Genomic DNA, 459566 nt, shown 5'->3' on the forward strand with positions numbered 1-459566 from the left:
CCCGCGCGAGGCCTGTGCTGGGAAGCCGGTTGCGGCAGTGGCCAGGCGACGCGCGATCTCGCGCGGCGGTTCGATCATGTGCATGCCAGCGATCCGAGCGCGGCACAGATCGCGCAGGCGCCAAAGCTGGCGAACGTCGATTTCGCGGTCGAGACCGGCGAACGCTGTGGATTGCCCGATGCCACTGCCGATGTCGTGTGCGTGGCGCAAGCGCTGCACTGGTTTGATCGCGCGGCGTTTTTCGCCGAAGTCGAGCGCGTGTTGCGACCGGGTGGCGTATTGGTGGTATGGGGATACCAGGATCTCGTCGCGCCAACCGGGCTGGAAGCGGCGAACCGGGCATTCCGGGATGCCATCCATCCGTACTGGCCGCCCGAGCGCATCGATGTCGATGCCGGATACGCCGGCTATCCATGGCCGTTCCCGGCGATCGATGTTCCGCAGTTCGAAATGGTCGCGGACTGGCCATTGCAGCGCCTGCTCGGCTATTTCTCCAGCTCCTCGGCGAGCAAACGCTACCGTGAGGCGACCGGGCGCGATGCTGTCGTCGAGTCCACGCCGGCGCTTGAACAGGCGTGGGGCGATGCAGCGACGCAGCGCGTCCGCTGGCCGTTGTTCGTTCGCGCTTTCAGGAAACCCGTCCTTGAGGAAGCTCGTTGATGTTCACCGGATTGATCCAGGGCGTCGGTGCCCTGCGCGACAGCACGCCACGCGATAACGGCCTGCGCCTGCACATCGATGTCGGCAGCTTGCCGTTCACCGAAGTTGAATTGGGCGAAAGCATTGCCGTCAACGGTGCCTGCCTGACGGTGGTCGAATTCGACACATCATCGTTTGCAGTCGATGTCTCCAGCGAGACCTTGCGCCTGACCACGCTGGGTCGGATGACGCCAGGATCGGCGCTCAATCTCGAACGGGCGATGCGCCCCAGCGATCGTTTCGGCGGCCATGTCGTCAGCGGCCATGTCGATGGCATGGGCGAAGTGTTGCAGGCCGGCGCCACCAATGGCGAGCAGGTCTGGCGCTTCGCGGCGCCGCGCGAGTTGCAGCGCTACATCGCCAAGAAGGGATCGATCTGCGTCGATGGCGTCAGCCTCACCGTCAACGAAGTGGATGATGCCGGATTCGCGGTGATGCTGATTCCGCACACCATCGCCCATACCGCGTTTGCGACGACGACAGTCGGCGCTGCGGTGAATCTCGAAGTCGATCTGATCGCGCGCTACGCCGAACGCCTGCTGCAGGGAACCACGCCATGACCTTCGCCACCATCCCCGAACTCCTCGACGAATTGCGCGCCGGGCGCATGGTCGTCGTCGTCGATGACGAGGACCGCGAGAACGAAGGCGATCTCATCATGGCGGCGGAGCTGGTCAAGCCGTCCGACATCAATTTCATGGTCACCCACGCGCGCGGACTGGTGTGCCTGTCTTTGACGCGCGAACGCTGCCGCCAGCTCGGGCTGCCGCCGATGGTGCGCGACAACACCTCGCAGCACCACACCAATTTCACCGTCAGCATCGAGGCCGCCGAAGGCGTCACCACCGGCATCAGCGCCTACGATCGCGCCCATACCATCCGCACCGCAGTGCGACCCGATGCGCGCCCGGACGATCTGTCGCAGCCCGGCCACATCTTCCCGCTGATGGCGCAGCCCGGCGGCGTGCTGAGTCGTGCCGGCCACACCGAAGCTGCCAGCGATCTCGCCCTGCTTGCAGGTTTCGAGCCGGCCGGCGTGCTGGTGGAAATCCTCAACGCCGACGGCAGCATGGCGCGTCGTCCGCAGTTGGAAGCGTTCGCGCGCGAACATGGCCTGAAGATGGGTTCGATCGAAGCCTTGATCCGCCATCGCCTCGCCACCGAACACACCATCGATGCAGTGGATCAACGCGTGATCGCCACGCCGCACGGCGACTTCATCCTCCATACCTTCCGCGATCGCCTCAACCATCAGCTGCATTTCGCCCTGCAATTGGGCGATGCCGATCCGCAGGTGGCGACGTTGGCGCGCGTGCAGGTCACCAATCCGCTGGTCGATGCGCTGCATTGGCAGCGCGACGACCTCGGCCTGGCCACCGGCGATGTGCTGGCGATGATCGCCGCCGCCGGTTCCGGCGTGCTGGTGCTGCTGTCGGAGCCGCAATCGCCCGAGGCCTTGCTGGAACGCATCCGTGAGCCCGCGACGGGGACGACCAAGGCGCCGGCGGTGCAGCAATGGCGGCAGACCGGCGCCGGCTCGCAGATCCTCGCGCAACTCGGTTACGGCCGCCTGCGGGTGATCGGCACCCCGCGCAAGCAGGTCGGGCTGTCCGGCTTCGGCCTGGAGGTGGTCGAGACCGTCTCCGGCGCGGCGCGTTAAACTTAGCCCGCGCTAAACTAGTACTTTCCCCGTATCCCGGATCTTCATGCCCAGTTTTGAAGGCGATCTCCGCGCCGCCGATGGCGCCCGCTTCGCCATCGTCGCCAGCCGCTGGAACTCGCGCATCACCGAGGCGCTGATCGAGGGCGCGCGTTCCGGTTTCAAGGCCAATGGCGTTGACGAGGCGCAGATCGACCTGGTGCGCGTGCCCGGTGCCTGGGAACTGCCGCTGACCTGCGCCGCGCTGGCCAAGGGCGGACGCCATGCCGGCATCGTCGCACTGGGTTGCGTGGTGCGTGGCGATACCCGCCATTACGAACACGTCGCCGATGGTTGCTCGCAGGGGCTGATGCAGGTGGCGCTGGAACATGGCGTGCCGGTGGCCAATGGCGTGCTCGCGGTGGAGCAAGTTGAAGACGCCGAGGCGCGTGCCGGTGGTTCGCACGGCAACAAGGGCGAGGAGACCGCATTCGTGGTCCTGGAAATGTCGAATTTGCTGGAGCGCCTGAAGTGAGCGGCGCCGGTCACCGTCGCCACGACGGCATCGATCCGGTCCTGCGCACGCGTGCGCGTCGTCGCGCCATGCAGGCGATCTATGCCTGGCAGATGTCGGGCGGGGAAACGCGCCAGGTGATCGCGCAATTCGCGCACGAACAGGCGCGCGAGCAGGCCGATCTCGTCTATTTCGAGGATCTGGTGAAGGGCGTGCTCGCCCATCGCCACGACAACGACGACGCCTTGCGCACGCTGCTGGATCGCGAGGTCGAGGAGGTCGATCCGGTCGAACGCGCGGTGTTGCGCATCGCGACCTACGAACTGCGCCAGCGCATCGACGTGCCGTATCGCGTGGTGATCAACGAGGCGATCGAAACCGCCAAGCGTTTCGGCGCCGAACATGGCCACACCTACATCAATGGCGTGCTCGATCGCGCGGCCGAAGCCTGGCGCGGCGTCGAGGTACAGGCGCCGCGCACGCGGTGAGCGGCGAGTTCGAGCTGATCTCCCGGATCGCGGCGCGCATATCGCCGCGGTCGGATGTGGTGCTCGGCATTGGCGATGATGGCGCGATCGTGCGCCCGCCTGTTGGCAGGGAATTGGTGATCGTCACCGACACGCTCAATCGTGGCGTGCATTTTCCCGAAGACACCTCGGCATTCGATGTCGGCTGGAAAGCGCTGGCGGTCAATCTCTCCGATCTCGCAGCGATGGGTGCAACGCCGGCGTGGTGCACGCTGGCGTTGTCGTTGCCCGCGCCGGACGACGTTTGGCTGGACGCGTGCATCGATGGTTTCCTCGCGCTTGCCGTGCAACACGACATCGCGCTGGTCGGTGGCGATACCACGCTTGGTCCGTTGTCGCTGACGGTGACCGCGTGCGGAACCGTTGCGGCAGGCACCGCGTTGCGTCGCGACGCCGCGAAAGTGGGCGATGACATCTGGATGAGCGGCACCCTCGGTGATGCCGCATTGGCCTTGCGCGAGGTGTTGCAGAACAAGCCGTGTGCGGATGAATTGCGATCCCGTCTTGATCGGCCATCACCTCGCTGCGAATTGGGGCGTGCGCTGGCCGGCATCGCGCATGCCTGCATCGATGTCTCCGATGGCGTGTTGCAGGATCTCGGCCATGTCTGCGTGGCGAGTGGCGTTGGCGCGGAAGTGCGGCTCGATGCGTTGCCGGCGTCGGAGGTGCTCGCGGTGCAAGTGGAAGGTGCGAAACGTTGGCGCCTGCAAACCGCTGGCGATGACTACGAGTTGTGCTTCAGTGCTGATCCGACGCAGCATTCGGTGATCGAAGCATTGTCGAATTCTTTGGATGTGGCGCTGACGCGCATTGGACGCGTAGTCTCAGGGCAGGGCGTGCGTGCCATCGATGCGGGTGGTGGTGAAGTGCAGTTGCCGTCATCCGGATATCAGCATTTCGGATAGAAGGCTGGCTGCTGGGCGATCAAGGCACGCGCTGGTTGGCGTGTGTGACCAGCTCCACGGCGTGTCGGCAATAGGGACACCCAAGCGGGCGCACGCCGGGCGCGAGAGAGCTGATCCCTCTCTGCTTCGGGATGATATTTCTCAGCTACCGCGCGCGCTCAAATCTCGTCAGCGCGGAACGCCGAACGGATCCACCGCAGGGCAGGAGATGCAGGATCTCCGTGCGCATCCACCACATCGAAACGGCAGCTGCGATCGCGATGTTCGGGATGGCGTTGCAGCCACGCTTCGGCCGCGCGTACCAAGCGTTGGCGTTTCTTCCAGTCGATCGAATCGGCGCCGTCGCCGAACGTGCCCGGGGTGCGATAGCGCACCTCGACGAACACCAGCATCTCGCCGTCGTGCATCACGCGGTCGAGCTCGCCAACGCGAAAGTTCGCGTTGCGCTCGATCGTTGTCAGGCCTTGCGACACCAGCAGCGCTTCCGCCGCAGTTTCAACCTGCTGGCCGACCAGTCGCCGCGAATTGCCGTCAGCGTTCCGCAAGCGGAACCGGCTGGCCCTGGCGGAACACCGACCAGCCCGGCACGCGCGCGATGTTTCCATCACGATCCACGTGCAAATCGCCGGTTGCGCCATGCACGCCACCTTCGCGACCGCTGTTGAGATGTTCCGGATAGGCCGTGATCAGCCACGCGTCGTAACCGAAGGCGAACAGTCGCGACGCTGCACCACGCGCGGTCGGCGACAAGGTGGCAAGACTGCTGGCGGCAGGCGCCAATGCGGTCTTGCGCACGTTCCACGCTTCGGTCGGGAAGACGATGCCGTCGAGCGCGCTGTCGTCGCCCTTGCCGATGCCGAGCAGGATCTGCGAACTGGCGAAACGGCGCGCATTCGCCGCTGGCGTTGCCGCGAGCTTCGGCGCCATCGCTGCGATCTGGTCGCCCTTGAGTGCGATGAACACGCCATCGATGCCACCCAGCGTTTGCGCGGCTTTCTGCACATCAGTCGCGAATCCGTCACCACCGGTGTAGACGATGGCCGCTGCGGCCTTGCCGCCGTGATCGTTGAAATAGCCCTGGAACGCCGAGGCTGCGCGCTTCTGCGTGGCATCGGCGCCAGCGATCACGATCGCCTTGCGAATACCCGACGACAACTGCACCTGGGCGATGGCTTCCGCCTCGTCTTCCGGCGACAGCGCGAAGCTCAGGCTGCCAGCCGGCGTCTTCGCGTCACTCTGGTTCAGCGCCAGCACCGGCACTTTCAGCGGACTCTTGGCGAACAGTTCCGAAACGCCTTCACGCGACAACGGTCCGACCACGTAATCGGCGCCATCGGCCAGCGCCTTGCCATAGGCGACGTTTGCGCCCGCGGACGAATCGTAGAAACGGATTTCCGGGCGGCGGCGACGCTCGTTGTAATAGCCGGCCATGAAGCCGTCGCGTACCGGCGCTGCGGCAACGGCGAGATTCCCGGACAGCGGCAACAGGACGCCGACCTTCAACGGTGGACGGTAGCCATCGGCATCGCCCGGCGGTCGCTGGCTGACATCGACATGCCCTTGCGTGGTTGCGGCTGCCGTCGCCACTGGCGCGGTGGGTGCCTTGGTGGTGCTGGTCGTTGCGCAGGCCGCGAGTGCGGCGGCCAGCGGCAGGATCATTCCAAACTTGGCGAATGCGGTGCGCATGCGGTCTTCCTGCGATGGGCCGGTGATAGTCTGGTTTCGATTCTACCGCGCCCGTCCTGATGAACACGCCCACGCCCGGAACACTGCATATCGTCGCCACGCCGATCGGCAACCTGGGCGATTTCACCGCGCGCGCGGTGGAGACCTTGAAGCGCGTCGCCGCCATCTGCGCCGAGGACACGCGCCATACCCGCCCGCTGCTGCAGCAGTTCGGCATCGCCACGCCGCTGCTGGCGCTGCATGATCACAATGAATCCAAGGCCAGTGCGGCATTGGTGCACCGGCTGCTGGCCGGCGATTCGCTGGCGCTGGTCTCCGATGCCGGCACGCCATTGGTCAGCGATCCCGGCTATCGGCTGGTGCGCATGGCGCGCGAGGCCGGCATCCGCGTCAGTCCGGTGCCCGGTGCATCGGCGCTGGTCGCCGCATTGAGCGTGGCCGGCTTGCCCAGCGACCGTTTCGTGTTCGAAGGCTTCCTGTCGGCCAAGGCTTCGGCGCGACGCGAACGCCTGCAAGGACTGGTGGCGGAACCGCGCACGCTGATCTTCTACGAATCCTCGCACCGCATCCGCGATTTCCTCGTCGATGCCCGCGACGCCTTCGGTGGCACGCGCAAGGCGGTGGTGGCGCGCGAACTCACCAAACTGTTCGAAACCGTGCTCGACGGCGATCTCGACGCCTTGCTGCAACAGGTCGAATCCGATGCCAACCAGCAGAAAGGCGAATTCGTGGTGCTGGTGGAGGGCGCGGCAGACGATGTCGATGCGAAGATCGCCGAAGGCCAGCGCCTGTACGCGAAATTGTGCGAATACCTGAAACCGTCGCAGGCGGCGAAGCTGGCCGCCGAACTCAGCGGCGCACCGCGCAAGGCGCTGTACGGTGGGGAAGCGGTAGAATGACAGCGCGGAGTCGGCCAGACAGTCGCGGCACCGTTCGCGGTGCCGAGGAAAGTCCGGGCTCCACAGGGCACGATGCCAGGTAACGCCTGGGCGGCGCGAGTCGACGGATAGCGCAACAGAAAGATACCGCCGAACGGCCTTCGGGCGCGTGGCAAGGGTGAAATGGTGTGGTAAGAGCGCACCGCGAGTCGGGCAACCGACCGGCACGGCAAACCCCATCGGGAGCAAGACCAAATAGGGAACCATCGGCGCGGCCCGCGTCGGTTCCGGGTAGGTTGCTTGAGCCGTCCAGCGATGGGCGGCCTAGAGGAATGACTGTCCACGACAGAACCCGGCTTATCGGCCGGCTCCGCACTTCTTTTCTTTCGATTGCCCGCATCGCGGGCACATTGATCGGCCTTGCCCTTCCCAAGCGGCCGGATCTGCGCTACCGACCACGTTTTGATGCGCCGCAACATGAATGGGTTGGCGCAGATTCTCTTCAGGTTGGCCACGCCACGTCCGGTGGTGGAGGCTGAACAATCTCAAAATTTGAGACGAAACAACTGCTTGTGGATAAATGTTGAACAATTCTCTGAAAGTCTTCGCAAGTCCTTGACCTGCTTGACGAATTTCCTCTTGAACGCTTGTTGACATCCCTGAAACCGACTCCTAAGGTGGGCATTCGTGGGATCACCGGGAAATTGGTGGTTCTTTGTGGAATGCAGGGCGACCCGGATCGGGTCGCTGCCCGAGGGCGACATGTTTCAAGGTGAGACCGCCATCACAGTGGACGACAAGGGCCGGGTTGCCATTCCCGCCGCCCATCGCGACGCCGTGTCGGCCTGCGGCAATCGCCTGGTCATCACCTACAACCCCTTCGAGCCCGGTTGCCTGTTCCTTTACCCACAGGACGTGTGGGAGAAGGTGCGCGACCAGGTCAACGCGCTGCCGGGATCGCTCAGCGCGCATCGCCGCCTGCAGCGCAACCTGGTCGGTTCGTCGGCGCCGGTCGAGCTCGACGCCAGCGGCCGCATTTCCATTCCCGCCAGTCATCGCAGTGCCGTCGGCATCGAAAAGAAGGCAGTCCTGCTGGGCATGGGCGACAAGTTCGAGTTGTGGAGCGAGCAGGCGCATCACGCGCAGATCCGCCAGTCAATCAGCGATGACGACCTGAGCACGCAGATGCTCGAGTTGAAGTTGTGACGGGCGGCGCGACGGCGGCGCCCGCCTCGCAGTCCCACATTCCGGTTCTGTTTTCGCAAGTGATGGAAGCGCTACAGGTGAAAGGGGATGGAACCTTTTTCGATGGCACGTTCGGTCGTGGTGGCCACGCCCGCGGCGTGCTCGACAAGCTTGGCGCCGGAGGACGGCTGCTGGTGATGGACAAGGATCCCGAAGCGATCGCGGAGGCCACTCGGCTGGCCGATGGCGATGCGCGGGTGTCGATCCACCAGGGTTCGTTCGCCGAATTGGCGCAGTGGGATGCAACGGCCGATGGTCTTGACGGCGTGCTGCTCGATCTCGGGGTGTCGTCGCCGCAACTGGACATCGCCGAACGCGGTTTCAGCTTCGGCAAGGATGGTCCGCTCGACATGCGCATGGACACCAGCAGTGGCGAGAGTGCCGCGCAGTGGCTGGCGCGTGCCGACGAGCGCGAGATCGCCGATGTGCTGTGGACCTTCGGCGAGGAACGCATGTCGCGCCGCATCGCCCGCGCGATCGTCGAGCGTCGCGCAACCGCGCCGCTGACCCGTACCGCCGAACTGGCCGAACTGGTGGCGCGCGTGGTGCCACGGGGAAAAGACACCAGCCATCCGGCCACGCGCACCTTCCAGGCCATCCGCATCCACATCAACAATGAGTTGGCCGATGTCGAAGCCGGACTCGCCGCCGCGCATGATCGCCTGAAGCCGGGCGGTCGCTTGGCGGTAATCAGCTTCCATTCGCTGGAAGACCGCATCGTCAAGCAGTTCATCGCGCGCCACGCCAAGGCGCCGCCGGCCAATCGCCGCTTGCCGCAGCTCGAAACGTTCACGCCGACCCTGCGCGCGCTGGGATCGGCCATCCGCGCCGACAGCAATGAACTCGGCGCCAATCCGCGTTCGCGCAGCGCGGTGTTGCGCGTCGCCGAGAAGCTGGAGGCCCGCGCATGAGTGGCTGGGCGCTGTTCGGATTGCTGTTGATCGCCAACGTCGCGAGCGGGATTGCCGTCTCCTACGATCGTTTCGAGCATCGCCAGCTGTTCTCGAAACTCAGCAAGCTGGAAAAGGCGCGTGACGAACTCGACCTGCAGTTCAGCCAGTTGCAGCTGGAACAGGCGACCTGGGCCGAGCCGACATTGATCGATCGTGCCGCGCGCGAACACCTGCACATGGACAACCCGCGGCCGGAAGACACCGTGGTGGTGCGCCAATGAGCCTGCGCGACATCATCCACAACCTGATCGATCGCGAGCGTCGCACCCGCATCGGGCGTTCCCGCTACGACATCCGCGGTCGCGTGCTGATGGTCTGCGGTGGTCTCGGGCTGTGCAGCGTGGCGCTGATCGCGTTCGCGGTCGATCGCCAGCTGGTACACGCCGATTTCTACCAGAAGCAGGGCAACGTGCGTTTCCAGCGCGATGTCGAGATCCCGACCACGCGCGGCATGGTCACCGATCGCAACGGCGAACCGCTGGCGGTATCGACGCCGGTGATGTCGCTGTGGGCGAATCCGCAGGAACTGGCTGGCGACGAAGAACAGATCGCGCGTCTGGCCCAGGCGCTGGGCATGCCCGTCGACGAACTGCAGCGCAGCCTGTCGCAGAAGGCCGACAAGGAATTCCTGTGGTTGCGCCGGCGCATGAACCCGACGCTGGTGCAGCGCGTGCTGGATCAGAAGATCCCGGGCGTGTACGGCGTGCGCGAGTTCAAGCGCTTCTACCCGCAGGGCGACGCGGTGGCGCATGTGCTCGGCTTCACCAACGTCGACGATCACGGCCAGGAAGGCGTCGAACTGGCGTTCGACGAATGGTTGCGCGGCAAGCCGGGCGAGAAGCGCATCCTGCGCAATCGCCAGGGCGAAACGGTCGAGAACGTCGATCTGCTCAAGCCGGCGCAGCCGGGCAAGGATCTCGCGCTCAGCATCGATCGCCGCATCCAGTACCTCGCCTACCGCGAATTGCAGAAGGCGGTGACCAGCGCCGGCGCCAGCAGCGGTTCCGCAGTGGTGATGGACATCCATACCGGCGAAGTGCTGGCGATGGCCAACGTGCCGTCGTACAACCCCAACAACATCAACGGCACCAATCGCGATACCCATCGCAACCGTGCCGTCACCGATCTGCTCGAGCCCGGTTCGACGATGAAGCCGCTGACCGTGGCCGCGGCGCTGGAAGCGCACGTCATCACCCCGAACACGCTGTTCAACACCAACCCGGGTCGGATTCCCAACGGCAATTACTGGACCTCCGACACCCACAACCATGGTGTGCTCGACACGACCGGGGTGATCACCAAGAGTTCCAACGTCGGCGCGGCGTTGATCGCGCGTCGCCTCAGCAACGAGCAGTTCTACGATTTCGTCCGTCGCTTCGGCTACGGCCAGAGCACCCACAGCGGATTCCCGGGTGAAGCGGCCGGGTTGTTCCCGCCACCGCCGCGCTGGTATGGCACCACCAAGCAGTCGATGTCCTACGGTTACAGCCTGTCGGTCACGCCGTTGCAGATCGCGCATACCTATGCGACGCTGGCCAACGGTGGCGTCGCTACCGTGCCGTCGTTCGTGAAGGGCGGCAGCGGCGAGAGCAAGCAGGTGATCACGCCGGAACTCGCGCACACCATCATGAAGATGATGCAGACGGTGACCGAGCCCGGTGGCACCGCGACGCTCGCGGCGATCCTCGGTTATCACGTCGCCGGCAAGACCGGCACCGCGCGCATCGCCAGCAATGGCGGTTACGCGCAGAAATACCTGGCGTTCTTCGCCGGCGTGGTGCCGGTGGACAACCCGCGCTTCGCGATGGTGGTGGTGGTCAACAACCCCGACACCGCGAAGGGCTATTACGGTGGCACCTGGGCGGCACCAGTTTTTCGCAACGTGATGGAAGGCGCGCTGCGCCTGCAGGACGTGCCGCCGGACGACATCAATACCTGGCTCGCGGCGCAGGCATCGGGGCGCACCAAGACGGCGAAGGCTGCACCTGCGGGCGATCCCGAGCCGACACCGGAAGAAGTGCGGGAGTCGATGCAATGAAGCACCGCCTCGCCACGTTGCTGCCCGATATCGCCGGCATTCCTGCCGATCTCGAAGTGACCGGGTTCGCCTCGGACAGTCGCGCCGTGCGTCCAGGACAGGCCTTCATCGCCATCCTGCCGACCAGCAACGACGTCAGCCGCCACGGCCTGCGCCATGTCGATGAAGCATTGGCGCGCGGCGCGGTGGCGGTGCTCTACGATCCGCCAGCGCCGGACGATGTGACCGTTCCAGCGAATGCGATCGCGGTGCCGAACCTGCGTGCGCGCATGGGCGATCTCGCCAATGCGATCCACGGCGACATCACTGCCGCGATGGACGTGGTTGGCGTCACCGGCACCAGCGGCAAGACCTCGACCACGCAACTGATTGCGCAGGCGTGGAGCCTGCTCGGCGTGACCTGCGGCACCATCGGTACGCTTGGGGCGGGCCTGTACGGCCAGGAACAAGCGACCGGCTTCACCACGCCATTGGTGCTGGAAACGCACGAACTGTTCGTGGAATTGCGCGCCGCCGGTGCCACCGCGGTGGTGATGGAAGTCAGCTCGCATGCGCTGGAGCAAGGTCGCGTCGATGGTGTGCGCTTCGACATCGGCGTGTTCACCAATCTCACCCGCGATCACCTCGACTACCACGGCGACATGGCCAGCTACGGCGCGGCCAAGGCGCGGCTGTTCCAGCGTCCGGAATTGAACGTTGGCGTGATCAATATCGATGACGCCTTCGGGCGCGCACTGGCGGCGAAACTGCCGGCGCACGTCCGCGCGATCAGCACCTCCGCGCATGGCGATGCGACTGCCGACATCGCCGCCGAAGCACTCGCGCTCGATGCGCGCGGCATCGCCTTCGAACTGCGCGTCGGCGATCGTCGCCAGCGCATCCAGTCGCCGCTGCTCGGCCGTTTCAATGCCGACAACCTGCTGGCAGTGGCCGGCGTGCTGCATGCGCAGGGCCGCGATTTCGACACCATTGCCATATTGTTGCCGCAGCTGCGGCCGGTTGCAGGTCGCATGAATCGCCTCGGTGGCGATGGTCGCCTGCCGTTGGTGGTGGTCGACTATTCGCACAAGCCAGATCCGCTGCAACAGGCGCTGGAATCGCTGCATGCGCATCTGAAAGGCCGCATGGTCTGTGTGTTTGGTTGTGGTGGCGAGCGCGACCGCGGCAAGCGTCCGCAGATGGCACGCATCGCCGAAGACGGCGCCGGACTGGTCATCGTCACCGACGACAATCCGCGCAACGAGGATGGCGACACCATCGTCCACGACATCGTTGCCGGCTTCCTGCATCCGCAACAGGTGGTCGTCGAACGCGACCGTCGTCGCGCCATCGATCTCGCCATCGGCCAGTCCGGTGCCGACGACATCGTGCTGATCGCCGGCAAGGGCCACGAGAGCTACCAGGAAGTGCAGGGGATCAAGCATCCTTTCGACGATCTGGCCGTCGCGCGCGCCGCGCTGGAGGCCCACCCATGAGGGCCCAGACGGTGAACGAGATCGCGCGCATGTGCGGTGGTCGCGTGGTTGGCACTGGCGATGCGCGCATCGATGCTGTTTCCACCGACAGCCGCGCGCTGCCCGATGCACAAGGTCGCGCCGTGCTGTTCGTGGCACTGAAAGGCCCGAGTTTCGATGGCCACGATCATGTGGTGAATGCAGCGGCCAAGGGCGCAGTCGCGGCGCTGGTGTCGCGCGAAGCTGCCGATGTCGCGATCGTGCAGATCGTTGTCGCCGACACGCAATTGGCGCTGGCCGCATGGGCCGGTGAAGTGCAGCGCCCGCGCACGACCAAAGTCGCGGCGATCACCGGCAGCAACGGCAAGACCAGCGTCAAGTCGTTGCTGACCAGCATCCTGCAAGTGCATGGTGCGGTGTATTCCACGCCCGGCAATCGCAACAACGAAATCGGCCTGCCGCTGGCGGTTCTCGATGCGCCCGACGACGTGCCGTTCGCGGTGTACGAGATGGGTGCAGGCCAACCGGGCGACATCGCCTATCTGACACGCATCGTCCGTCCCGACGTGGCGGTGGTGAACAACATCGCGCCGGCACACCTGGAGCGCATGGGCAGCCTGCTCGGCGTCGCCGACACCAAGGCGGCGATCTACGACGCATTGCCCGGCGATGGCGTCGCGGTGATCAATGCCGACGATGCCTTTGCACCGTATTTCGCGCAGCGCGCGCATGGTCGCCGCCTGATCCGCTTCGGCCTCGATGCCAGCGCCGATGTCGTCGCGCGCGACATCCGCGGTGATGCCGATGGCTCGCAGTTCCATCTGGTGACGCCGTTGGGTGCAGCCGAAGTGCGACTGGCATTGCCCGGCCGCCACAACATCGCCAACGCTCTCGCGGCGACGGCGCTGGCGCTAGGTCTCGGCGTTGCGTTCGACACCATCGTGCGCGGGTTGACTGCAGCCACTTCCGTTGGCGGGCGACTGGTGACGCAAAAGTTGGCGAACGGCGCGGTGCTGGTCGATGACAGCTACAACGCCAACCCCGGTTCCACCGCGGCAGCGATCCAGACACTCGCGGCATCGCCCGAACAGGAACGCTGGCTGGTACTCGGCGACATGCGCGAACTCGGGCCGGATGCCATTGCCCTGCACGCCGAGGCGGGCCGCCAGGCGAAAGCCGCCGGCCTGCAGCGTCTGTACGTGCTGGGCGCGTTGAGTGCGGAAGCCGCCGCTGCGTTTGGCGATGGCGCGCAAGTGTTCGACAGCCACGACGCCTTGGTCGCCGCGCTCGCGCGCGAGTTGCATGGCGGCGTGCGCGTGCTGGTGAAGGGTTCGCGTGGCAGCGCGATGGATCGGGTGGTGCGTGCTTTGACGACGGGGGAGCGCCATGCTGCTTGAACTGTTCCGCTGGCTCGGGCAGCTGCAGATCCACTTCGGCCTGTTCAACTACCTCACTTTCCGCGCCATCCTGGCGGCGCTGACTTCGCTCGGCCTGTCGCTGTGGTGGGGCCCGAAGGTGATCCGCCATCTTGCGTCGCTCAAGAGTGGCGGCCAGCCGATCCGCACCGATGGTCCGCAATCGCATTTCTCCAAGGCCGGCACGCCAACCATGGGTGGCGTGCTGATCCTGATGACGATTCTCGCCACGGTGCTGCTGCTGGGCGACCTGCGCAACAAGTACGTGTGGATCGTGCTGTTCGCGATGGTGGCCTACGGCGCCATCGGTTGGTGGGACGACTGGATCAAGATCGTCAAGCGCGATCCCAACGGCATGAAGTCGCGCTGGAAGTACCTGCTGCAATCGATCTTCGGTCTCGGCATCGGCATCTACCTGTGGAACTTCGCCGCGGTGCCGGCCGCGACCACCTTCTACGTGCCGCTGTTCAAGTCGGTAGCGTTGCCGCTGGCCGGGATCGGCTTCATCACCATCGTCTATCTGTGGGTGGTCGGCTTCTCGAATGCCGTCAACCTCACCGATGGTCTTGATGGTCTCGCGATCATGCCGTCGGTGATGGTGGCCTGCGGCCTCGGTGCATTCGCGTATTTGTCGGGCAACGCCGAATTCTCCAAATACCTGCAGATTCCGGCGGTGCCGGGCGCGGGCGAGTTGCTGATCATCTGTTCGGCGATCGCTGGCGCCGGCCTCGGCTTCCTGTGGTTCAACACCTATCCGGCGATGGTGTTCATGGGCGACATCGGCGCGCTCGCGCTCGGTGCGGTGCTCGGCACGATCGCAGTCATCGTCCGCCAGGAACTGGTGCTGGTGATCATGGGCGGCATCTTCGTCATCGAGACGCTGTCGGTGATGATCCAGGTGGCGTCGTTCAAGCTCACCGGCAAGCGAGTGTTCCGGATGGCGCCGATCCATCACCACTTCGAACTGAAGGGTTGGCCGGAGCCGCGCGTGATCGTGCGTTTCTGGATCATCACGGTCGTGCTGGTGCTGGTCGGCCTCGCAACGTTGAAGGTGCGCTGATGGCGACGATCGCATCCCGCGTCCAGCAAGCCACCCGCGCCGATGCCATCACTGGCCGTTATGACGCGTGGTTGCTGATCGCGGGTCTCGCGATGCTGGCGTTCGGCACCGTGATGGTGGCGTCCGCCTCGTTCCCGGAAGCGGTGAGCAATGGCAAATCGCCGTTCTATTTCCTCGAGCGCCATCTGTTGTTCCTCGCTGCCGGGATATTCCTGGCGTGGACGTTGATGCGCACCGAGCTGAAGGACGTCGAGTCGTACAGCAAGTTGTTGCCGCTGGTGTGCATCGCGCTGCTGCTGGTGGTCGCGGTGCCCGGCCTCGGCGTGACGGTGAAGGGCGCGCGGCGCTGGATCAACCTCGGCGTCACCCGCTTCCAGCCGGTGGAAGTGGTGAAGTTGTTGATGATCGTGTGGCTGGCCAGCTATCTCGTGCGTTTTCGCGATGAAGTGAACGGCACCTGGAAGGCGATGCTCAAGGCGATCCTGGTCGCCTGCGCGATGGGCGCGATCCTGTTGGTGGTGCAGAAGGATTTCGGCTCGACCGCGCTGTTGTTCATGATCACCGCGATGATGCTGGTGCTCGGTGGCGTGCACATGCCGCGCATGCTGATCCCGGCGATCCTGGCGATGCCGGCGCTGGCGCTGATGATTTTGATGGAGCCATACCGCATGAAGCGGCTGGTCTCCTATCTCAATCCGTGGGAAGACCCGCTGGGCTCCGGCTACCAGCTGACCAACGCGTTGATGGCGATCGGGCGCGGCGAATTCTGGGGCGTTGGCCTCGGTGGTTCCGTGCAGAAACTGTCCTACCTGCCGGAAGCGCATACCGACTTCATCATGGCGGTGATTTCCGAGGAACTCGGCTTCGTCGGCGTGTGCGCGGTGATCGCCATGTACATGCTGATCGTCGGTCGCGCCTTCGTGATTGGGCTGAGGTGTGTCGACATGCGGCGCTTCTTCGCCGGCTTCTGCGCCTTCGGCATCGGCACCTGGATCGCGTTGCAGGCCTTCATTTCCATCGGTGTGAACCTTGGCCTGCTGCCGACCAAGGGACTCACGCTGCCGTTCATTTCCTATGGCGGATCGAGCCTGCTGGCCACCTGCGCTGCGCTCGGCTTGCTGCTGCGCGTGTCCTACGAACTCACGCGCGCCGAACGGCAAGTCGCGGTGCGTCGTGGCGAAACGGCGACGGCTTCGCAGGCGCCGGAAGCGGTCATCCCGGAGCGCACCATGCGCACCGCAGCAGATGATGCGCGCACAGCAGTGGCACACAGCCTCGGCAAGTTGCTGCGTCGCGAGCGTCCGTCCGCCACTCCGCAACGTCGTCGCGTCGAACCGGTGTTGGACAAGGTGGAACGCGAATGAGCGGCCACGGACCCGTGATCATCCTCGCCGGCGGCACCGGTGGCCACATCTTTCCCGGACTCGCCGTGGCCAAGGTGTTGCGCGATGCCGGCATCGATGTGCGCTGGCTGGGCGCCGATGGCGCGATGGAAACGCGTCTGGTGCCGCAGTACGGCATCCCGATGGACACCATCGCGGTCAAGGGTGTGCGCGGCAAGGGTGCTGCAGCCTTGCTCGGATTGCCATTGCGGTTGCTGCGTGCGGTCGCCGCCGCGCGCACGGTATTGCGCCGGCATGCGCCGCGCGCGGTGATCAGCTTCGGCGGTTACGCCGCAGGCCCGGGCGGACTGGCCGCACGCCAGCTCGGCATTCCGTTGATCGTGCACGAACAGAACCGCGCCGCCGGCATGACCAATCGCGTGCTGTCGAAACTCGCGCGTGAAGTGTTGACGGGATTCCCCGATACGTTCGCCAAGGAAACCGTGGTCGGCAATCCGGTGCGCGACGTGATCACGCGGGTACCGGCGCCGGAACAACGCATCGACCGTCGTTGCGATCGCGTGCGCCTGCTGGTGCTCGGTGGCAGCCAGGGCGCGCGCGCATTGAACGATGCGGTGCCGAAGGCGCTGGCGCAGATCGGCCACAAGTTCGCCGTGCGCCATCAATGTGGCGAGAAGCAGGTCGCCGACGCCGAGGCCGCGTATGCGCAGGCCGGTGTCGAGGCGACGGTCGAAGCCTTCATCTCCGACATGGCAGCCGCGTATGCGTGGGCCGATGTCGTGGTCTGCCGCGCCGGCGCGCTGACTTTGGCCGAAGTGTGTGCGGTCGGCGTCGCCAGCGTGCTGGTGCCGTTCCCGCAGGCGGTCGACGATCACCAGACCCGCAACGCGCAATACCTCGTCGATCACGATGCCGCAATCCTGCTGCACCAGGACACGCAGCTGGCCGACAACCTCACTGGCGTGCTGCGCGATCTCGCCGCCAATCCGTCGCGCCGCCTGGCGATGGCGCGCGCGGCGCGTGCGCTTGCCCGTCCCGATGCCGCGCAGCGCGTTGCCGATGCTGTCATGAAGGTGGCCGCATGATCTCCACCATCCACGAGCGCCGGTTGCAGAACGCGGGCGATCTCGCCCAGCAGTTCCGTCGCGTGCATTTCGTCGGCATCGGTGGCGTCGGCATGAGCGGCATTGCCGAAGTGCTGTGCACGCTCGGCTACCAGGTCTCCGGCTCCGACAACGCCGACAACGCCTCGACGCGTCGCCTCGCGCAACTCGGCGCGGCGATCCATCGCGGCCACACCGCGTCGAACGTGCTTGGCGCCGATTGCGTGGTGGTGTCGTCGGCGATCAAGGCCGACAACCCCGAATTGATGGAAGCGCGCGCGCAACGCATCCCGGTGGTGCCGCGCGCGGAAATGCTCGCCGAACTGATGCGCTTCCGCCGCGGCATCGCCATCGCCGGCACGCATGGCAAGACCACGACGACTTCGCTCGCGGCCAGCGTGCTCGCCGAAGGCGGTCTCGATCCGACCTTCGTGATCGGCGGACAGCTGCTTGCCGCCGGCGCCAATGCCAAGCTCGGCGATGGTTCGTGGCTGGTCGCCGAAGCGGACGAAAGCGATGGCAGCTTCCTGCGCCTCAACCCGCTGATCGCCGTCATCACCAATATTGATGCCGATCATCTCGAAAACTATGGTGGCGACTTCGCCAACGTGCGGCGCGCCTTCTCGGAATTCCTCCATCGCCTGCCGTTCTACGGACTCGCGGTGCTGTGCATCGACGACGACGATGTCGCCGCGCTCGCTGCGGATACGCCGCGCCATGTGCTGACCTACGGCTTCCACGCAGAAGCCGACGTGCGTGCCGCGAATGTCACCCAGCAGGGCGCACGGATGCACTACGAACTATGCCTGCCCGATGGCACCAGTACGCCGGTGACGCTGGCATTGCCTGGTCGCCACAACGTGCAGAACTCGCTGGCCGCCGCCGCCATCGGCTGGCAGCTGGGTGTCGATGCGAAGGCGATCGCGCGTGCGCTGGAAGGCTTCGCTGGCATCGGTCGCCGCTTCAACCAACTCGCCGAACTTGCACTGCCGCAAGGTGGCAAGGTCATCGTGGTTGACGACTACGGCCACCATCCGCGCGAACTGGCGGCGGTGTTCGAAGCCGCGCGTGGCGGCTGGCCGGATCGTCGCCTCGTCGTCGCGTTCCAGCCGCATCGCTACAGCCGCACCCGCGATCTCTTCGATGATTTCGCCAACGTGTTGGCGACCACCGACACGCTGCTGCTCACCGAGGTCTATCCGGCTGGTGAAGCGCCCATTGCCGGCGCTGATGGCAAGTCGCTGGCCCGTGCGATCCGCACCCGCGGCCGCGTCGATCCGGTGGTGGTGAACAGTGCCGCCGAACTCTCGGACGTGCTCGCCAACGTGCTGCAGGACGGCGACTTGTTGCTGATGATGGGCGCGGGCGACATCGGCGCTGCCGCGCAGAAGCTGGCCCGCGAAGGACTCGCGGCGCAGGAAGGTGCGGCATGAGCGCGGTGAATGACATGATTCGCGTGCCCGCGCTGCGCACCACTGATCCCGCCGTGTTCGGACGCGTCGCCGTGCTGTTGGGCGGCACCAGCGCCGAGCGCGAAGTGTCGTTGAATTCCGGCGCCAACGTGCTGGCAGCGCTGCGTGCGCGCGGTGTCGATGCACACGCCATCGATGGCATTCCGGCATTGGTCGAACAACTCGCGGCCAAGCGTTTCGATCGCGTGTTCAACATCCTCCACGGTGGCGACGGCGAGAACGGCGTGCTGCAGGGTTTGCTGCAAGCATTCGCCATTCCGTACACCGGCCCCGATGTGCTCGGCAGTGCGCTGACGATGGACAAGGTCCGCACCAAGCAGGTGTGGCTGGCGGAAGGCTTGCCGACCGCGCGTTTCGTGCGACTGCCGCATGGTGCCGATGTCGCGACTGCGGTGCGTGAGCTCGGCTTCCCGGTGTTCATCAAGCCATCGGCGGAAGGATCGAGCGTCGGCGTGTTCCGCGTGATGGGCGAAAGCGATCTCGCGCCTGCCGTCGAGTTCGCGAAAACCTACGATGGCGAACTGCTGGCCGAACAACTGGTGGCTGGGGGCGAATACACCGTCGGCATCCTCGGCGACATCGCGTTGCCATCGGTCAAGATCGTGCCGCCGGGCGAGTGGTACGACTACCACGCCAAATACATTTCCGATGACACCCAGTACATCTGCCCGGGATTGTCGGGCGATGACGAAGCAGAGATCCGTCGTCTCGCGATGGCCGGGTTCCGCAGCGCCGGCTGCAGCGGCTGGGGCCGCGTCGACGTGATGCGCCACGCCGATGGCCGTTTCGCGTTGATGGAAGTCAACACCGCGCCGGGCATGACCAGCCATTCGCTGGTGCCGAAGGCGGCAGGGCAGGTCGGCATCGATTTCGCGGAACTGTGCTGGCGCATCCTCGAAAAGACACTCGGAGGTGCGGCATGAGGAATCTGCTGCGCATCCTCGCTGGCCTGCTGGCAATCGGCGTGATCGTGCTGCCGGTGGTTGCCGTGCTCAACGGCTGGATCGGCGTCGAACGCTTCCCGTTCCGTCGCCTGCGCATCGAGGGCGAACTCAACCCCGGCGATGCCGCTGAAGTGCGCGCCACGCTGGCGCCGCTGACCCGCCGTGGCTTCTTTGCCACCGATCTGCACAAGGCGCAGGCCGCATTGTCGACGTTGCCGTGGGTCGCGCATGCGGAAGTGCGCAAGCGCTGGCCCGACGAGATCGACGTCAAGGTCGATGCGCAGCGTCCGTTCGCCTATTGGGGCAAGTCGCAGCTGGTGTCCGACAAGGGCCTGCTGTTCCCGCGCAACGATGGCATGGTGCTGCCCAAGGGCATGCCGCAACTCGATGGCGACCCGCGCAATGTCGCCGACGTGCTGGCGCTGTACGCGAAGTCGCGCGAATTGTTCGCGGCCACCGGCATCGGCGTCAACACGCTGGCGCAGGACCGTCGCGGCAGCTGGAACATGGTGTTGTCCGACGGCACGCAAGTCGTGATCGGGCGCAACGATGCCGAAGCGCGCATCGAACGCTTCGCCGGCTTGATGCCGCGCCTGGTCGCGCAACAGGGGCGTCCGCTGCAACGCGCCGACCTGCGCTACACCAATGGCTTCGCGCTGGTGTGGAGCGGCGCACCCGCCGCCGGCGATCGCAAGCCTGGTGCCGCCAAGCCCGCCGCACCGGAAACGACACCGGCGCCTGCATTGCCGGCACCGCTGCCGCTGCCGACACCGATCGCATTCAACGCGGACACATCCCGCATTCCGTTCCACGTTCCACTCATGGCGTACCGCATCTCATGAATCGCAAAGGCGACAAGTCGCTCATCGTCGGACTCGACATCGGCACCTCCAAGGTGACGGCGTTGGTCGGCGAATACTCACCGGGCAATCCGATCGAAGTGATCGGCCTCGGCACCCACGAATCGCGCGGATTGAAGCGCGGCGTGGTCGTCGACATCGAATCGACCGTGCAGTCGATCCAGCGCGCGGTCGAGGAAGCCGAACTGATGGCGGGTTGCGAAATCCGCTCGGTCTACGCCTCGATCACCGGCAACCACATCCAGTGCCGCAACTCGCCGGGCATCGTCCCGCTGCGCGACAGCGAAGTCACCTACGACGATCTCGAACGCGTGCTCGACGCCGCCAAGGCCGTCGCCATTCCCGCCGACCAGCGCATCCTCCACGCCATCCCGCGCGAATACGTCCTCGACGATTCCCAGGAAGGCATCCGCAATCCTGTCGGGATGAGCGGCGTGCGCCTGGAAGTGCATGCCCACCTGGTGGTGTGCGCGCAATCGGCCGCAACCAACATCGTCAAGTGCGTGCAGCGTTGCGGTTTGCAGGTCGATGAACTCGAACTGGCATCGCTGGCGTCGGCCACTGCGGTGCTGACCGAAGACGAACGCCAGCTCGGTGTTGCCTTGGTCGATCTCGGCGCCGGCACCACCGATATCGCGGTGTTCGTGCAGGGCGCGATCTCGCATACGGCGTCGCTGCCGATCGCCGGCGATCACGTCACCAGCGACATCGCCCACATGCTGCGCACGCCGACGCCGGAAGCCGAACAGATCAAGGTGCGTTACGCCTGCGCGCTGGCGCAGATGACCACCGCGGAAGAAACCATCCAGGTGCCGAGCGTGGGCGATCGCCCGCCGCGGCGTTTGCCGCGACAGACGCTGGCGCACGCGGTGCAGGGACGTTACGAGGAAATCTTCGAGATGGTGCAGGCGGAACTGCGTCGCTCCGGGTTCGAGGAACTGGTGCGCGCCGGCATGGTGCTGACCGGTGGTGCCGCGAAGATGGAAGGCGTGGTCGAACTGGCCGAGGAAATGCTGCAGATGCCGGTACGCATCGGCATTCCCCAGCACGTCACCGGCCTTGGCGAAGTGGTCGGCAATCCGGTGCATGCCACCGGTGTCGGCCTGCTGCTGATGGGCGCGCAACACGAACAGCCGCGACGTTCGCGTCCGCTGCTGTCGGGCGGCGGTCGCGCTGGCGGCTTCCTCAACAAATTGAAGGATTGGTATCGCGGCGAGTTCTGACGCGATAGGCAAGTGCGGCATCGCAACACGCAACACGTGGCAAGGCAACACGAAAGAAGCAGTGCACTACAACGCCGGAGGAGTCACGGGAGGCGCATCCCGCCGATGGCATCGACAAGCAATCAAAGCGAGGGTAACGACATGGCACAGTTTGAATTGGTTGAACGGATGACCCCGAACGCGGTCATCAAGGTGGTCGGCGTGGGCGGCGGCGGTGGCAATGCCGTGGCACACATGGTCAACAGCAACATCGAGGGCGTGGAATTCATCACTGCCAATACCGATGCACAGGCGATCAAGAACTGCGGCGCGAAGATGCAGCTGCAACTCGGCGGCAACGTCACCAAGGGCCTCGGCGCAGGCGCGAATCCGGAAGTCGGCCGCCAGGCTGCGCTGGAAGACCGCGAACGCATCATCGAGGCGCTGCACGGTGCCGACATGGTGTTCATCACCGCCGGCATGGGTGGCGGTACCGGCACCGGTGCCGCACCCGTGGTCGCGCAGCTGGCCAAGGAAATGGGCGTCCTCACCGTTGCCGTGGTCACCAAGCCGTTCCCGTTCGAAGGTCGCCGCCGCATGCAGGTCGCACTCAAGGGCATCGAGGAACTGTCGCAGCACGTCGATTCGCTGATCACGATTCCCAACGAGAAGCTGATCACCGTGCTCGGCCGCAACGCGACGATGGTGCAGGCGTTCCGCGCCGCCAACGACGTGCTGCAGGGCGCCGTGCAGGGCATCGCCGACCTGATCGTGCGTCCCGGCCTGATCAACGTCGACTTCGCCGACGTCCGCACCGTGATGTCCGAAATGGGCCTGGCGATGATGGGCACCGGCCACGCGCGTGGTGATGATCGTGCCCAGGCCGCCGCCGAAGCCGCGATCCAGAACCCGCTGCTCGACGACGTCAACCTGTCCGGCGCCAACGGCATCCTGGTCAACATCACCGCCGGTCCCGACTTCACCATGGCCGAGTTCGACGAAGTCGGTCGCACGGTGGAGCAGTTCGCCGCCGAGGATGCAACCGTGGTCATCGGTACCGTGCTCGATCCCGACATGCAGGACGAAGTGCGCGTCACCGTGGTCGCCACCGGCCTCAACCCGGTCAACGCCGGGCGCATCGCCCCGCGCCACGAATCGCGCGGTTACGACGCCGCGCCGCAGCGTCGCCCGCAGGTGGAACTGGTGCGCGAGCGTCCCAAGCTGGATGGCACCACCGGCCTGCCGGTCGATGCCATCGGCGGCAACGAGCCCTACAACCCGACGCATTCGATCTCGTCGGTGTTGCGCGGTCGTAGCCAGGGGGCAGCCAGCGTTCCGGCCGACAGCGGCCCGGCGCCGGCGATTGCCGACCTGCCGAGCGATTACCTGAACATCCCGGCCTTCCTTCGCCGTCAGGCGGATTGATCGTCCGGAGCTTCTGACCGGCCGGCTTCCGCCGCTGCCCCACCTCCCTCGCGGGCGCGAGGAAGTCGGTCGGTCGGCTTGATCCAATCCCCGCCAGCTGCGCCGCTGGTGGGGCTTCTGTCCCCGACACTTATATTCAGGTTCAGCACCCTGCGTGTTAATCTGAACCGCTGCGTCAACCGCGAAGCGGTCGGCGCGTCTTTACTTTTCATGGTCGCGACCGCTTCCGCATGATCCGCCAACGCACATTGCGAAACGTCATCCGTGCGACCGGCGTCGGCCTGCACGGCGGCGAAAAGGTCTTCCTGACCCTGCGCCCGGCGCCGGTGGATACCGGCATCGTGTTCCGTCGCGTCGATCTCGAGCCGGCGGTCGAGCTGCCCGCGCGAGGCGATCTGGTCAGCGAAACCATGCTGTGCACCGGGCTCGCCCGTGACGGCGTGCGCGTCAACACGGTGGAACACCTGATGTCGGCCCTCGCCGGGCTCGGCATCGACAACGCCTGGATCGACCTGTCGGCGCCGGAAGTGCCGATCATGGATGGCTCCTCCAGCCCGTTCGTGTTCCTGCTGCAGTCGGCAGGCATCGTCGAGCAGGACAAGCCGAAGAAATTCATCCGCATCACCAAGCCGGTGGAAGTGATCGATGGCGACAAGCGCGCCGCGTTCACCCCGCACGATGGCTTTCGCCTCGATTTCACCGTCGATTTCAACCATCCGGCGATCCCGGCCTCGCTGTCGCAGGCGGTGGTCGATTTCTCGACCGCCAGCTATATCCGCGAAGTCAGCCGCGCGCGCACCTTCGGCTTCATGCGCGATCTCGAATTCATGCGCGAACGCAATCTCGGCCTCGGCGGTTCGATGGACAACGCCATCGTCCTCGATGAATTCCGCGTGTTGAACGAGGATGGTCTGCGTTACGCCGACGAATTCGTCCGCCACAAGATCCTCGATGCCGTGGGCGACCTCTATTTGCTCGGCCATCCGGTACTCGGCACCTATACCGGCCACAAGTCCGGCCACGCCCTCAACAACGCGCTGGTGCGCCAGGTCCTGGCCACCACCGACGCTTGGGAACTGGCCACTTTCGAAGATGAACCGGCGGCCGACGAGGCCCGTCGCCCGGCTGTTTATGGGACGTACGTCCCGGTTTGAACCCCGGTTTCGAGCGATCCCTTAACACGCCGGGTCGCCATCACCCCTAGGATGCATCCTCCGGACGAGGCGGGCGCCGTGCGCGCAGCCGATCGGCCCGGGATGGCTTGGGCGCGTTTACATCGTCCCGGTCATCGGCAGGCCCCTGCGCGATCAGCTCGCGCGCGGCGCGCAGCGCGGAGCGCTCACTGCCGGAAGAAGATCCAGGGAGTGGCGAACGTACTGCCACCCCCGGCTGCGTGGGCATCCGCACAATGCGGACCACCAGTGCATCCACGGCCAGCCCGAGGGAACGGGCGGCATCGAGGATGGCATCACCGGACAGGCGCAGGCGACTGCCCCAGGCCGGGCCATCCACTGCATACACCAGGCGGTTTCCATCGACGTTGGCCAGCCGCGCATGTGCGGCCAACTGCAACGGCAAAGCGAGGCGCAGCTGGTGATCCAGCGACGTCAGCCACTCGGCCCGCTTCAGCGGATCGGCGGCACTCCCGGCCAGAGCTGCCTGCCAGGCGCTCGGGATGGCACGGGATGGAGCTTGTCGAGGACCGCGTGGTTTGGACATTTCGGAGATGACGTGAAGAAAACAGGTTCAGGCTATAGGGCCGTCCGCCACTTTAAACGTCCCAGCGCGAGCCGGGGCTGGGTGCGCAAGGATCCGGGATACCGTTTCATGTTCCACCCGCGGATGCATGCCGTTTCGGCGCAGCCGGGCCTGCGTGCGCGCTTGCATGCCGCCACGCAGCGCCTGCTGGCGCGTGGTGGCCAACGGCTGTCGCGCAGCCCGTATCGAACGCTGGCGGCAGCACTGATGGTGGGCCTGATGACCGGTCTCGGCGCGATGGCGGCGTTCCAGCATGCCGAAGTGGTCGCGCAGACCGCCGGCACCGAGCAGATCCGCCACGATGCCCAGCGCGAGCTCAATGCGATGTCGGCGCGACTGGCGGAACTGCAGGCGCAGGCGACCCGTCTCAACGCCGTTGGCCAGCGCCTGGTCGACGCCAGCGGCCTGCAGGGTGGCGAATTCAACTTCTCGGCGCCGGTCGGCCAGGGTGGTGGCGGTCCCGCCAGCGACATCAGCCCGGCACAGATGCGCTCCGGCCTCGATGCCGTGCAAGGCCAGTTCGACAGCGCCGGCAGCCAGCTCAAGGTGCTCGATTCGCTGCTCGCCAGCCGCACCGCCAAGGGCAGCCTGGAACATGCGATCGCGCCGACCGCGCACAGCTACGTCACCTCGACGTTCGGCGAGCGCGCCGATCCGTTCGGCGCCGGTGCGCAGTTCCACAAGGGCATCGATTTCGCCGCCCAGGTCGGCGACCCGGTCTATGCCGTGGCCGATGGCGTGGTCAGCTTCGTCGGCCAGCGCACCGGTTACGGCAACGTGGTCGAGGTCGATCACGGCAACGGCTACGTCACCCGCTACGCGCACAACTCGCGGTTGCTGATGAAAGTCGGCGACTTGGTCCGCGCCGGCACCGAGATCGCCAAGGCCGGTTCCACCGGGCGTTCCACCGGTGCGCACGTGCATCTGGAAGTGTGGAAGGACGGTGCCTACGTCAATCCGGCGCCCTTCCTCGCCGGCCGCAGTTCGGTGAAGCGCGGCTGAGGGCTTGAGGGCGGGGAAGTCCGCCCCCAGCTACAATGTCAGGTTCCAAAGGGTGCTTTGGTGCCCTTTTTCCGTTTTCGAGCCCGACGATTCCATGTTCAACCGACTCCTCACCAACGTTTTCGGCAGCCGCAACGAACGACTGCTCAAGCAACTCGATGGCATCGTCCGCAAGGTCAACGCGTTCGAGCCGCAGATGCAGGCGCTCTCCGACGATGCGCTGAAGGCCAAGACCCAGGAATTCAAGGATCGCCACGCCAAGGGTGAGTCGCTGGACAAGCTGCTGCCGGAAGCGTTCGCGGTGTGCCGCGAAGCGTCCGTGCGCGTGCTCGGCCTGCGCCACTACGACGTGCAGCTGGTCGGCGGCATGGTGCTGCACATGGGCAAGATCGCCGAGATGCGCACCGGCGAAGGCAAGACGCTGGTCGGCACGCTGCCGGTGTACCTCAACGCGCTGGAAGGCAAGGGCGTCCATGTCGTCACCGTCAACGACTATCTGGCGCGTCGCGACGCCGCACAGATGGGCAAGCTCTACAACTGGCTGGGCCTGAGTGTTGGCGTGGTCTTCCCGGGCATGCCGCATTCCGACAAGCACGCCGCGTACGCCGCCGACATCACCTACGGCACCAACAACGAATTCGGTTTCGACTACCTGCGCGACAACATGGCGCTGGCGAAGGAAGACCGTTTCCAGCGTGGCCTCAATTACGCGATCGTCGACGAAGTCGATTCGATCCTGATCGATGAAGCGCGTACGCCGCTGATCATCTCCGGCCCGGCCGATGACTCACCGGAACTGTATCTGCGCGTCGATGCCATCGTGCCGCGCCTGAGCCGCCAGGAAAAGGAAGAGGGCGTCGGCGATTTCTGGGTGGACGAGAAGCAGAAGCAGGCGCATCTGTCCGAAGCCGGCCAGGAACACGCGGAAGACCTGCTGCGCGCCGCCGGCATCCTCGGCGAAGACGACAGCCTATACAACCCGCAGAACATCCATGTCGTCCATCATTTGAACGCGGCGCTGCGCGCGCATGCGATCTACCAGAAGGACGTCGACTACATCGTGCGCGATGGCGAAGTCATCATCGTCGACGAATTCACCGGCCGCACGTTGCCGGGCCGTCGCTGGTCGGATGGCCTGCACCAGGCGGTGGAAGCGAAGGAACGCGTCGACATCCAGCGCGAGAACCAGACGCTGGCGAGCATCACCTTCCAGAACCTGTTCCGCATGTACAAGAAGCTGGCCGGCATGACCGGCACGGCGGATACGGAAGCCTACGAATTCCAGAGCATCTACGGCCTGGAAGTGGTGGTGATCCCGACCCATCGCGACATGATCCGCAAGGATTACCCAGACCTGGTGTTCCTCAACCGCGCCGGCAAGTTCCGCGCCGTCGCCAACGAGATCCAGGAAGCGCACAAGAAGGGCCAGCCGGTACTGGTCGGCACCACGTCGATCGAAGTGTCGGAACTGCTGAGCGAATACCTCGGCAAGTTCGGCGTGGCGCATGAAGTGTTGAACGCCAAGCAACACGAACGCGAAGCGCACATCGTCGCGCAGGCCGGTCGTCCCGGCGCGGTGACCATCGCCACCAACATGGCCGGTCGCGGTACCGACATCGTGCTCGGCGGTTCGCTGGAATCGGAACTGTCCGACCTCGAAGCCGCCGGTACGCCGGCCGACGAAGCGACGCTGGCGCGCATGAAGGCCGAATGGCAGGAGCGCCACAACAAGGTGGTGGAACTCGGTGGCCTGCACATCCTCGGCACCGAACGCCACGAAAGCCGCCGCATCGACAACCAGCTGCGCGGCCGTTCCGGTCGACAGGGCGATCCGGGTTCGTCGCGCTTCTACCTGTCGCTGGACGACAACCTGATGCGCATCTTCGCCGCCGACTGGGTGCAGAAGATGATGGAGCGCATGGGCCTGAAGGAAGACGACATCATCGAGTCGCCGCTGGTCACGCGCCAGATCGCCAACGCCCAGCGCAAGGTCGAGGCGCACAACTTCGACATCCGCAAGAACCTGCTCGATTTCGACGACGTCAACAACGACCAGCGCAAGGTGATCTACCAGCAGCGCGACGAGTTGCTGGAAGCGGAATCGATCAAGGACAACGTCGACGGCATCCGCAACGACGTGGTGGCCGACACGGTGCACCGCTACGTGCCAGTGGACTCGATGCACGACCAGTGGGACCTCGAAGGCCTGCAGTCGGAACTTGCCAACGAGATCGGCCTGCAACTGCCGCTGGTCGAGGAGATCGGCAAGCGCGAGGACGTGGAAGCGTCCGACGTCGAGGACGAAGTGCAGAAGGCGGTCGAACGGCACTTCGTCGACAAGGAAGCCGAAGTCGGCAGCGACACCATGCGCATGATCGAGAAGCACCTGATGCTCTCGGTGCTCGACCAGAACTGGAAGGAACACCTCGCGCGCATGGACTACCTGCGCCAGGGCATCCACCTGCGCGGCTTCGCCCAGAAGCAGCCCAAGGACGAGTACAAGAAGGAAGCGTTCCAGCTGTTCACCGACATGCTGGAATCGGTCAAGCGCGAAGTCACCACCACGCTCGGTCGCGTGCGCATCCGCAGCGAGGAAGAAATCGCCGCGATGGAAGCCGCCGAGCGCCAGCAGGCACAGGCTGCGGCGCAAAACATGCAGTTCCAGCATCCCGACATGGGCGGCTACGGCGCCGACGCGGAAGCGCGCGCGGTGCAGCAACAGGCACTGCTGGCCAATCCCGATGCCATGGCAGCGATCGGTCGCAATGATCCGTGTCCGTGCGGGAGTGGCAAGAAGTTCAAGCACTGCCACGGCCAACTGGCCTGATCGCAGGGATGGAGCCGATCCACGTCGTCGCCGGAGTGATCCGCGACGTGCGCGGTCGCATCCTGCTGGCACGCCGCACGCAAGGGCGCGATCTTGCTGGCCTGTGGGAATTCCCGGGCGGCAAGATCGAGCCGGGCGAGACGCCGCAGCAGGCACTGCAGCGTGAACTGCGGGAGGAGCTCGGCATCGAGGCGACCGTCGGCGGTCCGCTGATCGCGGTACCGCAGCACGCGCCGAAGGCGTTGATGCTCGATGTGTACGAGATCAAGCACTATCGCAACGCGCCGCGCGGGCTCGATGGCCAGGCGCTGGCCTGGGTGCCGCCGGAGAAACTTGCGCAATACGCCATGCCGCCTGCTGACGGGCCGGTGGTGGCGGCGTTGTTGCAGCCGGATCGATTGCTGATCACGCCGGAACCCGTCGATGGCGATGCGTGGTTGCGTGCGCTTGAAGCCTCTGTCGAACGCCACGGCATCCGCCGCGTGCAATTGCGTGCGCCGTTGTTCGCGACATCACATCCCGACGATTGGCGGCGTTTGGTTGAACAGGCGTGCGCGTCGCTGCGCGGGCAGGGCGTTGACGTCTGGATCAATGGCGATGCCGGACTTGCGCGCGAATTCGATGCCGGCCTGCACCTGCGCTCGACGCAGCTGTCGTCGCCTGCGGCAAGCGAGTGGAGCGGCTTGCGACTGGCGGCGTCCTGCCATTCGATGGCGGAATTGCAGGTGGCAGCGGGATTGCGTTGCGATTTCGCGTTGCTGGGGCCGGTGAAGGAAACCCGCAGCCATCCCGGTGTCGTTGGCATCGGTTGGAACATGTTTCGCGATTTGCGGGCGCAGGTACCGGTGCTGCCGGTGTACGCACTGGGCGGGTTGGGTTCCGCGGATATCGTGGAGTCGCGTCGCAACGGCGCGCAGGGGATCGCGGCGATCAGCGCGTGGAACGCCTAAGCCGCGGCCAATCCCCGATACAACCGATCCAGCCTGTCTGCAGCAACATCCAGATCGCCAAGCGTCCCGGTATTCGTCACCACGTCGTCGGCGATCGCCAGCCGCTGTGCGCGGTTCGCCTGTGCGGCGATCATCCCGTCGACCAGCGCGGCATCGATACCGTCGCGTGCCAACAGGCGCATGCGCTGCAATTCCACCGGCACGTCTACCACAACGATGCGATCGAGCCAGGGATAGGTCGAACGTCCGCCGCCCTCGGCCAGCAATGGAATCGCGACCACCGCATACGGCGCAGTCGCCGACATGCAGGCGTCGTGCAAGGCGCGACGGATCCGTGGATGGGTGATCGCTTCCAGCGCCTTGCGTTGATCGAGATTGGCGAAGATGCGCCGGCGCAGCATCGCGCGGTCAAGTTGGCCATCCGCCTGCAACACGTCATTGCCGAAATGCGCAGTGATCTCGGCAAGCGCAGGTTGCCCGGGTGCGACGACCTCGCGTGCGACGAGATCGGCATCGGCAAGAAATGCGCCGCGCGCGTGCAAGCGATCCGCCAGCGCCGATTTGCCGGAAGCGATGCCACCGGTCAATCCAACGCAATACATGTCCTGGCGCGGCATGGCGCTAGTGGCCCTAGGGTTTCAGCCCGGTCAGGCGCATGTAGGCATCGATGATCTGCCCGCCCCACATGAACACGATCCAGCCCGCCAGCGCCAGGTATTGGCCGAACGGCAGTGGTGTCGCCTTGTCGCGGCCTTGCACGGCCAGCAGGATCGACCCGATCACGGCACCCAACAGGGAGGAGATCAGCAGCGTCGGCAGCAGCGCCTTCGATCCGCACCACGCGCCGATCGCGGCCAGCAGCTTGAGGTCACCGCCGCCCATGCCATCCCTGCCAGTCGCCTGTTTGTACGCCCACGACACGATGTACAGCGACACATAGCCCCAGGCCGCACCGAGGATGGCGGCCTTGGCCGGCACATAGAGATGATCGGCGGAACCGATCAGGCCCAGCCACAACAGGGGCAGGGTGAGTTTGTCCGGCAGCAGTTGGGTGCGGACGTCGATGCCGGACAGCGCGATCAGGAACCAGCTGAAGATCAGCGCGCCCCAACCCTGCCAACCGAAGCCGAAGCGCCAGACGCAGGCCAGCGACAGCACCATCGTCAGCAATTCCACCAACGGATACTGCAGGGAAATCGGTGCGCCGCAATGGCGGCATTTGCCGCGCAGCGCGATCCAGCTCAGCAGCGGGATGTTCTCGTACCAGCGCAGCGGCGTCTTGCAGTGCGGGCAGTGCGAGGGCTCCACCGCGATCCCCGGCGGCGCCGGTTCATAGACGTCGTCCACGTCAAGTGCTTCGCGGGCGTCGCGCTTCCACTCCCATTCCATGCGCTTGGGCAAGCGCAGGATCACCACATTGAGGAAGCTGCCGGTCGCCAAGCCCAGTCCGGCGATCAGCCCGTAGCCGAGCGCCGGCTGGGTGTCGAGGTAGGCCATCCGTCAGCCGACCACCGATGCCAGCTTGAAGATGGGCAGGTACATGCCGATCACCATGCTGCCGACCAGGATGCCGATCACCACCATCACCAGCGGTTCGATCAGGCTGGACAGCGCATCCACCGAGTTGTTGACCTCTTCCTCGTAGAAGTCGGCGACCTTGTACATCATGGTGTCGAGCGCGCCGGCCTCTTCGCCGATGGCGGTCATCTGCACCACCATGTGCGGGAACAGGTTGGTCTGCTTCATCGCCACGTTGACCTGGTAACCCACCGCGACATCGTCACGGATGCGCTTCACCGCATCGGTATAGACCATGTTGCCGGTGGCGCCGGCCACGGAATCCAGCGCCTCCACCAGCGGCACGCCGGCGGCGAAGGTCACGGCCAGCGTGCGCGCGAAGCGCGCGATCGCGGAATTGTTGAGGATGGTGCCGATGATCGGGATCTTCAGCGAGACGCGATCGAGGAAGTGCTGGAACTTGATCGAACGCTTGTAGAACCAGATGAAACCGAAGATGCCGCCGGCAATGGCGATCAGGATGATCCACCAAGTCTTCACCACGATCCGGCTCATCGCCACGATCATCTTGGTGAAGGCGGGCAGGTCGGTGCCGAAGCTCTTGAAGATGTCCTCGAACTGCGGCACCACGTAGACCAGCAGCACGCCGCTGACCAGGATCGCCACCGCGATCACCATCGCCGGGTAGAACAGGGCCTTCTTGATCTTGCCCTTGATGGTTTCGATGTTTTCCTTGTAGCTGGCGATGGTTTCCAGCACCACTTCCAGCACACCGGCGCTTTCGCCGGCACGAATCAGGTTGCGGTAAAGCTCGTCGAACTGGATCGGGTGCTTGCTCAGGGTTTCGTACAGCGACGAGCCGCCAGAGATGTCATCGCGCAGGGCCATCACCAGTTTGGTCATCTTCGGGTTCTTCTGCCCGCTGCCGATGATCTCCAGCGACTGCACGATCGGCACGCCGGACTTCATCATCGTCGCCCACATGCGGCTGAAGATCGCGATGTCCCTGGGGGTGATTTTCCTGCCGGCGCCGCCGAATAGTGGCTTGGCCTTGGGCTTGACCACATCGGGAACGATGCCCTGCTTGCGCAGCTCGGCCTTGACCAGCGCCTCGTTCTTGGCGTCGATCTCGCCTTTCATCACCACGCCACGCTTGTCCTTCCCTTTCCAGGTGAAGGTCTTCATGGCATTGGGATCGGGTTTCGCCTTCGGGGCGAACAATCCCGGGCGGGCGGCAGTCCTGGGGGAGGAAGACATGCTCAGTCCTTGGTGACTCGGTTGATTTCGGCCAGGCTGGTGATTCCGTTCTTCGCCTTCAGCAGCGCCGACAGGCGCAGGTCACGGATGCCGCTGCGTTGCGCGGCTTCCCCGATCTGCAGCATGTTGCCGCCCTTCAGCACGATGCTTTGAATCTCCTCGTTCATCGGCATCACCTGGTAGATGCCGGTACGCCCCTTGTAGCCCTCGGTACAGTCAGGGCATCCGACAGCCTCGTACAAGGTGATGCCGGCGTCAACCTCTTCCTGCGAGAAGCCTTCCGCCAGCAGGGCTTCGGCCGGCAACTGGACTGGTCGCTTGCAGTCGTGCAGGCGGCGGGCCAGGCGCTGGGCGATCACCAGCGTGACCGAACTGGTGATGTTGTAGGGCGCGATGCCCATGTTCATCAGGCGCGAGATGGTCTGCGGGGCGTCATTGGTGTGCAGGGTGGACAGCACCATGTGGCCGGTCTGGGCGGCCTTGACGGCGATCTCGGCGGTCTCGAGGTCGCGGATTTCGCCGACCATGATCACGTCCGGATCCTGGCGCAGAAAGCTGCGCAGGGCGGCGGCGAAGGTCATGCCGCGCTTCTGGTTCTGCTGCACCTGGTTGATGCCGCCAACGCGGATTTCCACCGGATCCTCGACGGTGGAGATGTTGCGCGATTCGTCGTTGAGGATGTTCAGCGCGGTATACAGCGACACCGTCTTGCCGGAGCCGGTGGGGCCGGTCACCAGCACCATGCCATAGGGCTTCTGGATCGCTTCCTCGAACAGTTTGCGCTGGTCGTCCTCGTAGCCGAGCTTGTCGATGCCCATCTTGGCGGCGCTGCCGTCGAGCAATCGCATCACGATCTTTTCACCGAACAGGGTCGGCAGCGAGCTGACGCGGAAGTCCATCTGCTTGGTGCGGCTGACAGTGAGCTTGATGCGGCCGTCCTGCGGCACGCGCTTCTCGGCGATGTCCAGCTGCGCCATCACCTTGATGCGGGCGGCGATGCGTTCCTTCATCTTGATCGGCGCGCGCGTCATGATCCGCAACAGGCCGTCGACGCGCATGCGGATGCGGTATTCGGCCTCGAACGGTTCGAAATGGATATCGGAGGCGCCGCGACGCACGGCATCCAGCAGGATCTTGTTGACGAACTTGACGATCGGCGCGTCGTCGCTGCCATCGCTGACCGATTCCGATGCGCTGTCCTCGTCGCCGCCATCGACCTCCAGCCCTTCCAGGCCTTCGGCGTCATCCATCATCGCGCTGAAACTTTCGTTGGCCGCCTGCCACGCTTCCAGCGTGCGCTTGAGCGTGACCTCGTCGATCAGGATGGTTTCGATGCCGGTACTGCCGGACTGGAAACGGATCTCCTCGAGCCCTTCGGTATGCGCGGGATCGGTGATGCCGAGATAGAGCCGGCTGCCACGCCGGAACAGCGGCAGCACGCCGTGCTTGGCGATCATCTCCGGCGATACCAGCTTCATCGCGTCGAACTGTGGGTCCATCGCCGCCGGATCGAACACCGGCAGGCCGAACTCCATCGATTGCGCAGCCGCCAGGGCGGGACCACCTACCAGCCCGTGCTCCAGCAGGTAGTTGGCGACCGGCTTGCGCTCCTTGGTGGCGGCGTCCTGGGCCAGACGCGCCGAGTCGGCATCGAGGGCGCCGTCCAGCACCAGACGCCGGGCGATGCCGGTGATGCCGAGCAGATTCTGCGAGGGGGCTGCGTTCATTGCGCGGGTTGGCTCCATCCGTTACCGGAAATTTAACGCACCTGCCCTGCAGAAGCGAATGGTGGGTCAGGCTGCGGTAGGCTCGCGCTTTGGTTTGGCGATCGGCGTGAGTGTGATGCGCAACTCGCATCCGACTGCGGCCGCATATTTGCGAAGCGTCGTGAGCGAGGGGGCGTGCTTGCGGCTCCCTGCAGTCGATTCCAGCCGTCCGACAGACGATTGCGCCACGCCCATGCGTTCAGCCACGTCGGCCTGTGTCATACCGGCGCGTTGGCGTGCGCGCAGCAGTTCTTCCAGCGCAACATACTCGTCTTCCAGGGCGACGAAAGCCTCCGCAAATACTGGATCCTTCATCCAACGTTTGCGAATGGCTTCCACATCGAACGGAACCGGGTTGTAACGATCATGGTCCATGTTTCAACACCTCTTTCTGTCTGGCCATTGCAACGCCCAATTCCTGCTTGGGGGTCTGTTCGGTTTTCTTGATAAAACAGTGAAGAATGACGATGCGTTTGCCGACCACGGTGCAAAATAGCGCCCGCCCGATACCTTCACGTCCCTTCGCCCGAATTTCGAAAAGTCCGCCACCCATTGCGCGGGTGTGCGGCAAACCAAGATTCGGACCGTATCGCGCCATCATGTCCAAGATACGCAAATAATCAGCACGGACGCTCGACGGCCAACCGGCAACGCCTCGTTCAACGCGGGCGCTGTAGTAGCTAAATGACCACGGCGGCATTATATCATTCTTGTTATTGAAGATTGGCTTATCCAGCGTCGCCGAGGTGGAATCCCCAAGCCATCGGGAAATCCTGAATTCACCGTAGACTTGCACCATCGGCGCGAGCCATTGGGGGAACACTGCATGCGGTTGTCGATCATCCTGCCGGCCAAGAACGAGGAAACTGGCCTTGCCAAGTCATTGCCGGCGCTACGGGCGCGCTGGCCGGAGGCCGAGGTGATCGTCGTGGACGATGGCTCCACCGATCGAACCGCAGCGGTCTGTGGCGAGCATGGCGTGCAAGTCCTGTCGTCGCCGTATTCCATGGGGAACGGCGCTGCGATCAAGCGTGGCGCGCGGGCAGCCTCGGGCGACATCCTCGTCTTCATGGACGCGGATGGCCAGCATGATCCTGCGCATATCCAGTCGTTGCTCGAGCAGCTGGATGTAGGCTACGACATGGTGGTGGGCGCGCGCGATGGCAGCGGCCAAGCCAATGCCGGGCGCGGATTGGCGAATGCTTTCTACAACCGGCTAGCGAGTTGGATGACTGGCCATCGCATCATGGATCTCACTTCGGGGTTCCGTGCTGTGCGCGCTGGCAAGTTCATGGAATTCCTGCACCTGCTGCCCAACGGATTCAGTTATCCAACCACCAGCACCATGGCGTTCTTCCGCAGCGCCTATCCGGTGGCTTACGTGCCGATTCCGGTGGCGAAGCGCGTGGGCACGAGCAGCCACATCCGCCCGATCAAGGACGGCATCCGCTTCCTGCTGATCATCTTCAAGATCGCGACGCTGTATTCGCCGTTGAAGTTGTTTGCGCCGATTGCTGCCTGCTTCGGGTTTGCTGGTTTGGGTTGGTATGCGTGGACCTTCCACCAAAATGGGCGCTTCACCAACATGAGCATGCTGCTGTTGAGTGCGGCGGTGATTGTGTTTCTGATCGGCTTAGTGTCGGAGCAGATCACCAGCTTGACCTACCAGAAGGGCGATGGAGGCATCTAGGCGTGGTCAATTGTCCGGTTATCCTTATTGGTAATCGTTCGCTTTACTTCCGGTGCCGCAAGATCATCCGACCGAGTTGATACGCACCCCACACAAGGGCATCCGACAGTAAGATCACGAGTCGAAATCCAGCCAGCAGTGCAGCTGCACTCTTCAGCGATCCAGTGCCGCTGATCATGTCTCCGGCAACAACCTCAAATACTCCGATGCCTTGTGGGGCAAAAAAGGCAATGAACCCCATGCCCCATGCGAACAGGTAGGTGGCGCCGGCCTCTAATGCAGAAACATGCACTGCTAGATCCGGAAACGAAGTCAAGAACATCACGAATGCAGTGGCGCCGATGCACCATGAAACCGCCACGATGCCAGTGCAAATCAAGTAGTCGCGTGCATGAAAGCTGCCGCGTCCTGTTGTAAGGCGATAGTTGAGCAGCCAAGGAAGTATTGCTAGCCCGAGTATGCCGCTAGTGCCCGCAAGCGCGGCGGCCAACCCCCAGCCTGTCAGTCCGCGATACAACGCAACCAACGGACCTCCCAATGCGAATGCCACGCCAACGGCGAGCGCATTCTCCAACAATACGAATATCGCAATATCGCGTTTCCCGATACCGAGCCTGGAAAAGGCAACGGCTCTGCCGACTGTGTGCCATATCCCGCCGGGGATATAGCGTGCAGGCAGATTGGCGATGTGGATGGTGGCAAGCTGGCGATAGGAAAACCGACGGCCGCCTACTGCACGGAACACCACGCTCGCGAATAGCGGTGCCAGCAGAGCCATCAACGACCAGAGGAGCACGGCAATCGGCAGTCGCCACGGGTTACCTCTGGCGAGTACTTCGCATAGGGACTCTCGGCTCTCCCATACGAAGTAGAGGAGAAAGACAAGTGCAATTGGCGTGAACAGTAGTTTTGCGATGCGCAGCGCCTTGCGGGCAAGAGCGAGCGCAGGTGTTACACCGGACTTGGGTAGCTGTAGGGGAAGCTGGCTGTGCATCAGGCTTTTCGGCCCGCCAGATAGCGCACCAGGAACGCTGGTACCAGCGCCATCAGCACCGCGATTTTCTCGCCGATACCAAGTTGGCTGCGCAGTACTGCGCGCGCCTGTTCCAGTGGCAACCGCAACAGGGGCAAGCTGCGATCTAGCCAGCTCTTGGCAAGGCCGAAATCCGAGCTCTTGTAACGCCGTATGCGATCCGCATGTGATTCACGTTTGCGCGGTTGGCGTCGCCACCACATGGCGTCTGCTGCGTGCAGGAAATCCCCCTTCAATGCCAGCTCGACAAGCACGATCTGGTCAGCTCCCACGCAGGCATGGATCTTGGGCAGCTCATGCAGGTAGCGGGTGCGAATCAGTCCGAGGATGGGGTGTGCATTGCCCCAAAACGCCATAAAAAATCGCAGCATCGCTTGCATGCCACGGGTGTCGTACCAGCCCGATTCCTTGTCCCAGGCGCGATCCTCTTCGTCGATCCAGCTGGCAGGACCGTAAGCCAGCGCTGAGGAGGGATGCCCCTCCAGCAACGTGACGCAGGTCGAGATTAGTCCCGGTGACCAGGCATCGTGCCCCGACGCCCACATGAAGTACTTCCCAGTGGCCTGCTCCAGCACATGGATTGAGTTGGCGGCGGATCCCACATTGTGCGGCCGTCGGTGGTAGCGGATCCAGCTGGAGCGTTGCGCATACTCCAAGCAGATTGCCTCTGTTTCGTCCGTGGAGCAGTTGTCCGAAATAATGATCTCGATGTTGGCGTAATCCTGAGCCAGCAGGCTATCCAGCGTCCTGCGCAGGAAGCGCGCTTCGTTGTATGCGAACAGCCCGATGGATACCAGCGGCAGATCTTGTTCACCGGATCCATCAATGTCCGACTCAGTCGCCATCAGCGACGCGCCTCAGGTAACCGCCTGGCGCGACCGTGATCAGCAGCTTGGCCTCGATGTCCTCGTCCACTTCGAAGTTCCGGTTGTGGGAAAGGAACTCACGCACGGCCGTCTTGGGGTTGTCACCTCGGCCCCATGGTCGGTCCTGGATGAGATTGTCCGGCATGTCCTCGATCAATGTGTCGTACACCACGCAATAACTGCCCGGTCCGACCAATGGTGCATAAGCCTCCAGCTCAGCGAGCACGTGGTCGTGGGTGTGGTTGGAGTCGAGAAGCACCAACACGCGTTTCCCGGCAGCGCGTTCCCGCACGCGCTGCACGACATCGGCGTCAATTGACGAGCCTTCGATCATCTCGATCCGCGTAGCCATTGGATGGGCCTCGATCGCCTCACGGTTGTGGCGGCGAATGTCTATGTCGATGCCCAGCACCTTGCGTTTTGGTGTGTGCGGGTCGAGAAGGGCGCCTGTCTCAGCCGCTTCGCAGTAATCCAGAAGTGCCAGTAGCGAGGCGCTGAGCATGAGTGAGCCGCCGTGGGCGATGCCGGTTTCAATGATCAGATCTGGCCGTACGTCCCATATCAGCTCCTGCAAAGCTGCCATGTCTTGGGGGAATTGGATAACCGGCCGACCGAGCCAGCGAAAATTGTAGGCGTACTTATGCTGGGTAATCTCGCGCAACCAGATACGCGAAAGCGCCTGCACGTCGATGTCCCGCTTCAGGCCGGCAATGTTGCCGGCAACTTCAGTCTGAAATCGCTCGGTTTCGTTCATGGGTGGGAAAGTCCTTCCAGGGAGTGATGCGCGGGCAGATGAATTTTTTGCCATGAGAGCCGGTGTTCGCAATTAGGTCCAGTGCGGATACGAATGGGGTGAACTCGCCGTGCAGCTGCGGATAGGGCGCCTTCGTGTAGTCCATATACTCCACAGCGATACCGGTGCGATCGAACGCCGCGTGGTCGAGGTAGCGGGCAGCACCGTGACCGGTAATGTAGCGGGTACCGCCGAGCGAGCGCACGATCTTGAGTACCCGCGTGCTGCCGCTGTCACCGATTCCGAGTTCGTCGATATCGACGAAGCGGCAATCGCGGTCGAGGTCGAAATATTCACACAGTGCCAGCAGGGACGCGGTAGCGAGTGCACCGATGTCGGCGTAATCATGCGCGTACACACCGCGCACCAAATCAAGCATTGCATCGCGGTACGGTGCATCTGTGTAGGCATCCGCTAGCAACGCCAAGTGCTCCTCGCGCCAAGGGCGCTTGTCGCTAGGGCGCACTTGGTCGATGCGTTGTCCCAAGTGCAGGTCGGCAAGTGGCACCGTCATCCAGCGCGACCCGTTCGCGGTCTTGACCTGAACACGATTGACGAAGCTCCCCTTGGAGAACTGCACATCCGTGTAGTTCACATAAACGTCTGCCAGGCGCACCTGCTCCAGCAAGCCGACCCATGGGAACAGCATTGGCTGTGAGATCACGACTTTCATGTTGGCGAAATCGGTCTGATTGCCGCCCTACGCAACAATCGCTCCATCAGGATGATATCGATATATGCATCTCGTTCGCGGTAGTGGCCAGCAAGGCGCCCAACCTCGAGGTAACCCTCGCGGCGATAGAAGGCGATCGCGCGTGCGTTGTCCGCACGTACCCGCAAGCCGATCTTGCGCAGACCGTATTGATCACCCAAGTGTGTATGAAGAAGATCGAGTGCCGCGGTGGCGATGCCGTGGCCTTGTGCAAGGGGGGACAGGCAGATGCCGAGCTCGCAGTGACCTTGGAACACGTCCATGGCCGCGGCCTGCACATAGCCGAGCATTGAGTCGTCGGCGCGGCTAGCGATGACGTACAGCAGAAGATCGGGCTGAGCCGCGCGCTCTACTAGCCATTCGCGTACGCGTTCAATGGGGTTCGGCCGGGCGCGCGCCATCAGCTTTGCCTGTAGATCCACGTCACTGCGCAGTATCGACAATACCGGCAAGTCAGCTTCGCGCCAGCCACGCAGTCGCACCGTAACGCCCTCAAGCGCCGGGCCGATCATAGGAAGAAAAATTTCAGGTCAGGGCGAGCCAATGCCGGGATGTCCGCGACGATGTGGCGTGCGTGCGCCGGATTAAGGCCGATCAATACCGTGTTTAGATCGGCAGGCAACTGCGCGGGTGGCAATACCGGTTTTTGGTTGAAGAATTTACCGTGCAGGAACGGGTTGTTGTCCAGATGGCATGCGACGCGTTCCGGATCGGCCAGGCTTATGCGCAGAAACGCCCCATAGAATCCTGCACCGTAGATCGCCACTTGCTTCCGTTCTGGCAGGGCGTGCTCGAATTCACGCACGCGCCTGGAAGCGCTACCCCAGAAGTTGGCGAGGCCGGAAAGCTGACTGCAGACACGTTCGATTCCAGCGTAGTCGGTAGACATCCTGATGACTGTGTCGCTTATCGGTTTCTGTGCCACCAGCACGAGTGCACCGCGATGTGCCGTGTCATCGATGCGCTCGGCGACCAGTCCCGCATCCGCAAGAAGGCGCTCGAGCGATGACACAGTGAAGTGGTTGCAGTGATCGACAACCACGAAGTCGGCGACATTCGTCATCACATTCGGCACTACTGCGTAGAAGCGACCACCCGGGCGCATTAGAGAGGCGATATGACGCAGCGTGTCGGCAACCGCCGGGATGTGCTCAAGTGAGAAGAACGAGGTAACTAGGTCGAAGCGCCCCATCCAATTCGCGGGAGTGTACTTGATCGCCCAGTTCCCACGCTGGGAAAACTTGTCCCAGAATGGTTCGTAACGCGCGCTGACGTCATACAGGTGCGGCACGATGCCGGGCTCTTGTGCGCATAACGTGCGAATGGTTGAACCCTTGGCGCATCCGTAGTCGAGCAACAGCATCGGAGATGCGATATCGCCCAGCATGTCGCGAAGCACTCGGACCTGGTGCGTCGTGCGGTATGTCGGCGCACCGTCACGCATCTCGTAGATCTGGTCTTCTTCCTCGCTATCGACCAAGATGTCGTATTCGTTGTCGTAGAAGGCGTCGATACCTTCGATTGCACGCGTCTGCAGATGCCCGCAGCTCGTGCATGCGAACACCTCGGTGGTGGAGGAGTGCAGGCGGCACAACGATGTCAGCGTCTGGCCGTCCGCAGAGCGGTACAGCGCCTCGCCAAGTGGCGCGCGGCATACGTTACAAATGTTGGCTGCGGATGTCGTCATCAATCGGCGCACAGTTCGGGGTGTATTCGGCGAAAATCCACGCCGGAGGCGAACGAGCCTTTCCAGCCATGCGCGCGACCGGTCGGATCATTGAAATTGAAGTAACGGAACTGCATGGACCAGCGCGGGCGCGTACTTTGGTTGTAACCGGACGCATGTAGCGTAAGGAAGTCGATCAACACCAAGTCGCCAGGCATGGTGAGTGGCGCGGCTTGAGGATAGCGCCCGACGACTTGCGCTTCATTCTCCAGTCGCAATGCGTATGCGCCGCTGCGTTCACTGCTTGGTTCCGGTTGGGTCAGTACCGGGATCAGCCCGCCAGAGTGGGAGGTAGGACAGAAGCGCACCGGACCGAATTCTTCCGTCACCATGCGCAATGGGCTCCAGAACACCAGCCCGTCGAGACTGCGCAGTTGTGCCGGATACTCCTGGTGCCACTCGGCGCGAAAACGATCTTCTGCCGGATTGTCGATCCGGATGCCGTAGCCGCCAGAGGCGATCGCAGGTACCGAATCGGGGCGTAGTTGCGTGAAGATCTGCTCATGGCGCGGGTCGGCGAGCAGTCGCATAAAGGCCGGAATCTGCTTGACGGCATCATAAACCTCACCGCCCCACGACCGATCGGTACCGATCAGCATTTCGTACCCGTCGTCGAAATCATCCGCGCTAAACTGCGTGCGGTTATCGCTGAGACCGTGGCGCAGCATTACCTGGCCGATCACCTGGTGGATGCCGCGCTGGATTGGCAGCAATTGTATGGCCATGTCATAGAAGCCGCGCACGACCAATACGCCGTCGCGCCAGAACGACTCGATCTGCTCGGCTGAAAGGGGCACTGAACTCATCGCGGCCTCCTACCAAGGTGATCGACTACATGACGGGCAACGCGTGCGATCTCCGCATCTGTGAGGTCATGGTAGCTGGGAAGGTTGAGTGCACGTGCCGACAACGAAAGACTTTCGGTGTGTTGCGGGCGCGACTCGAATGCAGGAAGGCTGGACAACGGCCAGAAAAACACCCGTCCATCGATGTTGTCTGCCATGAATGCGGCGAGCAATTCTTCCCGGTTGAATGGTATTCCCCCATCAACAACGAAGGTCGGCATCCAGTAGCCGTTGACCGTACCGACAGGTTCCGGATTCATGCGCAGCGGCAATCCTGAAAGCGCAGCGCGGTAGCTCTCGAACACTCGGCGTTTGCCGGCGACTAGTTCATCAATGCGCTCCATCTGGGCGCATCCGATCGCCGCCTGAACGTTCGACATCTTGTACTTGAAGCCAATGCGTTCTGGCCAAAATTGCCGGTTTTCGCCCCTTGCGCGGCCGTGGTTCGACAGGGTGAGGACGCGTGCGTACAAGGCATCGTCATTGGTGACGAAGATGCCACCTTCACCGGTGGTTATGGTCTTGGTGCCGTGGAACGAGAATGCGCCGAATGCGCCCATCGATCCTGCGCGCCGACCATGCCAGACGGATCCGATGGCTTCGGCGGCGTCTTCGATAAGGTGCAGTCCGTGTTTCTCGGCAATGGCGGAGAGCGCATCCATGTCACAGAGATTGCCGTAGAGGTGGACGGCGAGGATCGCCTTGGTCCGTGGCGTGATAGCGGCTTCGACGGCGGATGGGTCGAGGCACCAAGTGTCTCGCGACACGTCCACCAGCACTGGTTTTGCGCCAAGGTGGACGATGGGGGCGGCGGAGGCGATCCAGTTGATGTCGGCGATAATTACCTCGTCGCCGGGACCGATACCTAGACCAGCCATACCCATGTGCAGGGCGCCGGTGGCGCTGGAGGTGGCGATGGCATGGCGCACACCGAGATGTTGCGCGAACAATTGTTCAAAGCGTTCGATGTATTCGTAGCAGCGCTCGCCCCAGCCGTTGGAGACGGCGTCGTTGGCGTAGCGTATTTCTAGGCCGGTGATCGACGGCTTGGTGTAGTAGATGCGACTGTTCGGACCTTCGGAGTTCATGACACTTCCAGTTTCGGCACTGCAGTGACGAATTTCCCGCGCCATTCGCGAATGTATGCAAGTTGCATGGTGATTTCGTCGCGTAGATTCCAAGGCAGGACTACCACGTAGTCGGGACGGGTTTCGCGTATCCGTGTTTCGGTGACGACCGGGATGCGCGATCCGGGCAAGTAGCGACCTTGCTTGTGTGGTGATGCATCCACGACATAGGTCAGCAGATCCGGGCGCACGCCGGCGTAATTGAGCAGTGTGTTGCCCTTCGCCGCCGCGCCGTAGCCGATCACCGATTTCCCGTTGCGCTTGCAGTCCAACAGAAAGGAGAGGAAGTCGTTCTTGATTTCGTTGGCTGTACGCTGGAAGTCTTGGTAGTAGGACATGTCCAGCATGCCAGAGGCGCGCTCCCGGGCCAGCAAAGTGCCGACTGCGGTGGTCTCATGGTTCGCGGCCCCTGCGTGGCAAGCCCATATGCGCAGTGAGCCGCCATGCGTAGGAAGTTCCTCTACGTCCCAGATACGCACGCCGTGCATGGCGAGGACGCGCTGTACCGTGTGGAACGAGAAATACGAGAAATGCTCGTGATAGACGGTGTCGAACTGACGTTTCGTCATCAATTGCATTAAGTGCGGGAACTCGATCGTGATGTTGCCTTCGGGCGCAAGCATTGTGGCGAGGCCGGCAACGAAATCGTTGAGGTTGGGGACATGGGCCAGCACGTTGTTGGCGATAATGAGGTCCGCGTTGCCCCGGGATGCCGTGAATTCCTGTGCGGAATGTTGGCCGAAGAACTGTTCCAGTGTCTCGATACTGCGCTCGCGCGCTACTGCTGCCGTACTGGCGGTGGGTTCGATTCCGATGCAAGGGATGCCACGTGCCTTGACGTATTGCAACAGGTAGCCGTCGTTGGAGGCGATCTCCACCACCAGGCTATGTGGGGTGATGTCTAGCCGCTCGACCGCTTGCGCCACGTAGCGTTCGGCATGGTCGAGCCAACTGCGCGAATAGGAAGAGAAGTACACGTAGTCACTGGAGAACAGCGCATCGTGTTTTTGCACTTCGTCCACTTGCACGAGATGACATTGGTTGCAGACGTGGAGTTTGAGGGGAAACCACGCCTCGGGGGCATTGAGTTCGTCGACGCGCAGGAAAGCGTTGGAAGGGGGTGCGCTACCCAAGTCCAGGAACACGTCGTGCAATGGGGAGTCGCAGAAGCGGCACTTCATGGCCGCACTCCCGCGAAGCCGTCATCGATTGGTGTATAGCCACGATCGCGCGTAGATAGCCCGGTTGCTGGAAGCGGCCAGGCGATCGACAAGCGCGGATCGTTATGGCAGATGCCGGCTTCGCACGCCGGTGTCCACGGTGCAGTGTGCATGTACAACAGGTCGACTTCGTCTGAGAGTGCTTGGAACCCGTGGGCGAAACCCTCGGGGATGAAGACGGCACGGCCATTGTCTTCACTGAGTTCCACAGCATGCCAATGGAGGAACGTGGGCGATTCTGCGCGCAAGTCTACAGCCACGTCGAACGCGCGTCCGCGTAAGCAGCGAATCAGCTTGGCTTCCGCGGCGGGCGGCGTCTGGTAATGCAAGCCGCGGAGGGTGCCTCGACCCCGTGTTTCAGAGAGATTGATCTGGGTGAAGTGCAGGTCAGGGCGAATGGCGGCAAGTTCCTTTTCGCAGAACAGTCGTGTGAAGCGTCCGCGAGCATCGCCGATCGGGGTGTGCTGGATTTCGAACAGACCCGCAAGCGCGGTGCGTTGGTATTTCACGACCCCCACTCCAGACCGAGTTTGCAGGCGTCATCGATATAAGCAGCTAAATCGTTCGCACTATTCACGTTGCCGAAATCGCGGAAATCGTGGTACCACGCGGCAGTCCGGGCCAACGCGACCTCAATGTCCCAAACCGGTCGCCATGCCAGTAGTTGATGAGCTTTACCGACATTGAGTCGCAGGGTGGCGGCTTCGTGCGGATGCGTGCCGCCATCGGGCTGGATGCTGATGGTGTTCGATTGCGTTGCCAGTCCTTCGATCAGTGACTGGACGCTGATTTCCCCGGCAGGACCGGGCCCGAAATTCCAGGCACCGGCAAGGCTGCCGTCGTTCCAGAGGCACTGCGCCAGGCGCAGGTAGCCGGAGAGTGGCTCCAGCACGTGTTGCCAGGGACGGATGGCGAACGGGCTCCGTATCTGCAATGGCTGTCCGGAGCTGATGGCGCGCTCCAGATCGGGAACCAATCGGTCCTCGGCCCAGTCGCCGCCACCGATCACGTTGCCGGCACGCGCCGTGGCAACGTGCACGTCGGAATGGGTCGTGCCGAAGAAACTCTTGCGGTAACAGTCCGACACCAGTTCCGCGCAGGCCTTCGAGCTGCTGTAAGGATCGTGCCCACCCAATGGATCGGTTTCGCGGTAGCTTTCGTGGCTGGCGTGCTCGGCGTAGACTTTGTCAGTGGTCGCGTTGATCAGTACGCGCACCGACGGACACGTGCGAGCGGCTTCGAACAAATTGACCAGGCCCATCACGTTCGAAGCGAATGTCGTCGCGGGATCACGGTAGCTACGACGGACCAGCGGTTGTGCTGCCAGGTGAAAGACGATCTCCGGGTTGTATGCATCCAGTACGCCGCGAACGGCCTGCGCATCTCGCAAGTCCACCCGGTAGTCAGTTACATCCCCAAGTGCAAGGAGCGACCAATGCGAGGGGTGTGTATCCGGATCGAGGGCCAGTCCTGCAACCTGCGCGCCCAGTGCACGTAACCACAGCACAAGCCACGAGCCTTTGAAGCCCGTGTGGCCCGTCACCAGCACACGCCGATCAGCGTAAATGCCGTTGAACAGGTTCAGGGCCATACCTTCCACGGGGCCCTTCCGGATTGCCAGAGTTCCTCCAGCTTCAACTTGTCGCGCAAGGTGTCCATGGGTTGCCAGAATCCGCGATGCACGTATGCAGACAGCTGTTCATCTTTGGCCAAGCGCTCCAATGGCTCGCGTTCCCAGATCATCGCGTCGCTCTCGATGTAGTCGAGCGCTCCCGGCTCCAGGATGAAGTACCCGCCATTGATCCAGGTGCCATCACCCGCAGGCTTTTCCTCGAAACGTGTGATGCGATGATCTTTGATATCTATGGCGCCAAATCGCCCCGGTGGTTGCGCGGCACACATTGTCGCCAGCGTGCCTTTTTCCCGATGGAAGGCGAGTTCCGCATGGATGTTGATGTCGGCCAAGCCATCGCCGTACGTAAAGAAGAATGAATCACCATCGAGATAATCGGCAACGCGCTTGAGGCGGCCACCGGTCTGTGTTTCGTTGCCGGTGTCCACCAAGGTGACGCGCCAAGGCTCGGCGTGCTTTTGGTGCACCTCCAATTTATTCGTGGACATGTCGAAGGTGACGTCGGACATGTGCAGAAAATAGTTGGCGAAATACTCCTTGATCACGTAACCCTTGTAACCAAGGCAGATGATGAAATCATTGATGCCGTAATGCGAATAGATCTTGAGGATGTGCCAGAGCACTGGCATGCCGCCGATTTCGATCATCGGTTTCGGGCGCACTACGGTTTCTTCACTGAGTCGTGTGCCTAGGCCGCCGGCAAGTATGACCGCTTTCATCATGGATGAATCCTTGGATGGGGGTACGCGCGTTAGCAGGAACATATCAATGCGCTTGCGGGCTACCTCTTTGGTCGTCCATTTTCTCCAGCTTGGTTACCCACTCAATCCTTCCCGCTGTTTTCAGCCGGGCAATAATTTCGCGGGATCCAGGGCCGTGCGGCGAGAAAAGTTGTATGGATCTCTCGAAGTAGGGATAGGCTCGTTCTGGCTGGCGGGTTTGGGTCAGGATGAAGGTGCCAATCGAGGCCATTTCATTGGGGCCAAGCGGCATTCTCCTGGAAATGATATCAAGCGCTCCGAGAACCCCGTCGTCGTTCAATGCCACACCTTGGCTGACATTGTTCATCAGAACCGAAGCAGTTCGCATATTTTCAGGCCCCAAATTGACCCATTGCAGTCGGTTTAGCAAAATATCCCAATCCGCTTGCGTTGCGTTGCCTCGCATCGATTTGAAGATAATGAGATTGGTCAGGCTGGTGACAGAATAGGGGGCAGCCTCAGCGCCCTTGCCGCAGATATCAATTGCCTTGCTGAGGTAAGGGTTTCCTGCGGCCTTTCCTCCGCCTAATTGATAGAAATATAGGCATAACGAGTTCCATGCACGAGCCGAACGTGGAGCGAATTCCGTGCTTCTCTGTGCAAGTCCCAGTGGGCTATCCCAGATGCGTGCGCGTACCGAAGTGGCGGCACTCAATAGCGCCAGCAAGAGAATGCATGTGCCAATGGCAAGTGGAGTTCGAACGCGCAGACGCTGAGTGATCAGCATAACCAGATCGCCCACGGCCAGAACAACACCGATCAACGGGAAGTGGTTGCGGTGTTCGAACGCCAGTTCAAGATTAGCTATATTGCTGGTGAGAAATTGACCAGAGAAAAATATGAAAATACCAAACGCGAATAGCGACCGTTGTATGCGTAAGCGCCAGGCCAACACTAGAAGTGCTGCCACGACCAGGAGCGAGGGGAGAGTGCTTGCAGGGTGCAGCAGGCTACGCGATGGCTCGATCCAGTCGTAGTAGAAAGGCATGTGCTGCGGCAAAGGAAGAATGATCTCCCATAAATACATGCACAGCACTCGCCCTTGGGTCAGCAACCGCTCGATGGTGGAGAAATCCCGTCCAGGGTAAGGTCCTCGAGACCAGTAATGCGGTATGGCGACTAACAGGAAGAGCGCGGCACCTCCTGCGGTCATGAATGCATAACCCGTGCGCAGCCTGCGGGAAAGCTCAGGGTTTTCAGCACGGAAACGTAGAACTGTCAATTCCAGCGCCAGAGTATAGACAGGCAAGAGAATGGCATCTTCCTTACAGCCGAAGGCCAATGCCCAGAACAAACTGGATAACATCCAGCCAGTGCGGCCCGACCGGCCTTCGATTTGGGTTTGCCTTGCCTTGAGGTAGGTCAGCAATGCCAACACCAAGAACAAGGTAGCCATCGTCTGCATACGCTGCACGACATACAGCACCGATGAAACTTGCAGAGGGTGTAACGCCCATGCAAGTGTTAGCACTACAGCGATCAATCGAGCGTGCTTTGGAGCGGTATTGGCTGCCAGTAGCAAATTGCTGAAAAACCACGCCAGCACGAACGTTGTCACGGCATGGATGGCAATGTTTGTAGTTTTGAATGCGACGGGATCAAGCCCGCCACTGCGCCAATAATCCAGCGCAAAACTCAGGGTCGGTAGAATGCGTGTGGCGCCACCTGGCTGAAGCCCAAACAATACTTGGAGCAAAGAGTTGGCGCTTAGTGATGCAAGCTGGATTCCTGGGTTATTGATGATGTTCGGCTCATCATCAAATACAAAGCCGCCATTAAGGCCTAAAAAGAATGGCAGACTCGCCAGTACTGCGCAGATCGCGCTGGCAAGCAAAAACCGACGGTTAGAGAAGGTCATGAGAGGGGGGCGATCAGTCGACTGGTCGATTATCGGCGATCGCCATGTTTTTGATAGATCCCCCGGCTGCATATTGCGGCGCGGCGCCCGGATCGCGAGTGAAGTGGATCAGGGCGCTACGGTGCAATTGCCGTTCTGCATGGTGCAGGTTATCTGCTTGTTGCCCGGCGCTTGGGGCGTGCCAGTAATCGGGGTGCTGAAGTTGGTGGCGGTATCCGTAGCGCTGCAGGCCTTTGTGGGTGGAGCGGGAGGGGGGCTGCCGTTATACATCGTGGCCAGAGAGAAGTTGGCGTAATTCTTCATTTCCATCAGACAGGCGTTGTTGGCTGATTTGATTCGGTAGTTGTTATAGGCTGGCAGTGCGATGGCCGCCAGGATAGCGATGATGGCCACCACGATCATCAGTTCGATCAGCGTGAAGCCGCGTTCGGTCTTGGCCATGGCCATATTTCCTGATAATGATTGCCCCATAACTTGACCTAGCAAGTTTCGGGCCAACGCTCCAAGATAAAAAGCCCTTCGTTTAGAAGGGCTTTCTGGGGGCGCTTGGCGGCCCGTTTTAATGCGGGGCGCCGCATGTTGCCGTAGCAGAATCGCAGTAAGTGCTCTTACTACCCGGCTTCTGCGGGGAGAACGTAACAGATTGGTTCGTGCTCACCTGGGCGGCGGTCAGCGTCATGGTGCCGTTGCAAGCCTTGCCCGGAGAAGCCGGGACGGGGGTCAGGTTCGACATCACCGCAGCCACGGCCGAGTTCATGTAGGCCTTGGCTTCGGCCTGGCAAGCGCCTTCGGCTGACTTGATGCGGTAATTGTTGTAAGCCGGCAGCGCGATGGCGGCCAGGATGGCGATGATCGCAACGACGATCATCAGTTCGATCAGGGTAAAGCCTTGCTGCTTCTTCATTTGGATAATCCCCATGGAGTGGATGTTTCTAGCAGCACATGCTCTGAACCACAGGAGAGGGCGGGTCCATGGTCCAGCCGCAGGCATGTGTTTGACGAGTCAAGCAGGCGCAATACTGATCGTCAATGGCTGTAGCGCGGGCGGCGGTGCGTTTCAGACAAACGGTTGCCTTGGGCAATAGAAAAGCCCCTCTTACGAGGGGCTTTTTTGACGATGCTTTATCGCGAATCAGTGCGGGGCACCGCAAGTAGCGGTAGCGGTATCACAGTGGGTGCTCTTACTACCCGGCTTCTGCGGGGAGAACGTAACAGATTGGTTCGTGCTCACCTGGGCGGCGGTCAGCGTCATGGTGCCGTTGCAAGCCTTGCCCGGAGAAGCCGGGACGGGGGTCAGGTTCGACATCACCGCAGCCACGGCCGAGTTCATGTAGGCCTTGGCTTCGGCCTGGCAAGCGCCTTCGGCTGACTTGATGCGGTAATTGTTGTAAGCCGGCAGCGCGATGGCGGCCAGGATGGCGATGATCGCAACGACGATCATCAGTTCGATCAGGGTAAAGCCTTGCTGCTTCTTCATTTGGATAATCCCCATGGAGTGATTGTTCATGTGCCACGTGCGGCCGGGCCGGGGGATCCAAGTCCTTTGGAGCCTGACGACAGGACACGTGCCGGAAGAGTGAAGCAGGGGATGTGCCAAACGTCAATCCCCGCTAACTCATTGATGAATCTCGGTTGGTAGTGCGAAGAACGTCACTTTGCCGCCTTCATGAAGGTGAATGTGACGTGAAATGTCACGATTGGTCAGGCCATTGCTGGCCGAGTTACTCCATCCCCAGCTTCTTCAACTTGTAGCGCAATGCCCGGAAAGTGATGCCGAGCGCGGCTGCTGTCTTGGTCTTGTTGTAGCGGTTTTCCAGCAGGGCTTTTTCGATGGCGGCGCGTTCCAGTTGCTCCATGGCGCCGGTGAGGTCGCCATTGGCGCTGGGCGCGGCGACATCCATCGGTGCGGACACCGTCGTCGTTGCGGGTGCGGCGACTGCTTGCGGCTCGGGAGCGGGAACAGACGCAGCCACCACCGCACCCTGCGGCAAACGCAGGTCGCTGGCGTGGATCAGTTCGCCGTCGGCGAGGGTCATCGCGCGTTCCAGGGTGTTTTCCAGTTCGCGGATGTTGCCGGGGAAGGGGTAATCGCGCAGGGCGGCGAGGGCGTCATCGGATAACGACGGCGGCGTGGCGAGGCCGTGGCGTTCCGCCAGTCTGGCGAGGATGGCATTGCACAGGATCGGCAGGTCGTCGCTGCGTTCGCGCAGGGGCGGGACGCGCAGTTCGATCACGTTGATGCGGTAGTACAGGTCGTGGCGGAAGCCACCCTGTTCGACCAGGGTCGCCAGATCCTTGTGGGTGGCGGAGAGGATGCGCACGTCTACCTGTTGCTCGGCTTGGCCGCCGACCGGCCGCACTGATTTTTCCTGGATGGCGCGCAGCAGTTTCACCTGCATCGCCAGCGGCAGTTCGGCGACTTCGTCGAGGAACAGGGTGCCGCCGTTGGCCGCCTGGAACAGGCCTTCCTTGTCGGCGTGGGCGCCGGTGAAGCTGCCTTTCCTGTGGCCGAAGAATTCGCTTTCCATCAGTTCGGCGGGAATCGCGCCGCAGTTGACCGGCACGAAGCTGCCATTGGCGCGCGGGCCGCTCTGGTGGATGGTGCGGGCGACCAGTTCCTTGCCCGATCCCGACTCGCCATGGATGTAGACCGGCGCCTGGCTGCGCGCGACCTTGTCGATGGTCTGGCGCAGTGCCTGCATCGCCGGCGACTGTCCGAGCATGCGCCCGGCCGGGGATTGGGCGTGTGCGGTTTCGCGTTCGGAGCGCAGCCGCAATGCGTTGCGCACCAGTTCGCGCAGGATATGGAGATCGACCGGCTTGCTGACGAAGTCGAAGGCGCCGCGCTTGAGCGCTTCCACCGCGGCTTCGACATTGCCGAACGCGGTGATCATCGCCACCGGCGTGCCCGGATGCGTGGCCGCGATATGGGTGATCAGGTCCATGCCCGAGCCATCGGGCAGGCGCATGTCGGTGAGGCAGAAGTCGAACTCGTGGCTGGCCAGTTGCGACCGGGCGGCGGACACGGTGGCAGCGGTCTCCACGCGCAAGCCCATCCGCGTCAGGGTGACCACCAGCAATTCGCGGATGTCGCGCTCGTCATCGACCACAAGTGCGCTTTGCGTGTCCGCCATGCGTGAATTCGGATTGTCTCGGGGGAAGGATCAGTTTAGCGCGACACCTGCGTCGTGGTTGGCGGCAGCGGTGGCGCCGGGCAGGCGCAGGCGGAAGCAGCTGCCGAAGGGCAGGCGCAGGTAGCTGAGTTCGCCCTGGTTGGCGTGCGCCAGTTCGCGGGCGATGTGCAGGCCGAGGCCGGTGCCGTGTTCCGAGGTGGTGAAGAACGGGCGGAACAGGTTGCGTTCGTCCGCTTCCGCAATCCCGGGGCCGGTGTCCATGACATCGATCGCGGGCTGGTGGGCTTCATGGCGCACGCACAGGGTGATGCGCGCCGGTTCGCCGGGCATGCGGCCGTAATAGCGCGCATTGCTGACCAGCACCAGCAGGATCTGGTGGACGTGCTTGGGATCGGCCAGCGCCGGGGCTTCGTCCTTTGGCACCACCACTTCCAGGGTGTCGGCATCGAGCGGATAGCTGCGGCGGTATTCCTCGGCGAATTCTTCGGTGACGCTGCGCAGGTCGATCGCCTGCGGGTTGGCGCGTTCGCGCCGGGCCATGCTCAGCACGCTTTCGACGATGCCGTTCATGCGCGTGGTCTGCTGGCGCACGATTTCCAGCATCTTGCGGTCCATCGCGGTGAGATCGTCGGATTCCTCCAGCAATTGCGTGGAATAACTGATGGCGGAAAGCGGGTTGCGGATTTCGTGGGCGAGGCTGGCGGAGAAGCGTCCCAGCGCGGCAAGGGTGATGCCTTCGGCGCGCCGCGACGCCTGCGAGGTGTCATCGAGGAAGACCAGCACTTCATCGCCACCGGCATGCAGGCGCAGGAATTGGGGGAGGATTTCCGCCTGGTCGGTTCCCATGCGCATCGGTTGCAGGTTGATCGCGCCGTCGCCCTGCCAATCGCGCAGGCGTTGCGCCAGTTCTGGTGATGCCAGTCCGATCGGGCGATGGCCGTCGCCTGCTTCGCCGAGCAGGGCGAGTGCGGCTTCGTTGGCGAGGCGGATCAGTCCATCGCGTTCGACGATCACCACGCCGGTCGGCATGCGCCGGATGATCAGTTCGTTGAGTGCGGCGAGATCGGCGACTTCCTCGCCACGGCGGCTGGCTTCGGTTTCGCCGCGCACCATGCGCTGGCCCATCACGTGCGTCAGCCAGGCGATGGCGAAATAACTGGCACCGAAAATCAGCGGTTCGATCCACGGGTGATCCCACGCTTCGCCGAACAATTCGCGCCAGATCAGCGGGGCAAGGAAGGTGAGGGTGGCGAGTGCCGCGGTGATCAACCCGAACATCAGCGACAACAGCAACGAGGCCGCCGCGACGTTGAGGATGAGCATGATCGCGATCACGGGCGTCGCCTGCGGGATCACGTTGATCGCCGCATTGGCGAAGAAAACGTCGAGCAGGGTGCCGAGGGCGATCTGCGGGGCGACGCGCAGCCGCGAGCGCGTGAGCAGCAACAGGACCAGCGCGCAGCCGAGGTAGGCGCAACAGATCCACGCGATCAGCCCGGCGTTGTCGATATCACCCAGCCAGTGGCCACCGATGCCCATCGCCATGGCAGCGATCATCGCCGCGGCGAATGAGCGATAGATGGCGTAGGCACGCAGTTCACGCTGGACGGTGCTGTCGGCGAAGCGCTGGATGGATCGGGTCGGGGGCACGGGATCTCCTTGGGTCCGGGCGAGTGTATCGGGCGGCCGTCGGCCCCGGTTTTGCCGCAGTGCGACATCTGCGCGACAATAGGGGGCTGGCCCGGCCCCCTGCCGCGGTCCGTCTCCCCTTCCGACTACCGGTGCGCCATGAATTTCCACGAGTACCAGGCCAAACAATTGTTCGGCGACTACGGCATTGCCGTCCCCAAGGGCCAGGTGGCCTATTCCCCAGACGAGGCGGTGACCGCTGCCAAGGCCATCGGCGGCGATTTCTGGGTGGTGAAAGCCCAGATCCACGCGGGCGGCCGCGGGAAGGCTGGCGGCGTCAAGCTGGCCAAGACCCTGGATGAGGTGAAGCAGTACGCCAAGGCGATGCTCGGCACCAGGATGGCGACCTACCAGACCGCCGGCGTCGAGCTGCCGGTCGACAGCGTGCTGATCACCCAGGCCACCAATATCGACAAGGAGCTGTACCTGTCGGTGCTGGTCGATCGCGCCACCCAGACCGTCACCTTCATCGCGTCGGCGGAAGGCGGCATGGACATCGAGCAGGTCGCCCACGAGAAGCCCGAGGCGATCAAGTCCTTGCACGTGAACTACGTTGAAGGTTTGCAGCCGTACCAGTGCCGCGATCTCGCCTTCGCGCTCGGCCTGAACGCCAAGCAGGCCGGCCAGCTGACCAAGATCATGCTCGGCCTCTACAAGCTGTTCAACGACAAGGACCTGGCGCTGGTCGAATTGAACCCGCTGGCGATCCTCGACGACGGCAACCTGGCCGTGCTCGACGGCAAGATCAATTCCGACGACAACGCCAACTTCCGTCATCCCGAACTCGTCGCGATGCGCGACGTGCGCCAGGAAGACGAGACCGAAGTGCTGGCCTCGAAGTACGACCTCAACTACGTGACCATGGAAGGCAATATCGGTTGCATGGTCAACGGCGCCGGCCTGGCGATGGCGACGATGGACGTGATTTCGCTCAACGGTGGTTCGCCGGCCAACTTCCTCGATGTCGGTGGCGGCGCCAACAAGGAGAAAGTCACCGAGGCGTTCAAGTTGATCCTGCGCTCGCCGACGGTGAAGGCGATCTTCGTCAACATCTTCGGCGGCATCGTCCGCTGCGACATGATCGCGGAAGGCATCATCGCTGCGGTCAAGGAAGTGGGCGTCAAGGTGCCGGTGATCGTGCGTCTTGAAGGCACGAATGTCGATGCCGGCAAGGAACTGCTGAAGAACTCCGGCCTGGCGATCATTCCGGCCGACGACATCAACGATGGCGCGAAGAAGGCGGTTGAAGCCGTCAAGAACGCTGCCTGATCCCACCTTCAAGGAAAACGACATGTCAGTCTTGATCAACAAGAACACGAAGGTGCTGGTGCAGGGCTTCACCGGCTCGCAGGGCACCTTCCACGCGCAACAGATGCTCGATTACGGCACCAAGGTGGTCGGTGGCGTGACGCCGGGCAAGGGTGGAACCGAACACCTCGGCCTGCCGGTGTTCGATACCATGCAGGAAGCCGTCGCGAAAACCGGCGCCGATGCGTCGGTGATCTACGTGCCGCCGCCGTTCGCCGCCGACGCGATCATGGAAGCCGCTGCTGCCGGCATCAAGGTGATCGTGTGCATCACCGAAGGCATCCCGGTGCTCGACATGATGCGCGTCAAGAACGTGCTGAAGAACACGCCGGATGCGCGCCTGATCGGGCCGAACTGCCCAGGCGTGATCACCCCCGGCGAGTGCAAGATCGGCATCATGCCGGGCCACATCCACATGCCGGGCAAGATCGGCATCGTCTCGCGTTCGGGCACGCTGACCTATGAAGCGGTGAAGCAGACGACGGATGCCGGCCTCGGCCAGTCGACCTGTATCGGCATCGGTGGCGATCCGATCAATGGAACCAACTTCATCGACGCGCTGAAGCTGTTCCAGGAAGATCCGCAGACCGAAGGCATCATCATGGTCGGCGAAATCGGTGGCAGCGCCGAAGAAGAAGCGGCCGAGTACATCGCCAAGCATGTCACCAAGCCGGTGGTCGGTTTTATCGCCGGTGCATCGGCGCCGAAGGGCAAGCGCATGGGTCACGCCGGTGCGATCGCGTCTGCGGGTTCGGGCACTGCCGAAGGCAAGTTCGCCGCGATGGAGAAGGCGGGCGTCACCACGGTGAAGTCGCCGGGCGATCTTGGCGCGGCGATCGCCAAGCGTTTGGCGAAGTGATTGTCATGTGCGTCCGATCCTGATCGGGTCGGCGCGCACAAATCGGTAAACGTGGAAGGCCGCCTTGTGCGGCCTTTCTCGTTTTCGTCACTCAAGCAGGCGAACACCTGATTTCAGGGGTGCCGGTATTCCGGAGGCGGGATTAACCTTGATGAACGCGCGCGGAGTACGCGTGGCACAGGGGATTTCTGTAATGAACACATCGGACTTGGGCCGGCGTTCGCGTCGTGTTTGTGCGGTATGGGGAGTCGCGCGGCGACTTTGGGCGATTTCCCTGCTGATGTTGGCGACGATGCTGCCGATTCAGGCTCTCGCACAAAACGCTACTACAGTCACCATCAGCGGCGCCAGCCCGGCCACATATTTCACCGCCGCAGGACAGACGCTGACGTTCCAGGTCACGCTCTGGACTGGTAACACCGACATCGACAGCCTTGTATTTACCAGTGGCAGTCCTGCGGGCATGTCGGCCTTGAACTGTCCGGCAGGAACTACAGCGATCATGTCGTCCGCCGTGTGTACTTTCACCTACACGACGACAGCAATGGACGTCGCATTGGGTCACATATCAGCTTTGGGCCGTTGGCGTGCGACGCGGCCGACTGGGGCAGCGCGTTCTGGAACGACCAATACACTGACCGTTCCCTACGTGGCGGCTTCCCCACCGACCGTAACCGGCTTGTCGCCTGCCAAGGGTGTTTTGACCGGCGGCAACACCGTGGTGATCAACGGGACAGGGCTGGCCTGGGCCACCGCCGTGAATTTCGGCGGGGTGTCTGCAACATTCACGATCAGCAACGACTCGCAGATATTGGCCACGGCACCTGCCGGAGCCGTCGGTATCGTCGACGTGACGGTGACCACGCCTGGTGGCACCAGCTCGACAGGCGTGGTAGATCAGTACACCTATGTGGCGCCGCCCACGGTGACATCGATCTCGCCGACGTCCGGGCCAACTGGCGGTGGCACCACGGTCGTGATCACCGGCACCGGTTTCGCAGCAGCACCTTCGGCCGGCGCGGTGAAGTTTGGCGCGACCAACGCGTCCTATACCGTCAACAGCAATACCCAGATCACCGCGACCTCACCGGCGGGGGCAGTCGGAACGGTCGACGTGATGGTGACCACGCTTGGTGGCACCAGTGCGACCAGTGCGGCGGATCAATACACCTACGCGCCTGCACCGACGGTGACAGCGATCTCGCCGACGTCCGGCCCGACGAGTGGCGGAACCACAGTCGTCATCACCGGTAACGGATTCGCGTCGGCACCCCCGACAGGTGCCGTGAAGTTCGGTGCGACCACGGCGTCCTACACCATCAACAGCAATACCCAGATCACCGCGACCTCACCGGCGGGGGGGGCCGGAACGGTTGACGTCACTGTGACCTCGCTTGGCGGCACCAGCGCGACCAGCGCGGCGGATCAATATACCTACGTCCCCACACCGACAGTCACGGCGATCTCGCCGATAGCCGGGCCGACTGGCGGTGGCGCCACTGTCGTCATTACGGGCGCCGGATTCAACTACGCACCGGGATCTGGCGCGGTGAAATTCGGGGCGACCGTTGCTTCCTACACCGTCAACAGCGCCACCCAGATCACCGCGACTACGCCTGCAAACCCGGCAGGCACGTACGACGTGACTGTGACCACGCCGGGCGGTACCAGCCCGACCAGCGCGGCAGATCAGTACACTTATATGCCCGCACCGACGGTGACATCGATCTCGCCCACATCGGGATCGCCCGCGGGCGGCACATCGGTGACGATCAGCGGAGCCAACTTCAGCGGCGCGACCGCGGTGACCTTCGGCGCAACCGCCGCGTTCGGTTTCACCATCAACAGCGCTACGTCGATCACTGCCACGGCGCCTGCCGGAACCGGTACGGTCGATGTCCGCGTGACCACAAGCGGCGGCACCAGCGCGACCAGCGCTGCCGATCAGTACACCTACATCGCCGCGCCTGTAGCCAATGCCGTCAGTGCCACGGTGGCGTATGGCAGCAGCAACAATCCAATCACGTTGAGCCTCACTGGCGGCGTGCCGACCAGCGTCGCGATCGCGACGGCGGCAGCGCACGGCACGGCCACGACATCGGGCACTTCGATCACTTACACCCCGACCGCAAGCTACAGCGGTCCGGACAGTTTCACTTACACCGCGACCAATGCTTCGGGCACGTCGGCGCCGGCAACGGTCACGATCACTGTGAATCCGACGAGCATCACGGTGTCGCCGACAACGCTGTCGAGCGCAACCGTCGGGGCAGCCTACAACGCAACGATCACGACCAGTGGTGGCACTTCGCCATACAGCTATGCTGTCACTGCAGGCGCAGTGCCAGCTGGCATGTCGCTGAACAGCAGTACCGGGGTGTTGTCGGGAACGCCGACTGCAGGTGGCACGTACAACTTCACGTTGACTGCGACCGATTCGTCCACTGGCACGGGTACACCGTTCACTGGCAGTCGTGCCTACTCGTTGACAGTCAATGCGCCGACGATCACGATCTCTCCGGCATCGTTGCCCGCTGGCGCGGTTGGTACGACCTACAGCCAGACGATCACGGCCAGTGGCGGGACTGCGTCCTACAGCTACGCCGTGACCGCTGGTGCATTGCCGGCAGGCATTACCTTGGGCAGCGGTGGGCAGTTGTCGGGCACGCCGGTCACAAGTGGCACGTTCAATCTCACCGTGACCGCAACCGATTCGTCCGCGGGTGCCGGGCCGTATACGGGGAGCCGTGCCTATGTGCTCACGATTTCCGCACCGTCGATTGTGGTATCGCCAGCATCGTTGCCGAACCCGCAAGTTGCCGTGTCCTACAACACCACGATCACGGCCACTGGCGGTACTGCGCCATATACCTATGCATTGAGCGGTGGCGCACTGCCAACGGGCATTGCGTTGAGCAGCGCAGGTGTGCTGTCAGGCACGCCGACTGCTTCGGGCAGTTTCAATTTCACCGTGAAGGCAACCGACGCGAACGGTTTCACCGGCAGTCAGGCATATTCAACCGTTGTGGTTGTGCCAACGCTGGCATTGAATCCCGCATCGCCGTTGCCGACTGGAATCGCGGAAATCGCCTACAGCCAGACCATCACGGCCAGCGGCGGAACTGCTCCATATGGTTATTCGCTCGTCGCCGGTGCGTTGCCTGCTGGCCTTTCGCTGAGTAACGCTGGTGTGCTGTCAGGAACACCGACGGTCGCCGGGACGTTCACCTTCACGGTGAGGGCGACCGACAGCAGCACCGGCACAGGTTCTCCATTCTCGATCAGCCGGAACTACACGCTGACGATCACTGCGCCGACGATCAGCGTGTCGCCGTCGATGTTGCCCAATGCATCGGCAGGCGTCGCCTACAGCCAGACCATCACGGCCAGTGGCGGAACTGCGCCATACAGCTATTCGCTCGCCGCCGGTGCATTGCCGCCAGGAGTCGCGCTGAGCGGTGCCGGTACGTTGTCGGGAACGCCGACCGCCGCAGGCACGTTCAACTTCACGGTCACGGCAACCGATGCTCATGGCTTCACTGGTAGCCAGGCGTATACGCTGGTGATCAGTGCGCCAACAATCACGTTGTCGCCGGTATCGCTGCCAGCCTCGACGGTGGGAGTTGCATACAGCCAGACGATCACTGCAAGCGGTGGCAATGGCAGTTACACGTATTCGCTGGCAGGTGCGTTGCCAACAGGCGTGTCGTTGAACAGCAGCGGTGCGTTGGCAGGAATACCGACTGTCCCGGGCAACTACAACTTCACCGTCACGGCGACGGATGGATTCGGCTTCACCGGAAGTCACGCGTATGCGCTGGCAGTGGGTTCACCGACGATCACACTGACGCCGACAACGCTGCCGAGCGCGACCGTGGCGACGGCCTATCCGACACAGACGTTCACGGCGAGTGGCGGCAGCACGCCCTACATGTATTCGCTGACGGCGGGCGCGTTGCCGGCAGGGATATCGCTGAATAGTGGCGGGACGCTGTCGGGAACACCGACCACTGCGGGAACCTTCAACTTCACCATCACGGCGACGGATGCCTACGGCTCGACGGGTTCGGCCAGCGTTTCGATCACGGTCGCCGCTGCTACCCAAGCGATCATCAACTTCAAGGCCAACCCGGTTGCACCAGTGTTCACGCCGAACGGCACCTTCGCGATCAGTGCGACGGGTGGTGCATCAACCAGTCCGGTGGTGTTCGCATCGACCACGACCAGTATCTGCACCGTGAGCGGCTCAACGGTGACGATGAAGTCCGCGGGCACGTGTTCGCTGGTGGCGGACCAGGCAGCGGATGCCAATTACACCGCGGCAACGCAAGTGAAGCTGGATGTGACGATCACGGCGGCGACGCAGGCGATCACCAACTTCAAGGCCAATCCTGCAGCACCGGTGTTTGCACCGAATGGCGGCTTCGCGATCAGTGCGACGGGTGGCGCATCGACCAGCCCGGTGGTGTTCGCATCAACCACGACCAACGTCTGCACCGTGAGCGGCTCAACGGTGACGATGAGGTCCGCGGGCACGTGTTCGCTGACGGCGGACCAGGCGGCGGATGCCAACTACATCGCGGCAACGCAAGTGAAGCTGGATGTGACGATCACGGCGGCGGCGCAGGCGATCACCAACTTCAAGGCCAATCCAGTTGCACCAGTGTTCGCACCGAATGGGACGTTCGCGATCTCCGCGACCGCAGGTGCATCGACCAGTCCGGTGGTGTTCGCATCGACCACGACCACCATTTGCACGGTCAGTGGTTCGACGGTGACGATGAAGTCCGCGGGTACCTGCTCGTTGACGGCAGACCAGGCAACGGATGCCAACTACACCGCGGCACCGCAGGTGAAGCTGGATGTCGTCATCGCGGCGTCAGGTCCGGTGATCGGCTGGATCGGCGCCATCCACAAGACGCAGGGTGAAACGGCATTCGATCTTCCGGTGCCGACCAGCACCAGCACGGGCGCTTTCATCTACACCAGTAGCAACACCTCGGTGGCGACGGTGAGTGGACGCACGGTGACGATCGTTGGCGGCGGTACCGCCACGCTGACGGCAACGCAGGCGGCAACCGCCAATTACACGGCTGGATCGGCGAGTACGACGCTGACCGTGGATACGCGTCCGGATCCGACCAAGGATCCCTCGGTGGCTGCGGGCCTGCAGGCCCAGGTCGATGCCAGCTTGCGTTTTGCCTCCGCACAGGAAGACAACGTGCGCGATCGCATGCGCCAGTTACGCATGGAGAAGGGCACGCCTTCCCACAACGGCCTGACTTTGAGTGTCGGTGGACGCGGTGGTGCGGGCATGTCGTTGCCGGTCGGATTGGGCGCAGCAGGTGGTGCCGGCGCTGGTGGCATCAATGGTGGCTGGTTGGGCGGCAGCATCGTCTATGGCCAGCGCAGTGGCATGCCGGGCCGCGATGGCTACAACCTGCGCAGCGACGGCATCAGCTTCGGCATGGACCACGCCTTTGGTGACTACGTGCTCGGTGCGGCGCTCGGCTCTGGGTGGGGGGCGACCGACTTCGACGATGGTCGTTCCAAGCAGGATGCCAAGCATCGTGCGTTCACCCTCTACGGCTTGTGGCGCGGCGACGAGCACTGGTATGCCGAAGGCATGTTCGGCGTCGGGCAGTTGGACTTCAACCTCACACGCTGGAGTGATGTCGCCAATGACGCCACATCGGCACAGCGCAAGGGCAACCAGCAGTACGGCTCCTTCAGCGTCGGTTACACGCAGCGCAACGACAGCTACGAGTTGACGGGCTACGGCCGCGTCGAAGGCAACCGCACCACGCTGGATGCGTATCAGGAGAGCGGACTCGGCATCTATGACCTGGCGTATCGCCGCCAGCGCATCGAGACCAGCCTCGCCGCAGTCGGCATCGAGGGCAGCTATCACGGCAAGCTCGGTGGCCATGCCTGGCGTCCGTTCTGGTCGCTGGAATATCGCGATGCCTTGAGCAACAGCGGCAACGCGGCGATCAATTACGCGGTGCAACCTGCAACCGGTGATTACCTGCTGGCATTGCATGGGTATGCCGACAGGATGTGGGCACTGGGTGGTGGTTTCGACCTGGAGCTGGCACGCGGTTGGCAGATGACCATCAACTACCGCCGCGAGGAGTACAACGGGCTCCGCAACAACGTGTTCGGGTTGCGGGTTGTATTCGGGCAAGGCGGGGGAATGCCTGCATACATGCTGACGCCGGCGCAGTACAAGGGCGCGTCGATCTATCCGCACCCGCAGCCCTGAGCGGGAGGAATGGAAAATGAAGAGGCCGCCTTCGGGCGGCTTTTTCATGGTTGACACGCAATTGATATGCGCATAAGTTATGCGCATTGATGATGCGAATCAGGAGATCTGCCATGGCATTGCGTGTCCGTGAAACTGCCGTCGCAGGTCACAAGCGCTCGGCCAACCTCAGCGTCAACGCCGAATTGCTCGATGACGCCAAGGCGCTCGACATCAACCTGTCGGCCACGCTGGAAAAGGCGCTGGACGAAGCCGTGCGCGCCCGCAGGCGCGAGCAGTGGCTGGAGGAAAATCGCGAGGCGATCGCCGCGTACAACGCGCGCATCGAGCGAGACGGGATGGCGGGTGATCATGTGCGCGCATTCAAGGCAAGAACCGGGGCATGAGCCAGTTCTTCGTCTATGCCAATGCAGACGCTGCCTCGAAGAAGCAGATTCCATACTGGCTGAACGTGCAAAGCGACTTGATCGGCATGGTGGATTCGCGAGTCGTGGTGCCGTTGATCGCGATCGAGCGCGCAGGAACGCCGATCAGTCGGTTGATGCCGTTGCTTGAGGTGGATGGCAAGAACATGGTGCTGGATACCACGCAAATCACCAATGCACCCAAGCGGATGCTCGGGAAGAAAGTGGTCGATTTGTCCCGGGAGCGATCGGTCATCATGGCCGCGTTGGACATGCTGATTTCAGGAATCTGATTCGATGACGCATCGGCTCCGCATCGCGCTCGCGCAATTCGATTTCCCCGTCGGTGATGTCGCTGGCAACGCGCGGCGCATCATTGATTTGATCGCTGAAGCGCGCGACGTCCATCGCGCCGATATCGTGATGTTCCCGGAACTCGCGGTGTCCGGCTATCCGCCCGAAGACCTGCTGTACCGGCCGTCGTTCCTGCGCGATTGCGAGCTTGCCCTCGATGACGTGGCGAGATCGGTTAGCGGTATCGTCGCTGTCGTCGGCTGGCCGCAGTCGGCGGGCGCCGTGGTCTACAACGCTGCCAGCGTATTGCGCGATGGCGGCATCGACCGCAGCTACCGCAAGCGTGAACTGCCCAATTACGCGGTGTTCGATGAACGTCGCTATTTCGATGTCGACCCCGATCGCGACGACTGCGTGTTCGAGGTCAAGGGCGTGCCGGTCGGGTTGGTGATCTGCGAGGACCTGTGGTTCCCGGAACCGATTGCATCGACAGTCAAGGCCGGTGCGCGGTTGCTGCTGGTGCCGAATGCATCGCCGTTCGAACGCGACAAGTCTATACAACGCGATGCCTTGATGGCCGAACGCAGCCGCGACAACGGCGTGGGTATCGCCTATCTCAACGTGGTCGGCGGGCAGGATGCGCTGGTGTTCGATGGCGCATCGGTGCTGGCCGATGGCGATGGCACGCTGCATCCGGCGGCGGAAGCGTTCGCCGAGCACTGGCTGGTCGCGGATTACGATGCGTCGTCGCGCAAATTCACGCGTGTGCAGTGGCCGGCGGAAACCGACGAAAGTCGCGAAAGCCTGGCGTGGCGCGCGATCGTGCGCGGCATTCGCGATTACTGCGGCAAGAACGGCTTCACCAGGACATGGCTTGGGCTGTCGGGCGGCATCGATTCCTCATTGGTGATGGCGCTGGCGGTCGATGCATTGGGTGCCGAGAACGTCACCGCGGTGCGGATGCCGTCGCGCTATACCGCCGATCTCTCCAACGATCTCGCGCAGCAGCAGTGCGATGCGCTGGGCGTGCGCCTGCTGGCGTTGCCGATCGAGCAGCCGTTCGAGGCCTATCTGCACACCTTGCGCGAGACCTTCGCCGGCAAGGACGCCGATGTCACCGAGGAAAACCTGCAGTCGCGCATCCGTGGCGCGCTGATGATGGCGATGAGCAACAAGTTCGGCGGTCTGCTGTTGACCACCGGCAACAAGAGCGAATACGCGGTCGGTTACGCCACGATCTACGGCGACATGTGCGGTGGTTACGCGCCGATCAAGGATCTCTACAAGACCGAGGTGTTCGCATTGTCGCGCTGGCGCAATGCCGTTGCTGGTCGCGAGGAGATTCCGGTCGCGGTGATCGAGCGCCCGCCCAGCGCCGAATTGCGCGAGAACCAGAAGGATCAGGATTCGCTGCCGCCCTACGACGTGCTCGACGCGATCCTGCTGCGCCATGTCGACCAGGAGCAGTCGCGCGATGAAATCGTCGCCGAAGGGTTCGATCCCGCGATCGTCGACAGGGTGGTGCGATTGGTGCGCATCAGCGAGTGGAAGCGTCATCAGGCCGCGCCCGGACCGAAGGTATCGCGGCGTGCGTTCGGCAAGGAGCGCCGCTATCCGATCAGCAACGGATATCGCGGATAGCACCAACGAAAACGGGACCCGCAGGTCCCGTTTTTTCATGCATCCGATGCGCCGCGGTCAATGACGACCGATCGCCTCGTCGCCACCGCGCGCGAACGGATTCAGGCGATGGAAGATCGACGAATCCTTCGGCCAGCCGCCCTTCAACCACGGATGCTGGGGATCGTTCTGGGCCAGCACGCGCTTGGCATCGTCGGCCAGCGGCTTGTTGCCGAGGCGCGTGTAGGCTTCGGCCAGGATGGCGACGGCGTCGTTCTGGTACTTGCTCTGCGGATAGGTTTCCAGCAGGTACTTGGCACGGTCGGCGGCACCGACCCAGGCGTCGCGGCGCAGGTAATAGACAGCGGTGCCGAGCTCGAAGCGCGCGAACTGGTCGCGCAGGTAGATCATGTGCTGGCGGGCGTCACCGGCGTAGCGGCTGTTGGGGAAGCGTTCGACGATCAGGCCGAAATCGTTGTAGGCCTGCATCGGCGCGGCGAGGTCGCGCTGGCTCATGTCGAGGTCGAACACGTGCTGCAGGAACACCGCGTTGCGCGACTGGTTGGCCAATCCGCGCAGGTAGTACATGTACGGCACGTTGCGATTGGTCGGATAGGTGCGCAGGAAGCGGTCGATCGAGGAGATCGCGTCGTCGTTGTTGTTCGACTTGTACTGCGCGTAGGCCATTTCCATCAACGCCTGCTCGGCGTACGGCCCGTACGGGTACTGCGCGATCAGCCGCTTGAAGTCCTCTTCGGCGTTGCCGTAGCTGCCGCTCATGACCTGCTGGTGCGCCTTGTCGTAGATCGTCGCGACGGGCTGGCCCTCGACGTCCTTGCCCTTCTTCTTGGACTTGCCGAACATGCTGCAACCGGACATGGCCACGGTCAGGGTCAGCAGGAGCACGATGGCCGGTGTGGTGGAGCGCAGGCGTAGGGTCATGGATCGCAGGCAGGACGCGGGGAAAGCGGAACCGCGATAATACCCCAGCCGATCCGGTGGCCCGTCCGTCCGGATGAACGCCACCCGACTCTCTCCATTATCCGAGCTCGTCCCCAATCGTGACCGACTCCGCACCCACAGACTCCGAAACCCTCGCCGCCACCGTGCCCTACGCACTGGCCGGCAAACGCCTGGACGCCACCCTGGCCGAACTGTTCCCGCAATATTCGCGGGCGCGCCTGGCGGGCTGGATCAAGTCCGGCAACGTCACCGTGGATGGCGAAGGCGCCCGCCCGCGCGACACCCTGCGCGGCGGCGAGGCGATCGCGCTGACCGTGGTACTGGAGGCCCAGACCCACGCCGAGCCGCAGGACATCCCGCTGACGATCCTCTACGAGGACGCCGATCTCTTCGTGATCGACAAGCCGGCAGGCCTGGTGGTGCATCCGGGCGCCGGCAACCCCGATGGCACCCTGGTCAACGCCTTGCTGTTTCGCGATCCCTCGCTGGCGGCGCTGCCGCGAGCCGGCGTGGTCCATCGCCTCGACAAGGACACCTCGGGCGTGATGGTGGTGGCGCGCACGCTGCCGGCGCAGACAAAATTGGTGGAGATGCTGGCCGCCCGCGATGTCCATCGCCAATATCTCGCCATCGTCGTTGGCGCGATGGTGTCCGGTGGCACCGCCGATGCCGCGATCGATCGCCATCCGCGCGATCGCCTGCGCATGACCGTGCGCGAAGATGGCCGCGACGCGGTGACCCATTACCGACTGCGCGACCGCTACCGTGCGCACACCGCGCTGGAGTGCCGGCTGGAAACCGGACGCACCCACCAGATTCGCGTCCATATGCAGCACATCAAGCATCCCATCGTCGGTGATCCGCTCTACGGCGGTGCGCTGCGACTGCCCAAGGGCGCCACGGACGAGTTGACGGCGGCGTTGCGCGGCTTCAAGCGCCAGGCCCTGCACGCGGAAGTGCTGGAATTCGCCCACCCGATCACCGGCGTGACCATCCGCTGCCAGGCCGATGTGCCCGCGGACATGCGTGGATTGATGAAGGCGCTGCGCGAAGACACCCGCGCCCACGACGAGGCCAGCGCGGGCCGCCGATGAGCCGCGCGTGGATCGTAGCCGATTGGCCGGCGCCGCCACGCGTCCGTGTCGTGACCACGACGCGGCATGGGCTCGGGGTGTCGCAAGCACCGTTCGATCATCTCAACCTTGGGCTGCGCAATGGCGATACTGTCGACGCGGCGCTGGAGAATCGGCGCTTGCTTGAAGCCGCGTTGGAACTGCCGTCATCGCCACGCTGGTTGCGGCAGGTGCATGGAACGGCTGTCGTGCGCTTCGAGAAAGAAGGGTCGCATTCCGATGAACCCGAAGCCGATGCGTCCATGACCTCGACACCCGGCGTGGTGCTCGCCATCCTCACCGCCGACTGTTTGCCGGTGGTGGTGGCCGCGCGCGATGGCAGCGAAATCGCGGCCGCGCACGCCGGCTGGAAAGGCCTGTCGGGTGGAGTGCTGGAAGCGACCATCGCCGCGATGCAAACATCGCCCCACGATTGCATCGCATGGCTGGGGCCGGCCGCAGGTCCGCAGGCCTACGAAATCGGTGAAGACGTGCGCGACGCCTTTCTTGCCCATGATCGCCGTGCCGAGTCCGCCTTCGTGCCGACGCGTCCCGGGCACTGGTTGATCGATCTCTACGCCATCGCCCGTCAACGGCTCGCCGACGCCGGTGTGCGCGAAGTGCATGGCGGCACCCATTGCACCATCACCGAATCACGGACATTTTTCTCGCATCGTCGCGACCAGCGCACGGGTCGGATGGCGACGCTCGCATGGATCGAATCTTGAGCATCACCTTGTTCCAGCGCCTGCTTGGCGCCGAGTTCTTTCACCTGGCACCGGCGATCAAGGAATTGCACGGTCGCCATGGTGACTTCCGTCATGCGGGAGTCGCCAGCGTCCGCCGCGGCCGCGGTCCGTTGAAAGCGCTGTTGGCGCGCATCGCCGGATTGCCGCCGACGATGGAGGACGCGCCGATCGAAGTGCGTTTCAACAGCACGGCTGACGGCGAAGTCTGGCGGCGTCGCTTTGGTACGGCCGCGATGCAGTCACGCCTGCGTGCTGGCGATGGATTGCTGGTGGAACGCCTCGGGCCATGTACGTTCGGTATACGCCTGGTGCGCATCGGCAAGGAACTGGCGTGGACGGTGGAACGCGCGCGCCTGTTCGGCATCATGCAGCTGCCGGCGACATTGTTCGATGGCGTGCGTTGTCGCGAATCGGAAGACGAGGCGGGCCGTTACCGCTTCTTCGTCGAAGCGCGATTGCCGGTGATCGGACTGCTGATTCGCTACGAAGGTTGGCTGCAGCCGGCAGATGCGGTCACTGCAGGTTGAGCTGCTTCAGCCAGGGATTGAGCAAGCCGCTCCACCACGCGTAGTAGACGCCTCCTGCGACCAAGGCGATCACGATCAGCCACACCAGCCAACCCCAGCCGCCTTGCTTGCGCGGCTGCGGCCTTGAGTGGAATTGCCTGGGATCGGTGGTTGCGGCGAACCCGGCAGGCGCGACGCCTGCGACCGCCGCCGCCATCGCCTCGGCGCGACTGGCCGTCGGCATCGCCAAGGGGATGGAATTCGGGGAGCGCATCGTCGTTGATGGAGTTGGTTGCGACACGACCGGGCGCAGCGATTCCGCCAGCGGGATCACATGCGGTTCGGGTTCTTCGGGAACGACAGTGTCCTCCACCCTTTGTTCATTCGAGTGTGTCGATATGACGGCACCCGGCATGCGTCGGCCCGGGGTGAGTTCGGCGACCAATCGCGGCAACACGCCGGCGATCGCCGCTGCCAATGTCGCGCGACTGGTGCCGAGGCGGTTGCTCCAATCGTTGAGCAGGCCCTGTCCGAACACGGTGCCGACATCACCGGCATTGAGCAGGCGTTGACTCGCGGGATTGCCGATCCATTCGGAGACCAGTTCGCCATGGCCCTGTTCGCGAAAGCCTTCGACGAAGCCGCCGAAGCCGCCGCGACGATCATTGAAGATATAGCCGACCAGCAGGCCAAACAGCTCGGGGCTGCGATCGCCCAATCCGTAACGGTCGGACAAGTCGCTCACTACGGCATCGAACATCGGGGCTCTCCGGTAGAGCGGCGCCCCCCGCACCACATGGTTGAACATGAATGTATGCGTCGATGCTAACGGTCGAAGTGTTGTCGTTCCTAAACGGCGCCGGAACAAAAAGTGAATACGTACGAATACCAATGCTCGGAACGTGGGCAAGTTCTCAGCGCGGTGTCTGCGCGAGACGAGTCATCAGGATCGCGGCGCGCTTGGCTTGACGCGCAATCGAATCGAGATCGGCGGACTCGCCCGGGGCATGGCTGCCCGATCCTGAGACGCCCATGCCGATCAGGCCATCGATATCGGCGGCGACAAAGGAAATATCGCCGGCACCACGCTTGAGTGGATCGAGTTCGCGCATGTCCGCCAGGCCGAGATCGCGATTCACGACGTTGAGTTTCGCCAGCAGCCCATGGTTCCCTGTGGTCGGCGCCATCGGCGGGTAGTGTTCCTCGACTTCCAGCGCCGCATCGGTCTGCGGCAGATGGCGCGCGACGATCGCCTGCATCTTTTCGCGCACGCGCCTGGTCTGTTCGGCGCTGAGCGTGCGGAAATCGCCGCGGGCGAGCGCGATCGGCGCGATGATGTTGTCCTTGCCGCTGGCGGTGAGATGCGATTTCCCGGCATCGAATGTCGCGTCCTGGCCACCGCCGACCAAGCCGACGTTGAAGGTGAGATTCGCTTCCGGAAGCTCGTTGCGGAACGCAGTGATGATGCGCGCGAGTTCGAAGATCGCGCCGTCGCCCATCTCTTTCGAGAAGATTCCCGAACTGTGGCCGGACTTGCCGCGCGCGGTCAGCGTCCACACGTTGGAGGAGCGGCGCGCGATCGATCCCATGTCATGTCCGTTCTCGCGCGCGAGGTTCTCGAAATCCAGCGCGACGTCGGCGCGCTTGCCGGCGGCGATCAGATCAGCACGAGCAACTTCCAGTGGGCTGCCGACGTCTTCCTCGTCGCCGGTCAGCACCACTTCGATGTCGGCATCGCGCAGGGTGCCGGCATTGTGCATCGCGCGCAACGCGGCGAGCATCACCACGTCGCCGCCCTTGTCGTCGCCCACGCCCGGGCCGATCGCGCGCATGCCGTCGCGACGGAATCCCTTGAACGGGCTGTCCGCTTCGAACACGGTATCGAGATGGCCGATCAGCAGGATGCGCTTGCCGTTGCCGGAACCGGCGTGGGTGGCGATCAGGTGACCGGCGCGTTTGGTCTGCGGCAACGGCTTCCATTGCACGCGAAAGCCCAGCGCCTCGAATTCCGGGCGCAGCATCCGCGCCACCGCTTCCACGCCGGCCGGGTTGTAGGTGCCGCTGTTCTGCTCGACCAGTCGCTGCAGCAGGGCGATGTCGCGCGCCTGTCCGGCATCCACCGCAGCGACGATCTTCTGTTCCGGTGGCGACAGCCCATCCGCCCACGCGGGAATGGCGAGGAACAGGCAGGACACCGTGGCGCAGGCGAGACGGGCGATCGGGGGCATGTCGGCGTGGTTCGGGCGAGGAATTGACCTGACGATAACGCAGGCATCGCCCGGCCGCAGCAGTGTCTTGAAACTACACGCAAGTGCCGCATTTCAGGATATTGTTGGCCGTCATGCAGGCGGCGATTCAATCGAGGATTTCTCCATGCGCATGGACAAACTCACGTCGCGGTTCCAGCAGGCGCTCAGCGATGCGCAATCGCTGGCGGTCGGCCGCGACAACACCATCATCGAACCCGCCCACTTGCTGCTGGCCTTGCTCGACCAGCAGGGTGGCGGCACGCGCCCGTTGCTGGCGCAGGCCGGTGTCAATGTACCGGTGCTGCGCGAGCGGGTGGTCGAGGCGCTCGACAAGTTGCCGAAAGTCAGCGGGCAGGCCGGCAACATCAGCGTCGGCAACGACCTGGCACGCCTGCTCAACGTCACCGACAAGCTGGCGCAGCAGCGCGGCGACAGCTTCATCGCCAGCGAGTTGTTCCTGCTCGCCCTGCTGGATGATGGTGGTGATAGCGGGCGTGCGTTGAAGGCGGCGGGCGGACAGCGCGCACCATTGGAAGCGGCCATCGACAAGATGCGTGGAGGAGAGAAAGTGCAGGACGAAAATGCCGAAGACCAGCGCCAGGCGCTGGAGAAATACACCATCGACCTCACCGCTCGCGCGGAGAAGGGCAAGATGGATCCGGTGGTTGGCCGCGACGAGGAAATCCGTCGCTGCATCCAGGTGCTGCAACGGCGCACCAAGAACAATCCGGTGCTGATCGGCGAACCGGGTGTCGGCAAGACCGCGATCGTCGAAGGGTTGGCGCAGCGCATCGTCAACAACGAAGTGCCGGAAGGCCTGCGCGGCAAGCGCCTGCTCTCGCTCGATCTGGGTGCGTTGATCGCCGGCGCCAAGTTCCGTGGCGAATTCGAGGAGCGGCTGAAGAACGTGCTCAATGATCTCGCCAAGAACGAGGGCCAGATCATCCTCTTCATCGACGAGATCCACACCATGGTCGGCGCCGGCAAGGCCGATGGCGCGATGGACGCCGGCAACATGCTGAAACCGGCATTGGCACGCGGCGAACTGCACTGCATCGGCGCGACCACGCTCGACGAATATCGCAAATACATCGAGAAGGACGCGGCGCTGGAGCGGCGTTTCCAGAAAGTGTTCGTCGGCGAACCCACGGTCGAGGACACCATCGCGATCCTGCGCGGGCTCAAGGAAAAGTACGCGGTGCACCACGGCGTCGAGATCACCGATCCTGCGATTGTCGCGGCGGCCACGCTGTCGAATCGCTACATCGCCGATCGCCAGTTGCCCGACAAGGCCATCGACCTGATGGACGAAGCGGCATCGCGCATCCGCATGGAGATCGATTCCAAGCCGGAAGAGCTTGATCGCAAGGAACGCCGCCTGATCCAGCTCAAGATCCAGCGCGAGGCATTGAAGAAGGAGAAGGATCCCGAATCGAAGAAGCGCCTGGCTGATCTCGAGGACGAAATCGGCAAGCTCGAGCGTGAGTACAACGACCTCGAGGAAATCTGGAAATCCGAGAAGGCGATGCTGCAGGGCACGACGAAGATCAAGGAGAAGATCGAAGAGGCCAAGCTGCAACTGGAGGCCGCGCAACGCACGCAGGATTTTGCGCGGATGAGCGAGATCCAGTACGGAACGCTGCCCGAGCTGGAAAAGGAGTTGAAGACGGCGCAGGAACGCGAAGCCGACAAGAGCGGCTTCAGGCTGCTGCAGGACAAGGTCACCGCCGAGGAAATCGCCGAAGTGGTCGCGCGCTGGACCGGCATCCCGGTCAGCAAGATGCTGGAAGGCGAGCGCGACAAGTTGCTGAAGATGGAACAGCACCTCGGCACGCGCGTGGTCGGCCAGGAAGAAGCGATCAAGGTGGTATCGGATGCGGTGCGGCGTTCGCGTGCCGGCTTGTCCGACCCGAATCGGCCGAGTGGTTCGTTCCTGTTCCTCGGCCCGACCGGCGTCGGCAAGACCGAGTTGACCAAGGCGCTGGCCGATTTCCTGTTCGATTCACCCGATGCGATGGTGCGCATCGACATGAGCGAGTTCATGGAGAAGCACAGCGTCTCGCGGCTGATCGGTGCGCCTCCGGGCTATGTCGGTTACGAGGAAGGTGGTTACCTGACCGAGGCGGTGCGTCGTCGTCCATACAGCGTGATCCTGCTCGACGAGGTGGAGAAGGCGCATCCCGATGTGTTCAACATCCTGTTGCAGGTGCTGGACGATGGTCGCCTCACCGATGGCCAGGGACGCACGGTCGATTTCCGCAACACCGTGATCGTGATGACGTCGAACCTCGGCTCGCACCAGATCCAGGAGATGGATAGCGATGACTCGCCCGAAGCCTACATGCAGATGAAGGCGGCGGTCATGGCGGTGGTGCAGGCGCATTTCCGCCCCGAGTTCATCAATCGCCTCGATGACATCGTGGTGTTCCACCCGCTGACCAAGGCGCAGATCAAGTCGATCGCGGCGATCCAGCTCAAGGGTCTTGAGAAGCGCCTGGCCGAGCGCGGCATCGGCATCGAGCTCAGCGACAAGGCGTTCGACCTGCTCGGCAATGTCGGTTTCGATCCGGTGTACGGCGCGCGCCCGCTCAAGCGCGCGATCCAGCAGCAGATCGAGAACCCGCTGGCGCAGGACATCCTGTCTGGCAAGTTCGGCAATGGCGACGTGGTGAAGGTCGATGCCGTTGGTGGGAAACTGGTGTTCGTGAAGTAGAACCAACAACGGGCCGTGAGGCCCGTTGTTGGTGTTGCGGTGGTCGCGAGGAAATCACTTCCAGCTGTAGCTGACCTTGCCGTAGTAGAACGCGCCGTTGAAGCCGAACGGCGATTGTGTGCTGTAGGGCAAATAGGTGCGCGTGCCGAAACCGGGAATGCTGCGATCCGGGTAGGTGTCGAACACGTTGTCAGCGCCGACCGAAAATTCCCAACCTTTCACGCGATAGCCCAGCGACAGGTCGGCGACCCATTTCGGCTTGTAGGTCTGGTCGGTGGCCGCAGTCGTTCCGTACGAGGTGAACTCGCCGTAGCGGGTCGCGGTTGCGCTGGCGGTCCAGTGCTGGCCCTTCCACGTGCCATTGAGCGAGAACTTGTTGCGCGGCGCGCCGAACTGCACGCGACCCTGCTCGGTGCGGCCGATGGTTTGCAGCCCGATGCCAACCGCCGACAGCGCGGCCGGGGTCGGCGAGATGCGCTGGATGGTGGTGCGATTGGTGTTGTAGCCGGCGGTCAGGTCGAAGCTGCTGCCGCCCGTCAGTTTCCAGCGATAACCGCCGACGACATCGATGCCGCGGGTGCGGGTGTCGAGTGCGTTGGTGAAATAGCGGCCACCGTTGACGTTGAAGATGCCCTGCGTCGCCAGATACGCACCGACCGGGCCGAGCAGGTTTTCGGACAGGTAGATGCGATCCTTGACCGTGACCTGGTAGGCATCGATGGTGAGGTACATGCGTGCCATCGGCTGGATCACCGCGCCAAGGCCGTAGTTGGTCGATTTCTCCGGCTTCAATGGTTGCGCGCCGAGTGCAATCGCCACCGGGTTGTCGACCCGGAAGGTCACGATGTCATACGGCACGCCGCCGACGAAGTTGGTCGAGGTCGACTGGAAATATTGCTGCTGCAACGACGGTGCGCGGAAGCCGGTGGATGCAGTGCCGCGCAGCGCGAATTTCGGGCTGAAGGCATAGCGCAGCGAGAGCTTGCCGGTGGTGGTATCGCCGAAGTCGCTGTAATGCTCGTTGCGCACGGCAAGACCGCCGGAGAACTTGTCGGTGAAGTTGCCTTCCAGATCAAGGTAGAGCGAGCGGCTGGTGCGCGAGTGCAGGCTGGTGTCCTGCGGCTTGAAGCCGGCGAACACCTGCGAACCACCGGAGGAGCGCACCATCGCGCCGGTCGGGTTGCCGTTGGCATCGAGCGCCGGGATCATCAGGCCGGTATCGGCGTAGGAGTTTGGTTCGCCCGGCGTGCTCTCGAAGGTTTCCTTGCGCCATTCCAGGCCGAACGCCACCGTCAGCGGACCACCTTTCATCCACGGCACGCTGTAGTCCTTGGTCGCATCGGCGTTGAACACGGTCTGGCCGTTGTGCAGCGATCCGGCATAGAACTGGTGCGGCGACGTGGAGCCGAGGCTGCGATTGAGCGTGTTCTCGATGTTGAAGGACAGGTCGTTGTAGCCGTGATCGACGCTGAAATCGAGGAACCAGCCATTCGAGGCGCTGGCATGCAGGCCAAGCACCGAGGCGACGTCCTTGCTGACGTTGTGGATCTGCGGCAGGAAGCCGTTGGGATAGATGCTGCGGTCGTTGCGGATATCACCAGCCCAGCGGAAATAACCGTTGGACAACACGTTGCGACGGCTGTACGTGCTGAACGAGTACAGCGAGATGCCATCGGCCAAGGGCAGCTCGGCGTTGTACGAGAACGCGCCAGACTTCACTTCGGGGTCGCCGTAGCGCTGCTCAACCACCCCGTTGTAGGGAGTGGCGCGATTGGTGTTGTCCTGGTGGCCGCCTTGCACGGCGACGTTGAAGAAGCCGTCGCTGCCGAGCTTGAAACCGGCATCGGCGCCGAGGTTCCACTGCTTGCCGTCGCCCTTCTTGTATTGGCCGTAGCGCGCGCTGGCGTCACCTCCCGACGAATTCTTCTTCAGCACCACGTTGATCACGCCGGCGATGGCATCCGAACCGTATTGGGCGGACGCGCCGTCACGCAGTACTTCGACGTGGTCGATGGCGGAGATCGGGATCGCGTTGAGATCGACCGGCGACGAGCCGCGGCCCTGGCTGCCGTTGAGGTTGATCAGCGCGGTGGTGTGGCGGCGCTTGCCGTTGACCAGCACCAAGACCTGATCGGGTGCGAGGCCACGCAATTGCGCCGGACGCACGGCGTCGGTGCCGTCGGTGATCGCCGGGCGCGGGAAATTGAGCGAGGGCAGCGCGCGTGCCAGCGCGGTGGCCAGCTCGGTGGTGCCGGTGGCCTCGAGGGTCTCGGGCGTGATGATGTCGATCGGTGCAGCCGAAGACGCGACCGTCCGGTTGCTGGCGCGGGTGCCGGTGACGATCACCTTGTCGAGATCGCCCTGGCTTTGCTGGGCGGCGGGAGCGGGGGCGCTTGCCGGCGCGGTTTGCGCGAGCACGGCGGCGGGGCTGAGCAGGCTGGCGGCAACCGCCAGGGAAAGCAGGGAACGACGCTGCATCGTGATGACTCCGGCACAAGATGGTTAAATTTCAGTTAACACATCTTCCGGATGAGGTCAACCAAAATTTGTTGCGTCGCCGCAAACGGCGTCATCCACGCTCCAGTAGTGGAGCGCTTCCGCCGGCAGGTCGGGCAGGCGGGCGCGTTCCAGCAGGTCGGCAATGTGCTGGCGCGCGCGGGCGATCCGCAGTTCGATGCCGCGATGGCTCAGCCACGTCGCGAAGTTGCCCAATACCTCCACCGAGGTGCCATCGAGGTCGGACGAAGCCTCGAGGCTCAGCACGACGGTCTTGATGTTGCGTGCATCCATTACGCGCGTGCGTGCGACATCGAGCATCGCCGCAGCATTGCCGAAGAACAGCGGCTCCTCGGGACGGAGGATCAGCCAGCCGGGAATCGCGTGCGTGTCCGGATATTGATCGATGCGGACGAAGTCGTGGCCGTCGCGCAATCTCCCCAATACGCTCAGTCGCGGCGTCGACACCTGGTGCAGCCACAGCACGATGCTGAGCGCGACGGCGATCAGCAAGCCGTTGAGGATGCCGAATGCCAGCACGGCGATGGCTGCGGCGATCAGCAGCAGGCGATCGCGCCGCCACAGGAAATAGGGCCGGAATGCGGATGGCGCCCACGCCCCCGATACGGCATGGATGACGATCGCTGCCAGTACCGGCAACGGGATGCGCGCGATCAACGGCGCACATGTCACGACAAGAACGGCGCTGGCGAGTGCCGCGAACAGTCCGGCGCGCCGTGTCTGCGCACCGGCGTCGTCATTGGCGCCGGTGGCGGTGAAGCCGGCACCCACCGGGAGGCCGCGCAGCGCGCCCGAAGCGACATTGGCGACCGCGAGCGCGAACAGGTCGCGATTGCGTTCCACCGGATCGCCGTGGCGGATCGCTGCCGCGCTGATCGCGCTGTACGACTCCGCATACAACACCAGCACCAGTGCCGCGCCCAATTGCAGCGTACCCAGCCATTCGTCCGCCGCCGGCAACGCAGGTGCGGCGAACGTGGGCATCAATGTCGATGGGCCGACCAGCGCGACGCCATGCAGGGACAGCCACGGCGAGAGTGCGATGCCGAGCGCGGCAACGATCAGCGCGCCGGGCAGTTTCGGCACGCGCGCGAACACGAACAGCAACACCAGCGCGGTGACGCCGCTCGCAAGGCTCGGCCACCACCATTGTGCATGGGCCTGCAACAAGGCGATGACGATGTCCGGCGCCGACGACTGTGGCGTGCTCACTTGCACCAGATGCGCACATTGCTTGATGGTGATGACGCAGGCCAGGCCGAACCCGTAACCGCGCAACACTGGCCGTGCGATCAGGTTGGACAATCCGCCCAGGCGCAGCAATGCCGCCAAACCGAAACACAGGCCGGCGGCGATCACCAGGGTGGCGGCGAATGCGGCGCGATCCGTCGCGGCATGGCTGGCGGCGAGATCGGCGGCGAGCAATGCCGCGGCCGATGAGGTGCCGGAGACGATGGCGAAGCGGCTGCGACCGAGTGCGGCGTAGATGAGCAATCCAGCCAGCAACGCGACCACGCCAGCACTCGGTGGCAGTCCGGCGATGCCGGAATAGGCCAGCGCTTCCGGCACCAGCAACGCTGCGACCGACACCCCGGCGACCAAATCGCCGCGTAGTGCCGATGCGTCCGTTGTCGCACTCACGCGTGGTGGGAACCGGACCAACCAGGGAGATAGGATGCGGCCGGCTGTTGCGCCAGCTTGATCGCATGCTTGATGTCATCCTTGCCCGGCCGCGATTTTTTCAACTTGAACTGCGGACGGTAGAAGTCCGCCCACAGGAATTCCGAATACGGCAGTGCATCCTTGGAATAACCGCCGCCCATGCGCACATAGGCCGACAGCGCGCGATACGGATCATCCTGCATGTCGCGGAGCGACTCCGGGATTTCCGAGAACGCGACGCGATGGCCATCGCGATCATAGGGATGCGCCCAGCGGTAGTACTCCATCGTGCGCCAGAACACCGATCCTTCCAGCATGGAGAAGTCGCGCTGGATCATCGCGTGTGCGCTGGTGATGCCGTCAAGCAGCATCGCCAGGCCGAGATGGTGGTGGTCGACGATGTAGATCGCCTTGTCCGGCCCGAGCACGCCGGGAAACAGATGCGATTCGATCATGTCCTGGCGCTTCTTGCGACCGAGCGCCTTCCATTCCTTGCGCTTGTCGTCGACTTCGGCCATGCCCAATGCAATCTGGGTGGGGCGGGCGCTGCGCAAATCGAGTGTGACCAGCGGCGTGTGCATCGAAGGCTTGCTCGACATGTCCTGCACCTGGAGTCGGAGTGGCGCAACAATAGCGCAGTCCTGTTCCGGCGATGTCAACCAGGAAGACGGGTACTCATCAGCTGTGGTACGGGCGTTCGCGCATCCATTTGGTGGCGATCCATTTCTCGCCTGAGGTCACCGGCGCGCCACCGTGGAACGACATGGTGTCGCTGCGGCCCTCGCGGTCGGTGTAGGCGAAATAGACCGCGTTGCCGGTCTGCGGCACCACTTCGATGTCGCCATTGGGGAAGATGGTTTCGCCGCCGCCATCGACGTCGTTGAGATACATCACCAGGGTGGCGATGCGTTGCCCGAACTTGAGGTGCATGGCCTCGCCGGGGGATGCGAAATCGAAATAGTCGTAGTGCGCCTGGTATTCCGCGCCGACGCCGTAGCGCATCACCTGCAGGCCTTCGCCGTGTGGCACCGGGATGCCGGTCATCGCCTCGATGCGCTTGTCTATGCGGTCGATCAACGCGGTTTCGGCGAGACGCAGCATCACCAGTTCGCTGGTGCGGCGTTCGTCCACGGCGTCGCCACCGTCCACGCTGTTGACCACGGTGGCGCGGCTCATGCGCCCGCGCGCGTACTCGATCAGTTCGCGGCATTCGTCGGCGGTCAGGAAATTCCCCAGTGCCAACACGTAGGGGCGGCCCGAGCGCGCGACGATGCGGATGTCGCCATGGTCGGCCGGAATGCGGTTGCGCGCTTCCGCCAGCGCGATGGTGTGCGAGGGCGTGAATTCCTCGGCCCAGGTGGCGGGAGGCTTGGCGTTCTCGGCGGCCTTGGCCTGCTTGGCGATGATGTCGTCGAGTTTCTCCGGCGTATCGAAGGCGAGCGCGCAGGCCTGCTCGGTGGTTTTCGCGTCGTAGCCGGTATTGAGCATCGAAGCCATCACCAGCTCGCGCGTGGTGCCGTCGTCAAGGCGGTCGCGCAGCCAGCGGGCGAGGTCGATGTGGAGTTGCAGGCTCATGCGTTCATTTTGCACAACGGGTGCCAGTGCCAAGTGTAGCCGGCTGCGATCGGGTAGAATGCGCGGGCCTCGGTGACCGCGTGAGCGGTTGAAACGGGAATCCGGTACGCGCGTCGTGCATCACGACAGCGCAAACCCGGAGCTGCCCCCGCAACGGTAGGCGAGCAGGGTCGATGGTTCCATCCAGGAATTTCGGCCCCGGATCGGCGAATGCCACTGTGCTTCGAGCATGGGAAGGCGCCGCGTCCGCAACGCTCGCGAGCCCGGAGACCGGCCGAAGCATTCCCGGACATGCGGTGGGCATGGTGGCGGTGATCGCGGCTTGCCCGTGTTTCCGTTGCTGGCTCCTGCATGTCGTTCTTTCGACTCTCCGCGCGGGCAGGCGCGGGCACCAGGAGCTACACCGATGCAACCCCACAAGAATCCTTCCCGCCGCGCGCTCGTCGTGGCGTTGGCACTCGTCACGTCCTCGTCGGCCTTCGCACAACAGGCCGACGACAGCACGCTCGGCACCGTCAGTGTCACCGCTACCCGCAGCGAGCGCGGTCCCGCCTCGCTCGCCGCCAGCACCACGATCACGCGTGCCGACATCGAACGCCTGCAACCGTCGTCGCTGCCGGAACTGCTGCGCGGCCAGCCCGGTCTCGCCATCTACAACCAGGGCGGTGAGGGCAAGTTGTCCGCCGTGTTCCTGCGCGGCACCAGCCCCGGCCAGGTGTTGGTGATGATCGATGGCGTCAAGATCGGTTCGGTCTCCGCCGGCATGTCGGCGCTGCAGGACATTCCCGTCGCGCAGATCGAACGCGTCGAAATCGTGCGCGGCCCGATGTCGTCGTTGTACGGTTCGGAAGCGATCGGCGGCGTGATCCAGATCTTCACCCGTCGGCCGCAGGCCGATGGCGTCTCGCCGCATGTCGGTGTTGCGCTCGGCACCTACGACACATTGAAGAGCGATGCCGGCCTCGATGGTCGCCGCGGTGGTTTCTGGTATTCCGCCAATGTCGCTTATGACCGCACCCGCGGCTTCAATGCCTGCAATGGCGATCCGGTCACGTTTGCCGGTTGTGGCGTGATCGAACCCGATCGCGATGGCTACATCAATCGTTCCGCCAACGTCGCGCTGGGCTATCGCTTCAACGAAGCGTGGAAGGCCGATGCGCGGGTGATGCGCATCCAGGGCGACAACAAGTACGACGGTTCCTGGGCCAATCGCAGCACGATCGTGCAGCAGGTCGCCGGTGCCCATGTGCAGTACGCGCCGCTGCAATGGCTGGCGATCGATCTCAACGCCGGTCGCAACGACGACCAGGCGAAGAATTACAGCCCGTACGGGTTCGTTGGCTTCATCAACACCCGTCGTGACAGCGCCAGCCTGAAGGCCGATATCGGCACGCGCACCGATCTCGCCACTGTCGGCATCGATTGGCAGCGCGATTCGCTGGTCAGCGACACGCCCTACGATGCCACTCGCCGCAACACCCATGCACTGTTCGCCGACTGGCGCGGCGATTTCGGTTCGCAGCATCTGCAGCTGGGCGCGCGCCACGAAGACAACAGCCAGTTCGGCACGCATGACACCGGGCACGTCGCCTGGGGTTGGGATCTCACCAAGGCGTTGCGCATGAGCGCGAACTACGGCACCGCCTTCCGCGCGCCGACCTTCAACGATCTCTACTACCCCGGCTTCAGCAACCCGAACCTGCGGCCGGAAACCTCGCGCAGCATCGAGCTCGGCGTCGACGGATCACACGATTGGGGGCGCTGGGGCGTGCATGCCTATCGCAACGAGTTGCGTGACCTGATCGCGTTCAACCCATTCCTGACCTCGCCGAGCAGTCCGTGGGGCATGCCCGACAACATCCAGCGTGCACGCATCAATGGCGTCGAAGCAACGCTCGGCACCACGCTGGCGAAGTGGGACATCAACGCGACGGCCAGCGTGCTCGATCCGCGCAACAAGACGCCGGGTTCGGCCTACGACAATCTGTTGAACCGTCGTCCGCAGCGCATCGCACGCATTGATGCCGATCGCAGTTTCGGCCAGTGGAGCGTTGGTGCGTCGATCAACGGCGCCAGCCATCGTTTCGACGATCCGGCCAATCGCGTGCGCATGGGCGGCTACGCCACCAGCGACCTGCGCGTGGCCTATCGCCCCGATGCCGCGTGGACGCTGCAACTGACCGCGCAGAACATCTTCGACAAGGCCTATGAAACCGCGCGCTGGTACAACCAGGCCGGCCGCACGTTGATGTTCAGCGTGCGCTGGCAGCCGAAGCAGTAAGGACGAAGGGTCGGGGGAGGGGGAGATGGCCTGTGGCACATGTCGCAGGCCATCGTTTTGTGCACACTCCGGCGATTGCCCCCGGGGAAGTCGTGCCATGTCGAAGTCGTTGCCGCGCCACGCGTTGACCGTTGCCCTGATCGCCGCCAGTGGGCTTGTATGGACGAGCGCATGGGCGGGAACGCCATTGCGGGTCGAACTGCCTGCGAACAGTGCCGCTGCATCCGGTCGCCTCTTGATCAGCCTGCAGCCGGCCGCCGCGGCGGAGAAGGCGGCGAAGGACGGCAAGGTGATGCATATCGAAGTGAGTCCCTTCGGCTATTCCGGTGGCGCGTTGATTGGCATGGACGTGCCGGGGATCGATGCCGGGAAAGCATTTCTGGTCGATACCGAAACGATGGCGTATCCGTCCGGGCTTTCGGCCTTGCTGGCGGGTGATTACTACGTGCAGGCGGTGCTCGATACCGCGCGCGACAACAATTACGGCGGCAGCAGCGACGATATTTCCAGCACGCCGCAGAAAATCACCCTCGGCAAGGGGGGCGATCTTCCGCTGTTGATGCTCGACCAGCGCGAGCCGCCAGCGGGCGACTATTGGGATCTTCCGGCAGGCATGCCCGAAGCGATGCGCGCGCAGATGTCGGCGGCGAAACCGCACGTGAAGCCGCTCGATATCGTCAGTCCGAAACTGAGCGCGTTCTGGGGCCGTCCGATCCACATGCGCGGCTGGGTGGTATTGCCGCCTGGCTATGACAAGGGCAATGACCATTATCCGGTCGCCTATTCCACCCACGGTTTCGGCGGCACTCTGCGTTCCCAGTTGTACAGTGCCGCATCGGCCTCGGCCAGCATGGAGAAGGGCGACACGCCGCCGATGATCTGGGTGTTCCTCGACGAATCCAGCGCCACCGGCACCCACGAATTCGCCGATTCGGTGAACAACGGGCCATGGGGCGCGGCGCTCACCGAAGAACTGATTCCGCAGGTCGATCGCGACTACCGCACCGATGGCAAGGCGGCGAGTCGTTTCGTCACCGGCCATTCCTCCGGCGGCTGGGCGTCGCTGTGGTTGCAGGTGCGCTATCCCAAGGTGTTCGGCGGCGGATGGCCGACTTCGCCTGATCCCGGCGATTTCCACGACTTCACCGGCGCCGATCTCTACGCGCCGAATGCGAACGTCTACCACCACGCCGATGGCACGCCGATCCCGCTGGTGCGCGACCACGCCAAGGTGATCGCCAGCTTCGAGCAGTTCGCCAAGCTCGAGGAAGTGACGGGCCCGGTGGGCGGGCAGATGGCCTCGTTCGAATGGGTGTTCTCGCCGCGTGGCACCGATGGCCGGCCGATGCCGATGTTCGATCGCCGCAGCGGCGCGGTCGATCCGCATGTGGTCGCCTACTGGCGCGACCATTACGACGTTGCCCATCGCATCACCACGCAATGGAACACGCTGAAGCCCGATCTCGATGGCAAGGTCCATCTGATTGTCGGCACCGCAGACACGTTCTATCTCGATGGCGCCGCGCGCAAGCTGCAGGCGGCGATGAAGTCGGTTGGCGCCAAGACCGATTTCCGCTTCGTGCCCGATCGTACCCATGGCGATCTCTACACCATCGGCGACAACAAGCGCGCGCTGGGTCGGGTGATCGCGTGGGAGATGTATCGCGTCGCGCGGCCGGACGCAAAGTTGCCCACCGATCTGCCCAAGGTGCCGGTGGAAGCGGCGGCGAAGTGACATCCACATTCAAGGGAAACGCAAGCATGCAACGCACACTTCTTGCCGTCGCCACGGCGACTGCTCTCTTCGGGCAACTTCTGGTCGCGCAACCATTGCGGGCAGCCGCCCTCGGCGATGCCACCGACGCGCAGATCGCCAAAATCGTCAATGAAGGGTTGAGCCACAGCCAGGCCATGGCCAATGCATCCGAGTTGATGGATGGCATCGGTCCGCGCCTGACCAATTCCGAGAATTTCGACAGGGCCGCCGACTGGGCATTGGGCAAGTTCAAAACATATGGATTGAGCAATATCCACAAGGAGTCCTATCCATTCGGCGTCAACTGGAACCTCGATTCCTGGGACGCGAAGATGGTGCAGCCGCGCGCGATCACCATGCGCGCGATGCCGGTCGCATGGACGCCGCCGACCAACGGCACCATCACCGCGCCGGTGATCCTCGCGCCGATGAGCAAGAAGGAACATTTCGACAAGTGGCGCGGCAAGCTTTCCGGCAAGATCGTGCTGGTCAGCCTGCCGGGCGAGGCGAGCCAGTCGGAGAAGCCGCAATTCCATCGCCTCGACGGCAAGGAACTGGCCGATCTCGACAAGTACGACCTGCCGGGTGACGAATCGCAGCCATACAAGGGCTTCAGCAAGTCGGTGGCGTTCGCGCGCGAGTTGTCGCAGTTCCTCAAGAGCGAGGGCGCAGTCGCGATGGTGCGCAAGAGCTATCGCGAAAATGGTCTGGTCAGCGGCGAGGGCTACAACATCGATCCGGCGAAACGGCTGGTGTTGCCGTTCATGGAATTGTCGTCGGAAGATTATCGCCGGCTGGCGCGACTGGAGACGACGGGCAAGCCGCCGGTGATCAGCCTTGAAATTGCTGCGCATACCAATGACGCCGACACCAGCGCCGACTACCTGATCGCCGATATCGCCGGCAGCGATCCCAAGGCCGGCTACGTGATGGCCGGTGGTCACTTCGACAGCTGGATCGCCGCCGATGGCGCGACCGACGATGGCGTGCCGAGCGTGATCGTGATCGAAGCCGCGCGCATCATCCGCAGCCTCGGCGCGCAACCGAAGCGCACGATCCGCTTCGCCCTATGGTCGGGCGAAGAACAAGGCCTGCTCGGTTCCATCGCCTACATCGAGAAGCATCTCGCCACCCGGCCGGTCGATCGCAACGCCTACGGGGTCGAGCGTTTCGCGACATGGGCGACGCAGTTCCCGATCACCAAGGGACCGGACTACGACCAGCTCAAGGCCTATTTCAACCTCGACAACGGCGCCGGCAAGATCCGCGGCATCTACGCCGAGAACAACATCGCTGCCGAACCCCTGTTGAAGAAGTGGCTGTCGCCGTTCGCGGGCATGGGCGCGGGCACCGTCGTCGGCAGCCGCACCGGCGGCACCGATCACGAATTCATGCAGGCGGTGGGATTGCCGGGCTTCGAGTTCATCCAGGACCCGCTCGATTACGGCAGCCGCGTCCACCATTCCAACATCGACACGCTCGACCACGCCCCGCCCGATGACGTGCGCCAGGCCGCGACGGTGCTGGCCGCGATGCTGTGGCAGGCGGCCAACAGCGATGCCGTGCTGCCGCGTCCGCCGTTGCCAACCGCACCCAGCAAGAGCAATCCGTTCAGGATCGATGACCCCGACAAGGATTGACGCTCCTGCTGCGCTCGCCCTGCAGTGCAGGCGAATGGGTTCTGAGCCGCGTCTGGCAGGTTAAAATGGCCGGATGATCTCTTTTCGCAATTTCGCCCTGCGTCGCGGCGAACGTCTCCTGCTGTCCGATGTCGACCTGACCCTCCATGCCGGCTACCGCGTCGGTGTGGTCGGCCGCAACGGCGCCGGAAAAACCTCGCTGTTCGCCGCGTTGCTGGGTGAAGTCGAACCCGACAAGGGCGACCTCGACCTGCCCGGCAAGGCGCGCATCGCCAGCGTCGCCCAGGAAACGCCGCATTTGCCCGATCCCGCGCTCGACTTCGTGCTGTCGGGCGATGCCGCGTTGCATGCCGCAGTCCGCATGGAGCGCGAGGCAATGGCCAACGAGGATTGGGAGGCCGTCGCCGAGGCGCACCACCACTTGGGTGAACTCAATGGCTACGACGCCGATGCGCGTGCCGGTCGCTTGCTGCACGGTCTCGGTTTCCCCGCGTCCACCCACGACAACGCGGTCTCCGATTTCTCCGGCGGTTGGCGGGTGCGCTTGAACGTGGCCCGTGCGCTGATGACGCCGAGCGACCTGCTGCTGCTCGATGAACCGACCAACCATTTGGATCTCGACGCCGTGGTGTGGCTGGAAGACTGGCTGCGGCGCTACGACGGCACGCTGCTGGTGATCTCGCACGATCGCGAATTCCTCGACAACGTCACCACCCACATCCTGCATCTGCATGATGGCAAGGCGAAGCTCTACGTCGGCAACTACACCGCATTCGAGCGCCAGCGCGCCGAACACCTGCGCCAGCAGCAGATCGCGTTCGAGAAGGAACAAGTCGAGCGTGTGCATCTGCAGAAATTCATCGACCGCTTCAGGGCCAAAGCCAGCAAGGCGACCCAGGCGCAGAGCCGGATGAAGCGGCTGGAAAAACTCGCCGGGACCGAAGCGGTGCGCGCCGAGCGTTCGCTGCACATCGATTTCCCGGAACCGGCGCGCATGCCGAATTCGCTGCTGTCGTTGCGCCATGTCGATGCCGGTTATGGCAAGGACGCCGTCATCCTCCGCGATGTCGGGTTCGTGCTGGAAGCCGGCGATCGCATCGGCCTGCTCGGTGCCAACGGCGCCGGCAAGTCGACGCTGGTGAAAACGCTGGTCGGCGATCTGGCGCCAGTCTCCGGCGAACGCAGCGCGCATCCGGATCTCGCGATCGGCTACTTCGCGCAGCACACGGTGGAATCCTTGGTGGCAGGCACTTCACCGATCGATCATCTCAAGGAAATCGCGCCGACCACATCGACGCAGGAGTTCCGCAACTTCCTCGGGCGCTGGCAGTTCCCCGGCGATCGCGCGTTCGAAGTGATCGACACGTTCTCGGGTGGCGAGAAGGCGCGACTGGCGTTGGCCCTGATCGCATGGCGCAAACCCAACTTGTTGCTGCTCGATGAGCCGACCAACCATCTCGACCTCGAGATGCGCGAAGCGCTGGCCGAGGCACTCAGCGATTTCGACGGCGCGATCGTGATGGTCAGCCATGACCGCCATCTGATCGGCCTGGTTTGCGACGAGTTCTGGCGCGTCCACGATGGCGAGGTCGAACCCTTCGACGGCGATCTCGACGACTACGCGGCGTGGTTGCGTTCGCGGCCACAACCGGGCGATGCGAAAACGGAAGCGAAGAAGCCAGCGTCGCCAACGCCGGCACCCGTCGCGAAAAAACCGGCGGTCAAGATCAACCAGCACAAGCTGGCGCAAGCCGAGACGCGGGTGGCGCGACTGGAGGAAAAGCTGGCCGAATGCGCGGCGCAACTCGGTGATCCGGCGGTGTACGCCGATGCCGATCGTGTCGCCGAACTTGGGCGCACGCAGATGCAGTTGCGCGGCGAACTGGAAGCAGCGGAAGGCGAGTTGCTGGCGTTCTACGAAGCCTGATACTTTCAATCCTGCCGATGAGGCACCTTCGGGAGGGGTGGCATGACGTTGTCGCAGACATGGCTCGCATGCGTGTTGTTGTCGTTGTTGGCGTGGTCGGGACAAGCCGGTGCGCAACAACGCGTGGTCAAGATCGACGATTTTTCGCCCGACTACCGCGCGACGATCACCACCGACATGAAGGATGCCAAGGAAGTCTTCTTCCCGGGCACGATCGAGGTTTTCGACAAGCACAGCGGCAAACGCCTGATCGAAGTCAACTCGCCCGAATTGGCATTCGAGGTCAAGGCTGGCAAGACTGCCGCCAATGTCCGGCAATTGCCCTATGGCGAACAGAGCGTCCTGATCTACGACGATTTCAATTTCGACGGAAAGAAGGATCTGGCGATCATGGACGGCCAGAATTCCTGCTATCACGGCCCGTCGTTCCAGGTATATCTGGCGACGGACCACGGTTTTCGCGCGAGCCCCGACTTCACCCGCCTGGCGCAGGACTATTGCGGCATGTTCCAGAGCGATCCTGCCACGCGGCGGATCCACGTGATGACCAAGGACGGTTGCTGCTCGCACCTGTTCGAGGAATATGGCGTTGCCGCCGGGCTTCCGGTGTTTCTGCAATCACGCGATGAAACGCTGGTGCAGGGCACGCTGTTCGAATACATGGCGATCACCGAAACGCACGGGGCTGGCAAGCAGGCGCGCACGCGCAAAAGCATCGAACTGGATGTCCCGGATCAGGAACCTGCCAAATCCGGGAATGGCGCGACGGTGGCGCTGCTGCGTTTCCGCCTGGCCAAACGGTCGCAGCGCGAGGTGATGGTCATCCGCGATCCCGAAGCGAAGTTCGTCGATTACGTATTGCGTGATGCGAAGAGTGGGCAAGTCGAATTCGCTTATTCGCTGGCGGTGCAAGGCGTGCTTCCCGACTCGGAGCGACGGGCGAAACAGTGGGCGGATGCCAACAACGATCCTGGAAACGAGGTGTATCGCGCGCGCCTGGGGTGTGCTGCCGGATCGCTCGACTTCAACAACGCCGGCACGCATTACCGCGTGATCGACATGCCCAATCGGCTCGGGGTTGAAGTGACCGAGAATGGCCGCACGACGTTCCTTCCCGGCGATCCTGCTACGCGCAAGGGCAGTTTGAAGTCGCTGCAACAAGGCAAATGGGAGAACGTCGCGGCGTCGACCTGCAACTAGCCGGAAGCCTGCCTGCGTGCTGGCCAATGCGCCATTGCCGTAACGCGCACACTCATGCCGTCAATCCTTGAGGAAATATTCGACCGTCGATACCACGCGCACCTTCTTCACCTGCGGGCTGCCGGCATCGCGATTGCTGATGTCGACCACGCCCTGGTTGGCGGTACGGATGCCGCCGATGCGCGCGCCGCTGTCCTTGGCGAACTGTTCGGCGGACTTGCGTGCGTTGGCGGTCGCCTCGGCGATCAGGGCCGGCTTGATGTCGTTGAGTTTGGTGTAGTCGAACACCGGGCCGCTCGGTGCAGCGCTTTCACCGCTGCCATTCCCGCCCAGTACGACACCTTTCGCCAGCAGATCACCGCTGTGGCGCAGCGCGTCCATCGCTTTCGCGACCTTGGTGGTGCGCAGGGTCACGGTGGTGGAATAACGGTAACGCTCCGGCGGCTTGTTTTCGCCATAGGCATACGCCCAGCGGTCCTCGAGATTGGCCGGCGCGACCACGATTTCATCATCGCCAAAGCCTGCGCCCTTGAAGAACTCGCGGATGGCTGCGGTATGCGTTTCCAGTCCGTGTTGCACCTCGCCGAGATCGTTGCCGGACACCGTATGCGCCAATGGCCAGACGACGAGATCGGCATCCACCACTTTTTCGGCCGAGCCTTTCACCGAGACATAGCGATCGCCGGTGCGCAGGCCGGACAGGCCTTGCGACACGAACCAGCCGCCGACGGCAAGGCCGAGTGCGACGAGAGTCGCTGCAAGAATGGTACGAGTCTGCATGTGGTCGTTCCTCACTGTGCACCGAAGCGGGCACGGCAGCCGCCGCTCACCCACAGGCCCTGGCGGGCGTTGTAGCCCCAGTTGCGGCCCTGCATGCAGGGCGAGTTCGACAACTGTTGCTGCAGGTAAGGCATGCCTTGGTTGCGATCCCAGGCGCAGGTGGTCGGGCGCGATCCATGGCTGGAACAAGTCACCGAATAATTGCTGGCAAAGCGCGCGAATTCACCGCGGCAACCGTGATTCACCCAGACCTGGCCGTTGCGGGAATCCCAGCTGTACCCGCGTCTGCAGTCGTTGCTGGAGAGTTGCCGCACCAGGCGCGATTGCCCTTGCCATGGCGTCGGGCAGGTTTGCGTGCGGTTGCCTTGGCTTTCGCAACGGATGGCCTGCGTTCCGGGGCCGGGGCCAGGACCGACACCGCCGTTGCCGGTGAGCGATCTGGCGATGTCCGACTTGATCTGGCTGAAGTTCCAGTTCGAACGGTTGACCTGATCGAGATAGAAACGCAACTGGTCATCGGGGATGCGGCGGCCGCGCGACTGTTCCGAGTATTCCTGGCTGATCACCCGGACCTGGTCGTTCTGGGACAGGGTGCGGAGGTTTTCCGGCGCGTAGGCCCGGGTCTGGAATTGCGCCACGGCCGTGGCCGGAACGAGCAATGCCAGCGCAGACGCGATAGCGAACGATTTGGGCAATGAAACCATGACGACCTCTCCCTCCAGACGGTGTATGGGTGTCTTGCGGTGGCAACCACGTTGAAAACGGCGCGCCAAGCCCCACAATAACGCTTTGCATCCCGCTAAACACGCCATGCCCATCTACGCCTTCGTCTGCGACACCTGCGGCCACGAGTTCGACCGTTTGCAAAAACTGTCCGATCCCGACCCCGACACTTGCCCGAAGTGCGGCGCCCACACGGTGAAGCGCCAGCTGACGGCGCCCAGCTTCCGGCTGGCCGGTGGCGGCTGGTACGAGACCGACTTCAAGAAGGACGGCGACAAGAAGCGCAATCTCGCCGGTGATGGCGCGAGCGATGGCAAGCCCAAGAGCGATGCGGCGCCCAAGCCCGCGCCCACCCCGGTGCCCACCACGCCGAAATCGTCGGATTCCTGATCCCCGCACCGTCCGGGCTAAAATATCCGGTTCCCGGCACTGTGGCCGGACTTGAAGCCGAATTCCCGGAGTCTCCATGCGTAGCCATTTCTGCGGCCTGATCGACGAATCGTTGATCGGCCAGACCGTCACCCTTTGCGGCTGGGCCGACGTCGCCCGCAACATGGGCGGCCTGGTCTTCATCGACCTGCGTGACCACGAAGGCATCGTCCAGATCGTCGCCGAGCCGTCGGATGTCGCCGGCAATGCTGAAGTGCTGGCCGTGGCTGCGCAGATCGGCTACGAGGACGCTCTGTGCGTGACCGGCATCGTGCGCAAGCGCGAATCCGTCAACAACAAGATCCGCACCGGCCAGGTGGAAGTCGTCGCGACGAAGATCGAAGTGGTGAACAAGGCCGAGCCGCTGCCGTTCCATCACCACGAGAATCCGGGCGAGGACGTGCGCCTGAAGTATCGCTATCTCGACCTGCGCGCGCCGGAAATGCAGCGCAAGATGCGCACGCGCACCAAGCTGGTGGCGACGCTGCGCCGTTACCTCGACGAACGCGGTTTCCAGGATATCGAAACGCCGATCCTGACCAAGGCGACGCCGGAAGGCGCACGCGATTTCCTGGTTCCCGCGCGTATGCATCCGGGCGAGTTCTACGCGCTGCCGCAGTCGCCGCAACTGTTCAAGCAGATCCTGATGATGGCGGGCTTCGATCGCTACTACCAGATCGCACGCTGCTTCCGCGACGAAGCGTTGCGCGCCGATCGCCAGCTCGAGTTCACCCAGCTCGACATGGAATTCGCGTGGGTGGACGAAAAGATCGTGCAGGACACCGTGGAAGAGATGATCCGCGAGGTGTTCAAGGAAGTGATCGATGTCGAACTGGTGAATCCGTTCCCGCGCATGACCTATGCCGAAGCGATGCGTCGTTACGGTTCCGACAAGCCCGACCTGCGCATTGCGCTGGAACTCGTCGATGTCGCCGAGCTGGTGAAGGGCAGCGAATTCAAGGTGTTCACTGATGCCGCCAACGATGCCGACGGCCGTGTCGTCGCACTGCGCATTCCCGGCGGCGCGTCGTTGTCGCGCAAGCAGATCGACGAATACGCCGCCCACGCCGCCAAGTACGGTGCCAAGGGACTGGCCTACGTCAAGCTCGACGAAGCGGGCGCGATCAATTCACCGATCGCCAAGTTCTTCGCCGAGGATGCCTTCCAGGCGCTGCTCGCTGCGATCGGTCTGAAGAATGGCGACATCGCGTTCTTCGGTGCTGGCGCGTACAACAAGGTCAGCGATTTCATGGGCGCGTTGCGCCTGAAAGCCGGCAAGGATTTCGGACTGATCGCCGCAGGCTGGGCACCGCTGTGGGTCACCGATTTCCCGATGTTCGAGTGGGATGAGGAAGAACAACGTTACGTCGCGCTCCATCACCCGTTCACCGCGCCGGCGGTCGACAGCATCGATGATCTGCGTGCGAACGCGAAGGCCGCAGTATCGCGCGGCTACGACATGGTGCTGAACGGCAACGAGATCGGTGGCGGCTCCATCCGCATCCACAGTTCGAAGATGCAGTCAGCGGTGTTCGAACTGCTCGGCATCGACGCCGAGGAAGCGCAGGCGAAATTCGGCTTCCTGCTCGATGCGCTGAAATACGGCGCGCCGCCGCATGGTGGCATCGCCTTCGGCATCGATCGCATCGCCGCATTGATGGCCGGCAGTGAATCGATCCGCGACGTGATCGCCTTCCCCAAGACCACCGGTGCGCAATGCCTGATGACCGGTGCGCCGTCGGAGGTGCCGGACAAGCAGCTGGCGGAAGTACACGTCCGGGTGCGCAAGGAGTGATCCGGCGCGCGGTTGCCGACGACATCGAAGTGCTGTCGGCGCTCTCGCGCGACACCTTCACGGACACGTTCGGCCACTGCTACACGCCGGACGATCTGCGCGGCTACCTCGATGCCACCTACGAACCGACACGCTACCTCGCGCAGCTCGAGGAGCAGGGCTGCGCTGCGTGGCTGCTGGAAGACGGCGGCCATGCCATCGGCTACGCGATGGCCGGTCCCTGCAAGTTGCCGCATGCCGACGTGCAGCCAGGCGACATGGAGCTGATGCGGCTATACATCCGTGGCGAACACCAGAACGGCGGCCACGGTGCGCGCCTGTTCGATGCGGCGATGGCATGGATCGTCGCCAATGCGCCACGCAGCTGCTGGCTCGGCGTATGGAGCGAAAACCTTGGCGCGCAGCGCTTCTACCAGCGCCACGGTTTCCGCAAGGTCGGGGAATATCTCTACGAAGTCGGTGCCGCCCGCGACCTGGAATTCATCTTCCGCCGCGACATGGACTGAATGATTGCGGGTGCATACTGGATGCCTCTGGTCCTGAAGGAGAATCTGCGATGCGCACCCTGACCATTGCCCTGGCATCCGCACTGCTCGCGGCCTGCGCCGCGACGCCGGCACGCGACCCACAACCGCTGCAATTGCCCGCCAATGATCGCGTCAACGTATCGTGGGCCGATCCTGCCTCCTTCAGCGAACACAGCTGCGATTTCGCACCGGGTGGCCGCGACAACGCCTGGGTCGGCGATCTTGCGAAATACACCCGCGACCAGGCCATGAAGCGCCTGCCTGCCGGCGCCCATCTCGATGTGCGTTTCATCGATATCGATCGTGCCGGCGAATGCCGCCCCGATCGCATGGGATCCGAGCAGATCCGCATCATCCGCGACATCTACCCGCCGCGCATCACCCTGCATTACCGGCTGTCGGGCACCGGCGTGGCCGCGGCGGATGCCGATGCCAGGTTGAGCGATCTCGCCTTCATGATGAATCCGCCGGGCCTGCCGGGAAACAGCGATCCGCTGCGGTACGAGAAGCGCGTGATCGACGACTGGTTGCGGAAGTTGCTCGGAAAGCGCTGATGTCGCGTCCGCGCGTGGTGTTGCTGCATGGCCTGTGGATGCACGCACCGGCCATGCACTGGTTTGCATCGCGTCTGCGTGGACATGGGTTCGACGTCGCACCCATTGGATATTTCAGCGTGCTGGAGAGCACGACGAGCGCGGTCTCGCGCATCATGCGCGCGCTGGATGAACGTCCGGGCACGCATCTGGTGGGCCACAGCCTTGGCGGATTGCTGGCGTTGCAGGCTGCGACGCGATCACAGCCGGGGCGGGTGGTGTGCCTGGGATCGCCGCTGGCGGGAAGCCGCGCGGCCGACGGCGTTGCATCGCGGGTGCCAGCGGGACGCAGTCTGATCGGGCAGCACCATGAATTGCTGTTCCAGGGCGCTGGTGCGTTACCGGCAGGGATCGAGGTTGGAATGATCGCGGGCACCCTGCCGCGCGGGCTGGGCGGCGTGATCGCGCGCTTGCCGGGACCGCATGACGGCACCGTCGCGGTCGAGGAAACCCGGGTTCCGGGGTTGGCCGGTCATGTCGTGGTCGAAGCCAGCCACAGCGGCCTGATCTTCTGCCGGGAAGCGGCCGATCATGCCGCCTGTTTCCTCCGAGCAGGACGTTTCGAGGAAACGGCGGCATTGACGGCGATCGCGTAAAATCGCTGTTTTCCCCGATACGGTTGCATCCATGGGTCGTGGTCCCTCGATCGAGCAGCGCAAGAACGCTGTCGATGCCCAGCGCGGCAAGATTTTCACCAAGGTGATCCGCGAGATCTCCGTCGCGGCGCGTGCCGGTGGCGGCGATCCGGCGAGCAACCCGCGCCTGCGCAGCGCCATCGACAAGGGCCTGTCGGCCAACATGACCAAGGACGTGATCGAGCGCGCGATCAAGAAAGCGACCGGCGAACTCGAAGGCATCGAGTACGAGGAAATCCGCTACGAAGGTTACGCACCCGGCGGTGTCGCGGTGATCGTCGATTGCCTCACCGACAACCGCGTGCGCACGGTGGCCGATGTCCGCCATGCCTTCACCAAACACGGCGGCAACATGGGCACCGAGGGTTCGGTCGCCTTCATGTTCCACAAGCTCGGCGCGTTGAGTTTCGCCGCCGGTGTCGACGAGGATCGCGTCACCGAAGCGGCGATCGAAGCCGGTGCCGATGACGTGGTGACCTACGATGATGGCGCGATCGACGTCATCACGACGCCCGATGCGTTCAACGACGTCAAGGACGCGATGGTCGCCGCCGGGCTCGTGCCCGATCTCGCCGAAGTGACGCTGCGCGCCGACAACGATGTTGCCGTCACCGGCGATACCGCCGAGCAGGTGCGCAAGCTGCTGGCGCGCATGGAAGAGATGGACGACGTGCAGGCGGTGTATTCCAACGCGGAATTGCCGGAGTGACGAGTCGCGAAGGTCCAGCTGCGTGAGCGGATCGGTCCGCATCCTCGGCATCGATCCGGGATCGCAGCGCACCGGCGTCGGCATCATCGATGTCGCGACGGACGGCAAGCTCGTGCATGTCCATCACGCCGCGATCAACCTGCTTGGCGCCGAGGATTTCCCGCAGCGGCTGGGCGAACTGGTGGCAAGACTCGGCGAATTGCTGGTCGAATGGCAACCGGACGAAGTGGCGATCGAGCAGATCTTCCTCGCCCGCAATGCGATGTCGGCACTGAAGCTCGGGCACGCACGCGGCGCAGCGATCGCGATCTGTGCCGGCCGAGGCCTCAAGGTGAGCGAATATGCCGCGAAAGAGGTCAAGCTGGCCCTGGTCGGCCGCGGTGGCGCCGACAAGGAGCAGGTGCAGCACATGGTCGGGGCGATGCTGAATCTCAAGGGTAAATTGCAGGCCGATGCCGCTGATGCGCTTGCCGTCGCGGTGACGCATGCGCACGTGCGCGCGAGTGCGGCACGGTTGGGCGTCGGCGTGCGCCAGGCGTGGTCGAGGAGGTGAAGCGGCGCGCTTGCGAACCACTGGTTCGCGCGCCGCTGAACGACCGGCCATGGATGGCCGGGCCGTGGGTATTTTCGTCGATGATGTTCCGCCAAGGATGGCAACGAATGAAAGGGCTCTCACAATGATTGGACGACTGAAAGGCGTAGTGATCCACAAGCAACCGCCATGGCTGGTGGTCGACGTGCATGGCGTCGGCTACGAGCTGGAAGCGCCGATGAGCACCTTCTATGACCTGCCGGAAGTGGGCAAGGACGTGGCGTTGTTCACCCACTACGCGCAAAAGGAAGACAGCGTTTCGCTTTACGGTTTCCTCACCGATGGCGAGCGCCGGCTGTTCCGCGACGTGCAACGGGTCAGCGGCATCGGCGCGAAGATCGCGCTGGCGGTGTTGTCCGGCGTCAGCGTTGACGAATTCGCACGCCAGTTGCAGACCTCGGACGTGACGGCGTTGACGCGCATTCCCGGCATCGGCAAGAAGACCGCGGAACGCATGGTGGTGGAATTGCGCGATCGCGCCGCCGACCTCATCGGCAGCGGTCCGGCGTTCACCGCGCAGGGACCGGCCGATCCGCAGTCGGAATCGCTGGTCGCGCTGCAGCAGCTGGGCTACAAGCCGGCCGAAGCCGAACGCATGGTCAAGGCGGTGGCCGCGGCCGGCGACAGCGTTGAGGCGATCATCCGCAAGGCCCTGCAGCAGGCGCTGCGCTGACGCGCTCACGGCCATCGGCGTACCATGCGCCCTTGGACGGTTTTCCTCTCGAAATGAACGACCACCCCAAGCCCACGGCGCACGCACAGACTGGCCATGGTCACCAAGCTCCGGGTGGGCTATCGGGGCTGGTGCTGGGCGCCATCGGCGTGGTCTTCGGCGATATCGGCACCAGTCCGCTCTATACGCTGAAAGAAGCCTTCATCCCGCACTACGGCCTGTCACCCGACCACGACACCGTGCTCGGCGTGCTGTCGCTGGCGTTCTGGGCGTTGATGATCGTGGTCACGCTGAAGTACGTCACCGTCATCATGCGCGCCGACAACGAAGGCGAGGGCGGCATCATGGCGTTGATGGCGCTGGCGCAGCGCACGCTCGGCAAGACCTCGCGTTCGTTCTACGTGGTCGGCATCCTCGGCATCTTCGGTGCGTCGCTGTTCTTCGGCGATGGCGTGATCACGCCCGCCATCACCACGCTGTCGGCGGTCGAAGGCCTGGAAGTCGCGGCACCGGCGTTGCACAGCTTCATCCTGCCGCTCACCATCGTCATCCTCATCGGCCTGTTCGTCAGCCAGCGCTTTGGTTCGGCCACGGTCGGGCGCGTGTTCGGGCCGGTGATGGTGGTGTGGTTCCTGACGCTGGCGGCGATCGGCATCCACAACATCATCGTTGCACCGGAAGTGGTCCATGCGCTGAACCCGGTGTGGGGCGCGCGCTTTTTCATCAGCCATGGCTGGCACGGCATCTTCATCCTCGGCGCGGTGGTGCTGACCGTCACCGGTGGCGAGGCGTTGTACGCCGACATGGGGCATTTCGGTGCCAAACCGATCCGTGCGGCCTGGTATTTCTTCGTGCTGCCGTGCCTGGTGATGAATTATCTCGGGCAGGGTGCGCTGCTGCTGGAAGATCCGGGTGCCAAGAGCAATCCGTTCTTCCAGGCGGTGCCCGACTGGGCGCAGCTGCCGATGGTGATCCTGGCGACGATGGCAGCGGTCATCGCATCGCAGGCGGTGATCACCGGCGCGTTCTCGGTGGCGCGATCGGCCATGCAGCTGGGCTACATCCCGCGCATGTTCGTGCGCCATACCTCGCGCGAGACGATTGGCCAGATCTACGTGCCCGGCATCAACTGGTTCCTGATGCTGGCGGTGATTGCACTGGTGATGACGTTCCGCACCTCCACGGCATTGGCCACCGCCTACGGCGTGTCGGTGTCGGGCACGATGCTGATCGATACCCTGCTGCTGGCATTGGTCGCCAATCGCCTGTGGCCGCGGCAACGCGTGTGGGTGCTGCCGTTGTGCGTGGTGTTCTTCGTGGTCGATCTCGCTTTCCTGGTCGCGAACGCCGTCAAGTTCTTCGATGGCGCATGGTTCCCGCTGCTGCTGGCGACGATCATCTTCACCCTGATGCGCACCTGGCGCCGCGGCCGCGAACTGCTGCGCGCGGAAGTGCAAAAGGATGGCATCAAGCTCGATGGCTTCCTGCCCGGGTTGATGCTGGCGCCGCCGGTGCGGGTGCCGGGTACCGCGATTTTCCTGTCCGCCGACTCGGCGATGGTGCCGCACGCGCTGCTGCACAATCTCAAGCACAACAAGGTGCTGCACGAACGCAACATCTTCCTGACCGTGAAGACGTTGACGGTGCCTTACGCGCATCGCGACCAGCGCTTGAAGGTGCAGTCGATCGGCGACGAGTTCTATCGCATCACCATCGCGTTCGGGTTCGTGGAAACGCCGGACGTGCCGCGCGCGCTGATGCAACTGGCCGATTGCAGCCACATGTGCCTCGACCCGATGGACACCACGTATTTCGCCAGCCACGAAACCATCATCGCCAGTGCGCGTCGCGGCATGCCGATCTGGCGCGACAAGCTGTTCGCGCTGATGCATCGCAACGCCGTCTCGGCGACATCGTTCTTCCACATTCCCGGCAACCGTCTGGTTGAACTCGGCGCGCCGGTCCAGATCTGACGGATATCGATGAACGCATCCACAAACGAACATGGCAGTTCGCAGCAAGCGCATGGTCACGGCGGGGCGCTCGCCGCGCTGGCAGTCAGCGCGCTCGGCGTGGTTTTCGGCGATATCGGCACCAGCCCGCTGTACACGGTGCAGGAAGCATTCACGCCGCACTACCAGCTGAGCGTCAACCACGACACAGTGCTCGGCCTGTTGTCGCTGATCATCTGGACGATCGTGTTCGTGGTGACGGTGAAGTACGTCGCCATCATCATGCGCGCCGACAACGAGGGCGAAGGCGGCATCATGGCGCTGATGGCGTTGACGCAAGGCGCGCTCGCCAAGAAGATGCCGAAACTGATGTACTGGATGGGCATACTCGGCATCCTGGGTGCGGCGCTGTTCTTTGGCGACAGTGTGCTCACCCCTGCACAAACCACCTTGTCCGCCGTAGAGGGCCTGCAGGTAGTGACGCCGGCGTTCAGTCACACCATCGTGCCGGTCTCGTTGGTGATCCTGGTCGGACTGTTCATCGGCCAGAGACTCGGAACGGCGCGCGTCGGCCGCGTATTCGGCCCGGTGATGGTGGTGTGGTTCGTCGCCATCGCGGCGATCGGCATCTGGAATATCCGGCTGGCGCCGGAAGTGTTGAAGTCGCTCAATCCGTGGTGGGGATTGAAGTTCTTCCTCGACCATGGTGTTGCCGGGCTCACCATCCTCGGCGCGGTAGTGCTGGCGGTCACCGGTGGCGAGGCACTGTATGCCGACATGGGCCACTTCGGTGTGAAACCGATCCGTACAGCGTGGTATTTCGTGGTGCAGCCATGCCTGATCCTCAATTACATGGGGCAGGGCGCGCTGGTGCTGGTGCGACCGGCGGCAATTGGCAATCCCTTCTACGAATCGGTGCCGAAACCACTACTGATTCCGATGGTGATCCTGGCGATGCTGGCGGCGATCATCGCCTCGCAGGCGGTCATTACCGGCGCGTTCTCGATGGCGCGATCAGCAATGCAGCTCGGCTACATCCCGCGCATGCAGATCCGCCACACCTCGCGCGACACCATCGGCCAGATCTACGTGCCGGCGATCAACTGGACGTTGCTGGTGCTGGTGATCGCGGTGGTGATCGGCTTCGGCAGCGCGACGCGATTGGCGACGGCTTACGGCGTTTCGGTAACCGGCACGATGCTGATGACCAGCATCCTGATGATCGTCTACCTGCACAACACGCAAAAGATCCCGGCGCTGCTGTTCTGGCCATTGGCGGCGATCTTCGTGCTGGTGGACGTGGCGTTCCTCGGCGCCAATCTCGCCAAATTCATGGATGGCGCGTGGTTCCCGCTGCTGCTCGGCCTGATCATTTTCACCATGATGCGCACCTGGCGTCGTGGTCGCGAGCTGTTGCGCAGCGAGATGCAGAAGGACGGCATCCAGCTCGACGCGTTCCTGCCCGGGCTGATGCTGGCACCGCCGGTGCGGGTGGAAGGCACGGCGATCTTCCTGACCGCCGACAAGACGATGGTACCGCACGCCTTCCTGCACAACCTCAAGCACAACCGCGTGCTGCACGCGCGCAACATCTTCCTGACGGTGACGACACTGACGGTGCCGGTGGCGCCGCAGGGGCAACGGCTGTCGGTGCAGGCGATCGGCGACGAGTTTTATCGTGTCGTGGTGCGTTTCGGCTTCATGGAAACGCCGGACGTGCCGCGCGCGCTGATGGAGCTGTCGGATTGCAGCCAGATGTGCCTTGATCCGATGGATACCACGTATTTCGCCAGCCGCGAACGCATCGTCGCCGTGCGTCGCCACGGCATGCCGATCTGGCGCGACAAGCTGTTCGCCTTCATGATGCGCAATGCCGCGCCGGCCAGCGACTTCTTCAACATCCCCGGCAACCGGCTGGTCGAACTCGGCACGCAGGTACAGATATAGACATGAACGAAGAGCGCATCATCGCTTCCGGCGCCACCCGCGAGGACGAGGCCAGCGAAGCCAGCATCCGCCCGCGCCGGCTCGCCGATTACCTCGGCCAGCAGCAGGTGCGCGAGCAGATGCAGATCTTCATCGACGCCGCGCGCGGGCGCAGCGAAGCGCTCGATCATGTGCTGATCTTCGGCCCGCCCGGGCTCGGCAAGACCACGCTATCGCACGTCATCGCCAACGAACTCGGCGTCAACCTGCGGGCGACCAGCGGCCCGGTGATCGAACGCGCCGGCGATCTCGCCGCGCTGCTCACCAACCTGCAGCCGCACGACGTGCTGTTCATCGACGAAATCCATCGCCTCTCTCCCGTGGTGGAGGAAGTGCTGTATCCGGCGATGGAAGATTTCCAGATCGACATCATGATCGGCGAAGGCCCGGCCGCGCGCTCGATCAAGCTCGACCTGCCGCCGTTCACCCTGGTCGGCGCGACCACGCGCGCGGGCCTGCTCACCGCGCCGCTGCGCGATCGTTTCGGCATCGTCCAGCGACTGGAGTTCTACAGCAGCGTCGAACTGACGCAGATCGTGACGCGCTCGGCGCAGATCCTCGGTATTCCCTGTGAAGCGGAAGGCGCTGTCGAAATCGCGAAACGGTCGCGCGGTACGCCACGCATCGCCAATCGCCTGCTGCGGCGCGTGCGCGATTACGCCCAGGTGCGCGCCGATGGCCGCATCGATCGCGACAGCGCGAACGCCGCGATGCAGATGCTCAAGGTCGACCCGGAAGGATTCGACGAACTCGATCGTCGCCTGCTCAACCTCATCATCGAGAATTTCGACGGTGGTCCGGTCGGCGTCGAATCGCTGGCGGCAGCGCTCAGCGAGGAGCGCGGGACGCTGGAAGACGTGATCGAACCCTACCTGATCCAGCAGGGCTTCCTGGTGCGGACCGCACGCGGGCGCATGGCCAGCCACAAGGCCTATCGCCATCTCGGCCTGAAGCCGAAGCGCGCGCCGGAACCGGAATCCGGCGATCCGGAGGCGTTGTTTTGAACGAAGCCCTAACCGCCGACGCCGCAGCCCTTGCGTTCCAGTGGCCGGTGCGCGTGTACTGGGAGGATACCGATGCCGGTGGCGTGGTCTATCACGCGCAGTATCTTGCCTTCATGGAGCGTGCGCGCAGCGAATGGATGCGGGCGATCGGCCACGGCCAGGAACTTTTGCGCGATCGCGATGGTCTGGTCTTCGTGGTGCGGGCCATGCAGGTCGATTTCCGCTCGCCGGCGCGGCTCGACGATGCGTTGCTGGTGAGCGTGGAATTGCGCGAATGCCGGCGCGCATCGTTGCTGTTGCGGCAGGAGATCCGTCGCGATGGCGCGTTGCTGGTGGATGGCGAGGTGCGGATCGCCGCACTGGCGGCCAGCACGTTCCGGCCATGCGCGCTGCCACCGCTGTTGTTCGAACAATTGAAATCGCATGAACACAAAGGTGATTGATGGTGTCCTCGATGTTGCTTGATCCACTGCCGAATAGCGTGCCCTCCGCACTTCCGACCGCCGAATTCAATCCGCTGCAACTGGTGCTGCACGCCTCGCTGCCGGTGCAGTTGGTGATGGCGATGTTGCTGGTGGTGTCGGTGATGTCGTGGGCGATCATCTTCCGCAAACGCGCGCAACTGGGCGCCGCCGAGCGCGAGGCCAACGGCTTCGAGGAACGCTTCTGGTCGGGCGCGCAACTTGGCGACTTGCATGCACGTGCCGGCAAGAACGGCGCGATCGATGGCATGGAGGCGATCTTCGATGCCGGCATGCGCGAATTCCAGCGGGTGACGCAGATGCGCGGTGCCGACAGCCGCCTGCAGCTGGAAGGCGCGCAACGCGCGATGCGTGCCACCACCGCGCGTGAACTCGATGGCCTCGAACACAACCTCGAATTCCTCGCCAATACCGGTTCGATCAGTCCCTACATCGGCCTGTTCGGAACAGTGTGGGGCATCATGATTTCGTTCCAGGGGCTGGCCACGCTCAAGCAGGCGACCATCGCCACCGTCGCGCCGGGAATTTCCGAGGCGTTGATCGCCACCGCGATGGGCCTGTTCGCGGCGATTCCGGCGGTCTGGGCCTACAACCGCCTCGCCACCCGCGTCGATCGCCTCGCGTCGCGCTACGACGCCTTCGCGGAAGAATTTTCGTCGATCCTGCAGCGCTGGTCGCCGCTGCCCGACGCGCGCTAATGGCCGGTCGTTCGACAACGCGGCGACGCAAGCACCGGCTGAAGTCGGAGATCAACGTCGTGCCTTACATCGACGTGATGCTGGTGCTGTTGATCATCTTCATGGCGACCGCGCCGCTGCTCAACCTCGGCGTCGATGTCAACTTGCCGCAGAGCAGCGCACAATCGATCAAGGCCGATGTCGAACCGGCGATCGTCAGTGTCGGCGCCGACGGTGCCTTGTCGCTCACCATCGACGGCGCGCGCACGCCATCATCGCGCGACGATGTGGTGCAGCGCGTGCAGGCCTTCGTCGCCGCACATCCCGACGCAGCGGTCTATGTCGCCGGTGATGCCCGCGCGTCCTACCAGACCGTGTATGACGTGTTGAGCCTGTTGCAGACGCAGGCGCATGTGCCGCGGGCCGGACTGATGAGCATGCCGGGCGGAGCATCCACCCAGTGAAGGAGCAGCGCGCCGCTGCCGCGCGCGGGACGGGTTACGCGATCCTGCTGCACGTGGTCCTGATCGGGCTGCTGCTGTTCGGTTTGCATCGTGCCAGCCAGCAGGGTGGCGATGCCGGTGGTGATGGCGCGTTGCAGGCGGACGTTGCGTCGGTAAACGATCTCTCGGCGAAGACGCGGCGCGCGTTGCTGGGCCAACCGAAGCAGGTCGAGCAACCGTTGCCGCAACCGATCGAAACCCCGACGCCGAAGGAAACACCGAAGCCGGAGCCTGTGCAGACGCCGCCGCAACCGGTGACGAAGGACGTGCCGCCGCAAAAACCGCAGCCGGAGCGTCCGCAACCGTCGAAGCCCGAGCCGAAGTCGCTGCCGGTGGATGCAAGCAAGAAGGTTCCGATGCCGGAGCCGGCGAAGAAACCTGCCGAACCCGACCTCGCGGCGTTGGCCGCCGCACAGGCGGCGCGTCTGGCAAAAGCGACGAACCTGGCGAAGCAGCGCGCTTTGCAGGTGGCGGACGCCGGTGCGCCCGATGGTGGGCACGAACAGGCGTCGGCGCGTGCGGGAGTCGGTTCCGGCAAGAGTCGCAACAGTGGCCAGCAAAAATGGCTGGATGCGGTCGGGCGCGCGATCGAGGCGAAATGGGTGCGCCCGGATGACATTGCGCCGGGCCAGACCTGTCCGATCCACATCCGCATCATTCCCGGCGGCGAAGTGATCGCGGCATCGGTGCAGCCGGGTTGCCCATATTCCGAAGAGGCAAAGCGCAGCGTGGAAAAAGCGGTGCGCGACGCCAGCCCGTTGCCATTCAAGGGCTACGAGGACGTCTACACGCGTGATTTCACTGCCAATTTCAAGCCGTCACGGTGACATTGAGCCCGGGCAGCCAGCCTGTGCCGCGATGTTCATAGTGAACCACCATTCAGCTAACTGACGTCCCCGCGTTTACCCTAGTTGGACGCATCCCACACGGTGATATTTCCCGATGCGAATCTTTTTCGCGCTTTGCCTTTCCATCTTGTCTGGCGCAGCTTTCGCGCAGTCCAGTCCGCAAGTCGACGTGATCGGCGGTCGCGATGCCGCGCAGCCGATCGCAGTGGTCCCATTCGCAGGGAGCGGTAGCGGCGAGAGCGATATCGCCGCGGTGATTCGTGCCGACCTGCAACGCTCCGGTCAGTTCAAGGCGATGCCGGAATCGGCGATGCCGGAAAAGCCGAGTACCGCCTCCGAATTGCATCTGCCGGTATGGCAGGCTGCGGGTCAGGGCCTGGTGTTGATCGGCCGCGTGACTGCCGGCGCATCGACGCGGGTGGAATACGAGTTGTTCGATGTCGCGCACAAGCAGCGATTGCTGGGTTTCGCCAAGAGCGGCCCGGCCAGTGCCGCGCGTGACATCGCCCACCAGATCGCCGATGACGTTTACCAGAAAATGTTGAACGTGCGCGGCGCGTTCTGGACGCGCATGGCCTATGTGCGCGTCGAAGGTGTTGGCAAGCACGCGACCTATCGCCTCGTGGTCGCCGATGCCGATGGCCACAATGCTCGCGTGCTGGAAAGCGCCAATGCGCCGATCATGTCGCCGACGTGGAGCCCGGATGGCAAGCGCATCGCCTACGTGAGTTTCGCCAACGGCAATTCCACGGTGAAAGTGCGTGGTCTCGCCGGCGGTGACGTCACCGTTGCGTCGTTCCACGGTCTCAACGCCAGTCCGTCGTTCTCGCCGGATGGGGCGCGTCTCGCGATCACGCTGTCGCGCGATGGCAATCCCGAAATCTATACCTTGCCTTCCAGCGGCGGCGCGCCGACGCGCATCACCCACCAGCTCGGCATCGATACCAGCCCGGCATGGACATCCGCGGGCATCTACTTCACTTCCGATCGCGGCGGCCGCCCGCAGATCTACAAGACCTCGGCCTCAGGCGGCAGTGCCGGTCGCGTCACCTTCCAGGGCGACTACAACGCCGATGCGGCGTTCTCGCTCGACGGCAAAGTGATGGCGGTGACGCAGGGCAACGGCGGCAACTATCGCATCGCGGTGTTCGATACCCGCAGCGGTCCGGGCCAGTGGACCACGGTGTCGCCGGGTTCGCTCGACGAATCGCCGAGCGTGGCGCCGAATGGCAGCATGGTGATGTACGACGCCCACGAAGGCAGCCACAACGTCATCCATGTGGTGTCGGCCGATGGCCGCGTGCGCGAACGCATCGATACCGGCGGCAACGCCCAGGATCCGGCATGGTCGCCGTATCGCAACATCCAGTAGATTGAATTGAAACAACGGAATCTGAAGGAGTCGGAAAAATGAAAACCTTGCGTGCCGCCATGATCGCGATCGCCTGTTCGGGCTTGATCGTCGCCTGTTCCACCAAGACCAAGGACACCGCACCGCCGCCGGTGGTCGATTCCGGCGCCCAGAACAATACCGGCAACAAGGCCGATACCGGCGTGTCCACCGCGCCGATCGGTGGCGCCTATGGTCCCGGCGATCTCGACAAGGACGCCTGCCTGAAGAATCGTTTGGTGTATTTCGATTACGACTCCGACATCACCAAGCCGGAATTCCAGGCATCGATCGGTTGCCACGCCAAGTACCTGCGTGATCGCCCGTCCGCGCGCATGCGCCTGGAAGGCAATACCGACGAACGCGGCAGCCGCGAATACAACCTTGCGTTGGGTGAGCGTCGCGCCCGCAGCGTGTCGTCGGCGATGCAGGCAATGGGCGCAAGCACTGGCCAGATCAGCGTGGTGAGCTACGGCGAGGAGCGTCCGGAATGCCGCGAATCCGACGAATCGTGCTGGAAGCAAAATCGCCGCGTGGACATCAACTACACCACGCCCTGAGCATGGCCATGCGTCTTGCCATTCCCGCATTGTGGCTGGCGCTGCTGTTGCCGGCAGCGCCTGCTTTCGCGCAGAAAGCCAGCCTGGCCGAACGTGTCGACGCACTGGAGGCACATGCCGCCGATGACAGTGCCAAGCTGGAGACGCTGAACCAGATCAACGCGCTCAAGGAAGAAATCCGCGGCCTGCGTGGGCAAATGGAAGAGCTGCAACAGCAGCTCAACCAGCAGAAGGAAGCCGCGCGCAACCAGTACCTCGATATCGATGGTCGCTTGAATCGCCTCGAGGGCGGCAAGCCTGCGGCCACTGGTGGCGATCAGGGCGCGAACGCGTCGCCGCAACCCGCGGAGCCTGCGGCCAATGCGCCTGCCGAGATGGCTCCGGCGGCATCGAACGGGAATGATCGCGCCGATTACGATGTCGCGTTCAAGGCGCTGAAGGGTGGCGATTACGTCACCTCGTCGCGCGGCTTCAAATCCTTCATCGACCGCTGGCCAAAGAGCGCGCTGCTCCCGAATGCGCGCTACTGGCTGGGCGAGAGCTATTACGCCACCGGCAATTACGCGCTGGCCGCGCAGCAGTTCAAGCAGGTGGTGGATACCTATCCAACCCACCCCAAGGCCGCCGATGCCGCGCTGAAGCTGCGGATGTCCCAGCAGGCGATGAAACAGCAAAAACCGCTGAGGAAGCCTGCCGCAAGGTAAAATGACGGCATGAACGCCGTTGTCGCTACCGCGATCGAGCCGTCGTCGGAGCCAACCTCCGAGCGGTTGCGGATCACCGAAATCTTCCTGTCCCTGCAAGGCGAGGCCCGCGATGCCGGCTGGCCTACGGTCTTCGTGCGCCTGACCGGCTGCCCGTTGCGTTGCCTCTATTGCGATACCGCCTATGCCTTCCACGGTGGCGAATGGGTGGGGATCGACGACATCGTCGCGACCGTCGCCGGCCATGGCGTGCGCCACGTTTGCGTGACTGGTGGCGAACCGCTGTCGCAGAAACGTTGCATCCAGTTGCTGAAGAAATTGTGCGATGAAGGATGGATCGTCTCGCTGGAAACGTCTGGCGCGATCGACATCGGCGACGTCGACGCGCGGGTATCACGCGTGGTCGACATCAAGACGCCGGGTTCCGGGGAAGTGGAACGCAATCGTTGGGAGAACATCGCGTTGCTGACAGCGCATGACCAGGTCAAGTTCGTGATCTGTTCGCGCGAGGATTTCGACTGGGCACGCGCCGTGGTGAAGGAACATGCATTGGACACGCGCTGCGACGTGCTGTTTTCGCCCAGCCACGGACAAATCACGCCGCGCGAGCTGGCCGACTGGATCGTCGCAGAGCACTTGCCGGTGCGCTTCCAGATGCAGTTGCACAAACAGTTGTGGGGCGAGGAGCCGGGACGATGACGCCAGCAGTGATATTGGTATCGGGTGGGATGGATTCGGCTGTGGTGCTGGCGCTCGCACGCGAGCAGGGATTCGCCGCGCATGCATTGAGCGTGCGTTATGGTCAACGTCATCTCTCCGAACTCGATGCCGCCCAGCGCGTGGCAAAGGTGCTCGGCGCGGTCGAACACAAGATCGTGGAGATCGACCTGCGCGCCATCGGTGGTTCGGCGCTGACCAGTGACATCGATGTGCCAACCGATGCCGATGGCCACGAGATCGGCACCGGCGACATTCCCGTGACCTACGTGCCTGCGCGCAACACGTTGATGCTGTCGGCGGCGCTGGGCTGGGCGGAAGTACTCGGCGCGAACGACATTTTTTGCGGCGTCAATGCCGTCGATTACTCCGGCTATCCCGACTGCCGTCCGGAGTTCATTGCCGCATTCGAAGCGCTGGCCAACCTCGCCACCCGCGCCGGGGTGGAAGGCACGCGCTTCCATGTGCATGCACCACTGATGCGAATGACCAAGGCCGACATCGCCCGCGAGGGCGAGCGGCTGGGCGTGGATTTCGCGCAGACCGTGAGTTGCTACCAGGCCGACGAAGCCGGCCGTGCCTGCGGCCATTGCGATGCCTGCCTGCTGCGCGCCCGCGGGTTCGCCGATGCCGGGCTGGCCGATCCCACCCGTTATCGTTGATTCGTTACAATATGTGGGCCCGGTGCAATGCCGGGTCTTGGCCGGGTCGTTAGCTCAGTCGGTAGAGCATCGGACTTTTAATCCGTTGGTCGACGGTTCGAATCCGTCACGACCCACCAGTTCCTCACCCTTGCATGAGCCTCGCGACTTGAATTCCTGTCGCGCTGCAGCGCGTTGCGCGTGATCGTACCCTCAACTTATTCAATGTGCGGCTGAACATGAACGCGGATGACGCAATGCGCGTCACATTTTCATTTCCTCATCCAGTCCAATTGTGTGGCCGGGTTCAAATTTTTGCTTGCTGAAGCTGAATTTGAGTAATCCTTGTGAATTCGTTGTGATAGGGCGAATGAGATACTCCCTGCATGGAAGTTCCGGCTGGTTGAGCTGGGCTGTGCTGCTGCAAGGGGGAGTGGTGTCATTCAAGGAACGATTGCGCGCATTTTCGGAGCGCACCAGCCGCATGCCAGCGGCTGTTTTTTCATTCATTTTTGCGTCGCTGATTGCACTCTCCCCTCAAGGTGCGATGGCGCAAGTCGTGAACACGGCAACGGTGACGCCTCCGCAGGATGGCAGTGTCGTCAATGCCGGAACAGCATGCACGAGCGCTGGTAGCGTTTTCAACGGATCGGGCAAGCAGGAATGCAAGGCTACCGATACCGACACCCTTCTTTTTCCCGTCACCATCACCAAGACGGTGACGGTTACCGGCGGCACGCCAGCAGGCGGCACGCCAGGGAATTTCAACTTCAGTTTGAGTTGCGCGACACCAACGGCTACGTATACCGGAACGATCACCTTCGCTTCCGGCGACACCAGCAAATCGACGGTCGTGAATGTTCCAGCCGGCTCGACCGCATGCACGTTGAACGAAACGGCCACCCCCACCGCGCCCGCCGGATATGCCTGGGGCGCGGCCACGTATGCCAATCCCGCCGGCACCATCAATGCGGCGGCGAGCGGCACGATCACCAACCCGCTCAATCGCCAGAGCGCGCAACTCATCCTGCAGAAGACCTGGGCGGCCAACAGCATTGCCGGCGACCAGACCACGGTGACGACCGATACATTCGCTAATAACGCGAGTTCCGGCGCATCCACCGCACTAGCGGCGGGCAACACGACGGCAGGCGCGGCGGTCACGGTCTATGTCGGTGAATCGGCCAACATTTCCGAAACGGGTTTCCCCAACCTGTCCAACTACACCCAATCTTGGAGTTGCACGGGTGGTGGATCCCTGAGCGGGAACAAGATCACGATCGCTGCTGCCGATGTCGGCAAGACGATTACTTGCACCGAGAGCAATACGCGCAAGACGAAGACGCTGACGGTGGCGAAGACGTGGTCGGCGGGTGCGTTGGCGGGTGACACGGCGACGGTGAGCGTGCCGGCGAGCCTGGGCAGTGCGACGAGCGGCTCGTCGGTGGCGACGGCGGCGGGCAATACGACGACGGGCACGGGCGTGACGGTGTCTGCGGGTGCGAGCGGTGCGCTGAGCGAGGCGTTCACGGTTGGCAGTGGTCTGAACTACACGGCGAGCTACAGCTGTACGGCGGGCGCGACGGTGGATGCGTCTGGGACCGTGACGATCGATGCGACGGCGGCGTCGCCGACGTGCACGATCACGAATACGCGCAAGACGAAGACGCTGACGGTGGCGAAGACGTGGTCGGCGGGTGCGTTGGCGGGTGACACGGCGACGGTGAGCGTGCCGGCGAGCCTGGGCAGTGCGACGAGCGGCTCGTCGGTGGCGACGGCGGCGGGCAATACGACGACGGGCACGGGCGTGACGGTGTCTGCGGGTGCGAGCGGTGCGCTGAGCGAGGCGTTCACGGTTGGCAGTGGTCTGAACTACACGGCGAGCTACAGCTGTACGGCGGGCGCGACGGTGGATGCGTCTGGGACCGTGACGATCGATGCGACGGCGGCGTCGCCGACGTGCACGATCACGAATACGCTTATCCCGAAGCCCGCGCTGACGATCGTGAAGAGTGCGGGCAAGCCGACGGTGAACAAGGGTGCGAGCAACACGCTCACGGATGCGGGCGACACGATTGCGTACAGCTTCGTGGTGACGAACACGGGCAACACGCCGCTGATAGCGGTAGTGGTGAACGACACACAGCTGGATGCTGCGGCGAACTGCCCGGCGACGATGCTGGCGGTGGGCGTGAGCATGACCTGCACAGGCACGCACACGATTACCCAAGCGGAAGTGAACGCGGGCAAGTCGGACAACAGCGCAACCGCGGGCGGCACGCCGCCGAACGGGACGCCGGTGCTCTCGCCGCCGTCGACGACGACGACGCCGATTGCATTGACGCCGGTTATGACGCTAAAGAAGACGGCGGACAAGGCAACGTACTCGGTGGTGGGTGACGTGATCACCTACACGTACACGCTCACGAACATGGGCAACGTGGCGATCAACGGCTTGTCGGTGACGGACGACAAGCTGGGAACGGTCGGCAATTGCACGCCAGCCAACTTGGCGCCGAGTGGACAGGGCACGTCGGTGGCAACTTGTTCGGCGACACACACGGTGACGCAGTCCGACCTTACGGCAGGTTCGATTACGAACGTTGCAACAGGGCATGGCACGCCGGTGGGCGGAATGCTGGTACCTCCTACGGCAACGTTGACGGTGACGGCCAAACCCAATCCGATCGTGGCCAAGGACGACTCGTACCCGAACATCAGCGGAGCAACGGGTGCGACGACGGCAAGCGTGATCGTCAACGACACGTTGAATGGCGCGACGCTGACGACAGGCGATATCGGCGCGAAGGTTGCGCTGACGCCGGGTACAGCGCCGACGACCACGTCGGGTGGCATCGTGATGAATCCGGACGGCACCATCACGGTGAAGCAGGGCACGCCGGCGGGTACGTACACCTACCCGTACACGATCTGCGAGAAGCTCAATCCGAACAACTGCTCGACAGCTACGGCCACCGTGGTGGTGAACGCCGCCCCGATCGTTGCCATCCCCGACGTTTACACCGGCATCAACGGTGCGACGGGCAACCCGAACGCGGGCAATGCCTACGGCAACGACACGTTGGGCGGCCAGCCGGTGGATCCGGCGAAGATCGTCGGAACGGTGGTCACGCCGGCAACGCCGATCAATGGCGGCCCGGTGCCGAGCCTCGATCCGGTGACGGGTGCGGTGAGCGTGCCGTCAGGCACACCTGCGGGCGACTACCAGATCAGTTACAAGATCTGCGAGAAGCTCAACCCGTCCAACTGCTCGACAACGACGATCGATGTGAAAGTGGTAGCGGCCGCGATCAAGGCCATCGATGACGATCACTCTTCCGATCCGATCAACGGTGGCAATGGCGGCAACACGCCAACGGTGCTGGGCAATGACACGCTCAATGGCCAGCCGGTCAGCGCGACGACGGTGACGTTGACGCCGGGCGCCAGTCCGAATCCGGGCCTGGTGATGAATCCCGACGGCACCATCACGGTGAAGCCGGGTACGCCTGCGGGCACGTATGCCTATCCATACACGATCTGCGAGAAGCTCAATCCGGCCAATTGCTCGACGGCGACGGCGACGGTGAAAGTGACCGCTCCGGTGATCATTGCGACGCCGGATACGCCGCCTGCCATCGACAGCACGACTGGCGGCAACACCCCGAGCGTGCTGATCAACGACACCATCAATGGCCAGCCGGCGACCACGGGCAATGTGGTGCTGACGCCGGGCAACAGCCCCAACTCGGGTCTGGTGATGAATCCGGACGGCACCATCACGGTGAAGCCGGGCACGCTCGCAGGCACGTATACCTATCCGTACACGATCTGCGACCGCATCAATCCGACCAACTGCGCCAATGCCACGGCAACAGTCGTGGTGACGGCCCCGGCATCGATGCGGGTGACCAAGACGGCGCAGCCGAGCAATGTCCACGTCGGTGACCTGGTGCGTTACACGCTGACCATCGAGAACACCGGCAGCGTGCCTGTGAATGCGGCGACGCTGATCGATACGCCGCCGGCAGGCTTCAGCTACGTCGACAAGTCGATGACGATCGTCGATCGCGACAACAAGGCCAACATGATCGCGACTCGCACGCTCATCGTGTCGGGCATCGACATCGACGTCGGCCAACGCGCGGTAGTGACCTACATGCTGCGCGTGGGTGCGGGCATCCATCCGGGCACGTACACCAACCAGGCGTTGATGCAGGATCGTGGCCGCGATGCCTCCAACATCGCGACGGCCGATGTCCAGGTAGTCGGCGATCCGATGACAGACGACACATTGATTGTCGGTACGGTGTTCGATGACCGCGATGGCGATGGCTGGCAGGATTCCGCGACGGCATCGGGCCTGAAGGCGCAGGGCGGATTCTCGCCGGCGGCCTACGTGTCCAACTCGACCACGGTGGATCGTGGCGATGGCCCGAAGCCGGAGGCCGATCACAGCTCGCCGATGCTGCATGGCATTCCCTTGGGCGAACTCAAGGGTCGCCAGTCGGATGCCGATCCGGTGGCGAAGCACCAGATCGTGATCCGCCAGCATCTGCGCGAACTCGCTTTCAACGATGACTTCGTACTGACCTCGAAGGAAGGCGTCACCGTGCGCATGGATGCCGCCGGCAAGACCCGCGTCGAGACCAGTGGCGATGCAGCCAAGGGCTTGAATGCAGTCGATCTGAAGGTGGAGCGCAAGATCGCGCAGGTCGAAGACGGCTACCAGGTCGACTACGTCATCAGCAATGCCGGCGTCGACGAACGTGGTATCCCCGGCGTGCGCATCGCGTCGGTGGAAGGCTTGCTGATCGAAACCGACCAGTTCGGTCGCTATCACCTCGCGGCAATTCCAGGTGGCCCGGACACGCGTGGCCGCAACTTCATCCTCAAGGTTGATCCGTCCACGCTGCCGCCAGGCACCACCTTCACCACCGACAATCCGTTGGTGCGCCGAGTGACCCCTGGTCTGCCGGTGCGCTTCGACTTCGGCGTGAAGTTGCCGTCCGGCGTGATCGAAGGTGCGACCGAACTGTACGAGATGGAGCTGGGCAAGATGATGTTCGATCCCGGCAGCGCCAGGCTGCACGAGCGATACGCCCCAGTGGTCCGGAATATTGCCGATGAAATTCGCGGCCATGGTGGCGGTGAAGTGGTGATCGCGGCGCAGGGCGAGGACGAATTGCTCGCGTTCGATCGCGCGGTGGCGGTGCGCAAGGCGCTCATTGCGGCGTTGCCGGTGGAGATCGCGGCCAAGACCCGCGTGAGCCTGCGCACCAATCCGGCCGATGCGCGAAGTACAGTGGTCGGACTGCTGCAGTGGCCGCAGATCGGCAATGTGTTGTTCGACACCAACAAGTCGACGATCAAGCCCGAATTCGCGCCTTTGATCGCGAGGATCGCCGATTACCTCGTGCAGTCGGAAACCAAGCGTGTCGTCATCAGCGGTCATGCCGACCCGCGGGCATCGGATGCCTACAACGATGCGCTCGGCATGCGTCGCGCCAAGGCTGTGTTCGACGCCATCACCGCACAATTGCCCGAATCCAAGCGCAAGGGAGTCCAAGTTGAGTTCGAATCTGGTCCGTCCAGTTCCTCCGGACAGCACAACGCCCAGGAGGGCCGGCCATGAAGAAGACGAAACTCAAACTGCTGGACTACACGCTGATGTGCATGCTCTCGGGCATGGCCGCCGGTGTGCACGCGCAAAACACGATTCCGATGGAGGGGAACACGCCGGCGTCAACTGTTGGCGATACCGCCACCAACAAGCCGGCACGGGATCAGCAGCTGCCAGCCACCACGAATTGCGGCAGCGATGGTTGCAGTGATGATGGCAACATGCTGTTCAAGGTGATCAGCCGCGGCAAGCGCGACCCGGTGGTGGTGGGCACGGAGAAATCCGATTCGCAAACACTGCAGCCCGATCGCCGCGTGTCGGTCAAGACGGGAAAAGTCACGAGCGACTGGAAGCACGATCTTGCGCCCGGACAAGCCGTCGCCGTCGGAAAATGGTCGGTGCAATTGCCCAATGGCGGCGTGATCTGGGCGACCGAAGATCCCAATCTCGGCCAGCCGCAGATGGCGGTTTCGGCGAGCAATCTCGTTGCCTATGACGGCAGCAAGATCACCAAGCCGGTGAAGTTCTACGGCAGCAGCAACTATTCGGCGTTCATGAAACGCGCCGAGATCGTGGTGTTCCGTGCCAGCGACAGCGATCTGGTGACGCCACTGGCGACGATTCCACTGAAACTCGGCGCGATCATGGAAGGCGAGTGGGATGGCCACATCGATGCCGCCACGGGCGCGCCGTTGCGCGTCGGTGACGAACTGACCTACGTCGTGCGTGCATATTCGGACGACAAGACTTACGACGAGACCTATCCCGCGCGCATGCAATTGGTGCGCCCGGAGGAAATGGAAGTCCAGCAGCAACGCACCACCGCACAATCCGTGCAGAACGGACAGCGTCCGCTGACCGATGCCGCCGCCAGCGAGATGCTGCAGATCCAGCAGGTGTTCGGCCAGAACACGCTGCGCCAGCAGAACATCGCGGTGTACGGATCGCGCGTGCGCATCCAGGGTCGCAACGTTCCCGACCAGCGGCAGGTGACGATCAACGGGCAGTCGATGCCGGTCGATCTCGAACGCAAGTTCGTCTCCGAATACCTGTTGCCAATCGGTCGCTACGATTTCGACGTGCTGGTCGGCAAGGATGGCGACGTCAATTCCGCACACAAGAAACTCGACATCGATGTCACCGGACGCTATTTCTTCGGCGTCGGCATTGCCGATTTCACCTTGTCCGGCAACAGCGTGTCCGGCTCGGTCGAACCGCTGGCCAACCAGCCGCAGTTCACCAAGGACAGCCTGCTGGAAGGGCGCCTGGCGTTCTATCTCAAGGCCAAGGCCAAGGGCAAATACCTGTGGACAGCGCAGGCCGATACACAGGAAAAGCAGGTCTCGCAACTGTTCACCGGTTTCTGGAAGGCGGACGCGACCGACGTGTTCCGCCAGCTCGATCCCGATGCCTACTACCCGGTCTATGGTGACGATTCCACGACGTATCGCGATGTCGACACCATGGGACGCCTGTACCTGCGCGTCGATTGGGACAAGAACCAGGCGTTGTGGGGCAACTACAACACCGGCCTGACCGGCACCCAGTACGCGCAATACGTCCGCAGTCTCTACGGCGCGGCAGTGGCGTGGCGTTCGCAAGCAACAACGAAATACGCCGAGCCCGATACCGTGTTGCGCGCCTTCGGATCGCAAGCACAGAGCACCCCCGGCCACAGCGAATTCCTCGGCACCGGCGGCAGCCTGTACTACCTCAAGCACACCGGCATCCTGCCCGGCTCGCAACAGGTGGTGCTGGAGATCCGCGATCCCACCACGGGCTCGGTGATCAATCGCGTCACCCTCGCCAATGGTGTCGATTACGAGATCGACGCCTACCAGGGCCGCATCCTGCTGACGCGCCCGCTGTCGCAGGTCGCCAGCGAAAACGTGCACACGCTGACGCGCGATACCCCGTTGACCGGCTACACGCAGATCCTGCTGGTCGATTACGAATATGTGCCACAGGGCTTCAAGGCCGATGACGTCGCTGCCGGCCTGCGCGTCAAGCACTGGTTCGGTGATCACGTCGGCGTCGGCGCGACCTATGTCGACGAGAATCGCTCCGGTGACGATTACCGCATGGCCGGTGCCGATCTCACCTTGCAGGCGGGTCGTGGCACCTACCTGAAGGTCGAACAGACGCACACGCAATCCACCAGCGCACCGATCTTCTATTCCAGCAACGGTGGCTTGAGCTTCACCCAGACCAATGCCGCGCAACTGGCGAACGCCAGCGGCACCGCGCGGGCGGTCGAAGCGCGCATCAACACCAAGGAACTGGGCTGGACCCAGCGCGAATGGCAGGGCGGTGCGTGGTGGCGCGATGTCGATGCGGGGTATTCGATCTCGCGTTACGACATCGGCCAGCCGGTGCATGAAGTCGGCGCCGAAGTGCTCGGCGATGTCAGCGACGTGCTGCGGATGTATGCCCGCGTCAGTCGTGCCGAACGCGGCAGCGATTTGCTCGAACAGGCACAGATCACCGCCGACTGGCGCTTGAACGAACGTTCGTTGCTGAGCGCGGAACTGCGTCGCGTCGATCAGCGCAGCGCTGGCGTCGAAAGCGTCGGCACCTTGCTGGCGGCCAAGTATTCACAGCACATCGGCACCTCGCTCGATGTCTACGGCATCGCCCAGCTCACGCTCGACGACGACAGTGGCAAGTACGCCAAGAACAATGCGTTCACCGCGGGCGCCAAGTACATCTTCGGCAACCTCTCGAACATCGGCGGCGAAGCGACGGTGGGCGATCGCGGCAATGCGGTCAGCGTCAACGGCGAATATCGCGTCAGTCAGAACCACACGCTGTACGCCAACTACACCTATTCGACCGACACCACCCAGTACGACCCGCTGTTCAATCCCAGCGTGACGCCGGGTTGGACCGTGGGCCAGCGCTGGCAACTCAACAGCAAGGTCAACGTCTTCAACGAGAGCCAGTACCTGAAGGCGCCGAACCAGTCCGGCCTCGCCAACACTTTCGGCATGAACTTTTATCCGTCGCAAGGATGGAACACCGGCTTCACCCTGCAGCAGGGTTCGCTGGACCAGGCCGATGGCAAGACCAACCGCCAGGCGATCAGCGTCACCGGTGGCTACACCAACCCGGTTGCGCAGTGGCAGAGCAAGCTGGAGTGGCGCAAGGACAGCGGCGCCGAACGTCGTCGCCAGTGGGTGACCACCAACTGGTTCAACTACAAGTGGAACGAAAGCCTGCGTTTCGCCGGACGACTCAACATGTCCGACACGCAAGACGAAGTGCAGTCGATCGCCGGTGCGCGCTTCGTCGAAGGCAATGTCGGCTTCGCCTGGCGTCCGTGGAATTCCACCAAGTACGCACTGCTCGGCAAATACACCTATCTGTATGACGTGTCGGCATTGCCGCAGGTGGGCAGCGATACCGCCTACTACGACCAGCAAAGCCGCGTGTTCTCGATCGAAGGCGTCTATCACCCGCTGCCGCGCTGGGAATTCTCGGGCAAGCTGGCGCGTCGCGATGGCGAAGTGCGCTTCGGTCGATTCACCGGCGCATGGGAAAGTTCCGCGGCGACCTTCGGTGCAGTACAGGTGCGCTACGGCTTGATCCACACCGACTGGAACGCGCTGGCCGAATACCGCTGGCTGGGCGTCGACAAGGGCGGCATCCGCAAGGGCGTGCTGCTCGGCATTGATCGCAACATCACCAAGGGACTGCGTGTCGGCGTCGGCTACAACTTCACCGATTTCAGCGACAACCTCACCGACTTCAGCTACCGCCATCGCGGCTGGTTCCTGAACGTGGTGGGGAGTTATTGATCGATGCTTGGAAGGGTGCCTCGCTGCATCGCTTTCGCAATGGGGAACGAATCGTGTTCGTGAACAAGTCCGATGTGATGCGCAATTGGCATCTGCGTGTGTGTCTCCTGCTTGCCGGTTTGTTGCTGGCCGGGCAGGCGATGGCGCAAACAGTGCGTTGGGAGGACTATCGCGGCGATCAGAACACCGCTACCGATGCCAACTACAACGGCCCCTCGGGCATCCCGAAATTCACCAATTATCCCAATGCCGTTGCCATCGCCAACTTGCGGGCGGTGTCGGCGAATTCCGCGAACGCGGTGCGGACCGGAACCAGCGCCACCATCGACTTCGCCAGCGGTGCCACAAACGCCTTGTGTGACAACCGGAGCAACACCAACAGCGTGCCGTGTCGCCTCCAGGCGCAGGGCAAGGTTGCGTATGCATTGGTCCAGTTCCCGAACGCCGGTACCTATACCATCGCCGCCGCGCATGACGACAACGTGGTGATCGAACTGTCACCCGATTTCACCAACACGAATTACCGCACGGCCAGTTACAGCATCCTGGCGGGTTCGGTGTCCGACTGGAGCAGCAGCGAAACGGATTTCCAGACTTTTGGAACCTTCACCGCTGCCAACGCCAACAGTTGCGCGCTGCTGCGGATGTACTGGAACAACCAGGCAGGCTTGAACTACAACCACTTGCAATGGACCACTCCTGGAGGCACCACCCAGATCATCCCCGCGTCGGCGTTTCGCGACCCGGCGTCCGTGAGCAGCGCCAATGGTTGCAACGGTTCGATCAGCGGCAACGTCGCCGGCATCACCTTGAACAAGGTGATCGGTTCTCCGCGTATCGATGCCGCCGACCAGTTCACCATCCAGATCGGCCTCACCGCGGGCGGGGGCACAGTCGCTGCCGCGACCACGGCCGGTTCCGGCACCGGGCAACAGGCCAGCACCAACTTCGCGACGACGACTGGCATGACGTATTACCTGCGCGAAGTGATGGCAGCGGGCTCATCCAGCCTCGCGAATTACGACACCACCTCGATTGCCTGTACCCGCAACGGGACCGCGTTCGCGCCGACCGTTGTCTCTTTGCCGAATCGACAATGGAGCGTTGTGCCGGGCGCGACCGACCAGATCGTCTGCACCATCACCAACACGACGACAGCGGTGAAGCCGAGCGTAACCGTCAACAAGGTCAGCGTGGGCGGCACTGGTGCGTTCACCTTCAGCGGCAGCAATGGCGTGACCAGCCAGACCATCACCACCACGGGCGACGGCGTGCCCGCGGCGGGCACTTCAGACCCGTTGACGACTGCCGGTACGCAGACCACCGTCACCGAAGGCTCGCCGCCGACAGGTTGGACTCTGCAAAGCATCGGTTGCAGCGGCATGGGCTCGGGCGGCACGGCCACGCCGAACATCTCCACGCGCACGGTGACGCTGGATGCCGCCGCCACCGCGAATGGCAGTGCCATCGCCTGCACGTTTACCAACCGCAAGCTCACGGTGGACCTGTCGATCACCAAGACCGACGGAGTCACTTCGATCGTCGCCGGCAGCACCACGACTTACACGATTCGCGTCACCAACAACGGTGTCGACACCGCGACGGGCGCGACAATTACCGATCCGGTTGCATCCCATCTGACCAAGACGGCGGTTGCCTGTTCGGCTACGCCCGGGCAATGCATTGCCGCGCCAACGATCTTGCAACTGGAAAGTGCCGGCGGATATGCACTTCCCGCCCTGGCGGCCGGGCAGTTCTACGAAATCAGCGTGACCTGCAACGTCAATTGATCTGCCGCAGGAACAATTTTTTGCTGGCTGGGATCACGAATTCGCCGGGTTGACCGCAACCGATTGGGCGTATCGTACGGGCACGCATTCACGCTACATTGCTCTGATGACCAATTGTCGTTTTGCATGGCTGGTTCGATGGAATGCTGCACGGACGGCGTTGCCCACGTTGCTGCTGGCGATGTGCATGCCTTCGTTGGCGCAGGCCCAGCTGTATTCGAAGACGACATCCGGCGCCTGGAGCTACACCATTCCGGCCAATACCTATTTCGTCACGGTGACCGTGGTCGGCGGTGGTGGTGGCGGTGGTGGTTGGGACGCAGTCGGCAAGGGTGGTGATGGCGGAAAGAGCGCCAGCGTGACTGGGGTTGTCGGTGTCACTCCAGGGCAAGTATTGAGCGGTACGGTTGCAGCCGGTGGTACCGGTGGCGCGTCGCCTAACAGCGCTGCCCCATGCACGGGTGGTGGTGTTGGTGGAACGGGTGGCGCGACGGGTGGCCGTGGCGGCCATCAGAGTTGCGGATCCGGATACAGCGGCGGCGGCGGTGGCGGCGGCGGAAGTACCACGCTGGTGATCAGCGCGAACATCGTGTTGCAGGCCGGTGGCGGTGGCGGTGGCGGTGGTGGCGGATTGAACAACCCGGCAACGGTGACCGGTGTGGCTGCGAATGCAACCGCATTGACGGGTGTTGCGACGTGTTCGGCCACGGCTGGTGTCCAGGGTACGAATGCCCCGGGCGATGGTGGCGGTGGCGGTGGCGGCGGCGCTGGATCGACAGGAGGCGCCGGAGGTAACTTCGGTGCCGATAACACCACGACACCTTCAACCGCAGGCGGCGGTGGTGGTTCCTGCTACCTGACGGGTGGTGCCACATATGTCGATGCCGTGGCGTTGGCGACCGGAGTCGGTGGTGGTACTGGTGCAACCGGATACGCGACCGGCGGCAGTGGAAGCACGGGTAGCGTGACGATCACGGCGCTGCCCTCGTTGCTGTTGCAGAAGACTTGGGGCGCGAACTCCCGCACCACGGACAGCATCGCCGTTTCGACGACGGGTGGAACCAAGGTTGCCACGGTGTCTTCCAGTGGAGTCGTGGCAGGTGGAACCACGGCTGGAACCCGCGTCTACGAGAAAGCCGGCGATGCCATCACGTTGCCGGCGGAAACATTCACGCCAGGTGCGAGTTCGACGGCATACACGGCGACCCTGACCTGCACCAACGCGACCTCGCCACCAACGAACGCAACGCCGCCGCGCAGCATCACCCTCACGGCTGCGGACACGGCCGCCGTGTGTACTTATACAAACAAGCCGAATGCCGATCTCTCGATCACCAAGAGCAATGGCGTCACGACGGTGGTATCGGGCCAGCCAACGACATACACCATCGTGATCAGCAACGGCGGGCCTGCGCCTGCCAACAATTCGACCGTGACGGATACGCCGGGTTCGGGCTTGAGTGGCTGCGTGGTGACGTGTACCGGAACTACTGGCGGTGCATCGTGTCCGGCACCGCTGGCGAACGTGCTGACAAGCGGTGCGACAATTGCGACCCTCCCGGGAAGCAGCACTGTCACGCTATCGGTCACTTGCAACGTCAACTGATCAACGCATCAGCAACAGCGTCGCCAGTCCAAGGAAACTCAGGAACCCCATCACGTCGGTGATGGTGGTGAGGATGACGCCGCCGGCCAGCGCGGGATCAAAGCCCATGCGCTTGACCATCACCGGCACGAACACACCGCCGAGCGCGGCCGCGGTGAAGTTGATGGTGAGCGCCAGTGCGATCACGAATGCCAGCATCGGGTCGTGGAACCACAGCAGCACGATCAGCGCCAGCAGCAGGCCGATGCCGATGCCGTTGATGATGGCGATGCGCACTTCCTTCCACACCAGCGTCATCACGTTGCTGGGGCCGATCTGGCCGAGGGCGAGGCCGCGCACCATCAGCGCCAATACCTGCGTGCCGGAATTGCCGCCCATGCCGGCGACGATCGGCATCAACACCGCCAGCGAGACGAGATGGGCGATCGTGCCCTGGAACTGGCCGACCACCGATGACGCGAGGAAGGCAGTGCCAAGGTTGATGGTGAGCCACAGCATGCGTCGGCGGAATGCGCGGCGCACCGGCGAGAACAGGTCTTCTTCCTCGTCGAGGCCTGCCGCCGACATCGCCTGGTGTTCGGCCTGGTTGCGGATGATGTCGACGACGTCATCGATGGTGATGCGGCCGAGCAGGATGTTGTTGTCGTCCACCACCGGCGCCGAAATCCAGTCGTGGTCGGAGAACTGGCGCGCGACTTCATCCGAGGTTTCGTGGACGTCGATCGCCGGTTGCTCGTCGTCCATCAACTCGTTCACCGAGGTGTTCGAATCGTGGGTCAGCAACGCCTGCAGCGCGATGCGTCCGAGGTACTGGTGGCGCTTGCTCACCACGTAGAGATGATCGGTGTGTTCCGGCAGTTCGCCGCGCAGGCGCAGGAAACGCAGCACGACATCGACGGTGGTGTCGGTGCGCACGGTGACCACGTCGGGATTCATCAGGCGGCCGGCGGTGTCTTCCTCGTAGGACAGCACCTGTTCCAGCCGTTCGCGATTCTCGCGATCCATCGACTTCAACACTTCGTCGACGACGGTGTCGGGCAGATCCTCGGCGAGATCGGCGAGATCGTCGATGTCGAGGTCTTCGACCGCGGCGACCAGTTCGTCGGGATCCATGTCGGCGATCAGGCCTTCGCGGACTTCCTCGCCGACGTGGACCAGTACCTCGCCGTCATCTTCGGGATCGACCAGACCCCAGACCACGCTGCGCTTGGGTGGCGGCAACGATTCCAGCAGGTTGCCGATTTCCGCCGGCGACAACGTGTTGACGAGCCGACGCACTGGCCCGAGGCGGCCGCTGTCGAGCGCGTCGCTGAGCAGGCGCAGCTGTCGTGCAGTCTTGTCGTGGCGGAGGATTTCGGCCAAGACGCGCTTCCGTTAATCCATCGCGGCGGTGGCGTGCAGCCAGTCGAGGATGGCGGCGCGATCCTGCAGGCGCAGCAACTGCGGCAACATCGCGCGGCGCGCTTCGAACGAGCAGGCGCGGATGGCCTTGCGCACTTCCAGCAGGCTCGACGAGTGCATGCTGAACTGCTCGAGGCCGAGCGTGAGCAGCAATGGCGCGAACATCGGATCCGCGGCGAATTCCCCGCACATCGCCACCGGCCGTCCGCGCAGGCGCGCGGTGCGGATGATGTCGGCGAGCACGCGCAGCACCGCCGGATGCAGCGGCGTGTAGAGATCGTCCAGCGCATCATTGCCGCGATCGGCGGCGAGCAGGTATTGCACCAGGTCATTGGTGCCGATCGAGACGAAATCGACCAGGCCGATCCAGCGCGACATCGACAACGCGGCGGAGGGGACCTCGATCATCGCGCCGAGCGGCACTTCCTCGCGGATCGCAGTGTGCGTCTTCGACAGTTCCCCGTGCAGGCGCTTGACGCGCAGGCGCACCGCCTTGATCTCCTCGCGGCTCGACACCATCGGCAACAGGATGCGCACCGGTCCGTAGGCCGAGGCGCGCAGGATCGCGCGCAGTTGGTCATCGAACAAATCGGGACGACGCAGCGACAGGCGGATGCCGCGCACGCCGAGCGCGGGGTTGGGTTCGTCGGGGAGGGCGAGGCCAGTGCGGTCGGCCTTGTCGGCGCCGATGTCGAGCGTGCGGATGGTGACGGGACGCCCGGCCATGCCGAGCACGGCATCGCGGTAGGCGAGGAACTGCTCCTCCTCGTCTGGCACTTCATCGCGTTGCAGGAACAGGAATTCGGTGCGATAGAGGCCGACGCCATTGGCGCCGAGCATGTGGCCGGTGGCGATGTCCTCGCGCGTTTCCGCGTTGATCCACAGTTCGATGTCGTGGTCGTCGCGGGTACGGGTGCGTTCACGCCGGAGTTTTTGCAGGGCCTTGCGTTCGCGCTGTTCCTCGCGGGCCTTGGTCCGGTGCTGGCGCAGGTCGCTGGCCGATGGCTCGACGATGATCGCGCCGCTGTCGCCGTCGACGATCAGCACGTCGCCGTCGTTGATGTCGGCCAACGCTTCGGCGGAACCGCTGACCATCGGCAGGTGCAGGCTGCGCGCGAGGATGGCGCTGTGCGAATAGGCGCTGCCGGAGACCGAGACGATGCCGAGCACGCCCTGCGATGGCAACTTGGCGAGATCGGCGGGCGCGACGCTGGGGCTGACGAGTATGTCGCCCGCGGCGCCTGCGGTCTCGGCATCGCGCTGGTGCAACGCGGTGTGGATGCGCAGGATCACCTGGTCGATGTCTTCCATGCGTCCGCGCAGATAGGCATCGTCCATCGCGGCGAACGCGGCGGCGACGCGGTCGCGTTGCAGGCGCAGGGCGTAGTCGGCGCTGCACAGTTCGTCCTGCACCAGCGATTTCAGGCCGCGCAACAGTTCGAGATCGTCCAGCACCAGGGTGTGCACGTCGATCAGGTCGCGCACTTCGGGGGTCAGGCTGTCTTGCAGCTTCTCGCGCAATGCGGCCATCTCGCCGCGCACCACGCCGATCGCGGAACGCAGCCGTGCCAGTTCGTCCGGCACATCGGCTTGCGGGATATGTTCCTCACGGATCTGCAGGGGGTGGGTGTGCACCACGCGCGCACGACCCAGCGCGCTGCCGCGCGCGGCCGGTTGCCCCTGGTAGACACGACGCACTGGTCATTCCCCTTCGTCGAAGCGACGTGCGAACAGATCGACGACCGCGGCGACCGCAGCCTCGGCGTCATCGCCTTCGGCACGCACCACCACCACGCTGCCGACGCCGGCTGCCAGCATCATCACGCCCATGATGCTCTTGGCATCGATTTCGCGACCGCGCGCCGCCAGCATGATCCGCGACTTGAACGGCGTCGTCGTCTGCACCAGTTTCGCGCTGGCCCGCGCGTGCAGGCCGAGTTTGTTGATGACGGGAATTTCGCGTTCGATCATTGTTCAGCCCTCGTCCAGCACAACGCCGTTGCGTCCGCCCACCGATGCGATCGACTGCAATCCGGCGAGATCGTGATCGGCGTAATTCATCACCCGCAGCACCATCGGCAGGCTCACGCCCGACACGCGCTTCGCCGGTGTGCCCAGGCGCACCAGTTGCGCGGCGAGATTGCTCGGGCTGGCGCCATAGACATCGGTCAGCACCAGCACGCCATCGCCGTCGTCGACCTTGCGCAGTTCCGCGCTGGCCAGCGGCAACGCGGTTTCGAGGTCGAGGTCGAACGGCAATTCGTAGCTGCCGGCACGCAGCGGCATCCGCCGCAACATGCGTTCCGCGACCGCCAGCAGGGGGCGGGCGATACCTTCATGGGTGACGAGGAGGAGTCCGACGCTCATGGCGCCAAGGTAACAGAAACCGCGGAAAACTCACTCGAGTTCGCGATGGAACGTCGCCACTTCCTGCCAGCCGCGGGCACGCGCGTGCTCGGCGATCGTTTCGGCGAGATACACCGATCGATGGCGACCGCCGGTGCAACCGAAGGCGACGGTGACGTAGCTGCGGGTGTCGTCCTGCAGCTTCGGCAACCAGGTATCGAGGAACTCGGTGATCTGGCGCAGGTAGGTGGTGACTTCCGGCTCGCCTTCGAAATATTCGCGCACCGCCTTGTCGCGGCCGGACAACGGGCGCAGCGCCGGTTCCCAGTGTGGATTGGGCAGCATGCGCACGTCGAGCACGAAGTCGGCGTCGCTGGGAATGCCGCGCTTGTACGCGAACGATTCGAACAGCAGTGACAGCGAGTGGTCGGACGACAGCTGGAGTTCGTTGGTGAGTGCGCGGCGCAACTGATGGACGTTGAGCGAGCTGGTATCGATCACCACATCGGCGAGCGCGCGCAATGGCTTCAGCGCCTGACGTTCCAGTCGCAACGAATCGGCGAGGGCGAGGCCGAGATGGCTGAGCGGATGCTTGGCGCGCGATTCCGCATAGCGTTTCACCAACACCTCGTCGGCGCTTTCAAGGAACACCAGTTGCGGATCGAGCCCGATCGCGCCGACTTCGCCCAACCACTCCGGCGTGCGCGCGAGATCGCTGCGACTGCGCACGTCGATGCTCGCCGCCATCTTGTCGACCGGAATGCCATCGTCGGCGATCATCCGCCGCGCCCATCCCGGCAGCATTTCCGCCGGCAGGTTGTCGACGCAATGGAAACCGTGGTCCTCCAGCGTGCGCAAGGCGACCGATTTCCCGGAACCCGACATGCCGGTGACCAGGACGAGGCGGGGGGCGGTCATGGCGAGGGTTCCAGAAAATGCGAGTGACGCGCCATGAAGGCGGCGGCGGGATCGACGCCCTTCGAGCGCAGGATGTGCTGGCGCGTCGCCGCTTCGGTAAGCACGGCGAGGTTGCGACCGGGCATCACCGGCAGGGTGATGCGCGGGACGTCGAGATCGAGGATGCGCGTGGTATCAAGGTCGCCAGTCAGGCGATCCATGCCGCCGGGCTTGGGCTCGAGGTGCGGGCGGGTGAGATGCACCACCAGCCGCAGGTATTTGTTGCGCTTCACCGCGGTGTCGCCGAAGGTCTGGCGCACGTTGAACACGCCGATGCCGCGGACTTCCAGCATGTCCTGCAGCAATTCCGGACAGGTGCCGTCGAGGACATCGGGCGCGATCTGGGTGAACTCGGGCGCATCGTCGGCGACCAGGCGATGGCCGCGCGTGACCAGTTCCAGCGCCAGTTCGCTCTTGCCGGCGCCGGATTCGCCGGTGATCAGCACGCCGATCGAATAGATCTCCATGAACACGCCGTGCAGGGTGACGCGCGGTGCCAGCCTGCGCGCGAGGAAATACTGGATGTGGTTGAACAGTTCGTGGCCACGCCGTGGCGAAACCCATAGCGCGATGCCGCTTTCCTCCGCGGCCTGCAGCAGGTCGGCGGGACAGTCCTGGTTCTTGCTGATGACCAGCGCCAGTGGGCGCGCATCCATGATGCGACCGATCACGTCCCAGCGCGGGCGCGCGTCCAGCGAGTCCATCCACGCCAGTTCCTCGGCACCGAGGATCTGCACCTTGTTGGGATAGATGATGTTGAGATAGCCGGCCAGCGACGGCCGCCGTGCATTGGTATCGACCGATTCCAGCACCTGCGCTTCGCCGTTGCGTCCGGCCAGCCAGCGCAGGTCGAGTCGCGATTGCAGCTCGTCGAAGGTTTCGCGCGCGTTGACCGAGAGCGTCATGGCGTTGCGCCGTCACTGAGCAGCTGGAACAGCGCATCGTCATCGGGCGCGGCGCGCAGTCGTTCGCGGAAGTGTTCGTCGGAAAACAACGCGGCGACATCGGCCAGCGCGTGCAGGTGTAGTTGCGGATTCTCGGCCGGCATCAGCAACGCGAAGATCAGGTCGACCTCCTGCTCGCCGAAGTGGGCTGGCTTGGCGAGGCGCAGGAAGGCGCCGGAGGGTTCGCGCAATCCGGCAACACGGCCGTGCGGGATCGCGATGCCGTGGCCAATCGCGGTGCTGCCCATCTGTTCGCGCTGGCGCAGGGCGTCGAACGCACCGGCGTCGCCAAGCAGGGCGGCGACGGCAGCGAGGGCGTCGGGGCAGTCGAGCGCGCGTTCGCTGGTACTGACGCGTTCGCGGCGGAGCAATGGGGCAATCGGCATGGACCAGGCCGGGGAGATGCTGGCGGGAAGGATAGCAGTCCGGCAGGCGCTGCCACGCGCCTGCCGTGCATACCCTACAGCTGCTGGCGCACCGAATCGCCGCGACCGTGGTCGACCATGCGGTCCTTCACCTTCTGCAGCGAACGATCCAGCTTGTCCACCAGGATGTCGATCGCGGCATACATGGTCGGCGCGCTGGCCTCGGCGTGCAGGGTGCGACCGTTCGCGGTCACCGTGCCTTCGGCGCAATGGTGCGGCTTGTCGATGGAGAGCTGGATCCTCGAGTCGAACGGATGCTCGAAATGACGGCAGAGTCGCTGGAACTTCTCGTTGGCATAGGTGCGCAGCGCGTCGGTGACTTCAAGCTGGTGGCCGTGGACTTCGAGATTCATGGCGGCTCCTGTGTTGCCCGGGTGGGCGCATCCAGCATTGCGCAATCCGGGGTAGGTGGCGTGAAAATTTCGTCAACACGTTTCGTTAATTCATGCGCACGCGTTCGTTCGACGGTGGAATGCGCATGAGGTCACGATATTTGGCGATGGTGCGCCGGGCGACCGGGATTCCGGCCAGCTTCAGTTTGTCGGCCAGTGCGGCATCCGACAGCGGCTTGCGCGGATCCTCGGCGGCGACCAACTGGCGCAGCATCGACTGGATCGCGGTGCTCGATGCTTCGCCGCCACCGCCGGTGTCGATGCCCGAGGCGAAGAACGCGCGCAAGGGCAGGGTGCCGCGCGGGGTGCGCACGTGCTTGCGGGCGATCGCGCGCGAGATGGTCGATTCGTGCAGCGCGAGTTTCACCGACAGTTCGCGCAGGGTGAGCGGGCGCAGCGCCTGTTCGCCGAATTCGAGGAAGCCCGCCTGTTCGCGCGCCAGGCAACGCACGACGTTGAGCAGGGTTTCGCCGCGGGCGCGGATGCCTTTCAGCAGCCAACGCGCTTCCTGCAATTGCCCGCGCAGATAGCTGGCGTCGTCGCGGCTGGCGCGGCGGATCATCCGCACATAGCCTTCCTGGATACCGATGCGTGGCACCGAATTGCCGGTCAATGCCACTTTCCACACGCCGCGATCGCGCCAGATCACCGCATCCGGGATCACGTAGGTGTCCTGTTCCAGCGGCGCCATCGCTGCGCCCGGTTTCGGGTCGAGACTGCGCAGCAGGGCGATGGCCGCGTCGGCGTCCTCGCGGCTGCAACCGAGCAGGCGCGCCGCGCCTTCCGCGCCGAGTTTCGGCAGGCGTTCCAGTTGCGGGCCGCACAACGTCAATGCGAGATCGCGTTCGCGTGTCGGCGGCAGCATGCGCAATTGCAGCGACAGGCATTCGCCGAGATCGCGCGCGCCGACGCCGGGCGGATCGAAGCGTTGCAGCTGCGCCAGCACCAGTGAGATTTCATCCGCGCTGGCATCGATCTCGGGGTGCAGGGCATCGGCGATCGCGACCAGCGGATCGCGCAGGTAGCCGTCGTCGTCGATGGCATCGATCAGCGCCACGCCGATCGCCTGCGCGCGGGCATCGAGCGGACTCAGGTGCAATTGCCAGCGCAGGTGTTCCTGCAACGATTCCTGCGCGGCCTGGTTGAGGCGGGGATCGTCGCCCTCGTCATCATTGTCGCCCGGCGTCCATTGGCCGACGACATCACCTTCGTCCAGCGTCCAGGTGTCGTCGCCGGCATCACCGGAGGATGTCTCGTCGTTGCGCGGCGATTCGTCATCGGCCGGCTTGGCATCGTCGCCGTCCTCGCGCGCCTCGCTGGTGCTCAGCTCGCCATTCTCCAGCCAGTCGAGCAGCGGGTTGCTCTCGATCGCCAGCGTGACTTCCGCTTCCAGCTCCAACGCCGACAGTTGCAACAGGTGCAATGACTGGCGCAACTGCGGCGTCAGCGACAGTTGTTGCGATTGCGAGAGATTGACCTGTTGCTTCAAACCGCCTCCGGGGGAATCGGGCGGTCTCCCTCAGACTGTGTTTGTCACAGACGGAAAGATTCGCCCAGGTACACGCGACGCACGTCGGCGTTGTCCAGCAGCTCCGCCGGAGCGCCTTGGGCCAGGACCGCGCCTTCATTGAGAATATACGCCCGGTCGCAGATGCCAAGCGTCTCGCGCACGTTGTGGTCGGTGATCAGCACGCCGATGCCGCGATCCTTGAGGTGGCGGACGATGCGCTGGATCTCGGTGACGGAAATCGGATCGACGCCGGCGAAGGGTTCGTCCAGCAGCATCAGGCGCGGGCGTGCGGCCAACGCGCGGGCAATTTCGACACGGCGACGCTCGCCGCCGGAGAGGCTGGCGCCCATCTGGTCGGCGACGTGGGCGATCTGCAATTCGTCCATCAGCGATTCCAGCTCGCGACGGCGACCGTTGGCGTCGAGGTCGGTGCGCAGTTCCAGCACCAGGCGGATGTTGTCCCGCACCGACAGCTTGCGGAACACCGAGGGTTCCTGCGGCAGGTAGCCGACGCCGAGCTTGGCGCGGGTATACATCGGCAGCGGGGTGATGTCCTTGCCGTCGAGGGTGATCCTGCCGGCATCGCCCTGGACCAGTCCGACGATCATGTAGAAGCAGGTGGTCTTGCCGGCGCCGTTCGGTCCGAGCAGTCCGACCACTTCGCCGGCATCCAGCGTGAGTCCGAAATCGCGCACCACTTCGCGCGACTTATAGCTCTTGCGCAGTCCTTCCGCGGCCAGCATGGTCAGGCGCCCGACTTCGGCTGCAGGACCATGTGCACGCGCTGACCGGGACCGCCGCCGCTGTTCACCGTGCCGGTCTTCATGTTGTAGGTGACCTTCTCGCTGTTGAGCGTGCCCTTGGGCTGGGTGATAACGACGTTGCCGGTGAACACCGCGATGTCGGTGTCGAGGTTGTAGTCGACGTTGGCGGCGGTCGCCTTCATCGGCGAACCATCGTCGAGGATTTCGGTGAGCACCACCGGCGAACCGGTCATCAGCATGCGGTACGCCTTGCCCTTCCTCGACCACACGGTGCCGTGGGCGCCCTTCGCCGTCATGGTGCCCTGGACCACCGAAACATTGCCGTCGAGAATGCTCGGCGTATCGTCCTTGGTCGACATTTGACCTTGGTCCGCCTCGATGTTGGTCGGCTGCTTGCGATCGGAGGTTTTCGCCACCGCCACGCCGGACACGGCGAGAACCAGCAACGATGCGGTGAGCAGACTAGCGCGCAGCTTGGGGGGCATACTGGATCCTGACTTCATTGTGGAGCACGACGCGGTCCTGGTTGAAATCGGCGTCCAGCCCGCGACCCTTGATTATAGTGCCCGGCTTGGTGATCACGACCGCGTCCTGTGAGGTGGCGCGTTCCTTGCCCTTCTCGGTGAACACGTCCAGCGTCGGGCTGGCAATGCGGCCCTGGTTGGCGTCGCCTACGGGAGAATCGACCACCGCATCGCCGCGCAGCTTCACCTGCTCGCCCTTGGCGCTCACCCACGCGGTCTTCGCCGTCGCTCGCCAGCGCCGGTTGTTGCGATCGGGGAACAGGAAGGTCGGGGTATCGAGATCCATCGCCTGGGTGTCGGGATTGCGCCGCAACTGGGGTGCTGACACCGTCAGCGCTTCCGTGCCCTGCTGGTTGAGGGAGACCATGGTGAAATCGTTCAGCACGTAGTCGGGGCGATATTCCGCCGGACCGCGGGTCTTGAGATGGTTGTTCTCGTTCCAGATCGCCAGGCCCGCCAGCACGGCGGCCACACTCAATGCCAGCGTCAGCCAACCGCGCCAGCTCACGGGTGTTCTCCCAGTGCGAGGATGGCGTCGAGCTTGCCGTGTGCGGCCAGCAGCAGGTCGCAGGCATCGCGCGCGCCACCGCGGCCGCCCTTGCGTGGGGTGATCCAGTCGGCTTCGGCGAGGACCCACGGATGGGCATCGGCCGGCGCGATCGACAGGCCGACCGCGCGCAGGGTGGCGAGATCGGGCAGGTCGTCGCCCATGAAGGCGACTTCATCCATGGCGATGCCCATTTCCGCAGCGATGGCCTGCATGCGTGCCAACTTGCGGCGTTCATGGGTATGGATGTGCTGGACACCGAGCGATTGGCCGCGCAGTTCCACCAGCGGACTGATGCGGGCGGTGACGATCGCGGTATCGATCCCGGATTCGCGCAGCAGGACCATGCCCATGCCGTCCTGGGCATGGAAGCTCTTGAATTCGTGGCCGTGGTCGTCGAACTGCAGGCGGCCGTCGGTCAGCGTGCCGTCGACATCGAAGCCGATCAGGCGGATGCGGGCGGCGCGCGCGAGCAGGTCGGGGGTATAGGGAGGATGCATGAATGGCCGATCACACCACGCGGGCGCGCAACAGGTCATGAATGTTGAGGGCGCCGACCACCCGGCGCTTGCCGTCGACCACGACCAACGCGTTGATCTTGTGCGCTTCCATCAGCTGGGCGGCTTCGATCGCCAGCGCGTCTTCGCTGATCGTGCGCGGCGTTTTCGTCATCAATGTCGCGATCGGCGTGGCACGGACGTCGATACCGTCATCGTCGAGGGTGCGGCGCAGGTCGCCGTCGGTGAACAGGCCGAGCAGGTGGCGTTCGCCATCGACCACGGCGGTCATGCCGAGCCGCTTGCGGCTCATTTCCACCAATGCTTCGCCCAGCGTGGCATCGGCGGGGACGGTGGGCACGCTGTCGCCGCCGTGCATCACGTCGCGGATATGCAGCAACAGGCGGCGGCCGAGGCTGCCGGCCGGGTGCGAACGCGCGAAGTCCTCGGCGGTGAAGCCGCGTGCTTCCAGCAGGGCGACGGCCAGCGCATCGCCCATCGCCAGCGCGGCGGTGGTGCTGCTGGTCGGGGCGAGATCGAGCGGGCAGGCTTCGGCGGGCACGCTGACATCGAGATGGACGGCGGCTTCGCGGGCGAGGGTGGAATCGGGACGTCCGGTCATCGCCACCAGCACATTGCCCTGGCGCGCCAGCACCGGCAGCAGCATCAGCAGCTCGTCGGTTTCGCCGGAGTTCGACAGCGCCAGCACGGTATCGGCGTCGGTGATCATGCCGAGGTCGCCGTGGGCCGCTTCGCCCGGATGAACGAAGAAGGCCGGGGTGCCGGTCGAGGCAAAGGTCGCGGCGATCTTGCGCGCCACGTGCCCGGACTTGCCCATGCCGACGCAGACCACGCGGCCACGGGTGGCCAGCAGCAGTGTGCAGGCGCGGCTGAAGTCGCCGTCGATGCGCGCAACGACCGCACGCAGGGCTTCGATCTCGATGTCGAAGACACGGCGGCCGCTGGCGGCGAAGTTGGGTTTGGCGGGTCCGGTGACGGACATTTCCCCGGGTTTCCTTTACTCTTGTCGCGGTCATTGTAGCCGTGACCACGTCGAGACCGATGCGCGCCGAAATCATCCAGGAATTGATCGAAACCGGGTTGCCCGGCGCTCGCGCGCAGGTGCAGGGGGCCGATGGCGTCCATTTCGAGGGCGTGGTGGTGAGCGCCGGCTTCGAAGGCAAGTTGCCGTTGGCCCGTCACCGCATGGTCTACGCCACTTTGGGCGAGCGCATGGGCGGCGAGATCCACGCGCTGTCGTTGCGCACCCTGACCCCCGCCGAGGCAGCCGCCGCCGGCTTGTAAGTTCGTCGTGATTCGAGAGACCTGATGCAGAAGATCGTGGTGCAAGGTGGGGTCCCGCTGCGGGGCGATGTGCGGATTTCCGGGGCCAAGAACGCGGTATTGCCGATCCTGTGCGCCACTTTGCTGGCCGACGAGCCGGTGGCGATTTCCAACGTGCCGCACCTGCACGACGTGGTGACCACAACGCGCCTGCTGGCCGGCTTGGGCGCGGGCATCACCATCGACCAGGGCACCTTGGGTACCGGCAAGGCGAGCGCGGTGGAAGTCGATCCGCGCAGCGTCAACAGCCACGTCGCGCCGTATGAACTGGTCAAGACCATGCGTGCTTCAGTGCTGGTACTCGGCCCATTGCTGGCGAAATACGGTCAGGCCGAAGTGTCGCTGCCGGGTGGCTGCGCCATCGGTTCGCGTCCGGTCGACCTGCATCTGAAAGGAATGGAAGCGCTGGGCGCGACTGTCACCGTCGAGCATGGCTATATCCGCGCCGAAGTCGAAGGCGGTTTGCGCGGCGGACGCGTGGTGTTCGACATGGTGAGCGTGGGCGCGACCGAGAACGTGATGATGGCGGCGACGCTGGCGCGCGGCACCACGGTGATGGAAAACTGCGCGATGGAACCGGAGATCGTCGATCTTGCCGATTGCCTGATCGCGATGGGCGCGAAGATCGAAGGTGCCGGCACCCCGCGCATCACGATCGAAGGCGTGGAGCGCCTGCACGGCGCGCATCACGCGGTGCTGGCCGATCGCATCGAAACGGGAACATTCCTGGTCGCTGCGGCGATGACCGGCGGTCGCGTCACCGTGGTCAATGCGCACGCGGCATCATTGGACGCGGTGCTGCAGAAGTTGGAGCAGGCGGGCGCGGAAATCGTCGTCGCTGGCGACCGCATCACGCTGGACATGCAGGGCCGCCGCCCCAAGGCGGTCGATATCGCAACGGCGCCGCATCCGGGTTTTCCCACCGACATGCAGGCGCAATTCATGGCGATGAACTGCATCGCCGATGGCGCGGCGATCATCAACGAGACGATCTTCGAAAACCGCTTCATGCACGTGCAGGAGTTGCAGCGCCTCGGCGCCGACATCCACGTGCAGGGCCATTCGGCGATGGTGCGCGGCGTGCCGCAACTTTCCGGTGCGCAGGTGATGGCGACCGATCTGCGCGCGTCGGCGTCGCTGATCCTTGCTGGCCTGGTGGCCGAAGGAGAGACGACGATCGAGCGCATCTACCATCTCGATCGCGGTTACGAGCACATCGAGGAAAAGCTGTCGGGACTCGGCGCGCGCATTCGGCGCATTGATTAGCGCGCGCGGCAGGCCAAGGCATCGCCCGGCTGTGCGCCTTGCGGTTCGTCCGCAGTGGCCGACCATTCCGCCGCATGGATGCAGCGGCTGAGCCTACACGGACGTATTCACGGTGTGTCGGCCACTGCGGATAACCGCTAAAGGCACACAGCCGGGCGATGGCTTTCCGCCCTCAATCGATGCTCTGCAACTTGAGATCGATGTTGTCCTGATTCTTGTGGATGCGCACCGGCACCGGATACCCGGTCGCGACCCACAACACCAGGTCCTCGCCAGTCACCTTCGTCGCCTGCACCTGCTTGCCGGCGATGGTCAGCGTTTCCTTGCCGGCGATGGTGAAACTCACTGACTTCGCCTTGCCGTTGTCGACCAGACGATAGTGCAGCGGCTTGCCGGCCTCGACATCGCGGACGACCGCGAGATTCATCAGCATCGCATCGACATCACCCGCTTGCAACGCGACCGGGCCGCGACGATCCGGCTTTACCTTGCCCGACCATGTCGCTTCGCGCTTGCCCCAGTCGTAATTGGCGTTGCGCAGGTCGGATTTGAACAACACGTTCGTCGCGTCCTGTCCGCTGAGCGGGCGCCAGTTGCCGCCGACGTCCTCGAAGGTGGTGCTCTGCTTCGCCGATCCCACGCTGGCAGTGATCGACATGCTGTACTTCCACTCGTTGCCGCCCTGCGACACCAGGCTCATCTTGCCGGCGCCGGCCATGCCCATGTAGCTGGCCTGATAGGTGGCGTTGAACGGCTTCAGTGCAGCGTGTGCCGACAGGCTGGCAGCGAACAGGCCGGTGGCCAGCAGTGTGGTGAGGATCGGTTTCATTTCGCGGGGCCCTTGTAGTCGGTCAACAGCAGTTCGAGTGTGCCGGTATCGCCGTCTTTCTGCACGATGCGCACCGGCGTCGGGACATTGTCGGAGACCCAGGCATCCATGCCGTCGCTGCCGGCATTGGTGCGGCTGACATGCCAGGCATCGTAGGAGAGGTCGCCGACAGTGATCGTTTCCTTCGCGGCGGAGGTGATGAACGCCTGCAAACGCGCACGGCCGTTGTCGACCACGCGGTATTGCAGCGGCTTGCCGGCGTCGGCATCGCGCACCACCGCGAGGTTCACCAGCAGCGTGTTCATGTCGCCGGGCTGCAACGCCACCGGCGCACGACGCTTGCTGCTGACATCGCCGGTCCACTGTGCGCTGTTGCGCGACCAGTCGTAGCTGCCGGTGATGCGCTGGCTGCGCAACAGCAGGTTCTTGATCGTGGCTTGGCTAAGCGGGCGGAACGTATCGCCAACGCGTTCGAACACCGTGCTTTGCTGGAGGTTGAGCCCGGCGAGACCGGCCAGTCCCTGGGTGCCGCGGATGCCAAGATCAAGCCGCCAGCGGCCACCGCCGAGATCGACTACCTGCATCGAGGCGACGCCTGCGGGACTGCCATTGCGCGCGACGGAATACGTCGCCCGGAACGGCACCAGGACCTTGCGCGGCAGGGGCGGCAGCGCGGCATCCGGCGCAACGATCACTTGCGGGCTGGTGGGCGCGGGCACAGTCGCCTGGGCGATCGCCAGTGGCGACAACACGCAGGCAAAGCCCGCCAAGGCGCTGGCAACAAACGGTTTCACAATGGGGAGACCCGTATTCATCATTCCGCGAACTCTAGCCGTCGCGGTGTAAACAGCGTATGACCGTCGAGGATCGCGGTCGAGTCGCGTTCATGCAGGCGGCCCGCCACCGCCCAGCGCAGCACTTCCGGCAGCAGCAGGTGTTCCTGCACCAGCACGCGCGCTGCCAGCGTTTGTGGGGTGTCAGTAGCTTGCATGGGAACGGCGACTTGGGCGATGACCGCGCCGGCATCGAGTTCGGGGATGACGAAATGGATGCTGGCACCATGTTCGCGATCGCCGGCTTCGAGCGCATGGCGGTGGGTGTCGAGCCCGCGATGGCGCGGCAGCAGTGACGGATGCACGTTCAACATGCGTCCGCGGAAGCGTTCGACGAAGGCGTTGCCGAGGATGCGCATGTAACCGGCGCAGACGATCCAGTCCGGGCGCGCGGCGGCGATGGCATCGCCCATGGCCTGCTCGAAGGAGGCGCGGTTGGGGAAATCGCCCGGTTTCGCACTCCAGCGCAGTTCGGGCGCCACGTGTTGCAAGGCGGTGCAGGCCGGTTTGTCCGAGAACACGCCGACGACTTCCGCGTCCAGCGTTCCGGCGCTGATGGCGGAGAGGATCGCGTCGAGATTGCTGCCGCGACCCGAGCACAGCACCGCGAGGCGCGGCAGCGGCGATGCCTGCACGCCGCTCATGGCATCAGCGGATGTGCAGGCGTTGGTCGCCGTGCGCCGGCGTGACCTGGCCGATCGGCCAGTGCGCGAGGCCAAGGCGATCGAGGTCCGCATTCACCGCGGCCACGTCATTGGGCGCGACGATCAGCACGAAGCCGACGCCGCAGTTGAAGGTGCGCCACATTTCCTCGCGCGGCACGTTTCCTTCGCGCTGCAGCCAGTCGAACACGGCGGGCAGTGGCCACGAGGATGTATCGATGTCCAGGCCGAATTCCTTCGGCACCACGCGGATGATCTTCTCCACCAGTGCGCCGCCGGTGACGTGGGCCATCGCGTGGATATCGTGTTTCGCCAGCAGTTCCAGCACCGGCTTGACGTAGATGCGCGTCGGCTCCATCAAGGCATCGGCCAGCTTGACGCCACCCACTTCCATATCCAATGGATTGCCGGCACGTTGCAGGATCTTGCGGATCAGCGAATAGCCGTTGGAATGCGGGCCGCTGGAGGCGATGCCGATCAGCACGTCGCCGCTGCGCACCTTGCTGGAATCGACCAGCTTCGATTTCTCCACCGCACCGACGGTGAATCCGGCGAGATCGTATTCGCCGGGCGGGTACATGTCGGGCATTTCCGCCGTCTCGCCGCCGATCAGCGCGCAGCCGGCGATCTCGCAGCCCTTGGCGATGCCGGCGACCACGTTCACCGTGGTTTCGACATCGAGCTTGCCGGTGGCGAAGTAGTCGAGGAAGAACAGCGGTTCGGCGCCCTGGACCAGCACGTCGTTGACGCACATCGCCACCAGATCCTGGCCGATGTTGTCGTGGCGATCCAGCTGCTTGGCGAGGATCAGCTTGGTGCCGACGCCATCGGTGCCCGAGACCAGCACCGGTTCCTGGTAGCGACCGGCAAGATCGAACAATCCGCCGAACAGGCCGACGCCGCCCAGCACTTCCGGGCGCATGGTGCGCCGGACCAGCGGTTTGATGCGTTCCACCACCTCGTTGCCCGCGTCGATATCGACCCCGGCGTCGCGGTAGGTCAGTGGCGTCGGACTCTGGGACACGGCGGAAATTCCGGGAAAACGGCCTGCAAGTTTAAAACTTAACCCGGGTGTCTGCATGCGTGGCGCGGGTTGGCGGGGCGTCGGGATGGACGCATCACGCCCCGTGCGGCACCATTCACGGGTGAGGTTGGCCCGCAAGGAGCCCTGATGCGAGCGTTCAAACTGTTCTGCTGCGCGTGCCTGCTGGCGCTGGCGATGCCGGTCGCGCTGGCCCAGCGCGTGGAAGGCGATCGTGCTTCGGCCGAAGGCCAGTACGCGACCGAGGTCGTGGTGCGCAACCAGTCCGAGGCCGAGCGCAACAATGGATTTTCGCGCGCGCTGCTCAAGGTGCTGTCCAACGTGTCCGGCGAGCGCAATCCGATCGCCCGGCCCGGCGTGGCCGATGAAATCCGCAATGCCAAGGACTATGTCACCAGCTTCGATTTCCGCCAGGACGAGGGCGTGTCGACCACGGGCGCGCCGACGTTCAAGACCATGCTGGTGGTGCGTTTCAACCCGGCCAAGGTGACCGATCTGGTCGCCAGGACCGGCATGTCGAGTTGGCCGGAACCGCGCCCGAAGCCGGTGCTGTGGCTCGCCATCGATGATGGCAGCGGTCCGCGCCTGGTCGGCTTGGCGCAGGCCAATGCCGCGCGGCCGGTACTCGATCGCGCCAAGGGGCGTGGTTATCGACTCGGCTTGCCGACGGGCAGCGCCTCGGAACAGGTGATGGCCGGTTCTATCTGGCGCAGCGATGTCGCCGCCGTGGCGCGCGCATCCGCGGCCTACGATCCGCCGATGCAACTGGTCGGCAAGCTCTATCGCACCGGTGCGTCGTGGCGCGGCGACTGGGTCTTCGTCGACAAGGGCAAGGTGCTGGCGCGCTCATCCACCAGCAATGCCGATGCCCGCGTCGCGATGGCGGGTGGCGCCGACATCGCCGCCGATGCGCTGATCCGCAAGTACGCGCGTCCCGGCAAGCCGGTGCCGAAGCAGAACAGCAACGAGGTCGCCGATTTCACCATCCAGCTGGTGGGCATCAATTCCAGCGAAGACTATCTGCGCGCGATGGCGTGGCTGGAAAGCCAGCCGCAGGTCAAGCGCGTGGTGCCGGTGGATGCCACCGCCGACGGCATGCACCTGCGCATCTCGGTTGCGGGCGGTGGTGCCGGACTGGCGACGCTCGCCGCCAATGGTGGCGTGATGGTGCCTGAAGCTGCACCCGCATCCACGTCTGTGCCGGACAACAGTGGCGATGGCAAGAAACCTGCCGTCGACACCGACAAGACGCCGCCACTGCCAACCGTTTACCGGGTGCGATGAACACGGACTCGCCGCGGGCGTCGCTCGCCGGGATCGCGGCGTTCTACCAGCGCGTGCAATTCGCAACGCTCGCGCTCGCCGTGCTGTGGTTGCTGTCGCATCTCGCCTCGGTGCTGGTGCCGTTCCTGGTGGCATTGCTGCTGGCGTGGCTGGGCGATCCCTTCGTGCGTCGCCTGCAGGCGCGCAAGCTGTCGCGCAATCTCGCGGTGGTGCTGGTCTACCTGGGGATGCTGCTGATCGTGGTGATCGCGGCGTTGGTGCTGGTGCCGTTGATCGAGCGTCAGATCGCGACGCTGATCGCGGCATTCCCGCGCTATCGCGACTGGTTCCTCGCCACCGCAATCCCGTGGATCGAACATCGCTTCAACGTGCAACTCAGCGACTGGCTGGATACCGGACGCATCACCGCCTGGCTGGAAGACCACTGGAAGCAGGCGGGCGGTTATGCCGGCACCGTGCTCGGCGTGGTGTCGCGCTCGGGCTTCCGGATGCTCGGCTGGGCGGTGAACCTGGTGCTGATCCCGATCCTGACGTTCTTCTTCCTGCGCGACTGGGACGACATCGTGCGCCGCATCACCGCGCTGGTGCCGCGCGACCACGCCGATCTCGCGCAGCGTCTGGCCAAGGAGTCCAGCGACGTGTTGCGCTCGTTCCTGCGCGGCCAGTTGCTGGTGATGCTGATCCTCGCCATCCTCTACGCGGTCGGACTGCGCGTGGCCGGCCTCGAACTCGGCATCCTGATCGGCATGCTCGCCGGCCTGTGTTCGTTCGTGCCATATCTTGGTCCGATCGTGTTGTTGCTGTTGGGCTGCGGCGCAGCGCTGGCGCAATATGGCGACTGGCATTACCTGATCGGCGTGTTCGTGGTGTATGGCGTCGGCCAATTGCTCGAAAGCTATGTGCTCACGCCGAAACTGGTCGGCAAGAGCATCGGCCTCGGCGAAGTCTCGGTGATTTTCGCGGTGATGGCGGGTGAAGCGCTGTTCGGTTTCCTCGGCATGCTGCTGGCGCTGCCGGTGGCAGCCGTCGGCAACGTGCTGATGCGCCACGTCTACCAGACCTATCTCGCCAGCAGCCTCTATCGCGGCGACGAGCCGGCGCAATCGCAGCTCATCGTGCCCGGCAGTATTATTGACGAGACGCACGGCAACAGCGACGTTCCCGGGTGACGTGAGCCGGCATCGCATCCAACTGCCACTGGCGCTGGCCACGCGCGCCGATCGACGCTTCGGGGATTTCGTCGGCGCTGCCGCGCGGATATTGGCGGACGGCATCGACGCTGGCGACCAGCGTGCCTGGTTGCTGACCGGACCCGCTGGCGTCGGCAAGACGCATCTGTTGATGGCGACGCACGCAGCGCATCCGCAAGGTTCCGCGTATCTGGCATTGCCACAAGTGGCCGGCAGCCTCGCCGATGTCGCGCCGATGTTCGAGCAGCATCGATTGCTCGCGCTCGATGGCCTTGAAGCGCTCATCGGACATCGCGACGACGAGGTCGCCTTGTTCGATCTCCACAATCGCGTGCTCGATCACGGAGGGCAGTTGCTCTACGCAGCGCGTTCGCCGCCGGAACAGCTTGCATTCGCGTTGCCGGACTTGCGTTCGCGCTTGACGCAGGCGACGCGCCTGCCTTTGTCGCCACTGGATGAAACGCAGCGATCGGAGTTGCTGCGTGCGCGTGCGGCACAACGCGGATTGGTGTTGGATGATGCCGCAGCGGAGTGGTTGATGCGTCGTTGCGAGCGCGATCTCGGCAGCCTGATGGACGTGCTGGATCGACTCGATCACGCTTCGCTGGCAGCGCAGCGTCGCCTCACCGTGCCGTTCTTGCGCGAAGTGCTGGGCAGTCGCGACGACGGTTGAAGTGTTCAGGGCGCGGAATTCAGCTCTTCATCCAGTGCCGCCAATCGTTCCGGCGTGCCGACATCGGTCCAGCGACCATGGTGATGTGTCGCCGTCATCGCATCGCGCGCAATCGCGGCTTTCATCAGCGGCAACAAACGAAAACGCGGCGGGGTTTCATCCGCGCCATCGGCATCGCCGACACAGTCGCGCCAACCGTCGAGAAAACCTGGGCGATAGACGCCGATGCCGGAGTAGGTGAGTTTTTCGTCCCCTGCCATCCGCACATGGCCATCGTCGGCGAGCGCGAAATCGCCCCGGGGGTGCTGTGGCGGATTGTCCACCAGCACCAGATGCGCATCGCCCGCCGGTTCGCGCGGCAGCAGGGCGAAATCGAAATCGCTCCAGACATCGCCATTGACCACGAAGAACGGCGCGTCGCCGAGCAAATGGCGCGCGTTCCACATGCCGCCGCCGGTTTCCAGCGGTCGTGCGCCTTCGTGGATGAAATGCAGGCGCAATCCCCAGCGCGAGCCGTCGCCGAGTTGTAGCGGGAACTGTTCGGCCAGCCATGACGTGTTCACCACCACGTCGCTGATGCCAAGCGCGGCGAGTTTCTCCAGATGCCATTCGATCAACATCTTGCCGCCAGCGTGCAACAGCGGTTTCGGTGTGTGGTCGGTGAGCGGACGCATGCGCTCGCCGAAACCGGCGGCGAAGATCAGTGCCTTCATCGCGGGAGATTCCCGTGCGCGGCCATGGCCGGCTTGACGCGGCGCTGGATGAAGTCGTGGAGAGGAACGAGTTGCGGATGGCGCGGCAACACGGTGTCGAGATAGGCGATGAAACGCGGCGCATCGTCGAGGTATTTCGGTTTGCCATCGCGATATTTCAGTCGCGCGAAGATGCCGAGGATCTTGAGGTGGCGATGTACGCCCATCAGGTTGACGTCGTGCAGGAAGCGTTCGATCGGTGGCAGCGGCAATCCGCTGGCGACGGCGCGGCGATGGTATTCCCGCAACCACGCCTGCACGCGTTGCTCCGGCCAGCTGATGAAGGCGTCCTTGAACAGCGAAGCGGGATCGTAGGCGATCGGGCCGGCAACCGCGCCCTGGAAGTCGATCACCGCGGGCGATTCCCCGCTCGTCGTGCGCATCAAGTTGCGTGGCATGAAGTCGCGATGCACCAGCACCTGCGCTTGCGCCAGTGCGGCATCGACCAGATGGAGAGTCGCCGCGTCGAGGAGTTCCATCTCGGCGCAGTCCAGTGTCAGCCCGAGATGGCGGATGCAGAACCATTCGTCGAACAGTCGCGGTTCCATCGACAGGCGTTCACGGTCGTAGCGCGGGAAATCCTGCGGTGGCGCGATCGCCTGCAGTTTCGCCAGTTGCACGAATGCACTCTCGAACAGGCTGTCGGCATTGGCGTCGACAAGATCGTGCAGATAGGTGTTCGTGCCAAGGTCTTCCAGCAACAGGAAACCGTGTTCGATGTCGCTGGCCAGAACTTCGGGCACGCGCACGCCACCGTGTTCCAGCAGGTCGCGGATCTCCAGCCACGGCGCCACGTCCTCCAGCCCCGGTGGCGAATCCATGACGATCCGCGTGGGCGAGGAATCGGTGCGCCAGTAGCTGCGGAAACCGGCATCGAACGAAGCGCGCTGCTGGGCGGTGTCAGTGCCGAGGACGCGTGATGTCCATGCGACGCGCTCGAGATCGCGGGGAGATAGTGTTTCATCGGTCATCCAGCCAGCTTACCGTGCGCATCCTGCGCGGGACAGGGGCCGCAATGCACAACGCCCCGGCGGACCGGGGCGTTGTCGTCTTGCAGGATTGCGAATGGATGTCAGGCGTTGCTGCTGGCCATCTTGCCGCGGATGAATTCGTAGATGAACAACAACACGATGGCGCAAACGATGGAGATGATGAATCCGATGACGCCCCCGCCGGCATAGAGCATGCTGCCGATGTAGGCACCGGCGATGCCGAGGATGATCGTGATGATCCAGCCCATCGGGTCCGCGCCGGGCTTGAAGAAGCGCGCGAGGATACCGATGACCGCGCCGATGATGATGGTGTACAGAATGTGGCCCATATCTCTGAATCCCTTTGAGTGTGGTGGGAGTGGTGCCGGCCGATCCTAGCAAGGTCCGCGTGTGGGCCGTGTTGCCCTGCGGCATGACCGCTCCGGACCGGCTCAGGCCGCTTGCGCCAAGGCCTCCAGCGGCAGGCCATGGAGCGGCGGCGCGCCGAACCAGTGCAGTCGCGTTGCCAGTGCGGCCACTTCGCCGACGAACAGGATCGCTGGTGCGGAAACACGATGGGTATTGGCGAGTTCGGGCAGTTCCGCCAGCGTGCCGACGACGACGCGCTGTCCGGCGCGGGTGCCGTTTTCGACCAGGGCCACCGGTGTCCGCGCATCGCGACCATGCGCGATCAGGCGATCGCGGATGCGCTCGAGTCCGGACACGCCCATGTAGAACGCGAGGGTTTGGCGATCCTGCGCCAGTGCCCGCCAGTCGATGCCGTCGTCCTCGTCCTTGGTATGCGCGGTGACGAAACGCACCGACTGCGCGTGCTCGCGATGGGTGAGCGGGATGCCGGCGTAGGCGCCGCAGGCGATCGCTGCGGTGATGCCGGGCGCCACCTCGAAATCTATGCCGTGCGACTGCAGCACTTCGAGTTCCTCGCCGCCGCGACCGAAGACGAAGGGATCACCGCCCTTGAGCCGCACCACGCGCTTGCCGGCCAGGGCCTGTTCCACCAGCAGGCGATGGATGCCGGATTGGGTGGCGGCGTGGTCGCCGCCGACGCGCTTGCCGACTTCGATCAGTTCGGCATCGCGACGGGCCAACGCCAGCACCTCGGCGCTGACCAGGCGATCGTGCAGGATCACGTCGGCTTCGTTGAGCAGGCGCAGCGCGCGCAACGTCAGCAATCCGGGGTCGCCGGGGCCGGCGCCGACCAGGGCGACGCGACCGCGAGATGGCGGCGCGGCATCGAGATTCGCCTGCAACGCCCGTTCCGCGCTGATGGCATCGCCACGCCGCAGCAGCGCCGGGATCGGGCCTTTAAGAATGCGATCGAAGAAGCGGCGGCGCGCGGGAAGATCGGGCAGTCGCTCGCGGATACGCGCACGCGATCGCTGCAGCAGTTCGGCGAGTGCGCCCAGCGATTCGTCGAATTGCGTTTCCAGTTGCTCGCGAATGTGGCGCGCCAGCATCGGTGCGCCACCGCCACTGGAAATCGCGATCTGCAACGGGCCGCGTTCGACGCGCGCGGGCAGGTGGATGCTCGACAGTTCGGCATCATCAACCACGTTGGCGAAGATGCGTCGTTCACTTGCTGCAGCGGCGATGGCGCGATTGGCGACGGCATCATCCGTCGCGGCGATCACCAGACAGGCATCGTCGAGCCATGCGTCGGTGAAGTTTCCGATGACCGTGTCGATGCGGCCTTCCGCGGCGAGTGCGATCAGTTCGCGATCCAGCGCTGGCGCGCCGACCACGATGCGCGCGCCGGTATCGAGCAGGGCATCGACTTTGCGCCGGGCCACGCTGCCGCCGCCGACCACCAGGACGGTGCGGCCATGCAGGTCAGCGAAGAAGGGGAACAACCGGGTGGGCATCGGGCGGATCGAGGGAGTCGGGGACATCCACCATGCGTTGTCGGGATCGGGGAAGGAAATGACGAGCGGCGTTTGGCTTATTCTGCGGAGGCATGAGCCGCGCTGGACAAGGCTGCCACGCGGGTTGTAGATTGATCCTTTCATCCGAATAAAGAGATAAAGCGGTGTCGTCGCCATGACCCTGACCCAGCTCCGCTACCTCGTCGCGATCGCCGATTCGGGCCTGAACATCACCCTGGCCGCGGAACGCGTGCACGCGACGCAGCCGGGCATGTCCAAGCAGTTGAAGCAGCTCGAGGACGAGCTCGGCTTCCTGCTGTTCGCGCGCAAGGGCCGCAGCCTGGAAGCGATCACCAGCGGCGGGGCGCAGGTACTGGTGCATGCGCGCCGACTGCTGGCCGAGGCCAGCAACATCCGCGCCTATGCCGCCAACCAGCGCAACGACGCGCACGGACGATTGGTGCTGGCGACCACCCACACGCAGGCGCGCTTCGTGCTGCCGCACGCGGTGGCGCGATTGAAGCGCAACTACCCGCAGGTGAGCGTGCACCTGATGCCGACCGCCGACAGCGAAGTGTTGAACCTGCTCGCCAGTGGCGATGCCGATTTCGCGCTGATCAGCACCGCCGGGCATGTGCCCGAGGGTGGCATCGCGGTTCCGTTGTTCCGCTGGCAGCGCAAGGTGCTGGTACCGCGCGATCATCCATTGGCATCGGCCGGAGCGCCGACGCTGGCGCAGCTCGCGGAGTTTCCGCTGGTGAGTTACGAATCGTCGATTCGCCCGGATTCGTCGCTGCGGCGCGCGTTCGCCGCGGAAGGGCTGGAACCGCAGTTGGCGATGACCGCGCGCGATGCCGATCTCATCAAGACTTATGTGCGAGCGGGCATCGGCGTCGGCTTGCTGGCCGAGATGGCGTTGACCGCCGAAGACACCGATCTGGTGGCGTTGACCGCGCCGCCGTCGATCCCCGAATGCATCGCGTGGGCAGTGTTGCCGCGCGAGCGCGTGTTGCGCGATTACGCCACCGAGTTGCTGCACGCGGTGGCGCCGCAGCTGGATCGTCGCGATGTGCGTCGCGTGCTGGAAGGCAATGTCGAAGCGGATTGGCCGACGCCGCCGACGTGGGCGGAACTGAGCGAGACGATCGCGACTTACGTCATTTAACGCGCGGCGCGCGCCTACGCCGCCGCTTGTTCGGGATCGTTCCACGCTTCGTGCAGGCCGCATTCGCGCTTGAGGCCGAAGAAGCGCGTGTCTTCCTCGCTCATGCCGTCTTCGAGGCGCCGCGTGGTGTGGATGTCGCCGATCGAGACATAGCCGTCATGCCATAGCGGGTGATAGGGCAGGTCGTGTGTTTGCAGGTAGGCCCAGACATCGCGATCGCTCCAGTCGGCGAGCGGATGCAGTTTCCAGCGGCCATCGCGGCGTTGCAGGATGTCGATGCCGGCGCGGCTGGTCGATTGCGCGCGACGGATGCCGGAAATCCAGGTGCCAGCGTCGAGCTCGTTCAAGGCGCGCTGCATCGGTTCGACCTTGCGCAGGCGGTTGTAGCGTTCGATGCCGTCGACGCCCTGTTCCCACAATTTGCCGAAACGCGCTTCCATCCATGCGACGCCGATCTGCGGGCGATAGACCTTGAGGTTGAGCGACAGCCGTTCGCCGAGTTCATCGATGAAGCGATAGGTTTCCGGGAACAGGTAGCCGGTGTCGATCAGGATCACCGGGATGTCCGGCCGCGCGCGCGTCGCCATGTGCAGCGAGACGGCCGACTGCGCGCCGAAGCTCGACGACAGCGCGTGATTGCCGGGCAGATTGGCCAACGCCCAGTCGATGCGTTCTTCGGCGGACTTGCCGGCAAGCCAGGTGTTGAGCGCTGCCAGCGCCTGCGGCGATTCGGCGGCGATGGCGGGATCGGGCGGGATCATGCGACCAGTTCCAGGTGTAATGCTTTGGCGGCGACGATGCCCGCGCGCACGAGGAAATCGCCGAAATATTCGTCGTGTTCGCGCTCGACGGCGTAACGTGCCAGCAACGGATCGAGTGCAGCGAGGATCGCGGCTTCGTCGATGTTTTCGCGATACAGCGTGTTGAGGCGTTCGCCGCGATGATCGGCGCCGAGCATCAGGTTGTAGCGTCCGGGTGCCTTGCCGACCAGCGCGATCTCGCCGAGGTACGGGCGCGAGCAGCCATTGGGGCAACCGCTGATGCGCAGGTTGATCGCTTGTCCGGCGAGTCCGTGGGCGGCGAGCAACGTCTCGAAGCGGGTGAGGAAATCCGGCAGGTAGCGTTCGGCTTCGGCCATCGCCAGGCCGCAGGTCGGCAGCGCCACGCAGGCGATGGCGTTGCGCCGCAGTGGCGATGCGGTTTCGTACAGGGCGAGTCCGTGCGCGGCGACGAGGGCATCGATGCGCGTGCGGTCGTCTTCGGGAATGTTGGCGATGACGAGATTCTGGTTCGGCGTCATCCGGAATTCGGGGGCGGCGCTTTGGTCGTGCGCGATGTCGTGCAGATGCGCGGCGATCTCGCGCAAGCCGGTGAGATGCGGTTGCTCGCGGTCCTGGATGCGCCCGGCAATGATGCGCAGGGTCAGGTGCCACAGGCCATTTTCGCCCTGCATCCAGCCGAAGCGATCACCGTTGTGGACGAAGCGGAATTCGCGTGGCGGTGCGAATACGACGCCGGAACGCTGTTCGACTTCCTGCTTGAACGCGTCGAGGCCGCGATCGTCGATGGTGTATTTCAGGCGTGCGCGCTTGCGCACGGCACGATTGCCCCAGTCGCGCTGGGTGGTGATGACGGCTTCGGCGATCACCGTGACCTGGTCGGGAGCGATGGCGCCGAGCAGGCTGCCGAGGCGCGGATAGGTTTCGGGATCGCCATGGGTCGCGCCCATGCCGCCACCGGCGGTGACGTTGTAGCCGGTGACAGCGCCGTCTTCGACGATGGCGATGAAGCCGAGATCCTGCGCGAAGACATCGACATCGTTGTGTGGCGGAATCGCGAAGCCGATCTTGAACTTGCGCGGCAGGTAGCGATCGCCGTAGATCGGCTCGTCTTCATCGCCACTGCCGGCGACGCGTTCCTCGTCCAGCCAGATTTCGTAGTAGGCGCGGGTATTCGGGCGCAGATGGGCGGAAAGCGCGGCAGCCTGTGCGTGGATGAAGACATGCGCGGCGGATTCGTGCGGATTGGCCGCGGCCATGATGTTGCGGTTGACGTCGCCGCAAGCCGCGACGGTATCGATCATCGCGGCGTTGATCGCCTGCATCGTCGCCTTGAGTTCGCGCTTGATGATGCCGTGGAACTGGAAAGCCTGGCGCGTGGTGATGCGCAGCCCGCGTTCGGCGTAGGTGGTGGCGATGCGGTCGAGCTGCAGCCATTGCTGCGGCGAGACCACGCCGCCGGGCGTGCGCGTGCGGATCATGAAACTGTAGGCGGGTTCCAGCTTCTGGCGACGGCGTTCCTCGCGGATGTCGCGATCGTCCTGCTGGTAGCTGCCGTGATACTTGATCAACGTCTGGTCGTCGTCGGCGATCGCGGCGGTGACCTGATCGGCCAGCGATTCCAGCAGCGTTCCGCGCAAGCGATGGCTGTCGCGCTTGACGTCTTCGACGGAGTGCGTGCTCATCAGTACACATCCCGGGCGTAACGGCCCTGCGTCTGCAGGTCGTTCAATGCGTCGTTGGCAGCGTCGGCGGATTTGCCGCCATGGGTGGCGATGATGTCGAGTAGTGCGGCGTGCACGTCCTTGGCCATGCGCGTGGCATCGCCGCAGACATAGAGGGATGCGCCAGACTTCAGCCAGTCGTAGAGCTCGGCGCCGCGTTCACGCAGGCGATCCTGCACATAGATCTTGTGATCCTGATCGCGCGAGAAGGCGAGATCGAGGCGATGCAGCGCGCCGGACTTCAATGCGTCCTGCCATTCGACTTGATAGAGGAAATCACTGTGTGCGTGCGGATTGCCGAAGAACAGCCAGTTGCGACCGCTGGCGCCCGATTTCGCGCGCTCCTGCACGAAGGCGCGGAACGGCGCAACGCCGGTGCCGGGCCCGATCAGGATGACATCGCGGCTGTCATCCTTTGGCAGGCGGAAACGATCGTTGTGTTCGATGAAGACCGGTATCGTGCCTTCATCGCTGCGTGCGAGGAAATTCGATGCCGTGCCCCAGCGCGGGTCGTCATCGACCATGTATTCCACGTGCGCGACGGTGAGGTGCGCTTCTTCGCCGACGGCCTTGGCACTGGAAGCGATCGAATACAGGCGCGGCGTGAGCGGGCGCAGCGTGGCGACCAGTTCATCCGCGGTCCACGTCGCCGGGAATTCGCGCAGCAGGTCGATCAGCTGGCGGTTGGCGAGGAGATCGGTCAGCGCTGCCGCGTTGTCGGGTGCGAGAATGGCATCGAACGCGGCGCTGTTCGCGCGCGCGGCGTGTTGCGTCAAGAACGGGCGCGAGAGGCGGGTGATTTCGCGCTTGGTCGACAACCATTCGCGCAACGGCAAGGCTTGCGTGTCATGTGTGATGACAGCATCGCCATCAAGTTGCAGCGTCGCGAGGAGTGCAGCGACCAGCTTCGGCGGATTCACCGGCCACACGCCGAGGGCATCGCCCGGTTCGTACTTCAGGCCGGAGCCTTCCAGCGACAGTTCGATGTGACGAATTTCCTTGTCCGACGACGGCGTGCGGTGGTTGCCGCGACCCGTGATGCACTGGTTCGCGAGGATTCCGGCGGGGAACGGGTTGTCGCGCGTGTAGGTGCTGGCGGTCTGCTGCGCATGGGGTCGCAGCGGCGTGACGGTGGCCAGCGGCACCTGCGGCTTCAGCGCGTCCTTCGCTGCGGCCAATGCGGTGATGAACCATGGCGTGGCCACGGTATCGATGTCGAGGTCGGCGTCGCCGCGCGCGAACCAGCGCGTCGCGCCGAGTTCGGACAGGCGTTCGTCGAGTTGGCGGCCGATCGCGCAGAACTGCGGATAGCTGGAATCGCCGAGGCCGAGCACGGCGTAGTGGAGATCGGGCAGTTTCGGCGCGCGCTTGCCGGCGATGAATTCGACGAAGGCGCGGGCATCATCCGAAGGATCGCCATCGCCTTGGGTGCTGACGACGACGACGAGATGACGCTCGTTCTTCAGTTCGCGCAATGGATAGGCATCGGCGCGCAACAGTCGCACGCCAAAACCGGCCCCTTCGAGTTGCGTCGAGAGTGCTTCCGCGTGGCGCTTGGCGTTGCCGGTCTGGCTGCCGTAGACGATGGTGAGCTGCGGCGCGATGACGGTTTCGATCGAAACCGTCGCGGTGGCATCGCTGGAAACGGCGGCCAATCCTGCAATGGACGAGGTGCGTCCACGCGCGACCCCGGCGGCATACCCCGACAGCCACCACAGTCCGTCGTGGTCCAGCGCGTCCGTCAGCCGCGCGAGCAGGGCGGCCTGTTCGTCGGTGATCGGCTGGAATGGTGTGATTGAGACGGCGGACATGGCAGGGCGAGGTCGGGATTGCGACAACGCAAAGACTAGGGACGGCGGCCATCCGCGCATAAGGAGCGCTGGTCATGTCGTTATGCCCTGCGTGCATTTCCCGCGCGGGGATCGCCTGTCGATACTCGTTTTCCGTCCGCGATCGCGCGGGCACCTCGATTCGTTCGCCTCTGGAACCTGCCGTGTCAGCGCAACTTGCTCTCTCTGCCAAGCCTATTGTCTCGCTGCCGCAGCCGGTGGCCGCACTCAGCCATCTCGATCGCCTCGAGGCCGAGAGCATCCACATCCTGCGCGAGGTCGCCGCCGAATTCCGCAATCCGGTGCTGTTGTATTCCGTAGGCAAGGACAGTTCGGTGTTGCTGCACCTGCTGCTCAAGGCGTTCGCGCCTGGCCGTCCGCCGATTCCGCTGCTGCATGTCGATACCGGCTGGAAATTCCGCGAGATGATCGCGTTTCGCGACCGTCGGGTCGCCGAAACCGGCGTCGAATTGCGCGTGCATACCAACCCCGAAGGCGTGGCGCGCGGCATCGGTCCGATCAGCCACGGTGCCGCTGTCCACACCGATGTGATGAAGACGCAAGGGTTGAAGCAGGCGCTGGATGCGCATGGCTTCGATGCCGCCATCGGTGGCGCCCGCCGCGACGAAGAGAAATCGCGCGCCAAGGAACGCATCTTTTCCTTCCGCAACGCGCAGCATCGCTGGGATCCGAAACAGCAGCGTCCGGAGCTGTGGTCGCTGTACAACGCGCGGATCGCCAGTGGCGAATCGGTGCGGGTGTTCCCGTTGTCGAACTGGACCGAACTCGACATCTGGCTCTACATCTATCGCGAACGGATCGAAGTGCCGTCGCTGTATCTCGCCGCCGAACGCCCGGTGGTCGAGCGCGATGGCGCGCTGATCATGGTCGATGATGAACGATTGCCGTTACGTGATGGCGAATCGCCGACGATCCGCAGCGTGCGTTTCCGGACACTCGGCTGCTATCCGCTGACCGGCGCCATCGAATCCGATGCCGATACGTTGGAAAAGGTCATCGCCGAAATGCTGGTCGCGACCACGTCGGAACGCCAGGGCCGGGTGATCGACCATGATCCATCGGCGTCGATGGAAAAAAAGAAACAGGAGGGGTACTTCTGATGGGCGTCGCCGAATACCTGCATCGCCACGAGACCAAGGGACTGCTGCGCTTCATCACCTGCGGCAGTGTCGATGATGGCAAGAGCACGCTGATCGGTCGCCTCTTGTACGACAGCAAGGGCCTGTTCGCCGACCAGTTGGCCGCGCTTGCCAGCGACAGTCGCCGTCACGGCACCCAGGGCGACGACATCGATTACGCGCTGTTGCTTGACGGACTCGCCGCCGAACGCGAGCAGGGCATCACCATCGATGTCGCTTACCGTTTCTTCGGCACCGACAAGCGCAAGTTCATCGTCGCCGATTGCCCCGGCCATGAGCAGTACACCCGCAACATGGCCACCGGCGCTTCCACCGCCGATGCCGCGGTGGTGCTGGTCGATGCGCGCAAGGGCTTGCTGGCACAGACACGACGCCACAGTTACATCGTCGCGCTGCTCGGCATCCGCAACGTGGTGTTGGCGGTCAACAAGCTCGACCTGGTGGATTACGATCGCGGCGTGTTCGAACGGATCGAACGCGATTACCGCGAATTGGCGACACAACTCGGTATCACCAATGTGCAGGCGGTGCCGTTGTCGGCGCTGAAGGGGGACAACCTGCTGCAACGCTCGCCGAAGACGCCGTGGTACCACGGCCCGATGCTGCTGGAATGGCTGGAACATGTTGATGTCGAGCCCACGCACGGTGATGCCGGTTTCCGGTTGCCGGTGCAATGGGTGAATCGTCCGCACCAGGATTTCCGCGGATTCTCCGGCACGATTTCCGCGGGACAGGTGCGACCAGGCGACGACGTGGTGGTGTTGCCATCCGGCCAGCGTTCGCGCGTGGAGCGGATCGTCGTGGCCGAAGGCGATCTCGCTGCGGCCGCAGTCGGGCAGGCGATCACGCTCACCCTCGCCGATGAAGTGGACGTCAGTCGTGGCGATGTGATCGCCGCCGCCAGCCAGCCGCCACAAGTCGCCGACCAACTCGCCGTACATCTGCTGTGGATGGGTGAAGCGCCGTTGTTGCCCGGTCGCGCCTACCTGCTCAAGTCGGGCACGCGCACCGTCAACGCCACGGTGACGGAGATCAAGCATCGCATCGACGTCAACACCCAGGCGCAACTCGCCGCACGCAATCTCGATCTCAATGAAGTCGGCGTCTGCAATCTGTCGCTCGACCAGCCGATCGCGTTCGAATCGTATTGCGACGATCGCACGCTCGGCGGTTTCATCCTGATCGATCGCTTCGACAACGCCACGGTCGCCGCCGGCACCACAGATTTCGCGCTGCGTCGCGCCGGCAACATCCATTGGCAGCATCTTGATGTCGACAAGGCGGCACGCGCGCGCAGCAAGCGCCAGACGCCGCGTTGCGTATGGTTCACCGGCGTGTCCGGCGCCGGGAAATCGGCGATCGCCAATCTCGTCGACAAGAAATTGCACGCCCTCGGCCACCACGCCTTCGTCCTGGACGGCGACAACGTCCGCCACGGACTCAATCGCGATCTCGGTTTCACCGACGAGGATCGCGTCGAGAACCAGCGTCGCGTCGCCGAGGTGGCCAAGCTGATGACCGATGCCGGCCTGATCGTGCTGGTCAGCTTCATCTCGCCGTTCCGCGCCGAACGCAAGGCGGCGCGCGAACTGTTCGCACCCGGTGAATTCATCGAAGTATTCGTGGATACGCCGCTGGATGTCGCCGAACGGCGTGACGTCAAGGGCCTGTACGCCAAGGCGCGTCGCGGCGAGCTGCCGAACTTCACCGGCATCGATTCGCCGTACCAGGCGCCTGAGCACGCCGAACTGGTGCTCGATACCGCCACTGCAAGCGCCCAGGCATTGGCTGAACAAGTCGTGGCGTGCCTGCTGGAAGGAGATTACGAAATATGAACATCCATCGTGCAAAATTCTCCCGGAATCGCGACGTCACGGACGCCACGACTACCCCGGATGTCCCATCCGATTCCGCCAAGGATTCCACGATGAACAAGATATTCCTGACCGTGTTGGCCAGCCTCATCCTGATTACCGCGACCGTCAATGCCAAGGCCAGCAGCCTGCTCAACGTGTCCTACGATCCCACGCGCGAGTTCTATGCCGACGTCAACCAGGCGTTCGCCGCGCAGTGGAAACAGCAGACGGGAGAGAGCATCGATATCCGCAGTTCCCATGGTGGTTCCGGCAAGCAGGCGCGCGCGGTGATCGACGGGCTCGAAGCCGATGTCGTCACGCTGGCGCTGGCCGCCGACATCGACGCCATCGCCGACAAGGGCAAGCTGCTGCCGTCCGACTGGCAGTCTCGTCTTCCCCACAACAGCGCGCCCTACACCTCGACCATCGTGTTCCTGGTGCGCACGGGCAACCCGAAAGCGGTCCACGACTGGAATGATCTGGTGAAGCCCGGCGTCGCCGTGATCACCCCCAATCCCAAGACCTCCGGCGGTGCGCGCTGGAACTATCTCGCGGCATGGGCCTGGGCGTCGCATCAGTATCGCGATGGCGGAAAGGTACTGGATTACCTCACGCGCCTCTACGGCAATGTGCCGGTGCTCGATACCGGCGCGCGCGGCGCCACCACCACCTTCGCCGAGCGCGGCATTGGCGATGTGCTGATCGCGTGGGAGAACGAGGCGTTGATGGCGGTGAACGAACCCGCCACGCGCGGCAAGTTCGAGATCGTGGTGCCGTCGCTGAGCATCCGCGCCGAGCCGCCGGTGGCGTGGGTCGACAAGAACATCGACAAGCATGGCACCCGCAAGCAAGCCGAAGCCTATCTGCGCTTCCTGTATTCGCCGCAGGGACAGCAACTCGCCGCCAAGCATTTCTATCGCCCGGCAGAACCGGACAAGGTGCCGGCGGCGACGCTCGCACGGTTTCCCAAAGTGACGCAAGTGACCATCGACAACGCCTTCGGTGGCTGGAAGAAAGCACAGGCACAGCATTTCGCCGATGGTGGATTCTTCGACCAGATCAACGCCAAGCGCGCGCATTGACGACAATGCTTCGATGAACGCGCCAGCCCTGTCCATTCCGCAACTCGCGCCACGTCGGCGGCGGCCATTGCCCGGCTTCGGCCTCAGCCTCGGCCTCGGCATGGCATGGCTCGGCGTGGTCGTGCTGCTGCCGTTGCTGGCGCTGGTGTGGCAAGCGCTGGGGCTCGGCACGGCGGGCTGGCTGCGCGCGATCCATGATCCGCGCGTGCAATCGGCGTTGAAGCTCAGTTTTGCCACGTCTCTGCTGGCGTCGTTGTTCGCGCTGATGGCCGGCGCACTGGTGGCGTGGGTGCTGGTGCGCTATCGCTTCCCCGGACGGCGCCTGCTGGATGCCCTGGTCGACCTGCCGTTCGCGTTGCCGACGGCGGTCGCGGGCATTGCGCTCACCGCGATCTATTCGAGCAACGGCTGGATCGGCCGGATCATTGAGCCGCTGGGATTGAAGATCGCCTACACCTGGATCGGGATTGTCATCGCGCTGGTGTTCATCGGCCTGCCATTCGCGGTGCGCACCGTGCAACCCGTACTGGAAACGCTGGGACGCGAGCAGGAGGACGCGGCGATTTCGCTCGGTGCGTCGCGTTTCACCACGTTGCGACGGGTGATCCTGCCGGAGCTGCTGCCGGCCTTGCTCACCGGTTTCTCGCTGGCGTTCGCGCGGGCGTTGGGCGAGTACGGCTCGGTGATTTTCATCGCTGGCAACAAGCCGTATTCGACCGAAATTGCGCCGTTGCTCATCACCATCCGGCTGGAGGAATACGACGTCGACGGCGCGATCGCGATCGCGGCCTTGCTGCTGGCGGCGTCGTTCGCATGCCTGCTGCTGATCAATGCGATTCCGTCGCTGTCCGCGTATGCGCGCGCGAGACGTCGCCATGCATGACGCCCTGCGCGAACCGCGTTGGTTGCGCCTGGCGCTGATTGCCTTGGCCGTCCTGATCCTGGTCGGCCTGGTGGTATTGCCGTTGCTGATGGTGCTCGCCGCAGCATTCGGCGATGGCTTCCGTGCGTGGTGGTCGGCGCTGGTCGAACCGGATGCCGTCGCCGCGCTCAAGCTGACGCTGTTCACGGCGGCGGTGGTGATCCCGGTCAACGCGGTGTTCGGCACGCTGATGGCTTGGGCGATGGCGCGTTTCGAATTCACCGGCAAGCGCGTGTTGTTGACGCTGATCGACCTGCCGTTCGCCGTCTCGCCGGTGGTGGCGGGCCTGTGCCTGGTGCTGCTGTTCAGTACCACCCACGGCTGGTTCGCATCGTTGCTTGAACACTTCGACATCAAGATCCTGTTCGCGCGGCCCGGCATCGTGCTGGCGACGTTGTTCATCACCTTCCCGTTCGTGGTGCGCGAGCTGATCCCGCTGATGGAGCAACAGGGCAGCGACGAAGAACTGGCGGCGCGTTCGCTGGGGGCTGGCGCGTGGACGATGTTTCGTCGTGTGACCCTGCCCAACATCAAATGGGGACTGCTCTACGGCGTATTGCTGTGCAGTGCGCGGGCGATGGGCGAATTCGGCGCGGTTTCGGTGGTGTCCGGCCATATCCGCGGACTCACCAACACGCTGCCGTTGCACATCGAAATCCTCTACAACGAATTCAACGGCACCGCGGCGTTCGCGGCGGCATCGTTGCTGAGCGGATTGGCGCTGGTGACCTTGCTGGCGAAATTCTGGCTGGAATCGAGCCATGGCGACGCGCTGGCCAGTACGCACAGAAGGCATTGAAATTGAACATGAACGCCGCACGATTTGATCGCACCCAGGCCGTGAAGCACGACGCCGGAGCCGAATGGCATCATCGGCAAACGGTGACCCACCATGAAGCGGTCGCGACGAGGCAGGGCATGGATCTACACATTCGCCAACTCGGCAAGCGCTTCGGCAATGCAACCGCGCTGGATGCGGTCGATCTCGATATCGCCTCCGGCGAACTGGTCGCGTTGCTGGGGCCGTCCGGTTCCGGCAAGACCACGCTGCTGCGGGTGATCGCTGGCCTGCTGGATGCCGATGCCGGGCAGGTGTTGTTCGGCGATGTCGATGCCACGCGCCTGAGCCTGCGTCAGCGCAATGTCGGTTTCGTGTTCCAGCATTACGCGTTGTTCCGCCACATGACGGTTGCTGAGAACATCGCCTTCGGCTTGCGCAGTCGCCCGCGTTCGCGGCGTCCGGACAAGGCGACGATCCTGAGTCGCGTCGACGAGCTGTTGCAATTGATCCAGCTGGGCGAACTTGGCGGACGCTATCCCGAACAGTTGTCGGGCGGTCAGCGCCAGCGCGTGGCGTTGGCGCGTGCGTTGGCGATCGATCCGACGTTGTTGCTGCTCGATGAACCGTTCGGTGCGCTCGATGCCAAGGTCCGCGTCGATCTGCGACGCTGGCTGCGCACGCTGCATGAGCAGACCGGGCAGACCACGCTGTTCGTCACCCATGACCAGGAAGAAGCGCTGGAACTCGCCGATCGCGTGGTGGTGTTGCGCGAGGGGCGGATCGAGCAGGTCGGCACGCCACATGAAATCTACAGTGCGCCGGCATCGGAATATGTCTTCGATTTCATCGGCCGCGCCAATGTGCTGGAAGGGCGCGTGATCGACGGGCGCTTCCGCAGCGATGGCCATGGTTTCGATGCGCCGACCGATGTCGCGGCGGGGCATGCGCGCCTGTACGTGCGGCCGCACGATCTGGCGATCGTCGATGCAGCATCGGGTATTCCGGCGAAGGTGCTGGCGACGCATTTGCGATCAGGACGCATCACTGTTGAGGCGCAGGTGGAATCACAGGCGCGGTTGCTGGAACTCGATCTGGCCGCAACGCCCGATGCCGACGTTCCTGCAGTGGGTGCGACGATCGGCGTGTTGCCGCGCGCGTGGCGGATTTATCCGTCGGAGCGATGACGCTCGCGCGGGCTGAGGTAGCCTGAGCTCATCGCACGCGCTGGCTGGCGTGTGTGACCAGCTCCAATGCGCGGGACGCCGTGAATACATCCATGTAGGCTCGACTCGGCATCCATGCCTCGTATGCCCGCGCATCGGACTGGCGCACCCACTTGCCGCGCGCGTGTTGTTGCGACTCGAGAGAGCAACAACACGCGTGTGTTGCGACCCCATCGCAGCGACGAAACACTCCCCGCCCGGCAGCGCCTGCGCGGTGGGTCCCTATGGCCGACCATTCCGCCGCATGGATGCGGCGGCTCCCTCATGCCATTCGGGATGACAGTGACAGCCAGCACGTGCTAGCTCAACAGCACCCATGATCCCCGTTCCGCTGCCCGCTATCCGGCGCAACCGCACTGCCAGAAGTCTCGCCACGCAAGCTCGCAACGTAATGCGCGGCCACCACCTGCGCCACGCATGCCGTCACGCCCTTGCCCATCGGAATGTGCAGGAACTCGTTGGGACCGTGCGCGTTTGAATGCGGGCCGAGCACGCCGGTGATCATGAACTGCGCGCCGGGGAATTTCTCGCCGAGCATGCCCATGAACGGGATCGATCCACCTTCCCCCATGTACATCGCCGGCTTGCCGAAACTGGCCTCGCTGGCGTCATCGATCGCGCGTTCCAGCCATGGCGCCAACGCCGGTGCGTTCCAGCCCGCCGATGACTTCTCCAACTCGAAACTCACCTTCGCGCCATTCGGCGCATCCTTCAGCAACGTATCGCGCAGCAGGTTGCCGGCGGTCGTGCCATCCAGCGTCGGCGGCAGGCGCAGCGACAACTTCACCGCGGTGAACGGACGCAGCACATTGCCCGCCGACGACAGCGCCGGCATGCCATCGACGCCGGTGATCGACAACGCCGGACGCCAGGTGCGATTGAGCACGCGCTCGGTATTGTCGGCGCCCATCGGCACCATCCCTTCCATCAACGGGAACTTGTTCCACACTTCGTCGCCCAGCACTTCGGCGACTTTCGCGGCCTGCGCCATGCGTTCGGCAGGAATCTCGACGAACAGGCCATCGAGCTTGATCTGGCCGGTTTTCTCGTCATCGACGCGATCGAGCAATTCGCGCAGGATGCGGAAACTCGACGGCACGATGCCCGACGCATCGCCGGAGTGCACGCCTTCGTGCAGCACATCCACGCGCAGGTTGCCGCCGGCGAGTCCACGCAGCGACGTCGTGCACCACAGTTGATCGTAGTTGCCGCAGCCGGAATCGAGGCAGACCACCAGCGACGGCTTGCCGATGCGCGGTGCAAGATGATCGACGTAGGCGGGCAGGTCGTAACTGCCGGATTCCTCGCAAGCCTCGATCATCACCACGCAACGCGCGTGCGGCACATTCTGTTCGCGCAGCGCGAGGATCGCCGTGAGCGAACCGAAGATCGCGTAGCCGTCGTCGGCACCACCGCGGCCGTACAGGCGATCACCCTTCAGCACCGGCTTCCACGGGCCAAGATCATCGTCCCAGCCGGTCATTTCCGGTTGCTTGTCGAGATGGCCGTACAGCAGCACGCAATCGTCGCCACTGCTTCGTCCCTCATTTTCCCCCTGCGCCGGGATGTCGAGGAAGATCAGCGGCGTGCGGCCTTCCAGTCGCACCACTTCGACCTGCATGCCAGGAATCGTCTGCGCCTTCGCCCAGGTTTCCATCAGCGCAACCGCCTGATCCATGTAGCCATGTGCCTGCCAGTCGGCGTCGAACATCGGCGACTTGTTGGGGATGGCGATATAGCGCACCAGCTGCGGCACGATCTCCGCGTCCCACTTGTGGCCGACGAAAGCCTTCAATTTGGCGATATCCACGCGCTGCTCCGGTGCGAAAACCCCATTTTAGCGCTGCAGCCGTGATGTCGGATTTTTCTGACCTCACGGCGCGCATCCCGCCGACAGACGGCAGGCCCCGGCAGGCCGACACTTGCTTGCACAGGCGGGGAGAGCAGCGCGCCGGATGCCGGGAGTGGGCAAGCGGCGCGCGGAGCGGGCAGGGACGCCCGATGATCGAGATGGGGGGAGGACACGGAGGTCAAGTCGCTCGGCCGCATTGGGAGGTGCGGTCGGGCGATGTTTTCCGGCGTGGCACTACACTGGCGCGATGGCCATGCGCATTCTCAGGTTCGATGACAGCAGGCGCCAGCCGTGGGCCAATGGCGCCGGCAGCACGCGCGAATTGCTGCAATGGCCGGGTGATGGCCAACCGTGGCAATGGCGACTATCGATCGCCGATGTCGATCGCGATGCACCGTTCTCGAACTTCCCTGGTGTCGATCGCGTCATCGTGCTGTTGAGTGGCGACGGCTTGATCCTGCGGTTTGCCGATGACCGCGAAGAACGCCTGGACACTCCGTACGCGTTCGCGCGTTTTCCCGGCGAGGCGCGGTTGTCCGGAGGTCCGCTCGACGCGCCGACCACCGATTTCAACCTGATGTGGCAGCGCGATCGTTTCGATGCCGAACTGTGGGTGCGACCGATGGTGGGATCGATCCAGTTGTTCGCCGCGTCCGGCGAAACCTGGGCGCTGCATGTCGCCGCCGGCCATGTCGATGGTGGCGATGGCCTGCATCTCGATGCCGGTGACACCCTTGTCGTCAGCGCTGATGACAGCCCGCACCATCTGCGCCTCGATGGCGCAGGGACCGCATTGCTGGTGCGCTTACAGGAACGCCAGCACGATCGCCGAGCCTGATGCCACCGCCGCCAGCGCGAACACGCTGAGCACCATTTCCTTTGCGCCGCGTCCGCGCGCCCACATCCACAGGCCGGTCAGTGCCAGCAGGATCATCGCGATCGCGTAGCTGTCCACCAGCAAGCGCCACCACGTGCCGCCCAATCCTTTGTGCAACTTGGTGAACACTGCGAGCGTCGAGCTGTTCGTCCACTTCACATCGATGGCGTCGCTACCGACCACGTATTCCGCGCTCCAGCTGTTGCGCGCGCTGCCGCCGGAGAAATTCCACTTCGCTGGCCCCTCCGGCTTGCCGTCGACGCCCGGCTTCGGCTTGCGGATCATGTCGGCGTCGAGGCCGCGCGCCTGCCGCAGCCACGTCGACAGCGCTTCCGGTGACGTCCGCACTTCAGCCGGTGCAACGAGTTGTTCCTTGCGCACTGGCTCGGTCTTGCCCTGCGGCCAGGCGTTGTCGCCGATGCGATGGTTCAACAGCAATCCGGTCGATCCGAACAGCAATGCGGCGATCGCGCCCCAGGCGCCGACCCACAGGTGGATCTGACGGATCCAGCGGTAGGTGCGGTGGTGGCTCAGGGGCTTTTTCGTCATGGATCAAAATTCCTTGGATCAGAAGGCGAAGCGGGCGGTCAGGACCGCTGCACGCGGCGAACCGGGCGAGATGTTCTGGTTGCTGTTGGCGCTGACGAAATAGCGGGTATTGAACAGGTTTTCGACATTGAGCTGCAAGTCGATGGATTTCGTCGCCGCGAAATAGACCGCGGCATCCCAGCGCGTGTAGGCGGGAATGCGCACCGCATTGTCCGCCGCGGCATAGATGCTGCCACGGTGGATCGCGCCGAGGCCGACGCCGAAACGCGAAGTGAAATCGTAGCGGTTCCACAAGGATGCGCTGTGCCTCGGCAATTGCGGCAGGCGGTTGCCCTGTGGAACGCTGGCAGATTGCGTTGCGAGGTAGCTGCCGTTCTGGAAGGCGTACCCGCCCAGCATCTGCCAATGCCGGGTGATGCGTCCGGCGAGCCCGAGCTCGACGCCGCTCGAACGCTGGCCGTTCACCAACAGGCTGCGGGTGGGATCGCTCGGGTCGGGGATGGCGACGTTGCGGCGATCCAGTCGGTACGTGGCCGCGGTCAGCGCGATCTTGCCGGCGATGTCCCACTTGAAGCCGACTTCGCGATTCACGAACTTCTCCGGCAACAGCGCTTGCGTGCTCGCCGTCAGCGACGACAGCTGGTCACCCGAGCGCGGCTGCCACGCCACGCTGTAGCTGGCGTAGATCGAGGTGTTTCCGCTGGGCTTGAACACCAGTCCCGCGCGCGGCGAGCGCAGGCTGTTGCTGATGGCGTAGGTATTGCCGGTCAGGTGGTCGTTCATGCGCACGTCGAACCAGTCGTTGCGCAGGCCGGCGATGGCGATCCAGCGCGTGCCCAGCGCGATCTGGTCCTGCACGTACAGGGCACGCACGTTCGCGCCACTGTCGCTGTCGGCGCTGGTGAGCGGATAGGTGACGATGCCGTTGTAACGCGGCGCGGACAGGGGCACCCAGACGTTTGCCAGCGTGCCGAAACGGCCCTGTTCGGTGCGGCTGCGATTGTCCTGGTGGCCGAATTCGGCGCCGACCAGCAAGGTGTGGCGGATATCGCCGTCGCCGAGTTTCGCGATCAGATCGGTCTGGTTGAACAGGTTGCGGCGCGTGCCGAAGCTGCGATACGCCTGCAGCATCACCTGCGGATTGTCCAGTGCATCGAAGCGCGTGCCGTTGCCGAACACGTTCTGGTAGGACTTGTCATAGTCGGCGGTGCGGGTGTGGTTGCGCAGTTCGACCCGATCATTGAAACGATGATCGATGGCGATGTCGAAGCTGTTGGCGCGCGCGCGGACCGGGCTTTGTTCGGCGTTGCCGATGAAGGTCGCCGGATCGACATCGATCGGCTTGCCCTGCCACGAGGTCACGCCGCGATCGGCCACGCGTTCGTCGCGGAAGTACTCGAAGCCAATGTCGATCGTGGTGCCATGGCCGCTATCAAGATGCACGGTCGGGTGGATGGCGCGCTTCGACTGCGAATACCCGTCGCGGAAGTTGCCGCCGTCGTCGTACAGTGCATTGAGGCGGAAACCGTTGGCATTCCCGGCACTGCGCAGGATCGGCGCCTGCCAGTCGAAGGTGGCGCGCTTGCGATCGGAGCTGCCGTATTGCAAGGACAATTCGCCGCCCGAAGAACCATCCGCGGTCTTCATGATGCGGTTGATCACCCCGCCGCTGCCACCGCGGCCGAACACCAGTGCGTTGGCGCCCTTGAGCGCTTCGACGCGATCGACGTCATACAGATCGCGGATGTACTGCACGTCATCGCGCACGCCGTCGACGAAGAAATCGCCGGTAGTGCTGTTGCCGCGCAGGATCGCGGTGTCGCGATTGCCTTCGCCCTGCGCCACGCCGACGCCGGGCATGTAGCGCAAGGCATCGGTGAGGCCGGACATCGCCTGATCCTTCACCAGTTCCTGCGTCACCACCGAGACCGATTGCGGCACGTCCACCAGTGGGGTGTCGGTGCGGGTGGCGCTGCGAGTGCTGCCGGTGGTGTAGCGCGGCACATAACGGCTGCCGGTGACGACGACGCGGTCGAGTTGCCTGGCATCGGCGGGGGCGGCGGTTTCAGCGGCATTGGCAATGGAGAGGCAGCAGGAGATCGCGAGCGCCAGCGAAGCTGGCACGGGATGAGAGAGGTGCATTGAGGTGGATCCTGGTCGGGATAAGGACGGCGTAGGCCGTGACCAGATATTAAACGATAACGATTATCATTTGCAACAACGATGATGGATGCGCGCCCGATACCGGGTGGGGCTGCAACAAGGGCATGCTCGATCAGCGATGGTCGCGCGTCCACACCGCGCCATCGACCACCTGCACCGGGAAGGTGGCGACCGGGACGTAGGCGGGCGGGCACAACACGTCGCCATTGCGCAGGTCGAACTTCGCACCATGCAGCACGCATTCGATGCTGCCGTCTTTCTGGTTCACTTCGCCAGCAGAGAGATCGAAGTCTTCGTGGGTGCAACGGTCTTCGACCGCGTAATAGTCGCCATCGAGATTGACGACGAGGATCGGCGTGTCGCCAGCCCAGACGGTGCGTTTTTCGCCCGGCAACAACTCGCCCTCGCTGCAAACGAACTCCCACCCGTCGAGAGGGCTACCGCTCACAACGATTTCTCCAGCACTTCGAAGCGCAGGTCGTCGCGCTTGGGCAGGCCGAAGCGCGCATCGCCATAGGGGAAGGGTTTGTATATTCCGGTGCGGCGATAGCCACGGCGTTCGTAGAAGGCGATCAGTTCGTCGCGGACGTCGATCACCGTCATCCGCATCGTCGGCAGCGACCAGTCTTCGCGCGCGACGCGTTCGGCTTCCGCCAGCACGTCCTTGCCGACACCACCACCTTGCAGGTCCGGGCGCACCGCGAACATGCCGAAATAGCCGGCGCCGTCTTCTTTGGCGACATGCGCGCAGGCCAGCAGTTCGCCGCCACGTTCGGCGATGAGGATGCGGCTGAACGGACGATCGAGGTCGACCCGGATGCGGTCGCCATCGATGCGCAGGCCATCGAGCAGGTCGGCTTCGGTGGTCCAGCCGACGCGGCTGGCATCGCCGCGATAGGCGGACGTCACCAGATCGACCAGCGCGGGGATGTCATTGGCATCAGCGGCGCGGAAACGGATCGAATGCACTTCGACGGGATTGGCGGTCATGCGAGGAGTGTCCGAACCTTGCGCAGGGCGGCGGCGAAGCGGTCGATTTCGTCTTTCGTGTTGTAGAACGCGAACGAGGCGCGGCAGGTCGCCGAGACGCCGAGCGATTGCAGCAGCGGATGCGCGCAATGCTGGCCGGAACGCACGGCGATGCCTTCGATGTCGAGCAGGGTGGCGAGATCGTGCGCGTGCGCGCCTTCGACCACGAAGGAGATGATCGCGGCCTTGCCCGGCGCGGTGCCGATGATGCGCAGGCCGGGGATATCCGAGAGGACCTTGGTCGCGTAGGCGAGCAGCTCGCTTTCGCGGGCGTGGATCGTGTCCATGCCGATCGCTTGCAAGTAGTCGACTGCGGCGCCGAGTCCGACGAACCCGGCGATATTCGGCGTGCCGGCCTCGAACTTGCGCGGCACGTCGTTGAACACGGTGCCGTCGAAGCTCACTTCCTTGATCATCTCGCCGCCGCCGAGGAACGGCGGCATCGCTTCGAGCAATTCCTTGCGCGCCCACAGCGCGCCGGTGCCGGTCGGGCCACACAGCTTGTGACCGGTGAAGGCGTAGAAATCGCAACCGATGGCCGGGATGTCGACTGCCATGTGCGGCACTGCCTGCGAGCCGTCGACCACGGTGACGATGCCGCGCTTGCGTGCTTCCTTGCAAATCTCGCGGACTGGATTCACCGTGCCGAGCACATTGCTGACGTGGGCCACGCCGAGCAATTTCACGTCGGGCGTCATCGCTGCGTACAAGGCATCGAGATCGAGCGAGCCATCGGGTCGCAGGTTGGCGACCTTGATGGTTGCGCCGGTGCGTTCCGCCACCAGCTGCCATGGCACGATGTTGGCGTGATGCTCCATGCGCGTGAGCAGGATGGTGTCGCCGGCTTTCAGCTTCGGCAGCGCCCACGAATACGCGATCAGGTTCATTGCGAAAGTGGTGCCGCTGCACAGCACCAGTTCGTCGGCGCGGACGTTGAGGAAGCGCGCCAACTTGCCGCGCGCGCCCTCGTAGGCCTCGGTCGCTTCGCTGCCGAGCGTGTGCACGGCGCGGCTGACGTTGGCGTTGTGGTGGCGATAGAAATCGTCGACCGCCGCGATCACCTGTTCGGGCTTTTGCGAGGTGTTGGCGGAATCGAAATAGATCAGCGGCTTGCCGTTCACCTCGCGGGTGAGCAGCGGGAAATCGCCGCGAATGGCCGACCAGTCGGGTGTGGCGCTCATGCGTCGTGTTCCGGGTTGAGCCGTTGCAGGGCCGAAGACAAGCGCTGTTCGAGCAGCCCACGCACCGCATCGTCGTCGACTTGCGACAGCAGCGATTGCACGAAGGCGGTCGTCAGCATTCGCCGCGCCTGCGTTTCCGGCAGGCCGCGCGAACGCAGGTAGAACAAGGCATTCGTATCGAGCTGGCCGACCGTGGCGCCGTGCGCGGCCTTCACTTCATCGGCGTGGATGACGAGCACCGGCTGGGTGTCGATCTCGGCATTGTCGGACAAAAGGAGGTTGCGATTGGAGAGTCGCGCGTCGCTGCCATCGGCGCCGGCGTCGATGCGAATGCCACCGTGCATGACCACGCGCGAACGATCCGCCGCCAGCCCACGCCATTGCAGATCGCTGCGGGTGTCGCGCGCCGCGTGCACCACCTGCATCCGCGTTTCGACGTGGCGCTTGCCGCTGCCAAGCAGCGCGCCATGCGCGGCGGTGGTGGCTTCGGTGCCATCGAGCTGGATGTGCAACTCGTGACGGCTCAATGCCGCGCCGAGTTCGAGGTCGAAGCGCGCGTAATGTGCCTTTGCAGCGACGGTGACTTCTGTGTGGAGGAAACGGGTGGCGCCGTCGGGATCATCGACGATGCGCGCGTGCTGCATCGACGCGCCTGGCGCCAGGTTGATCGATGTGGCGCCATTGGCGAAGTGCGAATGCGTGCCGTCGTGGCCCTGGTATTCGATCAACGCCAGATTGGCGTGTTCGCCGAGGGTGATGCGCAAATGCTGGTGCCACAGTTCGGCGTCGGTGGTCGCCAGGCCCAGTTCGACGATGTGCAGGCGTGCGGTGCTGGCAGGCGCGAGCGTGATTTCCGTTGCCGGTTGCGCGAGTGCGCTGCGCGCGAACGCGGATGTGCGCACACCAATCGAATCGTCCGCTGGCGTCGCATGCTCGATGGTGATGCCCGCGGCGAGGCCGGACAGGTCGCACAGTGTTTCATCAACACGACCGTGGACGAACACCAGTCGCGGCGCAGGGATGTCGGCGAGCAGTTGCGACGATGCGGCAGGGCGCGTGGCCGCGGCGAACGCGCGTCGTTCCAGTGCGCGCAACGGCATGCTGCGCCAAGCTTCCTCGCGCGCAGTTGGCAGCATCGAGGCATCGACGCCGAAGGAGTCGGACAGTGCGCTCATCTCAGGCCGCCGCCGGTGCCACGCGGTCTTTCAGCCACGCATAACCGTGTTCTTCCAGTTGCAACGCCAGTTCCGGGCCGCCGGTTTCGACGATACGACCATCGGCGAGCACATGCACCACGTCCGGCTTGATGTAATCGAGCAGGCGCTGGTAGTGGGTGATGACGATGAAGGCGCGTTCCGGCGAACGCAGCGCATTGACGCCATCGGCGACCGCTTTCAGCGCATCGATATCGAGGCCGGAATCGGTTTCGTCGAGGATCGCCAGCTTCGGTTCGAGCACGGCGAGCTGGAAGATCTCGTTGCGCTTCTTCTCGCCGCCGGAAAAGCCTTCATTGACGCCGCGGTTGAGCAGGGTGTCCGGCAGGTGCAGCACCTTGATCTTCTCGCGCACCAGCTTGAGGAACTGCACCGAATCGAGTTCCGCTTCGCCGCGCGCCTTGCGTTGTGCGTTGAGCGCGCTGCGCAGGAAGTAGGTGTTGTTGACGCCGGGAATTTCCACCGGGTACTGGAAGGCGAGAAATACCCCCAATGCGGCGCGTTCCTCCGGCTCCAGCGCCAGCAGGTCGCGGCCGTCGAATTCGACATGGCCGGCGCTGATGTCGTAGCCCGCGCGTCCCGCCAGCACGTTGCCGAGCGTGGACTTGCCGGCGCCATTCGGGCCCATGATGGCGTGCACTTCGCCCGGTTTCACGTCGAGCGACAGGCCCTTGAGGATTTCGCGGGCGCCGACGGCGGCGTGGAGGTTGTCGATTTTCAGCATGTTCGTTTCTCTTGGATTCTTCGTACTACTCAGATTCATTTTGCTTAACCCACGGCGCCTTCGAGGCTCACTTCCAGCAACTTCTTTGCTTCCACCGCGAATTCCATCGGCAGTTCGCGGAACACCTGCTTGCAGAAACCGTCGACGATCATCGACACGGCGTCTTCTTCGGAAATTCCGCGCGACCGGCAGTAGAACAGCTGGTCGTCACTGATCTTGGAAGTGGTCGCTTCGTGCTCGACGGTGGCGTCGCTGCGTTTCACTTCGATATAGGGGAAGGTATGGGCGCCACACTTCTTGCCGATCAGCAGCGAATCGCATTGGGTGTGGTTGCGCGCGCCTTCGGCCGAGCGCTCCACCTTGACCAGCCCGCGATAGCTGTTCTGGCCGTGGCCGGCGCTGATGCCCTTGGAGACGATCTTCGACTTGGTGCGCTTGCCGACGTGGATCATCTTGGTGCCGGTATCGGCCTGCTGGCGATGGTGGGTCAGCGCGACGCTGTGGAATTCACCGACGCTGTCATCGCCCAACAGCACGCAGCTCGGGTATTTCCAGGTGATCGCCGATCCGGTTTCCACCTGCGTCCACGTCACCTTGCTGCGCGCACCACGGCATTCGGCGCGCTTGGTCACGAAGTTGTAGATGCCGCCGACCCCATTCTCGTCGCCGGGATACCAGTTCTGCACCGTCGAATACTTGATCTCGGCGTTTTCCAGCGCCACCAGTTCCACCACTGCGGCGTGCAACTGGTTCTCGTCGCGCATCGGTGCGGTGCAACCTTCGAGATAGCTGACGTAGGCGTTGTCCTCGCAGATGATCAGCGTGCGCTCGAACTGGCCGGTGTGGCCGGCGTTGATGCGGAAGTAGGTGCTCAGTTCCATCGGGCAACGCACGCCCTTGGGGATGAACACGAACGAGCCGTCGGAGAACACCGCGGAATTGAGCGCGGCGAAGTAGTTGTCGCCGGTCGGCACCACGCTGCCGAGATATTGCTGCACCAGTTGCGGATATTCGCGGATCGCTTCCGACATCGAGCAGAACAGCACGCCCTTGTCGGCCAATTCCTTGCGGAAGGTGGTGCCGACGCTCACCGAATCGAATACCGCGTCGACGGCGACGCCAGCCAGCTTCGCCCGTTCGTGCAACGGCACGCCGAGCTTGTCATAGGTATCGAGCAGTTCCTGCGGGACCTCGTCGAGCGAGGCATATTTGGCCTTGGGCGCGCTGTAATAGCTCAGCGCCTGGAAGTCGATCGGCGCGACGTTCAGCTTCGCCCAATGCGGCATCGGCATGGTCAGCCAATGGCGATAGGCGGCGAGCCGCCAGTCCGTCATCCACTCCGGTTCGTCCTTCTTCGCCGACAGCGCGCGGATGATGTCTTCCGACAATCCCGCCGGCAGCGAATCGGATTCGATCTCGGTGATGAAGCCGGCGTCGTAGCGGCGGCCCAGTTGTTCGATGACCGCTGCATTTTGGATCGGGGCGTTCTGCGTATTCATGGCTGTTCCTCAGGCGCTCAGTCGCAGCGGAATGGCGCGCGCGCGTTTCGCCGGGACCGGCTGTGCCATGCCGGCCAGGGTCACGCTACGCAGGGCATCGGCGATCACATCGTTGACGCGCAACCAGTTGACCCGCGCACCGCACGAGGTCTCGATGCCGCACTGGCCTTCGTGGATGCTGCATTCGGTCATCGCCAACGGGCCTTCCATCGCCTCGACGATGTCGGCCAGCGAGATCGAGTGCGGGTCGCGCACCAGGCGATAACCGCCGTTGGCGCCGCGCACGCTTTCCACCAGGCCGGACTGCGCCAGCGGCTTCAGCACCTTGGCCACGGTGGAGGGCTCCAACCCGGCGCGCGCCGCCAGTTCCGACGCGCTCAGCACCGTGCCGGCCTCGCGGGCCAGCACCGTCATCAGCACGGTGGCGTAATCGGTGAGTTTGGTGACGCGCAGCATGGCGGCGGCCCGGGGGGTGAATCAGGACCAATATTGTACTGATTTGCACCGGGCCCTGCCAGACCGGGCCTGATGCTGCCAAGCGCCGTTCAGTGGTGATGGCGGGTGTCATCGCGATGGGCGAGAATGCGTGTTCCGCAACCCACGGTTCACCCATGCCCAAGAAGCACCGCAAGATCGAGCGCCGCCAGTCGGAGATCCACGGCAACGGCGTGTTCGCCACCGAATTCATCGCCAAGGGCGAGCGGGTGGTGCGCTACAAGGGCACGCTGCGCAGTCACGAGGACGTGGACAACAAGTACGGCGAGAAGGATGAGGATGGCCACACCTTCCTGTTCACCCTCAACGACGACTACGTGATCGACGCCAACGTCGGCGGCAACGTCGCGCGCTGGATCAACCACAGCTGCGCGCCCAATTGCGAGGCGGTGCAGGAAGAGAACGACAAGGGCAAGACGCACAAGGACAAGGTCTTCATCGAGGCGATCCGCGACATCCAGCCCGGCGAGGAACTGAGCTACAACTACGGCATCGTGCTGGACGAACCGCATACCGCCAAGCTCAAGAAATTGTGGGGCTGCCGCTGTGGCGCGAAGGGTTGCACCGGGACGATGCTGCAGCCCAAGAAGAAGTAAGCGTCTCGCGGCCTGTGCCGAAAGTCGTGTGACTTTATGCAGGCGCGCAATCCCTGCGCGCCCTCTACTCTGGCCCCACTTAACCGGGGTCGCATCACGATGAAAATCCGCACATTGGTCACTGCGTTGTCGCTGGCTTGCGTGGCCGCGCCCGCCCTGGCCGCGGACATCAAGATCGACGGCAAGATGGAACCTGGCGAGTGGGACGGTGCCCGCCACATCAGCGATTTCCACACCGTGCAGCCTTTCACCGGCCAGCCCGGCAGCGTGCCCACCGAAGTCTGGTACATGGCGACGCCGAAGGGACTCGCCGTGGCGTTCCGCAATCACCAGCCGGCCGGTGTCGAACGGCGTCGCCAGAAGACCCGTCGCGACGAGGACGCGCAAACCGATCGCGTCAACGTGATGCTCGATTTCGACGGCGATGGCCGCCAGGGCTACGACTTCACGGTGATGCTGGGCGGCGGAATCGAAGACGGCACCATCACCAAGGACGGCAATTTCAACAACGACTGGGACGGCAACTGGCTGCACGCCGTCAGCGAGGATGATGAGGGCTGGACCGCGGAGATACTGATTCCGTGGAGCGTCGCGACGATGGGCAAGGCCAAGGGTGACAAGCGCACGATCGGCGTCTATTTCGATCGCGTGGTCGGCGTCAGCGGCGAACGCATGGGCTGGCCAGCGATCACCTTCGAGCGACCTCAGTTCCTCGCCAAGTTCCAACAGGTAGAGGTGCCAGCCTACAGCCAGGCGCTGCTCGCGCTCACGCCCTATGTGTCCGCCGGCTACAACATGGTCGACCGCAAGATGTCGAAGAACGGTGGCATGGACGTGTTCTGGAAGCCCAACGGGCAGTTCCAGCTCAGCGGCACCATCAATCCCGATTTCGGCCAGGTCGAGAGCGACGATCTGGTGGTGAACTTCACCGCGCAGGAAAGTTTCTTCAGCGACAAGCGGCCGTTCTTCACCGAGAACCAGTCGATCTTCGATTTCGGCATGTTGATGGACAACAGCCAGCTGATTTACACCCGTCGCGTCGGTGGTCCTTCCGACGATGGCAAGGGTGCGGCCGACATCGATGCCGCGGTCAAGTTGAACGGCAGTTTCGGCAAGACCAATTACGGCTTGATGTGGGCGGAAGAGCGCGGCGACGCTGGTCGCTCGTTCCGTGCCGCGCGAGTGACCCAGGCCTTCGACACCAACACGCTGGGCGCGATGGCGACGCAGGTGGTGCACCCGTTCCTCGATCGCACAGCGACGGTGTTCGGGGTCGACGATCAATGGAAGCCGAACGACCACTTCACCGTGGTGGCCAATGCGGCGCAAAGCGCGATCGACGAGCAAGGCCAGACACAACGCAAGCTGGGGGCATCGGTATTCGCCCAGTACGAGATGAAAAACAACTGGCACCAGCAGTGGGCGTACATCCATTACGACAAGGGCTTCGAGATCAACGACTTCGGTTATCTCGGTCGCGCCGATCTCGATTACGCGCAATGGGAAGTCGGCAAGCGTTTCACCGATCTGCCGAAGGATTCGATGTACGTCGCGCATGACTGGCGCTGGCGCATCGACGGGATGACCAATGCGAACGGGCTGGTGTTGCAGCGCGAGTTCCGCGTCCAGCGCAACAGCAAGCTGCGCGATGGCGGCAATCAGTCCTTCATGGCGCAATTCCATACTGTTGCACACGACGACCTGTTGCTGTGGGGACATGCACCCACACGGATCACGCCCGGCTATTACGTGAACTTCGATCACGAGCCGGGACGTCGCGGCAACTGGCAGTGGATGGCCCGGGTGGAAAACGCCTACGGCATGGGCGTCGCTTCCGACCGCAAGCCGATGGTCAGCCTGAAGTTGGGCACGACGTACTTCTTCAGCGACGCGCTCAACGCGCAGGCGAGCATCTTCGGGCTGCGTGATGGCGAATGGCTGCTGTGGCAACACGACAACCTGCTCGGCCAATATGAACAGCGCCAGCTCATGCTGGCAGCGACGTTGAACTGGAATATCAGTCCTAAGCAGGAACTGCGCGTGAAGCTGCAGGCGATCGGTCTCACCGGACACGCCCGTCAGGCATGGCGTGTACAACCCGACATGACTCCGGTGCAGAGCAACGATGTGATCAATGATTTCAACCTGCACACGCTCGGCTTCCAGATCCGTTATCGCTACGAACTGGCGCCGCTGTCGAATCTCTATGTGGTGTACGGCCGTGGCGGCTACGACCAAGGTGAACTGTTCACCGATGCGCGCAGCGAGTTCCAGCATGCCTTCCAGCTGCGCAATACCGAAATGCTGATGGTGAAGCTGGCATACCGCTTCGAGCTTTGATCAATTGCCCGGCACCAGTCGCGCCGACTGGATGCGCCATTTGCGTTGCTCGGCGCTGGCGCCGTCGACCATGCTGCGGCGCAGGACATAACTGCCGGTATACGTCCTGCTGCTTTGATCGCGTTGCGTGGCGATCACCCGCACCGGGATTTCGAGATAACGACTGCCGGCCGCGCCCTCATCCGTGGTCGGGCGCTGGATGTCGACGGAATCGCGTGCGGTGTCGGCGAAACCATCGCTGAACTGCTGCAGGGTCTTGCCGCTGGCCGCGCCGCGATCGCCCCACAACGCATAGGCGCGCCCGTAGGCGCCGCGGTTGATGGCGTCGTAATACTCGCGGACCACCTGCATGGCATCGTCGATGGTGGGTTCCGGAATGTCGCCGATCACTGCGCCTTGCGCGTCGTTGTCGGTGCGCGCCTCGGGCGCAGGGGAAGATTGCGTGCTGGTGTCATTGCCGCTCGCTGGCGGCGTTGCCGAAGCCGATGGTGCCGTCGCGCTTGTCGCCGGATCGGTTCTGGCGGGTTGCGGACGCGCACCCGGCATCCCGGTGATGGGTTGGCCATCGCTCTGCGGGCGCGGCAAGGATTGCGAGGGGGCGTCGGAATCGGCGGATGCGGTTGTGCCGTCGACTGTGGAGGTTCGGTCATGGCAGGCTGCGAGCGGGAGCGCGATCAGCGCGGTGATGGCCAGCCGGAGTGCGAAATGGCGATGCATGCAGGGCAGCTCCACGGTCTGTTGCAGGTGCAGGCGAGGATGCGCGCGCGCGAATGAACATGGACCCACGGGCAAAAAAAAGCCGGCACTGGGCCGGCTTTTTCATCATCGCGGCGTGGATCAGGCCGCGGCGTCCTTCAGCTTCTTCAGCGGACGGACCTTGACCTTCGTCGACTTCGGACGGGCCTTGAATGTGACCTCTTCCTTGGTGAACGGGTTGATGCCCTTGCGTGCCGGACGTGCCGGGACTTCCACTGCGGAGATCTTGAACAGGCCCGGCATGGTGAAGGAGCCGGTGCCCTTCTTGTGCACGGAGGCGTGCACGGTGCTTTCCAGTGCGGCGAGCACGGCGCGCACATCGCGCGATGCGACGCTGGTGAATTCGGCAATGTGAGCGACCAGACCCGACTTGGTCAGGGCTTCCTTGATCGGCTTCATGGTGGCTGCTGCCTTGGGAGCTGCCTTCGGGGCTGCCTTCGTGGCCTTGACGGCCTTCGTGGCTTTGGCTTTCTTCGTGGCCATGTGTTTTCGCTTTCCTCAGGAAATGTGTGGAATTAGGTGCGCGGTCGTGACCGGCAACCAACTGTATTGCATGTATACCGCGTCGCCAAGCCCCGGGGCGAACTTTTTTGCCTGTTTTTTCAGGGTTGGCTTGCCGGATGGGATCCGCGGGGTGGAGATTTTCCAGCCGTCGCGGGTGAATACGTCGTGTTCGTTTCGTGACGGCAACTTGATGTATTGGATGAGGAATGACGCTGCAAGGCGCCGCCATGCCTCAGCGCCAGTCGAGCTCGCCGCGGATCACCGTGCAGACGCGACCGCCCGACCAGACGTCACTGTCGCCATCGACGTCGAGTTCGATGATGGCGTCGTGTCCGACTTCGCGTCCCTGGCTGATGCGATAGAAACCGTCAGGACCGGGCAGGGCGCCGCGTTGCGCCAACCATGCCGCCAGGGTGGCATTGGCGGCACCCGAAGCGGCATCCTCGAACTGCGCGGGTGCACCCACCCAGGCGCGCACGGCGAGGTAATAGACCGGATCCTTGCTGCGCGCGAACGCGCACAGGCCCATGCTGCCGGTGCTTTCCGCGAGTTTCGCGATCGCGCTCCAGTTCGGTGTTGCCGCGCGCAGGGTGGCTTCGTCGGCGACTTCCGCCAGCCACCAGCGGCGACCGCCATCCATCAGTGCCGGCGGCAGTTCACCCAGCGGCAATCCGGCCAGTACATCGCGCAGGCGCGGATCATCGGCGTTGGCGGTTTCCAGCAGGCGCGCGCGCGGCGTGCGCACGGCGATAGTGCGTTCGGCGCCGCTGCCATGGATGCGCAACGGCAAGGCGCCGGCGATGCCGTCCTGCACCAGCAATCCGTTTTTCGGTTCGGCCAGTCCGGCTTCGAGCACGGCATGGGCGGTGCCGACGCTGGGATGTCCGGCGAACGGCACCTCGCGCCGCGGGCTGAAGATGCGCAGGCGATAGCTGGTGTCGGGCGTCACCGGCGGCTGCACGAAGGTGGTTTCCGGCAGGCGCGTCCAGCGCGCGATGTCCTGCATGGTGGCGTCATCGAGGCCATCGGCATCGAGTACGACGGCCAGCGGATTGCCGGCACCGGGACGATCGGCGAAGACGTCGACCTGGGCGAAGCGCCGGCGGCGCACTGGGGAAGAAGAAAAAGACATGAAGGATCCGGGGGAATATCGCGAGCAATTCGCTAGAATCGAGGGTTCACGCCCGCTGTCGGGCACAAGGTGAAGTGTAATGCCGCAGACCGTCTCCCCGCCGCGCTGGATCGTGTTGAAGTTCGGTGGAACTTCAGTATCGAAACGCGAGCGCTGGGACACCATCGGCCAATTGGCTGGCGAACGCCGGGCCACAGGTGCGCGCGTGCTGGTGGTGGTGTCGGCGTTGTCGGGCGTCACCAACCTGTTGCAGTCGATCAGTGATGGCAGTGGCGATGGTGCGGCGGTATTTGCGCAACTGGATGCGAGGCATCGCCAGTTCTGCACGGAAGACCTCGGGCTGGATGCCGATATCGTGCTCGGCGAACGCTTGCGTCATCTGCGCGACTTGCTGATCGACGATCCGCGCGCGGCGACGCGCGAACTCGATTGGCAGGCCGAAGTACTGGGGCAAGGCGAACTGATGTCGTCCACGCTGGGCGCGGCCTATTTGCGCAGCCGCGACATGGGCATGCAGTGGGTGGATGCGCGCGAGTGGTTGAATGCGCTGTCGCTGCCCAACGAAAGCGCGTGGTCGGGGCGTCTTTCGGTGAATTGCGAAATCACCGCCGATGCCGCGATGCGCGAACGTTTCCATGCCCAGGCCGGCGATCTCGCCATCACCCAGGGCTTCATCGCGCGCCACATCGATGGCGGCACCGCGATCCTCGGTCGTGGCGGTTCCGATACCTCGGCGGCGTACTTCGGCGCGCTGCTCGGTGCGCAACAGGTGGAAATCTGGACCGACGTGCCCGGCATGTTCAGCGCCAATCCGCGCGAAGTGCCGGACGCGCGACTGCTGGCCCGACTCGATCACGCAGAAGCGCAGGAAATCGCCACCACCGGTGCCAAGGTGCTGCATCCGCGCTCGATCGCGCCGTGCCGCGAAGCCGGCGTCACCATGCGCATCCTCGATACCGGCCATCCGCATCTCGACGGCACCCGCATCGATGCCAGCGGCCGCACCGTGCCCGGCGTCAAGGCGGTCAGTCGCCGCAACGGCATCGTGCTGGTGTCGATGGAAACCATCGGCATGTGGCAGCAGGTCGGCTTCCTCGCCGACATCTTCGATCGCTTCCGCGCGCATGGCCTGTCGATCGACATGATCGGTTCGTCGGAAACCAACGTCACTGTCTCGCTCGATCCCAGCGAAAACCTCGTGAACACCAGCGTGCTGGCGGAACTCTCCGCCGATCTCGCCCAGGTGTGCCGGGTGAAAGTGATCGCGCCGTGCGCGGCGATCACCCTGGTTGGTCGCGGCATGCGGTCGCTGCTCGATCGTCTGTCCGGGGTGTGGGCGACGTTCGGACGCGAGCGCGTGCATCTGATTTCGCAATCGTCGAACGATCTCAACCTGACCTTCGTGGTCGATGAAGCCGACGCCGACGGCATGATTCCTACGCTGCATGCCGAACTGATCCGCAGCGGCGCGATGCCGGTGCGCGAACCCGGCGTGTTCGGCCCGAGCTGGCAACAACTGATCGCGCCGCGCGCCGCGCGTCCGCAACCGTGGTGGGCGCAGGAACGCACGCGCCTGCTCGAGATCGCCGCGCGTCACACTCCGACCTACGCCTGCCATCTGCCGACCGTGCGCGAACGCGCCCGTGCGCTGGCCGCGATTCCCGCCATCGATCGTCGCTACTACGCGATCAAGGCCAATCCGCATCCTGCGATCCTGCGCGCGCTGGTCGAGGAAAATTTCGGTCTGGAATGCGTGTCGCAGGGTGAACTCGAACACGTGTTCGCCTCGGTGCCGGGCCTTGCGCCGCAACAGGTGCTGTTCACCCCGAATTTCGCGCCGATCGACGAATACCGCGCGGCACTGACACGCGGTGTCACCGTCACCGTCGACAATGTCGAATTGCTGCAACGCTGGCCGGAAGTATTTCGCGGCCAGTCGCTGTGGTTGCGCATCGATCTCGGCTATGGCGATGGCCACCACGCCAAGGTCACCACCGGCGGCAAGGACGCCAAGTTCGGGCTGTCGACGCAACGCGTCGATGAATTCGTCGATCTCGCGCGCACGCTCGACGTGCGTATCACCGGTCTCCATGCGCATCTCGGCAGCGGCATCGAAACGGTTGGCCACTGGAAGGGGATGATCGATGCGATGGCCGGTTTCGCACGACGCATCGGTAGCGTGGAGACGCTCGATATCGGCGGCGGCTTGCCGATTCCCTATCGTCCCGACGAGGATCCGTTCGATCTCGATGCGTGGTCGCAGGGATTGTCGGAAATGAAGACGGTGCATCCGGCGTTCAAGTTCGCGATTGAACCGGGACGTTATCTCGTCGCCGAATCCGGTGTGCTGCTGACGCACGCGACGCAGGTGGTGGAGAAAGACGGCGTGCGTCGCGTCGGTCTCGATGCCGGCATGAACGCGCTGATCCGTCCTGCCTTGTACGACGCTTGGCACGGAATCGCCAATCTCACCCGCCTCGACGATGGCGACGACCGTGCGTTCGACGTGGTCGGCCCGATCTGCGAATCCAGCGACATTTTCGGCAAGGAACGCAGCCTGCCACGCGCGACTGCAGCCGGCGATGTGGTGTTGATCGCCGATGCCGGCGCTTACGGTTTCAGCATGGCCAGCACCTACAACCAGCGGCCGTTGCCGCAGCAGGAGATCATCGAATGAGTGTGGGCATGACTTCCTGGGTGTTCCAGCGCGATGTCATCCGCGCCTTCCGCTTCGTCGCTTGCGGCTTCGATTCGCAGACCGGCGTGGCGACGCTCGACTATGCCTTCGACGACAGTCCGGTATTGAGCGAAACCGTGCGAATTCCCGGTGCGCCGTTCGTTCTTGATGGCGCCCGCAAGCACGCAGTGGATGCAGCGACGCGATTGCTGCACCTGATCGCCGGGGTCAGCTATTACAAGGCGGCGGTGCCGCAGGACATCCGCATCGAGAATGGCGCGATCGATCTCTCGACCGCAGAATATCTCGACAGCCTGTACCTCAATGGCCTTGGCGAGTTCGCCTATCGCAATGGCCTGAACCTGCACGACCGCATCCGTTTCCCGCATGGCGATGCACCGTCGCAAGCGGCGCCTGCGCTTGGAATGCGCGATCATGCATTGGTCGCGATCGGCGGCGGCAAGGATTCGCTGGTATCGATCGAAGCGTTGCGCGCGGCCGGCATCCCGCAGACCGTCACCTGGGTCGGCGGCTCGCAACTGATCGCGCAATGCGCGGCGCGCACCGGTCTGCCGACGCTCAATATCGAACGTCAGATCGCGCCGGAACTGTTCGAACTCAATCGCCAGGGTGCATGGAACGGTCACATCCCGGTAACCGCGATCAATTCCGCGATCATGGTGCTGGCGGCGCTGCTCAGCGATGCCAACCAGGTGGTGTTCTCCAACGAACGTTCCGCCAGTTACGGCAGCCTGATCGAAGGCACCGGCGAAGTGAACCACCAGTGGTCGAAGGGTTGGGCGGCGGAGCAGGGACTGGCGAAGGTCGTGCGCGACACCGTTGCCGCCGATCTTTCCTATTACTCGTTGCTGCGGCCGTTGTCGGAACTCGCGGTGGCGCGCCAGTTCGCGAAGAACGACCACTACGATGCGTGGTTCTCCAGCTGCAATCGCAACTTCCACCTGCTCGGTGAAAAACCGACGCAACGCTGGTGTGGTGTCTGCCCGAAATGCCATTTCGTCTTCCTCGCACTGGCGCCCTTCGTGCCCAAGCCGCGACTGGTCGGGATCTTCGGGCGCAACCTGCTGGATGATCGCGACCAGGTCCCCGGCTACGACGCATTGCTGGAATATCGCGACCACAAGCCGTTCGAGTGCGTGGGCGAGGGCGGTGAATCGCGCGCGGCGATGGCGGCGTTGTCGGGGCGATCCGAGTGGCGCGAGGACGAAATCGTCCAGCGTTTCCGCAACGAGATCCTGCCGCAGCTGATCGGCGACGATCTCGCCATCGAACCGTTGCTGGAACTGGATGGCGAACATGGCATTCCCGAATCGATCTGGGCACGCATCCGTGGGCCATTCGCTGCTTGACGGCCAACGCGCCGCGCTCTGGGGCTGGGGGCGCGAAGGCAAGGCGACGCATCGCGCCTTGCGCAGCGCGCCCGTGGCTGGCGGTGGTATCCGCTATCCCGGCGAACTGACGCTGTTCTGCAATGCGCAGGAAGCCGAGGATGCACGCGCGCTGGGCGATCCCTTGCTGCGCATCGAGGCAGAAGTCGATGGCGAACGCCTGTCCGCGTTCGATATGGTGATCAAGTCGCCGGGCATCAGTCCGTATTCGCCGATGGCGCGTGCGGCGCAGGCGAGCGGAACACGCTTCGTCGGCGCGACGCAGCTGTGGTTCGCCGAACGCCGCGACGCCGACACCCTGTGCGTGACCGGCACCAAGGGCAAGAGCACCACCACCGCGATGCTGGCGCACTTGTTGCGCGCGGCGGGCAAGCGCACCGCACTGGTCGGCAACATCGGCGCGCCGTTGATGGAACTGATCGATGGGCAGGCCGATGTCTGGGCGATAGAACTCAGCAGCTACCAGACGCGTGACGTCGCCGATAGCGGCGTGCGCCCGCATCTCGCCATCGTCACCAACATCTATCCGGAGCACCTCGATTGGCACGGTGGCGAGGACCGCTACGTCGCCGACAAGCTGGCGCTGGTGACGGAAGGGAAACCGCACGTCGCGGTGCTCAACGCCGCCGATCCGATCCTGGCGCGGATGCAGCTGCCCGACAGCGAAGTCGTGTGGTTCAACCATGCCGATGGCTGGCATATGCAGGGTGAGGTGATCCATCGTGGTGACGAAGCGATCTTCGATACCTCGACGCTGCCGCTGCCCGGCGCGCACAATCGCGGCAACCTCTGTGCGGTGCTGGCAGCGCTGGAAGCGATCGGGTTCGATGCTGCTGCATTCGCGCCACACGCCGCGACCTTCCAGCCATTGCCCAATCGCCTGCAGGCACTGGGCGAGCGCGATGGCATTCTCTATGTCAACGATTCGATCAGCACCACGCCGCACGCGACGCTGGCCGCGCTCGATCTTTATCGCGATCGTCCGGTGGCGGTGCTGGTCGGCGGACATGATCGCGGGCTCGATTGGCACGATTTCGCCGAGGCGATGCGCAGCTGCGCACCGCACGCGATCGTGACCATGGGACAGAACGGCCCGCGCATCCACGCGTTGCTGGAACCGATCGCGGCGGCAGGCGGTTTCACTTTGTCGCAAGCGCGTGATCTCGAAGACGCGATGCGGATTGGGCGCGATGCAATACAAGGAAATGGTGTGATGTTGTTGTCACCGGGCGCGCCGAGTTTCGGGCCGTATCGCGATTACGTCGCGCGCGGACGTCACTTTGCTGAATTGGCCGGCTTCGACCCCGGGAAGATCAGCGCGATCCAGGGCATGGGGATTTCTTAGGCACGCGCTGGCTGGCGTGGGCGGAGACCCACTGCGCGGGACGCCGTGAATCCATCCATGGATGCCGAGTCCGAGCCCCCATGTATGGGTTCACGGCGAGTCGGCCATATGGACAACCGACGCAGGCGCACAGCCGGGCGATGATGATCAGCGTTATCCTCGCGTTTTCACCACGGGAGTTTCGCCATGCGTCGTCTTCTGTTCGCTTTGTCATTGTTGGTGTTGTCGTTGCCGGCGGTCGCGAAAATGCAGAGCCGTGCGGTCGACTGGACGGTCGGCAAGGATCGTTTCAGCGGTTACGTCGTCTACGACGATGCCTCCAAGCTCAAGCGTCCCGGATTGCTGATGGTGCCTGACTGGTATGGCGTCACCCCGGCCGCGCTCGACAAGGCCAGGCAACAGGCAGGCGCCGATTACGTGGTGTTCGTGGTCGACATGTATGGCAAGGGCGAGCGTCCGGCCGACGACAAACAGGCGCTGGCGCAGGTGCAGAAGCTGTACCCGAAACCGGCGGTAATGCGCGAACGCATGCAGGCCGCGCTGGATGCGTTCAAGGCACAGGCGCCGTCGGTGCCGTTGAACTCGGCGAAGATCGGTGCGTTCGGATTCTGCTTCGGCGGATCGTCGGTGCTGGAACTGGCGCGCAGCGGCGTGAAGCTGGCCGGGATCGTCACCTTCCACGGTGGATTGCATACGGAATCGCCCGCGACCGCCAATTCGGTCCACACGCCGTTGCTGGTACTCAATGGCGCGGCCGACGGCAGCCAGAAGGCGGCGATCGTGCCATTCGAGGAGGAAATGGATCGCGCCGGGGCCGATTGGCAGTTCGTCAATTTCAGCGGCGCGGTGCACTGCTTCGCGCTGGAAACCGCCAACAAGCCCGGTTGCAAGTACGATCCGCGGGCGGCACGGCGCGCCTACGCGATGATGCACGCGTTCTTTGCCGGTCGCTTCGCGGTGGATTGAGTCACGACTGCGGCAAGTCCCACGCTAAGGCGTCTTCGCTTGCAGCAGGTCACGGAGCTTTTCGCCGACGCCGGTCGCCGATTGCGGATTCTGGCCTGTCACCAGGCGGCCGTCGGCCACCGAGTTGGCACTGAACGTTGGCGCGTCCTGCAGGATCGCGCCGCGTTCGGCCAGGGTTTTCGAGAGCAGGAACGGAACCACGTGTTCCAACCCGACCGCGTGTTCTTCCGCGTCGGTGAAGGCAGCGACACGCTTGCCGGCGACGAGGGGACTGCCGTCGGACAGTGTCGCGTTCACCAGCGCCGACGGGCCATGGCAGACCGCAGCGACCACGCCGCCGTGTTCGTAGATGTCGCGGATCGCGCGCTGTGCCGCGGCGCTCTGCGGGAAATCCCACATGGTGCCGTGGCCGCCGGCGAAGAAGATTGCGGAATAGTTCGCTGGATCGATGTCGTCGAGTCGCCGGGTCGACGACAGCGCCGAGCGGAAGGCGGGGTCATTCCAGTATTTCGCATTGACCGGATCGGCGAGATCCAGCCCATCGACGGGAGGCTCGCCCCCGGCGATCGAAGCGAATTCCACCGGGATTCCGGCGCCCTGCAACACCGCGAAGGGGTGCGTGACTTCGCCGAGGAAATAGCCGGTCGGCTGGCCGGTGTCGCCTTTTGCGCCGTGGCTGGTGAGGACGAACAGGACGGGCTTGATCGCGGGCGTGGTCATCGGTGTGCACTCGTCGGGGAGTCGCGCCCACCATACTCGCGTTTCAGCGATCGCGATTGACCGCGTAACGCGCGAGTCCGCGCAACGCAGCGACGGCATCGTTGTCTTCGAGCGTGCTGATCGCCGCTTCCGCGGCATCGGCATAACGCCGCGCCACCGCACGGCTGTAACCGAGGCTGTCGTGCGCGGCGATCGCTGCGCTCACTTCCGGCAACGCCGACACATCACCTGCTTCGACGATCGTGCGCAGGCGTTCGCGCGTCGCGGCATCGGCGTGCGCCATCGCGTGGATCAACGGCAGCGTCATCTTGCCTTCGGCGAGGTCATCGCCGAGATTCTTGCCCATGGTCGCCGCGTCGGAGGCGTAATCGAGCACGTCGTCGGCGATCTGGAAGGCGTAGCCGAGATGCATGCCGTAATCGTGCAGCGCCTGTTGCGTCGCTGCATCGGCCCCGGCCAGCAACGCACCCAGGCGCGTCGCCGCCGCGAACAGGATCGCCGTCTTGCGTTCGATCACGCGCAGGTAGGCGGGTTCATCCGTATCGGGATTGCGCACGTGCAGCAGCTGCAGCACTTCGCCTTCGGCGATCATGTTGGTGGTGTCGGCGAGGAGGCGCTGCACGTCCATGCGCTCCAGTTCCACCATCAACTGGAAACTGCGCGAATAGAGGAAATCGCCAACCAGCACGCTGGTCGCGTTCCCCCACACCGCGTTCGCCGTGCTGCGGCCGCGTCGCAGGTCGGATTCATCCACCACGTCGTCGTGCAGCAGGGTGGAGGTGTGGATGAATTCGACCACGGCCGCCAGCTGGTGCGCGTCGGCGCCCATGTGCCCGAGCGCGCGCGATGCCAGCAACAACAGCATCGGCCTCAGGCGCTTGCCACCGGCACCGATGATGTATTCCGCGACCTGGTTGATCAGCACCACGTCCGACGCCAGCCGGCGACGGATCAGGGCATCGACGGCCGCCATGTCGGGCGCGGCCAGTTGCTGGATGGCGGGGAGGGAAAGCGCGGGGCGGTCGGTCATCAGGAGGTTGGCCGGGATGCTCTGGCGATTATAGAAGGTGAACGCGGGACATCCGGCGACGGGGAGAAACCTGACCCGTCGCTGCGGCATCGGCCGGCTGGCCGGGCCCGGCGCGGTAGAATGGAATATGTCTGTCGGCGGCGACGTCGGCATCCCAACAACCAATGACCAAAACGTAAGGAGCCAGACATGGCACGCGGAATCAATAAAGTGATTTTGGTCGGGAATCTCGGCAACGACCCCGACATCAAGTACACCCAGGGCGGCATGGCGATCTGCACGCTCAGCATCGCCACCACCACGGTCCGCAAGGACAAGGATGGCAACCAGCAGGAAAAGACCGAGTGGCATCGCGTCAAGCTGTTCGGCAAGCTCGGCGAGATCGCCGGCGAATACCTGAAGAAGGGCCGCGAGGTCTATGTCGAAGGTCGCATCGAATACGGCAGCTACGAGAAGGATGGCGTCAAGCACTACACCACCGACATCGTGGCGGACGAAATGCAGATGCTCGGCGGGCGTCCTGAGGGTGCCGGTGGACAGGCTGGTGGCGGCGGCTACGAGCGCGGCTCGCGTCCGGCCCCGGCCCAGCGCCGTGAACCGTCGCGTGAAGCGCCGGCGGCAGCCGTGGCCGACTTCGGCGGTGGCGATTTCAACGACGACGACATTCCGTTCTGAACTGGAATCATCGCGTGATGCATCGGACGGCGCCTGCGGGCGCCGTCTTCGTTTTCGCGGCACTACCGCGCCGCAACTGGACTTGACCGCCCCCAGACCGTAGTTTGTCGGGAATTCCGCCCACGGATCCGCCATGACCAAGCCGCAGAACGCAGCCGCCCCGCGCAAGGAATTCACCCTGCGTGGATTGATCCTCGGCGTCCTGATCACGGTGGCGTTCACCGCAGCCAACGTGTTCTTCGGATTGAAGGCGGGCCTGACCTTCGCGACTTCGATTCCCGCGGCCGTGATCTCGATGGCGCTGCTGCGCGGCTTCAAGGATTCGACGATCCAGGAAAACAACGTGGTGCAGACGGTCGCCTCGGCGGCGGGCACGCTGTCGTCGATCATCTTCGTCCTGCCCGGATTGGTGATGATCGGCTGGTGGACGCACTTCCCGTTCTGGGAATCGTTCCTGGTCTGCGCACTCGGCGGCATCCTCGGCGTGATGTACTCGATCCCGCTACGGCGCGCGCTGGTCACCAATTCCGACCTGCCATATCCCGAAGGCGTGGCCTGCGCCGAAGTGCTGAAGGTCGGCAGCGGCGACGACAGCAAGGGCGTCGAGGAAAGCAAGGCCGGCCTGCTCGCGGTGATGTGGGGCGCGATCGTCGCGGCGGCGTTCGCGGTGATCGTGGCGACCAAGGTGTTCGCCAGCGATGTCGCATCCTATTTCCGTATCGGCGGTGGTGACAAGGCGCCGGTGTCGGGATTCGATTTCTCGTTGTCGATGGCGCTGCTCGCGGTCGGCCATCTGGTCGGATTGTGGGTCGGGCTGGCGATGCTGCTCGGCGCGCTGATCGCCTGGGTCTGGGGCGTACCGCATTTCTCGCATCTGTCGACCGTCACCACGGGCGTCGCCGATATCGCCGGCGATACCTGGAGCCACAAGATCCGCTTCATCGGCGCCGGCACCATTGGCGTGTCCGCGATTTGGACGCTGCTGAAACTGGTGAAGCCGGTGATCTCCGGGCTTACCTCGGCGATGGCGGCATCGAAGGTGCGCAAGGCCGGGCAGTTGCACACGCTCGATCGCGTCGAACACGACATCCCGATCGGTGTTGTCGGCGCAATCATGCTTGCCAGCTTCGTGCCGATCGCGTGGCTGTTCGGCCATTTCGCCAACGGCGCCGGCCTTGGCGATCACATGTGGTTGCTGGTGATCGGCGGCCTCATTTATTGCGTGGTGATGAGCTTCCTGGTGTCGGCGGTGTGCGGCTACATGGCCGGCTTGATCGGTTCCTCCAACAGTCCGTTGTCCGGCATCGGCATCCTGGTGGTGATCGGCGCGGCGTTGCTGCTGGTGCTGGTGGTCAAGCCGATGCTGCAACCTGGTCAAGAGAAATCGCTGGTCGCGTTCGCGTTGTTCGTCACTTCGGTGGTGTTCACCGTCGCCGCGATCGCCAACAACAACCTGCAGGATCTCAAGACCGGGCAATTGGTTGATGCCACGCCGTCATGGCAGCAATGGGCGCTGGTGGTCGGCGTGATCGCGGGCGCGGCAGTGATCCCGCCGGTGCTCGATCTGGTCAACCAGGCCTACGGGTTCGCCGGTGCACCGGGCGCGGTGGCCGGCAAGGCGCTGCCGGCGCCACAGGCCGGCCTGATTTCCGCGCTCGCGCAGGGCGTGATCCAGAACAATATCGACTGGAGCCTGATCGAAACCGGTGCCGCGATCGGCGTGGTGCTGATAGTGCTCGACTGGCTGATCCAGCGCAGTTCGAACAACAAGCGCCACTGCTCGCCGCTGGCAGTCGGCCTCGGCATCTACCTGCCGACCTCGGCGACGCTGATGGTGGTGGTCGGCGCGCTGGTCGGTGCGTTCTATGATCGCCGCGCCGAACGCAGCCAGCGGCCGGAAGCCGCCAAGCAGATGGGCGTGTTGTTGGCGTCGGGCATGATCGTTGGCGAAGGGCTGATCGGCGTGCTGATCGCCGGCATCGTCGCCTTCCAGCTGTTCCCGCTGGAACTGGTGGGCGATGGTTTCGCCACTTGGGCCAAATGGATCGGCGGCGCCGTCTTCGTCGTGGTGATCCTGGCGCTGTACCGCTACGCCGAGGCGTTGTCGAAACGCGCCGGCGCGTAGCCTTCCACCGCAGCGCAGCATCTGCTGCGCCGGCAACCGCTAGAATCGTCCGATCCCCGGATCGGACTGCCGTCATGACGCTTCGCCACGCCCTGCTTCCGCTCGCGCTGCTCGCCGCACTTCCCCTGTCCGCACAGACGCAGCGCGGTTTCACCGTGCGCGACATGGTGGCGCTCGATCGTTATTCGTCGCCTGCATTGTCGCCGGATGGCAGCGTGGTGGTGTTCGCCAAGCGGCAAATGAATCCCGAAGTCACCAAGGCATCGACATCCCTGTGGACGCGCAACCTGCGCACGCGCGACATGGCATCGCCGAAGCGCCTGACCCCGGAAGGCTGGAACGTCAATTCGCCATCGCTGTCGAAGGATGGCAAGACCGTGTATTTCCTCAGCGGCAAGAACGGCAGCTCGCAGTTGTATGCGATTCCGTTGACGGGTGGCGAACCGAAGCAGCTCACCGATCTGCCGCTGGATGTCGATGCTTACCAGTTCGCACCCGATGGCCATCACGTCGCGGTCGCGATGGCCGCCTTCCCCGAGTGCAAGGGCGATCTCGCCTGCAGCAAGCAGAAGGGCGAGGCCAAGCCGAAGACCAGCGGCGTCGTGTTCGATCGCCTGTTCATTCGCCACTGGGATACGTGGAGCAACGGCAGCTACAACCGCACTTTCGTCGCCGATATCGGCGATGCGATGGCGAAGACGGCAACGCTGGTGAGCGGCGGTATCGCCGGTGACATCCCGTCCAAGCCGTTCGGGGATTTCAGTGATCTGGCGTGGTCACCCGATGGCAAGCAACTGGTGATGAGCGTGCGCCAGGGCGATCGCGGCGAGCCGTGGAGCACCAATTTCGACCTGTGGCTGGTCAATGCCGATGGCAGCGGCACGCCGCGCAATCTCACCGCCGCCAACAAGGCCTGGGACGCCGGCCCGGTGTTCTCGCCGGATGGCAAGACGTTGTACTACCGCGCGATGCAGCGCCCCGGCTTCGAAGCCGATCGTTTCGCGCTGATGGCGATGGACATGGCGACGGGCAAGACGCGCGAGATCGACGAGCGCTGGGATGCATCGGCTGATGGCATCACCCTCTCCGCCGACGGCAAGACGATCTACACCACCGCGCAGGAACTCGGCCAGCATCCGCTGTTCGCGGTCGATGTCGGCAATGGCGAAGTGCGCAACGTCTCCGGCCCGCAGGGGTCGATCTCGGCGTTCGTGCTGGCCGGCAACACGCTGGCGTTCACCCGCAACACCTTGCAGAGTGGCGACCAGTTGTTCGTCACCGACGCCGATGGCAAGGCACCGCAACGCGCGATTACCCCGAGCGCCGGCGAGATGTTGCCGGGTGTGAAGTTCGCCGATGCCGAGCAGTTCACCTTCATCGGCTGGAATGGCGAAACCGTGCATGGCTACGTGGTGAAGCCGTGGAACTACCAGCCGGGCAAGAAGTATCCGGTCGCGTTCCTGATCCATGGCGGCCCGCAGGGCAGCTTCGGCAATGGCTGGAGCTATCGCTGGAATCCGCAGACGTATGCGGGCCAGGGCTACGCTGCGGTGATGATCGACTTCCACGGTTCCACCGGCTATGGCCAGAAATTCACCGATGCCATCAGCCAGCATTGGGGTGATCGCCCGCTGGAAGATCTGCAGAAGGGCTGGTCGGCGGCGTTGCAGAAGTATTCGTTCCTCGATGGCGACAAGGCCTGCGCGCTCGGTGCGAGTTACGGCGGCTTCATGGCGTACTGGATCGCCGGCAACTGGAACCAACCATGGAAGTGCATCGTCGCCCACGATGGCGTGTTCGACAATCGCATGATGGGTTACGCCACGGAAGAACTGTGGTTCAGCGAATGGGAGAACGGCGGCACGGTGTGGGACAACCCGGCCAAGTACGAGGTGTACAACCCGATCAATCACGTCAAGGATTGGCGCGTGCCGATGCTGGTCATCCACAGCCAGCAGGATTTCCGCATTCCGGTGGAGCAGGGCATCGCCGCCTTCAGCGCGCTGCAGCGCAAGGGCATCGAATCGAAATTCCTCTATTTCCCCGATGAAAACCATTGGGTGTTGAAGCCGCAGAACAGCATCAAATGGCATGACACGGTGAACGACTGGCTCAAATCGCACATCGGGCAATAAGCGCGTGGAACCCATCGCCAAGGCTCCATTGATCCAGAACGACATCGTTGTGCTGGGTATTCTTGCCGCCGTGCTTGGCGGCGTGTTCTGGGCGTCGTCGCGGCAGTCGGGATTCCTGCGCCGCTTCTTCGACCTCGTGCCGCCATTGCTGCTGTGCTACTTCATTCCGGGCATCCTCAACAGCCTCGGAGTGATCGATGGCGTCCACAGCCAGCTCTACAACCCGGTGGCGAGTCGCGTGCTGTTGCCGGCGTCATTGGTATTGCTGACGCTGACGGTCGACATCCCGGCGATCCTCAAGCTCGGGCCGAAATTGTTGTTGATGTATGTCGCGACATCGGCCAGCGTGATGCTCGGTGGCGTGTTCGCATTCGTGACGATGAAGGCGCTGTTCCCGGCGACGATGGGCGGCGATACCTGGGGCGGCATGGCGGCGCTGGCGGGCAGCTGGATTGGCGGCGGCGCCAACATGGTGGCGATGAAGGAAATCTTCCACGTCAATGCCGTCACCTTCGGCCAGTTCGCGGTGGTCGATGCCGCGGTGGCCTACGTGTGGATGGCGATCCTGCTGTTGCTGGCGCAACGCGCCAAGGAAATCGATACGGCGCAGAAGGCCGATACGGCTGCACTCGACGATTTGAAGCAGCGACTCTCGGACTATCGCAGCAAGCATGAACGTCCGGCGACGCTCACCGATCTGGTGATGATCTTTGGCCTCGCTTTCGGCACCGTCGGACTCGCGCACTGGGTGGCAGGGGAGTTCTCACCGTGGATCGCGCAACAGGCGCCGTGGGCGAAACGCGCTGGCCTCGGTGAACCGCTGGTGTGGATCATCGCCATCTGCACCACGGTCGGGCTGTCGTTGAGTTTCACCCGCATGCGTCGCCTCGATGGCGTTGGTGCGTCGACCATCGGCACGCTGTTGCTCTACATCCTGATCGCCTGCATCGGCATGCAGATGGATATCGGTGCGGTGTTCGACAAGCCCGCACTGCTATTGCTCGGCGTGGTCTGGCTCGGCTTCCACATCATCATCCTGTGGCTGGTCGGTCGATTGATCCGCGCGCCGCTGTTCTATTTCGCGGTGGGCTCGCAAAGTCATATCGGCGGACCGGCATCGGCGCCGGTCGTGGCATCGGCCTTCCATCCGGCGCTGGCGCCGGTCGGCGCCTTGCTCGGCACGCTTGGTTACGCCACCGGCACCGTGCTCGCTTACATCCTCGGATTGGCGTTGAAGGCGTTGGCAGGCGCATGAGCGAACAGGAGGCCATCCCGAAAAAAGGGATTCTGCGATTGTGGCGGGCACTCGGGCCGGGCATCACCACCGGCGCCGCCGACGACGATCCGTCCGGCGTCGCGACGTATTCGATTGCCGGCGCGCAGTTCGGCACGCATCTGCTGTGGATGTCGTGGCTGACGTGGCCGCTGATGGGTACGGTGCAGATGATGTGCGCGCGCATAGGCATGGTCACCGACATGGGCCTGGCCGGCGTGTTCCGCAAGAAATTCCCGCGCTGGCTGGTTGGCATCGCGTCGCTGGCATTGCTGATCGCCAACGTCATCAACATCGGGTCGGATCTCGCCGGCATGGCCGATGCCGCCAACATGCTTGGCCTGGGCTCGACGCATCTCTACGTGGTGGTGTTCGGCGTCGGTATCGCCTTCGCGGCGATCCGCCTGCGCTATCACCAGATCGCGGTGGTGCTGAAGTGGCTGGCGCTGGTGCTGTTCGCTTACGTCGCGACGGCCTTCATCATCCGTCCCGACTGGTCGAGCGTGTTGCACGCGGCGGTGATACCGCAATGGCCGCGCAACCACGACGCGTGGGCGATGGTGGTGGCGATCTTGGGCACCACCATCAGTCCCTACCTGTTCTATTGGCAGGCCGGGCAGGAAGTGGAAGAACAGAACGCCAAGGGCCGCCGCCTGATGCGCCACCATCATGCGGTACCCGATGAAGACATCGCCTTCCGGCGCGCAGATGTCGCGCTGGGCACGCTGTTCTCCAACGTGGTGATGTTCTTCATCATCCTGGTCGCCGCACTCACGCTGGGTGCGCACGGCGTCACCGACATCACCACCACGCGCCAGGCGGCGGAAGCATTGCGACCGCTGGCCGGGGACGCGGCCTACCTGCTGTACACGGTCGGAATCATCGGCACCGGCTTGCTGGCGATTCCGACTCTGGCGGGATCGGCGGCGTACGCCTTCGCGGAAACTTTCGACTGGACCTACGGGCTGGATCGCAAATTTCCCCAAGCGACGTCGTTCTACGCGGTGTTCGCGTTGGCGATCCTTGCGGGGATCATGATGGATTTCCTCAAGATCGATCCGTTCAAGGCGCTGTTCTGGACCGCGGTGATCAACGGCCTGCTGGCGCCGTTCCTGCTGGTGGGTGTCTTGCTGGTGGCGTCCGATCGCACGTTGATGAAAGGACAACCGAGCTCGTTGGTGAGCCGGGTCTGCGTGGGAATCACCACCATCCTCATGTTCGCCGCGGCGATCGGCCTGTTCGTGTTCTGATCGATCAACAGCAGCGCGAACGGCCCTTGCCGTAACGCGCTTGCATCCGTTCGACGAAGAATTCCTCGCGGCTCATCGGCGCAACTCCGGGGTGATGGCTGCGGACATGGGCGACATAAGTGTCGTAATCGGGCACGCCGATGGCGAGGCGTGCCGTGCGTTCCAGCCAACGCCAAGCGTCAGAAATCGACCGCGACATACGGGGTCTCCCGAATGGTGGGCGTGGCGGACAACCGCGCGCGCAATATTTCGCGCACGCCGAACACCACGGTCAGCAGGACCACGATGACGAACAGCGCGCACAACGCCGCATCGAGCTGGTTGTTGAAGACCACCCGCTGCATGTCCTGCAACGATTTCGCCGGGGCCAGTACCTCGCCGCGCGCGATCGCCTCGGAGAACTTCTGCGCGTTCGCCAGGAAGCCGATCTTCGGGTTGGGATGCAACACTTTCTGCCAACCTGCTGTCAGCGTGCACGCCAACAGCCAGACGGTCGGGATCGCCGGCACCCACACCCAGCGCTCGCGTTTGGCCTTCACCATCACCACGCAGCAGAACACCAGCGCGATCGCCGCCAGCATCTGGTTGGCGATGCCGAACAGCGGCCACAAGGTGTTGATGCCGCCCAGCGGATCAACCACGCCTTGGTAGAGGAAATAACCCCAGGCGCCGACCGCGAGTGCGGTGCAGGCGATGTTGGCGCCCCAGTTGTGGGTATGCGCGAGCGGCGGATACACGGTGCCGGCGAGGTCCTGGATCATGAAGCGCGCCACGCGCGTCCCGGCATCGACGGTGGTGAGGATGAACAACGCTTCGAACAGGATGGCGTAGTGGTACCAGAACGCCATCAGTCCTTCGCCGCCGATCAATCCATGCAGGATCTGCGCCATGCCGACCGCCAGCGTCGGCGCGCCACCGGCGCGCGAGAGGATGGTGGTTTCGCCGATGTTGTGCGCGGTGGCGGTGAGCATGTCCGGCGTGATCACGAAGCCCCAGCTGGAGATCGCCTGCGCCGCTGCTTCCGGCGTGGTGCCGATCAGGGCGGCAGGCGCGTTCATGGCGAAATACAGACCGGGATCGAGCACGCAGGCGGCGATCAGCGCCATCACCGCGACCATCGCTTCCATCAGCATGCCGCCGTAGCCGATCAGTTTCGCTTCGCGTTCGTTCGACAGCATCTTCGGCGTGGTGCCGGACGACACCAGTGCATGGAATCCCGAGACCGAACCGCAGGCGATGGTGATGAACAGGAACGGGAACAGTTTTCCGGAGAACACCGGGCCACTGCCATCGACGAACTTGGTGATGGCCGGCATATGCAGTTGCGGCATCGCCACCACCACGGCAACCGCCAGCAGGATGATCGTGCCGATCTTGAGGAAGGTGGAGAGGTAATCGCGCGGCGCCAGCAGCAGCCATACCGGCAGCACTGCGGCGATGAAGCCGTAAGCGATCAGCATCCACGCCAATGCACGGCCGTCGAAAGTGAACATCTTGGCAAGATCGGTGTGCGCGGCGACCTGGCCACCACCCCAGATCGCCAGCATCAGCAGCACGAAACCGATGATCGATGCTTCCAGCACCCGGCCCGGGCGCAACCAGCGCAGCGACACGCCCATCAGCAACGCGATCGGGATGGTCGCGGCGACGGTGAACGTGCCCCACGGACTGCCAGCCAGCGCCTTCACCACCACCAGTGCCAGCACCGCGAGCAGGATCACCATGATCATCAGGATGCCGACCATCGCGGTCACGCCGGCGGCATTGCCCATCTCGTTGCGGATCATCTCGCCGAGTCCGCGGCCGTCACGGCGCACCGAGAACACCAGGATCAGGAAATCCTGCACCGCGCCGGCGAAGATCACCCCGAACAGGATCCACAGAAATCCGGGGAGATAGCCCATCTGCGCGGCCAGCACCGGACCGACCAGCGGGCCGGCGCCGGCGATCGCGGCGAAGTGGTGGCCGAACAGGATGGTCTTGTCGGTCGGCTCGTAATCGAGGCCGTCCTTGTGACGCCACGCCGGCGTCATCCGGGTGGGATCGAGCTGCAGCGCGCGGTCGGCGATGTAGCGCGCGTAGAACCGGTAGCCGATGAAGAAGATCGAGACCGACGCCGCGACCAGCCACATCGCGTTGATGGTTTCGCCTCGATGCAGCGCCACCACCCCGAGGCAAAAGGCGGCGAACACCGCCAGCACCACCCAGCCAAGCATTTTCATCGCCTGCATGCTGTCCACTCCACGGAAATCCCTGCGAGCGTCGCGCGTTGCGGGCCACGCGTCAATCCGCGCTGCGGCATGGCCGGCTTCGACTTTGGTCGTATGCCCGGCGTGCTACAACCAGTGGACCTTCTTGAGGTAGCGGTACAGCACGATGCAGGACACGCTGACAATTCCGATCAGTATCCAGTAGGCGTGGGGGGCGGCAAGTTCCGGCATGCCGTGGAAATTCATGCCGTACCAGCTCGCAACCAGCGTCGGTACGGCGAGCAGTCCGGCCCAGCCGGCGAGTTTCTTGACCACCTCGCCCTGGCTGATGGTAACCAGCGAAAGATTGGTGTTCATCGCGGCGGCGGCCATTTCGCGCAACACGTCGATGGTGTCGGCGGTGCGCGCGGCGTGATCGGAAATGTCGCGGAAATAAGGACGCACTTCGTCGGGGATGCCGAAATCCTGGATGCGCACCAGTTGCTTGAGGATGTCCTGCATCGGTAGCACCGACATGCGCATTTCGGTGAGTTCCTTGCGCAACGCATACAGGCGGCTGATGGTCTGGCGACGGAAATCCTCAGCGAAGATCGCGTGTTCCAGCTCGTCCAGTTCCTTGCGGAAGGCGCCGACGATCGGTTCGTAGTTGTCGACGATGAAATCGAGGACGCCGTGCAGTGCCACCGCCGGCCCGAGCTTCAGGTGTTCCGGTTCGCGTTCGAGTTTCTGCCGCACGGGCGCGAAACTCAGCGAAGCGCCATGGCGCACCGTCAGCAGGAAGCGTGGCCCGTAGAAAATGTGGGTTTCGCCGAAACGAACGTGCGCGTCCACCAGTTGCGCGGTGTGTACGGCCATGAACAAGGTCGTGCCGAAGGCTTCCAGCTTCGGCCGCTGGTGCGCGCTGTGGGCATCCTCGACAGCGAGATCGTGCAGGCCGAATTCCTGCTGCATGCGGTCGAGCAGTTGTTCGTCCGGTTCGTACAGGCCGACCCAGACGAAGCTGTCGTCATGCGTCGCCAGTTCGTCGCTGATGCGATCGAGCGGGATGTCCTGGCGCACGCCATCGCGATATACCGCGCAATTGATCACGCAGGCGGCGGCATCAGCCGGGGGCGAACTGCTGTTGGAATCGAGTGTCGGAAGACTCATCGTCCGCATCCTGCACTCAGTCGCGTGAACGGGCAAGCGCGCGCGGCCACGCCAGCGACAACGCACAATGGATCGGCACCAGCAGCGCCACCCACGGCGCGTTGCGTTGCAGTGGTCCCAGCCACGACACCAGCAGGCCGATGACGGCGAACATCGCGATCACCAGCAACACGTTGCGGCCAAACGCGCTGTCGCGGCCGCGCAGCCATTGCAGCGCCGGCCACAGCATCAACAACGCCAGCGGATTGAGCAGCCACAGATTGTGGTTGGCAGCGGCGACCCAGTGCGCAGTGCCGATCCATGCATACAGCGACACTGCGCCGAACAGACCGCAGAACAGCCAGAACGGCAAGGCCAGCGCGGCGAGCAGGCGGCGATGCCTGCGTCCGAACGCGAGGATCGCTGCAGCAATCGCCAGCCCGGCGATCACGAACGGCCACAACGGCAATGCGGTTTCCGCCGATGCCGGCGCAAGGCGCTGCGGCAGCAGTTGCTCGGTCGCGCTCACCAGTGGCTGGTCGTTGTTGCTTGCGCTGGCGAGACTGTCGGCGAGGCGCTGCGGCAGGAAGGCATCATCCCAGTGCGTCAGCGGAACATCGGCGGCCGGCCCGAGGCCGAGTTCGAACCCGTAGCGCATCCACGGCGCCGGCGCGGCCATGCGTGTGGCGTCACTGCGATACGTTTCGCCATTGGAACTGCCTTCCAGCTGGCGACGCAGTTGGCCGCCCAGTGCGCGATCCAGCGCATCGCGCACGCGGGTGGTGCAGTTGTCGCGGAAATAATCGTAGTGGTAGCGACTATTCTGCGGTTGCGCTTTGAGTTCCAGCGCCGACTGCACCGCGTTGGCTTGTGCGGGCGTCAGGTTCAGCCACTGGATCGCCACGCCGCGACCTTCGTCGCGATATGTCTGCAGGTCTTCGCGCAATGGCAACGCCGCCAGCGAATACAGCATCTGACCGCGGATGAAGCGTCCGATGAAACCGGGCTCGCCGGGATCGAAGAAGCCGAAATTGTAGGAAACCGGTTCACCCTTCGCCGGATCGTCGACCACGATCGCGTCATGGCCGAAACGTTCCCAGAACACCTCGCCGGGCTGCATCGTCATCACCCCAATGCGGGGTGTCGCAAACGCGGGCAGCGCGCACAATGCGAGCAGGATGACCTGCAGTGCAGCAACTACGCGTTTCATTCAGCGCGCACGCCGACATGGAACGCATGCACCCGACGGGCATCGGCGTTGGCGACGCGGAACACGAAGCGCCCCATCGCCAGTTCCTCGCCGGCTTCGGGGAGATGACCGATCGCCGCAGTGACCAGGCCACCGATGGTGTCGTATTCGTCTTCGTCGAAATCGGCATCAAAACGTTCGTTGAAATCGCTGATCGGCGTCAGTGCATCGACCACGAATTGCCCGTCGGCGCCGGCGCGGATATGCGCGACCTCGTCGTTGGCGTCGTCGTGTTCGTCATCGATATCGCCGACGATCTGTTCCAGCACGTCCTCGATGGTGAGCAGGCCGGCGACGCCGCCGTACTCGTCGATGACGATGCCCATGTGGTTGCGCGACATGCGGAACTCGCGCAGCAACACGTCGAGGCGCTTGGATTCGGGGATCAGGAAGGCCGGGCGCAGCAGGTCGCGGATGGTCTGATCGGAATGTTCGACCACCACCCGCAACAAATCCTTCGCCAGCAGGATGCCGAGGATCTCGTCCTTGTCCTCGCCGTGCACCGGGAAGCGCGAGTGGCCGGATTCCAGCACGATGGCCAGCGCTTCCGTCATCGGCTGGTCGATCTGCAGCATGGTGATCTGCGCCCGCGGCACCATCACGTCATCGACGGTGAGATCGGAAATCGCGATCGCGCCTTCCATCATTCGCAATGTGTCTGTGCCGATCAGGCCGTCGGCGCCGGCATCGCGCAGGAATTCGACGACATCGCCGCGGGTGGTGGGTTCGCCGGACAGTACGGCGCCGATGCGTTCCAGCCAGCTCCGGTGTTCGGGCTGGCCGTTGGGACTGTCAGGTTCGTCGGCCATTGGGTCGAGCGGGTCGCGTCATTGCGGATGGACGGTTCAGTCTACATGGAGGCGGCGGATTGCTGGTGACTGCCGCATTCAGGAGTAGGGATCGGCGATTCCCAGTTCCAGCAACACCTCGCGTTCCAACTGCTCCATCGCCTGTGCGTCGGCATCGTCTTCGTGATCCCAACCCAGCAGGTGCAGGCAGCCGTGCACAGTCAGGTGCGCATAGTGATGGTTGAGCGCCTTGTGTTGCTCGCGCGCTTCCTTCGCCACCACCGGCGCGCACAGCACCAGATCGCCGAGCAAAGGGAATTTCGCGGCCTTGGGCAATCCGGGCGGGCGTTCCGCGGGGAAACTCAGGACATTGGTCGCGTAATCCTTGCCGCGATAGTGGCGATTCAGCGCGCAGCCTTCATCGGTGCCGACGATGCGCAGGGCGAGGTCGGCTTCGAGGATGCGGCCTTCCAGCGCAGCGGCGACCCAGCGACGAAAACTCGCAGCCGCCGGCACGCCCGTGCGCGGCACGGCGTAACTGACGGCGACATCGAGACGGGTAGGGCCGCGGGTCATGGGGCGAGTTTACTCCCGCGCCCCGGTCTCGGCATCGCGCGCATCCCGTGCGTCATAGGCAGTGACGATGCGTGCCACCAGCGGATGGCGGACGACGTCGCGCGCTTCGAAAAAGGTGAAGCTGACGCCATCGACATCGCGCAGCACTTCGATGGCATCGCGCAGGCCGGACTTCACGTGCTTGGGCAAGTCGATCTGCGTCATGTCACCGGTGACCACCGCGGTGCTGCCGAAGCCGAGTCGGGTCAGGAACATCTTCATCTGTTCGACGGTGGTGTTCTGCGCTTCGTCGAGGATCACGAAGGCGTCGTTGAGCGTGCGGCCGCGCATGTAGGCCAGCGGCGCGATCTCGATCACCGATTTCTCCAGCAGCTTCAGCACCTTCTCGACGCCGAGCATTTCGTACAGCGCGTCGTAGAGCGGGCGCAGGTAGGGATCGACCTTCTGGCTGAGATCACCGGGCAGGAAGCCGAGTTTTTCGCCGGCTTCGACCGCCGGGCGCACCAGGATCAAGCGCTGTACTCGTGATTCGTTCAGTGCATCGACGGCCATCGCGACAGCAAGAAATGTTTTTCCGGTGCCGGCCGGACCGATCCCGAAGTTGATGTCGTGGGTGGCGATTTCATTCAGGTATTTCTTCTGGTTGGCGCCGCGTCCGCGGATGTTGCCGCGCTTGACACGGACCGAGACGTCCTGCGGCACGTAGTCGTCATCGCGAGTATCGCCAATGGCATGCGCGAACGCGGCCACGCGGATGTTGATGGCGTGATCGTCCAGCGTTTCGCTCGCGGCTTCGTGATACAGCGCGCGCAACAGTTTCTCGGTGTTGGCGACTGCTGTCGCATCTTCGCCGCTGACGCGGAAAATGTTGCCGCGATTGGCGATCTCCACGCCCATGCGCAGTTCGATCTGGCGCAGGTGGGCGTCGAACGGCCCGGCCAGGTTGGCGAGCTGCGCGCTGTCGGCGGGATCGAGGGTGAAATCGTGTTGGGGAGTACTCATATGTGCATAGGGTAACGCCGAGCACATGACGGCCGCGAGCACGGCCGTTGCACCGCGCCACCCGGATCGCTCCGGGCGGCGACCTGCCGATCAGGCTGCGACCGCGACCGCCTGCGGCTGGAACTGTTCCTCCTCGGTCGAGCCTTTCAGCGCCACCGTCGACGACTTGCCGCCCTGGATGGTCTGCGTCACCGCATCGAAGTAGCCAGTGCCAACTTCGCGCTGGTGCTTCACCGCGGTGAAGCCACGATCGGCCGCCGCGAATTCGCGTTCCTGCAATTCCACGAAGGCGCTCATCTGGCGGCGGGCATAGCCGTGTGCGAGATCGAACATGCCGTAGTTCAACGCATGGAAACCGGCCAGGGTGATGAACTGGAACTTGTAGCCGTAGCTGGCGATTTCATGCTGGAACCTGGCGATGGTGGCGTCGTCGAGGTTCTTCTTCCAGTTGAACGACGGCGAGCAGTTGTAGGCCAGCAACTTGCCGGGATACTTGGCGTGGATCGCTTCGGCGAACTTGCGCGCGAATTCCAGGTCGGGCTTGCCGGTTTCGCACCACACCAGGTCGGCATAAGGCGCATAGGCGAGGCCGCGGCTGATCGCCTGATCCAGTCCCTTGTGCGTCTTGTAGAAGCCTTCGACGGTGCGTTCGCCAGTGCAGAACGGCAAGTCGTTCGCGTCGACGTCGCTGGTCAGCAAGTCAGCGGCTTCGGCATCGGTGCGCGCGACGATCAGCGTCGGCACGCCCATCACGTCGGCGGCGAGGCGCGCGGCGGTGAGTTTCTCGATCGCTTCGCGCGTCGGCACCAGTACCTTGCCGCCCATGTGGCCGCATTTCTTCACCGAGGCGAGCTGGTCTTCGAAGTGCACGCCGGCGGCACCGGCTTCGATCATCGACTTCATCAGCTCGAATGCGTTGAGCACGCCACCGAATCCGGCTTCGGCATCGGCGACGATCGGCTGCAGGTAATCGATGCTGTCGTCGCCCTCGGCGTGGTTGAGCTGGTCGGCGCGCAGCAGCGTGTTGTTGATGCGCTTCACCACCTGCGGCACCGAATTCGCCGGATACAGCGACTGGTCGGGATACATCTCGCCGGCAAGATTGGCATCGGCGGCAACCTGCCAACCGCTGAGGTAAATCGCCTTCAATCCGGCCTTGACCTGCTGCATCGCCTGGTTGCCGGTGAGTGCACCGAGCGCGTTGACGAAGTCCTCGCGCTGCAGTGACGTCCACAACTTCCCGGCACCAAGTCGCGCGAGCGAATGTTCGACATGCACGGTGCCACGCAGGCGCACGACGTCCTCGGCGCTGTAGTCGCGGCGGATACCGGCCCAGCGCGGGTTGTTGCTCCACTCGAGTCGCAATTGTTCGGCGGAGGGAAGGGCCGAGGACAGGCTCGTGGTGCTCATTTCGTTCTCCTTGGTGCGGTGGTGGGCGAGGGTGTTGGAACTCAGGGCAGCTGCGCGTAGGCCGGCAGTGTCAAGAAATCGGCGAGCGTGTCTGCATACGTGAGGTCGTGCAGCAGCGCGATGGCATCGTCGATGCGATTGATCCCGGGAATGTTTGCTGCGCGCAGGCGAGATGGCAGTCCGATCAGCGCGCGTTCCAGCAAGGCGAAATCCAGCGGGGTGCCGTCGTCGAGATGCAGGCTTCCGTGATGCAGCCATTGCCACAGCTGCGTGCGGGCGATTTCGGCGGTTGCGGCGTCTTCCATCAGGTGATGGATCGGCACGCAGCCATTGCCATCCAGCCACGCCGCGAGATAGCGCACGCACACTTCGACATTGCCGTCGAATCCGGCATGGGTGATCGTGCCGATGCTCGGGCGCAGCAGATCGGCGGCCGACACCTCGACGTCTTCGCGCAGCACGTCGAGCTGGTTGTCGCCAGTGACCACCGTCGCGAATGCGTCGCGCGCGATCGGGATCAAGGCGGGATGCGCCACCCAGGTGCCGTCGTGACCGGCTTTCGCCTCGCGCAATTTGTCGGCGCTGACGCGCTCCAGCGCACGCGCGTTGGCCTCGGCATCGTTGCTGATCGGAATTTGCGCCGCCATTCCGCCCATCGCGAACGCGCCGCGGCGATGGCAGGTCTTGATCAGTAGTTCGGAATACGCCTTCAGGAACGGCTGCGTCATCGTTACCTGGCTGCGTTCCGGCAACACGCGGTCGTGATGTCCGCGCAGCGTCTTGATGTAGGAGAAGATGTAATCCCAACGCCCGCAGTTGAGTCCGACGATGCGATCGCGCAGGGCGTGCAGGATTTCGTCCATCTCGAACGCGGCGGGCAGCGTTTCGACCAGCACCGTCACCTTCAGTTGCCCGTGCGGCAGGCCGAGTGCCTCTTCGGCGAACGCCATCGCTCGATCCCACAGCGCCGCTTCCTCCATCGACTGCAATTTCGGCAGATAGAAATACGGACCGCGATCCTTCACCGCGAGTGCCCGCGCGTTGTGGAAACAGAACAATCCGAAATCGAACAGCGAGGCGGACATCGCTGCGCCATCCATCCGCACATGCTTCTCGTCGAGATGCCAGCCGCGTGGGCGCACGATCAGCACCGCACGTTCGGATTCCGGCCGCAGGCGATAGGTCTTGCCGGCATCGCTGGTGAATTCGAGCGTGCCGGCGATGGCATCGTGCAGCGCGAGCTGGCCTTCGATCAGGTTGCCCCAGGTTGGTGCGGTGCTGTCCTCGAAATCGGCCATGTAGCAATCGGCGCCCGAGTTCAGCGCGTTGATCACCATCTTGGGATCGACTGGCCCGGTGATCTCGGCCTGCCGGCGCAGCAGGGCGGTCGGGATCGTGCCCACCTTCCAGTCGTCGGCCCGGATCGCCGCGGTATCGGCGCGGAAGTCGGGGAGGGCGCCGGCATCGAAGGCGACTTGGCGCTGGCGGCGGGCGTCCAGCAACTGGCGCCGGGATGGCTCGAAGTGGTGGTGCAGTTCGGCCAGGAACGCCAACGCCTCCGGGGTCAGCAGGGCGTCCTGCCCGGGCGCCTGCGCGGTCAGGGTGGGAAGGGCTGGCTGGAAGGTCTGGGGCTGGGCGGACATCGGCGGGGTCTGCGGCGCAGCGAGTTGCTGCACCGCAACCATCCGGCCGCGGATAGTATTTCGCAACGCAAAGTTGTCAATCGAATATATTAGAAAAACTAATACTGAAACCTGGCCCCATGAGCGACGACCGCGACCTCGCCCCCCGGTTTTCCTATAAAGGCAGTCGACTCAAGCCCTTGCGCGCGTTTTGCCAGGTGGCGCGGCTGGGGTCGATCTCGCGCGCGGCCGAGGCGCTGTTCCTCAGCCAGCCGGCGGTGAGCCTGCAGATCCAGGCGATCGAGCGCGAATTCGGCACACGATTGTTCAAGCGCCAGGGCCGTCGCCTCGACCTCAGCGAGGACGGCACCTTGCTGTATGCGTTCGTTGCGCCATTGGTCGATGGCATCGATGGCCTGCATGGCACCTTCCGTGACGCACTGCGCGGCAAGGGCACGGGTGAACTGCAGATCGCCGCAGGCACCTCGACCATCCTCCACCTGTTGCCGCCGATCGTGTCCGCGTTCAAGGCCGCGCATCCGGACGTCAAGCTCACGCTGCACAACGTCACCGGCGCCGGCGGCCTGGAAATGCTGCGCGCCGACAAGGTCGATCTCGCCGTCGGCTCGATGCTCGACGTGCCCAACGACATCCACTACGCGCCGGCCTACAGTTTCGATCCGATGCTGATCATGGCGCCCGATCATCCGTTGGCGAACAAGGACGACATCACGCTGTCCGATCTGTCTCCTTATGGGTTGATCCTGCCACCGCAACGGCTCACCACCTATCGCTTCGTCGACCTGGTGTTCCAGCGTGCGCGCGTGCCGTACAGCGTGGCGATGGAAGTCGGCGGCTGGGAAATCATCAAGCAATACGTGGCGATGGGCATGGGCATCAGCATCGTCACCTCGATCTGCCTGACGCCTGCCGATCGCGAAACGCTGGTCGCGCGTTCGCTGGCGCGCTATTTCCCGTCACGCAGTTATGGCGTGGTGATGCGCAAGGGCAAGTTCCTGTCGAGCCATGCCCGCGCCTTCGTCGACCTGATCAAACCGGAACTGCTGGCTGGACGCGACTACTATCACAGCGGGCATTCGGAGCGTTGAAATCCCGAATAACATCCTGCTAACAACACAGGGCGCATTGTGTTTTGGCACTACGGCGCAATGCCGTAACGGCCACTCAGCCGCGCGCACTTCCCCCTTTCTCCGCACTGAGCCACAGTGTTCCCGCCACCGGCGGGAGCCCCGGCTTCGGCCGCCTGCGATTCCGCATCCATGCGAATCCGCATTTCAAAGGCACTAAATCATGAACACGCAAACCAATACTCCGGGCACCAAGAATCTCCTCGACACCGCCGCTGACAATGGTTCGTTCAAGACCTTCGGCAAGGCCATCGAGCAAGCCGGCATGAGTGACACCCTGCGCGGCACCGGCCCCTTCACCGTGTTCGCCCCGACCGACGCCGCGTTCGACAAGCTGCCGGCCGGCAAGCTCGATAATCTGTTGAAGCCGGAAAACAAGCAGGAACTGGTTTCGTTGCTGAACTACCACGTCGTGAACGGCCGCAAGACCGTCTCCGACATCGGCAAATGGGAAGCAGCGAGGACGGTTAACGGTCAATCCGCGCCGATCAAGCTGGCCAATGACAAGGTCAGCATCGATGGCGCAATGGTGACTGCGGCCGACATCAGCTCGAGCAACGGTGTCATCCACGGCATCGACAAGGTCAATATTCCGACCAAGCAATAACGTATTCCGACCAGGCAACAGGACGTTGCTGAAGTAAATCGGGAGTTGTGGAGCGGCGAGGCAAGGGAGAGCCTCGCCGCTTCTTTTCGTGTCGGGTTACATGAACACGCTGAGTGCGACCACCGGCGTGAGCGAACGCGTATTGTGGCCCCGTGCGGGGATGTAGCGCGTTCCGAAGATCACGCCGACGCGTGGCGTCCAGTTGTATTCGATGGCCGGAACGACTGCGAACGTGTCACTGGCGTGGCTTCTGCTGCGCACGCCGGATGCATCGCGCAGAATCGTCGCGGCATCGTGACGGTAATAGAAATCGGTCGCCAGCACCCAGTTGCGGGTGATGCTGTATTCCCAGGCGTTGTCGAAGGCCACGCTGTTGCCGGGACGGGCGTCGCCGGCGAATCCGACGGATGTGCCATAGACGCTGAGATCGCGGACATGCGCGCGATCGGAGTGCGAGCCGCTGATGTTGACGCGGCCGCGCAGGATGCGACCGTTCGGCATCCAGAAGTAGTGCTGCGCATAGATGCCGAGGGTCGTCGTGCGGGCCCCGCTGCCGAAACCGTTGCTGGCACGATCAAGGCGATCGTAGCGGCCTGTCGGCAGCGATTCCTCGATCGCGACGGCGAGCGCCGGTCGGTTTTTTTCGCGCGAATACGTGGTCAATGCGTATTGCGCGTGCAGCGCGATATCGCCGCCACCGATGTGCGTGCTTCCGCCGCCGCCATCGATGCGGGTGTAGCCGAACAACGGCCGTACGCCGACCGTCACCCGATCGCTCAGTCCGTACAGCATGTAGGTTTGCGAACCCCAGGCATCGACGCCGGGACTCTTCGCATCATAGAAATAGGATTCGACGTAGCCGTGTCCCTTCGGCAGCGGTGCCGGCGAGTTGGCGATGACCGATCCCGTCCACCACGCATCGTCCAGCGACTGTTGCGGGGGCGAGGAGGTTTCCGCGGCGAAAGCGTGTCCCGTGATTGCGGATCCGCAGAGGGATGCCGCAAGCAGCGACAAACGGAAAACGCGTCTGCGGTCGAATCGATCGATGAAGCGGGGCATCGGAATCTCTCCGTGTATCCCGGATTATAGGGACAAACGTGTGGTGCTCCGAATGTGCCGATGGTCAGGGTGTTTGCGATGAATGCAGTCGTGAACGCATCTTCGCCACATCAAGTTTGCGGATCACCCCTGGCAGATTGGTCCAGATCGCGTGGTAACCGTAACCGCCGCGCTGCATTTCGCGGATCGCGTCTTCCTTGTTCCAGTCCTGCACCACCACGCGATACGCGGCGACCATCACGCCGGTGCGATCGGCGCCGTGCTGGCAATGCACCAGCACCGGTTGTTTCGACGGATCGCTGGCGATGCGCAGGAAGTCGAGGATTTCGCCGTCGGTGACATGCCAGGTCCATACCGGGATGTGTTCGAGCGCCGCGTGCTTCGGTCCCGGCACGATGTCCGGCATCGGGCGCAGGTTGACGATGGTATGGATGCCGAGCGCATTGGCGGCGGCGAAGCCTTGTGCGTCGGGCAGCGATGAACGCCACATGGTCGGCGTGACGCGATGCAGGTTGTGCAGTTCGGCATTGGCGACAGGTTGTGCCCAGGTGGCCGGACGTTGCGCGATATCGATCGCAGGCGTGGTCATGCAGCCGGAGAGCAGCAGTGCGAAGCACAGTGGCAAGATGGACGCGCGCCGGTGCATCATCGAACTATTGCAGGATCGGGGGCAGGCCATGTGCCGAGTATGGCGGGGCATCGCAGTGTGCGCGATGTTGGCGTGGGCAACCGTGGCACATCCGGCCGGGCTGTGCGTGCCCGGTTTGCCGGAAGGCGTGGTCATCAAGAGCGGGTGGGGCGGATTGGGCGCGTCATCGTCAACGCGGTTGGACATGGTGCGCCAAGGGGATGCCTACCGCATGGAGGCCGCGATCCAGAACAATTTCCCGATGCAAAAGGGCGACTTGGTGAACGGGAATTCCACCGCGATGGTTCCGGTTGCGCGTGTGCAGGCGCTGGTGGATGCACTGTGTGCGCCAGTGGTGCCCGAGGCGGATCCGTCGACGTTCGGATCGCCGGAAGCCATCCAGAAGGCCATCGACAAGTGGTGGAAGATCGAGCGCTGGGCGTCTTCGCCGGAGGCGAGCGCGGATGCATCGCGCTATCGCGAATATCTGCGCACGGCGCGCGGGATGACGGAATTGATCAGCGAAGGCATTCGCTTCGGGAGGCATACGGACGATTTCCCGGGCTACGTGGTGGAGGCGCGATATGCGAACGGAACGACGCTGTCGGCCAGCAGCATTTCGTTCAACTTCAGGATGCTGCCGTGGAGGCGCGGTGACGGAAAGGTCGACGGGAGACCGGATTATTCCCAGGCTCTTCCGGACGCGGTTGCGGCATTGCTTCCGGCGGGAGCGACAAACCGCGAGCGTCTGCTGGAACCGGCGGATGCACATGTGCTCGATTCGGTGGTGGCGGCCGCGGTGTGGGACCGGGCGAGCAATCTGGATGCACTGGCCGCGGCACCACAGGCGGTCGATGCACTGCGCAAGTCGTTCGTGATCGATCGCCTGTGGCTGGCTGAAAAATCGTCTTATGTGACGATGCCGAACAATTGGAGAAGGCTCGACAAAAAAACTACCCTCCATGCGGTGATGCATGCGAAGAACGCGCCATCGAATCTGTCGATCTGGGCATCATTGCCACTCGCGCGTGGTGCGCTGGAAAGTCCGGCAGATGTCGGAGCAATCGAAAAACAGGTGCAAACCGCGTTGGGTAATGCGTCTATCCGCTCACGTATCACGACAGCGCAATTTTCACTGGATTACGGCAATGTCGATTACCACATGGACGTGATCCTCAAACAGTTCGCGCGGCAGATGAAAATGGGCGGCAGGAGTGATGAATTCATGCGTCATCCGGGCGTACTGGACGATGCGCTCCTGCTCAACGAAGGGCGCATGCCGATCTACTGGGTGCTCCTGCGCGACGGGCGTGCGGTGCGCTGGAAGCAGGCACTCGTAAAGCCGTCATTGCCACAGGAATGGCGATGCGATCGCGTTCCCTTTGGGGACTACCTGCCTGAAGAGGGTAAATTCCCCCCGGACAATACGTGCTACGGCGAGATCTACTCACATCAGGGCACGCGCGTCAAATGATTCAGGCGTCGATAGTGTCTTCCGCCGTGGCGATGCGCCCGCGCAACGAATTCGGCAATGCATCGGTGATGACGACATCGACGAATCCGCCCACCAGGCGCGGATGACCGGCGAAATTCACCTGGCGCATGTTCTCGGTCTTGCCGGTGAGTTCGCTGCTGTCCTTGCGCGACGTTCCGGTGACGAGGATGCGCTGCGTCGTGCCGACCATCGCCTTCGACAACTCGAAACTGTGCGCATTGATATGCGCCTGCAAGCGTGACAGTCGCGCGCGCTTGGTTTCGTCGCTGACGTCGTCGGCGAGATCTGCGGCAGGTGTACCGGGTCGGCGTGAATAGATGAAGGAGTACGACTGATCGAAACCGACGTCCTCGATCAGCTTCATCGTCTTGTCGAAATCGGCATCGCTTTCGCCGGGGAAACCGACGATGAAATCGGAACTGATGGCGATGTCCGGACGGACCGCGCGCAACTTGCGGATCTTCTGCTTGAACTCGAGCGCCGTGTAGCCGCGCTTCATCGCCGAGAGGATGCGATCGCTACCTGACTGTACCGGTAGGTGCAGGTAGTTGGCGAGCTTGGGCACGTCGCGGTAGGCCTCGATCAGCGAGTCCGAAAACTCCAGCGGATGCGAGGTGGTGAAACGAATGCGGTCGACACCGTCGATCTCGGCGATGGTACGGATCAACAGCGCGAGGTCCGCCATTTCTTCACTGTCACTGATCGGGCCGCGATAGGCGTTGACGTTCTGGCCGAGCAGGTTGATCTCGCGCACGCCCTTGGCCGCGAGTTGCGCCACTTCCACCAGCACGTCCTCGAACGGGCGACTCACTTCCTCGCCGCGGGTATAGGGCACCACGCAGAACGAGCAGTATTTCGAGCAGCCTTCCATGATCGAGACGAAGGCGGTCGGGCCGTCGGCGCGCGGTGCGGGCAGGGCGTCGAACTTCTCGATCTCGGGGAAGCTGATATCCACCTGCGGACGACCGGATTCGCGGCGGGCGCGGATCAGCTCGGGCAGGCGATGCAGGGTCTGTGGTCCGAACACCAGATCGACGTAGGGCGCGCGCTTGACGATGCCTTCGCCTTCCTGGCTGGCCACGCAGCCGCCGACACCGATCAGCACCGGTTTGTCGCCCTGTTTCAGGCTGCGCCAACGCCCAAGTTGGCTGAAGACCTTTTCCTGGGCTTTTTCGCGTATCGAACAGGTATTGATCAGGATCACGTCTGCTTCTTCGGCGATCGTGGTCAGTTCCAAGCCTTCGTGCTCGGCGAGAACATCGGCCATCTTCGCCGAATCGTACTCGTTCATCTGGCAACCATGGGTCTCGATGAACAGCTTGCCGCGCGGCGCGGCGATGGTGTCGGACATTGCGTACTCCGGGGCGCGGTGGGGAATCCGGGCCGGATGGGTGGGCCGCATATTCTATGCCGCCCTCGCGCTCCCGACTTGAATTCCCCGGGATTTCGTGGAGACTCCGCAAGATGATCGGGGGTCGTCTCGCATTGCTGTTGCTCGCCCTGTCGCTGGCCGGATCGGCCACGGCTGGCACGCTGTATCGCTGCGAGGGCACCGGCGGCACCACCTATTCGGGCACTCGCTTGGCCGGGATGCGCTGCACCGCGATGAGCACCTATCGCTCCAGCCCGGGGACGAAGGCCACGGAGCAAGCGCCGGTATCGGTCACGCCAGTCGTTGCCACGACCACGCCTCCTCCAGCGCCGAGCCCATCTGCCGAAATCCAGCCTCCGGCGGCGATTCCGACCATTTCCGCGACCGGTAGCGCCAGCCCGGGTCGTGGCGAGCGCCATGTCTCCGGTGCCGTCTACTCCTATATGAAGGATGGCGTCCGCTACGTCACCAGCAAGCCGCCGCGCGGCATGGCCATCGCCGACGTGCGCACCATTCGCTATTCCTTCATCGAACGCTGCTTCGCCTGCGATCCCACCTCGCACATCAACTTCCGCACCCTGAGCCTGAACACCTCCGCCTACCAGCAGGAGATCACTGCGGCCGCCAAGCTCTATGGCGTCGAGGAGGCGGTGGTGCGCGCCATCATCCACGCCGAATCGGCCTACAACCCGCGCGCGCTGTCGCGGGCCGGGGCCCAGGGGCTGATGCAGCTGATGCCGGCCACCGCCCGTCGCTTCGGGGTCTCCGATACCTTCAATGCCGCCCAGAACATCCAGGGCGGCGTGCAATACCTGGCCTGGCTGGCCAAGCGCTATGGCGGTGATATCACCCGAATTGCCGCCGGTTACAACGCCGGCGAGGGTGCCGTGGACAAGTACGGCGGGGTGCCGCCCTACAGCGAGACCCGGGCCTATGTCGAGCGGGTACGGACCCTGGCCGACCGCTACCGGGCGCGCAGCAGCGCCAACTGAGCACCGCGTCTCGGCCCATGGGGTGGGCCGGAGATTGTCGATTCGTTAAGCCTTCCGCTACAATTTCCGGTCGAACGATGGCTGGGCGCGGCAACGTGTCCCTGCGGGTCGCCAACCTATCAACATCTTTGCTTTCGGAGTGCCGGATGGCCAACAACGAAGTACACGACGGTCCGGGCAATCCGGGACGTCGGCGCTTCCTGACCGCGACCACCGTGGTCGTGGGTGCGGTAGGCGCGGGTTTCGCGGCGGTTCCCTTCATCAAGTCCTGGAATCCCAGTGCGCGCGCCAAGGTGGCGGGCGGCCCGGTGACCGTGAACGTCGCCAACCTGGTGGCGGGACAAATCCTTGGCGGTGACGTCGCCTGGCGCGGCCAGCCGGTCTACGTCATCAAGCGCACTCCGAAGATGCTGGAAATGCTGCCGCAGATGGATGCGCTGGTGGCCGATCCGAAATCCCAGAACATCGACCAGCAGCCCAAGTACGCGCAGAACGAGCACCGCTCGCTCAAGCCCGACGTGCTGGTGCTGATTGGCGTCTGCACCCATCTGGGTTGCGCCCCCGAGCTGCATTCCGAGGTCAAGCCGGAACCGTTCGATCCCGACTGGAAGGGCGGTTTCTTCTGCCCCTGCCACAAGTCAAAGTACGACATGGCCGGACGCGTGCTGAAGTCGCAGCCGGCGCCGGCCAACCTGCCGGTGCCGCCGTACCACTTCGAGGGCGACAGCCTCGTCATCGGCATCGACCCGCCGGGAGCCGCGTAAATGAGTAACGTCGTCACGCGCACCGCGCAGGGTGTCATGGACTGGGTCAACGAGCGGGCGCCGGCACTGATGCCGATCTACCGCAAGCACATGACCGAGTACTACGCGCCGAAGAATTTCAACTTCTGGTACTACTTCGGCGTACTCAGCCTGTTGGTGCTGGTCAACCAGATCCTGACCGGCATCTTCCTGACGATGCACTACAAGCCGGATGCCAAGGAGGCCTTCGACTCGGTCGAATACATCATGCGTGATGTCGACTGGGGCTGGCTGATCCGCTACATGCACTCGACCGGCGCATCGCTGTTCTTCATCGCCGTCTACCTGCACATGTTCCGCGGCCTGATGTACGGCAGCTACCGCAAGCCGCGCGAGCTGGTGTGGTTGCTCGGCATGGTGATCTATCTGGTGCTGATGGCCGAAGCCTTCATGGGCTACGTGCTGCCGTGGGGCCAGATGTCGTTCTGGGGCGCCAAGGTGATCATCTCGCTGTTCGGCGCGATCCCGGTGATCGGCACCGACCTGACGCACTGGATCATGGGCGATTACATCCCGTCCGATGCCACGCTCAACCGCTTCTTCGCGCTGCACGTGATCGCGTTGCCGATCGTGTTGCTGTTGCTGGTGGTGTTGCATCTCGGCGCCTTGCATGAAGTCGGGTCGAACAATCCGGACGGCGTCGACATCAAGAAGGGCCCGAAGGGCAACCACTGGGACGCGAACAAGCCGGCCGACGGCATTCCGTTCCATCCGTACTACACCGTGCACGACCTGGTCGGGATCGGTTTCTTCCTGATGTTCGCCGCGTTCGTGATCTTCTTCATCCCGAACTTCGGCGGCCTGTTCCTGGAGCACGACAACTTCACCGCGGCCAACCCGATGGTGACGCCGGCGCACATCAAGCCGGTGTGGTACTTCACCCCGTACTACGCGATGTTGCGCGTGGTGCCGTCGTTCTTCGGCATCAAGCTGTGGGGCGTGCTGGTGATGTTCGGCGCCATCGTGCTGCTGTTCCTGGTGCCGTGGCTGGACCGTTCGCCGGTCAAGTCGTATCGCTACCGCGGCAAGCTGTCGTGGACGATGCTGCTGGGCTTCGCGGCGTGCTTCATCTGGCTGGCCAAGATCGGCGGAGGTCCGGGCACCGATCCCAACGAGGCGGTCCTCGGCCGCGTGCTGACGGTCTACTACTACCTCTTCTTCCTGACCATGCCGATCTGGACCAAGATCGACAAGACCAAGCCGGTGCCGGAGCGGGTGACGTTCAATCATGACTAAGTCGATGACACCGAAACACCTGTTGAAGTCGCTCGTCGCGTTCGCATTGCTCGGACTGCTGTCCGCGCCGGTGCTGGCGTCGGAGGATGGCGTCGCGCTGCAATCCGCGGGCACCGATCTCACCGACAAGGGCTCGCTGCAACGCGGCGCCAAGGACTTCCTGAGCTATTGCGCCGGCTGCCACTCGCTGAAGCACCTGCGCTATTCGCGCCTTGGTGACGACCTCGGCCTGTCCGAGCAGGAAGTGATGGACCAGCTCAACGTCACCGGCGTCAAGAACATCGGCGAGCCGATCATCGCGTCGATGACGCCGGAGATGGCCAAGGCAGCGTTCAACAAGGAACCGCCGGATCTCTCGCTGATCGCGCGCGTGCGTGGCAGCGACTGGATCTATACCTACCTGAAGACGTTCTATCTCGACCCGACCCGTCCGGTGGGCTGGAACAACACGACCTTCCCGGGCGCGTCGATGCCGAACCCGCTGTGGTCGCTGCAGGGCACCCAGTTGCCGGAATACACCGCGAAGGTGGCGACCGGCGAGAAGGACGAGAAGGGTCAGGCAATCATGGCCTGTCCGCATGGCACCACCGATACCGACCAAGGTTGCATCAAGGGTCTGATGGTGCATCAGGCGGGCACGCTGAAACCGCAGCAGTTCGATCAGGTGGCGCGTGACATCACCACCTTCCTCGAATATGCCGGCGAGCCCGCGGGGCTGAAACGTCCGAGCATCGGTGTGTGGGTGCTGGCGTTCCTGGCGCTGTTCACGTTCCTGGCGTGGCTGCTCAACCGCGAATATTGGAAGGACGTGCACTGAAGACCGCACGCAAAGAAGGCGCCGGCACCTGTCGGCCCGAGAGGAGAGATTGATGATGACGATGGCATCCGTAGGCGCACCGCGTTCGCGCAACACCCTGACCCTGTATTCCGCGCTGGACGACGTGGTCTGTCATCGCGTGCGGCTGGTGCTGGCGGCAAAGGGCGTGACTTACGATCTCGTTCCGGTCGATCCACAATCGCCGCCGGAAGACCTGATCGATCTCAACCCGTATCAGTCCGTGCCGACCCTGGTCGAGCGCGACCTGGTGCTGTACGCGGCTTCGGTGGTGAGCGAATACCTTGACGAGCGTTATCCGCATCCGACATTGATGCCGATGGACCCGATTTCGCGCGCGCGGGTGCGCTTGGCGATGTTGCGCATCGAGCACGATTGGGTGCCGCAGGTGCAGGCGATCCAGCTCGGCAACAAGACCCAGGCCGAGGCCGGTCGCAAGCGTCTGGCCGAGCTGCTGGTGCAGTCGATCCCGCTGTTCAAGGCCAGCAAGTTCTTCCTCAATACCGAGATGAGCCTGGCCGATTGCGCGATGGCGCCGATCATCTGGCGCCTGCACGCGCTGGACGTGCCGCTACCCAAGGACGGCAAGGTGATCGAGGATTACGGCAACCGCATCTTCCGCAATCCGGGCTTCGCCCGCAGCCTGACCGAGGCGGAAAAGAAGCTGCGCGCGATGCCGGAGTGAGCGGCGGCGACAGCCCGGCGATGACCAGCCAGCGCCCGTACCTGTTGCGGGCGATTTACGAGTGGATCGCCGACAACGGGATGACCCCGCATCTGCTGGTGGACGCGAAGCGTCCCGGCGTCAGTGTTCCGCCGTCCACCGTGCGCGATGGTCAGGTGGTGTTGAACATCGCTGATCGCGCGGTGGGACAACTGCGCATGGATAATGATTTGATCGCGTTCAATGCGCGTTTCGGTGGCGTGAGCCACGCGATATTCGTGCCGATCGATGCGGTGTTGGCGATCTATGCGCGCGAAACCGGAATGGGCATGGCGTTGCCCGCCGATCCGGTGACGGATGCGGACGGTGGCGACGAAGGCAACATGCTGGTCGAAAACACGGATGCGCCCGCTCCGCAACCGTCGCCGTTGCGTGGCGTGCCGACGGAAGCACAGGACAATGATGGTGGTGACGACAACACGCCATCACCGACGCCGCCGCCAAAGCGCGGCGCGCATTTGAAGGTGGTCAAATAGCGTCGCAGTGGAGGCCCGCGCTAGCTTCGCGGGCGCTTGCAACTCAGTGCAGCGTTGAACCGAAATCCGCGTAGGCCACCGGCTCCGGTTTCGCTGGCCCGGCGAATTCGACCAGCCGCGTTCCCAGCAACACCAGGTGCCCGGCGTGGCGATCATTGCCGTCCGTCGAATACTCGAAACGGAAACGCCGCTCGATCTTGAGCCAGCCATCGCCGGGATCGCGGCGCAGGCGCAGGCCCGCGCTTTGCACGCTTTCGTCGAGCCATTGCACTTGCGCGGCGCTGCAGGCATTGCGACCGAGATCGCGCGCGCGGTCGTAGGCGCCGCGGGCGGATTGCCACCACCACAAGCCGATGCCGAACACGATCAGCGCGATCAGCGGAGTTGCGTCACTCATGGATCGCGCAAGCGCAGCAGCGCCGCCCAATTCTGGCGGTTGAAGCCGCAGGCGGATTCGTTGTCGGGTGAGCAACCGACCTGGAGATCGTCTTCTTCGCCCTGCATGCCGATGTTGACCGGGCGCGGCAGGACCAACAATCCCTGTGCATCGAGTTGCAGTTTGCGCAACGTCACCGCGTTCTCGACATTGCCGCCGATGGCTTCGATGAAATGCTTGTTGAAGTCGGTGCGGACGACCACGTCGCAGTGCGCGGCCTGGTTCAACGACGGATTCGCGGCGAAGGCGGCGCGCAGTCCGTCATAACCGATGATGGTGCGTGACAACCGCACGTAGCACAGCAGGTCGCCGATCTGCGGGCGCGAAATGCCCGGGTTGATCGCGAAGTACGGGCCACGGTTCGCGAAGGCATCGCGGATGTAATCGATGTGACGCGGCGAAACGTGGAAGCCGGGAATTTGCGCTTTCGTCATCACATAGGAAATGAAGGCCGCCGACCATGGCGTGTCGACGACGAAACCGCGGCAATCGGCGCGGATGCCGGCGGTGACCGTGCCGAACGCGGATTCGCAGGCGCTGGCACCGGGACGGCCACCGTCGACCATTTCTCCCAATGTGTTGCCATCGCGCCAGTACTCGGCGACTTTCTGCCAGGCTTCGTTGCCATCATTCAGATGCGAACGTTCGGCTTCGGTGACGGGCAATGTGCGCAGGCCACCATCGATGGCGATGAAAGGCGAATACCAGTTGCGATTCTCGCGCTGGGCGACTTCGAGGATGCGCTGCGATGGCGATCCAGTGGGGACATAGGCGCGCGCTGATGATGCAGGCGCGGGGATGGGGGATTGCGTCGCAGGCGGCTGTTGCGATGGTGATTGCGCCGGCTGTTGTTGCGTCTGCGTCTGCGGCTGTTGCCGCTGCGATTGCGGCCGCGCAACTGGCGGCGTGGCAGGCGCTGGCGTGATCTGCGATTGCGCCGATGCCGTGGCAGCCACGCATGCGAGCATCGCGACAAAGAAGGTGGTGGAGATCCGGTTGGCCATGGTCATGATCCTGTGTTGGGTCCCCTGGTGCGGAAATTCAAGCGAGATGTGATGGTACCGGCCCCAGCTTCATCGACAGATCAACGGCGTGCACGTGCTTGGTGAGCGCGCCGATGGAGATGCAATCGACCCCGTCCTCGGCGATCGCGCGCAGCGACGCCAGATCGACGCCGCCCGAGACTTCCAGTGGCGTCCGTCCGCCGAATTCGTCATGCGCGATCCGCACCGCCTCGCGCCGCATCGCTGCATCGAAATCGTCGATCAGGATGCGCGTGCAGCCGGTCGCCAGCGCTTCGCGCAATTGTTCGATCGTCTCGACTTCGATCACCAATGGCAGTTGCGGGAACTTCTCCTGCGCCGATGCAACGGCGGAAGCAATCGAGCCCGCGGCGCGGATATGGTTTTCCTTCAGCATCACCGTGTCGTACAGGCCGATGCGATGGTTGTGGCCACCACCCATGCGCACCGCGTATTTCTGCGCGATGCGCAGGCCGGGCAGGGTCTTGCGGGTATCAAGGAGTTGCGTGCGCGTGCCGGCGACGGCGGCGACATGGTGTGCAGTCGTGGTCGCGGTGGCGGAGAGTGTCTGCAGGAAATTCAGCGCTGCCCGTTCCGCCGTCACCAGCGCGCGGCTGCGGCCCTGGAGAATCGCGAGAACGGTGTTGGCGGCGACATGCGCGCCTTCATCGACGCGCCAGTCGATGCGGACGTCGGGATCGAGCGCGCGATGGCAGGCATCGAACCACGGGCGTCCGGCGATTACCGCGTCTTCCTTGCACAGCAGGTACGCGTTGTCGGCGCTGTCGGGCAGCAGGCTGGCGGTGGCGTCGCCGTTGCCGATGTCTTCCGCCAACGCAGCGCGCACGTTCTCGGCGATCACCGCCGGATCGGGCGGTTGCACGCTCGGCGGGACGAAACTCATCCCTGCGGCGGTCCGGCCAGCGATCCCGCGTCCAATGCTTCGTCCGGCAGCAGCACCGGGATGCCGTCATCGATGCGATAGATGCGCTTGCCGTCGCGCGTCACCAGCGCCTCGCGCAGGGCGTCGGTCTGGCGGTGCTCGCCGAACTGCGCGCCGGACTGGCCGATGATGGCGTTCAGGGCTTTCAGGCGTTCGCCATCGAGCAGGGTCAGCGGCTGGCGGGTGACCGGGCAGGCCAGGATGTCGAGCAACTTCTTGTCCATGCGCTGGATTTGACGGAACTTGGCGGGAGAACCGATAGAATACGTCTTTACATGTGGAGACGGCGATGAGCGGCGATCACCCGGCCCCCCTGGTGGGCATCGTGATGGGTTCGCGATCCGACTGGGAGACCATGCTGCATGCGGCTGAAAAGCTGCAGGCGCTGGGAATTCCGCACGAAGCGCGGGTGGTGTCGGCGCATCGCACGCCCGACGTCTTGTTCGACTACGCCGAAACCGCGGCATCGCGTGGTCTACGCGTGATCATCGCCGGCGCCGGTGGCGCCGCGCACTTGCCGGGCATGCTGGCGGCCAAGACCGCAGTGCCGATCCTCGGCGTGCCGGTGCAATCGAAGGCGTTGAGCGGTCTCGACTCGTTGCTGTCGATCGTGCAGATGCCGGCCGGCATTCCCGTCGCGACCTTTGCCATCGGTCATGCCGGCGCGGCCAATGCCGCGTTGTTCGCGGCGGCGATGCTGGCGACCACCGATGCCGCCATCGCCGAAAAACTCGTCGCGTTCCGCAAGAAGCAGACCGACGACGTGATGGCGACCGCCGACCCGCGCACCGCATGACCACGGCGTACCTATGACAAGCATTGGCATCCTCGGCGGCGGCCAACTCGCGCGCATGATGGCCTTGGCCGGCGCGCCGCTCGGCCTGCGTTTCCTGGTGCTCGACAGTGTCGCCGATGCCTGCGCAGGGCAGTTCGCGCCGATGGTGGTCGGCGATTACACCGATGAAGCCGCGCTGGCCGAATTCGCTTCGCGCATCGACATCGCCACCTTCGATTTCGAGAACGTGCCGGCGCAGTCGGCGCAGTGGCTGACCGATCGCGTGCCGGTGTTCCCGAATCCGCGCGCGCTCGCATTGACACAGGATCGACTCGCCGAGAAAACCCTGTTCCGCGAACTCGGCATCCCGGTGCCGGAGTTCGCTGACGTGGCGGATCGCGCAGCGCTCACGGCCGCAGTGAAAACGATCGGCGTGCCGTGCATCCTCAAGACACGTCGCCTCGGCTACGACGGCAAGGGTCAGTTCCGCTTGCGCGATGATCGCCCGGAAACGCTCGATGCCGCATGGGCCGCGCTCGGCGCGCAGGCCGACCGCACCGGGTTGATTCTCGAAGCCTTCGTGCCGTTTGAAGCCGAAGCATCGGTGGTGGCAGTGCGTGGACGCGATGGCGAATTCCGCGCGTGGCCGCTCACCCGCAACTGGCATGTCGATGGCGTGCTGTCGGCCAGCCTCGCGCCGGCGATGTTTCCTGCGGATATCGAAACGCTGGCGGTGGCGCATGCGCGCACGCTGGCGGAAGCACTCGATTACGTCGGCGTGTTCGCGTTGGAGTTGTTCGTGCGCGACGGCAAGCTGATGGCCAACGAGATCGCGCCACGCGTGCACAACTCCGGCCACTGGACCATCGAAGGCGCGGAAACCTCGCAATTCCAGAACCATCTGCGCGCGATCCTTGGCTTGCCGCTCGGCAGCACGCGCATGGTCGGCCACGCCAGCATGCTCAACTGGATCGGCGCGTTGCCCGATGCCAAACCGGTACTGGCCGAAGCCGGTGGCCACTGGCACGACTACGGCAAGGAATCACGCGCGGGTCGCAAGGTCGGGCATGCCACCTTGCGTGAGGATTCAGCGCAGGCGTTGGCGGATGCGTTGCAACGCGTGGGCGTGGCGATGCGGCGTGAAGAGCAGGTTGCGCCGGTAATCGAGGCGTTGAAGCGCTGAGATCGGTGGCTTGCGTCACGCTGCTTTGGCGCAACGTCACACCTGCGGCGGATGCTCGCCTAGCTCACGCATGCGCAGGATCAACCCGATGCTGTAGACCAGCGTGTAGGCGATCAGTGCGGCAGCGATCGCCATCGTCAGCACGCTGGGTTGCTGCTGTGCACCCGTCATCCCGCCGCCTTGGGTGAAACGCCAGACCAAGCGTCCGGCCAGCGCCAGTGTCAGGAATCCGCCCACCCAGGGATTGGGGATGTAGGTGCGCACGCCAGCGCGCCATTCGGCGTGGGTATGACGCAGGCCGATCCAGCCGAGCAACACACCGGCCGCAAGTCCACCCGCCATCGGCGCTGCCGCATGTGGAACGAAGACTGCGGCGAAAGTGAGCATCACCGCCACCAGCGAAATCAGCGCGAGCCGAATGTACGTGCGCTTCGGTGTCCATGCCTGCGGCCCGAAGTTGCGGCGCACGCGGCGAAAGAACATCCACGCGATGAACACAGGCATGGCATAGGGCAACAATTGGTTCGGCGTGAATGTCAAGGCGTTGCCTGCATGGAATGATGGCCGGGAAGCCCGGCCATCGTGGCATCATCAAATGAATCGCGCGCTTACTTCATGTTGCCGGCGACGAAGTCCCAGTTCACCACGTTCCAGAACTGCGTGACATACATCGGGCGCTGGTTCTGGTAATCGAGATAGTAGGCGTGTTCCCACACGTCGCAGGTCATCAGCGCGGTATCTTCGCCGGTCAGCGGCGTTGCGGCGTTGGACGTGCTGACCAGTGCCAGCGAACCATCCTTGCGTTGCACCAGCCATGCCCAGCCGGAACCGAAGGTGCCGACCGCGGTCTTGGCGAATTCTTCCTTGAACGCGTCGAAACTGCCGAACGCCTTGTTGATGGCATCGGCCAGCTTGCCGCTGGGTTCGCCGCCGCCATTCTGCTTCATGCAGTTCCAGTAGAAGGTGTGATTCCACACCTGCGCGGCGTTGTTGAACATGCCGCCCTGGGACTTCTTCACGATGTCCACCAGGTCCATGTTCTCGAACTCGGTGCCGGCGATCAGCTTGTTGAGATTGGTCACGTAGGCCTGGTGATGCTTGCCGTAGTGGTAATCGAGGGTTTCGCCGGAAATGTACGGTTCCAGTGCGGTGCGGTCGTAGGGGAGGGCGGGCAATTCAATGGCCATGGGGGAACCTCGGTCAGGCGGTAGAATGTGCATTCTAACGGGCCGACAGCTGCGTGGCCCGTCATGCATCGGAGACACATCCAATGTCCGTCATGGACCGCATCAAGGCCGACGTCGAAGGCCACCCCATCGTCCTGTACATGAAGGGAACGCCGCAGTTCCCGATGTGCGGGTTCTCCAGCCGCGCCGTCCAGGCCCTCAAAAGTGCCGGCGCCGGCGAACTGTTCACCGTCAACGTGCTGGAAGATCCGGAAGTGCGCGCCAATCTGCCGCGCTATTCCAACTGGCCGACCTTCCCGCAGCTCTTCATCAATGGCGAGTTGATCGGCGGCTGCGACATCGTCAGCGAACTGCATGAATCGGGCGAACTGGCCCGGATTGTTTCGGAAGCCGGCAAGGCGTGAGCGAAGCGCGTCGCCTCCACGGGCGCGTGGTTCTCGTGACTGGTGCCACCGGTGGCCTCGGTCGCGAGGCCGCGCTGGCCTGCGCGCGCGACGGCGCGACGGTGGTGATCCTCGGGCGCAAACTGGCCAAGCTGCATCGCGTCCACGATGCCATCGCCGCGGAAGGCGGCGAGGTGGCGATCTATCCGCTGGATCTTGAAGGCGCCAGCCCGGACGATCACCTCGAACTGGCCGACAAGCTCGCCAGCGAGTTCGGTCGTCTCGATGGCTTGCTGCATTGCGCTGCGCATTTCAAGGCGCTGGCGCCGTTCCAGCACAGCGATCCCGCCGACATCGCCCGCACGCTGCACGTCAATGCCACCGCGCCGACCTGGCTGACCATGGCCTGCCTGCCGGTGATGGAAAAAGCGGGCGACGCCGCTGTGGTGTTCGTGGTCGATGCACCGGAACGCTGCGAACGTCCGTTCTGGGGCGGCTATGGCCTGGCGAATACGGCTCGGCGTGCTTTGGTGCCGATGCTGGCTGGCGAATTCGTGGCGGAATCGAACGTCCGCATCCATGGCCTGCAACCGGGGCCGATGAAAACCGACCTGCGCGGCCGTGCCTGGATGGAAGACTTTGACCCGATGGTGCGTCCGCCATCCGCGTATGCATCCGCCTGCGTTGACCTGTTGTCTCCCGCAGGGCGTCCCTTCGCCGGACAGATCCAGGCAGTGCAGGCATGACCCTCGCATCCGCCACTTTGATGCTGTTCCTGATCCTCGATCCGCTCGGCAATGTCCCGGTGGTGCTGGGCCTACTGCGGCCGCTGCCGAACGAGCGCCGCCGCGTGATCCTGGTCCGCGAGCTGCTGATCGCGCTGGGCGTGCTGATGGTATTCCTGTGGATGGGGCCGGCAGTGCTGCGGCTGATGCACCTCGACCAGCAGGCGGTATCGATCGCCGGCGGCATCATCCTGTTCCTGATCGGCATCCGCATGATCTTTCCGGTTCCGGAAGGGATCATGGGCGAACTGCCGGAAGGTGAACCGTTCATCGTTCCCATCGCCGTGCCGATGGTGGCTGGCCCCTCGGGCATGGCCGCGGTGATGCTGCTCAGTACCCAGACACCCCATCAGGAGCTGCGCTGGAGCCTGGCTCTTTTGCTGGCCTGGGCTGGAACATCCGTCATCCTGCTGTCATCCACCCTTCTTTATCGCCTGTTGGGGATGCGGGTGTTGACCGCCGTGGAGCGCCTGATGGGCATGCTGCTGGTGGCCATTTCCGTGCAAATGTGCCTGGACGGCGTGCGCCTGTATCTGGGAACCGCCGGCGGCTGATCCTGTGCGCGGCGTCAGGTATTGCGCAAGCGGTTGACACAACACTGTCACCTCGCCCCCCTAAGGTTTAATATTCGTTAACCCTGCCGTGGCGAGTGGGTAGTACCCGCGCGCGAACGGCAGCTGTGGCGTCCGTCCAACAATTCATGAATCGATTCCCAAGGGGGAACTGCATGTCGTCTTCGAAGCTTCGGTTGTCCAAGCTGGCTCTCGGCCTGACTGTCGCGCTTGCCGCGGCGCCCGTGTTCGCGCAAAGCACCTCGTCCGGTATCGCCGGTCGCATCACCACTGACAATGGCCAGGCCGTTGCCGGTGCAGAAGTGACCATCACGCACGTCGAATCCGGCACCACCAGCCGCACGACCACCGACGCCAATGGCCGCTATGCCGCCAACGGCTTGCGCCCCGGTGGCCCGTATGTCGTGAAGGTGCATTCGGCGGCAGGGGACAAGGCCCAGAGCGACGTGTTCCTGACCCTGAACAATGTGGCCCAGGTGGACGAAACGGTGGGCGCGAGTGGCAATGACCTTGGTAAGGTCACTGTGACCGGCCGCGCCACTGCCGAGCTTTTCAACCCCGACAAGAAGGGGTTGAGCACCAACATCAGTGGTCGCCGCCTGGAAACCACGCCGTCCGGCAATCGTTCGCTTGATGACGTTGCGCGCCTCGATCCGCGCATCAACGTCACCGACCCCAGCGACGGCTCGATCTCCATGGCCGGCCTGCCGAACCGCTACAACAACATTTCCGTCGATGGCCTCGGTCAGGGCGACCCCTTCGGCCTGAATTCAAACGGCATGCCGTACACCGGTTCGCCGATTTCGCGCGATACCATCGCTGCGTACAACATCTCGACCACCGACTTTGACGTCGGCTCGGACACGGTCGGCGCCAACGTCAATGCCGTCACCAAGTCAGGCACCAACCAGTTCCATGGCTCGCTCTACGGCGCCTACAAGAATGCGAACAGCATGGTCGGCACCTATCCCAACGGTGGCGGCCACTACACCGGCTTCGGCAAGGACATGACCTACGGTTTCACCGTTGGCGGTCCGATCATCAAGGACCGGTTGTTCTTCTTCCTCGCAGCTGAAAAAGAAACCATCACCAAACTCGGTACGCCGCCGAGCACCGGCTTGCAGGCCGGCAAGGTGACCCAGGCCGAAATCGATGCCGTGAGCCAGGCCGCGACCAAGTGGGGCCTGACCCCGGGCAACGTGGTTTCCAGCGGACAGGATCTGAACAACAAGCGCTACCTCGCCAAGATCGACTGGAACATCAGCGACAAGCATCGCGCCAGCCTGACCCTGCAGCGCACCAGCGAAACCAAGCCGACTCCGTACGACCAGAGCAGCAGCTCGGTCGTTTTCAGCAGCCATTGGTACAACGTCAATAGTTTGACCAAGAATGCTGCGCTGCAGTTGTTCAGTGACTGGACCAGCAATTTCAGTACCGAGGCCAAGGTCAGCTACCAGAAGTTCGACCAGATCGCCGGCAACGCCATCAACCAGCCGCACATCCAGGTGTTCACGCCGGAAGGCGGAACGATCTATCTGGGCGAAGATCAGTTCCGTCACGAAAACGAAATCCACACCAAGAAATGGACTGGCAGCCTGATCGGCACCTTGTTGCTGGGCAGCCACACCATCAAGGGCGGCTTCGACTATCAGCGCACCCAGGTGGGAGACCTGTTTGGTCGCCGCCTGCACGGCTTCTATGTGTTCAACACCGCGGCTGATTTCGCCAATGGCATCTACATGACCACGGGGTCCAACCAGGCGCAGCGGACTTATATCCCGGCTGGCGAATCGCTGGGCGACATCGCCGGTACCTGGACGTACTCGCAGCTCAGCCCGTTTATCCAGGACAGCTGGCAGGTCACCGACAAGTTCTCGCTGGTGTACGGCGTGCGCGTGAACCTGCCGAAGGCCGACCATGCCCCGCCGCTCAATCCGAACTATGCCGCGGTCACCGGCTTCCCGAACAACTCCACCTTGGGCAGCAAGAACAAGGTGGTCGAACCGCGCATCGGCTTCAACTACCTGATCAACAGCAAGAACCTGATGCAGTTGCGCGGTGGCGCGGGCATCTTCCAGACCGTTCCGCCGGTCGTGTGGATGACCAACCCCTACTTGAACAATGGTGTCACCAGCCTGATCACCGTGCCGGTGACGGCTCCGTTCGGCACCGTCGTGAATGACGTCAGCAACAAGCAGGCCGCCTCCAGCGTCAATCCGGTCGGCGCGCAAATCGATGCGATCACGCCGAACTTCAAGCTGCCGACCGCACTGAAGGCCAGCCTGGCATTCGATGCCGCGCTGCCGATGGGCGGCCTGATCGGGTCGATCGAATACCAGTACATCAAGGCGCGCAACGCCATCCTGTACACGGAGCCGAATGTTGGCGTGCCGAGCACCAGATTCCTGATGCCTGACGGCCGCCAGTCGTACTGGAGCACGGCACTGGGAACTGGCGTCAACAACGGTCGCAACCCGGCGATCGCCTACAACTCCACCTTGCTGGGCAATACCAACAAGGGCGAATCGAATTCGCTGACACTGGCGTTGACCAAGCCGACCAACAAGTTCGGTTTCAGCGGCAATTTCAGCGCCACGTTCACCCATGCCACCGAAGTCAACCCAGGCAACAGCTCGCAGGCGAACTCGAACTACCAGGTCGCGATGGTGAATCCGAACGAAAACATCGCGCCGCCGGCGGCGCGCGGCATCTCGCGTTCGATCAAGGCCACGGCGTCGTGGGAACACGCCTTCTTCGGTGACTACAAGACCAGCGTCTCGGCTTACTACAACGGCCGTACCGGTTCGCGCTATTCGTGGATCTATGGCAGCGGCAGCGGCATCCTCGGCGACGTCAACGGCGACAACCAGAGCGGTTACGACCTGGCCTACATTCCGAACGTGAATGATTCGCGCGTGGTGTACGTCAATGGCACCGGTGCAGGTGCTCCGGCAGCCACGGCGGCGCAGATCGCAGCGTTCCAGAACTACATCGACCAGGATCCGTACCTGCACACGCATCGCGGCCAGATCGCTTCGCGCAACAGCTCGGTCACGCCATGGAGCAACCAGCTCGACCTCGGCATCCAGCAGGAGTTCCCGGGCTTCTTCAAGGGCAACAAGTCGGTCGTGCGGCTGGATGTCTCCAACTTTCTGAATCTGTTGAACAGGAACTGGGGCGTCACACAGGTCGTCAGCGCGTCAAATGGCTCTTTCAACGCCCGCCGCACGTTGGCTTACGTTTCCGGCTTCACGGCAACCGGTCAATACAAGTACGACCTGAGCAAGACGCCCGATTCGCTGCAGACGTACTACCTCAACGGTACCTCCGGTGTCGCCACACGTCCGGTGTCGCTGTGGTCGGTCATGCTGACCGTGAAATACACCTTCTGATCCATCGCATCAGCAAGCATCACCACGATGGCCGGGGCAACCCGGCCATCATTTTTTTGGAGAAGGGTGAAATTGCTCCGGTCGCAAACGGCGCTAGAATCGGAGTCATGAATACGACAACGATGAATTCCGCGACCGATCCCGAGCCCTTGGAGGGCCAGACCAACACCACCGTCGATGCCAGCCTGTATCCCAAGGGCAGCCTCGACATTCTCTCCCGCGAGGAAGTCGCGCGCCTGCGCGATGCCTCCGCCGGCGGCATGCACGACCTGTTGCGCAAATGCGCGCTGGCGGTGCTGACCAGCGGCAGCGCATCGGACGACCCGCATCTCGCCAGCCGCAAATACGCCGACTTCGACATCCAGGTGCAGCAGCAGGATCGCGGCGTCCGCATCGAATTGAAGAACGCACCGGCGATGGCTTTCGTCGATGGCCACATCATCCGCGGCGTCGCCGACCTGTTGTTCGCGGTGGTGCGCGACATCGCCTGGACGGCGATGGAAATGGGCCCGGAAGACGCCCAGCAACTTGAGAATTCCGCCGACATCACCGACGCGGTGTTCCGCCTGCTGCGCCACGCACGCATGCTCCGCCACGGCGACCCGAATTTGGTGGTGTGCTGGGGTGGTCATTCGATCAGTCGCGAGGAATACCTCTACACCAAGGAAGTCGGCTACGAGCTCGGCCTGCGTGGACTCGACATCTGCACCGGCTGCGGTCCCGGCGCGATGAAGGGGCCGATGAAGGGCGCGACCATCGCGCATGCCAAGCAGCGTCGCACGAATCCGCGCTACATCGGCATCACCGAGCCGGGCATCATCGCTGCGGAATCGCCGAATCCGATCGTCAACAACCTCGTCATCATGCCGGACATCGAGAAGCGCCTCGAAGCCTTCGTCCGCGTGGCGCACGGGATCATCGTGTTCCCGGGTGGCGCTGGCACCGCCGAGGAAATCCTTTACCTGCTCGGCGTGTTGTTGCGCGAGGAGAACGCTGGGCTGCCGTATCCGATGATCCTCACCGGGCCGAAGGATTCCGCCGCGTATTTCGAGGAGATCGATCGCTTCATCCGCCTGACACTGGGCGAGGACGCCACGAAGCATTACCGCATCATCGTCGACGATCCGGAAGATGTCGCGCGCACGATGATCGCTGGCATTCGCAAGGTGCGCGAATACCGCATCGAGCATCGCGATTCGTTCTACTTCAATTGGTCGCTGGATATTCCGCTCGACCTGCAGCGCCCGTTCGACCCCACGCACGAAGCGATGGCTGCGCTCGATCTGCACCATGGTCGTCGTCCGCAGGATCTCGCCGCCGACCTGCGTCGCGCGTTCTCTGGGATCGTCGCCGGCAACGTCAAGGAAGCCGGCGTGCGTCGCATCCACGAACGCGGACCGTTCGAGATCCATGGTGACGCCGACATCATGGCCGCACTCGACGACATGCTGCGCAGCTTCGTGGAACAGCGGCGCATGAAGATTTCCGGCGAATACAACCCGTGTTATCGGGTTATTCGCTGAACGGGATCCGCACCCGCGCGACGTAACGCTCGCCTTCGACGGCCGCACTGAAACCGCCGCCTGCCTCGCGCAGACGCGCGGTGACTGCGGCCTGCCCGACACGATGCCCGCGATCCCTGGGCGACGAGGATGGATCGGGCAGCGGATTGGTGATTTCCACCACGACATCGCGCGCTTCATCGAAGACGCGGATGGTCACCACGCCGCCATCCATGCGCGGCTCGATGCCGTGATGAATCGCGTTCTCCACCAGGGGTTGGATCGATAGCGCCGGAAGCAACATGTGCGGGAGTGTGTCGGGCGCATCCCATTCCACCTGCAAGCGCGGACCGAAACGCAGTTGTTCGATGTCGAGATAGCGACGCGCGAGGTCGAGCTCGTCCGCCAGCATGATCGAACGCGGGCCAGCCAGCGCCGCACGGAACAGATCGGCAAGATCGAGCAGCAATTGTTCGGCGGCATCGGGGCGCGCATGCACCAATGCGACACCGGTGTTGAGGGTGTTGAACAGGAAGTGCGGATCGACGCGGGCCTGCAGTGCCTGCAGCTCGGCCTGTTGTGTCTGCCACGCCGCGCGCTGGGCACTCCAGTGACTGCGCAATGCGAGCAGGCCGAAGGTGGACATGGAAAGCAGGCAGACATAGAAGCGCAGCGTGCCGACAAACCATGGTGCGCTTTGGTCAGCGAACACATCGCCAAATAGCGAACTGACTGATGCGCCCGACAGCAACGTCACCAGCAGCATCAAGGTCATCGCCAGGACGATCACTCCGCGCGCGCCGAACCCGGTCAACTTCGTGCGCAGCAGATACAGGCCACTGAGCGTGAACAACACCACCCACTGGATGGCGAACGAGGCCAGTCCGAATTTCACCAGCACCGAGCCGCTGGCCAATGGCGAGCCGAGGGCGAGGATGATGGCCAGCAGCTCGCCAGCGGCAAAGATCGACAGCAGGGTGGCCGGCTGCCAGAGGATATCGATCGGGTGTTCGCTGGATGGGGATGTGCGGTCCATGGCCCATGCTACGACGCCGCGGAGCCGTTCAGCCGTCCGGAATCACCGCCTGTCAGCCAGACCGGCAGGGTAGGCGGGCCACGCGTAATGTGCCCGACGTGGAAATGGGGATGGCCGAACGGATGGCGCGACAGATGATAAGACGGCGCGAGCGGGGCTTCACCCTGATCGAACTCATGGTGACAGTGGCGGTGCTGGCGATTGTTGCGGCCATTGCAGCGCCGAGTTTCACGCAATTGATCCTGAGGAGCCGCCTGACATCAACGGCCAACGAAGTGGTGGCTGCGTTGCAGTTGGCGAGAATGGAGGCGATCCGTAGAAATGGCAGCACAGATGTGTGCCCTACCACGGATGGAAGCACATGCAGTGGCGCCAACTGGAGTCGTTTCATCGTGGTCTCTCATAAAGGAGGGGATCAGGTCGTTCGCGAAGTTGTCCTGGCTCAACAAGCAGTCGCGATTGGCAATGCCGATACGACTGCCGGTAGCAACAAAATCGGTTTTGGCGCCGACGGTTTTGCAATCGTTGGTGGGGGCAGGCAAGGTGGCGTTCTGGTCTGCATGCCAAAACTCCCGGCTGCCAGCAGCACTATGCAGATTGATGTGCAAGTCAGTCGTGTCACCGTGACCCCTTCAAATTCAGCCGTCGCAGGGTGTGCTCCGTGAGCAAAATGCAGATATCGGCTCGCAGGCAAGCGGGCGTTGGAATGATCGAAGTAATGGTTGCAGTTCTGGTGCTCGCTATAGGCATCTTGGGTATTGCGGCGCTGCAGGCGATCACGCTGAAAAACGCGGGAAGTTCGGCAGAGCGCACGCAGGCGCTTGTCCACGTGTATGAGATGGGAGATGTGTTGCGTGCGAATCGTACACGGTTGACCGCTTTCGATACCGGTGGATACATGTGCAAGGCCGATGCGGTTGCGAGCACCGATCCAGTACTCAAGGATTGGCTCGACAGGTTGACGACAGATGTGTCCCCGTCGGCCTGCGGAACCGTGTCCTGCAATGGTGGAACGCTGTGCGACGTCGGTGTTCGCTGGGACGACACACGTGGGACGGGCGGCTCGACGCCATCGGCATCGGGCGACATCCGTACAAACATCCAGATATGAATATGCCTACAGAATTTTCTCGAAACAAGCAGGCAGGGTTCACGCTGATCGAACTCATGGTTGCGCTCGTGCTGGGCCTGTTGGTCGTGGGTGCTGCTTCGGCATTGTTCCTGTCCAATCGGCGCACGTATGGGACAACGACTGCGGTCAACAGGATCCAGGAAAACGGCCGGGCTGCATTCGAATTCCTGTCGCGGGATCTTCGAGTTGCAGGTAGCAATCCCTGCAGCGCCAATATAGTGAACATGCTAGTCAACAGGATGTCCCCGCAATGGGCTGCCTGGAACCTGGGCTTGAGTGGAACCGAAGGTGGCGCGACGCCTGATTCCGTGACGGTGTATTACACCGACAGGATTGCTGATCCTGCGAATCCAACCAGATCCGATCTTCTCATCAGCAGTCACGCCGATCCATTGGCTGATGTCCAAGTGGGTAGTTCGGGTGGAATTGCCGTCGGGGATGTGTTGATGGCTTGCACCCCGCAGGAATCGGTGATCTTTGCCGCGACTTCCATTCAACCCACCGCGATCAAACATGATGTCGGCACCCTAAATGCAATGACCGCGTTCCAGACAGATCAAACCAAGGTGCTTTCGGGGGCGGGTACGGTCGGTTATTGCTTCACCAAGCCGGCAACTACGAATGTGAACTGCCTGGATGTTGGCGACGGGCCTGCCATGCTGGTTCGCCCGATTTCCGTGAGCTGGGCAATTGCAGCGAATACCAACGGCGGAAAATCGCTCTATCGCGCTGTCAGCAAAAATGGAGTGCAGATTTCCAATGATGAAATCGCGGCTGGCGTGAATGACATGCAATTGACCTATTTGCTGTCAGGCGCAACGAGCTTTGTCGATGCGAACGCCGTGGCAGGACAATGGGGAACTGTGGATGCAATCAAACTGGTGCTGACACTGCAGCCTGAAGCTGGGGCATTGACGACGGGGGATCGCAAAGGCACGGGTGGACAGCTGCTGACACGCACGGTGTCGAGCACGATTTCCATCCGCAATCGCAAGGATATACGGGGATGAACAGGAATCTTCCGAATCGAAACGAGCGTGGTGCAGCGTTGATCGTGGTGTTGATGTTGTTGGTGATCGTCACGTTGCTGGGACTGGTCGCCATGCGCGAGGCCATCTTGCAGGAGCGGATGGCGGGCTACACCATCGCGCGAGGCTATGCCTTTCAAGCTGCCGAGGAAGCGCTGAGGGTGGCCGAAGATTTCGCGAAAGGTCATCCGGCTATTCCGACAAGCGGCTGCAACAATGGCGTTTGTGCCACGCCAGCAACTGGGCAGGCTTCGCTCTATGAGACGCAATCCAGTTTCTGGACAACGGCTGGAAATTACCAGAATGCGGCTGTCGACCCGAATGGCATCACGCCAAAATTCAGCCTTGAAGGATATGGGACGAAGAGTGCGAGCGGAACACTCGGCGACACATGTTTCGGTGACGGCTGCGTCAACGCGGGGAGCACCGTACGCGCCCAGGTTTATCGGATCACGGTACTGAGCCAAGCCCCCAACGGGACCGAAGTGATGCTGCAATCCCTGTATCAGGCACCATGAAAGTGGACTCTCCGATCATGAATAAAATCAAATCACGGATGCGCAACGCGGCGATTGCCTGCTGTATAACCCAGCTCGCGCTCCCGGTGAATGCGGCGACTTCGTTTCCCGACAATCCACTACTGAGTCAGAACAAGCGCATACCGCCCAACATCCTGATGGTGCTGGATGATTCCGGATCGATGGCCTGGGAATACATGCCGGACAAAGATCCCAATGGCGGCAGTTGGCCAACTTTTCTGAGGAAGAATCCGAACGTCAATCCGCTGGCCTACGATCCCCGCAAGGCCGACTACAAGCCGTGGATGACCTGGACAGGGGCGCGCCTGACTCTCGGGCAGTCCTACAGCGCAGTCTATGACGACGACACATTGGCGAAGACAGCCGATGACGTGGCATTGTCAACTGTTGCGGATCTCAGGAGCACAAGCAAAACCGTCTTGTTCTATTTGCCCAAGAGCACATCGGTTGCATCCGGAGATACATCGCAATCCAATTATTACGAGTACTCGGTTAAATTCACGCAATCGAGTGGCATTTGGAGCGCGCCTGTCGTTAGGCAGTGCAGCTGGTCATCAGGGAGTAATTCCTTTACTTCTGGCTGCGTAATAGTGGCCACGCCTGCGACTGCAAGCGTGACGGTATCTTCGCGCGCAACCTGGGATATCGAGCTTGCCAACTACGCGACCTGGTATTCCTACCAGCGCACTCGCAACAAGATGGCCAAGGCTGGTGCAGCGGAAGGCTTCGGGAAGCTGGACGACAACTATCGTGTCGGCTTCGATACGATCTGGAATCGTGACTGGAAAACGAATACGGACGGGAGTGGCGGAAATCCTAGTGGAAGTTCGCCTGCGCTTCCGATCCCAACAGGCGCAGGGCTGTTCTCTGGTGCAAACAGGCAGGCATGGTTCAATCAACTATTCTACAGTCAGGCATCCAACGGCACGCCGCTCAAGGGCGCCCTTCAGCGCGCCGGACGCTACTATCAGACCAAGGCACCGTGGAACAGCGTTGACGACAAGGGTGCAGCAACCTATCTGGCGTGCCGTCAGGCGTTCACCATCCTGACCACCGATGGCTTCTGGAACGATTCTTCCGGATTCAACTCGATAGGGGACGTCGACGGCGCGAATGGTCCGGTCTACACCGCCACCGATGGCACGACCACGGGTGGCTACAAGGCGGGGCCGCCGTACAAGGATGGCGCGTCGGTGAGCTATTCCGACACGCTGGCCGATGTCGCCATGTATTTCTGGGAACACGATTTGCGCACCGACTTGCCTGATGCCGTACCAGCGACGACTCAGGATCCGGCGTTCTGGCAACACATGAGCACGTTTGCAATTTCCATCGGTGCCCAGGGCACGTTGAATCAGACCACCGACTGGCCAAAGCTGCAGAAACAGCAGATCAATTGGCCTCAGCCAGTAGCAGATTCGCTGACCGCGATTGATGACCTTTGGCACGCAGCGGTCAACGGACATGGCCAATTCACCCCCGCGACCAGCCCCGATATCTTTGCGCAGGCCTTGAGTAACGCATTGGGCAGCATCACGGGACGCACGGCCTCCGGTTCGAACCTGGCGTCCAATGGCCCGTATGCGACGACCAATTCATACAAATACAGCGCGATCTACCACAGCAGCCAGTACTGGGGCGACTTGCGTGCATTTCCTCGCAATGCCACCAACGTCGGATATTCAAGTACCCCGACATGGTTGTTGTCGACGGTGGTGAATGCGGATGCCAATTTCCTGACGCGGCCAGTATTGACATGGAATGGCAGCATGGGCGCCTCGTTCGTGGCAACCCATCTGGCGGATTCGACATTCGCACCCGCCGCGCGACCTCTGGTGACGGCGCCCGCCAATTTGAACTATCTGATCGGTGATCGCACCAACGAAAGCCTGCTGCCGGATGTGTATCGCAAACGACAGCTGTCTCCGATCGGCGATATCGTCGATTCGACCCCGGTCTTCGTCAACGACAGCGGCTACCTGTTCGTCGGCGCGAACGATGGCATGCTTCACGGCATCGATTCCAGAACGGGAAAGGTGGGGTTTTCCTACGTTCCTGCCGGCATCAATTTCAGCGACATGGCCAGCTTGAGCGATCCGGCGTACACCCACAAATTCTTCGTCGACGGGCAGTTATACGTCAGCAAGATACAGAACGCGGGCGACAAGAATTATCTGGTGGGTACCTTGGGCCGTGGTGGGCGCGGCGTGTTTGCGCTGGACGTGAGCACTCCCACGAGCGCGGGTATGACAGCAAGCAAGGTGTTGTGGGACAAGAGTTTCCAGACGGGCGCAGCAGGCGCTGTCGCCGATATGGGGTATGTGTTGGGTTCCCCGACCATCAAGAAGGGTCAGGATGGCAAGACGATCGCGCTCGTCCCGAATGGAATCGAGAGCGATTCGGGAAAAGCGGCCCTCTTCATGTATGACATGACGACAGGAACTTCTACTGAGTTGGTTGCGGATGCGGGTTCCGGCAACGGATTGATGACGCTGGAGACAGCCGACCTGGACGGTGATGGGAAGATCGATCTGGTTTATGGCGGCGACTTGAAAGGCAACCTGTGGCGCTGGGATCTGCGCGTGGCCACCCCGACGGCTGTGAAATTGTTCACGGCAACAAGTCCGTCCCCGGCCGGGAACTTGCAGGCAATCACTGGTGGCATCACGGTGGCCCGCGAAGGATCGACAGGAAACATCTTCGTGGCTTTTGGCACGGGGCGCTTGATTTCCAGTGGCGACTTGCCGTGGGATACGACCAATGCCGGTCAGCATGCCGATACCCAGTCGATTTACGGACTCATCGACAATCTCGCGTCAGATTCGACGGCGACCATCAGTGGTCGCGCCCAACTGAAGCAGCGTACTTTCCCCTACACCGGGACAGATAGCGCAGGCCATGCCGCACGCAGCCCGGAGGTCTACTCGGCGCTTCCCTCTGGAGTACGTGGCTGGTATATCGATCTGGGGGTCCCCACTCCGTTTGCGAACGGGGAGCGCGTGATCAGTGCACCGGTGATTGACGGGCGTGTGCTGGCGATCAACAGCATGTGGCCCAAGCAGGCCAGCAGTGACTGCAATTCCTCGGCGGGCGACGGATACCAGAATGCGTTCGATGTCTTTACCGGAACCAATCCGTCTATTACCGGAGATGCGGGTGGGACTTACGGCTATTTCGACATCAATGGCAATAGCCAGAAGGACGACAAGCTGGCCAGTTACGTGAATGCAAGTGGACAGGTTGTAACCGGATCTCCAACGGGTTCTGCCGGCGCCGACGGTTTCGTCGGGTCCGTATCGAACGGCGGTGCGCCTGGCAAAGCGGATGTTTCAGACCAAGATGTGTGCGTCCAGCAGGATAATGGACAGCTGGTGTGTACAAAGAAGAATCAACCCGGCGGGACAGCACACCCGGAACGTCTCATTTGGCGGGAGTTGATCAACCATGGCTGACATTCATTCAAGCTGCATTGTTGATTGCCGTGACCTGAAATACGCCATGACTTCTTCTGAATTGAGAGAGCAGAATGGTTTTACACTGATCGAATTGATGGTCGTGGTAGCGATTATCGCGATTCTTGCCGGGATCGCGTACCCGAGTTACATCGAGCACGTGAAGAAAACACGCCGTTCGGCCGCCGCCGCATGTTTGATGGAACGCGCTCAATTCATGGAGCGTTTCTATACCACCAACATGGCGTACGACAAGGATACGGGCAACACCCCAGTGGCGATTCCAGTTTCAGGGTGTGTAACCGATTTGGCTGCCTTCTACACATTTGGTGCGCCCTCGAATCTCGCGCCGTCGACATTCACCCTGACTGCCACCCGGGCGGGGGCACAATCGAGCGATGCATGCGGCGATTTGAGTATCAATCAAGCGGGCACCAAATCAGTGGCTAACGGAAGCATGCCCGTGGCGCAGTGTTTCTGACTTAATCCAGTTATCGCGTATCCAAGGCCCCGCCATCGGCGGGGTTTTGTTTTGTCGCGGCGCAACAGCGCAGGGCTTTCCGCATCATCCTGACCCAGTTGCACATTCCCCCCACATGCATGACGCTATGGCCAACGCCATTACCCCAATGCCACGGGAGAGTTCATGCATCGGATCATCGTGGTCGGCGGCGGTGCGGGCGGCCTGGAACTAGCCACGCGGCTCGGTGATCGCTACGGCCGTCGCCGTCGCTCGCCACTGGCCAGCATCACCCTGGTCGATCGCTACGCCTCGCACCTGTGGAAGCCGCTGCTGCATGAAGTGGCAGCCGGCAGCATGGACGCACCGATCCATCAGGTTGATTACGCGGCGCAGGCGTATTGGCATGGTTTCGAATTCAACCAGGGAGCGATGACCGGGCTGGATCGCGCGGCACGCGTGTTGAAGCTCGATCAGGTCGTTGACGATCAGGGCGTGCAGATATTCCCTGCGCGCGAACTTCCGTACGACACCCTGGTGATCGCGGTCGGCAGCACCACCAATTATTTCGGCGTGCCGGGTGCGCAAGAGTATGCGTACGCGCTCGATACGGTGAACGATGCCGAACAGTTCCGCCGGCGCTTGCTGGCTGCATGCGCGCGTGCGCATCGCGATGACGTAGGCGACAGCAGGAAGGCCGTGCGCATCGTCATCGTCGGTGGCGGAGCCACTGGCGTCGAGCTGGCGGCGGAGTTGCGCCAGACCGCACAGGTATTGTCCGTCTACGGACTGCACCGGCTGGATCCGGTGCGCGATATCGGCATCACGATCGTCGAAGCCGGGCCGCGCATCCTCGGTGCGTTGCCGGAACGGGTGTCCTCGTCTGCCGCCGCGTTGCTGCGCGAATACGACATCGACATCGCCACGCGCGAACAGGTCGCCGAGGTCACGGTCGACGGCCTGCGCACGGCGGAGGGCAAGTTCATCGGTGCCGACCTGATCGTCTGGGCCGCCGGCATCAAGGCGTTGCCGGTCCTCGCCGATCTCGATGGCCTGGCGGTGGGCAAACGCGGCCAATTGATCGTCAGGCCGACCTTGCAGTGCGAGAACGACGATGCCGTGTTCGCGCTTGGCGATTGCGCGCAATGCAACTGGGAGGGGCCGGATTCCTGGGTGCCGCCGCGGGCGCAGGCGGCGCATCAGCAGGCGTCGTTCCTGGTGCGTGCGATCGCCATCACCTTGCGCGAGGGTGCGCGGGCCAAGCTCCCGGCCTTCCATTACCGCGACCTCGGTTCGCTGGTATCGCTGGGCCGGCTGGGGGCGACCGGCAACCTGATGGGCGGCCTGATCGGCGGCAAGATGTTCGTTGACGGGCTGCTGGCGCGATTGATGTATGTTTCGCTCTACCGCATGCATACGGTGGCGTTGCATGGCTGGTGGCGGACCGGGATCGACGTCGCCGCCAACTTCTTCCGCCGGACCATTTCGCCGCGTGTGAAGCTCCACTGATAAGCAATGCTTTTCAAGTCATAAGCAGCAATGGCGGCAGGGGTGGGATAACGCGATTTAGCGCCGGGTTCGCGCTTGACCGCGCTGTTTTCGCGGGATAGCTTGCAGGCAACTGCGACCACATTGCACGGATGAAGACACCATGCCGATCTTCGATGCCATCCATCTCGCGCGATTGCAGTTCGCGTTCACCGTGTCCTTCCATATCATCTTCCCGGCCATCAGCATCGGCATGGCGGGATTCCTCGCCGTCCTCGAGGGCATGTGGCTGAAGACGCGCGACGATGTCTACCGCGACATGTTCTCATTCTGGTCGAAGATCTTCGCGGTCGGCTTCGGCATGGGCGTGGTCTCCGGCGTGGTGATGGCCTACGAATTCGGCGCCAACTGGGCCGGGTTCTCCAACATCGCCGGATCGATCACCGGTGCGTTGCTGACCTACGAGGTGCTGACGGCGTTCTTCCTCGAAGCCGGCTTCCTCGGCGTGATGCTGTTCGGCTGGGGCCGGGTGGGCGAGCGCGCGCATTTCATGGCGACGCTGATGGTGGCGATCGGCACGCTGATCTCGACGTTCTGGATCCTCGCGTCCAACAGTTTCATGCAGACGCCGCAGGGCTACGCCATCGAGAACGGCAAGCTGATCCCGGTGGATTGGCTGAAGATCATCTTCAATCCCTCGTTTCCGTATCGCCTGGTGCACATGACGCTGGCGGCGTACATCTCCGCCGCGTTCCTCGTCGCTGCCTGCGCCGGCTACCACTTGCTGAAGGGACGCCGCGACGGCGCGGTCAAGCGCAGTTTCTCGATGGCGTTGTGGATCCTGCTGATCCTCGCGCCGGTGCAGATTTTCGTGGGCGACGCGCACGGCCTCAATACCCGCGAATACCAGCCGGCCAAGATCGCCGCGATCGAAGGATTGTGGGAAACCGAACACGGTGGCACCTCGTTGAATCTGGTTGGCCTGCCCGACATGAAGGCCGAGGAGACCAAATACGCCGTGCAGGTGCCGCATCTCGGCAGCCTGATCCTGACCCACAGTTGGGATGGCGAGATCAAGGGGCTGAAGAGTTTCCCGCCGGAAGACCGCCCGTTTTCGCCGATCATTTTCTGGACTTTCCGCATCATGGCGGGTCTGGGCATGCTGATGCTGCTGATGGCGGTGGTCGCGCTGCTGTTGCGCAAGGGTGGTCGCCTGTACGAATCGCGCTGGTTCCAGCGCTGGGCGGTGCTGATGGGACCATCGGGATTGATCGCGCTGCTGGCCGGCTGGGTCACCACCGAGGTCGGACGCCAGCCGTGGACGGTCTACGGCGTGTTGCGCACGGTCGATTCGGCATCGCCGCTGGATGCGCAGCAGGTCGGCACTTCGCTGCTGATCTTCGTGATCGTCTACTTCGTGGTGTTCGGCACCGGCATCTACTACATGCTCAAGTTGATGAAGAACGGGCCGTCGCCTGATCCGCACCACATGCCGAAAACGACCCCGCATCCCGCGTTGGAAAGCAATGCGATGTATCACCCCCACGATTCCATCGACGACGCCTGAGGCCGCCATGAACATTGATCTTCCAATGGTTTGGGCCGGGATCATCGCCCTCGGTTTGTTCCTCTACGTGATGCTCGACGGCTTCGACCTCGGCATCGGCCTGATCTTCCCGTTCTTCGAGAAGAGCAGCGAGCGCCAGGTGCTGCTCAATACCGTTGCACCGGTGTGGGACGGCAACGAAACCTTCATGGTGCTGGGTGGTGCGGGCTTGTACGGCGCGTTCCCGGTGGCCTACGCCACGCTGCTGCCGGCCAACTACCTGCCAGTGGTGTTGATGCTCGCCGGCCTGATCTTCCGTGGTGCGGCCTTCGAGTTGCGCGGCAAGGCCAAGCGCAGCCTGCCGTTGTGGGATCTCGCCTTCATTTTCGGTTCGGTGCAGGCCACGTTCTTCCAGGGCGTGCTGCTGGGATCGCTGTTGCAGGGCATCAAGATCCACAACGGCCAATTCGTCGGCGCCGCGTTCGACTGGATGTCGCCGTTCAGCATATTTTGCGGCCTCGGACTGATGTTCACCTATGCGGTGCTCGGTTGCGGCTGGCTGATCATCAAGACCGACGGCATGCTGCAGGAACGCATGTACGCGTTGATGAAGCCGCTGACCTTCATCCTGTTGGGCGTCATCATGGTGGTCAGCGCGTGGACCGCACTTGGCCAGCCGACAGTGGCGCAACGCTGGTTCACTGGCCACAACCTGCTGTACTTCCTGCCAGTGCCGCTGCTGGTGCTGGTCAGTGTCTGGGGCATCTTCCGCGCGGTGGACATGCGCATCGAAGCCGCGCCATTCCGCTTGGCGCTGTTGTTGCTGTTCCTCGGCTACACCGGCTTCATCATCAGCATCTGGCCGAACATCATCCCGCCGTCGCTGACGATCTGGGAGGCGTCCGCCACCCATTCCAGCCAGCTGTTCTCGCTGGTCGGTACGGTCATCATCCTGCCGATCATCCTCGTCTACAGTTACATGCAATACCGCGTGTTCCGCGGCAAGGTGCGCGAAGGCGACCATGGTTACCACTGAGAAGCCGCCACGCTCCGGCGATGGCGCGCCGTGGTGGCGCAAGCTCGGCTGGTTCGTGTTGCTGTGGGTGTGCGGCGTGCTGGTGACCTTCGCTGTCGCCAGCGTGTTCAAGTTCCTGATCCTGGGCGCGGTCACGCATTGATTGACGGGACGCGTAGATGAAAAAGCCCGCCTTGGTAAGGCGGGCTTCTTGTTGCAACGATGCCGCGTCGATCAGGCGGCAGCGCGGGTGATGCGAACCGGGACCGACTTGTACGACGGCGTGCCGCTGACCGGATCGACGTAGTCGAGCGGAACCAGGCAATTGCCCTCGGGGTAGTACGTGCCCACCGATCCGCGCGCGATTTCGTAGGTGACGGCGATGACCTTGTCGAGGCGCCGTTCCTTGCCATCGCCGAACGCGGTTTCCACCACGATCTGGTCGCCTTCCTCGATGCCGAGGTCGGAGAGGTCCTGTGCGTTGATGAACACCACGTCGCGCCGGCCGAAGACGCCGCGATAACGATCATCGAGGCCGTAGATGGTGGTGTTGTACTGATCGTGGCTGCGCAACGTGGTCAGCTTCAGCACGTTGGGATCGGCATAGACCGGATCTTCCATCACGCCATCCATGCGCAGGAATTCCGCCTTGCCCGACGGCGTGTTCCAGATGCGTTCGGTCGGCGGCAGCGGCAGGCGGAAACCGCCCGGCGTCTTGATGCGATCGTTGTAATCGACGAAATCGGGATAGACGGCTTCGATCATGTCGCGAATGCGGTCGTAATCCTCGATCAGATGCAGCCACTTCACCTTGCTGTCGGGCAGGGTGGCCGCAGCGATGCCGGCGACGATCGCCGGTTCCGACTTGAGGAATTCCGACGCCGGCTTCAGCTTGCCGCGCGAGGCATGCACCATCGACATCGAATCTTCCACCGTCACCGCCTGCGGGCCGGTCTCCTGGATGTCGCGTTCGGTGCGGCCCAGGCAAGGCAGCAGGAACGTGTGCTTGCCGGTGAGCAGGTGCGAACGGTTGAGCTTGGTGGCGATATGCACGGAGAGGTCGAGCTTCTTCATCGCCGCGAAGCACGCCTGCGGATCGGACAGCGCGACGGCTAGATTGCCGCCGAGACAGATCAGTGCAGTCGATTTGCCTTCGGCGATCGCCTGCATGCCGGCGACAGCATCGTGGCCATGATGCGACGGTGGCTTGAAACCGAAGGTCTGCTCGATCCGCTGCAACACGTCCGCGCTCGGCTTCTCGGTGATGCCGACGGTGCGGTTGCCCTGCACGTTGGAGTGGCCGCGCAACGGGCAGATGCCGGCGCCGGGCTTGCCGAAGTTGCCGCGCATCAGCAGCAGGTTCACCACCTGGTGCACGTTCTGGGTGCCGGTGTGATGCTGGGTGATGCCCATGCCGTAGGTGACGATGGTGGCGTTGGACTTGGCGTAGGTCTCGGCGACCTTGCGCAACGATTGCTCGGGAAGGCCGGACACCGCTTCGATTTCCTGCCAGGACAGCGCCTTCAGGTCGGCGGCCACCGCATCGAAGCCGACGGTGTGTTCGGCGATGAAGTCGCGGTCGATCACCTTGGCAGCGGGGCCGAGCGCCGCGTCCATTTCCAGCAGCGCCTTCATGATGCCCTTGAGCGCCGCCGCGTCGCCACCGACCTTCGGTTGCAGATAGGTCGAAGCGATCTCGGTCGCGCCGAAGGTGGCCATTTCCAGCGCGTCCTGCGGATCGGCGAAGCGTTCCAGTGCGCGTTCGCGCAGCGGATTGAAGACGATGATCGGGCAGCCGCGTCGCGACATTTCGTGCAGCGTGCCCATCATCCGCGGGTGGTTGGTGCCGGGATTGTGGCCGATCGAAAGCAGCAGGTCGGCGTGGTCGAAATCCTCCAGCGATACCGTGCCCTTGCCGATGCCGATCGCCATCGGCAGGCCGACGCTGGTGGCTTCATGGCACATGTTGGAACAGTCGGGGAAGTTGTTGCTGCCGAGTTCGCGCGCGAATATCTGGTAGAGGAAGGCGGCCTCGTTGGAGGCGCGGCCGGAGGTGTAGAACTCCATCGCGTCCGGTGCGGTGTTGCGCAGGATGGCGCCGATCTGCGCGAAGGCATCGTCCCATTCGATGGCTTCGTAAATGTCCTTCTCGGCGTTGTAGACCATCGGGTGGGTCAGGCGACCCTGGTCTTCCAACTGGTAGTCGCTCCACGTCAGCAGTGAGCCCACGGTGTTGGCGGCGAAGAATTCCGGCGGCACGCGTTTCTTGGTCGCTTCCCAGGTGACGGCTTTGGCGCCGTTCTCGCAGAACTGGAAGGTCGAGGTGTGCTCCTTGTCCGGCCATGCGCAGCCGGGGCAGTCGAAGCCTTCCGGTGCCTTGCTGCGTTCCGCGTAGGGCTTGTTGGTGCGGAACAGGGTGACGACCGCTTCCGGCGCGCTCATCTGTTCCTGGACGGCCTTGGCCGTCGCCTTGAGGGCGCCCCAGCCGCCAGCCGGCGCGTTGTAGGGACGGATGCCGGGGATCTCTTTCTCAGCCATGACGAACCTCGTAGTGGGGAGTTGGACCAGCCATGTTTCGGCGCAACGCGCCAGACAACACGAAGTGCCGTCGAAATCGGACCTGTGCGGTTGCAAGTGTGTCCATCCGTCGATGGCACGTCAAAGTCACCAGGGTTACCGAGTGATAAGAGCTGCTTATGACGCGCGGTGCACGGCGTGGATTTCGTCTTCCAGGACACGGTCGAGCGTGCCCTGCAGATCCTGTTCCGCAGTAACACGCCAAGCTTCCTCGATCAGCGGCGGCATCATGCTCTGGCGCAGCCGCAACATCGCCACCAATGCGCCGTGGGCCGGCTCCAGTCGGTGCAGGGTGATGTCGCGGCCGATGAAGAAACCGGGCAACGCACTGAGCGGCATCACGCTGTACATTTCGCCATTGCGGACCATCGCGTAAAGCATGCTGATGGTGTTGGTCTCGACCATTACCCGTGGCGTCACCCCGGCCTGGCGGAATGCCATGTCGATGATTTCGCGGTTGTGCATCTCGCGCCCGAACAGGCATAGAGGCAACTGCGCGGCATCCTTCCAGTCGAGCGCGGGGGGTAGCGTCTGGCCGGCATTCGCGCTGGCGACCAGGATATAGCGTTCGGTATAGAGTGGTTGCACTTCGAACGCCTGCTGCGGGATCTGATCGAGATAGGTGATACCGAGATGCGCTTCGTGCCGCTTCACGCGCTGCAGGATGGCGCGGGTGCTGAGGGAGTGCAGGCCCAGTCGCAGTTCCGGCACTGCCCGGCGATAGGCGATGGTGAGCAGCATTGATGCCTGCAGGGACGATGGCACGACGCCGAGTTCCAGATGGCCGCCCGACAGCGTTTTGGAGAGTTCCGCCTCCTGCCGCAGGCTGTCCAGCGAGGCCAGCATCTGGCGCGCCCACAGCAGCACGCGCTCGCCTTCCGGCGTGAAGCCGTTGAAGCGGCGATCGCGGCGGATGATGGTGATGCCGAGCTCCTTTTCGAGCTGGCGCAGGCCCGCGGACAGCGCCGGCTGCGAGACATTGCAGCTTTCGGCGGCCTGGGCGAAGTGGCGATGCTGGGACAGCGCGACGAGGTAGGTCAGTTGTCGGACGAACAAGAGGGGCTCCGCGGTTCGCCAGTGTGCTGAACGATGAGCCGAGCATACCTGTCCGCACGACAACTTTTGCGTGAGAATGGCGGCGGCAGCTCTTTTCGCTGATTCATCCACTGCAAGGTTTCCAGGGCATGACGCATTTTGCGATTTCGACCACGGCAATCGACGCCGGCGCGCTGGCCGATGGCCTGCGTCATCCCGGTGCGGGTGGCTTCTGTTCGTTCGAAGGCTGGGTGCGCAACAGCAATGAAGGCCGCGATGTCGACGGGCTGGAATACGAGGCCTATGTCGAGCTGGCGATCGCCGAGGGCGAGCGCATCGTTGCCGAGGCGCTGCAACGCTACGGCGTGAGCGACGCCTGCTGCGTGCATCGCACTGGTGACCTGACGATCGGCGACATGGCGGTGTGGGTCGGCGCGTCGGCACCGCATCGCGACGAAGCATTTCGCGCCTGCCGTTACATCATCGACGAGATCAAGCACCGCCTGCCGATCTGGAAGAAGGAACACTACGTCACCGGCGAAACCAGCTGGGTCGCGTGCACGCATGTCTATCGCGAGCATGAACACGAAGATGCGCATGGTCACGGCCATCATCACCATCACCACGATGAAGCGCCGCAGTCGTTCACGCCGGATTATTCGCGGCAGGTGCGATTGACTGAGGTCGGTGCGGCAGGCCAGGCGAAACTGGCCGCCGCGCGCGTGCTAGTGATCGGCGCCGGCGGACTCGGCGCGCCGGTAATCAGTTATCTCGCGGGCGCCGGCATTGGCAAGCTGGGTATTGTCGATGGCGACCGTCTCGACGCCAGCAACCTGCATCGCCAGACGATCTATTCCGCGCGCGACATCGGCCATTTGAAGGTCGATCTCGCCGCGCGCCACGTCGCCGCGCTCAATCCGTCCGTGCAAGTGCAGACGTATTCCGAACCGTTGCACGCCGGCAACGTGGTCGAGGTGTTCTCGCAATACGATCTCGTGCTGGAATGCACCGACGACATGCGCAGCCGTTACCTCAGCAGCGATGCGGCGACGGTCACCGCGACGCCGCTGGTGCTGGCCAGCGTCTACCAGTACGAAGGCCAGTTGCAGGTGATGGACGGACGTGCCGGCTCACCATGCCTGCGTTGCCTGTGGCCGCGCGAACCGTCGCCCGAAGCGGTTGGCAGTTGCGCGCTGTCCGGCGTGCTTGGCCCGGTGCCGGGCGTGCTCGGTGCGATGCAGGCGATGGAAGCGCTGAAGCTGCTGCTCGATCTGCCGCGCCCGCGCGCGGACGCGCTGGTGCTGGTGAATTTGCTCGACAACACGATGCAACGCCTGCCGATCGATCCCGCTTCCGGATGCGTATTGCACGGCGGCTGCATCGAACAGGCGCAGCGCGCGCTGGAGCAGGCGCGCCTGCAGGCCGACGTCGAACTGGTGTTTCCTACCCTCGCTGCTGCGATCGATTCCGGTTTCCGCCTGGTCGATCTGCGCGGCAGTGACGAAATCGCCATGACACCGCTGGGGGACGTGCACGCTCGTGAAATCCCTTCCGGCGACATCATGGCGCACGCCGGCGAGCTGGGCCGGGATCGCGTATTGCTGGTCTGCGCGACCGGTCGCCGCAGTTATTACGCGGCCGAACAGTTGCGCGCCGCCGGCCTCGGCGACGTCCATTCGCTGGCGGGTGGCATCGCCGCGCTCGCTCGCGCCTAGTCGGCGCGAATGCGTTCGGGGTGCGCGTAGATGTTGTAGCCGTGGGGCCGCGCGAAGCCGATCAGGCAGATGCCGGCGCTGCGCGCGAGTTCGATCGCCAGTGCGGTCGGTGCGGAGATCGCCGCCATCAAGCCGATGCCGGCGGAGGCCGCCTTGGTGACCATTTCGTAGCTGGCGCGGCTGGTCAGCAGCAACATGCCGGCATCCGGCGCGATTCCGGCGCGCGCCATCGCGCCGATCAGTTTGTCCAGCGCGTTGTGGCGACCGACATCCTCGCGTGCAAGGATGATGCGACCATCGAGATCGGCCCACGCGGCGGCGTGCACGGCGCCGGTCGCGGCATTCATCGGCTGATGCTGCGACAACGCGGCCAATGCCTGTTCAAGCGCGCTGGCGCGGAACGAGGTTTCGGCGACCACGGGCGAGGGCTGGCGGATCGCATCCTCGAGGTCGCGGGTGCCGCAGATGCCGCAGCTGCCGCGGCCGGGCAGCAGGCGTTCGCGGCGGCCATCCAGTCGCGCGGCGGCGGCCTCGGGCGCGACCGTCATCGCCAGCTGGATGCCTTCCAGCAAGTCGCTGCGTTCGATCGCCAGCAATTGCGCGGGGGACTCGATCAAGCCTTCGCTCAGCGAGAAACCGAGGGCGAAGTCCCCGAGGTCGGCCGGCGTCGTCATCATCACCGCGAACGACACGCCGTTGTAGAGCATCGCGATCGGCGTTTCCTCGGCGATGCGATCCTCCGTGCGCTCGCCATGGCCATCGCGGATGCGTTCGATGGCGCGCTGGACGACTCCGGGTGGGTTGGCGGGCAGGGTCATGCGTGAAGGATAGCCGAGCGGGCGAGCGACGCGCTCGGGCAAGATGGCGGGGTTCCGTGCAGAATCCAGACATGAGCCACAACCCCGAAACCCCCGGTCCAGCCACTGCGAAGCGCCACATCGACCGGGTGCGCGGCGCGATCGGTTACGAGGAGGCCGTGCGACGATTGCTGGCGCAAGCGACGGCATTGCCTGCTGAAACCTGTCCGCTCGCGCTGGCATCGGGACGGGTGCTCGCGCGTGATGTTCGCAGCCCGATGGACCTGCCGAGTTTCGATCATGCGGCGATGGACGGTTATGCACTGAGTGCGGGAACGGGCATCGCAAGTGGCGCGGAGTTCGATGTCCTTGCATCGCAGGCGGCGGGCGATGGTCCGCGCCAGATCGACAGCGGTGGCTGCGAAATCATGACCGGTGCACGCATGCCCGAAGGTGTCGACGCGGTCATTCCGGTGGAACAGACGCAACTGCTGGCCAGCAACAACGATGGCAGTCCCGCGCGCATCCGCGTGTTGCAGGAGGTGCGCACGGGACAGAACGTGCGCCTGGCTGGTTCCGATATCGCCAACGGTGCGAACGCGATCGCCGCCGGCACGTGCATCGATGCGGCGACGACGATGCTGCTGGCCGCGCTTGGCCAGGCGCACGTGGATGTGGTGCGCCAACCGCGCGTCGCCATCATCTGCACCGGCAAGGAGTTGCAGGCCGATGCCACGCAGCCGCTCGATGCCGATCGCATCCACGCATCCAACGGGCCGTATCTCGCTTCGGCGCTGGCTGCGGCCGGCGCGCGAGTCACCGCCTGCCTGACGGTGGACGACACTGCGGTCACCTTCGCCGATGCCTTGCGCGGCGTTTTGCGCGATGGCGTCGATCTGGTGATCAGTACCGGCGCAGTGTCGATGGGACGTTACGACTTCATTCCGGAATTGCTGCGCGAATCGGGCGCCGAGTTGCTGTTCCATGGTGTGGCGATGCGTCCGGGCAAACCCTTGCTGTGTGCACGGCTCGCCAACGGCCCGTTGCTGCTGGCGATGCCAGGCACGCCGATGGCGGTTGCGGTAGCGATGCGCTTTTTCGTCAATCCATTGTTGCGCGCGATGCTCGGGCAGGCGCCGGAAACCACGGTGCCGGCGGCACTCACTACCGCACAATCGCCGAAGCCGGGACTGCGCCATTTCCTGCGCGGACAGCTCCATGTCGATGACAACGGATGCCTGCAGGCGACGCCATTGCCGCAACAACAGCCGTTCCGCATCCACGCGTTCGCGCAAGCCGATGCGTGGATCATCCTCGATGGCGAATCCGCCGAATGTCCGGTCGGTACGATGGTCGCCATCGCCAGTCTGGTGGCGGGCGTGCCGATGCAGATCGCCCGAACACGATCCGCGAATGCGCGCGCAGGAGAGCCGGCATGAAAGTGCAACTGGACGGACAACAACTGCGCCTGCGCATCGATGAGGATGAACTCGCGCGCTTGCTGACAGGCGACGCCGTGGCTGCGCAGACGCGCTTCGGTGATCGCTTCATCGTGCACGCGACGCTGCAGGTTGATGATCGTGTCGCACCCATGCTGGATGGTGATATCGAAGATTGGCGCTTCATCCTGCCCGAGAGTGATGTGCGTGCGCTGGCCGCGCGCCTGCCGACGCGCGATGGCCTCGGCTGGACGCTGCCGTCCGCCGATGGTGCAGCGCTGGAATTGCGTTTCGATGTCGATGTGCGTGACAGCGCACGCCGCTTGCGTGATCGCAAGCATTCGGAGCGCGGATCATGAGCGGATTGCTGCACGTTGATGCTGCCGATGTCGCGATTGCACGACACATGCCGCGTTACGACGCCGTCTCGGTGCCGCTGGCCGAAGCGGCGGGGCGCATCCTGCGGCAGCCGATCCACGCCGGTCACGATCATCCGCCGTTCGATCGCGTGATGATGGATGGCATCGCCGTGCACTGGTGCGAGCCACTGCCGCGCGCATTCGCCATCGCTGGCCAACAGTTCGCCGGCACGACCGGAACGACGCTGGATGCGAACAGGGATTCCTGTATTGAAATCGCCACTGGTGCGATGTTGCCGGACGGTTGCGATTGCGTGATTCCGATCGAACAATTGCGGCGCGAGGGTGGCCGCTATCTGTTGATGGACGATTGCCAGCCGCGGCGTGGGCAGTTCGTGCATCCGCGCGGCAGCGATTGCGTTGCCGGCAGCGAGTTGCTGGAGACGGGCATGCGCCTGGGTGCACCGGAAATGGCCGTGCTCGCATCCAATGGATTCGCCAATGTCGAGGTGGCGGCGACGCCGTCGATCGCGATTCTTTCGACCGGAGATGAATTGCTGGCGGTCGATGCGCAGGAGCAGCAAGCCGGTTCGATTCGTCGCTCCAACGACATCGCGATCGCCACGGCATTGCGTCTGCATGGATTCGATCGGGTGGTGTGCGAACACGTTGGCGACGACCGCGTCGAAACCGAGGCAATGATCGGTCGTCTGCTCGCCGCGCACGATGTCCTGATCCTCTCCGGCGGCGTTTCCAAGGGCCAGCGCGATCACGTGCCGGCGGCATTGCAGGCGCATGGCGTCGAACGCGTGTTCCATGGCATCGCCCAGCGCCCCGGCAAACCGATGTGGTTCGGCATCGGTCCACGCGGACAAGCGGTGTTCGCGTTGCCGGGAAACCCGGTGTCGGCGCTGGTGTGCACGATTCGTTACGTGAGGCCGGCGTTGTTGGCGGCGCAAGGTGCATCACGATCGCTGTCGGGATCGGCCGTGCTGGCAGAGGCGGTGGAGACCAGCGATACCCTGACCATCTTCGTGCCGGCACGTTTGCACATCGACGGTGATGGGCGACAGATCGCCACCGCGGTGCCGACGCGCACCTCCGGCGATTTCACCGCCTTGCCGCGCAGTGATTGCGTGGTGGAACTTCCAGTCGCGGGCACGCGTTTGCCCGCAGGTCATGTCGTGGCTTTCCATGAGTGGTGAGATGAACCCCCGCGATCGCCTCGGTCGGCCGCTGCGCGACTTGCGCATATCGGTGATGGATCGCTGCAACTTCCGCTGCCCGTACTGCATGCCGGAATCGACCTATGGCGAGCACTACACCTTCCTCGGCAATGACGAGCGCTTGAGCTTCGACGAAATCGAACGCGTCAGTCGGCTCGCGGCGCGGCTGGGCGTGAGCAAGCTGCGCCTGACCGGTGGCGAACCGTTGCTGCGACCCAATCTGTCCGAACTGGTCGCGCGCCTGCGGCGCATCGATGGCATCGACGATCTCGCGGTGACCACCAATGGCACGTTGCTGGCGCGTCAGGCACAGGAGCTACGCGATGCCGGACTGGATCGCGTCACCGTCAGTCTCGACACGCTCGACCCCACCTTGTTCCATCGCATGAGCGGCGGCCGCGGCGAACTCGCCGACGTGCTGGCCGGCATCGATGCCGCATCCGCCGTCAATTTCCCACGCGGCGTGAAGATCAACACCGTGGTCCAGCGCGGCGTCAACGAAGCGGGCGTGGTGGATCTGGTCGAACGTTTCCGTGGCACCGGCATCGTGGTCCGCTTCATCGAATACATGGATGTCGGCAATCGCAACGACTGGCACGCCGAGGATGTGGTGCCGTCGAGCGTGCTGTTGGCGAGCATTGGTGCGCGCTGGCCGCTCGAAGCAATTCCACCGAAGTACGCGGGCGAAGTGGCGACGCGCTACCGCTTCAGCGATGGTGCCGGAGAGATCGGCGTGATCTCGTCGATCAGCCAGCCGTTCTGCGGCGATTGCAGCCGTGCGCGGCTGTCGTCGGAAGGCGTGCTCTACACCTGTCTGTTCGCCATCCGTGGCACCGATCTGCGCAGCCGGTTGCGCGACGGCAGTTCCGACGAAGCATTGCTCGACACCCTGCGCAATATCTGGCTCGCCCGCGGCGACCGCTACAGCGAGGAGCGCGAGGCGCTGCGCCAGAAGGGTGCGGCCCGCAAGATCGAAATGCACTACATCGGCGGTTGACGGCGCCGGCGTTATCCTTGCCGTTGCCGACGTGTCCCACATTGTTTCCGGAGTCCCTGTGCCAAATCCTCCCGCCACGCTGTCCCATGTCGACGATGCACAGCGCCCGCAGATGGTGGACGTTGGCGACAAGCCGGTGACCCGGCGCACCGCGCAGGCGCGCGCGCGGGTGACGTTTCCGGCCGAGGTTGCGCAGGCCTTGCGCGGATCCGGCCACGTCACGGCGAAGGGTGCGGTGTTCACCGTCGCCCACATCGCAGGCGTGATGGGTGCCAAGGCCACTTCGCAGCTGATCCCGCTATGCCATCCGCTGGCGTTGAGCCGCTGCGATTTCGATATCCGCATGGAAGGGGACGATGCGCTGATCGATTGCACGGTATCGTGCGCCGGCACCACCGGCGTCGAGATGGAAGCGTTGACCGGTGCGTCCATCGCTGCGCTGACCGTGTACGACATGTGCAAGGCGTTGTCGCACGACATCGTGATCGGCGAAATCCGCCTGCTGAAGAAGACCGGCGGCAAGAGCGATTATCTGGAGAATCCGGCATGACGGCGCCGTTGTACGGTTTGCTGCTGAGCGGTGGCGAAAGCCGGCGCATGCAACAGGACAAGGCCGCGCTCGACTATCTCGGCGAGCCGCAATTGCTGCGCGCGTGGCGCTTGCTCGAAGACGTGACCGAACGCGCCTTCGTGTCGGTGCGAGATGCCCAGACCGCGGACCCGTTGCGCGCCGGATTGCCGCAGATCGTTGATCGTTATCCCGCGGTCGGCCCGATCGCGGGGATTCTGTCCGCCCAAGCCGAATATCCCGACGTCGCGTGGCTGGTGCTCGCCTGCGATCTGCCGCTGCTCGATGAAACGACCTTGCATGAATTGATCGCCCGGCGCGATCCGCAACTCGATGCCACGGTCTATGCCAGCAGCCACGATGGCTTGCCTGAACCGTTGTGCGCGATCTGGGAGCCATCCTCGGCTGTCACGCTGCTGCAACGTTATCGCGACGGCAGCCATTGCCCGCGCAAGGCGCTAGCCATCCTGCGCACCCTCGTGTTGCCTTCGCCGGGCGAGGCATTGGACAATGCCAATACCCCCGCCGAGCGGGAAGACATCCGACGCCGCCTCGGGGCCACGACATGACGACCGTGCAACTCCAGTACTACGCGCAGCTGCGCGAGCAGGCCGGACGCAGCAGCGAGACGGTCTCGACCGCGGCCGCCGACCTGCGCGCGCTGTATCGCGAACTGCGCGAACGCCACGGATTTTCGCTGGATAGCGATGCGTTGAAGGTCGCGGTGAACAACGAATTCAGCACCTGGGATCGCGCGCTGCACGAAGGCGACACGGTGGTCTTCATCCCGCCGGTTGCCGGCGGTTGAGCGCAACGGGAACCGGGAGACGGCCATGATCGTTCGTCCGAACAACTCGCAATCGGTGATGACGCTGCTGTTCGCGCTCAAGGGCTCGATCCTTCCGGTGATCTGGCCGCAGGTGCTCTACACCATGCTGCTGTCGCTGGCGGTGGTAATCGCGGAGCGCTTCGGGTTCGTCCTGCAGTTCACGTTGAACGCGGCCTACCTGATGTTGCTCGGCCTGACGCTGGCGATCTTCCTCGGTTTCCGCAATACCGTCGCCTACCAGCGCTGGTGGGAAGCGCGCACCCTGTGGGGCGAACTGGTGATCGCCAGTCGCAATTTGGGGCGACAGACGCTCGCGTTCATGCCGACGCTGGCGGAGTCGCAACGACGCGAGTTGTTCCACGGCATGATTGCTTTCACCCAAGCGCTGCGCCATCACCTGCGCGGAACGGATGGCGAATCCGATCTGCGACGCTGGCTGTCGCCGCAAATGTACGCCGCCGTCGCGGCATCGCCGACGCCACCCAATGCCGTGCTCACTGCATTGGGCGAGGCATATGCGCGCGATGCCCGCGCCACTGGCACCGACAGCATGCTGCTCGGAACCATGGACCACGAGTTGTGCAAGCTCTCCACCGTGCTGGGGGGCTGCGAACGCATCCGCAACACGCCGATTCCCTTTGCCTACATCCTGCTGCTGCATCGCACGGTGCATGTCTACTGTTTCATCCTGCCGTTTTGCCTGATCAGTACGCTGGGCTGGCTGACGCCGATTGCGGTCGGGATCCTCGCGTATACGTTCTTCGGGCTCGATGCCATCGGCACCCAGATCGAGGAGCCATTCGACACCTTGCCCAATGATCTGCCGCTGGATGCGTTGAGCCGCAATATCGAAATCAACCTGCTGGCGATGCTGGGCGACACCGATCTCCCCGCGCCGCTGGAACCGCGTGATTGCATCCTCTACTGACCGCAGACCGGAGAGCCCACCATGATGAAGACGACATCCGCCCGCTTGATCCTGGCGTGCGCGCTTTCATTCGCACTGTCCCTGCCGGCCACCGCGCAAACGAAGATTTCCGTGGCGGCCGCCGCGGACCTGCACGGCGTACTCGACCGCATCATCGAGACCTACAACAGCGAGCATCCGGGTGTGCAGATCGATGTGGTCTACGGATCGTCCGGCAATCTCACCACGCAGATCGAACAGGGCGCGCCGTTCGACGTGTTCTTTTCCGCCGACAGTGATTTTCCGGAACGTCTGGTCCGCAACGGCAAGGCGGTCGGCAAGCCGTTGCAATACGCCGAAGGCCATATCGTGCTGTGGAGCGCGAGCATGGACCTGAAGGGCGTGACGGTGCAGCAGTTGACGCAGCCGCGCTTCACCCGCATCGCCATCGCCAATCCCGCGCATGCGCCCTACGGCAAGCGTTCGGAGCAGGCCTTGCGCGCGGCCGGTGTCTGGGATGCCGTGCAGCCGAAGATCGTGATGGGCGAGAACATCGCACAAACCGCACAATTCATCCGCAGTGGCAATGCACAGATCGGCTTCGTCGCAGAATCGTTCGCGCGCAGCCCGGAAGCCAAGGGCAGTTACGTCGTGGTGCCGACCAGCATGTACCAGCCACTCAAGCAGAGCTTCGTACTGACGCAGCATGGCGCCAACGCTGCACTGGCGAAGGACTTCATGGCCTATGTGCAAGGGTCGAAGGCGCGTGCGGTGTTCGTGCAATACGGGTTTTACGTCCCCGAAATCGCCGCGCCGGTCCACTGATCGACAGGCATGGGGGCCTTCTCCGCAGCCGATACGCAGGCGTTCCTGCTGACGTTGCGGTTGGCCGCCACGGTCACGCTGTTGTTGCTGGCGATTGGCATGCCGATCGCCTGGTGGTTGGCGCATTCGCGCTCATGGCCGAGTCGCGTGGCGGGCGCGGTGGTGGCGTTGCCGTTGGTGCTGCCGCCGACCGTGCTCGGTTTCTACCTGCTGCTGTTGCTGGGTCCGAATGGCTGGATCGGCAAGATGATGGCGTCGATGCATCTCGACACTTTGCCGTTCACCTTCAAGGGCCTGGTGGTGGCATCGATGCTGTATTCGCTGCCGTTCGTGGTGCAACCGCTGCAGGGCACGTTTGAAGCGATCGGCAGGCGCTCGCTGGAAGTCGCGTCCACGCTCGGTGCTGGCCCGCTGGATCGTTTCCTCTCGGTGATCGTGCCGATGTCATGGCCGGGCATTGTTGCGGCAGCCGTGCTGGGATTCGCGCATACGATCGGCGAATTCGGCGTGGTGATGATGATCGGCGGCAATCGTCCGGGAGAAACCCGGGTGATGTCGATCGCGATCTACGATCATTTCGAAGCCGGGGAATTCGCGCAGGCGAACACGCTGGCGTTGTCGCTGGTGGTGGTGTCGTTCGCGGCGTTGCTGGCGATGTACCTGCTGCGACGGAAGGCGAAAGCATGAGTGCCGCGAACGATGGACTGCGCGCCGCACTGTCGATCCGGCGCGGTGCCTTGTCTCTGGATCTCGATATCGCGTTACCAGCGCATGGAGTGACTGTGCTGTTCGGTGCGTCCGGTTCGGGCAAGACCAGTTGCCTGCGCGCGATCGCCGGACTCGAGCACAGTCCAGGCACGGTGACGTTCAAAGACGCCTGCTGGCAGGACGATGCGCGCGGTCTGTTCGTGCCGACGTACCAGCGCCGCGTCGGTTACGTGTTCCAGGAATCGAGCCTGTTCGATCACCTCACGGTCGCCGGCAATCTCGATTACGGATTCCGTCGCGCCGGTCGGCCATCATCCATTGATGCTGCGCGATGGATCGACGATTTCGGCGTGCGCCCGCTGCTGGCGCGTCGTGTCGCCGCGTTGTCTGGCGGCGAACGCCAGCGTGTTGCCATCGTGCGTGCGTTGATGGCGAATCCGCGGCTGTTGTTGCTGGACGAACCGTTGTCGGCGCTGGATGGGTCGGCGAAGACGCGGCTGCTGGCGGAACTGGAACGGCTGCGCACGACGCTGCCGATTCCGCTGATCTATGTGAGTCACAGTGTCGAGGAAGTCGCGCGCCTCGCCGATCACCTGGTCCTGCTCGATGGCGGCCGGGTCGTGGCGCAAGGGCCGTTGCAACAGACGCTGGCGCGAATCGACTTACCATGCGCGCTGATCGAGACATTGGGCAGCGTGGTCGAGGGCAAGGTCTCCGCATTGCATCGCAACGACAACCTAATGGAACTGGCGTTCGCCGGTGGCACGCTGTGTTTGCCGCATGCCGAAGAAACCGTTGGCCAGACATTGCGATGCCGGATCGATGCGCGCGACGTGGTGATCGCCCGCGACCGCGCGACCGCATCGAGCGCGTTGAACCAGATCCATTGCGAGGTGGTTGCTGTCATCGCCGCCGATCACCCGGCGCAATGCCTGGTGCAACTCGATGCGCACGGCACGCGCTTGCTCGCGCGCATCACTTGGCATTCCTGGCACGCGCTGGGATTGGCGCCGGGCGATGCCGTGTGGGCGCAGGTGAAAGCGGTCGCGCTCGGCAGTTAGCGATCAGCGCACGTCGACGGTCGGCGTTCCCGCACGGAGCATGCCGATCACCGTGGCTTGCGCGAAACCGGCGCCGTGGAATGCGGTGATCACGCTGTCGACCGCAGCAGGCGCACAACTGATCAGCAATCCGCCGCTGGTCTGTGGGTCGCTGAGCAGCGCCTGCCAGTCATCGGGCAGTGTCTGGTCGAGCCGCACGTCGGCGCCGTAGGACGCCCAGTTGCGGTGTGATGCGCCGGTGACGCAGCCGCGTTGCAGGAGATCGAACGTCTGCGGCAACAGCGGCAGGCGCGCACTGTCGATCGTCGCTGCGAGATGGCTGGCGCGGCACACTTCCAGCAGATGGCCGAGCAGTCCGAAGCCGGTGACGTCGGTCATCGCGTGCACGCCGGGAATCGTCGCCAAGCGCGTGCCGATGCTGTTGAGGCGGGTCGTGGCATCGATCATCTGGCGATAGCCATCATCATCAAGTACGCCTTTCTTTAGCGCCGACGAATACACGCCGACGCCGAGCGGTTTGCCCAGTACCAGCACGTCGCCGGGTTGTGCATCGCCATTGCGCTTGAGGTGGCGTGGATCGACCACGCCGATCGCCGCCAGCCCGTAGATCGGTTCCACCGAGTCGATGCTGTGGCCACCGGCCACCACGATGCCGGCGTCGGCGCAGGCCTGTTCGCCGCCGTGCAGGATCGCGCGGATAACGTCGTGGGGCAGGATATTGATCGGCATGCCGACGATGGCCAGCGCGAACAGCGGGCGCGCGCCCATCGCGTAGAGATCGGACAGCGCATTGGTGGCAGCGATGCGGCCGAAGTCGAACGGATCATCGACGATCGGCATGAAGAAATCGGTGGTGGCGACGATTGCCTGATCGTCGTTGAGGCGATAGACCGCGGCGTCATCGGACGTCTCGCGTCCCACCAGCAGATCGGTCGAGGCCGGGAACAGCGGCACATCGCGCAACAATTCGCTGAGTACACCGGGTGCAATCTTGCATCCGCAACCGCCGCCATGGGCCAGCGAGGTCAGGCGCGGTGGCGTGGCGATGTCGGTGCCTGCGGGCGGTTGCGTGGTCATGCTGCATCTTCTCCCGGCGTGTGACCGGCAAAGTGGCGGAAGGCAGCAGGAGTCGAACCTACCAGGGAGCGATCGACGCCCCCTACCGGGTTTGAAGCCCGGCCGCATGCCCGGATGCGCATGCCTTCCATTGATTCAAGTCTGATTGGCGTTCCACCGCATGTCGTCGCGCGGTCGATGCGTATCGCCGACGCGTCGAGTGTAGCCAACGCGGTTGAAGAACTCCAAGATCTGGATGCTGCGCTTGCGGCCCAGGCCAATTGCATCACGGAACGCGGCGGCATCGGTGGCGCCACCGTCCTGCACCAGCGCGGCGAGGGTCGCCGCAAGTTCGGCGATCCGGCGTGGATCGTAGAACAGGTCGGGCACGACCTGGAACAGTTCGCCGCGCGCCGCCGCACGCCGCAAGATGCCGCGAGTCTTTTCTTCGTCTTCGCCGGTTTGCGTGGCCAGCGTCCGCACCCATGGCGGATCGAAACCTCCCGCGTGCAGCAATGGAACGAGTCGTTGCAGCAGCGCGCGTTCGTGTTCCGGTGGCGCGCTGTCGTGGCCGGGCAGGCACCACCACGCGCCCAGGCGTTGCAAGGTGCCGTTGGCCTGAAGATCGTGCAGCAATGCCTGCCACAGCCCGGGCGCGAGATTGGGCAGGGTACTGCGCTGCAATCGCCCGCTGTCGATGCCGGGCTCATCCGGATGTCGCACATGCCACTCACTCACCGCAACCACGACCTTTGCACGCAAGGCCTGCCAATGCGTGGCGAGGATGATGAACGTGTCATCACGCGTGGCGATGCGCAACATATCTTCCGGCAACGCGATACGCTCGGCTGGGCGGCGGCAGTAGCGCACCAACGCCGACATGGCGACGCCAGTTGGTGCTTCCTGCAGCAACGGCGCGATGCCGTCACCGGCCGCGAGCTGTTCCAGCGCGGACAGCCAGGCGAGTCGCGCCGGGCTGCGCCGGCGGCGTTGCGGCGGATTGGGATCGAGGACGATGCCGCCGCCGATGGTCGTGTTGGCGCCGGAATCGCGGGCGATGAAACGATCGCCGCACATCGCACACACGGGTGCAGCGAACACCAGTTGTACCAATGCGCCACGTTCGCCATCGCCATCGTCGAGCACCACTGCATGGGCGAGGCGATCCATCGTGCCCCAATGGATATGCAGTGGCGTCCAGTTGCGCAACGGCGGCGCATCCACGGACAGACGCAGGCGCACGTCGACGCGGGTGGTGGCGACGAAGGCGCGCGGATCTGCGATCCAGTCGCCGCGTGCGATGTCCTCGCAGGCGATCGCGGCAAGATTGAGCGCGCAACGCTGTCCAGCAACCGCGCGAGCGCTGGCGCGGTTCTGGGCGTGGATGCTGCGCACGCGCACGGTGGTGCCGGCAGGCATCAGGCGCGGAGTCGCGGATGTTTCGATCTGGCCGCCATGGATCGCGCCGGTGACCATGGTGCCGTGGCCGGGCAGGGTGAAGACGCGATCCACCGGCATCCTGAACAGTTCATCGCGGAGATCGTTGCCGGCGTCGTGCCGTGGTGATGCGGCCACTGCATGCAGATGGTCACGCAAGGCGGTGATACCGGGGTCATCGGTCGATGTGCTGTTGCAGGCGAACAGTAGTGATTCGCGCAAGGGCGACTTTGCCAGCAGCGTTGCGATTTCCGCTTCGACGTCGGCAACGCGTTGCTGATCGACGCGATCGACTTTCGTCAGCGCTATCGCGCCGTGGCGCACGCCCAGCAGTTCGAGGATGGCGAGATGCTCGCGCGTCTGCGGCATCACGCCGTCATCGGCGGCGATCACCAGCAACGCGAAATCGATGCCGGTCGCGCCTGCCACCATCGTGTGCACGAAGCGTTCGTGGCCGGGCACGTCGACGAAGCCGAGTATCGTCGCGCTGTCTTCCGCGGTGTCAGCTTCGATCGGCACGTAGGCATAGCCGAGTTCGATGGAAATGCCGCGCGCTTTTTCTTCCTTCAGGCGATCGGTGTCGATCCCGGTGAGCGCGCGCACCAGGCTGGTCTTGCCATGATCGATGTGGCCCGCGGTGCCGACGATCATGGAGCGAGCGTGCTCCATTGCACCAGGAATGCGGCTTCGTCTTCCACATCCAAGCAACGCAAGTCGAGCCACAGGGCATCGTCGGCGACGCGACCAAGCACCGGTCGCGGCAATGCGCGCAAACGCTTGCCGAGGCGATCAAGTCCACCGCGTTTGGTCGCGATCACGCGCAACCCGGCGCTGGCGAGGCGTGCTTGCGGTTGCGCGCCACTACCGATCTGGCTGTCGAGGGTGGCGACTTCGATCGTGTATTCCGCTGACAACGCGTGACGGAGCGGTTCCAGCAAGCGTTGCGCCTGCGCGTGGATGTCGTCGCCCGATCGCGTCAATGCCTGCAAGGTCGGCAGGCGTTGTGCCAGCAGTTCCGGTTCGCGATAGAGCGCCAGCACCGCTTCCAGTGCGGCCAATCCCATCTTGTCCATGCGCAACGCGCGCTTGAGTGGATTGCGGTTGATGCGCGCGATCAGGTCGGCGCGCCCGGCGATGATTCCGGCCTGAGGGCCGCCCAGCAGTTTGTCGCCGCTGAAGGCCACCAGATCGGCGCCGGCGGCGAGCGTGTCCTGCACGGTCGGTTCGTGCGGCAAGCCGAAGGTGGCGAGATCGCACAGGCTGCCGCTGCCGAGATCGACGGCGAGCGGCACGCCATGTGCGCGGGCGATTTCGGCGAGCTGCGTGGTGGCGACTTTGGCGGTGAAACCGGTGATCGCGTAGTTGCTCGCATGCACCTCCATCAGCAGTGCGGTGCGCGCGCCGATGGCGTCGGCGTAATCGGAGGGGTGCGTCCGGTTGGTGGTACCGACTTCCACCAGCTTGGCGCCAGCGCTGCGCATCACGTCGGGGATGCGGAACGCGCCGCCGATCTCCACCAGTTCGCCGCGCGATACCACCACCTCGCGACGATTGGCCAAGGTGTTGAGCAGCAGCAGTACCGCTGCCGCATTGTTGTTGACCACGGTCGCGGCTTCGGCGCCGGTGAGTTCGCACACCAGCGCCCGCACCCTGGCATCGCGCTCGCCGCGGCGGCCGTGTGCGAGATCGAATTCGAGATCGACCGGGGAGGTCATCGCTTGCGTCACCGCGTGCACGGCCGCTGCAGGCAGCAGCGCGCGACCGAGGTTGGTATGGAGGATGGTTCCGGTCAGGTTGAACAGCGGCCGCAGATCGCGTCGTGCATCGATGGCGATGGCGTCATCGAGTGCCGACGACAACGCGGTGCCGTCGAGCGCGCGCTCCAGTTGCTGTGTCGAAAGCTTTCCGTCAGCGACACGTTCGCGCAACGCCTGCAACTGCGTGCGCAGCAGCTGGGTGACGCGGCTGCGTCCGTGCGCCGCGATCAGTGTCGCCAGTTGCGGCAAATGCAGCAGCCGGTCCAGCGAGGGCAGCGCACTGGTGGCTGCGGTGTCGGCGCGCGCCATCGGTTCAATCCCCGGAGGCTTGCCACAACAACGGATTCTGGCTGACGCGTTGGTAGCCTTCTTCGCCCAGCAGGAGGTCGAGCGCCAGCGTGCCGAGGTCGTCGGCCACCGGTTCGACGCCGGGATCCTTTTCCAGATAGAGGATCTTGCGATAGCCGTGGCAGTGATCACAGGTTTCGGCGCGCACGGCGGCATCGCGTGCAGCGGCGGCTTCGTCGCCATCGATGCCGGCGAGTGCGCGATAGGCGATGTCCTTGCCGACTCCACCGCAGTGGCTGCACTGCACGCGCACGAAATGCCACTGGCAGGCGCATAGCGCGCACGACAGGTAGCGGTAGGACGAATGGGGCGCACGGGCGTGGACGACGCTGGCGACCGGCGGCGTGCCGCACAGCGGACACAGGCCGGGGGCGTCGGCCATCGGCGCGAGATCGGTGGGTTTGAACGCCAGCGCCAGCGCGGTCCAGTACACCTGCAGCGCGGCCATCACGAAGGGCGCGGTCACGGCATCGATGGCCGCTGCGCCCGGCACTTCCAGCACGGCATCGGCCTGGGCATCGAGCCACGCATCCGGCGCCGCGATCAGTCGTTCCAAGACACCATGTGCTTCCGCCGGAAAGCCGCCGTGTTCGAGGCATGTCCGGCACAGCGCGCGCAGGATGGAACGCCATTCGTCATCGCGGGCGAGGCTGGCGGCGTGCAATGGCGGCATCCCGGCTGCGGCGACGGCCGGCGGTTGTTGTGCCATCGCGGCGGATTGCAGTTCAGCGAGGCGTTCCGGCCTCAACGCGGCGAGTTGGGCGTGTTGGGCATCGACCAATACCGCGAGCAGTTGCAGGTAGTCGCCGATCGCGCTGGTCGCGGCCAACGCACGCAGGCGTTCCGCACGTGCCGCAAACAATGAGTCGCGATCAGCCAGGATGATGCGCGGGACATCGCGCGAGGCGAGGGTCTCGATCTCGCCGGGTTCGAGGATGCGCTGTGCCATGTGGACTCGGTCGCGGGAACGAATCCGTATCCTCGCCCTTGTTGCCGGCGGCGTCCAGCGCGGTCGCCCGCCGCGCCGGATCAGTCGTTGTTGCGGCGTCCGGCGATGACCTCGCGGAACCAGCTGCGATGGTGCTTGTAGGCCCAGCCGTAGCTGACCTTGCCGCCGGTCATCGCCTTGACCGAACCCTTGATCCAGATCGCCGCGTAGATGTGGACGATGATCCCGCAGATCAGCACCCAGCCGCACAGCGCGTGGATCAGCACCGAGAAGCGGATCAGGCCGATCGGGAAGAGCTGGCTGAAATAGGCGCGCCAGATCACGAAGCCGGTCAGCAACAGCGCCGACAGGCAACCCACGATCGTCCAGAACAGCAATTTCTGGCCGGCGTTGAAGCGACCCACCGGCGGCAGGTTCTCGTCCTTGTTTTCCAGCACCTCGCGGATGTCGCGCAGCCAGGTGACGTCGTTCTTCGTCAGCAGGTTGTCGCGCCACATCCGCCAGCCGAGCAGGGCGAACGCGATCACCATCACCAGGCCGATGAACGGATGGAGGATGCGTGTCCACGGCCCGCCGCCGAACAACATGCTCAGCGGAAACAGCGCCGGATCGAACAGGCTCAGTCCGGACAGCGCGACCAGCACGAAGCTGATCGCCAGGATCCAGTGGTTGATGCGGATCGGCCAGCGATAACGTTCGATCTCCAGTTGGCCATCGTCGTTGCGACCGTCGCGGCTGTCATGGTCATGCGTCATCGCGCACCTCCTCGCGGACCTTCTTGGCGTCGTCCTCGGCGATCTGTTCTTCCGCCTTGTCGACGGTATTGCGGCCGAAGCGGATGTAGTGGAGGAATGCGGCGACCGCGGTCCCGCCCAGTGCAAGCATGCCCAGCGGCTTGCCCACGCCCTTCCACAGCGACACCATCGGGCTGATGTGCGGATCCTTGGGCAGATCGCTGTACAGCTCCGGCTTGTCGGCGTGCTGCAACACGTACATCACGTGCGTGCCGCCCACTCCTTGCGGATCGTAGAGACCCGCGTTGGCGTAGCCGCGCGATTTCAGATCCTCGACGCGCCCGGCGGCGTGCTCGGTCATCGCTTCCTTGCTGCCGAAGGTGATTGCGCCGGTCGGGCAGGTCTTGACGCAGGCCGGTTCCAGCCCGACCGCGACGCGATCCGAACACAACGTGCACTTGTAGGCTTTCTTGTCCTTCTTCGAGATGCGCGGAACGTCGAACGGGCAGCCAGTGACGCAGTAGCCGCAGCCGATGCAGTTTTCTTCGTGGAAATCGACGATGCCGTTGGCGTACTGCACGATCGCGCCCGGCGACGGACACGCCTTGAGGCAGCCGGGGTCGGCACAGTGCATGCAGCCATCCTTGCGGATCAGCCATTCGAGGTTGCCCTGTTCGTCCTCGTACTCGTTGAACTTCATCACCGTCCACGATTCATGGCTGAGATCGGGCGGGTTGTTGTAGCTGCCGACGCAGGTGCCGACTTCGTCGCGCAGGTCGTTCCATTCCATGCACGCGACCTGGCAGGCCTTGCAGCCGATGCACTTGCTGACGTCGATCAGCTTGGCGACCTGGCCGGCAGGCGCACCACGCGCTTCCGGTTCGGGCGTGGTGGTGGCCGAGCGACGGATGATATCCAGTGACTGTAGTGGCATGATCCGTCTCCTAAGCCTTTTCGACCTTGACCAGGAAGCACTTGGATTCCGGGGTCTGCGAGTTGGCGTCACCGACCGCATTGGTCAGCGTGTTGGCCAGGTAACCTTTCTTGGTCTCGCCAAGGAAGCCCCAGTGGATCGGCACGCCGACCTGGTGCACGGTCTTGCCCTCGATCTTCAGCGCCTTGATCCGCTTGGTCACCATCGCGACCGCGAAGATGTGTCCGCGCTTGGAACTGACCTTGACCTTGCTGCCGTTGGCGATGCCCAGTTCGTCGGCCAATGCCGCACCGATTTCCACGAACTGCTCGGGCTGGACGATCGCGTTCAACAACGAATGCTTGGTCCAGAAGTGGAAATGTTCGGTGAGGCGATAGGTGGTGCCGACATGCGGGAACTCGTCCGGCTTGCCGAACTGCGCGGCATCGTCCTTGAACACGCGCGCCGCCGGATTGTTCAAGGTCAGCGCCTGCTCCGGACTCAGCGGATTCTTCGCCAGTGGCGTGTCGAATGGCTCGTAGTGTTCGGGGAACGGGCCTTCGTTCATGCCGCCGCGGGCAAAGAAACGCGCGGTGCCTTCCGGATTCATGATGAACGGGCCCATGCCGCCGTCGGGATTTTCATCGGCCTTGAAGTCGGGAATGTCGGCGCCGCCCCAAGCCGTGCCGTTCCAGCCGATCAACTTGCGCTTGGGATCCCAGGGCTTGCCGGCGGGGTCGCACGAGGCACGGTTGTACAACACGCGCCGGTTGGCCGGCCATGCCCACGCCCAGCCGATGGTGTTGCCGATGCCGGTCGGGTCCGAGTTGTCGCGCCGCGCCATCAGGTTGCCGGTCGGCCCCCACGCGCCGCAGAAGATCCACACGCCGCTCGCGGTGCTGCCGTCGTCGCGCAGTTCCGCGAATCCGGCGAGCTGTTCACCGGCCTTGCGGATCACCTTGGTCGGATCCTTGGGATCGTAGACATCGGCCAATGCCTTGCCGCTGAATTCCATCGCCACTTCTTCCGGCGTCGGCGACTCCGGGTTGGAGTACTTCCAGGCGAGATCGCGGATCGGATCCGGGTAGGTACCGCCATCCTTCGCATACAGTGCCTTAATGCGATGGAACAGCTCGGACATGATCTCGAGATCGCTGCGCGCTTCACCCGGGGCGTCGGCGCCCTTCCAGTGCCACTGCAGCCAGCGCGACGAGTTGACGACGGAACCGTTTTCCTCGGCGAAGCAGGTGGTCGGCAAGCGGAACACTTCGGTCTTGATGCTGGCGCTGTCGACGTCGTTGAACTCGCCGTAGTTCTTCCAGAACTCCATCGTCTCGGTGGACAGCGGGTCCATGTGGACCATGAACTTCAGGGCCGAGAACGCCTTGATCAACTTGCCCTTGTTCGGAGCCGATGCCAGCGGATTGAAGCCCTGGCAGAGATAGCCGTTCATCTTGCCCTGGGCCATCAACTCGTAGGCCTGCATCATGTCGTAGGGCTTGTCGAGCTTGGGCAGGTAGTCGTAGCACCAGTTGTTGTCCTTGGTCGCGGCATCGCCCCACCAGGACTTCATCAGGCTGACGTGGAACTTCGGATAGTTCTGCCAATAGCTCATCTGGTTCGGGCGCATCGGCTTCTGTGTGCGCGTGCCGATATAGCCCTGGTAGTCCTGTTCGCTCTCGTTCGGCAGGGTGAGATAACCGGGCAGCAGGTTCGACATCAGGCCAATGTCGGTCAGTCCCTGGATGTTGGAATGCCCGCGCAAGGCGTTCATGCCGCCACCGGCGATGCCGATGTTGCCCAGCAGCAGCTGCACCATCGCGCCAATGCGGACGTTCTGCGCACCGACGCTGTGCTGGGTCCAGCCCAGCGCGTACAGGATCGTCATCGCCCGGTTCGGGGTCGACGTCGAAGCGATCATTTCCCAGATCTGCTTGATCTTGTCCGCGGGCGTGCCGCAGACGCGTTCGACCATGTCGACGGTGTAGCGCGCGTAGTGTTCCTTCAGCAGGTTGTAGACGCAGCGCGGATCCTGCAGCGTCGGATCGGTCTTGACGAAACCATCGGCGCCGACCACGTAGTCCCAGCTCGACTTGTCGTACTTGCGCTTGGCCGGGTCGTAGCCAGAATACAGGCCATCCTTGAAGGCGAATTCATCCTTCACGATGAATGACATGTCGGTGTAGTTCTTGACGTATTCGTGCTGGATCTTGTCCTGCGTCAACAGGTAATTGATCAGCCCGCCCAGGAACACGATGTCGGTGCCGGCGCGGATCGGCGCGTAGACGTCGGCCACCGCGGCCGAACGGTTGAAGCGCGGATCGATCACGATCAGCCGCGCCTTGTTGTGCGCCTTCGCCTCGGTCACCCATTTGAACCCGCACGGATGCGCCTCGGCGGCGTTGCCACCCATGATCAGGACCAGGTCGGCATTCTTGATGTCGACCCAGTGATTCGTCATCGCACCTCGGCCAAACGTCGGGGCAAGACCTGCCACCGTCGGGCCGTGTCAGACACGCGCCTGATTGTCGAAGACGAGCATCCCCATCGAACGCACGACCTTGTGCGTGACCACCGCGGTTTCGCTGCTGCTCGCCGAGGCCGCCAGCATGCCGGTGGTCAACCAGCGATTGACGGTCTGTCCGGCGTCGTTCTTGGCGACGAAATTGGCATCGCGATCGGCCTTCATCAGCTTGGCGATGCGGTCCATCGCGTCGTCCCAGGACATCCGCACCCACTTGTCGGAACCGGGCGCGCGATATTCGGGATGGAGCAGTCGCGACTTGCTGTGGATGATGTCGACCAGGCCGGCGCCCTTCGGGCACAGCGTGCCGCGATTGACCGGATGATCCGGATCGCCTTCGATATGGTAGATGTTGCGTTCGGCGTTCTTGGCGCCGTCACCCAGCGAGTACATCAGGATCCCGCAGGCGACCGAACAATAGGTGCAGGTGTTGCGGGTTTCGATCGCACGGGCCAGCTTGAATTGCCGGACCTCCGCGAGCGCAACCCCGGGCGCGAAGCCCATCAGTGCCAGACTGGAACCCACCATGGTGGTGCCGGTGACTTTCAGGAACTGGCGGCGATTCATCGAAGACATGCCGTTCTCCTTGGTGAAACGACCGCAGATGGCCGATTTATAGCACACGCCCGGTGGTGCCAAAGCATCGGTTTCGACAAAAGATTTGGTCCTGCTTTAGGGCCCGGAAGGCGTCACGCCGATCACGTTCACCTGTCGGATCCAGCGGGCAGGGCGCTGGTCCGGTGGCACCTCCAGATGAGTGGTCCGGCAAGTCGCAGTAGGCTGGACGCCACACACTCGCCAGGCGCATTGCCATGCCCGCCCCCAAACTGTTCGAGCCACTGACCGTCGGCGGCCTGCAACTGGCCAACCGGATCGTGATCGCGCCGATGTGCCAGTACTCCGCCATCGATGGCGGCATGACCGACTGGCACCTCATCCATCTCGGCCAGCTGGCGTTGTCGGGTGCGGCATTGTTGACCATTGAGGCGACGGCGGTGGTGCCCGAAGGTCGCATCACCCATGCCGACGTCGGTCTATGGGACGACCCCACCGAGGCGGCGATGGCGCGCGTGCTCGACGGCGTGCGCCGCTGGTCGGACATGCCGATCGCGATCCAACTCGCGCATGCCGGACGCAAGGCCTCGTGCGAAGTGCCATGGCTCGGTGGCGCGCAGATCGCGCCGGGGCAGGCGCACGGTTGGCAGACCGTGGCACCGTCGCCGCTGGCGTTCGCGCCCGGCGATCATCCGCCGCAGGCGCTCGACAAGGATGGGCTGGCGCGCGTGCGTGATGGCTTCGTTGCAGCGGCGCGTCGCGCAGCGCGGCTGGGCATTGATGCGGTGCAGATCCACGCTGCGCACGGGTATCTGCTGCACGAGTTTCTTTCGCCGTTGTCGAACAGGCGCGATGACGAATATGGCGGCAGCCTGGAAAACCGCATGCGCTTTCCGCTGGAAGTCTTCGACGCGGTGCGTGCGGCGTTTCCGGTGGAACGTCCGGTCACCGTGCGCGTTTCCGGCACCGACTGGGTCGCCGGCGGCTGGGACATCGAACAGACCATCGTCTTCGCGCGGGCACTGGAAGCGCGTGGCTGCGCCTCGATCCACGTATCCAGCGGTGGCCTCGATCCCGCGCAATCGATTCCGGTCGGGCCGAGTTACCAGGTGCCGCTGGCGCGCGCGGTGAAGGCGCATATCGACATGCCTGTCATTGCAGTCGGCATGATCACCGGCTACGACCAGGCCGAAGCGATCGTCGGCACCGGCGAGGCCGACCTCATCGCGCTGGCCCGCGGCATCATCTATGACCCGCGCTGGCCGTGGCATGCGGCAGCGCATCTGGGCGCGACGGTGTCGGTACCGCCGCAATACCTGCGTTCGCAGCCGGCGCTGTTTCCGAAGCTCTTTCGCGCGGAGTGATGTGCTTCGGATCCATCGGCGTTGTCGCTTGCTTCATGTCGTTGTAGCGCAGAGGAAATAAAAGCTTCATAGCATCCACGTACGGTCACAAATGCTGTGGCCGACTGGGGAGATAGGCCAAGCATCCACGTGGCCTTCGGAGCTCCTCATGTCTGCAAAACTCGGCGTCATCATCACGGGGGCGCTTGTCCTTCCCCTGATCTCCACATCTGCTATTGCCGCCGATCTTGTGGGTCATATCGAAATTCCTCGCGGAAAGCATCCGGCGTCCGGAGTGGAAGTCCGTCTGCGTGAAACCGGCGCGACCACGATGGCCGATGCCAACGGCAACTACACGTTCACCGGCTTGAAGGCCGCGATGTACACGCTCGATGTACTCACCGACGGCAAAGTGTCTGCATCGAAGACCGTCCGCGTCGGTGATGGCGTCACGCGGGCCGACCTGAATTTCGATCGCAATGCCGGGGAGTTCGATCGCGTCGTTGTCCTCGCACAACGCACGACGACGGCGATCGCGCGCGCGACCCAGCAAGAGGCGCCGAATCTCGTCAACCTGACCACGGCGGCCGAGATCCGCAAATTGCCCGACGTCAATGCTGCCGAAGCAGTACGCCGCGTCCCGGGCATTTCGCTTGAAACCGACACCGGCGAAGGCCGCTTCATCAATATCCGCGGCCTCGATTCCGATCTGAACAGCACGACGTTCGGCGGTTTGCGCCTGCCGCCGTCGAACAATGCCTCGCCGTTCGGTGGCGGTCGTGCGGTGGCGATGGATGCGATTCCGGCCGGTTTCATCGGCGCGCTGACCGTCACCAAGACCAATATCCCCGAGCAGGATGCCGAAGCGCTTGGCGGCACGATCGAGATCACGCCGAAGACCGCGCCGCGGAATGCCCGCGCGTTTGTCGAAGGCCATATCGGTACCGGTCGCGAGGATCAGCGCGGCGATGGCATCACTGACTTTTCGGTCACCGCCGGCGGTCGCTTCGGCTCCGGCAGCCACGACGACAAGGCGATCCAGGCGTACTCCGACCACCCGTTCTCGATTGTCGCCACCCTGGCGTATTACGAGAACAAGCGCAGCGTCGACGATATCGAGGCAGGTTACGTCGACAACCAGCCAACGATTCCCGACAAGGCCTTTGCCGCATTCGAACAGCGTTACTACCTTTATCACCGCAAGCGCCACGGCTATGGTCTCGATTTCGGCTACCAACCCGACGCCGACAACCAGTACTACATCCGCGGTTTCGACGCGGGCTATACCGAAACGGTGAATCGCCAGCGCCTGTTGTACAACTTCGACGGCACGCCGATGGTCGATCCCGCCAACAGGAACGGCCTGATCGACACGACGGCCAGCGGCGGGTTCGACAAGACGCTGCGTGACGAGCGGGAGCACATCGACAACAAGGTGTTTGCCTTGGGCGGCAGTAACCGGATCGGCGACAACACGCTGGACTATCGCGTCGGCTACACGCGCGGTTCGTTCAACAAACCCTATGACTACAACTCGGATTTCAACTACCCGGCGCCGAACGGCGTCGTCACCTACGACAACACGACCGACCCGAACTTCCCGCGCTTTTCGACCACAGGCGCAACGCCGCTGAATTCCGCCAATTACGCGCTGGCATCGGTGGTCAACAGCACGCAGGACATCCGCGATCGCGAGTCCTCGTACAACGTGAATTACAAGATTCCGATGCAGCTCTCCGGCTTTGCGGACGAAAATATCAAGTTCGGCCTCAACGTGCGCCTGCGCGATCGCACCGCATCGGGCACGCAGAATTCGTACGCGAACACCCCGTCGATGCCGCTCACCAGCGCGATTTACGGACCGGACATCATCTTCTACGACGGCCACTACCAGAACGGGCCGCAGATCGACATGAACGCCATCCGCGGCCTGGTCAACGGATTGCAGCCATCGGTATCGACGAACAACACGGTGAACGGCCTGCTGCAGTACGCCAAGGACAAGGAAGATGTCTACGCAGGCTATGCGCAATACCAGTTCGGCTTCGGCAAGCTGAGCTTCATTACCGGTGTCCGTATCGAGGATACCCACGCGACCTACGGGGCGAATGGCGTATCGACCTCCAAGGACGCCAGCGGCAACACCGTGATCAACGCGGTTGTCCCGGTGTCGTCATCCACCAGCTACCTGAACTTTTTCCCCAGCATCCAGGCGCGCTACGAAATTCGCGACGACCTGATCCTGCGTGCCGCGTTCTCCTCCACGATCGCGCGTCCCGGCTTCAATGAAGTCAGCGCCGCCCTCAACGTGAATCCCGGTGCCGGCCTGGTCGTGCAAGGCAATCCCGACCTCAAGCCGACCACGGCGCAGAGCTTCGATCTCTCGATCGAGAAATACCTGAATGATGGCGGCATCGCCTCGTTCGGATTGTTCGACAAGGAGCTGGGCAACTACATCGCCAGTGTCACCACGACGAAAGTCCTTCCGAACGATGGCTTGTTCGCCGGCTTCCTTGGGCCGGCCCACGTGATCACCTATGACAACATCGCTTCCGCGCGCGCGTGGGGATTCGAAGCGAACTACGAGCAGCGCTTCAAGCGGCTGCCGGGCTGGCTGAACGGTTTCGGCCTGGGCTTCAACTGGACCTGGGTCGACTCGACATTCGCCATTCGCCCCGGTGAAAACAGCCCGTTGCCGTCGACTTCGCGGAACACGATCAACGCGGCGGCGTTCTACGAGCGCAACGGTCTCATGTTGCATCTGGGGTACTACTACGTCTCGCGCAATCTGTTCGGAATCGGCGGATCAGCGGCCACGGATGTGTATTCCGAAGCGCGTACATCGCTTGATTTTGGCAGTTCCTATAGCTTCAACAAGAACCTCTCCGTCTACTTCAACGCGAAAAATCTCGGCAACACCAAGTTGAAGTTCACCGAGGGCACCGCGAACAGGCCGATCCAGCGCGAATTCTACGGGCGTACCTATCAGCTGGGTGTTTCGTTCGACTACTGAGTCGCGTCGACGCGGCGTGCGTCCAGCAACTGGTCGAGGGCGACGACGGCGCCCATCAGTCGCGCCTGACCAGACCGCAGTACAAGCCTTCGATGGCGAAGTCGGCATCTTTCGGTACATCAATCGGCGCGTAGTCGGGATTGCGCGGCAACAGACGGATGCCACCCGCACCGATCTTCAGTCGCTTGATCGTGATCTCGCCATCAATGCGCGCCACCACGGTCTGGCCGTCCTCGGCCGAGCTCGCCTGCCGGATCGCGACCAGGTCGCCATCGAAAATGCCGTCATCGCGCATGGAGTCCCCTTGCACGCGCAGCAGGTAATCCGGGCGCTGGCGAAAGAGCGCACCGTCGACCACGAGCGATTCATCGAAGGTGTCCGCCGCGCCGATCGGGGCACCGGCCGCGACGCGGCCGAGGATGGGCAGGTCCAGTTGGTCGCGCGACCGCCGTGATCGCCGGGCCTGACGCAGGCGGATGCCGCGGGCGCGGTTGGGGATGAGTTCCAGATGGCCCTTGGCAGCCAGCGCCTCGAGGTGTTTGACGACCCCACGCGGACTGGCCAGATCGAAAGCGCCCTGGATCTCCGGGATGCTGGGCGGCATGCCCTCGCGCTCCACGAAGCGTTCGAGGAAGGAGAGGATTTCTGCCTGGCGGTCGGTCAGTTCGTTCATGGTATAAATATTTATACCTTTCGGGGCGAAGTGCAACCCGCCCTAGGTTGCCCATCCGGATCGCACCCGGTGAGACGAATCGGATTAAAGACTTGGACATGCCTTCTCCTCTGACCCATGAACCCCGCCCGGACACGCCAGAGGGCACGGCTGCGCAAAACGACTACCGTGGCCGGGCCTTCCTCTACATCCTGCCGGCATCGGGCCCGGAGGACCTGCTCAAGGTCGGCATGACCCATGATCCGCTCGCGCGCTGGTCTGCCTTCCACCCGCGCTGGTTCGAAGTGTTCGATCTCGACCACAGCCTGCTGGTCGAAACCGAAACCCGCAGCGACGCCCAGGGACTGGAAACCCGGCTCCACCGGATGCTCGAGGCCTACAGCTGTCCCATGCCAATGACGATACGGGGCCAGGCCGGTGGCGCCACCGAGTGGTATCGGGGCGCGTATGCAGCGGTGCGGCGCTTCGTGAACGAGCAAGCGGTGCAGGGCTTTGTCGTGCACACGAATGCAATGCCGTGGCTGAAGGCGGCGATGCTTCAGCAGCAGAGTCGCCTGGACGGATTGCTGCGACAGGCCTATGCCGATCACACAGCCGGGTGGCTGTCTCCTGCGCAACATCGTGCGTTGCAGGACTTGATCGATGCCCATCGCTGCATGGATCCGGATGTTTCAGCGCACTTGTCCGCTGACATCCTCGATGCCTTGGGCATCGAGGCATGAATACCGCAGCGCTCCTGTTCGACGAGGGGCCACTCACGCTCGTCGACGATCGTGAAGGCGGCATCCGCTATTGGCCACAGTGGATCGATTCCGAACTGGCGGATGAACTCTTCGTACGGCTACGTGACGGGATCGCCTGGCACAGCGAGCAACGCCCGATGTACGACCGCATCGTTGACGTGCCGCGGCTGCAAGCCACGGTCGCCTTGGCCAGCGCAGATCCGAATGATGGGCTGCGCCAAATTGCTGCCCGCATCGCAACAGTCGCGCCGGGCGGCTATTCCCATGTCGGCCTGAATTTCTATCGCGACGGTCATGACAGCGTGGCCATGCATAACGATCGAACGCATGATCTTGTCGAAAGTGCGCCGATCGCCATCCTGTCATTGGGTGCACAACGCGACATGCTGATTCGTCGGCAGGACAAGAGTGCACGAGCAGTACGCATCACGCTGGAGCCCGGCAGCCTGCTGGTGATGAGCCATGCCAGCCAGTTCACGCACGAACATGGCATCCCGAAGACCACGCATCCGGTCGGTCCGCGGATCAGTTGTGCGTACCGTGCGCGCCAGTTTGGGCGGCTCGACGCCAACAACGTTTCATGATTCCAGTTGCATGCGCGGTGTCTTGATTTTTATTGTCCAAAAAATTCACGGCCAGCCAATCCCGGATCGACAGCCGAGGCATCAGGACGATGCACGGGAATCCGAAAAGGAGTAATGCTTCGATTGCTTGCTCTTTCTAGGAGCGACGCTTGCCAGGAGCGGCGCTTGCTTCAGGTGCAGTTGTCTTGGTTGAACCTGGAAAGCTGGCGCAGCGCTATTTCCTCGCAGAAACCCGCCAGATTCGATTGCCCACATCATCGGCAACAAGTAGCGATCCATCGCTCGCTACCGCGACGCCTACGGGGCGGCCTTTTGCACGCCCATCCTTGTCGACGAACCCGGTCAGGATGTCTTGTGGCGGCCCTGCGGGACCGCCCTGCTTGAACGGCACGAAGATCACCTTGTAGCCGACCAGTTGATGGCGATTCCACGAACCATGCAAGCCGACGTAGGCGCCTTCGCTGTGCCCAGGCAAGGAGCTCCTGGTCGCGAATGCGAGCCCCAACGGAGCCACGTGCGAACCCAATGCGTAGTCCGGTGCAATGGCACGCGCCACCAAGTCGGGCTGTTGCGGATGCACGCGCGGATCAATGTGCTGTCCCCAGTAACTGTAGGGCCAGCCATAGAAGGCGCCCGCGCGTATCCGCGTGAGATAGTCCGGGACCAGATCGTCGCCCAATTCATCGCGCTCGTTCACGACGGCCCACAATGCGCCGGTGGTCGGTTCCCATGCCAGTCCCACCGGATTGCGCAATCCGGACGCATGCACGCGGGTCTTGCCACTGGCGATGTCGACCTCCAGGATATCGGCGCGATTCACTTCCTCGCCCATGCCGTTTTCCGCGGCATTGCTGTTGGAACCGACGCCGACAAAGAGACGGCTGCCATCGCGACTGGCCAACAGGCTCTTGGTCCAGTGGTGGTTGCTCGGACCGCCGGGCAAATCGACCAGCTTGCGCGGCGTTTCGACAATCGCATTCGCGCCCTTGCGCCAGGCGACGCTGACGATCGCATCGGCATTTGCAACGTACAGGCGATTGCCGACTACCGCCATCCCGAACGGCGAATGCAATCCGCGCAGCAGCACGCTGCGCGTTTCCGCGATTCCGTCGCCATTGGCGTCATGCAACAGGGTGATGCGATCGGCGCTTCCGCTGTTCGCCCCCGCGCGGCCCATGATTTTCTTCATGACCCACGTTCGCGGCCCACGCTCTGCCGGCTTCGGTGGCGCATTGGTTTCGGCGACCAATATGTCGCCATTTGGCAACGCATAAAGCCAACGCGGATGGTCCAGCCCAGCGGCGAACACATTGACCGAAAGGCCCGGGGCAGCAACAGGTTTTTCGCCGGGTGCCCAGCCAATCGCGGGCGCTATGTTGACAGTTGGCACCAAGCGCCCTGTTTGTGGCGGCGGCAGCGTCGGATGCGGCCCGACTTGGGGCGGATAGAGACTTTGCGCGCCACCACTCATCGCCAAGAGCGCCAGAATCAAGCCGGAAAACCGGGCATGGACGATGCACATGGTTGGAAGCGTGAGCCTTCTTCGATGATGTTCCTGTCAAGCCAGCAATGCACAAGCCAGGATGGTCATTTGCTATTCAGCAGCTTGACCACCAATGCTTCCCATTGCCGCTGGCCAAGCACGCCTTGCGCGGCTTGTGCCAACCATCGATTCGCCCATGCGTGATAGACGCGCGGATCTATATAGGAAGAACGGCACACGGCCGGCGTATTGTTGAGTTGCTTGGCAACGCCGCTTTCGACCCATGTCCGGATTTTCGTCAGTTCGGCTTCGCTGGCGTGTTTGCCTTTCGGCGGGCGTTGGGCCAGCAACCGGATCGCCATCAGCGTACCTCCCCAGGTCCGGAAATCCTTTGCGGTGAATTCGCCTTCCATGGCATCGCGCAGGTAATCGTTGACGTCCGTCGAGCCGATTGGGCGCAGCTTGCCCTGATCATCGCGATACTGGAAGAGCCGTTGCCCCGGGAGCTCCTGGCAGCGGCGAATCAGCATGGCGAGGCGTGTGTCATCGATGATGCTTTCCTGGACAACACCGCTTTTCCCGCGGAACGCCAGCTTGACGCGGCCGCCGGCAAGCGCGCGTGCGTGGGAATTGCGCAGCGTTGTCAAACCGTATGAATGATTCTCGCGCGTGTATCCGTTGTTGCCGACACGCAAGTACGTCCTGGCCATGATTGCAATGACCGTTGCCAGGACTTTCTGCTTGGGAAATCCGTCGAGCGCGAGATCGCGCCGCAACGCCCGACGCAACCTGGGCAGGCTGCGCCCGAAGGTCGCCACGTGCCGGAATTTCTCCGCACCGCGCATGGCTTTCCACAGTGGGTGGTAGCGATACTGCTTGCGCCCGCGGGCGTCCACGCCGGTCGCTTGCAGGTGGCCGTCGGCGCGTTTGCAAATCCACACGTCCCGGTAGGCCGGAGGCACGGCCAATGCGTGGATGCGGTCCAGGATTTTCGGATCGCGCACGTTGCGCCCATGGGCGTCGAAATAGCGAAATCCCCGGCCGCTGCGCCGACGCCGATAGCCGGGTTCGGCATCGGTGACATAGGTCAGGCGTGGACGTGTTGCTGACGACGGCGGCATCGCTGTTCAGCCCGGAAGCGATTGCTTGAGACTCCCGAAATCGGCCCAGGGATCTTCCTTCATCGTCCGGGCGCGGCGCAGCGCTTTTTTCAGATCGTAAGCATCGGGACCGGCCGTGCGCCCAAGCTCTTCCCAGCGTATCGGCATTGCGACCGGCGCACCCTTGCGGGCCCGTAGCGACCAGTTGCACACGCTGGTGGCGCCGCGCCCGTTGCGCAACCAGTCGATGAAGATCCGGCCCTTGCGGCGCGCCTTGCTCATGGTCGCGACATAGCGCAGCGGCTGGCTCGCAGCCATCGCCTCGGCGAAGGCGCCGGTGAAGTTCCGCACCGTTTCCCAATCGGGGCCGCGTCGAATGGGAACCACGACGTGCAGGCCCTTGCCACCCGATAGCCGCACGAAACTCTCGAGTCGTGCCGCGCGCAGATGTTCGCGGACGTCGCGCGCCGCATCGACGACCTCCTTCCAGCCGATCCCGGGATCGGGATCCAGGTCGAACACCAGCATGTCCGGCAGTTCGGGTTTGTCGATGCGCGAACCCCAGGGATGGAATTCGAGCGTGTTCATTTGAACCAGCTCCATCAACCCGGCCGCATTCTTGATGTAGAGGTAATCCTCGACGCCGCTTTTCTGGTGCAGCGAAATCGAGCGGACATCATTGCCTAGCGCATTGGCGTGGTGTTTCTGGAAAAAGCATTCGCTGGCGATGCCACCGGGACATCGCATCAGTGACAGTGGCCGTTCGGCGATCCACGGCAGGATCCGGTCGGCGATCTGTTCGTAGTAATCCGCGACATCGCCCTTGGTGACGCCGGAATCGGGAAAGACGATACGGTCGCGGCTGCTGATGGCGACCGTCGCGGAAGCGCGGGCCCTGGTGGTCTTCACCGGACTCGAGTTGGCGGGCATGGCGATCTCCTTTGCGACTTTGTCGATGCGCAGGCGCTGGAAGCTGGCTTGGCGAAGCAAACCATCCTTGCCGAATCCGCGGTAGGCCGCTTCGATCACCAGCCGCGGATCGATCCAGGTGATGTTTCCACGATCACGCTTGTCATGCGGAAGATGCGACGGCAGGGCGATCGTCGGGGTCTGGCGCCGCAGCGGCTGCATTTTCTTCCACAGCGATTGCAGGTCCTCGTCGCGGAAGCCGGTGCCGATGCGTCCGCTATAGCGAAGCTGTCCACTCTCGTCGCGGGTGGCGGTCAAGAGCGCGCCGAATCGTTTGCGGCTGCCCACCGGGGCGCTATAACCCACGATCACGAATTCATCGGACTGCGCGTGTTTCACCTTGATCCAATCGTGGCTTCTTGCCTGGACATACTGCGAATCGATCCGTTTGCTGAGAATGCCTTCCAGTCCCTGCTTGCCGCTCGCGGCAAACACCTCGCCGCCGTGCCCGATGACATGCTGGCTGAACTGCAACGGCCCGTTCGGCGACGTGGCGATCAGATCCTTCAGGAGTTCCTTGCGCGAAAGCAGGGGCGCGCGGCCCAGATCGTATCCGGCGAGGCCGGGCAGATCGAAAACGACGTAACGCAGCGACGCCACGTCGCGTCCCTGCAACACGTGTTGCAGGAGCGCGAAATCGCTGATGCCGTTCTTGCCGAGGGCGACAAGTTCGCCGTCGACATGGGCGTCGGCAATGGGCAACGCTTCCAGCGCGGCAACGATGTCCGGGAAATCGCCGGTCCAGTCGAGATCGTTGCGCGATCGCAGACGCACGACGCCGCCGACAATATCGGTCAGCATCCGGTAGCCGTCCCATTTGACTTCGTGCAACCAATCGTCACCGGATGGCGCCTGTTGTCGCAACGTGGCGAGCTCCGGCTTGAATCCGGCGAGAGCGCCAGGCACCGCACCGGGAAGGGCGGCTGCGCGCCGGGTCCATTGTGCATGTGACTGCGTGGCTGCGGATTTTGTCTTCTTCCCGGCGCGTTTCTGGCGGGACGGCGCACGTCGCTTGGCTTGCGGGTCGGCCGTTGCAACCGTATCGATCAAGTCATCGGCTTCGACATCGGCGGCAAACGGATCGGTGCGCTTGATGAGCAGCCATTGCGGCTGGCGCTTCGTTCCGCTTTTCGCGGTTCCGGTCCGGACGAGCTTCCACGCACCGTGGAGTTTGCTGCCCTCGAGGGTGAAATCCAGCTTCCCGGCGGCAAGTGCTTCCAGCGGATCGCCTTGCCCGCTCCATACACCGTGATCGAAAACGGCGACGTGGCCAGCGCCGTAGTGGCCCTTGGGAATGTCTCCCTGGAAGCTCGCATAGGAAAGCGGGTGGTCTTCGACCTGCACCGCCAAACGCTTTTCTCCGGCGCGAAGGGACGGTCCCTTGGGAACCGCCCAACTTTTCAGCACGCCATCGACTTCAAGCCGGAAGTCGTAATGGCGAGCCCGGGCGTGATGCAGTTGCACGACGAAGATCGGCCGCCGTTGGCCGCGTTTGCGCGGCGCAGGAATGCCGTCCGGTTCCGGCGTTCCGGGAAACCGGCGCTTCTGCGCGTATTCGTGGAGATCCATGGCGGCCATGGCTCATGCCGAACGCGACCGACTGGTCTTTCGCGCCCGGGTTGTCTTGGCCACCTTGCGTGGCACCTTCTTTTTTGCGGATCCGGCAGGCGTGCGTTTTTTTGCATCGATGCTCTTCTGCAGCAGCGACATGAAGTCGACGACATTCGTCGCTGCGCCTTCCGCGGCCTCCGGCGCTTCGTCCGCCTTGGGAACCACGCCACCCTTGGCCTTGATGCGCTTCTCGATGACCTTGTGCAATCGCGCGCGGAATTCGTCCTTGTAGTCGCCGGGGCTCCATTTGCTCTCCATCGACGTGATCAATTGCCCGGCCATCTCCAATTCCCTGGCGCTGATGCGGTATTCCGACGACTTCCCGGATGGAATGGCATAGTCGTCGGCATCGATCAGCTCCTGGGGATAGCGCATCATGATCAGCAGCAATGCATCGCCTTGCGGCATGATCGCGCACAGGCTCTCGCGCGTGCGGATCACCACGCGCGCAATCCCGATCTTGCCGGTGCGCTGCAATGTTTCGCGCAGCAGCACGTAGCCCTTTTCGGATTTCCGGGTCGGAACGAGCACGTAGGGCTTCTCGAAAAATTGCGGCCCGATCGCTTCGGCATCGACGAAACTTTCCACTTCAATCGCGTCATGGCTTTCCGGGGCCGCCGATTTGATGTCGGAATTCTCCAGAACCACATAGCTCCCCTTGTCGTATTCGAATGCCTTGACGATATCCTTCCATGGCACTTCTTCGCCCGTCTCCGAATTGATGCGCTCGTAACGGATGGGCGCCTTGTTGCGTGCATCCAGCATCCGGAAGCTGAGATCCGTGCGGCGCTCTCCCGGCATCAGCGAAACCGGGATGTTGAGCAGCCCGAATGAGAGTGTTCCGTTCCAGATGGGACGTGGCATGACGCAGACCTCGACGTGAAACCGCGAATCCAGTATCTAACCCCGCCATGCGTGAGCAAGATGTCTGGGCGGCGGCAATGCATTTTCATAACGCGCCGGCACTGACAATTCAGCCATGACTGCGAGTCGCGAAGGCGTGATCCATCTGCCGCTGGACAAAGCGGTGGAATACATGCTGGAAGAATGCCGAATGGTGCTGCCGGGAATCCAGGCATTGTTCGGGTTCCAGCTGATTGCGATATTCAGTGAGCGTTTCAACCAAGCGATGGATTCGTCCGGGAAGTGCTTGCATCTGATCGCAATTTTCATGATTGTCATTGCAATCGTATTGGTCATGACGCCCGCGGCACTGCACCGGCTTTCGGAACCGCAAGCCCTCACCGAACGCTATCTCATGACTTGCAGCAAGTTGATACTCGCAGCGATGGTGCCACTGGCGCTGGCGATCTTGTTCGAAACCTATCTGGTCACGAATGTCCTGCTGAAACGATCCGCATTGTCCCTGATGGCTGCGATCGGGCTTGCAGCCATGTTCCTGACGTTCTGGTGGGCAATACCCTACCGGAGACGCAGGAGATTTCGCTGATGTCACTGCAAATCATGCAAATCAATGGGTGCTGACGATACCGAGCAGGACCTCTTGAGGACTGGCATGGCTGTCGATTTTCGAGCCGATGGATTGGATGACTTCTTCATCGGTCACCAAAAGTTCCATGGGGATGTCTCTTGCCAGTGATCCAGCTTGTCCCCAGGATCGAATTTCACGGGGATCAGATTGGATGACGCCGAGGTATTTAAATTGCCCGTACTCGCGTTCTATGCTGACCGAAGGACGGAGATAGAGCGGGATGATGAGCATCAAATTGGAGGAACTCAAGGGCGCATATACGCCAAACAACGCAGCACTGGACATAAGGTTTCTCTCCTGAATTTTTATGAATGCAACTCCAGTTCCGGGATCTATTTTCTAATCCAGATACTCGAAATATTTGTTTAAAATATTCTTAATATTGCGTGATTTCGGCATTTTTCCAATTCAAACTCAAGGGCGATTGATGAGGATTTCATGAATGCGGACACTCATGCATTGGCTTCACATTGCATATATCGAAGAAGCGCGATGCTCCATGAGGGAGTAGTCGCAAATGCACGAAAAACACCCAGTCAATCCACCGCAAACACAAAGTGAACAACCCGGCAAACAGGCGGTGATGACGCCTGAGCCCGAAACGATCCGGGCTGATTATGTCGGGTCGGGGAAATTGACTGGCCGCGCCGCGCTCGTTACCGGAGGAGATAGCGGAATCGGGCGTGCAGTCGCGGTGCACTTCGCGCATGAAGGCGCGGATGTGGCAATCGCCTATCTCTGCGAAGATGCGGACGCAAACAAGACGGCCGAGTTGGTCAAAGCCGTGGGACGCCGTTGCCTTCTGCTGCGGGGCGACCTGCGCAGGCCCGAGCAATGCGAATCCGCTGTCAAAAGCATTGTTGGCGAGTTCGGAAGACTGGACATCCTCGTCAACAATCATGGGGAACAGCATGTCTCCGAAGAGCCTGAAGACCTTTCTCCAAAACGGATTCTCAAAACCTTCCAGACGAACGTCTTTTCCTACTTCAACTTGATAGAAGCTGCGCTTCCTTACATGAAGCGTGGGTCCAGCATCTTGAACACGGCATCGATCGTGGCAGTGCGCGGTCATGACACGTTGCTGGACTATTCGGCGACCAAGGGTGCGATTCTGAGCTTGACGTTTTCACTGCGCGCACCGATGAAGCTGATAGTGAGGACCGAACCGACAGAGGTCGCTGGCGTTAGCAACACCTGCCATTGATGATCGCCGACTCGACAAGGCGACCGCTGATCATGAACGGCGGTCAGCCTAAACCGACTCGGGCTCAAGAATGCTGACTGTGTCTTCCGGCACATGTGTGTTAGTAGAGCAATACACCATTATTGATCCGCGGCGCCTCGCCGCTTACGGGGAATGCATCGGCTGCGCGTTGACTTTCGCGGATGCTCATTACTGTTGTACCGAAAAGCATGAAGTGTTCAACGGCCCGGCTTAACGCATGGGCGAGGGCATATCGAAATCCCGAGCTCGAACAGAGCCGGCAGGCCCCATCTGCCAAATTCAAGTTGATTGGAACGAAAACGTGCGAATTCCCCCCATCGTCATTCGCTACCTCCTTGCATTTACCGCCGTGCTTCCCGTCTGTGCCTCAGCGCAACTTGCACCCGATACCGTGCGTTCTATCGATGCCATCGTCGCGAAGGCGTTAGAAGATAAATCGGTGCCGAGCGTGTCGATTGCAATCGTCAAAGACGGCAAGCTGGCCTATGCACAAGCTTACGGTGTTGCACGCATCGATCAGGGGCTCAAGGCCACCACGCGGATGCGCTACAAGATTGGCTCGAACACCAAGCAGTTCGTGGCAGCAGCGATGCTGCTCCTGGTACAGGATGGCAAGGTATCGCTTGATGACAAAGTGGCTCGCTTCCTACCGGACCTTACCAGGGCCGGCGACGTTACCGTGCGGCAACTACTTGCGCACACGGCTGGCTATCCTGATTACTATCCGCTCGATTATGTGGCGCCATTTATGGCGAAGCCGACGACGGTTGATGCAATTCTCGCCAACTGGGGCAAGCGGCCGCTTAGCTTCGAGCCGGGTTCGAGATGGGAATACAGCAACACCGGCTACGCCATTGCTGGTCGCATTATCGAGAAAGCCAGCGGAATGTCGCTCGATGCTTTCATCCGCACCCACATTACCGACAAGCTGGACATGCGATCCGTGGTGGATACCAGTGCGACGGCCTGGGACGCATGCGATCCACAAGGCTATGAGGTGGCCGCGCTGGGGCCGCCGCACCCGGCTCGCCCAGAAGGCAGGTATTGGATATGGGCGGCCGGTAATCTGGCGATGACGGCGAGCGATCTGGCGCGGTGGGATATCGCACTTCTGCACGATGTCATCCTTAGCAAGGCGTCCCGTCAGGAAATTTCGAAGGAGAATCTGTTGTCTGGTGGCACCGGCACGAATTACGGTCTCGGCCTGTTTGTGCGCACGACGCCCGAAGGACGCTTGCGTTGGGACCACGGCGGCGAAGCATCTGGTTTTCGCTCGCAAAACACCGTTTTCCCAAATGATGACACGGCCATTGTTGTGCTCACCAACGGAACCGGCGCTACCAGCGAGAAGGTTACAGGGGAGGTCGAGGCACTGTTGTTTGCTCCGTCGGTCGACCCGGCCGCGCCACTTGCGCTGAACAAGGTTCGCGCTCTGTTCGCCCAGTTGCAGGACGGGCATCCCGACCGCAGCATGATGAGCGACGGGTTGAGCGCCTATTTCAGCGAACAAGTCATCGCCGACTTCGCCGCATCGCTCAAGCCCATGGGCGATATAGTGAACATTGTGGAGGCGCGCTCTGACCATCGAGGTGGGCTGGCCTACCGTTTCTTCCGCATCAAGAGCGCAGATAAGACTGTAGGGGTTTCAACCTATTTCACGCCTGACGGCAAGTTGGATCAGTTCCTTGTATATCCGCGCTGAAGATCGTCCGGTCGACGACCACCAGAGCGCAGACACGTCCCAAACGTTGCTCCTCAGCCCCTCCCCGTTCGCCACGGTGATCATGATCGACCTAACTGATCGTCATGGGCACACGCGATCACCGCCGGTCTAGTGATCAGGGCGGAACGGCCCCCTGATCAAGCGCCATCGGTACCGCGATGCGTTCCGGTCGGCGCACGCATTTCACTCGCCATGGCACTTTCCGAACGCGGAATTCGAGTGAATGCAGTCGCTCCGGGTCCCATCTGGACGCCGCTCATTCCCGCCAGTTTTGATGCAAGGCAGGTTGCCGAATTCGGATCGGACACACTGATGGGGCGCCCCGGGCAGCCCAGCGAAGTCGCTCCCGCCTATGTCTTTCTAGCGAGCCATGATGCGAGCTTCATCACCGGTCAGGTGATTCACGTCAATGGAGGCGCCCGCATTGACGCTTGAATGCCGCGACGAGATTTCGAATGTTCCCGGCAATTTCCCGAAGGCAGCAAAAAGGGCCGCTTTCGCGACCCTAAGTGTTTGAATCATATGGCGCCCGAAGTTGGACTCGAACCAACGACCCCCTGATTAACAGTCAAGTGCTCTAACCGGCTGAGCTATTCGGGCGTGAGCCGACTAGGATAAATGTCGGGGCAGGCAGGGTCAACCCTGGAGGGCGTCGCAAGACCGCGGCGGTCCGCTCGCCCGTTCCACCCGCACGCGGCCGGCGTTGTTGACGATCAGGGCGGCATGCAGGCGGCCATCGAGACAGGCGCTGATGGTGGCATTGCTGCCGAAACTGAAGCCCGAGGGCAGGTAACGCACGGTGCCGCGACCATCCGTGGAACGCAGCTGCAGGCTCGTCGTGCGCAGCGCCTGCTGGCTGCTCAACAGCTGTTCGCCGGGGCCGAGACGACGGTCGCGGTCATCATCGACGAAGACCAGCCAGCCTTCCGTCCAGTCGCTGCCGTCCATGCAGGTGGCGGCGTCGCGGCTGGGGCAGGCGGTGACGGCCTTGCCGCGCGCGATCGCGGTGATGCGGGCGAGGGCGAGATCGGCGGTGAGCGCATTCAATGCAGCATTGGCGCGATGTGCCTTCGCCATGCGCCCGAGGTTGGGGGCGCCAATGGCGACGAGGATGGCAAGGACCGCAACGCTCGCCATCAGTTCGATCAGGGTGAATCCCGCCTGTGCAGTGCGCATCCGCGTGCTCCCGTGTGGTGTCGATATAGCCTCGACGACCGCGGGCGCCACTGCTGCCAGTTCCTGACCCGTCTCCGTGTCAGGCTTTTCCCTGTCACGACGTCGGTGGCGCGACGCGCCTAGACTGGTTGATTCCGCCCGCCCGCGACCATATTTCGAATCCATGTCCGAAGACGCCGGTTTCAAGCTTGTTTCGCCCTACCAGCCCGCAGGTGACCAGCCGCAGGCGATCGCGCGCCTGGTCGCCGGGTTCGAGGACGGACTCGCGCGGCAGACGCTGCTCGGCGTGACCGGGTCGGGCAAGACCTACACCATCGCCAATGTGGTCCAGCAGATCCAGCGGCCGACGCTGGTGATGGCGCCGAACAAGACATTGGCGGCGCAGCTGTATGGCGAGTTCAAGTCGTTCTTCCCGCACAACTCGGTCGAGTATTTCGTCAGTTATTACGACTACTACCAGCCGGAAGCATACGTGCCGTCTTCCGATACCTATATCGAGAAGGACAGTTCACTCAACGAACACATCGAACAGATGCGCTTGTCGGCGACCAAGGCGTTGTTGTCGCGGCGCGATGCGCTGATAGTCGCCACGGTGTCGGCGATCTACGGTCTCGGCGATCCCGAGGATTACCTCAAGTTGCGACTCATCCTCGCCACCGGCGAACGCATCGGCCAGCGCGACCTGATCCGTCATCTCACCGAATTGCAGTACACCCGCAACGATGTCGAATTGCGCCGTGGCACCTATCGCGTGCGCGGCGAGGTGATCGACGTGCACCCGGCGGAAAGCGACGACGAGGCCTTGCGCATCGAACTGTTCGACGACGAGATCGAGGCGCTGTCGCTGTTCGATCCGCTGACCGGCGAGGTCCGCCGCAAGATCCCGCGTTACACCGTATACCCGAAGACGCATTACGCCAGCACGCGCGAATCGACCTTGCGTGCGGTCGATACCATCAAGCTCGAGCTGTCCGATCACCTGAAGTTGCTCCATGCGGAAAATCGCCTGGTGGAAGCGCAGCGGTTGCAGCAGCGCACGCAGTTTGATCTGGAAATGATGGCCGAAGTCGGCTACTGCAATGGCATCGAGAACTATTCGCGCCATCTGACCGGGCGCGCGCCGGGTGAACCGCCGCCGACATTGTTCGATTACCTGCCGGCCGATGCCTTGCTGGTGGTGGACGAGTCGCATGTGACGATTCCGCAGATCGGGGCGATGTACAAGGGCGATCGTTCGCGCAAGGAAACGCTGGTGGAATTCGGTTTCCGCTTGCCGTCGGCGCTCGACAATCGTCCGCTGCGTTTCGAGGAGTGGGAAGAACGCGCGCCGCGTGCGATCTACGTTTCGGCGACGCCAGGTGCGTATGAAAAGGAACACTCGGGCGACAACGTGGTCGAACTGGTAGTGCGCCCGACCGGACTGATCGATCCCGAAGTGGAGATCCGTCCGGTGGCGACGCAGGTGGACGATCTGCTGTCGCAAATCCACGAACGCGTCGCGATGGGCGATCGCGTGCTGGTGACGACGCTGACCAAGCGCATGTCGGAGAACCTCACCGAATATCTCAGCGAACACGGCGTGCGCGTGCGCTACCTGCATTCCGACATCGAGACCGTCGAACGCGTGGAGATCATCCGTGACCTGCGCCTCGGCGCGTTCGACGTGCTGGTCGGCATCAACCTGCTGCGCGAGGGCCTCGACATGCCGGAAGTCTCGCTGGTGGCGATCCTCGATGCCGACAAGGAAGGCTTCCTGCGTTCGACCAATTCACTGATCCAGACCATCGGCCGCGCGGCGCGCAATCTGCGCGGCAAAGCCATCCTCTATGCCGATCGCATCACCAATTCGATGCAGCGGGCAATCGACGAAACCGACCGCCGCCGCGCCAAGCAGGTCGAGTACAACCTGGAACACGGCATCACCCCGAAGTCGGTGACGACGGCGGTGCTCGACGTGATGGAAGGCGCGCGCGACGAGGTGCCGGGACGGCGCGGACGCGGCAAGGCCGCGCAGCGTCGGGTCGCCGAGGAGCGCGAGGACTATGCGGCGATGACGCCGGCCCAGATCGACAAGCGCGTGGCCGAGCTGGAACAGCGCATGTACCAGCACGCCCGCGACCTCGAATTCGAGGAGGCCGGCCATCTGCGCGATCAGATCCGTCGGCTGCGCAATGCGGAGCTGGCCGGTTGAGCCAGCGGTTGACAGCCGGAAGTTGAGAAAATCCGCCCGGACCTTTAAACTGAGCGGCTCGCAACGCCCAAACCGGGCGGTTAGCTCAGCGGTAGAGCACTACCTTGACATGGTAGGGGTCACAGGTTCGAACCCTGTACCGCCCACCAAATCAACAGGTTATGGTTGATTTTGGATCGGGCCACTGGCCGGCGTTGCGTAGTGAAAACCGTCCCGACCGGGGCGGTTTTTTCGTTTTCGTGCGAAAGTGACCGACATGGCTCCCGCCAAATCCAAGTCCCGATCCGGACATGTCCAGACGCCATTGCCCGTGCCCGGTGACCATCTGACGATGGCGGACCTGGCGAAGGTGGCGGGTGTGTCCGCAATCACCGTCTCGCGCGCACTCCGCGACAGCCCGCTGGTCAATGCCGAGACGCGCGCGCGCGTGCGACAGGTGGCGGAACAGTACGGTTATGCCTTCAACGTCAGCGCGCGCAATTTGCGCTTGCGTCGCAGCATGACGGTTGCGGTGGTGGTGGAAATGAAGCCGAGCCTGGAGCGGCAGATGTCCGGGCCGTACCCGCTCGAATTGCTCGGCGGCATCACCCAGGAACTGACGTCCAGCGGCTACAGCGTGTTGCTGACGTCGCTGCAGGGCGGCGCGCTGCCGAATACGCAGGCTGCCGACGGCGTGATCCTGCTCGGCCAGGGCGCGCATGAAGATGCGATGCACGAAGTCGGGCGCTGGGGCAAGCCGATGGTGGTGTGGGGTGCGGTCAGTCGCCATGAATCGCAGGTGGTGGTGGGCAGCGACAACCGCGGTGGCGGTGCCCTTGCCGCCGAACGTTTCATCGCGCTGGGCCGCAGTCGTCCGGCATTCCTCGGCGACCGCGCGCACGGCGAATTCGCCGAACGTTTCGATGGCTTCGTCGCCAGCCTGTCGAAGTACGGGATCGTGCCGCAGGCACCGGTCGTATCGGCCTTTACCGTCAATGCCGGGGCCAAGGCCGTGCACGCCTTGCTTGACCAGCATCCCCAGGTAGACGCCCTGTTCGCCGTCAGTGACCTGCTCGCCATCGGCGCGATCCGTGCCCTGATCGAGCGAGGCCGGCGGGTGCCGGAAGATGTGTCGGTGATCGGCTATGACGACACGCCACTAGGTGCCACCTACGTGCCGCCCCTCAGTTCGGTCCACCAGAATTTCGTCGATGCCGGCGTGCTGCTGGCGCGCAAGGTGCGGGCGCTGATCGAGGGCGAGCCCGCTGGCTCGGAAACCCTGCACACCCACCTGGTCGTGCGTGCCACCTGAGCGCAAAGACTTGTTGCGATGCGGTGAGGCGCGTGTCGCGAGCTGATCGCCGGCGACGGGCTGCGAACATCGAAGATCGATCCAACTCTCTGTTTTTGATCGGGATTATTGGGTTGGATCAGTGGGATTCCGGTAATTCCAGTGGCGCTGCGGAAGCCCCGGAACGGAAATGTTATCGATAACTTGACATCGATAACAATGCTTTCTAGCGTCCGTCCGCACTGCGCTGACATGCGCAAACCGGGACGGATGCAAGTTGGGGAAGCAGCAATGAACGAGGCGTTGGGTGAGGTCCGCCCGGAGTCCGGCGATGCCGGATTGGACGGCGCGTGGTGCCTGGTGCAAACGCATTGCGACCGTGCATCCGCGGCGCGCGATGAAACCTTGTTCGCCCTCGCCAATGGCGCGTTGGGTGTGCGCGGCGGCTTCGAGGAAGCCGACAGCCCGACGGATGGCAGCTTCCTCGCCGCCGCCTTCGAACAGAACCCCATCCACTACCACGAGCGGCTGCCCGGTTTCGCGCGCAGCACCGATACCCGGGTGCCGGTCGCCGAAGGCAAACGCATCCGCATCTGGCTAGGTAAGGAGCTGCTGGATATCGACTCGGCGCGGTGGCTGGAATTCGAACGTGCCCTCGATTTGCGCCGCGGGTGCCTGCACCGTCGCCTGCGCTTGCAGACGACCAGCGGCCACTGCATCGAGATCCGTGCCGAGCGCGTTGTTCCGTTCGATCAACAGGCGTTGCTGGCGATCCGCTTCAGCGTGCTGTCGATCAACTACGCGGGCCCGATCGTGCTCGCGTCGTCGCTGGAGAGCGACCGCCTGGCGGCAGAGCAGGGCGATGATCCGCGTATCGGCGTCGCTGGCGGTCATGGCCTTGTCGCCAGCGACAGTGGCATCGATGGATTGGAAGCGTGGATCGCGCAACGCGCACCGCATCGTGGTTTCGAAGTCTTGTGCGGCCAGCGTCATCGTTGCGAAGAAGGTGGGCTGGTGCCTGATGGCGCGCATGCGGAAGGCGCAAGGGTCGAGCAGCGTTTTCGCGCCGAACTGCGGCCGGGGCAACGGGTGGTGCTGGAGAAATTCGTCGCCTATGCCTGGGAGGGCGATGCCGCTTCACGCCACGAAAGTCTGGCCGTGGCGCTTGCGGACGCAGTGAAGTCGGGATTCGATGCGTTGGCAGCGCGGCAGGCGGAAATGCTGGAAGCATTCTGGCGGCGCGCCGACGTATCGGTGCAGGGCGACGCCAAGGCCGAACAGGCGCTGCGTTTCAATTTGTTCCATCTGCTGCAATCGGCCGGGCGCGATGGTGTCAACGGCACCGCAGCCAAGGGCCTGACCGGCGAAGGCTACGAAGGCCATTGTTTCTGGGACACCGAAGTGTTCGTGTTGCCGGTGATGGTGTTCACCGCGCCGGAAGTGGCGCGGGCGATGCTGTGTTTCCGCCATCGCACGCTGGACGCGGCGCGTGCGCATGCGCGCGAGATGAACCATCCGATCGGCGCGCTGTATCCGTGGCGCACCATTGATGGCGGCGAATGCTCGGCGCATTACCCCAGTGGCTCGGCTGCATATCACATCAATGCAGCGGTGGCCCACGCCGTGGGCCTGTACATGGACGCCTGCGACGACCTCGATTTCCTGTGCGAAGCCGGTGCGGAAATGCTCTTCGAGACCGCGCGCATCTGGCCGCAGATCGGCCATTTCAATCCGCGCAAGGGCGGGGTGTTCTGCATCCACGAAGTCACCGGCCCCGACGAATACACCACGCTGGTCAACAACAATTTCTACACCAATCGCATGGCGCAGCAGCACCTGCGGTGCGCCGCCGCGGCGTGGCAACGGCTGGCGCGGGAACGACCGCAAGTGCTTGCGACGTTGTCACAGCGACTGCAGTTGGACGAACAGGAAGTGGCACTGTGGCAACGCGCCGCGGACGCGATGTATCTGCCGTACGACGACGACTTCGGCATCTACGCGCAGGACGACGAGTTCCTCGACAAGCCGCGCTGGCCCTTTCCTGCGCAGACGGGCGAGCAGCGTCCGTTACTGCTCGACTACCACCCGCTGACCTTGTATCGCTACCAGGTCTGCAAGCAGGCCGATGCGGTGATGGCGCTGGTGCTGGCCGGGGATGGCATCGACGCACCGCGCAAGCGCCGCACCTTCGATTACTACGAAGCCGTCACCACCCACGATTCCACGCTGTCGGCACCGGTGTTCGGCATCCTCGCCAGCGAAGTGGGACACGCCGAAAAGGCTTGGCGCTATTTCGCCGCCAGCGTGCGCGTAGACCTGGATGACTTGCATGGCAACACCGGCCACGGCGTGCACATGGCGGCACTCGCCGGAAGCTGGCTGGGCATCGCCCAGGGATTTGCCGGACTGCGCGTGCATGACGGCGGGCTGGCGTTTGCTCCTACGCTGCCCCCGGCCTGGCAGGGGTATGGCGTGAACCTGCGCTGGCGCGGCAGTGTGTTGCGAGTGGATGTGGCCGCGGATGGCGTGCGTTATCGCGTGACCGAAGGCGAACCCCTGGTGGTTTCACACGCCGGCGAGCGGTTGCGGCTCGCCGTGGGCGAAGCGATCGTGCGGCCGCTGGCGATCCCGGAAACGGTGGCCAAGGCGGTGTTTCCCCGTCCCTGCGCGGCGGTGATCTTCGATCTCGATGGTGTGCTCACCGACACCGCCCATACCCATTACCAAGCGTGGAAGCGACTGGCCGACGACATTGGCGTGCCCTTCGACTTGCAGTTCAACGAGTCCCTGAAGGGCGTGGACCGGATGGCGTCGCTCGACATCATTCTCGAACGCGCGTCGCGCGCGTATTCGCAGGACGAGAAGCGCGCATTGGCCGAACGCAAGAACAGCGACTACGTGCAGATGATCGAGCGCTTTGGCCCGCAGGATCTGTTCGCGGGTGTGAAGGAACTGCTTGCCGCGTTGCGCGCCGCCGGAGTGAAGACTGGCCTCGCTTCGGCCAGCCGCAATGCGTTGCGGTTGCTGGAACGGCTGGGCATCGCCGGCGAGTTCGACTACGTCGCCGATGCCTCGCGCATCGCCCGGGCCAAACCCGATCCGGAGATTTTCATCACGGTGGCCGCCGCCCTGGGCGTGCCGCCATCCCTTTGCATCGGCGTGGAGGATGCCGCCGCCGGCATCACCGCGATCCATGCCGCCGGCATGGCGGCCATCGGCATCGGCGACGCCCACGCCCTGCACGAGGCCGACGCGGTATTGCCGGCCATCGCGGATTTCGAGGTGTCGCGATTCGTGCGGCCCGCGCACTGCTGCATCGATTCATCGTCCCGATCACCGATCGTTCAAAAACCGAAATTGGAGAGAGCACCATGAAACATCATCAACCCAGAGTGATGCATTGCGTGTTGTCGTTGGCGATCGCCGCAGCATTGGCGCCGACGCTCGCGTCCGCACAGGACGTGCCGGCGACTGAGAAACCGGCGCAGGAAGCAACGAAGGCGCAGAAACCTGCACAGGAATCACAGCAGGATCCCGTCACGCTGGACACGGTGGTGGTATCGGGCAGCGCGGCCGGCGGTGTGAAGAAGCTGGAAGCCAGTTACAGCATCGTTCGCGCCAATGCCGAGCAGATCAAGATGGCCAACCCGAAGAGCATGGCTGACCTGCTGAAGATCTCGCCCGGTGTGTGGCCCGAAACCACGGGCGGCCAGACCGGCGCCAACGTCGGCCTCGCCGGTTTCCCCAGCGGCAGCGGCGCGCCGTATTTCTCGACCCTGTTGATGGGTTCGCCACTGTATGGCGTGTCCACCTTGTCGTTCTACGGGTCGACTTCGATCTTTCGCCTTGACGACACCATCAAGTCGGTGGAAATCCTGCAAGGCGGCCCCGGGGTGGTGTTCGCCGACGGCCAGATGGGCGCGACAGCCAATTTCATGCTCAAGACCGGCACCGACACGCCCAGTGGCAGCATCGGTTTGACCTACGGTGACGAAGGCCTGGTGCGGCTGGACGTGTTCAGTGGATTCAAGATCGCCGATGGCTGGTACGGCAGCGTTGGCGGCTTCTGGCGCAGTTCCGACGGCGTGCGCGATCCGCAGTTCAAGGCCGACAAGGGCGGCCAGTTCACTGCCACCCTCGCGCGTGACTTCGACAAGGGCAACCTGACCCTGTATGCGCGCTACCTCAACGACAAGAACCAGTTCATCACCCCGATTCCGTTGATCCAGCAGGGCCGTGACAGCTTCAGTGCGTACCCGGGCTTTGATCCGCTCACGGGCACCTATTACAGCAAGGCGATCGAGCACGTGTGGCTGCCCAGCTATCCCGGTGGCGGCACCCACGCCGACCTGGCCGATGGTCGCGGCGGCAAGGTGTTCACTTTTGGCGGCAACTTCGATTACGAACTTGGCAACGGCTGTTCGATCAGCGACAAGTTTCTCGGGACTGACATGAATCTCCCAAACAGCGCGCTGTTCTCGGGCAACAATCCGGCGACGTTGCAGAACATGCTGTATGCCACCACCACGCCGGGCGGCTTCAGGCTTCCTGCGGGCTCGGCCACTGCCACCTATGTCGGCGGCGGCGCGGTGCCACTGGGCCAGAGCGTGATCCAGCAGGGCTGGTGGTACATCAACAAACAGTTGAAGAGTTTCAGCAACGAGTTCCGCCTGAGCAAGCAATTGTTCGAAGGCAATACGCTCACCGCGGGCCTGTATTTCGCGCACTACACCATGGACGACAAGTGGTCGCAGGGCAATCAGATGCTGATGACCAACGAGCCCAACGCCAGGCCAATCACGGTCACCTACGTCAATGGTGGCCAGACCTATTACCGCACCGACAATCAGGGCTTCGCCGACTTCGGCGGCTTCCATATCGCCGAGCACGGCAGTGCAACCAACGAGGCCGTGTACCTTTCCGATACGTGGCGCATCGGCAAGTGGTTGCTGGATGCGTCCGGGCGCGTGGAGAACGAGAATGCGACCAACAATATCTGCAACCTGAGCAACCGCAACCTCGACGGCAATCCGAACACGCTGTACGACAATGCCGTGCCGGTGTGCAACGGGACGTGGCATACCGTCCACTACAACAAGACGCATCCTGCCTTCACCGTCGGTGCGAATTACACCTTCACCAATCACATGTCGGCGTATGGCCGGGTCAACACCGGCGGCCATTTCCCGGATTTCGACAGTGGCCTGCGCAGCGGCGACGGCAAGCTTCCCCTGCAGAAGATTCGCAATTACGAGGTCGGCTTCAAATACCAGTCCTCGATGCTGTACGCCGACATCAGTGCGTATCGTCGCGTGTTCAGCGGCCTGCAGTACCAGCCGACCACCAATCTGGGCGTGCCGACTGGCAGCCCGCAGGTCTATGGTTCCGATTCGAAGGGCGTGAACTTCATCGGCGCGCTGACCCCCGTGAAGAACCTGCGACTGCAATTGGTGGCCAACTACATGGATGGCAAATACACGAACTACGATGCCTGCATCAAGTACACCGACGTCAACGGCAATGCCGCCTGCGCGCCGATCGATGGCGTGCAGTTGCAGCGCCAGCCGAAGTTCCGCGCGATGTTCACGCCCAGCTACCGCTTCGAATTCCCGTGGGGCGACATCATGCCGTACGTGGTTTACAGCTATGTCGGCAACCGCACCCAGGACCAGTCGGGCCTGCAGCAACTGGGGACGTACCGGAGTTGGGATTTCGGGGTGACCTCGAACGTTGGCAACCATTGGTCGTTCGCCTTGCGCGGCACCAACGTCACCAACCAACTGGGCCTGACCGAGAGCAATTCACGCATCTTCGGCGCCGCGGCTGGCGCTGGTGGCGTGTTGCTGGCACGTCCGATGGAAGGCCGCGAGATCAACCTCCAGGCCAAGTACCGGTGGTGAAGCACCAATCCGTCACGAGCGCGACGCCATGAATCGAACCCGCATGGTCCTGTCGATGGTCCTGACGTACATGGTGTTTGCGGTGCTGCTGAACAGTGTCGGCACGCTGATCCTGGTCAGTCAGAAAGCCTACGGTGCCAGCAAGGAAGCGACCAGTGTCCTCGATGCGTTCAAGGATCTGCCGATCGCGCTGGTGGCCTTCCTGGTGGCGTCGTGGTTGCCGCGAATCGGCTACCGGCGCGGAATGATGTTCGGATTGGCGGCGACCGCGATGGCCTGTGCGGCGATGCCATTGATCAACGCGTTCTGGATGATCAAGGCGATGTTGGTCGTGGTTGGCGTGGCCTTCGCGGTGGTCAAGGTCTCGGTGTATTCCACCATCGGCCTGCTGACCGCGGACAAGCGCAGCCACGCAAGCCTGACGAGTTTCATCGAAGGTTGCTTCATGGTCGGGGTCCTGCTCGGGCCCTGGTTGTTCAGCGTGTTCATCGGTCGCCAGCAGTCGCCAGGCGATCCGGTGTGGCTGAACATCTATTGGTGGCTGACACTTGCCTGCATCGTGATCATTGCAGTTCTGACCGTGTCGCGCATCGATGAGGGCGCAGCGAGCGAAGGGCACGGTTTCGCCCGTTCGTATCTGGACATGATCCAGTTGCTCGCTTTGCCGTTGGTGATCGTGTTCCTGGTATCGGCCTTCCTGTACGTGCTGCTCGAGCAGGGCATCAACACCTGGCTGCCCACCTTCAACGCCGATGTCCTGCATCTGTCCATGGTCACCAGCGTGCAGTTGGGCAGCCTGTTCGCGGCCTGCACGGCGCTGGGTCGGCTTGGTGCAAGCGTGTTGCTGCGGCGCATCCCCTGGCATTGGCTGCTGGTGGGCTGCCTGTTGGCCACGGCCGCCATCATCCTGCTGGTCCTGCCGATGGCGACGAATGCGCAGCCACCATCGACCGATGGTTGGTGGCATGCTCCGCCGGTTGCCTTCCTGTTCCCACTGATCGGTTTGTTCATGGCACCGATTTATCCTGCCATCAACTCTGCGGTATTGAGCGCATTGCCGAAGACGCGACATGCGTCGATGACCGGCTTGATCGTGGTGTTCTCGGCGTTGGGCGGAAGTGCCGGCTCGTTGATCACCGGGCACGTGTTCGCCGGGTTCGGTGGTCAGACGGCGTTCTATCTGTCGCTGCTACCGCTGGCGGTGTTGTTGCCGGCAGTGCTGTTGTTGAGGCGCTGGTCGGTCAGACACGACATGGCGGTGGCCGCATGAAAGCACGATGGCGGATCGCAGCCGTGCTCATGTTGTGCGCGATTGGTGCGGCATCGGCGCAGGAAGCCGCGACGATTGGCGGCGCGCGCGTCGAGCTGCCTGCCACGTCCCTGCCTTACAGCAGCTATGCCAGCCCGCAGGCGCGTGATCAGTTCGCGCGACAGTTGGCGGAAGCGCGCGCGGGCAAACGGCCCGATTCGAACGACATCAGCGACCGCAGGCGCTTCTATCAGGCGTACAACGACGCACGCCTGCGTGAAGTGCAGCGTCGATACTCGGCGCAGGTGAAGGACACCATGTTGGGCGGCGTGTCCGTCCAGGTGGTTGATCCGTCGGCGGGGATCTCCAGGCGCAATGCAGCGCGCGTATTGATCAGCCTGCACGGCGGGGCCTTCATGTGGGGCTCCGGTAGCGGTGCACTGGTGGAAGCGATCCCGATTGCCGTCACCGCCGGTATCCGCGTGGTGGCGGTGGATTACCGATTGGCGCCGGAGCATCCGTACCCGGCGGCGCCGGAGGATGTCGAAGCGGTCTATCGCGCACTCCTGAAAACCCATCGACCAGAGAACATCGGCATCTATGGCTGCTCGTCTGGCGGCATGCTGACCGCGCAGGCGACGGCGCGGATCCTGCTGGCGGGGTTGCCGCGGCCAGGCGCCATCGGCACGTTCTGTGGCACCGGCCTGCCGTATGGCGGCGATTCAATGGTATTGGGCCAGATGGCAGCTGGCGCCGCGCCGATGGTGGCGGACAGCGACGACATGCGACCACCGTATCTGCTGGCCGCGCATGTCGCCGATCCGGCGGCCTATCCAGGCAATGTCCCCGGATTGCTGGCGCGCTTCCCACCAACACTGTTGCTGGCGGGCGGCCGGGATTTTTCGGTCGGTGCGCTCACCACCATGCATCGGCGCCTGCTAGCGGCGGGTGTCGAGGCCGACCTGGTGATCTTCGATGGCATGTGGCATGCCTTCCTCGTGTATCCCGATCTGCCGGAATCACAGGAGGCCTATCGAATTGTCGCCACATTCTTCGAACGTCATCTGGGCCGCGCGTCACGCTGACCCTGAGCCATGGCGCATGACGCCGCTGCTGCGCTGCGGTAGTCTGATAGACCGCCCTCGCAAGCTTCCCGTCGTGACCGAACAACAGCATCCCGCCGAACCCAGCCATTACGACCCGATCCTGGTCGAATCCGCCGCCCAGCGGTTTTGGGAGGCGCGGCGTGCGTATGAAGTCGGGGAGACCAGCGACAAGCCCAAGTTCTACTGCCTGTCGATGCTGCCGTACCCGTCGGGCGCGCTGCATGTCGGCCACGTGCGCAACTACACCATTGGCGACGTGATCAGCCGCCACAAGCGCATGACCGGCTTCAACGTGCTGCAGCCGATGGGCTGGGATGCCTTCGGCCTGCCGGCGGAAAACGCCGCGATCAAGAACAAGACGGCGCCGGCGAAGTGGACTTACGCCAACATCGACCACATGCGTACCCAGCTCAAGAGCATGGGCTACGCCATCGACTGGTCGCGCGAATTCGCCACCTGCCGTCCCGACTACTACGTGCACGAGCAGCGCATGTTCACCCGCTTGATGAAGCAGGGCATCGCCTATCGCAAGAACGCGGTGGTGAACTGGGATCCGGTCGACCAGACCGTGCTCGCCAACGAACAAGTGATCGACGGCCGCGGCTGGCGCACCGGCGCAGTCGTCGAGAAGCGCGAGATCCCGCAGTGGTTCCTGCGCATCACTGATTACGCGCAGCAATTGCTCGACGGGCTGGACGAACTGCCGGGCTGGCCGGATTCGGTCAAGACCATGCAGCGCAACTGGATCGGTCGCAGCGAAGGCCTGGAAATCCAGTTCCGCATCGATGGCGAAGTCGAACCGCTGACCGTCTTCACCACGCGTCCCGATACCTTGATGGGCGTCACTTTCATCAGCATCGCCGGCGAGCATCCGTTGGCGAAGAAGGCAACTGCGAACAATCCGGAACTGGCGACATTCATCGCCGGCCTGAAGCAGGGCGGTGTTTCCGAAGCCGAGCTGGAAACACAGGAAAAACGCGGCATGGCCACCGGCCAGTGGGCGGTCCATCCGGTCACCGGCGAGGACCTGCCGATCTACGTCGCCAATTTCGTGCTGATGGGCTATGGCACCGGTGCGGTGATGGCGGTGCCGGCGCACGACCAGCGCGACTGGGAGTTCGCCAAGGCCTATGGCCTGCCGATCAAGCCGGTGGTGGTGCCATTGCCGGTGCGCGATGCGCTGGAGGAAATTTCCACGCACGAACAGAAGCATTCCGACGTGATGCAGGCGGCACTGGGCGTGCAGGTTGCATTGGATGTCTACGGCAACGATGCCGCCGTGCAGGTGGTGTCCGATTACCTGCGTTCGATCAATGACGATGGCGCGTGGACCGAGCGTGGCTGGCTGATCAATTCCGGTGAATTGAACGGCATGGATTACGACGCCGCGTTCGCAGCATTGGCGAAACAGTTCGAAGCCGATGGTCGTGGCAGCCGTCGCGTCAATTTCCGTTTGCGCGATTGGGGCGTGTCGCGCCAGCGCTACTGGGGTTGCCCGATTCCGGTGATCTATTGCGCCAAGTGCGGCGCGCTGCCGGTGCCGGACGATCAACTGCCGGTGGTGCTGCCGGAAGACGTGGAGTTCATGGGCACCGGTTCGCCGATCAAGGCTGATCCGGAATGGCGCAAGACCACCTGCCCGCAGTGCGGTGGCGCCGCCGAGCGCGAGACCGACACCTTCGACACCTTCATGGAGTCGAGCTGGTACTACGCGCGCTACACCTCGCCGGGCGCGCACGACATGGTGGACGAACGCGCCAACTACTGGCTGCCGGTCGACCAGTACATCGGCGGCATCGAGCACGCCATCCTCCACCTGATGTATTTCCGCTTCTTCCACAAGTTGCTGCGCGATGCCGGCATGGTGAAAAGCGATGAGCCGGTGACGCGCCTGCTCACCCAGGGCATGGTGATCGCCGAAACGTTCTATCGCGAGAACGCCAATGGCGCGAAGGACTGGATCAACCCGGCCGATGTCGAGATCGAACGCGACGAGCGCGGTCGCATCGTCGGCGCGAAGTCGATCGCCGATGGCAAGCCGGTGTCGATCGGCGGCACCGAGAAGATGTCGAAATCGAAGAACAATGGCGTCGATCCGCAGGTGCTGGTGGAACAGTACGGCGCCGATACCGTGCGCCTGTTCTCGATGTTCGCGGCGCCGCCGGAGCAATCGCTGGAATGGAGCGAGGCCGGCGTCGAAGGGATGAGTCGCTTCCTGCGCCGCGTCTGGCGCGAGGTGCATCGCCACATCGAAGGACCGGATCACCCCGAACTCGACGTCGCGCAATTGAATGACGCGCAGCGCACGCTGCGTCGCCAGGTCCACGAGACCATCGCCAAGGTTGGTGACGACTACGGTCGCCGCCACAGCTTCAACACCGCGATCGCCGCGTTGATGGAATTGCTCAATGCGATTTCGCGCTACGACGACAACAGCCCGCAGGGTCGCGCGGTATGGCACGAGGCGCTGGATGCGCTGGTGCTGATGCTCAACCCGGTGACGCCGCACATCAGCCACGCGCTGTGGCAGGCACTGGGCCATCCGGAAACGGTGCTGGAAGACGTGCCGTTCCCGCAGGTCGACCTGGGCGCGCTGGTGCGCAGCAGCGTGACGCTGGCGGTGCAGATCAACGGCAAGTTGCGCGGCACCATCGAGATGGCGGTCGATGCCACGCGCGAGGCGATCGAGGCCGCGGCGATGGCCGAACCGAACACCGCGAAGTTCCTCGAAGGCCAGACGGTGCGGAAGGTGATCGTGGTGCCGGGGAAGATCGTCAATATCGTTGTTGGTTGATCGGCGCCCGCGCGCGACGGGCCGGACAGCCGGCCCTCAGCCATGGGCGCTACACTGGTGACCCTGACCGCATCCCGATCCGTGCCCATGAAGAGACTGCTGGTTCCCGTGCTTGCCCTGGCCCTGTCCGGCTGTGGATTCCACCTGCGCGAGGCGGTGCAGTTGCCGTCCGATCTCGGTCCGGTGCGGGTGGTGAGCTCGGATCCCTACAGCCCGCTGGGCGAAGCGTTGTCGGAAGCGATGACGCGCGCCGGCGCGGTGCCGGCCGATCCCAAGGAATCGGTCGGCGTGGCGACGCTGGAAGTGATTTCGGAACGCTGGGGCGATATCCCGATCTCGCTCGATCAGTACGGTCGCGCCCAGGAATTCAGCCTGCGCTATGCGGTGATCTTCGCCTTGCGTGGCGCCAACGGCAAGGACGTGGTGCCACAGCAGGCGATCGAACTGACCCGCGATTACGTCGCGCCCGCCGCCGATGCCGTCGGCAAGGCCAGCGAGCACGAATTGCTGGCGAAGGAAATGCGCCGCGACATGGCGGCGGCGGTGATGCGCCGGATCGATGCGGTCTCGCGCAAGATCAATGCGAAATAAGTGGAACTGACGCCGGAACGCCTGGTTGCGCAGCTTGGTCGCGAACCGCTGCGGCCGGCCTATCTGATCGCCGGCGCGGAACCGCTGCGGGTACTGGAAGCCGCCGATGCCGTGCGAGCGCAAGCACGCGCCGATGGCTGCACCGAGCGCGAGGTGTTCGAGGCCGATGACCGCGGTTTCGATTGGGATGGAGTCGCCGCCAGTTTCCAGGCGATGGGTTTGTTCAGCCGCTTGCGCCTGATCGACCTGCGCTTGCCGACCGGCAAGCCGGGCAAGGACGGTTCCGAAGTCATCACCACGTTCTGCGCTGCGCCACCTGCGGACACCATCCTGTTGGTGACGGCGGGCGAGTGGAGCAAGTCGCATGCGGGCAAGTGGAGCGAGGCGATCGCGCGCATCGGCACGCTGGCGATCGCGTGGCCGGTGAAGCCACACGAGTGGCTCGATTGGGTCGAGCGTCGATTGAACGCACGTGGATTGAAGGCCGAACGCGACGCCATCGATCATCTTGCGCAGCGCACCGAAGGCAACTTGCTGGCGGCCGCGCAGGAAATCGACAAGCTGGCCTTGCTGGTGGAGCCCGGTGAAGTGTTGAACGCCGCGCGGATGGATGCGTTGGTCGCCGATGCCGCACGTTTCGACGTGTTCCGGTTGATCGATGCCGCGCTGGCGGGGCAGCCGTCGCAGGTGGCGCGGATGCTCGCGACCCTGCGCGCGGAAGGGCTGGCGGTGCCGGCGTTGCTCGGCATGGTGGTGATGGAGCTGCAGCGCCTGGCGTCGTTGTCGCGGGTGCAGGCGCGTGGCGGCAACGTGGTGGCGGAATTCAAGGCGCAACGCGTGTGGGACAGCAAGCAGGCGGTATACCGTCGTGCGCTGGGACGGCACGCGACGGCGCATTGGGATGCGTTGCTGGCGGAAGTCGGGCACGTCGATCGTGCATCGAAGGGGCGTGCACCGGGTGATCCCTGGATATTGTTGGAGCGCGTGTTGCTGGCGGTCGCCGAGCCGCGCGCGTTCAAGCTGATCGCCGCGCGCGCCTGACGTGACGCTGCGCATCCTCTACGGCGGCACCTTCGATCCGATCCACAACGGCCACCTCGCGGTGGCGCTGCACGCGCGCGACGCCTTGCGCGCCGAGGTGTCGCTGCTGCCGGCCGGCGATCCGCCGCACAAGGACGCGACCCTGGCCGACGCCGGCGATCGCGCGCGGATGTGCGAACTGACGGTGGTTGGAATCGATGGCATGGACGTCGACGAACGCGAACTGCGGCGTGACGCGCCGTCCTGGACCATCGACACCTTGCGCGAACTGCGCGCGGAGATCGGGGATCGCGCACCGCTGGCGCTGCTGGTCGGCGCCGACAGCTTCCTCGGCCTGCCGACGTGGAAGGACTGGCGCGAGTTGCCGCGATTCGCGCATTTCGTCATCGCCGAACGCCCTGGCTTCGACCTCGACGGCGCGATGCCGACGGAACTGGCGGACGCGTTCGCGGCGCGCTTCACCCGTTCGCCCAGCGCCCTGCACGCCGCGCCCGCGGGGCTGGCCTGGCGCCTGCGCCAGCCCGTTTCCCCGGAATCCGCGACCGAATTGCGCCGGCGCATCGCCAGCGGCGAACCCTGGCACGACTGGGTGCCTCCGGCCGTGGCGGGCTTCATCGACCATCGCCACCTGTATGGAGCGACTGCGGCTTCACCGCCCGGACACCTATAATCCGCATCGAGTCCCCGGAATCCCGACTTTGACCAACAATCAAGCACACGTCATCAAGACCCAGCTCCCCAATCCGCCGCCGCCGGTGGATGTCCTGCTCAAGCATGTCCGCACCGCGTTCGAGAACCTCAAGGCCCAGGACATCGTCGAAATCGATGTGCGCGGCAAGACCAGCGTCTGTGACTGGATGGTGGTCGCGTCGGGCACGTCGACGCGGCACGTGAAATCGATCGCCGACGAAGTGGTGCGGGAAGCCAAGAAACTCGATTGCCAGCCGCTGGGCGTGGAAGGCGAGCGCGAGGCCGAATGGGTGCTGGTCGATCTCGGCGACGTGGTGGCGCATGTGATGTTGCCGCGCGTGCGCGAGTTCTACGCGCTGGAGCGCTTGTGGACGGTGGGCGACGAGCCGCCGGAACCCGAGCAATATTGAAAGCGAAACTGATCGCCGTCGGTGAACACGCGCCCGCGTGGGTGGCGCAGGGATTCGCCGATCACCAGAAACGATTGCTGCACGGACTTCCACTGGAATTGGTGGAAATCGAGCCCGGTGTGCGCGGCAAGGGCCGCGATGCCGCGCGCGCGATGGCCGACGAAGGCGGTCGCGTGCTGGCGGCGATTCCGCGCGGGACATGGGTCGTTGCGTTGGACGGCCGCGGCAAGGCATACAGTTCGGAACAGTTGGCGCAGCGTCTGGAGCATTGGCGCGGGCAGGGGCGTGATCCCGTATTCCTCATCGGCGGCCCGGAAGGCCACGCAGACGATGTGTTGTCGCGCGCGGACGAATCCTGGTCACTCGGGCCATTGACGCTGCCGCACATGCTGGTTCGATTGCTGGTGGCGGAGCAGCTGTATCGCGCGGTGTCGATTCTGGGGAATCATCCGTACCACCGCGCGTGATTTGCGGCTGCAGGCTCAGCGATTCAGGGTGAAATTCACCGGCACCCGGCCGATCGCACGCACCGCGCGTCCGCTCTCCATCGCCGGCTGGAAGCGCCATGCCCGCAACACCTGCTCGCGCGCGGCGCGGTCGAGATCGCGTGAACCGCTGCTCACCGCGATGACCACGTCGATCGGCTTGCCGTGTTCGTCCACGGTCACTTCCAGGATCACCGTGCCTTCGATGCCGCCGATCTGCGCGGCACGCGGATAGATCGGCGCAGGCGTGCTGGCGTAGGCCAGTTGCGCGCCACGCAGCACCTTCGGCTCGACATTCGGTTCGACGACAGGCTCGATCGGTTGCGTCGGATCGCCCTTGGCAACCGTCGTATTGGCTTCGGGATTGTTGCTGGCGGCAATTGGCGTGGTGTTGCTGGCCACGGTGTTGTTGCGCGGTTCGGGCTGGCGCTGCGGGATTGGCTTGGTCGGCGTCGGCATCACCTTCGGCTTCACCGTCACCGGAACCAGCGGTGGCGGTGGAACTTCAGGCAGGACGATCGTGATCGGAACCGATTGCTCGATGCGTCCGGGATCGGGCATGCGCATCGGGGCGAGCAGCAATCCGGCGGCGATCACATGGATCGCGATGACGGCGCTGAAGGCACCGATGCGGGCGAAATCGAGCCGATCCTGTGCTTGCAGGGTCGTGGCACGGGACAACGCGAGCGTTTGCGACTGCATGATCCACCTCCGGGTTGGGAGCGATATGGACTACAACGCACGATGCGCGGCAATGGGGTTGCGGGCGCCACGCGCTTCGACAATGCACCGGTCAAGCGATTGCATGCAAGGGAACGTAAGTGGTTGATGCTTCCGGCCAAGTCCTCAGCCCGGCTGAGCGCGTGCGGGTTCAAGGCACGCGCTGGCTGGCGTGGTCGGCCCACCCACTGCGCGGGACGCCGTGAATCCATCCATGGAGGCTCGACTCGGCATCCATGCCTCGTATGCCCGCGCAGTGGGCAGGCCGACCACTTGCCGCGCGCGTGTTGTTGCTTTCAGGAGAGCGAAAAAACCGCCACCGGCAGCGCCAGTGTGCTGCGCCTATGTGACCGACCATTCCGCCGCATGGATGCGGCGGCTGAGCCTACATGGACGTATTCACGGCGTGTCGGACACATAGGCATGGCGCGCTGGCGCAAAGCCGGGCGATACGCTTTCGCGAAGACGCCAAGCCAACGCGTGCCTTACCGCCCCAACTCGAACACCACGTTCAAATGCGCTGACAGGCTGGTCTCGCCGGGCGAAACCTCGGTGTCGGCTTTCGGCGCAGCGGCCGACATCGCCATCGTGCGCATCATCGGCATCGGGCGCGGGAAGCTTGATCCACCCTCATCGATGCTGACGATCCGGCGCACGCGCAGGCCCAGTGCCTTGGCGTACATCTCCGCGCGTGCCCGTGCTTTTTCCAATGCGCTGCGACGTGCCTCGTCATAGGCTTCGTCCGGCTTGTCGACTTCGAACGAAGGGCCATTGAGATCGTTGGCGCCGGCCGCGACCAGGCTGTCCATCACCTTGCCGAGTTTGGAAATGTCACGCACCTTCACGCTCACCGTGTTGCGCGCTTCGTACCCGTTGATCTTCGGTGGCTGGTTCTGCGCGTAGACGTAATTCGGATTGAGATTCACCCCGCTGGTCTGGATGTCGCGTTCGGCGACGCCGGCCGACTTGATCGCCGCCATCACCTTGGCCATGCGGTCGGCGTTCTCGCGCATCGCGACGTTGGCGTCGGTGCCGCGTGTGACCACGCCGGTCGACATCGTCGCCACGTCCGGAACGCGCTTGGAACTGGCTTCGGCCGAGACCGAGAGCAGGGTGCCGTCGCTGTTGGCGATGCTGGCTTGCGGGGTGTTTTGGGCATGACCGGTCATGGGGATGAGGACTGCAAGGGCAAGGGAAAGAGCGAGCGGGCGGATCGAACGCATGGTGGGCTCCTGAAAAGTTCAAGTGTGTACATGGCTGGTTAACGGGTGGTGATTCGCCACGGGGTTGAATGGCGGGCCGATGTTGCATTGCGTTCAGGCGCCGGGGGAGGCCGCGCCACCGCCGCACGGTATCCTTGCACCATGCTGCATCTTGCCTCGCGTTCCCCCCGCCGCTCGGAATTGTTGGCCCGTCTCGGGCTGGCGTTCGGCGTCCTCGATCTCGACGTTCCGGAGGTCCGCGCCGAAGGCGAGCCGCCCGAGGATTACGTCCGTCGCGTCGCCCGCGAGAAAGCCGGTGCCGGCCTGCTGCAACTGGCCGGTCAACGCGAGGCGTGGGTGCTGGCCGCCGATACCGAAGTGGTGCTGGACGACCTCGTCTTCGGCAAGCCGATCGATGCCGCCGATGCCGCGCGCATGTTGCGGATGCTGGCCGGTCGCGCGCATGTGGTGATCTCGGCGGTGTCGCTGGTGTCGGCCGCGCGCGAGCTGCAGGTGGTCTCGAAATCCGTCGTGACCTTTGGCGAACTTTCGCCGGCCGTCCTCGACTGGTACATCGCCAGTGGCGAGTGGCAGGGCAAGGCCGGCGCGTACGGCATCCAGGGCGCGGCGCAAGTGTTCATCATCCATCTCGATGGCAGCCACAGCGGCGTGATGGGCCTGCCGCTGGCGGAAACTTCCAGCTTGCTGGCACAAGCAGGGATGTGGCCATGAGCGAGGAAATCCTGGTCAACGTCACCCCGCGCGAAACGCGTGTCGCCGTGGTCGAAAACGGCATGTTGCAAGAACTGCACATCGAACGCGGCTGGCGTCGCGGCGTGGTCGGCAATATCTACAAGGGCAAGGTCCAGCGGGTGATGCCGGGGATGCAGGCGGCCTTCGTCGACATCGGGCTGGCGCGCGCGGCGTTCCTCCATGCCAACGACATCATGCGGGCGATGCCGGCGATCCCGAACGAGGATGGTGCGCCCGCGGAAACGCTGCCATCGTCGGTGCGGCCGATCGCCGAGCTGCTGCGCGATGGCCAGGACATCGTGGTGCAGGTGGTCAAGGATCCGATCGGCAGCAAGGGCGCACGCTTGACGATGCAACTCAGCGTGCCGTCGCGCTATCTGGTGATGCTGCCGCAGTCGAAGGTGGTGGGCGTGTCGGCGCGCATCGAGGACGAGACCGAACGCGCACGCCTGAAGGGGCTGGTGAGCGAACTGGCGATGACGGGCGGTTCCGGTTTCATCATCCGCACCAATGCCGAAGGCCAGCCCGCCGAAGCGTTGGCCGAGGACATCGCCTATCTCTCGCGGGTGTGGGGACTGGTGGAGGAACGCGCGCGCAACGCCAGCGTCGGCACCTGCATCTACGACGACCTGAGCCTGCCGATGCGCGCGGTGCGCGACCTGATGCGTCGCGATGTCGAGAAGGTCAAGGTCGATTCGCGCGAAACTTGCGAGAAGTTGCGGGTGTTCGCCGCGCAATACATGCCGGGTCTGGCCGAACGCATCGAGCTCTACAGCGGCGCGCGCCCGATCTTCGATCTCTACGGCGTCGAGGACGAAATCCAGCGCGCGTTGCAGAAGGAGGTGCCGCTGAAATCCGGTGGCTACCTGGTGATCGACCAGACCGAAGCGATGACCACGGTCGACGTCAACACCGGCAGTTTCCTCGGCCAGCGCACGCTGGAGGAGACGGTCTATCGCACCAACCTGGAAGCGGCGCAATCGGTGGCGCGGCAACTGCGCCTGCGCAACCTCGGCGGCATCATCATCATCGACTTCATCGACATGCACGACCCCGAGCATCGCCGCCAGGTATTGCGGATGCTGGAGAAGTCGCTGTCGAAGGATCATGCCAAGACCACCGTCTACGATTTCTCGCCGCTCGGCCTGGTGGAGATGACGCGCAAGCGCACGGTGGAATCGCTGGAACGCCAGTTGTGCGAACCGTGCCCGGCCTGCAATGGTCGCGGCACGCTGAAGACCGCCGAAACCGTCACTTACGAAATCTTCCGCGAGATCACCCGCGCGGGGCGCCAGTTCGATGCCGAACGCCTGCTGGTGATCGCGTCACCGATGGTGGTCAATCGCATCACCGAGGAAGAATCGGCCGCGGTCGCCGAGCTCGAGGAATTCCTCGGCAAATCGATCCGCTTCCAGCAGGACGACCAGTACGTGCAGGAGCACTACGATGTCGTACTGCTGTAAGAAGCTGTTCTGATGCGCCAGCACCTCCATTTCGCGGGAAAATCGCTCTATTACCTGATCGGTGCGTGCCTGCTGGCATTGGCGCTGCTAACCGGCGCGTTGAGCCGGGCGATGCCGTGGATCGAGGAACATCCGAACGAAGTGCGCATCTGGTTGAGCACGCGCGCCGGGAATCCGGTGCAGTTCAGCAGCATCCACGCGCACTGGACGCGACGCGGGCCGCTGTTGTTGTTGCGCGATCTCACCGTCGGCACGCCGGGCAATCCGCTGCGATTGGGTGATGCCGAGTTGCTGGTCTCGCAATACACCGGCTGGTTGCCGGGGCATCGCCTCACCGAACTGCGCTTGCGAGGTATCCACGTCAACCTGCAGCGCGATGACGATGGCACCTGGCATGTGCGTGGACTGCCCGGACAAACCGGCGGCAGCGATCCGTTGACCACGCTGGAACCGCTGGGCGAGTTGCAGGTGATCAACGGCAGCCTGACGTTGAACGCGCCGTCGATGGGGTTGCATGCGGAGATCCCGCACCTCGACGTGCGTGCACAGGTCAATGGCGCACGTGTGCGCGTCGGCATGCGTGGCTGGCTCAAGGGCGTGGCGACACCGACATTCGCCACCATGGATTTCGATCGCGGCAATGGCGACGGTCGCGTTTACGTCGGCAGTCGCAACACCGACCTGAAGGGCTACCAGGGATTCCTGCAAGTGTTCGGCGTCGCACTGGCCGGTGGCCACGGCAGTGGCGAGGCGTGGCTGGACGTCGGCGCGCGTCGGATCACGAAACTGGTTGCCCGTAGCGATTTCAGTGACGTGTTGCTGCGATCGAGCACGCCGGGATCGACCAGCACGCCGGTCTTGCTGCAACGCCTGCAAGGGCTCGCCGGATACCAGCATGTCGGTGCGGACTGGCGGTTGGATGTGCCGCAACTGGCCATCACCCGCGCCGGCAGCACGCAGGTGCTGGATGGATTGAGCGTGAGTGGTGGAGAACGCCTGTCGGCGGTGGTCGCGCGCGTCGATTTGCCGATGGTGGCGTCGATTGTCGCGCTGTCCGATCGCGTGCCTGCCGGCCTCGCGCGCTGGCTCGCGGAAGCGCAGCCGGAAGGCAGTTTGCGCGACGTGCGATTGACCGGCAATGCGCAACAGCCGCGCGTCACCGCGACGGCGGATCGTATCGGGTTCCGTGCAGTCGGTCGCGCGCCGGGTGTGAATGGCGTCAGCGGCCGTATCGCCGGCGATGCCGAAGGCGCAGCGCTGGCGTTCGACCCGGCGAGTCGTTTCATCTTCAACTGGCCGAGCGGATTCGGCGTGCCACACGCCTTCCAGCCCGATGGCACGGTGGTGTGGTATCGCGACGGCAACGGTTTCGGCATCGGCACCGATGCGTTGCGGTTGTCGTCAACCGACGTCGGCGTGGAGGCGCGTGGTGGATTGCGTTGGCAGGGCGACGGCAAGCGCCCGCTGATCGGCATCGCCGCGGACGTGACCCAGCAGCCGCAAGTGACCGTCGCGCACGGACTCTGGGTCCACGACATGATGCCGAAGGCGACCGTGGAGTGGCTGGATGCGGCGCTGCTTGGTGGTCACATCGAACGCGCGCATGCGGTGGTATCCGGCGACCTCGACGACTGGCCGCTCCGCAACAACAACGGCTTGTTTGAAGTTGATGCCGACATTCGTGACGCGGTGTTGAAGTTCCAGCCGGATTGGCCGGAATTGCGTGGCAAGCTCACGCGCGTGCAGTTCATCGGCGCGGGCATGCATATCGAAACCGATGGCACCATCGCCGGCGTGAACGTGGCGCACGCGGTCGCCGACATCCCCGATTTCGCCAAGGCCGAACTGACGATCAAGGCCGATGGTGGCGGCGACGCCAAGCAGATGCTCGCGCTGCTGCGCCAGAGTCCGCTGGAAAAGGATCTCGGTTCGGTATTCGCACAACTCGATGTCGGTGGGCCGGCACGCACCAATCTCACCCTGTTGCTGCCGTTCCACGACGACCTTCCGTACAAGCTCGATGGCGTCGCCATGCTCGATGGCGCACGACTCGCCCATCGCGAATACGGATTGCGCTTCGACAACGTGCATGGCAGCGCGAAATACGATCGCAGCGGTTTCGTTGCCGATGCGTTGGACGTGGTGCACGAAGGACAACCCGGCACGCTCAACCTGCGCGCCGGCGGCGACGTGCGCGATCATGGGAATGTCTTCGAAGGCGAACTCGCAGGCACGCTCGGCGCGCGCGAACTGCTGGCGCGCGTGCCCGACCTGAAATGGCTGCAGCCGCATGTCGATGGCCGTTCGCACTGGACGGTGGCGGTCGACGTACCACACGGGACGAGTGCCGCAGCGGTCAATCGCGTCGAATTGCGCTCGGATCTCGTCGGCACGAAGCTCGATCTCCCCGCGCCATTCGCGAAAGCCGCGGCCAGCACATTGCCAGCCGTCGTCACCTTGCCGTTGCCGCTGGGGCAAGGCGAGATCGGCGTGAAGCTCGGTCACGTTGCCAGCGTTCGTGCGCGCAGCCAAGGGGGTCATACCGGCATTGCCATGGCGCTGGGCGATGGCGCGGTCGAAACGCCGCCCGATTCCGGCCTGGTGGTGAGCGGTCATGCGCCGAGCATCGATGCGCCGTCGTGGCTGGCGATGCTGGGTGGCGATGATGGCGCGTCGTTCACGCTGAAACGCATCGATATCGCCGTCGATCGCCTGATGCTTGGGCCAGCGACATTCCCGGCATCGCGCCTGCGCGTCACCCCAAGTGGCAATGCGCACCTCGTGCAAGTGCAGGGCGATGCCTTGCAGGGGCAACTCGTCATCCCCAATGCCGACAACGCGACCATCAGCGGCAAGTTCGATCGTGTCCACTGGTCGCCGCCGCAGGCAAGTGGTGCGGGCGTTCCGGCGACGGCATCCTCATCCATCGACCTCGATCCCGCACACCTGCCGCCGCTGGCGCTCGACGTCAATGACTTGCGCATCGGCAACCTCGCGTTCAATACCGCTGCGTTGCGCACGCACCCGATCGCCAATGGCTTGCAGGTGGACAAACTCGACCTGCAATCGCGCCAGCAACATTTCGCGGTCACCGGCAGTTGGCTGGGCAAGGGCCGCGATGCACAGACGCGCGTGCAGGCGAAACTCGATACCCAGAACTTCGGCACTCTGCTTGATGGGTTGGGAATGAAGGGACAACTCGGCGACGGCAAGGGCAGCGTACTGCTCGACCTGCGCTGGCCCGGCGCGCCGGTCGATGCCAGCGCGGCAACACTGGCCGGGCAGATGAGCATCGACATGCACGATGGACAATTGGTGAAGGTGCAGCCCGGCGTCGGTCGCGTGCTTGGATTGCTCAGCCTCGCGCAGTTGCCGCGCCGCCTCGCGTTCGACTTCCACGATTTCTTCGACAGCGGTTTCCGCTTCAACAGCGTCACCGGCGACATCCGTTTCGATGGCGGCAAGGCGCATAGCAACAACCTCGCGATCAAGGGTTCGGCTGCCGACATCCACATCGAAGGCGCCGCCGACATGGCCGCGCAACAATTCGACCAGACCATCCGCGTCTATCCCAAGACCAGCAATGTGCTGACAGCGGTCGGTGCGTTGACCGGCGGTCCGGTGGGCGCGGCGATCGGCGCGGTGGCCGGAGCAGTGCTGCGCAAGCCGTTCAGCCAGCTGGCGGAGAAGACCTATCGCGTCACCGGGCCGTGGAGCGACCCCAAGGTGCAGGAAAGCGGGAAGACGCCGGTACCATCGCGCGCGCAGTAGATGGATCAGCGCTGGCTCGAGCGTGGGCGCGCTTGATTTGCCGCGCTTTCATCGCCACATGAGATGATCGAACCTTCGCTTTCCGCCGGAAATTCCATGCACAACCCGCTCCAGATCGCCAGCTCGGCCTTGCTCGTTCCGTCCGGGCTGGACGTCGCGCAACTCGATCCTGCCTTCGCCGCGCTGATGGGCAAGGGCATCGATTTCGGCGACCTCTATTTCCAGCATGCGCGTCGCGAAAGCTGGAGCATCGAGGATGGCATCGTCAAGGACGGTGCGCACTCCATCGACCAGGGCGTCGGCGTGCGTGCGATCAGTGGCGAGAAAACCGGCTTCGCCTATTCCGGCGACATCAGCGCGCAAGCCTTGCTGGAAGCAGCCGGCGCCGCGCGGGCGATCGCGCGCGATGGTGGCATCCATGGGCGACAGGCATTGGCGCCGCGCACGCAGGGAATGTTGTATCCGGCGCTCGATCCCATCGATGCCCTGCCCAATGACGCCAAGGTCGATGCCTTGCGCAAGGTCGATGCACTGGTGCGCAGTCTCGATCCGCGCGTGAAGCAGGTGATGGTGGGAATTTCCGCTGCGGTCGACACCATTCTCGTCGCCAACAGCGAAGGCGTGCTCGCCGCCGACGTGCGTCCGCTGGTGCGAATGAACGTGCAGGTGATCGTCGAACAACACGGGCGTCGCGAATCCGGTTATGCCGGGTTCGGTGGACGTTATTCCTACGAGGAACTGTTGGGCGATGGCAAGCCGGAAAAATTCGCGCGCGAGGCATTGCGCTCGGCGCTGGTGAATCTCGAAGCGGTCGATGCACCGGCGGGCGTGATGCCGGTGGTGCTCGGCAACGGTTGGACCGGCGTGCTGCTGCACGAAGCGGTCGGCCACGGGCTGGAAGGTGATTTCAATCGCAAGGGCACCTCGACCTATGCCGGACGCATGGGCCAGCGCGTGGCGTCTCCTGGCGTCACCATCGTCGATGACGGCACGCTCGCCGGTCGCCGCGGTTCGCTCAACATGGACGATGAAGGCACGCCGACCAATTGCACCACGTTGATCGAGGACGGCGTGCTCACCGGTTACATGCAGGACTCGCTCAACGCGCGATTGATGGGCGCGAAGTCGACCGGCAACGGCCGACGCGAGTCATACGCACACACGGTGATGCCGCGCATGACCAATACCTACATGCTCGCCGGCACGCATTCGCCGGAGGACATGATCCGCAGCGTCAAGCGCGGCCTGTACGCGGTGAACTTCGGCGGCGGCCAGGTCGACATCACCAGCGGCAAGTACGTGTTTTCCGCCACCGAAGCCTATCTGATCGAGGACGGCAAGGTGACCGCGCCGGTCAAGGGCGCGACGCTGATCGGCAATGGCCCGGAGACAATGCAGAAGGTGACGATGATCGGCCACGATCTCGCGCTCGACGACGGCGTCGGCGTCTGCGGCAAGGATGGCCAGTCGGTGCCGGTCGGGGTCGGGCAACCGTCGCTGCTGATCAGCGAAATGACGGTTGGCGGAACGCAGGCGTGATGCACGCCCGCTGCGCTCGTCCTGGGGATGTTGCGCGATCAGGCGTCGCTGGAATCGTCGTCGGCGATGTCCGCGTCTTGATCGGTCGAAGCACCATCGCTGGCGGACGCCGCACGAATCTCGCGGAACAGTTCGCGGAAGGCGCGCGGCGGTTTGTTGCGCGCGGCTTCCTCCTTGGTGTTGCGCACCAGTTGACGCAGGCGTTGGCGATCGGCATTGGGGTGAATGTCGATGAACGCCGCCAGCGCGTCGTCGTCGCCGTCGAGCAGGCGTTGGCGCCATTCCTCGGCGCGATGCATGTCGGCCACCTGGCGCTTCGATCCCTCGCTGTGCGCGTCCAGCGCGTCGCGGATTGCTTCCAGCACGTCGTCGTCCTGGCGGCGCATCTGCTTGGCGAGAAAGGCGATCTGGCGCTTCTTGGCGATGTGCGACTTGAAGCGGCGGGCATCGCGCAACGGCGGCAGCAGTTCTTCCGGGATCGGCAGGGCCGCCAACTGGCCATCGGCAAGACCGGTGAGGGTTTCCGCCAGTTCCAGCACGTCCAGCGCTTCACGCCGTTGCTGGCTGCGGCTCTCACCGAGAAATTCGCCGGTTTCAATATTGCGACCGCGCACCACGCTCTCCTGATCAACGCTTCAACAAGGATACGCCATTGAATACGATCGCCCTGTCCACGGCTGGCTTGACCCAGGCAAATTCCGCCGACGACAGTCCACAGCGGATCGAAGCACTCTCGGCGCTGGCGCAACGGGTGCTGGATCTGTGCAAGGCCGGTGGCGCAAGCCAGGCCGAGGTCGATTGTTCGGAATCGCGCGGTCTTGGCACCTCGGTACGGATGGGCGCGGTGGAGACGGTGGAATCGACCCGTGATCGCGGCGTCTCGCTCACCGTCTACTTCGGCCAGCGCAAGGGGTCGGCCAGCACCGGCGATTTCTCCGATGCCAGCCTCGCGGCGACGGTCGAACACGCCTGCACGATTGCCCGTTACACCGAGAACGATCCCGCCGCCGGACTCGCCGATCCGCAGCGCATGGCGCGCGAACTGCGCGAATTCGACCAGTGGCACCCGCAGGTTTTCGATGCCGACGCGATGATCGCGCAGGCATTGGCCTGTGAGCAGGCGGGGCGCGACGCCGATGTACGCATTCGCAACTCCGATGGTTGTTCCAGTTCCGCCAGCGAAAGCGTCAGTGTCTACGCCAATTCCTACGGCTTCAGCGGCCACGAGCGCGAGACGCAATACAGTCTGTCGTGTGCGTTGATCGCCGGGCAGGGCGATGGCATGCAGCGCGATGGCTGGTACACCGCGGCGTTGCGTGCGGATGCGCTGGAAGCGGCGCAGGCGGTCGGGCATCGTGCGGCGCAATTGACGGTCGAGCGCCTCGATCCGCGCGGCCTGCCGACCGGCAGCTTGCCGGTGGTGTTCACCGCCGAAGTCGCGCGTTCGATCATCGGCCACTTCATCGGTGCAGTGTCCGGTGGTGCGCTGTATCGCCAGGCCAGTTTCCTGCTCGACCATGCCGGCAAACAGGTCTTCCCGGATTGGGTGTCGATGATCGAACAACCGCATCTGATGGGCGGCTTCCGTTCCACCTCGTTCGATGCCGAAGGCACCGCCACGCAGGTGTCGCCGCTGGTCACGAACGGCGTGTTGCAACGCTACGTGCTCGGCAGCTATTCGGCGCGCAAGTTGGGATTGCAGAGCACGGCCAACGCCGGTGGCATCTACAACCTCGATGTCGCCGGGAATGTCGATGGCCTCGATGCCATCCTCGCCAACCTGCCGCGCGCGCTGCTGGTCACCGAGTTGATGGGGCAGGGCGTGAACACCGTGACCGGCGACTACTCGCGCGGTGCCGCGGGCTACCTGATCGAACATGGCCAGCGCGTCCATCCGGTCGATGGCGTGACCATCGCCGGCAACCTGCGCGACATGTTCTCGGGCATCGAAGCGATCGGCCGCGACATCGATCCGCGTTCGTCCACCCGCATGGGCTCGCTGCTGATCGGGCGGATGACCGTCGCCGGCGGTTGAGGCGTCCCCGGGTGGCGCAATCCGAATGGCGTAATCCGATTGGCGTAACATCGGCCCACATCATTCTTGAGGGGCAACAGTGGACGAGCAGACTTCAGTGGGACCTTCCGGCATCAGCGCCGACGAGCGTCAATGGGCGATGATCGCGCACCTGTCGGCATTGAGCGGGCTCATCATCCCGCTTGGCCATATCCTTGGCCCGTTGATCGTGTGGTTGATGAAGAAGGACGGAATGCCGTTCGTCGACGACCAGGGCAAGGAAGCGTTGAACTTCCAGATCACCCTGTCGATCGCATTGTTCGTCTGCGGGCTGCTGATCTTCGTGATCATCGGTATCGTGCTGATGCCGCTGGTGGGACTGGCGGGGCTGATTCTTGCGGTCATCGCCGGTATCAAGGCCAATGAAGGCGTGGCTTATCGCTATCCCTTCACCCTGCGCCTGATCAAGTAACCAACGCGAACCGACGCGCGTCAACCTTCGTGGTTGGCGCGCGTTTTCATGTCAGGTACTCCACAAGGTCCTGCCATGGCGCGCGATGCCGCCCTTACTGCCGTCAACCGCTTCGGGCTGGGTGCGCGCCCGGGCGAACTCGCCGACGCCACGAGCGATCCCCGCGGTTGGCTGCTGGCGCAGCTCGGCGCCGGTGCCGAAGTCCTGCCCGACGCGCTGCCGAACAGCCTCGACTACCTGCGTCAGGAAACCACCGTGCGCGATCTGCGCAAGATGGCGAAGGCATCGAACGGCGAGATGATGGCGCAGCAGGCCGCCAAGGACGCCGAGCAGGAGCTGCGCAAGCGCATCCGCCAGGAAATCGCGCTGAGGCAACAGGTCGCGGTGGTCACCGCGCGCAGCTTCCCGGAACGGATCGTGCGTTTCTGGTCGAACCACTTCGCCATTTCCACCGACAAGAACATCGCCGCATCGTTCGCGGCGCCAATGGAGCGCGAAGCGATCCGTCCGCATGCCTTCGGCAAGTTCTCCGACCTGCTGGTGGCGATCGAGACGCATCCGGGCATGCTGCTCTATCTCGACAACACCCAGTCGATCGGCGTCGATTCCAAGGCTGGCATGCGCGCGCGCAAGGCGCCCAACCCCAAGGCGGCGCGGCGCGGACTCAACGAAAACCTCGCACGCGAAATCCTTGAATTGCACACGCTCGGCGTCAATGGCGGTTACGCCCAGGCCGACGTGATCGAATTGGCGAAGGGCATCACCGGCTGGAGCCTGCAACGGCCGCAGGATCTGTCCAATTCCGGTGCACCGTTCTATTTCAACCCCAACACGCACGAGCCCGGCGATCGCCGCGTGCTCGGCAAACGCTATCGCGAAGAGGGCGAGGCACAGGGACGTGCCATCTTGGCCGACCTCGCGCTGCATCCGGCCACGGCGCAGCACCTGTCGTTGAAACTGGCGCGACATTTCGTCGCCGACCAGCCACCACCGCAATTGGTCACCGCGATGGCGCAGGCGTATCTGGCGTCGGGTGGCGATCTCGCCGCGCTGTATTCGACGATGGTTCGTCATCCGCTGGCGTGGGCGCCAACCGCGCGCAAGTTCAAGACGCCGCAGGATTTCCTCGTGTCTTCGATGCGCGCATTGACGCTCGATACGCAGAAAGACGCGGCACGCACGCTCGATCTGCAGGCGCGCATGGGCCACCCGGTGTTCCAGCCGCGTTCGCCGGCAGGATTCGCCGATACCGCCGCCGATTGGTCCGGTCCCGATGCGCTGTACAAGCGCGTGCAGGCGGCGCAGACGCTGGCGGATGCCGCGCCGCAATCCGCAAGCAACGATCCCATGCAACTGGCGACACATGCGCTCGGCGATGGCATGGATGCGGAAACGCTGACTGCAGTGCGTCGCGCCGAATCGCCGCGCCAGGGTGTGGCCCTGCTCCTCGCCAGTCCGTCCTTCCAGTGGAGAGTGTGAGATGTCACTGAGCCGACGCCAATTTCTGATGGCAGGCGCCGCCGCATCGCTGGTGACTTCGTTGCCGAAGTTTGCACTGGCAGCGACCTCGCCCAACGACACGCGCCTGGTCGTGGTGCTGCTGCGTGGTGGTCTCGACGGGCTGCATGCGTTGCCGCGGCCGAACGATTCCGACTACCTGCGCTTGCGCGGTGCACTGGGCGAAGCGGCGATCAAGGATGCGCATCCGATCGACGGCGGCTTCGCCTTGCATCCGTCATTGGCGTTCGCGTCGCAACTGTATGCGGCGAAGGAATTCCTGCCCGTGGTCGCGGTGGCGCCACCATATCGCGAGCGTTCGCATTTCGAGGCGCAGGATTGCGTGGAGAACGGCACGCAAGGGCCGGGCGGGCGCAACGGCTGGATGAACCGCTGCGTACAGGAATTGGGTGGATCGAGCGGCCTGGCGATCACCGCGGTGATGCCGTTGATCATGCGAGGCAACAGCACGACGACCACCTGGTCGCCGCCGCTGGCGCACGCGATCGATCCGATCCTGATGCAGCACCTGCAAGTGTTGTACGCGCGTGATGCGGTGCTGGGACCGGCGTTCGCACATGCCGGTGCCGACGAAAGCGACGTCACCGCGAAAGGTGGCGACAAGCGTGGCCATCTCGCCGATGCCATGGGTGCGGCGGCGCATTTCATGTCGGCCGCCGATGGTCCGCGCATCGCCTTCGTCGAGGACACCGGCTGGGATACGCACTACAACGAAGCGGGCATCCTCCAGCGCAAATTGTCCGAACTCGATTCCGGCCTGCAGGCGTTCAAGACCGCGGGCGACGCCATCTGGCCGCGCACGGCGATCGTGGTGGTGACTGAATTCGGGCGCACCGCTGCGGTCAACGGCACCAACGGCACCGATCACGGCACCGGTGGCGTCGCCTTCCTCGCCGGTGGCGCGGTGAATGGCGGACGCGTCGCCGGGACCTGGCCGGGACTCGCCAACTCGCAATTGAACGAACGTCGTGATTTGCTCGCCACCAGCGACATGCGCGGCATGTTCAAGGGCGTGCTGGAATCCCATCTGCGCGTGTCCGCCGCCGCCAGCGATGCCCGCGTGTTCCCGGCCAGCACCGACGTCGCGGTGATGCGTGGACTGATCCGCAATAGCTGAACACGACGAAAGTCATTCCCACCTCCGTCACTTGTTGGCGGCTGTGGCGATCGCCATATTGGTTCCATCATCCTGTGTCTGGAGCGATGGAAATGGACGCGATCCAAAACGAAGCCCCCGTGATTGACAGCACAGATCGCCAATGGGCGGGCTGGGTGCACTTGGCTGCGTTGCTGGCGGCATTCTTCACCCACTGGTTCGCGGGCGTGGCCGGCGCCGTGGTGGCGTTGGTGGTGTGGCTCGTGGTGCGCGACCGCCATCCGTTCGCGGCCGAGCACGCCAAGGAAACGCTGAACTTCAACATCACGATGTTCCTCGGCGCTTGTGCGGTAATCGTGGCCGGCGTCGTGCTGCTTGGCGCAACCGTGCTGACTCTCGGTGTCGGCGCTTTGGTCACCGTGCCCGCAGGACTGCTGCTGGCCGGGCTCATCGCCGTGGAAGTGGTGGCGTGGCTGGTCTGCTCGATCCTCGCCGCGATCGCCGGCTGGGAAGGCAAGCCCTACCGCTATCCGTTCTCGATTCGATTCGTGAAGTGAACGTTGGTCAGCGATCGCGCTCGATCACCTGGCGCGCGATCGCACGCAGCGGATCGGCGCGCTGGTCGAAGCCGACCAGCGCGTCATCCATGGTGATCGCGAGTTGCGCCAGCCGTTGCCGTGACGCCTCGATGCCGAGCAGTGCTGGAAAGGTCGATTTCGCCTGCTCCACATCCTTGCCGGCGGTCTTGCCGAGCGTGGCGCTATCGCCCTCGATATCGAGCAGGTCGTCGCGGATCTGGAAGGCCAGGCCGAGCGCATCGGCGTAGCGATCAAGTGCGGCGCGTTGTGCATCGTCGGCATTTCCGGCCAGCGCACCCATGCGCACCGCGGCACGCAGCAAGGCGCCAGTCTTCAGCGCGTGCAGGCGTTCCAGCGCATCCAGCGACAATACATCGGCGGTGCCGGTCGCTTCGAGATCGAGCATCTGGCCGCCGCACATGCCGTCGATGCCGGAGGCGTGCGCCAGTTCGCGCAATTGCTTGACGCAGACATCTGCAGGCACATTGCCATGCGCAAGGATTTCGAACGCCAGAGTCTGCAAGGCATCGCCGGCAAGGATCGCGGTGGCTTCGTCGAAAGCGACATGCACCGTCGGCTGGCCGCGACGCAGGGCATCGTCGTCCATCGCCGGCAGGTCGTCGTGCACCAGCGAGTAGGTGTGGAGCAATTCCACCGCGACCGCAGCCTGGCGCGCGTGATCGCCGTCTCCACCCACGGCATGCACCGTCGCGTGTACCAGCAGCGGCCGGATGCGCTTGCCGCCGGCCTGGACGGCGTGGCGCATGGCATCGGCGAGGCGCGTGCTGGCGAAGGTGTCGGAGAGGACGTGATCGAGATCGGATTCGATGCGTGCCCGCCAATCGGCGAGCACCGCGCTGGCGTCAGGCGTCACCGGAACGATCCGCTGCGTCCGGGAAGGGGCGGGCGGTCTCCGGCGCATCGAGGTCGCTGAGCAGGCGCACGCGCAATTCAGCTTGTTCCAGCGCGGTCTGGCATTCGCGATAGAGGCCGATGCCGCGTTCGTAGGCGGACAGCGATTCCTCGAGGCCGAGGTTGCCTTGTTCCATGCGCTCGACCAGCGTTTCGAGTGCGTCGAGCGAGGCCTCGAAGGTGGCGACCGGGGAGGCGTCCTGCGGGTTGGAAGCGGAGGATTTGCGGGCCATAGGGCAAGTTTACGCGAGTTGCCAGTCAAGGCGGGCGTGGCGGTCGATCAGCCAATCGTGCAGGCGCGCGGAGTGCAGCGGTCCGGCCGCCAGCACTTCGTCGCCGTCCATCAGCAGTGGCAGGCGTTCGCGCAGCCACGGTGGGATATCGGCCTGTTGCAGCGCGTGCTTGAGCGAATGCGAATGATCGCGATTCGGCAAATGGATGCGTTCGCCGCCATGGCGCGCGCGGACCTGCACGGTGCGATCGAATTCCTCCGCGCCATGCAATTGCAGTCGCGTGCCGTCGGGCAGCGACAAGGGGTCGCGGCCATTCCATTCGGCGTGGAAATCGGCGTCGAGTGCCGGATGCAATCCCTCCGCGTGCAGGCGATCGCGCCACCGCACGATGCGCGCCTGTTGCCAGCGATACTCGGCCTGCGCATCGCGCCGCGCGGGCAGCAATTCGTGCTCAAGGGTGGTGATTCCGCTTCCCGGTAGCGGCGGCAATCTTGCATCGGCGACCCACAGTCGCACGACATCGGCACGCAGATCCGCCGGGAGTCGATGCAGTGTCGTGACATCGAGATCGCCATCATCGCGACGGCAGGCGCGCAGGGCGATGCGGATTCCATCCGCCGCGCGATCCATCGTTTCAGCCGCGAGTTGCGCACTGCGCGCGAACGCCGCCGATGCCTGGGGCCAACGTTGCCGCAGCAATGGCATCACTTCGTTGCGCAGGAAATTGCGATCCTGTGTGCTCGACGCGTTCGAGGGATCCTCGATCCAGCGCAAGCCATGCATGCACGCATATTCGCGGATGTCCGCACGCGATGTGTCGAGCAATGGCCGCCACAACCAGCCAGTCGCATATTCCCGCCAGGCACGCATCGCCGACAAGCCATCGTTGCCGGACGCGCGCAATGCGCGCAGCAGGAAGGTTTCCGCCTGGTCGTCGCGATGGTGGGCAAGCGCCAGCACTTCGCCATCGCGCAATTCGGATTTGAAGACGGCATGGCGGGCATCGCGTGCCGCGCCTTCGAGGCCAAGCCCGGATGCGTGATCCACTTCGACACGAGCCACGCGCAGCGGCACGTCGAGTTCGGCGCACGACGCGACGCAATGTTCCGCCCAGACATCGGCCTCGGGATGCAGGCCGTGGTGGACGTGGAGCGCGCGCAGTCGCGGCATCTCCCGGTGCAACCGATGCAGCAGCACCGTCGAATCGAGACCGCCACTCAAGCCCACCACTACGGCTGCATCGCTGGCGACAGGCGACGGGATCAATGGGAGCGATGTATTCGATGACATGCGTGATCCCGTGCCATGCCCGCTGCAGGGCACGACACGGGTGATCCGGTCACTCGGTGTCGATGCGGATACCGCCGACCCAGCCGGCGGCAATGTTGTAGATGAAGGCCGAAACGATGCCGCCGACGAAGCCGATGATGCCGTACACGATCGGGAGCAGGATGATTCCAATGATACCGCCGCCACCGAAAGGCATCGGACTGCCCCCTTGCGCGGCCAGCATGCTGGCGAACATGCTGCTGAACAACAGCATGATCACGGCGGCGATCAATCCGAATACCGCGTAAATGATGCCGGAGACTTTGCCGACCGAAAGCGGATCAATGCGCTTGATGATCATCTTCAACCTGCCCCGCGTGATGCCGGCCGATTGCCGGCATCCGGAGTATAGGTCGACGGAATGGTCCGGGCTCAGGCGCCCTCGTACGCCCCGTAGCCGCGCAACCGGCGGTAACGCCGCTCCAGCAACTCGTCGACCGGGAGTGCTTCCAGCGCGTCCAGTTCGTTGATCAGGATCGCCTTGAGGCGCTTCGCCGTCTGTTGCGGATTGCGTTGCGCGCCGCCGATCGGTTCGCGCACGATCTTGTCGATCAGGCCCAGCGCCTTCAGCTTCGGCGCGGTGATCGCCATCTGCTCGGCGGCGTCCTTGGCCTTGGCAGCATCCTTCCACAGGATGGCCGCGCAGCCTTCCGGCGTGATCACCGAATAGGTGCTGTATTCCAGCATCAGGGTGCGGTCGCCGACGCCGATCGCCAACGCGCCGCCGGAGCCGCCTTCGCCAATCACCGTGCAGATGATCGGCACGCGCAGGCCGGCCATCTCCATCAGGTTGCGGGCGATCGCTTCCGACTGGCCGCGCTCCTCGGCGTCGATGCCTGGCCACGCGCCCATGGTGTCGATGAAGGTGAGGATCGGCAGCTGGAAGCGTTCGGCCAGTTTCATCAGGCGCAGCGCCTTGCGATAGCCTTCGGGGCGCGGCATGCCGAAATTGCGCCGGATCCTCGATTTGTTGTCGCGGCCTTTCTGGTGGCCGATGATCAGCAGCGGACGGCCATTGATGCGAGCCAGCCCGGCGACGATGGCCGGATCGTCGGCATAGGCGCGATCACCCGCCAGCTCCTGGAATTCGTCGCAGATCACCTTGACGTAGTCCAGCGTGTACGGGCGCTGCGGATGGCGCGACATCTGCGACACCTGCGCCGGCGTGAGATCGCGGAAGATGTGCGCAGTGCGCTGGCGCAACTTCTCCTGCAGGGTGCGCACTTCATTGTCGACATTGACGCCCGGGCCGGCGCTGGCCTGGCGCAGTTCCTGGATTTTCGCTTCCAGATCGGCGATGGGTTGCTCGAAATCGAGGTAGTTCGGATTCATGGGATGTCTGGGCGAAGCAAGGTGGACAGTCTAGCGGATGGCGATGGCAGGCCCGGACGGGGGCGTCCGGAGGCTGGAAGGTTCAGTTCTGCCAGGGCTTGTCCAGCACCAGCGAGACAGCGTGCACGCCCGGCTGGGCCTTGAGCGCGGCGGCGAGGTCGGCGCTGACGCGAATGGCGTTGGGGCCGTCGAGGTCGATGGCGCCGCGGGCGCCGTCGCGGACCAGTTCCAGGCGGATCGGGGTGGAACCGGGGCGATGTTCGATCAGGGCGTTGTCCAAGGCTTCCAGCGCGCCGGGAACGCGCATGTCCATGCGCAGGGTGAGCTTGCGGGCAGCACGCGGGCACAGCTGCTCGAAGTCCCAGCAGCGCCGTGCGCGCAGGCTGTAGCCGCCGCTGAATTCGTCCTCGCGCAAGCCACCCTCGATCACCAGGATGCGGTCGCGGGTGAGCAGCGCCGAGTATTCCGCCAGCGTTTCCGAGAAGAACGCCACTTCGATGCGACCGGCGCCATCTTCCAATGTCACAAAGGCCTGCGATTCGCCGCGCTTGCGCAGTGCGGTCACCTGTCCGGCCAGGACCACGGTCTTCTCGGGTCGCCAGCCACGCTTCTCCTCGTCGCTGCGGCTGGCCCAGATCTTGTCGAGATCGTTCAGTCCATGGCCGACCATCGCCTTCAGCGCATCGCGATACGGATCCATCGGATGGCCGGAAAGATAGGTGCCGAGGGTGTCGCGTTCGCCCTCCAGCTTGCGCGTCAGCGGCCAGTCGGGCACTTCCGGCAATTCGATGCGCAGGCTCGGCGCGGCACTGCCGCCGCCGCCGAACAGCGAATCCTGCCCGGTCTCGCGTTCGCGCGCCTGCTGTTCGGTGGCCTTCATCGCTTCCGGCAATTGCGCGAGCAGGCTGGGACGATTGCTGCCGAGGGCATCCATCGCGCCGGCATTGATCAGTGCTTCCAGCGCGCGACGATTGAGCTTCGTCATGTCGACGCGCTGGCAGAAATCGAGCATGTCGGTGAAGGCGCCGCCGCGTTCGCGTTCGCGTTCGAAGGCGATCGCTTCGCAGGCGTTCTGGCCGACGCCCTTCACCGCGCCCAAGCCGTAACGGATCGTCTTCGCATCCACCGCGTCGAACATGTAGTGCGAGGCGTTGACGTCGGGCGACAGCAGGGTGAGCCCGATCGCCCGTGCTTCATCGAGGAAGCCAACCACCTTCTCGGTCTTGTCCATGTCGGAGGACAGCACCGCGGCCATGAATTCCGCCGGGTAATGCGTCTTCAGCCACGCGGTCTGGTAGCTCACCAGTGCGTAGGCGGCGGCGTGCGATTTGTTGAAGCCGTAACCCGCGAATTTTTCCAGCAAGTCGAAGATCGGGCCAGACACGCGGGATTCGAGATGATGATGCGTCTTCGCACCTTCCTCGAACTTGACGCGCTCCTTGGCCATTTCCTCGGGCTTCTTCTTGCCCATCGCACGGCGCAGCAGATCGGCGCCGCCCAGCGAATAGCCGGCGAGGATCTGCGCGGTCTGCATCACCTGTTCCTGGTACACCACCACGCCGTAGGTCGGGCTGAGCACCGGTTCCAACAACAGATGCGGATACTTCACCTCGGCGCGACCGTGCTTGCGCTCGATGAAGTCGGGGATCAGGTCCATCGGGCCGGGGCGATACAGCGACACCAGCGCGATGAGATCGTCGAAGCGATCGGGCAAGGCGCGTTTCAGCAGCTCGCGCATGCCGCGCGATTCGAACTGGAACACCGCGACGGTATCGCCGCGCGCGAACAGTTCGTAGGTTTTCGCGTCGTTGAGTGGAAGCCGGGTGATGTCGAGCACAGCTTCATCACGCGGTTTGCGCGCGTTGATCGCCTTCACCGCCCAATCGACGATGGTGAGCGTGCGCAGGCCGAGGAAGTCGAACTTCACCAAACCGACCGCTTCGACATCGTCCTTGTCGAATTGCGTCACCGGGTTGCGGCCGTCGCCACCACCGGCGTGTTCCGCGAACAGCGGGCAGAAATCGGACAAGGCCGTCGGCGCGATCACCACGCCGCCGGCGTGCTTGCCGGCGTTGCGCGGCAGATCTTCCAGCTTCAGCGCGAGATCGATCAGGTCGCGGACGTCCTCTTCTGCTTCGTAGCGCGCGATCAACTCGTCGCTGCGCCAGGCGTCGTCCTTGCGTCCCTTGTCGGTGCGCCCGAGCGCATCTTCCAGCCCGACGCCGAGCGTCATCGGAATGAGTTTGGCGATGCCGTCGACGAGACCGTAGGGATAACCGAGCACGCGGCCGGTGTCGCGCACCACCGCCTTTGCTGCCATGGTGCCGTAGGTGATGATCTGGCTGACGCGATCGCGGCCATATTTCGCGGCGACGTAATCGATCACTTCATCGCGGCGATCCATGCAGAAGTCGATGTCGAAGTCGGGCATCGACACACGTTCCGGATTGAGGAAACGTTCGAACAGCAGGTCGTAGGGAATCGGGTCGAGATCAGTGATGCCGAGCGACCACGCCACCAGCGAACCGGCGCCGGAACCGCGTCCGGGCCCGACCGGGATGCCGTGCTGTTTCGCCCAGTTGATGAAGTCGGCGACGATCAGGAAATAGCCGGGGAAGCCCATCTCGATGATGACGTCGAGCTCGCTGTCGAGGCGTTCGCGATAACTCGCCGCGCTGTGGCCTTCGGCGGGCGCTTGTTGCTCGAAGCGTGCGCGCAGGCCGGCGTGCGCCTGGCCGCGGATCCAGCTGTCCAGCGTTTCATCGGAAGGAACGGGGAACGCCGGCAGGTGATAGGTGCCGAGGCGCAGTTCGAGATTGCAGCATTCGGCGATGGCGAATGCGTTGTCGATCGCATCAGGCAAGTCGGCGAACAGTGTCGCCATCTCGTCGCCGGATTTCAGCGACTGTTCGCTGGAATACAGGCGCGGACGCTTGGGATCGTCGAGGACGCGACCACTGGCGATGCACACGCGGGCCTCGTGTGCGTCGAAGTCATCGCCATCGAGGAAGCGCACGTCGTTGCTGGCGACCACCGGGATCGAATGTTGTCCCGACAAGTGCAGCGCGAAGGCGTTGAACGTGTCTTCGTGCGTGCGCTGGGTGCGCGTCAGCGCGAGGTTCAAGCGATCGCCGAACAGGCGTTGCAGCCGTTCGACCTCGGCCTGCGCGTGTTCGTCGCGCCCGGACAGCATCGCGGTGCCGATGGACGAATCGCGTCCAGCTAGTGCGAACAGGCCGGAGAGGTCTTCGTCTCCCAGCCATGAGCTGTCGATGCCGACACCGTCCTGGCGATGGCCATGCATCCATGCGCGCGTCAGCAATCGCGACAACGCGAGATAACCATCGTGGTTGCGGCAGAGCAGGGTGAGCTGGGTGCTGCCGAGCTCGGGATCGACCACGGTGAGGTCGGCGCCGGCGATCGGCTTGAGGCCGGCCGCTTCCGCCAGCTTGTAGAACTTCACCAGCGCGAACAGGTTGTTGCGATCGGTGATGGCGACCGCCGGCAATCCCAGATCCACGCAGCGCCGCACCAGTCCGTCGAGGCGGATGGTGGAGTCGATCAGCGAATATTCGCTATGCAGTTGGAGATGGGCGAAACGGGCCGACATGCGTCATATTCTCACGACAATCCGCACCGGCGCGAAACTGCGCCGGTGTTGCGGGCAGGCGCCGTGTTCGGCCAGCGCAGCGAGGTGCGCCGGGGTGGGATAGCCCATGTGGCGATCGAAGCCGTACAGCGGCCATTGCACGTGCAACGTGCGCATGTGGCGATCGCGCGCGACCTTGGCGAGGATCGATGCCGCCATGATCGCCGGTTCGATGGCATCACCGCCGACCAGCGCTTCGGCCGGGCAGGGCATGTCCTTCGGGATCTTGTTGCCATCGATGCGTGCAAGCAGCGCGGCCGGTTGCAACGCCTGCACCGCGCGACGCATCCCGACCAGCGTCGCCTGCAGGATGTTGAGGCGATCGATTTCGTCGGCTTCGACAAATTCGACATGCCAGGCCAGCGCGCGTTCGACGATCTGCGGATACAACGCTTCGCGTCGCGCTTCGCTGAGTTTCTTCGAGTCGTTCAATCCGGTGATTGGACGCATCGGATCGAGGATCACCGCGCCCACCGTGACCGGGCCGGCCAGCGGCCCGCGTCCGGCTTCATCGACGCCGGCAACCAGGTGCGTGGATTCGATGGTGGGAAACAGTGAGCCGGAATGCGCGGTGGTCATTCGTGGTCCAGCAATTCCGCGATCGCCGATGCCGCCTGGCGCGAGGCGTCGCGGCGCAATTCCTCATGCAGTCGCAGGAATTCCGGTTCGATCGCCGCGAATGCGGCGGGATCGCGCAACCAGCGCAGCAGTTCGGTGGCGAGGCGTTGCGGCGTACATTCGTCCTGCAGGCACTCCGGTACCAGCGCACGTCCGGCGAGGATGTTCGGCAGGCTGACGAAACGCGATTTCAGCAGGCCGAATGCCCTGATGATGCGATACGTCGTCGGCGAGATGCGATGGCCGATCACCATCGGTCGCTTCGCCAGCATCGCTTCCAGCGCGGCAGTGCCCGATGCCAGCAACACGGCATCGCTGGCGATCATCGCCTGCTGGGCGTGGCCGTCGAGGATGCGGACATTCGAGGCCGCAAATCGGGAGCTGGTCAACTGATGTTCGATCGCCGATTTGCACTGCTCGTCCGCAGCGGGAACGACGATTTGCAGGTTCGGGATGTCCTTCGCGACGTGTTCGGCCGCGGCGAGGAAGATCGGCAACATCCGTTCGATCTCGCCCATGCGCGAGCCCGGCAACACCGCGAGCACGGGCGCGTCATCGGCGATGCCGAGTTCACGACGCGCAGCCGAGTGATCCGGCTGCAACGGCATTGAATCGGCCAGCGGATGGCCGATGAAGCGCGCATCCACCCCATGTTTCGCGTAGATCGGCGGTTCCATCGGGAACAGGCACAGCACGCGATCGGCGCTCTCGCCGATCTTCTCGGCACGCTCCTCGCGCCACGCCCACACCGACGGACTGACGTCGTGCACGGTGCGGATGCCGCGCGCCTTCAGCCATTTTTCCACGCCGAGATTGAAATCGGGCGCATCGATGCCAATGAAGACGTCGGGCTTCCAGTCGAGCACGCGCCGGCGGAAGTCACGACGCAGACGCAGCAGGCGCGGCAGATGGCGCAGCACTTCGACCAGGCCCATCACGCTCAATTGCGAGGCGTCCCACCACGTTTCGACGCCGGCGGCGCGCATCTTCGGCCCGGTGATGCCGGCGAATTGGGCATCGGGGAATCGTTCGCGCAAGGCGCGCACCAGGTCGGCACCGAGCAGGTCGCCCGACGCTTCGCCAGCGCACAGGGCGATGCGCGGCGGGTTCATCGCAGCAACGGCCGCTCGCCGCGTTCGATGAAATCGAGGAAGGCACGCACGTCGTCGCTGCCAGATGCGATCTCGGCCAACTCGCTCTTGGCATCGTCGAGCTTGGCGTCGGCCATGTACAAGGCGCGGTAGGCACGCTTGATCGCCGCGATCCGCGTGGCATCGAAGCCGCGACGCTTCAGGCCTTCGCTGTTGATGCCGCGTGCACGCGCGTATTTTTCCTGCGCCACCATCAGGAACGGTGGCACATCGCCGTTGACGAACGCGCCCATGCCGATGAAGGCGTGCGCGCCGATGCGGCAGAACTGGTGGACGCCGGCGAATCCGCTCAGGATCACATGGTCTTCCACCACGACGTGGCCGGCCAGCGTGGCGTTGTTGGAAAACACGCAACTGTTGCCGATCAGGCAGTCGTGGGCGATGTGCACGTAGGCCAGCAGCCAGTTGTCGTCGCCGATGCGGGTAACGCCACCACCGTCGCCGGTGCCGCGGTTGATCGTGCAGAACTCGCGGATGGTGTTGCGGTCGCCGATCTCCAGCGTGGTGTATTCACCGTGGTACTTCTTGTCCTGCGGATCGCCACCGATGGCGGCATGGCCGGTGATGCGGTTGTCGCGGCCGATGCGCGTGATGCCGGTGACGCTGCAATGCGGACCGATCCAGGTGCCGTCGCCGATTTCGACGCCGGCATCGATCACCGTGAACGCACCGATGCGTACGTCTTCGCCCAGCGTGGCACCGGGATCGATCTGTGCGCTCGGATGGATCTGCGTCGCCATCAGTCGGCTTTGACCTCGGCGCAGAGGATTTCCGCGCACGCGGCCTGTTCGCCATCGACGCGGGCAATGCCGGTGAAGAGCGTCATGTTGCGGATGACGCGCTTGATCGAGACATCGAGTTCGAGGCGATCGCCCGGCACCACCATGCGCGAGAATTTGGCGTCGTCGACCTTCACCAGATAGGAAATCGTGTCCCTGTCGGGCACGCCGCCGCGCGAGAGATAACCGAGCAAGCCGCCGGCCTGCGCCATCGCTTCGATCACCAGCACGCCCGGCATCACCGGATGACCGGGGAAATGGCCCTGGAAGAACTGCTCGTTGGCGCTGACGTTCTTGTAGGCGACGATGCGCTTGTCCGCTTCGAACTCCGTCACGCGATCGACCAGCAGGAACGGGTAGCGATGCGGAAGCAGCTTCTGGATTCCGACCGCGTCGATCGGCAATTGCACGGTGTTGCTCATGTGTTCTCCTTGTCCTGGCCTTGTACCTTGCGGGCCAGGGCATCCAACTGGCGGAAGCGGGCCGCCGAGCGACGCCACTGCCTATTTTCCATCATTGGCGTGCCGGAAGAATATTCCCCCGGTTCGCGGATCGAATGGGTGACCAGCGTCATCGCCGTCACCGTGACCTTGTCGCACAGTTCGATGTGGCCGACGAGGCCGGCGGCGCCGCCGATCAGGCAGTCACGACCGATGCGGGTGCTGCCGGCCACCGCCACGCAGCCGGCCAGCGCGGTATGCGCGCCGATGCGCACGTTGTGGCCGATCTGGATCTGGTTGTCGAGGCGCACGTCCTCTTCGAGCACGGTGTCGTCGAGCGCGCCGCGATCGATGGTGGTGTTGGCGCCGATCTCGCAGTCGTCGCCGACCACCACGCCGCCGAGTTGCGGGATGTTGAGCCAATGGCCCGCGTCCATCGCCAGGCCGAAGCCGGCGGCGCCGAGCACCGCGCCGGGATGGATGCGCACATTGCTGCCAAGGCGCACGCGCGTAACCAGGGTAACGCGCGCGACCAGTTCGCAGCCTGCACCGACGATGCAGTCTTCGCCGATCACGCAACCGGGGCCGATCACCGCACCTGCGTCGATGCGGCTGCGCGCGCCGACACTCACGAACGCACCGATGTGCGCGGACGGATCGACCACCGCATCGGTGGCGATCACCGCGCTGGCATGGATGCCGGGTGGATGCGCTTCGCGTGTTTCGAACAGCGCGGAAATTTTCGCGAAGGTGGCGTAGGGATCTCGCGCCACCAGCACCGGCATCGACGCTGCATCGGCGTCCTCCGCGCGCAGCACCACTGCTGCGGCGCTGGTGTCGGAGAGCTGGCTGCGATAGCGCGGATTGGCGAGGAAGGCGAGCTGTCCGCTGCCAGCCGAAGCCAACGTGGCGACGCCATGGATCTGCAACGACGGATCGCCGCGCAACTCCAGGCCGAAGCGTTGCGACAGCTCCGCCAGCGTGATCCCCGTGGCTATGTCCCCCACCTGCGCACCGTCTCCGTCAGAACGTGCCGGAGAAGGTGAACTGCAGGCGTTCGATCTGGTCCTTCAGCTGGCCGGGCTTGTCTTCGCGCTGGTAACGCAAGGGCAGCGCGTAGCTGATCGAGATCGGGCCCATCGGCGAGCGCCATGCCAGCGCGATACCGGTCGATACGCGCAGTTCCGACGCCTTGAAGGCGGCGCGATTGGCGAACACGTTGCCGAAGTCGACGAAGGCCGACAGGCGCGCGGCCGGCGAGTCGATGATGCGCGGGAAGAACGTTTCCAGCGAGCCGACCGTCTTGAACGAACCACCCAACGGCTGCGGCGTGCTGTAGAAGTCCGAGACCGCCTGCGGGCCCAGCGAGTTGTCGACGAAGCCGCGTACGCGGCCGCCCGAGGACACGCCGCCGCCGTAGTAGTTCTCGAAGAACGGCAGGCCCTTCGAATTGACGATGCGTCCGTCCGGCAGCGTGGCGGTCTTGAAACCGCCATAGGAGTTGCCGTAGCCGATGTCGCCCACCGCGTCCAGGATCAGCCACGAGCTCAGCGGCCAGTACTTGGAGACGGTGTATTCCATCGTGTAGTACTTGGCGGTGGAGCCGGGCAGGGTGGCTTCCAGCGACAGGCGCTGCAACATGCCGATGCTCGGCTGCAAGGCGTCATTGCGGGTATCGCGACCGAAGGCCACGCGCGCGCGCGCCGCCTTGAAGGTCTGGTGGCCGACGGCGTTGATGTAGTCCCAGATCGGCTGCGGCGTGTAGATGTTGGCGCTGATCTTCTTGCGCTCGACGCCGAGCATGAAGGAGACGGTGTCCCATTCGGTGATCGGCAGGCCCAGCACCATCTGCGCCGCGCCCTGGCTGGACGAGTAGTTGGCGGCATTGGCATCGGCGTAGTTGGTATCGCTGTAGAAGACGTTGTAGCCCAGCGACATCCCGTTCTTGCTGAAGTAGGGATTGAGAAAGTTGAAGGAAATCTGCTTCTGGTAGGCGCTGCGCTGCAGGGCGATGGTCAGCTGGTTGCCGCTGCCGAGGAAGTTGCGCTCGGAGATGCTGCCGTTGAGCATGACGCCGCCCAACTGCGAGTAGCCGACGCCGAAGCTCAGCGTGCCGGAGTTGGTTTCCTTGACGTTCACCGCCAGGTCGACCTGGTCCGGGCTTCCCGCCACCGGCTGCGATTCGATGTCCACTTTCTCGAAGTAGCCGAGCTGCTGCAGACGGATCTTGGAACGGTCGATCGCCGCCTGCGAATACCACGCGCCTTCGAACTGGCGCATTTCACGGCGCAGTACCGGATCGGCGGTGCGGTTGTTGCCCTTGAAGACGATGCGCCGCACGTTGATGCGTGGACCCGGCTGCACCTGCATGTCCAATGCTACCGTGCGCGCCTCGCGATCCACCGTCGGGTTGGGCACCACTTGCGCGTTGGCATAGCCGATGTTGCTCAGCATCGCCGTCACCGAATCGGTGGCAGCTTCCATCGCGCGCCGCGAGAAGATGTAGCCCGGCTTGATGAAGGCGTCGAACTGCTTCTGGATCATTTCCTTGGGCAGGATGGTGTCGCCGCTCACCGTCAGTGCGGAGACCTTGTACTGCTCGCCTTCGGTCAGGCCGGCGGTGATGTACATCGCGCGCTTGTCGGGACTGATCGTGACCTGGGTGTTGTCGGAGCTGACGTCGGCATCGATGTAGCCGCGGTCGAGGTAGAACGATTGCAGCTTCTCGACGTCGCCGGAGAGTTTTTCCTTCGAATACTGGTCGTCGCGGCTGTACCAGCTGCTCCAGTTGGTGGTCTTCGACTCCCAGCCGCGCATCAGCATCTTGTCGGTGAACTTCTCGTTGCCGATGATGTTGATGTGCTTGATCTTGGCGGCCTTGCCTTCGTTGATGGCGATGGCGACGTCGACGCGGTTGCGATCGAGCTTGGTCACCGACGGCGTGACCTGGACGTTGTACTTGCCGCGGTTGTTGTACTGGCGGGTGAGCTCCTGCGTCACGCGGTCGAGGCTCATCGGATCGAAGGTATCGCCTTCGGTCAGGCCGATTTCCTTCAGCGGCTTCTTGAGGTCATCGTCCTTGATGTCCTTGTTGCCGGTGACGGTGATCTTGTTGATGGCCGGGCGTTCCTCCACCTTCACCACCAGGATGTCGCCCTGGCGATCCAGCGTGACGTTGCTGAAGAACCCGGTCTTGTAGAGCGCGCGCACCGCCTGCTCGGCCTTGGCCTGGTCGAGCATGTCGCCGCGTTCCAGCGACAGATAGGTGAACACGGTGCCAGGCGCGATGCGCTGGAGGCCGTCGACGCGGATGTCCGACACCCGGAAGGGCTCGACGATGGACTGCGCCCAGACGGGCGTGGCCAGGGCGGCGGCCAGGGCGAGGGCAAGCAGGTGACGGCTGGGGTTTCGCATCATCAAATCCGGTGGAGAACAGGGAGGTCGGGGGACGGCGGGGTGCGCCCACCCGAACCGCTAGTGGAAGTGGCCAAAGAAGTCATTGTAGAACGCCAGGCCCATCAGGCCGAGGATCAGCATCAGGCCGATCGATTGGCTGATGGCCAAGGCGCGTTCGCCCAGTGGGCGCCCACGCACTGCCTCGATGGCGTACATGGCGAGGTGGCCGCCGTCGAGGATCGGGATCGGCAGCAGATTGAGCACGCCCAGGCTGAGCGACATCAGGGCGAGGAAGCGCAGGAACCACGCCGGGCCCATCTGCGCCGAGGAATTGGCGATCCTGGCGATCGTGACCGGGCCGGACACCGATTCGCGCGGCGCCTGGCCACGGATCATGCGGCCGATCATCGTCACCGAATCGCGGAGCAGGGCCGAGGTTTCATGAATGGCGGCGGGTACGGCCTGCACCGGACCGAGCCGGCGCACGGTGTCGTATTTCGGGCGGCTGTCGCCCGCAGGGAGCTTTGGCGTGACACCGAGCAGGCGGCTTTTGCCCTGCACGGTCGGGACGATCGCCACGGCCAGCGTCTGCCCGGCGCGCGCCACGGTCAGTTGCACCGGAGCCCCGGCGGCGGTCTTCTGCACCAGCGGACGGATATCCTCGAACACGGTAACCGCCGAGCCATTGACGCCGACGATGCGGTCGCCAGGCTGGAGCAGGCCCGCGGATGCGCCGCTGGCCGGGACTTCGCCCACCACCGGCGGCACGGTCATGTGCTGCGGCTCCATGCCGATGTCGGACAGCAATTCGATCTCGTTGATGCGCGCCGGCAACTGGTCGAGCCGCAGCATGTGCGCGGATTCGCCGGCAGCGCCACGCACGTCGACCGTCACCGCGCGGTGGGCAATGGCATTGCGGGCCAGCGCGGGCAGGGCGTCGTTCCAGGTCGGGATGTCGTCGCCATCGATGCGCACGATGCGATCGCCGGGCTGGATGCCGGCCGCGGCGGTGATCCCTTCGACATGGCCGATCACCGGCGCGTAGTCGGGCCGCCCGATCACCAGCATGCCCCACAGCAGGGCCACGCACAGCACGATGTTGAAGACGGGACCGGCAGCGACGATCAGCATGCGTTGCCACACCGGCTTGCGGTTGAACGCCTGTCCGAGGTCTTCCGGCGCGACATCGCCCTCGCGTTCGTCGAGGAACTTGACATAGCCGCCCAGCGGGATGCCGCCGATGGCGTATTCGGTGCCATCGCGGCCGATGCGCGACCACACCGGCTTGCCGAATCCGACCGAGAAACGCAGCACTTTCACGCCGAAGTGGCGGCCGACCCAGAAGTGGCCGAACTCGTGGAAGGTGACCAGCACCCCGAGGGTGATGAGCAGCCACCACAGCGATCCGAAGAAATCATTCATGCGTGCGAGTCGGCTCAGGTGTGGTGGCGGGACAACAGGCGTACGCCCGCGGCACGGGCGTCGCGATCGGCCTCGCGCAGCACGTCCAGCGATGTCGCCTCCAGGACGGGCAGCATCGCCAATCCGTCTTCGACCAGCGCGGGAATGTCTAGGAAACGCAATTTCCCCTGAAGAAAGGCTGAAACCGCGACTTCGTTGAGGGCATTGAGGGCCGCCGGTGCAGTGCCGCCGGTGCGTAATGCGCCAAAAGCGAGGCGCAGCGCGGGGAACGTGTCGAGATCGGGCGCCTCGAACTGCAGGGTGCCGTGTTGCAAAAGGTCGAGCCGGTCCACGCCGGAAGCGATGCGGCGCGGCCACGCCAGGCCGACCGCCAGCGCGGTGCGCATGTCCGGCAGTCCGAGCTGCGCCAATGTGGAACCGTCGGTGAATTCCACCAGCGAGTGCACCAGGCTCTGCGGGTGGACCAGTACGCGGATGCGCTCGGCGGGCAGGTTGAACAGGTGATGCGCCTCGATCACTTCGAGGCCCTTGTTCATCAGGGTGGCGGAATCGACCGAGATCTTCGGGCCCATCGACCACTTGGGATGCGCCACCGCCTGCGCCGGGGTGATGTCGGCGAGATCGGCGCGCGTCCTGCCACGGAATGGCCCGCCGGAGGCAGTCAGCACGATGGACGCCAGCGCGCGGCGATCGCCATCCACCGGCAGGCACTGGAACACCGCGTTGTGTTCGCTGTCGATCGGAACGATGGTGCTGCCGTGTTCGCGCGCGGTCGCCATCAGCAGTTCGCCGGCCAAGACCAGCGATTCCTTGTTGGCCAGCAGCAGGCGTTTGCCGGTGCGCGCCGCAGCCAGCGTCGAATCGAGTCCCGCCGCGCCGACGATCGCCGCAACCACGACCTCGCAGGCATCGCTGGCGACCAGCGCATTGATCGCGGCCATGCCGGCGTGGGCTTGTGTCGTCAGTCCGGCATCGCGCAGGCCGTCGCGCAGATTGGCGAATTGCGCCTCGTCCGCGATTACCGCGTGATCGGGACGATGGCGCCGGCACAGTTCGATCAATTCGGCGACGCGACTGCCACCGGCCAGCACGCTGGCGCGCCAATGCCGCGGATGGCGCGCGATCACGTCGAGCGCGGACGCGCCGATCGATCCGGTCGCGCCGAGGACGGCAACCGGGATGGGACGGTCAGGTGCGGGCACTTCAGCGGATGTCATGCGTTGGCATCATCCATGGATGGACCCGGTGTCGCAGCATTGGTTCCGCGGCGAACACGCCCATCCGTCACAGTCCCAGCAATGCCTTCACCAGCGCGAACACCGGTAGCGCCGCGAGCACGCTGTCGGCGCGGTCGAGGATGCCGCCGTGGCCGGGAATCAGGTCCGAGGAATCCTTGGCGCCGGCGTGGCGCTTGAGCAGGCTTTCGTAGAGGTCGCCGACCGCCGAGAACAGCACCGTCACCATGCACAGGATGGCGACCGCAGGCAGCGATGCCAGCGCGATACCGGTGAAACTGACCACCGCCATGCCGACGATCATGCCCAGCACGATGCCGCCGACGAGGCCTTCGATGGTCTTGTTGGGGCTGATGCGCGGCGCCAGCTTGTGCTTGCCGAAGGCGCGACCGGCGAAATAGGCGCCGGTATCCGCTGCCCACACCGTCATCAACGCCACCAACAACCACACGTGGCCCTTGGGGATCAGTCCATGGTCGATGCTGCCCTGCGGCGTGCCATGCAGGGTCACCAGCGCGCACCAGGCCGGGATTACCGCCAGCGTGCCGGCGAGCAGTTTCACCACCCGGGACCAGCCTTCGTGGTGCGAGCCGAAATCGTATCTGGCCAGCCACAACAGGCTCAGCACCCACCACGCCACGCCGACCAGGATCACCGCGTCGAACAGCGCGGACGTGCCGCCCTGCGCGGTATGCGATCCCCAGGCCAACGCCACCATCAGCAGCATGTGCAACGCGACCAACAGCAGGCGGGACAGGCTGTCCTCGACGCCAGACAGCTTGAACCACTCCCACAATCCGCCTAGGAACAGCAACGCGGCGGCCACCGCCATCCAGCTGGTGGGCAGGAACAGCACCGCCAGGATGGCCGACGGGCCCATCACGAAGGCGGAAATCATTCGGGTTCGGGTCGCTGCCATGCGTTATGCCTGTTGCTGGGACACTTGCGCCCCGGTCAATCCGAAACGGCGTTGCCGCCGCGAGAAATCGTCGAAAGCGGCCTGCAGTGTCGCTGCATCCACGTCCGGCCACAATGTCGGGGTGAACCACAATTCCGCGTAAGCGAGCTGCCACAGCAGAAAGTTGCTGATGCGCAGGTCGCCACCGGTGCGGATGCACAGGTCGACGGCGGGGAGATCGGCCAGTGCCACGCGGGTGGCGAACATCGCCTCGTCGATGGTGTCCGGATCGATGCGGCCATCGCGCGCATCGAGCGCCAGTGCCCGTGCCGCGGCCGCGATGTCCTGGCGACCGCCGTAATTGGCGGCGATCACCAGTGTCAGGCTGCTGTTCCCCGCAGTCAGCGCTTCCGCCGTCTGCATGCGCTTGCGGATATCGGGCGAGAACGCCTGCGCTTCGCCGATGAAACGGATGCGCACGCCGCGCCGCGCCAGTTCGTCCACCTCACGATCGAGCACCGACAGGAACAGCCGCATCAGGCCGCTCACTTCATCCTGCGGGCGCGCCCAGTTCTCGCTGGAAAACGCGAACAGGGTGAGCGCCTCGACACCGTGGTCGATGCAGAATTCGATGGTGTCGCGCACCGCGCGCGCGCCGGCGCGATGGCCGATCAGGCGCGGGCGCTTGCGCTGCTCGGCCCAGCGCCCGTTACCGTCCATGATGATGGCGACGTGGCGGGGAGTCTGCATGAGCAAGCGCAGCAAGCCTCAAACCGCCATCAGTTCCTGTTCTTTCAGCTTCACGACCTCGTCGACGTCCTTGATCGCCTTGTCGGTCATCTTCTGGATCTCGTCTTCCTGACGCGTGGCCTCGTCCTCGGTGATCTTCTTTTCCTTCAGCAGATCCTTGGCGTGCTGGTTGGCGTCGCGGCGGATGTTGCGGATCGCCACCTTGCTGTCCTCGCCTTCCCCATGCACCACTTTCGACAGTTCCTTGCGGCGTTCTTCGGTGAGCGCCGGGATGTTGATGCGGATGGTCAAGCCCGCGGTGGTCGGGGTCAGGCCGAGATCGGAATTGATGATCGCCTTCTCGACGGCCGCAACCATCGGTTTCTCCCACGGCGTGATGGTGAGCGAGCGGGCATCGGTGACGGCGACGCTGGCGACCTGCGACAGCGGCATGTCGGAACCGTAGTAGCTCACCTTGATGTGCTCGACCAGCGCGCTGGTGGCGCGGCCGGTGCGGATCTTGGTCAGGGTGTGGCGCAGCGCATCGATGCTCTTGAGCATGCGCGCCTGTGCGTCCTTCTTGATTTCGTTCAGCATCCCCGGACTCCGGCAAAAAACGTGACCCGGGATTATAGGCGGGAACGCCGCCGGGCCGCCGCTGCCGGGAATTCAGTGGTCGTGGTGCGGTGCGTGATCGTGGCAATCGTGGCCGCAATCCAGGCCGTGTTCCACCTGCAGCGTGGCGTGGTTGATGCCGAAGCGATGGTCCAGCGCGTGGTTGAGGCGGTCGATGAAGGCATCGTGGTCGCGATCGTCGTCATCCGGCGGGCGGACGATGTGCGCGGTCAGCGCGATTTCGTTGCTGCCCAGCGACCACAGGTGGAGATGGTGGACCGCCAACACCCCGGCCTGTTCGCTGATGAAGGTCGAGACCTGCTCGATGTCGAGATGCGCCGGCACCGCGTCCATCGCCGCGTCGAAACTGTCGCGCAACAGCTTGAAGCTGCCGACCAACACCACCAGCGACACCAGCAGCGCGGTGAGCGGATCCAGCCAATTCCAGCCGAACAGCATCATGCCGGCGCCGGCCAGTACCGCCGCCAGTGACACCACGGCATCGGAGACCAGATGGAGGAAGGCGCCGCGGCGATTGAGGTCGTTTTCGTGGCCGCCATGGACGAAAGCGGCAGCGGCGAGGTTCACCACGATGCCAATCGCCGCGACCACCATCACCGGCACCGGCGGAATGCCCGGCGGTGCGTTGAAGCGGCGGATCGCTTCCCAACCCAGCGCGCCGGAGAACACCACCAGCAGCACGGAATTCGCCAGCGGCGACAACAGGGTGGCGCGACGCCAGCCGTAGGTGTGCCGTCCGCGCGGTGGCCGTTTCGCCAGCAACGCCGCGCCCCAGGCCAGGCCGAGGCCAAGCACGTCGCCGAAGTTGTGCACGGCATCCGAGAGCAGCGCCAGCGAATTGGTGCTGAAGCCGTACCACGCTTCGACCAGCGTGTAGGCGAGATTGATCAGCGTCACCCAGGCGAAGGCGCGGGTGTTGGAATGGGAATGATGGTGGTGTCCGCTCATCGCGCAATTTTGTGCGATGCGGCAAGCGGATACTATTTCAAGCGACCACTGCGGACACGCTCAGGTCACGCGGCGACCAGCGTGCCGATCGCTTCGCCGTGGAGAATGCGCAACAACGCGCCGGGTTCATCCATGTCGAACACGCGCATCGGCAGCTTGCTGTCGCGGGCCAGCGCGAACGCGGCGGTATCCATCACCTGCAGGTTGCGCGCGATCACGTCGTCGTAGGTCAAGCGTTCGTAGCGCACCGCGTCCGGAAATTTTTTCGGGTCGCGATCGTAGATGCCATCGACCTTGGTCGCCTTCAACAGCAGGTCGGCCTCGATTTCGATCGCGCGCAGCGCCGCGCCGGAATCGGTGGTGAAGAAGGGGTTGCCGGTACCGGCGGCGAAGACCGTGATCCGGCCTTTTTCGAGATGGCGCACCGCGCGTCGGCGGATGTAGTCCTCGCACACCGCATTGATCTTGATCGCGCTCATCACCCGCGCGCTCAGTCCGACTTTCTCCAGCGCATCCTGCATCGCCAGTGCGTTGATCACCGTCGCCAGCATGCCCATGTGATCGCCGGTGGTCCGATCCATGCCGCCAGCGGCCAGCCCCGCACCGCGGAAGATGTTGCCGCCACCGATCACCAGTGCGACTTCGGCGCCGGCGTCGTGCGCGTCCTTGACCTCATTGGCGAGGCGCACCAGCACCTTGGGGTCGATGCCGTAGTCCTCGTCCCCCATCAGCGCCTCGCCCGAGAGTTTCAGCAGGACACGGCGATGGGCGAGGGCGGGCATGGGCGCTCCGGAAGGCGTCGGGGGATGGCGGCATTCTACCCGAGCGCCATCACCTGCCACGATCCCGGTGCTTCAGTAGGTCACCGTCACGGTGATGGTATCGGTGTAGCTGCCCGGTGTGGCGGTCTGGACCGGTACACGTCCATACACCGTGACCGCTTGGTCGAAGCCGGTGCCGGTGCCGGCGACGGTGTCGGTGTTGACGGTATTGCCCCAGCGTTGCGATCGCGTGCTGTCGCGGTACAACTCATAGGTCACGAAATTGCCAAGGCCGTCCGTCATTCGTCGCGTGGTGCCGCTGGCATTGATGCCGTTGTTGAGTCCGGCAGTCCATGCCGTCGCATTGATGCAATTGATCGTCACCACCGAGGTCTGGTCGACATTCGTGGTGATGAAGCCGGGCACGCTGCCGAAGGCGAGATCGGTGGCGGTCTTGATGACGCAGCGGGGGGCAACGTTTGCGGACACATTGAAGGGGAAGGTGGGGCCAGCGCTGCCGCCCTTGCAACTGGCCGGTTGTGAACTCCCGCCTCCAAAAAAAGCCGGCTCCGAACTCTGGTATTCACTGGTATTCGCGGTCAAGGCCTGGGTGTATGTGCCGGCCGCCAATCCGCTTTGTGCCGGGATTCTGGCAGTGATCGGAACCGTGACTTGGCCACTGCCACTGACGTTGCTGCCGATAAAGCCGCCGACTGGGTAGCTGAGCTTGAAGATCTGTTGTGCGGGAGGGCTTGCGGAATTGCCTTGCCAGACTGTTCCGGCCGAGGTGTAGAGGTCATAGGACAGCGAGTTGCTGCCGTTCTGCAGGGTGCGCGGTGTATTGCCGACATAAAGGCACAGCGTCACATAGGCGGTTCCATCGAAGAGCGAGGTCACGCCCGTGTTGCAAGTCACCGTCACATTGGTGTTCGCCGCAGCCTGCGCGGTGCCGTCATAACCGCTGACGACAATGTCTGGCGCCGAAGCCGTGCAGGTGGTTGCGGCGAATGCGGAAGGCGCTGCCAGCGCGGAAACGGCGAGCAGGCACCACAGCAGGAACGTGCGCAGTTTCATTTCGCATTCTCCGGGCCGCAGGTTACCGGCCCGATTCGGGGAATGTCCGCATCGCCTGCGGTGTAGTCGAAGCGCGCGATGCAACGGCCGTCCGGCATCTCGACCTCCAGGGCGTTGTGCGCGGACAAGCCTTCCAGATACACCTCGCCATCGTAGCCGACGATGGTGTCGTCGCCATCATTCGTCGCTTCGGCGCGATGCACATTGCCGCCCATCGGCAGCGCATGACCTGCGGCATCGTGGAGGATGACGATGGCAGCATGCACTGGCGTGACATCGAACGACACCTTCGCTGCGCCACTGGCACCGGGCACCACGACCTTGTCGCGCAGGGGCACGCGTACGTTGGCCGGCAGGGCGGTGGGATCGATCGAGACGCGGTTGCGCTGGAACGGGAACAGCGGCGTCAGGATGAGTTGGCCGTTGCGATTGGTGGTGCCGTACGGGCGATTTTCCAGTTTCACCGGGATATTCGGGTAGCCGGCATCCACCAGTGCGAAGCCGTCGATCACCTGGCGTGATGCGAACAGGCTGCGTCCCATCCACACCACGCTGCCGTGCGCTGCGGCGTGGTATTGGCGGTTGTCGCCATCCTGGGCGATGCCGGCGGTGAGTTCCACCGCATGGGTCAGCCAGGTCGCTTCGGCGAGGCCACCATTGCCGTTGTCGCTGTCGTGGCGCGCCTGCAAGCGCCAGCCAATGTCGCCGTTCACGCGCGCCTGCTTCGTCAGGTCCGCTTCCGAGTAGGTGCGCGATCCCGAACGCTGCACGGAGGCGCTCGCCTGGCGTTGTCCGTCGAGGAGGACGGTCACGCCCAGCGAAAAGCTGCGCTGTGCATGATGATCGAGATCGATGTTGCCGCCGGCATTGACGAACCAACCTCGGCCGATGGTGCGGCTCCAGTACGCGCCGGCCAATCGGCTGCGTGGTTGGTCGACGTACTGCAGTTGCGCATAGGTGAAGTTGAAACTGCCGAGCAAGGCGCTCGCCACGCCGATGTTGGCGCTGTCGGTGACGCGTGGCGGCAGAAAGCCGGTGGCCACGGCGGCGAGGTCGCGGTAATCGCCATGCGTGCGGATGCTGTCGAATCCGACGCTGAAGTGGCCGTTCGACCACTGGTAGCCCCAGGCCGATTGCGATCCGCTCAACGCGCCCGCGCTGCTGGCCGCCCATGCCGCATGCATCACGCCGGCGCGACCAAGCAACCACGCGCCACCCAAACCGCCCTCGCGCAATCCGCGCGTGGCTTCGGCGTGGCCCTCACCGGTGAAATACGAAGTGATGCCGCGACGCCAACTGGCATCGAGCGCGGTATCGGGCGCGTAGCTCGCGGAACGCGATCCGTAATCGAGGCGCACGCGACCAAGGGTGAGCGACCAATCGTCGAGGCCGGGCGCCAGCAATCGTTGCGTGCCATAGAACGGCACGTCGATGGTGCGGCTGCGACCGAAGACGTCGGTGACGACCAGTTGCGCGTTGCCCAATCCTTCCATGGACGGCGCGCCCGAGACCACGAAGCGCCCGACCGGCGCCTGTCCTTCGTATTGCTTGATGCCGTTGACGTACAACTCGACATTCGACGGCACCGCGCTTTCACCGCTGAAGACCGGGCCCGGCGACAGTACGCGGAACGGTTGCAGCGACGCATAGTTGGTGCCGATGTGCAGGCCGCCCATGCGCGTCTGCCGGCTCCAGTCCGGGCCGCTGGTGGTGGTGTCGCCGAGGATCACTTCCAGCGCGCGCCCGGGAAACGTCCAGCGCAGGCGCGTGTCCAGTCGCACCGCGCTGGAATGCCAGCCGTTGCCGCTGGAAGTGCTGCGAACGATGCCGTTGCTTTCCAGCGTTGCGTTGCCGAGGCCGAACACCTGCACACTCGGGGCAAGGACGGCATTGCCGCCGTTGCCGCTGCGGATGACATCGGCGTCGTAGCTGAAGAGGATGCCGAGCGGTGTCGGCGATGGCGCATCGGCTTGCGCGCGCGCATCGAGTTGCGCCGTTCCCACATCAAGCTGCAACAACGGTGCGGTGATCGCCACGCGCTGTTTCGCGGCGTCGTAGGCGACGACGATGCCGTCATGTTCGACCGGCAACAGGCCGCCGGTCGATGCATCGCCGCTTGTGTGCAGGCCAAGTTCGCGCAGCGTCGACGGGCTGGCATAGAGATGACCGTCGCGTACCACGAAGCGGAACAGCGCAGGCTTCTGCGTCTGGTTCAGGGTGACTTCGAGATAGACCTCGTCGCTGGGTGCGCCGGGATCGACGGCATCGCCCGCCCTTGCCGCGATCGGCAGCAGGCAGCAGGCCAGCGCGATCGCGAGGAGGTCAGGGCGTCGTCGAATTCGGCAACGGGCTGGCGGCGTTGTCATCGTTGATCATCGCCGAGAAGGCGCCAGTGCCCGAATCCTTGGCGGGTGGGAGCGTCCAGCGCATCGTCTGCCCGGGCAACACGTAGCCGAGCAGGCCGGGGAACAACACCGTCTTTTTGCCATCGGCAGCGACTTGCGTCAGCGACGACAGTCGTGCGTGCATGCGTCCGCTATTGGACACTTCCAGCGCATTGCCGGCGCGCCGCGCATGCAATGCATAGCCGCCGGTCTGCGGTGCGCCCGGCGGCAACAGGAACACCGGCAACGAATATTCCAAGGCGAATTGCAGGCCGATCTTGGCGCCCTGTTTCTTCGGTGGCGGCAATTCGCTGACGATCACCCGGTAACTGCCTTCCGTGGCCCCCGGTGGCGTCAGTCGCACCACGCGGACCAGCTGGCTGGCCCCCGGCGCGATCGACAGCATGGCCGGAGTGGCCACGATATCGTGCGTCGGTTCCAGCACATCCTTGCCGTCGCGTTGTGTCCAGTGGAACACCCTCACCTGCGCCCGCATTGCCTCGCTGCCGCTATTGGTCAGCGTCAGCACGTCGGCGTTCTGGGCCGGCGCGAGCGCGAGCCCGGTCGGCGCGACCTGCAGCGACGCCGCCATGGTGGGCGCCGTCGCGAGCAGAGCGATTGTGAGCAGGCCGCCACGGATGGCGCGGGAGATGGCCATTGATTCAGACAGCAGTCGAATATCAGTAGGCGACTGAAACGGTGACGACGTCCTTGTAGTTGTCCGGGGTCACGTTCAACGCGCCCGGCAACACGCGGCCGTATACGGTGAGCAGTTGGTTGCCATTGTTGCCAGTGCCGGCAACCGTGCCTGCAGCAGTGCCCCAATTGGCGGTACGGCCGGAGTCGTTGTACAGCGCATAGGTCACGGTATCGGTGTTGCCGCCGGTCAGGCCAGCCATCTTGCGGGCCGTATCGGTGTTGCCAGTGGTGGTGCCGGCACCAAGGGCGACCGTGTAGGCGGTGTTCTTGGTGCATTTCACCGTGATGGTCGAGGTGTTGTCGATGTTGGGGACTTCGGTGAAGTCATGGGTACCGAACACCATGTCAGTGGCAGAGACGTTGCAAGCCTTTTGGACGGTCAGCGTGACGTTGAAGGTGCCAGTGGCCGGATTGGTGGCGGCCATCGACGGAACCGAGGCAATAGCAAGAACCGCGACAGCAAGGAGGGAGAGCTTGTTCATTTGGAGGGATTCCTGGGGGTTGGATGGGCAAAACGGGGTGTCGCCCATCCATGAGCAGGAGCCGTGCCAGAGGCGGGATGATGCAGCATCAGACAACGAAAAGTGTGAAACGCGATGGCGTATTCACAAATGTGGCAGCAGGAAATGCCAAGTCCATCGCTGTTGCGAAGTGTCGTCCGTGGGCATAGGCCGGATAAGGCGGCACGTCCTTTGTCCATGAAATCGTGGGGGAAATGAACTTCCCTCCATCTTGCCGAAAGGTTCGACGCGGCCGGATTGCAGCACTGCAACAAGATGACGCGGCGCGGCAGTCGCCAACAAAAAGCCCGCTGTTTCCAGCGGGCTTTCGATTTCACGCCAGCGTGAAAATCAGACCTGCATCGCCTTGGCGACTTCAGCGGCGTAGTCTTCCTTGACCTTCTCGATGCCTTCGCCCACGGCCAGGCGCTGGAAGCGCACCACGTCGGCGCCGGCGGCCTTGGCGGCGGCTTCGACGCTCTGGTCGGTGTTCAACACGTAGGGCTGGCCGTACAAGGTGACTTCGTTGACGATCTTGGCGATCTTGCCGCCGATGATCTTCTCGAGGATGTCGGCCGGCTTGGACTTGTCCTTCTCGGACATCTTGGCCAGCTCGATTTCCTTTTCCTTCTCGACGAACTCGACCGGCACGTCGGCGGCCTTGTTGTACGGCGGGTTCATCGCCGCCACGTGCATCGCCACGCCGCGCGCGAAGTCGGCGCTGCCGCCCTTGATCTCGGTCAGCACGCCGATCTTGCCGCCGTGGACGTAGGCCGCGACGATGTTGGCGCTGTCGACGCGAGCGAGACGACGGATCTGGATGTTCTCGCCAAGCTTGGCGACGGCAGCTGCGCGCGCTTCCTCGACGGTTTCGCCGGAAGCCAGCTTGGCCGACTTCAGGGCTTCGACATCAGCGGCGCCCGAGGCGAGCGCGGCCTGGGCCACGGCGTCGGTGAAGGCGAGGAAGTTGGCGTCCTTGGCGACGAAGTCGGTCTCGGAATTCACTTCGACCAGCACGGCCTTGCCACCGTCCTGCGCCATCGCGATGCGGCCTTCGGCAGCCACGCGGTCGGCCTTCTTGTCGGCCTTGGCGAGACCCGACTTGCGCAGCCATTCGGCCGCGGCGTCGATGTCGCCATTGTTTTCGGTCAGTGCCTTCTTGCACTCCATCATGCCGGCGCCGGTGCGCTCGCGCAGTTCCTTGACCATGGAAGCGGTGATTTCAGCCATTGGGGGTACCTTATTTGAATGTTTGACGAGCAAATGCAAAGCCATCGGCCGCGCATGGTCGCGCGGCACGATGGCGCGCGGATTACACCGCGGCGTCGCGCTCGACGGCTTCGTTCTCGGCGACTTCGGCTTCGGCGCGGGCCATCACTTCGCCTTCGCCCTCGGCAGGCTTGGCGGCGCTGGCCTTGTTGCGGGCCGGGGTGCGGCCGCGGGCCGGCTTGCCACCTTCGGCGAAGTCGTCCTCGCTGACGGTTGCGGCGTTCGGCGCGGCGGCCTTGCCTTCCAGCACGGCGTCGGCGGCGGCACGGGCGTACAGCTGCACGGCGCGGATGGCGTCGTCGTTGCCGGGGATGGCGTAGTCGACCAGGGCCGGGTCGTAGTTGGTGTCGACCACGGCGACCACCGGGATGCCGAGGGTCTTGGCTTCCTTGATGGCGATGTCTTCATGGCCGATGTCGATCACGAACAGCGCGTCGGGCAGGCGGTTCATGTCCTTGATGCCGCCCAGCGAAGCGTCGAGCTTGTCGCGCTCGCGGCGCAGGCCCATCACTTCGTGCTTGACCAGCTTCTGGAAGGTGCCATCGGTTTCGGCGGCTTCCAGTTCCTTCAGGCGGCTGACCGACTTCTTCACGGTGGCGAAGTTGGTCAGGGTGCCGCCCAGCCAGCGCTGGGTCATGAACGGCATGCCGCAACGCTCGGCTTCTTCCTTCATGGAATCGCGCGCGCTGCGCTTGGTGCCGATGAAGAGGATGGTGCCGCGCTTCTGGGCGATCTTCGACAGGAAGTTCATCGCGTCGTTGAACAACGGGACGGTCTTCTCGAGGTTGATGATGTGGATCTTGCCGCGGGCGCCGAAGATGTACGGGCCCATCTTGGGGTTCCAGTAACGGGTCTGGTGGCCGAAATGGACGCCGGCTTCCAGCATCTGACGCATGGTGATCTGGGGCATTGCTTGATACTCCTGAAAGGGAATCCCCGCCAAAGGGTTGAATGGACGGCGGTTCGCCCGCGAGGGCGACGGATTCCGGGGTTGGGCCTCCCTGCGGCCTCCGCGACAGATCCCTTGGCTGAAAGCCCTGGGACACCCCGGCGCGGGTTGCAACTGCAGGTGTGTATTCGCCAATGACGCATGGCGTGGGCGTGAAACAGCCGCGAATGATAGCAGGTTTTGACCGGGCGCACCGCGCGGGGGATTGACGGATCGGCGATAATGTCGCCATGCAGATCAAGAACGCCGCCGAAATCGAACAGATGCGCGAAGCCGGGCGCCTCGCGTCCGAGGTGCTGGACCTCCTCACCGGGCATGTCCGCCCCGGCGTCAGCACCGAGGAACTCGACCGCATCGCCCACGACCACATCGTCAACGTGCAGGGCGCGATCCCGGCCAACATCGGCTATCGCGGTTACCCCAAGACCCTGTGCACCTCGGTCAACAACGTGATTTGCCACGGTATCCCGAGCGAGGCCAAGATCCTCAAGGACGGCGATATCGTCAATATCGACGTCACCGTCATCAAGGACGGCTGGCACGGCGACACCAGCCGCATGTATATCGTCGGTGAGCCGTCGGTGATGGCGAAGCGCCTGGTCGATGTCACCTATCGGGCGATGTGGGCTGGTATCCGCGCGGTGAAGCCGGGCGCGACGCTCGGCGATGTCGGCCATGCCATCCAGCAACTCGCCGAAGCCGAGCGTTTCAGCGTGGTGCGCGATTATTGCGGCCACGGCATCGGCAAGATCTACCACGACGAACCGCAGGTGAAGCATTACGGCAAGCCGGGGCAGGGACTGGTGCTGGCGCCGGGCATGACCTTCACCATCGAGCCGATGATCAATGAAGGCGGCTTCCATACCAAGTTGCTGCCCGATGGCTGGACCGTGGTGACCAAGGATCGCAAGCTGTCCGCGCAGTGGGAGCACATGATCGTCGTCACCGACACTGGCTATGACGTGCTGACGCTGTCGGCCGGCAGTCCGCCGCCACCGGCGTGATGGATGCCGCGACGGACGCGGCGTGGTCGCAGGCCGCGCGCGAGCGCATGCAGGCGCTGGATGCGCAACTCGCGGTGCGTTTCGATCGTGGTGATGCAACGGCGGCGTTGACTGCGGCGCGCGCGCGCGGCATCGATGCGCTGGTGCGCGAGGCGTGGGCGCGCTGCATTCCCGAATCGGTCGATGCCGCGCTGTTCGCGGTCGGTGGCTATGGGCGATCGAGCCTCTATCCGCAATCCGATGTCGATCTGCTGGTGTTGACGGAACAGGCGTGGGATCACGCCGTCGGCGAGGCGATTTCGCGCTGCGTCGCGTTGTTGTGGGATGCGCGCATTCCCGTCTCGCACAGCGTGCGTTCGCAGGAGGAAACCGTCGCCGCGGCGCGCGACGACATCACCACGGTGACTGCGTTGATGGATGCGCGCCTGCTGGCCGGGTCGCGGTCCGCGGTCGCGACGTTGGCCGATGCCATCGCGCCCGAGCGTTCGTGGCCGCCCGCAGAGTATTTCGCCGGCAAGCGCGAGGAATTGCGCGCGCGCCATGCGCGTTTCGACGATACCGCCGACAACCTCGAGCCCAACATCAAGGAAGGGCCGGGCGGACTACGCGACCTGCAGACGTTGCGCTGGATGGCGATGCGCGTGCTCGGCGCGACAGGACTGGATGCGCTGGAGTCGCTCGGCCAGGTCGGGCACATCGAGCGCGAGACGCTGGAAAATGCCGCGGTGGCGCTGCAACGATTGCGCTATGGCCTGCACCTCGTCGCCGGCAAGCGCGAGGAACGCCTGCGCTTCGATCACCAGCGCGCGCTGGCGGCGCGGATGAATCGCGTCGGTCATGCCGATTTGGAGCCGGCCGACAACGCCATGGTCGAAGCGATGATGCAGGAGTTCTATCGCAATGCGGCGCGCGTGCAGCGCATCGGTGATCGCCTGTTGCAACGCTTCGAGGAACAACTGGAAGGCGAGGCCATCGCCGAGCCGATCGACGACCAGTTCGAATTGCGACGCGGTTACATCACCGCGCGCGATCCGGCGTGGCCGATGGGCGATACCGCGCGCATTTTCGAACTGTTCGCCACCTGGGCGCATACGCCTGCTGCACGCGGCCTGCACTCGCGCACGGCGCGCGCATTGGCGGAAGTGTTGCGGAACGTCCCCGCGTATTCTGAGGCGTCGCCGGAGTTGCGCCAGCGTTTCATGGCGTTGCTGACGATGCCTGGCGCGGTGGCGACGCTGGAGCGGATGGCGCGCCTCGGCGTGCTGGCGCGCTGGATTCCGGCCTTCGCGCAGGTGACGGGGCGAATGCAGTTCGACCTGTTCCACACCTACACGGTGGACCAGCACACGTTGGCGTTGCTGCGCAATTTCGCGCTGTTCGCGAGCAGTGCCGACACCCAGCGCTTTGCCCGCGCGCACGAAGTCTGGCCACACCTGCGCAAGCCGGAATTGCTGCTGCTGGCCGGTTTGTTCCATGACATCGCGAAAGGCCGCGGTGGCGATCATTCCATCCTCGGTGCGGAAGATGCACGTGTGTTCTGCACGGCGCACGGTCTGTCCGACGCCGACACCGCGCTGGTGGCGTGGCTGGTGGAGCAACATCTCACCATGTCGGTGACGGCGCAGAAGCAGGACATCAGCGACGCCGAGGTGGTGCAGAAATTCGCGCGACTGGTCGGCGATCGCGAACGCCTCGATTATCTTTACCTGCTGACCTGCGCCGACATCGCGGCGACGTCGCCGAAGTTGTGGAATGCCTGGAAGGATCGCCTGCTCGGCGATCTCCACGTGGCCACGCGATTGGCACTGCGGCGTGGTGGCGAAGATCCGGTCGCCGCCGAGGCGCGCATCGCCGAGGCGCAAACCAATGTCGGCCTGTTGCTGGATGGCATGGGGCGCAATGACGATGGCATGCGCTGGTTGCCCAATAGCAGTTTCCTGCACGCGCGCGTCGAACAACTGACGTGGATGGCGCTGCAACTGTCCGACATGCGGGCTGGTGAAACGCGCATCGCCGCGCGCCATCCGGTGGCCGGCGATGCTTCGCTGGAACTGCTGGTGCACACGCCAGATCGTCCCGGCCTGTTCGCCGCGATCGTCGCCACGCTCGATCGCATCGGGCTCGACGTGTTGCACGCGCGCCTGCTCGATGCACCGCAAGGCCAGGTGATCGACAGCTTCGTGCTGATGCCGCGCGATTCGAAGCGCGCGGTGGAATCGCGTGACGTCGAACGTCGCCTCGGCGACGTGCTGTCGCACCCGCTCGACCAGGTGAAACCGGCGCGCCACGCGCGACCGAGCCATCTGCGTCATTTCCGCATCGCGCCGCAGATCGAATTTTCCGAAGACCATGGCCGCACCGTGCTCGCGATCGTCTGCAACGATCGCCCCGGCCTGCTCGCCGACATCGCCCAGCAATTGTTGCGGCAGCGCTTCCCGGTGCATGATGCCCGCATCGCCACCTTCGGCGAACGCGCCGAAGACGTGTTTCGCATCAGCCAGGCGGATGGCCAACCACTCGACAGCGTCGCGCAGGAAGCATTGCGCGATGCCTTGTCCACCATTCTCCAGGGAGATCATGCATGACCAGCGAGTTGCAGCAACAAATCGAATCCGCGTGGGAAAGGCGCGCCGAACTCGACGCCGCGGGACTCGATGCGCTGCGCCCGCACGTGGATGCCGCGATCGCCGGACTCGAAGACGGCGTGTTGCGCGTGGCCGAACCGCATGCCGGTGGCTGGCGCGTCAACGAATGGTTGAAGAAGGCCGTGTTGCTGTATTTCCGCACCCAGGACATGCGGGTGATGCCGGGTGAGCCGGCGCCGTGGTGGGACAAGATCCCGCTGCGCTTCGAAGGTTTCGATGCCGAGAAATTCCGCGCGCTGGGCGTGCGTGCGCTGCCGGGCAGCATCGTGCGCCGTGGTGCGCATCTGGCCAAGGACGTGGTGCTGACGCCGAGTTTCGTCAACATCGGTGCGCGCGTCGACGAGGGCACCATGGTCGATACCTGGGCGACGGTGGGTTCGTGCGCGCAGATCGGCAAGCATTGCCACATCAGCGGTGGCGCCGGCATCGGCGGCGTGCTGGAACCGTTGCAGGCATCGCCGACGATCATCGAGGATCACTGTTTCATCGGCGCGCGTTCGGAAGTGGTGGAAGGCGTGATCGTCGGCCACCACAGCGTGATCGGCATGGGCGTCTTCATCGGCCAATCGACCCGCATCTACAACCGTGCCACCAGGGAAATCAGCTACGGCGTGGTGCCACCGGGCAGCGTGGTGGTATCGGGTTCGTTGCCGGCCGCCGATGGCAGCCATTCGCTGTATTGCGCGGTGATCGTCAAGCAGGTCGACGAGAAGACGCGTGCCAAGACGTCGGTCAACGAATTGCTACGCGGCCACGCCGACTAAGAAGCAACCATGACTTCTGGCCTATGTCGGAAGTCGGTGCGCATGCGACAACGGCAGGATTCCTCCCGGATTCTCCCGTCATGCGTATTCATGTGTCCCTGCTCGCCGCTGCGCTGATCGCCGCGACCGGCACGCTTTCCGCCCAGTCCACCGCTCCGGTCGCGAAAACGCCGGCAACGCAGCAGGCCGACATGATGGCGGCGATGAAGGTGCGCGGCGAATACGTCAAGGCGCATTACGACAAGCAGGAATACGACGTGGTGATGCGCGACGGCATCAAGCTGCACACCGTCGTCTACACGCCGAAGGATGCCGGGCCCGGCAAGACCTATCCGATCCTGATGCAGCGCACGCCGTACTCCGCCGGTCCCTATGGTGACAAGTTCAAGACGACGCTGGGCCAGACCGCCGATTACGAGAAGGACGGTTTCATCTTCGCCTTCCAGGACGTGCGCGGCCGCTTCATGTCGGAAGGCGAGTACGTGAACATGCGTCCGGTCGGCGGCAAGGTCGATGAAACCACCGACACCTGGGACACGGTCGATTGGCTGGTCAAGAACGTCCGCGGCAACAACGGCAAGGTTGGCCAGTGGGGCATCAGCTATCCGGGTTTCTACACCGCGATCGGCGCGATCAACACCCATCCGGCACTGGTCGCAGTGTCGCCGCAGGCACCGATCGGCAATTGGTTCCTCGGCGACGACATGCATCGCAACGGTGCCTTCGTGCTCAACATGGCCTACGGATTCTTCAACGGCGGATTCGGCTATCCGCATCCCAAGCCGACGCCGGACCAGCCCAAGGGTGTCGAATTCGGCACGCCCGATGGCTACGACTATTACCTGAAACTCGGTGCGCTTTCGAACGCGCCGAAACGCTTCCTGCAACCGATCGCGTTCTGGGACGACATCGTCGCCCACCCGAATTACGACAGCTATTGGCAGTCGCGCGATCTGCCCTCGAAGATGAACAACGTCAAGGCGGCGGTGCTGTTCGTCGGTGGTTGGTTCGATACCGAAGATCTCTACGGTCCGTTGCATCTTTACAAGGCAGTCGAAGAAAAGAATCCCGGCATCCACAACTCGATCATCATCGGGCCGTGGACGCATGGCGGCTGGTTGCGCGGCACCGGTCGCAGCGTCGGCGACGCCGAGTTCGGCCGCGATACCTCGCTGGACTACCAGCCAATCGAATTCGCCTTCTTCAAGCATTGGCTGAAGGGCGGTCCCGATCCCGATCTGCCGGAAGCGTGGGTGTTCGAAACCGGTAGCAACCAGTGGCAGCGCTTCGACAGTTGGCCGCCGAAAAACGTCGCGCCGCGCACGCTCTACTTCCAGCCAGGGAATGGCCTGAAGTTCGACGCCAAGCCGACAGCGGCATCGAGCTTCGGCGAATACATCAGCGATCCCGCCCATCCGGTGCCGTACACCACGGAGATCATCAATCGCTGGAGCCGCGATTACATCGCCGCCGACCAGCGCTTCGCGTCGTCGCGCCCGGACGTGATCACCTACACCAGCGAACCGCTCGCCAGCGACACCACGCTCGCCGGGCCGATCAAGGTGAAATTGTGGGTGAGCACCAGCGGCACCGATTCCGATTTCATCGTCAAGGTGATCGACGTCAATCCCGACAAGATGCCGGGCTACACCGATGACGATCGCAAGGCCGGCAAGCCCGATCGCGGCGGCCAGCAGACGATGGTGCGTGGCGAACCGATGCGCGCGCGTTTCCGCAACAGCTTCGAGAAACCGGAAGCGTTCGTGCCCAACCAGCCGACCGCGGTGAATTACACGCTCAATGACGTGTTCCACACCTTCAAGGCCGGCCATCGCATCATGGTGCAGGTGCAGTCGACGTGGTTCCCGTTCATCGACCGCAATCCACAGAAATTCGTCCCGAACATCTATGAAGCGAAGGACAGCGACTTCATCAAGGCGAACCAGCGCGTGTACCAGGACGCCGCGCATCCGACCGCGATCGAGGTTTCCGTCTTGCAGAAGTGAGATCGGGCGCGGAATGGACGGATTGGCGATAATCCGTCCATTCCCGCGATGAAGCCCGAGCCATGACGACGCTGTACGGACTGAAGAACTGCGACACCTGCAGGAAGGCGCAGAACTGGCTGAAGCGCTTCGATATCGCGTACGCCTTCGTCGATGTGCGCGAATCGCCGCAGTCGCTGGGCACCTTCGTGGCGTGGAAAGACGCCGTGGGTGGCTGGGACGCGCTGATCAACAAGTCCTCGACCACCTGGCGCAGCCTGCCGCCGAACCGCAAGACGCCGGGTTCCGACGCCGAGTGGAAACTGTTGCTGCGTGAACATCCAACGCTGGTGAAGCGTCCGCTGGTGGTGCTGGACGATGGCCGCATCCACCAGGGATTCAGCGACAACGGCTTCAAGGCGTTGTTCGAGGTCGCGAAGTGAACGACGTCCTGCAACTGACGAAAGACCTGATCGCGCGACCCTCGGTCACGCCTGACGACGCCGGCTGTCTGCCGCTGATTGCTGCGCGTTTGGAGAAAGTCGGGTTCCGCTGCGAATCGCTGCGCTACGGCGAGGTCGACAATCTGTGGGCAACACACGGCAACGGTGCGCCGGTGCTGGTGCTGCTCGGGCATACCGATGTGGTACCGCCGGGTCCGCGCGAAGCGTGGTCGAGCGATCCCTTCGTGCCCGAGATCCGCGATGGCGTGTTGTACGGGCGTGGCGCCGCCGACATGAAGAGCGGCGTCGCGGCGTTCGTGGTCGCGGCGGAGCAGTTCGTTGCGGCACATCCGGATCATCGCGGCACGCTGGCCATCCTGCTGACGTCGGACGAAGAAGGCGTGGCGATCGATGGCGTGCGCCGTGTCGCCGCAACGCTGCACGAACGCGGACAGCGCATCGACTGGTGCATCACTGGCGAGCCATCATCCAAGAACACGCTGGGCGACCTGGTGCGTGTCGGCCGCCGTGGCACCTTGTCGGCGAAACTGAAAGTGCACGGCATCCAGGGCCATGTCGCCTATCCCGACAAGGCGCGCAATCCGATCCACCAGGCGCTGCCTGCGCTCGCCGAACTCGCGGCGCGGCGTTGGGACGATGGCTATGAAACCTTCCCGCCGACCAGCCTGCAGATCACCGACACCCACGCCGGCAATGGCGCCAACAACGTCATCCCCGGGCAACTCGACGTGCTGTTCAACCTGCGCTTCAATCCGAACTGGAGCGCGCAACGGCTGGAACAAGCCTGCGAAGACGTGCTGAAATCGCATGGCCTCGATTACGCCGTCGAATGGCAGCGCGGTGGCGAACCGTTCTTCACCCCGGAAGGCGAATTGCGGCGTGTAGTACGCGACGTGCTGACGAACGTTGCGGGCAGTGCGCCGGAAGAAAGCACCGGTGGCGGCACCTCGGATGCACGCTTCATCGCGCCGCTGGGTGCGCACTGCGTGGAGATCGGGCCGGTCAACGCCAGCATCCACAAGGTCGACGAACATGTGCGCGTGGATGATCTGGAGAGGTTGCCGGGGCTGTATCTGGCGGTGATCGAACGGTTGCTGGTGCAACCGTTGCACGATGCCGGTTCGGCGGGTTAAGGTCGGGCCATGACCTCGCAGCGCGCCAACAACAATCGCAACAACACCAGCCCCCCGCGGGTCGGTCGTTAGCGCGCGCAGCACACGCTGAACACCCGAAACCCGCACCGGCCAGTGCGGGTTTTTTGTTTCATCGCTCTTGTAAAGCCGGCCTTTGAAAATCCCCAGGAGTTCCACCATGTGTTCCATCCTTGCCGTCTTCGACCTGCGCCGCGGCGCGGACCTGCAACAGCTGCGACCGCTGGCGTTGTCGTTGTCCGCGCGCCAGCGCCACCGCGGGCCGGACTGGAGTGGCGTGCACGCCGATGCCAACGCGCTGCTGGTGCACGAGCGCCTGGCGATTGTCGATCCTGCCGGCGGCGCGCAGCCGATCCTCTCCGGCGATGGCGCATTGGTATTGGCGGTGAACGGCGAGATCTACAACCATCGTGATCTCGAACGCCGTTTGCAGCAGTCGTATGCCTTCCAGACCGGTTCCGATTGCGAAGTGATCAACGCGCTGTATCGCGATGGCGACGCGCCTGAAACCTGGCTCGGCCGCCTCAACGGCATCTTCGCGTTCGCATTGTGGGATGCGCAGGCCAAGCGCTTCCTCATCGCCCGCGACCACATGGGCATCTGCCCGCTCTATTGGGGCCACGATGCCGATGGCCGGGTCTGGGTCGCTTCGGAAATGAAAGCATTGGTGCGCGTCTGCGATGACGTCTCCGCGTTCCCGCCGGGCCATGTCTACGACAGCGCACGTGGCGAACCGGTGCGCTGGTACAAGCGGGCGTGGCGCGATTACGACGCGGTGCGCGATGTCGCGGCGGACAAGACCGAATTGCGCGAGGCGTTCGAGCGTGCGGTGCATCGCCAGTTGATGAGCGACGTGCCCTATGGCGTGTTGCTGTCCGGTGGGCTGGATTCGTCGCTGGTGGCGGCATGCGCGGCGAAGTTCGCGCGCAAGCGCATCGAGGAGGACGATCGTGGCGAAGCCTGGTGGCCGCGCCTGCACAGTTTCGCCATCGGGCTGGACGGCTCACCCGATCTCGCCGCCGCACAGATGGCCGCCGATGCGTTGGGAACGGTCCATCACGGCTTCACCTACACCTTCGCGGAAGGGCTGGATGCGCTGCCGGAAGTGATCCGCCACATCGAGACCTATGACGTCACAACCATTCGCGCGTCGACGCCGATGTACCTGCTGGCGCGGCGGATCAAGGCGATGGGCGTGAAGATGGTGCTGAGCGGCGAGGGCAGCGATGAACTGTTCGGCGGGTATCTGTATTTCCACAAGGCACCGAACGCGCGCGAATTCCATGACGAACTGGTGCGCAAGCTCGATGCCCTGCACAGTTTCGATTGCCTGCGCGCCAACAAGTCGATGATGGCTTGGGGCGTTGAGCCGCGCGTGCCATTCCTCGATGTCGAGTTCATGGACGTGGCGATGCGGATGGATGCGGCGCACAAGATGAGCGGTGGCGGCAAGATCGAAAAATCGATCCTGCGCGAAGCGTTCGAGGGCTATCTGCCGGAGGAAATCCTGTGGCGCCAGAAGGAGCAGTTCAGCGATGGCGTCGGCTACGGCTGGATCGACGGGCTGAAAGCGCATGCCGAGGCGAACGTGAGCGATGCCGAATTGGCACAGGCGGAGCAACGGTTTCCGATCAACCCGCCGCAGACCAAGGAAGCGTATTTCTATCGCCGCATCTTCGATGAAGTCTTCCCGGGCGATGCCTGCGCACATACGGTGCCAGGCGGCAAGTCGATCGCCTGTTCGTCACCGGCGGCGATCGCGTGGGATGCAGCGTTCGCGACGATGGCGGATCCGTCGGGGCGTGCGGTGGCTGGCGTGCACAACGCGGCGCTGGGTGAATAACCGGGGTCTTCGAAGCGTGGCCCGAACTCAATTCGCCGTAGCTGCGCGCCGCATCGCCAGCGCAGGCAATTCACGGTTGCCGTCCTGCCAGCCGTTGACGAGCACCAGCTTCTCGATCTGCCAGCGGTCGTCCAGCTTTACCAGACCCCATTCGTAGCGCCCACCGACGATCCATTGACCGCCGCCCTCGACTTGGGTGTCATCGATGAAGTGGTAAGCGATGAAATTGGCGCTTGCACTGGCGTGGTTGCCGTGTAGTGCAATCTGCGGCAGGCCGATCAGATGCTGGGTGCGACTGAAGCCGGGCAGCAGGCTGCGCCAGCGCTGCATCAGAATCGCGGCGGGCAGGGTTTCGGCTGGCTGGCCACTGAGCGAGGCGTAGTCGACCGTCACCTGCGGCGCAAAGCTGGCCTCGAGCGCGGTCCAGTGGCGGGCGTCCGCATTCAATGCGAAGCCGGCCAGCACGGTCATGATCTGGATGAAATCGTTCGTCATCGGTGTTTCCTTGACAGCTACAGCGTGCGGCGGAAATGCTCGACTGCGGCAGCGGCGGCCGCCGCCACTGTGGCCGGATTGTCGTAAAAGTCGAACTGCGTGCCCGGCAATGACACCGTATCGTGCGGTGCCGGCAATGCTGCAGCGAACCGCGCAGCGCCTCCGGGTGTGGCCGTATCGGGACCGGTGATAATGCGGGTAGGTGCCCGCACTCGCGCGGCAGCGGCAATGGTATCCAGCTGCAACCACTCCGACCACGCCATCACCGCAAAACGCCCGCCCCATTGCGGAATCCGACCGCGCCGCGGATTGAGGTAATAGTCCAGTGCGTCGCCTGGTGCGTACATTGCCGCACCGGGATCCGAGTTGCTGGCCGCCGGAATGTAGTCGACTGTGCCGGTCTGTTCGAAACTAACGCGCGCTGCTTCGCCTTGGGCGATCTTCGCTGCCACCGCCTCGCGCCCGCCGTAGATGGCCTCGACCAGCTCGCGGTCGTGCAGCCACGGCGCCACCATCGCGATGCTACGGATGGCCAGCTCGTCGGCGGCCATCGCCAAATAGCCCGCGCTTGCGCAAATCGCCAGCACGCCGATGCGCTCGCCATCGATCGCGTTCAATGCGGCCAAGTAATCCAGCGCAGCGCCGATATCGCCGATCTTGCGCTGTGCCGATTCGACCTCGCGCGGCTCGCCGCCGCTTTCGCCGTAGCCGCTGAAGTCGAAGCTCAATGCCGCGAAGCCCGCTGCGGCCAGCATTGGTGCGTAGTTCGCGGCCATCTGCTCTTTGACCGTGGTCCACGAACCCATCACGATGATCGCCGGCGGGCGTTGCCCCGCATGCCAGTCCGCCGGCAGAGTAAGTTGACCTGCCAACGCGTGGCGTTCGTGTGGGAACGTCACCAGATTCGCGCCGGGATGCAAGGCGGAAACTGTCGTGGTGAATAGCGCATTCATTGCGAATTCCTGTAGGTGGGTAGCACCATTCTCCGCCGTGGTTTGGCGCGGCGGAAGGCGTCCGCAAGTACTGGTAGTCTCACCACCATGCAAACCATCGACACAAACGGCGTGGCGCGGCGGCGTGAGTTGAGCGAGTTCTTGAAGGCGCGACGCGCAGCGATTTCTCCGCAAATGGCGGGCTTGCCGTCAGGCGGACGGCGGCTGGTTTCGGGACTGCGTCGCGAGGAAGTTGCTGCACTGGCTGGGGTCGGCGTGAGCTGGTATTCATGGTTGGAGCAAGGCCGTCCGATCCATCCTTCGCCTGAGCTGCTGGCCCGCATTGCGGGTGTCCTGCAACTGGATGCAGCGGATGAAGCCTATCTGTTTTCACTGGTCGGCCAGCATCCCCCACTCCGGGCCGCCGAGACTGTGTTCTCGTTGACCCCCGGGCTTGCGGAACTGCTGGAAATCTCACCTTGCCCGATTTATCTGCACGACTCTTTGGGCGAGGTTCTCGCCTGCAACCACTTGGCCGAACGCTTGTACGACTTCGGGCGCTCGCATCCCACCGGCGCGGAACAAGGCATGGAAGACGCCGAGTTCCACAACAATACGCTTTGGCAGACATTCACTCGTCCTGAACGTCGCGATTTGTACGTGGATTTCGACCAGACAGCGCGACGCGTGGTGGCGATGTTTCGCCTGCACAATGCGCGTGCCACCGACACCGATCGCTTCGACCGGCTGCTTGCCGCGCTTTGCAAGCGCAGCCCGGAGTTCAAGCGCCTATGGGAAGCTCGCGAGAACGAAGTTCTATCGACATTCGACATGCGCTTGCGTCACGTCGACTTCGGCGACATCGTGGTGAACTCGGTGCGCTTGAGGCTGGACACGACAGGAAGCGCCATCGCGGTATTCCAGGTGCCGGCGAATGCCGCGACCCGGGCGGCCTTCGCGCCTGCCCGCTGATGCGGATCGAGGCACGGATCAATACCTCCGCACGCCATACGCCGCCATTTCCAACCGGCTCAAGCCTTCCTCGAAGCGTGGTCCGCCAGGGACGATGCGCTCGCGTTCCAGCAAGTCGATGGCCCATTCGCGGGCATACAGTGCATGCACTTCGGCATCGTCGACCGAGAACGGCGGTCCGTCCTTCTCATGCTGCGGATATTCGAGCGTGACCAGCAGGCCGTGGCAACCGTGCGGAAGGTTCGCGTACACCTCGCGGGCATAGCGCTGGCGCAAATCCGCAGGCAACGCGACCAGCGCTGCGCGGTCGAACACGCCCATGCAATCGCGCAAGACATCAGCGTCCAAGCCGAAGGCATCGCCGCAGACTAGGTCGATAAGGCCGGCGACATAATGGCGGCCATATTTGGTTTCACGAATCACGGGCGAGAGTTGGTTCTCGTCGAAGAACTGTTCGACCGCGAGTTGCGACAGTTCCACGCCAAGCACCCGATGGCCTTGCGATGCGAGCCAGACCATGTCCAGCGACTTGCCGGCCAGCGGCACGAAGACCTGCGCGCCGGGCGCGACATCCAGCATCGGCCAATGCTTGAGCATCAGTGCGGTTGGATGGTCCTGATGGAAACCGATCCGCTGTTCGCGCCAACGTTGTTGCCAAAATTCGGGTTGCATGTCAGTTACTCGACATCCAGCGCATCCACTTTCTGCCACCCGCGTGGCAACAAACTGCCACGCGATGCGCGCGCACCGATGTACTCGTCGAGTTCCTTCCACGACAGCGTCATGTTGCGCGATCCCGATTTCACCACCAGCTTGCCACTTTGCGGCACCACCGCGATCGCCACCACCTGTTCGGTGCCGCGCTTCGCCTTGGGAATCTCGATCAATTTGTTGCCCTTGCCCTTGTCGAGCTCGGGCAGTTCCGACAGCGCGAACACCAGCACATGGCCGGCGCTGGTGACGATCGCTATGCGGTCGCTGGCGACGTCGCGCGCGCCTGCCGGTTGCAGCACCTTGGCGCTGCCAGCGACGGAGAGCATCGCCTTGCCGGCCTTGTTGCGACCGGTCAGGTTCTCGAAACGGGTGACGAAGCCGTAGCCTTCGCTCGATGCCAGCACGAAGCGTGCATCGTTGTCGCCGGTGACGAGGCCGCGGAAGGTCGCGCCTGCGGGTGGCGAGAAACGGCCGGTCAATGGTTCGCCATTGCCGCGCGCGGAAGGCAGGGTGTGCGCGGCGGTCGAATAGCTGCGTCCGGTCGAATCGAGGAATGCCACCTGCTGGTTGCTGCGTCCGTTCGCCGCAGCCAACAGCGCATCACCATCGCGATAGGACAGTCCGGCCGCATCAATATCGTGTCCCTTGGCGGCGCGCACCCAGCCCTTTTCGCTCAGCACGATCGTCACCGGTTCACTCGCCACCAGTTCGGTGTCGTCGAGCGCCTGGGCGGCACCGCGTTCCACCAGCGGTGAACGGCGCGCATCGCCGAATTTCTTGGCATCGGCCAGCAATTCATCCTTGATCAGCTTCTTCAACTTGGACTTGCTATCCAGCGTGGAGATCAAACGGTCGCGCTCGGCGTCGAGTTCGTCCTGCTCGCCGCGGATCTTCATTTCCTCGAGGCGGGCGAGTTGCTTCAGCTTGGTATCGAGGATGTAGTCGGCCTGGTCATCGCTCAATTCGAAGCGTGCGATCAACGCAGCTTTCGGCTCATCCTCGCTGCGGATGATGCGGATCACTTCATCCAGGTTGAGGAACGCGACCAGCAAGCCTTCCAGCATGTGCATGCGGCGTTCGACCTTCTCCAACCGATGCTTCAGGCGGCGCGTCACCGTGTCGGTGCGGAACTGCAGCCACTCCGTCAGCAGCATCTTCAGGTTCTTCACCTGCGGTCGACCGTCAAGCCCGATCACGTTCATGTTGACGCGATAGCTCTTTTCGAGATCGGTTGTGGCGAACAGATGGCCCATCAATTGTTCGGCGTCGACGCGGTTGCTGCGCGGGATCAGCACGATCCGCACCGGATTGGCGTGATCGGATTCGTCGCGGATGTCTTCCAGCCACGGCAATTTCTTGGCGCGCATCTGGGTGGCGATCTGTTCGATCACCTTCGACGGCGACACCTGGTAGGGCAGTGCGTTGATGACGATGTTGGCGTGTTCGCGCACGAAGGTGCCGCGGGCGCGCACGCCGCCGAGACCGGTTTCGTAGATCGCGCGCAAATCCGCGGCCGGCGTGATGATTTCCGCGGTGGTCGGATAGTCGGGACCGCGCACGTGTTCGCACAGGTCGGCGATGGTGGCGTCGGGATCATCCAGCAAACGGATGCAGGCGCTCACCACCTCGTTGAGGTTGTGCGGGGGCACATCGGTGGCCATGCCCACGGCAATCCCGGTGGTGCCGTTGAGCAGCAGGTGCGGCAATCGCGCCGGCAGCCACGTCGGTTCCTCCAGCGTGCCGTCGAAGTTGGGATCCCAGTCGACCGTGCCGTGGCCGAGTTCCGCCATCAGCATTTCGGCGATCGGCGTCAGCTTCGATTCGGTGTAACGCATCGCCGCGAACGATTTCGGATCGTCGCTGGAACCGAAATTGCCCTGGCCGTCGATCAACGGATAGCGGTAGGAGAACGGCTGCGCCATCAGCACCAGTGCTTCGTAGCAGGCGCTGTCGCCGTGCGGATGGTATTTGCCGATCACGTCGCCGACGGTGCGCGCGGATTTCTTCGGCTTGGACGCCGCACCGAGGCCGAGTTCGCTCATCGAATAGATGATGCGTCGCTGCACCGGCTTCAGCCCGTCGCCGATGAACGGCAGCGCGCGGTCCAGCACCACGTACATGGAATAGTCGAGATAGGCGCGTTCGGCGTATTCGCGCAGCGGAATCTGCTCGAAACCATGGAAGGCGGGGCGTGCGGTCGGATCGGGCATCGAAGATTCGGCGATATCAAGCGGAAGCGCGCAGTTTACCGCTGTCGCGCCCGCGGCCATCTTCCTGAACCTGGTTTCAGCTTCGCCACGCGGAATGGCAATCGTTCACGGTCGCGTGTTTAGCGTATGCACTGCGGACCCCAATCCCCATGGAGCCCATCATGAAAACGATGAAGACATTCGCTGCCGCCGCATTGCTGGCCATGTTCGCCATGAGTGGCGCCGCGTCGGCACAGAGCACACCCGGCCACGAAGCCCGCGAAATCCACAGCAATGCCAGGCAGGACGGCAACTTCGTCAGCCGCAATGTCAAGCAGGACTGGCGCGACCTGCGCCACGGCCGCTTCGCCGCCGCACACCAGCGCCACAAGCACGAACTCTTGAGCGCGCATCGCCGCCATCGCAATGCGGTCTGGCATGCGCACCAGCGCCACAAGGGCGCGGTGAAGTGCTTCTTCAAGACCGGCCACAGCAATTGCCGTCGCTGATGCGTCACGCCCCGGCAACACCCTGCAAGGCACGCTCCGGCGTGCCTGTTTTTTGCGGGAAGATCGAGCTTCGCGACACCGTACGCCATCGTCTGGAGCGATGCTGCGTCGCCGCGTAGAATGCCCATTCGTTCACGGAACCCTTTCAGAATGACGCGCGCCTCATCGTTTGATCGCGAGCAACTGCTCGCCTGTGCCCGCGGTGAGTTGTTCGGCGCCGGCAACGCGAAATTGCCGGCCCCGCCGATGTTGATGTTCGATCGCATCACACTGATCAGCGAAGAAGGCGGCGCGCACGGAAAAGGCTGCATCCGCGCCGAGCTCGATATCCGTCCCGACCTGTGGTTCTTCGATTGCCATTTCATCGGCGATCCGGTGATGCCGGGCTGCCTGGGCATGGATGCGATGTGGCAATTGGCCGGCTTCTACCTGCCGTGGCTGGGCGAACAAGGCCTGGGTCGCGCACTCGGCGTGAACGAGGTCAAGTTCACCGGACAGATCCTGCCGACCGCCAAGCAAGTGGTGTACGAAATCGACATCAAGCGCGTGCTGCGCGGGAAACTGCGCCTGGTGATCGCCGATGGCCGCACCCTGGTCGATGGCCGCGAAATCTACACCGCCAGCGGCTTGCGCGTTGGCCTGTTCAACGCCACGGACGCATTCTGATGCGCCGGGTCGTCATCACCGGCATGGGCATCGTCTCGCCGCTGGGCAACAGCGCGGATGAGGTCTCGCGCGCATTGCGCGAAGGGCGTTCCGGCCTGCGCTTCGTCCAAGGTGACGCCGACATGGGCCTGCGCAGCCAGGTCGCCGGTGTCTGCGAGATCGACCTCGACGCGCGCATCGACCGCAAGCAGAAACGCTTCATGGGTGATGCCGCCGCTTACGCGCACGTGGCAATGGGCGACGCCATCCACGACGCCGGCCTCGACGATGCAACGATCAGCAATCCGCGGATCGGCGTGATCGCCGGTTCCGGTGGCGGGTCGCCGCGCTGGCAGGTCGAAACCGCCGACCTGATGCGCCAGAAGGGCGTGCGCAAGGTCGGGCCGTACATGGTGCCGCGCACGATGTGTTCCACCGTGTCCGCCGCGTTGGCCACCGCGTATTCCATTCGCGGTGTCAGCTATTCGATTTCAGCGGCCTGTGCCACCTCGGCGCACTGCATCGGTGCCGCCGCCGACATGATCCGCCACGGCGCCCAGGACATCGTCTTCGCCGGTGGCGGTGAAGAGCTCGATTGGGCGATGACCTGCCAGTTCGACGCGATGGGCGCGCTCTCCACCCATTTCAACGAGACGCCGCACGCGGCATCGCGTCCGTACGACGTCGATCGCGACGGTTTCGTGATCGCCAGCGGCGCCGGCATGCTGGTGCTGGAAGAGTACGAACACGCGGTGCAACGCGGCGCGCGCATCCACGCCGAATTGCTCGGTTATGGCGTCACCAGCGACGGTGCCGACATGGTCGCGCCGAGCGGCGAAGGCGCGGTGCGTTGCATGCAGATGGCGATGGCCGGCCTCGATCGCCCGATCGACTACCTCAACACCCACGGTACCTCGACGCCGGTTGGCGACGTCACCGAACTCGAAGCGGTGCGTGCCGCTTTCGGTCATGCGGTGCCGAAACTGTCGTCGACCAAGGCGCTGAGCGGACATTCGCTCGGCGCGGCCAGTGTGCATGAGGCGATCTATTCGCTGCTGATGATGCGCGACGGCTTCATCGCCGGATCGGCCAACATCGACAACCTCGATCCGCGTTGCGAAGGATTCCCGATCGTGCGCGAGTCCATCGACGCCCGTCTCGACACGGTGATGTCGAACAGTTTCGGTTTCGGCGGCACCAACGGCACGCTGGTGTTCGGGCGCCTCTAAAGCAGGGGCGTCACCTCGCGCTCCAGGCGCGTGGCATTCCACACCGGGTCCTTGTCCTTCCAGCCGTCTACCACCAGCCGGCCCTGGCGATCGATCACGAAGCTCACCGGCAGATGCCAGATGCGTCCGTATCCGGGCACGTGTTCATCCCCGAGCATCCCGACCGGGAAGCTCAGGTCGCGGGCGATCTCGCGGACCTGTTGCAGGTCCGCCGGCGAATCCAGGCTCAGAGCGAGCACGACAACGCCTTGGCTTGCATGCGCCGAAGCGTATCGCGAGAGTGCGGGCAGCTCGGCGCGACATGGCCCGCACCATGTCGCCCAGAACGTCAGGAACACCACCTTGCCCTTGAGTTCGCGCGTGTCGAAATGCGCGCCGTCCAACGTCGTCATCGTCAGCCGTGGTGCGGCTTGTCCGACCGCAAGTTCGTTGCCGCGTGCGGCGGCCAGCGTGGCAGCGCCGAGCAGCGCTGCCGATACGATGTAGCGCAGGAATCGCGTCACGATCAGAACGCCTTGCTGATGCCGATCGATGCCGTCCAGTGCGGGAACAACTGGTATCCCTCCAGGCGACTGTAGACCGGCAATTGCACGAATGCGTAGACCTGGGTTCCGAACACCGTCGCGCTTGCGCCGGGACTCAGATAGGCCACGGTGCCAGCGCTGTTGGCGATGTCGGCGAACGCGCCGCGATCGCGGTCCTTGTGCAGGAGGTTGAGCTGCAACTGCGGCACGAAGTTGGCACGTGCTTCGTAACGCAGGCCAAGGTTGAGGCTGCCCTGATTGCCGGGACGGAAGTCGGCGCCGGACCGCGACATACGCTGCGACACCGCGGCCTGGAACTGACCGTTGACGAAGACATCGTAGTCCTGGCTCACCGGCTGGTAGTAGTAGGCGCCGACGATGGCATCGGTGGTGCCGGTGCCGGCCTGCAGGCTGGTGTCGAGTGTCTGCCCAGCGGCGTGACCGGAACGAAACAACACCGGATGGCCGACGATCGTGCCGTCCTCGGTTTGTCCGCCATATTTGCCGGTCGGCAATTTGATGCCGGCAACGATGCCGAGATTGTGCGTCGGCAACCAGCCCTGGTAATTGACCAACACCTTGACGTCGCCGAGGCTATTCACGCGCGCCGAACTGATCTGGTCGGGCGCGACCGCGGCGGGAGTAAACGGCTGTTCTTGCTGGCCATAGGTGGTGTGGTCGCGTTGGATCCACGGCACGGCAAGCGAAACGCCCCAGTTGGCATTGGGTCGCCAGGCGATGCTGGCGGTGTGGTAGCGATTGATCGTGTTCCTCTCGATCTCGCTGCCAGTCGATGTTGGATCGGAAGGATGGTCGACCACTTGGCCAGGCGTCGCGCCGTGCGTGCCGTGTCGCAGTTGGTTCTGATCGATGAAGCTGTTGTCGAAACTGATGCGCCAACCCGATTCCGCGGAGTATCCGGTGGCGGCATCCGTGCTCAAGGTGCAGCCGCATGTAGCGCAGGCATGGGCGATATCGGGCAGGCAAACAATCAGCGCTGCCGTCAATGTGGTGATGATGTAGGGTCGACGAGGTCGTGTCGTCGCATGGTGTGCAGCGATCATGGGGAACTCCGGATATCGAGGATGCGCGCGAACGCGCGTGCGGATCAAGTGGTGATCGACGCGATGGAGTCCGGAGGGCCGCGTGCACCAAGGCCGGTGCCGCTGGCGTGTGCGATGAAGACGCTGGAAGTTGCGAGTGGTTGCGCGTCGGCGATCGGCGCCGGCGGGCGCCAGTCGAACGCGAGCGGCAGTTGTGCCAGCCCGGCCAGCAACGGGCAGTAGCCACAGTCGTCGTGTTGGTGGTGGTCGGGTGCGGCGGGTGTCGCGTCTGGTGACTGCGCCAGATCCGCTCGAACGGATTTCAGTCCTTCGCTGGTGCACAACGCGACCTTGCCGGCGTGGTGGCCAGACATTGTAGGTGCGTGGATCCTGCCCAGCGTCGGTATGGCAGCCAGCAGCAAGACCGCCAGCAGGGCTGGCAGGTTGAGCAGGCGGAGGGCGGGATGGCGCAGCAGGTTCACGGCATCAGCGTAACGGATCGGAGGGGCAACAAAAAACCCCGCTTGCGCGAGGCTTTTGATTTCATCTGGTGCCAGGAGAGGACTCGAACCTTGCGAGAAAACACCTGAAAACCAAGAGTCACAGCGCGGCACACTTCAAGATTAGCCACAAAGTTACCCGCACCCGACCAGTGTATGGGGTCCGGGAGGGCTGAGGCAAGTTCAGGCGGCCACGTCCACCGGCCGCCATCCAGCACGGCGTGCGGCCATCCATGCCAGGTCGTCCGCTACCTCCGGGGTCAGCATGTCCACCAGTGCCTGAAGGTCAGGGGCATGGGTAGGAATCACGGCTATGGCGTCCAGTCGTTCGCCTGTTTCCCGGTTGAACATCGCTCCGGTGGCTTCGTCGATCTTCGCTTCGTAGTACGCCTTCGTGCCGTTGCTCATTTTGCTTCTCTCGTTGTCGCGGGTCATTCCGCGTCCGAATCGTTGCTCGATTCGGCGCCATGTGGGTGAAGGACAGAGCCTGGTCCCTGTTATCCGGTGTTGTGTCGTCCCCGTCATCCTGGCAAGCGGCACTCAAGTGCTTGCCGGCACTCGGGTTCGCTTCTTAACTCATCACTGAATGTGCTGGCGTTACACGCGTAACGCTTCCTGTTGTTTTCGTGCCCGTCGATACGTGCATGCGCGAAACCTGGTCACGGTTGGCCGCTGACTGCGGACATTTTTACCGTAGATCGCGAGCGTCCATGAGCGGAAATTACGCCGATGGAACGCAATTCGATGAATGGAAAAACTATGGCGCACAACGGCGTGGACAATTGGAGTCCTGAAAAAATGCAGAACCAGAACAACTCACAGAGGCTGATCCGGGTGCGCGATGTCGTCTCCCGCACTGGAATCAGTCGCCCAACGGTATATCGACTGATGGGCGAGCGATCCTTCCCGGAGGCGCTGAAGGTCGGAAACATGACCCTATGGGTCGAAGGCGAAGTGGACGCGTGGGTTAACGCGCGCATCGCCGATTCGCGTCGCAAACCGGCGGTCATCGCCGCATGACCGAATATAAAAACGGTCCCGGACGAATGCCATCCGGGACCGCTACCAACACGCATGAAGACCGGCGTCTGAAACCGATCAAGAGTGATATTGGCGGTGGCTCGCCGATTGTTCCACGGTCGAAATGTCCGCGCCTTAGGAAGCTCAGCTCGCGCCGGTGCCAAGACCCCACCACGTTTCCGCTGATGCCCCTACGGATCGAGATAGCGTTGCTGAAACGGTGCCTGACGGAATCAGCCCCCGCCAGCATGCTCAGCCGTAATCACACCGCACGGAAAAATCGCACCGCTGCGGCTGAGCGGGTCGCGCGTGCTGCCGTTCTAGAAGGCTGGGACGACGATCGCGCCGTTCGCTTGCTGGTGGAACGCCATGCCGCATGGTCGCCGCGCACTCATCGATTCACCGTCGATCATGCCCGTGATGCTATGGCGATGGCACGCGATCCTGATATGTGGGGCGGCGCATGAGTTTCGCGCTCGACGTGGTTCTGAGTCGCCTTGATGGTGTCCAGCGCAATCGACGCGGACATCGTGCGCGCTGCCCTTCGTGCGGTGGCAGGTCCCGCAAGCTTTCTATTTCGGAAGTCGATGATGGCAAAGTGCTACTGAGTTGCCACGCTGGCTGCGAGACGGCCGATGTATTGGCGGCAATCGAGCTTCAGTGGTCCGACCTGTTTCCGGAGCGTCTCGCACCAACAACGCCGGAGCAGCGTGCTGAATGGCGCCGTTCGATTCGTGAGTCGCAATGGCCGGCTGCCGTCGCTGCGCTGAGCATTGAGGTGGAGGTCGCGCACGTCGCCGCCAATGCAGTGCGGCTTGGCGATACCCTTTCCGACGACGACATGGCGCGGCTCAACCTGGCATGTAGTCGGATTGCCCGCGCAAAGGCGGTGCTGATTGACCGCTAAGCCCAATATCCTGGACGTGGCGGCGGCGAATGCCGACCGCACGTCCGAAAATCACGCTGCGCATCGCCAGTTTGCGTTCCATAGCTTGGGTGAACTCACCGCCGGTGGTCTACAGCCAATCGATTGGCTGGTGCGCGACTACTTTGAATCCGACTCCATCGCGGCGCTCGTCGGTGATCCCGCGTGCGGAAAAACGTTCGTTGCGATCGACTTGGCGTGTTGTATCGCGTCAGGAAATGAGTGGCACGGTCACAAGGTCAAGCGCGGAACAGTGTTCTACATTGCCGGTGAAGGCCGGAACGGCATCATCCGCCGATTGACGGCATGGAAAATCCGGCACGACGATTCAGGCATAGATGAGCGGTTGTTTATCAGTAGCCGCGCCGCCCATCTATGCAGCGCAGCGGAAGCCGCAGGCGTCGCGAATGCGGTCGATGAAATGGTCGAACAAACCGGCACTGTTCCGCAATTGATTGTCGTCGACACGCTCGCCCGAAACTTCGGTGGCGACGAGAATGGAACCGAGGACATGGGTTCGTTTGTATCGAACTTGGATGCATTCCTCCGTGAGAAATACCGGGCCACGGTTCTGGTCGTTCACCACACTGGAAAGGCAGACAAGACCCAGGGACGAGGGTCCAGTGCGTTCCGGGCTGCGCTCGATGCCGAATACAGCGTCGCGCGAAACGATCGCGTCATCCAAGTCGAAACAAAAAAGATGAAGGACGCGCGGGAACCAGACCCGATCGCGTTCCGCATGTGCAGTGTCGAACTTCCAGTGTGCGACGAAGAGGGTGTTCCAGCGACGAGCGTTATTCTGGACGCAACGGACTACACCCCGCCGCAGGCGCCCGGCAAGGCGGGCCGCGGGAAGCACCAAACACTAGCCATGCAGACGTTGCGCGACATGCTCGCTGATCGTCGTGTGACCCTGACCCGGTCGAAGCTCAGTCCGCATACCGCGCGCGTTGCCATGAATGACTGGCGGCATTCGATGGTTGACCGCGGTATCGATCGCCGCCGGGTTGGCGAAGTCATCGATTCGCTTAAGACGAGTGGGCTGATCGAAGTCCAGGTCGGCGGCTTCGTTCTACCGACCGATGAGGCGGGGACATTCGAATGACCAATGTCCGATTTGTGTCCGGTTTACGTCCGAAATGGGTCCGGTTTTGCCTGTCCGCCGGTCCGGTTTCCTTTAGGAACCGGACAAACCGGACAACCGGCGGCGAACCGGCACACCGGAGCAGGCCCCAAGCCAGGGCAGTCCCTGCATGGAACGATTTGCGCCTCACGTCACATTCCACGGGTCCTCCCCCATGGGGGTGAGTAGGCGGTGCCATCAACACCGCAACTTTTCAAATGTGCGAGGCATCGCAAATTCAGTTTGTTGTTCACCTATGGAGAAAACGATGAACCGATCAACCAATGGAAATTTTCAACCGCATGAACACTAAAACCAAAATCCTTACCCGCTCCGAACGTCTCCAGGCCATCCGCAAAGGAGGCAACGGGCGGCGCACTGCTGAAATCGCTGCTGTGAATCGCGAGGCGCGCACGGTCGAGATATCGTTTTCCAGCGAAGCAGAAGTCGAACGCACGTATGGCGTTGAAGTGTTGTCGCACGATCCGGGTGCCGTCGACCTGTCGCGGCTGCTCAATTCCGGCGCAGTCCTTGATAACCACGACTGGCACGAGCAACGTGGCGTGGTCACCGAAGCATGGATCGACCAAGCCACTCGCAAAGGCCGTGCGATCGTAAAAATCAGCCGTTCCCAGGATGGTGAAGACCTGTTGGCCGACATCGAGGACGGCATCCGCTGCAACGTGTCGGTTGGGTATTTCGTCAACGCCGTTGAATTCCTCGAGCGGCCTGGCGCACATAGGCATGATGTGTACGTCGTCACAAAGTGGCAACCGTACGAAATCAGCTTCGTGTCGGTGCCTGCTGACGTGACTGTGGGTGTCGGCCGTAAAGCGAAAATTCCGCCGATGGGCAAGTCATCGAGCCGCCGCGACACTGTCGGCATTGGGCGCAGCGCGGACATTTCTACCGTGGCGCTAGACACGCGCAAAGCCGACCCTAAGCGTACCAACATAGGCGAACAAAACAGCATGGCCGTCCGATCGATCAATAAGCAAAGTTCCGACTCCACTTTCTGCGTAGCCATCGAAAACGCGATGCGCGCGCAGAAGTTCCTGGAACACACGCCGGTCGGGTTCCAGGAACCCACAGGCTACATTCCACAACCGATGCAGCGCAGCGCAATCGTTCGCCTGAACGAACAGCGCGTGGCCATCGGCGAATTCGAACGATCCCCCGGTGGGCTGGCCTTGACCGAAAAATTTTCGGGTAGGCAAATCCCGATGAAACACGCGGTTGCGTTCGCATCCCGCGTCTGCCGGGCGGGTGCGCAGCTCATCGCGTATTCGCAGATCGGTGAATCGATCGTCGCAGGCGCCGGTGACATGGCGATCGCCGTCGCTCCGATGCCCGCACATTTCCGTCGGCCGCTGCCGGCGCAGTTCGTCACTGTCCCGGACGATACGGACGTGGCCGTGACGCCGACGCCGATTCAGATCATCGACTTCGACTTCAAAAACAACTCGATCCAGAAAGCCGTGAGCTTCGAATTGAAGCGCCGCGACTTGCACAAGGTTCCGTACGAACGCATCGAGCAGGAAATTCTGGAATCCGTGACGCTCGGTATCGGGCGCGTGGCCGATGAGGTTGTCATCGGGGCGGTCGCTGCGGGTGCCCCGGCGAATTTCAGCTTGGGCGCGGCCGCCGCGGCGTTGATCAGTGCGGACGACTTGCGCGGCATCGTGGGAACAGGTGGCGTGGGCGCGACAATGGCGCCGGATGGTACGTTGCGCGCGAATGGCATCGTCGCCGACCTTGCGAGTGCGCATGCTGGGACGTTCATCGGTGATTTCTCGCGCGCTGGCCTGGTTATCAACGACGAGTTCGAAATCACGTTCCAGCGTACGGGCATGAAAGGCAATCTCGCAGTGACAGTTTTCGTGAACGTGCTTCCGGTTGTGATGCATCCGGGTTCGTTCTTCGCGGCCGTGGCGTAAGGGGTGACGCCATGTTCTGGAAAATCAAACGGAAAATGCCGGCGGTAACGCCGGTCCAGGAACCGCTGCCGCCAGTGGCGCTGATCGCACCGGATTCGTCGCTGTCATTGGTGTTGCTTGCGATTGAGGATGCCACGATTGTTTCGCGGCATCCTGACGATGACGGGCCCCGTGTCATGGTGGCGTCTCCGGCAATGGGTAACTGGTTCTTTTACGAGCGAAACAAAGCGGAAACACGTATTCGCAAGCGGTTCCCGGACCTGAGTGACGACGGCGTCGCGAAAGTTATTCGTGCGTTGGAAATTCGCGTGAAGTATGCGGCGCGATCGAAGGAGCCCGAGAAACCCAGGAAGAAGTATTCCTGCATGGCGCCGGCCGATCCGCTCACAGTGGGCTGGGGCCATGATCGGCATGAGCGGTGATGATTGCATCCCCTGAATCCATTCGATCACTGGCGGAGCTGATCGGCCTGGGGGCCGTGGAGCCCAGTGACCAATGATCATCGATCAGACCAACACTGCACCGATGTCTGACGTTGCCGCACTGCTGCCGCCGAACGCGACCGCAACCGTCCGCAACCTGACGCGCGCGGCCGTCGAGCCGTTCGCCGCCATCCCCGTTCCGATCCGCGACGTGTGGAACCCCGACACATGCCCGGTGGCGCTGCTGCCGTGGTTGGCGTGGGCGATGTCGGTCGACACGTGGGAGCCGACGTGGCCGGAGAATATCAAACGGTCGCTGATCCGAAACGCGATCGACATCCAGCGCCGCAAGGGCACCGCGCGCAGCGTTCACCAAGTCGTCGAGGCATTCGGCGGATCGGTCGTGCTGACCGAGTGGTGGGAAAAATCACCGACCGGCGCGCCGCACACGTTCGACATGGTGCTGGCATTTTCTGGCGCTGGCGCTGGCGCTGGCGCTGGCGCTGATTCCGCGGCGTACGTCGACGCCGTCATATCCGAAGTCGAGCGCGCGAAGCCCGTCCGCTCGCATTTCACATTCACACAAGCCGTCCAGGCGCAGACGCAGGTCGGGCAAGTGGCTGCGGGCCGAGCCGCGGTATACGCGCGGCTCCAAATGATTGCGGTTTAATTCGCCTGAGGCGGCGTAGGGGCGTCTTCTCAGCCCCTGAGACAGGGTATGGTCTAATGAGCTGTTTCATACGGGGCGATGGGTCGTTAAACGTGGAGCCGCTGGAATTCTCCCGCGACGTGCTTAATTGGGCTGCCGAAAAGGCGGGCCAGACACTGCACTCTTTCGCTGAGAGTGTTGCCAAGCGCGAGAGGGATCGCGAACGTATCGTTCAGGGGCGCTTGACCGTAGCGCAGGCTGAGAAGCTAGCGAAGAGGGCGCGCATTCCTTTCGGCTACCTATTCCTTGCCGAGCCACCCGAAATCACGCGCCCGAACATCCCTGATCTACGTCAAATTCAGGATGCGCAGCCATTGAGCGAAGATTTTTATGAGACGCTCGAGGACGTGTTTGCGAAGCAGAGTTGGCTGATCGAGTACCTTACAGAAGCAGGAGCCGGGGAGCATCCCTTCGTTGGTCGATTTACTGCTGACGCAAAGCGAAATGCCGACGACATCGCTGCGGACATGCGTCGCGAGCTTGGTGTCACTGACGACGACCGCCGTAAAAGTGCCGATGCTGCCGCCTATTTCTCCGCGCTGAGTGCGAAGGCTGAAGCTAAAGGCGTGTTGGTGTTCAAGACCAGCTACGTCAAGGCCAATACGCATCGACCGATCTCTGAAAAGGAGTTTCGAGGCTTTGCGGTTTCGCACAAGCTGGTGCCGCTTGTATTCATCAATGGGCGCGATGCCGAAGTGGCAGCGGTCTTTACGCTTATGCATGAGTTGGCTCACATCTGGCTTGGCGTGACCGGTGTTTCTGATGTAACACTTGCTCGATTTGGAAATCCGATTGAGCGTCTCTGTAATCGTGTTGCGGCAAATTTACTGGTGCCGATGAATGCCTTTATGGAGCGATGGTCTGGCCCGCAAGATGTCGAAAAGCTCGCTAAGTATTTCCGGGTTAGCAAGCTGGTCATCGCTCGACGCGCGTTGGACAATAAGCTTGTTGATCAGGCGTTTTATGACGAGGTCGCGGCTAATACGCAGCGAGTTAAGTCCAGCGGAAAGCCGACCGCCCTTTTGACCATTCCGGTTAGAAACAGCAAGAAATTCACACGAACGATTGTGGCGAGCGCGATGAGTGGGCAAACGCTGCTCCGCGACGCTGCGAGTCTATTGAACGTCAAACCTGATACGGTTGTGGCGTTGGCAAAGGGGCGTGCCGAGCATGGCTAACAAGTACATCATTGATTTCAATGTCTTTATCCAAGGCAAAAATTTCCACTACCACTTTGCGTTCTGCGAAGGGTTTTGGGATTGGGTACATGAGGGCTTTGATAAGGGTGTGATCTATAGCATCGGCAAGGTTCGCGCAGAACTGCTCGAAGGGAAAAAAGGTGACGAGGCGCGCAGGTGGACCGAGGAAATGCCCGATGGATTTTTTCTCGACGATGTGGGCGACGCTGCCGTAATGAAGGAATATGCTCACTGCATGCAATGGGCCAACGCCGATAAGCATTATCAGCCCGCCGCGCTTGCCCGCTTTGCCGATGTCAAGCGGGCCGATGCATTTCTACTCGCGTACGCACGCGCCCACGGGCATATCGTCGTGACGCAAGAACTGTCTCAGCCTGAAAAGAAGAAGGAAGTGCCGATTCCCGATGCTGCACTGAAAATCGGCAACATTAAGACTGTGACGATCTATGAGCTGCTACGAGCGCACGCTCGACCGACGTTCGTCTTTAAGCCATAACGCCAATCACCCAATCCGCCCACGCCTGCATCGCCACCCGCCGCTCATCCAGAAACTGCGTGCGGTCGTAGGCTTTCCGCACGTCGCCTTTCTTCACGTGTGCCAACTGCGCTTCCAGCACGTCGGCATCGATCCGCAGTCGCTCCCGGCCAGCAGTACGGAACATGGCGCGGAACCCGTGGGCGGCATGCTGTCCCTGTAACCCCATGCGCCTCAGCGCCGAACTCAGGGCATCCCGATGCAGGTGCGGCGTCCGCTGGCGCGCGAGGGGCGGGAACACGTACTCGCGGTCGGCCGTGAACTGGCGCATGAACTTCAGTTGCTCGATTGCTTGGCGGGGCAATGGGACGACGTGCGGCGCGCGCATCTTCATCCGCTCGCCCGGGATGTGCCACTCGGCGGCGTCCAGGTCAAATTCGCTCCAGCGGCCGCCAGCGATCGTTCCGGGGCGCTGAGCGGTCAACATCGCCAGAATCAGCGCGGCGCGTGTGATGGGCGATTCGTACGCGAATACGGCGCTCACCACGACGCGGATGTCATCCGGGTCAACGGCGGCCGGAATGTGGCCGGTTTCTTTCTTCTGGACGCTCCCGCGTAGGGACAGCGCGCGACCTTCCTCCCGCAGTCCCTTATGGACGGCGAACTCCATGATTGCCCCGAGGTGGCCGCGCGCCTTTTGTGCCAATGCGGGCGCCTTGGCGGACACTGCGGCGATCACCCGGCGCGCCTCCGGTGTCGCGAGCGTCGCAACGTCGCAGTTCTTCAGCGGCGGCTGTAGGTACGTTTCCAGCACGTACTTCGCCTTGCGGTACGTCTCCGGCGCCCATCGCCCTTTGTTTTCGGCGAGCCAGTCGGCCGACACGATTTCGAATACCCGGTCGTGAGCCGAAAGAGCCTCCCGGCGTGCGTCCTTTCGCTGTTTCGAAGGGTCGATGCCCTGGCGGAGCAGGGCACGGGCGCCGACTAGGCCGTCCCGAGCTTCCCGGATCGAGACCTCCGGGAATGCGCCCATCCCCAGACTTTTCTCCTTGCCGGCGAAGCGGTAGCGAAATCGCCAGTACTTCGTTCCGTGGGGCCACGTCTCCAGTACCAGGCCACCACCGTCGGTAGTCCTGTACATGCGGTCCTGCGGTTTCAGCGCGCGAGCGCTGCGATCAGTCAAAATTGCCATGCGTGTGAGGCCTCAGGTTAGGTGCGGGTAACTTTTGGGGCCTGCCCGAAGTTACCCACAAAATTGCCCATGTCACGCGCGAGCTGTCCTGAGATGCGATGGACACGCAAACACAAAAAAACCCGCGCTATTTGCGCGGGTTTCGTTGTTTTCATCTGTCATGAGATGCGCTGAGACATCTACATGGTGCCCAGGAGAGGACTCGAACCTCCACGGTTTTACCCGCTAGTACCTGAAACTAGTGCGTCTACCAATTCCGCCACCAGGGCAGATGAGCCGCGTATTTTGCTAGGGCGTCGATGCGCTGTCAAGCCGATGCGCCCGGGTTCCGGATCGGCACGGGCAGTGTGCGACCATGGCACCATGAGTACGAATACCGGAAAAGGTGGCGGCAAGCGATCGGGTGGCGGGCCGCGCGGGCCGGCGGGCAACAAGCCACCATCGTGGATGCCGCAAACGGGCGGGCGTGGTCGCGGTCCATCCGCGGCGAGCGCAAGGAAGCCGGCGCGCGCCGACAGTCTCGATCCGATGGCCCATCGCGAAGCCGAGCGTTATGCCGATCCCATCGCCAGTCGCGAAGCCATCCTGCTGGCCTTGTCGAAAGCGGATGGTCCGCTCACGGCGGAGGCGCTCGCGCAAACCTTCGAGCTGACCGCGCCCGAGCGTTCCGAAATCCTGCAGCGTCGCCTGTCGGCGATGGTGCGCGATGGCCAGCTGCTTCGGAACCGTTCCGGCGATTACCTGCCAGCGCGCGCGGTCGACCTGGTGCGCGGCACGGTGATCGCCAATCCCGATGGCTTCGGCTTCCTGCGGCCGGACGAGGGCGGTGAAGACCTGTTCCTGCCGCCGCTGGAAATGCGCAAGGCCATGCACGGCGATCGCGTGCTTGCCTGCATCACCGGACTCGATCGCCGCGGTCGCCCGGAAGGGCAAGTGGTGGAGGTGCTGGAACGGCGGCTCAATCGCCTGACCGGACGCTTCGTGCTGGAGTCGGGCATCAGCTACGTGGTGCCGGACGATCGCCGCATCCAGCGCAACATACAGATTCCCACGGATGCACGTGGCGATGCCCGCACCGGCCAATTGGTGGTGTGCGAAATCACCCAGTCCGCCGATGCCGTGCGCCCGCCGATCGGCCGCATCGTCGCCGTGCTTGGCGACAAGCTGACGCCATCGCTGGTGGTGGAAGCCGCGATCCACGGCCACGACCTGCCGCACGAATTCCCGCAGGACGTGCTGGATGAAGCGGCCAACGTGCCGCAGGACGTCGATGCCGCGATGACGGTCGGGCGGCTTGACCTGCGCAACACGCCGCTGGTGACCATCGATGGCGAGGACGCCAAGGATTTCGACGATGCGGTGTGGTGCGAACCGACGAAGAACGGCGGCTTCCGCCTGATCGTCGCGATCGCCGATGTCTCGCATTACGTGCGGCTGGAAACGCCGCTGGACCGCGAAGCGGAACTGCGCGCGACCAGCGTGTATTTCCCCGGTTTCGTCGTGCCGATGCTGCCGGAGTCGTTGTCGAACGGCATTTGTTCGCTCAATCCGAAAGTGGATCGCCTGTGCTTCGCCTGCGACATGCGCATCGATGCGCAGGGCCAGGTGACGTCATCGACCTTCCACGAAGCGGTGATGAATTCGCACGCGCGGCTCACCTATACCCAGGTGTGGAACGCGATCGGCGACGGCATTCCCGAGGACGCCCGCGAAGACGCATTGCAACGCGTCGGTAGCCTGTTGCCGCAGGTGCAGCAGTTGCACGCGCTGTACCAGGTGTTGGCCGCAGCCCGCCAGCGTCGCGGCGCGATCGAATTCGAATCATCGGAAGTGCGCTTCGTCCTCGACAACACCGGTGCGGTGACCCAGGCCGGGATGCTCCAGCGCAACGACGCCCACAAGCTGATCGAGGAATGCATGATCGCGGCGAATGTCGAGGCTGCGAAGTTCCTGATCGCCCATCACATGCCGGCGCCGTTCCGCATCCACGATCGCCCGCCGGAAGCCAAGTTCGCCGATCTGCTGGAATTCCTCAAGGAATTCAAGCTGAGCCTGCCGCCGTGGAGCAAGGTGCGACCGGGTGATTTCACTGCGCTGTTGAAGGTGATTCGCGAACGCCCCGATGCCGCCTTGCTGGAATCGGTGGTGCTGCGCAGCCAGAGCCTGGCGGTGTATTCGCCGGACAACATCGGCCACTTCGGCCTGGCGCTGGAGTCCTACGCGCACTTCACCTCGCCGATCCGCCGCTATCCCGATCTGGTGGTGCATCGCGCGATCAAGCATGTATTGCGTGGCGGAACCGCCGAACGCGGCTGGCCGTCGCCGCGCGAAATGGCGGCGCTCACCCAGCAATGCTCGGATCGCGAACGCCGCGCCGACGAAGCCGAACGCGAAGTGGACGAGCGTTACCGCGCCGCGTGGATGGAACAACACGTCGGTGGCAAGTTCAACGGCACCATCAGCGGCGTGACCTCGTTTGGCCTGTTCGTCGAACTCGACGATTCCAAGGTCAGCGGACTGGTGCATGTCACCTCGCTGCCGCAGGACTTCTACCACTTCGATCCGATCCGCAAGACCACGACTGGCGAGCGGCGCGGGCTGACGTTCCGTCTCGGCGATCGCGTCGAAGTCGTGGTGATGCGCGCCAGCGTCGAGGATCGCCGCATCGACTTCAAGCTGGCCGGCGAATACGAAGCAGCAGGACCGCGACCGGCGGCACCACGCGGCAAGCCGGCCAAGCGCGGCAAGAAACCCTACTGAGACGACACATCGCACCATGTCCAAGGATTCCCAATGGATCGCCGGCATCAATGCCGTGGCTTCGGCGATCGAACACGATGCGGCCAACGTCCGTGAAATATTGATCGAGGCCGGCGCGAAGAATCCGCGCGTCCTCGAGATCGAAACGCAGGCGCGCCGCCTCGGCATCGAGCCGCGCCGCGTTGCCCAGCAGGCGCTGGATGGCGTGGCCGGCGGATTGCGTCATCAGGGCGTGATCGCGCGCTATGCCGCCGCGAAGACCTACGACGAAAACGATCTGAAAGGGATCGTCGAGAACGCCGATGGTCGCGTGCTGATCCTCGTCCTCGATGAAGTGCAGGATCCGCACAACCTTGGCGCCTGCCTGCGCAGTGCCGCTGCGGCCGGTGCGCACGCGGTGGTGATTCCGCGCGACAAGGCGGCGTCGATCACCGCAACCGTGCGCAAGACTTCGGCGGGCGCGGCCGATCGCTTGCCGGTGGTGCGCGTGACCAATCTCGCGCGCTGCCTCAAGTCGCTGCAACAGCAGGGCGTGTGGATTTATGGCCTGGCGGGCGAAACCGAGACTTCGCTGTATTCCATCGACCTGCGCGGCAATGTCGCGCTGGTATTGGGCGCGGAAGCCGAGGGCCTGCGTCGCCTCACCCGCGAACATTGCGACCAGTTGGTGCGCATCCCGATGCCGGGCGCGATGGAAAGCCTCAACGTGTCGGTGGCTGCCGGCATTTCCCTGTTTGAAGCTGTCCGCCAGAGGGTGTCATGAACGATTCCAGCGCCTTGTTCACCCTGCACTGGTGGGACGTCGCCGGCCTCGCCGGTTCACTGCTGATCGTGATCGGATTCTTCCTGCTGCAGGTTGGCCGTTTGCGCGGTGATGGCCCGATCTACCAGTTGCTCAACCTGATCGGTGCGCTCGCCATCCTGGTATCGCTGATCGGCGGCTTCAACATCTCGGTGTTCCTGCTGGAAAGCGTCTGGGCGCTGATCGCCCTCTACGGACTGGCGCGTTCGCTCAGGGGCCAACGTCAGCGCTGAGCAATGACGGCTGCTGCGGCGGCAGTTCCGATTTCGGTGCGTTGAGCATCGGCCATGAATTGGCGATCTTGCAGAACAGCGCCGCGGTCTTTTCGGCATCGTAGACGGCGGAATGCGCTTCGGCGCCATCCCAGTCGATGCCGGCGGCATGCACCGCGCGTGCCAGCACCGTCTGCCCGTAGGCGAGGCCGGCCATCGTCACCGTGTCGAAGACGCTGAAGGGGTGGAACGGATTGCGTTTGTGGCCGACGCGGGCGACGGCTGCGTTGACGAAGTTGAGATCGAAGTGGGCGTTGTGCCCGACCAGGATCGCGCGCTGGCAACCGTGTTTCTTCACCGCGGCGCGCACGCCATTGAAGACGTGATCGAGCGCTTCGCGTTCCGGCTTGGCGAGGCGGAAGGGGTGATCGAGCTGGATGCCGGTGATTTCCAGCGATTTCGGATCGATATCAGTGCCCGGCGCGGGATGCAGGTGGGCGCTGATCGTCTCGCCGCAAATCAACTTGCCATCAGCGTCGAGATCGAGCGGCACCGCGGCGATTTCCAGCAATGCGTGGCGATTCCAGTCGAAGCCGCCGGTTTCCACGTCGACCACGACGGGCAGGAAACCGCGAAAACGCGTGGCGAGGGTGGGGCGGGCCGGATCGGTCATGCCGCCAGTTTAGCCGGTCGCGTCGATGCTCAATCGCGATACGGCGGGCGCGACGTCGCCATCAGGTCGAAGAAGGTGTGATCGCCGATCGTCCGCACTTGATAGCCGGTGCGCCAACTGGGTTGCGCGATGTCGAGCGCGGCGAAGTGGGTCGCGCCCGGAACCACCTCGCGGCGTTTCCCGACCGGCAGCGTCCAGTTGTGCTCGGCATCCAGCGCGACGGTCACGGCACGCGCCCAGGCCTCGGTGTTGTCGAGATCGGTGGATGGCGACACCAGTGTGGGGGCGAACTGCTTGCGCGCAGTGACCACCGAGCACACGGAATCGCCCCAGAGGCCGGTGTCCTTGCGTCGCAACGCGACTTCCGCCACCGCTTGCTGGCCCAGCAGCGGCTGGTCGCGCGCTTCCAGGTACAACGTTGTGCTCAGGCAGAGCGAATCAGAGGCCTGCGGCGGCAGGACCGACGCCATCCATAACAACCATGCCAGTTTCATCGTCGACTCCTTTGTTTCGTTGCGCTGGACGACGGGCCGCATGGGCCTCGGGAATATCCGGCATGGCGTTTCGGGGAGGGCGGCGGTGTCCGTGATCACCGGGTGCCCGATGCGACCGCGTGGGGGAGCGGTCGTCTGCGGCGCCATCGGATTCCCGATCGATCGGGAGGGCGGCCGCAAGGTCGTGGCACCTTAGGGGCGCCATCCCCAACCGCGGCTGAATCATGAATGGGGATTTTCTGCTGGAATTCTGCTAGACAGGAGACGCGGCCGGCTGCTGGCCAGACTCCTGGCCCGGGTCGTCGACCGGAACGCATTCGAAATGTGATGACCGCCGCCTTTGTCTTGCGGATCCCGGCGCGGTAGGTCATTCTTTGCTGGCCGCTGAACCGGCCGTTCACGGTTGCTCGAAAATGACCGAAGCGTTATGGTAGCGTTAACGCTGTCTTCACCGAACGGTTCCTAGAGTCGTCCCGGTAGGTCGAACGGCCGCGTGCCGTTTGTTGCAAAAAACGATATTCGCTTAACCAACAAGTTGTTTCATTACGATGATTAAGGAGCTCAAATGAACAAGAAACTCCTCTGTGCCGCGTTGTTGTGCGGTCTGGGCGTTGCGCAGGGTGCGTCTGCCCAGCAGTTTGACGACCGCTGGTACGTTTCCGCTGCCACCGGTGTGAACTTCCAGGACAAGAACCGCGACACCCAGGATGCGATCTTTGGCATGTTGGGCTTCGGCAAGTTCTGGACCCCGAACTGGTCGACCGACCTCGAACTGAACTACCAGAATCCGGATCTCAAGATGAATCCGAATCTGTGGTGGACCCAGTACGGTGCGACCTTGGCCGCCCGTTACCACTTCCGTCACGCCGACAGCAAGTGGTGGCCGTACCTGAAGGCCGGCATCGGCATGCAGCGCCATGAGCAGCAGTTCGAAGGCGCTTGCGGTACCGGTCTGGTCCCGAACACCAATATCGCCGTGCAGTCCAAGTGCCCGGCCGTCCACAAGGACAACAATGTCGCCGGTGAACTCGGTGCCGGTCTGCAGTTCGACTTCGGCCGCGTGAACCTGCGTACTGAAATCGGCGCTCGTGCCGACTTCGACAAGGTCCAGGCTCCGCACAAGGCGGGCGCCGCCGTGGTCGTGCCGGACAGCAAGTACCAGGCGCTGGCCCAGCCGCAGCACAGCCAGTTTGTTGACCTGCTGGCTTCGGTCGGCCTGACCGTGGCCCTGGGCCCGGACAAGGCTGCTCCGGTTGTTGCCCCGCCGCCGCCGGCCCCGGTTCCGACCTGCGCCGACAAGGACAGCGATGGTGACGGCGTCAACGATTGCGACGACAAGTGCCCGAACACCCCGGCCGGCACGATCGTTGGTCCGGATGGTTGCCCGAAGCCGGTCGCCATCGACCTGAAGGGCGTCAACTTCAACTTCGACTATCCGAAGCGCAACTGGAAGGGCAAGCTGGCCACCGCCGGTCTGGTCGCCGGTTCGACCGAAACGCTGGACCAGGCTATCTCGGTCCTGCAGGCCAACCCGTCGCTGCGTGTTGAAGTCGCCGGTCACACCGACTTGTGCGGTTCCGACGCCTACAACCAGTCTCTGTCGGAGCGTCGCGCTCGCGTCGTGTACGACTACCTGACCTCGCACGGCGTCGACGCCGGTCGCTTGGCTGGTCCGGTCGGTTACGGCGAGAGCCGTCCGCTGGTCCAGACCCCGCAGACCAAGCCGGAGTGCAAGAACGAGACCAACCGTCGTACCGAGCTGAACGTTCAGCACTGATCGCGGTTTGCTCCAAGGCAACACACGAAACCCGGCTTCGGCCGGGTTTCGTTTTTTCGCGACACGAAGTTACACTTCCGGCTTGACTCGCTGGAGACTCGCAGAATGAAACACGTACGCCACGCATCCATTGCATTCCTGACCGCGTGCGGTGTGTTCTCCGCGATGAGCGCATCCGCGCAACAAGCGAATTGCACCGACGTACCGCAATCGATGCCGCTCGGCAGCGACGTGCTGGCTCCGATGGCCGCGGAAGTGCGTCCGATCATCGCGGCGCAACTGGGTTCGCCGAGCGGCGTACTCACGCAGGCCTACGATCAGGCGATGTCGGCCGACATGGTGGTGCTGCGCCTGCGCGTGGACACCTGTCGCAAGATCGCCGCGACGCTGCCATCACCGTCCCCGGCCAATCCCAATGATCCCGCCAACTACAAGCCGCAATCGCAATGGGACAACTCGCCGTGGCGATTCAACATGCAGAAGGGCATGACCGCCGTCGAGTTCGAGGCGTGGATGAAGTCGAAAGGGCTGCATGTCTCCAAGGGGCCGCCGAAACCGGAGGCAACTCCGGCGGCTGATGTTCAAGGCCAGCCTGCAGTCAATGGCAATCCGCCGCAGCAGACCCCGGCACCTGTGCCCGTCCAGAAACCCTGATCGTGGCCGCGGGTTCGCGCCACGGATTGGCGCGCATCCTGTCGAAACGCGGGCTGTGTTCGCGCAGTGAAGCGGAACGCTGGATCCGCGAAGGTCGCGTCCGCGTGCAGGGGCGCATCGTCCGCGATCCCGAACGCCCGACATGGCTGGACGAAGCCGGCATCGAGATCGAAGGCGCGGATGCCAGTGCGCAGCTTCGGCGCTGTTTCATGCTCAACAAGCCGCGCGGGCTGGTGACCACCGCGCGCGATGAACGCGGTCGCGATACGGTCTATCGCTGCTTCGATGGCGCGGATCTGGGCTGGGTCGCGCCGGTCGGGCGTCTCGACCAGGCCAGCGAGGGCCTGCTGCTGTTCACCAACGATCCGGGGTGGGCGAGTGCGATCAACGGTCCGCAGCGCGGCCCCGACAAGACCTATCACGTGCAGGTGGACTGCGTTCCGTCGCAGGATCAGCTCGCGGCACTTTCCAGCGGGGTGGAATGCGACGACGCGATGCTGGCGGCGAAATCGGCGTCGTTGTTGCGCAGCGGCGGCAAGACGGCGTGGCTGGAGATCGTGCTCGACGAAGGACGCAATCGCCAGATCCGGCGGATGCTGGCGGCGCTTGATATCAATGTGCTGCGATTGGTGCGTGTCGCGGTCGGATCGCTGCAACTGGGTGAATTGCCGAAAGGGCAGTGGCGCGAGCTGACGGGCGAGGAGATTGAATCGTTGGCCAGTCAGCCCGGCAATACCCGCGTGCCCATCAACCCTTGATCACGCCCAGTTCGCGACCGATGCGGGTGAAGGCATCGATGGCGCGATCAAGATGCTCGCGGGTATGCGCGGCACTCATCTGCGTGCGGATGCGCGCCTGTCCCTTCGGCACCACCGGGAAGAAGAAACCGATCGCGTAGATGCCTTCCTCCAGCAACCGTGCCGCGAATTTCTGCGCCAGCGGGGCGTCGTAAAGCATCACCGGCGCGATCGGATGCACGCCGGGCCGGATGTCGAAACCGCGCGCGGCCATCTGCTCGCGGAAGTACGCGGTGTTCGCGGCGAGGTGTTCGCGCAGCTCGCCAGCACTGGACAACATCTCGAAGGCCTTGATGCCGGCAGCAGCCACGTGTGGCGGCAGCGAGTTGGAGAACAGGTACGGGCGCGAGCGCTGGCGCAACAGTTCGATCACTTCCTTCTTCGCCGTGGTGAAACCGCCCAGCGCACCGCCCATCGCCTTGCCGAGCGTGCCGGTGAAGATGTCGATCTTGTCCATTACGCCTTTCACTTCGGCGGAACCGCGACCGGTCTTGCCGAGGAAGCCGGTGGCGTGGCATTCGTCGATGTGGACGAGGGCGCCATACTTCTGCGCCAGTGCGGTGATTTCATCGAGCGGGGCGATGAAGCCGTCCATCGAGAACACGCCGTCGCTGGTGATCATGATGGTGCGCGCGCCGTCGGCCTTGGCCTGCTTCAGCTGCACCTCGAGATCGGCCATGTCGCAGTTGGCGTAGCGATAGCGCTTGGCCTTGCACAGGCGCACGCCGTCGATGATCGACGCGTGGTTGAGCGCGTCGGAGATGATCGCGTCGTGTTCGTCCAGCAATGGTTCGAACAGGCCGCCATTGGCATCGAAGCAGGCGGCATAGAGGATGGTGTCCTCGGTGCCGAAGAAATCGGAGATGGTTTTCTCCAACTGCTTGTGCAGGTCCTGGGTGCCGCAGATGAAGCGCACCGAGGCCATGCCGAAGCCGTGGCTGTCGAGCGCGTCCTTGGCGGCCTGGATGATGCCGGGATGATCGGCGAGGCCGAGATAGTTGTTGGCGCAGAAGTTCAGCACCTTGCGGCCGTCTTCCAGCGTGATTTCCGCGGACTGCGGGCTGGCGATGATGCGTTCGCTCTTGAACAACCCGGCGTCGCGGATTTCATCGAGGGTGTGCGAATAACGTTCGGTCAGGGACATGATGGGTTCCGTCAGTTCCAGCTCAATACAACCTTGCCCGACTTGCCGGATTCCATCAGGTCGAAACCCTTCTGGAATTCGTCGATCGGCAACTGATGCGTCAATGCCTTGCCCAGCGGGAAACCGCCGAGCACGAGCTGCGTCATCTTGTACCAGGTCTCGTACATCTTGCGGCCGTAGATGCCGTGCAGGGTCAGGCCCTTGAAGATGACCTTGTCCCAGTCGATGCCGGTGCCGTTGGGCATGATGCCGAGCATCGCGATGCGGCCGCCGTGGTACATGCAATCGAGCATGTCGGAGAACGCGCGCGGGTTGCCGCTCATTTCCAGGCCGACGTCGAAACCTTCCATGTGCAGGTCGGCCATCACCGATTTCAGCGGGGTGTTGATGACGTTGACCACGCGCGTCGCGCCCATGTCGGCGGCGAGCTTGAGGCGGTAATCGTTGACGTCGGTGACCACGACATTGCGCGCGCCGATGTGCTTGCAGATGCCGGCAGCGATCACGCCGATCGGGCCGGCGCCGGTGATCAGCACGTCTTCGCCGACGACGTCGAATTCCAGCGCGCAGTGCGCAGCATTGCCGTAGGGATCGAAGAACGCGGCGAGTTCGCTCGGGATCTGGTCGGGGATCGGCCAAAGGTTGGTCGCCGGCATCACGATGTATTCGGCGAAGGCACCATTGCGATTGACGCCGATGCCGACGGTGTTCGGGCACAGGTGCTGGCGACCGGCGCGGCAGTTGCGGCAATGCCCGCAGACGATGTGGCCTTCGGCGCTGACGCGCTGGCCGATGTTGTAGCCCTGCACGCCGGGGCCGATTTCGGCGATGCGGCCGACGAATTCGTGGCCGATCACCAGTCCCGGCTTGATGGTGCGCTGGCTCCAGTCGTCCCACAGGTAGATGTGCAGGTCGGTGCCGCAGATCGCCGTTTTCTCGACCTTGATCAGCACTTCATTTGGGCCGGGCGACGGCACCGGCACCTCTTCCATCCAGATGCCCTTGGCGGCCTGGCGTTTCACCAGGGCTTTCATGGTCGATTGGGTCATGACAGTGCTGCGCTGCGGAAGATGCGGCATTTTACCGCCGGACGCCGCTCAGGTTCGAAATGGTCTAATGCAGGGACGTTTCGATTTTCCGGAGAGATGCGATGCGCAAGACGCTGGTGGCTGCCGTTGCGGCAGTGATCGTTGGCATTCCTGTGGCGCAGGCGGGCGAGGGGATGTGGACGCCGCAGCAGTTGCCGGAGATTTCGCGGGCATTGAAGGATGCCGGGCTCAAGCTCGATCCCAATCAATTGGCCGATCTCACCGGCGATCCGCTGGGTGCGGTGGTGTCGCTGGGTGGTTGCACCGCCAGTTTCGTCTCGCCGCAGGGCTTGGTCGCGACCAACCATCACTGCGCGTACGGCGCGATCCAGCTCAATTCCAGCGCGAAGTCGAACCTGATGGCGACCGGCTTCAACGCGAAAACGATGGCCGATGAAGTGAGCGCGGGTCCGGCGCAGCGCATTTATGCACTGGAACGTATCGATGACGTGACGTCGCAGGTACGCGCGGCCATCACCGCCGCGAAAACGCCGATCGAGCGCACGCGCGCGGTGGAAACGCTGGAAAAGCAGCTGCTCTCTGTCTGCGAAACCGGTGGCGGCTATCGCTGTCGTCTCTACAGCTTCATGGGCGGAAATACCTATCGCCTGTTCAAGTATCTGGAAATCCGGGACGTGCGCCTGGTCTATGCGCCGCCGTCATCGATCGGCAATTTCGGTGGCGAGGTCGACAACTGGATGTGGCCGCGCCACGCCGGCGATTTTTCCTTCCTGCGTGCCTATGTCGGCAAGGATGGCAAACCGGCGGCGTACAGCAAGGACAATGTGCCGTATCGCCCCAAGCATTGGCTGAAGATCGCCGATCAACCGTTGCTAGCCGGCGATTTCGTGATGGTGGCGGGCTATCCGGGCACGACCAGCCGCTATGCCTTGGTGGATGAGTTCCAGAACACACAGGATTGGCTGTATCCGACCATCAGCCGCACCTACAAGGAACTGGTGGCGATGGTGCAGGCGACCGGCGCGAAGAATCCCGATGTCGCGGTGAAGTACGCCAGCACCATGCGCGGCTGGGAAAACACCCTGAAGAATTTCGATGGGCAACTGGAAGGGTTCCGCCGCACCAATGCGTTGGCGACCAAGCAGGCGGAAGAATCCGCGGTGCTGGCATGGCTGAAGAAGCAACGTCGATCGGGCGAAGCGGCGCTGGCGGCGTACAACACCATCGAAACGTTGAACGTGCAGTCGGCGAAGACCCGCGAACGTGACCTGACGCTACCGCAGGTCGGTGGGACGTTGGGCAGCACCGCGGTGCAGTTGTATCGCCTGTCGATCGAGCGCGCCAAGCCCGATGCACAGCGCGAAGCCGGCTATCAGCAGCGCGATGTCGCCGGGATCGAGGCGATGCTCAAGCAGATGGATCGCCGCTACGACGCCGGCATGGACAGCCAGTTGCAGGCGTACTGGCTGAATCGCTACGCGCGCTTGCCTGCCGACCAGCATGTCGACGCGTTGGACGGCTGGATCGCCGGCAGCGATGCCAAGGCCATCGCTGATGCCGTCGCGCGCATGCACAAGAGTGCGCTGGGCAAGGACGCCGAGCGCATGAAATGGCTCAGTGCCGATCGTGCCGCGTTCGAGGCGAGCAATGATCCGGCGATCAAGTACGCGGTGGCAGTGATGCCGACGCTGCTGAAGCTGGAGGAAGCGCGCAAGACCCGTGCCGGCGAATTGCTGGCGGCGCGACCGGTGTATCTGAAGGCGCTGGCCGATTACCGCAAGGCGCATGGCAAGGCGGTGTATCCGGATGCCAATTCCTCGTTGCGCATCACCTTCGGCAAGGTGACCGGATACACCAAGCTGGATGGCAGCAAGCAGGCGCCGTTCACGGTGGTCGAGGAGATCGTGGCGAAGACCACCGGCAAGGAGCCGTTCGACACGCCGAAGGCGGTGCTCGATGCGATCAAGGCCAAGCGCTATGCCGGATTGATCGATCCGAAGCTCGGCAGCGTGCCAGTCGATTTCCTCTCCGATCTCGATATCACCGGCGGCAATTCGGGGTCGCCGGTGCTGGATGCGCACGGCAAGCTGGTGGGCCTGGCGTTCGACGGGAATTGGGAATCGGTGGCGTCGAACTGGGTGTTCGATCCAGTGATGACGCGGATGATCGCGATGGATCAGCGTTACATGCGCTGGGTGATGACCGTGGTCGATCCGGCGCCGCAGCTGTTGCAGGAAATGGGCGTTCCGGCGGGGAAGTGACCCCGCGCGCGGAGCACCGGCTATCAAGGCACGCGCTGGCTGGCGTGGCCGGTCAGACCCACTGCGCGGGACGCCGTGAATCCGTCCATGGAGGCTCGACTCGGCCCGCTGCGCGGGACCGGCCACTCGCTTGCGCTCGTGGCGTTCGGAATGGCCACGCGGCATGCCGCGTAAGCGGCGCTCCCTCACCCATGCCTCGTATGCCCGCGCATTGGGCAGACCGCCCACTTGCCGCGCGCGTGTTGTGACTTCATCGCAGCGACGAAACGCTGCCCGCCCGGCAGCGCCTGCGCGGTGGGTCCCCATGGCCGACCATTCCGCCGCATGGATGCGGCGGCTGAGCCTACATGGATGTATTCACGGTCGCGGTCATAGGAACGCCCAAGCGGGCGCACGCCGGGTGCGAGAAAGCCGATCCCTTGCGCCGTTCGGGATAACAGCGTACTCAACCAGCGCGTGCACGCTCTATAGACCGTAATCCAGATCGTAGAAATGCACGCCACCCTCGACGCGAATTTTCATGCTGCCGCGGATGCCTTCGAGCTCGCCACTGCCCGAACTTGGCACGATGGTGACGTCAAGCGAAATATCGCCGCCATCCATGATCCCGCGATGGCAGGTCATGAAGCTGCCGGCGCGACCATCCAGCGTTCCGGCGATGCGCTCGATCGCCACGTAGGCGGCGGAACCGCTGGCGGGATTGCCCGCTGAAATCATCTGCACCACGCTGGTGGCCGCCAACGACCCGCTGAATTGCTTGTCGAAACGGAAACTGCCGGTCTGCGCGCCATCGCCGAGGTCAAGCCCCGGTTCCTGTTTCATCTGCAGGGTGAAGGATCCGGTGGCGATCGGCATGGCCAGCTTCCGCGTGATGGGGAATGCGGACTATAGCGGCGGTTCGCCGCTGGCTGCCATCGCGTCGATAATGTGCGCATGAGCGATTCCCTGCAGCACTGGTTGGTGCGACTCCAGCGCCAGCATCCCACCGCCATCGAACTCGGACTGGAACGCGTGCGCGAAGTCGCCGTGCGCATGCAGTTGCCGAAACCGGCGCCGTGCGTGATCACCGTCGGCGGCACCAATGGCAAGGGCTCGACCGTCGCCTTCATCGAAGCGATCGCGCGTGCGACCGGATTGCGCGTGGGCGCGTATACCTCGCCGCACATCCTGCGCTACAACGAGCGCGTGCGCATCGATGGCGTGGATGCCGGCGATGCCGAACTGGTCGCCGCGTTCGAAGCGATCGAGGCCGCGCGCGGTGACATCTCGCTGACCTATTTCGAAGCGGGCACGCTGGCGGCACTGTGGCTGTTCGCGCGGGCGAAGCTCGATCTCGCCATCCTCGAAGTCGGCCTCGGCGGGCGGCTGGACGCGGTGAACATCGTCGATGCCGACGTCGCCGTGATCACCACCGTCGATCTCGATCACATGGACTGGTTGGGCGAAGATCGCGAGGACATCGGCACCGAGAAGGCCGGCATCGCGCGGGCATGGAAACCGCTGATCTTGGGCGATGATGATCCGCCGGCCAGCGTGTTGCGGCGTGCCTACGCCATCGGTGCATCGTCATTGCGGATCGGCTGCGATTTCTTCAAGGAACATATCGATGCCGATGCATGGCGCTGGCGCGAGCCGGGATTGACCCTGGAGTTGCCGATGCCGGTGCTCCCCGCACCCGTGCAACTGCGCAATGCTGCGGTAGCAATCGCCGCGTTGCGCGCATCCGGACTCGACATTCCAGACACCGCGTGGGCGCTAGGAATCGCAACGGCGCATGTCCAGGGTCGCTTGCAACGGCTTGAACGCGACGGCGTCGAGGTCTGGCTGGACGTCGGTCACAACCCGCAGGCCGCGCGCGCGTTGGCCGAATGGCTGCAAGGTCAACCGAAACAGGGTCGCACCCACGCGATTTACGCCGCACTGGCCGACAAGGATGCCGCGGGCGTCACCGCACCACTCGCCGCGCACGTCGATGACTGGCATCTGGCCGGGTTGGACGTCGAGGGGCGTGCGCAGAGCGCCGAGGCGCTATCGACGCGCGTGAACTTGCCCGGGGCTACGCTGCACGGCGATGTCGGGGATGCACTGCGGCAGGTCCGGGGCAGCGCCAAAGCGGGCGATCGGGTGCTGGTGTTCGGCTCCTTCCACACCGTCGAGGCGGCGTTGCGATCCCTGCGTTCAGCGCAGCGGGGGGAAGTGGGTGCTCGCGCACCGCTATAATCGCCACAAACTTGCTGCGAGCCCGCGCGCCGAATGGATCGTCCAGTGAAACAGCGCCTCTGGGGCGCCGCCGTGTTGATCGCGTTGGCGGTCATTTTCCTGCCCATGCTGGTCAAGGGACCGGCGCCCGATAGCGGCGTGTCCGATGTGCCGCTGGACTCGCCCAAGGCGCCCGACGCCACGGTCAAGACCCAGGAACTGCCGCTGGACGTGCCAGGTGCCGTGGGCAAGGCCGGAGCGACTGGAATGCCCGCAGCGCAGGCCGACCCTGCGATCCAAGCCACTGCGGCCGCCGCGAATGCTCCGGTTGCGGCCGCGACGCCTGCGGCGAATTACAGCAAACCTTCCCCGGCCATGGCCGCCGGCGATTACGCCGTCAACTTCGGCAGCTATGGCAGCAGCGCCGACGCCGATCGCGTGGTCCAGGCGCTGACCGGCATCCAGCTGCATGGCTACAGCGAGAAGGTTTCGGTGGGTGGGCGCGATGCCTGGCGCGTGCGCGTCGGACCGTTCCCGACCCGCGAGGCTGCCGAGATCGCGCGCGTGCGCGCCGGGCAGCTCAACGCGCCGGTGAAGGCGCAGGTGATCGCGCTGGATGCGGGTGCAGCGACAACGCCGGTTCCTGCAGCGCCGGTTTCGACCTCCCCTGCAGCTGCTGCTTCGCATCCCGTTGCGGACGGCAAGCCGATTGAATCTCAGCCGCGTGTCCCCACATCAGCTGAGACGAAACCGAAAGCAACGACCCAGCCCAAGCCGGAAAAAGCGGTGGCAGCGAAGCCGACCAAGCCGCAGCCGACGGAACCAGCGACGGAGGATGCAGCGCAGCCCGCCGCGGCGAAACAGGATCAACCAACACACGATCAACCGAAGCCCGAGCCCAAGCCTGCCGACAAGCCAGCTGCTTCCGGAACGGGTTTTGCGGTGCAGCTCGGCGCGTTCGCCAATGCTGCCGACGCCACCGCGCTGCGCGACAAGGCGCGTGCCGCCGGATTCAGCGCCACCACGGACACGGTCAATACCGACAAGGGCGTGTTGACGCGCGTGCGCCTCGGGCCGGTGGTCGGTCGCGATGCGGCGGAATCGCTGAAGGCACGAGCGCAAGCCAAACTGGGCGTGGGCGGCATCATCCGACCCAGCCCCTGAGGACAGACAACGATGTGCGGAATCATGGGCATCGTCGGGACGCAGGACGTCGCGGCGCAACTGTATGACGGACTCACGGTGCTGCAGCATCGCGGGCAGGATGCGGCCGGCATCGCCACCAGCAACGGCAATGTCTTGCGCGTCAACAAGGGCAAGGGCCTGGTCAGCGACGTCTTCGATGCAGCATCGATGGCGCAGTTGCACGGCAGCATGGGCATCGCCCATTGCCGTTATCCCACCGCCGGCAGCGATGGCAGCGACGAGGCGCAACCGTTCTATGTCAACGCGCCTTACGGCATCGCGCTGGCGCACAACGGCAACCTGATCAATACCGAAGCCTTGCGTCGCGAAGTGATCGAACAGGATCGCCGCGGACTCAACACCACGTCCGACTCGGAAGTGCTGCTCAACGTCTTCGCGCACGAGCTCGACGCGCAACACGGGCTGTCGCCGGACGCAGTCTTCCGCGCGGTCGAAGGCGTGATGCGGCGGGCCAAGGGCGGTTACGCCGTGGTTTGCATGGTGATGGAGCTGGGCCTGGTCGCCTTCCGCGATCCCAATGCAATTCGCCCGCTGGTGCTCGGCAAGCGCGAGACGGCGACCGGCACCGAGTATGCGGTGGCATCGGAATCGGTGGCGCTGGATCTCGCCGGGTTCGAGCGCGTGCGCGATCTCGCCGCGGGCGAAGTGGTGGTGATCACCCATGACGGGCAACTGCACGCGCGCGTCGTCGCGCAGAACGTGCTGGCGCGCCCCTGCGTGTTCGAATACGTCTATCTGGCCCGTCCCGATTCGATGATGGACAACATCTCGGTGCACAAGGCGCGCATGCGCATGGGCGTGGCGCTGGGCGAGAAGATCCTGCGCGAGCGGCCCGACCATGACATCGACGTGGTGATCCCGATTCCCGATACCAGTCGCGACGCCGCGCTGGAAATCGCCCACGTGCTCGGCGTGAAGTACCGCGAAGGCTTCATCAAGAACCGCTACGTCGGCCGCACCTTCATGATGCCGGGGCAGGGCGAACGCAAGAAGTCGGTGCGTCGCAAGCTCAATCCGATCCCTCTGGAATTCCGTGATCGCGTGGTGCTGCTGGTCGACGATTCGATCGTGCGTGGCACTACCTCGCAGCAGATTGTGCAGATGGCGCGCGATGCCGGCGCCAGGAAGGTCTATCTCGCTTCGGCGGCCCCGCCGGTGCGCTACGCCAACATCTACGGCATCGACATGCCGAATCCGGAAGAACTGATCGCGCACGGACGCAGCGAGAAGGAAATCGAGGAACTGATCGGCTGCGACTGGTTGATCTACCAGGATCTCGCCGATCTCGAAGCGGCGGTCGCCGGCCCGAAGAACCCCGGCATGCATTTCGATACCTCGTGCTTCAGCGGCGAATACGTCACCGGTGTCGCCGATGGCTATTTCGAGGCGTTGCAGGAACACCGTTCCGACGAGGCCAAGGCCAAGCGCCGGGCCTGACGGCGCGCGATGAGCGATCTCCACGCTGCGGCGAAGGCAGTCCTCGACTGCGGCGATATCGAAGGCAAGCCGCGCGTCGCGCGCGCGATGGCGGCGGCGTTTGTGCGGGGTGAACTCGCGGCGAGCGATACATCTCCGCCACCCGAAGCGATCGCGATGCCGGGACGCCCGCGCACACCGAAACTCGTGCATCCGCGCGAATTGCCGCGACGCGGCTTCGGTTCAACGGAAGGACGCGCGGCCTTCATCCATGCCGTCGCCCACATCGAATTCAACGCCATCGATCTCGCCTGCGACGCGATCTATCGTTTCCGCGACATGCCGGCGGACTACTACACCGATTGGGCGATGGTCGCCGCCGACGAGGCGCGCCACTTCATGATGCTGCGCGAGCGCCTGCGCGCGTTCGGCCACGACTATGGCGACTTCGATGCCCACAATGGGCTATGGGAGATGGCGGAAAAAACCGCGCACGACGGCCTCGCGCGGATGGCGCTGGTGCCGCGCGTGCTGGAAGCGCGTGGGCTCGACGTGACCCCGGGGATGATCGTGAAGTTGCGTGCGCTGGGTGACGATGCAACCGTCGGCATCCTTGAAATCATCCTGCGCGAAGAGATCGCGCATGTCGCGGCGGGATCGCGCTGGTATCGCTGGCACTGCGAACGTGCGGGCGTCGAACCGCGAATGCGTTTCCGCGAATTGTTGAAGGCGTACGCCAGCGGCGTATTGCGCAAGCCATTCAACATCGAGGCGCGGGCGCAGGCCGGCTTCGATCCGGAAGAACTGGAAAGCCTGCTGGCGGAATCGGACTGACGCGATTACGTTGCGAGCGGCAGCGCGTCGAGGGTGAAACCGTCGCGATCAACCCGCAGCACCGAACCCTGTTCGTACCAGTCACCAAGGACGATGCGGGTATTGCCGCCTCCTTCGTCGTGGATCGCCGGGCGATGGGTGTGGCCATGGATCATGCGGCGGATGCCGGTGCGCGCGAACATCGCCTGCACTGCGTCGGGAGCGACATCGCCGATGGTTTCCGCCATGCCGTTCGACACCAGTTCGCCATAACGCGCCTTGCTCGCCGCGCGCGCCTGTGCCGCGAAGGCGAGTCGTGCCGGCAACGGTTGTGCGAGGAATTGCGCCTGCCAACGTGGATCGCGGGTCTGGGCGCGGAATTGCTGGTAGGCGGCATCATCGGTACAGAGGGTGTCGCCGTGCAACACCAATGTCGGCGTGCCGTAGAGATCGATGACGGCGGGATCGGGCAGGATCGCCATGCCGGCGCGTCGCGCGTAGTCGTCGTGGAGCAGGAAATCGCGATTGCCGCGGATGAAGGACACCGGGACGCCACTGTCGTGCAACTCACGCAGTTTGGTGGCCACCAGTGCGCCGGCCGGGGAGGGATCGTCATCGCCGACCCAGGCTTCGAACAGGTCGCCGAGGATGTAGAGCGCATCGGCGCCGCGCGCTTCGCCATCGATGAAGCGACCGAACAGTTCGGTGATTTCCGGGCGTTCGGGGTCGAGATGGAGATCGGAAATGAAGTACGTGGCCATGAGGCTAAAATATACCAATGACCGTCCGCACCCGTTTCGCCCCCAGTCCCACCGGCTACCTCCACATCGGCGGCGCGCGCACCGCGCTGTATTGCTGGCTGGCCTCGCGCCACTCGAATGGGCAGTTCGTCCTGCGCATCGAGGACACCGATCGCGAACGCAGCACCCAGGGCGCGATCGACGCCATCCTCGACGCGATGGACTGGCTTGGCCTCGGCTACGACGAAGGCCCGATCTACCAGACCGATCGCCTCGATCGTTATCGCGAAGTGGCCGAGCAGATGGTCGCTGCCGGCAGCGCGTACTACGCTTATGAAACGAAGGAAGAACTCGAAGCGATGCGCGAAGCGGCGATGGCGGCGGGCGAGAAGCCGCGCTACAGCGGCCGTTATCGTGACGAAAAAGCCGAATGGCGTGACGATCCCAACCGCGTGATCCGCTTCCGCAATCCGCGCGAAGGCAGCGTGGTGTTCGACGATCACGTCAAGGGCCGCATCGAGTGGCAGAACAGCGAACTCGATGACCTGGTGATCTTCCGCAGCGACGGTTATCCCACCTACAACTTCGCCGTTGTCGTCGACGATCTCGACATGGGCATCACCGACGTGGTGCGCGGCGACGATCATGTCAACAACACGCCGCGCCAGATCAACATCTACCGCGCCTTGGGCAAGGAACCGCCCCGTTTCGCCCATCTGCCGATGATCCTCGACGAACAGGGGGCAAAGCTCAGCAAGCGCACCGGCGCCGCCGACGTGATGCAGTATCGCGATGCCGGTTACCTGCCGCATGCGTTGCTCAACTACCTGGCGCGCCTCGGCTGGTCGCATGGTGACCAGGAAATCTTCTCGATCGCCGAACTGATCGCACTGTTCGAGTTGAAGGACGTCAATGCCAAGGCTGCGCGCCTCGACATGGCCAAGCTCGGCTGGCTCAACCAGCAATACCTGAAGAACGACGATCCCGACGCAGTGGCGAAGCACCTGCTGTGGCATCTGCAACAGGCCGGTTACGACCTGGCGCATGGACCGAAACCTGCGGACCTCGTCATCGCGCTGCGCGAACGCGTGCAGACGCTGAAGGAAATGGCGGAGAAATCCGCGGTGTGGTTCGGTCCGCTGCAACACTACGATGAAGCCGCGGTCGCCAAGCATCTCAAGCCGGAAGCACGGCCGGCGCTGGAAGAGGCGCGTCGTCGCCTCGCCGCGCTCGCGGAATGGAGTGCTGCGTCGGTCGGCGAAGCCCTGCATCAGGCCGCGGAAACCTGCGGCGTCGGCATGGGCAAGGTGGCGCAGCCGTTGCGCGTCGCCGTCACCGGAACCCAGGTGAGCCCCGACATCAGCCATACCGTCTATCTGTGCGGGCAGGCCGAGGCGCTGGTCCGGATCGACGCCGCGCTGGGGAAAATCGCGCAGGGTTGAGTCGCGCCATCGACGGCCCCATCATCCACACCATGGAACACCACCACTGCACCGACCCTTCGCATCACGTCGATGATGCCGGCAGCTTCATCGCCGCGGTGCAGCGCGCCTGCACCCAGCGCGGGTTGCGCCTGACCCCGATCCGCGAACACGTGCTGGCGCTGATCGCCGCTGCCGGCCAGCCGATCAAGGCCTACGACCTGCTCGATCTGGTCCGCGATGGCGACGGCCCCGGCGCCGCCGCACCGCCGACCATCTACCGCGCGCTCGATTTCCTGCTCGCCAATGGCTTCATCCACAAGCTGGAATCGGTCAACGCCTTCGTTGCCTGCCACCACCCCAATTCAGCACAGCATTCGGTGCCGTTCCTGATCTGCAGCCGCTGCCATAGCGCGGTGGAACTGGAGGATCGCGGCATCGTCGACCTGCTCGACAGCAAGGCGCGCGAACTGGGCTTCAGCCCGCAGGCGCAGACGTTGGAAGTCCATGGGCTTTGCGCGGCCTGCAGCGCCAAGCAGTAGGAATTCGACGATCAGGCATCGCTGCAGCAGGCGCAACGCGTTCAGCTTGCGGCGAGGGTGAAATGTTATATGATTTCATTCATGAGCCATCTCCCAGCCAGCAATCGTGGTCCCACCCGGGGATGGGTGGACCGCATCGGCGCGACCGGATCATTCCTGTGCGCGATCCACTGCTTGGCCGCGCCGCTTGTATTGGCGCTGATCCCGACGCTGGGCGCGGCTGCGTGGTTCGGTGAGCGGGTCGAGATCGGCTTCGTCCTGTTCGTCACGACAGTGGGCCTGCTCAGCACCGTTTCGGCCTGGATTCGCCATCAACAGCACCATATTCCGGCGATCATGGCGCTCGGCATCGCCATTCTCTGGGCTGGAATCCTGATCCCGAGGCTCCATCACCAGCTGACCTGGCATGTGCTGGCGATGGGTGCGGGCGGCCTGCTGGTCGCTTCGGCGCACCTCGCCAACCTGCGTGCCAGCCGTCGCCACGATTCCGGCCTGTGCTGCGCCGCAGAAGCGCGCTAAAATAGCTGGTCATATCCACACGCCGCGGGCACGTCGAGTCTGCCGGGCATCACTGAACGGAGAATCACGATGGGCAAGGGCGACCGCAAGACCGCCAAAGGCAAGCGTTACAGCAGCAGCTACGGCAATGCCCGCAGCAGCCATGCCGTGACCAAGAGCACGGGCGCCGCTTCCGCGCCGGTGAAGAAGGCCGCCGCCAAGCCGGCTGCCAAAAAGGTTGTGGCGAAGAAGGCGGCTCCGAAAGCCTGATCGGACGTTATCGTTCGATGCATGAAGCCTCGCGTAAGCGAGGCTTCGTTATTTTGGGGTGGATGTTTTTGCGCGATGAATATCCACGACCCATCGACCCGACTCTTTCCTGAATGCGTCATGGGCACGGTGTCAACACGTGGAACGAGCCGACGTTGTTTGTCCTGACATCACTTCAATCTCCAGCAAGGGAATCCAAATGTCGTCACGCATTGCAGGTCTTCTGATCGTCACCGCCACCGTCGTTGTGGCCGCGGGTTGTGTCGAGGAGCGTACGGTGTACAGGCAGCCGCCGCGGCCTGTGCAGCGCGAAGTGATCGTGGAACGCCCGGCTCCGCCACCGGTCGAGGTGGTGGAAGTGATCGCTCCGCAGCCGCCGCCGCCGCGCATCGTGGAAGAAGTGCCGCCGCCGCGTCCCGGTTATATCTGGGCGCATGGTTACTGGCACTGGGATGGCCGGCGCTATGACTTCATGCCGGGTCACTGGGAAGCGGTTCGTCCCGGTTATCGCTACGTGCATCCGCACTGGGAACAGCGCAATGACGGCTGGCACTTCCGCATCGGCGTGTGGGTGAACGGCTGAGTCAGCGCTTGGCGCCGTTCTCGACTGCAGTCCACACACGCAGCAAGTTCCCACCGAGGATCTTGCGGATATCACCATCCTTGATGTCGTGTGCCTGCAATCCCGCGATCAGGTTCGGATAGTCGGCGACACTTTGCAGTTGCGTCGGCAGTTTGCCGTCGACGCCGTCGAAGTCGGAACCGATGCCGACGTGATCGATGCCGACCAGTTTTACCGCATAGACGACCTGGTCGATCACCGCGGAGATGTCGGTCTTCGGCGTCGGGTGTTCGCGCTCCCAGCGCGCGGAGAATTCGCTTTCGTCCTCGATCGGCTTGCCAGCGGCTTTCGCCGCGAGATTGCGCAGGCGCAGGTCTTCGCGGGCGCGGAAGCTGTCCTGCATGTCGGAAGCGGCCTTGGGATTGACGAAGCCGGTGCCGAAGGTGATCTGCACCACGCCGCCCTTCGCGGCGATCGCCTTGGCGACTTCGTCGCTGGCGTTGCGCTCGAAACCGGGAGTGAAATGACGCATGCCGGAATGTGTGGCGACGACGGGGACGCTGCTCAGCTTGATCGCTTCCAGCGCCGACTCATCGGACAGGTGCGAGACGTCCACCATGATGCCGAGCCGGTTCATTTCCTTCACCACGTCACGGCCGAACGGGCTCAGTCCGTGCCACTTGCGTTCGACGCCATATGAAGAGTCGGCGATGCGGTTGGCGGCGCTGTGGGCGAGGGTGATGTAACGCACGCCGCGATCGAAGAAGAATTGCAGCTTGCGCAGGTCGCCACCGATCGGTGCGCCGTTCTCCATCCCCAGCGGCAGCAGCACGATGCCGGGCTTGCCGAGGCGGGTGACATCGCGTGGCGAACGCAGCAGCGCGAACTTGTTGGGATGGCGCTGCACCAGTGCTTCGATCGAATCGATCATGGTGTTGGCGACCTGGTAGGCCGTGTTGTCGGCGTCCTGCTTCGCCGAGGTGTAGATCGACATGAAGGCGATCTTCAACCCACCCTGTTGCGCCTTCACCCAGTCGAACTCGCGATCGGTGCGTTGGCCGAGATCGCGCCAGCCGTCCTGCAGCATTTCCGGACCATCGATATGGGTGTCGACGATGATGGAATCGTGCGCCAGCTTGCGCGCGGCAGGCGTGGATTGTGCGGTGGCCAACCCCGAAAGTGCGGCGAGCGTCAACGCGAGCAACGAGCGCAGTGGCTTCATGGTGCGATCTCTCTCAGTGGCGATGAAAAGGGTTCAGGCGATGATGCGGCCGTTGGCGTAGACCGAACGTGCCAGTCGTCCGCCCAGCCAGTAGCAGAGCTCGGCCGGTTGCGCGATCTGCCACAGCACGAAGTCGGCGCGTTGTCCGGCGCGCAACACGCCGCGATCCGTCAAGCCCAGTGCGCGTGCGGCGTGCACGGTGGCGCCGCGCAGCGATTCTTCGGGCGTGAGGCGGAAATGCACGGTGGCGAGCTGCATGGCTTGGCGCAATGAACGCAGCGGCGAGGTGCCGGGATTGCAATCGGTGGCGACCGCCATCGGGACGCCATGTTCGCGCAGTGCATCCAGCGGCGGCAGTTTCGTTTCGCGCAAGACATGGAAGGCGCCAGGCAGCAGCACGGCGACGGTGCCGGATGCCGCCATGGCGCGGATGCCGGCGTCAGAGGTGTGTTCGATATGATCGGCAGATAGGCCGCCGAATTCCGCGGCCAATGCCGCGCCACCGAGGTCGCTCAATTGATCGGCGTGCAGTTTCACCGGCAGACCCAGCGCGCGCGCGGCTTCGAACACGCGACGCGTCTGCGCGGGCGAGAAACCGATTCCCTCGCAGAAGGCATCGACGGCATCGACCAGTCCTTCCGCATGCAGGCGCGGCAGCCACTCGATCACAGCGTCGATGTAGTCGTCGGCGCGTCCGGCGTATTCGCCAGGCAATGCATGCGCAGCGAGATAGGTGGTGCGTACCGTGATGCCAAGCTGTTCGCCGAGTTGGCGCGCGACCCGCAGCATCTTGCGTTCGTTGTCGAAATCAAGGCCGTAGCCGGACTTGATCTCCAGCGTGGTCACGCCATCGGCGATCAGGTCGCGCACGCGCGGCAACGAGGCTTCCAGCAATTCGTTTTCGCTGGCGGCACGTACTGCGCGCACGGTGGAAAGGATGCCGCCGCCGGTACGCGCGATCTCCTCGTAACTCGCGCCCTGCAATCGCAATTCGAATTCACCGGCACGATCGCCCGCGAATACCGCATGCGTGTGGCAATCGATCAGTCCTGGAGTCACCAGGCCATCGGTTTCGACCGGTGAGGCGATCAACGCGAACTCGTGCGGCATCGTCGCGCGCGGGCCGGCGTAAACGATGCGGCCGTCGCGCCAGGCCAGTGCGCCGTCTTCGATCAGGCCATAGCCGGATTCCTCATCCAGCGTGGCCAGGGTTGGCCCGAGCAGGAGTCCGTTGCCGGCTGAAGGCTCAACCATTGGAAGCGGCCGGAGAAGAAGTGGAAGGCGATTGTTGCAGCAACCGCAGTGCCAGCGCTTTGTAGATCGGCATCCGGCACACCAGCATCGACGTCGTGCGCGCGATCAATGCGACTGCGAGGATCGGCAACAGCATGTCGCTGCTGTCGGTCATTTCCATGGTGATGATGGCCGAGGTCAGTGGCGCCTGGGTCACGCCGGAGAGGTAGCCGCACATGCCCAGCAACACGACGGCCGATGCTGGCGCGGCGGGGAACAGCGGTGCCAGGTTCTGTCCGAGCCCTGCGCCTGCGGACAGGGCGGGAGAGAACAGGCCGCCAGGAATGCCGGCGAGATAGGACACGAGGTTGGCGAGGAGTTTGGCGATACCGAAACCCTGGCCGGGAATGTCCTGCTGGATCAATGCGTCGCGTGCCTGCGTATAACCGGTGCCGAACACGCCGTCGCCGCAGGTGTATCCGAGCAAGGACAGTGCAATGCCGCAGGCAATCGCGAGCAGGATGGGGTGGCGTTGCCGCAGCGTACCGATCACCGGCATGCCGGGTGCAGTCAATGCCAACAGGGCGCGACTGAAGCCACCACCGGCAAGCCCGCAGAGGATTCCGCACGCGGGGACCGCGAGCCAGCCGATGCCGAATGCGATGCGGGTCGATACATGGCCGAAGTAGACGTAATCCCCCAGCACGCCCAACGACACGACGCCGCCGATGATGACAGCCGTCAGCAGCGTGCCCGAGAAGCGATGCTCGAAGGCGCCGCCGAGTTCCTCGATCGCGAAGACCACGCCGGCCAGGGGCGTGTTGAACGCAGCGGCGATGCCTGCTGCGCCGCCCGCCAGCAGGAAGCGTGCACCCTGTTGCGGATCGTCGAAGCCGAAGCGGCGGCCGATCCAGTGCATCAGGCCGGCGCCGATGTGGACGGTCGGACCTTCGCGGCCGATCGAAGCACCACCCAGCAGGCCGGCAAGGGTCAACCACAGTTTGGCGAACGCAATCTTCGGGGAGAGTTGCGCTTCTCGCCATTCGGTCGGTTGCTCGAGGGCGGCGATGACCTGCGGGATACCGCTGCCGCGCGTGGCCTGCATGCCGCGCGATGTGAGCCATGACAGCACGCCGAACATGGCGGGAGGCAGCGCCAGTGATGCCAGCGGCCATTGGTGGTGCAGCCATGCAAAGCCGCGGAAGGCGGCATCGCTGCCCTTGGCGAACAGGATCGATGCGAGTGCCACCACGATCGCGCCGCACCACAAAGCCATCCGCCGCCGCCAACTTTCGGACGAAGCGAGCAGGATGGGCGAGTGCGCGTGCGGATCCATCATTGAAGCATTCTCGCATGCGCCCGCGGCCATCCGGCACAATGGCCGGATGCAGACAGCGATCATCGAACGGGTGCCCATGGGCTGGCGGACAGCAGGGATCGCCAACCTGCATTCGCATGCCTTCCAGCGTGCGATCGCGGGACTCGGCGAACGCCAGACCAATCCTGCGGATTCGTTCTGGACCTGGCGCGAAACCATGTACGCACTGGCCGCGCGCTTCGATCCGGAATCGCTGCATGCGGTGGCGTCGCAGTTGTACGCGGAGATGCTGGAAGCCGGCTACACCACGGTCTGCGAATTCCACTATCTCCACCACCAACCCGATGGCCGCATGTACGACGATCCCGCTGCGATGTCGCGGGCGCTGGTCGCGGCGGCGCGCGATACCGGGATCCAGCTCACCTTGTTGCCGGTGCTGTACATGACCGGCGGTTTCGATGGCCGTGCGTTGTCGGAGCGCCAGCGTCGCTTCGGCCACGACGTCGATGCCTATTTGCGATTGATCGACACATTGCGCAAGGACGAGAACCCATCATTGCGCGTCGGTTGTGCGCTGCACAGCCTGCGCGCGGTGCCGGAAACCGCGATGCGCGAAGTGATCGCGACGTTGCCCGCGGATGCCCGCATCCATATCCATATCGCCGAACAGATCGTGGAAGTGGAGGAATGCATCGCTCTGCGCGGTGCGCGTCCGCTGCGCTGGCTGCTCGATCATGCCAATGTCGATGCGCGCTGGACGCTGGTGCACGCGACCCATCTCGATGTCGGCGAGGTGCGCGACACCGCGGCATCCGGCGCAACGGTGGCGATCTGCACCACCACCGAGGCCAATCTTGGCGACGGCTTTTTCCCGTTCCGTGATTACCTTGATCATGATGGCTACTGGGGCATCGGTTCCGACTCCCACAGTTCGGTGTCGCCGATCGAGGAATTGCGCTGGCTGGAATACGGGCAGCGCCTGCAACGGCAGCGGCGCAATATCGCCATCGGCGCGGCATCGGACAGTGTTGGTATCAATCTGCTGGCTGGCGTTGCTGCCAGTGCCGCACAGTCCACCGGCTTCGCAGGGCAGGGCACCCTTGTGCTGGATGGTGATGCGCCGATCCTCGCCGGCGCCACCGCCGCGGATGTCGCCGATCGCTGGATCTTCTCCGGCAACCGCCCGCTGGTGAAAAACGTCGAGGTGGCCGGCCGGCAAGTGGTCGCCGAAGGGCGACATATCGACCGTGATGGCATCGAAACGCGCTACCGGCAGGCGATGAGCCGGCTGTTGCAGGCGTAACCATGGTCTTGCGGCGCAGCGCATAGGGTGCGAGAATTCGCGGATGCGCACTTGCACCGACGCCATCTACCTGTCTGCCGCCGCCATGGCCAGCGGCATGACGTCGCGCGCGCGCCGACCGTACGAGTCCTGACTCCGCCGGCCCGGATTGCTGCACACGTGCAGCCAAGTGAAGCCCGGCCCCGCGCCGGGTTTTTTCGTTTTTCTCCTGTCATTTCCCTACAGTTGAATGCCCAGATGAAACATTTCCTCAATACCCAGGACTGGACCCGCGGCGAGCTCGACGCCGTGCTCGCCGATGCCGCCCGCTACAAGCGCGAACGCTTCGGCGATGCGCTGAAAGGCAAGGGCGTCGCGCTGGTGTTCTTCAATTCGTCGCTGCGCACGCGCACCAGTTTCGAGCTGGGCACGTTCCAGCTTGGCGGTCATGCGGTGGTGCTGCAGCCGGGCAAGGACGCGTGGCCGATCGAGTTCGACCTCGGCACGGTGATGGATGGCGACACCGAGGAACACATCGCCGAAGTGGCGAAGGTGCTGTCGCGTTACGTCGACCTGATCGGGGTGCGCGCCTTTCCGAAGTTCGTCGATTGGTCGATCGATCGCCAGGACCGCGTGCTCAACGGCTTCGCCAAGTATTCGACGGTGCCGGTGATCAACATGGAAACGATCACCCACCCCTGCCAGGAGCTGGCGCATGCGCTGGCCTTGCAGGAACACTTCGGCACCAGCGACCTGCGCGGCAAGAAGTACGTGCTGACGTGGACCTACCACCCGAAGGCGTTGAACACCGCGGTCGCCAACTCGGCGTTGACGATCGCCACGCGCATGGGCATGGATGTCACGTTGCTGTGCCCGACCGACGAATACCTGCTCGACGAACGCTACATGGGTTGGGCGGCGCAGAACGTCGCCGAGAACGGAGGCTCGCTCGCCGTCAGCCACGACATCGACAGTGCCTACCGCGATGCCGACGTTGTGTACGCCAAGAGCTGGGGCGCGTTGCCGTACTTCGGCGACTGGGAGCGCGAAAAACCAGTCCGTGACCAGTTCAAGCATTTCATCGTCGACGAACGCAAGATGGGACTGACCAACAATGGCGTGTTCTCGCACTGCTTGCCGCTGCGCCGCAACGTCAAGGCTACCGATGGCGTGATGGATTCGCCCAACTGCATCGCCATCGACGAAGCCGAGAACCGCCTGCACGTGCAGAAAGCGGTGATGGCTGCGCTGGCCAGGCAATAACGTTCTTCAATATTTCGAGATATTCCAGATGACACTTTCTGAATCCAAGGACATCGTCCTCGCCTTTTCCGGCGGCCTCGACACCAGTTTCTGCGTGCCTTACCTGAAGGAACGCGGCTGGAACGTGCATACCGTGTTCGCCGATACCGGCGGCGTCGACGCCGAGGAGCGCGCCTTCATCGAGGCGCGTGCAGCAGAGCTTGGCGTGGCCTCGCATGTCACCGTCGATGGTGGTCCGGCGATCTGGGACGGCTTCGTCAAGCCGTTCGTGTGGGCGGGCGAGGGCTACCAGGGCCAGTACCCGTTGCTGGTGTCGGATCGTTACCTGATCGTCGATGCCGCGCTGGCACGCGCGCATGCGCTCGGCACCAACGCGATCGCGCACGGTTGCACCGGCATGGGCAACGACCAGGTGCGTTTCGATCTGGCGGTGAAAGCCAGCGGCGATTACCGCATCGTCGCGCCGATCCGCGAAATCCAGAAGGAACACACGCAGACACGCGCCTACGAGCAACAATATCTGGAAGAACGCGGCTTCGGCGTGCGCGCCAAGCAGCAGCAGTACACCATCAACGAGAACCTGCTCGGCGTGACGCTGTCCGGCGGCGAGATCGATGCCTGGAAGGCGCCGGGTGAAGGGTCGCGCGGTTGGTGCAAGCCGCGCAGCGAATGGCCAGCAAAACCGTTGCAGGTGACGCTGAAGTTCATCGAGGGTGAAGCGGTGGCGATCGACGGCGCGGCACTGCCGGGCGCGCAGCTGCTGGCGAAGCTCAATGCGCTGTTCGCGCCGTATGGCGTCGGCCGCGGCATGTATACCGGCGATACCACGATCGGCCTGAAGGGTCGCATCGTCTACGAAGCGCCGGGATTGATCTCGCTGCTTGCCGCGCATCGCGCGCTGGAGGAAGCGGTGCTGACCAAGCAGCAGAACCGCTTCAAGCCGGAGGTCGCGCGCAAGTGGGTGGAGCTGGTCTACGAAGGCTTCTATTCCGATCCGCTCAAGGCCGATCTCGAGGCCTTCCTCAAGTCGAGCCAGCGCAAGGTCAACGGCGAAGTGGTGCTGGAAACCTCCGGTGCGCGCGTCGATGCGGTGGAAGTGCGTTCGCCGCACATCCTGCATGCCAAGGGTGCGACCTATGCGCAGTCGGCCGACTGGGGCGTGGAAGAGGCCGAGGGCTTCATCAAGCTGTTCGGCATGAGCAGCACGCTGTGGGCCGAGGTCAACCAGAACGACAATGACTGAGCTGCCGTCCGCCACCCTGGAACATCTCGCCGCGCTGGTGTCGTTCGACACCCGCAATCCGCCGCGCGCGATCGCGGTCGAAGACGGGATCTTCGGCTACCTGCGTGCGCAGTTGCCCGGTTTCACCGTCGAGGTGGTCGATCACGGCGCCGGCGCGGTGTCGTTGTTCGCGGTGCGCGGCAAGCCCAAATTCCTGTTCAACGTGCATCTCGATACCGTGCCGGATTCTCCGCACTGGAGCGCCGATCCGCATCTGCTGCGGGTGACGGACGATCGTGCCATCGGCCTTGGCGCCTGCGACATCAAGGGCGCGGCCGCGGGATTGCTCGCGGCGGCGAATGCGACGACGGGCGATGCCGCTTTCCTTTTCACCACCGACGAGGAAGCCAACGATCCGCGCTGCATCGCCGCGTTTCTCGCGCGCGATCATGGTTTTCGTGATGTGATCGTCGGCGAGCCGACACGCGGCGCGGCGGTACTTGCGCATCGCGGCATCAGCGCGGTGCGGATGGAGTTCAAGGGCGTCGCCGGCCATGCGTCTGGTGCGCAAGCGATGCAGGCCAGCGCATTGCACCAGGCGATCCGCTGGGGCGCGCAGGCGCTCGATCTGGTGCAGGCTCAGGTAGCGGAAACATTCGGCGGATTGCAGGGATTGCGCTTCAACATCGGCCGCGTCGAAGGCGGCATCAAGGCCAATATCATCGCGCCGCAAGCCGAAGTCCGTTTCGGTTTCCGTCCGCTGCCGTCGCAGGACATGGACGCGTTGCATGCGCGTTTCCGTAGTTTTGCCGACGATGGTAGCGACTACGCGGAAACCTTTCGCGGTCCGTCGCTACCTGCGGGCGATGCCAGCGCCGCGGAATCGCGTCGCCGCGCCGCACAGGCGTTCGCCGAATCACTGCAGTTGCCGGTTGGCCCCGCCGTCGACTTCTGGACGGAAGCCTCGCTGTTCTCGCAGGCCGGCATGAACGCGATTGTCTATGGCCCGGGCGACATCGCCCAAGCGCACACCGCCGACGAGTGGGTGTCGTTGCAACAACTCTCCGAAGCCGCAACCCATTACCAACGATTGATGTCATGACCGATCTGCGCACCACCATCGTCCGCCTGCTGTCCAGCATGGGCAGCACCAAGGAAATCCAGCAATACCTCAAGCGTTTCTCGCAACTCGACGCGGGACGATTCGCCGTGGTCAAGGTCGGCGGTGCGGTGCTGCGCGACGATCTCGAAGCACTGACGTCGTCGCTGGCGTTCTTGCAGCAGGTCGGCCTGACGCCGATCGTGGTGCACGGCGCCGGCCCGCAACTCGATGCCGAGATGCACGCGGCGGGCATCGAGAAAATCACCGTCGACGGACTGCGTTACACGGATGCCCCGGTACTGTCCGTGGTACGACGGGTAATGCGCCAGGAGAACCTCAAGCTGGTCGAGGCGTTGCAGGCGCAGGGCGTGCGCGCGACGTCGATCCAGTCCGGAATCTTCGAGACCGCGTTCCTCGATCAGTCGCGTTACGGGCTGGTCGGCAAGGTGACGCGTGTCGATACGGACGGCATCCACGCCGCGATCAAGGTTGGTTCGATCCCGGTGATCGCATCGCTCGGTGAAACCGCCGACGGCCAGATCGTCAACGTCAATGCCGACTGGGCCGCGAACGAGCTGATCAAGACCTTGCAGCCGTACAAGATCGTGTTCCTCACCGGCACCGGCGGCTTGCTTGACGACAAGGATCGGGTGATCGATTCGATCAACCTGTCGACCGAATACGAACACCTGCTGGCGCAGCCGTGGATCCATGGCGGCATGCGCGTCAAGATCGAACAAATCAAGGATCTGCTCGATGCCTTGCCGCTATCGTCGTCAGTGTCGATCACGCGTCCGTCCGAATTGGCGAAAGAGCTGTTCACCCACAAGGGCTCGGGCACGCTGGTGCGGCGCGGCGAACGCGTGTTGCAGGCGACGCGCTGGGACGAGCTTGACGTGCCGCGCTTGCGCGAATTGATCGAGTCCGCATTCGGCCGCAAGTTGCTGCCGGAATATTTCGAACGCACGACGCTGTTGCGCGCCTACGTCAGCGAGAACTATCGCGCTGCGGTGATCCTCATCGGCGACCGTGAACGTCCTTATCTCGACAAGTTCGCAGTCCTCGATGACGCGCAAGGCGAAGGTCTCGGGCGTGCGGTGTGGCAACGGATGCGCGACGAAACACCGGCGTTGTACTGGCGTTCGCGTCGCTACAATCCGATCAATGCTTTCTACGATGGCGAGGCCGATGGCAGCGTCAAGCGCGATCGCTGGAAATATTATTGGTGCGGCATCGAGGATTTCGTCGCGATCCGCGACTGCGTGGAGCAGGCGATGGCGCGCCCGACGACCCTGGAAGAACCGGCATGAAGAAGCGGATCGGACTGGTCGGTGCGCGCGGGCATGTCGGCGAGGAGCTGATCCGCCTGATCGCGGCACATCCGCATTTCGAGCTGGGTTTCGTGTCGTCGCGCGAACGCGATGGCCAGCGCGTGGTCGATCATGTCGCGGGATTTCCCGGTGAATTGCACTATCGCAATCTTTCGCATGAAGCGCTGCCGGGCGAGGATGTCGATGCCTACATATTGGCGCTGCCGAACGGCAAGGCCGCACAGTGCGTGGCGGAGATCGACAAGCGTGGTGATGATCCGGTGATCATCGATCTCTCCGCCGATTATCGTTTCGACGATGAGTGGTATTACGGCCTGCCGGAACTGACGCGTGTGCAGTATCACGGCCAGCGCCGCATCAGCAATCCGGGGTGCTATGCCACTGCGATGCAGTTGGCGATCGCGCCATTGCGCGACCATCTGGCCGGTCCGGTGCAGTGTTTCGGCGTCTCGGGCTATTCCGGTGCCGGCACCACGCCGAGCGACAAGAACGATCCGGAAAAGCTGCGAGACAACCTCATGCCGTATGCGCTCGCCGACCATCTGCACGAACGCGAAGTCACGCGGCATTGCGCGCTGGTGGAGTTCATGCCGCATGTCGCGCCACATTTCCGCGGATTGACCATTACCGCCAACCTGCATCTCGATCGCGCTTTCGAACGCGACGAAGTGTTGGCGCTGTATCGCGATCGCTACGCCAACGAAGCCCTGGTCGACGTCTTCGACGAGGCGCCGTGGGTGAGCAGGATCGCGCATGCCCACGGCGTGCATGTCGGCGGATTCACCGCGGCCGATCGCGGCAAGCGTTGGGTGGTGGTGTCGACGTTGGACAACCTGCTGAAGGGCGCGGCGACGCAGGCGTTGCAGAACCTCAATCTCGCTTTCGGGTTCGATGAACTGGAAGGCATCATCCCGCAGGTGGCACGGCACGAGGCACAGGCATGAGCGATCTCCTCTGGCAGAAATCGGGCGTCAAGGTCGATGCCGACATCCAAGGCTTCCTCGCCGGAGATGACGTCATCCTCGATCGCGAGTTCATGCTGTACGACATCGAGGCCAGTCGTGCCCATGCACAGGGGCTGCAACGGATCGGCGTGCTGACGGAGGACGAGTTCGCGGCCATCGACGCCGAACTGCAGGCGCTGGCCAACGATTTCGCCGCCGGCGATTTCGTGCTCGACGAGCGCTACGAGGACATGCATTCGGCGATCGAGGCGCGGCTGATCGAACGCCTCGGCGAAACCGGCAAGAAGATCCACACCGGACGCAGCCGCAACGATCAGGTGCTGGTGGCGACGCGCCTGTGGCTGCGCGATCGCTTGCGCCAGTTGCATGCGTTGTGCATCGAGTCCGCAACGGTTGCGCTGGAGCGCGCGCGCGCCGAGAAGGCGGTTCCGCTGGCCGGGTACACACATCTGCAACGGGCGATGGTGTCGTCCACGGCGATGTGGTGGAGCGCGTGGGCGGAAAGTTTCATCGACGATGCGCAGCGCGCGGTCGATACGTATCGACTGATCGACGCCAATCCTCTGGGCACCGCCGCCGGCTATGGCGTCAACCTTGGGCTCGATCGCGATCACGTCACCGACGCCTTGCATTTCGGTCGCCTGCAGCTGTCGCCGATAGGCGCGCAACTGTCGCGCGGAAAGTTCGAATTGGCGGCACTGGAAGCGTTGGGCAGCGCGATGCTCGACCTGCGTCGCCTCGCCTGGGATCTCAGCCTGTTCACCAGCGGTGAATTCGCGTTCGTCGCCTTGCCGGCGCAATACACCACCGGCAGCTCGCTGATGCCGAACAAGCGCAATCCCGACGTGATCGAGCTGATGCGCGCGAGTTACGCCAGTGTTGCTGCGGCGAAGACGGAGATCGAACAATTGTTGTCGCTGCCGTCGGGCTATCACCGCGACCTTCAGTTCAGCAAGGGCGCGCTGGTGCACGGCTTCGGTCGCGGCCTCAAGGCGCTGGCGCTGTTGCCGGCCTTGCTGCGCGAGCTGCGCTGGAACGAATCGGCGATGGAGAAGGCGCTGGAGCCATCGATGTACGCCACCGATCTCGCGATTGCGCTCGCGCGCGAAGGATTGCCGTTCCGCGATGCCTATCGCGAGGCCGCGAATCCGGCGCGTTGGGCGCAGGGCGATCCGCAGGCCAGCCTCAATGCGCGGGTCTCGCCCGGCGGTCATGGCGACTTGCGACTGGAGACCTTGCAGGCGCGACTGGACGCACTGCGCGGCTGATCAGATCAGCGCGGTGGGCAACGCGCCTTCGAGACGGAGCAGGAATTCCTTGGTCGGCAGGCCGCCACCGAAACCGGTGAGCGATCCATCGCTGCCGATCACGCGATGGCAGGGCACGATGATCGGAATCGGGTTGCGGCCATTCGCCGCGCCGACCGCGCGCACCGCCGATGGCTGGCCGATGTGGCGGGCGAGATCGCCATAGCTCCACGTCGCGCCGAAGGGAATTTCGCGCAAGGCATTCCACACCGCCAACTGGAATGGCGTGCCGCGTGGTGCCAGTGGCAGATCGAACGTTTCACGCTTCCCGGCAAAATACTCGCCGAGCTGGCGCCGCGTTGCATCGATCAGCGGATGCGTCGCTTCGATCCACGCGTCATCCCGATGCACAGGATGGCGATTGCGCGGAAATTCGATTGCATGGATGCCTTCGTCGCTGGCGGCGACCAGCAAGCGGCCAACCGGACTGTCGATGTGCATCCAGTGGACGGGAAGTGTCTTCATCCTCACTTTCCCCGTGATGTCAGCACGTCATTGAAGGTGCGTGGATCGCCATCATTGGGTCGCGGCGCGAGTCCGAGCAGGCGCATCAGCAACGGATAGACATCGACATTGTCGAACACCGGCAACTGCGCCCCGGCAACGAAGGCAGGACCATGGGCGACGAAGGTCGCGCGCATCGATGGCAGCGCGGGATCGTATCCGTGCGAGCCGCGATCGCCGCCTTCCAGGCGTTTCGCGACAGCCGATTTCGCCAGCATGTCCCAGCCTTCGTCCATCTGGCAGACGATCGGCGGGATGCGCGGGTTGCTGCCGTAATGCCAGCGCGGTGGCAGCGCTGCTTTCTTCCAGCATTCGAAATGATCGTGGCGGCCGAGCAGTTTGCGTTCGGCGATGGCTTCGAAGCCGGGATTGGGCGCGAATTCCGGCACCTGTCCCAGCGATACAGCTTCGGCTTCCTGTTTCGTCACCACGTCTTCGACGGCGACGACATGATCGCGGGGGACGTTGGCAAAGCCGTGATCCGACACCAGCACGATATTGACCGCGTCGAGTTGTCCGCGCGTGCGCAGGGCGTCGAACAAGCGACCGATCGCGGCATCGGTGTCGTGCAGCGCGGCGTTGGCCTCTGGCGAACCGGGCCCGTGCTCGTGTTCGGTCTCGTCCACTTCATCGAAATACAGGGTGATGAAGGCTGGGCGCGTCACTTCCGGTTCGCCCAGCCAAGCCGACACGATATCCACGCGCGCGTTGGTGGTCACGGACTTGTCGTACTTCTGCCAGCGCGTCGGGCGTACGCCGGCGATCGCGGCTTGGCTGCCGGGCCAGAACAAAGTGGCGGAATGCAGGCCGGCTTTCTCGACGCTCACCCATACCGGCTCACCGCCCCACCAGCGACCGTCGCCGACGGCGCTTTCATTCGAGAGCTTGAAACTGCCGAGCTGCGGATCGCGCATGGTGTTCTGCACGATGCCGTGATGATCGGGACGCAGGCCGGTGACAATGGTGTAGTGATTGGGGAACGTGAGCGATGGGAACGACGGTCGCATGCCGTCGCTGGCAAGCACGCCTTGGGCTGCGAGTCGCGACACGTTGGGCATCAGCGTCGGGGTGACGTCGCGCGCGCGCAGGCCATCGACCGAGATCAGCAATACCGGAGGTCGCGGTGATGGCGGCGCCGTGGTGGTGGCGCAGCCGGCCAGCAACAGGATGGCCAACAACAGGAAACGCAAGGAATTCGACAGGCGGACTTGCGAGTGCATGGCGGGAACCGGATTGTCCTAACATCACCATTCTCGCATCCCGGAGCAGGTCGATGGTGTCGTTTTCGTTGATGGTGGCGCGGCCGATCCGGCGGGGAATGCGACTGGCCCGTTTGCGCCCGATCGTGGCGGCGCTGGCGCTGGGCGTCGCCATGTTGCCGCCGTGTGCCAGTGCGCAGGACGAAAAGATCGCGACCACGGTGGAACAATGGGATCGCTACGCGCTGGGCAACCATCGCTATGCGGTGGATGTGGCTGCATCTGCGCCGGCGGTGCAGGTCACCATCCCGTGGCGACTGCGCGATCGCGCCATCGGCGAGCACAAAATCATCGTCACCGATGCTGCAGGCAAGCCGGTCGCCAATGTCTTGCGTCGTCATGTCGATCAGTCGACGGCGACGCTGGTGTTCGAGCCGACGCAGGGTGCCGGTCGTTATTTCATCTATTTCCAACCGTACACGCAGACCGGCAGCCGCAATTATCCGAAGCTGGCCTATCAGCCATGGCAGGACACGGCCACGCCGACGTGGAGTGCGCGCATCGGCGCGACATCGCCGGCGAAACTGCAAGCATTGCCGCGGGCGAAAGTCGCCGGCTATGAAGCGGTCGATCCGTTCGACGCCTACACCGATATGGAACGCATCGCCACGCCTGCGGAAATCGCCCGTGTGTTGCATGGTGCGCAACAGGCGGCGTTCCTCCTGTTCGGCGAGGATCGCGCCCATCCGGTGCGGATGTTCGACCAGTTGCCGCAACGCTGGGCGGCGCGCGGTCCGGGCAAGCCCTTGCATCTCGGCGCCGATCGCGGTGAATTCCTGAGTTTCCAGCTCGGACTGTGGACGCCGAACCGTGCCTTGAACGATGTCCGCATCGAACTGGCGTCGTTGCAGGGTGCGAATGGCGCGCGGATCGACACCTCGAAACTGCATCGTTTCGCGCTGGGCGGCACCGACTATCAAGGGCAGCCGTTCTCGCAGCGTCATGACGTGGCGCAGGGCAGGATCGATCCATTGTGGCTCGGCCTCGACATTCCCGCTGATGCCAAACCCGGTCGTTATCGTGGCACGGCGATCGTGAGCACGGCTGCCGGCAGTGCGCGCTTGCCGATCGAGATCGACGTCGGTGTGGCGAAGATCGCGGCGCATGGCGACGATCAGCCGCAGAATCTGACGCGCCTGCACTGGCTCGATTCGACGCTGTATCAGGATGACAGCGTGGTCGCGCCGTACACGCCGGTGCAGGTGCAGGGCGATGTGTTGTCGATCCTCGGGCGCCATGTGCGTATCGGCGCCGATGGCCTGCCCGCCGCGATCGACAGCGAGTTCACGCCGCGGATGACGTCGATCGGCAACACGCCGCGTGCCTTGCTCGCCGCGCCGATGCAGCTGGTGGTGGAGGGCGGCGGCAAGGCGGATGTCGCGACCGTCACGGCATCTCCAAAATTCGAGACACTGGGACCGGCGCGGGTGCGCTGGAACGCGGCATCGCAGGTCGGGCCGTTGCAGCAGGATGTGCAGGGTGAATTGGAGGCCGATGGTTCCTTGCACTACCGCATCGCATTGAAGGCGACGCAGGCGACCACGTTGCGCGACATCCGTCTGGAAATTCCCTTCGCCGCCGATGGCGCGCGCTACATGGTCGGCCTCGGTCGTCCCGGCGACGAAACCACCGATCGCTTCGACTGGAAGTGGGATGTGCAGAAGAACCAGGACGGCGCCTGGATCGGCGACGTCAACGCCGGGCTCGAATTCCGCCTGCGCGACGATCGTTACGAGCGTCCGCTCAACACCAATTTCTACCACGACAAACCGCTGAAGATGCCGCTGTCATGGGACAACGGCGGCAAGGGCGGCATCTGCATGGCGCGCACCGGCGATCGTTACGACGTGATCGCGTTCAGCGGCCCGCGCACGATGCAGGCCGGCGAAACCTTGCATTACGACATCGAATTGCGGATCACGCCTTTCAAGACCATCAACCCGCAACGGCATTTCTCGCAGCGCTTCTTCCACAAATACGCGCCGCTGGATGAAATCACCGGCGCCGGCGCCACCGTGGTCAACATCCACCACGCCACGCCGATCAATCCGTGGATCAACTATCCCTTCCTCGAACCGGCGAAGATGAAGGCTTACATCGATGCCGCCCATGCGCGCGGCATGAAGGTGAAGATCTACAACACCATCCGCGAACTGTCCGACCACGCACCGGAAGTGCCGGTGCTGGAAAGCCTCGGTTCCGAGATCATCAGTCCCGGCAAGGGCGGTGGCTGGTCGTGGCTGCAGGAACACTTCGATGGCGATTACATTCCGGCGTGGCATGTGCCGGAAATCCGCGACGCCGCGATCATCAATTCCGGTGCCAGTCGCTGGAACAATTACTACATCGAAGGGATGGACTGGCTGGCACGCAATGTCGGCATCGATGGTCTCTATCTCGACGACGTCGCCTTCGACCGGGTGACGATGAAGCGCGTGCGCAAGGCGTTGGCGGCGCATCGCCCCGATCCGCTGATCGACCTGCATTCCGCCAACCAGTACAACGATCGCGATGGCTGGAATTCCAGCGCGTTGCTGTACATGGAGCAGATGCCATATCTCGATCGCCTGTGGTTCGGCGAATACTTCGATTACCAGAAGACGTCGCCGGCGTACTGGCTCACCGAAATTTCCGGCATTCCGTACGGGCTGATGGGCGAGATGCTGCAGGATGGCGGTAATCCGTGGCGCGGCATGGTGTTCGGCATGACCAACCGCATGCCGTGGACCGGCGGCGATCCGCGCAGGCTGTGGAAAGCGTGGGATGCCTTCGGCATCGACCAGGCCGAGATGATCGGCTGGTGGGCGCCGGACGCGCCGGTGAAGACTGGCCGCAAGGATGTGTTGGCGACGGTGTATCAGCGCCAGGGCAGGGCGATGATCGCGATCGCGTCGTGGGCACCGCAGGCAACGTCGGTGCCGTTGCAGATCGACTGGAAAGCGCTGGGGATCGATCCGGCGAAAGCGACGATCACCGCAGCGGCGATCGCAGGCTTCCAGCCGGCGCGCACCTTCAAGCGCGACGAAGCGATTCCGCTGGAACCGGGCAAGGGCTGGTTGCTGGTCGTGCAGTGACGGTTGCAGCGTCCGCTTCCGCACACGCGGAAGCGGATACCAGCCGCGATTATTTCGCGGGCTTGCTGAACTTGTAGACGAATTGATCGGTGTTGCCGCGGATCGCCTTGTCGAACACCTTCAGCGTGTGGTTGTCGGCGGGGTTGCGCAGCACCTTGCTTTCGCCGGCGAACTTGAAGCCCGCAGCTTCGACCTGCTGCTTGACGATGGCCGGGTCGATCCGATGCAGGGTGTCGGTATCGCGCAGGCCGGAGCCGTCGGCGGCCACATGATCGACGATCACGAAGACGCCACCGGGCTTGAGCGCGGCAAACACCTGCGCGTTGAACTTCGCCAGATCCACCGGGCCCATGAACTTGTCGGGATAGTCGTGGTAGTTCTGCGACGTGAACACCACGTCCACCGGCGCGGGCACGGTCAATGCGGCCGCCGCCTGCTTCAGGATTTCGACGTTGGGATTGGCGGCGGCCACGGCCTGCAGCTTGTCGGTGCTCTCGTCGTATTCGGTCGGCCACACGGCATAGACGTGGCCCTTCGCCCCGACCGTCTTGCTGAAGATGCGCGTGAAGTAACCACCGCCGGGGATCAGTTCCAGCACGTTGTCGCCGGGCTTGACCCCGGTGAACGCGACGATCTCGCCGCCGTGGCGACGCGCATCGACCTTGGCATCCTCGACGCGGGCGGGATCGGCGACGGCTGCCTTCACGTAGGCGGGGATGCCGCGATCGGCAGCGCTGCCGGTCATCAGCATGGTGGCGAGCGCAAGGCCGGACAGCAGGGGAAGCGTCTTGTTCATGGCGGGACTCGGGGACGGGGCTCTGACCATAGTCCGGTCGTTGCCCGCGCTCCACTGCCATCGGTCATGCCTGCGACCGGGCGGCAGCACTGGGTGATAATCGCGGAATTCCCACAGCACGCATCCCGTCTGGAGTCCCGCGATGGCCGATTCGACACACCCGGCACGCCCCGTTTCGTCCCGCCACGATCCTTCGCGCAATATCCGCGCACCGCGCGGCAACACGCTGAACTGCCGCTCGTGGCTGACCGAAGCACCGTACCGCATGTTGCAGAACAATCTCGATGCGGAAGTGGCCGAGCGCCCGCAGGATCTGGTGGTCTACGGCGGCATCGGTCGTGCCGCGCGCGACTGGGACAGCTACGACAAGATCCTCGAAACGCTGAAGACGCTCGGCGATGACGAGACATTGCTGGTGCAATCGGGCAAGCCGGTCGGCGTGTTCCCCAGCCATCCCGATGCGCCGCGCGTGCTGATCGCCAATTCCAATCTGGTGCCGCACTGGGCGACGTGGGAACACTTCAACGAACTCGATCGCAAGGGCCTGATGATGTACGGCCAGATGACCGCGGGTTCGTGGATCTACATCGGTTCGCAGGGCATCGTCCAGGGGACCTACGAAACCTTCGTCGAGCTGGGGCGCCAGCACTACGGTGGCTCGCTGAAAGGCAAGTGGCTGCTCACCGCCGGGCTCGGTGGAATGGGCGGCGCGCAGCCGCTGGCGGCGTCGCTGGCGGGCATGTGCAGCCTGAACATCGAGTGTCGCCAGAGCAGCATCGATTTCCGCCTGAAGACGCGCTATGTCGACGAGCAGGCCAGCGATCTCGATGACGCACTCGCACGCATCGAAAAATACACGATGGCTGGCGAAGCAAAATCGATCGCATTGCTGGGCAATGCTGCCGAAATCCTGCCGGAACTGGTGAAGCGCGGCGTGCGTCCGGATGCCGTGACCGACCAGACCTCCGCGCACGATCCGGTGCATGGCTATCTGCCGATCGGCTGGACAGTGGAACAATGGGAAGCCGAACAGAAAGCCAATCCCGACAAGGTACGCGATGCCGCCAAGCAGTCGATGCGCACGCATGTCGAAGCGATGCTGGCCTTCCATGCGCAAGGGATACCAACGGTCGATTACGGCAACAACATCCGCCAGATGGCCTTCGACGTCGGTTGCACGAATGCCTTCGATTTCCCCGGTTTCGTCCCGGCCTACGTGCGTCCGCTGTTCTGCCGCGGCGTCGGTCCGTTCCGCTGGGTCGCGCTGAGCGGCGATCCGGAGGACATCTACAAGACCGATGCCAAGGTCAAGGAATTGATTCCCGACGATCCCCACCTGCATCGCTGGCTCGACATGGCGCGCGAACGCATCAGCTTCCAGGGCCTGCCGGCACGCATCTGCTGGGTCGGTCTGGGCCTGCGCCACAAGCTCGGTCTCGCCTTCAACGAAATGGTGCGCAATGGCGAACTGAAGGCACCGGTGGTGATCGGCCGCGATCATCTCGATTCCGGCAGCGTCGCCTCGCCCAATCGCGAAACCGAGTCGATGCGCGATGGCAGCGATGCCGTCAGCGACTGGCCGTTGCTCAACGCGATGTTGAACGTCGCCGGCGGCGCGACCTGGGTGTCGCTGCATCACGGTGGTGGTGTCGGCATGGGCTATTCGCAGCACAGTGGCGTGGTGATTGTGTGCGACGGCAGCGAAGCCGCCGACAAGCGCATCGCCCGCGTGTTGTGGAACGATCCCGGTACCGGCGTGATGCGCCATGCCGATGCCGGTTACGAGATCGCCATCGAGTGCGCGAAAGAGCAGGGGCTGAAGTTGCCGATGGTAGGTTGATTCGCGATGCCTTCGACCATGACCCGCATCGCCGTCCTCGTCCCTGATCCGGCAGAAACCGCATACCCCGAGTTGTGGCCGAAAGTGCTGGCACGCCTGCAGCGCGCGCTGGACGACGTCGGCATCGAGATGGTGCCGACACCATGGACGGCGCATGTGGACGATGCCACGAAATTGCACGAATACGCGCGTGTCCTGCCGTTGCTGGCCTGGGGCTACCATCACGATCATTCGCGCTGGTTGCGCGCTTGCGACACCTGGCTGCGCGGTGGCGTGGCGATGGCGAATCCCGCGCGCGTGCTGGCGTGGAATTCCGACAAGCGCTACCTGCTGGAACTGGCGGCGCGCGGCATCGCGATCGCGCCGACGATATGCAGCGATGACATCACCCGGGACGTGATCGAACATGCGTTCGCCGAAACCGGCGCCGACGAATTGATCGTCAAGCCGGCGGTGTCCGGCGGCGCATGGAAAACGCAGCGACTGAAACGTGGTGATGCCGTCGAGCCATCGTCCGGGATGACGATGCTGATCCAGCCCTATCTGCCGACCATCGAGAGCGAAGGCGAAACGTCATTGCTGTATTTCGGGGGGCGATTGAGTCATGCCGTCAACAAGCGCCCGCCCATCGGCGAGTTCCGCGTGCAGGAACAGTTCGGCGGTTTGTATCGCGTATTGCCCGAACCGCCGGCCGGTGCGCTGGCGTTGGCTGAACAGGTGTTGGCCGCGATCAACGAACCGTTGTTGTACGCTCGCATCGACATGGTTCCCGACGCTGACGGGCAATGGTTGTTGATGGAGGCGGAGCTGATCGAACCGGATTTTTACCTGGGCGTGGATCCGGCGCAGGGCGATGGGTTCGCGCAGGCGTTGTGCAGGGACATTCGAAAGGCCAAAAAGGGAGAATCACCGATGTGCCATGGACGTTGAAGCACTCATCAGCGCCGCGCTGCGCGAAGCCGGCTATGGCCCCGACGCCATCGGCTCGGTGTTGCCGAGAATCCTGCGCATCCTGCAGGCCGAGGACGTGCGCATCGAAGTAGGCCGCAAGCTGACCCGCAAGGAACGCGAATACGTGCGCGTACAACTCGAGATTGGCCTCGACGTGCCAGAGATCGTGGCCGGCCTCAAGGCTTGAACGACTGCCGACGGTTCGAAGCGCTTCACCAATCCGTCGGCGCGTAGTCCTTCAGGAACTGCCCCCACACGTGTTCACCGGTGTTGATGCCGTGGATGATCGGATCGACGATGCGGGCGGCACCATCGACGATGTCCAGTGGCGGATGGAAGCGTTCCTCGACGATCTTGCGCGCGGCGATCTCGACCGGATCTTCGTCGGTCACCCAGCCGGTGTCGACGCTGTTCATGTGAATGCCGTCGCCGTGGTAATCGGCGGCTGCGGTGCGCGTCATCATGTTGAGCGCGGCCTTGGCCATGTTGGTGTGCGGGTGCTTGGTGGTCTTGAAGTTTCGGTAGAACTGGCCCTCGACTGCCGAGACGTTGACGATGTGCTTGTCGCGCGTTGGCAGCTGACCATCCGGCGTGCGCAGCATCAGCGGTTTCAGGCGCGCGTTGATGATGAAGGGCGCGACTGCGTTGACCAGCTGCGTCTCCAGCAATTCCACCGACGGCACCTCGTCCATCTGCAGGCGCCATGAATTGCGCCCGCGCAGATCGATCTGCTGCAGGTCCTGGTCCAGCCGGCCCTCGGGGAACAGATGTTCCTGGCCGAGCAGTTCATCGGCCAGCAGCGGCACCTGCGAGAGTTCGGCCGCGTGGACGAGGCCCGCGGCACCTGCGAGCTCATGCCTGCCTGTTTGGAGCGCAATGGGCCGGGCGCCCGGCAACAGCTCGGCGCTGCGCAGGCCTTCGTAACCACCGAGCAGCTTGCGCACGTCCGCCGGCATCGTGTGTAGCGCGGCTGTTTCGCCTTCCATCATGTGCGCGTAGAACGCGGGTGGGCGGCGCACGGTTTGGCAGGCGTTGTTGATGATGAAGTCCAAGCGCTCGCGGCTGGCCAGCAGTTGGGTGCAGAAAGCCTCCACGCTGGGCGTGTGGCGCAGGTCCAGCCCGAACACTTCCAGCCGATGACCCCACGCGCCGAAGTCCGGCTCGGCGGCATAGCGCGCCGCGGAATCGCGCGGGAAGCGGGTGGTGACGATCAGCGACGCGCCCGCACGCAGCAACTTCAGGCCGGCCTGGTAGCCGATCTTGACGCGCCCGCCGGTCAGCAGCGCGACGCGCCCGTGCAAGTCGGCGGTCTCGCTGCGCTTGAAGAAATTCAGGTCGGCGCAGGTCGGGCACAGCTGGTCGTAGAAGTGATGGATGTGCGTGTATTTTTGCTTGCAGACGTAGCAGTGCAGGAGTTCCGGCGAGGTGTTGTGCGCCACCGGGGCGGAGGCGCGATTGCCGGGATCATGCATGCCCGCGGGCTGCGGCGGGAAATAGTTCGGGGTGGTGAACACCGGCTTGCGGCGCAACGCGCGGATGCCGGTCTGGTCAAGCAGCGCCTCGGTCGCACGCGCCTTTTCCTGTGCACGCTCGCGCGCCTGGTCCTTGGACTTGCGGCGTCGTGCGCGCGGTTCGGGATGGTGGACCAGCGCGACGGCCTGCAGCAGGCGTTCGCGATCCCCGGCCGGCAGTGCATCGAGCACGTCGCGATCGGCGATGATCGCGTCCAGCAGCGCAAGGGCATGGTGCAGGTGATCGCCGGGATGGACGTCGCCGGTGTCGGCTACCGGAGTGATGGAGTGTCGTGATGTCGTATCTGGCATTTCCGGCCCATCATACCTGCCGTCTCCCACTCACACCTTCAACTTGTAGCCCGTCCGGAAAATCCACCACACCACCGCCAGGCACAACGCAAGGAATCCCAGCGTCGCGATGGCACTGACCGCCACGTTGATGTCGGAAATCCCGTAGAAACTCCAGCGAAATCCGCTGATCAGGTACACCACCGGATTGAACAGCGCGATCTTCTGCCACAGCGGCGGCAGCATGCTGATGGAATAGAACGCGCCGCCGAGGAAAGTCAGCGGGGTGATAATCATCAGCGGCACCACCTGCAGCTTCTGGAAGTCGTCCGCCCACAAGCCGATGATGAAACCGAACAGGCTGAAACTCACCGCAGTCAGCAGCAGGAAGCACAGCATCCATAGCGGATGTGCGATGTGGTAAGGAACGAACAGTCGTGCGGTCACCAGAATCAGTATGCCGAGCATGATCGACTTGGTCGCCGCGGCGCCGACATACCCGATCACGATTTCCAGTGGCGAGATCGGCGCGGACAGCAGTTCATAGATGGTGCCGGCCCATTTCGGCATGTAGATGCCGAACGAAGCGTTGGAAATGCTTTCGTTGAGCAGCGACAGCATCAGCAGGCCGGGGATGATGAAGGCGCCATAGCTCACGCCGTCGACATCGCCCATGCGCGATCCGATGGCTGCGCCGAACACCACGAAGTACAGCGAGGTGGATAGCACCGGCGAGGCGATGCTCTGGGTCAGGGTGCGGAAGGTGCGCGCCATCTCGAAGCGGTAGATGGCCTTGATGCCGTGGATGTTCATGCGCGCGCCTCCTTGCCACCGTCGCGGGGATCGTCGTGCACCAGGCTGACGAAAATGTCCTCCAGCGAGCTCTCGCTGGAGTGCAGGTCCTTGAAACCGATGCCGAGGTCACCGAGTCGTCGCAACAACGTCGCGATGCCGCTGCGTTCGGCCTGCGCGTCGAAGGTATAGACCAGCGCATTGCCGTCGTCGGCCAGCTCCAGCGGTTCGCCGGCCAGTTCCTCCGGAATGCGTTGCAGTGGCGCCTGCAATTGCAGGGTCAGCTGCTTCTTGCCGAGCTTGCGCATCAACACGTGCTTGTCCTCGACCACCACCAGCTCGCCCTTGCGGATCACGCCGATGCGGTCGGCCATTTCCTCGGCTTCCTCGATGTAGTGCGTGGTCAAGATGATCGTGACGCCGCTTTCGCGCAGTTCGCGCACCATCTGCCACATGTCGCGGCGCAACTCGACGTCGACGCCGGCGGTGGGTTCGTCGAGGAACAGGATGCGCGGTTCGTGCGACAGCGCCTTGGCGATCAGCACGCGCCGCTTCATGCCGCCGGACAGCGCCATGATCTTGCTGTCGCGCTTGTCCCACAGCGAGAGCGCACGCAGCACCTTTTCCAAATGCGCCGGATCCGGCGGACGGCCGAACAGGCCGCGACTGAAGCGCAGCGTCGCCCACACGCTCTCGAACGCATCGGTGGACAGCTCCTGCGGCACCAGCCCGATCTTCATGCGCGCAGCCCGCGCCTCGCGGGCGATGTCGTGGCCGTCGGCGAGTACCGTGCCGGAACTGGCGTTGACGATGCCGCAGACGATATTGATCAGAGTGGTCTTGCCGGCGCCGTTCGGGCCGAGCAGGGCGAAGATCTCGCCGCGACGGATATCAAGGCTCACGTCCTTCAGTGCCTGGAAGCCTGAAGCGTAGGTCTTGCTCAGGTTGCGCACAGAAACAATGGACGGCGCGTCATTCGGCATCATGCGAAACCCGGCTCATGGCAGTAAGGCGCATCGTACCGCGTTGCAGGTGCACTTCACGTGCGCATGGCGAAGCGGGCCGGTAACATCGGCCGGATCGTACGGAGGCCGCATGCAGACCACGCAATCGCCTGAAATCGCCGCATCCCATTCGCTATGGCGCGACCTGCGTGCCGCCATTCGCGGTACCGATGCCGATTACACGCGCATTCCGCTGCGTCGCGCGGTGATGTTGCTGGCAGTCCCCATGGTGCTGGAACTGGTGCTGGAATCCACCTTCGCGGTCGTCGACATCTATTTCGTCGCCACGTTGGGGCCATCGGCGGTGGCCACCGTCGGCCTTACCGAAAGCTATCTGTTCCTGTTGTATGCAGTCGCGATGGGGCTGGCGATGGCAGTGACTGCGGTCATCGCGCGACGCATCGGCGAAGGCAAGCGCGAGGAAGCGGCGATTTCTGCGGTGCAGGCGATTTTCGTCGCGTTGATGGTGGCGTTGCCGGTCGCGATCATTGGCATCGTCTACGCCAAGGACATGCTGCACCTGATGGGTGCCGATGCCTGGGTCATCGCCCACGGCTATCGCTATACGCAATGGATGCTCGGCGGCAATGTGGTGATCCTGTTGCTGTTCGTCATCAATGCGGTGTTCCGCGGTGCCGGCGACGCGGCGATTTCCATGCGCGTGCTGTGGCTGGCGAACGGCCTCAACATCCTGTTGTGCCCGCTGCTGATCCTCGGTTTCGGTCCGGTGCCGGCATTGGGGATCGAAGGTGCAGCGATGGCCACCAACATCGGTCGCGGCTGCGGCGTGCTGTTGCAGTTGTGGATGCTGCTGCGCGGCGGCAAGCACATCCGCGTGCTGGTCTCGCAGATCGCGATACATGGCGAGGTGCTGTGGAATATCGTGCGAACGTCGCTGGGCGGGATCGGCCAGATGATCGTGGCGATGAGCGCGTGGATCTTCCTGATGCGCATCCTCGCCGATATCGGCAGCGCAGCGGTGGCCGGCGCAACCATCGCCATCCGCCTGATGATGTTCACGATGACGCCAGCCTGGGGCATGTCGAACGCGGCGGCGACATTGGTCGGGCAGAACCTCGGTGCCGGCGAACCGGCGCGCGCGGAAGCAGCGGTGTGGCGCATCGGCTGGTACAACATGGCCTATCTGCTGGTGATCGCCGCGTGTTTCTTCCTGTTCCCGAAGGAACTCGTCACATTCTTCACGCCCGATCCCGCGGTGATCGCGGTGGGATCGCAATGGCTGCGCATCCTCTCGTACTCGCTCTACGTCTACGGTTGGTGGATGGTCAGCGTGCAGGCTTTCAACGGTGCCGGCGATACCGTGACGCCGACGCGCATCAACATCGTGTTCTTCTGGCTGATCCAGATCCCGCTGGCGTGGTTGCTCGCACTGCACCTCGATTGGAAACAGACCGGTGTGTTCTGGGCCGTATTCGTTTCGGAAACATCGGTTGGACTGTTCACGCTGTGGCTGTTCAGTCGCGGTGGCTGGAAGACGGCGAAGGTGTGATGCGCGCCGCGCCGTCGTCGCAACGATGGATCACTCCTGTTCGAACTGTCTGAGTTCGTCCAGTTGTGCCTGCGCCTTGCGGATGCTGGCGGTCGCAGCGGCATCATCCATCCATCGCGCCAATTTGATGCGCCTGGGATTGGCGTGCGACCAACGATACAGTCCCCAGGTGGCCAGCAGGCCCAATGCACCGACGGCGAAGTTGATCCACACCCACAGTGGCGTGCCGTCTTGCGGCGGATGATCGGCGAGGCCGGCAAAGGCGATCACCACCACGATCCACATGATCCACCACGGCAGGCCGAGCAGGACCGCGCCGAACAACTGGAATTTGCGCAGCAACGTCAGTCGCTTCTGGATGACGAGGACAGGTGCGGAATGGTCGATGCTGGCGATCAGGCCCATGGTGATGCCGCCGAACGCGGCGTTGGCGATGCCGAAGGCATGCAGCACGATGCCTGCCAACAGGTAGCCGACGGCATGCAGATTGTTTTTCCAGCAGGCGATGCCAAGCAGTGCCAGTGCCACGCCCAGCAAGATCTGCAGCAGTTGCCCCCAGAACAACGGTCGCAGGCTGGCATGCAGCCTGTCGCGCTTGCGTTCTCCGAGCAGTTGCAGGTTGATCGCATCCTGGCGTTCGAGGCGCTGGTTCAGCGATTGCCACGCGGTCTTGAAGTCGTCGAGTTCCATGGAATTTGTGCTCCTGTGCGGAAGGCTCAGAGTTCGTTGCGGATGCGCTGTTTCAGGCGTCCGATCTTGGTGGAGACGTTGGCCTCGCTGATGCCGAGGATGTCGGCGATCTCGCGTTGCGGTCGTTCGTCGAGATAGAGGATCAGCAGGGCGCGGTCGAGCGGTTTTTGCTGATGGATGAAGCGATGCAGCAGTTGCAGCTGCTGTTCGCTTTCGTGGTCGCTCGCATTGTGGTCGGCGATGTCGTGCAGCTCATCGTCCAGCGGCACCATCGTGCGGCGGCGTCGACCATCGCCACGACCGAAACTGATCGCGACGTTCAGCGCGATGCGGTACATCCATGTCGAGAACGTGCGCGCCGGATCGTACTGCGGCCATGCCCGCCATAGTTGCGCGGCGATCTCCTGCATCAGGTCGGCGCGATCCTCCGGCAGCCGCGAATACACATTCGCCACCTTGAACAGGATGCCGCGATGGCGTTCCAGCAAGGTGCCGAATTCCTCGCGCATCGCCTGGTTGGTTGCCGCCGATTGCATCGCTTCGTCCATTCCCCTGCCACGAATGCGGGACCGCAGTGGGTGCCCGTTATCGTAGTGATTCGCGGCAGTGGGTGGTTTCTCACAGCCGTGGCGGAACGGCGTGGGTCTCAAGTCCCCGGCGTGGCGATCCCGAGCTTGGCCAGCAACTCCATCGCGCTGGCGGGATTGCGTTCCTTGGCGGCGCTGATGAAGTAGAGGAAGACGTCGCGCGGCTGTACCGGTGCTGGCGTCGCCGAGACGTGTGGCAGTTCCGCGGGATCTTCGCCGCGTGCCCAGCGACGCGTCATCGCCGCCCAGGCGTCAAGCTCGTCGTCGGGATAGCCGGTGGCGATCCAGGCGCGGCTGCGCATCAAGCGGGCGTAGACGAAATCGGCGGTGATGTCGGCGATCTGCGGCAGGTCGGGCGCATCGGTATGGACGATGGCCATGCCGCGGCTGCGGGCGAGGGCGACGTAATCGGCATTGACGAAGGCGGCATCGCGCACGTCGAGGACATGGCGCAGGCGGCGGCCGTCCAGCGTATCGGGGATGAGCTCGAGGAAGGCGGTGAAATCGTCGCGATCGACCTGGGCGTTGCGATCGAGCTGCCAGACCACCGGGCCGAGGCGACCGCGCAGGTTGGCGAGGTCGCCGAGGAAAGCGTCGATCTGGCCGCCGGTGGACGCGAGTTGCCGCGACTGGGTGATCCGTTTCGGCGCCTTGGCGCTGAAGACGAAATCGTCGGGCACCGCGTCACGCCAGCGCGCGTAGGTCTCGGGCTTCTGCGCCGCGTAGTAGGTGCTGTTGATCTCGATGCTGGTGACGTGGCGGCTGGCGAACTCCAGTTCGCGCCGCTGCTGCCAGCCTGCGGGGTAGAAACGGCCCCGCCACGGCTCGTACACCCAGCCGCCGATGCCAATCCTTATGGCTTCAGTGCTCTTGTCCATGGTTGTCGATTGGATGCCTGAGTGCCGGACTGTGCAAGTGCCGATTGCGCAAAGTGTGGGATCGCTTACGATTGCGAGGACGGACTGGAACAGGGTTCCCATTATGTATCTGATTTCACGCTGCTTTCTGACTGTAGCGTTAGCCGGCATGTGCGCCCCAACAGTGGCACAAACCCGGGCGCCGGTCATGGCTGCAGGGCCGGAAGCCCAGCCCGCCGCGATCGATCCGGCGCGACTCGCCGCCTTCGATGCCTATGTCGATGCCGTGCGCAAGCAATTCGACGTGCCCGGGATCGCCGTTGCCATCGTGCAGGACGGCAAGGTGGTGATGGAGAAGGGCTACGGCCTGCGCAACATCGACGACGGCAAGCCGGTCGACGCCCACACCATGTTCGCCATCGCTTCGAACACCAAGGCCTTCACCGCCGCCTCGCTGCAGATGCTGGCCGAGGACGGCAAGCTCGACATGAACGATCGCGTGATCGACCACCTGCCGTGGTTCCGCATGTCCGACCCCTACATCACCAACGACATGCGCATCCGCGACCTGCTGGCGCACCGCAGCGGGTTGAGCCTTGGCGCCGGCGATCTCCTCTACTGGCCGACCTCCAGCTACACCACGCGCGAAGTCGCCGAGCGCCTGCGCAACGTGCCGATCACCGGGCAATTCCGTGCGCAATACGCCTACGACAACATCCTCTTCGCCGTCGCCCAGCTGGTGATCGAGGACGCCAGCGGCATGCCGTACAAACAGTTCCTGCAAACGCGCTTCTTCACGCCGCTGGGGATGACGGAAACGCGCTACAACAGCGACGACCTGCACCCCGGCGACAACGTCGCCAGTGGCCACGCCAAGTTCAATTTCAAGGAATTGAAGACCGTCGGCACCACCACCTGGCGCAATGCCTCGGGCGCGGGCGGCGTGTATTCCAGCGTGCATGATTTGACCAAGTGGATGAACGCACAGCTGGCCGGCGGCCAGATTCCCGGCAGCGACAAACGCTTGTTCAACGAGAAGAGCCAGCGCCAGATGTGGTCGGTGCTGACGCCGATCCCGGTCGGCAAGCCGTCGGTGCCGGAGCTGCAACCGGCGGTGCCGAACTTCAGTGGCTACGGCGAAGGCTGGTTCCTCAGCGATTACGCCGGCAATCGCCTGGTCTGGCACACCGGCGGCTGGCCGGGCATGGTGTCGCGCGTGACCCTGGTGCCCGATCGCAAGCTCGGCGTGGTGGTGCTGACCAACCAGGAGGTCGGGGCCGCCTTCAATGCGGTGACCTACAAGGCGCTCGACATCCTGCTCGGTCGCGCCGACTACGACTGGCTCGGTGCGTACGCCAAGGCGGTGGCCAAGGCCTCCGGTGATTCCGACGACAGCTGGAAACAACATCTCGCCGCGCGCGATGCCAAATCGAAACCGTCGTTGCCGCTCCCGGGGTATGCGGGTACTTTCCGCGACCCGTGGTATGGCGACGTGGTGGTACGGCAGGGCGCCAAGGGACTGGAGATGCGTTTCGCGAAGACGGCGGAACTCGTCGGCGACATGGAGCCGTGGCAGCACGACACGTTCGTCGTCCATTGGCGCGAACGCGTGTTGAACGCCGATGCCTTCGTCAGCTACGCGCTCGACGCCGACGGCAAGGTGCGCGAGGTGCGGATGCAGCCGGTGTCGCCGCTCACCGATTTCAGCTTCGATTTCCAGGACCTGCGGCTGACGCCCGCCAAATGACCACGGGCAGCACCGGGCCGAGATGAGGATCGAGGAGCGCCAGGTCGATGTCGACCAGTTGCAGCCGGGCATGTACGTGTGCCGGCTCGATCGCTCGTGGGAAGGCACGCCGTTCCCGTTGCAGGGGTTCCTCGTGCGCAGCGAGGATGATGTGCGCGAGCTTGCGCGCTGGAGCGGCGTGGTCTTCATCGATGTCGAATTGTGCGAGCCGGCGCAGCGCCGGCGCCTGCTGACGCTCGTGCCCCACGATCGCATCGTCACCCGCATCGATCGCGAACACGACGAACAGGTGTTCCAGCAGCGCTTCGAACGCGAAGTGCGGGTCGCGCGCGAAACGTTCACCACCTTCACCCAGCAGGCATCGGTGCTGCTGGATGCGCTGCGCAGCCGCGACACGCTCGATCAGCACGGCGTCGATGCCGCGGTCACGCCGGTCGTGGCCGCAGTAACGCGCAACCAGGATGCGTATTTCTGGCTGATGGCGCTCAAACGCCATTCCGACTATGCGTATCGCCACGCCATGAACTGCTGCGCGCTGGCCATTGCCTTCGGTCGCGCGCTGTCGTATCCGGAAAGCGGCTTGCTGTCGCTCGCGCGCGGCGGCCTGTTGATGGATATCGGCATGGCCAGCGTCCCCGCCAACGTGGTCGATCGTCCCGGCATGCTCCACGCCTCGCAAGCCATGGAGATGCGCGACCATGTCGAGGAGGGCTGCCGACGCTTCGATGCGGCCGGCTTCAGCGATCCCGAGGCGCGCGCCATGCTGGCCTGCCATCACGAATTCTTTGATGGCAGTGGCTATCCGCGCCGGTTGGCCGGCACCGCCATCCCGCTGAGCGGTCGCATCGCCGCGATCGTCGATGCTTTCGACGCGATGAGCAGCGATCGCCCGTATCGCGCGGCGATGACGCGCGACGCCGCGTTGCGCGAGCTGTACCGCAGCCGTGATCGCCAGTTCCAGGGTGAACTGGTGGAAGAATTCGTGCGCTGCCTCGGCGTCTATCCGGTGGGCACCTTGGTGGAATTGAGCAGTGGCGAAATCGGGATTGTCGTTGCGCAGAACAACGCGCATCGATTGCGCCCGCGCCTGATGCTGCTGACGTGGGCGGACAAGAGCCTGCGCGACCCGTTCATGCCGATCAACCTGCTGGGCAACGAAGTGGGAACGGATGGCGAACGTCTCACCATCATCCGCAGCGTGCCCCACAACAGCTACGGCCTGGATCCGACGGAGCTGTTCCTGTGAGTGGTTACCGTCGGGTCGTCGCCGCGCTGGTCGAAGCCATGCAACCGGATGCACCGTTCGCATTGCTGGTCGTGCGCCTGCGTCGCCTGCGCGAGACCGAACTCTCGTTCGGCCACGCCATCGGCGAGCAGCTCCACCGCGAAATCGAGTTGCTGATCCGCGATGCGTTGCGTCCCGGCGACACCCTGTTCCATATCGGGGAAAGCGATTTCGCCATCCTCCTGCCGGCGATTCGCGGCGACGCGCACGCCGAACTCGCCGCCGCGAAGATCGCGCGACTGTTCGATCACCCGATCCAGCTCGATCGCCATTCGGTGCTGGCGCGCGTCACCGTGGGTGGCGTGGTGTCGTCTCCGCAGGAACGCACGCCCGAGGAGATGCTGATGGCGGCCGACCATGCCAGCGCGTGGGCGATCCATTCGCGCCATGGCTACGAGATGGCGCGCGGCATGGAGTTGCGCCCACCGGTCGGGCACAGCGTGCTGGCGGAAGCGTTGCGGATGAACGCACTGCAACTCCATCTGCAACCGATCCGGGAGATCGCGAGCGGCCGCACGGTCGCCTACGAGGCGTTGGCGCGCTGGACCCTGCCCGATGGGCGATCGGTGTCGCCGGCGGATTTCGTGCCGATGGCGGAGCAGAGCGGCCTGATCGGTGAACTCACGGTGTGGAGCCTGCACGCGGCGATGCGCCATCTCGCCGCATGGAGCCGCGTAGCGCCGGACGTGGTCTGCGCGGTGAACGTATCGCCACTGTTCGCGGCGGATGCCGGGTTCCCCGGATTGGTGGAGCGCGCGCTGTCGATCTGGGACGTGCGTCCGCAACAATTGATGCTGGAAATCACCGAGACCGCATTCGCCAACAATATCGATGCCGTGATCGAATCGATGACCGTGTTGAAGAACAAGGGCATCGGCATCGGCATCGATGACTTCGGCAGCGGCTACGCGACGTTCTCCTACCTCAAGGATTTCCCGGTCTCCGAACTCAAGATCGATCGCATGTTCATCACCGACCTCGCGCGCGACACGCGACTGCGCCATCTGGTGGCGTCCATGATCGACATGGCGCACCGCCTCGACATCCATTGCGTGGCCGAAGGCGTGGAGGAGCAGGACACCCTCGATGTGCTGACGGAACTGGGTTGCGACCAGGTACAGGGTTACATCATCGGGCGCCCGGCGCCTGCCGAAGAAGTGGTGGACGCGATCATCGCCGCCTGAACACTTCGGTCACGCGTTCCCGGCACAATGGCGACATGATCTTCCGCTGGTTCGAATCCCTCGTCGACCCCTTCGCGCCCGGCCCCGACGGTGCACCGCCGGCGTCGATCTGGCGCTTCTACTGGCATTACCTGCGGCAAGTGCGCGGGGTGCTGGCCGCGATCTGCGTGGTCGGCTTCTTCGTCGCGCTGGTCGAAGTCTCGCTGTTCGATTTCGTCGGCAAGCTGGTCGACATGGCCGGCAAGATGGCGGCGCCGGATTTCTTCCACGTCCATGGCCGCGAACTGGCGTGGATGGCCTTCGTCACCGTGGTCGCGCGGCCGCTGCTGCTCGGCATCCACGACATGCTGGTGAACCAGGCGCTGGTGCCATCATTCACCGCGCGCATCCGCTGGCAGCAGCATCGCTACGTCAACCGCCAGAGCATGGCGTTCTTCCACAACGATTTCGCCGGGCGCATCGCCAACCGCATCATGCAGACCGGTGCGTCGTTGCGCGAATCGGCGGCGCAGATCGTCGACGCCTTGTGGTACGTGATCATCTACACCTTTACCGCGTTGTACCTGTTCGCAAAGGCAGACCCGAAGCTCACAATCCCGTTGGTGCTGTGGCTGTTCGGCTATGTCGCGTTGCTGCGCTATTTCGTGCCGAAGACCAAGGTGCGCTCGCTGGCGGCGTCGACCGCGAAATCGAAATTCATGGGCCGCGTGGTCGATGGCTACACCAACGCCGCGACGCTCAAGCTGTTTCCGCATTCCGGGCTGGAAGACGGATACGTCCGCGAGTCGGTGCAGGAAAACGTCGACAAGGTGCAGGCGATGACGCGCCTGACCACGGCGATGGATGTCGCGATCACCACGCTCAACGGCGCGATGATCGCCGGCACCGGCGCGCTCGGCCTGTGGTTGTGGTCGCAGGGCAGGGTGAGCGCAGGCGCGATCGCGTTGTCGACCGGCCTGGCCATCCGCATCAGCAACATGTCGGGCTGGATCATGTGGGTGGTGAACGGCATCTTCGAGGCCATCGGCACCGTGCAGGACGGCATGCTCACCGTTGCGCAGCCGCTGACGGTGGTGGATGCGCCCGATGCCAAGCCGCTGGTGGTCACGCGCGGCGAAGTGCGTTTCGAGAACGTGCATTTCCACTACGGAAAAGCCGGTGGCGTGATGGATGGCCTCAGCCTGGACATCGCGCCGGGCGAGAAGGTCGGGCTGGTCGGTCCCTCGGGCGCCGGCAAGACCACGCTGGTCAACCTGCTGCTGCGCCTCTACGACCTCGAATCCGGTCGCATCGTCATCGACGGCCAGGACATCGCCCAGGTCAGCCAGGCCAGCCTGCGCGCGCAAATCGGCATGGTCACGCAGGACACGTCGCTGCTGCATCGTTCCATCCGCGACAATCTTTTGTATGGACGCCCCGGCGCCACGCCCGACGAAATGGACGCCGCGGTGCGCGATGCGCGCGCCGACCAGTTCCTCCACGATTTGCTCGATAGCGATGGTCGCAGTGGCTATGAAGCGCATGTCGGCGAACGTGGCGTCAAGTTGTCGGGAGGCCAGCGCCAGCGCATCGCCATCGCCCGCGTACTGCTGAAGGACGCGCCGATCCTGGTGCTGGATGAAGCGACGTCGGCGCTCGATTCCGATGTCGAAGCGGCGATCCAGGACAGTCTCGACCGGCTGATGCAGGGCAAGACGGTGATCGCGATCGCGCATCGCCTCTCCACCATCGCACGGATGGACCGCCTGGTGGTGATGGACAAGGGCCATATCGTCGAGACCGGCACCCATGCGCAATTGATCGCGCAAGGCGGCTTGTACGCGCGCCTGTGGCAACGCCAGACCGGCGGCTTCGTCGCGCTGGACGACGGGCGTCAAGTCACCAGTTGAGTTGTGTGTCCACCGTGCGGACGCATCGGGCGACCCTGCCAGTCCAGCAGGCGTTCGAGGTGCGAGAACACGTCGCTGCGTCCGAACGGCTTGCGCAGGAAGGCATCGGCACCGATGCGTTGTGCGTAGTACTGCTCGGTCGCCTGTTCGTTCCCCGACATCATGATCACCGGAATGTCGCGGGTTTCGGCATCGCGGCGCAACGCACGCAGCACGCTGAAGCCATCCATTCCCGGCATCACGATGTCGAGCAGGATCGCGTCGGGACGCTGCGTGCCGATGCTGGCCATGGCGTCCTCGCCGGAGGCCGCGGTCGCCACCTGCACCCCGGTTTGCTTCAGCATCCGCCCGAGGACGGACAGCACCGTGCCGGAATCATCGACGATCAGCAGGCGGGTGTCGGCACTGGGATTACGTCGGGGACGGCGGCGGCGTTCCTCGCCGGCATAGCCGTCAGTGAGTGGAACGATGACTGGGGCCGCGGTCGGCTCGACCGGCACTTTTGCAGTTGCCGGCCAGCGCAGGAAATCGATCCAGCCCATGTTGCCCCCTGTCAGCGTCCGATGCCGAAAATCCGATTTTAGCGGGCTTCCGGTCTGCGTGCGCGGGTCAGCGCGATCCCGCCGACAAGCGCGCCAGGCCAATCAGGCGCGCCGCGCGCAGGGCACCCAGCACCAGCAGGCCGAGCTGCAGCACCAGCATCGCCAACACGGCATTGCCCTTGATCAGGTCGAGGAGCAGCAGGGGCGTGACCAGTGCCGGCAGCAACATGGTCACCAGATAGACCAGCGCCACCGAGAACGGGCGCCGCAACATCAATCTGACGCCGCGCAGCAACGCACGCCACGCTGTGCGCAATTGCCCATCCGCGCCGAACTGTGCGCGTGCGGCTTCCAGCGCGCAATGGGCGATGGCGATCGCCGCGACCAGGATGACCGTCGCGCCGAGTTGCAGATGGTCGGCCTGGCTGGCGAGGATGGCGGCATCGGCCGATTTGCCGATTGCGTCTGAGGCGAAGCTGGCCGCACCGACCAACACGCCGGCCGGGATCGCGATCACCAGCCACAGGCGGAACTGTCGCCAGTATTCGCGCAGGCCACCATGCATCGACTCGCCGAAACCGAGCGGGCGTCCTTCGCGCAGGCTTGCGATCAACATGCCCACCAGCAGCGGCGACAGCAACAACGCGAGCAGCGCGGTCACGCCGATGTGCACGCCCAGCGCCGTGCTGCCGCCATGCCGCAGCATCGTCATGATGCCGTCGGCCAGCAGCGGCATGTTGCGGCCGGCATCGATGTCGGCTGCCTGCGGGCTGTAGCCGAAGGTTGCGTCGATCATCTTGCGCAGCGGCACGCTGGCGGCGATCGCAGGTATCAGCGATGCCAGCAACCACAGCAGCAGCATCCGCCAGTGGCGCGGTGCGTTCGTCAGTCCGCCGAACAGGGCGCGGAATCCGTTGATGCGCCCGCTCACAGCAGTTGCCCCTGGGTGATCGCCAGTTGCAACCAGCCCATCGCGCGCGTGGCCAGCGACATCCGCTGCGGCTCGACGGTGCGGCCGTTGTCGATCTGCGACACGTCAAGGCCATGCAGGCCTTGCGGATCGAGCTCTGCCTTCACCACCTTGGCCGGCCCGCTCCAGCGATAGCGGAACCAGCGCTGGTTGCCGTCGAGGTTCACCATCTTGACGCTCCCGTCGTCGAACGTGACTTTCAGTTGTTGCGGCACCGCCGCACCCTCGCGGCGCACCACCACGGTGGATTCGAACGGATACGGGCCGCCACTCTTCGCGTCCGGATGCTGCTTCTTCCATGCGTCCCGTGCAGCGTCGATCGATTTTTCCGTGTCGGCGTTGGTCGTCGCGACGCGCTTGCCATCGACCATGCGATAGCCGTCGTCCGGCACCAGTTCGCGCACGTCGATCGAGGACACGCGGTCATCGACACGACGGGCGTTGAACACGGCGATGTCGAATTCGCGATTCACCACCTCGGGGCGTCCACTGCCTTCGGCCAATGCATCGCGGAAATCCGCCAGCGTGGGATGACGGAATTTCCAGCGTTCGTAATAGGTTTTCATCGCGCGCCCCATCGCTTCGTGGCCGATCTGCGCCTCGATGTCGTTGAGCATGGTGGCAGTGCGCGAATACACCGTGCTGTAACTGCCGGGCAGGCGATCCCACGAATTTTCGCCAAGGCGATCCATCGGGTCGTCCAGTCCCGCGGAAAGGCGTTCGATCGTGCGCGGGGGAAAGACCGCCGCCAATCCCAGGCGCTTGCTGAACGCATTCGCCAGCGAGATCGGCTGGTGGCGATCCGACAGCATGCGATCGTCCCAGTACTGGTTCACGCCTTCGTCGAGCGATGGCTCCTCGAACTCGTTGGAAGCGAGGATGCCGTAGAAATAGCCGTGGCCGAATTCGTGGATGGTGACGAAATCCATCGCGTACTGGCCAATGGTGCCCGGCGAGAAATCCTTGACATTGTCGGCGGTGAAGAAGGTCGGGTATTCCATGCCGCCGGCTTCTTCGGCGTTGTGCGGCGGCACCACTGCGGTCACCGTGCGATAGGGATACGGGCCCAGCGTGTCGGAAAAATAGGTGAGCGAATCCAGCGTCGCCTTCAGCACTGGCTGGGCGTTGCTGGCGTACTCGCGCGGGACCAGCACGCGCACTTTCACCGATGGGCTGCCGGGATGCGCCCACGTCGCCTCCAGTGGCGTCACCGTCTTGTTGTCGGCGGTCCAGGCGAAGTCGTGGACGTCATCCTGCACGTAGCGATAGCTCAGCAGATCGCCGTTTTGCACGGGCGTGCCCTGCAACTCGCCGGTTGCGCCGACGGTGTATCCCTTCGGCACGTGCAAGGTCACATCGAAGCTGCCGAAATCGGCATAGAACTCGCTGTTCATGTGGAATTCGTGGGCATTCCAGCGCGTCGTGGTGGCGCCGCGCTCTCCCGGCAATTCCAGTACGCCGATCTTCGGAAACCATTGCCCGACCAGATGGAAGGTGTCGAAGTAACCGGTACGTGCGACCACGCGCGGCAACTGGTCGAAGAAGGCGATGTCGAATGTCGTGCTGGCACCGGCGGCGACCGGTTGTGGCAGGTCGACGCGCACCACGGTGTGATCGCTCGCGGGACCGTTGTCGGGATGCACGTAACTCCAGCGTGCACTCTGTCCACCTTGCGTGATCGAATCGAGGCGGATGTAGCCCCAGTCCTTGTCGCCGGTCTGGACATTGCTGCGGAAGTGCAGGCCTTGGCTGCGTTCGGTGAAGAAGGTGCTGCCGGTACCTTCGAAGCCGTTGAGGTAGAGATGCAGGTAGATGCTGCACACCGGCTGGTTGCTGCGATTGCGCCAAGTCATTTGTTCGCGGCCGGCAACGGTGTGCTTGACCGGATCGAGCGTCGCATCGATGGCGTACTTCACCACGCGATCCGACAGCGTTGGCGCATTGGTCTGGCGCGGACCGCCCCAGGCATCGGCCGCGCTTGGCGTGGTTGGTGCGGCGGCGTCGGGATCGGCGAGCGCGATCGCCGGGCAGGAGACCGCCGTGGTGTTCGCGGCCGTCGTATCAGCGGTTGCTGGCGTCGTGGTTGGCGATGATGGCGTGATGCGCGCGGCCAGTGGCAGCACGATTGCGAGACAGGCGAGCGGAACGAGGCTGAGACGCCAGATACGCATGAGGAACTCCCCGATGGATCACGCAAGGGTGAGCCGGTGGAGCTCGCGCCGCAAGCATGACCAATGGCAGGGGTGGATCGATGAAGCGCTCAGGCTTCGTCGTTGTCGCTGATTTCCACCAGCATGTCGAGATCGAAGGCGAGCGATTCCATCTCGCGCTGCACGCGTCCGGCGGTGGAGTTGTTGGCGAGATCGAGTTCGATCTCGTGCACCTTCGGCCCGCGCAGATCGCTCAGTCCCGCCGAGCTGGAATCCCAGTCGTCGAGATGCGGCATCAGGTCATCCACTTCCTCGATCGAGTGGATGCCGTCCATGCTGTCGATCAGGTTGAGCATGGTGCGCACCTGATCGTCGCTGCCAGTCATCCTCGCGCGCATCATCGGCATGACACGGTCTCCTCGGGAGCCGATCCCAGCATAGACCTGTTGCGCGATCAATGCACAACAATGCGTGCGAAATCAGCGTTGGGGAACGCCGCGCACTACTGGTGAAATGTTGCAGACATCGATGTGTCCGGCCTTGTGCACGTACCAGCCGTCCTGGCGATTGCGCCGCGCCTCGATCATCTCCGCGAATTGCGGGCTGTCGCTGCGCAACACTTCGATCGCTTCGCGCTGCTCGGGTGGCACTTCACTGGCGAGATGAATGGCAGTGATCGGCACGCGCATTTCCGACTTGTCGAACATGCCCATCGGATCGGGACCGCGATGGATCGCGCTCAGGTACTGCATGCCTTTCAACACGCGGCCGACGGTGGTGATGTTGAGATCGAGCTGGCGCGGCGCCTGCCCGGTCACGACATAGAGTTCGGCGCCGTTGCTGCTGTCGGGTGCATTGCCGCGACCGGCGCCCAGCGTGCCGTAGCAATGCGTCATCCAGGCGCGGCCGGTTTTCGGATCGCGGGCAGCGGGGAAATCGCCGGAAAATCCGACCTGCGGCGCCCACCCATCGGCATCGGGCAACGCGGTGAAGGCGAGCCCCTTGGCCGGGCGATCGAATTCGGCGGGGAGATGCTGTTGCGCCGGGGCCGGGTAGGGTTTGGCCTTGCCGGCTTCGTCGGCGTCGGGATCGCCGAACTGGACGACGAAATTGTCCTGCGATCGATACACCGACAGTCCATCCCAGAACTTCCCGCGGGCGAGTGCCTGGATGTTGGCGACATGCGCCGGCGCGAACTGCGGCGCCAGTTCGATCACCACGCGTCCGCCGTTGACGTCCATGTACAGCACATTCTGCGGATCCGGCCGGTACCACGCGCTGATCGGCGCGCTGTCGATGATCTCCTTGCTGCTGCGCTGCTTGGGCGGTTTCGAGGCAGCAGCAGTGGCAGTGAACGCCATGGCGCACAACAGCGGGACGATCAGGGCAGCAGTCTTGGGCATGGCGTTCTTCCGGCGATCTTGAGCAGAAGCCCGGAGGATAACGCGAGGAATCAACAACACGCGCGCGGCAAGTGGGTGGTCTGCCCAATGCGCGGGCATACGAGGCATGGGTGAGGAAGCGCCGCTTACGCGGCATGCCGCGTGGTGATTCCGAACGCCAAGAGCGTAAGCGAGTGGCCGGACCCGCGCAGCGGGCCGAGTCGAGCCTCCATGGATGGATTCACGGCGTCCCGCGCAGTGGGTCTGACCGCCCACGCCAGCCAGCGCGTGCCGTGAGCCATGACTACCGGCACATTCGCTATATCGAAATCAACACTAGTATCGACTCCGACATAGAGGATCGAGGCAATGGACGACAGCCTGCGCAAATTCCACAAAGAGCTGAGCGCCGGAACCGTGGCGCTGGCGCTGCTGGCCGTGGTCGAATCCGCGCACGAACCGCTGCACGGCTACCTGATCGCCAAGCGGCTGGAACAACACGGCGGCGGCGTGCTGGCCGGCAAGCAGAGCGCGCTGTACCCGGTGCTGCGCAACCTCGAAGGCGCCGGATTGCTGTCCAGTTCCATCGAACCTTCCAGCAGCGGGCCGCCGCGTCGCTGCTACCAGATCACCGCCGCGGGCAAGACCGTTCTCGACGCATGGGCGGCTGCCTGGCGCGAGACCCGCGATTCCGTCGATTCCGTTCTGCAAGGGGCCAAGGTATGAACACCACGTCGTTGCCGACCAGCATTCCCGATTACCTGGAACACCTCCGTCGTTCGCTCACCGGCGCCGATCCGGCGATGATCCAGGACGCGTTGTATGACGCCGAGGAATACCTGCGTTCCGAACTCGCCGAAAATCCCGGCAAGTCCGAGGCCGAAGTGATCGCCGCGGTGGCGTCGAGCTACGGTGCGCCCGATGAAGTCGCCGACATCTATCGCGACACCGAAGTGAAAGTGCAGCAGGCCTTGCGTCCGCCAAGCCCGCAACCGCGCGCCAACATCACCAAACCGTCGTGGCTGCGCAGCGTGTTCGGCGTCTTCACCGATCCCTACACCTACGGCGCGCTGTTCTACATGCTGCTGTCGCTGGCCACCGGCATCTTCTACTTCACCTGGACGGTGACCGGCATCAGCCTGTCGTTCGGATTGATGGTGCTGATCATCGGGCTGCCGTTGCTGCTGCTGTTCATCGGCGCCACGCGCATCCTGTCGCTGGTGGAAGGACGCATCGTCGAAGTGATGCTGGGCGAACGCATGCCGCGTCGCACCGTCTATCACGATCGCGCCATGCCGCTGCTGGATCGCATCAAGGAGATGCTGCTCGATCCGCGCACGTGGTCGACCTTCCTCTATTTCCTGTTGATGCTGCCGCTGGGCATCGTCTATTTCACCATTGCGATGACCGGCATGACGACGGCGCTGGCGTTGATGGCGTCGCCGCTGGCCGACTGGTTCGGCGACTTCAACGGCTATCACGTATGGATCGGTGATGTGCTGCTGTCCGATTCCGTCTCTGCGATGTGGTTGTGGCCGCTCGTGGTGCTTTTCGGCGCGATCCTGCTGGTGCTCACGTTGCACGTGGTGCGGTTGATCGGGCGCGTGCACGGGCGCATCGCCAAGCATTTGCTGGTGCAGGTGGATTGAGGATGACAGCCGCGGCGACGTCCACGCTCCGTTAATGGTCGCTACCGGATAGTCTGGCGTCACTTGGTGCCAGGAGAATTGCGGATGAATCTGTCGATCAAGATTGGCGTGGTGGGTGCCATCGTGCTCAGCATGCTGGCCGGTTGCGCCACCTATCCAGGGCAGGCCAACAATCAATATCCGCCGCCCAATGATCCCAATGCGCCCAGCGGGATGAATCACAAGGGCAAGAATGCGCTCATCGGCACGGGCATCGGCGCCGTAGTCGGCCTGCTGGCTGGCAACAGCGCCAAGAATCGCCGCGAGAAGGCGATGATCGGTGCCGGCATCGGCGCGCTCGCCGGTGTGGGCGTGGGTGCCTACCAGGATCGCCAGGAAGCCGAACTGCGCCGGCAGACGCAGGGCACCGGCGTGCAGGTGCAACGCGATGGTGATGTCATCAAGCTCAACCTGCCCGACGGCGTGACCTTCGATTTCAACAAGACCGACGTCAAGCCGCAGTTCTATCCGGCGTTGAACAACATTGCGCACACCATCGGGCAGTACAACCAGACCATCGTCGAGATCAACGGCCATACCGACAATGTCGGTGGGGTAGCGGTGAACCAGCGCATCTCCGAGCAACGTGCGCAGTCGGTGGCGAATTATTTCGCCGGGCAGGGCGTGCAGCCGGTGCGGATGGAAACGCACGGTTACAACTTCCAGTATCCGATCGCTGACAACAATACCGACGCGGGGCGCGCCGCCAATCGCCGTGTCGAGATCCGGTTGGTGCCGTTGACCAACAACGGCACGTGATCGGTTCGGCGTAATCAAAAAAAGCCGCCAGTGATGGCGGCTCTTGTTGGGCTTCCGATGGAGCAGCCTTGGCACGCGCTGGCTGGCGTGGTCGGTCAGACCCACTGCGCGGGACGCCGTGAATCCATCCATGTAGGCTCGACTCGGCATCCTGCCTCGTATGCCCGCGCATCGGGCAGACCGACCACTTGCCGCGCGCGTGTTGTTGCTTCAGCGGCGAGTCGTTTTTTTCGCGATCTTCTTCGCAGGAGCTTTGCGCTTCGGCGCCTTGTCATTCGTCGCGATGAAATCACGCACCTGCGGGTACACCTGCGTGCGCCAGCGCTGGCCGCTGAAGATGCCGTAGTGGCCGGCGCCATCGACGGTCAGATGCGTCTGCTTCGACTGCGGCACGCCGCTGCACAGGCCATGCGCTGCGCGCGTTTGACCAGCGCCGGAAATATCGTCGAGTTCGCCTTCGATGGTCATGATCGCGGTGTCGCGGATCTTCGACGGATCGACGCGTTCGCCGCGCACGTCCCACAATCCGCGCGGCAACAGGTGTTCCTGGAACACGATGCGGATGCAGTCAAGGTAATACTCGGCTGGCATGTCGAGCACGGCGTTGTATTCGTCGTAGAAACGGCGATGTGCCGCGGTGGTGTCTTGGTCGCCCTTGACCAGGTCGCGGTAGAAATCCCAGTGCGAGGTCGCGTGGCGCTCGGGATTCATCGCGATGAAGCCGAGATGTTGCAGGAATCCCGGATAGACGCGACGACCGGCGCCGGGCAGGTTGCCGGGCACCACGTGGGTCACGTTCTGTTCGAACCATTCCAGCGGACGACGCGTCGCCAGGTTGTTCACCGCAGTGGGTGATTGCCGGGTATCGATCGGGCCGCCCATCATCACCATCGAACGCGGGGTCGGTTCGCCGCGCGCTGCCATCAGCGACACCGCAGCCAACGCCGGCACGGTCGGCTGGCACACGCTGATCACGTGCAGGTGATCGGTGCCGATGAAGCGGATGAATTCCTGCAGGTAGGCGATGTAATCGTCGAGCGTGAACGCGCCGGCATCCTTCGCCACCATCCGCGCATCGGTCCAGTCGGTCAGATAGACCTTGTGATCGTGCAGCAGGCTCTTGACGGTATCGCGCAGCAATGTCGAGTGATGGCCGGACAACGGCGCGACCACCAGCACGGTCGGCGAGGCATGAAGATGTTCGACCACCTTGGCATCATCGGAAAAACGCTTGAAGCGCAGCAGGCGGCAGAAGGATTTTTCCATCGCCACTTTTTCCAGCACCGCGCATTCCGCGCCCTTGACCTCGATGCTGTGGATGCCGAATTCGGGCTTCTCGTAATCCTTGCCGATGCGATGGAACAGTTCGGCACCGGCGGCCAGTTCTTGCGAGCAGGGGACCTGCGACAACCAGCTGCCCGGCGCGGAATACATCTGGGAGACCGCTTCCGCCCAGTAGGACCAGGGTTCGAGCAGGGCGCGATTGATTTCGTGGGACTGGTAGAGCATGGAACCTCCGTTGCCGCACCGCAGCATACGCCATCGCGGCCGGGCCGGCATTCATCCTTTGGTTCAGGGGGAGAGCGGGCGTTCCAGCGCGGTCAGGCCGCTGGCGTCAAGGCGCGGAGCGAGCCAGCAATGGCCACCCAATGCGGTGAAGCCGAGCGCATCCAGTCGCTTGCGATAGAACGCGGCGGGTCGGGCGATGAAGCCGTCGTGGTCGCCTTCGATGGCATCCTCGCGGCAGAAGGTTTCGAGGAAAGCCACGCCGCCGCACAGTTCGGCAAGGCCGGGGAGTCCGGCATCGAGTTCGCGCGTCGGCACGTAATGCATGGTGTCGCTGCACACCAGCAGGTCGACCGGGGCGCACGGGCGCAGGGTGGCGAAATCACCGAAGGTGGCGAGGTGGATGCCGCGGCTACGGCCGTAACGTTGCACTGCATAGACGCTGCTGTCGAAGCCGAGATAGTGGGCTTTTGGCCGCAGCTTCAGCAACGGCGCGCGCCATGCGCCTTCGCCGCAACCGATATCGAGGATCGTGCGCACAGGACGTTCGAGGATCGACTCCGTCATCGCCAGCGCCAGCGCGACCTTGCGCTTCAATCGCCGTGCCCCCCCGATGTTGCCATCGCGGTACCAGCGATCGAAATAGGCCTGGTCGTAGTGTTTGGTCATGCGTTGGGCTCGCTGATGTCATCAAGAACGGACGGCCATGTCATGCTAACGGTTCGGCGACGAGGAGAACACGATGGGCGCGACGTTGTATTTGTGGATCAAGACCTTCCACATCGTCTTCGTGATCGCGTGGATGGCCTGCGTGTTCTACCTGCCACGCATTCTCGTCAACATCGCCGAAGCCGGCGACGGAGAAACTCCCGAAGAGCGGGCCGTGCGCGCGCGACTGCTGCTGATGGGACGACGCCTGTACAAGTTCGGCCACAACATGTTCGGCATGGCATTCCTGTTCGGGTTGGTGCTGTGGCAGGGCTGGCGGCTATGGCCGTCGCAGCTGCCGAACGTGGTCGCCGGCATGCACTGGATCGATGCCAAGCTGACACTGGTGGCGTTGTTGCTGGTGTATTTCATCGTGTGCGGACGCTGGCTGAAAGGCGTCGACGCCGGTCGCGTGTTGCCATCGCCGAAGACATTGCGTCTGTTCAATGAACTGCCGGTGCTGTTGCTGGTGGCGATCGTGTGGCTGGTGCTGGCACGACCGTTTTGACGCGAGCGCTGCATGCGCGCACCGCGTACTACTCCACGCCCCGTCGCACATCATGCAGCGTGAATCCCTTGCGGCGATCGGGCAGGGCGAAGAGATCGGGATTCTTCAGCGTCAGCGCGGTATCACGCACGCCAGCGTCCCAGTGCGCGCGCATGATCGTCTGGCCGAACGCGTAGTCCTTGAACTGCTCCTCGCACGGCGCGGCCTTGTAGATCAGGTGGAGGATGTTGAATACGCGATCATCCAGCCATGGCGCCATCGCATCCTTCAACTCATCCGGCAATTTGCCGTCGGGGAGTTGATTGATCAATTTCGTCAGCGTCGCGCGCAATTCCTGCGTGCGCGCCACGGCATCGGTGCCGTGGCGGGTGCGGCTGGAATACTGGATGTCCTTGGCCCGTTCCAGCACGTCCATCATCGTCTTCGGTCGCGGTCCATGCGCGTTCCACAGATCGACCTGGAAGGCCAGCGTGTCCTCGCGTGGCCATTCGTCCAGCACATGCTCCAGCGGCGTGTTCGATACCAGCCCGCCATCCCAGTAGTCGCGACCATCGATGCGCACCGCGGGAAAGGCCGGCGGCAACGCGGCCGAGGCCATGATGTGTTCCGGCCCGATGCGATCACGCGTGCTGTCGAAATAGCGGAAACCGCCCGATTCCACGTCGACGGCGCCTACCGTCAGGCGCATGCCGGCCTTGGCGTTGATGCGGTCGAAGTCGATGCGTCGTTCCAGCGTGCCGCGCAATGCCGAGGTGTCGTAGAAACTGGTGGCGGCCGGGCTGCCGTCACTGAGCGCGAATGGCGATAGCGGTCGCGTGGTGAAGAAGCCCTGCTGGCCCTGCCACAACGCGGCGATTGCGCTGAGCGAGGCCGTCCACGCTTCCAATCCGGGCGAGGCGGGCATCATCGTCAAGAGTGAGCGCACCCATAGCGCGGGCAGGGCGGCGTTGCCGGCGGGTTGGCAGATCTCGTTCCAGAATCCGTCGAGCACATCGATGCGATGCTCGGGCGGATTGCCGGCGATCAGCGCCGCATTGATCGCGCCGATGGAGATGCCGGCGATCCAGTTGGGTTCGATGCCGGCTTCGTGCAAGGCCTGATAGACGCCACACTGGTAAGCGCCGAGCGCGCCGCCGCCTTGCAGTACCAGCGCAACGGTCGGATAGCGCGCCACGCGTTTGTGCAGCGCATCCTTGTTGTCGGCCGTTCCCTTCGCGGTCGTCGCTTTGCGGACGGCCATGGTCAGGCTTTCGGCGGCGCGAGGTAGTCGTGAACCACAGTGCCGAGGCCGAGGGTGAGGTCGGCGACGAAATGCAACGCCGACTTCACTTCAAGCACCGGCAGGTCGGCGACGGGCGCCAGCGCGTGCGGATGCAGTTCCAGCGCGGCCGGACCCGACCACGCACCCTTCAAGGTGATGTCGGTGGTGAAGTATTTGACCAGTTCGCAGATGCGCGGCGTGCCATCGACGTGCGGGATGATCTTGAGCAGGAAGTTGGGCGCACCCAGCGCCTTCAGCACCGGCGCATCGTCGATGTCGACATGTTTGTAACCCATCGTCGCCTTGGCCACCCGCACCTTGCCGTACTTCAACGTGCCGACCAGCGTATCGATCTCGGTCTTCAACTTGGGATTGGCGAGCTTCTTCGGGAAACCCCACAACTCGCGACCCGCGGCGATCGGCGGATGATCGTTGAGATACATCGCGTGGACGTAACCGCCGGCTTCGCCCTGGTAGGTCACCGGGATCACCTGTCCGGATTCGGTGTAGTCGCCGAAGCCGGTGGAGTCGGGCATGCGGATGAACTCGTACTTGACCAGCGGCTCGGGTCCGAGTTCCAGTGGTTCGGGCACCACCGCGCGCAATGCATCGGGATCGGTGCGATAGGTGATGATGAAGAATTCGCGGTTGACGAAGCGATACGGCCCGCGCGGGTAGGCGGGACTGGTGATCGGCATCGCGAAGGCGTTCTTGCGGACGTCATCGGCATTCATGGGTGCGCTCCAGCGATTCCGGTTACAGCATCATCCAGCCGTGGCTGATGTCGATGCTCTGGCCGGTCAGCGCATTGGTCTCGAACGCGGCGAGGAACAGCGCGAGGTTGGCAACGTCGTCGACGGTGGTGAATTCGCCGTCGACGGTGTCCTTCAGCATCACTTTCTTGACCACGTCGTCCTCGCTGATGCCGAGTTCCTTCGCTTGCTCGGGAATCTGCTTGTCTACCAGCGGCGTGCGCACGAAGCCCGGGCAGATCACGTTGGCGCGAATGCCGAATTCCGCCCCTTCCTTGGCGACGGTACGGGCGAGGCCGAGCAGGCCATGCTTGGCGGCGACATAAGCCGACTTGAGCTTGGACGCTTCGTGCGAATGCACCGAGCCCATGTAGATGATCGCGCCTGGCGCCTTGCGCTTTTCCATGTCCCTCATGCACTCGCGGGTGGTCAGGAAGGCACCGTCGAGGTGGATCGCGATCAGCTTGCGCCAGTCGGTGAGGGTGAAATCGGTCACCTTGTTGATGATCTGGATGCCGGCGTTCGACACCAGCACGTCGACCTGGCCGTACTGCGCGACCACCTTGGCCACGCCATCGATGACCTGCTGCTCGTCGGTGACGTCCATCGCCACCGCCATCGCCTGGCCACCGGCATCGGTCAGCTCCTTGGCCACCGCGGTCGCGGCATCGAGGTTGAGGTCGGCGATGACGACCTTGCCGCCTGCCTGTGCGTAAACCTCGGCGATGCGCTTGCCGATGCCGCTGGCGGCGCCGGTGACGATGCAGACCTTTCCGTCCAGTGTCGATTTCATGTGTGCTCCTGAAGATGCGCTGTGGTGCAGGGTGTCATCCGCCGCCCGTGCGCCGCGTGAACGGGGGTCGTGTCCGTGATTATGCGGCGGAATGAATGGCAGAGAGATTGCAATGAGGGCAGGCCCCCGGCCTGCGGTATCGTGTGCGTTTCGATCCCGTGGAATGTGTCGATGGCCTGGTGGTTCCGCATCAAGTTCTGGAAACGCGTGGTGCTCGGCTTCGTGCTGGGCGCCTTGGCCGGCTGGCTGTTCGGGAAGGACGCCGAAACGTGGTTCGGGCCGCTGGGCGATCTCTACGTCACCCTGATCAAGATGATCGCGGTGCCGCTGGTGTTCTTCGCGGTGATCAATGCGGTGGCATCGCTGGCTGGCCAGAAGTCGATCGCCGCGCTGGCCGGACGCACCTTCCTGTGGTTCGCGATTACTGCCGTGCTGGCGGTGGGCGTGGGCCTGGCCGCGGGCTACCTGTTCCAGCCGGGTGTCGGCGTCGGCGTGCTGCAGGTCGCCAGCGATTACAAGGAGAAACAGGTTCCCGGCGTGCTCGACATGCTGTTCAACATCGTGCCGTCCAATCCGTTCGCGGCGTTGGCCGGTGCCGCGACCGGCAAGGTCGGCGATACAACAGTACTGATGCCGCGCAATGGCACCGTGCTGCAGGTGATCTTCTTTGCGGGACTGGTCGGCTTCGCGCTGGTCAAGCTCGGCGATCGCACCCTGCGCCTGCGCGAACTGGTGCGCGAGGCCAGCGACACCATGATCCAGGTGACGCGTTTCGTGCTGGAATTCACCCCGATCGGCACCTTCGGCCTGATCGCCGCGCTGGTCGGTGGCTACGGCTTCGCGCAACTCAAGCCGCTGCTGCAGTTCGTGGTCGCGTTGTACGCCGCATGTGCCTTCCACATCGTGGTGGTCTATACCGCGCTGTTGCTGATCCACCGGCTCAACCCGTGGAAGTTCTTCCGTGGCGCCTTCCCGGGCATGCAGGTGGGATTCGTGGCGTCATCCAGCTTCGCGGCGATGCCCGTGGCGCTGCGCTCGGTGCAGCACAATCTCGGTGTCGACAAGAATTACGCCAGTTTCGCCGTGCCGCTCGGTGCGACCATCAAGATGGACGGCTGTGGCGCGATCTATCCGGCGCTGGCTGCGGTGTTCATCGCCCAATACACCGGCATCCATCTCTCCACGACCCAATACGTGATGATCGCGATCGCGTCGGTGCTCGGCAGTTTCGGCACCGCCGGCGTGCCCGGCACCGCGGTGATCATGGCGACGGTGGTGTTGTCTGCGGCTGGCTTGCCGCTGCAGGTGATCGGCTATCTCTACGCCATCGACCGCATCCTCGACATGATGCGCACGATGACCAACGTGACCGGGCAGATGCTGGTGCCGGTGCTGGTGGCGAAGGAAACCGGCTTGCTCGACCAGAAGGTTTACGATGCCGCCGACAGCAACGTCGGCATCATCGAGGGCGATGCGGCCTGATCGCATGCAACCATTGGAGAGAGGAACGCGCGATGCAGGACGATCTCAAGCAACAAGCGATTGCCACCCTGAACCGGATCATGGAGATGGAGCTGGCCGGCGTGGTGCGTTACACCCATTACGGGCTGATGGTGTACGGCTACGGACGCATCCCGATCGTGTCGTGGATGAAATCGAACGCCGACGAATCGCTGGCGCACGCCAACAAGGCCGGAGAATTGGTGACGCTGCTCGGCGGCCATCCGTCGCTGCGCATCGGCCCATTGCTGGAAACCCACCAGCACGACATCGGCGACATCCTGCGCGAAAGCCTCGCCCACGAGAAGGCATCACTCGAGGTCTACTACGAGCTGCTGCGCCTGAGCGAAGGCAAGTCGGTGCTGCTGGAGGAATACGCGCGCGACATGATCGTCGCCGAGGAAATGCATCTCGACGAGGTCAACAAGATGCTGCGTCGTCCCGGCGATGTCGAAACCTTCCACGACCACGGTGGCGGCCACTGACATGGCCACCGGTTGGGCCGGCGATGGCGCGGTGCAGGACCAGATCGACGCCACGGTGAAGGACGCGATCAAGCGCGCCCGCAGCCAGTTGCCGCAGGGCCCGAGTCTGGAACATTGCGAGGAATGCGGCGCGGCGATCCCCGAAGCACGACGCAAGGCGTTGCCGGGCGTGCGCCTGTGCGTGCCATGCCAGGAAGCACGCGATGCGGAAGACGCGCATTCCAGCGGCTACAACCGGCGCGGCAGCAAGGACTCGCAGTTGCGATAGTGCGCGCGACACCTGCAAGACAAAGCTCAAATCCGGCTGTAACGCCAGTCGGTCGGTCGCCCATCCTTGTACGGCATCACCCCGTGGAAGGCACGCGCGTCGCCGTCGAACACCAGCGGCAGGAAGTGGCGGTCGCCTTCCCACATCGGCAGCTCGTAGATGCGCTCGACATCCACCCATTCCAGCGTGCCTTCCTCGTTGTGGTCGGGTGCGTTGCCGGTGAATCTGGTGATCAGGAAGACGAAACCCAGCCAGTCCTCGCCGTGCTTGCCGAAGCCTGGCCAACTGATGGTGCCGCGCAGTTGCAACGCATCGCAGGTGAGCCCGGCTTCCTCGAGGATCTCGCGACGCATGCCCGCGACCACGTCCTCGTCGGCTTCGAGCTTGCCGCCGAGCCCGTTGTACTTGCCGAGGTGTTCATCGCCGGGCCGCGCATTGCGATGGACCAGCAGCACCTTGCGGCGATCGGGCGAGAGGATGTAGCCGAGGGTGCCGATGATCGGTGTATAAGGCATGGATCGATATCGTTGGATATGTGCATAGCATGACTGAAATCGCGTCGGCGCCGGAACACCAGCGCGAACTGATCCTGCGCTTCCTCGCCGAACCCGGCGACGTCAACTACGGCGGCAAGGTCCACGGCGGCATCGTCATGAAATGGATCGACCAGGCCGGTTACGCCGCTGCGGTCGGCTGGTGCGGGCGCTATGCCGTCACGGTCGCGGTCGGCGGCATCCGCTTCGTCGCCCCGATCGGCATCAGCGACCTGGTCAGCATCAACGCCAAGCTGGTCTATACCGGGAGCACCTCCATGCACATCGCCGTGGACGTCAGCGCCCGCGATCCGATGGGCGGCCCTGAGCGCCTGTGCACGCATTGCGTGATCGTCTTCGTCGCTGTCGACCAGCTCACGGGGCGGCCGCTGCCGGTGCCGCAGCTGACGCAGGAAAGTGACGAGGACCGCCGTCTCGCCGAATACGCGCTCAAGGTGATGGACCTCAGCAAGGACATCGAACAGACCATTGCCCGCTATCGCGACGCCGAAACGGACGCCCACAACGACGAAGCCGCCAAATAGGCGGCTTCATCACGATCGATTCTTGTGGGTATTCCCGCGAGGGCGGGAATCAGCCGGCGCTGGCGATGCGGCGGGCCGTGACCAGGTGCTGCGACCAGTAGCCATCCAGTTTGGAGACGGTGACGTCGCGGCCAGTGCGCGGCGCGTGCAGGAACTTGCCGTCGCCGAGGTAGATGCCGACGTGGTCGATGCCACCGCGGCCACCGCGGCGGAAGAACACCAGATCGCCTTCGGCCAGATCGACAGCCTGGACCTTGGTGCCCTGATGGGCGATCTCGCGGGAGACGCGCGGCAGGTTGATGCCCAGTGCGGTGCGGAAGACGTAGCCAACCAGACCGCTGCAATCAAAACCATTCGTGCTGGTACCACCCCAGCGGTAGGGAATGCCCAGCAGGGTCATGGCGCGCGACAACACTTTCTGGATGCGGCCCTGATCGGCGCTGCTGATCGGGCTGCCGGCCGGCATGACCGAAGGGTCGAGCTGGCTGAGGGTCTGGCTGAGCGAATTGCCATCGACCTGGTCGATGACGCTGCCGCCGATGCTGTCCAGGCGGTCGGCGCTGGTCTCTGTCTGGTGGGCGAACACCGGGGTCGCGAAGACGGATCCGATGACGAAAATGGAGGTGTAGGCGGCCTGCTTGCGGAGGCGGCCGAGGCGTTGGGAGCGCGTCTCGGTCATCGTCACGGGTTCTTCATTCGGCTAAACGAGCCGAGAGTGTGCCCGACAAGACGGTGGAGTTTGTTTAAGAAAACGTAAAAAATGGTTAAAAAGTGGAACTGAATGCACAAAATTTGCCATTGACCGTCATTTGCTCATCACACAATCTTCACGGGTCGATCACCCGCCGGGCACCTGAATAGCGGGCCAGCCAATAGGGTGTGTCGATCTTTTCCAGCCGCACCACGGTGCCGGTCCGGGGCGCGTGGATGAAGCGACCTTCGCCCACGTAAATGCCGACGTGGCTGATTTGCCCGGAGGAACCGAAGAAGATCAGGTCGCCGGTACGCAGGGCATCCAGCTCGATCCGCGGCCCCTCGACATCGGCCAGCTCGCGGGAAGTGCGCGGCAGGCGCATGTCCAGCATGTCGCGAAAGACATAGTTCACCAGGCCGCTGCAGTCGAAGCCGCCGTCCGGATTGGTGCCACCCCAGACATAAGGCGTGCCGACCAGGCTGATGGCTCGCATCAGCACGGCATTGGCGGCGTCGGTGCCGTGCAGCGGCGCGATGGTCCAGCGGCCGATAGCGGTCGGGGCAGGCGGGGTGGCCGCATTGTCCGGGTTTCCGGCCGTGGCCAGCGTCGGCCAGCCGCAGGCCAGCAAGATGAAGATCGCCGCGATTCCGGCACGGAACGGTGCAGTGCACACTGGCGACATGACGAGCCTCCCCGGATAATGACCTGCGGCACAAGGCCGGTGGGCGTGATCGGTGGCTGAAGTCTGCCCGCATCCGGAACCAAATATCAATACCTTGGAAGAAGAAATTCATGAAAATTGAGAAAGACAAGGCCGTGAGCTTTCATTATTCAGTTGGCCCGATCGGTGAGCCGGCCGAGGAAAGCTCAAAGGAACGTGGTGAACCGCTGGCCATCCTCGCTGGCCACGGCAACATCATCCCGGGTCTGGAGAAGGCGATGGACGGTCGCGAGGCCGGCGACACCTTCGAAGTCGACGTGCCGGCCGCCGAGGCCTATGGCGAACGCCGCGAAGGCCTGAGCCAGCGCATCCCCAAGAAGCATTTCGGCGAGACGAAGCTGGAGCCGGGCATGCAGGTGGTGTTGAACACCAACTTCGGCCCGCGCGCAGTCACGATCGAGAAGGTCGGCCTGACCACGGTCGACGTCGATCTCAACCATCCGATGGCTGGCAAGGACCTGCATTTCGACATCGAGATCGTCGATGTGCGCGATGCCACCCCGGAGGAGCTGGAACACGGCCACGTGCATGGCGATGGTGGGCACCACCATCACTGACCGAGCGCGAAGTGGGCACCACCATTGAACCCCGCGCCACCGATGTCCTGATCGTCGGTGGCGGGGTGGCTGGGCTGGCGTCGGCGCTGGCATTGCTGCGCGCCGGCCGCACGGTGCGCCTGATCGAAGCGCGCACGCTCGGCAGTGGCGCTTCGCACGGCAATTGCGGCACGCTCACGCCCAGCCACGCGCCACCATTGGCGGCACCGGGCACGGTGTTGAAAGCGCTGAAATGGATGTTGACGCCGGACGCGCCGTTGTACGTGCATCCCGGTTTCGATCCGGCGTTGTGGCGTTGGCTCGCCCGTTTCGCGTTGCGTTGCAACGGGCGAGACTGGGAACGCAGCGCGCGCGCCAAGCACGCCATCCTCGAACATTCGCTGCAGCGCATCCATGCCTGGGTGGATGAGCTCGCGTTTGATTGCGACTTCCGGGAATCCGGCGAGGACTACGTGTTCCGCACCCAGAAGTTGTTCGAGCACGACCAGCAGGAATTCCCGCTGCTGCGCGAACTCGGCATCCACGTCGAGGCGATCGACGGTCGAACTTACGCGGCGATGGAGCCGGCGTTGAAGCCGGGGGTCGTCGGCGCGATCCGTTTCGCCGGCGATGCGATGCTGCGCCCCGATCGCTATGTCGACGAACTGGCACGCAATGTCCGCGCCTTGGGCGGCCTGATCCACGAATCCTGCGCGTTGTCGGGACTGCAGCAGAGTGGCCTCGGTTGGGAGGTCGAAGCAGGCGGCATGCGCTTCAATGCGCGCAATGTCGTGATCGCGGCGGGTTCGTGGTCGCCGTTGTTGGCGCGCACGCTCGGCATCGGCTGGTTGCGCGGCCTGATCCAGCCCGGCAAGGGCTATTCGATCACCTATGCGAAACCGGCGCACACGCCGCAGCGCCCGCTGATCCTGCGCGAACGCTCGGTGTGCGTGACGGCCTGGGGCGATGGTTATCGTCTTGGCAGCACGATGGAATTCTCCGGCTACGACGACAGCCTCAATCCGCGCCGGCTCGCTGCGCTGGAGCGCGGCGCGCGCGAATACCTGCACGATCCGGTCGGCCCGGAAGTCCAGGAACGCTGGTGCGGCTGGCGACCGATGTGCGTCGATGACGTGCCGTTGATCGGCGCGGTGCTGGGACGTCCCGGCCTGTGGCTGGCGACGGGTCACGGCATGATGGGCGTGGGGATGAGCGCGGGTACGGGTGAATTGATCGCGGACCTCGTCTGCGGACGAGCGACGCATCTCGATCCAGCCGCCTACGCGCCGGCACGATTCGCCTGATCGCAAAGGACATGACGATGGATGGATCGATATTCACGCTCCATCGCGGCACGGCGCCCTTGCTGGTCAGCCTGCCGCATGATGGCACCGCCGTTCCCGATGACATCACGGCACGACTCACGCCGGAAGCGCGCAAGGTACCCGATACCGATTGGTGGGTGTCGCGCCTGTACGCATTCGCGAAGGACCTCGGCGCATCGGTCCTCGTGCCGCGCTTTTCGCGCTACGTGATCGACCTCAATCGTCCGCCGGATGACGTATCGCTGTATCCCGGCCAGAACACCACCGGCTTGTGTCCGATGGTGCAGTTCAGCGGCACGCCAGTGTATGTCGAAGACGGCGCGCCCGATGGCGTGGAGATTGCGCAGCGCGTGAAGACGTATTGGCGCCCCTATCACCAGGCGTTGCAGGATGAGTTGAAACGCTTGCGCGAACAGCATGGGCGTGTCGTGCTGTGGGAAGGACATTCCATTCGCGGCGAAGTGCCGTTCCTGTTCGAGGGATCGTTGCCCGATTTCAATCTCGGCACATCGGGCGGTGCAAGTTGTCGTGGCGAATTGCAGCAGCGTCTCGAAAACGTGCTGGAAGCACAGGCCGGGTATTCGCACATCGTCAACGGCCGCTTCAAGGGTGGCTACATCACCCGCCATTACGCCGATCCCGGAAATGGCATCGATGCGGTGCAACTGGAATTGGCGCAACGCACCTACATGGATGAGCAGCGCGTGGAATGGGACGACCACAAAGCACAACGCCTGCAACGGGTGTTGCAGGCGTTGTTGGAAACTGCGCTGGGTTGAAGTCAGTTGGTGTTTTTGACAGCACCTTCACCAATGTATTTCTTCAGGAATGCTTCCATGTGTTCGAACAGCTGCGTGCGGTTGTCGACGCTGTAGAAGCCGTGGCCTTCGCCGTCGGCGACCATGGTTTCGACTTTGGCGCCGTTTCCTTCCAGCGCGCGCTTGAGTGCGTTGAACTGGTTCATCGGAACCCTTTCGTCGATGGAGCCCGCTGCAAGGAAAACCGGCACCTTGATCTTCGCGGTGTTCTGGGCCGGCGACCATTCCTTCAGTTTTGCAAAGTCGCTGCCGAGCACGCGTTCGAGATAACGCTCTCCGGATTTGCTTTCGACCAGCATATCCTTCTTGCGCATGATCTCGAGGTCATAGACACCGACGTAACCGATCGCGCATTTGTACAGCTCGGGATAGCGGATCATCTGCATCATCGCCGCATAGCCGCCGTAACTGGCGCCGTAGGCGCAGATGCGGCCGGGATCGGCACCTTTGTGGTCGATCACCCACTTCACGCCATCGGCGATATCGTCCTGCATCTTGCCGCCCCATTCGCGGTAGCCGAGGCGCTTGAAGTTCTCGCCGCGATCATCCGAGCCGCGGTAGTTCACTTGCAGGACCGAATAACCACGGCTGGCCAGGAACTGCACTTCCGGATCAAACCCCCAAGTGTCGGCAGCCCCATGCGGGCCACCGTGAGGTAACACCACCATCGGGCCAGGGCCATTGTGGTTGGTGGTCAGGAAGCCATGGATTGGCTCGCCGTCGCGGGCCTTGAACTCGATCGGGATGACGGTTGCCATCTGTTCTGGTTTCAGCCACGGGCGCGATTCGGCGACGCGTTGCATCTTGTTGTTATCACGGTCGAACAGGTACCACGCGCCGGAATCATGGTCGGATCCGGTGGAGAACAGCACCTTGCGGTTGTCGCGGGTAAACGAGTGGAAGTAGACCAGGTAGCCGGGGAATGCCTTCATCAGGCCTGCATGCAGCAGGGCGTATTCCGATTTCGGATCCAGATACATCACCGAGGGCTTGGAATAGTCGGAAATCAGCGCGAATGGCGGACCATTTCGCCCCGCGCGCAGCACGGTACCAACATCGAATCCGGGCTTGCTCGAGACGAGCGTGCGTGTGCCAGCCTTGAAGTCAAGCTTGTAAAACGAGTCCGCTTCGCCATTGTCGCTGATGGCGGCATAGGCGGTGTTGTCGTCGGTGTCGAAGAACAACATGCTGATCTTCCAGCCGCCAAGGGATTTCGGCATCGGCATCCATGCCGATTGCGTAGTAGGGCGATAGAAGAGCAATGGCTCGTCCTGGTCGTTTTTGCGAAGAAAGGCGCGCGCCTGTCCATGGGTGTCGACCCACAATATGGATGCATCCTTGATGCTTTCGATCTGCTCGCGGTTTCCGGTCAGGGTATCGACCTTGTAGAGCACCGAGTCTGGTTTCTCCCCGCAGTCCCAGCATTCGAATTCGATCAGCGCCTTCCCTGGCTCGTCATAGAGCACCCTGAGCACTTGCGCGAACCCTTCGTCTCTGCGGCGCCCGCTCTGGAAATCATGATCCGCGAAATAGCCGAACAAGGTTTGCTGTTTCTTGCCGGTCGTATCGGTTGAAAACAGCTGGCCGCGGCTGTAGGGGCGTGGTTCGAGCGGCACGTTGGTGGCGCGTGCGAGCGTCACCACGTCGTTCGCGGTCCAGATGAGATTGGACACATGCTCCATTTTTCCGAAGCGGAGCGTCTGGATTTTGCCGACACCGTCCAGTGGAACGATCTGCAACTGGGTTTCACGATTGTTGTCGGCTGGCACCGCCATCGCGATGTATTTGCCATCGGGCGACAGTGCGACTTCATTGACTTCGCTCCAGCGCGCGAAGTCGCGTGCGGTCGGTTGTTGCGCGGATACGGCGAACGGCATCAGCAGCGCCAGGAGCGCGGCAGCGGACGTCTTCATGGATTCCCCTTCCATTGATTGGTCGGGCGAGATTACTGCAACAAACGCCTGATGTGAACGTGGCCGGCGGGACTGGCCTCAGCCGGGCGCCTTCACCGCCCGCAGTTCCCAGCGCAGCCAGTGGCGTTGCGGCGGGTCGCGTTCTTCCGGTTTGCCGCGCATGCGTCGCGACCAGCGGCGGAAACGTTGCGCCAGGCGCTTGCTGCCCGTCTCGTAGTGCTTCGCCGGGCGGATGGGATTGTCCATGCTGTCGGCGTCGGCGTTGCGAGCTTCGTCGGGATGCACCCAGTCCTGGCGGATCAGTTTGAAATGACCGTGGAAGCCGTAGATGCCGCCCAGCGGCGAGTCGCCGGTGAAATATGTCAGCGTGTCTTCGGTGATGAAGTTGACATGGGTGGGATCGACGAAGGCTTCCGGATGCGGCCACGCCGGCGTAATCGCGTAGAAGCGGCCGCCATCGACGAGCACGCGCCAGATCTCGTTCATCAGTTCGATGAAGGGCAGGCGTGTTCCTTCGGCACCGCCGGCAAGCACGCGCGGGATGTGCTCGATGAAGTCGAACGCCGAGATCGAATCGAAAAAATCGTCCGGGTAGGGGATCGCTTCCACCACCACATTGGCGCGGCGATAGCTGAAGCCGGTGTCGCCCGGGTCGAGCGCACGCATGTCGATGCCATGCAATTCGTTGCAATCATATGGATTGCGCGGGAACTTGCCGCAGCCGAGATCGAGATGGCGTGTCGTCGTCATCACACTTCCAGCGTGGCGAGGTCGCCCTTCTGTTCCAGCCAGGCCTTGCGATCGCTGGCGCGTTTCTTGGCGAGCAGCATGTCCATCAACGCGTTGGTTTCGGCGCCGTCGTCGTTGGTGAGTTGCACCAGGCGGCGGGTGTCGGGATGGATGGTGGATTCGCGCAACTGCAGCGGATTCATTTCGCCCAGTCCCTTGAAGCGGGTGATGGCGAGCGCGCCCTTCATCTTCTCGCGTTCGATGCGTTCCACCAACAGGCGCTTTTCCTCTTCATCCAGCGCGTAGAACACCTGCTTGCCGACATCGACGCGGAACAGCGGCGGCATCGCCACGAACACGTGTCCGGCATCGACCAGCGCCGGGAAATGGCGCAGGAACAATGCAGTGAGCAGGGTGGCGATATGCAATCCGTCGGAGTCGGCGTCGGCGAGGATGACGACCTTGCCGTAGCGCAGGCCGGAGATGTCGCCCTTGCCGGGATCGCAACCGATGGCGACGGCGAGATCGTGCACTTCGGTCGATGCCAGCACCTGTCCGGAACCGACTTCCCAGGTGTTGAGGATTTTGCCGCGCAAGGGCAGGATCGCCTGGAAGTCCTTGTCGCGCGCCTGCTTGGCACTGCCGCCGGCGGAGTCGCCCTCGACCAGGAACAGTTCGGTGCGCGAGAGATCCTGGCTGATGCAATCGGCGAGCTTGCCGGGCAGGGCCGGCCCTTGCGTCACTTTCTTGCGGACGATCTGCTTTTCGGTCTTGAGGCGTGCCGATGCACGCTCGATCGCCAGTTGCGCGATCTTCTCGCCGAATTCGACATGCGCGTTCAACCATAGCGAGAACGCGTCATGGCTGGCCGATTCGACGAAGGCAGCGGCCTGGCGCGAGCTCAGGCGTTCCTTGGTCTGGCCGGAGAACTGCGGTTCCTGCATCTTCAGCGACAGCACGAAGGCGACGCGATCCCATACGTCTTCCGGCGCCAGCTTGACGCCGCGCGGGAGCAGGTTGCGGAAGTCGCAGAATTCGCGCAATGCCGCGGTGAAGCCCGAACGCAGGCCATTGACGTGGGTGCCGTGTTGCGCGGTCGGGATCAGGTTGACGTAGCTTTCCTGCACCAGTTCGCCTTCCGGCAACCACGCCACCGCCCAGTCGGCGATCTCGGTGTCTTTCTTCATCTGGCCGACGAAGAGATCGGGAGGCAGCGATTCGGTGCCGGCGAGTTCACCCTTCAGGTAATCGCGCAGGCCGTCTTCGTACAGCCACTCGTTCCTCTCGCCACTGGCTTCATCGAACAGGGTGACGGCGAGTCCCGGGCACAGCACGGCCTTGGCGCGCAGCAGGTGGCGCAAGGCGCGCACGCTGAACTTCGGTGTATCGAAATATTTCGGGTCGGGCCAGAAGTGCAGGCGCGTGCCGGTGTTCTTTTTGCCGACGCTGCCGACGATCTCCAGCGTCGAAGTGCGATCGCCGTGCGCGAAACCCATGTGGTATTCGTTGCCTTCGCGCTTGATGAAGACGTCGACCCTGGTGGACAGCGCGTTCACCACGCTGACGCCGACGCCGTGCAGGCCGCCGCTGAAGGTGTAGTTGCGATTGTTGAACTTGCCGCCCGCGTGCAGCCGGGTGAGGATCAGTTCGATGCCGGGGATTTTTTCCTCGGGATGGATGTCGACCGGCATGCCGCGACCATCATCGGCGACTTCGCAGCTGCCGTCGGCGTGCAGGATCACGTCGATGCGGCTGGCGTGGCCGGCCAGCGCCTCGTCGACGGCGTTGTCGATCACCTCCTGCGCCAGATGGTTGGGGCGGGTGGTGTCGGTGTACATGCCGGGGCGGCGCTTGACCGGATCCAGTCCGGACAGGACTTCGATGTCGGCGGCGTTGTAACGGGTATTCATACTCATATGCGGATAGTGTACGGGCAGCGAGCATTCAGTTTTCGCGGTGCAAGATGGCGGCGATCCGGGAATCTCCCCGTGGAAGGAGGTTGCGATGAAACTGCGTTCGATTGCCGTACTCGCGCTGGTTGCCGGTGGCGCCCTGTTTGCCGCGCCGCTGATGGCACAGCAGGCGAGCCAGAAGACCGATGCGTCCACGAAGCAGGCGGACAAGGCTGCCGCGTCGAAAGACGACGCCAAGGCGAAGAAGGACGATCACGAACACGCGGCCAGGAAGGACACCGCCAACGCCCGCGCCGCCGCGCGCGAAGCGAAGAAGGGCAAGGAGCTGGAAGAGGAAACCCATCCGCTCTGAACGCCCGGTCACCTGACTACACGACGCCCCGCATTGCGGGGCGTTTTTATTTGGTGCTCTCGTCGAGCAGATCGTGTCAGGGCTTGGACTGCTGGTCTTCCGGTGATTTCTGTTCCGGCTGCTGTTGTTGCGCCGCCGGTTGCTGCTCTTGCTTCTTGTCGCCATCGGGAACGACCGCGCGCACGGCGGCTGCCGTGCCCTTGACCGCAAGTTTGCCGACGCCGTAAACGACCTTGACCGGAGCCGTCACCACCGAGGTGAGGCAGCCCTGCAGGGCCATCGCCATTGTCACGATCGCAAGAATCCCTGCCGCACGTTGGATGTTCTTCATGGTCTTGATGATACGTGAGCTCGGCGCGCCAACCTGCCACGCACCTGAACAGCATGTCGACGCAGGATGAACAGACAAGTTCCCGATTCAGTCGAGGTTGCGCGCGCCATCGCACTGTGCGGGTGCTGCGATTGGCAGTGCTCCAACTTCTTTCTCCCCTCCCGAAGAAGAACCGAGGTAGACAAAATGAACAAGCACAAGATTCGGAACACGATGATGGTCGCGGGCGCCATGCTGATGGCCCCGGCGGCATTCGCCCAGGTCAACGTCGGTGGCGTGGCGCGTGGCGCCGTGCAGGCTGGTCCGGTGGGCGTCGGTGTCGGGGCACAAGGTGGTGCTTCCGCGAATGGAATTGGCAACGTCGTGGGCGGTGTTGGCCAAGCGACCGGACAAGCCGTCGGCGGCGTGGTGAAGGGTGCCAGCCACGTGGCGCATGGTGCCGCCAATACTGCCGGTCAGGCCGCGAGCCAGACGGGCGCTGCGGCATCCGGGGCCGTCAATGGCGCAGCGCAGGCCGGCAACAATTCGGTGAATGGTGCGATGAACGCCGGCGCGACCGGCGAAGGCGCCACCAACGCCGGGCAGTCGACAGATGCCTCGCTCGCGGGCGGCGCCAAGGTCGATGCCGATGCCGGCAATGGGTCGGCCAAGGTCGGTGTCGAAGGTTCGGGTGCAGCCAAGGTGAAGACGCATCACCGCTCGCACCGCAAGGCGCAATAAGCCCGCCACGGCGCAGTGGTTGGCTGATGCTGCGAAGCCCCGCCCAAGCGGGGCTTCGTTTTGTCGGCTCGATGACGGGCGGGGTTCGCGCCGGGGCGGGCTTGCCGGTAGAATGTGGCTTTCCAGCGAGACGACGCCGTCATGACAGCCCCCGCTGCCCCCACGCCACTGATTTTTGTCACCGGAGGCGTGGTTTCCTCGCTCGGCAAGGGCATTGCCGCCGCCTCGCTCGCCGCCATCCTCGAAGCGCGCGGCCTCAGCGTCACCATGATGAAGCTCGATCCCTACATCAATGTGGATCCGGGCACGATGTCGCCGTTCCAGCATGGCGAGGTCTACGTCACCGACGATGGCGCCGAAACCGATCTCGACCTCGGCCATTACGAACGCTTCGTCAACATGCGGCTGTCGGGCAAGAACTCGATCACCACCGGCAAGATCTACGACAGCGTGATCCGCAACGAACGCCGCGGCGATTACCTCGGCGGCACCGTGCAGGTGATCCCGCACATCACCGACGAGATCAAGGCGCGCATCGACGAGGCCACCATCGGCCACGACGTGGCGCTGGTGGAGATCGGCGGCACCGTCGGCGACATCGAATCATTGCCCTTCCTCGAAGCGATCCGCCAGATCCGCATCGAGCGCGGCGCCCACAACGCGATGTTCATCCATCTCACGCTGGTGCCGTACATCGCCGCCGCGGGCGAGCTCAAGACCAAGCCGACGCAGCATTCGGTGAAGGATCTGCGCACGATCGGCATCCAGCCCGACGTGCTGATCTGTCGCAGCGAGCGACCGTTGCCGGAAGGCGAGCGCCGCAAGATCGCGTTGTTCACCAACGTGCCGGAGCGCGCGGTGATCTCGGCGATCGATCTCGACAACATCCACAAGATCCCGATGTGGCTGCATCGCCAGGATCTCGACCAGATCGTGGTGGAACAGCTGCGGCTGGAATCGAAGGCGAAGCCGGCCGATCTCTCGGCGTGGAACGCGGTGGTCGATGCCAGCGAGCATCCGATCGACGAGGTCACGATTGGCATCGTCGGCAAGTACGTCGATCACAAGGATGCGTACAAGTCGGTGGGCGAGGCGCTCAAGCACGGCGGCATCCGCCAGCGCACCCGCGTCACCCTGAAGTGGCTGGAATCGGAAGACGTCGAACGCGAGGGTGCGGAAAAAGCGCTGGCCGATCTCGACGGCATCCTGGTGCCGGGCGGTTTCGGCGATCGCGGTTTCGAAGGCAAGGTGCTGACGGCGAAGTTCGCGCGCGAACATGACGTTCCCTATTTCGGCATCTGCTACGGCATGCAGGCGGCGGTGGTCGATGCTGCGCGCAATCTCGCCGGATTCGCGGGCGCCAACAGCACCGAAAACGACAGGGCGACGCCGCATCCGGTGATCGGCCTGATCACCGAGTGGCGCACGTCGACTGGCGATGTCGAACGCCGCAGCGAGGACAGCGATCTTGGCGGCACCATGCGCCTCGGCCTGCAGGATCAACGGGTCAAGCCGGGCACGCGCGCGCACGCGCTGTACGGCAAGGACGTGGTCGGCGAGCGTCATCGCCATCGCTACGAATTCAACAACCACTATCGCGTGCCGCTGGAAGATGTCGGGCTGGTGTTTTCCGCCAAGTCCGCCGACGACACGTTGGTGGAGATGATCGAGTGGCCGAACCATCCGTGGTTCGTGGCCTGTCAGGCACATCCGGAATTCCTGTCGACGCCACGCAGCGGCCATCCACTGTTCGTCGGCTTCATCCGCGCGGCGCGCGAATACAAACATGGTGGCAAGTTGCTGGAGGAAGCGGCATGAAGTTGTGCGGATTCGAAGTCGGGCTGGATCGTCCGCTGTTCCTGATTGCCGGGCCGTGCGTGGTCGAGTCGATGCAATTGCAGATCGACACTGCGGGCACGCTGAAGGAGATCACCAGCGCGCTCGGCATTCCCTTCATCTTCAAGTCGAGCTTCGACAAGGCCAATCGCACCTCGCTCAACAGCTTCCGCGGCCCGGGCATGGAAGAGGGTCTGAAGGTGCTGGCGGAGGTGAAGCGCCAGCTCGATGTGCCGCTGCTGACCGACGTCCACGAATACACGCCGATGGACGAAGTGGCCGCTGTCGTCGACGTGCTGCAGACACCGGCCTTCCTGGTGCGCCAGACCGATTTCATCACCAAGGTGTGCGCAGCCGGCAAGCCGGTCAACATCAAGAAGGGCCAGTTCCTGTCGCCATGGGACATGAAACCGGTGGTGGAGAAGGCGAAATCGACCGGCAATTCGCAGATCATGGTGTGCGAGCGCGGTGCGTCGTTCGGCTACAACAATCTCGTCTCCGACATGCGTTCGCTCAGCGTCATGCGCGATACCGGTTGTCCGGTGGTGTTCGACGCGACGCATTCGGTGCAGTTGCCGGGCGGGCAGGGCAGCAGTTCCGGCGGCCAGCGCGAATTCGTGCCGGTGCTGGCGCGCGCGGCGGTATCGGTGGGCGTGGCCGGCATCTTCATGGAGACGCACCCAGATCCGAGCAAGGCGCTCTCCGACGGCCCGAATGCGTGGCCGCTGGGCAAGATGCGCGCGTTGCTGGAAACGCTGAAGGAACTCGATGCGATCACCAAGCGCAACGGGTTCCTGGAAGCTGATGTCGCGTGATGACACACGGCGCACACGAATCCCATTCCCCTTGATTTGAAGAGTCACATGACCACGATCGCTTCCATCCACGCCCGCGAAATCCTCGACAGTCGCGGCAATCCCACCCTCGAAACCGACGTCACCCTGTCCGATGGCAGCTTCGGTCGCGCGGCGGTGCCGTCGGGTGCTTCGACTGGCAGCAAGGAAGCCGTGGAACTGCGCGACGGCGACAAGACGCGCTACCTCGGCAAGGGCGTGCGCAAGGCGGTCGACAACGTCAATGGTGCGATCGCCGATGCACTGACGGGCATGGACGCTGGCGACCAACACGCCGTGGACCAGCGCCTGATCGATCTCGACGGCACCGAGAACAAGGGTCGCCTCGGCGCGAACGCGTTGCTCGGCGTGTCGTTGGCGAACGCCCATGCGGTGGCGGCATCGAAGAAGTTGCCGCTGTGGCGTTATCTCGCCGACATCAGCGAACATCCCGCCGGCTGGCAGCCGACCTTGCCAGTGCCGATGATGAACATCATCAACGGCGGTGCCCACGCCGACAACAACGTCGACCTGCAGGAATTCATGATCCTGCCGGTGGGCATGGACAGCTTCTCGGAAGCGTTGCGCGCCGGCACCGAAATCTTCCATGCGTTGAAGTCGGTGCTGAAGGGCAAGGGCCTGTCCACGGCGGTCGGCGACGAAGGCGGTTTCGCGCCCGACCTGCGCAGCAATGTCGAAGCGCTCGACGTCATTCTCGAAGCGATCGGCAAGGCCGGTTACAGCGCCGGCGACGACATCGTGCTCGGCCTCGATGTCGCCAGCAGCGAGTTCCACGAGAACGGCAAGTACAACCTGACCGGCGAGGGCAAGCGCCTGACCTCGGAACAGTTCACCGATTTCCTGGCGGGTTGGTGCGCGGAATATCCGATCATCACCATCGAGGATGGCATGGCCGAGGACGACTGGGCCGGCTGGAAGTTGCTGACCGATCGCCTCGGCAACAAGGTGCAACTGGTCGGCGACGATCTGTTCGTCACCAATCCGCGCATCTTCAAGCAAGGCATCGAACAGCACGTCGCCAACGCGATCCTGATCAAGGTCAACCAGATCGGTACGCTGTCGGAAACGCTGGAAGCCATCGCCATGGCCGATCATGCGAAGTACGCCGCGATCGTTTCGCACCGCTCCGGCGAAACCGAGGACACCACCATCGCCGACATCGCCGTGGCCACCACCGCGACGCAGATCAAGACCGGTTCGCTATGCCGCTCCGATCGCGTCGCCAAGTACAACCAGTTGCTGCGCATCGAACAGCAACTCGGCAGTGCCGCGAAATACGCCGGCCGCAACGCCTTCGTGTCCCTCAAGCGTTGAGGATGAACGACCGCCGCGCCGTATTCATCGCCATCGTGCTGCTGCTGGGCCTATTGGCGTGGCTGCAGTACCGCTGGTGGTTCGGTCGCGGTGGCCATCGCGACGTGGTGGTGTTGCAGCATCGTGTGGAAGCGCAGGTCTCCGACAACGCCACGCGCCAGCAGCGCAATGATGCGCTGGCCGCGGAAGTGCATGATCTCAAGGATCCGGCATCCGGCGGTGCGGCCGTGGAAGAACGTGCGCGCAACGAACTCGGCATGGTCAAGCCCGGCGAAACCTTCTATCGCGTGGTGAACGATCCCAATGCCGCGCGCCCCAAGCCGCAGGAACCGTCGAAGCCCCAGGACAAGCAATGAACATGGAACGTCATTGGTGCGTGGTCCCCGCCGCAGGCACCGGGCAGCGGTTCGGTGGCGTGGTGCCGAAGCAGTATCTGCAAGTCGCCGGGCGCACCATCCTGCGGCATACGCTGGACGCGTTGCTTGGTCATCCGCTGATCGCCGGCGTGGTGGTGGTGCTGGCCGCGGGCGATCCGCACTGGCCGGACGAGGCCGACGCGCATGGCAAGCCTGCTTTTGACAAACCCGTCCTCACTGCGATCGGTGGCGACAGCCGCGCGGCGTCGGTGTTGTCCGGGCTTGAACGCTTGCCGGCGGATGTGGGCGACGCCGATCTGGTGCTGGTCCACGATGCCGCGCGTCCGAACCTGGCGCTGTCCGATCTCGATGCACTGATCGCGGCAGTACGCGCGAATCCGCAACAGGGCGGCATCCTTGGCGCGCCGGTGCGCGACACCTTGAAGCGTGCGGGTGAAAAACGTTCGATCGCGGCGACCGAAGCGCGCGAGCAGTTGTGGCGCGCGTTTACCCCGCAGATGTTCGCGCGCGGGGCGTTGTCGTCGGCGTTGCGCAGTGTGCGTTCGAAGGGCGAGGCGATCACCGACGAGGCGATGGCGATGGAATTGCAGGGCGCGCATCCGCTGCTGGTGGAAGGGCGCGAGGACAACCTCAAGATCACCACGCCCGCCGATCTCGTCCACTTCGAATTCCTGCTGGGGCGACGCGCATGAACCTGCGCATCGGCCACGGCTTCGATGTCCATGCTTTCGGCGATGGCGATCACGTCATGCTGGGTGGCGTGCGTGTCCCGCATGTGCGCGGTGTGGTTGCGCATAGTGACGGCGACGTGGTGCTGCATGCGCTGTGCGACGCGCTGCTCGGTGCGCTGGCGCTGGGGGACATTGGCCAGCATTTCCCGCCATCGGACATGCGCTGGAAGGACGCGAACAGCATCGACTTCCTGCGTCATTGCCATGCGCTGGTCCGCGAGCATGGCTGGATGCTCGGCAATGCCGACATCACCGTGTTGTGCGAACGACCGAAAGTCGGGCCGCATGCACAGGCGATGCGCGAAACCATCGCGATCGCCTGCGGTGTCGCGGTCGACGCCATCAGCGTCAAGGCCACCACCACGGAAAAATTGGGCTTCACTGGCCGCGAGGAAGGCATCGCCGCCGAAGCGGTGTGCCTGCTGGTGCGGGAATGACCGTGCTGCCGCGTGCGCACGGCGAGGCCGTGCTGTCGGCGCGCACCCGCACCACGCCGGATGATTTCCGCGTCGACGAGATCGATGCCTTCGTCGCCAGCGGAGAGGGCGAACACCTGCTGCTGACCATCGAGAAACGCGGCCTCACCACCGCCGAGGCTGTGCGTCGTGTCGCGGCGTGGGCCGGCGTTGCGGAATCGGCGATCGGCCACGCCGGATTGAAGGATCGCCACGCGGTGACGCGGCAACGCCTGAGCGTGTGGCTGCCGGGACGCGAGGCGCCCGACCCATCAGCACTGGACAGCGACGCGCTGCGGATCGTCGAGTCGCATCGTCATTCACGCAAGCTCCCGCGTGGCGCGCTGGCGGGCAATCGTTTCCAGCTGGTGCTGCGCGAAGTGATCGGCGAGCGCGAACACATCGAGACACGATTGCAGGCCATCGCCGACCGTGGCGTTCCCAACTATTTCGGCGAACAGCGCTTCGGTCGCCATGGCGACAACGTGGCGCAGGCGCTGGCGATGTTCGCGGGTCGGCGGGTGAAACGCGAGGAGCGTTCGCTGCTGCTGTCGGCGGTGCGTTCGGAATTGTTCAACCGCGTGCTGGCGCGACGCGTGAACGATGGGAGCTGGAATCGCGCGCTGGATGGCGATGTCTTCATGCTGTCCGGCAGCCACAGTGTGTTCGGGCCGGAGGCGCTGGACGATCGCACCCGCGAACGCATCGCCGCGTTCGATATCGATCCCACCGGACCTCTGTGGGGGCGCGGTGCGTTGCGCACCACGGAGACGGTGCTCGCGCTCGAAACCGATGCCATCTCCGGCGATGACGTGCCGGCATTGCGCGATGGACTGGAACGCGCCGGGATGAAGCAGGAGCGTCGTGCCTTGCGCCTGCGTGCAACAGGGCTGCAGTGGCGGTGGCTGCAGGATGATGCGCTGGAACTCGTGTTCGAACTGCCGTCGGGCAGCTATGCCACCTCGATACTGACGGAACTGGGCGACGTGACCGACGCGATGCGTTGAGACGTCAGCGGTGCTTCAACAACACCAATACCGCGCCGGTGCCGCCCTGCGCCGGCGGTGCGGAATGGAAGGCGAGCACGTCGGCACGCTGGCGCAACATGCGATCGACCAGGTTCTTGATCACCGGCAAGCCTCCGGAGTTGCGGCCCTTGCCGTGGATGATGCGCACGCAACCGGTTCCCGCGGCGATGGCTTCGCGCAGGAATTCGCGCAGCAGCGATTCCGCAACGGCGACAGTGAGTCCGTGCAGGTCGAGCTCGTCGCGTGCGGCATATTCGCCCTTGCGCAGCCGCGCCAGTACGCGCGGTGGCACTTCGTCGCGGCGATGGCTGGAGACGTCGCCGGGATCGAGCAGCGGATCGTGCATGGCATGGCGGAATTCCGACCAGGCCGCGCGTTCATCGGCTTCGCGCATGCGCGCCCGCGGCCGTGGCGCCGGCTTGCGCGGCGCTTCCGGTTGCGTGGCGAGCGGCCGCACCGGGCCGATCGCGGACCGGAACAGTTCGGAATCGTCCTCGGGTTCGCTCATGCCACCAGCTTACATTCGTTATCATGATGCTTTACGACGGACGACACATGCGGATCCTGGTCAGCAACGATGATGGTGTGGACGCGCCGGGCATTGCCGCCCTGGCTGCGGCGTTGCGTGAAGCCGGGCACGAAGTGATGGTGGTCGCCCCCGACCGCGATCGCAGCGGCGCCAGCAATTCGCTGACGCTCGATATGCCGATCCGCGTCGTGCAACAGGATGAACGCACCTGGCGCGTGTATGGCACGCCCACCGATTGCGTTCATCTCGCCTTGACCGGCATGTTCGCCGGCCGGCGCGAGCCCGACATCGTCGTCTCCGGCATCAACAATTCGGCCAACCTCGGCGATGACGTCATCTATTCCGGCACGGTGTCGGCGGCGATGGAGGGGCGTTTCCTTGGCCTGCCTGCGGTTGCGGTGTCCTGCGTCGCGCGCGACCATGCGCCGCGGCATTTCGAGACATCCGCGCGTGCGGCGGTGGAGATCGTCGCGCGCCTTGCGCATCATCCCTTGCCGGCCGACACCATCCTCAACGTCAACGTGCCCGATGTGCCATGGGACGAATTGCGCGGCTTCGAAGCGACGCGCCTCGGCAATCGTCATCGCGCCGAGAGCTGCATTCCCGCGCACGATCCGCGCGGCCGCGATTTCTACTGGATCGGTCCCGCCGGCAGCGAGCAGGATGCCGGCCCCGGCACCGACTTCGATGCACTGCACCGTGGCGCGGTGTCGATCACGCCGATCCACGTCGACCTCACCCGCTACAGCGCGCTGGAACAGGTGGCGCAGTGGGTGACCGGACTGGGGCGCCCCGCGGCATGATCGCGCGCCTGCGCCTCGACCCCGGCACCACCGGCATCGGCATGACCTCGCAGCGCGTGCGCGATCGCCTGATCGAGCGCCTGCGCGAGCAGGGCATCCGCGACGAACGCGTGCTCGCGGCGATCCGCAACGTGCCGCGCCACGTCTTCATGGACGAAGCGCTGGCGCAACGCGCCTACGAGGACAGCGCGTTCCCGATCGGCCATGGCCAGACCATCTCGCAGCCGTGGGTGGTGGCGCGAATGACCGAATTGGTGCTCGATGCGCCGCGGCTACCGCAGAAGGTATTGGAAGTCGGCACCGGTTCCGGCTACCAGGCCGCGATCCTGGCGTCGCTGGGATTGCAGGTGCACACGGTGGAACGCATCGGTGCATTGCTGCGTGGTGCACGCAAGGTGTTGCGCGGACTTGGCTACAACGTACGCAGCAAGCACGATGACGGTCGCGCGGGATGGGCGGAACACGCGCCATTCGATGCCATCGTGGTGACTGCGGGTGCGGCGGCGCTGGAACCGGCATTGCTCGATCAACTTGCGATCGGCGGAACACTGGTGGCCCCGGTGGGCGCGGGCACCACGCAGACATTGTTGCGCGTGCGTCGTGAAGACGATGGTCAGCTGCAACAGGACATGCTGGAGCCGGTCGTGTTCGTGCCGCTGCTCGCCGGAGTTGTTGACGGATGAAGTTGAAATTGTTTGCCCCGCTCTACGAGCGCGCGATCCGCTGGGCCGCGAGCCCGCATGCGCCGTGGTTGCTGTTCGCGCTCAGCATCGCCGAGGCGGTGTTCTTCCCGATCATGCCGGAGATCATGCTGGCGCCGATGGCGTTGGCGCAGCCGAAGCGTGCGTTCCGCTACGCCGGCATCAGCCTTGCCGGATCATTGGTCGGTGCGGTGATCGGCTACTGGCTGGGCGAACATGCGTGGGAGCTGGTGAAACCGCTGCTCGCCGAATTGCACATGGTCGACAAGATCGACGCCGGCATCGCCACCATTCGCGCCAAGATGGTCGAATCGCCGTGGGGCGTGTTCTGGTTCCTGGTGCTCGGCGGTTTCATGCCGATTCCGATGAAGGTCTTCACCTGGGCGTCCGGCATCGTCGGCGTGCCGTGGCTGCAATACCTGTTGGCGATGACGGTCGGCCGCGGCAAGCGCGTGTTCCTGCTCGCACTCGCCATCCGCATTGGCGGCGAACGCGCCGAACGCGCGCTGCATCGCTGGATCGAACCAGTCGGCTGGATCGCGACGGTGCTGATCGCAGTGCTGGTCGGCTATCTCTACTTCAAATCGCGAGGCGCATGATGACCAAGACGCGGCTTCCCCTGATTCTGGTCGTGCCGGCCTTGCTGGCCGCGTGCACCACCGCGCGCGTGGTGGAATATCCGTCGAATCGGGCACCTTCGACGTCCTCGCGCACCACCGCTGCGCCGATGCCGCCAGCGACACAGACGCCGGTGACGACGACCGAGAGAGTGTCGACGCCGAAATACGGCGCGACCTACGAAGTGCAGAAGGGCGACACGATCTATCACATCGCCACCACCAACGGCATCACGCCGCTGGATCTGGCGCTGTGGAATGACGTTCCGCCGCCCTACATCATCCATCCCGGCCAGCGCGTGCGCCTGTATCCGCGCAACGGTCGTGCGCCGCCACCGCCGCCGAGTGCCGTCGCAGCCGCACCAACGCCGAAACCAGCCACGCCGACACCATCATCGTCGACAACGAATCCGACACCACCACCTGCAGCCACGCATCCGACCGCGGGCAACCTGTCATGGCGCTGGCCCACCGATGGCCAGGTGATCAGTACCTATCTGGCGGGCGAACCGACGCGACAAGGCCTCGACATCACCGGCAGCGCCGGGCAGCCGGTGCGCGCCGCCGCCGATGGCGCGGTGGTGTATTCCGGCGCCGGACTGGTGGGTTACGGCGAACTCATCATCATCAAGCACAGCGGTGGCTGGCTGTCGGCATACGGCCACAATCGCAAGCGCATGGTCAGCGAGGGCCAGAAGGTGAGTGCGGGGCAGCAGATCGCCGAGATGGGCCGTACCGCCGCGCCGCGCGACATGCTGCATTTCGAGATCCGTTTCGACGGCAAGCCGGTCGATCCGCAGTTGTACCTGCCGAAGAAATAACGCCCTGGATCAACCGGGCAACACGAACGCCGCAACCACCTTGCGGCCTTCGCCGGCCAGCACGTTGTAAGTACGCGCGCAGGCGGCGTTGGTCATCGGTTCAAGACCGATGCCACGGCCCAGTACCGCAGCCATCACGCTGGCAGGCGGGAACGATTGCCGCTCACCGGTGCCCAGCAGGATCACGTCCGGCTTCAGGTCGAACAGTGGGGCCAAGGTGTCTTCCGTCAGCATCGCCAGCGCGGATACCGGCCACGCAGTGACGAGACGTTGCGGCGAGACGATGCAGCTGGCGGTCAGTGTCTGGTCGTTGACCAGCACGCGCTGGCCATCGGCGCCGCGCAGCACGTAATCGAAATCGGGACGTTCCTGGATCAATTCCATGGCGGATCAATTCCCGCTGTCGTCAAGCCCGCGGCAGCACGATCCGCCGCTTCTCCTGTGCCGCTCGGTACAACACCGCGACATGGCCGATCCGCTGCACCAGGGCGCTGCGGGTGCCGGCGACCAGTTCGTCGATCACCGCGTCGCGCGCGTCGCGATCGTCACCACCGACCTTCACCTTCACCAGTTCGTGCTGTTCCAGCCCGGCATCCAATTCGGCCAGGAAGGCCGGGGTCAGGCCCTTTCCGCCCAGTTGCAGCAAGGGTTTGAGGTCATGGGCCACGCCGCGCAGGAAGCGGATCTGGGTCGGGGTGAGGGCGGTGGACATGCAGATGCGAAGGGGATTGCGGGATCGACAAGGTATCATGCCGGCTGGATCGGCCAGTTGCCCATCACCATGGCCACGCGCAGTAAAAGCAGCCAACGCTGGCTGAAGGAACATTTCTCCGACCCCTACGTCAAACGCGCGCAGGCCGAGGGCTTGCGCTCGCGCGCGGCGTTCAAGCTGGAGGAGCTGGTCGAACGCGACCGCCTGCTGCGTCCCGGCATGGTGGTGGTCGATCTCGGCGCGGCCCCGGGCGGCTGGTCGCAGTGGGCGCGGCAGGCGCTGGGCGACAGCGGCCGGGTGATCGCCAGCGACATCCTGGAGATGCCCGGGCTGGCCGGCGTCGAGTTCCTTCATGGCGATTTCAGGGAAGACAGTGTCCTATCGCAGTTGGTGACGATGTTGAACGGAGCCGAGGTCGACCTTGTGCTCTCCGACATGGCCCCCAATATGAGTGGTGTGGATGCGGTGGATCTGGCGCGGGCGATGCATCTGGCGGAATTGGCGATGGAGTTCGCCGACCTCCACCTGCGGGCCGGCGGCGATTTCCTGATCAAGCTGTTCCAGGGCGTGGGGTTCGACGACTACGTACGCGAGTTGCGCAAGCGCTACGACAAGGTGTCGATCCGCAAGCCCGCGGCCTCGCGCCGACGTTCCAATGAAGTGTATGCCCTGGCGCAAGGAAGACGCGCCCGGGCCAAGGTATAGAGTGTCGCAATGGCGCGGGTGACCGCGCGGAGAACCGAATGAACAACCTGGTCAAAAACCTTTTGCTGTGGGCCGCCGTGCTGATCGTGGTCATGGTGGTCTTCCAGGGCTTCAGTCCGAAGCTCGGTGGCAGTCCGCGCGCGCTCACCTACGACCAGTTCGTGCAGCAGGTGCAGTCCGACAAGATCGCCAAGGTCGAGATCAGCGATGACGGCACCACCATCAACGCCGAGGGCAAGGACGCCGCCAAGTTCACCACCCAGAAGCCGGAAGACAAGGATCTGATCAACGACCTGCTCAACCACAAGGTCGAGATCAAGCAGGAAGCGCCGTCGAGTGGCCGCAACCTGCTGATCGCGCTGCTGGTGAACGTGCTGCCGATGGCGCTGTTCATCGGCATCTGGATCTACATGATGAAACAGATGCAGCAAGGCGGGAAAGGCGCGATGTCGTTCGGCAAGTCGCGCGCGCGCCTGCTCAACGAAGACCAGACCAAGGTCACCTTCGCCGATGTCGCCGGCTGCGACGAGGCCAAGGAAGAAGTGTCGGAACTGGTCGATTTCCTGCGCGATCCCTCCCGGTTCCAGAAGCTCGGCGGCAAGATCCCGCGCGGCGTGCTGATGGTCGGCCCACCGGGCACCGGCAAGACGCTGCTGGCCAAGGCCATCGCCGGCGAAGCCCGGGTGCCGTTCTTCAGCATCTCCGGCTCCGATTTCGTCGAGATGTTCGTCGGCGTTGGCGCCAGCCGCGTGCGCGACATGTTCGAGCAGGCGAAGAAGAACGCGCCGTGCATCATCTTCATCGATGAAATCGACGCCGTCGGCCGCCATCGTGGTTCCGGCATGGGCGGTGGCCACGACGAGCGCGAACAGACGCTCAACCAGATGCTGGTCGAGATGGATGGCTTCGAGGGTGGCGAAGGGGTGATCGTGATCGCCGCGACCAATCGTCCCGACGTGCTCGACAAGGCGTTGCTGCGCCCGGGCCGTTTCGATCGCCAGGTGATGGTCGGACTGCCCGACATCAAGGGTCGCGAGCAGATCCTGCGCGTGCACATGCGCAAGGTGCCGCTGGGCGATGACGTCCGTCCCGACGTGCTGGCGCGTGGCACGCCCGGCTTCTCAGGCGCCGATCTTGCCAACCTGGTCAACGAAGCCGCGCTGTTCGCCGCCCGCCGCAACAAGCAGCAGGTGGAGATGCAGGATTTCGAGGACGCCAAGGACAAGATCTACATGGGTCCCGAGCGCCGCAGCATGGTGATGCGCGAGGACGAGCGTCGCAACACGGCGTATCACGAGTCTGGCCACGCGGTCGTGGCGATGACGCTGCCGAAGGCCGATCCGGTGCACAAGGTGACGATCATGCCGCGCGGTTGGGCGCTGGGCGTGACCTGGCAGTTGCCGGAACACGACCAGTTGAGCAATTACCGCGAGAAGATGCTCGGGGAAATCTCGATCCTGTTCGGCGGCCGCATCGCCGAGGAACTTTTCAGTGGCGATATGTCGACCGGCGCCTCGAACGATTTCGAACGCGCGACCAAGCTGGCGCGCGGCATGGTGACGAAGTACGGCATGTCCGACGAACTCGGCACCATGGTCTACGCCGATGACGATGCCGGCTTCGGCGTCCACAACAAGACGATTTCCGAAGCGACGCAGCAGAAGGTCGATGCCGAGATCCGTCGCATCCTCGACGTGCAATACGACGTTGCCCGCAATATCCTCGAAGACAAGCGCGAGATCGTCGAAGCGATGGTCGCCGCGCTGCTGGAATGGGAAACCATCGACGCCGAGCAGGTCAAGGCGATCATGGAAGGGCGCACGCCGAATCCGCCGGCCGGTTGGGTCGACAAGGGCAGCCGCATCGACGGCGGCAAGGGTGGCGATTCCACCAAGCCAGCACCTGCGATCGGCGGGCCCGCGGAACAGACCTGATCCCCGCGCATT

General features: G+C 63.8%; 422 protein-coding genes, 5 tRNA genes, 1 other RNA gene, 3 pseudogenes and 1 riboswitch (1 of these 432 cut by a window edge). Of the genes and pseudogenes, 239 read left to right on the top strand and 192 right to left on the bottom strand.

Features of this window, described 5'->3' with window-relative positions; all coding sequences use genetic code 11:
• The 6 genes in view from Lysil_RS04495 to thiL are tightly spaced (at most 46 nt apart) and all read left to right on the top strand, a layout consistent with a single transcriptional unit that may run on beyond the window.
• Window positions 1-660: the 3' portion of a class I SAM-dependent methyltransferase gene (locus tag Lysil_RS04495; protein ID WP_103074330.1), read on the top strand. The gene continues 102 nt to the left of window position 1, outside the view; only the last 660 of its 762 coding nucleotides appear in the window; its start codon lies off the left edge, out of view; the stop codon is at window positions 658-660.
• Complete coding sequence (locus Lysil_RS04500; RefSeq protein WP_103074331.1) at window positions 660-1259, top strand: riboflavin synthase; 600 nt, start codon at window positions 660-662, stop codon at window positions 1257-1259. Before Lysil_RS04495 ends, Lysil_RS04500 begins: the two co-directional genes overlap by 1 nt.
• Window positions 1256-2359 carry a 3,4-dihydroxy-2-butanone-4-phosphate synthase gene (ribB, locus tag Lysil_RS04505; RefSeq protein ID WP_103074332.1) on the top strand — a complete coding sequence of 368 codons (1104 nt, stop codon included), beginning with the start codon at window positions 1256-1258 and terminating at the stop codon, window positions 2357-2359. The genes Lysil_RS04500 and ribB overlap by 4 nt, the downstream gene beginning before the upstream one ends.
• 46 nt (window positions 2360-2405) lie before the next feature.
• Complete coding sequence (ribH, locus tag Lysil_RS04510; RefSeq protein ID WP_103074333.1) at window positions 2406-2873, top strand: 6,7-dimethyl-8-ribityllumazine synthase; 468 nt, start codon at window positions 2406-2408, stop codon at window positions 2871-2873.
• Complete coding sequence (gene nusB, locus Lysil_RS04515) at window positions 2870-3340, top strand: transcription antitermination factor NusB (RefSeq protein WP_103074334.1); 471 nt, start codon at window positions 2870-2872, stop codon at window positions 3338-3340. Before ribH ends, nusB begins: the two co-directional genes overlap by 4 nt.
• Window positions 3337-4284: a thiamine-phosphate kinase gene (gene thiL / locus Lysil_RS04520; protein ID WP_103074335.1), complete on the top strand. Its 948-nt coding sequence runs from the start codon at window positions 3337-3339 to the stop codon at window positions 4282-4284. The genes nusB and thiL overlap by 4 nt, the downstream gene beginning before the upstream one ends.
• Window positions 4285-4442: 158 nt before the next feature.
• Here the strand turns inward: thiL and Lysil_RS04525 are convergent, their stop codons facing one another.
• Window positions 4443-4829: a YraN family protein gene (locus Lysil_RS04525; RefSeq protein ID WP_240600090.1), complete on the bottom strand. Its 387-nt coding sequence runs from the start codon at window positions 4827-4829 to the stop codon at window positions 4443-4445.
• The gene (locus Lysil_RS04530; RefSeq protein WP_103074337.1) at window positions 4816-5970 is read right to left on the bottom strand and encodes a penicillin-binding protein activator; all 1155 of its coding nucleotides are present in this window, start codon (window positions 5968-5970) and stop codon (window positions 4816-4818) included. The genes Lysil_RS04525 and Lysil_RS04530 overlap by 14 nt, the downstream gene beginning before the upstream one ends.
• Before the next feature lie 59 nt (window positions 5971-6029).
• Here Lysil_RS04530 and rsmI point away from each other — a divergent pair, with 59 nt between their 5' ends.
• From rsmI to lpxC, 17 genes and pseudogenes are all read left to right on the top strand, one after another.
• Entirely contained in the window at window positions 6030-6869 is an 840-nt protein-coding gene (gene rsmI, locus Lysil_RS04535) for a 16S rRNA (cytidine(1402)-2'-O)-methyltransferase (protein ID WP_103074338.1), read from the top strand.
• 6 nt (window positions 6870-6875) lie between these two features.
• Window positions 6876-7224: RNase P RNA component class A (rnpB, locus tag Lysil_RS04540), an RNA gene on the top strand.
• A 386-nt stretch (window positions 7225-7610) separates the two neighbouring features.
• On the top strand, window positions 7611-8054 hold the full coding sequence (gene mraZ, locus Lysil_RS04545; RefSeq protein WP_103074339.1) for a division/cell wall cluster transcriptional repressor MraZ: 444 nt from the start codon (window positions 7611-7613) through the stop codon (window positions 8052-8054).
• The gene (gene rsmH, locus Lysil_RS04550; RefSeq protein ID WP_103074340.1) at window positions 8051-9004 is read left to right on the top strand and encodes a 16S rRNA (cytosine(1402)-N(4))-methyltransferase RsmH; all 954 of its coding nucleotides are present in this window, start codon (window positions 8051-8053) and stop codon (window positions 9002-9004) included. Before mraZ ends, rsmH begins: the two co-directional genes overlap by 4 nt.
• Window positions 9001-9267 (top strand): cell division protein FtsL, encoded by a 267-nt coding sequence (ftsL, locus tag Lysil_RS04555; protein ID WP_103074341.1) that lies wholly within the window; start codon window positions 9001-9003, stop codon window positions 9265-9267. The genes rsmH and ftsL overlap by 4 nt, the downstream gene beginning before the upstream one ends.
• Window positions 9264-11084 carry a peptidoglycan D,D-transpeptidase FtsI family protein gene (locus Lysil_RS04560; RefSeq protein WP_103074342.1) on the top strand — a complete coding sequence of 607 codons (1821 nt, stop codon included), beginning with the start codon at window positions 9264-9266 and terminating at the stop codon, window positions 11082-11084. The genes ftsL and Lysil_RS04560 overlap by 4 nt, the downstream gene beginning before the upstream one ends.
• Window positions 11081-12559 (top strand): UDP-N-acetylmuramoyl-L-alanyl-D-glutamate--2,6-diaminopimelate ligase, encoded by a 1479-nt coding sequence (locus Lysil_RS04565; RefSeq protein ID WP_103074343.1) that lies wholly within the window; start codon window positions 11081-11083, stop codon window positions 12557-12559. The genes Lysil_RS04560 and Lysil_RS04565 overlap by 4 nt, the downstream gene beginning before the upstream one ends.
• Window positions 12556-13935 carry a UDP-N-acetylmuramoyl-tripeptide--D-alanyl-D-alanine ligase gene (locus tag Lysil_RS04570; RefSeq protein ID WP_103074344.1) on the top strand — a complete coding sequence of 460 codons (1380 nt, stop codon included), beginning with the start codon at window positions 12556-12558 and terminating at the stop codon, window positions 13933-13935. Before Lysil_RS04565 ends, Lysil_RS04570 begins: the two co-directional genes overlap by 4 nt.
• Window positions 13925-15013: a phospho-N-acetylmuramoyl-pentapeptide-transferase gene (gene mraY, locus Lysil_RS04575; protein ID WP_103074345.1), complete on the top strand. Its 1089-nt coding sequence runs from the start codon at window positions 13925-13927 to the stop codon at window positions 15011-15013. Before Lysil_RS04570 ends, mraY begins: the two co-directional genes overlap by 11 nt.
• Window positions 15013-16377 (top strand): putative lipid II flippase FtsW, encoded by a 1365-nt coding sequence (gene ftsW, locus Lysil_RS04580; protein ID WP_103074346.1) that lies wholly within the window; start codon window positions 15013-15015, stop codon window positions 16375-16377. Before mraY ends, ftsW begins: the two co-directional genes overlap by 1 nt.
• A pseudogene (gene murG / locus Lysil_RS04585) lies at window positions 16374-17435 on the top strand (undecaprenyldiphospho-muramoylpentapeptide beta-N-acetylglucosaminyltransferase); the annotation flags it as partial. The gene ftsW and the pseudogene murG, both read left to right, overlap by 4 nt.
• A gap of 2 nt (window positions 17436-17437) precedes the next feature.
• Window positions 17438-18892 (top strand): UDP-N-acetylmuramate--L-alanine ligase, encoded by a 1455-nt coding sequence (murC, locus tag Lysil_RS04590; RefSeq protein WP_103074348.1) that lies wholly within the window; start codon window positions 17438-17440, stop codon window positions 18890-18892.
• A 14-nt stretch (window positions 18893-18906) separates the two neighbouring features.
• Window positions 18907-19854 (top strand): D-alanine--D-alanine ligase, encoded by a 948-nt coding sequence (locus Lysil_RS04595; protein ID WP_240600292.1) that lies wholly within the window; start codon window positions 18907-18909, stop codon window positions 19852-19854.
• Window positions 19851-20717, top strand: a complete 867-nt coding sequence (locus Lysil_RS04600; RefSeq protein ID WP_103074350.1) for a cell division protein FtsQ/DivIB — start codon at window positions 19851-19853, stop codon at window positions 20715-20717. Before Lysil_RS04595 ends, Lysil_RS04600 begins: the two co-directional genes overlap by 4 nt.
• Window positions 20714-21958 (top strand): cell division protein FtsA, encoded by a 1245-nt coding sequence (gene ftsA / locus Lysil_RS04605; RefSeq protein ID WP_103074351.1) that lies wholly within the window; start codon window positions 20714-20716, stop codon window positions 21956-21958. Before Lysil_RS04600 ends, ftsA begins: the two co-directional genes overlap by 4 nt.
• Window positions 21959-22099: 141 nt before the next feature.
• Window positions 22100-23362, top strand: a complete 1263-nt coding sequence (ftsZ, locus tag Lysil_RS04610; protein WP_103074352.1) for a cell division protein FtsZ — start codon at window positions 22100-22102, stop codon at window positions 23360-23362.
• A gap of 230 nt (window positions 23363-23592) precedes the next feature.
• Window positions 23593-24516: a UDP-3-O-acyl-N-acetylglucosamine deacetylase gene (lpxC, locus tag Lysil_RS04615; RefSeq protein ID WP_103074353.1), complete on the top strand. Its 924-nt coding sequence runs from the start codon at window positions 23593-23595 to the stop codon at window positions 24514-24516.
• A 46-nt stretch (window positions 24517-24562) separates the two neighbouring features.
• Here the strand turns inward: lpxC and Lysil_RS04620 are convergent, their stop codons facing one another.
• Entirely contained in the window at window positions 24563-25081 is a 519-nt protein-coding gene (locus tag Lysil_RS04620) for a DciA family protein (protein WP_103074354.1), read from the bottom strand.
• Between the two features lie 108 nt (window positions 25082-25189).
• Between Lysil_RS04620 and Lysil_RS04625 the strand changes: the two genes are divergently transcribed.
• From Lysil_RS04625 to Lysil_RS04635, 3 genes are all read left to right on the top strand, one after another.
• Window positions 25190-26122 (top strand): M23 family metallopeptidase, encoded by a 933-nt coding sequence (locus Lysil_RS04625; RefSeq protein ID WP_338064159.1) that lies wholly within the window; start codon window positions 25190-25192, stop codon window positions 26120-26122.
• A gap of 94 nt (window positions 26123-26216) precedes the next feature.
• Window positions 26217-28949, top strand: a complete 2733-nt coding sequence (gene secA, locus Lysil_RS04630) for a preprotein translocase subunit SecA (protein ID WP_103074356.1) — start codon at window positions 26217-26219, stop codon at window positions 28947-28949.
• 8 nt (window positions 28950-28957) lie between these two features.
• Window positions 28958-29899, top strand: coding sequence for a Nudix family hydrolase (locus Lysil_RS04635; protein ID WP_103074357.1), 942 nt, complete (start codon window positions 28958-28960; stop codon window positions 29897-29899).
• On the opposite strand, the gene coaE is transcribed toward Lysil_RS04635, so the two are convergent.
• The 6 genes from coaE to Lysil_RS04665 form a co-directional block, all read right to left on the bottom strand.
• The gene (coaE, locus tag Lysil_RS04640) at window positions 29896-30516 is read right to left on the bottom strand and encodes a dephospho-CoA kinase (RefSeq protein ID WP_240600110.1); all 621 of its coding nucleotides are present in this window, start codon (window positions 30514-30516) and stop codon (window positions 29896-29898) included. The genes Lysil_RS04635 and coaE overlap by 4 nt on opposite strands.
• Window positions 30517-30529: 13 nt before the next feature.
• Window positions 30530-31396 carry a prepilin peptidase gene (locus tag Lysil_RS04645; RefSeq protein WP_103074359.1) on the bottom strand — a complete coding sequence of 289 codons (867 nt, stop codon included), beginning with the start codon at window positions 31394-31396 and terminating at the stop codon, window positions 30530-30532.
• Between the two features lie 3 nt (window positions 31397-31399).
• Entirely contained in the window at window positions 31400-32602 is a 1203-nt protein-coding gene (locus tag Lysil_RS04650; protein ID WP_165782426.1) for a type II secretion system F family protein, read from the bottom strand.
• 74 nt (window positions 32603-32676) lie between these two features.
• Window positions 32677-34401: a type IV-A pilus assembly ATPase PilB gene (pilB, locus tag Lysil_RS04655; RefSeq protein ID WP_103074361.1), complete on the bottom strand. Its 1725-nt coding sequence runs from the start codon at window positions 34399-34401 to the stop codon at window positions 32677-32679.
• 66 nt (window positions 34402-34467) lie between these two features.
• Window positions 34468-34815 (bottom strand): helix-turn-helix transcriptional regulator, encoded by a 348-nt coding sequence (locus tag Lysil_RS04660; protein ID WP_103074362.1) that lies wholly within the window; start codon window positions 34813-34815, stop codon window positions 34468-34470.
• Complete coding sequence (locus Lysil_RS04665; protein WP_240600113.1) at window positions 34805-35239, bottom strand: type II toxin-antitoxin system RelE/ParE family toxin; 435 nt, start codon at window positions 35237-35239, stop codon at window positions 34805-34807. Before Lysil_RS04665 ends, Lysil_RS04660 begins: the two co-directional genes overlap by 11 nt.
• A 27-nt stretch (window positions 35240-35266) precedes the next feature.
• Between Lysil_RS04665 and Lysil_RS04670 the strand changes: the two genes are divergently transcribed.
• Window positions 35267-36130, top strand: coding sequence for a glycosyltransferase family 2 protein (locus Lysil_RS04670; protein ID WP_103074363.1), 864 nt, complete (start codon window positions 35267-35269; stop codon window positions 36128-36130).
• A gap of 43 nt (window positions 36131-36173) precedes the next feature.
• Here Lysil_RS04670 and Lysil_RS04675 read toward each other — a convergent pair whose 3' ends face one another.
• The 18 genes from Lysil_RS04675 to Lysil_RS04760 all read right to left on the bottom strand — a co-directional run bounded on the left by Lysil_RS04675 (window position 36174) and on the right by Lysil_RS04760 (window position 53488).
• Complete coding sequence (locus tag Lysil_RS04675; RefSeq protein WP_103074364.1) at window positions 36174-37124, bottom strand: hypothetical protein; 951 nt, start codon at window positions 37122-37124, stop codon at window positions 36174-36176.
• Complete coding sequence (locus Lysil_RS04680; RefSeq protein ID WP_103074365.1) at window positions 37124-38008, bottom strand: glycosyltransferase family 2 protein; 885 nt, start codon at window positions 38006-38008, stop codon at window positions 37124-37126. Before Lysil_RS04680 ends, Lysil_RS04675 begins: the two co-directional genes overlap by 1 nt.
• Window positions 37998-38783 (bottom strand): cephalosporin hydroxylase family protein, encoded by a 786-nt coding sequence (locus Lysil_RS04685; protein ID WP_103074366.1) that lies wholly within the window; start codon window positions 38781-38783, stop codon window positions 37998-38000. The genes Lysil_RS04680 and Lysil_RS04685 overlap by 11 nt, the downstream gene beginning before the upstream one ends.
• A complete protein-coding gene (locus Lysil_RS04690) occupies window positions 38755-39495 on the bottom strand; it encodes a WbqC family protein (protein WP_103074367.1) in 741 nt (246 codons plus the stop codon). Before Lysil_RS04690 ends, Lysil_RS04685 begins: the two co-directional genes overlap by 29 nt.
• Window positions 39492-40046, bottom strand: a complete 555-nt coding sequence (locus Lysil_RS04695) for a GNAT family N-acetyltransferase (RefSeq protein WP_103074368.1) — start codon at window positions 40044-40046, stop codon at window positions 39492-39494. Before Lysil_RS04695 ends, Lysil_RS04690 begins: the two co-directional genes overlap by 4 nt.
• Entirely contained in the window at window positions 40043-41221 is a 1179-nt protein-coding gene (locus tag Lysil_RS04700) for a class I SAM-dependent methyltransferase (RefSeq protein WP_103074369.1), read from the bottom strand. The genes Lysil_RS04695 and Lysil_RS04700 overlap by 4 nt, the downstream gene beginning before the upstream one ends.
• Window positions 41221-42066 (bottom strand): phytanoyl-CoA dioxygenase family protein, encoded by an 846-nt coding sequence (locus Lysil_RS04705; RefSeq protein ID WP_205756855.1) that lies wholly within the window; start codon window positions 42064-42066, stop codon window positions 41221-41223. Before Lysil_RS04705 ends, Lysil_RS04700 begins: the two co-directional genes overlap by 1 nt.
• Complete coding sequence (locus Lysil_RS04710; protein WP_103074370.1) at window positions 42063-43193, bottom strand: DegT/DnrJ/EryC1/StrS family aminotransferase; 1131 nt, start codon at window positions 43191-43193, stop codon at window positions 42063-42065. Before Lysil_RS04710 ends, Lysil_RS04705 begins: the two co-directional genes overlap by 4 nt.
• Window positions 43190-44413: a class I SAM-dependent methyltransferase gene (locus Lysil_RS04715; RefSeq protein WP_103074371.1), complete on the bottom strand. Its 1224-nt coding sequence runs from the start codon at window positions 44411-44413 to the stop codon at window positions 43190-43192. Before Lysil_RS04715 ends, Lysil_RS04710 begins: the two co-directional genes overlap by 4 nt.
• Window positions 44410-44961 carry a dTDP-4-dehydrorhamnose 3,5-epimerase gene (rfbC, locus tag Lysil_RS04720; protein WP_103074989.1) on the bottom strand — a complete coding sequence of 184 codons (552 nt, stop codon included), beginning with the start codon at window positions 44959-44961 and terminating at the stop codon, window positions 44410-44412. Before rfbC ends, Lysil_RS04715 begins: the two co-directional genes overlap by 4 nt.
• Window positions 44958-46043, bottom strand: coding sequence for a CDP-glucose 4,6-dehydratase (gene rfbG / locus Lysil_RS04725; RefSeq protein WP_103074372.1), 1086 nt, complete (start codon window positions 46041-46043; stop codon window positions 44958-44960). Before rfbG ends, rfbC begins: the two co-directional genes overlap by 4 nt.
• Complete coding sequence (gene rfbF, locus Lysil_RS04730) at window positions 46034-46807, bottom strand: glucose-1-phosphate cytidylyltransferase (RefSeq protein ID WP_425477121.1); 774 nt, start codon at window positions 46805-46807, stop codon at window positions 46034-46036. The genes rfbG and rfbF overlap by 10 nt, the downstream gene beginning before the upstream one ends.
• 43 nt (window positions 46808-46850) lie before the next feature.
• Window positions 46851-48704 carry a glycosyltransferase family protein gene (locus Lysil_RS04735; RefSeq protein WP_103074373.1) on the bottom strand — a complete coding sequence of 618 codons (1854 nt, stop codon included), beginning with the start codon at window positions 48702-48704 and terminating at the stop codon, window positions 46851-46853.
• Between the two features lie 108 nt (window positions 48705-48812).
• Window positions 48813-49145: a prepilin-type N-terminal cleavage/methylation domain-containing protein gene (locus Lysil_RS13690; protein ID WP_103074991.1), complete on the bottom strand. Its 333-nt coding sequence runs from the start codon at window positions 49143-49145 to the stop codon at window positions 48813-48815.
• Between the two features lie 118 nt (window positions 49146-49263).
• Window positions 49264-49608: a prepilin-type N-terminal cleavage/methylation domain-containing protein gene (locus Lysil_RS13695; RefSeq protein WP_103074992.1), complete on the bottom strand. Its 345-nt coding sequence runs from the start codon at window positions 49606-49608 to the stop codon at window positions 49264-49266.
• A 228-nt stretch (window positions 49609-49836) separates the two neighbouring features.
• Entirely contained in the window at window positions 49837-50181 is a 345-nt protein-coding gene (locus tag Lysil_RS13700) for a prepilin-type N-terminal cleavage/methylation domain-containing protein (protein ID WP_103074993.1), read from the bottom strand.
• 244 nt (window positions 50182-50425) lie between these two features.
• On the bottom strand, window positions 50426-51838 hold the full coding sequence (locus Lysil_RS04755; RefSeq protein WP_103074374.1) for a sigma-54-dependent transcriptional regulator: 1413 nt from the start codon (window positions 51836-51838) through the stop codon (window positions 50426-50428).
• A 30-nt stretch (window positions 51839-51868) separates the two neighbouring features.
• Window positions 51869-53488, bottom strand: a complete 1620-nt coding sequence (locus Lysil_RS04760; protein WP_103074375.1) for a sensor histidine kinase — start codon at window positions 53486-53488, stop codon at window positions 51869-51871.
• Window positions 53489-53626: 138 nt separating this feature from the next.
• Between Lysil_RS04760 and sucC the strand changes: the two genes are divergently transcribed.
• The 6 genes from sucC to Lysil_RS04790 all read left to right on the top strand — a co-directional run bounded on the left by sucC (window position 53627) and on the right by Lysil_RS04790 (window position 64298).
• Complete coding sequence (gene sucC, locus Lysil_RS04765) at window positions 53627-54796, top strand: ADP-forming succinate--CoA ligase subunit beta (protein ID WP_103074376.1); 1170 nt, start codon at window positions 53627-53629, stop codon at window positions 54794-54796.
• Window positions 54797-54818: 22 nt separating this feature from the next.
• Entirely contained in the window at window positions 54819-55694 is an 876-nt protein-coding gene (gene sucD, locus Lysil_RS04770; RefSeq protein WP_103074377.1) for a succinate--CoA ligase subunit alpha, read from the top strand.
• Window positions 55695-56343: 649 nt separating this feature from the next.
• Window positions 56344-61959, top strand: a complete 5616-nt coding sequence (locus tag Lysil_RS04775; protein WP_205756858.1) for a putative Ig domain-containing protein — start codon at window positions 56344-56346, stop codon at window positions 61957-61959.
• 113 nt (window positions 61960-62072) lie between these two features.
• Window positions 62073-62345 carry a type II toxin-antitoxin system CcdA family antitoxin gene (locus Lysil_RS04780; RefSeq protein WP_103074379.1) on the top strand — a complete coding sequence of 91 codons (273 nt, stop codon included), beginning with the start codon at window positions 62073-62075 and terminating at the stop codon, window positions 62343-62345.
• Window positions 62342-62656: a CcdB family protein gene (locus tag Lysil_RS04785; RefSeq protein ID WP_103074380.1), complete on the top strand. Its 315-nt coding sequence runs from the start codon at window positions 62342-62344 to the stop codon at window positions 62654-62656. The genes Lysil_RS04780 and Lysil_RS04785 overlap by 4 nt, the downstream gene beginning before the upstream one ends.
• Window positions 62657-62660: 4 nt before the next feature.
• The gene (locus Lysil_RS04790) at window positions 62661-64298 is read left to right on the top strand and encodes an NAD+ synthase (protein WP_103074381.1); all 1638 of its coding nucleotides are present in this window, start codon (window positions 62661-62663) and stop codon (window positions 64296-64298) included.
• 57 nt (window positions 64299-64355) lie between these two features.
• On the opposite strand, the gene Lysil_RS04795 is transcribed toward Lysil_RS04790, so the two are convergent.
• Window positions 64356-65219 carry an outer membrane protein assembly factor BamD gene (locus Lysil_RS04795; RefSeq protein ID WP_103074382.1) on the bottom strand — a complete coding sequence of 288 codons (864 nt, stop codon included), beginning with the start codon at window positions 65217-65219 and terminating at the stop codon, window positions 64356-64358.
• Window positions 65220-65335: 116 nt separating this feature from the next.
• Here Lysil_RS04795 and rluD point away from each other — a divergent pair, with 116 nt between their 5' ends.
• Genes rluD through Lysil_RS04810 form a run of 3 tightly spaced genes read left to right on the top strand, consistent with a single transcriptional unit; the run spans window position 65336 to window position 67628 of the window.
• Complete coding sequence (gene rluD / locus Lysil_RS04800; RefSeq protein WP_425477148.1) at window positions 65336-66334, top strand: 23S rRNA pseudouridine(1911/1915/1917) synthase RluD; 999 nt, start codon at window positions 65336-65338, stop codon at window positions 66332-66334.
• The gene (gene pgeF / locus Lysil_RS04805; RefSeq protein ID WP_103074383.1) at window positions 66331-67080 is read left to right on the top strand and encodes a peptidoglycan editing factor PgeF; all 750 of its coding nucleotides are present in this window, start codon (window positions 66331-66333) and stop codon (window positions 67078-67080) included. Before rluD ends, pgeF begins: the two co-directional genes overlap by 4 nt.
• The gene (locus Lysil_RS04810) at window positions 67065-67628 is read left to right on the top strand and encodes a DUF4166 domain-containing protein (RefSeq protein WP_103074384.1); all 564 of its coding nucleotides are present in this window, start codon (window positions 67065-67067) and stop codon (window positions 67626-67628) included. The genes pgeF and Lysil_RS04810 overlap by 16 nt, the downstream gene beginning before the upstream one ends.
• Here Lysil_RS04810 and Lysil_RS04815 read toward each other — a convergent pair.
• Together Lysil_RS04815 and Lysil_RS04820 are read right to left on the bottom strand one after the other, a co-directional pair.
• Window positions 67615-68367: a YidB family protein gene (locus tag Lysil_RS04815; protein WP_165782383.1), complete on the bottom strand. Its 753-nt coding sequence runs from the start codon at window positions 68365-68367 to the stop codon at window positions 67615-67617. The genes Lysil_RS04810 and Lysil_RS04815 overlap by 14 nt on opposite strands.
• A 154-nt stretch (window positions 68368-68521) precedes the next feature.
• Window positions 68522-69835, bottom strand: a complete 1314-nt coding sequence (locus tag Lysil_RS04820; RefSeq protein WP_103074386.1) for a M20/M25/M40 family metallo-hydrolase — start codon at window positions 69833-69835, stop codon at window positions 68522-68524.
• Window positions 69836-69980: 145 nt separating this feature from the next.
• Here Lysil_RS04820 and clpB point away from each other — a divergent pair, with 145 nt between their 5' ends.
• Entirely contained in the window at window positions 69981-72569 is a 2589-nt protein-coding gene (gene clpB, locus Lysil_RS04825) for an ATP-dependent chaperone ClpB (RefSeq protein ID WP_103074387.1), read from the top strand.
• A 54-nt stretch (window positions 72570-72623) separates the two neighbouring features.
• Here the strand turns inward: clpB and Lysil_RS04830 are convergent, their stop codons facing one another.
• The 4 genes from Lysil_RS04830 to Lysil_RS04845 form a co-directional block, all read right to left on the bottom strand.
• Window positions 72624-75047 carry a TonB-dependent receptor plug domain-containing protein gene (locus Lysil_RS04830; protein WP_103074388.1) on the bottom strand — a complete coding sequence of 808 codons (2424 nt, stop codon included), beginning with the start codon at window positions 75045-75047 and terminating at the stop codon, window positions 72624-72626.
• 57 nt (window positions 75048-75104) lie between these two features.
• Entirely contained in the window at window positions 75105-76727 is a 1623-nt protein-coding gene (locus tag Lysil_RS04835; protein WP_103074389.1) for a SulP family inorganic anion transporter, read from the bottom strand.
• Window positions 76724-77347, bottom strand: coding sequence for a ParB-like protein (locus Lysil_RS04840; protein ID WP_103074390.1), 624 nt, complete (start codon window positions 77345-77347; stop codon window positions 76724-76726). The genes Lysil_RS04835 and Lysil_RS04840 overlap by 4 nt, the downstream gene beginning before the upstream one ends.
• A 79-nt stretch (window positions 77348-77426) precedes the next feature.
• Window positions 77427-78323 (bottom strand): 2OG-Fe(II) oxygenase, encoded by an 897-nt coding sequence (locus tag Lysil_RS04845; RefSeq protein ID WP_103074391.1) that lies wholly within the window; start codon window positions 78321-78323, stop codon window positions 77427-77429.
• A gap of 53 nt (window positions 78324-78376) precedes the next feature.
• A riboswitch (cobalamin riboswitch) is annotated at window positions 78377-78616 on the top strand.
• A gap of 113 nt (window positions 78617-78729) precedes the next feature.
• Between Lysil_RS04845 and btuB the strand changes: the two genes are divergently transcribed.
• From btuB to Lysil_RS04870, 5 genes are all read left to right on the top strand, one after another.
• A complete protein-coding gene (gene btuB / locus Lysil_RS04850; RefSeq protein ID WP_103074392.1) occupies window positions 78730-80604 on the top strand; it encodes a TonB-dependent vitamin B12 receptor in 1875 nt (624 codons plus the stop codon).
• Between the two features lie 97 nt (window positions 80605-80701).
• The gene (locus Lysil_RS04855) at window positions 80702-82339 is read left to right on the top strand and encodes an alpha/beta hydrolase-fold protein (RefSeq protein ID WP_240600120.1); all 1638 of its coding nucleotides are present in this window, start codon (window positions 80702-80704) and stop codon (window positions 82337-82339) included.
• 26 nt (window positions 82340-82365) lie between these two features.
• A complete protein-coding gene (locus Lysil_RS04860; RefSeq protein WP_103074394.1) occupies window positions 82366-84000 on the top strand; it encodes a M20/M25/M40 family metallo-hydrolase in 1635 nt (544 codons plus the stop codon).
• 73 nt (window positions 84001-84073) lie between these two features.
• Window positions 84074-85927, top strand: coding sequence for an ABC-F family ATP-binding cassette domain-containing protein (locus Lysil_RS04865; protein ID WP_103074395.1), 1854 nt, complete (start codon window positions 84074-84076; stop codon window positions 85925-85927).
• A gap of 42 nt (window positions 85928-85969) precedes the next feature.
• The gene (locus Lysil_RS04870) at window positions 85970-87127 is read left to right on the top strand and encodes an XAC2610-related protein (protein WP_103074396.1); all 1158 of its coding nucleotides are present in this window, start codon (window positions 85970-85972) and stop codon (window positions 87125-87127) included.
• Window positions 87128-87187: 60 nt separating this feature from the next.
• Here Lysil_RS04870 and Lysil_RS04875 read toward each other — a convergent pair whose 3' ends face one another.
• Together Lysil_RS04875 and Lysil_RS04880 are read right to left on the bottom strand one after the other, a co-directional pair.
• On the bottom strand, window positions 87188-87907 hold the full coding sequence (locus tag Lysil_RS04875; RefSeq protein WP_103074397.1) for an SIMPL domain-containing protein: 720 nt from the start codon (window positions 87905-87907) through the stop codon (window positions 87188-87190).
• A gap of 11 nt (window positions 87908-87918) precedes the next feature.
• Window positions 87919-88611, bottom strand: coding sequence for a DUF3011 domain-containing protein (locus Lysil_RS04880; protein ID WP_103074398.1), 693 nt, complete (start codon window positions 88609-88611; stop codon window positions 87919-87921).
• Window positions 88612-88717: 106 nt separating this feature from the next.
• Here Lysil_RS04880 and Lysil_RS04885 point away from each other — a divergent pair, with 106 nt between their 5' ends.
• The 21 genes from Lysil_RS04885 (at window position 88718) to Lysil_RS04985 (ending at window position 106187) form a co-directional block, all read left to right on the top strand.
• Window positions 88718-89020, top strand: a complete 303-nt coding sequence (locus tag Lysil_RS04885; protein ID WP_103074399.1) for an FmdB family zinc ribbon protein — start codon at window positions 88718-88720, stop codon at window positions 89018-89020.
• A gap of 76 nt (window positions 89021-89096) precedes the next feature.
• The gene (aspS, locus tag Lysil_RS04890) at window positions 89097-90854 is read left to right on the top strand and encodes an aspartate--tRNA ligase (protein WP_103074400.1); all 1758 of its coding nucleotides are present in this window, start codon (window positions 89097-89099) and stop codon (window positions 90852-90854) included.
• Window positions 90851-91360 carry a GNAT family N-acetyltransferase gene (locus tag Lysil_RS04895; protein WP_240600123.1) on the top strand — a complete coding sequence of 170 codons (510 nt, stop codon included), beginning with the start codon at window positions 90851-90853 and terminating at the stop codon, window positions 91358-91360. The genes aspS and Lysil_RS04895 overlap by 4 nt, the downstream gene beginning before the upstream one ends.
• Before the next feature lie 50 nt (window positions 91361-91410).
• A complete protein-coding gene (locus Lysil_RS04900; RefSeq protein WP_103074402.1) occupies window positions 91411-91935 on the top strand; it encodes a DUF3016 domain-containing protein in 525 nt (174 codons plus the stop codon).
• Window positions 91935-92570, top strand: a complete 636-nt coding sequence (locus Lysil_RS04905) for an esterase/lipase family protein (protein ID WP_240600127.1) — start codon at window positions 91935-91937, stop codon at window positions 92568-92570. The genes Lysil_RS04900 and Lysil_RS04905 overlap by 1 nt, the downstream gene beginning before the upstream one ends.
• Window positions 92571-92601: 31 nt before the next feature.
• On the top strand, window positions 92602-93318 hold the full coding sequence (locus tag Lysil_RS04910; RefSeq protein ID WP_103074403.1) for a YebC/PmpR family DNA-binding transcriptional regulator: 717 nt from the start codon (window positions 92602-92604) through the stop codon (window positions 93316-93318).
• 22 nt (window positions 93319-93340) lie between these two features.
• Window positions 93341-93871, top strand: a complete 531-nt coding sequence (ruvC, locus tag Lysil_RS04915) for a crossover junction endodeoxyribonuclease RuvC (protein WP_240600130.1) — start codon at window positions 93341-93343, stop codon at window positions 93869-93871.
• A gap of 124 nt (window positions 93872-93995) precedes the next feature.
• The gene (gene ruvA / locus Lysil_RS04920; RefSeq protein ID WP_103074405.1) at window positions 93996-94583 is read left to right on the top strand and encodes a Holliday junction branch migration protein RuvA; all 588 of its coding nucleotides are present in this window, start codon (window positions 93996-93998) and stop codon (window positions 94581-94583) included.
• 53 nt (window positions 94584-94636) lie between these two features.
• Complete coding sequence (locus Lysil_RS04925; protein WP_103074406.1) at window positions 94637-96556, top strand: potassium transporter Kup; 1920 nt, start codon at window positions 94637-94639, stop codon at window positions 96554-96556.
• Between the two features lie 9 nt (window positions 96557-96565).
• A complete protein-coding gene (locus Lysil_RS04930) occupies window positions 96566-98482 on the top strand; it encodes a potassium transporter Kup (protein ID WP_103074407.1) in 1917 nt (638 codons plus the stop codon).
• A gap of 2 nt (window positions 98483-98484) precedes the next feature.
• Complete coding sequence (ruvB, locus tag Lysil_RS04935; protein WP_103074408.1) at window positions 98485-99525, top strand: Holliday junction branch migration DNA helicase RuvB; 1041 nt, start codon at window positions 98485-98487, stop codon at window positions 99523-99525.
• A complete protein-coding gene (gene ybgC, locus Lysil_RS04940; RefSeq protein ID WP_103074409.1) occupies window positions 99522-99968 on the top strand; it encodes a tol-pal system-associated acyl-CoA thioesterase in 447 nt (148 codons plus the stop codon). Before ruvB ends, ybgC begins: the two co-directional genes overlap by 4 nt.
• 11 nt (window positions 99969-99979) lie before the next feature.
• Entirely contained in the window at window positions 99980-100705 is a 726-nt protein-coding gene (gene tolQ, locus Lysil_RS04945; protein WP_425477123.1) for a protein TolQ, read from the top strand.
• Complete coding sequence (locus tag Lysil_RS04950; RefSeq protein ID WP_103074411.1) at window positions 100705-101148, top strand: ExbD/TolR family protein; 444 nt, start codon at window positions 100705-100707, stop codon at window positions 101146-101148. Before tolQ ends, Lysil_RS04950 begins: the two co-directional genes overlap by 1 nt.
• Entirely contained in the window at window positions 101145-102014 is an 870-nt protein-coding gene (gene tolA / locus Lysil_RS04955) for a cell envelope integrity protein TolA (RefSeq protein WP_103074412.1), read from the top strand. The genes Lysil_RS04950 and tolA overlap by 4 nt, the downstream gene beginning before the upstream one ends.
• A gap of 115 nt (window positions 102015-102129) precedes the next feature.
• The gene (gene tolB, locus Lysil_RS04960; RefSeq protein ID WP_103074413.1) at window positions 102130-103407 is read left to right on the top strand and encodes a Tol-Pal system beta propeller repeat protein TolB; all 1278 of its coding nucleotides are present in this window, start codon (window positions 102130-102132) and stop codon (window positions 103405-103407) included.
• Between the two features lie 38 nt (window positions 103408-103445).
• Window positions 103446-103985, top strand: a complete 540-nt coding sequence (gene pal, locus Lysil_RS04965) for a peptidoglycan-associated lipoprotein Pal (protein ID WP_240600135.1) — start codon at window positions 103446-103448, stop codon at window positions 103983-103985.
• An 8-nt stretch (window positions 103986-103993) separates the two neighbouring features.
• A complete protein-coding gene (gene ybgF, locus Lysil_RS04970; RefSeq protein ID WP_165782384.1) occupies window positions 103994-104689 on the top strand; it encodes a tol-pal system protein YbgF in 696 nt (231 codons plus the stop codon).
• Between the two features lie 9 nt (window positions 104690-104698).
• On the top strand, window positions 104699-105388 hold the full coding sequence (gene queE, locus Lysil_RS04975) for a 7-carboxy-7-deazaguanine synthase QueE (protein WP_103074415.1): 690 nt from the start codon (window positions 104699-104701) through the stop codon (window positions 105386-105388).
• Window positions 105385-106068 (top strand): 7-cyano-7-deazaguanine synthase QueC, encoded by a 684-nt coding sequence (gene queC, locus Lysil_RS04980; protein WP_103074416.1) that lies wholly within the window; start codon window positions 105385-105387, stop codon window positions 106066-106068. Before queE ends, queC begins: the two co-directional genes overlap by 4 nt.
• A 43-nt stretch (window positions 106069-106111) precedes the next feature.
• Window positions 106112-106187 (top strand) — tRNA-Lys (locus Lysil_RS04985).
• Between the two features lie 124 nt (window positions 106188-106311).
• On the opposite strand, the gene Lysil_RS13140 is transcribed toward Lysil_RS04985, so the two are convergent.
• A complete protein-coding gene (locus tag Lysil_RS13140) occupies window positions 106312-106557 on the bottom strand; it encodes a hypothetical protein (protein ID WP_129588360.1) in 246 nt (81 codons plus the stop codon).
• 27 nt (window positions 106558-106584) lie between these two features.
• Entirely contained in the window at window positions 106585-106950 is a 366-nt protein-coding gene (locus tag Lysil_RS13365) for a hypothetical protein (RefSeq protein WP_165782385.1), read from the bottom strand.
• On the opposite strand from Lysil_RS13365, the gene Lysil_RS04990 reads away from it, so the two are divergent.
• From Lysil_RS04990 to Lysil_RS13145, 4 genes are all read left to right on the top strand, one after another.
• The gene (locus Lysil_RS04990) at window positions 106934-111682 is read left to right on the top strand and encodes a DUF7507 domain-containing protein (RefSeq protein WP_165782386.1); all 4749 of its coding nucleotides are present in this window, start codon (window positions 106934-106936) and stop codon (window positions 111680-111682) included. The genes Lysil_RS13365 and Lysil_RS04990 overlap by 17 nt on opposite strands.
• Entirely contained in the window at window positions 111679-115467 is a 3789-nt protein-coding gene (locus Lysil_RS04995) for a hypothetical protein (protein WP_103074418.1), read from the top strand. Before Lysil_RS04990 ends, Lysil_RS04995 begins: the two co-directional genes overlap by 4 nt.
• A 59-nt stretch (window positions 115468-115526) precedes the next feature.
• The gene (locus Lysil_RS05000; RefSeq protein ID WP_129588362.1) at window positions 115527-117257 is read left to right on the top strand and encodes a prealbumin-like fold domain-containing protein; all 1731 of its coding nucleotides are present in this window, start codon (window positions 115527-115529) and stop codon (window positions 117255-117257) included.
• 106 nt (window positions 117258-117363) lie between these two features.
• Complete coding sequence (locus Lysil_RS13145; RefSeq protein ID WP_129588363.1) at window positions 117364-118863, top strand: DUF11 domain-containing protein; 1500 nt, start codon at window positions 117364-117366, stop codon at window positions 118861-118863.
• On the opposite strand, the gene mgtE is transcribed toward Lysil_RS13145, so the two are convergent.
• The 14 genes from mgtE to Lysil_RS05080 all read right to left on the bottom strand — a co-directional run bounded on the left by mgtE (window position 118864) and on the right by Lysil_RS05080 (window position 130173).
• The gene (mgtE, locus tag Lysil_RS05015; RefSeq protein WP_103074421.1) at window positions 118864-120225 is read right to left on the bottom strand and encodes a magnesium transporter; all 1362 of its coding nucleotides are present in this window, start codon (window positions 120223-120225) and stop codon (window positions 118864-118866) included.
• 12 nt (window positions 120226-120237) lie between these two features.
• Window positions 120238-121962: a phosphoenolpyruvate--protein phosphotransferase gene (ptsP, locus tag Lysil_RS05020; protein WP_103074422.1), complete on the bottom strand. Its 1725-nt coding sequence runs from the start codon at window positions 121960-121962 to the stop codon at window positions 120238-120240.
• Between the two features lie 3 nt (window positions 121963-121965).
• Window positions 121966-122235: an HPr family phosphocarrier protein gene (locus Lysil_RS05025; RefSeq protein ID WP_103074423.1), complete on the bottom strand. Its 270-nt coding sequence runs from the start codon at window positions 122233-122235 to the stop codon at window positions 121966-121968.
• A gap of 3 nt (window positions 122236-122238) precedes the next feature.
• Window positions 122239-122631, bottom strand: a complete 393-nt coding sequence (locus Lysil_RS05030) for a PTS sugar transporter subunit IIA (protein ID WP_103074424.1) — start codon at window positions 122629-122631, stop codon at window positions 122239-122241.
• A gap of 30 nt (window positions 122632-122661) precedes the next feature.
• On the bottom strand, window positions 122662-123528 hold the full coding sequence (gene rapZ, locus Lysil_RS05035; RefSeq protein WP_103074425.1) for an RNase adapter RapZ: 867 nt from the start codon (window positions 123526-123528) through the stop codon (window positions 122662-122664).
• Window positions 123525-124472: an HPr(Ser) kinase/phosphatase gene (hprK, locus tag Lysil_RS05040; RefSeq protein ID WP_103074426.1), complete on the bottom strand. Its 948-nt coding sequence runs from the start codon at window positions 124470-124472 to the stop codon at window positions 123525-123527. The genes rapZ and hprK overlap by 4 nt, the downstream gene beginning before the upstream one ends.
• Entirely contained in the window at window positions 124469-124897 is a 429-nt protein-coding gene (locus Lysil_RS05045; RefSeq protein WP_103074427.1) for a PTS sugar transporter subunit IIA, read from the bottom strand. The genes hprK and Lysil_RS05045 overlap by 4 nt, the downstream gene beginning before the upstream one ends.
• Before the next feature lie 74 nt (window positions 124898-124971).
• The gene (hpf, locus tag Lysil_RS05050) at window positions 124972-125289 is read right to left on the bottom strand and encodes a ribosome hibernation-promoting factor, HPF/YfiA family (protein WP_103074428.1); all 318 of its coding nucleotides are present in this window, start codon (window positions 125287-125289) and stop codon (window positions 124972-124974) included.
• Window positions 125290-125374: 85 nt separating this feature from the next.
• Window positions 125375-126817: an RNA polymerase factor sigma-54 gene (locus tag Lysil_RS05055; RefSeq protein ID WP_103074429.1), complete on the bottom strand. Its 1443-nt coding sequence runs from the start codon at window positions 126815-126817 to the stop codon at window positions 125375-125377.
• A 44-nt stretch (window positions 126818-126861) separates the two neighbouring features.
• Window positions 126862-127581, bottom strand: a complete 720-nt coding sequence (lptB, locus tag Lysil_RS05060) for an LPS export ABC transporter ATP-binding protein (RefSeq protein WP_103074430.1) — start codon at window positions 127579-127581, stop codon at window positions 126862-126864.
• 2 nt (window positions 127582-127583) lie between these two features.
• The gene (gene lptA, locus Lysil_RS05065) at window positions 127584-128087 is read right to left on the bottom strand and encodes a lipopolysaccharide transport periplasmic protein LptA (RefSeq protein WP_165782387.1); all 504 of its coding nucleotides are present in this window, start codon (window positions 128085-128087) and stop codon (window positions 127584-127586) included.
• Window positions 128065-128634, bottom strand: coding sequence for an LPS export ABC transporter periplasmic protein LptC (gene lptC, locus Lysil_RS05070; protein ID WP_165782388.1), 570 nt, complete (start codon window positions 128632-128634; stop codon window positions 128065-128067). Before lptC ends, lptA begins: the two co-directional genes overlap by 23 nt.
• Window positions 128631-129173 carry a KdsC family phosphatase gene (locus Lysil_RS05075; protein WP_103074433.1) on the bottom strand — a complete coding sequence of 181 codons (543 nt, stop codon included), beginning with the start codon at window positions 129171-129173 and terminating at the stop codon, window positions 128631-128633. The genes lptC and Lysil_RS05075 overlap by 4 nt, the downstream gene beginning before the upstream one ends.
• Before the next feature lie 10 nt (window positions 129174-129183).
• Window positions 129184-130173: a KpsF/GutQ family sugar-phosphate isomerase gene (locus Lysil_RS05080; RefSeq protein WP_103074434.1), complete on the bottom strand. Its 990-nt coding sequence runs from the start codon at window positions 130171-130173 to the stop codon at window positions 129184-129186.
• Between the two features lie 59 nt (window positions 130174-130232).
• On the opposite strand from Lysil_RS05080, the gene Lysil_RS05085 reads away from it, so the two are divergent.
• A complete protein-coding gene (locus Lysil_RS05085; protein ID WP_103074435.1) occupies window positions 130233-130475 on the top strand; it encodes a BolA family protein in 243 nt (80 codons plus the stop codon).
• 24 nt (window positions 130476-130499) lie between these two features.
• Window positions 130500-131780: a UDP-N-acetylglucosamine 1-carboxyvinyltransferase gene (murA, locus tag Lysil_RS05090; protein ID WP_103074436.1), complete on the top strand. Its 1281-nt coding sequence runs from the start codon at window positions 130500-130502 to the stop codon at window positions 131778-131780.
• A gap of 172 nt (window positions 131781-131952) precedes the next feature.
• Here murA and Lysil_RS05095 read toward each other — a convergent pair whose 3' ends face one another.
• The 4 genes from Lysil_RS05095 to purM are packed head-to-tail and all read right to left on the bottom strand — an operon-like array spanning window position 131953 to window position 135185.
• Complete coding sequence (locus Lysil_RS05095) at window positions 131953-132609, bottom strand: DUF3108 domain-containing protein (RefSeq protein WP_103074437.1); 657 nt, start codon at window positions 132607-132609, stop codon at window positions 131953-131955.
• Window positions 132606-133403: a DUF3108 domain-containing protein gene (locus tag Lysil_RS05100; RefSeq protein WP_165782389.1), complete on the bottom strand. Its 798-nt coding sequence runs from the start codon at window positions 133401-133403 to the stop codon at window positions 132606-132608. The genes Lysil_RS05095 and Lysil_RS05100 overlap by 4 nt, the downstream gene beginning before the upstream one ends.
• A gap of 20 nt (window positions 133404-133423) precedes the next feature.
• The gene (gene purN / locus Lysil_RS05105) at window positions 133424-134086 is read right to left on the bottom strand and encodes a phosphoribosylglycinamide formyltransferase (protein WP_103074439.1); all 663 of its coding nucleotides are present in this window, start codon (window positions 134084-134086) and stop codon (window positions 133424-133426) included.
• Between the two features lie 4 nt (window positions 134087-134090).
• The gene (purM, locus tag Lysil_RS05110; protein WP_103074440.1) at window positions 134091-135185 is read right to left on the bottom strand and encodes a phosphoribosylformylglycinamidine cyclo-ligase; all 1095 of its coding nucleotides are present in this window, start codon (window positions 135183-135185) and stop codon (window positions 134091-134093) included.
• A gap of 90 nt (window positions 135186-135275) precedes the next feature.
• Here purM and Lysil_RS05115 point away from each other — a divergent pair, with 90 nt between their 5' ends.
• From Lysil_RS05115 to hda, 3 genes are read left to right on the top strand one after another with little or no spacing between them, the layout of a single operon-like run.
• On the top strand, window positions 135276-136430 hold the full coding sequence (locus Lysil_RS05115; protein WP_103074441.1) for a DUF2066 domain-containing protein: 1155 nt from the start codon (window positions 135276-135278) through the stop codon (window positions 136428-136430).
• On the top strand, window positions 136427-137599 hold the full coding sequence (locus tag Lysil_RS05120; RefSeq protein ID WP_103074442.1) for an AI-2E family transporter: 1173 nt from the start codon (window positions 136427-136429) through the stop codon (window positions 137597-137599). The genes Lysil_RS05115 and Lysil_RS05120 overlap by 4 nt, the downstream gene beginning before the upstream one ends.
• A gap of 1 nt (window position 137600) precedes the next feature.
• On the top strand, window positions 137601-138293 hold the full coding sequence (gene hda, locus Lysil_RS05125) for a DnaA regulatory inactivator Hda (RefSeq protein WP_240600143.1): 693 nt from the start codon (window positions 137601-137603) through the stop codon (window positions 138291-138293).
• 5 nt (window positions 138294-138298) lie between these two features.
• Here the strand turns inward: hda and murU are convergent, their stop codons facing one another.
• The 4 genes from murU to cysG form a co-directional block, all read right to left on the bottom strand.
• Window positions 138299-139006: an N-acetylmuramate alpha-1-phosphate uridylyltransferase MurU gene (murU, locus tag Lysil_RS05130; protein ID WP_103074443.1), complete on the bottom strand. Its 708-nt coding sequence runs from the start codon at window positions 139004-139006 to the stop codon at window positions 138299-138301.
• Window positions 139003-140016, bottom strand: a complete 1014-nt coding sequence (locus Lysil_RS05135) for an aminoglycoside phosphotransferase family protein (protein WP_103074444.1) — start codon at window positions 140014-140016, stop codon at window positions 139003-139005. The genes murU and Lysil_RS05135 overlap by 4 nt, the downstream gene beginning before the upstream one ends.
• A gap of 101 nt (window positions 140017-140117) precedes the next feature.
• Window positions 140118-140366 carry a GlsB/YeaQ/YmgE family stress response membrane protein gene (locus Lysil_RS05140; protein WP_103074445.1) on the bottom strand — a complete coding sequence of 83 codons (249 nt, stop codon included), beginning with the start codon at window positions 140364-140366 and terminating at the stop codon, window positions 140118-140120.
• Between the two features lie 102 nt (window positions 140367-140468).
• On the bottom strand, window positions 140469-141926 hold the full coding sequence (gene cysG, locus Lysil_RS05145; RefSeq protein WP_240600147.1) for a siroheme synthase CysG: 1458 nt from the start codon (window positions 141924-141926) through the stop codon (window positions 140469-140471).
• A 148-nt stretch (window positions 141927-142074) separates the two neighbouring features.
• On the opposite strand from cysG, the gene Lysil_RS05150 reads away from it, so the two are divergent.
• Entirely contained in the window at window positions 142075-143064 is a 990-nt protein-coding gene (locus Lysil_RS05150; RefSeq protein ID WP_103074447.1) for a LysR family transcriptional regulator, read from the top strand.
• A gap of 14 nt (window positions 143065-143078) precedes the next feature.
• On the opposite strand, the gene Lysil_RS05155 is transcribed toward Lysil_RS05150, so the two are convergent.
• Genes Lysil_RS05155 through Lysil_RS05165 form a run of 3 tightly spaced genes read right to left on the bottom strand, consistent with a single transcriptional unit; the run spans window position 143079 to window position 147378 of the window.
• Entirely contained in the window at window positions 143079-143825 is a 747-nt protein-coding gene (locus Lysil_RS05155; protein ID WP_103074448.1) for a phosphoadenylyl-sulfate reductase, read from the bottom strand.
• Window positions 143822-145528: an assimilatory sulfite reductase (NADPH) hemoprotein subunit gene (gene cysI, locus Lysil_RS05160; RefSeq protein WP_103074449.1), complete on the bottom strand. Its 1707-nt coding sequence runs from the start codon at window positions 145526-145528 to the stop codon at window positions 143822-143824. Before cysI ends, Lysil_RS05155 begins: the two co-directional genes overlap by 4 nt.
• Window positions 145528-147378, bottom strand: a complete 1851-nt coding sequence (locus Lysil_RS05165) for an assimilatory sulfite reductase (NADPH) flavoprotein subunit (RefSeq protein WP_103074450.1) — start codon at window positions 147376-147378, stop codon at window positions 145528-145530. The genes cysI and Lysil_RS05165 overlap by 1 nt, the downstream gene beginning before the upstream one ends.
• Window positions 147379-147614: 236 nt before the next feature.
• Here Lysil_RS05165 and cysD point away from each other — a divergent pair, with 236 nt between their 5' ends.
• The 6 genes from cysD to Lysil_RS05195 all read left to right on the top strand — a co-directional run bounded on the left by cysD (window position 147615) and on the right by Lysil_RS05195 (window position 154381).
• Window positions 147615-148517: a sulfate adenylyltransferase subunit CysD gene (gene cysD, locus Lysil_RS05170; protein ID WP_240600298.1), complete on the top strand. Its 903-nt coding sequence runs from the start codon at window positions 147615-147617 to the stop codon at window positions 148515-148517.
• Complete coding sequence (cysN, locus tag Lysil_RS05175) at window positions 148517-150391, top strand: sulfate adenylyltransferase subunit CysN (protein WP_103074452.1); 1875 nt, start codon at window positions 148517-148519, stop codon at window positions 150389-150391. Before cysD ends, cysN begins: the two co-directional genes overlap by 1 nt.
• A gap of 92 nt (window positions 150392-150483) precedes the next feature.
• On the top strand, window positions 150484-151494 hold the full coding sequence (locus tag Lysil_RS05180; protein WP_103074998.1) for a sulfate ABC transporter substrate-binding protein: 1011 nt from the start codon (window positions 150484-150486) through the stop codon (window positions 151492-151494).
• A 13-nt stretch (window positions 151495-151507) separates the two neighbouring features.
• Entirely contained in the window at window positions 151508-152377 is an 870-nt protein-coding gene (cysT, locus tag Lysil_RS05185; protein ID WP_103074453.1) for a sulfate ABC transporter permease subunit CysT, read from the top strand.
• On the top strand, window positions 152370-153215 hold the full coding sequence (gene cysW / locus Lysil_RS05190) for a sulfate ABC transporter permease subunit CysW (RefSeq protein ID WP_425477125.1): 846 nt from the start codon (window positions 152370-152372) through the stop codon (window positions 153213-153215). The genes cysT and cysW overlap by 8 nt, the downstream gene beginning before the upstream one ends.
• 119 nt (window positions 153216-153334) lie before the next feature.
• Window positions 153335-154381, top strand: coding sequence for a sulfate/molybdate ABC transporter ATP-binding protein (locus tag Lysil_RS05195; protein ID WP_103074999.1), 1047 nt, complete (start codon window positions 153335-153337; stop codon window positions 154379-154381).
• 343 nt (window positions 154382-154724) lie between these two features.
• On the opposite strand, the gene Lysil_RS05200 is transcribed toward Lysil_RS05195, so the two are convergent.
• Window positions 154725-156230: a M20 family metallopeptidase gene (locus tag Lysil_RS05200; protein WP_103074455.1), complete on the bottom strand. Its 1506-nt coding sequence runs from the start codon at window positions 156228-156230 to the stop codon at window positions 154725-154727.
• A gap of 289 nt (window positions 156231-156519) precedes the next feature.
• Between Lysil_RS05200 and Lysil_RS05205 the strand changes: the two genes are divergently transcribed.
• Entirely contained in the window at window positions 156520-157110 is a 591-nt protein-coding gene (locus tag Lysil_RS05205; protein WP_165782390.1) for a HutD/Ves family protein, read from the top strand.
• Here the strand turns inward: Lysil_RS05205 and Lysil_RS05210 are convergent.
• The 9 genes from Lysil_RS05210 to Lysil_RS05250 form a co-directional block, all read right to left on the bottom strand.
• Entirely contained in the window at window positions 157078-157698 is a 621-nt protein-coding gene (locus tag Lysil_RS05210) for a PepSY-associated TM helix domain-containing protein (protein WP_103074457.1), read from the bottom strand. The genes Lysil_RS05205 and Lysil_RS05210 overlap by 33 nt on opposite strands.
• A gap of 18 nt (window positions 157699-157716) precedes the next feature.
• Window positions 157717-159840 (bottom strand): TonB-dependent receptor, encoded by a 2124-nt coding sequence (locus Lysil_RS05215; RefSeq protein ID WP_103074458.1) that lies wholly within the window; start codon window positions 159838-159840, stop codon window positions 157717-157719.
• 133 nt (window positions 159841-159973) lie between these two features.
• Window positions 159974-160309 carry a non-heme iron oxygenase ferredoxin subunit gene (locus tag Lysil_RS05220; RefSeq protein WP_103074459.1) on the bottom strand — a complete coding sequence of 112 codons (336 nt, stop codon included), beginning with the start codon at window positions 160307-160309 and terminating at the stop codon, window positions 159974-159976.
• Entirely contained in the window at window positions 160306-160851 is a 546-nt protein-coding gene (locus Lysil_RS05225; RefSeq protein WP_425477126.1) for a GNAT family N-acetyltransferase, read from the bottom strand. The genes Lysil_RS05220 and Lysil_RS05225 overlap by 4 nt, the downstream gene beginning before the upstream one ends.
• Entirely contained in the window at window positions 160848-162071 is a 1224-nt protein-coding gene (locus Lysil_RS05230; protein ID WP_103074460.1) for a cysteine desulfurase, read from the bottom strand. Before Lysil_RS05230 ends, Lysil_RS05225 begins: the two co-directional genes overlap by 4 nt.
• A complete protein-coding gene (gene sufD, locus Lysil_RS05235) occupies window positions 162068-163246 on the bottom strand; it encodes a Fe-S cluster assembly protein SufD (RefSeq protein WP_103074461.1) in 1179 nt (392 codons plus the stop codon). Before sufD ends, Lysil_RS05230 begins: the two co-directional genes overlap by 4 nt.
• A 1-nt stretch (window position 163247) precedes the next feature.
• Window positions 163248-164009 carry a Fe-S cluster assembly ATPase SufC gene (gene sufC / locus Lysil_RS05240; RefSeq protein ID WP_103074462.1) on the bottom strand — a complete coding sequence of 254 codons (762 nt, stop codon included), beginning with the start codon at window positions 164007-164009 and terminating at the stop codon, window positions 163248-163250.
• Between the two features lie 44 nt (window positions 164010-164053).
• Window positions 164054-165508 (bottom strand): Fe-S cluster assembly protein SufB, encoded by a 1455-nt coding sequence (gene sufB, locus Lysil_RS05245; RefSeq protein ID WP_103074463.1) that lies wholly within the window; start codon window positions 165506-165508, stop codon window positions 164054-164056.
• Window positions 165509-165517: 9 nt separating this feature from the next.
• Window positions 165518-165964: an SUF system Fe-S cluster assembly regulator gene (locus Lysil_RS05250; RefSeq protein WP_103074464.1), complete on the bottom strand. Its 447-nt coding sequence runs from the start codon at window positions 165962-165964 to the stop codon at window positions 165518-165520.
• A gap of 155 nt (window positions 165965-166119) precedes the next feature.
• On the opposite strand from Lysil_RS05250, the gene Lysil_RS05255 reads away from it, so the two are divergent.
• Window positions 166120-166599, top strand: coding sequence for an SET domain-containing protein (locus tag Lysil_RS05255; RefSeq protein ID WP_103074465.1), 480 nt, complete (start codon window positions 166120-166122; stop codon window positions 166597-166599).
• Between the two features lie 99 nt (window positions 166600-166698).
• Window positions 166699-168939: a DUF5916 domain-containing protein gene (locus Lysil_RS05260; protein ID WP_103074466.1), complete on the top strand. Its 2241-nt coding sequence runs from the start codon at window positions 166699-166701 to the stop codon at window positions 168937-168939.
• Here Lysil_RS05260 and Lysil_RS05265 read toward each other — a convergent pair whose 3' ends face one another.
• The 3 genes from Lysil_RS05265 to Lysil_RS05275 all read right to left on the bottom strand — a co-directional run bounded on the left by Lysil_RS05265 (window position 168940) and on the right by Lysil_RS05275 (window position 171310).
• On the bottom strand, window positions 168940-169656 hold the full coding sequence (locus tag Lysil_RS05265; RefSeq protein WP_129588364.1) for a hypothetical protein: 717 nt from the start codon (window positions 169654-169656) through the stop codon (window positions 168940-168942).
• A gap of 120 nt (window positions 169657-169776) precedes the next feature.
• Window positions 169777-170178: an HU family DNA-binding protein gene (locus tag Lysil_RS05270; RefSeq protein ID WP_103074468.1), complete on the bottom strand. Its 402-nt coding sequence runs from the start codon at window positions 170176-170178 to the stop codon at window positions 169777-169779.
• Window positions 170179-170431: 253 nt separating this feature from the next.
• Window positions 170432-171310 carry a PhzF family phenazine biosynthesis protein gene (locus Lysil_RS05275; RefSeq protein ID WP_103074469.1) on the bottom strand — a complete coding sequence of 293 codons (879 nt, stop codon included), beginning with the start codon at window positions 171308-171310 and terminating at the stop codon, window positions 170432-170434.
• Between the two features lie 100 nt (window positions 171311-171410).
• Here Lysil_RS05275 and Lysil_RS05280 point away from each other — a divergent pair, with 100 nt between their 5' ends.
• The 4 genes from Lysil_RS05280 to Lysil_RS05295 all read left to right on the top strand — a co-directional run bounded on the left by Lysil_RS05280 (window position 171411) and on the right by Lysil_RS05295 (window position 177728).
• Window positions 171411-174008 (top strand): bifunctional aspartate kinase/diaminopimelate decarboxylase, encoded by a 2598-nt coding sequence (locus tag Lysil_RS05280; RefSeq protein ID WP_103074470.1) that lies wholly within the window; start codon window positions 171411-171413, stop codon window positions 174006-174008.
• 8 nt (window positions 174009-174016) lie between these two features.
• On the top strand, window positions 174017-175378 hold the full coding sequence (gene murL, locus Lysil_RS05285) for a UDP-N-acetyl-alpha-D-muramoyl-L-alanyl-L-glutamate epimerase (protein ID WP_103075001.1): 1362 nt from the start codon (window positions 174017-174019) through the stop codon (window positions 175376-175378).
• On the top strand, window positions 175359-176762 hold the full coding sequence (murD, locus tag Lysil_RS05290) for a UDP-N-acetylmuramoyl-L-alanine--D-glutamate ligase (protein WP_103074471.1): 1404 nt from the start codon (window positions 175359-175361) through the stop codon (window positions 176760-176762). Before murL ends, murD begins: the two co-directional genes overlap by 20 nt.
• 186 nt (window positions 176763-176948) lie before the next feature.
• Entirely contained in the window at window positions 176949-177728 is a 780-nt protein-coding gene (locus tag Lysil_RS05295; protein ID WP_103074472.1) for a dienelactone hydrolase family protein, read from the top strand.
• A gap of 24 nt (window positions 177729-177752) precedes the next feature.
• Here the strand turns inward: Lysil_RS05295 and Lysil_RS05300 are convergent, their stop codons facing one another.
• Complete coding sequence (locus Lysil_RS05300) at window positions 177753-178448, bottom strand: type 1 glutamine amidotransferase domain-containing protein (RefSeq protein WP_103074473.1); 696 nt, start codon at window positions 178446-178448, stop codon at window positions 177753-177755.
• Between the two features lie 43 nt (window positions 178449-178491).
• Complete coding sequence (locus Lysil_RS05305) at window positions 178492-179478, bottom strand: polyprenyl synthetase family protein (protein WP_103074474.1); 987 nt, start codon at window positions 179476-179478, stop codon at window positions 178492-178494.
• A 189-nt stretch (window positions 179479-179667) separates the two neighbouring features.
• Here Lysil_RS05305 and ssb point away from each other — a divergent pair, with 189 nt between their 5' ends.
• The 5 genes from ssb (at window position 179668) to Lysil_RS05330 (ending at window position 186936) form a co-directional block, all read left to right on the top strand.
• Window positions 179668-180153 carry a single-stranded DNA-binding protein gene (gene ssb / locus Lysil_RS05310; protein ID WP_103074475.1) on the top strand — a complete coding sequence of 162 codons (486 nt, stop codon included), beginning with the start codon at window positions 179668-179670 and terminating at the stop codon, window positions 180151-180153.
• A gap of 133 nt (window positions 180154-180286) precedes the next feature.
• The gene (locus Lysil_RS05315; RefSeq protein WP_103074476.1) at window positions 180287-182278 is read left to right on the top strand and encodes an OPT family oligopeptide transporter; all 1992 of its coding nucleotides are present in this window, start codon (window positions 180287-180289) and stop codon (window positions 182276-182278) included.
• A 74-nt stretch (window positions 182279-182352) separates the two neighbouring features.
• Window positions 182353-184413 carry an alpha/beta hydrolase family protein gene (locus tag Lysil_RS05320; RefSeq protein WP_103074477.1) on the top strand — a complete coding sequence of 687 codons (2061 nt, stop codon included), beginning with the start codon at window positions 182353-182355 and terminating at the stop codon, window positions 184411-184413.
• 13 nt (window positions 184414-184426) lie between these two features.
• A complete protein-coding gene (locus tag Lysil_RS05325) occupies window positions 184427-185668 on the top strand; it encodes a DUF819 family protein (RefSeq protein ID WP_103075002.1) in 1242 nt (413 codons plus the stop codon).
• Window positions 185665-186936: an NRAMP family divalent metal transporter gene (locus Lysil_RS05330; protein WP_103074478.1), complete on the top strand. Its 1272-nt coding sequence runs from the start codon at window positions 185665-185667 to the stop codon at window positions 186934-186936. Before Lysil_RS05325 ends, Lysil_RS05330 begins: the two co-directional genes overlap by 4 nt.
• Window positions 186937-186940: 4 nt before the next feature.
• Here the strand turns inward: Lysil_RS05330 and Lysil_RS05335 are convergent, their stop codons facing one another.
• The 9 genes from Lysil_RS05335 to aceB all read right to left on the bottom strand — a co-directional run bounded on the left by Lysil_RS05335 (window position 186941) and on the right by aceB (window position 196942).
• Window positions 186941-187135 (bottom strand): YbdD/YjiX family protein, encoded by a 195-nt coding sequence (locus Lysil_RS05335; protein ID WP_103074479.1) that lies wholly within the window; start codon window positions 187133-187135, stop codon window positions 186941-186943.
• Window positions 187116-189167, bottom strand: coding sequence for a carbon starvation CstA family protein (locus Lysil_RS05340; protein ID WP_103074480.1), 2052 nt, complete (start codon window positions 189165-189167; stop codon window positions 187116-187118). Before Lysil_RS05340 ends, Lysil_RS05335 begins: the two co-directional genes overlap by 20 nt.
• A gap of 105 nt (window positions 189168-189272) precedes the next feature.
• Entirely contained in the window at window positions 189273-190304 is a 1032-nt protein-coding gene (locus tag Lysil_RS05345) for a magnesium and cobalt transport protein CorA (RefSeq protein WP_103074481.1), read from the bottom strand.
• A 7-nt stretch (window positions 190305-190311) separates the two neighbouring features.
• On the bottom strand, window positions 190312-191400 hold the full coding sequence (locus tag Lysil_RS05350) for a lipoprotein N-acyltransferase Lnb domain-containing protein (RefSeq protein WP_240600156.1): 1089 nt from the start codon (window positions 191398-191400) through the stop codon (window positions 190312-190314).
• 80 nt (window positions 191401-191480) lie between these two features.
• On the bottom strand, window positions 191481-192332 hold the full coding sequence (locus Lysil_RS05355) for a CorC family transporter (RefSeq protein WP_103074483.1): 852 nt from the start codon (window positions 192330-192332) through the stop codon (window positions 191481-191483).
• 78 nt (window positions 192333-192410) lie between these two features.
• Window positions 192411-192887 (bottom strand): rRNA maturation RNase YbeY, encoded by a 477-nt coding sequence (ybeY, locus tag Lysil_RS05360; RefSeq protein ID WP_103074484.1) that lies wholly within the window; start codon window positions 192885-192887, stop codon window positions 192411-192413.
• 9 nt (window positions 192888-192896) lie between these two features.
• Window positions 192897-193889, bottom strand: a complete 993-nt coding sequence (locus tag Lysil_RS05365) for a PhoH family protein (protein ID WP_103074485.1) — start codon at window positions 193887-193889, stop codon at window positions 192897-192899.
• A gap of 90 nt (window positions 193890-193979) precedes the next feature.
• The gene (gene aceA / locus Lysil_RS05370; RefSeq protein WP_103074486.1) at window positions 193980-195299 is read right to left on the bottom strand and encodes an isocitrate lyase; all 1320 of its coding nucleotides are present in this window, start codon (window positions 195297-195299) and stop codon (window positions 193980-193982) included.
• 41 nt (window positions 195300-195340) lie between these two features.
• Window positions 195341-196942: a malate synthase A gene (gene aceB / locus Lysil_RS05375; protein ID WP_103075003.1), complete on the bottom strand. Its 1602-nt coding sequence runs from the start codon at window positions 196940-196942 to the stop codon at window positions 195341-195343.
• A 119-nt stretch (window positions 196943-197061) separates the two neighbouring features.
• Here aceB and Lysil_RS05380 point away from each other — a divergent pair, with 119 nt between their 5' ends.
• Together Lysil_RS05380 and Lysil_RS05385 are read left to right on the top strand one after the other, a co-directional pair.
• A complete protein-coding gene (locus tag Lysil_RS05380; protein ID WP_103074487.1) occupies window positions 197062-198030 on the top strand; it encodes a LysR family transcriptional regulator in 969 nt (322 codons plus the stop codon).
• Between the two features lie 202 nt (window positions 198031-198232).
• Window positions 198233-198676 carry a fasciclin domain-containing protein gene (locus Lysil_RS05385; RefSeq protein ID WP_103074488.1) on the top strand — a complete coding sequence of 148 codons (444 nt, stop codon included), beginning with the start codon at window positions 198233-198235 and terminating at the stop codon, window positions 198674-198676.
• 96 nt (window positions 198677-198772) lie between these two features.
• Here Lysil_RS05385 and Lysil_RS05390 read toward each other — a convergent pair whose 3' ends face one another.
• Both Lysil_RS05390 and Lysil_RS05395 read right to left on the bottom strand, forming a co-directional pair.
• The gene (locus Lysil_RS05390; protein ID WP_240600159.1) at window positions 198773-199735 is read right to left on the bottom strand and encodes a transporter; all 963 of its coding nucleotides are present in this window, start codon (window positions 199733-199735) and stop codon (window positions 198773-198775) included.
• 64 nt (window positions 199736-199799) lie between these two features.
• On the bottom strand, window positions 199800-200324 hold the full coding sequence (locus tag Lysil_RS05395) for a fused DSP-PTPase phosphatase/NAD kinase-like protein (protein ID WP_165782391.1): 525 nt from the start codon (window positions 200322-200324) through the stop codon (window positions 199800-199802).
• Between Lysil_RS05395 and Lysil_RS13370 the strand changes: the two genes are divergently transcribed.
• Window positions 200323-201837, top strand: coding sequence for a hypothetical protein (locus Lysil_RS13370; RefSeq protein WP_165782392.1), 1515 nt, complete (start codon window positions 200323-200325; stop codon window positions 201835-201837). The two genes, Lysil_RS05395 and Lysil_RS13370, sit on opposite strands and share 2 nt — an antisense overlap.
• A gap of 1 nt (window position 201838) precedes the next feature.
• Here the strand turns inward: Lysil_RS13370 and miaB are convergent, their stop codons facing one another.
• Window positions 201839-203209, bottom strand: coding sequence for a tRNA (N6-isopentenyl adenosine(37)-C2)-methylthiotransferase MiaB (gene miaB / locus Lysil_RS05415; protein ID WP_240600162.1), 1371 nt, complete (start codon window positions 203207-203209; stop codon window positions 201839-201841).
• A gap of 113 nt (window positions 203210-203322) precedes the next feature.
• Here miaB and Lysil_RS05420 point away from each other — a divergent pair, with 113 nt between their 5' ends.
• The 6 genes from Lysil_RS05420 (at window position 203323) to Lysil_RS05445 (ending at window position 208296) form a co-directional block, all read left to right on the top strand.
• Window positions 203323-204222: a lytic transglycosylase domain-containing protein gene (locus tag Lysil_RS05420; RefSeq protein ID WP_103074494.1), complete on the top strand. Its 900-nt coding sequence runs from the start codon at window positions 203323-203325 to the stop codon at window positions 204220-204222.
• 146 nt (window positions 204223-204368) lie between these two features.
• On the top strand, window positions 204369-204986 hold the full coding sequence (gene petA / locus Lysil_RS05425) for a ubiquinol-cytochrome c reductase iron-sulfur subunit (RefSeq protein ID WP_103074495.1): 618 nt from the start codon (window positions 204369-204371) through the stop codon (window positions 204984-204986).
• Window positions 204987-206261: a cytochrome b gene (locus Lysil_RS05430; protein ID WP_103074496.1), complete on the top strand. Its 1275-nt coding sequence runs from the start codon at window positions 204987-204989 to the stop codon at window positions 206259-206261.
• Between the two features lie 4 nt (window positions 206262-206265).
• Window positions 206266-207078, top strand: a complete 813-nt coding sequence (locus Lysil_RS05435) for a cytochrome c1 (RefSeq protein ID WP_103074497.1) — start codon at window positions 206266-206268, stop codon at window positions 207076-207078.
• A gap of 61 nt (window positions 207079-207139) precedes the next feature.
• Window positions 207140-207781 (top strand): glutathione S-transferase N-terminal domain-containing protein, encoded by a 642-nt coding sequence (locus tag Lysil_RS05440; protein WP_103075005.1) that lies wholly within the window; start codon window positions 207140-207142, stop codon window positions 207779-207781.
• Between the two features lie 20 nt (window positions 207782-207801).
• Entirely contained in the window at window positions 207802-208296 is a 495-nt protein-coding gene (locus Lysil_RS05445; protein WP_103075006.1) for a ClpXP protease specificity-enhancing factor, read from the top strand.
• 43 nt (window positions 208297-208339) lie between these two features.
• On the opposite strand, the gene Lysil_RS05450 is transcribed toward Lysil_RS05445, so the two are convergent.
• Genes Lysil_RS05450 through Lysil_RS05465 form a run of 4 tightly spaced genes read right to left on the bottom strand, consistent with a single transcriptional unit; the run spans window position 208340 to window position 210921 of the window.
• Window positions 208340-208693, bottom strand: a complete 354-nt coding sequence (locus tag Lysil_RS05450) for a DUF3301 domain-containing protein (protein ID WP_103074498.1) — start codon at window positions 208691-208693, stop codon at window positions 208340-208342.
• Window positions 208690-209736, bottom strand: coding sequence for a DUF2272 domain-containing protein (locus Lysil_RS05455; RefSeq protein ID WP_165782393.1), 1047 nt, complete (start codon window positions 209734-209736; stop codon window positions 208690-208692). The genes Lysil_RS05450 and Lysil_RS05455 overlap by 4 nt, the downstream gene beginning before the upstream one ends.
• A 37-nt stretch (window positions 209737-209773) precedes the next feature.
• Window positions 209774-210658 carry a carboxylating nicotinate-nucleotide diphosphorylase gene (nadC, locus tag Lysil_RS05460; protein ID WP_103074500.1) on the bottom strand — a complete coding sequence of 295 codons (885 nt, stop codon included), beginning with the start codon at window positions 210656-210658 and terminating at the stop codon, window positions 209774-209776.
• On the bottom strand, window positions 210655-210921 hold the full coding sequence (locus Lysil_RS05465; RefSeq protein ID WP_103074501.1) for a Trm112 family protein: 267 nt from the start codon (window positions 210919-210921) through the stop codon (window positions 210655-210657). The genes nadC and Lysil_RS05465 overlap by 4 nt, the downstream gene beginning before the upstream one ends.
• A gap of 65 nt (window positions 210922-210986) precedes the next feature.
• On the opposite strand from Lysil_RS05465, the gene purE reads away from it, so the two are divergent.
• Window positions 210987-211493, top strand: a complete 507-nt coding sequence (gene purE / locus Lysil_RS05470; protein WP_103074502.1) for a 5-(carboxyamino)imidazole ribonucleotide mutase — start codon at window positions 210987-210989, stop codon at window positions 211491-211493.
• A 13-nt stretch (window positions 211494-211506) separates the two neighbouring features.
• Window positions 211507-212655 carry a 5-(carboxyamino)imidazole ribonucleotide synthase gene (locus Lysil_RS05475; protein ID WP_103074503.1) on the top strand — a complete coding sequence of 383 codons (1149 nt, stop codon included), beginning with the start codon at window positions 211507-211509 and terminating at the stop codon, window positions 212653-212655.
• 36 nt (window positions 212656-212691) lie between these two features.
• On the opposite strand, the gene Lysil_RS05480 is transcribed toward Lysil_RS05475, so the two are convergent.
• A complete protein-coding gene (locus Lysil_RS05480; RefSeq protein ID WP_129588366.1) occupies window positions 212692-213159 on the bottom strand; it encodes a CcdC protein domain-containing protein in 468 nt (155 codons plus the stop codon).
• Between the two features lie 104 nt (window positions 213160-213263).
• Window positions 213264-213842, bottom strand: a complete 579-nt coding sequence (locus tag Lysil_RS05485) for a superoxide dismutase (RefSeq protein ID WP_103074505.1) — start codon at window positions 213840-213842, stop codon at window positions 213264-213266.
• Between the two features lie 83 nt (window positions 213843-213925).
• On the opposite strand from Lysil_RS05485, the gene grxD reads away from it, so the two are divergent.
• The 5 genes from grxD to ppnN all read left to right on the top strand — a co-directional run bounded on the left by grxD (window position 213926) and on the right by ppnN (window position 220497).
• Window positions 213926-214246, top strand: a complete 321-nt coding sequence (gene grxD, locus Lysil_RS05490; protein WP_103074506.1) for a Grx4 family monothiol glutaredoxin — start codon at window positions 213926-213928, stop codon at window positions 214244-214246.
• On the top strand, window positions 214243-214971 hold the full coding sequence (locus Lysil_RS05495; protein WP_103074507.1) for an SDR family NAD(P)-dependent oxidoreductase: 729 nt from the start codon (window positions 214243-214245) through the stop codon (window positions 214969-214971). Before grxD ends, Lysil_RS05495 begins: the two co-directional genes overlap by 4 nt.
• Window positions 214968-215564, top strand: coding sequence for a YhgN family NAAT transporter (locus Lysil_RS05500; protein WP_103074508.1), 597 nt, complete (start codon window positions 214968-214970; stop codon window positions 215562-215564). The genes Lysil_RS05495 and Lysil_RS05500 overlap by 4 nt, the downstream gene beginning before the upstream one ends.
• Before the next feature lie 173 nt (window positions 215565-215737).
• On the top strand, window positions 215738-218974 hold the full coding sequence (locus tag Lysil_RS05505; RefSeq protein WP_103074509.1) for a TonB-dependent receptor: 3237 nt from the start codon (window positions 215738-215740) through the stop codon (window positions 218972-218974).
• Window positions 218975-219096: 122 nt separating this feature from the next.
• Window positions 219097-220497, top strand: a complete 1401-nt coding sequence (gene ppnN, locus Lysil_RS05510; protein WP_103074510.1) for a nucleotide 5'-monophosphate nucleosidase PpnN — start codon at window positions 219097-219099, stop codon at window positions 220495-220497.
• Here ppnN and Lysil_RS05515 read toward each other — a convergent pair.
• Window positions 220487-221512 carry a sensor histidine kinase gene (locus tag Lysil_RS05515; RefSeq protein ID WP_103074511.1) on the bottom strand — a complete coding sequence of 342 codons (1026 nt, stop codon included), beginning with the start codon at window positions 221510-221512 and terminating at the stop codon, window positions 220487-220489. The two genes, ppnN and Lysil_RS05515, sit on opposite strands and share 11 nt — an antisense overlap.
• Window positions 221513-221622: 110 nt before the next feature.
• On the opposite strand from Lysil_RS05515, the gene Lysil_RS05520 reads away from it, so the two are divergent.
• From Lysil_RS05520 to Lysil_RS05565, 10 genes are all read left to right on the top strand, one after another.
• A complete protein-coding gene (locus tag Lysil_RS05520; RefSeq protein ID WP_165782394.1) occupies window positions 221623-222177 on the top strand; it encodes a GspH/FimT family pseudopilin in 555 nt (184 codons plus the stop codon).
• Window positions 222178-222182: 5 nt separating this feature from the next.
• On the top strand, window positions 222183-222623 hold the full coding sequence (pilV, locus tag Lysil_RS05525) for a type IV pilus modification protein PilV (RefSeq protein WP_103074513.1): 441 nt from the start codon (window positions 222183-222185) through the stop codon (window positions 222621-222623).
• Entirely contained in the window at window positions 222620-223654 is a 1035-nt protein-coding gene (locus tag Lysil_RS05530) for a prepilin-type N-terminal cleavage/methylation domain-containing protein (protein WP_103074514.1), read from the top strand. The genes pilV and Lysil_RS05530 overlap by 4 nt, the downstream gene beginning before the upstream one ends.
• Entirely contained in the window at window positions 223651-224190 is a 540-nt protein-coding gene (locus Lysil_RS05535; protein ID WP_103074515.1) for a pilus assembly PilX family protein, read from the top strand. Before Lysil_RS05530 ends, Lysil_RS05535 begins: the two co-directional genes overlap by 4 nt.
• Window positions 224191-224207: 17 nt before the next feature.
• Complete coding sequence (locus Lysil_RS05540) at window positions 224208-227663, top strand: pilus assembly protein (RefSeq protein ID WP_165782395.1); 3456 nt, start codon at window positions 224208-224210, stop codon at window positions 227661-227663.
• Window positions 227656-228144: a type IV pilin protein gene (locus Lysil_RS05545; protein ID WP_276308141.1), complete on the top strand. Its 489-nt coding sequence runs from the start codon at window positions 227656-227658 to the stop codon at window positions 228142-228144. Before Lysil_RS05540 ends, Lysil_RS05545 begins: the two co-directional genes overlap by 8 nt.
• 165 nt (window positions 228145-228309) lie before the next feature.
• A complete protein-coding gene (locus tag Lysil_RS05550; RefSeq protein ID WP_103074517.1) occupies window positions 228310-229632 on the top strand; it encodes an NAD(P)/FAD-dependent oxidoreductase in 1323 nt (440 codons plus the stop codon).
• A gap of 142 nt (window positions 229633-229774) precedes the next feature.
• Window positions 229775-231178 (top strand): cytochrome ubiquinol oxidase subunit I, encoded by a 1404-nt coding sequence (locus Lysil_RS05555; protein ID WP_103074518.1) that lies wholly within the window; start codon window positions 229775-229777, stop codon window positions 231176-231178.
• A gap of 7 nt (window positions 231179-231185) precedes the next feature.
• Window positions 231186-232193, top strand: coding sequence for a cytochrome d ubiquinol oxidase subunit II (gene cydB / locus Lysil_RS05560; protein ID WP_103074519.1), 1008 nt, complete (start codon window positions 231186-231188; stop codon window positions 232191-232193).
• On the top strand, window positions 232180-232335 hold the full coding sequence (locus Lysil_RS05565) for a DUF2474 domain-containing protein (protein ID WP_103074520.1): 156 nt from the start codon (window positions 232180-232182) through the stop codon (window positions 232333-232335). The genes cydB and Lysil_RS05565 overlap by 14 nt, the downstream gene beginning before the upstream one ends.
• A 71-nt stretch (window positions 232336-232406) precedes the next feature.
• Here Lysil_RS05565 and Lysil_RS05570 read toward each other — a convergent pair whose 3' ends face one another.
• Both Lysil_RS05570 and Lysil_RS05575 read right to left on the bottom strand, forming a co-directional pair.
• Window positions 232407-234710 carry an FdhF/YdeP family oxidoreductase gene (locus tag Lysil_RS05570; RefSeq protein WP_103074521.1) on the bottom strand — a complete coding sequence of 768 codons (2304 nt, stop codon included), beginning with the start codon at window positions 234708-234710 and terminating at the stop codon, window positions 232407-232409.
• Window positions 234711-234866: 156 nt separating this feature from the next.
• Complete coding sequence (locus Lysil_RS05575; protein ID WP_165782396.1) at window positions 234867-235805, bottom strand: LysR family transcriptional regulator; 939 nt, start codon at window positions 235803-235805, stop codon at window positions 234867-234869.
• 128 nt (window positions 235806-235933) lie between these two features.
• Between Lysil_RS05575 and Lysil_RS13705 the strand changes: the two are divergent.
• From Lysil_RS13705 to Lysil_RS13715, 3 genes and pseudogenes are all read left to right on the top strand, one after another.
• Window positions 235934-236338 (top strand): annotated as a pseudogene (locus Lysil_RS13705) (molybdenum cofactor biosynthesis protein MoaE); the annotation flags it as partial.
• A 162-nt stretch (window positions 236339-236500) separates the two neighbouring features.
• Window positions 236501-237079 (top strand): annotated as a pseudogene (locus Lysil_RS13710) (HesA/MoeB/ThiF family protein); the annotation flags it as partial.
• Between the two features lie 216 nt (window positions 237080-237295).
• Window positions 237296-237499, top strand: coding sequence for a rhodanese-like domain-containing protein (locus Lysil_RS13715; RefSeq protein ID WP_425477149.1), 204 nt, complete (start codon window positions 237296-237298; stop codon window positions 237497-237499).
• Here the strand turns inward: Lysil_RS13715 and fdhD are convergent.
• The gene (gene fdhD, locus Lysil_RS05590) at window positions 237496-238317 is read right to left on the bottom strand and encodes a formate dehydrogenase accessory sulfurtransferase FdhD (protein WP_103074523.1); all 822 of its coding nucleotides are present in this window, start codon (window positions 238315-238317) and stop codon (window positions 237496-237498) included. The two genes, Lysil_RS13715 and fdhD, sit on opposite strands and share 4 nt — an antisense overlap.
• 71 nt (window positions 238318-238388) lie before the next feature.
• Here fdhD and Lysil_RS05595 point away from each other — a divergent pair, with 71 nt between their 5' ends.
• The 11 genes from Lysil_RS05595 to modC are packed head-to-tail and all read left to right on the top strand — an operon-like array spanning window position 238389 to window position 247215.
• The gene (locus Lysil_RS05595; protein WP_103074524.1) at window positions 238389-239735 is read left to right on the top strand and encodes a molybdopterin molybdotransferase MoeA; all 1347 of its coding nucleotides are present in this window, start codon (window positions 238389-238391) and stop codon (window positions 239733-239735) included.
• A complete protein-coding gene (locus Lysil_RS05600; protein ID WP_103074525.1) occupies window positions 239732-240094 on the top strand; it encodes a hypothetical protein in 363 nt (120 codons plus the stop codon). The genes Lysil_RS05595 and Lysil_RS05600 overlap by 4 nt, the downstream gene beginning before the upstream one ends.
• Window positions 240091-241299 carry a molybdopterin molybdotransferase MoeA gene (locus Lysil_RS05605; RefSeq protein ID WP_103074526.1) on the top strand — a complete coding sequence of 403 codons (1209 nt, stop codon included), beginning with the start codon at window positions 240091-240093 and terminating at the stop codon, window positions 241297-241299. Before Lysil_RS05600 ends, Lysil_RS05605 begins: the two co-directional genes overlap by 4 nt.
• Window position 241300: 1 nt before the next feature.
• Window positions 241301-242317: a GTP 3',8-cyclase MoaA gene (moaA, locus tag Lysil_RS05610; RefSeq protein ID WP_240600167.1), complete on the top strand. Its 1017-nt coding sequence runs from the start codon at window positions 241301-241303 to the stop codon at window positions 242315-242317.
• A 40-nt stretch (window positions 242318-242357) separates the two neighbouring features.
• Window positions 242358-242867 (top strand): cyclic pyranopterin monophosphate synthase MoaC, encoded by a 510-nt coding sequence (moaC, locus tag Lysil_RS05615; protein WP_205756906.1) that lies wholly within the window; start codon window positions 242358-242360, stop codon window positions 242865-242867.
• The gene (locus tag Lysil_RS05620) at window positions 242864-243454 is read left to right on the top strand and encodes an NTP transferase domain-containing protein (protein ID WP_103074529.1); all 591 of its coding nucleotides are present in this window, start codon (window positions 242864-242866) and stop codon (window positions 243452-243454) included. Before moaC ends, Lysil_RS05620 begins: the two co-directional genes overlap by 4 nt.
• Complete coding sequence (locus Lysil_RS05625; RefSeq protein ID WP_103074530.1) at window positions 243451-243693, top strand: MoaD/ThiS family protein; 243 nt, start codon at window positions 243451-243453, stop codon at window positions 243691-243693. The genes Lysil_RS05620 and Lysil_RS05625 overlap by 4 nt, the downstream gene beginning before the upstream one ends.
• 25 nt (window positions 243694-243718) lie before the next feature.
• Window positions 243719-244642 carry a bestrophin family protein gene (locus tag Lysil_RS05630; RefSeq protein WP_103074531.1) on the top strand — a complete coding sequence of 308 codons (924 nt, stop codon included), beginning with the start codon at window positions 243719-243721 and terminating at the stop codon, window positions 244640-244642.
• Between the two features lie 24 nt (window positions 244643-244666).
• The gene (gene modA, locus Lysil_RS05635; protein WP_103075009.1) at window positions 244667-245446 is read left to right on the top strand and encodes a molybdate ABC transporter substrate-binding protein; all 780 of its coding nucleotides are present in this window, start codon (window positions 244667-244669) and stop codon (window positions 245444-245446) included.
• A gap of 9 nt (window positions 245447-245455) precedes the next feature.
• Entirely contained in the window at window positions 245456-246133 is a 678-nt protein-coding gene (modB, locus tag Lysil_RS05640; protein ID WP_103074532.1) for a molybdate ABC transporter permease subunit, read from the top strand.
• The gene (modC, locus tag Lysil_RS05645; RefSeq protein ID WP_103074533.1) at window positions 246130-247215 is read left to right on the top strand and encodes a molybdenum ABC transporter ATP-binding protein; all 1086 of its coding nucleotides are present in this window, start codon (window positions 246130-246132) and stop codon (window positions 247213-247215) included. Before modB ends, modC begins: the two co-directional genes overlap by 4 nt.
• Before the next feature lie 3 nt (window positions 247216-247218).
• On the opposite strand, the gene selD is transcribed toward modC, so the two are convergent.
• The 8 genes from selD to fdnG form a co-directional block, all read right to left on the bottom strand.
• Entirely contained in the window at window positions 247219-248292 is a 1074-nt protein-coding gene (selD, locus tag Lysil_RS05650; protein ID WP_103074534.1) for a selenide, water dikinase SelD, read from the bottom strand.
• Between the two features lie 33 nt (window positions 248293-248325).
• Window positions 248326-248421: transfer RNA gene (locus tag Lysil_RS05655), tRNA-Sec, on the bottom strand.
• 6 nt (window positions 248422-248427) lie between these two features.
• The gene (gene selB / locus Lysil_RS05660; RefSeq protein ID WP_103074535.1) at window positions 248428-250359 is read right to left on the bottom strand and encodes a selenocysteine-specific translation elongation factor; all 1932 of its coding nucleotides are present in this window, start codon (window positions 250357-250359) and stop codon (window positions 248428-248430) included.
• Entirely contained in the window at window positions 250356-251774 is a 1419-nt protein-coding gene (gene selA / locus Lysil_RS05665; protein ID WP_103074536.1) for an L-seryl-tRNA(Sec) selenium transferase, read from the bottom strand. Before selA ends, selB begins: the two co-directional genes overlap by 4 nt.
• Window positions 251775-251778: 4 nt before the next feature.
• Entirely contained in the window at window positions 251779-252762 is a 984-nt protein-coding gene (fdhE, locus tag Lysil_RS05670; protein ID WP_103074537.1) for a formate dehydrogenase accessory protein FdhE, read from the bottom strand.
• A gap of 80 nt (window positions 252763-252842) precedes the next feature.
• Window positions 252843-253517 (bottom strand): formate dehydrogenase subunit gamma, encoded by a 675-nt coding sequence (locus tag Lysil_RS05675; protein ID WP_103074538.1) that lies wholly within the window; start codon window positions 253515-253517, stop codon window positions 252843-252845.
• Entirely contained in the window at window positions 253507-254430 is a 924-nt protein-coding gene (gene fdxH / locus Lysil_RS05680) for a formate dehydrogenase subunit beta (RefSeq protein WP_103074539.1), read from the bottom strand. Before fdxH ends, Lysil_RS05675 begins: the two co-directional genes overlap by 11 nt.
• Before the next feature lie 10 nt (window positions 254431-254440).
• The gene (fdnG, locus tag Lysil_RS05685; RefSeq protein WP_165782397.1) at window positions 254441-257509 is read right to left on the bottom strand and encodes a formate dehydrogenase-N subunit alpha; all 3069 of its coding nucleotides are present in this window, start codon (window positions 257507-257509) and stop codon (window positions 254441-254443) included.
• Window positions 257510-257745: 236 nt separating this feature from the next.
• Here fdnG and Lysil_RS05695 point away from each other — a divergent pair, with 236 nt between their 5' ends.
• Both Lysil_RS05695 and Lysil_RS05700 read left to right on the top strand, forming a co-directional pair.
• The gene (locus tag Lysil_RS05695) at window positions 257746-258852 is read left to right on the top strand and encodes an NADH:flavin oxidoreductase/NADH oxidase (protein ID WP_103074541.1); all 1107 of its coding nucleotides are present in this window, start codon (window positions 257746-257748) and stop codon (window positions 258850-258852) included.
• 148 nt (window positions 258853-259000) lie between these two features.
• Window positions 259001-261844 carry a TonB-dependent receptor gene (locus tag Lysil_RS05700; protein ID WP_276308143.1) on the top strand — a complete coding sequence of 948 codons (2844 nt, stop codon included), beginning with the start codon at window positions 259001-259003 and terminating at the stop codon, window positions 261842-261844.
• A gap of 55 nt (window positions 261845-261899) precedes the next feature.
• Here Lysil_RS05700 and lexA read toward each other — a convergent pair whose 3' ends face one another.
• Window positions 261900-262517: a transcriptional repressor LexA gene (gene lexA, locus Lysil_RS05705; RefSeq protein WP_103074542.1), complete on the bottom strand. Its 618-nt coding sequence runs from the start codon at window positions 262515-262517 to the stop codon at window positions 261900-261902.
• A 98-nt stretch (window positions 262518-262615) separates the two neighbouring features.
• On the opposite strand from lexA, the gene Lysil_RS05710 reads away from it, so the two are divergent.
• Together Lysil_RS05710 and Lysil_RS05715 are read left to right on the top strand one after the other, a co-directional pair.
• On the top strand, window positions 262616-263239 hold the full coding sequence (locus Lysil_RS05710) for a GIY-YIG nuclease family protein (protein ID WP_103074543.1): 624 nt from the start codon (window positions 262616-262618) through the stop codon (window positions 263237-263239).
• A complete protein-coding gene (locus Lysil_RS05715) occupies window positions 263236-263844 on the top strand; it encodes an alpha-ketoglutarate-dependent dioxygenase AlkB family protein (RefSeq protein WP_103074544.1) in 609 nt (202 codons plus the stop codon). Before Lysil_RS05710 ends, Lysil_RS05715 begins: the two co-directional genes overlap by 4 nt.
• Window positions 263845-264058: 214 nt before the next feature.
• Here the strand turns inward: Lysil_RS05715 and Lysil_RS05720 are convergent, their stop codons facing one another.
• The 4 genes from Lysil_RS05720 to ku all read right to left on the bottom strand — a co-directional run bounded on the left by Lysil_RS05720 (window position 264059) and on the right by ku (window position 269871).
• Window positions 264059-265366: a PQQ-dependent sugar dehydrogenase gene (locus Lysil_RS05720; protein WP_103074545.1), complete on the bottom strand. Its 1308-nt coding sequence runs from the start codon at window positions 265364-265366 to the stop codon at window positions 264059-264061.
• 65 nt (window positions 265367-265431) lie between these two features.
• The gene (locus Lysil_RS05725) at window positions 265432-266448 is read right to left on the bottom strand and encodes a DNA topoisomerase IB (RefSeq protein WP_103074546.1); all 1017 of its coding nucleotides are present in this window, start codon (window positions 266446-266448) and stop codon (window positions 265432-265434) included.
• Window positions 266449-266454: 6 nt separating this feature from the next.
• Window positions 266455-268965, bottom strand: coding sequence for a DNA ligase D (ligD, locus tag Lysil_RS05730; protein WP_103075012.1), 2511 nt, complete (start codon window positions 268963-268965; stop codon window positions 266455-266457).
• Window positions 268966-268977: 12 nt separating this feature from the next.
• A complete protein-coding gene (gene ku / locus Lysil_RS05735) occupies window positions 268978-269871 on the bottom strand; it encodes a non-homologous end joining protein Ku (RefSeq protein ID WP_103074547.1) in 894 nt (297 codons plus the stop codon).
• Between the two features lie 115 nt (window positions 269872-269986).
• On the opposite strand from ku, the gene Lysil_RS05740 reads away from it, so the two are divergent.
• Window positions 269987-270457, top strand: coding sequence for a DUF6328 family protein (locus Lysil_RS05740; RefSeq protein ID WP_103074548.1), 471 nt, complete (start codon window positions 269987-269989; stop codon window positions 270455-270457).
• 21 nt (window positions 270458-270478) lie between these two features.
• Here Lysil_RS05740 and Lysil_RS05745 read toward each other — a convergent pair whose 3' ends face one another.
• Window positions 270479-270784, bottom strand: a complete 306-nt coding sequence (locus tag Lysil_RS05745) for a hypothetical protein (protein WP_103074549.1) — start codon at window positions 270782-270784, stop codon at window positions 270479-270481.
• Between the two features lie 232 nt (window positions 270785-271016).
• On the opposite strand from Lysil_RS05745, the gene Lysil_RS05750 reads away from it, so the two are divergent.
• From Lysil_RS05750 to Lysil_RS05760, 3 genes are all read left to right on the top strand, one after another.
• Window positions 271017-271703, top strand: a complete 687-nt coding sequence (locus Lysil_RS05750; RefSeq protein ID WP_103074550.1) for an SDR family NAD(P)-dependent oxidoreductase — start codon at window positions 271017-271019, stop codon at window positions 271701-271703.
• Between the two features lie 238 nt (window positions 271704-271941).
• A complete protein-coding gene (locus Lysil_RS05755; protein WP_103074551.1) occupies window positions 271942-273426 on the top strand; it encodes a serine hydrolase domain-containing protein in 1485 nt (494 codons plus the stop codon).
• A 213-nt stretch (window positions 273427-273639) separates the two neighbouring features.
• A complete protein-coding gene (locus Lysil_RS05760; RefSeq protein ID WP_103074552.1) occupies window positions 273640-273882 on the top strand; it encodes an SDR family oxidoreductase in 243 nt (80 codons plus the stop codon).
• Window positions 273883-273970: 88 nt separating this feature from the next.
• Here Lysil_RS05760 and Lysil_RS05765 read toward each other — a convergent pair.
• Both Lysil_RS05765 and Lysil_RS05770 read right to left on the bottom strand, forming a co-directional pair.
• Window positions 273971-274047 (bottom strand) — tRNA-Asn (locus Lysil_RS05765).
• Between the two features lie 36 nt (window positions 274048-274083).
• The gene (locus Lysil_RS05770; RefSeq protein WP_165782428.1) at window positions 274084-274623 is read right to left on the bottom strand and encodes a GspH/FimT family pseudopilin; all 540 of its coding nucleotides are present in this window, start codon (window positions 274621-274623) and stop codon (window positions 274084-274086) included.
• 163 nt (window positions 274624-274786) lie between these two features.
• Here Lysil_RS05770 and uvrB point away from each other — a divergent pair, with 163 nt between their 5' ends.
• The 13 genes from uvrB to rlmH all read left to right on the top strand — a co-directional run bounded on the left by uvrB (window position 274787) and on the right by rlmH (window position 292332).
• Window positions 274787-276814, top strand: coding sequence for an excinuclease ABC subunit UvrB (uvrB, locus tag Lysil_RS05775; protein ID WP_103074554.1), 2028 nt, complete (start codon window positions 274787-274789; stop codon window positions 276812-276814).
• Between the two features lie 74 nt (window positions 276815-276888).
• Window positions 276889-276963: transfer RNA gene (locus Lysil_RS05780), tRNA-Val, on the top strand.
• A gap of 182 nt (window positions 276964-277145) precedes the next feature.
• Window positions 277146-278105 (top strand): LacI family DNA-binding transcriptional regulator, encoded by a 960-nt coding sequence (locus Lysil_RS05785; protein ID WP_103074555.1) that lies wholly within the window; start codon window positions 277146-277148, stop codon window positions 278103-278105.
• 270 nt (window positions 278106-278375) lie between these two features.
• Window positions 278376-281459 (top strand): beta-phosphoglucomutase, encoded by a 3084-nt coding sequence (gene pgmB, locus Lysil_RS05790; protein ID WP_240600172.1) that lies wholly within the window; start codon window positions 278376-278378, stop codon window positions 281457-281459.
• Window positions 281456-283984 carry a TonB-dependent receptor gene (locus Lysil_RS05795; RefSeq protein WP_103074556.1) on the top strand — a complete coding sequence of 843 codons (2529 nt, stop codon included), beginning with the start codon at window positions 281456-281458 and terminating at the stop codon, window positions 283982-283984. Before pgmB ends, Lysil_RS05795 begins: the two co-directional genes overlap by 4 nt.
• Before the next feature lie 28 nt (window positions 283985-284012).
• Window positions 284013-285254, top strand: a complete 1242-nt coding sequence (locus Lysil_RS05800; protein ID WP_103074557.1) for an MFS transporter — start codon at window positions 284013-284015, stop codon at window positions 285252-285254.
• The gene (locus Lysil_RS13615) at window positions 285251-286318 is read left to right on the top strand and encodes an alpha/beta hydrolase (protein ID WP_103074558.1); all 1068 of its coding nucleotides are present in this window, start codon (window positions 285251-285253) and stop codon (window positions 286316-286318) included. The genes Lysil_RS05800 and Lysil_RS13615 overlap by 4 nt, the downstream gene beginning before the upstream one ends.
• Before the next feature lie 73 nt (window positions 286319-286391).
• Entirely contained in the window at window positions 286392-289133 is a 2742-nt protein-coding gene (gene leuS, locus Lysil_RS05810) for a leucine--tRNA ligase (protein WP_240600176.1), read from the top strand.
• An 87-nt stretch (window positions 289134-289220) separates the two neighbouring features.
• Window positions 289221-289724, top strand: a complete 504-nt coding sequence (locus Lysil_RS05815; RefSeq protein WP_103074560.1) for an LPS-assembly lipoprotein LptE — start codon at window positions 289221-289223, stop codon at window positions 289722-289724.
• A complete protein-coding gene (holA, locus tag Lysil_RS05820) occupies window positions 289725-290765 on the top strand; it encodes a DNA polymerase III subunit delta (RefSeq protein ID WP_103074561.1) in 1041 nt (346 codons plus the stop codon).
• 1 nt (window position 290766) lies between these two features.
• A complete protein-coding gene (gene nadD / locus Lysil_RS05825; RefSeq protein ID WP_103074562.1) occupies window positions 290767-291435 on the top strand; it encodes a nicotinate-nucleotide adenylyltransferase in 669 nt (222 codons plus the stop codon).
• A gap of 19 nt (window positions 291436-291454) precedes the next feature.
• Entirely contained in the window at window positions 291455-291865 is a 411-nt protein-coding gene (rsfS, locus tag Lysil_RS05830; protein WP_240600311.1) for a ribosome silencing factor, read from the top strand.
• Window positions 291862-292332 carry a 23S rRNA (pseudouridine(1915)-N(3))-methyltransferase RlmH gene (rlmH, locus tag Lysil_RS05835; protein ID WP_103074564.1) on the top strand — a complete coding sequence of 157 codons (471 nt, stop codon included), beginning with the start codon at window positions 291862-291864 and terminating at the stop codon, window positions 292330-292332. Before rsfS ends, rlmH begins: the two co-directional genes overlap by 4 nt.
• 15 nt (window positions 292333-292347) lie before the next feature.
• On the opposite strand, the gene Lysil_RS05840 is transcribed toward rlmH, so the two are convergent.
• A complete protein-coding gene (locus Lysil_RS05840; RefSeq protein ID WP_103074565.1) occupies window positions 292348-293052 on the bottom strand; it encodes an energy transducer TonB in 705 nt (234 codons plus the stop codon).
• Window positions 293053-293555: 503 nt separating this feature from the next.
• Window positions 293556-294293 (bottom strand): SIMPL domain-containing protein, encoded by a 738-nt coding sequence (locus tag Lysil_RS05845; protein ID WP_103074566.1) that lies wholly within the window; start codon window positions 294291-294293, stop codon window positions 293556-293558.
• A gap of 141 nt (window positions 294294-294434) precedes the next feature.
• Here Lysil_RS05845 and Lysil_RS05850 point away from each other — a divergent pair, with 141 nt between their 5' ends.
• The 4 genes from Lysil_RS05850 (at window position 294435) to tldD (ending at window position 301798) form a co-directional block, all read left to right on the top strand.
• On the top strand, window positions 294435-295004 hold the full coding sequence (locus Lysil_RS05850; RefSeq protein WP_103074567.1) for a Maf family protein: 570 nt from the start codon (window positions 294435-294437) through the stop codon (window positions 295002-295004).
• Window positions 295001-296488, top strand: a complete 1488-nt coding sequence (rng, locus tag Lysil_RS05855; protein WP_103074568.1) for a ribonuclease G — start codon at window positions 295001-295003, stop codon at window positions 296486-296488. Before Lysil_RS05850 ends, rng begins: the two co-directional genes overlap by 4 nt.
• A 12-nt stretch (window positions 296489-296500) precedes the next feature.
• Window positions 296501-300259 carry a YhdP family protein gene (locus tag Lysil_RS05860; protein ID WP_103074569.1) on the top strand — a complete coding sequence of 1253 codons (3759 nt, stop codon included), beginning with the start codon at window positions 296501-296503 and terminating at the stop codon, window positions 300257-300259.
• A 96-nt stretch (window positions 300260-300355) separates the two neighbouring features.
• On the top strand, window positions 300356-301798 hold the full coding sequence (tldD, locus tag Lysil_RS05865) for a metalloprotease TldD (RefSeq protein WP_103075014.1): 1443 nt from the start codon (window positions 300356-300358) through the stop codon (window positions 301796-301798).
• A 38-nt stretch (window positions 301799-301836) separates the two neighbouring features.
• Here tldD and yjgA read toward each other — a convergent pair whose 3' ends face one another.
• Entirely contained in the window at window positions 301837-302412 is a 576-nt protein-coding gene (gene yjgA, locus Lysil_RS05870) for a ribosome biogenesis factor YjgA (RefSeq protein WP_103075015.1), read from the bottom strand.
• 38 nt (window positions 302413-302450) lie between these two features.
• Between yjgA and pmbA the strand changes: the two genes are divergently transcribed.
• From pmbA to Lysil_RS05895, 5 genes are all read left to right on the top strand, one after another.
• Entirely contained in the window at window positions 302451-303833 is a 1383-nt protein-coding gene (gene pmbA, locus Lysil_RS05875) for a metalloprotease PmbA (protein WP_425477130.1), read from the top strand.
• Window positions 303834-303912: 79 nt separating this feature from the next.
• The gene (locus Lysil_RS05880) at window positions 303913-304284 is read left to right on the top strand and encodes a DUF4870 domain-containing protein (RefSeq protein WP_276308144.1); all 372 of its coding nucleotides are present in this window, start codon (window positions 303913-303915) and stop codon (window positions 304282-304284) included.
• A 75-nt stretch (window positions 304285-304359) separates the two neighbouring features.
• Window positions 304360-305763 carry a DUF1800 domain-containing protein gene (locus Lysil_RS05885; protein ID WP_103074571.1) on the top strand — a complete coding sequence of 468 codons (1404 nt, stop codon included), beginning with the start codon at window positions 304360-304362 and terminating at the stop codon, window positions 305761-305763.
• 28 nt (window positions 305764-305791) lie between these two features.
• Window positions 305792-306919 carry a DUF1501 domain-containing protein gene (locus Lysil_RS05890; protein ID WP_240600179.1) on the top strand — a complete coding sequence of 376 codons (1128 nt, stop codon included), beginning with the start codon at window positions 305792-305794 and terminating at the stop codon, window positions 306917-306919.
• A gap of 92 nt (window positions 306920-307011) precedes the next feature.
• Entirely contained in the window at window positions 307012-307455 is a 444-nt protein-coding gene (locus Lysil_RS05895; protein ID WP_165782399.1) for a DUF4870 domain-containing protein, read from the top strand.
• 7 nt (window positions 307456-307462) lie between these two features.
• On the opposite strand, the gene Lysil_RS05900 is transcribed toward Lysil_RS05895, so the two are convergent.
• From Lysil_RS05900 to rpsB, 25 genes are all read right to left on the bottom strand, one after another.
• Window positions 307463-308350, bottom strand: a complete 888-nt coding sequence (locus tag Lysil_RS05900) for a polyprenyl synthetase family protein (protein ID WP_240600182.1) — start codon at window positions 308348-308350, stop codon at window positions 307463-307465.
• Window positions 308340-308621 carry an exodeoxyribonuclease VII small subunit gene (locus tag Lysil_RS05905; RefSeq protein WP_103074575.1) on the bottom strand — a complete coding sequence of 94 codons (282 nt, stop codon included), beginning with the start codon at window positions 308619-308621 and terminating at the stop codon, window positions 308340-308342. Before Lysil_RS05905 ends, Lysil_RS05900 begins: the two co-directional genes overlap by 11 nt.
• A gap of 9 nt (window positions 308622-308630) precedes the next feature.
• The gene (gene tilS, locus Lysil_RS05910) at window positions 308631-309911 is read right to left on the bottom strand and encodes a tRNA lysidine(34) synthetase TilS (RefSeq protein ID WP_103074576.1); all 1281 of its coding nucleotides are present in this window, start codon (window positions 309909-309911) and stop codon (window positions 308631-308633) included.
• A 49-nt stretch (window positions 309912-309960) separates the two neighbouring features.
• Window positions 309961-310251 (bottom strand): hypothetical protein, encoded by a 291-nt coding sequence (locus tag Lysil_RS05915; RefSeq protein ID WP_103074577.1) that lies wholly within the window; start codon window positions 310249-310251, stop codon window positions 309961-309963.
• Window positions 310252-310322: 71 nt separating this feature from the next.
• On the bottom strand, window positions 310323-311282 hold the full coding sequence (locus Lysil_RS05920) for an acetyl-CoA carboxylase carboxyltransferase subunit alpha (protein WP_103074578.1): 960 nt from the start codon (window positions 311280-311282) through the stop codon (window positions 310323-310325).
• An 82-nt stretch (window positions 311283-311364) separates the two neighbouring features.
• Window positions 311365-314892 (bottom strand): DNA polymerase III subunit alpha, encoded by a 3528-nt coding sequence (gene dnaE, locus Lysil_RS05925; RefSeq protein WP_103074579.1) that lies wholly within the window; start codon window positions 314890-314892, stop codon window positions 311365-311367.
• A gap of 3 nt (window positions 314893-314895) precedes the next feature.
• On the bottom strand, window positions 314896-315510 hold the full coding sequence (gene rnhB, locus Lysil_RS05930; protein ID WP_103074580.1) for a ribonuclease HII: 615 nt from the start codon (window positions 315508-315510) through the stop codon (window positions 314896-314898).
• Window positions 315507-316661, bottom strand: coding sequence for a lipid-A-disaccharide synthase (lpxB, locus tag Lysil_RS05935; protein WP_103074581.1), 1155 nt, complete (start codon window positions 316659-316661; stop codon window positions 315507-315509). The genes rnhB and lpxB overlap by 4 nt, the downstream gene beginning before the upstream one ends.
• The gene (lpxA, locus tag Lysil_RS05940) at window positions 316658-317440 is read right to left on the bottom strand and encodes an acyl-ACP--UDP-N-acetylglucosamine O-acyltransferase (RefSeq protein ID WP_103074582.1); all 783 of its coding nucleotides are present in this window, start codon (window positions 317438-317440) and stop codon (window positions 316658-316660) included. The genes lpxB and lpxA overlap by 4 nt, the downstream gene beginning before the upstream one ends.
• Window positions 317440-317901: a 3-hydroxyacyl-ACP dehydratase FabZ gene (gene fabZ / locus Lysil_RS05945; RefSeq protein ID WP_103074583.1), complete on the bottom strand. Its 462-nt coding sequence runs from the start codon at window positions 317899-317901 to the stop codon at window positions 317440-317442. The genes lpxA and fabZ overlap by 1 nt, the downstream gene beginning before the upstream one ends.
• Window positions 317898-318917, bottom strand: a complete 1020-nt coding sequence (gene lpxD / locus Lysil_RS05950) for a UDP-3-O-(3-hydroxymyristoyl)glucosamine N-acyltransferase (protein WP_240600314.1) — start codon at window positions 318915-318917, stop codon at window positions 317898-317900. Before lpxD ends, fabZ begins: the two co-directional genes overlap by 4 nt.
• A 25-nt stretch (window positions 318918-318942) precedes the next feature.
• The gene (gene bamA, locus Lysil_RS05955; protein ID WP_103074584.1) at window positions 318943-321336 is read right to left on the bottom strand and encodes an outer membrane protein assembly factor BamA; all 2394 of its coding nucleotides are present in this window, start codon (window positions 321334-321336) and stop codon (window positions 318943-318945) included.
• A gap of 57 nt (window positions 321337-321393) precedes the next feature.
• Entirely contained in the window at window positions 321394-322737 is a 1344-nt protein-coding gene (gene rseP / locus Lysil_RS05960) for an RIP metalloprotease RseP (protein WP_103074585.1), read from the bottom strand.
• A 14-nt stretch (window positions 322738-322751) separates the two neighbouring features.
• Window positions 322752-323954 carry a 1-deoxy-D-xylulose-5-phosphate reductoisomerase gene (gene dxr / locus Lysil_RS05965; protein ID WP_103074586.1) on the bottom strand — a complete coding sequence of 401 codons (1203 nt, stop codon included), beginning with the start codon at window positions 323952-323954 and terminating at the stop codon, window positions 322752-322754.
• A gap of 67 nt (window positions 323955-324021) precedes the next feature.
• On the bottom strand, window positions 324022-324891 hold the full coding sequence (locus Lysil_RS05970; protein WP_205756864.1) for a phosphatidate cytidylyltransferase: 870 nt from the start codon (window positions 324889-324891) through the stop codon (window positions 324022-324024).
• Window positions 324892-324894: 3 nt separating this feature from the next.
• Entirely contained in the window at window positions 324895-325620 is a 726-nt protein-coding gene (gene uppS / locus Lysil_RS05975) for a polyprenyl diphosphate synthase (RefSeq protein ID WP_103075018.1), read from the bottom strand.
• 18 nt (window positions 325621-325638) lie between these two features.
• Complete coding sequence (gene frr, locus Lysil_RS05980) at window positions 325639-326196, bottom strand: ribosome recycling factor (RefSeq protein WP_103074588.1); 558 nt, start codon at window positions 326194-326196, stop codon at window positions 325639-325641.
• 72 nt (window positions 326197-326268) lie between these two features.
• A complete protein-coding gene (locus tag Lysil_RS05985; protein WP_103074589.1) occupies window positions 326269-327183 on the bottom strand; it encodes a cation diffusion facilitator family transporter in 915 nt (304 codons plus the stop codon).
• Window positions 327184-327248: 65 nt separating this feature from the next.
• Window positions 327249-327965 carry a UMP kinase gene (pyrH, locus tag Lysil_RS05990; protein WP_103074590.1) on the bottom strand — a complete coding sequence of 239 codons (717 nt, stop codon included), beginning with the start codon at window positions 327963-327965 and terminating at the stop codon, window positions 327249-327251.
• Between the two features lie 72 nt (window positions 327966-328037).
• Window positions 328038-329018 carry a Csu type fimbrial protein gene (locus Lysil_RS05995; protein ID WP_103074591.1) on the bottom strand — a complete coding sequence of 327 codons (981 nt, stop codon included), beginning with the start codon at window positions 329016-329018 and terminating at the stop codon, window positions 328038-328040.
• Window positions 329015-331384 carry a fimbria/pilus outer membrane usher protein gene (locus Lysil_RS06000; RefSeq protein ID WP_103074592.1) on the bottom strand — a complete coding sequence of 790 codons (2370 nt, stop codon included), beginning with the start codon at window positions 331382-331384 and terminating at the stop codon, window positions 329015-329017. Before Lysil_RS06000 ends, Lysil_RS05995 begins: the two co-directional genes overlap by 4 nt.
• Complete coding sequence (locus tag Lysil_RS06005; protein WP_103074593.1) at window positions 331341-332060, bottom strand: fimbrial biogenesis chaperone; 720 nt, start codon at window positions 332058-332060, stop codon at window positions 331341-331343. Before Lysil_RS06005 ends, Lysil_RS06000 begins: the two co-directional genes overlap by 44 nt.
• Window positions 332061-332082: 22 nt before the next feature.
• Window positions 332083-332583 carry a Csu type fimbrial protein gene (locus Lysil_RS06010; protein ID WP_103074594.1) on the bottom strand — a complete coding sequence of 167 codons (501 nt, stop codon included), beginning with the start codon at window positions 332581-332583 and terminating at the stop codon, window positions 332083-332085.
• Window positions 332584-332952: 369 nt separating this feature from the next.
• Window positions 332953-333831, bottom strand: coding sequence for a translation elongation factor Ts (gene tsf / locus Lysil_RS06015; RefSeq protein WP_103074595.1), 879 nt, complete (start codon window positions 333829-333831; stop codon window positions 332953-332955).
• Window positions 333832-333913: 82 nt separating this feature from the next.
• Window positions 333914-334780, bottom strand: a complete 867-nt coding sequence (rpsB, locus tag Lysil_RS06020) for a 30S ribosomal protein S2 (RefSeq protein WP_103074596.1) — start codon at window positions 334778-334780, stop codon at window positions 333914-333916.
• Between the two features lie 269 nt (window positions 334781-335049).
• Between rpsB and map the strand changes: the two genes are divergently transcribed.
• From map to asnB, 7 genes are all read left to right on the top strand, one after another.
• Window positions 335050-335823, top strand: coding sequence for a type I methionyl aminopeptidase (gene map, locus Lysil_RS06025; protein ID WP_103074597.1), 774 nt, complete (start codon window positions 335050-335052; stop codon window positions 335821-335823).
• Window positions 335823-338408 carry a [protein-PII] uridylyltransferase gene (gene glnD, locus Lysil_RS06030; RefSeq protein WP_103074598.1) on the top strand — a complete coding sequence of 862 codons (2586 nt, stop codon included), beginning with the start codon at window positions 335823-335825 and terminating at the stop codon, window positions 338406-338408. Before map ends, glnD begins: the two co-directional genes overlap by 1 nt.
• Window positions 338363-339232: a 2,3,4,5-tetrahydropyridine-2,6-dicarboxylate N-succinyltransferase gene (gene dapD / locus Lysil_RS06035; RefSeq protein ID WP_425477150.1), complete on the top strand. Its 870-nt coding sequence runs from the start codon at window positions 338363-338365 to the stop codon at window positions 339230-339232. The genes glnD and dapD overlap by 46 nt, the downstream gene beginning before the upstream one ends.
• 80 nt (window positions 339233-339312) lie before the next feature.
• Window positions 339313-341238, top strand: coding sequence for a CocE/NonD family hydrolase (locus tag Lysil_RS06040; RefSeq protein ID WP_205756865.1), 1926 nt, complete (start codon window positions 339313-339315; stop codon window positions 341236-341238).
• A gap of 62 nt (window positions 341239-341300) precedes the next feature.
• The gene (locus tag Lysil_RS06045) at window positions 341301-341660 is read left to right on the top strand and encodes a Spx/MgsR family RNA polymerase-binding regulatory protein (RefSeq protein ID WP_103074601.1); all 360 of its coding nucleotides are present in this window, start codon (window positions 341301-341303) and stop codon (window positions 341658-341660) included.
• Window positions 341657-342814, top strand: coding sequence for a succinyl-diaminopimelate desuccinylase (gene dapE, locus Lysil_RS06050; protein ID WP_103074602.1), 1158 nt, complete (start codon window positions 341657-341659; stop codon window positions 342812-342814). The genes Lysil_RS06045 and dapE overlap by 4 nt, the downstream gene beginning before the upstream one ends.
• Window positions 342815-342992: 178 nt before the next feature.
• The gene (gene asnB / locus Lysil_RS06055) at window positions 342993-344675 is read left to right on the top strand and encodes an asparagine synthase B (RefSeq protein WP_103074603.1); all 1683 of its coding nucleotides are present in this window, start codon (window positions 342993-342995) and stop codon (window positions 344673-344675) included.
• Window positions 344676-344702: 27 nt separating this feature from the next.
• Here asnB and Lysil_RS13375 read toward each other — a convergent pair whose 3' ends face one another.
• Entirely contained in the window at window positions 344703-345170 is a 468-nt protein-coding gene (locus Lysil_RS13375) for a nuclear transport factor 2 family protein (RefSeq protein WP_165782400.1), read from the bottom strand.
• A 17-nt stretch (window positions 345171-345187) separates the two neighbouring features.
• Entirely contained in the window at window positions 345188-346123 is a 936-nt protein-coding gene (locus Lysil_RS13380; RefSeq protein ID WP_165782401.1) for an alpha/beta hydrolase, read from the bottom strand.
• 87 nt (window positions 346124-346210) lie between these two features.
• Here Lysil_RS13380 and Lysil_RS06065 point away from each other — a divergent pair, with 87 nt between their 5' ends.
• On the top strand, window positions 346211-347074 hold the full coding sequence (locus Lysil_RS06065; protein ID WP_103074605.1) for a helix-turn-helix transcriptional regulator: 864 nt from the start codon (window positions 346211-346213) through the stop codon (window positions 347072-347074).
• A gap of 18 nt (window positions 347075-347092) precedes the next feature.
• On the opposite strand, the gene Lysil_RS06070 is transcribed toward Lysil_RS06065, so the two are convergent.
• Window positions 347093-347746: a thiopurine S-methyltransferase gene (locus tag Lysil_RS06070; RefSeq protein ID WP_103074606.1), complete on the bottom strand. Its 654-nt coding sequence runs from the start codon at window positions 347744-347746 to the stop codon at window positions 347093-347095.
• Window positions 347747-347751: 5 nt separating this feature from the next.
• Window positions 347752-349998: a DNA topoisomerase IV subunit A gene (gene parC, locus Lysil_RS06075; RefSeq protein WP_103074607.1), complete on the bottom strand. Its 2247-nt coding sequence runs from the start codon at window positions 349996-349998 to the stop codon at window positions 347752-347754.
• 161 nt (window positions 349999-350159) lie between these two features.
• Here parC and Lysil_RS06080 point away from each other — a divergent pair, with 161 nt between their 5' ends.
• The 3 genes from Lysil_RS06080 to fabB all read left to right on the top strand — a co-directional run bounded on the left by Lysil_RS06080 (window position 350160) and on the right by fabB (window position 352360).
• Complete coding sequence (locus tag Lysil_RS06080) at window positions 350160-350486, top strand: hypothetical protein (protein ID WP_129588372.1); 327 nt, start codon at window positions 350160-350162, stop codon at window positions 350484-350486.
• 150 nt (window positions 350487-350636) lie between these two features.
• Window positions 350637-351152 (top strand): 3-hydroxyacyl-[acyl-carrier-protein] dehydratase FabA, encoded by a 516-nt coding sequence (gene fabA / locus Lysil_RS06085; protein ID WP_103074609.1) that lies wholly within the window; start codon window positions 350637-350639, stop codon window positions 351150-351152.
• A complete protein-coding gene (gene fabB / locus Lysil_RS06090; protein ID WP_103074610.1) occupies window positions 351152-352360 on the top strand; it encodes a beta-ketoacyl-ACP synthase I in 1209 nt (402 codons plus the stop codon). The genes fabA and fabB overlap by 1 nt, the downstream gene beginning before the upstream one ends.
• Here the strand turns inward: fabB and Lysil_RS06095 are convergent.
• The 4 genes from Lysil_RS06095 to Lysil_RS06110 form a co-directional block, all read right to left on the bottom strand.
• Complete coding sequence (locus Lysil_RS06095; RefSeq protein ID WP_103074611.1) at window positions 352357-352863, bottom strand: peroxiredoxin family protein; 507 nt, start codon at window positions 352861-352863, stop codon at window positions 352357-352359. The genes fabB and Lysil_RS06095 overlap by 4 nt on opposite strands.
• Window positions 352864-352865: 2 nt before the next feature.
• Window positions 352866-353948 carry a transporter gene (locus Lysil_RS06100; RefSeq protein WP_205756866.1) on the bottom strand — a complete coding sequence of 361 codons (1083 nt, stop codon included), beginning with the start codon at window positions 353946-353948 and terminating at the stop codon, window positions 352866-352868.
• 44 nt (window positions 353949-353992) lie between these two features.
• Complete coding sequence (locus tag Lysil_RS06105; protein ID WP_165782402.1) at window positions 353993-354409, bottom strand: DUF2946 family protein; 417 nt, start codon at window positions 354407-354409, stop codon at window positions 353993-353995.
• Between the two features lie 201 nt (window positions 354410-354610).
• Window positions 354611-354862, bottom strand: coding sequence for a hypothetical protein (locus tag Lysil_RS06110; protein ID WP_103074613.1), 252 nt, complete (start codon window positions 354860-354862; stop codon window positions 354611-354613).
• 294 nt (window positions 354863-355156) lie between these two features.
• Here Lysil_RS06110 and Lysil_RS06115 point away from each other — a divergent pair, with 294 nt between their 5' ends.
• From Lysil_RS06115 to Lysil_RS06150, 9 genes are all read left to right on the top strand, one after another.
• Window positions 355157-355447 (top strand): helix-turn-helix transcriptional regulator, encoded by a 291-nt coding sequence (locus Lysil_RS06115; RefSeq protein ID WP_205756868.1) that lies wholly within the window; start codon window positions 355157-355159, stop codon window positions 355445-355447.
• Window positions 355444-355914 (top strand): hypothetical protein, encoded by a 471-nt coding sequence (locus Lysil_RS13150; protein ID WP_129588373.1) that lies wholly within the window; start codon window positions 355444-355446, stop codon window positions 355912-355914. Before Lysil_RS06115 ends, Lysil_RS13150 begins: the two co-directional genes overlap by 4 nt.
• Window positions 355911-356354 carry a DNA primase gene (locus Lysil_RS06120; RefSeq protein ID WP_103074614.1) on the top strand — a complete coding sequence of 148 codons (444 nt, stop codon included), beginning with the start codon at window positions 355911-355913 and terminating at the stop codon, window positions 356352-356354. The genes Lysil_RS13150 and Lysil_RS06120 overlap by 4 nt, the downstream gene beginning before the upstream one ends.
• Window positions 356344-357477, top strand: coding sequence for an AAA family ATPase (locus Lysil_RS06125; protein WP_103074615.1), 1134 nt, complete (start codon window positions 356344-356346; stop codon window positions 357475-357477). Before Lysil_RS06120 ends, Lysil_RS06125 begins: the two co-directional genes overlap by 11 nt.
• Window positions 357478-357779: 302 nt before the next feature.
• Entirely contained in the window at window positions 357780-359432 is a 1653-nt protein-coding gene (locus tag Lysil_RS06130; protein ID WP_129588374.1) for an HK97 family phage prohead protease, read from the top strand.
• Window positions 359433-359443: 11 nt separating this feature from the next.
• Window positions 359444-359854: a hypothetical protein gene (locus Lysil_RS06135; RefSeq protein WP_103074617.1), complete on the top strand. Its 411-nt coding sequence runs from the start codon at window positions 359444-359446 to the stop codon at window positions 359852-359854.
• 73 nt (window positions 359855-359927) lie between these two features.
• On the top strand, window positions 359928-360524 hold the full coding sequence (locus tag Lysil_RS06140; protein ID WP_240600187.1) for a phage tail protein I: 597 nt from the start codon (window positions 359928-359930) through the stop codon (window positions 360522-360524).
• Window positions 360525-360616: 92 nt separating this feature from the next.
• Window positions 360617-361741: an ImmA/IrrE family metallo-endopeptidase gene (locus Lysil_RS06145; RefSeq protein ID WP_205756870.1), complete on the top strand. Its 1125-nt coding sequence runs from the start codon at window positions 360617-360619 to the stop codon at window positions 361739-361741.
• Window positions 361734-362258 (top strand): DUF4411 family protein, encoded by a 525-nt coding sequence (locus Lysil_RS06150; protein ID WP_103074619.1) that lies wholly within the window; start codon window positions 361734-361736, stop codon window positions 362256-362258. The genes Lysil_RS06145 and Lysil_RS06150 overlap by 8 nt, the downstream gene beginning before the upstream one ends.
• On the opposite strand, the gene Lysil_RS06155 is transcribed toward Lysil_RS06150, so the two are convergent.
• Window positions 362248-363429, bottom strand: coding sequence for a tyrosine-type recombinase/integrase (locus Lysil_RS06155; protein ID WP_103074620.1), 1182 nt, complete (start codon window positions 363427-363429; stop codon window positions 362248-362250). The genes Lysil_RS06150 and Lysil_RS06155 overlap by 11 nt on opposite strands.
• Window positions 363430-363613: 184 nt before the next feature.
• A tRNA-Leu gene (locus Lysil_RS06160) sits at window positions 363614-363698 on the bottom strand.
• Between the two features lie 94 nt (window positions 363699-363792).
• Here Lysil_RS06160 and rnr point away from each other — a divergent pair.
• Genes rnr through Lysil_RS06175 form a run of 3 tightly spaced genes read left to right on the top strand, consistent with a single transcriptional unit; the run spans window position 363793 to window position 367224 of the window.
• Window positions 363793-366189 carry a ribonuclease R gene (gene rnr / locus Lysil_RS06165; RefSeq protein WP_103074621.1) on the top strand — a complete coding sequence of 799 codons (2397 nt, stop codon included), beginning with the start codon at window positions 363793-363795 and terminating at the stop codon, window positions 366187-366189.
• Window positions 366190-366205: 16 nt separating this feature from the next.
• Complete coding sequence (rlmB, locus tag Lysil_RS06170) at window positions 366206-366952, top strand: 23S rRNA (guanosine(2251)-2'-O)-methyltransferase RlmB (protein WP_103074622.1); 747 nt, start codon at window positions 366206-366208, stop codon at window positions 366950-366952.
• Window positions 366949-367224 carry a CBU_0592 family membrane protein gene (locus tag Lysil_RS06175; RefSeq protein WP_103074623.1) on the top strand — a complete coding sequence of 92 codons (276 nt, stop codon included), beginning with the start codon at window positions 366949-366951 and terminating at the stop codon, window positions 367222-367224. The genes rlmB and Lysil_RS06175 overlap by 4 nt, the downstream gene beginning before the upstream one ends.
• On the opposite strand, the gene rnt is transcribed toward Lysil_RS06175, so the two are convergent.
• Both rnt and Lysil_RS06185 read right to left on the bottom strand, forming a co-directional pair.
• Window positions 367202-367876, bottom strand: coding sequence for a ribonuclease T (rnt, locus tag Lysil_RS06180; protein ID WP_103074624.1), 675 nt, complete (start codon window positions 367874-367876; stop codon window positions 367202-367204). The two genes, Lysil_RS06175 and rnt, sit on opposite strands and share 23 nt — an antisense overlap.
• A 29-nt stretch (window positions 367877-367905) precedes the next feature.
• Window positions 367906-368370, bottom strand: a complete 465-nt coding sequence (locus tag Lysil_RS06185) for a cell wall hydrolase (protein WP_103075022.1) — start codon at window positions 368368-368370, stop codon at window positions 367906-367908.
• A 565-nt stretch (window positions 368371-368935) separates the two neighbouring features.
• Here Lysil_RS06185 and Lysil_RS06190 point away from each other — a divergent pair.
• The 3 genes from Lysil_RS06190 to Lysil_RS06200 all read left to right on the top strand — a co-directional run bounded on the left by Lysil_RS06190 (window position 368936) and on the right by Lysil_RS06200 (window position 371559).
• Window positions 368936-370147, top strand: a complete 1212-nt coding sequence (locus tag Lysil_RS06190; RefSeq protein WP_103074625.1) for an OmpA family protein — start codon at window positions 368936-368938, stop codon at window positions 370145-370147.
• 105 nt (window positions 370148-370252) lie between these two features.
• On the top strand, window positions 370253-370801 hold the full coding sequence (locus Lysil_RS06195) for a hypothetical protein (protein ID WP_129588375.1): 549 nt from the start codon (window positions 370253-370255) through the stop codon (window positions 370799-370801).
• 2 nt (window positions 370802-370803) lie between these two features.
• Window positions 370804-371559: a pseudouridine synthase gene (locus Lysil_RS06200; protein WP_240600190.1), complete on the top strand. Its 756-nt coding sequence runs from the start codon at window positions 370804-370806 to the stop codon at window positions 371557-371559.
• Here the strand turns inward: Lysil_RS06200 and kbl are convergent.
• Window positions 371549-372742: a glycine C-acetyltransferase gene (gene kbl, locus Lysil_RS06205; RefSeq protein WP_103074628.1), complete on the bottom strand. Its 1194-nt coding sequence runs from the start codon at window positions 372740-372742 to the stop codon at window positions 371549-371551. The genes Lysil_RS06200 and kbl overlap by 11 nt on opposite strands.
• A gap of 11 nt (window positions 372743-372753) precedes the next feature.
• Complete coding sequence (tdh, locus tag Lysil_RS06210; protein ID WP_103075023.1) at window positions 372754-373776, bottom strand: L-threonine 3-dehydrogenase; 1023 nt, start codon at window positions 373774-373776, stop codon at window positions 372754-372756.
• Between the two features lie 116 nt (window positions 373777-373892).
• On the opposite strand from tdh, the gene Lysil_RS06215 reads away from it, so the two are divergent.
• Window positions 373893-376052, top strand: a complete 2160-nt coding sequence (locus Lysil_RS06215; protein ID WP_103074629.1) for a S46 family peptidase — start codon at window positions 373893-373895, stop codon at window positions 376050-376052.
• Between the two features lie 465 nt (window positions 376053-376517).
• On the opposite strand, the gene Lysil_RS06220 is transcribed toward Lysil_RS06215, so the two are convergent.
• The gene (locus Lysil_RS06220) at window positions 376518-376907 is read right to left on the bottom strand and encodes a DUF3224 domain-containing protein (RefSeq protein ID WP_103074630.1); all 390 of its coding nucleotides are present in this window, start codon (window positions 376905-376907) and stop codon (window positions 376518-376520) included.
• A 78-nt stretch (window positions 376908-376985) separates the two neighbouring features.
• On the opposite strand from Lysil_RS06220, the gene folC reads away from it, so the two are divergent.
• Genes folC through Lysil_RS06240 form a run of 4 tightly spaced genes read left to right on the top strand, consistent with a single transcriptional unit; the run spans window position 376986 to window position 381707 of the window.
• Window positions 376986-378272, top strand: coding sequence for a bifunctional tetrahydrofolate synthase/dihydrofolate synthase (gene folC, locus Lysil_RS06225; protein ID WP_425477132.1), 1287 nt, complete (start codon window positions 376986-376988; stop codon window positions 378270-378272).
• 33 nt (window positions 378273-378305) lie between these two features.
• A complete protein-coding gene (locus tag Lysil_RS06230; protein ID WP_103074632.1) occupies window positions 378306-379415 on the top strand; it encodes an SPOR domain-containing protein in 1110 nt (369 codons plus the stop codon).
• Window positions 379416-379427: 12 nt separating this feature from the next.
• A complete protein-coding gene (gene purF, locus Lysil_RS06235) occupies window positions 379428-380894 on the top strand; it encodes an amidophosphoribosyltransferase (RefSeq protein WP_103074633.1) in 1467 nt (488 codons plus the stop codon).
• 9 nt (window positions 380895-380903) lie between these two features.
• Complete coding sequence (locus Lysil_RS06240) at window positions 380904-381707, top strand: ferritin-like domain-containing protein (RefSeq protein WP_103074634.1); 804 nt, start codon at window positions 380904-380906, stop codon at window positions 381705-381707.
• 5 nt (window positions 381708-381712) lie between these two features.
• Here Lysil_RS06240 and lpxH read toward each other — a convergent pair whose 3' ends face one another.
• Window positions 381713-382447: a UDP-2,3-diacylglucosamine diphosphatase gene (gene lpxH, locus Lysil_RS06245; protein ID WP_103074635.1), complete on the bottom strand. Its 735-nt coding sequence runs from the start codon at window positions 382445-382447 to the stop codon at window positions 381713-381715.
• 17 nt (window positions 382448-382464) lie between these two features.
• On the opposite strand from lpxH, the gene gltX reads away from it, so the two are divergent.
• The 5 genes from gltX (at window position 382465) to Lysil_RS06270 (ending at window position 385740) form a co-directional block, all read left to right on the top strand.
• Window positions 382465-383868, top strand: a complete 1404-nt coding sequence (gene gltX, locus Lysil_RS06250) for a glutamate--tRNA ligase (protein ID WP_103074636.1) — start codon at window positions 382465-382467, stop codon at window positions 383866-383868.
• Window positions 383869-383900: 32 nt separating this feature from the next.
• Window positions 383901-384389: a transcriptional repressor gene (locus Lysil_RS06255; RefSeq protein ID WP_103075024.1), complete on the top strand. Its 489-nt coding sequence runs from the start codon at window positions 383901-383903 to the stop codon at window positions 384387-384389.
• Between the two features lie 81 nt (window positions 384390-384470).
• On the top strand, window positions 384471-384908 hold the full coding sequence (locus tag Lysil_RS06260) for a MerC family mercury resistance protein (protein ID WP_103075025.1): 438 nt from the start codon (window positions 384471-384473) through the stop codon (window positions 384906-384908).
• Window positions 384909-384977: 69 nt separating this feature from the next.
• Window positions 384978-385157, top strand: coding sequence for a 30S ribosomal protein THX (locus Lysil_RS06265; RefSeq protein WP_103074637.1), 180 nt, complete (start codon window positions 384978-384980; stop codon window positions 385155-385157).
• Window positions 385158-385356: 199 nt separating this feature from the next.
• Window positions 385357-385740, top strand: a complete 384-nt coding sequence (locus Lysil_RS06270; RefSeq protein ID WP_103074638.1) for a YXWGXW repeat-containing protein — start codon at window positions 385357-385359, stop codon at window positions 385738-385740.
• Window position 385741: 1 nt separating this feature from the next.
• On the opposite strand, the gene Lysil_RS06275 is transcribed toward Lysil_RS06270, so the two are convergent.
• From Lysil_RS06275 to Lysil_RS06285, 3 genes are read right to left on the bottom strand one after another with little or no spacing between them, the layout of a single operon-like run.
• Window positions 385742-386941 carry a dipeptidase gene (locus Lysil_RS06275; RefSeq protein ID WP_103074639.1) on the bottom strand — a complete coding sequence of 400 codons (1200 nt, stop codon included), beginning with the start codon at window positions 386939-386941 and terminating at the stop codon, window positions 385742-385744.
• A 33-nt stretch (window positions 386942-386974) separates the two neighbouring features.
• Complete coding sequence (hutI, locus tag Lysil_RS06280) at window positions 386975-388195, bottom strand: imidazolonepropionase (RefSeq protein WP_103074640.1); 1221 nt, start codon at window positions 388193-388195, stop codon at window positions 386975-386977.
• A complete protein-coding gene (locus Lysil_RS06285; RefSeq protein ID WP_240600197.1) occupies window positions 388188-389513 on the bottom strand; it encodes a chloride channel protein in 1326 nt (441 codons plus the stop codon). Before Lysil_RS06285 ends, hutI begins: the two co-directional genes overlap by 8 nt.
• Window positions 389514-389559: 46 nt before the next feature.
• On the opposite strand from Lysil_RS06285, the gene Lysil_RS06290 reads away from it, so the two are divergent.
• The 7 genes from Lysil_RS06290 to argH all read left to right on the top strand — a co-directional run bounded on the left by Lysil_RS06290 (window position 389560) and on the right by argH (window position 397925).
• Complete coding sequence (locus Lysil_RS06290; protein ID WP_240600200.1) at window positions 389560-390795, top strand: formimidoylglutamate deiminase; 1236 nt, start codon at window positions 389560-389562, stop codon at window positions 390793-390795.
• Between the two features lie 237 nt (window positions 390796-391032).
• Window positions 391033-392037, top strand: a complete 1005-nt coding sequence (locus tag Lysil_RS06295; protein ID WP_103074641.1) for an N-acetylornithine carbamoyltransferase — start codon at window positions 391033-391035, stop codon at window positions 392035-392037.
• Between the two features lie 28 nt (window positions 392038-392065).
• A complete protein-coding gene (locus tag Lysil_RS06300; protein WP_103074642.1) occupies window positions 392066-393280 on the top strand; it encodes an argininosuccinate synthase in 1215 nt (404 codons plus the stop codon).
• Window positions 393273-394361: an acetylornithine deacetylase gene (locus tag Lysil_RS06305; protein ID WP_103074643.1), complete on the top strand. Its 1089-nt coding sequence runs from the start codon at window positions 393273-393275 to the stop codon at window positions 394359-394361. Before Lysil_RS06300 ends, Lysil_RS06305 begins: the two co-directional genes overlap by 8 nt.
• Entirely contained in the window at window positions 394358-395671 is a 1314-nt protein-coding gene (locus tag Lysil_RS06310; protein ID WP_103074644.1) for an acetylglutamate kinase, read from the top strand. The genes Lysil_RS06305 and Lysil_RS06310 overlap by 4 nt, the downstream gene beginning before the upstream one ends.
• Complete coding sequence (gene argC, locus Lysil_RS06315; protein ID WP_103074645.1) at window positions 395668-396636, top strand: N-acetyl-gamma-glutamyl-phosphate reductase; 969 nt, start codon at window positions 395668-395670, stop codon at window positions 396634-396636. The genes Lysil_RS06310 and argC overlap by 4 nt, the downstream gene beginning before the upstream one ends.
• Entirely contained in the window at window positions 396633-397925 is a 1293-nt protein-coding gene (argH, locus tag Lysil_RS06320; protein ID WP_103074646.1) for an argininosuccinate lyase, read from the top strand. Before argC ends, argH begins: the two co-directional genes overlap by 4 nt.
• Here argH and Lysil_RS06325 read toward each other — a convergent pair whose 3' ends face one another.
• Both Lysil_RS06325 and Lysil_RS06330 read right to left on the bottom strand, forming a co-directional pair.
• On the bottom strand, window positions 397926-398429 hold the full coding sequence (locus tag Lysil_RS06325) for a methylated-DNA--[protein]-cysteine S-methyltransferase (RefSeq protein ID WP_103074647.1): 504 nt from the start codon (window positions 398427-398429) through the stop codon (window positions 397926-397928).
• Window positions 398430-398431: 2 nt separating this feature from the next.
• Complete coding sequence (locus Lysil_RS06330) at window positions 398432-399688, bottom strand: alkaline phosphatase family protein (RefSeq protein WP_103074648.1); 1257 nt, start codon at window positions 399686-399688, stop codon at window positions 398432-398434.
• Window positions 399689-399786: 98 nt separating this feature from the next.
• Between Lysil_RS06330 and Lysil_RS06335 the strand changes: the two genes are divergently transcribed.
• Complete coding sequence (locus Lysil_RS06335) at window positions 399787-402801, top strand: glycoside hydrolase domain-containing protein (RefSeq protein ID WP_129588376.1); 3015 nt, start codon at window positions 399787-399789, stop codon at window positions 402799-402801.
• A gap of 49 nt (window positions 402802-402850) precedes the next feature.
• Here Lysil_RS06335 and Lysil_RS06340 read toward each other — a convergent pair whose 3' ends face one another.
• Window positions 402851-403597, bottom strand: coding sequence for a class I SAM-dependent methyltransferase (locus Lysil_RS06340; protein ID WP_103074650.1), 747 nt, complete (start codon window positions 403595-403597; stop codon window positions 402851-402853).
• A gap of 142 nt (window positions 403598-403739) precedes the next feature.
• Between Lysil_RS06340 and hutU the strand changes: the two genes are divergently transcribed.
• From hutU to Lysil_RS06355, 3 genes are read left to right on the top strand one after another with little or no spacing between them, the layout of a single operon-like run.
• The gene (gene hutU, locus Lysil_RS06345) at window positions 403740-405437 is read left to right on the top strand and encodes a urocanate hydratase (protein WP_103074651.1); all 1698 of its coding nucleotides are present in this window, start codon (window positions 403740-403742) and stop codon (window positions 405435-405437) included.
• A gap of 6 nt (window positions 405438-405443) precedes the next feature.
• Window positions 405444-406367 (top strand): ATP-grasp domain-containing protein, encoded by a 924-nt coding sequence (locus Lysil_RS06350; RefSeq protein WP_205756871.1) that lies wholly within the window; start codon window positions 405444-405446, stop codon window positions 406365-406367.
• Complete coding sequence (locus tag Lysil_RS06355) at window positions 406357-406575, top strand: polyprenyl synthetase (protein ID WP_103074652.1); 219 nt, start codon at window positions 406357-406359, stop codon at window positions 406573-406575. Before Lysil_RS06350 ends, Lysil_RS06355 begins: the two co-directional genes overlap by 11 nt.
• 25 nt (window positions 406576-406600) lie before the next feature.
• Here the strand turns inward: Lysil_RS06355 and Lysil_RS06360 are convergent, their stop codons facing one another.
• The 3 genes from Lysil_RS06360 to Lysil_RS06370 are packed head-to-tail and all read right to left on the bottom strand — an operon-like array spanning window position 406601 to window position 409965.
• Window positions 406601-408211 (bottom strand): SDR family NAD(P)-dependent oxidoreductase, encoded by a 1611-nt coding sequence (locus Lysil_RS06360; RefSeq protein ID WP_103074653.1) that lies wholly within the window; start codon window positions 408209-408211, stop codon window positions 406601-406603.
• Between the two features lie 30 nt (window positions 408212-408241).
• Window positions 408242-409003, bottom strand: a complete 762-nt coding sequence (locus Lysil_RS06365) for an ABC transporter permease (protein WP_103074654.1) — start codon at window positions 409001-409003, stop codon at window positions 408242-408244.
• A complete protein-coding gene (locus Lysil_RS06370; RefSeq protein WP_103075029.1) occupies window positions 409000-409965 on the bottom strand; it encodes an ABC transporter ATP-binding protein in 966 nt (321 codons plus the stop codon). Before Lysil_RS06370 ends, Lysil_RS06365 begins: the two co-directional genes overlap by 4 nt.
• 112 nt (window positions 409966-410077) lie before the next feature.
• On the opposite strand from Lysil_RS06370, the gene Lysil_RS06375 reads away from it, so the two are divergent.
• Window positions 410078-411496, top strand: coding sequence for an MATE family efflux transporter (locus Lysil_RS06375; RefSeq protein WP_103074655.1), 1419 nt, complete (start codon window positions 410078-410080; stop codon window positions 411494-411496).
• A 30-nt stretch (window positions 411497-411526) separates the two neighbouring features.
• Here Lysil_RS06375 and Lysil_RS06380 read toward each other — a convergent pair whose 3' ends face one another.
• From Lysil_RS06380 to Lysil_RS06390, 3 genes are all read right to left on the bottom strand, one after another.
• Window positions 411527-412186, bottom strand: a complete 660-nt coding sequence (locus Lysil_RS06380; RefSeq protein WP_103074656.1) for a hypothetical protein — start codon at window positions 412184-412186, stop codon at window positions 411527-411529.
• A gap of 26 nt (window positions 412187-412212) precedes the next feature.
• Window positions 412213-412734, bottom strand: coding sequence for an RNA polymerase sigma factor (locus Lysil_RS06385; protein ID WP_103074657.1), 522 nt, complete (start codon window positions 412732-412734; stop codon window positions 412213-412215).
• 98 nt (window positions 412735-412832) lie between these two features.
• Window positions 412833-413651 (bottom strand): DUF72 domain-containing protein, encoded by an 819-nt coding sequence (locus tag Lysil_RS06390; protein WP_103074658.1) that lies wholly within the window; start codon window positions 413649-413651, stop codon window positions 412833-412835.
• A gap of 103 nt (window positions 413652-413754) precedes the next feature.
• On the opposite strand from Lysil_RS06390, the gene Lysil_RS06395 reads away from it, so the two are divergent.
• Genes Lysil_RS06395 through Lysil_RS06410 form a run of 4 tightly spaced genes read left to right on the top strand, consistent with a single transcriptional unit; the run spans window position 413755 to window position 419735 of the window.
• Entirely contained in the window at window positions 413755-415377 is a 1623-nt protein-coding gene (locus Lysil_RS06395; protein WP_103074659.1) for a serine hydrolase, read from the top strand.
• Window positions 415378-415399: 22 nt separating this feature from the next.
• Window positions 415400-416623, top strand: coding sequence for a cyclic di-GMP phosphodiesterase (locus Lysil_RS06400; protein WP_103074660.1), 1224 nt, complete (start codon window positions 415400-415402; stop codon window positions 416621-416623).
• On the top strand, window positions 416620-417846 hold the full coding sequence (locus Lysil_RS06405; protein ID WP_103074661.1) for a putative bifunctional diguanylate cyclase/phosphodiesterase: 1227 nt from the start codon (window positions 416620-416622) through the stop codon (window positions 417844-417846). The genes Lysil_RS06400 and Lysil_RS06405 overlap by 4 nt, the downstream gene beginning before the upstream one ends.
• A 38-nt stretch (window positions 417847-417884) precedes the next feature.
• On the top strand, window positions 417885-419735 hold the full coding sequence (locus Lysil_RS06410; protein WP_129588409.1) for an ABC transporter ATP-binding protein: 1851 nt from the start codon (window positions 417885-417887) through the stop codon (window positions 419733-419735).
• On the opposite strand, the gene Lysil_RS06415 is transcribed toward Lysil_RS06410, so the two are convergent.
• The 5 genes from Lysil_RS06415 to Lysil_RS06435 form a co-directional block, all read right to left on the bottom strand.
• Window positions 419720-420277 (bottom strand): response regulator, encoded by a 558-nt coding sequence (locus Lysil_RS06415; protein WP_103074663.1) that lies wholly within the window; start codon window positions 420275-420277, stop codon window positions 419720-419722. The genes Lysil_RS06410 and Lysil_RS06415 overlap by 16 nt on opposite strands.
• Window positions 420278-420344: 67 nt before the next feature.
• Complete coding sequence (locus Lysil_RS06420; protein ID WP_103074664.1) at window positions 420345-421208, bottom strand: hypothetical protein; 864 nt, start codon at window positions 421206-421208, stop codon at window positions 420345-420347.
• Entirely contained in the window at window positions 421205-423418 is a 2214-nt protein-coding gene (locus tag Lysil_RS06425; protein ID WP_103074665.1) for a M1 family metallopeptidase, read from the bottom strand. Before Lysil_RS06425 ends, Lysil_RS06420 begins: the two co-directional genes overlap by 4 nt.
• Before the next feature lie 89 nt (window positions 423419-423507).
• Entirely contained in the window at window positions 423508-423804 is a 297-nt protein-coding gene (locus Lysil_RS06430) for a hypothetical protein (protein ID WP_103074666.1), read from the bottom strand.
• A 72-nt stretch (window positions 423805-423876) separates the two neighbouring features.
• On the bottom strand, window positions 423877-424800 hold the full coding sequence (locus tag Lysil_RS06435; protein ID WP_103074667.1) for a peptidylprolyl isomerase: 924 nt from the start codon (window positions 424798-424800) through the stop codon (window positions 423877-423879).
• Between the two features lie 348 nt (window positions 424801-425148).
• Here Lysil_RS06435 and Lysil_RS06440 point away from each other — a divergent pair, with 348 nt between their 5' ends.
• From Lysil_RS06440 to Lysil_RS06450, 3 genes are all read left to right on the top strand, one after another.
• A complete protein-coding gene (locus Lysil_RS06440) occupies window positions 425149-425505 on the top strand; it encodes a PadR family transcriptional regulator (protein ID WP_103074668.1) in 357 nt (118 codons plus the stop codon).
• The gene (locus Lysil_RS06445) at window positions 425502-426428 is read left to right on the top strand and encodes a sensor domain-containing protein (protein ID WP_103074669.1); all 927 of its coding nucleotides are present in this window, start codon (window positions 425502-425504) and stop codon (window positions 426426-426428) included. The genes Lysil_RS06440 and Lysil_RS06445 overlap by 4 nt, the downstream gene beginning before the upstream one ends.
• 84 nt (window positions 426429-426512) lie before the next feature.
• Complete coding sequence (locus tag Lysil_RS06450) at window positions 426513-427226, top strand: YiaD family glycine zipper/OmpA-like lipoprotein (RefSeq protein ID WP_103074670.1); 714 nt, start codon at window positions 426513-426515, stop codon at window positions 427224-427226.
• A gap of 210 nt (window positions 427227-427436) precedes the next feature.
• Here Lysil_RS06450 and Lysil_RS06455 read toward each other — a convergent pair whose 3' ends face one another.
• Both Lysil_RS06455 and Lysil_RS06460 read right to left on the bottom strand, forming a co-directional pair.
• Window positions 427437-428735 carry a polyhydroxyalkanoate depolymerase gene (locus Lysil_RS06455; protein WP_103075030.1) on the bottom strand — a complete coding sequence of 433 codons (1299 nt, stop codon included), beginning with the start codon at window positions 428733-428735 and terminating at the stop codon, window positions 427437-427439.
• A gap of 63 nt (window positions 428736-428798) precedes the next feature.
• Window positions 428799-429401 (bottom strand): class I SAM-dependent DNA methyltransferase, encoded by a 603-nt coding sequence (locus tag Lysil_RS06460; RefSeq protein WP_103074671.1) that lies wholly within the window; start codon window positions 429399-429401, stop codon window positions 428799-428801.
• 73 nt (window positions 429402-429474) lie between these two features.
• On the opposite strand from Lysil_RS06460, the gene Lysil_RS06465 reads away from it, so the two are divergent.
• The gene (locus tag Lysil_RS06465) at window positions 429475-429948 is read left to right on the top strand and encodes a CopD family protein (RefSeq protein ID WP_103074672.1); all 474 of its coding nucleotides are present in this window, start codon (window positions 429475-429477) and stop codon (window positions 429946-429948) included.
• Between the two features lie 28 nt (window positions 429949-429976).
• Here Lysil_RS06465 and Lysil_RS06470 read toward each other — a convergent pair whose 3' ends face one another.
• From Lysil_RS06470 to Lysil_RS06480, 3 genes are read right to left on the bottom strand one after another with little or no spacing between them, the layout of a single operon-like run.
• Entirely contained in the window at window positions 429977-431188 is a 1212-nt protein-coding gene (locus Lysil_RS06470) for a patatin-like phospholipase family protein (protein WP_103074673.1), read from the bottom strand.
• Between the two features lie 2 nt (window positions 431189-431190).
• Window positions 431191-431943 carry an acetoacetate decarboxylase gene (locus Lysil_RS06475; RefSeq protein ID WP_103074674.1) on the bottom strand — a complete coding sequence of 251 codons (753 nt, stop codon included), beginning with the start codon at window positions 431941-431943 and terminating at the stop codon, window positions 431191-431193.
• 22 nt (window positions 431944-431965) lie between these two features.
• The gene (locus tag Lysil_RS06480) at window positions 431966-432754 is read right to left on the bottom strand and encodes a 3-hydroxybutyrate dehydrogenase (RefSeq protein WP_103074675.1); all 789 of its coding nucleotides are present in this window, start codon (window positions 432752-432754) and stop codon (window positions 431966-431968) included.
• A gap of 171 nt (window positions 432755-432925) precedes the next feature.
• Between Lysil_RS06480 and Lysil_RS06485 the strand changes: the two genes are divergently transcribed.
• The 3 genes from Lysil_RS06485 to Lysil_RS06495 are packed head-to-tail and all read left to right on the top strand — an operon-like array spanning window position 432926 to window position 435007.
• A complete protein-coding gene (locus Lysil_RS06485; RefSeq protein WP_103074676.1) occupies window positions 432926-434236 on the top strand; it encodes a dicarboxylate/amino acid:cation symporter in 1311 nt (436 codons plus the stop codon).
• Between the two features lie 32 nt (window positions 434237-434268).
• Window positions 434269-434739, top strand: coding sequence for a ferritin-like domain-containing protein (locus tag Lysil_RS06490; protein WP_103074677.1), 471 nt, complete (start codon window positions 434269-434271; stop codon window positions 434737-434739).
• Window position 434740: 1 nt separating this feature from the next.
• Window positions 434741-435007 (top strand): DksA/TraR family C4-type zinc finger protein, encoded by a 267-nt coding sequence (locus Lysil_RS06495; protein ID WP_103074678.1) that lies wholly within the window; start codon window positions 434741-434743, stop codon window positions 435005-435007.
• Window positions 435008-435033: 26 nt separating this feature from the next.
• Here the strand turns inward: Lysil_RS06495 and Lysil_RS06500 are convergent, their stop codons facing one another.
• Entirely contained in the window at window positions 435034-435522 is a 489-nt protein-coding gene (locus Lysil_RS06500) for an NUDIX hydrolase (protein WP_103074679.1), read from the bottom strand.
• Window positions 435523-435551: 29 nt separating this feature from the next.
• On the opposite strand from Lysil_RS06500, the gene Lysil_RS06505 reads away from it, so the two are divergent.
• Window positions 435552-436085 carry an acyl-CoA thioesterase gene (locus Lysil_RS06505; protein WP_103074680.1) on the top strand — a complete coding sequence of 178 codons (534 nt, stop codon included), beginning with the start codon at window positions 435552-435554 and terminating at the stop codon, window positions 436083-436085.
• Window positions 436086-436134: 49 nt separating this feature from the next.
• On the opposite strand, the gene Lysil_RS13660 is transcribed toward Lysil_RS06505, so the two are convergent.
• Both Lysil_RS13660 and Lysil_RS06515 read right to left on the bottom strand, forming a co-directional pair.
• On the bottom strand, window positions 436135-436764 hold the full coding sequence (locus Lysil_RS13660) for a C40 family peptidase (protein ID WP_103074681.1): 630 nt from the start codon (window positions 436762-436764) through the stop codon (window positions 436135-436137).
• A 148-nt stretch (window positions 436765-436912) separates the two neighbouring features.
• Window positions 436913-437461, bottom strand: coding sequence for a C40 family peptidase (locus Lysil_RS06515; RefSeq protein ID WP_103074682.1), 549 nt, complete (start codon window positions 437459-437461; stop codon window positions 436913-436915).
• Window positions 437462-437571: 110 nt separating this feature from the next.
• Between Lysil_RS06515 and Lysil_RS06520 the strand changes: the two genes are divergently transcribed.
• From Lysil_RS06520 to hutG, 3 genes are read left to right on the top strand one after another with little or no spacing between them, the layout of a single operon-like run.
• On the top strand, window positions 437572-438057 hold the full coding sequence (locus tag Lysil_RS06520; protein WP_103074683.1) for an FKBP-type peptidyl-prolyl cis-trans isomerase: 486 nt from the start codon (window positions 437572-437574) through the stop codon (window positions 438055-438057).
• A 23-nt stretch (window positions 438058-438080) separates the two neighbouring features.
• Entirely contained in the window at window positions 438081-439340 is a 1260-nt protein-coding gene (locus tag Lysil_RS06525) for an NAD(P)/FAD-dependent oxidoreductase (protein ID WP_103075031.1), read from the top strand.
• 17 nt (window positions 439341-439357) lie between these two features.
• Window positions 439358-440140, top strand: coding sequence for an N-formylglutamate deformylase (hutG, locus tag Lysil_RS06530; protein WP_103075032.1), 783 nt, complete (start codon window positions 439358-439360; stop codon window positions 440138-440140).
• Between the two features lie 2 nt (window positions 440141-440142).
• On the opposite strand, the gene Lysil_RS06535 is transcribed toward hutG, so the two are convergent.
• The 3 genes from Lysil_RS06535 to parE form a co-directional block, all read right to left on the bottom strand.
• On the bottom strand, window positions 440143-441954 hold the full coding sequence (locus tag Lysil_RS06535; protein WP_165782404.1) for an alpha/beta hydrolase family protein: 1812 nt from the start codon (window positions 441952-441954) through the stop codon (window positions 440143-440145).
• Window positions 441955-442170: 216 nt separating this feature from the next.
• Window positions 442171-442842, bottom strand: a complete 672-nt coding sequence (locus tag Lysil_RS06540) for a class I SAM-dependent methyltransferase (RefSeq protein WP_205756872.1) — start codon at window positions 442840-442842, stop codon at window positions 442171-442173.
• Window positions 442842-444731, bottom strand: a complete 1890-nt coding sequence (gene parE, locus Lysil_RS06545; RefSeq protein ID WP_103074685.1) for a DNA topoisomerase IV subunit B — start codon at window positions 444729-444731, stop codon at window positions 442842-442844. Before parE ends, Lysil_RS06540 begins: the two co-directional genes overlap by 1 nt.
• Before the next feature lie 94 nt (window positions 444732-444825).
• On the opposite strand from parE, the gene Lysil_RS06550 reads away from it, so the two are divergent.
• Window positions 444826-445086: a hypothetical protein gene (locus tag Lysil_RS06550; protein ID WP_103074686.1), complete on the top strand. Its 261-nt coding sequence runs from the start codon at window positions 444826-444828 to the stop codon at window positions 445084-445086.
• Between the two features lie 76 nt (window positions 445087-445162).
• Here Lysil_RS06550 and Lysil_RS06555 read toward each other — a convergent pair whose 3' ends face one another.
• Complete coding sequence (locus Lysil_RS06555) at window positions 445163-445417, bottom strand: NF038104 family lipoprotein (RefSeq protein WP_103074687.1); 255 nt, start codon at window positions 445415-445417, stop codon at window positions 445163-445165.
• A gap of 186 nt (window positions 445418-445603) precedes the next feature.
• Here Lysil_RS06555 and Lysil_RS06560 point away from each other — a divergent pair, with 186 nt between their 5' ends.
• From Lysil_RS06560 to truD, 8 genes are all read left to right on the top strand, one after another.
• On the top strand, window positions 445604-446137 hold the full coding sequence (locus tag Lysil_RS06560; protein WP_103074688.1) for a hypothetical protein: 534 nt from the start codon (window positions 445604-445606) through the stop codon (window positions 446135-446137).
• Between the two features lie 141 nt (window positions 446138-446278).
• On the top strand, window positions 446279-447955 hold the full coding sequence (pyrG, locus tag Lysil_RS06565; protein WP_103074689.1) for a CTP synthase: 1677 nt from the start codon (window positions 446279-446281) through the stop codon (window positions 447953-447955).
• Window positions 447952-448788: a 3-deoxy-8-phosphooctulonate synthase gene (gene kdsA, locus Lysil_RS06570; protein ID WP_103074690.1), complete on the top strand. Its 837-nt coding sequence runs from the start codon at window positions 447952-447954 to the stop codon at window positions 448786-448788. Before pyrG ends, kdsA begins: the two co-directional genes overlap by 4 nt.
• A 48-nt stretch (window positions 448789-448836) precedes the next feature.
• Window positions 448837-450141, top strand: a complete 1305-nt coding sequence (eno, locus tag Lysil_RS06575; protein ID WP_103074691.1) for a phosphopyruvate hydratase — start codon at window positions 448837-448839, stop codon at window positions 450139-450141.
• 2 nt (window positions 450142-450143) lie between these two features.
• Entirely contained in the window at window positions 450144-450497 is a 354-nt protein-coding gene (gene ftsB, locus Lysil_RS06580) for a cell division protein FtsB (protein WP_103074692.1), read from the top strand.
• A gap of 2 nt (window positions 450498-450499) precedes the next feature.
• Complete coding sequence (ispD, locus tag Lysil_RS06585) at window positions 450500-451210, top strand: 2-C-methyl-D-erythritol 4-phosphate cytidylyltransferase (protein WP_103074693.1); 711 nt, start codon at window positions 450500-450502, stop codon at window positions 451208-451210.
• Window positions 451207-451686, top strand: a complete 480-nt coding sequence (gene ispF / locus Lysil_RS06590) for a 2-C-methyl-D-erythritol 2,4-cyclodiphosphate synthase (protein ID WP_103074694.1) — start codon at window positions 451207-451209, stop codon at window positions 451684-451686. The genes ispD and ispF overlap by 4 nt, the downstream gene beginning before the upstream one ends.
• A complete protein-coding gene (truD, locus tag Lysil_RS06595; protein ID WP_103074695.1) occupies window positions 451683-452711 on the top strand; it encodes a tRNA pseudouridine(13) synthase TruD in 1029 nt (342 codons plus the stop codon). Before ispF ends, truD begins: the two co-directional genes overlap by 4 nt.
• A gap of 4 nt (window positions 452712-452715) precedes the next feature.
• On the opposite strand, the gene Lysil_RS06600 is transcribed toward truD, so the two are convergent.
• Complete coding sequence (locus Lysil_RS06600) at window positions 452716-453240, bottom strand: Smr/MutS family protein (RefSeq protein WP_103074696.1); 525 nt, start codon at window positions 453238-453240, stop codon at window positions 452716-452718.
• Between the two features lie 47 nt (window positions 453241-453287).
• Here Lysil_RS06600 and surE point away from each other — a divergent pair, with 47 nt between their 5' ends.
• Genes surE through Lysil_RS06620 form a run of 4 tightly spaced genes read left to right on the top strand, consistent with a single transcriptional unit; the run spans window position 453288 to window position 456203 of the window.
• Window positions 453288-454064, top strand: a complete 777-nt coding sequence (surE, locus tag Lysil_RS06605; protein WP_103075033.1) for a 5'/3'-nucleotidase SurE — start codon at window positions 453288-453290, stop codon at window positions 454062-454064.
• The gene (locus Lysil_RS06610) at window positions 454061-454747 is read left to right on the top strand and encodes a protein-L-isoaspartate(D-aspartate) O-methyltransferase (RefSeq protein ID WP_165782405.1); all 687 of its coding nucleotides are present in this window, start codon (window positions 454061-454063) and stop codon (window positions 454745-454747) included. Before surE ends, Lysil_RS06610 begins: the two co-directional genes overlap by 4 nt.
• A 2-nt stretch (window positions 454748-454749) precedes the next feature.
• Window positions 454750-455364 carry a YqaA family protein gene (locus Lysil_RS06615; protein ID WP_103075035.1) on the top strand — a complete coding sequence of 205 codons (615 nt, stop codon included), beginning with the start codon at window positions 454750-454752 and terminating at the stop codon, window positions 455362-455364.
• Window positions 455349-456203 carry a peptidoglycan DD-metalloendopeptidase family protein gene (locus Lysil_RS06620; RefSeq protein WP_425477151.1) on the top strand — a complete coding sequence of 285 codons (855 nt, stop codon included), beginning with the start codon at window positions 455349-455351 and terminating at the stop codon, window positions 456201-456203. Before Lysil_RS06615 ends, Lysil_RS06620 begins: the two co-directional genes overlap by 16 nt.
• Window positions 456204-456212: 9 nt before the next feature.
• Here Lysil_RS06620 and Lysil_RS06625 read toward each other — a convergent pair whose 3' ends face one another.
• The gene (locus Lysil_RS06625; protein WP_103074698.1) at window positions 456213-456587 is read right to left on the bottom strand and encodes an Mth938-like domain-containing protein; all 375 of its coding nucleotides are present in this window, start codon (window positions 456585-456587) and stop codon (window positions 456213-456215) included.
• 22 nt (window positions 456588-456609) lie between these two features.
• Window positions 456610-456915, bottom strand: a complete 306-nt coding sequence (gene yhbY, locus Lysil_RS06630; RefSeq protein ID WP_103074699.1) for a ribosome assembly RNA-binding protein YhbY — start codon at window positions 456913-456915, stop codon at window positions 456610-456612.
• Between the two features lie 69 nt (window positions 456916-456984).
• Between yhbY and rlmE the strand changes: the two genes are divergently transcribed.
• Both rlmE and ftsH read left to right on the top strand, forming a co-directional pair.
• The gene (rlmE, locus tag Lysil_RS06635) at window positions 456985-457620 is read left to right on the top strand and encodes a 23S rRNA (uridine(2552)-2'-O)-methyltransferase RlmE (protein WP_103074700.1); all 636 of its coding nucleotides are present in this window, start codon (window positions 456985-456987) and stop codon (window positions 457618-457620) included.
• Window positions 457621-457658: 38 nt separating this feature from the next.
• Window positions 457659-459554 carry an ATP-dependent zinc metalloprotease FtsH gene (ftsH, locus tag Lysil_RS06640; protein WP_103074701.1) on the top strand — a complete coding sequence of 632 codons (1896 nt, stop codon included), beginning with the start codon at window positions 457659-457661 and terminating at the stop codon, window positions 459552-459554.
• Window positions 459555-459566 lie beyond the last annotated feature (12 nt).

The sequence above is a fragment of the Solilutibacter silvestris genome (assembly GCF_002895945.1).
Taxonomy (GTDB): Bacteria; Pseudomonadota; Gammaproteobacteria; order Xanthomonadales; family Xanthomonadaceae; genus Solilutibacter; species Solilutibacter silvestris.

Excerpts from the sequence above, each read along its gene's own strand:
- Lysil_RS05135 (WP_103074444.1), bottom strand. The coding sequence starts at position 140,016 with ATGACCGATGAAACACTATCTCCCCGCGATCTCGAGCGCGTCGCATGG.
- lpxC (WP_103074353.1), top strand. The coding sequence starts at position 23,593 with ATGATCCGCCAACGCACATTGCGAAACGTCATCCGTGCGACCGGCGTC.
- rpsB (WP_103074596.1), bottom strand. The coding sequence starts at position 334,780 with ATGCCCCAGATCACCATGCGTCAGATGCTGGAAGCCGGCGTCCATTTC.
- Lysil_RS05985 (WP_103074589.1), bottom strand. The coding sequence starts at position 327,183 with ATGAGCGGACACCACCATCATTCCCATTCCAACACCCGCGCCTTCGCC.
- Lysil_RS04685 (WP_103074366.1), bottom strand. The coding sequence starts at position 38,783 with ATGAACGAAACCGAGCGATTTCAGACTGAAGTTGCCGGCAACATTGCC.
- tolQ (WP_425477123.1), top strand. The coding sequence starts at position 99,980 with ATGTTGCTTGATCCACTGCCGAATAGCGTGCCCTCCGCACTTCCGACC.
- Lysil_RS06270 (WP_103074638.1), top strand. The coding sequence starts at position 385,357 with ATGTCGTCACGCATTGCAGGTCTTCTGATCGTCACCGCCACCGTCGTT.
- Lysil_RS06365 (WP_103074654.1), bottom strand. The coding sequence starts at position 409,003 with ATGAACATCCACGGCATCAAGGCCATCTACCGCTTCGAGATGGCGCGC.
- Lysil_RS06560 (WP_103074688.1), top strand. The coding sequence starts at position 445,604 with ATGAACAAGCACAAGATTCGGAACACGATGATGGTCGCGGGCGCCATG.
- Lysil_RS06375 (WP_103074655.1), top strand. The coding sequence starts at position 410,078 with ATGCAGACCACGCAATCGCCTGAAATCGCCGCATCCCATTCGCTATGG.
- hprK (WP_103074426.1), bottom strand. The coding sequence starts at position 124,472 with ATGACGCTCTCGGTCAACGCGCGCGAAACCTTCGACGAGCTGCAATCG.
- Lysil_RS05550 (WP_103074517.1), top strand. The coding sequence starts at position 228,310 with ATGCATCGGATCATCGTGGTCGGCGGCGGTGCGGGCGGCCTGGAACTA.
- fdxH (WP_103074539.1), bottom strand. The coding sequence starts at position 254,430 with ATGCCACTACAGTCACTGGATATCATCCGTCGCTCGGCCACCACCACG.
- pyrH (WP_103074590.1), bottom strand. The coding sequence starts at position 327,965 with ATGCCCGCCCTCGCCCATCGCCGTGTCCTGCTGAAACTCTCGGGCGAG.
- dxr (WP_103074586.1), bottom strand. The coding sequence starts at position 323,954 with ATGACATCCGCTGAAGTGCCCGCACCTGACCGTCCCATCCCGGTTGCC.
- rlmB (WP_103074622.1), top strand. The coding sequence starts at position 366,206 with ATGTCCAAGGATTCCCAATGGATCGCCGGCATCAATGCCGTGGCTTCG.
- Lysil_RS05300 (WP_103074473.1), bottom strand. The coding sequence starts at position 178,448 with ATGACCACGCCCGCGATCAAGCCCGTCCTGTTCGTCCTCACCAGCCAC.
- Lysil_RS05605 (WP_103074526.1), top strand. The coding sequence starts at position 240,091 with ATGAGCGGATTGCTGCACGTTGATGCTGCCGATGTCGCGATTGCACGA.
- pilV (WP_103074513.1), top strand. The coding sequence starts at position 222,183 with ATGCAGATATCGGCTCGCAGGCAAGCGGGCGTTGGAATGATCGAAGTA.
- Lysil_RS06600 (WP_103074696.1), bottom strand. The coding sequence starts at position 453,240 with ATGAGCGAACCCGAGGACGATTCCGAACTGTTCCGGTCCGCGATCGGC.
- Lysil_RS05150 (WP_103074447.1), top strand. The coding sequence starts at position 142,075 with ATGACCCTGACCCAGCTCCGCTACCTCGTCGCGATCGCCGATTCGGGC.
- cysG (WP_240600147.1), bottom strand. The coding sequence starts at position 141,926 with ATGTCCCCGACTCCCTCGATCCGCCCGATGCCCACCCGGTTGTTCCCC.
- Lysil_RS06275 (WP_103074639.1), bottom strand. The coding sequence starts at position 386,941 with ATGAAGCCACTGCGCTCGTTGCTCGCGTTGACGCTCGCCGCACTTTCG.
- aceB (WP_103075003.1), bottom strand. The coding sequence starts at position 196,942 with ATGTCCGCCCAGCCCCAGACCTTCCAGCCAGCCCTTCCCACCCTGACC.
- Lysil_RS06135 (WP_103074617.1), top strand. The coding sequence starts at position 359,444 with ATGTTCTGGAAAATCAAACGGAAAATGCCGGCGGTAACGCCGGTCCAG.
- ybgF (WP_165782384.1), top strand. The coding sequence starts at position 103,994 with ATGCGTCTTGCCATTCCCGCATTGTGGCTGGCGCTGCTGTTGCCGGCA.
- Lysil_RS04950 (WP_103074411.1), top strand. The coding sequence starts at position 100,705 with ATGGCCGGTCGTTCGACAACGCGGCGACGCAAGCACCGGCTGAAGTCG.
- Lysil_RS06535 (WP_165782404.1), bottom strand. The coding sequence starts at position 441,954 with ATGGCGGTGCCAGCCGACAACAATCGTGAAACCCAGTTGCAGATCGTT.
- lptB (WP_103074430.1), bottom strand. The coding sequence starts at position 127,581 with ATGCTGGCCGCGGAAGGACTGCGCAAGAGCTATAAGTCGCGCGAAGTG.
- Lysil_RS05700 (WP_276308143.1), top strand. The coding sequence starts at position 259,001 with ATGTCTGCAAAACTCGGCGTCATCATCACGGGGGCGCTTGTCCTTCCC.
- Lysil_RS13615 (WP_103074558.1), top strand. The coding sequence starts at position 285,251 with ATGAAAGCACGATGGCGGATCGCAGCCGTGCTCATGTTGTGCGCGATT.
- purF (WP_103074633.1), top strand. The coding sequence starts at position 379,428 with ATGTGCGGAATCATGGGCATCGTCGGGACGCAGGACGTCGCGGCGCAA.
- Lysil_RS04905 (WP_240600127.1), top strand. The coding sequence starts at position 91,935 with ATGTCGCGTCCGCGCGTGGTGTTGCTGCATGGCCTGTGGATGCACGCA.
- Lysil_RS13150 (WP_129588373.1), top strand. The coding sequence starts at position 355,444 with ATGACCGAATATAAAAACGGTCCCGGACGAATGCCATCCGGGACCGCT.
- Lysil_RS05915 (WP_103074577.1), bottom strand. The coding sequence starts at position 310,251 with ATGATCATCAAGCGCATTGATCCGCTTTCGGTCGGCAAAGTCTCCGGC.
- Lysil_RS05595 (WP_103074524.1), top strand. The coding sequence starts at position 238,389 with ATGAGCCACAACCCCGAAACCCCCGGTCCAGCCACTGCGAAGCGCCAC.
- purM (WP_103074440.1), bottom strand. The coding sequence starts at position 135,185 with ATGCAGACACCCGGGTTAAGTTTTAAACTTGCAGGCCGTTTTCCCGGA.
- Lysil_RS06295 (WP_103074641.1), top strand. The coding sequence starts at position 391,033 with ATGAAACATTTCCTCAATACCCAGGACTGGACCCGCGGCGAGCTCGAC.
- Lysil_RS05165 (WP_103074450.1), bottom strand. The coding sequence starts at position 147,378 with ATGTCCGCCGTCTCAATCACACCATTCCAGCCGATCACCGACGAACAG.
- Lysil_RS04600 (WP_103074350.1), top strand. The coding sequence starts at position 19,851 with ATGAGGAATCTGCTGCGCATCCTCGCTGGCCTGCTGGCAATCGGCGTG.
- Lysil_RS04710 (WP_103074370.1), bottom strand. The coding sequence starts at position 43,193 with ATGAACTCCGAAGGTCCGAACAGTCGCATCTACTACACCAAGCCGTCG.
- aspS (WP_103074400.1), top strand. The coding sequence starts at position 89,097 with ATGCGTAGCCATTTCTGCGGCCTGATCGACGAATCGTTGATCGGCCAG.
- Lysil_RS05555 (WP_103074518.1), top strand. The coding sequence starts at position 229,775 with ATGCCGATCTTCGATGCCATCCATCTCGCGCGATTGCAGTTCGCGTTC.
- Lysil_RS06080 (WP_129588372.1), top strand. The coding sequence starts at position 350,160 with ATGAAAACGATGAAGACATTCGCTGCCGCCGCATTGCTGGCCATGTTC.
- ribH (WP_103074333.1), top strand. The coding sequence starts at position 2,406 with ATGCCCAGTTTTGAAGGCGATCTCCGCGCCGCCGATGGCGCCCGCTTC.
- truD (WP_103074695.1), top strand. The coding sequence starts at position 451,683 with ATGACCGTGCTGCCGCGTGCGCACGGCGAGGCCGTGCTGTCGGCGCGC.
- argC (WP_103074645.1), top strand. The coding sequence starts at position 395,668 with ATGAAGAAGCGGATCGGACTGGTCGGTGCGCGCGGGCATGTCGGCGAG.
- Lysil_RS06390 (WP_103074658.1), bottom strand. The coding sequence starts at position 413,651 with ATGGACAAGAGCACTGAAGCCATAAGGATTGGCATCGGCGGCTGGGTG.
- cysT (WP_103074453.1), top strand. The coding sequence starts at position 151,508 with ATGAACGCGCCAGCCCTGTCCATTCCGCAACTCGCGCCACGTCGGCGG.
- Lysil_RS05430 (WP_103074496.1), top strand. The coding sequence starts at position 204,987 with ATGAGTAACGTCGTCACGCGCACCGCGCAGGGTGTCATGGACTGGGTC.
- Lysil_RS05920 (WP_103074578.1), bottom strand. The coding sequence starts at position 311,282 with ATGAATCCGAACTACCTCGATTTCGAGCAACCCATCGCCGATCTGGAA.
- rsmI (WP_103074338.1), top strand. The coding sequence starts at position 6,030 with ATGAACACGCCCACGCCCGGAACACTGCATATCGTCGCCACGCCGATC.
- Lysil_RS06370 (WP_103075029.1), bottom strand. The coding sequence starts at position 409,965 with ATGCCGAATGACGCGCCGTCCATTGTTTCTGTGCGCAACCTGAGCAAG.
- Lysil_RS04865 (WP_103074395.1), top strand. The coding sequence starts at position 84,074 with ATGATCTCTTTTCGCAATTTCGCCCTGCGTCGCGGCGAACGTCTCCTG.
- rng (WP_103074568.1), top strand. The coding sequence starts at position 295,001 with ATGAGCGAGGAAATCCTGGTCAACGTCACCCCGCGCGAAACGCGTGTC.
- Lysil_RS04925 (WP_103074406.1), top strand. The coding sequence starts at position 94,637 with ATGAACGACCACCCCAAGCCCACGGCGCACGCACAGACTGGCCATGGT.
- Lysil_RS05215 (WP_103074458.1), bottom strand. The coding sequence starts at position 159,840 with ATGCACCTCTCTCATCCCGTGCCAGCTTCGCTGGCGCTCGCGATCTCC.
- Lysil_RS13700 (WP_103074993.1), bottom strand. The coding sequence starts at position 50,181 with ATGAAGAAGCAGCAAGGCTTTACCCTGATCGAACTGATGATCGTCGTT.
- Lysil_RS06440 (WP_103074668.1), top strand. The coding sequence starts at position 425,149 with ATGGACGACAGCCTGCGCAAATTCCACAAAGAGCTGAGCGCCGGAACC.
- Lysil_RS13375 (WP_165782400.1), bottom strand. The coding sequence starts at position 345,170 with ATGACGAACGATTTCATCCAGATCATGACCGTGCTGGCCGGCTTCGCA.
- ku (WP_103074547.1), bottom strand. The coding sequence starts at position 269,871 with ATGCCACGTCCCATCTGGAACGGAACACTCTCATTCGGGCTGCTCAAC.
- Lysil_RS13695 (WP_103074992.1), bottom strand. The coding sequence starts at position 49,608 with ATGAAGAAGCAGCAAGGCTTTACCCTGATCGAACTGATGATCGTCGTT.
- hpf (WP_103074428.1), bottom strand. The coding sequence starts at position 125,289 with ATGAATCTCGAAGTCCACGGCCACCAGCTTGAAGTCACCGACGCGCTG.
- Lysil_RS04900 (WP_103074402.1), top strand. The coding sequence starts at position 91,411 with ATGCGCACCCTGACCATTGCCCTGGCATCCGCACTGCTCGCGGCCTGC.
- Lysil_RS05250 (WP_103074464.1), bottom strand. The coding sequence starts at position 165,964 with ATGCTGCGCGTCACCAAACTCACCGATTACGCCACCGTGCTGATGACG.
- rfbG (WP_103074372.1), bottom strand. The coding sequence starts at position 46,043 with ATGGCCCTGAACCTGTTCAACGGCATTTACGCTGATCGGCGTGTGCTG.
- dnaE (WP_103074579.1), bottom strand. The coding sequence starts at position 314,892 with ATGTCGGCCCGTTTCGCCCATCTCCAACTGCATAGCGAATATTCGCTG.
- parE (WP_103074685.1), bottom strand. The coding sequence starts at position 444,731 with ATGAATACCCGTTACAACGCCGCCGACATCGAAGTCCTGTCCGGACTG.
- Lysil_RS05725 (WP_103074546.1), bottom strand. The coding sequence starts at position 266,448 with ATGCCGCCGTCGTCAGCAACACGTCCACGCCTGACCTATGTCACCGAT.
- hutU (WP_103074651.1), top strand. The coding sequence starts at position 403,740 with ATGGCCGATTCGACACACCCGGCACGCCCCGTTTCGTCCCGCCACGAT.
- Lysil_RS05570 (WP_103074521.1), bottom strand. The coding sequence starts at position 234,710 with ATGGCTGAGAAAGAGATCCCCGGCATCCGTCCCTACAACGCGCCGGCT.
- frr (WP_103074588.1), bottom strand. The coding sequence starts at position 326,196 with ATGCTGAACGAAATCAAGAAGGACGCACAGGCGCGCATGCTCAAGAGC.
- Lysil_RS05260 (WP_103074466.1), top strand. The coding sequence starts at position 166,699 with ATGAAAATCCGCACATTGGTCACTGCGTTGTCGCTGGCTTGCGTGGCC.
- lexA (WP_103074542.1), bottom strand. The coding sequence starts at position 262,517 with ATGAACGAACTGACCGACCGCCAGGCAGAAATCCTCTCCTTCCTCGAA.
- Lysil_RS05205 (WP_165782390.1), top strand. The coding sequence starts at position 156,520 with ATGGCCATGCGCATTCTCAGGTTCGATGACAGCAGGCGCCAGCCGTGG.
- tldD (WP_103075014.1), top strand. The coding sequence starts at position 300,356 with ATGCACAACCCGCTCCAGATCGCCAGCTCGGCCTTGCTCGTTCCGTCC.
- Lysil_RS04735 (WP_103074373.1), bottom strand. The coding sequence starts at position 48,704 with ATGACCTTCTCTAACCGTCGGTTTTTGCTTGCCAGCGCGATCTGCGCA.
- murC (WP_103074348.1), top strand. The coding sequence starts at position 17,438 with ATGATCTCCACCATCCACGAGCGCCGGTTGCAGAACGCGGGCGATCTC.
- ftsW (WP_103074346.1), top strand. The coding sequence starts at position 15,013 with ATGGCGACGATCGCATCCCGCGTCCAGCAAGCCACCCGCGCCGATGCC.
- tolB (WP_103074413.1), top strand. The coding sequence starts at position 102,130 with ATGCGAATCTTTTTCGCGCTTTGCCTTTCCATCTTGTCTGGCGCAGCT.
- Lysil_RS06300 (WP_103074642.1), top strand. The coding sequence starts at position 392,066 with ATGACACTTTCTGAATCCAAGGACATCGTCCTCGCCTTTTCCGGCGGC.
- pilB (WP_103074361.1), bottom strand. The coding sequence starts at position 34,401 with ATGAACGCAGCCCCCTCGCAGAATCTGCTCGGCATCACCGGCATCGCC.
- fabZ (WP_103074583.1), bottom strand. The coding sequence starts at position 317,901 with ATGAGCAACACCGTGCAATTGCCGATCGACGCGGTCGGAATCCAGAAG.
- Lysil_RS04620 (WP_103074354.1), bottom strand. The coding sequence starts at position 25,081 with ATGTCCAAACCACGCGGTCCTCGACAAGCTCCATCCCGTGCCATCCCG.
- folC (WP_425477132.1), top strand. The coding sequence starts at position 376,986 with ATGAGCGATTCCCTGCAGCACTGGTTGGTGCGACTCCAGCGCCAGCAT.
- bamA (WP_103074584.1), bottom strand. The coding sequence starts at position 321,336 with ATGATGCGAAACCCCAGCCGTCACCTGCTTGCCCTCGCCCTGGCCGCC.
- Lysil_RS05630 (WP_103074531.1), top strand. The coding sequence starts at position 243,719 with ATGATCGTTCGTCCGAACAACTCGCAATCGGTGATGACGCTGCTGTTC.
- rapZ (WP_103074425.1), bottom strand. The coding sequence starts at position 123,528 with ATGACCGCCCCCCGCCTCGTCCTGGTCACCGGCATGTCGGGTTCCGGG.
- Lysil_RS06400 (WP_103074660.1), top strand. The coding sequence starts at position 415,400 with ATGAGGATCGAGGAGCGCCAGGTCGATGTCGACCAGTTGCAGCCGGGC.
- ruvB (WP_103074408.1), top strand. The coding sequence starts at position 98,485 with ATGAACGAAGAGCGCATCATCGCTTCCGGCGCCACCCGCGAGGACGAG.
- Lysil_RS04565 (WP_103074343.1), top strand. The coding sequence starts at position 11,081 with ATGAAGCACCGCCTCGCCACGTTGCTGCCCGATATCGCCGGCATTCCT.
- murA (WP_103074436.1), top strand. The coding sequence starts at position 130,500 with ATGCAGAAGATCGTGGTGCAAGGTGGGGTCCCGCTGCGGGGCGATGTG.
- ribB (WP_103074332.1), top strand. The coding sequence starts at position 1,256 with ATGACCTTCGCCACCATCCCCGAACTCCTCGACGAATTGCGCGCCGGG.
- Lysil_RS05450 (WP_103074498.1), bottom strand. The coding sequence starts at position 208,693 with ATGAGTGACGCAACTCCGCTGATCGCGCTGATCGTGTTCGGCATCGGC.
- Lysil_RS04910 (WP_103074403.1), top strand. The coding sequence starts at position 92,602 with ATGGGTCGTGGTCCCTCGATCGAGCAGCGCAAGAACGCTGTCGATGCC.
- pyrG (WP_103074689.1), top strand. The coding sequence starts at position 446,279 with ATGACAGCCCCCGCTGCCCCCACGCCACTGATTTTTGTCACCGGAGGC.
- Lysil_RS04860 (WP_103074394.1), top strand. The coding sequence starts at position 82,366 with ATGCAACGCACACTTCTTGCCGTCGCCACGGCGACTGCTCTCTTCGGG.
- Lysil_RS06190 (WP_103074625.1), top strand. The coding sequence starts at position 368,936 with ATGAACAAGAAACTCCTCTGTGCCGCGTTGTTGTGCGGTCTGGGCGTT.
- Lysil_RS05890 (WP_240600179.1), top strand. The coding sequence starts at position 305,792 with ATGGCAGGCGCCGCCGCATCGCTGGTGACTTCGTTGCCGAAGTTTGCA.
- Lysil_RS06310 (WP_103074644.1), top strand. The coding sequence starts at position 394,358 with ATGACCGATCTGCGCACCACCATCGTCCGCCTGCTGTCCAGCATGGGC.
- Lysil_RS04695 (WP_103074368.1), bottom strand. The coding sequence starts at position 40,046 with ATGATCGGCCCGGCGCTTGAGGGCGTTACGGTGCGACTGCGTGGCTGG.
- Lysil_RS04780 (WP_103074379.1), top strand. The coding sequence starts at position 62,073 with ATGGCATTGCGTGTCCGTGAAACTGCCGTCGCAGGTCACAAGCGCTCG.
- Lysil_RS04595 (WP_240600292.1), top strand. The coding sequence starts at position 18,907 with ATGATTCGCGTGCCCGCGCTGCGCACCACTGATCCCGCCGTGTTCGGA.
- Lysil_RS04790 (WP_103074381.1), top strand. The coding sequence starts at position 62,661 with ATGACGCATCGGCTCCGCATCGCGCTCGCGCAATTCGATTTCCCCGTC.
- Lysil_RS04625 (WP_338064159.1), top strand. The coding sequence starts at position 25,190 with ATGTTCCACCCGCGGATGCATGCCGTTTCGGCGCAGCCGGGCCTGCGT.
- selD (WP_103074534.1), bottom strand. The coding sequence starts at position 248,292 with ATGACCACGCAACCGCCCGCAGGCACCGACATCGCCACGCCACCGCGC.
- Lysil_RS05785 (WP_103074555.1), top strand. The coding sequence starts at position 277,146 with ATGGCGGACCTGGCGAAGGTGGCGGGTGTGTCCGCAATCACCGTCTCG.
- Lysil_RS04660 (WP_103074362.1), bottom strand. The coding sequence starts at position 34,815 with ATGGACCATGATCGTTACAACCCGGTTCCGTTCGATGTGGAAGCCATT.
- Lysil_RS05180 (WP_103074998.1), top strand. The coding sequence starts at position 150,484 with ATGAACAAGATATTCCTGACCGTGTTGGCCAGCCTCATCCTGATTACC.
- rnr (WP_103074621.1), top strand. The coding sequence starts at position 363,793 with ATGAGTACGAATACCGGAAAAGGTGGCGGCAAGCGATCGGGTGGCGGG.
- Lysil_RS05365 (WP_103074485.1), bottom strand. The coding sequence starts at position 193,889 with ATGAGTACTCCCCAACACGATTTCACCCTCGATCCCGCCGACAGCGCG.
- Lysil_RS05305 (WP_103074474.1), bottom strand. The coding sequence starts at position 179,478 with ATGACCGACCGCCCCGCGCTTTCCCTCCCCGCCATCCAGCAACTGGCC.
- aceA (WP_103074486.1), bottom strand. The coding sequence starts at position 195,299 with ATGAGCACCACGAGCCTGTCCTCGGCCCTTCCCTCCGCCGAACAATTG.
- Lysil_RS05210 (WP_103074457.1), bottom strand. The coding sequence starts at position 157,698 with ATGACGAAAAAGCCCCTGAGCCACCACCGCACCTACCGCTGGATCCGT.
- Lysil_RS06265 (WP_103074637.1), top strand. The coding sequence starts at position 384,978 with ATGGGCAAGGGCGACCGCAAGACCGCCAAAGGCAAGCGTTACAGCAGC.
- ligD (WP_103075012.1), bottom strand. The coding sequence starts at position 268,965 with ATGGATCTCCACGAATACGCGCAGAAGCGCCGGTTTCCCGGAACGCCG.
- Lysil_RS05535 (WP_103074515.1), top strand. The coding sequence starts at position 223,651 with ATGAACAGGAATCTTCCGAATCGAAACGAGCGTGGTGCAGCGTTGATC.
- Lysil_RS05120 (WP_103074442.1), top strand. The coding sequence starts at position 136,427 with ATGAACACGGACTCGCCGCGGGCGTCGCTCGCCGGGATCGCGGCGTTC.
- grxD (WP_103074506.1), top strand. The coding sequence starts at position 213,926 with ATGTCCGTCATGGACCGCATCAAGGCCGACGTCGAAGGCCACCCCATC.
- Lysil_RS05255 (WP_103074465.1), top strand. The coding sequence starts at position 166,120 with ATGCCCAAGAAGCACCGCAAGATCGAGCGCCGCCAGTCGGAGATCCAC.
- Lysil_RS13145 (WP_129588363.1), top strand. The coding sequence starts at position 117,364 with ATGACCAATTGTCGTTTTGCATGGCTGGTTCGATGGAATGCTGCACGG.
- Lysil_RS04995 (WP_103074418.1), top strand. The coding sequence starts at position 111,679 with ATGAAGAAGACGAAACTCAAACTGCTGGACTACACGCTGATGTGCATG.
- Lysil_RS05695 (WP_103074541.1), top strand. The coding sequence starts at position 257,746 with ATGCCCGCCCCCAAACTGTTCGAGCCACTGACCGTCGGCGGCCTGCAA.
- Lysil_RS05485 (WP_103074505.1), bottom strand. The coding sequence starts at position 213,842 with ATGGCCATTGAATTGCCCGCCCTCCCCTACGACCGCACCGCACTGGAA.
- Lysil_RS06495 (WP_103074678.1), top strand. The coding sequence starts at position 434,741 with ATGGCCACCGGTTGGGCCGGCGATGGCGCGGTGCAGGACCAGATCGAC.
- Lysil_RS05045 (WP_103074427.1), bottom strand. The coding sequence starts at position 124,897 with ATGCCGATTGCCCCATTGCTCCGCCGCGAACGCGTCAGTACCAGCGAA.
- mraZ (WP_103074339.1), top strand. The coding sequence starts at position 7,611 with ATGTTTCAAGGTGAGACCGCCATCACAGTGGACGACAAGGGCCGGGTT.
- Lysil_RS05545 (WP_276308141.1), top strand. The coding sequence starts at position 227,656 with ATGGCTGACATTCATTCAAGCTGCATTGTTGATTGCCGTGACCTGAAA.
- Lysil_RS05030 (WP_103074424.1), bottom strand. The coding sequence starts at position 122,631 with ATGAGCGTCGGACTCCTCCTCGTCACCCATGAAGGTATCGCCCGCCCC.
- Lysil_RS05565 (WP_103074520.1), top strand. The coding sequence starts at position 232,180 with ATGGTTACCACTGAGAAGCCGCCACGCTCCGGCGATGGCGCGCCGTGG.
- Lysil_RS05345 (WP_103074481.1), bottom strand. The coding sequence starts at position 190,304 with ATGCGGACGATGAGTCTTCCGACACTCGATTCCAACAGCAGTTCGCCC.
- ftsH (WP_103074701.1), top strand. The coding sequence starts at position 457,659 with ATGAACAACCTGGTCAAAAACCTTTTGCTGTGGGCCGCCGTGCTGATC.
- rfbF (WP_425477121.1), bottom strand. The coding sequence starts at position 46,807 with ATGATGAAAGCGGTCATACTTGCCGGCGGCCTAGGCACACGACTCAGT.
- Lysil_RS06305 (WP_103074643.1), top strand. The coding sequence starts at position 393,273 with ATGACTGAGCTGCCGTCCGCCACCCTGGAACATCTCGCCGCGCTGGTG.
- modB (WP_103074532.1), top strand. The coding sequence starts at position 245,456 with ATGGGGGCCTTCTCCGCAGCCGATACGCAGGCGTTCCTGCTGACGTTG.
- ispF (WP_103074694.1), top strand. The coding sequence starts at position 451,207 with ATGAACCTGCGCATCGGCCACGGCTTCGATGTCCATGCTTTCGGCGAT.
- Lysil_RS06195 (WP_129588375.1), top strand. The coding sequence starts at position 370,253 with ATGAAACACGTACGCCACGCATCCATTGCATTCCTGACCGCGTGCGGT.
- Lysil_RS05075 (WP_103074433.1), bottom strand. The coding sequence starts at position 129,173 with ATGCATCCTCCCTATACCCCCGACCTGCTCGCGCGCGCCGCCCGCATC.
- clpB (WP_103074387.1), top strand. The coding sequence starts at position 69,981 with ATGCGCATGGACAAACTCACGTCGCGGTTCCAGCAGGCGCTCAGCGAT.
- ftsZ (WP_103074352.1), top strand. The coding sequence starts at position 22,100 with ATGGCACAGTTTGAATTGGTTGAACGGATGACCCCGAACGCGGTCATC.
- asnB (WP_103074603.1), top strand. The coding sequence starts at position 342,993 with ATGTGTTCCATCCTTGCCGTCTTCGACCTGCGCCGCGGCGCGGACCTG.
- Lysil_RS06490 (WP_103074677.1), top strand. The coding sequence starts at position 434,269 with ATGCAGGACGATCTCAAGCAACAAGCGATTGCCACCCTGAACCGGATC.
- cydB (WP_103074519.1), top strand. The coding sequence starts at position 231,186 with ATGAACATTGATCTTCCAATGGTTTGGGCCGGGATCATCGCCCTCGGT.
- Lysil_RS04820 (WP_103074386.1), bottom strand. The coding sequence starts at position 69,835 with ATGCCCCCGATCGCCCGTCTCGCCTGCGCCACGGTGTCCTGCCTGTTC.
- surE (WP_103075033.1), top strand. The coding sequence starts at position 453,288 with ATGCGGATCCTGGTCAGCAACGATGATGGTGTGGACGCGCCGGGCATT.
- Lysil_RS05265 (WP_129588364.1), bottom strand. The coding sequence starts at position 169,656 with ATGCATCGCCATTTCGCACTCCGGCTGGCCATCACCGCGCTGATCGCG.
- Lysil_RS04700 (WP_103074369.1), bottom strand. The coding sequence starts at position 41,221 with ATGACGACATCCGCAGCCAACATTTGTAACGTATGCCGCGCGCCACTT.
- yhbY (WP_103074699.1), bottom strand. The coding sequence starts at position 456,915 with ATGTCCACCGCCCTCACCCCGACCCAGATCCGCTTCCTGCGCGGCGTG.
- Lysil_RS05995 (WP_103074591.1), bottom strand. The coding sequence starts at position 329,018 with ATGAAACTGCGCACGTTCCTGCTGTGGTGCCTGCTCGCCGTTTCCGCG.
- Lysil_RS06110 (WP_103074613.1), bottom strand. The coding sequence starts at position 354,862 with ATGACCCGCGACAACGAGAGAAGCAAAATGAGCAACGGCACGAAGGCG.
- Lysil_RS06460 (WP_103074671.1), bottom strand. The coding sequence starts at position 429,401 with ATGACCAAACACTACGACCAGGCCTATTTCGATCGCTGGTACCGCGAT.
- Lysil_RS05500 (WP_103074508.1), top strand. The coding sequence starts at position 214,968 with ATGACCCTCGCATCCGCCACTTTGATGCTGTTCCTGATCCTCGATCCG.
- Lysil_RS04500 (WP_103074331.1), top strand. The coding sequence starts at position 660 with ATGTTCACCGGATTGATCCAGGGCGTCGGTGCCCTGCGCGACAGCACG.
- Lysil_RS06115 (WP_205756868.1), top strand. The coding sequence starts at position 355,157 with ATGGAACGCAATTCGATGAATGGAAAAACTATGGCGCACAACGGCGTG.
- Lysil_RS13715 (WP_425477149.1), top strand. The coding sequence starts at position 237,296 with ATGACACCGCTGGGGGACGTGCACGCTCGTGAAATCCCTTCCGGCGAC.
- murU (WP_103074443.1), bottom strand. The coding sequence starts at position 139,006 with ATGAAGGCACTGATCTTCGCCGCCGGTTTCGGCGAGCGCATGCGTCCG.
- Lysil_RS06340 (WP_103074650.1), bottom strand. The coding sequence starts at position 403,597 with ATGAACAAGACGCTTCCCCTGCTGTCCGGCCTTGCGCTCGCCACCATG.
- Lysil_RS06470 (WP_103074673.1), bottom strand. The coding sequence starts at position 431,188 with ATGGCCGTCCGCAAAGCGACGACCGCGAAGGGAACGGCCGACAACAAG.
- Lysil_RS06230 (WP_103074632.1), top strand. The coding sequence starts at position 378,306 with ATGGATCGTCCAGTGAAACAGCGCCTCTGGGGCGCCGCCGTGTTGATC.
- rseP (WP_103074585.1), bottom strand. The coding sequence starts at position 322,737 with ATGAATGATTTCTTCGGATCGCTGTGGTGGCTGCTCATCACCCTCGGG.
- Lysil_RS13140 (WP_129588360.1), bottom strand. The coding sequence starts at position 106,557 with ATGAATGAAAAAACAGCCGCTGGCATGCGGCTGGTGCGCTCCGAAAAT.
- Lysil_RS06350 (WP_205756871.1), top strand. The coding sequence starts at position 405,444 with ATGCCTTCGACCATGACCCGCATCGCCGTCCTCGTCCCTGATCCGGCA.
- Lysil_RS06120 (WP_103074614.1), top strand. The coding sequence starts at position 355,911 with ATGAGTTTCGCGCTCGACGTGGTTCTGAGTCGCCTTGATGGTGTCCAG.
- Lysil_RS05330 (WP_103074478.1), top strand. The coding sequence starts at position 185,665 with ATGAGCGAACAGGAGGCCATCCCGAAAAAAGGGATTCTGCGATTGTGG.
- Lysil_RS06335 (WP_129588376.1), top strand. The coding sequence starts at position 399,787 with ATGCGACTGGCCCGTTTGCGCCCGATCGTGGCGGCGCTGGCGCTGGGC.
- Lysil_RS05355 (WP_103074483.1), bottom strand. The coding sequence starts at position 192,332 with ATGGCCGACGAACCTGACAGTCCCAACGGCCAGCCCGAACACCGGAGC.
- Lysil_RS06010 (WP_103074594.1), bottom strand. The coding sequence starts at position 332,583 with ATGAACAAGCTCTCCCTCCTTGCTGTCGCGGTTCTTGCTATTGCCTCG.
- sucD (WP_103074377.1), top strand. The coding sequence starts at position 54,819 with ATGTCAGTCTTGATCAACAAGAACACGAAGGTGCTGGTGCAGGGCTTC.
- Lysil_RS05340 (WP_103074480.1), bottom strand. The coding sequence starts at position 189,167 with ATGCAGGCGATGAAAATGCTTGGCTGGGTGGTGCTGGCGGTGTTCGCC.
- Lysil_RS06070 (WP_103074606.1), bottom strand. The coding sequence starts at position 347,746 with ATGCAACCCGAATTTTGGCAACAACGTTGGCGCGAACAGCGGATCGGT.
- tilS (WP_103074576.1), bottom strand. The coding sequence starts at position 309,911 with ATGTCATCGAATACATCGCTCCCATTGATCCCGTCGCCTGTCGCCAGC.
- lpxA (WP_103074582.1), bottom strand. The coding sequence starts at position 317,440 with ATGGCGACGCAGATCCATCCGAGCGCACAGATCGATCCCGGTGCCACG.
- Lysil_RS06045 (WP_103074601.1), top strand. The coding sequence starts at position 341,301 with ATGACGACGCTGTACGGACTGAAGAACTGCGACACCTGCAGGAAGGCG.
- Lysil_RS04810 (WP_103074384.1), top strand. The coding sequence starts at position 67,065 with ATGGATCGAATCTTGAGCATCACCTTGTTCCAGCGCCTGCTTGGCGCC.
- Lysil_RS06505 (WP_103074680.1), top strand. The coding sequence starts at position 435,552 with ATGACTGAAATCGCGTCGGCGCCGGAACACCAGCGCGAACTGATCCTG.
- petA (WP_103074495.1), top strand. The coding sequence starts at position 204,369 with ATGGCCAACAACGAAGTACACGACGGTCCGGGCAATCCGGGACGTCGG.
- Lysil_RS05315 (WP_103074476.1), top strand. The coding sequence starts at position 180,287 with ATGACCAAGCCGCAGAACGCAGCCGCCCCGCGCAAGGAATTCACCCTG.
- Lysil_RS06260 (WP_103075025.1), top strand. The coding sequence starts at position 384,471 with ATGAGCCATCTCCCAGCCAGCAATCGTGGTCCCACCCGGGGATGGGTG.
- btuB (WP_103074392.1), top strand. The coding sequence starts at position 78,730 with ATGCAACCCCACAAGAATCCTTCCCGCCGCGCGCTCGTCGTGGCGTTG.
- ybeY (WP_103074484.1), bottom strand. The coding sequence starts at position 192,887 with ATGACCCGCGGCCCTACCCGTCTCGATGTCGCCGTCAGTTACGCCGTG.
- Lysil_RS05085 (WP_103074435.1), top strand. The coding sequence starts at position 130,233 with ATGCGCGCCGAAATCATCCAGGAATTGATCGAAACCGGGTTGCCCGGC.
- Lysil_RS06385 (WP_103074657.1), bottom strand. The coding sequence starts at position 412,734 with ATGGACGAAGCGATGCAATCGGCGGCAACCAACCAGGCGATGCGCGAG.
- Lysil_RS05625 (WP_103074530.1), top strand. The coding sequence starts at position 243,451 with ATGACGACCGTGCAACTCCAGTACTACGCGCAGCTGCGCGAGCAGGCC.
- Lysil_RS05025 (WP_103074423.1), bottom strand. The coding sequence starts at position 122,235 with ATGATCGAACGCGAAATTCCCGTCATCAACAAACTCGGCCTGCACGCG.
- Lysil_RS06355 (WP_103074652.1), top strand. The coding sequence starts at position 406,357 with ATGGACGTTGAAGCACTCATCAGCGCCGCGCTGCGCGAAGCCGGCTAT.
- Lysil_RS05295 (WP_103074472.1), top strand. The coding sequence starts at position 176,949 with ATGCGTCGTCTTCTGTTCGCTTTGTCATTGTTGGTGTTGTCGTTGCCG.
- coaE (WP_240600110.1), bottom strand. The coding sequence starts at position 30,516 with ATGCCGCGCCAGGACATGTATTGCGTTGGATTGACCGGTGGCATCGCT.
- Lysil_RS06450 (WP_103074670.1), top strand. The coding sequence starts at position 426,513 with ATGAATCTGTCGATCAAGATTGGCGTGGTGGGTGCCATCGTGCTCAGC.
- Lysil_RS13370 (WP_165782392.1), top strand. The coding sequence starts at position 200,323 with ATGCAGCCGGAGAGCAGCAGTGCGAAGCACAGTGGCAAGATGGACGCG.
- Lysil_RS06175 (WP_103074623.1), top strand. The coding sequence starts at position 366,949 with ATGAACGATTCCAGCGCCTTGTTCACCCTGCACTGGTGGGACGTCGCC.
- sufB (WP_103074463.1), bottom strand. The coding sequence starts at position 165,508 with ATGAATACGCAGAACGCCCCGATCCAAAATGCAGCGGTCATCGAACAA.
- Lysil_RS06290 (WP_240600200.1), top strand. The coding sequence starts at position 389,560 with ATGCAGACAGCGATCATCGAACGGGTGCCCATGGGCTGGCGGACAGCA.
- Lysil_RS05440 (WP_103075005.1), top strand. The coding sequence starts at position 207,140 with ATGGCATCCGTAGGCGCACCGCGTTCGCGCAACACCCTGACCCTGTAT.
- Lysil_RS05230 (WP_103074460.1), bottom strand. The coding sequence starts at position 162,071 with ATGAGCGCCACACCCGACTGGTCGGCCATTCGCGGCGATTTCCCGCTG.
- Lysil_RS06140 (WP_240600187.1), top strand. The coding sequence starts at position 359,928 with ATGATCATCGATCAGACCAACACTGCACCGATGTCTGACGTTGCCGCA.
- Lysil_RS04675 (WP_103074364.1), bottom strand. The coding sequence starts at position 37,124 with ATGCACAGCCAGCTTCCCCTACAGCTACCCAAGTCCGGTGTAACACCT.
- Lysil_RS05760 (WP_103074552.1), top strand. The coding sequence starts at position 273,640 with ATGGCACTTTCCGAACGCGGAATTCGAGTGAATGCAGTCGCTCCGGGT.
- Lysil_RS05795 (WP_103074556.1), top strand. The coding sequence starts at position 281,456 with ATGAAACATCATCAACCCAGAGTGATGCATTGCGTGTTGTCGTTGGCG.
- Lysil_RS04795 (WP_103074382.1), bottom strand. The coding sequence starts at position 65,219 with ATGACCCTACGCCTGCGCTCCACCACACCGGCCATCGTGCTCCTGCTG.
- Lysil_RS06100 (WP_205756866.1), bottom strand. The coding sequence starts at position 353,948 with ATGATCGCTGCACACCATGCGACGACACGACCTCGTCGACCCTACATC.
- Lysil_RS05740 (WP_103074548.1), top strand. The coding sequence starts at position 269,987 with ATGACTGCGAGTCGCGAAGGCGTGATCCATCTGCCGCTGGACAAAGCG.
- Lysil_RS04560 (WP_103074342.1), top strand. The coding sequence starts at position 9,264 with ATGAGCCTGCGCGACATCATCCACAACCTGATCGATCGCGAGCGTCGC.
- Lysil_RS04830 (WP_103074388.1), bottom strand. The coding sequence starts at position 75,047 with ATGCAGCGTCGTTCCCTGCTTTCCCTGGCGGTTGCCGCCAGCCTGCTC.
- uvrB (WP_103074554.1), top strand. The coding sequence starts at position 274,787 with ATGTCCGAAGACGCCGGTTTCAAGCTTGTTTCGCCCTACCAGCCCGCA.
- ppnN (WP_103074510.1), top strand. The coding sequence starts at position 219,097 with ATGAATTCCGCGACCGATCCCGAGCCCTTGGAGGGCCAGACCAACACC.
- Lysil_RS06430 (WP_103074666.1), bottom strand. The coding sequence starts at position 423,804 with ATGCCGATGATGCGCGCGAGGATGACTGGCAGCGACGATCAGGTGCGC.
- Lysil_RS05755 (WP_103074551.1), top strand. The coding sequence starts at position 271,942 with ATGGGCGAGGGCATATCGAAATCCCGAGCTCGAACAGAGCCGGCAGGC.
- selA (WP_103074536.1), bottom strand. The coding sequence starts at position 251,774 with ATGGCGCGCGCCGACACCGCAGCCACCAGTGCGCTGCCCTCGCTGGAC.
- Lysil_RS05715 (WP_103074544.1), top strand. The coding sequence starts at position 263,236 with ATGAATACCGCAGCGCTCCTGTTCGACGAGGGGCCACTCACGCTCGTC.
- Lysil_RS06220 (WP_103074630.1), bottom strand. The coding sequence starts at position 376,907 with ATGCCGATCGCCACCGGATCCTTCACCCTGCAGATGAAACAGGAACCG.
- Lysil_RS05480 (WP_129588366.1), bottom strand. The coding sequence starts at position 213,159 with ATGCCTGTGTTCATCGCGTGGATGTTCTTTCGCCGCGTGCGCCGCAAC.
- Lysil_RS06215 (WP_103074629.1), top strand. The coding sequence starts at position 373,893 with ATGCGCAAGACGCTGGTGGCTGCCGTTGCGGCAGTGATCGTTGGCATT.
- sufC (WP_103074462.1), bottom strand. The coding sequence starts at position 164,009 with ATGCTGAAAATCGACAACCTCCACGCCGCCGTCGGCGCCCGCGAAATC.
- purE (WP_103074502.1), top strand. The coding sequence starts at position 210,987 with ATGAGCGGCGATCACCCGGCCCCCCTGGTGGGCATCGTGATGGGTTCG.
- sucC (WP_103074376.1), top strand. The coding sequence starts at position 53,627 with ATGAATTTCCACGAGTACCAGGCCAAACAATTGTTCGGCGACTACGGC.
- modA (WP_103075009.1), top strand. The coding sequence starts at position 244,667 with ATGAAGACGACATCCGCCCGCTTGATCCTGGCGTGCGCGCTTTCATTC.
- lpxB (WP_103074581.1), bottom strand. The coding sequence starts at position 316,661 with ATGAACCCGCCGCGCATCGCCCTGTGCGCTGGCGAAGCGTCGGGCGAC.
- murL (WP_103075001.1), top strand. The coding sequence starts at position 174,017 with ATGACTTCCTGGGTGTTCCAGCGCGATGTCATCCGCGCCTTCCGCTTC.
- Lysil_RS04570 (WP_103074344.1), top strand. The coding sequence starts at position 12,556 with ATGAGGGCCCAGACGGTGAACGAGATCGCGCGCATGTGCGGTGGTCGC.
- Lysil_RS06515 (WP_103074682.1), bottom strand. The coding sequence starts at position 437,461 with ATGTCGCCAGTGTGCACTGCACCGTTCCGTGCCGGAATCGCGGCGATC.
- lptA (WP_165782387.1), bottom strand. The coding sequence starts at position 128,087 with ATGCCCCCCAAGCTGCGCGCTAGTCTGCTCACCGCATCGTTGCTGGTT.
- pgmB (WP_240600172.1), top strand. The coding sequence starts at position 278,376 with ATGAACGAGGCGTTGGGTGAGGTCCGCCCGGAGTCCGGCGATGCCGGA.
- Lysil_RS04885 (WP_103074399.1), top strand. The coding sequence starts at position 88,718 with ATGCCCATCTACGCCTTCGTCTGCGACACCTGCGGCCACGAGTTCGAC.
- selB (WP_103074535.1), bottom strand. The coding sequence starts at position 250,359 with ATGATCGTCGGCACCGCGGGCCACATCGATCATGGCAAGACCAGCCTG.
- Lysil_RS05815 (WP_103074560.1), top strand. The coding sequence starts at position 289,221 with ATGAAGAGACTGCTGGTTCCCGTGCTTGCCCTGGCCCTGTCCGGCTGT.
- Lysil_RS06005 (WP_103074593.1), bottom strand. The coding sequence starts at position 332,060 with ATGGCCATCTCCCGCGCCATCCGTGGCGGCCTGCTCACAATCGCTCTG.
- Lysil_RS06445 (WP_103074669.1), top strand. The coding sequence starts at position 425,502 with ATGAACACCACGTCGTTGCCGACCAGCATTCCCGATTACCTGGAACAC.
- Lysil_RS05080 (WP_103074434.1), bottom strand. The coding sequence starts at position 130,173 with ATGTCCGTCACCGGACCCGCCAAACCCAACTTCGCCGCCAGCGGCCGC.
- queC (WP_103074416.1), top strand. The coding sequence starts at position 105,385 with ATGACGCCAGCAGTGATATTGGTATCGGGTGGGATGGATTCGGCTGTG.
- Lysil_RS05840 (WP_103074565.1), bottom strand. The coding sequence starts at position 293,052 with ATGCAGTCGCAAACGCTCGCGTTGTCCCGTGCCACGACCCTGCAAGCA.
- Lysil_RS05675 (WP_103074538.1), bottom strand. The coding sequence starts at position 253,517 with ATGACGCATGACCATGACAGCCGCGACGGTCGCAACGACGATGGCCAA.
- Lysil_RS06550 (WP_103074686.1), top strand. The coding sequence starts at position 444,826 with ATGAAACTGCGTTCGATTGCCGTACTCGCGCTGGTTGCCGGTGGCGCC.
- Lysil_RS04665 (WP_240600113.1), bottom strand. The coding sequence starts at position 35,239 with ATGGTGCAAGTCTACGGTGAATTCAGGATTTCCCGATGGCTTGGGGAT.
- rlmE (WP_103074700.1), top strand. The coding sequence starts at position 456,985 with ATGGCCACGCGCAGTAAAAGCAGCCAACGCTGGCTGAAGGAACATTTC.
- Lysil_RS05905 (WP_103074575.1), bottom strand. The coding sequence starts at position 308,621 with ATGGCCCGCAAATCCTCCGCTTCCAACCCGCAGGACGCCTCCCCGGTC.
- Lysil_RS06435 (WP_103074667.1), bottom strand. The coding sequence starts at position 424,800 with ATGCCCAAGACTGCTGCCCTGATCGTCCCGCTGTTGTGCGCCATGGCG.
- cysN (WP_103074452.1), top strand. The coding sequence starts at position 148,517 with ATGGGCGTCGCCGAATACCTGCATCGCCACGAGACCAAGGGACTGCTG.
- mraY (WP_103074345.1), top strand. The coding sequence starts at position 13,925 with ATGCTGCTTGAACTGTTCCGCTGGCTCGGGCAGCTGCAGATCCACTTC.
- Lysil_RS04715 (WP_103074371.1), bottom strand. The coding sequence starts at position 44,413 with ATGAAGTGCCGCTTCTGCGACTCCCCATTGCACGACGTGTTCCTGGAC.
- Lysil_RS05115 (WP_103074441.1), top strand. The coding sequence starts at position 135,276 with ATGCGAGCGTTCAAACTGTTCTGCTGCGCGTGCCTGCTGGCGCTGGCG.
- kbl (WP_103074628.1), bottom strand. The coding sequence starts at position 372,742 with ATGTCCCTGACCGAACGTTATTCGCACACCCTCGATGAAATCCGCGAC.
- Lysil_RS06475 (WP_103074674.1), bottom strand. The coding sequence starts at position 431,943 with ATGAATGCCGATGACGTCCGCAAGAACGCCTTCGCGATGCCGATCACC.
- Lysil_RS06130 (WP_129588374.1), top strand. The coding sequence starts at position 357,780 with ATGGAAATTTTCAACCGCATGAACACTAAAACCAAAATCCTTACCCGC.
- Lysil_RS04705 (WP_205756855.1), bottom strand. The coding sequence starts at position 42,066 with ATGAGTTCAGTGCCCCTTTCAGCCGAGCAGATCGAGTCGTTCTGGCGC.
- fdhE (WP_103074537.1), bottom strand. The coding sequence starts at position 252,762 with ATGGCACAGCGCATCCTCGAACCCGGCGAGATCGAGACCCTCGCCTCG.
- Lysil_RS05520 (WP_165782394.1), top strand. The coding sequence starts at position 221,623 with ATGGCCGAACGGATGGCGCGACAGATGATAAGACGGCGCGAGCGGGGC.
- Lysil_RS05860 (WP_103074569.1), top strand. The coding sequence starts at position 296,501 with ATGCGCCAGCACCTCCATTTCGCGGGAAAATCGCTCTATTACCTGATC.
- Lysil_RS06520 (WP_103074683.1), top strand. The coding sequence starts at position 437,572 with ATGAAAATTGAGAAAGACAAGGCCGTGAGCTTTCATTATTCAGTTGGC.
- pgeF (WP_103074383.1), top strand. The coding sequence starts at position 66,331 with ATGAGCCGCGCGTGGATCGTAGCCGATTGGCCGGCGCCGCCACGCGTC.
- tdh (WP_103075023.1), bottom strand. The coding sequence starts at position 373,776 with ATGAAAGCCCTGGTGAAACGCCAGGCCGCCAAGGGCATCTGGATGGAA.
- Lysil_RS05390 (WP_240600159.1), bottom strand. The coding sequence starts at position 199,735 with ATGCCCCGCTTCATCGATCGATTCGACCGCAGACGCGTTTTCCGTTTG.
- Lysil_RS04880 (WP_103074398.1), bottom strand. The coding sequence starts at position 88,611 with ATGGTTTCATTGCCCAAATCGTTCGCTATCGCGTCTGCGCTGGCATTG.
- Lysil_RS05530 (WP_103074514.1), top strand. The coding sequence starts at position 222,620 with ATGAATATGCCTACAGAATTTTCTCGAAACAAGCAGGCAGGGTTCACG.
- kdsA (WP_103074690.1), top strand. The coding sequence starts at position 447,952 with ATGAAGTTGTGCGGATTCGAAGTCGGGCTGGATCGTCCGCTGTTCCTG.
- Lysil_RS04680 (WP_103074365.1), bottom strand. The coding sequence starts at position 38,008 with ATGGCGACTGAGTCGGACATTGATGGATCCGGTGAACAAGATCTGCCG.
- Lysil_RS05850 (WP_103074567.1), top strand. The coding sequence starts at position 294,435 with ATGCTGCATCTTGCCTCGCGTTCCCCCCGCCGCTCGGAATTGTTGGCC.
- purN (WP_103074439.1), bottom strand. The coding sequence starts at position 134,086 with ATGAGCGGCGTGCAGGCATCGCCGCTGCCGCGCCTCGCGGTGCTGTGC.
- Lysil_RS06285 (WP_240600197.1), bottom strand. The coding sequence starts at position 389,513 with ATGATGGATCCGCACGCGCACTCGCCCATCCTGCTCGCTTCGTCCGAA.
- fabA (WP_103074609.1), top strand. The coding sequence starts at position 350,637 with ATGACGCGCGCCTCATCGTTTGATCGCGAGCAACTGCTCGCCTGTGCC.
- cysW (WP_425477125.1), top strand. The coding sequence starts at position 152,370 with ATGCATGACGCCCTGCGCGAACCGCGTTGGTTGCGCCTGGCGCTGATT.
- moaA (WP_240600167.1), top strand. The coding sequence starts at position 241,301 with ATGAACCCCCGCGATCGCCTCGGTCGGCCGCTGCGCGACTTGCGCATA.
- Lysil_RS06040 (WP_205756865.1), top strand. The coding sequence starts at position 339,313 with ATGCGTATTCATGTGTCCCTGCTCGCCGCTGCGCTGATCGCCGCGACC.
- Lysil_RS04870 (WP_103074396.1), top strand. The coding sequence starts at position 85,970 with ATGACGTTGTCGCAGACATGGCTCGCATGCGTGTTGTTGTCGTTGTTG.
- Lysil_RS06380 (WP_103074656.1), bottom strand. The coding sequence starts at position 412,186 with ATGGAACTCGACGACTTCAAGACCGCGTGGCAATCGCTGAACCAGCGC.
- Lysil_RS05225 (WP_425477126.1), bottom strand. The coding sequence starts at position 160,851 with ATGACCGCCAATCCCGTCGAAGTGCATTCGATCCGTTTCCGCGCCGCT.
- Lysil_RS05620 (WP_103074529.1), top strand. The coding sequence starts at position 242,864 with ATGACGGCGCCGTTGTACGGTTTGCTGCTGAGCGGTGGCGAAAGCCGG.
- Lysil_RS06425 (WP_103074665.1), bottom strand. The coding sequence starts at position 423,418 with ATGCGTATCTGGCGTCTCAGCCTCGTTCCGCTCGCCTGTCTCGCAATC.
- Lysil_RS04755 (WP_103074374.1), bottom strand. The coding sequence starts at position 51,838 with ATGGCGGACACGCAAAGCGCACTTGTGGTCGATGACGAGCGCGACATC.
- Lysil_RS06480 (WP_103074675.1), bottom strand. The coding sequence starts at position 432,754 with ATGAAATCGACACTGGACGGAAAGGTCTGCATCGTCACCGGCGCCGCC.
- Lysil_RS06485 (WP_103074676.1), top strand. The coding sequence starts at position 432,926 with ATGGCCTGGTGGTTCCGCATCAAGTTCTGGAAACGCGTGGTGCTCGGC.
- ftsB (WP_103074692.1), top strand. The coding sequence starts at position 450,144 with ATGAACGACCGCCGCGCCGTATTCATCGCCATCGTGCTGCTGCTGGGC.
- Lysil_RS04530 (WP_103074337.1), bottom strand. The coding sequence starts at position 5,970 with ATGCGCACCGCATTCGCCAAGTTTGGAATGATCCTGCCGCTGGCCGCC.
- Lysil_RS04785 (WP_103074380.1), top strand. The coding sequence starts at position 62,342 with ATGAGCCAGTTCTTCGTCTATGCCAATGCAGACGCTGCCTCGAAGAAG.
- Lysil_RS05540 (WP_165782395.1), top strand. The coding sequence starts at position 224,208 with ATGAATAAAATCAAATCACGGATGCGCAACGCGGCGATTGCCTGCTGT.
- sufD (WP_103074461.1), bottom strand. The coding sequence starts at position 163,246 with ATGAGCGCACTGTCCGACTCCTTCGGCGTCGATGCCTCGATGCTGCCA.
- Lysil_RS05505 (WP_103074509.1), top strand. The coding sequence starts at position 215,738 with ATGTCGTCTTCGAAGCTTCGGTTGTCCAAGCTGGCTCTCGGCCTGACT.
- Lysil_RS04855 (WP_240600120.1), top strand. The coding sequence starts at position 80,702 with ATGTCGAAGTCGTTGCCGCGCCACGCGTTGACCGTTGCCCTGATCGCC.
- Lysil_RS05280 (WP_103074470.1), top strand. The coding sequence starts at position 171,411 with ATGCCGCAGACCGTCTCCCCGCCGCGCTGGATCGTGTTGAAGTTCGGT.
- uppS (WP_103075018.1), bottom strand. The coding sequence starts at position 325,620 with ATGCAGACTCCCCGCCACGTCGCCATCATCATGGACGGTAACGGGCGC.
- Lysil_RS05095 (WP_103074437.1), bottom strand. The coding sequence starts at position 132,609 with ATGAAACCGATCCTCACCACACTGCTGGCCACCGGCCTGTTCGCTGCC.
- Lysil_RS05195 (WP_103074999.1), top strand. The coding sequence starts at position 153,335 with ATGGATCTACACATTCGCCAACTCGGCAAGCGCTTCGGCAATGCAACC.
- Lysil_RS13660 (WP_103074681.1), bottom strand. The coding sequence starts at position 436,764 with ATGACCGAGACGCGCTCCCAACGCCTCGGCCGCCTCCGCAAGCAGGCC.
- ftsA (WP_103074351.1), top strand. The coding sequence starts at position 20,714 with ATGAATCGCAAAGGCGACAAGTCGCTCATCGTCGGACTCGACATCGGC.
- Lysil_RS05350 (WP_240600156.1), bottom strand. The coding sequence starts at position 191,400 with ATGACGATGCAGCCCGGCGAGGTGTTCTGGGAACGTTTCGGCCATGAC.
- hutG (WP_103075032.1), top strand. The coding sequence starts at position 439,358 with ATGGATGGATCGATATTCACGCTCCATCGCGGCACGGCGCCCTTGCTG.
- Lysil_RS06155 (WP_103074620.1), bottom strand. The coding sequence starts at position 363,429 with ATGGCAATTTTGACTGATCGCAGCGCTCGCGCGCTGAAACCGCAGGAC.
- Lysil_RS05380 (WP_103074487.1), top strand. The coding sequence starts at position 197,062 with ATGAGCGACGACCGCGACCTCGCCCCCCGGTTTTCCTATAAAGGCAGT.
- fabB (WP_103074610.1), top strand. The coding sequence starts at position 351,152 with ATGCGCCGGGTCGTCATCACCGGCATGGGCATCGTCTCGCCGCTGGGC.
- Lysil_RS05720 (WP_103074545.1), bottom strand. The coding sequence starts at position 265,366 with ATGTGCATCGTCCATGCCCGGTTTTCCGGCTTGATTCTGGCGCTCTTG.
- Lysil_RS06625 (WP_103074698.1), bottom strand. The coding sequence starts at position 456,587 with ATGGAATTGATCCAGGAACGTCCCGATTTCGATTACGTGCTGCGCGGC.
- Lysil_RS05140 (WP_103074445.1), bottom strand. The coding sequence starts at position 140,366 with ATGGGCCACATTCTGTACACCATCATCATCGGCGCGGTCATCGGTATC.
- Lysil_RS04875 (WP_103074397.1), bottom strand. The coding sequence starts at position 87,907 with ATGCAGACTCGTACCATTCTTGCAGCGACTCTCGTCGCACTCGGCCTT.
- map (WP_103074597.1), top strand. The coding sequence starts at position 335,050 with ATGCAGATCAAGAACGCCGCCGAAATCGAACAGATGCGCGAAGCCGGG.
- nadC (WP_103074500.1), bottom strand. The coding sequence starts at position 210,658 with ATGAGTTTCGTCCCGCCGAGCGTGCAACCGCCCGATCCGGCGGTGATC.
- Lysil_RS04930 (WP_103074407.1), top strand. The coding sequence starts at position 96,566 with ATGAACGCATCCACAAACGAACATGGCAGTTCGCAGCAAGCGCATGGT.
- hutI (WP_103074640.1), bottom strand. The coding sequence starts at position 388,195 with ATGGTTGAGCCTTCAGCCGGCAACGGACTCCTGCTCGGGCCAACCCTG.
- gltX (WP_103074636.1), top strand. The coding sequence starts at position 382,465 with ATGACCGTCCGCACCCGTTTCGCCCCCAGTCCCACCGGCTACCTCCAC.
- Lysil_RS04840 (WP_103074390.1), bottom strand. The coding sequence starts at position 77,347 with ATGTCGAGCAAGCCTTCGATGCACACGCCGCTGGTCACACTCGATTTG.
- Lysil_RS05155 (WP_103074448.1), bottom strand. The coding sequence starts at position 143,825 with ATGATCCCGCCCGATCCCGCCATCGCCGCCGAATCGCCGCAGGCGCTG.
- cysI (WP_103074449.1), bottom strand. The coding sequence starts at position 145,528 with ATGAGCACGCACTCCGTCGAAGACGTCAAGCGCGACAGCCATCGCTTG.
- Lysil_RS06000 (WP_103074592.1), bottom strand. The coding sequence starts at position 331,384 with ATGACAACGCCGCCAGCCCGTTGCCGAATTCGACGACGCCCTGACCTC.
- Lysil_RS05475 (WP_103074503.1), top strand. The coding sequence starts at position 211,507 with ATGACAAGCATTGGCATCCTCGGCGGCGGCCAACTCGCGCGCATGATG.
- queE (WP_103074415.1), top strand. The coding sequence starts at position 104,699 with ATGAACGCCGTTGTCGCTACCGCGATCGAGCCGTCGTCGGAGCCAACC.
- tsf (WP_103074595.1), bottom strand. The coding sequence starts at position 333,831 with ATGGCTGAAATCACCGCTTCCATGGTCAAGGAACTGCGCGAGCGCACC.
- ssb (WP_103074475.1), top strand. The coding sequence starts at position 179,668 with ATGGCACGCGGAATCAATAAAGTGATTTTGGTCGGGAATCTCGGCAAC.
- Lysil_RS05800 (WP_103074557.1), top strand. The coding sequence starts at position 284,013 with ATGAATCGAACCCGCATGGTCCTGTCGATGGTCCTGACGTACATGGTG.
- rnhB (WP_103074580.1), bottom strand. The coding sequence starts at position 315,510 with ATGACCACCGCGCATTCCGGCTCACTGTTTCCCACCATCGAATCCACG.
- Lysil_RS05845 (WP_103074566.1), bottom strand. The coding sequence starts at position 294,293 with ATGCGTTCGATCCGCCCGCTCGCTCTTTCCCTTGCCCTTGCAGTCCTC.
- Lysil_RS04670 (WP_103074363.1), top strand. The coding sequence starts at position 35,267 with ATGCGGTTGTCGATCATCCTGCCGGCCAAGAACGAGGAAACTGGCCTT.
- glnD (WP_103074598.1), top strand. The coding sequence starts at position 335,823 with ATGGATGCCGCGACGGACGCGGCGTGGTCGCAGGCCGCGCGCGAGCGC.
- Lysil_RS05270 (WP_103074468.1), bottom strand. The coding sequence starts at position 170,178 with ATGGCCACGAAGAAAGCCAAAGCCACGAAGGCCGTCAAGGCCACGAAG.
- Lysil_RS05885 (WP_103074571.1), top strand. The coding sequence starts at position 304,360 with ATGGCGCGCGATGCCGCCCTTACTGCCGTCAACCGCTTCGGGCTGGGT.
- Lysil_RS06240 (WP_103074634.1), top strand. The coding sequence starts at position 380,904 with ATGAGCGATCTCCACGCTGCGGCGAAGGCAGTCCTCGACTGCGGCGAT.
- argH (WP_103074646.1), top strand. The coding sequence starts at position 396,633 with ATGAGCGATCTCCTCTGGCAGAAATCGGGCGTCAAGGTCGATGCCGAC.
- Lysil_RS05770 (WP_165782428.1), bottom strand. The coding sequence starts at position 274,623 with ATGCGCACTGCACAGGCGGGATTCACCCTGATCGAACTGATGGCGAGC.
- Lysil_RS05320 (WP_103074477.1), top strand. The coding sequence starts at position 182,353 with ATGACGCTTCGCCACGCCCTGCTTCCGCTCGCGCTGCTCGCCGCACTT.
- Lysil_RS06065 (WP_103074605.1), top strand. The coding sequence starts at position 346,211 with ATGCAAACCATCGACACAAACGGCGTGGCGCGGCGGCGTGAGTTGAGC.
- lpxH (WP_103074635.1), bottom strand. The coding sequence starts at position 382,447 with ATGGCCACGTACTTCATTTCCGATCTCCATCTCGACCCCGAACGCCCG.
- Lysil_RS05515 (WP_103074511.1), bottom strand. The coding sequence starts at position 221,512 with ATGGACCGCACATCCCCATCCAGCGAACACCCGATCGATATCCTCTGG.
- ruvA (WP_103074405.1), top strand. The coding sequence starts at position 93,996 with ATGATTGGACGACTGAAAGGCGTAGTGATCCACAAGCAACCGCCATGG.
- Lysil_RS05335 (WP_103074479.1), bottom strand. The coding sequence starts at position 187,135 with ATGTCGCGGTCGATTTCTGACGCTTGGCGTTGGCTGGAACGCACGGCA.
- Lysil_RS05745 (WP_103074549.1), bottom strand. The coding sequence starts at position 270,784 with ATGTCCAGTGCTGCGTTGTTTGGCGTATATGCGCCCTTGAGTTCCTCC.
- eno (WP_103074691.1), top strand. The coding sequence starts at position 448,837 with ATGACCACGATCGCTTCCATCCACGCCCGCGAAATCCTCGACAGTCGC.
- Lysil_RS06465 (WP_103074672.1), top strand. The coding sequence starts at position 429,475 with ATGGGCGCGACGTTGTATTTGTGGATCAAGACCTTCCACATCGTCTTC.
- Lysil_RS06185 (WP_103075022.1), bottom strand. The coding sequence starts at position 368,370 with ATGAAACTGGCATGGTTGTTATGGATGGCGTCGGTCCTGCCGCCGCAG.
- Lysil_RS06330 (WP_103074648.1), bottom strand. The coding sequence starts at position 399,688 with ATGCACTCGCAAGTCCGCCTGTCGAATTCCTTGCGTTTCCTGTTGTTG.
- ftsL (WP_103074341.1), top strand. The coding sequence starts at position 9,001 with ATGAGTGGCTGGGCGCTGTTCGGATTGCTGTTGATCGCCAACGTCGCG.
- Lysil_RS06610 (WP_165782405.1), top strand. The coding sequence starts at position 454,061 with ATGATCGCGCGCCTGCGCCTCGACCCCGGCACCACCGGCATCGGCATG.
- Lysil_RS05455 (WP_165782393.1), bottom strand. The coding sequence starts at position 209,736 with ATGGCCAACCGGATCTCCACCACCTTCTTTGTCGCGATGCTCGCATGC.
- fdhD (WP_103074523.1), bottom strand. The coding sequence starts at position 238,317 with ATGACCCTGCCCGCCAACCCACCCGGAGTCGTCCAGCGCGCCATCGAA.
- Lysil_RS06540 (WP_205756872.1), bottom strand. The coding sequence starts at position 442,842 with ATGACGACGACACGCCATCTCGATCTCGGCTGCGGCAAGTTCCCGCGC.
- Lysil_RS05395 (WP_165782391.1), bottom strand. The coding sequence starts at position 200,324 with ATGACCACGCCTGCGATCGATATCGCGCAACGTCCGGCCACCTGGGCA.
- Lysil_RS04815 (WP_165782383.1), bottom strand. The coding sequence starts at position 68,367 with ATGTTCGATGCCGTAGTGAGCGACTTGTCCGACCGTTACGGATTGGGC.
- Lysil_RS06500 (WP_103074679.1), bottom strand. The coding sequence starts at position 435,522 with ATGCCTTATACACCGATCATCGGCACCCTCGGCTACATCCTCTCGCCC.
- pal (WP_240600135.1), top strand. The coding sequence starts at position 103,446 with ATGAAAACCTTGCGTGCCGCCATGATCGCGATCGCCTGTTCGGGCTTG.
- secA (WP_103074356.1), top strand. The coding sequence starts at position 26,217 with ATGTTCAACCGACTCCTCACCAACGTTTTCGGCAGCCGCAACGAACGA.
- modC (WP_103074533.1), top strand. The coding sequence starts at position 246,130 with ATGAGTGCCGCGAACGATGGACTGCGCGCCGCACTGTCGATCCGGCGC.
- Lysil_RS04845 (WP_103074391.1), bottom strand. The coding sequence starts at position 78,323 with ATGAGCCTGCAACTCCACATCGACCTCGCCCGCTGGCTGCGCGACCGC.
- Lysil_RS13380 (WP_165782401.1), bottom strand. The coding sequence starts at position 346,123 with ATGAATGCGCTATTCACCACGACAGTTTCCGCCTTGCATCCCGGCGCG.
- Lysil_RS05465 (WP_103074501.1), bottom strand. The coding sequence starts at position 210,921 with ATGGACAAGAAGTTGCTCGACATCCTGGCCTGCCCGGTCACCCGCCAG.
- Lysil_RS06360 (WP_103074653.1), bottom strand. The coding sequence starts at position 408,211 with ATGCCAGATACGACATCACGACACTCCATCACTCCGGTAGCCGACACC.
- ispD (WP_103074693.1), top strand. The coding sequence starts at position 450,500 with ATGGAACGTCATTGGTGCGTGGTCCCCGCCGCAGGCACCGGGCAGCGG.
- Lysil_RS06255 (WP_103075024.1), top strand. The coding sequence starts at position 383,901 with ATGGAACACCACCACTGCACCGACCCTTCGCATCACGTCGATGATGCC.
- Lysil_RS06325 (WP_103074647.1), bottom strand. The coding sequence starts at position 398,429 with ATGAAGACACTTCCCGTCCACTGGATGCACATCGACAGTCCGGTTGGC.
- Lysil_RS06395 (WP_103074659.1), top strand. The coding sequence starts at position 413,755 with ATGTATCTGATTTCACGCTGCTTTCTGACTGTAGCGTTAGCCGGCATG.
- Lysil_RS05420 (WP_103074494.1), top strand. The coding sequence starts at position 203,323 with ATGATCGGGGGTCGTCTCGCATTGCTGTTGCTCGCCCTGTCGCTGGCC.
- Lysil_RS04650 (WP_165782426.1), bottom strand. The coding sequence starts at position 32,602 with ATGAAGACCTTCACCTGGAAAGGGAAGGACAAGCGTGGCGTGGTGATG.
- Lysil_RS05970 (WP_205756864.1), bottom strand. The coding sequence starts at position 324,891 with ATGGCAGCGACCCGAACCCGAATGATTTCCGCCTTCGTGATGGGCCCG.
- Lysil_RS06555 (WP_103074687.1), bottom strand. The coding sequence starts at position 445,417 with ATGAAGAACATCCAACGTGCGGCAGGGATTCTTGCGATCGTGACAATG.
- Lysil_RS06415 (WP_103074663.1), bottom strand. The coding sequence starts at position 420,277 with ATGGGCTGGATCGATTTCCTGCGCTGGCCGGCAACTGCAAAAGTGCCG.
- Lysil_RS04645 (WP_103074359.1), bottom strand. The coding sequence starts at position 31,396 with ATGGCCTACCTCGACACCCAGCCGGCGCTCGGCTACGGGCTGATCGCC.
- Lysil_RS06455 (WP_103075030.1), bottom strand. The coding sequence starts at position 428,735 with ATGCTCTACCAGTCCCACGAAATCAATCGCGCCCTGCTCGAACCCTGG.
- Lysil_RS13690 (WP_103074991.1), bottom strand. The coding sequence starts at position 49,145 with ATGGCCAAGACCGAACGCGGCTTCACGCTGATCGAACTGATGATCGTG.
- Lysil_RS05600 (WP_103074525.1), top strand. The coding sequence starts at position 239,732 with ATGAAAGTGCAACTGGACGGACAACAACTGCGCCTGCGCATCGATGAG.
- Lysil_RS06150 (WP_103074619.1), top strand. The coding sequence starts at position 361,734 with ATGGCTAACAAGTACATCATTGATTTCAATGTCTTTATCCAAGGCAAA.
- Lysil_RS05895 (WP_165782399.1), top strand. The coding sequence starts at position 307,012 with ATGGACGCGATCCAAAACGAAGCCCCCGTGATTGACAGCACAGATCGC.
- miaB (WP_240600162.1), bottom strand. The coding sequence starts at position 203,209 with ATGTCCGACACCATCGCCGCGCCGCGCGGCAAGCTGTTCATCGAGACC.
- Lysil_RS05435 (WP_103074497.1), top strand. The coding sequence starts at position 206,266 with ATGACACCGAAACACCTGTTGAAGTCGCTCGTCGCGTTCGCATTGCTC.
- Lysil_RS04690 (WP_103074367.1), bottom strand. The coding sequence starts at position 39,495 with ATGAAAGTCGTGATCTCACAGCCAATGCTGTTCCCATGGGTCGGCTTG.
- Lysil_RS05710 (WP_103074543.1), top strand. The coding sequence starts at position 262,616 with ATGCCTTCTCCTCTGACCCATGAACCCCGCCCGGACACGCCAGAGGGC.
- Lysil_RS05445 (WP_103075006.1), top strand. The coding sequence starts at position 207,802 with ATGACCAGCCAGCGCCCGTACCTGTTGCGGGCGATTTACGAGTGGATC.
- Lysil_RS05385 (WP_103074488.1), top strand. The coding sequence starts at position 198,233 with ATGAACACGCAAACCAATACTCCGGGCACCAAGAATCTCCTCGACACC.
- Lysil_RS04635 (WP_103074357.1), top strand. The coding sequence starts at position 28,958 with ATGGAGCCGATCCACGTCGTCGCCGGAGTGATCCGCGACGTGCGCGGT.
- rnt (WP_103074624.1), bottom strand. The coding sequence starts at position 367,876 with ATGACCGATCCGGCCCGCCCCACCCTCGCCACGCGTTTTCGCGGTTTC.
- Lysil_RS05750 (WP_103074550.1), top strand. The coding sequence starts at position 271,017 with ATGCACGAAAAACACCCAGTCAATCCACCGCAAACACAAAGTGAACAA.
- parC (WP_103074607.1), bottom strand. The coding sequence starts at position 349,998 with ATGCCCGATCCGACCGCACGCCCCGCCTTCCATGGTTTCGAGCAGATT.